Annotated in this window: 444 protein-coding genes, 4 tRNA genes, 1 pseudogene and 1 riboswitch (2 of these 450 running past the window's edge); of the genes and pseudogenes, 262 read left to right on the forward strand and 187 right to left on the reverse strand. The window is 64.9% G+C overall.

Annotated elements, in window-relative coordinates; all coding sequences use genetic code 11:
- Both WAB17_RS09715 and WAB17_RS09720 read left to right on the forward strand, forming a co-directional pair.
- Positions 1-664, forward strand: the 3' portion of a protein-coding gene (locus WAB17_RS09715; protein ID WP_435417157.1) for a DsbA family oxidoreductase. Its footprint begins 29 nt before the window's first position; only the last 664 of its 693 coding nucleotides appear in the window; the start codon falls outside the window, past its left edge; its stop codon occupies positions 662-664.
- Positions 665-724: 60 nt separating this feature from the next.
- Positions 725-1,150, forward strand: a complete 426-nt coding sequence (locus tag WAB17_RS09720; protein WP_435417158.1) for a hypothetical protein — start codon at positions 725-727, stop codon at positions 1,148-1,150.
- 44 nt (positions 1,151-1,194) lie between these two features.
- Here the strand turns inward: WAB17_RS09720 and WAB17_RS09725 are convergent, their stop codons facing one another.
- Together WAB17_RS09725 and mgtE are read right to left on the reverse strand one after the other, a co-directional pair.
- A complete protein-coding gene (locus WAB17_RS09725; protein ID WP_435417159.1) occupies positions 1,195-1,584 on the reverse strand; it encodes a DUF1489 family protein in 390 nt (129 codons plus the stop codon).
- Positions 1,585-1,588: 4 nt separating this feature from the next.
- Positions 1,589-3,049 carry a magnesium transporter gene (mgtE, locus tag WAB17_RS09730; protein WP_435417160.1) on the reverse strand — a complete coding sequence of 487 codons (1,461 nt, stop codon included), beginning with the start codon at positions 3,047-3,049 and terminating at the stop codon, positions 1,589-1,591.
- Between the two features lie 100 nt (positions 3,050-3,149).
- On the opposite strand from mgtE, the gene WAB17_RS09735 reads away from it, so the two are divergent.
- Together WAB17_RS09735 and WAB17_RS09740 are read left to right on the forward strand one after the other, a co-directional pair.
- Positions 3,150-3,611 (forward strand): peptidylprolyl isomerase, encoded by a 462-nt coding sequence (locus WAB17_RS09735; RefSeq protein ID WP_435417161.1) that lies wholly within the window; start codon positions 3,150-3,152, stop codon positions 3,609-3,611.
- A gap of 2 nt (positions 3,612-3,613) precedes the next feature.
- Complete coding sequence (locus WAB17_RS09740) at positions 3,614-4,075, forward strand: hypothetical protein (protein ID WP_435417162.1); 462 nt, start codon at positions 3,614-3,616, stop codon at positions 4,073-4,075.
- On the opposite strand, the gene WAB17_RS09745 is transcribed toward WAB17_RS09740, so the two are convergent.
- The 3 genes from WAB17_RS09745 to ybeY form a co-directional block, all read right to left on the reverse strand.
- Positions 4,059-4,943 (reverse strand): LysR substrate-binding domain-containing protein, encoded by an 885-nt coding sequence (locus tag WAB17_RS09745; protein ID WP_435417163.1) that lies wholly within the window; start codon positions 4,941-4,943, stop codon positions 4,059-4,061. The genes WAB17_RS09740 and WAB17_RS09745 overlap by 17 nt on opposite strands.
- Positions 4,944-5,024: 81 nt before the next feature.
- Positions 5,025-5,894, reverse strand: coding sequence for a hemolysin family protein (locus tag WAB17_RS09750; protein WP_435417164.1), 870 nt, complete (start codon positions 5,892-5,894; stop codon positions 5,025-5,027).
- 37 nt (positions 5,895-5,931) lie between these two features.
- On the reverse strand, positions 5,932-6,465 hold the full coding sequence (ybeY, locus tag WAB17_RS09755; RefSeq protein ID WP_435417165.1) for an rRNA maturation RNase YbeY: 534 nt from the start codon (positions 6,463-6,465) through the stop codon (positions 5,932-5,934).
- A 328-nt stretch (positions 6,466-6,793) separates the two neighbouring features.
- Between ybeY and WAB17_RS09760 the strand changes: the two genes are divergently transcribed.
- Entirely contained in the window at positions 6,794-7,675 is an 882-nt protein-coding gene (locus tag WAB17_RS09760) for an OmpA family protein (protein WP_435417166.1), read from the forward strand.
- Positions 7,676-7,696: 21 nt separating this feature from the next.
- On the opposite strand, the gene WAB17_RS09765 is transcribed toward WAB17_RS09760, so the two are convergent.
- A complete protein-coding gene (locus tag WAB17_RS09765; protein WP_435417167.1) occupies positions 7,697-8,728 on the reverse strand; it encodes a PhoH family protein in 1,032 nt (343 codons plus the stop codon).
- Between the two features lie 153 nt (positions 8,729-8,881).
- On the opposite strand from WAB17_RS09765, the gene WAB17_RS09770 reads away from it, so the two are divergent.
- Entirely contained in the window at positions 8,882-9,454 is a 573-nt protein-coding gene (locus WAB17_RS09770; RefSeq protein WP_435417168.1) for a hypothetical protein, read from the forward strand.
- Here WAB17_RS09770 and miaB read toward each other — a convergent pair.
- From miaB to WAB17_RS09810, 8 genes are all read right to left on the reverse strand, one after another.
- Positions 9,443-10,804, reverse strand: a complete 1,362-nt coding sequence (gene miaB, locus WAB17_RS09775) for a tRNA (N6-isopentenyl adenosine(37)-C2)-methylthiotransferase MiaB (RefSeq protein ID WP_435417169.1) — start codon at positions 10,802-10,804, stop codon at positions 9,443-9,445. The two genes, WAB17_RS09770 and miaB, sit on opposite strands and share 12 nt — an antisense overlap.
- Before the next feature lie 45 nt (positions 10,805-10,849).
- Positions 10,850-11,743, reverse strand: coding sequence for a lysophospholipid acyltransferase family protein (locus WAB17_RS09780; protein WP_435417170.1), 894 nt, complete (start codon positions 11,741-11,743; stop codon positions 10,850-10,852).
- Positions 11,733-12,155 (reverse strand): Fur family transcriptional regulator, encoded by a 423-nt coding sequence (locus WAB17_RS09785; RefSeq protein ID WP_435419369.1) that lies wholly within the window; start codon positions 12,153-12,155, stop codon positions 11,733-11,735. Before WAB17_RS09785 ends, WAB17_RS09780 begins: the two co-directional genes overlap by 11 nt.
- A gap of 97 nt (positions 12,156-12,252) precedes the next feature.
- Positions 12,253-12,693, reverse strand: coding sequence for a MucR family transcriptional regulator (locus WAB17_RS09790; RefSeq protein ID WP_435417171.1), 441 nt, complete (start codon positions 12,691-12,693; stop codon positions 12,253-12,255).
- Between the two features lie 163 nt (positions 12,694-12,856).
- Complete coding sequence (locus WAB17_RS09795) at positions 12,857-13,312, reverse strand: GNAT family N-acetyltransferase (protein ID WP_435417172.1); 456 nt, start codon at positions 13,310-13,312, stop codon at positions 12,857-12,859.
- Positions 13,309-13,935: a tRNA (adenosine(37)-N6)-threonylcarbamoyltransferase complex dimerization subunit type 1 TsaB gene (gene tsaB / locus WAB17_RS09800; protein ID WP_435417173.1), complete on the reverse strand. Its 627-nt coding sequence runs from the start codon at positions 13,933-13,935 to the stop codon at positions 13,309-13,311. The genes WAB17_RS09795 and tsaB overlap by 4 nt, the downstream gene beginning before the upstream one ends.
- 16 nt (positions 13,936-13,951) lie before the next feature.
- Complete coding sequence (locus WAB17_RS09805) at positions 13,952-14,560, reverse strand: malonic semialdehyde reductase (protein ID WP_435417174.1); 609 nt, start codon at positions 14,558-14,560, stop codon at positions 13,952-13,954.
- Between the two features lie 27 nt (positions 14,561-14,587).
- On the reverse strand, positions 14,588-15,166 hold the full coding sequence (locus WAB17_RS09810; protein ID WP_435417175.1) for a NifU family protein: 579 nt from the start codon (positions 15,164-15,166) through the stop codon (positions 14,588-14,590).
- An 80-nt stretch (positions 15,167-15,246) separates the two neighbouring features.
- Here WAB17_RS09810 and WAB17_RS09815 point away from each other — a divergent pair, with 80 nt between their 5' ends.
- From WAB17_RS09815 to WAB17_RS09835, 5 genes are all read left to right on the forward strand, one after another.
- Positions 15,247-18,270: a M16 family metallopeptidase gene (locus tag WAB17_RS09815; protein WP_435417176.1), complete on the forward strand. Its 3,024-nt coding sequence runs from the start codon at positions 15,247-15,249 to the stop codon at positions 18,268-18,270.
- 106 nt (positions 18,271-18,376) lie between these two features.
- Complete coding sequence (locus WAB17_RS09820; protein WP_435419370.1) at positions 18,377-19,750, forward strand: class II 3-deoxy-7-phosphoheptulonate synthase; 1,374 nt, start codon at positions 18,377-18,379, stop codon at positions 19,748-19,750.
- An 85-nt stretch (positions 19,751-19,835) separates the two neighbouring features.
- Positions 19,836-21,080: an ergothioneine biosynthesis protein EgtB gene (egtB, locus tag WAB17_RS09825; RefSeq protein ID WP_435417177.1), complete on the forward strand. Its 1,245-nt coding sequence runs from the start codon at positions 19,836-19,838 to the stop codon at positions 21,078-21,080.
- Positions 21,080-22,066 (forward strand): L-histidine N(alpha)-methyltransferase, encoded by a 987-nt coding sequence (egtD, locus tag WAB17_RS09830; protein ID WP_435417178.1) that lies wholly within the window; start codon positions 21,080-21,082, stop codon positions 22,064-22,066. Before egtB ends, egtD begins: the two co-directional genes overlap by 1 nt.
- Before the next feature lie 49 nt (positions 22,067-22,115).
- The gene (locus WAB17_RS09835; protein ID WP_435417179.1) at positions 22,116-22,790 is read left to right on the forward strand and encodes a retropepsin-like aspartic protease family protein; all 675 of its coding nucleotides are present in this window, start codon (positions 22,116-22,118) and stop codon (positions 22,788-22,790) included.
- A gap of 16 nt (positions 22,791-22,806) precedes the next feature.
- Here the strand turns inward: WAB17_RS09835 and WAB17_RS09840 are convergent.
- A tRNA-Gln gene (locus tag WAB17_RS09840) sits at positions 22,807-22,881 on the reverse strand.
- 52 nt (positions 22,882-22,933) lie between these two features.
- Positions 22,934-23,788 carry a glutathione-dependent disulfide-bond oxidoreductase gene (yghU, locus tag WAB17_RS09845; RefSeq protein ID WP_435417180.1) on the reverse strand — a complete coding sequence of 285 codons (855 nt, stop codon included), beginning with the start codon at positions 23,786-23,788 and terminating at the stop codon, positions 22,934-22,936.
- A gap of 160 nt (positions 23,789-23,948) precedes the next feature.
- Here yghU and WAB17_RS09850 point away from each other — a divergent pair, with 160 nt between their 5' ends.
- Entirely contained in the window at positions 23,949-24,962 is a 1,014-nt protein-coding gene (locus tag WAB17_RS09850; RefSeq protein ID WP_435417181.1) for a DNA topoisomerase IB, read from the forward strand.
- A gap of 294 nt (positions 24,963-25,256) precedes the next feature.
- Positions 25,257-27,287 carry an NAD(+) synthase gene (locus WAB17_RS09855; protein WP_435419371.1) on the forward strand — a complete coding sequence of 677 codons (2,031 nt, stop codon included), beginning with the start codon at positions 25,257-25,259 and terminating at the stop codon, positions 27,285-27,287.
- A 2-nt stretch (positions 27,288-27,289) separates the two neighbouring features.
- Here WAB17_RS09855 and WAB17_RS09860 read toward each other — a convergent pair whose 3' ends face one another.
- Positions 27,290-28,009: a hypothetical protein gene (locus WAB17_RS09860; protein ID WP_435417182.1), complete on the reverse strand. Its 720-nt coding sequence runs from the start codon at positions 28,007-28,009 to the stop codon at positions 27,290-27,292.
- Positions 28,010-28,129: 120 nt separating this feature from the next.
- Here WAB17_RS09860 and WAB17_RS09865 point away from each other — a divergent pair, with 120 nt between their 5' ends.
- Positions 28,130-29,017, forward strand: coding sequence for a DMT family transporter (locus tag WAB17_RS09865; protein ID WP_435417183.1), 888 nt, complete (start codon positions 28,130-28,132; stop codon positions 29,015-29,017).
- A gap of 57 nt (positions 29,018-29,074) precedes the next feature.
- Complete coding sequence (locus WAB17_RS09870) at positions 29,075-29,440, forward strand: hypothetical protein (RefSeq protein ID WP_435417184.1); 366 nt, start codon at positions 29,075-29,077, stop codon at positions 29,438-29,440.
- 54 nt (positions 29,441-29,494) lie between these two features.
- Here the strand turns inward: WAB17_RS09870 and WAB17_RS09875 are convergent, their stop codons facing one another.
- Together WAB17_RS09875 and WAB17_RS09880 are read right to left on the reverse strand one after the other, a co-directional pair.
- Positions 29,495-30,088 carry an FMN-dependent NADH-azoreductase gene (locus tag WAB17_RS09875; protein ID WP_435417185.1) on the reverse strand — a complete coding sequence of 198 codons (594 nt, stop codon included), beginning with the start codon at positions 30,086-30,088 and terminating at the stop codon, positions 29,495-29,497.
- 97 nt (positions 30,089-30,185) lie between these two features.
- Entirely contained in the window at positions 30,186-30,887 is a 702-nt protein-coding gene (locus WAB17_RS09880; protein ID WP_435417186.1) for a pirin family protein, read from the reverse strand.
- Positions 30,888-30,995: 108 nt separating this feature from the next.
- On the opposite strand from WAB17_RS09880, the gene WAB17_RS09885 reads away from it, so the two are divergent.
- The gene (locus WAB17_RS09885) at positions 30,996-31,898 is read left to right on the forward strand and encodes a LysR family transcriptional regulator (protein ID WP_435417187.1); all 903 of its coding nucleotides are present in this window, start codon (positions 30,996-30,998) and stop codon (positions 31,896-31,898) included.
- On the opposite strand, the gene WAB17_RS09890 is transcribed toward WAB17_RS09885, so the two are convergent.
- From WAB17_RS09890 to WAB17_RS09910, 5 genes are all read right to left on the reverse strand, one after another.
- Positions 31,895-32,536, reverse strand: coding sequence for a glutathione S-transferase (locus tag WAB17_RS09890; RefSeq protein WP_435417188.1), 642 nt, complete (start codon positions 32,534-32,536; stop codon positions 31,895-31,897). The two genes, WAB17_RS09885 and WAB17_RS09890, sit on opposite strands and share 4 nt — an antisense overlap.
- Entirely contained in the window at positions 32,533-33,486 is a 954-nt protein-coding gene (locus tag WAB17_RS09895) for a rhodanese-related sulfurtransferase (protein WP_435417189.1), read from the reverse strand. Before WAB17_RS09895 ends, WAB17_RS09890 begins: the two co-directional genes overlap by 4 nt.
- Positions 33,467-33,763 carry a hypothetical protein gene (locus WAB17_RS09900; protein WP_435417190.1) on the reverse strand — a complete coding sequence of 99 codons (297 nt, stop codon included), beginning with the start codon at positions 33,761-33,763 and terminating at the stop codon, positions 33,467-33,469. The genes WAB17_RS09895 and WAB17_RS09900 overlap by 20 nt, the downstream gene beginning before the upstream one ends.
- Positions 33,760-34,836, reverse strand: coding sequence for a branched-chain amino acid aminotransferase (locus WAB17_RS09905; protein WP_435417191.1), 1,077 nt, complete (start codon positions 34,834-34,836; stop codon positions 33,760-33,762). Before WAB17_RS09905 ends, WAB17_RS09900 begins: the two co-directional genes overlap by 4 nt.
- A gap of 576 nt (positions 34,837-35,412) precedes the next feature.
- Positions 35,413-35,958 (reverse strand): hypothetical protein, encoded by a 546-nt coding sequence (locus WAB17_RS09910; protein WP_435417192.1) that lies wholly within the window; start codon positions 35,956-35,958, stop codon positions 35,413-35,415.
- A 34-nt stretch (positions 35,959-35,992) separates the two neighbouring features.
- On the opposite strand from WAB17_RS09910, the gene WAB17_RS09915 reads away from it, so the two are divergent.
- The 6 genes from WAB17_RS09915 (at position 35,993) to WAB17_RS09940 (ending at position 40,467) form a co-directional block, all read left to right on the forward strand.
- Positions 35,993-36,733, forward strand: a complete 741-nt coding sequence (locus WAB17_RS09915) for a TlyA family RNA methyltransferase (protein ID WP_435417193.1) — start codon at positions 35,993-35,995, stop codon at positions 36,731-36,733.
- Positions 36,734-36,832: 99 nt separating this feature from the next.
- Positions 36,833-37,387, forward strand: coding sequence for a TspO/MBR family protein (locus WAB17_RS09920; RefSeq protein ID WP_435417194.1), 555 nt, complete (start codon positions 36,833-36,835; stop codon positions 37,385-37,387).
- 40 nt (positions 37,388-37,427) lie between these two features.
- Positions 37,428-37,676, forward strand: a complete 249-nt coding sequence (locus tag WAB17_RS09925) for an accessory factor UbiK family protein (RefSeq protein WP_435417195.1) — start codon at positions 37,428-37,430, stop codon at positions 37,674-37,676.
- Between the two features lie 16 nt (positions 37,677-37,692).
- Positions 37,693-38,289: a DNA repair protein RecO gene (gene recO / locus WAB17_RS09930; protein ID WP_435417196.1), complete on the forward strand. Its 597-nt coding sequence runs from the start codon at positions 37,693-37,695 to the stop codon at positions 38,287-38,289.
- Positions 38,290-38,307: 18 nt separating this feature from the next.
- Positions 38,308-39,366, forward strand: coding sequence for a 3-isopropylmalate dehydrogenase (leuB, locus tag WAB17_RS09935; protein WP_435417197.1), 1,059 nt, complete (start codon positions 38,308-38,310; stop codon positions 39,364-39,366).
- Positions 39,367-39,378: 12 nt separating this feature from the next.
- The gene (locus WAB17_RS09940; RefSeq protein ID WP_435417198.1) at positions 39,379-40,467 is read left to right on the forward strand and encodes a glycosyltransferase family 2 protein; all 1,089 of its coding nucleotides are present in this window, start codon (positions 39,379-39,381) and stop codon (positions 40,465-40,467) included.
- 17 nt (positions 40,468-40,484) lie between these two features.
- Here the strand turns inward: WAB17_RS09940 and WAB17_RS09945 are convergent, their stop codons facing one another.
- Entirely contained in the window at positions 40,485-41,759 is a 1,275-nt protein-coding gene (locus WAB17_RS09945; protein ID WP_435417199.1) for a glycosyltransferase family 39 protein, read from the reverse strand.
- Between the two features lie 190 nt (positions 41,760-41,949).
- Between WAB17_RS09945 and WAB17_RS09950 the strand changes: the two genes are divergently transcribed.
- Positions 41,950-42,171: a hypothetical protein gene (locus WAB17_RS09950; protein WP_435417200.1), complete on the forward strand. Its 222-nt coding sequence runs from the start codon at positions 41,950-41,952 to the stop codon at positions 42,169-42,171.
- Positions 42,172-42,173: 2 nt separating this feature from the next.
- Here WAB17_RS09950 and WAB17_RS09955 read toward each other — a convergent pair whose 3' ends face one another.
- Positions 42,174-42,596, reverse strand: coding sequence for a hypothetical protein (locus WAB17_RS09955; protein WP_435417201.1), 423 nt, complete (start codon positions 42,594-42,596; stop codon positions 42,174-42,176).
- Positions 42,597-42,952: 356 nt separating this feature from the next.
- Between WAB17_RS09955 and WAB17_RS09960 the strand changes: the two genes are divergently transcribed.
- Together WAB17_RS09960 and WAB17_RS09965 are read left to right on the forward strand one after the other, a co-directional pair.
- Entirely contained in the window at positions 42,953-43,174 is a 222-nt protein-coding gene (locus WAB17_RS09960; RefSeq protein WP_435417202.1) for a hypothetical protein, read from the forward strand.
- Between the two features lie 153 nt (positions 43,175-43,327).
- On the forward strand, positions 43,328-44,533 hold the full coding sequence (locus tag WAB17_RS09965; RefSeq protein WP_435417203.1) for a trans-sulfuration enzyme family protein: 1,206 nt from the start codon (positions 43,328-43,330) through the stop codon (positions 44,531-44,533).
- Here the strand turns inward: WAB17_RS09965 and WAB17_RS09970 are convergent.
- Complete coding sequence (locus WAB17_RS09970; protein WP_435417204.1) at positions 44,530-44,868, reverse strand: excalibur calcium-binding domain-containing protein; 339 nt, start codon at positions 44,866-44,868, stop codon at positions 44,530-44,532. The genes WAB17_RS09965 and WAB17_RS09970 overlap by 4 nt on opposite strands.
- A 43-nt stretch (positions 44,869-44,911) precedes the next feature.
- On the opposite strand from WAB17_RS09970, the gene WAB17_RS09975 reads away from it, so the two are divergent.
- Complete coding sequence (locus WAB17_RS09975) at positions 44,912-45,532, forward strand: 2-hydroxychromene-2-carboxylate isomerase (RefSeq protein WP_435417205.1); 621 nt, start codon at positions 44,912-44,914, stop codon at positions 45,530-45,532.
- A 39-nt stretch (positions 45,533-45,571) separates the two neighbouring features.
- Here the strand turns inward: WAB17_RS09975 and WAB17_RS09980 are convergent, their stop codons facing one another.
- From WAB17_RS09980 to WAB17_RS09990, 3 genes are read right to left on the reverse strand one after another with little or no spacing between them, the layout of a single operon-like run.
- Positions 45,572-45,979, reverse strand: coding sequence for a TadE/TadG family type IV pilus assembly protein (locus WAB17_RS09980; RefSeq protein WP_435417206.1), 408 nt, complete (start codon positions 45,977-45,979; stop codon positions 45,572-45,574).
- Entirely contained in the window at positions 45,976-46,452 is a 477-nt protein-coding gene (locus WAB17_RS09985; protein ID WP_435417207.1) for a TadE/TadG family type IV pilus assembly protein, read from the reverse strand. Before WAB17_RS09985 ends, WAB17_RS09980 begins: the two co-directional genes overlap by 4 nt.
- A 5-nt stretch (positions 46,453-46,457) precedes the next feature.
- Positions 46,458-47,732 carry a pilus assembly protein TadG-related protein gene (locus WAB17_RS09990; protein ID WP_435417208.1) on the reverse strand — a complete coding sequence of 425 codons (1,275 nt, stop codon included), beginning with the start codon at positions 47,730-47,732 and terminating at the stop codon, positions 46,458-46,460.
- A gap of 254 nt (positions 47,733-47,986) precedes the next feature.
- Here WAB17_RS09990 and apaG point away from each other — a divergent pair, with 254 nt between their 5' ends.
- Positions 47,987-48,388: a Co2+/Mg2+ efflux protein ApaG gene (gene apaG, locus WAB17_RS09995; protein ID WP_435417209.1), complete on the forward strand. Its 402-nt coding sequence runs from the start codon at positions 47,987-47,989 to the stop codon at positions 48,386-48,388.
- Positions 48,389-48,479: 91 nt separating this feature from the next.
- On the forward strand, positions 48,480-49,271 hold the full coding sequence (locus WAB17_RS10000; protein ID WP_435417210.1) for a LysR family transcriptional regulator: 792 nt from the start codon (positions 48,480-48,482) through the stop codon (positions 49,269-49,271).
- On the opposite strand, the gene WAB17_RS10005 is transcribed toward WAB17_RS10000, so the two are convergent.
- Positions 49,248-49,916: a hypothetical protein gene (locus tag WAB17_RS10005; RefSeq protein ID WP_435417211.1), complete on the reverse strand. Its 669-nt coding sequence runs from the start codon at positions 49,914-49,916 to the stop codon at positions 49,248-49,250. The two genes, WAB17_RS10000 and WAB17_RS10005, sit on opposite strands and share 24 nt — an antisense overlap.
- Before the next feature lie 44 nt (positions 49,917-49,960).
- Positions 49,961-51,028, reverse strand: coding sequence for a DNA cytosine methyltransferase (locus WAB17_RS10010; protein ID WP_435417212.1), 1,068 nt, complete (start codon positions 51,026-51,028; stop codon positions 49,961-49,963).
- 112 nt (positions 51,029-51,140) lie between these two features.
- Between WAB17_RS10010 and WAB17_RS10015 the strand changes: the two genes are divergently transcribed.
- Complete coding sequence (locus WAB17_RS10015; RefSeq protein ID WP_435417213.1) at positions 51,141-52,262, forward strand: hypothetical protein; 1,122 nt, start codon at positions 51,141-51,143, stop codon at positions 52,260-52,262.
- A gap of 19 nt (positions 52,263-52,281) precedes the next feature.
- Here WAB17_RS10015 and WAB17_RS10020 read toward each other — a convergent pair whose 3' ends face one another.
- Positions 52,282-52,899, reverse strand: coding sequence for an N-acetyltransferase family protein (locus WAB17_RS10020; RefSeq protein WP_435417214.1), 618 nt, complete (start codon positions 52,897-52,899; stop codon positions 52,282-52,284).
- A 548-nt stretch (positions 52,900-53,447) separates the two neighbouring features.
- On the opposite strand from WAB17_RS10020, the gene rpsL reads away from it, so the two are divergent.
- The 36 genes from rpsL to WAB17_RS10200 all read left to right on the forward strand — a co-directional run bounded on the left by rpsL (position 53,448) and on the right by WAB17_RS10200 (position 79,128).
- Positions 53,448-53,819, forward strand: a complete 372-nt coding sequence (gene rpsL / locus WAB17_RS10025) for a 30S ribosomal protein S12 (RefSeq protein WP_006831873.1) — start codon at positions 53,448-53,450, stop codon at positions 53,817-53,819.
- A 137-nt stretch (positions 53,820-53,956) separates the two neighbouring features.
- Positions 53,957-54,427 carry a 30S ribosomal protein S7 gene (gene rpsG, locus WAB17_RS10030; RefSeq protein WP_435417215.1) on the forward strand — a complete coding sequence of 157 codons (471 nt, stop codon included), beginning with the start codon at positions 53,957-53,959 and terminating at the stop codon, positions 54,425-54,427.
- A gap of 60 nt (positions 54,428-54,487) precedes the next feature.
- On the forward strand, positions 54,488-56,623 hold the full coding sequence (gene fusA, locus WAB17_RS10035; protein ID WP_435417216.1) for an elongation factor G: 2,136 nt from the start codon (positions 54,488-54,490) through the stop codon (positions 56,621-56,623).
- Between the two features lie 91 nt (positions 56,624-56,714).
- Positions 56,715-57,905, forward strand: a complete 1,191-nt coding sequence (gene tuf / locus WAB17_RS10040) for an elongation factor Tu (protein WP_435417217.1) — start codon at positions 56,715-56,717, stop codon at positions 57,903-57,905.
- Between the two features lie 323 nt (positions 57,906-58,228).
- The gene (rpsJ, locus tag WAB17_RS10045) at positions 58,229-58,540 is read left to right on the forward strand and encodes a 30S ribosomal protein S10 (RefSeq protein WP_006831877.1); all 312 of its coding nucleotides are present in this window, start codon (positions 58,229-58,231) and stop codon (positions 58,538-58,540) included.
- A 276-nt stretch (positions 58,541-58,816) separates the two neighbouring features.
- Positions 58,817-59,623 carry a 50S ribosomal protein L3 gene (gene rplC, locus WAB17_RS10050; protein WP_234093005.1) on the forward strand — a complete coding sequence of 269 codons (807 nt, stop codon included), beginning with the start codon at positions 58,817-58,819 and terminating at the stop codon, positions 59,621-59,623.
- A gap of 3 nt (positions 59,624-59,626) precedes the next feature.
- Positions 59,627-60,250, forward strand: coding sequence for a 50S ribosomal protein L4 (gene rplD / locus WAB17_RS10055; protein ID WP_435417218.1), 624 nt, complete (start codon positions 59,627-59,629; stop codon positions 60,248-60,250).
- A complete protein-coding gene (locus WAB17_RS10060; protein ID WP_234093007.1) occupies positions 60,243-60,554 on the forward strand; it encodes a 50S ribosomal protein L23 in 312 nt (103 codons plus the stop codon). Before rplD ends, WAB17_RS10060 begins: the two co-directional genes overlap by 8 nt.
- A gap of 11 nt (positions 60,555-60,565) precedes the next feature.
- A complete protein-coding gene (gene rplB / locus WAB17_RS10065; RefSeq protein ID WP_234093008.1) occupies positions 60,566-61,402 on the forward strand; it encodes a 50S ribosomal protein L2 in 837 nt (278 codons plus the stop codon).
- 6 nt (positions 61,403-61,408) lie between these two features.
- Entirely contained in the window at positions 61,409-61,684 is a 276-nt protein-coding gene (gene rpsS / locus WAB17_RS10070; protein WP_234093009.1) for a 30S ribosomal protein S19, read from the forward strand.
- Entirely contained in the window at positions 61,684-62,061 is a 378-nt protein-coding gene (gene rplV / locus WAB17_RS10075; RefSeq protein WP_234093010.1) for a 50S ribosomal protein L22, read from the forward strand. Before rpsS ends, rplV begins: the two co-directional genes overlap by 1 nt.
- Position 62,062: 1 nt before the next feature.
- Positions 62,063-62,758, forward strand: coding sequence for a 30S ribosomal protein S3 (gene rpsC / locus WAB17_RS10080; RefSeq protein ID WP_435417219.1), 696 nt, complete (start codon positions 62,063-62,065; stop codon positions 62,756-62,758).
- A gap of 21 nt (positions 62,759-62,779) precedes the next feature.
- Entirely contained in the window at positions 62,780-63,214 is a 435-nt protein-coding gene (gene rplP / locus WAB17_RS10085) for a 50S ribosomal protein L16 (RefSeq protein WP_435417220.1), read from the forward strand.
- Positions 63,214-63,417 (forward strand): 50S ribosomal protein L29, encoded by a 204-nt coding sequence (gene rpmC / locus WAB17_RS10090; RefSeq protein WP_234093013.1) that lies wholly within the window; start codon positions 63,214-63,216, stop codon positions 63,415-63,417. Before rplP ends, rpmC begins: the two co-directional genes overlap by 1 nt.
- A gap of 11 nt (positions 63,418-63,428) precedes the next feature.
- Positions 63,429-63,725 carry a 30S ribosomal protein S17 gene (gene rpsQ, locus WAB17_RS10095; protein ID WP_234093014.1) on the forward strand — a complete coding sequence of 99 codons (297 nt, stop codon included), beginning with the start codon at positions 63,429-63,431 and terminating at the stop codon, positions 63,723-63,725.
- Positions 63,726-63,798: 73 nt separating this feature from the next.
- Positions 63,799-64,167, forward strand: coding sequence for a 50S ribosomal protein L14 (gene rplN, locus WAB17_RS10100; RefSeq protein WP_006831888.1), 369 nt, complete (start codon positions 63,799-63,801; stop codon positions 64,165-64,167).
- Positions 64,167-64,487 carry a 50S ribosomal protein L24 gene (rplX, locus tag WAB17_RS10105; protein WP_435417221.1) on the forward strand — a complete coding sequence of 107 codons (321 nt, stop codon included), beginning with the start codon at positions 64,167-64,169 and terminating at the stop codon, positions 64,485-64,487. The genes rplN and rplX overlap by 1 nt, the downstream gene beginning before the upstream one ends.
- On the forward strand, positions 64,480-65,058 hold the full coding sequence (gene rplE, locus WAB17_RS10110; protein ID WP_435417222.1) for a 50S ribosomal protein L5: 579 nt from the start codon (positions 64,480-64,482) through the stop codon (positions 65,056-65,058). The genes rplX and rplE overlap by 8 nt, the downstream gene beginning before the upstream one ends.
- Before the next feature lie 26 nt (positions 65,059-65,084).
- The gene (gene rpsN / locus WAB17_RS10115) at positions 65,085-65,390 is read left to right on the forward strand and encodes a 30S ribosomal protein S14 (protein ID WP_435417223.1); all 306 of its coding nucleotides are present in this window, start codon (positions 65,085-65,087) and stop codon (positions 65,388-65,390) included.
- A gap of 11 nt (positions 65,391-65,401) precedes the next feature.
- Complete coding sequence (gene rpsH / locus WAB17_RS10120) at positions 65,402-65,797, forward strand: 30S ribosomal protein S8 (RefSeq protein WP_341713868.1); 396 nt, start codon at positions 65,402-65,404, stop codon at positions 65,795-65,797.
- Positions 65,797-66,330: a 50S ribosomal protein L6 gene (rplF, locus tag WAB17_RS10125; protein ID WP_435417224.1), complete on the forward strand. Its 534-nt coding sequence runs from the start codon at positions 65,797-65,799 to the stop codon at positions 66,328-66,330. Before rpsH ends, rplF begins: the two co-directional genes overlap by 1 nt.
- A gap of 1 nt (position 66,331) precedes the next feature.
- Complete coding sequence (rplR, locus tag WAB17_RS10130; protein ID WP_234093020.1) at positions 66,332-66,676, forward strand: 50S ribosomal protein L18; 345 nt, start codon at positions 66,332-66,334, stop codon at positions 66,674-66,676.
- 2 nt (positions 66,677-66,678) lie between these two features.
- Entirely contained in the window at positions 66,679-67,404 is a 726-nt protein-coding gene (gene rpsE, locus WAB17_RS10135; RefSeq protein WP_435417225.1) for a 30S ribosomal protein S5, read from the forward strand.
- 18 nt (positions 67,405-67,422) lie between these two features.
- Positions 67,423-67,599 carry a 50S ribosomal protein L30 gene (gene rpmD, locus WAB17_RS10140; RefSeq protein WP_435417226.1) on the forward strand — a complete coding sequence of 59 codons (177 nt, stop codon included), beginning with the start codon at positions 67,423-67,425 and terminating at the stop codon, positions 67,597-67,599.
- 70 nt (positions 67,600-67,669) lie between these two features.
- Positions 67,670-68,194, forward strand: a complete 525-nt coding sequence (rplO, locus tag WAB17_RS10145) for a 50S ribosomal protein L15 (protein ID WP_435417227.1) — start codon at positions 67,670-67,672, stop codon at positions 68,192-68,194.
- A 104-nt stretch (positions 68,195-68,298) separates the two neighbouring features.
- Complete coding sequence (gene secY / locus WAB17_RS10150; RefSeq protein ID WP_435417228.1) at positions 68,299-69,645, forward strand: preprotein translocase subunit SecY; 1,347 nt, start codon at positions 68,299-68,301, stop codon at positions 69,643-69,645.
- Positions 69,646-69,681: 36 nt separating this feature from the next.
- Entirely contained in the window at positions 69,682-70,326 is a 645-nt protein-coding gene (locus WAB17_RS10155; RefSeq protein WP_435417229.1) for an adenylate kinase, read from the forward strand.
- A 56-nt stretch (positions 70,327-70,382) separates the two neighbouring features.
- Positions 70,383-71,117, forward strand: a complete 735-nt coding sequence (locus tag WAB17_RS10160) for an SRPBCC family protein (RefSeq protein ID WP_435417230.1) — start codon at positions 70,383-70,385, stop codon at positions 71,115-71,117.
- 316 nt (positions 71,118-71,433) lie between these two features.
- The gene (rpsM, locus tag WAB17_RS10165; RefSeq protein WP_435417231.1) at positions 71,434-71,802 is read left to right on the forward strand and encodes a 30S ribosomal protein S13; all 369 of its coding nucleotides are present in this window, start codon (positions 71,434-71,436) and stop codon (positions 71,800-71,802) included.
- A gap of 50 nt (positions 71,803-71,852) precedes the next feature.
- Complete coding sequence (gene rpsK / locus WAB17_RS10170) at positions 71,853-72,242, forward strand: 30S ribosomal protein S11 (protein ID WP_234093029.1); 390 nt, start codon at positions 71,853-71,855, stop codon at positions 72,240-72,242.
- 119 nt (positions 72,243-72,361) lie between these two features.
- A complete protein-coding gene (locus WAB17_RS10175) occupies positions 72,362-73,417 on the forward strand; it encodes a DNA-directed RNA polymerase subunit alpha (protein ID WP_435417232.1) in 1,056 nt (351 codons plus the stop codon).
- 93 nt (positions 73,418-73,510) lie between these two features.
- Positions 73,511-73,930, forward strand: coding sequence for a 50S ribosomal protein L17 (rplQ, locus tag WAB17_RS10180; protein ID WP_435417233.1), 420 nt, complete (start codon positions 73,511-73,513; stop codon positions 73,928-73,930).
- A gap of 86 nt (positions 73,931-74,016) precedes the next feature.
- Positions 74,017-75,390 carry a serine hydrolase domain-containing protein gene (locus tag WAB17_RS10185; protein ID WP_435417234.1) on the forward strand — a complete coding sequence of 458 codons (1,374 nt, stop codon included), beginning with the start codon at positions 74,017-74,019 and terminating at the stop codon, positions 75,388-75,390.
- Positions 75,391-75,450: 60 nt separating this feature from the next.
- Positions 75,451-77,604, forward strand: coding sequence for a prolyl oligopeptidase family serine peptidase (locus tag WAB17_RS10190; protein WP_435417235.1), 2,154 nt, complete (start codon positions 75,451-75,453; stop codon positions 77,602-77,604).
- Positions 77,605-77,744: 140 nt separating this feature from the next.
- Positions 77,745-78,314, forward strand: a complete 570-nt coding sequence (locus WAB17_RS10195; protein WP_435417236.1) for a hypothetical protein — start codon at positions 77,745-77,747, stop codon at positions 78,312-78,314.
- A 100-nt stretch (positions 78,315-78,414) separates the two neighbouring features.
- Positions 78,415-79,128: a hypothetical protein gene (locus WAB17_RS10200; RefSeq protein WP_435417237.1), complete on the forward strand. Its 714-nt coding sequence runs from the start codon at positions 78,415-78,417 to the stop codon at positions 79,126-79,128.
- Here the strand turns inward: WAB17_RS10200 and WAB17_RS10205 are convergent.
- The 16 genes from WAB17_RS10205 to WAB17_RS10280 all read right to left on the reverse strand — a co-directional run bounded on the left by WAB17_RS10205 (position 79,125) and on the right by WAB17_RS10280 (position 96,609).
- Complete coding sequence (locus WAB17_RS10205) at positions 79,125-79,760, reverse strand: trimeric intracellular cation channel family protein (protein WP_435417238.1); 636 nt, start codon at positions 79,758-79,760, stop codon at positions 79,125-79,127. The genes WAB17_RS10200 and WAB17_RS10205 overlap by 4 nt on opposite strands.
- 1 nt (position 79,761) lies before the next feature.
- The gene (locus WAB17_RS10210) at positions 79,762-80,460 is read right to left on the reverse strand and encodes a PepSY domain-containing protein (protein ID WP_435417239.1); all 699 of its coding nucleotides are present in this window, start codon (positions 80,458-80,460) and stop codon (positions 79,762-79,764) included.
- Positions 80,461-80,471: 11 nt separating this feature from the next.
- Positions 80,472-81,806 (reverse strand): amidase family protein, encoded by a 1,335-nt coding sequence (locus WAB17_RS10215; protein WP_435417240.1) that lies wholly within the window; start codon positions 81,804-81,806, stop codon positions 80,472-80,474.
- Between the two features lie 50 nt (positions 81,807-81,856).
- Positions 81,857-83,206, reverse strand: a complete 1,350-nt coding sequence (locus WAB17_RS10220) for a serine hydrolase (RefSeq protein ID WP_435417241.1) — start codon at positions 83,204-83,206, stop codon at positions 81,857-81,859.
- 57 nt (positions 83,207-83,263) lie between these two features.
- A complete protein-coding gene (locus WAB17_RS10225) occupies positions 83,264-83,683 on the reverse strand; it encodes a VOC family protein (RefSeq protein ID WP_435417242.1) in 420 nt (139 codons plus the stop codon).
- Entirely contained in the window at positions 83,680-84,498 is an 819-nt protein-coding gene (locus WAB17_RS10230; RefSeq protein ID WP_435417243.1) for a hypothetical protein, read from the reverse strand. The genes WAB17_RS10225 and WAB17_RS10230 overlap by 4 nt, the downstream gene beginning before the upstream one ends.
- 6 nt (positions 84,499-84,504) lie before the next feature.
- Complete coding sequence (lpdA, locus tag WAB17_RS10235) at positions 84,505-85,917, reverse strand: dihydrolipoyl dehydrogenase (protein WP_435417244.1); 1,413 nt, start codon at positions 85,915-85,917, stop codon at positions 84,505-84,507.
- 51 nt (positions 85,918-85,968) lie between these two features.
- Positions 85,969-86,271 (reverse strand): hypothetical protein, encoded by a 303-nt coding sequence (locus WAB17_RS10240; protein ID WP_435417245.1) that lies wholly within the window; start codon positions 86,269-86,271, stop codon positions 85,969-85,971.
- Between the two features lie 23 nt (positions 86,272-86,294).
- Positions 86,295-87,536, reverse strand: coding sequence for a 2-oxoglutarate dehydrogenase complex dihydrolipoyllysine-residue succinyltransferase (gene odhB / locus WAB17_RS10245; protein ID WP_435417246.1), 1,242 nt, complete (start codon positions 87,534-87,536; stop codon positions 86,295-86,297).
- Positions 87,537-87,539: 3 nt separating this feature from the next.
- Positions 87,540-90,368 carry a 2-oxoglutarate dehydrogenase E1 component gene (locus WAB17_RS10250; RefSeq protein ID WP_435417247.1) on the reverse strand — a complete coding sequence of 943 codons (2,829 nt, stop codon included), beginning with the start codon at positions 90,366-90,368 and terminating at the stop codon, positions 87,540-87,542.
- Between the two features lie 104 nt (positions 90,369-90,472).
- Entirely contained in the window at positions 90,473-91,363 is an 891-nt protein-coding gene (gene sucD / locus WAB17_RS10255) for a succinate--CoA ligase subunit alpha (RefSeq protein ID WP_435417248.1), read from the reverse strand.
- A complete protein-coding gene (locus WAB17_RS10260) occupies positions 91,360-91,680 on the reverse strand; it encodes a hypothetical protein (protein WP_435417249.1) in 321 nt (106 codons plus the stop codon). The genes sucD and WAB17_RS10260 overlap by 4 nt, the downstream gene beginning before the upstream one ends.
- Positions 91,680-92,642, reverse strand: a complete 963-nt coding sequence (gene mdh / locus WAB17_RS10265; RefSeq protein ID WP_435417250.1) for a malate dehydrogenase — start codon at positions 92,640-92,642, stop codon at positions 91,680-91,682. The genes WAB17_RS10260 and mdh overlap by 1 nt, the downstream gene beginning before the upstream one ends.
- Before the next feature lie 281 nt (positions 92,643-92,923).
- Positions 92,924-94,888, reverse strand: coding sequence for a putative bifunctional diguanylate cyclase/phosphodiesterase (locus WAB17_RS10270; RefSeq protein ID WP_435417251.1), 1,965 nt, complete (start codon positions 94,886-94,888; stop codon positions 92,924-92,926).
- A 121-nt stretch (positions 94,889-95,009) separates the two neighbouring features.
- The gene (locus tag WAB17_RS10275; protein WP_435417252.1) at positions 95,010-95,321 is read right to left on the reverse strand and encodes a hypothetical protein; all 312 of its coding nucleotides are present in this window, start codon (positions 95,319-95,321) and stop codon (positions 95,010-95,012) included.
- Between the two features lie 124 nt (positions 95,322-95,445).
- Entirely contained in the window at positions 95,446-96,609 is a 1,164-nt protein-coding gene (locus WAB17_RS10280) for a cell wall hydrolase (protein WP_435417253.1), read from the reverse strand.
- Between the two features lie 193 nt (positions 96,610-96,802).
- Positions 96,803-96,989: riboswitch (cobalamin riboswitch) on the forward strand.
- A gap of 205 nt (positions 96,990-97,194) precedes the next feature.
- On the opposite strand from WAB17_RS10280, the gene WAB17_RS10285 reads away from it, so the two are divergent.
- From WAB17_RS10285 to WAB17_RS10310, 6 genes are read left to right on the forward strand one after another with little or no spacing between them, the layout of a single operon-like run.
- Positions 97,195-99,021: a TonB-dependent receptor plug domain-containing protein gene (locus WAB17_RS10285; RefSeq protein WP_435417254.1), complete on the forward strand. Its 1,827-nt coding sequence runs from the start codon at positions 97,195-97,197 to the stop codon at positions 99,019-99,021.
- A complete protein-coding gene (locus tag WAB17_RS10290) occupies positions 99,018-99,821 on the forward strand; it encodes an ABC transporter substrate-binding protein (RefSeq protein WP_435417255.1) in 804 nt (267 codons plus the stop codon). The genes WAB17_RS10285 and WAB17_RS10290 overlap by 4 nt, the downstream gene beginning before the upstream one ends.
- The gene (locus WAB17_RS10295; protein WP_435417256.1) at positions 99,818-100,771 is read left to right on the forward strand and encodes a FecCD family ABC transporter permease; all 954 of its coding nucleotides are present in this window, start codon (positions 99,818-99,820) and stop codon (positions 100,769-100,771) included. Before WAB17_RS10290 ends, WAB17_RS10295 begins: the two co-directional genes overlap by 4 nt.
- A complete protein-coding gene (locus tag WAB17_RS10300) occupies positions 100,768-101,517 on the forward strand; it encodes an ABC transporter ATP-binding protein (RefSeq protein ID WP_435417257.1) in 750 nt (249 codons plus the stop codon). Before WAB17_RS10295 ends, WAB17_RS10300 begins: the two co-directional genes overlap by 4 nt.
- Before the next feature lie 49 nt (positions 101,518-101,566).
- On the forward strand, positions 101,567-102,358 hold the full coding sequence (locus WAB17_RS10305) for an N-acetylmuramidase domain-containing protein (RefSeq protein WP_435417258.1): 792 nt from the start codon (positions 101,567-101,569) through the stop codon (positions 102,356-102,358).
- Positions 102,359-102,402: 44 nt separating this feature from the next.
- Positions 102,403-103,401, forward strand: coding sequence for a hypothetical protein (locus tag WAB17_RS10310; RefSeq protein ID WP_435417259.1), 999 nt, complete (start codon positions 102,403-102,405; stop codon positions 103,399-103,401).
- A 10-nt stretch (positions 103,402-103,411) separates the two neighbouring features.
- On the opposite strand, the gene WAB17_RS10315 is transcribed toward WAB17_RS10310, so the two are convergent.
- Positions 103,412-105,613, reverse strand: a complete 2,202-nt coding sequence (locus tag WAB17_RS10315; protein WP_435417260.1) for a M3 family metallopeptidase — start codon at positions 105,611-105,613, stop codon at positions 103,412-103,414.
- Between the two features lie 234 nt (positions 105,614-105,847).
- Complete coding sequence (locus tag WAB17_RS10320) at positions 105,848-106,186, reverse strand: hypothetical protein (RefSeq protein ID WP_435417261.1); 339 nt, start codon at positions 106,184-106,186, stop codon at positions 105,848-105,850.
- Positions 106,187-106,371: 185 nt separating this feature from the next.
- On the opposite strand from WAB17_RS10320, the gene WAB17_RS10325 reads away from it, so the two are divergent.
- Positions 106,372-108,441 carry a TIR domain-containing protein gene (locus WAB17_RS10325; protein WP_435417262.1) on the forward strand — a complete coding sequence of 690 codons (2,070 nt, stop codon included), beginning with the start codon at positions 106,372-106,374 and terminating at the stop codon, positions 108,439-108,441.
- A gap of 2 nt (positions 108,442-108,443) precedes the next feature.
- Here the strand turns inward: WAB17_RS10325 and WAB17_RS10330 are convergent, their stop codons facing one another.
- Positions 108,444-109,064 carry a hypothetical protein gene (locus tag WAB17_RS10330; protein WP_435417263.1) on the reverse strand — a complete coding sequence of 207 codons (621 nt, stop codon included), beginning with the start codon at positions 109,062-109,064 and terminating at the stop codon, positions 108,444-108,446.
- Positions 109,065-109,484: 420 nt separating this feature from the next.
- On the opposite strand from WAB17_RS10330, the gene uvrA reads away from it, so the two are divergent.
- The 6 genes from uvrA to WAB17_RS10360 all read left to right on the forward strand — a co-directional run bounded on the left by uvrA (position 109,485) and on the right by WAB17_RS10360 (position 117,180).
- Positions 109,485-112,400, forward strand: coding sequence for an excinuclease ABC subunit UvrA (gene uvrA / locus WAB17_RS10335; protein WP_435417264.1), 2,916 nt, complete (start codon positions 109,485-109,487; stop codon positions 112,398-112,400).
- Between the two features lie 25 nt (positions 112,401-112,425).
- Positions 112,426-114,249, forward strand: a complete 1,824-nt coding sequence (locus WAB17_RS10340; protein WP_435417265.1) for a DUF4209 domain-containing protein — start codon at positions 112,426-112,428, stop codon at positions 114,247-114,249.
- 116 nt (positions 114,250-114,365) lie between these two features.
- Positions 114,366-114,509 (forward strand): hypothetical protein, encoded by a 144-nt coding sequence (locus tag WAB17_RS10345; RefSeq protein WP_435417266.1) that lies wholly within the window; start codon positions 114,366-114,368, stop codon positions 114,507-114,509.
- Between the two features lie 370 nt (positions 114,510-114,879).
- Entirely contained in the window at positions 114,880-116,085 is a 1,206-nt protein-coding gene (locus tag WAB17_RS10350) for a hypothetical protein (protein WP_435417267.1), read from the forward strand.
- A gap of 154 nt (positions 116,086-116,239) precedes the next feature.
- Positions 116,240-116,467, forward strand: coding sequence for a hypothetical protein (locus tag WAB17_RS10355; RefSeq protein ID WP_435417268.1), 228 nt, complete (start codon positions 116,240-116,242; stop codon positions 116,465-116,467).
- An 80-nt stretch (positions 116,468-116,547) separates the two neighbouring features.
- Positions 116,548-117,180: a putative 2OG-Fe(II) oxygenase gene (locus WAB17_RS10360; RefSeq protein ID WP_435417269.1), complete on the forward strand. Its 633-nt coding sequence runs from the start codon at positions 116,548-116,550 to the stop codon at positions 117,178-117,180.
- Positions 117,181-117,187: 7 nt separating this feature from the next.
- Here the strand turns inward: WAB17_RS10360 and WAB17_RS10365 are convergent, their stop codons facing one another.
- From WAB17_RS10365 to WAB17_RS10390, 6 genes are all read right to left on the reverse strand, one after another.
- On the reverse strand, positions 117,188-117,661 hold the full coding sequence (locus tag WAB17_RS10365) for a septal ring lytic transglycosylase RlpA family protein (RefSeq protein ID WP_435417270.1): 474 nt from the start codon (positions 117,659-117,661) through the stop codon (positions 117,188-117,190).
- 945 nt (positions 117,662-118,606) lie between these two features.
- The gene (locus WAB17_RS10370; RefSeq protein ID WP_435417271.1) at positions 118,607-119,821 is read right to left on the reverse strand and encodes an argininosuccinate synthase; all 1,215 of its coding nucleotides are present in this window, start codon (positions 119,819-119,821) and stop codon (positions 118,607-118,609) included.
- A 93-nt stretch (positions 119,822-119,914) separates the two neighbouring features.
- Positions 119,915-120,757 carry a 23S rRNA (adenine(2030)-N(6))-methyltransferase RlmJ gene (locus tag WAB17_RS10375; RefSeq protein WP_435417272.1) on the reverse strand — a complete coding sequence of 281 codons (843 nt, stop codon included), beginning with the start codon at positions 120,755-120,757 and terminating at the stop codon, positions 119,915-119,917.
- The gene (locus tag WAB17_RS10380; RefSeq protein ID WP_435417273.1) at positions 120,754-121,302 is read right to left on the reverse strand and encodes a pseudouridine synthase; all 549 of its coding nucleotides are present in this window, start codon (positions 121,300-121,302) and stop codon (positions 120,754-120,756) included. Before WAB17_RS10380 ends, WAB17_RS10375 begins: the two co-directional genes overlap by 4 nt.
- A gap of 120 nt (positions 121,303-121,422) precedes the next feature.
- Entirely contained in the window at positions 121,423-121,971 is a 549-nt protein-coding gene (locus WAB17_RS10385; protein WP_435417274.1) for a DUF1003 domain-containing protein, read from the reverse strand.
- Positions 121,972-122,028: 57 nt separating this feature from the next.
- Positions 122,029-123,285, reverse strand: a complete 1,257-nt coding sequence (locus WAB17_RS10390) for a class I SAM-dependent methyltransferase (protein WP_435417275.1) — start codon at positions 123,283-123,285, stop codon at positions 122,029-122,031.
- Between the two features lie 76 nt (positions 123,286-123,361).
- On the opposite strand from WAB17_RS10390, the gene WAB17_RS10395 reads away from it, so the two are divergent.
- On the forward strand, positions 123,362-123,802 hold the full coding sequence (locus WAB17_RS10395) for a DUF1801 domain-containing protein (protein ID WP_435417276.1): 441 nt from the start codon (positions 123,362-123,364) through the stop codon (positions 123,800-123,802).
- On the opposite strand, the gene WAB17_RS10400 is transcribed toward WAB17_RS10395, so the two are convergent.
- From WAB17_RS10400 to rlmN, 7 genes are all read right to left on the reverse strand, one after another.
- Positions 123,799-124,551 (reverse strand): molybdopterin-binding protein, encoded by a 753-nt coding sequence (locus tag WAB17_RS10400; protein ID WP_435417277.1) that lies wholly within the window; start codon positions 124,549-124,551, stop codon positions 123,799-123,801. The two genes, WAB17_RS10395 and WAB17_RS10400, sit on opposite strands and share 4 nt — an antisense overlap.
- On the reverse strand, positions 124,548-125,210 hold the full coding sequence (locus tag WAB17_RS10405) for a cytochrome b/b6 domain-containing protein (protein WP_435417278.1): 663 nt from the start codon (positions 125,208-125,210) through the stop codon (positions 124,548-124,550). Before WAB17_RS10405 ends, WAB17_RS10400 begins: the two co-directional genes overlap by 4 nt.
- Positions 125,207-125,971, reverse strand: coding sequence for an SDR family oxidoreductase (locus WAB17_RS10410; protein ID WP_435417279.1), 765 nt, complete (start codon positions 125,969-125,971; stop codon positions 125,207-125,209). Before WAB17_RS10410 ends, WAB17_RS10405 begins: the two co-directional genes overlap by 4 nt.
- Before the next feature lie 177 nt (positions 125,972-126,148).
- On the reverse strand, positions 126,149-126,523 hold the full coding sequence (locus tag WAB17_RS10415; RefSeq protein WP_435417280.1) for a glycine zipper 2TM domain-containing protein: 375 nt from the start codon (positions 126,521-126,523) through the stop codon (positions 126,149-126,151).
- Positions 126,524-126,660: 137 nt separating this feature from the next.
- Positions 126,661-127,305, reverse strand: a complete 645-nt coding sequence (locus WAB17_RS10420; RefSeq protein WP_435417281.1) for an MOSC domain-containing protein — start codon at positions 127,303-127,305, stop codon at positions 126,661-126,663.
- A complete protein-coding gene (locus tag WAB17_RS10425; protein ID WP_435417282.1) occupies positions 127,302-127,898 on the reverse strand; it encodes a class I SAM-dependent methyltransferase in 597 nt (198 codons plus the stop codon). Before WAB17_RS10425 ends, WAB17_RS10420 begins: the two co-directional genes overlap by 4 nt.
- On the reverse strand, positions 127,895-129,139 hold the full coding sequence (gene rlmN, locus WAB17_RS10430) for a 23S rRNA (adenine(2503)-C(2))-methyltransferase RlmN (protein WP_435417283.1): 1,245 nt from the start codon (positions 129,137-129,139) through the stop codon (positions 127,895-127,897). Before rlmN ends, WAB17_RS10425 begins: the two co-directional genes overlap by 4 nt.
- A 255-nt stretch (positions 129,140-129,394) precedes the next feature.
- Between rlmN and WAB17_RS10435 the strand changes: the two genes are divergently transcribed.
- Positions 129,395-130,063, forward strand: a complete 669-nt coding sequence (locus WAB17_RS10435) for an outer membrane protein (RefSeq protein ID WP_435417284.1) — start codon at positions 129,395-129,397, stop codon at positions 130,061-130,063.
- A 57-nt stretch (positions 130,064-130,120) separates the two neighbouring features.
- Here the strand turns inward: WAB17_RS10435 and WAB17_RS10440 are convergent, their stop codons facing one another.
- From WAB17_RS10440 to WAB17_RS10450, 3 genes are read right to left on the reverse strand one after another with little or no spacing between them, the layout of a single operon-like run.
- On the reverse strand, positions 130,121-130,624 hold the full coding sequence (locus WAB17_RS10440) for a hypothetical protein (RefSeq protein ID WP_435417285.1): 504 nt from the start codon (positions 130,622-130,624) through the stop codon (positions 130,121-130,123).
- Entirely contained in the window at positions 130,617-131,096 is a 480-nt protein-coding gene (gene greB, locus WAB17_RS10445) for a transcription elongation factor GreB (RefSeq protein WP_435417286.1), read from the reverse strand. Before greB ends, WAB17_RS10440 begins: the two co-directional genes overlap by 8 nt.
- Before the next feature lie 10 nt (positions 131,097-131,106).
- Positions 131,107-133,050 (reverse strand): lytic transglycosylase domain-containing protein, encoded by a 1,944-nt coding sequence (locus WAB17_RS10450; RefSeq protein WP_435417287.1) that lies wholly within the window; start codon positions 133,048-133,050, stop codon positions 131,107-131,109.
- A gap of 107 nt (positions 133,051-133,157) precedes the next feature.
- Between WAB17_RS10450 and dapA the strand changes: the two genes are divergently transcribed.
- The 9 genes from dapA (at position 133,158) to alaS (ending at position 145,863) form a co-directional block, all read left to right on the forward strand.
- Entirely contained in the window at positions 133,158-134,039 is an 882-nt protein-coding gene (gene dapA / locus WAB17_RS10455) for a 4-hydroxy-tetrahydrodipicolinate synthase (RefSeq protein WP_435417288.1), read from the forward strand.
- A gap of 58 nt (positions 134,040-134,097) precedes the next feature.
- Positions 134,098-134,580, forward strand: coding sequence for an SsrA-binding protein SmpB (gene smpB / locus WAB17_RS10460; RefSeq protein WP_435417289.1), 483 nt, complete (start codon positions 134,098-134,100; stop codon positions 134,578-134,580).
- 129 nt (positions 134,581-134,709) lie between these two features.
- The gene (locus WAB17_RS10465) at positions 134,710-135,300 is read left to right on the forward strand and encodes a DUF2062 domain-containing protein (protein WP_435417290.1); all 591 of its coding nucleotides are present in this window, start codon (positions 134,710-134,712) and stop codon (positions 135,298-135,300) included.
- Positions 135,297-137,747 (forward strand): response regulator, encoded by a 2,451-nt coding sequence (locus WAB17_RS10470; protein ID WP_435417291.1) that lies wholly within the window; start codon positions 135,297-135,299, stop codon positions 137,745-137,747. Before WAB17_RS10465 ends, WAB17_RS10470 begins: the two co-directional genes overlap by 4 nt.
- A 78-nt stretch (positions 137,748-137,825) precedes the next feature.
- A complete protein-coding gene (locus WAB17_RS10475) occupies positions 137,826-139,307 on the forward strand; it encodes a DUF4139 domain-containing protein (protein WP_435417292.1) in 1,482 nt (493 codons plus the stop codon).
- Positions 139,308-139,318: 11 nt separating this feature from the next.
- Positions 139,319-140,962, forward strand: a complete 1,644-nt coding sequence (locus WAB17_RS10480; protein WP_435417293.1) for a DUF4139 domain-containing protein — start codon at positions 139,319-139,321, stop codon at positions 140,960-140,962.
- Between the two features lie 120 nt (positions 140,963-141,082).
- A complete protein-coding gene (recA, locus tag WAB17_RS10485; RefSeq protein ID WP_435417294.1) occupies positions 141,083-142,141 on the forward strand; it encodes a recombinase RecA in 1,059 nt (352 codons plus the stop codon).
- 165 nt (positions 142,142-142,306) lie between these two features.
- Positions 142,307-143,131, forward strand: a complete 825-nt coding sequence (locus WAB17_RS10490) for a class I SAM-dependent methyltransferase (RefSeq protein WP_435417295.1) — start codon at positions 142,307-142,309, stop codon at positions 143,129-143,131.
- Between the two features lie 71 nt (positions 143,132-143,202).
- The gene (gene alaS / locus WAB17_RS10495; protein WP_435417296.1) at positions 143,203-145,863 is read left to right on the forward strand and encodes an alanine--tRNA ligase; all 2,661 of its coding nucleotides are present in this window, start codon (positions 143,203-143,205) and stop codon (positions 145,861-145,863) included.
- A 9-nt stretch (positions 145,864-145,872) separates the two neighbouring features.
- On the opposite strand, the gene WAB17_RS10500 is transcribed toward alaS, so the two are convergent.
- The 5 genes from WAB17_RS10500 to cpdR form a co-directional block, all read right to left on the reverse strand.
- Positions 145,873-147,636, reverse strand: coding sequence for a cation:proton antiporter domain-containing protein (locus WAB17_RS10500; protein WP_435417297.1), 1,764 nt, complete (start codon positions 147,634-147,636; stop codon positions 145,873-145,875).
- A gap of 59 nt (positions 147,637-147,695) precedes the next feature.
- Complete coding sequence (locus tag WAB17_RS10505; RefSeq protein ID WP_435417298.1) at positions 147,696-149,330, reverse strand: GNAT family N-acetyltransferase; 1,635 nt, start codon at positions 149,328-149,330, stop codon at positions 147,696-147,698.
- A gap of 94 nt (positions 149,331-149,424) precedes the next feature.
- Positions 149,425-150,648, reverse strand: coding sequence for an NADP-dependent isocitrate dehydrogenase (locus WAB17_RS10510; RefSeq protein ID WP_435417299.1), 1,224 nt, complete (start codon positions 150,646-150,648; stop codon positions 149,425-149,427).
- A 132-nt stretch (positions 150,649-150,780) separates the two neighbouring features.
- A tRNA-Val gene (locus WAB17_RS10515) sits at positions 150,781-150,855 on the reverse strand.
- 74 nt (positions 150,856-150,929) lie between these two features.
- Positions 150,930-151,325, reverse strand: a complete 396-nt coding sequence (gene cpdR, locus WAB17_RS10520) for a cell cycle two-component system response regulator CpdR (RefSeq protein WP_435417300.1) — start codon at positions 151,323-151,325, stop codon at positions 150,930-150,932.
- Between the two features lie 100 nt (positions 151,326-151,425).
- Here cpdR and WAB17_RS10525 point away from each other — a divergent pair, with 100 nt between their 5' ends.
- On the forward strand, positions 151,426-152,367 hold the full coding sequence (locus tag WAB17_RS10525) for an N-formylglutamate amidohydrolase (RefSeq protein WP_435417301.1): 942 nt from the start codon (positions 151,426-151,428) through the stop codon (positions 152,365-152,367).
- A gap of 170 nt (positions 152,368-152,537) precedes the next feature.
- Here WAB17_RS10525 and WAB17_RS10530 read toward each other — a convergent pair whose 3' ends face one another.
- Together WAB17_RS10530 and WAB17_RS10535 are read right to left on the reverse strand one after the other, a co-directional pair.
- Positions 152,538-153,317 carry a SapC family protein gene (locus WAB17_RS10530; RefSeq protein WP_435417302.1) on the reverse strand — a complete coding sequence of 260 codons (780 nt, stop codon included), beginning with the start codon at positions 153,315-153,317 and terminating at the stop codon, positions 152,538-152,540.
- A 134-nt stretch (positions 153,318-153,451) separates the two neighbouring features.
- The gene (locus WAB17_RS10535) at positions 153,452-154,876 is read right to left on the reverse strand and encodes an FAD-binding oxidoreductase (RefSeq protein ID WP_435417303.1); all 1,425 of its coding nucleotides are present in this window, start codon (positions 154,874-154,876) and stop codon (positions 153,452-153,454) included.
- Between the two features lie 163 nt (positions 154,877-155,039).
- Between WAB17_RS10535 and WAB17_RS10540 the strand changes: the two genes are divergently transcribed.
- The 4 genes from WAB17_RS10540 to WAB17_RS10555 all read left to right on the forward strand — a co-directional run bounded on the left by WAB17_RS10540 (position 155,040) and on the right by WAB17_RS10555 (position 159,890).
- Positions 155,040-155,591: a hypothetical protein gene (locus WAB17_RS10540; protein WP_435417304.1), complete on the forward strand. Its 552-nt coding sequence runs from the start codon at positions 155,040-155,042 to the stop codon at positions 155,589-155,591.
- 129 nt (positions 155,592-155,720) lie between these two features.
- The gene (locus WAB17_RS10545; RefSeq protein ID WP_435417305.1) at positions 155,721-157,115 is read left to right on the forward strand and encodes a DEAD/DEAH box helicase; all 1,395 of its coding nucleotides are present in this window, start codon (positions 155,721-155,723) and stop codon (positions 157,113-157,115) included.
- A 52-nt stretch (positions 157,116-157,167) separates the two neighbouring features.
- Positions 157,168-158,001, forward strand: coding sequence for a sterol desaturase family protein (locus WAB17_RS10550; RefSeq protein ID WP_435417306.1), 834 nt, complete (start codon positions 157,168-157,170; stop codon positions 157,999-158,001).
- A 110-nt stretch (positions 158,002-158,111) separates the two neighbouring features.
- Positions 158,112-159,890 carry a hypothetical protein gene (locus WAB17_RS10555; RefSeq protein WP_435417307.1) on the forward strand — a complete coding sequence of 593 codons (1,779 nt, stop codon included), beginning with the start codon at positions 158,112-158,114 and terminating at the stop codon, positions 159,888-159,890.
- 12 nt (positions 159,891-159,902) lie between these two features.
- Here the strand turns inward: WAB17_RS10555 and WAB17_RS10560 are convergent, their stop codons facing one another.
- Positions 159,903-162,221, reverse strand: a complete 2,319-nt coding sequence (locus WAB17_RS10560; protein WP_435417308.1) for an ATP-dependent helicase — start codon at positions 162,219-162,221, stop codon at positions 159,903-159,905.
- Positions 162,222-162,371: 150 nt separating this feature from the next.
- Here WAB17_RS10560 and WAB17_RS10565 point away from each other — a divergent pair, with 150 nt between their 5' ends.
- Positions 162,372-162,656 carry a hypothetical protein gene (locus WAB17_RS10565; RefSeq protein ID WP_435417309.1) on the forward strand — a complete coding sequence of 95 codons (285 nt, stop codon included), beginning with the start codon at positions 162,372-162,374 and terminating at the stop codon, positions 162,654-162,656.
- 273 nt (positions 162,657-162,929) lie between these two features.
- Positions 162,930-163,391: a hypothetical protein gene (locus WAB17_RS10570; protein ID WP_435417310.1), complete on the forward strand. Its 462-nt coding sequence runs from the start codon at positions 162,930-162,932 to the stop codon at positions 163,389-163,391.
- A gap of 28 nt (positions 163,392-163,419) precedes the next feature.
- On the opposite strand, the gene rsmD is transcribed toward WAB17_RS10570, so the two are convergent.
- Together rsmD and WAB17_RS10580 are read right to left on the reverse strand one after the other, a co-directional pair.
- Positions 163,420-163,968 (reverse strand): 16S rRNA (guanine(966)-N(2))-methyltransferase RsmD, encoded by a 549-nt coding sequence (gene rsmD / locus WAB17_RS10575; RefSeq protein WP_435417311.1) that lies wholly within the window; start codon positions 163,966-163,968, stop codon positions 163,420-163,422.
- On the reverse strand, positions 163,965-164,774 hold the full coding sequence (locus tag WAB17_RS10580; protein ID WP_435417312.1) for a pseudouridine synthase: 810 nt from the start codon (positions 164,772-164,774) through the stop codon (positions 163,965-163,967). The genes rsmD and WAB17_RS10580 overlap by 4 nt, the downstream gene beginning before the upstream one ends.
- Before the next feature lie 103 nt (positions 164,775-164,877).
- Here WAB17_RS10580 and WAB17_RS10585 point away from each other — a divergent pair, with 103 nt between their 5' ends.
- Positions 164,878-166,602: an AmpG family muropeptide MFS transporter gene (locus WAB17_RS10585; RefSeq protein WP_435417313.1), complete on the forward strand. Its 1,725-nt coding sequence runs from the start codon at positions 164,878-164,880 to the stop codon at positions 166,600-166,602.
- 31 nt (positions 166,603-166,633) lie between these two features.
- Here WAB17_RS10585 and WAB17_RS10590 read toward each other — a convergent pair whose 3' ends face one another.
- The 13 genes from WAB17_RS10590 to purB form a co-directional block, all read right to left on the reverse strand.
- On the reverse strand, positions 166,634-167,872 hold the full coding sequence (locus WAB17_RS10590) for a bifunctional folylpolyglutamate synthase/dihydrofolate synthase (protein WP_435419372.1): 1,239 nt from the start codon (positions 167,870-167,872) through the stop codon (positions 166,634-166,636).
- 106 nt (positions 167,873-167,978) lie between these two features.
- Entirely contained in the window at positions 167,979-168,830 is an 852-nt protein-coding gene (accD, locus tag WAB17_RS10595) for an acetyl-CoA carboxylase, carboxyltransferase subunit beta (protein WP_435417314.1), read from the reverse strand.
- 38 nt (positions 168,831-168,868) lie between these two features.
- Positions 168,869-169,648 (reverse strand): tryptophan synthase subunit alpha, encoded by a 780-nt coding sequence (gene trpA / locus WAB17_RS10600; RefSeq protein ID WP_435417315.1) that lies wholly within the window; start codon positions 169,646-169,648, stop codon positions 168,869-168,871.
- Positions 169,645-170,034, reverse strand: coding sequence for an endonuclease domain-containing protein (locus WAB17_RS10605; protein ID WP_435417316.1), 390 nt, complete (start codon positions 170,032-170,034; stop codon positions 169,645-169,647). Before WAB17_RS10605 ends, trpA begins: the two co-directional genes overlap by 4 nt.
- Positions 170,035-170,071: 37 nt before the next feature.
- The gene (gene trpB / locus WAB17_RS10610) at positions 170,072-171,283 is read right to left on the reverse strand and encodes a tryptophan synthase subunit beta (RefSeq protein ID WP_435417317.1); all 1,212 of its coding nucleotides are present in this window, start codon (positions 171,281-171,283) and stop codon (positions 170,072-170,074) included.
- Between the two features lie 52 nt (positions 171,284-171,335).
- On the reverse strand, positions 171,336-171,977 hold the full coding sequence (locus WAB17_RS10615) for a phosphoribosylanthranilate isomerase (RefSeq protein ID WP_435417318.1): 642 nt from the start codon (positions 171,975-171,977) through the stop codon (positions 171,336-171,338).
- Positions 171,978-171,984: 7 nt separating this feature from the next.
- Positions 171,985-172,827, reverse strand: coding sequence for a subclass B1 metallo-beta-lactamase (bla, locus tag WAB17_RS10620; protein WP_435417319.1), 843 nt, complete (start codon positions 172,825-172,827; stop codon positions 171,985-171,987).
- Entirely contained in the window at positions 172,770-173,204 is a 435-nt protein-coding gene (locus WAB17_RS10625; RefSeq protein ID WP_435417320.1) for a hypothetical protein, read from the reverse strand. The genes bla (WAB17_RS10620) and WAB17_RS10625 overlap by 58 nt, the downstream gene beginning before the upstream one ends.
- Before the next feature lie 30 nt (positions 173,205-173,234).
- On the reverse strand, positions 173,235-173,597 hold the full coding sequence (locus WAB17_RS10630) for a bleomycin resistance protein (protein ID WP_435417321.1): 363 nt from the start codon (positions 173,595-173,597) through the stop codon (positions 173,235-173,237).
- A gap of 2 nt (positions 173,598-173,599) precedes the next feature.
- Positions 173,600-174,457: an SIMPL domain-containing protein gene (locus tag WAB17_RS10635; protein WP_435417322.1), complete on the reverse strand. Its 858-nt coding sequence runs from the start codon at positions 174,455-174,457 to the stop codon at positions 173,600-173,602.
- A gap of 28 nt (positions 174,458-174,485) precedes the next feature.
- Positions 174,486-175,160, reverse strand: coding sequence for an orotidine-5'-phosphate decarboxylase (gene pyrF / locus WAB17_RS10640; protein ID WP_435417323.1), 675 nt, complete (start codon positions 175,158-175,160; stop codon positions 174,486-174,488).
- The gene (locus WAB17_RS10645; RefSeq protein ID WP_435417324.1) at positions 175,160-175,486 is read right to left on the reverse strand and encodes a LapA family protein; all 327 of its coding nucleotides are present in this window, start codon (positions 175,484-175,486) and stop codon (positions 175,160-175,162) included. The genes pyrF and WAB17_RS10645 overlap by 1 nt, the downstream gene beginning before the upstream one ends.
- 53 nt (positions 175,487-175,539) lie before the next feature.
- The gene (gene purB, locus WAB17_RS10650) at positions 175,540-176,850 is read right to left on the reverse strand and encodes an adenylosuccinate lyase (RefSeq protein WP_435417325.1); all 1,311 of its coding nucleotides are present in this window, start codon (positions 176,848-176,850) and stop codon (positions 175,540-175,542) included.
- Between the two features lie 163 nt (positions 176,851-177,013).
- Here purB and WAB17_RS10655 point away from each other — a divergent pair, with 163 nt between their 5' ends.
- Positions 177,014-179,812: a DUF3857 domain-containing protein gene (locus WAB17_RS10655; protein ID WP_435417326.1), complete on the forward strand. Its 2,799-nt coding sequence runs from the start codon at positions 177,014-177,016 to the stop codon at positions 179,810-179,812.
- Between the two features lie 7 nt (positions 179,813-179,819).
- Here WAB17_RS10655 and radC read toward each other — a convergent pair whose 3' ends face one another.
- The gene (radC, locus tag WAB17_RS10660; RefSeq protein ID WP_435417327.1) at positions 179,820-180,545 is read right to left on the reverse strand and encodes a RadC family protein; all 726 of its coding nucleotides are present in this window, start codon (positions 180,543-180,545) and stop codon (positions 179,820-179,822) included.
- 70 nt (positions 180,546-180,615) lie between these two features.
- Here radC and WAB17_RS10665 point away from each other — a divergent pair, with 70 nt between their 5' ends.
- The 8 genes from WAB17_RS10665 to WAB17_RS10700 all read left to right on the forward strand — a co-directional run bounded on the left by WAB17_RS10665 (position 180,616) and on the right by WAB17_RS10700 (position 187,187).
- The gene (locus tag WAB17_RS10665; protein WP_435417328.1) at positions 180,616-183,861 is read left to right on the forward strand and encodes an intermembrane phospholipid transport protein YdbH family protein; all 3,246 of its coding nucleotides are present in this window, start codon (positions 180,616-180,618) and stop codon (positions 183,859-183,861) included.
- A gap of 47 nt (positions 183,862-183,908) precedes the next feature.
- On the forward strand, positions 183,909-184,097 hold the full coding sequence (locus WAB17_RS10670) for a YnbE family lipoprotein (protein ID WP_435417329.1): 189 nt from the start codon (positions 183,909-183,911) through the stop codon (positions 184,095-184,097).
- A gap of 11 nt (positions 184,098-184,108) precedes the next feature.
- Complete coding sequence (locus WAB17_RS10675) at positions 184,109-184,498, forward strand: YdbL family protein (protein WP_435417330.1); 390 nt, start codon at positions 184,109-184,111, stop codon at positions 184,496-184,498.
- 156 nt (positions 184,499-184,654) lie between these two features.
- Positions 184,655-184,990: an AtpZ/AtpI family protein gene (locus WAB17_RS10680; protein WP_435417331.1), complete on the forward strand. Its 336-nt coding sequence runs from the start codon at positions 184,655-184,657 to the stop codon at positions 184,988-184,990.
- 38 nt (positions 184,991-185,028) lie between these two features.
- A complete protein-coding gene (locus WAB17_RS10685; protein WP_435417332.1) occupies positions 185,029-185,817 on the forward strand; it encodes a F0F1 ATP synthase subunit A in 789 nt (262 codons plus the stop codon).
- A gap of 44 nt (positions 185,818-185,861) precedes the next feature.
- A complete protein-coding gene (locus WAB17_RS10690) occupies positions 185,862-186,089 on the forward strand; it encodes a F0F1 ATP synthase subunit C (RefSeq protein ID WP_027442220.1) in 228 nt (75 codons plus the stop codon).
- An 86-nt stretch (positions 186,090-186,175) separates the two neighbouring features.
- The gene (locus tag WAB17_RS10695) at positions 186,176-186,667 is read left to right on the forward strand and encodes a F0F1 ATP synthase subunit B family protein (RefSeq protein ID WP_435417333.1); all 492 of its coding nucleotides are present in this window, start codon (positions 186,176-186,178) and stop codon (positions 186,665-186,667) included.
- Entirely contained in the window at positions 186,660-187,187 is a 528-nt protein-coding gene (locus tag WAB17_RS10700) for a F0F1 ATP synthase subunit B family protein (RefSeq protein WP_435417334.1), read from the forward strand. The genes WAB17_RS10695 and WAB17_RS10700 overlap by 8 nt, the downstream gene beginning before the upstream one ends.
- Positions 187,188-187,241: 54 nt before the next feature.
- Here the strand turns inward: WAB17_RS10700 and WAB17_RS10705 are convergent, their stop codons facing one another.
- The 8 genes from WAB17_RS10705 to aroA form a co-directional block, all read right to left on the reverse strand.
- Positions 187,242-188,216 carry an NADPH:quinone oxidoreductase family protein gene (locus tag WAB17_RS10705; protein WP_435417335.1) on the reverse strand — a complete coding sequence of 325 codons (975 nt, stop codon included), beginning with the start codon at positions 188,214-188,216 and terminating at the stop codon, positions 187,242-187,244.
- Between the two features lie 4 nt (positions 188,217-188,220).
- Positions 188,221-188,976 (reverse strand): hydroxyacylglutathione hydrolase, encoded by a 756-nt coding sequence (gene gloB / locus WAB17_RS10710; RefSeq protein WP_435417336.1) that lies wholly within the window; start codon positions 188,974-188,976, stop codon positions 188,221-188,223.
- A 96-nt stretch (positions 188,977-189,072) separates the two neighbouring features.
- A complete protein-coding gene (gene rpsA, locus WAB17_RS10715) occupies positions 189,073-190,776 on the reverse strand; it encodes a 30S ribosomal protein S1 (protein WP_435417337.1) in 1,704 nt (567 codons plus the stop codon).
- 377 nt (positions 190,777-191,153) lie between these two features.
- Positions 191,154-192,128: a bifunctional helix-turn-helix transcriptional regulator/GNAT family N-acetyltransferase gene (locus WAB17_RS10720; RefSeq protein WP_435417338.1), complete on the reverse strand. Its 975-nt coding sequence runs from the start codon at positions 192,126-192,128 to the stop codon at positions 191,154-191,156.
- Positions 192,129-192,207: 79 nt separating this feature from the next.
- Complete coding sequence (locus tag WAB17_RS10725) at positions 192,208-192,840, reverse strand: (d)CMP kinase (protein WP_435417339.1); 633 nt, start codon at positions 192,838-192,840, stop codon at positions 192,208-192,210.
- On the reverse strand, positions 192,837-193,094 hold the full coding sequence (locus WAB17_RS10730) for a CBU_0592 family membrane protein (RefSeq protein WP_435417340.1): 258 nt from the start codon (positions 193,092-193,094) through the stop codon (positions 192,837-192,839). The genes WAB17_RS10725 and WAB17_RS10730 overlap by 4 nt, the downstream gene beginning before the upstream one ends.
- A gap of 60 nt (positions 193,095-193,154) precedes the next feature.
- Positions 193,155-193,700, reverse strand: coding sequence for a hypothetical protein (locus tag WAB17_RS10735; RefSeq protein WP_435417341.1), 546 nt, complete (start codon positions 193,698-193,700; stop codon positions 193,155-193,157).
- Positions 193,701-193,784: 84 nt separating this feature from the next.
- Positions 193,785-195,122 (reverse strand): 3-phosphoshikimate 1-carboxyvinyltransferase, encoded by a 1,338-nt coding sequence (gene aroA, locus WAB17_RS10740; RefSeq protein WP_435417342.1) that lies wholly within the window; start codon positions 195,120-195,122, stop codon positions 193,785-193,787.
- Between the two features lie 140 nt (positions 195,123-195,262).
- Between aroA and WAB17_RS10745 the strand changes: the two genes are divergently transcribed.
- The 7 genes from WAB17_RS10745 (at position 195,263) to WAB17_RS10775 (ending at position 199,915) form a co-directional block, all read left to right on the forward strand.
- The gene (locus tag WAB17_RS10745) at positions 195,263-195,586 is read left to right on the forward strand and encodes a TIGR02300 family protein (protein ID WP_435417343.1); all 324 of its coding nucleotides are present in this window, start codon (positions 195,263-195,265) and stop codon (positions 195,584-195,586) included.
- A 79-nt stretch (positions 195,587-195,665) separates the two neighbouring features.
- A tRNA-Ala gene (locus tag WAB17_RS10750) sits at positions 195,666-195,741 on the forward strand.
- Between the two features lie 107 nt (positions 195,742-195,848).
- Positions 195,849-197,348 (forward strand): signal recognition particle protein, encoded by a 1,500-nt coding sequence (gene ffh, locus WAB17_RS10755; RefSeq protein WP_435417344.1) that lies wholly within the window; start codon positions 195,849-195,851, stop codon positions 197,346-197,348.
- Between the two features lie 36 nt (positions 197,349-197,384).
- Entirely contained in the window at positions 197,385-197,921 is a 537-nt protein-coding gene (gene rpsP, locus WAB17_RS10760; protein WP_435417345.1) for a 30S ribosomal protein S16, read from the forward strand.
- A gap of 54 nt (positions 197,922-197,975) precedes the next feature.
- Positions 197,976-198,533 carry a ribosome maturation factor RimM gene (gene rimM, locus WAB17_RS10765; protein WP_435417346.1) on the forward strand — a complete coding sequence of 186 codons (558 nt, stop codon included), beginning with the start codon at positions 197,976-197,978 and terminating at the stop codon, positions 198,531-198,533.
- A gap of 75 nt (positions 198,534-198,608) precedes the next feature.
- A complete protein-coding gene (locus tag WAB17_RS10770) occupies positions 198,609-199,094 on the forward strand; it encodes a glycine-rich domain-containing protein (RefSeq protein WP_435417347.1) in 486 nt (161 codons plus the stop codon).
- Positions 199,094-199,915 (forward strand): TIGR04222 domain-containing membrane protein, encoded by an 822-nt coding sequence (locus WAB17_RS10775; protein WP_435417348.1) that lies wholly within the window; start codon positions 199,094-199,096, stop codon positions 199,913-199,915. Before WAB17_RS10770 ends, WAB17_RS10775 begins: the two co-directional genes overlap by 1 nt.
- Here the strand turns inward: WAB17_RS10775 and WAB17_RS10780 are convergent.
- Positions 199,912-200,835: an NAD(P)/FAD-dependent oxidoreductase gene (locus WAB17_RS10780; protein WP_435417349.1), complete on the reverse strand. Its 924-nt coding sequence runs from the start codon at positions 200,833-200,835 to the stop codon at positions 199,912-199,914. The genes WAB17_RS10775 and WAB17_RS10780 overlap by 4 nt on opposite strands.
- Before the next feature lie 54 nt (positions 200,836-200,889).
- Between WAB17_RS10780 and WAB17_RS10785 the strand changes: the two genes are divergently transcribed.
- The 16 genes from WAB17_RS10785 (at position 200,890) to WAB17_RS10860 (ending at position 215,161) form a co-directional block, all read left to right on the forward strand.
- Positions 200,890-201,852 carry a carbon-nitrogen hydrolase family protein gene (locus WAB17_RS10785; RefSeq protein ID WP_435417350.1) on the forward strand — a complete coding sequence of 321 codons (963 nt, stop codon included), beginning with the start codon at positions 200,890-200,892 and terminating at the stop codon, positions 201,850-201,852.
- Positions 201,843-202,343, forward strand: coding sequence for a hypothetical protein (locus tag WAB17_RS10790; RefSeq protein WP_435417351.1), 501 nt, complete (start codon positions 201,843-201,845; stop codon positions 202,341-202,343). Before WAB17_RS10785 ends, WAB17_RS10790 begins: the two co-directional genes overlap by 10 nt.
- Positions 202,340-203,077, forward strand: coding sequence for a tRNA (guanosine(37)-N1)-methyltransferase TrmD (trmD, locus tag WAB17_RS10795; protein WP_435419373.1), 738 nt, complete (start codon positions 202,340-202,342; stop codon positions 203,075-203,077). The genes WAB17_RS10790 and trmD overlap by 4 nt, the downstream gene beginning before the upstream one ends.
- The gene (rplS, locus tag WAB17_RS10800) at positions 203,074-203,448 is read left to right on the forward strand and encodes a 50S ribosomal protein L19 (RefSeq protein WP_435417352.1); all 375 of its coding nucleotides are present in this window, start codon (positions 203,074-203,076) and stop codon (positions 203,446-203,448) included. Before trmD ends, rplS begins: the two co-directional genes overlap by 4 nt.
- Before the next feature lie 86 nt (positions 203,449-203,534).
- Positions 203,535-205,814, forward strand: coding sequence for a DPP IV N-terminal domain-containing protein (locus tag WAB17_RS10805; protein WP_435417353.1), 2,280 nt, complete (start codon positions 203,535-203,537; stop codon positions 205,812-205,814).
- Positions 205,815-205,900: 86 nt separating this feature from the next.
- The gene (locus WAB17_RS10810) at positions 205,901-206,926 is read left to right on the forward strand and encodes an aspartate-semialdehyde dehydrogenase (protein WP_435417354.1); all 1,026 of its coding nucleotides are present in this window, start codon (positions 205,901-205,903) and stop codon (positions 206,924-206,926) included.
- A 4-nt stretch (positions 206,927-206,930) separates the two neighbouring features.
- The gene (locus tag WAB17_RS10815) at positions 206,931-207,449 is read left to right on the forward strand and encodes an aspartate-semialdehyde dehydrogenase (RefSeq protein WP_435417355.1); all 519 of its coding nucleotides are present in this window, start codon (positions 206,931-206,933) and stop codon (positions 207,447-207,449) included.
- 19 nt (positions 207,450-207,468) lie between these two features.
- Positions 207,469-208,116 carry a 2-hydroxychromene-2-carboxylate isomerase gene (locus WAB17_RS10820; protein WP_435417356.1) on the forward strand — a complete coding sequence of 216 codons (648 nt, stop codon included), beginning with the start codon at positions 207,469-207,471 and terminating at the stop codon, positions 208,114-208,116.
- Positions 208,113-208,565 carry a GFA family protein gene (locus tag WAB17_RS10825; RefSeq protein ID WP_435417357.1) on the forward strand — a complete coding sequence of 151 codons (453 nt, stop codon included), beginning with the start codon at positions 208,113-208,115 and terminating at the stop codon, positions 208,563-208,565. Before WAB17_RS10820 ends, WAB17_RS10825 begins: the two co-directional genes overlap by 4 nt.
- Positions 208,562-209,317, forward strand: coding sequence for an alpha/beta fold hydrolase (locus WAB17_RS10830; protein WP_435417358.1), 756 nt, complete (start codon positions 208,562-208,564; stop codon positions 209,315-209,317). The genes WAB17_RS10825 and WAB17_RS10830 overlap by 4 nt, the downstream gene beginning before the upstream one ends.
- A 7-nt stretch (positions 209,318-209,324) precedes the next feature.
- Positions 209,325-209,843 carry a hypothetical protein gene (locus WAB17_RS10835; RefSeq protein WP_435417359.1) on the forward strand — a complete coding sequence of 173 codons (519 nt, stop codon included), beginning with the start codon at positions 209,325-209,327 and terminating at the stop codon, positions 209,841-209,843.
- 89 nt (positions 209,844-209,932) lie between these two features.
- Positions 209,933-211,777: a M2 family metallopeptidase gene (locus WAB17_RS10840; RefSeq protein WP_435417360.1), complete on the forward strand. Its 1,845-nt coding sequence runs from the start codon at positions 209,933-209,935 to the stop codon at positions 211,775-211,777.
- Positions 211,774-212,790, forward strand: a complete 1,017-nt coding sequence (locus WAB17_RS10845; protein WP_435417361.1) for a YncE family protein — start codon at positions 211,774-211,776, stop codon at positions 212,788-212,790. The genes WAB17_RS10840 and WAB17_RS10845 overlap by 4 nt, the downstream gene beginning before the upstream one ends.
- The gene (locus tag WAB17_RS10850; RefSeq protein WP_435417362.1) at positions 212,787-213,257 is read left to right on the forward strand and encodes an ATP-dependent zinc protease family protein; all 471 of its coding nucleotides are present in this window, start codon (positions 212,787-212,789) and stop codon (positions 213,255-213,257) included. The genes WAB17_RS10845 and WAB17_RS10850 overlap by 4 nt, the downstream gene beginning before the upstream one ends.
- A 10-nt stretch (positions 213,258-213,267) precedes the next feature.
- On the forward strand, positions 213,268-214,173 hold the full coding sequence (rimK, locus tag WAB17_RS10855; protein ID WP_435417363.1) for a 30S ribosomal protein S6--L-glutamate ligase: 906 nt from the start codon (positions 213,268-213,270) through the stop codon (positions 214,171-214,173).
- Positions 214,174-214,243: 70 nt separating this feature from the next.
- Complete coding sequence (locus tag WAB17_RS10860) at positions 214,244-215,161, forward strand: MBL fold metallo-hydrolase (RefSeq protein WP_435417364.1); 918 nt, start codon at positions 214,244-214,246, stop codon at positions 215,159-215,161.
- A gap of 1 nt (position 215,162) precedes the next feature.
- On the opposite strand, the gene WAB17_RS10865 is transcribed toward WAB17_RS10860, so the two are convergent.
- From WAB17_RS10865 to WAB17_RS10875, 3 genes are all read right to left on the reverse strand, one after another.
- On the reverse strand, positions 215,163-215,930 hold the full coding sequence (locus WAB17_RS10865) for an SDR family NAD(P)-dependent oxidoreductase (protein ID WP_435417365.1): 768 nt from the start codon (positions 215,928-215,930) through the stop codon (positions 215,163-215,165).
- A 77-nt stretch (positions 215,931-216,007) separates the two neighbouring features.
- A complete protein-coding gene (locus tag WAB17_RS10870; protein WP_435417366.1) occupies positions 216,008-216,883 on the reverse strand; it encodes a hypothetical protein in 876 nt (291 codons plus the stop codon).
- Positions 216,884-216,915: 32 nt separating this feature from the next.
- A complete protein-coding gene (locus WAB17_RS10875; protein ID WP_435417367.1) occupies positions 216,916-218,355 on the reverse strand; it encodes an AMP nucleosidase in 1,440 nt (479 codons plus the stop codon).
- A 60-nt stretch (positions 218,356-218,415) separates the two neighbouring features.
- Between WAB17_RS10875 and WAB17_RS10880 the strand changes: the two genes are divergently transcribed.
- On the forward strand, positions 218,416-219,933 hold the full coding sequence (locus tag WAB17_RS10880; RefSeq protein WP_435417368.1) for a serine hydrolase domain-containing protein: 1,518 nt from the start codon (positions 218,416-218,418) through the stop codon (positions 219,931-219,933).
- A gap of 74 nt (positions 219,934-220,007) precedes the next feature.
- Here WAB17_RS10880 and rplI read toward each other — a convergent pair whose 3' ends face one another.
- The 3 genes from rplI to rpsF are packed head-to-tail and all read right to left on the reverse strand — an operon-like array spanning position 220,008 to position 221,210.
- The gene (gene rplI / locus WAB17_RS10885; protein ID WP_435417369.1) at positions 220,008-220,616 is read right to left on the reverse strand and encodes a 50S ribosomal protein L9; all 609 of its coding nucleotides are present in this window, start codon (positions 220,614-220,616) and stop codon (positions 220,008-220,010) included.
- A gap of 10 nt (positions 220,617-220,626) precedes the next feature.
- Positions 220,627-220,851, reverse strand: coding sequence for a 30S ribosomal protein S18 (gene rpsR / locus WAB17_RS10890; RefSeq protein WP_234090518.1), 225 nt, complete (start codon positions 220,849-220,851; stop codon positions 220,627-220,629).
- Entirely contained in the window at positions 220,851-221,210 is a 360-nt protein-coding gene (rpsF, locus tag WAB17_RS10895; protein WP_435417370.1) for a 30S ribosomal protein S6, read from the reverse strand. Before rpsF ends, rpsR begins: the two co-directional genes overlap by 1 nt.
- 213 nt (positions 221,211-221,423) lie before the next feature.
- Between rpsF and WAB17_RS10900 the strand changes: the two genes are divergently transcribed.
- The gene (locus WAB17_RS10900) at positions 221,424-222,368 is read left to right on the forward strand and encodes a DUF808 domain-containing protein (protein ID WP_435417371.1); all 945 of its coding nucleotides are present in this window, start codon (positions 221,424-221,426) and stop codon (positions 222,366-222,368) included.
- A gap of 1 nt (position 222,369) precedes the next feature.
- Positions 222,370-223,008: a glutathione S-transferase family protein gene (locus tag WAB17_RS10905; protein WP_435417372.1), complete on the forward strand. Its 639-nt coding sequence runs from the start codon at positions 222,370-222,372 to the stop codon at positions 223,006-223,008.
- Here the strand turns inward: WAB17_RS10905 and WAB17_RS10910 are convergent.
- A complete protein-coding gene (locus tag WAB17_RS10910) occupies positions 223,005-224,435 on the reverse strand; it encodes a glutamate ligase domain-containing protein (RefSeq protein ID WP_435417373.1) in 1,431 nt (476 codons plus the stop codon). The genes WAB17_RS10905 and WAB17_RS10910 overlap by 4 nt on opposite strands.
- Positions 224,436-224,492: 57 nt before the next feature.
- Between WAB17_RS10910 and WAB17_RS10915 the strand changes: the two genes are divergently transcribed.
- The 7 genes from WAB17_RS10915 to WAB17_RS10945 all read left to right on the forward strand — a co-directional run bounded on the left by WAB17_RS10915 (position 224,493) and on the right by WAB17_RS10945 (position 230,756).
- Positions 224,493-225,323, forward strand: coding sequence for an LD-carboxypeptidase (locus WAB17_RS10915; RefSeq protein WP_435417374.1), 831 nt, complete (start codon positions 224,493-224,495; stop codon positions 225,321-225,323).
- Positions 225,324-225,350: 27 nt separating this feature from the next.
- Positions 225,351-226,286, forward strand: coding sequence for an ACP S-malonyltransferase (gene fabD / locus WAB17_RS10920; protein ID WP_435417375.1), 936 nt, complete (start codon positions 225,351-225,353; stop codon positions 226,284-226,286).
- Positions 226,286-226,879, forward strand: coding sequence for a hypothetical protein (locus WAB17_RS10925; protein ID WP_435417376.1), 594 nt, complete (start codon positions 226,286-226,288; stop codon positions 226,877-226,879). Before fabD ends, WAB17_RS10925 begins: the two co-directional genes overlap by 1 nt.
- A 42-nt stretch (positions 226,880-226,921) precedes the next feature.
- Positions 226,922-227,677 (forward strand): 3-oxoacyl-[acyl-carrier-protein] reductase, encoded by a 756-nt coding sequence (gene fabG, locus WAB17_RS10930; protein WP_435417377.1) that lies wholly within the window; start codon positions 226,922-226,924, stop codon positions 227,675-227,677.
- A 10-nt stretch (positions 227,678-227,687) separates the two neighbouring features.
- Positions 227,688-228,305, forward strand: coding sequence for a GDSL-type esterase/lipase family protein (locus tag WAB17_RS10935; RefSeq protein WP_435417378.1), 618 nt, complete (start codon positions 227,688-227,690; stop codon positions 228,303-228,305).
- 166 nt (positions 228,306-228,471) lie between these two features.
- The gene (dnaN, locus tag WAB17_RS10940) at positions 228,472-229,599 is read left to right on the forward strand and encodes a DNA polymerase III subunit beta (protein ID WP_435417379.1); all 1,128 of its coding nucleotides are present in this window, start codon (positions 228,472-228,474) and stop codon (positions 229,597-229,599) included.
- Between the two features lie 68 nt (positions 229,600-229,667).
- The gene (locus tag WAB17_RS10945) at positions 229,668-230,756 is read left to right on the forward strand and encodes a DUF2855 family protein (RefSeq protein ID WP_435417380.1); all 1,089 of its coding nucleotides are present in this window, start codon (positions 229,668-229,670) and stop codon (positions 230,754-230,756) included.
- On the opposite strand, the gene WAB17_RS10950 is transcribed toward WAB17_RS10945, so the two are convergent.
- The 3 genes from WAB17_RS10950 to WAB17_RS10960 form a co-directional block, all read right to left on the reverse strand.
- Positions 230,753-231,895 carry an MFS transporter gene (locus tag WAB17_RS10950; protein WP_435417381.1) on the reverse strand — a complete coding sequence of 381 codons (1,143 nt, stop codon included), beginning with the start codon at positions 231,893-231,895 and terminating at the stop codon, positions 230,753-230,755. The two genes, WAB17_RS10945 and WAB17_RS10950, sit on opposite strands and share 4 nt — an antisense overlap.
- Before the next feature lie 151 nt (positions 231,896-232,046).
- Positions 232,047-233,057 carry a zinc-dependent alcohol dehydrogenase family protein gene (locus WAB17_RS10955; protein WP_435417382.1) on the reverse strand — a complete coding sequence of 337 codons (1,011 nt, stop codon included), beginning with the start codon at positions 233,055-233,057 and terminating at the stop codon, positions 232,047-232,049.
- A complete protein-coding gene (locus WAB17_RS10960; RefSeq protein WP_435417383.1) occupies positions 233,054-234,805 on the reverse strand; it encodes an N-acyl-D-amino-acid deacylase family protein in 1,752 nt (583 codons plus the stop codon). The genes WAB17_RS10955 and WAB17_RS10960 overlap by 4 nt, the downstream gene beginning before the upstream one ends.
- A 72-nt stretch (positions 234,806-234,877) precedes the next feature.
- Here WAB17_RS10960 and WAB17_RS10965 point away from each other — a divergent pair, with 72 nt between their 5' ends.
- The gene (locus WAB17_RS10965; protein ID WP_435417384.1) at positions 234,878-235,810 is read left to right on the forward strand and encodes an alpha/beta fold hydrolase; all 933 of its coding nucleotides are present in this window, start codon (positions 234,878-234,880) and stop codon (positions 235,808-235,810) included.
- Here the strand turns inward: WAB17_RS10965 and WAB17_RS10970 are convergent.
- From WAB17_RS10970 to WAB17_RS10985, 4 genes are all read right to left on the reverse strand, one after another.
- Positions 235,788-237,290 carry an MFS transporter gene (locus tag WAB17_RS10970; RefSeq protein ID WP_435417385.1) on the reverse strand — a complete coding sequence of 501 codons (1,503 nt, stop codon included), beginning with the start codon at positions 237,288-237,290 and terminating at the stop codon, positions 235,788-235,790. The genes WAB17_RS10965 and WAB17_RS10970 overlap by 23 nt on opposite strands.
- Positions 237,291-237,444: 154 nt before the next feature.
- Complete coding sequence (locus tag WAB17_RS10975) at positions 237,445-238,293, reverse strand: alpha/beta fold hydrolase (RefSeq protein WP_435417386.1); 849 nt, start codon at positions 238,291-238,293, stop codon at positions 237,445-237,447.
- A gap of 39 nt (positions 238,294-238,332) precedes the next feature.
- Positions 238,333-240,018: a PHA/PHB synthase family protein gene (locus WAB17_RS10980; protein ID WP_435417387.1), complete on the reverse strand. Its 1,686-nt coding sequence runs from the start codon at positions 240,016-240,018 to the stop codon at positions 238,333-238,335.
- A 63-nt stretch (positions 240,019-240,081) separates the two neighbouring features.
- On the reverse strand, positions 240,082-241,398 hold the full coding sequence (locus WAB17_RS10985; RefSeq protein ID WP_435417388.1) for an FAD-dependent oxidoreductase: 1,317 nt from the start codon (positions 241,396-241,398) through the stop codon (positions 240,082-240,084).
- 427 nt (positions 241,399-241,825) lie between these two features.
- On the opposite strand from WAB17_RS10985, the gene WAB17_RS10990 reads away from it, so the two are divergent.
- The 3 genes from WAB17_RS10990 to lepA all read left to right on the forward strand — a co-directional run bounded on the left by WAB17_RS10990 (position 241,826) and on the right by lepA (position 248,486).
- On the forward strand, positions 241,826-244,288 hold the full coding sequence (locus WAB17_RS10990) for an EAL domain-containing protein (RefSeq protein WP_435417389.1): 2,463 nt from the start codon (positions 241,826-241,828) through the stop codon (positions 244,286-244,288).
- 106 nt (positions 244,289-244,394) lie between these two features.
- Positions 244,395-246,602: an EAL domain-containing protein gene (locus WAB17_RS10995; RefSeq protein WP_435417390.1), complete on the forward strand. Its 2,208-nt coding sequence runs from the start codon at positions 244,395-244,397 to the stop codon at positions 246,600-246,602.
- A gap of 66 nt (positions 246,603-246,668) precedes the next feature.
- Positions 246,669-248,486: a translation elongation factor 4 gene (gene lepA, locus WAB17_RS11000; RefSeq protein WP_435417391.1), complete on the forward strand. Its 1,818-nt coding sequence runs from the start codon at positions 246,669-246,671 to the stop codon at positions 248,484-248,486.
- Between the two features lie 298 nt (positions 248,487-248,784).
- Here lepA and WAB17_RS11005 read toward each other — a convergent pair whose 3' ends face one another.
- The 4 genes from WAB17_RS11005 to WAB17_RS11020 all read right to left on the reverse strand — a co-directional run bounded on the left by WAB17_RS11005 (position 248,785) and on the right by WAB17_RS11020 (position 254,340).
- On the reverse strand, positions 248,785-251,349 hold the full coding sequence (locus tag WAB17_RS11005; protein WP_435417392.1) for an HWE histidine kinase domain-containing protein: 2,565 nt from the start codon (positions 251,347-251,349) through the stop codon (positions 248,785-248,787).
- The gene (locus WAB17_RS11010; protein ID WP_435417393.1) at positions 251,346-251,900 is read right to left on the reverse strand and encodes a biliverdin-producing heme oxygenase; all 555 of its coding nucleotides are present in this window, start codon (positions 251,898-251,900) and stop codon (positions 251,346-251,348) included. The genes WAB17_RS11005 and WAB17_RS11010 overlap by 4 nt, the downstream gene beginning before the upstream one ends.
- Positions 251,901-252,086: 186 nt before the next feature.
- Positions 252,087-253,037, reverse strand: coding sequence for a hypothetical protein (locus tag WAB17_RS11015; RefSeq protein ID WP_435417394.1), 951 nt, complete (start codon positions 253,035-253,037; stop codon positions 252,087-252,089).
- Between the two features lie 37 nt (positions 253,038-253,074).
- Positions 253,075-254,340: a glutamate-5-semialdehyde dehydrogenase gene (locus tag WAB17_RS11020; protein ID WP_435419374.1), complete on the reverse strand. Its 1,266-nt coding sequence runs from the start codon at positions 254,338-254,340 to the stop codon at positions 253,075-253,077.
- Between the two features lie 145 nt (positions 254,341-254,485).
- Between WAB17_RS11020 and WAB17_RS11025 the strand changes: the two genes are divergently transcribed.
- The 9 genes from WAB17_RS11025 to WAB17_RS11065 all read left to right on the forward strand — a co-directional run bounded on the left by WAB17_RS11025 (position 254,486) and on the right by WAB17_RS11065 (position 265,013).
- Entirely contained in the window at positions 254,486-255,286 is an 801-nt protein-coding gene (locus WAB17_RS11025; protein ID WP_435417395.1) for an outer membrane protein assembly factor BamD, read from the forward strand.
- A 95-nt stretch (positions 255,287-255,381) separates the two neighbouring features.
- Positions 255,382-257,463 carry a CapA family protein gene (locus WAB17_RS11030; RefSeq protein ID WP_435417396.1) on the forward strand — a complete coding sequence of 694 codons (2,082 nt, stop codon included), beginning with the start codon at positions 255,382-255,384 and terminating at the stop codon, positions 257,461-257,463.
- 92 nt (positions 257,464-257,555) lie between these two features.
- Complete coding sequence (gene recN / locus WAB17_RS11035) at positions 257,556-259,220, forward strand: DNA repair protein RecN (protein ID WP_435417397.1); 1,665 nt, start codon at positions 257,556-257,558, stop codon at positions 259,218-259,220.
- Positions 259,221-259,258: 38 nt separating this feature from the next.
- Positions 259,259-259,621, forward strand: coding sequence for a putative quinol monooxygenase (locus WAB17_RS11040; RefSeq protein ID WP_435417398.1), 363 nt, complete (start codon positions 259,259-259,261; stop codon positions 259,619-259,621).
- Positions 259,622-259,699: 78 nt separating this feature from the next.
- Positions 259,700-260,533, forward strand: a complete 834-nt coding sequence (locus WAB17_RS11045) for an alpha/beta hydrolase family protein (protein WP_435417399.1) — start codon at positions 259,700-259,702, stop codon at positions 260,531-260,533.
- Between the two features lie 3 nt (positions 260,534-260,536).
- The gene (locus WAB17_RS11050; protein ID WP_435417400.1) at positions 260,537-261,238 is read left to right on the forward strand and encodes a GNAT family N-acetyltransferase; all 702 of its coding nucleotides are present in this window, start codon (positions 260,537-260,539) and stop codon (positions 261,236-261,238) included.
- A complete protein-coding gene (ligA, locus tag WAB17_RS11055; protein ID WP_435417401.1) occupies positions 261,231-263,297 on the forward strand; it encodes an NAD-dependent DNA ligase LigA in 2,067 nt (688 codons plus the stop codon). The genes WAB17_RS11050 and ligA overlap by 8 nt, the downstream gene beginning before the upstream one ends.
- A gap of 70 nt (positions 263,298-263,367) precedes the next feature.
- Positions 263,368-264,513, forward strand: a complete 1,146-nt coding sequence (locus tag WAB17_RS11060; protein WP_435417402.1) for a serine hydrolase — start codon at positions 263,368-263,370, stop codon at positions 264,511-264,513.
- Entirely contained in the window at positions 264,513-265,013 is a 501-nt protein-coding gene (locus tag WAB17_RS11065) for a CinA family protein (RefSeq protein ID WP_435417403.1), read from the forward strand. The genes WAB17_RS11060 and WAB17_RS11065 overlap by 1 nt, the downstream gene beginning before the upstream one ends.
- Here the strand turns inward: WAB17_RS11065 and WAB17_RS11070 are convergent.
- The 4 genes from WAB17_RS11070 to WAB17_RS11085 are packed head-to-tail and all read right to left on the reverse strand — an operon-like array spanning position 264,998 to position 268,325.
- The gene (locus WAB17_RS11070) at positions 264,998-265,798 is read right to left on the reverse strand and encodes an enoyl-CoA hydratase/isomerase family protein (RefSeq protein WP_435417404.1); all 801 of its coding nucleotides are present in this window, start codon (positions 265,796-265,798) and stop codon (positions 264,998-265,000) included. The genes WAB17_RS11065 and WAB17_RS11070 overlap by 16 nt on opposite strands.
- Positions 265,799-265,823: 25 nt before the next feature.
- Positions 265,824-266,732, reverse strand: a complete 909-nt coding sequence (locus tag WAB17_RS11075) for a 50S ribosomal protein L11 methyltransferase (RefSeq protein WP_435417405.1) — start codon at positions 266,730-266,732, stop codon at positions 265,824-265,826.
- Complete coding sequence (gene bla / locus WAB17_RS11080) at positions 266,729-267,625, reverse strand: subclass B3 metallo-beta-lactamase (RefSeq protein WP_435417406.1); 897 nt, start codon at positions 267,623-267,625, stop codon at positions 266,729-266,731. Before bla (WAB17_RS11080) ends, WAB17_RS11075 begins: the two co-directional genes overlap by 4 nt.
- Positions 267,615-268,325 (reverse strand): SDR family NAD(P)-dependent oxidoreductase, encoded by a 711-nt coding sequence (locus tag WAB17_RS11085; protein WP_435417407.1) that lies wholly within the window; start codon positions 268,323-268,325, stop codon positions 267,615-267,617. Before WAB17_RS11085 ends, bla (WAB17_RS11080) begins: the two co-directional genes overlap by 11 nt.
- A 249-nt stretch (positions 268,326-268,574) precedes the next feature.
- Between WAB17_RS11085 and sdhC the strand changes: the two genes are divergently transcribed.
- The 3 genes from sdhC to sdhA are packed head-to-tail and all read left to right on the forward strand — an operon-like array spanning position 268,575 to position 271,215.
- The gene (sdhC, locus tag WAB17_RS11090; protein WP_435417408.1) at positions 268,575-268,955 is read left to right on the forward strand and encodes a succinate dehydrogenase, cytochrome b556 subunit; all 381 of its coding nucleotides are present in this window, start codon (positions 268,575-268,577) and stop codon (positions 268,953-268,955) included.
- Between the two features lie 11 nt (positions 268,956-268,966).
- Positions 268,967-269,392 carry a succinate dehydrogenase, hydrophobic membrane anchor protein gene (gene sdhD / locus WAB17_RS11095; RefSeq protein WP_435417409.1) on the forward strand — a complete coding sequence of 142 codons (426 nt, stop codon included), beginning with the start codon at positions 268,967-268,969 and terminating at the stop codon, positions 269,390-269,392.
- Positions 269,392-271,215: a succinate dehydrogenase flavoprotein subunit gene (gene sdhA, locus WAB17_RS11100; RefSeq protein ID WP_435417410.1), complete on the forward strand. Its 1,824-nt coding sequence runs from the start codon at positions 269,392-269,394 to the stop codon at positions 271,213-271,215. Before sdhD ends, sdhA begins: the two co-directional genes overlap by 1 nt.
- A 296-nt stretch (positions 271,216-271,511) precedes the next feature.
- Here the strand turns inward: sdhA and WAB17_RS11105 are convergent, their stop codons facing one another.
- Positions 271,512-271,985 (reverse strand): hypothetical protein, encoded by a 474-nt coding sequence (locus WAB17_RS11105; protein ID WP_435417411.1) that lies wholly within the window; start codon positions 271,983-271,985, stop codon positions 271,512-271,514.
- Between the two features lie 263 nt (positions 271,986-272,248).
- On the opposite strand from WAB17_RS11105, the gene WAB17_RS11110 reads away from it, so the two are divergent.
- Both WAB17_RS11110 and WAB17_RS11115 read left to right on the forward strand, forming a co-directional pair.
- The gene (locus WAB17_RS11110; protein ID WP_435417412.1) at positions 272,249-272,635 is read left to right on the forward strand and encodes a BlaI/MecI/CopY family transcriptional regulator; all 387 of its coding nucleotides are present in this window, start codon (positions 272,249-272,251) and stop codon (positions 272,633-272,635) included.
- Positions 272,632-274,278 carry a M56 family metallopeptidase gene (locus WAB17_RS11115; RefSeq protein ID WP_435417413.1) on the forward strand — a complete coding sequence of 549 codons (1,647 nt, stop codon included), beginning with the start codon at positions 272,632-272,634 and terminating at the stop codon, positions 274,276-274,278. The genes WAB17_RS11110 and WAB17_RS11115 overlap by 4 nt, the downstream gene beginning before the upstream one ends.
- A gap of 25 nt (positions 274,279-274,303) precedes the next feature.
- On the opposite strand, the gene ypfJ is transcribed toward WAB17_RS11115, so the two are convergent.
- On the reverse strand, positions 274,304-275,176 hold the full coding sequence (ypfJ, locus tag WAB17_RS11120; protein ID WP_435417414.1) for a KPN_02809 family neutral zinc metallopeptidase: 873 nt from the start codon (positions 275,174-275,176) through the stop codon (positions 274,304-274,306).
- Between the two features lie 114 nt (positions 275,177-275,290).
- Between ypfJ and WAB17_RS11125 the strand changes: the two genes are divergently transcribed.
- The 5 genes from WAB17_RS11125 to WAB17_RS11145 all read left to right on the forward strand — a co-directional run bounded on the left by WAB17_RS11125 (position 275,291) and on the right by WAB17_RS11145 (position 280,869).
- Positions 275,291-276,049, forward strand: coding sequence for a 3-hydroxybutyrate dehydrogenase (locus tag WAB17_RS11125; protein ID WP_435417415.1), 759 nt, complete (start codon positions 275,291-275,293; stop codon positions 276,047-276,049).
- 16 nt (positions 276,050-276,065) lie between these two features.
- Complete coding sequence (locus WAB17_RS11130) at positions 276,066-277,553, forward strand: M28 family peptidase (protein WP_435417416.1); 1,488 nt, start codon at positions 276,066-276,068, stop codon at positions 277,551-277,553.
- A gap of 92 nt (positions 277,554-277,645) precedes the next feature.
- Positions 277,646-279,109, forward strand: coding sequence for an IMP dehydrogenase (gene guaB, locus WAB17_RS11135; RefSeq protein ID WP_435417417.1), 1,464 nt, complete (start codon positions 277,646-277,648; stop codon positions 279,107-279,109).
- 3 nt (positions 279,110-279,112) lie between these two features.
- Positions 279,113-280,294 (forward strand): RsmB/NOP family class I SAM-dependent RNA methyltransferase, encoded by a 1,182-nt coding sequence (locus WAB17_RS11140; RefSeq protein WP_435417418.1) that lies wholly within the window; start codon positions 279,113-279,115, stop codon positions 280,292-280,294.
- 71 nt (positions 280,295-280,365) lie between these two features.
- On the forward strand, positions 280,366-280,869 hold the full coding sequence (locus WAB17_RS11145) for a tetratricopeptide repeat protein (RefSeq protein WP_435417419.1): 504 nt from the start codon (positions 280,366-280,368) through the stop codon (positions 280,867-280,869).
- On the opposite strand, the gene WAB17_RS11150 is transcribed toward WAB17_RS11145, so the two are convergent.
- The gene (locus tag WAB17_RS11150) at positions 280,866-281,342 is read right to left on the reverse strand and encodes an RNA pyrophosphohydrolase (protein WP_435417420.1); all 477 of its coding nucleotides are present in this window, start codon (positions 281,340-281,342) and stop codon (positions 280,866-280,868) included. The two genes, WAB17_RS11145 and WAB17_RS11150, sit on opposite strands and share 4 nt — an antisense overlap.
- Positions 281,339-282,295, reverse strand: a complete 957-nt coding sequence (locus WAB17_RS11155; protein WP_435417421.1) for an alpha/beta hydrolase — start codon at positions 282,293-282,295, stop codon at positions 281,339-281,341. The genes WAB17_RS11150 and WAB17_RS11155 overlap by 4 nt, the downstream gene beginning before the upstream one ends.
- A gap of 166 nt (positions 282,296-282,461) precedes the next feature.
- On the opposite strand from WAB17_RS11155, the gene WAB17_RS11160 reads away from it, so the two are divergent.
- The 3 genes from WAB17_RS11160 to WAB17_RS11170 are packed head-to-tail and all read left to right on the forward strand — an operon-like array spanning position 282,462 to position 286,399.
- The gene (locus tag WAB17_RS11160; RefSeq protein ID WP_435417422.1) at positions 282,462-284,402 is read left to right on the forward strand and encodes a 2-oxoacid:acceptor oxidoreductase subunit alpha; all 1,941 of its coding nucleotides are present in this window, start codon (positions 282,462-282,464) and stop codon (positions 284,400-284,402) included.
- Complete coding sequence (locus WAB17_RS11165; protein ID WP_435417423.1) at positions 284,399-285,433, forward strand: 2-oxoacid:ferredoxin oxidoreductase subunit beta; 1,035 nt, start codon at positions 284,399-284,401, stop codon at positions 285,431-285,433. The genes WAB17_RS11160 and WAB17_RS11165 overlap by 4 nt, the downstream gene beginning before the upstream one ends.
- Before the next feature lie 12 nt (positions 285,434-285,445).
- Positions 285,446-286,399 (forward strand): metal-dependent hydrolase, encoded by a 954-nt coding sequence (locus WAB17_RS11170; RefSeq protein WP_435417424.1) that lies wholly within the window; start codon positions 285,446-285,448, stop codon positions 286,397-286,399.
- A 1-nt stretch (position 286,400) separates the two neighbouring features.
- Here WAB17_RS11170 and WAB17_RS11175 read toward each other — a convergent pair whose 3' ends face one another.
- Both WAB17_RS11175 and WAB17_RS11180 read right to left on the reverse strand, forming a co-directional pair.
- The gene (locus tag WAB17_RS11175) at positions 286,401-286,991 is read right to left on the reverse strand and encodes a phosphatase PAP2 family protein (protein WP_435417425.1); all 591 of its coding nucleotides are present in this window, start codon (positions 286,989-286,991) and stop codon (positions 286,401-286,403) included.
- A complete protein-coding gene (locus WAB17_RS11180) occupies positions 286,985-287,131 on the reverse strand; it encodes a hypothetical protein (protein ID WP_435417426.1) in 147 nt (48 codons plus the stop codon). The genes WAB17_RS11175 and WAB17_RS11180 overlap by 7 nt, the downstream gene beginning before the upstream one ends.
- A gap of 52 nt (positions 287,132-287,183) precedes the next feature.
- On the opposite strand from WAB17_RS11180, the gene WAB17_RS11185 reads away from it, so the two are divergent.
- On the forward strand, positions 287,184-288,563 hold the full coding sequence (locus tag WAB17_RS11185; protein ID WP_435417427.1) for a cryptochrome/photolyase family protein: 1,380 nt from the start codon (positions 287,184-287,186) through the stop codon (positions 288,561-288,563).
- On the opposite strand, the gene WAB17_RS11190 is transcribed toward WAB17_RS11185, so the two are convergent.
- On the reverse strand, positions 288,560-288,973 hold the full coding sequence (locus WAB17_RS11190) for a hypothetical protein (protein ID WP_435417428.1): 414 nt from the start codon (positions 288,971-288,973) through the stop codon (positions 288,560-288,562). The genes WAB17_RS11185 and WAB17_RS11190 overlap by 4 nt on opposite strands.
- Before the next feature lie 101 nt (positions 288,974-289,074).
- Between WAB17_RS11190 and WAB17_RS11195 the strand changes: the two genes are divergently transcribed.
- Both WAB17_RS11195 and WAB17_RS11200 read left to right on the forward strand, forming a co-directional pair.
- Positions 289,075-290,337, forward strand: coding sequence for a class I SAM-dependent methyltransferase (locus WAB17_RS11195; protein ID WP_435417429.1), 1,263 nt, complete (start codon positions 289,075-289,077; stop codon positions 290,335-290,337).
- Positions 290,338-290,360: 23 nt separating this feature from the next.
- Positions 290,361-291,584 (forward strand): serine hydrolase domain-containing protein, encoded by a 1,224-nt coding sequence (locus tag WAB17_RS11200; RefSeq protein ID WP_435417430.1) that lies wholly within the window; start codon positions 290,361-290,363, stop codon positions 291,582-291,584.
- A gap of 25 nt (positions 291,585-291,609) precedes the next feature.
- Here WAB17_RS11200 and WAB17_RS11205 read toward each other — a convergent pair whose 3' ends face one another.
- The 3 genes from WAB17_RS11205 to purF all read right to left on the reverse strand — a co-directional run bounded on the left by WAB17_RS11205 (position 291,610) and on the right by purF (position 294,250).
- Positions 291,610-291,963: a PilZ domain-containing protein gene (locus WAB17_RS11205; RefSeq protein ID WP_435419375.1), complete on the reverse strand. Its 354-nt coding sequence runs from the start codon at positions 291,961-291,963 to the stop codon at positions 291,610-291,612.
- A 100-nt stretch (positions 291,964-292,063) separates the two neighbouring features.
- A complete protein-coding gene (locus tag WAB17_RS11210) occupies positions 292,064-292,777 on the reverse strand; it encodes an SDR family NAD(P)-dependent oxidoreductase (RefSeq protein WP_435417431.1) in 714 nt (237 codons plus the stop codon).
- Entirely contained in the window at positions 292,778-294,250 is a 1,473-nt protein-coding gene (gene purF, locus WAB17_RS11215; RefSeq protein WP_435417432.1) for an amidophosphoribosyltransferase, read from the reverse strand.
- 173 nt (positions 294,251-294,423) lie between these two features.
- On the opposite strand from purF, the gene WAB17_RS11220 reads away from it, so the two are divergent.
- From WAB17_RS11220 to WAB17_RS11265, 10 genes are all read left to right on the forward strand, one after another.
- The gene (locus WAB17_RS11220; RefSeq protein WP_435417433.1) at positions 294,424-295,656 is read left to right on the forward strand and encodes a lipoprotein-releasing ABC transporter permease subunit; all 1,233 of its coding nucleotides are present in this window, start codon (positions 294,424-294,426) and stop codon (positions 295,654-295,656) included.
- Positions 295,649-296,335: an ABC transporter ATP-binding protein gene (locus tag WAB17_RS11225; RefSeq protein WP_435417434.1), complete on the forward strand. Its 687-nt coding sequence runs from the start codon at positions 295,649-295,651 to the stop codon at positions 296,333-296,335. Before WAB17_RS11220 ends, WAB17_RS11225 begins: the two co-directional genes overlap by 8 nt.
- Positions 296,336-296,383: 48 nt before the next feature.
- Positions 296,384-296,650: a hypothetical protein gene (locus WAB17_RS11230; protein WP_435417435.1), complete on the forward strand. Its 267-nt coding sequence runs from the start codon at positions 296,384-296,386 to the stop codon at positions 296,648-296,650.
- An 85-nt stretch (positions 296,651-296,735) separates the two neighbouring features.
- Positions 296,736-297,215 carry a glutathione peroxidase gene (locus tag WAB17_RS11235; RefSeq protein ID WP_435417436.1) on the forward strand — a complete coding sequence of 160 codons (480 nt, stop codon included), beginning with the start codon at positions 296,736-296,738 and terminating at the stop codon, positions 297,213-297,215.
- Positions 297,216-297,246: 31 nt separating this feature from the next.
- The gene (locus tag WAB17_RS11240) at positions 297,247-297,588 is read left to right on the forward strand and encodes a hypothetical protein (RefSeq protein ID WP_435417437.1); all 342 of its coding nucleotides are present in this window, start codon (positions 297,247-297,249) and stop codon (positions 297,586-297,588) included.
- Positions 297,589-297,654: 66 nt separating this feature from the next.
- On the forward strand, positions 297,655-301,149 hold the full coding sequence (gene dnaE / locus WAB17_RS11245; protein WP_435417438.1) for a DNA polymerase III subunit alpha: 3,495 nt from the start codon (positions 297,655-297,657) through the stop codon (positions 301,147-301,149).
- Positions 301,150-301,225: 76 nt separating this feature from the next.
- Entirely contained in the window at positions 301,226-302,821 is a 1,596-nt protein-coding gene (locus WAB17_RS11250) for a long-chain fatty acid--CoA ligase (protein ID WP_435417439.1), read from the forward strand.
- On the forward strand, positions 302,814-303,356 hold the full coding sequence (locus WAB17_RS11255) for an N-acetyltransferase family protein (RefSeq protein ID WP_435417440.1): 543 nt from the start codon (positions 302,814-302,816) through the stop codon (positions 303,354-303,356). Before WAB17_RS11250 ends, WAB17_RS11255 begins: the two co-directional genes overlap by 8 nt.
- Positions 303,353-303,820 carry a DUF411 domain-containing protein gene (locus WAB17_RS11260; protein WP_435417441.1) on the forward strand — a complete coding sequence of 156 codons (468 nt, stop codon included), beginning with the start codon at positions 303,353-303,355 and terminating at the stop codon, positions 303,818-303,820. Before WAB17_RS11255 ends, WAB17_RS11260 begins: the two co-directional genes overlap by 4 nt.
- A 20-nt stretch (positions 303,821-303,840) precedes the next feature.
- A complete protein-coding gene (locus tag WAB17_RS11265) occupies positions 303,841-304,272 on the forward strand; it encodes a DUF1330 domain-containing protein (protein WP_435419376.1) in 432 nt (143 codons plus the stop codon).
- Between the two features lies 1 nt (position 304,273).
- On the opposite strand, the gene WAB17_RS11270 is transcribed toward WAB17_RS11265, so the two are convergent.
- Genes WAB17_RS11270 through WAB17_RS11290 form a run of 5 tightly spaced genes read right to left on the reverse strand, consistent with a single transcriptional unit; the run spans position 304,274 to position 309,145 of the window.
- On the reverse strand, positions 304,274-304,873 hold the full coding sequence (locus WAB17_RS11270; protein ID WP_435417442.1) for a hypothetical protein: 600 nt from the start codon (positions 304,871-304,873) through the stop codon (positions 304,274-304,276).
- Positions 304,874-304,909: 36 nt separating this feature from the next.
- On the reverse strand, positions 304,910-306,013 hold the full coding sequence (locus tag WAB17_RS11275; RefSeq protein WP_435417443.1) for a PA0069 family radical SAM protein: 1,104 nt from the start codon (positions 306,011-306,013) through the stop codon (positions 304,910-304,912).
- A gap of 21 nt (positions 306,014-306,034) precedes the next feature.
- Positions 306,035-306,562, reverse strand: a complete 528-nt coding sequence (gene moaB, locus WAB17_RS11280; protein WP_435419377.1) for a molybdenum cofactor biosynthesis protein B — start codon at positions 306,560-306,562, stop codon at positions 306,035-306,037.
- The gene (locus tag WAB17_RS11285; RefSeq protein WP_435417444.1) at positions 306,562-308,325 is read right to left on the reverse strand and encodes a lytic transglycosylase domain-containing protein; all 1,764 of its coding nucleotides are present in this window, start codon (positions 308,323-308,325) and stop codon (positions 306,562-306,564) included. The genes moaB and WAB17_RS11285 overlap by 1 nt, the downstream gene beginning before the upstream one ends.
- A 22-nt stretch (positions 308,326-308,347) precedes the next feature.
- Positions 308,348-309,145 (reverse strand): hypothetical protein, encoded by a 798-nt coding sequence (locus WAB17_RS11290; protein ID WP_435417445.1) that lies wholly within the window; start codon positions 309,143-309,145, stop codon positions 308,348-308,350.
- An 89-nt stretch (positions 309,146-309,234) separates the two neighbouring features.
- Between WAB17_RS11290 and WAB17_RS11295 the strand changes: the two genes are divergently transcribed.
- From WAB17_RS11295 to WAB17_RS11325, 7 genes are all read left to right on the forward strand, one after another.
- Positions 309,235-310,881: an electron transfer flavoprotein-ubiquinone oxidoreductase gene (locus WAB17_RS11295; protein ID WP_435417446.1), complete on the forward strand. Its 1,647-nt coding sequence runs from the start codon at positions 309,235-309,237 to the stop codon at positions 310,879-310,881.
- Positions 310,882-310,910: 29 nt separating this feature from the next.
- Positions 310,911-311,708: a 4-(cytidine 5'-diphospho)-2-C-methyl-D-erythritol kinase gene (locus tag WAB17_RS11300; RefSeq protein ID WP_435417447.1), complete on the forward strand. Its 798-nt coding sequence runs from the start codon at positions 310,911-310,913 to the stop codon at positions 311,706-311,708.
- Positions 311,709-311,825: 117 nt separating this feature from the next.
- Entirely contained in the window at positions 311,826-312,548 is a 723-nt protein-coding gene (locus tag WAB17_RS11305) for an N-formylglutamate amidohydrolase (protein WP_435417448.1), read from the forward strand.
- Positions 312,549-312,626: 78 nt separating this feature from the next.
- Positions 312,627-314,348 carry a dihydroxy-acid dehydratase gene (ilvD, locus tag WAB17_RS11310; RefSeq protein ID WP_435417449.1) on the forward strand — a complete coding sequence of 574 codons (1,722 nt, stop codon included), beginning with the start codon at positions 312,627-312,629 and terminating at the stop codon, positions 314,346-314,348.
- Complete coding sequence (locus WAB17_RS11315; RefSeq protein ID WP_435417450.1) at positions 314,335-314,691, forward strand: hypothetical protein; 357 nt, start codon at positions 314,335-314,337, stop codon at positions 314,689-314,691. Before ilvD ends, WAB17_RS11315 begins: the two co-directional genes overlap by 14 nt.
- Positions 314,681-316,084: an NAD(P)H-hydrate epimerase gene (locus WAB17_RS11320; protein ID WP_435417451.1), complete on the forward strand. Its 1,404-nt coding sequence runs from the start codon at positions 314,681-314,683 to the stop codon at positions 316,082-316,084. The genes WAB17_RS11315 and WAB17_RS11320 overlap by 11 nt, the downstream gene beginning before the upstream one ends.
- Positions 316,081-317,277 carry a class I SAM-dependent RNA methyltransferase gene (locus WAB17_RS11325; RefSeq protein ID WP_435417452.1) on the forward strand — a complete coding sequence of 399 codons (1,197 nt, stop codon included), beginning with the start codon at positions 316,081-316,083 and terminating at the stop codon, positions 317,275-317,277. Before WAB17_RS11320 ends, WAB17_RS11325 begins: the two co-directional genes overlap by 4 nt.
- Here WAB17_RS11325 and WAB17_RS11330 read toward each other — a convergent pair whose 3' ends face one another.
- The 4 genes from WAB17_RS11330 to WAB17_RS11345 are packed head-to-tail and all read right to left on the reverse strand — an operon-like array spanning position 317,278 to position 320,104.
- Positions 317,278-318,057 (reverse strand): hydrolase 1, exosortase A system-associated, encoded by a 780-nt coding sequence (locus tag WAB17_RS11330; protein WP_435417453.1) that lies wholly within the window; start codon positions 318,055-318,057, stop codon positions 317,278-317,280. It lies immediately after the preceding gene.
- On the reverse strand, positions 318,054-318,749 hold the full coding sequence (locus WAB17_RS11335; RefSeq protein WP_435417454.1) for a hypothetical protein: 696 nt from the start codon (positions 318,747-318,749) through the stop codon (positions 318,054-318,056). The genes WAB17_RS11330 and WAB17_RS11335 overlap by 4 nt, the downstream gene beginning before the upstream one ends.
- A gap of 8 nt (positions 318,750-318,757) precedes the next feature.
- Positions 318,758-319,078, reverse strand: coding sequence for an acyl carrier protein (locus tag WAB17_RS11340; RefSeq protein ID WP_435417455.1), 321 nt, complete (start codon positions 319,076-319,078; stop codon positions 318,758-318,760).
- A gap of 36 nt (positions 319,079-319,114) precedes the next feature.
- Positions 319,115-320,104 (reverse strand): GNAT family N-acetyltransferase, encoded by a 990-nt coding sequence (locus WAB17_RS11345; protein WP_435417456.1) that lies wholly within the window; start codon positions 320,102-320,104, stop codon positions 319,115-319,117.
- Positions 320,105-320,124: 20 nt separating this feature from the next.
- On the opposite strand from WAB17_RS11345, the gene WAB17_RS11350 reads away from it, so the two are divergent.
- From WAB17_RS11350 to WAB17_RS11410, 13 genes are all read left to right on the forward strand, one after another.
- Positions 320,125-321,651 (forward strand): acyl-CoA ligase (AMP-forming), exosortase A system-associated, encoded by a 1,527-nt coding sequence (locus WAB17_RS11350; RefSeq protein ID WP_435417457.1) that lies wholly within the window; start codon positions 320,125-320,127, stop codon positions 321,649-321,651.
- Positions 321,648-322,898: a pyridoxal-dependent decarboxylase, exosortase A system-associated gene (locus WAB17_RS11355; RefSeq protein ID WP_435417458.1), complete on the forward strand. Its 1,251-nt coding sequence runs from the start codon at positions 321,648-321,650 to the stop codon at positions 322,896-322,898. The genes WAB17_RS11350 and WAB17_RS11355 overlap by 4 nt, the downstream gene beginning before the upstream one ends.
- A 182-nt stretch (positions 322,899-323,080) precedes the next feature.
- Complete coding sequence (locus WAB17_RS11360; RefSeq protein ID WP_435417459.1) at positions 323,081-323,728, forward strand: XrtA/PEP-CTERM system exopolysaccharide export protein; 648 nt, start codon at positions 323,081-323,083, stop codon at positions 323,726-323,728.
- A 16-nt stretch (positions 323,729-323,744) separates the two neighbouring features.
- Positions 323,745-325,271, forward strand: coding sequence for an XrtA system polysaccharide chain length determinant (locus WAB17_RS11365; RefSeq protein ID WP_435417460.1), 1,527 nt, complete (start codon positions 323,745-323,747; stop codon positions 325,269-325,271).
- Positions 325,272-325,281: 10 nt separating this feature from the next.
- On the forward strand, positions 325,282-326,316 hold the full coding sequence (locus tag WAB17_RS11370) for an AAA family ATPase (protein ID WP_435417461.1): 1,035 nt from the start codon (positions 325,282-325,284) through the stop codon (positions 326,314-326,316).
- Between the two features lie 13 nt (positions 326,317-326,329).
- The gene (locus WAB17_RS11375) at positions 326,330-328,039 is read left to right on the forward strand and encodes a preprotein translocase subunit YajC (RefSeq protein ID WP_435417462.1); all 1,710 of its coding nucleotides are present in this window, start codon (positions 326,330-326,332) and stop codon (positions 328,037-328,039) included.
- A 19-nt stretch (positions 328,040-328,058) separates the two neighbouring features.
- On the forward strand, positions 328,059-329,132 hold the full coding sequence (locus WAB17_RS11380) for an XrtA/PEP-CTERM system-associated ATPase (RefSeq protein ID WP_435417463.1): 1,074 nt from the start codon (positions 328,059-328,061) through the stop codon (positions 329,130-329,132).
- Positions 329,133-329,151: 19 nt separating this feature from the next.
- Positions 329,152-330,039: an XrtA system polysaccharide deacetylase gene (locus WAB17_RS11385; protein WP_435417464.1), complete on the forward strand. Its 888-nt coding sequence runs from the start codon at positions 329,152-329,154 to the stop codon at positions 330,037-330,039.
- Complete coding sequence (locus WAB17_RS11390) at positions 330,036-331,112, forward strand: FemAB family XrtA/PEP-CTERM system-associated protein (RefSeq protein ID WP_435417465.1); 1,077 nt, start codon at positions 330,036-330,038, stop codon at positions 331,110-331,112. The genes WAB17_RS11385 and WAB17_RS11390 overlap by 4 nt, the downstream gene beginning before the upstream one ends.
- The gene (locus tag WAB17_RS11395; RefSeq protein WP_435417466.1) at positions 331,112-332,338 is read left to right on the forward strand and encodes a TIGR03087 family PEP-CTERM/XrtA system glycosyltransferase; all 1,227 of its coding nucleotides are present in this window, start codon (positions 331,112-331,114) and stop codon (positions 332,336-332,338) included. The genes WAB17_RS11390 and WAB17_RS11395 overlap by 1 nt, the downstream gene beginning before the upstream one ends.
- Positions 332,328-333,305, forward strand: a complete 978-nt coding sequence (gene xrtA, locus WAB17_RS11400) for an exosortase A (RefSeq protein ID WP_435417467.1) — start codon at positions 332,328-332,330, stop codon at positions 333,303-333,305. Before WAB17_RS11395 ends, xrtA begins: the two co-directional genes overlap by 11 nt.
- Before the next feature lie 10 nt (positions 333,306-333,315).
- Positions 333,316-335,214 (forward strand): XrtA/PEP-CTERM system amidotransferase, encoded by a 1,899-nt coding sequence (locus WAB17_RS11405; RefSeq protein ID WP_435417468.1) that lies wholly within the window; start codon positions 333,316-333,318, stop codon positions 335,212-335,214.
- Between the two features lie 224 nt (positions 335,215-335,438).
- Entirely contained in the window at positions 335,439-336,308 is an 870-nt protein-coding gene (locus WAB17_RS11410; protein WP_435417469.1) for a crotonase/enoyl-CoA hydratase family protein, read from the forward strand.
- Between the two features lie 2 nt (positions 336,309-336,310).
- Here the strand turns inward: WAB17_RS11410 and zapE are convergent, their stop codons facing one another.
- Genes zapE through WAB17_RS11425 form a run of 3 tightly spaced genes read right to left on the reverse strand, consistent with a single transcriptional unit; the run spans position 336,311 to position 338,724 of the window.
- A complete protein-coding gene (gene zapE, locus WAB17_RS11415; RefSeq protein ID WP_435417470.1) occupies positions 336,311-337,438 on the reverse strand; it encodes a cell division protein ZapE in 1,128 nt (375 codons plus the stop codon).
- A 7-nt stretch (positions 337,439-337,445) separates the two neighbouring features.
- Complete coding sequence (locus tag WAB17_RS11420) at positions 337,446-337,937, reverse strand: PaaI family thioesterase (RefSeq protein WP_435417471.1); 492 nt, start codon at positions 337,935-337,937, stop codon at positions 337,446-337,448.
- 4 nt (positions 337,938-337,941) lie between these two features.
- Positions 337,942-338,724, reverse strand: a complete 783-nt coding sequence (locus WAB17_RS11425) for a succinate dehydrogenase iron-sulfur subunit (RefSeq protein WP_435417472.1) — start codon at positions 338,722-338,724, stop codon at positions 337,942-337,944.
- 115 nt (positions 338,725-338,839) lie between these two features.
- Between WAB17_RS11425 and WAB17_RS11430 the strand changes: the two genes are divergently transcribed.
- Positions 338,840-339,574, forward strand: a complete 735-nt coding sequence (locus WAB17_RS11430) for an SDR family NAD(P)-dependent oxidoreductase (protein ID WP_435417473.1) — start codon at positions 338,840-338,842, stop codon at positions 339,572-339,574.
- Between the two features lie 160 nt (positions 339,575-339,734).
- Here the strand turns inward: WAB17_RS11430 and WAB17_RS11435 are convergent, their stop codons facing one another.
- Entirely contained in the window at positions 339,735-340,535 is an 801-nt protein-coding gene (locus WAB17_RS11435) for an NTP transferase domain-containing protein (protein ID WP_435417474.1), read from the reverse strand.
- Positions 340,536-340,539: 4 nt separating this feature from the next.
- On the reverse strand, positions 340,540-341,544 hold the full coding sequence (locus WAB17_RS11440) for a D-alanine--D-alanine ligase family protein (protein ID WP_435417475.1): 1,005 nt from the start codon (positions 341,542-341,544) through the stop codon (positions 340,540-340,542).
- A gap of 83 nt (positions 341,545-341,627) precedes the next feature.
- Here WAB17_RS11440 and WAB17_RS11445 point away from each other — a divergent pair, with 83 nt between their 5' ends.
- Positions 341,628-343,097 carry a hypothetical protein gene (locus WAB17_RS11445; protein ID WP_435417476.1) on the forward strand — a complete coding sequence of 490 codons (1,470 nt, stop codon included), beginning with the start codon at positions 341,628-341,630 and terminating at the stop codon, positions 343,095-343,097.
- Here WAB17_RS11445 and WAB17_RS11450 read toward each other — a convergent pair whose 3' ends face one another.
- On the reverse strand, positions 343,098-343,994 hold the full coding sequence (locus WAB17_RS11450) for a haloalkane dehalogenase (protein ID WP_435417477.1): 897 nt from the start codon (positions 343,992-343,994) through the stop codon (positions 343,098-343,100). It lies immediately after the preceding gene.
- Between the two features lie 67 nt (positions 343,995-344,061).
- Here WAB17_RS11450 and WAB17_RS11455 point away from each other — a divergent pair, with 67 nt between their 5' ends.
- Complete coding sequence (locus WAB17_RS11455; RefSeq protein WP_435417478.1) at positions 344,062-344,697, forward strand: class I SAM-dependent methyltransferase; 636 nt, start codon at positions 344,062-344,064, stop codon at positions 344,695-344,697.
- Positions 344,698-344,724: 27 nt separating this feature from the next.
- Here the strand turns inward: WAB17_RS11455 and WAB17_RS11460 are convergent, their stop codons facing one another.
- Positions 344,725-347,424, reverse strand: a complete 2,700-nt coding sequence (locus WAB17_RS11460; protein WP_435417479.1) for an Rne/Rng family ribonuclease — start codon at positions 347,422-347,424, stop codon at positions 344,725-344,727.
- 457 nt (positions 347,425-347,881) lie between these two features.
- Here WAB17_RS11460 and WAB17_RS11465 point away from each other — a divergent pair, with 457 nt between their 5' ends.
- The 7 genes from WAB17_RS11465 to WAB17_RS11495 all read left to right on the forward strand — a co-directional run bounded on the left by WAB17_RS11465 (position 347,882) and on the right by WAB17_RS11495 (position 357,800).
- Positions 347,882-348,760, forward strand: coding sequence for an N-acetylmuramoyl-L-alanine amidase family protein (locus WAB17_RS11465; protein ID WP_435417480.1), 879 nt, complete (start codon positions 347,882-347,884; stop codon positions 348,758-348,760).
- Positions 348,761-348,859: 99 nt separating this feature from the next.
- On the forward strand, positions 348,860-351,364 hold the full coding sequence (locus WAB17_RS11470; RefSeq protein WP_435419378.1) for a penicillin-binding protein 1A: 2,505 nt from the start codon (positions 348,860-348,862) through the stop codon (positions 351,362-351,364).
- A gap of 75 nt (positions 351,365-351,439) precedes the next feature.
- Entirely contained in the window at positions 351,440-352,567 is a 1,128-nt protein-coding gene (gene prfB / locus WAB17_RS11475; RefSeq protein WP_435417481.1) for a peptide chain release factor 2, read from the forward strand.
- A gap of 100 nt (positions 352,568-352,667) precedes the next feature.
- Positions 352,668-354,866 (forward strand): beta-propeller domain-containing protein, encoded by a 2,199-nt coding sequence (locus WAB17_RS11480; RefSeq protein ID WP_435417482.1) that lies wholly within the window; start codon positions 352,668-352,670, stop codon positions 354,864-354,866.
- A gap of 49 nt (positions 354,867-354,915) precedes the next feature.
- The gene (locus WAB17_RS11485) at positions 354,916-355,674 is read left to right on the forward strand and encodes a class I SAM-dependent methyltransferase (protein ID WP_435417483.1); all 759 of its coding nucleotides are present in this window, start codon (positions 354,916-354,918) and stop codon (positions 355,672-355,674) included.
- Positions 355,675-355,693: 19 nt separating this feature from the next.
- Entirely contained in the window at positions 355,694-357,100 is a 1,407-nt protein-coding gene (locus tag WAB17_RS11490; RefSeq protein ID WP_435417484.1) for an NAD(P)H-dependent flavin oxidoreductase, read from the forward strand.
- 7 nt (positions 357,101-357,107) lie between these two features.
- Positions 357,108-357,800, forward strand: a complete 693-nt coding sequence (locus WAB17_RS11495) for an esterase/lipase family protein (protein WP_435417485.1) — start codon at positions 357,108-357,110, stop codon at positions 357,798-357,800.
- Here the strand turns inward: WAB17_RS11495 and WAB17_RS11500 are convergent.
- Positions 357,797-358,813 (reverse strand): 2-hydroxyacid dehydrogenase, encoded by a 1,017-nt coding sequence (locus WAB17_RS11500; protein ID WP_435417486.1) that lies wholly within the window; start codon positions 358,811-358,813, stop codon positions 357,797-357,799. The two genes, WAB17_RS11495 and WAB17_RS11500, sit on opposite strands and share 4 nt — an antisense overlap.
- 93 nt (positions 358,814-358,906) lie before the next feature.
- Here WAB17_RS11500 and WAB17_RS11505 point away from each other — a divergent pair, with 93 nt between their 5' ends.
- Positions 358,907-359,380: an SH3 domain-containing protein gene (locus WAB17_RS11505; RefSeq protein ID WP_435417487.1), complete on the forward strand. Its 474-nt coding sequence runs from the start codon at positions 358,907-358,909 to the stop codon at positions 359,378-359,380.
- Between the two features lie 29 nt (positions 359,381-359,409).
- Here WAB17_RS11505 and WAB17_RS11510 read toward each other — a convergent pair whose 3' ends face one another.
- Positions 359,410-360,606: a thiolase family protein gene (locus tag WAB17_RS11510; RefSeq protein ID WP_435417488.1), complete on the reverse strand. Its 1,197-nt coding sequence runs from the start codon at positions 360,604-360,606 to the stop codon at positions 359,410-359,412.
- 175 nt (positions 360,607-360,781) lie between these two features.
- Between WAB17_RS11510 and WAB17_RS11515 the strand changes: the two genes are divergently transcribed.
- The 24 genes from WAB17_RS11515 (at position 360,782) to WAB17_RS11630 (ending at position 382,296) form a co-directional block, all read left to right on the forward strand.
- On the forward strand, positions 360,782-362,215 hold the full coding sequence (locus WAB17_RS11515; RefSeq protein ID WP_435417489.1) for a coniferyl aldehyde dehydrogenase: 1,434 nt from the start codon (positions 360,782-360,784) through the stop codon (positions 362,213-362,215).
- A 143-nt stretch (positions 362,216-362,358) separates the two neighbouring features.
- Entirely contained in the window at positions 362,359-362,733 is a 375-nt protein-coding gene (locus WAB17_RS11520; protein WP_435417490.1) for an NADH-quinone oxidoreductase subunit A, read from the forward strand.
- A gap of 55 nt (positions 362,734-362,788) precedes the next feature.
- A complete protein-coding gene (locus tag WAB17_RS11525; protein ID WP_435419379.1) occupies positions 362,789-363,319 on the forward strand; it encodes a NuoB/complex I 20 kDa subunit family protein in 531 nt (176 codons plus the stop codon).
- Positions 363,316-364,182 carry an NADH-quinone oxidoreductase subunit C gene (locus tag WAB17_RS11530; RefSeq protein ID WP_435417491.1) on the forward strand — a complete coding sequence of 289 codons (867 nt, stop codon included), beginning with the start codon at positions 363,316-363,318 and terminating at the stop codon, positions 364,180-364,182. The genes WAB17_RS11525 and WAB17_RS11530 overlap by 4 nt, the downstream gene beginning before the upstream one ends.
- Positions 364,179-364,718, forward strand: coding sequence for a hypothetical protein (locus WAB17_RS11535; RefSeq protein WP_435417492.1), 540 nt, complete (start codon positions 364,179-364,181; stop codon positions 364,716-364,718). Before WAB17_RS11530 ends, WAB17_RS11535 begins: the two co-directional genes overlap by 4 nt.
- The gene (locus WAB17_RS11540) at positions 364,715-365,926 is read left to right on the forward strand and encodes an NADH-quinone oxidoreductase subunit D (RefSeq protein ID WP_435417493.1); all 1,212 of its coding nucleotides are present in this window, start codon (positions 364,715-364,717) and stop codon (positions 365,924-365,926) included. The genes WAB17_RS11535 and WAB17_RS11540 overlap by 4 nt, the downstream gene beginning before the upstream one ends.
- Positions 365,923-366,303 carry a hypothetical protein gene (locus WAB17_RS11545; protein WP_435417494.1) on the forward strand — a complete coding sequence of 127 codons (381 nt, stop codon included), beginning with the start codon at positions 365,923-365,925 and terminating at the stop codon, positions 366,301-366,303. The genes WAB17_RS11540 and WAB17_RS11545 overlap by 4 nt, the downstream gene beginning before the upstream one ends.
- Positions 366,300-366,482, forward strand: a complete 183-nt coding sequence (locus WAB17_RS11550; protein ID WP_435417495.1) for a hypothetical protein — start codon at positions 366,300-366,302, stop codon at positions 366,480-366,482. The genes WAB17_RS11545 and WAB17_RS11550 overlap by 4 nt, the downstream gene beginning before the upstream one ends.
- The gene (locus WAB17_RS11555) at positions 366,475-367,143 is read left to right on the forward strand and encodes a complex I 24 kDa subunit family protein (protein WP_435417496.1); all 669 of its coding nucleotides are present in this window, start codon (positions 366,475-366,477) and stop codon (positions 367,141-367,143) included. Before WAB17_RS11550 ends, WAB17_RS11555 begins: the two co-directional genes overlap by 8 nt.
- Entirely contained in the window at positions 367,143-367,283 is a 141-nt protein-coding gene (locus tag WAB17_RS11560; RefSeq protein WP_435417497.1) for a hypothetical protein, read from the forward strand. Before WAB17_RS11555 ends, WAB17_RS11560 begins: the two co-directional genes overlap by 1 nt.
- Positions 367,284-367,316: 33 nt before the next feature.
- Positions 367,317-368,609 (forward strand): NADH-quinone oxidoreductase subunit NuoF, encoded by a 1,293-nt coding sequence (nuoF, locus tag WAB17_RS11565; RefSeq protein WP_435417498.1) that lies wholly within the window; start codon positions 367,317-367,319, stop codon positions 368,607-368,609.
- The gene (locus tag WAB17_RS11570) at positions 368,606-369,322 is read left to right on the forward strand and encodes a hypothetical protein (RefSeq protein ID WP_435417499.1); all 717 of its coding nucleotides are present in this window, start codon (positions 368,606-368,608) and stop codon (positions 369,320-369,322) included. The genes nuoF and WAB17_RS11570 overlap by 4 nt, the downstream gene beginning before the upstream one ends.
- Positions 369,322-371,337, forward strand: a complete 2,016-nt coding sequence (nuoG, locus tag WAB17_RS11575; protein WP_435417500.1) for an NADH-quinone oxidoreductase subunit NuoG — start codon at positions 369,322-369,324, stop codon at positions 371,335-371,337. Before WAB17_RS11570 ends, nuoG begins: the two co-directional genes overlap by 1 nt.
- Positions 371,334-372,392, forward strand: a complete 1,059-nt coding sequence (nuoH, locus tag WAB17_RS11580; protein WP_435417501.1) for an NADH-quinone oxidoreductase subunit NuoH — start codon at positions 371,334-371,336, stop codon at positions 372,390-372,392. Before nuoG ends, nuoH begins: the two co-directional genes overlap by 4 nt.
- Positions 372,389-372,877, forward strand: coding sequence for an NADH-quinone oxidoreductase subunit NuoI (nuoI, locus tag WAB17_RS11585; RefSeq protein ID WP_435417502.1), 489 nt, complete (start codon positions 372,389-372,391; stop codon positions 372,875-372,877). The genes nuoH and nuoI overlap by 4 nt, the downstream gene beginning before the upstream one ends.
- A gap of 27 nt (positions 372,878-372,904) precedes the next feature.
- A complete protein-coding gene (locus WAB17_RS11590) occupies positions 372,905-373,525 on the forward strand; it encodes an NADH-quinone oxidoreductase subunit J (RefSeq protein WP_435417503.1) in 621 nt (206 codons plus the stop codon).
- Positions 373,522-373,827 carry an NADH-quinone oxidoreductase subunit NuoK gene (gene nuoK, locus WAB17_RS11595; protein ID WP_435417504.1) on the forward strand — a complete coding sequence of 102 codons (306 nt, stop codon included), beginning with the start codon at positions 373,522-373,524 and terminating at the stop codon, positions 373,825-373,827. Before WAB17_RS11590 ends, nuoK begins: the two co-directional genes overlap by 4 nt.
- 6 nt (positions 373,828-373,833) lie before the next feature.
- Complete coding sequence (nuoL, locus tag WAB17_RS11600; RefSeq protein WP_435417505.1) at positions 373,834-375,825, forward strand: NADH-quinone oxidoreductase subunit L; 1,992 nt, start codon at positions 373,834-373,836, stop codon at positions 375,823-375,825.
- On the forward strand, positions 375,825-377,390 hold the full coding sequence (locus WAB17_RS11605; protein ID WP_435417506.1) for an NADH-quinone oxidoreductase subunit M: 1,566 nt from the start codon (positions 375,825-375,827) through the stop codon (positions 377,388-377,390). Before nuoL ends, WAB17_RS11605 begins: the two co-directional genes overlap by 1 nt.
- Entirely contained in the window at positions 377,390-378,853 is a 1,464-nt protein-coding gene (nuoN, locus tag WAB17_RS11610; protein ID WP_435417507.1) for an NADH-quinone oxidoreductase subunit NuoN, read from the forward strand. Before WAB17_RS11605 ends, nuoN begins: the two co-directional genes overlap by 1 nt.
- A complete protein-coding gene (locus WAB17_RS11615; RefSeq protein WP_435417508.1) occupies positions 378,850-379,560 on the forward strand; it encodes a biotin--[acetyl-CoA-carboxylase] ligase in 711 nt (236 codons plus the stop codon). Before nuoN ends, WAB17_RS11615 begins: the two co-directional genes overlap by 4 nt.
- Positions 379,561-379,574: 14 nt before the next feature.
- On the forward strand, positions 379,575-380,351 hold the full coding sequence (locus tag WAB17_RS11620) for a type III pantothenate kinase (RefSeq protein WP_435417509.1): 777 nt from the start codon (positions 379,575-379,577) through the stop codon (positions 380,349-380,351).
- A 79-nt stretch (positions 380,352-380,430) separates the two neighbouring features.
- Positions 380,431-382,011 carry a ribonuclease J gene (locus WAB17_RS11625; RefSeq protein WP_435419380.1) on the forward strand — a complete coding sequence of 527 codons (1,581 nt, stop codon included), beginning with the start codon at positions 380,431-380,433 and terminating at the stop codon, positions 382,009-382,011.
- A 3-nt stretch (positions 382,012-382,014) separates the two neighbouring features.
- Positions 382,015-382,296, forward strand: coding sequence for a DUF1467 family protein (locus WAB17_RS11630; RefSeq protein WP_435417510.1), 282 nt, complete (start codon positions 382,015-382,017; stop codon positions 382,294-382,296).
- A 2-nt stretch (positions 382,297-382,298) separates the two neighbouring features.
- Here the strand turns inward: WAB17_RS11630 and WAB17_RS11635 are convergent, their stop codons facing one another.
- Positions 382,299-384,938, reverse strand: a complete 2,640-nt coding sequence (locus tag WAB17_RS11635) for an ATPase (protein WP_435417511.1) — start codon at positions 384,936-384,938, stop codon at positions 382,299-382,301.
- A gap of 70 nt (positions 384,939-385,008) precedes the next feature.
- On the opposite strand from WAB17_RS11635, the gene WAB17_RS11640 reads away from it, so the two are divergent.
- From WAB17_RS11640 to WAB17_RS11655, 4 genes are all read left to right on the forward strand, one after another.
- A complete protein-coding gene (locus WAB17_RS11640) occupies positions 385,009-385,308 on the forward strand; it encodes an Hpt domain-containing protein (protein ID WP_435417512.1) in 300 nt (99 codons plus the stop codon).
- Between the two features lie 82 nt (positions 385,309-385,390).
- Positions 385,391-386,566: a hypothetical protein gene (locus tag WAB17_RS11645; protein ID WP_435417513.1), complete on the forward strand. Its 1,176-nt coding sequence runs from the start codon at positions 385,391-385,393 to the stop codon at positions 386,564-386,566.
- Between the two features lie 23 nt (positions 386,567-386,589).
- On the forward strand, positions 386,590-387,567 hold the full coding sequence (locus tag WAB17_RS11650; RefSeq protein WP_435417514.1) for a hypothetical protein: 978 nt from the start codon (positions 386,590-386,592) through the stop codon (positions 387,565-387,567).
- A gap of 3 nt (positions 387,568-387,570) precedes the next feature.
- Positions 387,571-388,953 (forward strand): sensor histidine kinase, encoded by a 1,383-nt coding sequence (locus WAB17_RS11655; protein WP_435417515.1) that lies wholly within the window; start codon positions 387,571-387,573, stop codon positions 388,951-388,953.
- Between the two features lie 36 nt (positions 388,954-388,989).
- Here WAB17_RS11655 and WAB17_RS11660 read toward each other — a convergent pair whose 3' ends face one another.
- Entirely contained in the window at positions 388,990-390,276 is a 1,287-nt protein-coding gene (locus WAB17_RS11660; RefSeq protein WP_435417516.1) for a citrate synthase, read from the reverse strand.
- 35 nt (positions 390,277-390,311) lie between these two features.
- On the reverse strand, positions 390,312-391,739 hold the full coding sequence (gene gltX / locus WAB17_RS11665) for a glutamate--tRNA ligase (protein WP_435417517.1): 1,428 nt from the start codon (positions 391,737-391,739) through the stop codon (positions 390,312-390,314).
- A 29-nt stretch (positions 391,740-391,768) separates the two neighbouring features.
- Between gltX and WAB17_RS11670 the strand changes: the two genes are divergently transcribed.
- Entirely contained in the window at positions 391,769-394,018 is a 2,250-nt protein-coding gene (locus WAB17_RS11670) for a ComEC/Rec2 family competence protein (protein WP_435417518.1), read from the forward strand.
- A 56-nt stretch (positions 394,019-394,074) separates the two neighbouring features.
- On the opposite strand, the gene lexA is transcribed toward WAB17_RS11670, so the two are convergent.
- From lexA to WAB17_RS11720, 10 genes are all read right to left on the reverse strand, one after another.
- Positions 394,075-394,752: a transcriptional repressor LexA gene (gene lexA / locus WAB17_RS11675; protein ID WP_435417519.1), complete on the reverse strand. Its 678-nt coding sequence runs from the start codon at positions 394,750-394,752 to the stop codon at positions 394,075-394,077.
- A gap of 93 nt (positions 394,753-394,845) precedes the next feature.
- Complete coding sequence (locus WAB17_RS11680; protein ID WP_435417520.1) at positions 394,846-396,027, reverse strand: molybdopterin molybdotransferase MoeA; 1,182 nt, start codon at positions 396,025-396,027, stop codon at positions 394,846-394,848.
- Entirely contained in the window at positions 396,024-396,494 is a 471-nt protein-coding gene (gene moaC / locus WAB17_RS11685; protein ID WP_435417521.1) for a cyclic pyranopterin monophosphate synthase MoaC, read from the reverse strand. Before moaC ends, WAB17_RS11680 begins: the two co-directional genes overlap by 4 nt.
- Positions 396,495-396,730: 236 nt before the next feature.
- Positions 396,731-397,516 carry an indole-3-glycerol phosphate synthase TrpC gene (gene trpC, locus WAB17_RS11690; RefSeq protein ID WP_435417522.1) on the reverse strand — a complete coding sequence of 262 codons (786 nt, stop codon included), beginning with the start codon at positions 397,514-397,516 and terminating at the stop codon, positions 396,731-396,733.
- Positions 397,513-398,505: an anthranilate phosphoribosyltransferase gene (gene trpD / locus WAB17_RS11695; RefSeq protein WP_435417523.1), complete on the reverse strand. Its 993-nt coding sequence runs from the start codon at positions 398,503-398,505 to the stop codon at positions 397,513-397,515. Before trpD ends, trpC begins: the two co-directional genes overlap by 4 nt.
- Entirely contained in the window at positions 398,502-399,098 is a 597-nt protein-coding gene (locus WAB17_RS11700) for an anthranilate synthase component II (protein WP_435417524.1), read from the reverse strand. Before WAB17_RS11700 ends, trpD begins: the two co-directional genes overlap by 4 nt.
- On the reverse strand, positions 399,095-400,060 hold the full coding sequence (pip, locus tag WAB17_RS11705) for a prolyl aminopeptidase (RefSeq protein WP_435419381.1): 966 nt from the start codon (positions 400,058-400,060) through the stop codon (positions 399,095-399,097). Before pip ends, WAB17_RS11700 begins: the two co-directional genes overlap by 4 nt.
- Positions 400,060-400,803: a phosphodiester glycosidase family protein gene (locus WAB17_RS11710; protein ID WP_435417525.1), complete on the reverse strand. Its 744-nt coding sequence runs from the start codon at positions 400,801-400,803 to the stop codon at positions 400,060-400,062. The genes pip and WAB17_RS11710 overlap by 1 nt, the downstream gene beginning before the upstream one ends.
- Positions 400,804-400,877: 74 nt before the next feature.
- On the reverse strand, positions 400,878-402,392 hold the full coding sequence (locus WAB17_RS11715) for an anthranilate synthase component I family protein (RefSeq protein ID WP_435417526.1): 1,515 nt from the start codon (positions 402,390-402,392) through the stop codon (positions 400,878-400,880).
- Positions 402,393-402,403: 11 nt separating this feature from the next.
- The gene (locus WAB17_RS11720; protein ID WP_435417527.1) at positions 402,404-404,341 is read right to left on the reverse strand and encodes a SurA N-terminal domain-containing protein; all 1,938 of its coding nucleotides are present in this window, start codon (positions 404,339-404,341) and stop codon (positions 402,404-402,406) included.
- Positions 404,342-404,543: 202 nt separating this feature from the next.
- On the opposite strand from WAB17_RS11720, the gene tpiA reads away from it, so the two are divergent.
- From tpiA to WAB17_RS11735, 3 genes are all read left to right on the forward strand, one after another.
- Positions 404,544-405,308, forward strand: coding sequence for a triose-phosphate isomerase (gene tpiA, locus WAB17_RS11725; protein ID WP_435417528.1), 765 nt, complete (start codon positions 404,544-404,546; stop codon positions 405,306-405,308).
- Positions 405,309-405,398: 90 nt separating this feature from the next.
- Positions 405,399-405,788, forward strand: coding sequence for a preprotein translocase subunit SecG (gene secG, locus WAB17_RS11730; protein WP_435417529.1), 390 nt, complete (start codon positions 405,399-405,401; stop codon positions 405,786-405,788).
- Between the two features lie 92 nt (positions 405,789-405,880).
- Entirely contained in the window at positions 405,881-407,515 is a 1,635-nt protein-coding gene (locus WAB17_RS11735) for a CTP synthase (protein WP_435417530.1), read from the forward strand.
- A 397-nt stretch (positions 407,516-407,912) separates the two neighbouring features.
- Here WAB17_RS11735 and WAB17_RS11740 read toward each other — a convergent pair whose 3' ends face one another.
- Positions 407,913-408,383: an Hsp20 family protein gene (locus WAB17_RS11740; protein ID WP_435417531.1), complete on the reverse strand. Its 471-nt coding sequence runs from the start codon at positions 408,381-408,383 to the stop codon at positions 407,913-407,915.
- 166 nt (positions 408,384-408,549) lie between these two features.
- On the opposite strand from WAB17_RS11740, the gene grxC reads away from it, so the two are divergent.
- From grxC to WAB17_RS11765, 5 genes are all read left to right on the forward strand, one after another.
- Positions 408,550-408,813, forward strand: coding sequence for a glutaredoxin 3 (gene grxC / locus WAB17_RS11745; protein ID WP_435417532.1), 264 nt, complete (start codon positions 408,550-408,552; stop codon positions 408,811-408,813).
- Positions 408,813-409,640 (forward strand): carbon-nitrogen hydrolase family protein, encoded by an 828-nt coding sequence (locus tag WAB17_RS11750; RefSeq protein ID WP_435417533.1) that lies wholly within the window; start codon positions 408,813-408,815, stop codon positions 409,638-409,640. The genes grxC and WAB17_RS11750 overlap by 1 nt, the downstream gene beginning before the upstream one ends.
- On the forward strand, positions 409,637-410,116 hold the full coding sequence (locus WAB17_RS11755) for a DUF1178 family protein (protein WP_435417534.1): 480 nt from the start codon (positions 409,637-409,639) through the stop codon (positions 410,114-410,116). Before WAB17_RS11750 ends, WAB17_RS11755 begins: the two co-directional genes overlap by 4 nt.
- A gap of 38 nt (positions 410,117-410,154) precedes the next feature.
- Positions 410,155-410,231: transfer RNA gene (locus tag WAB17_RS11760), tRNA-Arg, on the forward strand.
- Positions 410,232-410,260: 29 nt separating this feature from the next.
- Entirely contained in the window at positions 410,261-410,995 is a 735-nt protein-coding gene (locus tag WAB17_RS11765; RefSeq protein ID WP_435417535.1) for a DUF1499 domain-containing protein, read from the forward strand.
- Here WAB17_RS11765 and WAB17_RS11770 read toward each other — a convergent pair.
- The 4 genes from WAB17_RS11770 to hppD all read right to left on the reverse strand — a co-directional run bounded on the left by WAB17_RS11770 (position 410,983) and on the right by hppD (position 414,842).
- Entirely contained in the window at positions 410,983-412,191 is a 1,209-nt protein-coding gene (locus tag WAB17_RS11770) for an MFS transporter (RefSeq protein WP_435417536.1), read from the reverse strand. The genes WAB17_RS11765 and WAB17_RS11770 overlap by 13 nt on opposite strands.
- A 9-nt stretch (positions 412,192-412,200) precedes the next feature.
- Positions 412,201-413,115, reverse strand: coding sequence for a mechanosensitive ion channel family protein (locus tag WAB17_RS11775; protein ID WP_435419382.1), 915 nt, complete (start codon positions 413,113-413,115; stop codon positions 412,201-412,203).
- 66 nt (positions 413,116-413,181) lie between these two features.
- Positions 413,182-413,745 (reverse strand): VOC family protein, encoded by a 564-nt coding sequence (locus WAB17_RS11780; protein ID WP_435417537.1) that lies wholly within the window; start codon positions 413,743-413,745, stop codon positions 413,182-413,184.
- Positions 413,742-414,842: a 4-hydroxyphenylpyruvate dioxygenase gene (hppD, locus tag WAB17_RS11785; RefSeq protein WP_435417538.1), complete on the reverse strand. Its 1,101-nt coding sequence runs from the start codon at positions 414,840-414,842 to the stop codon at positions 413,742-413,744. Before hppD ends, WAB17_RS11780 begins: the two co-directional genes overlap by 4 nt.
- A gap of 170 nt (positions 414,843-415,012) precedes the next feature.
- Between hppD and WAB17_RS11790 the strand changes: the two genes are divergently transcribed.
- The 3 genes from WAB17_RS11790 (at position 415,013) to WAB17_RS11800 (ending at position 417,953) form a co-directional block, all read left to right on the forward strand.
- Positions 415,013-415,381, forward strand: coding sequence for an FtsB family cell division protein (locus tag WAB17_RS11790; protein WP_435417539.1), 369 nt, complete (start codon positions 415,013-415,015; stop codon positions 415,379-415,381).
- Positions 415,382-415,511: 130 nt separating this feature from the next.
- The gene (gene pdhA, locus WAB17_RS11795; protein WP_435417540.1) at positions 415,512-416,594 is read left to right on the forward strand and encodes a pyruvate dehydrogenase (acetyl-transferring) E1 component subunit alpha; all 1,083 of its coding nucleotides are present in this window, start codon (positions 415,512-415,514) and stop codon (positions 416,592-416,594) included.
- Positions 416,595-416,597: 3 nt separating this feature from the next.
- A complete protein-coding gene (locus WAB17_RS11800) occupies positions 416,598-417,953 on the forward strand; it encodes a pyruvate dehydrogenase complex E1 component subunit beta (RefSeq protein WP_435417541.1) in 1,356 nt (451 codons plus the stop codon).
- Positions 417,954-417,972: 19 nt separating this feature from the next.
- On the opposite strand, the gene WAB17_RS11805 is transcribed toward WAB17_RS11800, so the two are convergent.
- The 6 genes from WAB17_RS11805 to WAB17_RS11830 form a co-directional block, all read right to left on the reverse strand.
- Complete coding sequence (locus WAB17_RS11805) at positions 417,973-418,899, reverse strand: hypothetical protein (RefSeq protein WP_435417542.1); 927 nt, start codon at positions 418,897-418,899, stop codon at positions 417,973-417,975.
- Positions 418,896-419,480 carry a TadE/TadG family type IV pilus assembly protein gene (locus tag WAB17_RS11810; RefSeq protein ID WP_435417543.1) on the reverse strand — a complete coding sequence of 195 codons (585 nt, stop codon included), beginning with the start codon at positions 419,478-419,480 and terminating at the stop codon, positions 418,896-418,898. Before WAB17_RS11810 ends, WAB17_RS11805 begins: the two co-directional genes overlap by 4 nt.
- A complete protein-coding gene (locus tag WAB17_RS11815; protein WP_435417544.1) occupies positions 419,480-421,414 on the reverse strand; it encodes a pilus assembly protein TadG-related protein in 1,935 nt (644 codons plus the stop codon). Before WAB17_RS11815 ends, WAB17_RS11810 begins: the two co-directional genes overlap by 1 nt.
- A 93-nt stretch (positions 421,415-421,507) precedes the next feature.
- A complete protein-coding gene (locus WAB17_RS11820; RefSeq protein WP_435417545.1) occupies positions 421,508-421,945 on the reverse strand; it encodes a TadE/TadG family type IV pilus assembly protein in 438 nt (145 codons plus the stop codon).
- On the reverse strand, positions 421,942-422,400 hold the full coding sequence (locus tag WAB17_RS11825) for a TadE/TadG family type IV pilus assembly protein (protein WP_435417546.1): 459 nt from the start codon (positions 422,398-422,400) through the stop codon (positions 421,942-421,944). Before WAB17_RS11825 ends, WAB17_RS11820 begins: the two co-directional genes overlap by 4 nt.
- On the reverse strand, positions 422,397-423,971 hold the full coding sequence (locus tag WAB17_RS11830; protein WP_435417547.1) for a pilus assembly protein TadG-related protein: 1,575 nt from the start codon (positions 423,969-423,971) through the stop codon (positions 422,397-422,399). The genes WAB17_RS11825 and WAB17_RS11830 overlap by 4 nt, the downstream gene beginning before the upstream one ends.
- Before the next feature lie 135 nt (positions 423,972-424,106).
- Between WAB17_RS11830 and WAB17_RS11835 the strand changes: the two genes are divergently transcribed.
- Both WAB17_RS11835 and WAB17_RS11840 read left to right on the forward strand, forming a co-directional pair.
- A complete protein-coding gene (locus WAB17_RS11835; RefSeq protein WP_435417548.1) occupies positions 424,107-424,736 on the forward strand; it encodes a squalene/phytoene synthase family protein in 630 nt (209 codons plus the stop codon).
- A 48-nt stretch (positions 424,737-424,784) separates the two neighbouring features.
- On the forward strand, positions 424,785-425,243 hold the full coding sequence (locus WAB17_RS11840; RefSeq protein ID WP_435417549.1) for a hypothetical protein: 459 nt from the start codon (positions 424,785-424,787) through the stop codon (positions 425,241-425,243).
- A gap of 1 nt (position 425,244) precedes the next feature.
- On the opposite strand, the gene trmFO is transcribed toward WAB17_RS11840, so the two are convergent.
- The gene (trmFO, locus tag WAB17_RS11845; protein WP_435417550.1) at positions 425,245-426,609 is read right to left on the reverse strand and encodes a methylenetetrahydrofolate--tRNA-(uracil(54)-C(5))-methyltransferase (FADH(2)-oxidizing) TrmFO; all 1,365 of its coding nucleotides are present in this window, start codon (positions 426,607-426,609) and stop codon (positions 425,245-425,247) included.
- A 69-nt stretch (positions 426,610-426,678) separates the two neighbouring features.
- On the opposite strand from trmFO, the gene WAB17_RS11850 reads away from it, so the two are divergent.
- Positions 426,679-427,341, forward strand: coding sequence for a lysoplasmalogenase family protein (locus WAB17_RS11850; RefSeq protein ID WP_435417551.1), 663 nt, complete (start codon positions 426,679-426,681; stop codon positions 427,339-427,341).
- Here WAB17_RS11850 and WAB17_RS11855 read toward each other — a convergent pair.
- Both WAB17_RS11855 and gyrA read right to left on the reverse strand, forming a co-directional pair.
- Positions 427,338-428,177, reverse strand: coding sequence for a TauD/TfdA dioxygenase family protein (locus WAB17_RS11855; RefSeq protein WP_435417552.1), 840 nt, complete (start codon positions 428,175-428,177; stop codon positions 427,338-427,340). The genes WAB17_RS11850 and WAB17_RS11855 overlap by 4 nt on opposite strands.
- Before the next feature lie 7 nt (positions 428,178-428,184).
- On the reverse strand, positions 428,185-431,013 hold the full coding sequence (gene gyrA, locus WAB17_RS11860; RefSeq protein WP_435417553.1) for a DNA gyrase subunit A: 2,829 nt from the start codon (positions 431,011-431,013) through the stop codon (positions 428,185-428,187).
- A 292-nt stretch (positions 431,014-431,305) separates the two neighbouring features.
- Here gyrA and WAB17_RS11865 point away from each other — a divergent pair, with 292 nt between their 5' ends.
- Positions 431,306-432,685 (forward strand): hypothetical protein, encoded by a 1,380-nt coding sequence (locus WAB17_RS11865; RefSeq protein ID WP_435417554.1) that lies wholly within the window; start codon positions 431,306-431,308, stop codon positions 432,683-432,685.
- Between the two features lie 72 nt (positions 432,686-432,757).
- On the opposite strand, the gene WAB17_RS11870 is transcribed toward WAB17_RS11865, so the two are convergent.
- Positions 432,758-433,495 (reverse strand): NYN domain-containing protein, encoded by a 738-nt coding sequence (locus WAB17_RS11870; RefSeq protein ID WP_435417555.1) that lies wholly within the window; start codon positions 433,493-433,495, stop codon positions 432,758-432,760.
- Positions 433,496-433,531: 36 nt separating this feature from the next.
- Positions 433,532-434,173 (reverse strand): carbonic anhydrase, encoded by a 642-nt coding sequence (locus WAB17_RS11875; protein ID WP_435417556.1) that lies wholly within the window; start codon positions 434,171-434,173, stop codon positions 433,532-433,534.
- Positions 434,174-434,297: 124 nt separating this feature from the next.
- On the opposite strand from WAB17_RS11875, the gene lipA reads away from it, so the two are divergent.
- Together lipA and WAB17_RS11885 are read left to right on the forward strand one after the other, a co-directional pair.
- Positions 434,298-435,245: a lipoyl synthase gene (gene lipA / locus WAB17_RS11880; RefSeq protein WP_435417557.1), complete on the forward strand. Its 948-nt coding sequence runs from the start codon at positions 434,298-434,300 to the stop codon at positions 435,243-435,245.
- On the forward strand, positions 435,245-435,706 hold the full coding sequence (locus WAB17_RS11885) for a type II toxin-antitoxin system RatA family toxin (RefSeq protein WP_435417558.1): 462 nt from the start codon (positions 435,245-435,247) through the stop codon (positions 435,704-435,706). Before lipA ends, WAB17_RS11885 begins: the two co-directional genes overlap by 1 nt.
- On the opposite strand, the gene WAB17_RS11890 is transcribed toward WAB17_RS11885, so the two are convergent.
- Both WAB17_RS11890 and WAB17_RS11895 read right to left on the reverse strand, forming a co-directional pair.
- The gene (locus WAB17_RS11890) at positions 435,667-436,170 is read right to left on the reverse strand and encodes a CinA family protein (protein ID WP_435417559.1); all 504 of its coding nucleotides are present in this window, start codon (positions 436,168-436,170) and stop codon (positions 435,667-435,669) included. The two genes, WAB17_RS11885 and WAB17_RS11890, sit on opposite strands and share 40 nt — an antisense overlap.
- A gap of 10 nt (positions 436,171-436,180) precedes the next feature.
- Positions 436,181-437,333, reverse strand: a pseudogene (locus WAB17_RS11895) (bifunctional 2-C-methyl-D-erythritol 4-phosphate cytidylyltransferase/2-C-methyl-D-erythritol 2,4-cyclodiphosphate synthase).
- A gap of 77 nt (positions 437,334-437,410) precedes the next feature.
- On the opposite strand from WAB17_RS11895, the gene dusB reads away from it, so the two are divergent.
- From dusB to hflX, 7 genes are all read left to right on the forward strand, one after another.
- Positions 437,411-438,427, forward strand: coding sequence for a tRNA dihydrouridine synthase DusB (gene dusB / locus WAB17_RS11900; protein ID WP_435417560.1), 1,017 nt, complete (start codon positions 437,411-437,413; stop codon positions 438,425-438,427).
- A gap of 5 nt (positions 438,428-438,432) precedes the next feature.
- A complete protein-coding gene (locus WAB17_RS11905) occupies positions 438,433-439,497 on the forward strand; it encodes a two-component system sensor histidine kinase NtrB (RefSeq protein WP_435417561.1) in 1,065 nt (354 codons plus the stop codon).
- The gene (locus tag WAB17_RS11910; protein WP_435417562.1) at positions 439,494-440,906 is read left to right on the forward strand and encodes a sigma-54-dependent transcriptional regulator; all 1,413 of its coding nucleotides are present in this window, start codon (positions 439,494-439,496) and stop codon (positions 440,904-440,906) included. The genes WAB17_RS11905 and WAB17_RS11910 overlap by 4 nt, the downstream gene beginning before the upstream one ends.
- A 62-nt stretch (positions 440,907-440,968) precedes the next feature.
- A complete protein-coding gene (locus tag WAB17_RS11915; RefSeq protein WP_435417563.1) occupies positions 440,969-443,188 on the forward strand; it encodes a sensor histidine kinase in 2,220 nt (739 codons plus the stop codon).
- Between the two features lie 28 nt (positions 443,189-443,216).
- Positions 443,217-444,593 (forward strand): nitrogen assimilation response regulator NtrX, encoded by a 1,377-nt coding sequence (ntrX, locus tag WAB17_RS11920; protein WP_435417564.1) that lies wholly within the window; start codon positions 443,217-443,219, stop codon positions 444,591-444,593.
- 147 nt (positions 444,594-444,740) lie between these two features.
- Positions 444,741-445,277, forward strand: coding sequence for an RNA chaperone Hfq (gene hfq / locus WAB17_RS11925; RefSeq protein WP_435417565.1), 537 nt, complete (start codon positions 444,741-444,743; stop codon positions 445,275-445,277).
- Positions 445,278-445,294: 17 nt separating this feature from the next.
- Positions 445,295-446,596 carry a GTPase HflX gene (gene hflX / locus WAB17_RS11930; RefSeq protein ID WP_435419383.1) on the forward strand — a complete coding sequence of 434 codons (1,302 nt, stop codon included), beginning with the start codon at positions 445,295-445,297 and terminating at the stop codon, positions 446,594-446,596.
- A 3-nt stretch (positions 446,597-446,599) separates the two neighbouring features.
- On the opposite strand, the gene mazG is transcribed toward hflX, so the two are convergent.
- From mazG to WAB17_RS11955, 5 genes are all read right to left on the reverse strand, one after another.
- Entirely contained in the window at positions 446,600-447,352 is a 753-nt protein-coding gene (gene mazG / locus WAB17_RS11935) for a nucleoside triphosphate pyrophosphohydrolase (RefSeq protein ID WP_435417566.1), read from the reverse strand.
- Positions 447,349-448,500, reverse strand: a complete 1,152-nt coding sequence (gene argE / locus WAB17_RS11940; protein WP_435417567.1) for an acetylornithine deacetylase — start codon at positions 448,498-448,500, stop codon at positions 447,349-447,351. The genes mazG and argE overlap by 4 nt, the downstream gene beginning before the upstream one ends.
- Positions 448,501-448,636: 136 nt before the next feature.
- A complete protein-coding gene (locus WAB17_RS11945; protein WP_435417568.1) occupies positions 448,637-448,810 on the reverse strand; it encodes a hypothetical protein in 174 nt (57 codons plus the stop codon).
- The gene (locus tag WAB17_RS11950) at positions 448,807-449,574 is read right to left on the reverse strand and encodes an MBL fold metallo-hydrolase (protein WP_435417569.1); all 768 of its coding nucleotides are present in this window, start codon (positions 449,572-449,574) and stop codon (positions 448,807-448,809) included. The genes WAB17_RS11945 and WAB17_RS11950 overlap by 4 nt, the downstream gene beginning before the upstream one ends.
- Positions 449,571-449,752, reverse strand: partial view of a TatD family hydrolase gene (locus tag WAB17_RS11955; protein WP_435417570.1) — the end only. It continues 595 nt past the right edge of the window; 182 of the gene's 777 nt are visible here — the last part of the coding sequence; the start codon falls outside the window, past its right edge; its stop codon occupies positions 449,571-449,573. Before WAB17_RS11955 ends, WAB17_RS11950 begins: the two co-directional genes overlap by 4 nt.

A 449,752-nucleotide genomic window follows, 5' to 3' on the forward strand; every position in this document is an offset into this window, starting at 1 on the left:
GATCGATATCTGGTCCGACGTGATGTGCCCCTGGTGCGCGATCGGCTACGGCCAGCTCCGGAAAGCGCTGGGCCAGCTCGAGGGCGAGATCGATGCGCAGATCCGCTGGCACGCCTTCGAACTCAACCCCGACATGCCCGAGGCGGGCGAGGATCAGGCGGCGCATATCCAGCGCAAATACGGCCGCACGCCCGAAGAAGGCGCGGCGGTGCGCGGGCAGATGCGGAGCATCGCCGAAGGGGCCGGTGTCTCGCTCGATTACCAGGGAGAAGGAGAGGCACCGCCCGCGATGATGTGGAACACCTTCGCCGCGCACTGCCTGCTGACCTGGGCGCTCGATACCGCCGGTGCGGAGAAGCAGACCGAGCTCAAGCTCGCGCTGTTCCGCGCGCATTTCAACGAGCGCCGCAATATCGGCGCGCGGGACGTGCTGCTCGATGTGGCCGAGAGCGTCGGCCTCGAGCGCGCCGGGGCGCTCGAGGCCCTGACCGACCCCGACATCGCCGCCCGCGTCCGCGCCGAGGAACGGCAGGCATGGGACATGAACATCACCGGCGTCCCCGCCATGGTGATCGAAGGCAAGTTCCTCATCCCCGGCGCGCAGATGCCCGAGGCCTATGTCACTGCGCTCAGGCGGGTGGCGGAGAAGGTGGCCGCGGGCTGAGCGGGGAGGTCAGATAGCGACCCCATTGCGGTCATTCGGGAGTGCCGGTATTTTCAGGAAATGCGCACTGTCATCATACTCGCGCCGCTGTTGATGCTGATTGGCTGCGACCTGACCGGTGAAGTCAGTCGAGATCCGGTCGCCGCTGTCACGTCGCCTGATGGTGCAACTCGTGCAGTTTTGTTCGAGACAAACGGTGGCGCAACTACGTCGTATGGCTACGAAATTGAACTCGAGCCTGCGTCGCAAGACGGTGAGGTGGCCGCTGCCGGTCAGCTTCTTGGAGCCGCTCGGAGCCAATGTAGCTGGGGCGTCAATCTCCGCTGGCTGTCCCCAACGGAGTTGGCCATCGATTTCAAAGAGGCTGAGCGAACAGAAATACCGAAGAGGGTTGAGGTTGGCGCGAAATCTGTGACGATTACAGAGCGTTCCGGTATTTCTGATAAGGCCGCGCCTTGCGGAGGCATGCTCGCAAACCTTGGCTAGTCGCAAAGTCTGCTTTCCACCCAAAATCTGACCTATACCCCAACTCAGATCAGCCCCAGCTTCTCCAGCTTGCCCGCCAGCCGGCCTGGGATCGCGTCGCCGATGTCCTCGCCCTCGGCCAGGTCGCGGGGGACGTCGCCCTTGAGGTAGCGCCAGCCCTGGTGGGCGCGCTTGGGGCGGGGGGCGACGCGGATCAGGCGCGGTTCGAGGTCGATCGACCAGCGGCCGTCCTTCGTCTCGCTGAAACCGAGGATGGTGCTGCGCGCGACGATGCTGTGCTGGTGGATCCAGAACAGCGAGCCGCCGATGCATTCCTGCCAGCGCGTCGGGCGGTAGCGGGTGGTGAGATGCGGGCTGCGCCGCTGCGCATACCAGCTCTCGATATCCCCGTAGCTTTGCGCGCCGAAGGCGATCTTGGTCAGGTGCAGCGGCATGGGATCAGCCCACGATACCGCTGAGCACCGCAAGGCCGAGGAAGGCGAGGAAGCCCATCGAATCGGTGATCATGGTCACGAACACGCTGCTCGCCACTGCCGGGTCCTGGTCGAGCCGGTCGAAGGCTACCGGCACCAACACGCCGGCAAGGCCCGCGATGCAGATGTTGACGATCATCGCCATGGCAATGACCACCCCCAGTTGCGGGGTGAAAATCAGCGCAGTCGCCGCGCCGATCAGCAGGGCGATGGTCCCGCCGTTGAGCAGTGCCACGCGCGCCTCGCGCCACAGGATGCGGCCGGTGTTGGAGCGGGTCAGCTGGTTGGTGGCGATGGCGCGGACGGTGACGGCCATGGTCTGCGTCCCGGCATTGCCGCCGATGCTGGCGACGATCGGCATGAGGACGGCGAGCGCCACCAGCTGCTCGATCGCGGCGCCGAAGAACCAGATGATCCCGCTGGCGACGAGCGCGGTGCCGAGATTGGCGACCAGCCAGCGCACACGCGCGGAATAGGCATCGCGGATCGGCTCGTTGATGTCGCCGTCGCCCGCGCCGGACATCAGCAGCGCGTCCTCGCCCGCCTCTTCGGAGATGATGTGGACGATATCGTCGACCGTCATCTGGCCGACCAGCCGCCCGTCCTCGTCCACGACAGCGGCGCTGATGAGGCCGTATTTCTGGAACATCAGCGCGACCTCCTCCTGGTCGAGCGTGACGGGGATCAGCGTCTGGTCGCGCTTCATCACGTCGCCCAGCGCGACCTGGCGCGGGGTGGTGAGGATCCAGCTAAGCGCGCAGGTGCCGACCGGGTGGTGGCGCATGTCGACCACGAAGATCTCGAAGAATTCGGTCGGCAGATCCTCGTCGGTGCGCAGGTAATCGATCAGGTCGCCGACGGTCATGTGCTCGGGCACCGCGACGAGCTCGCGGCTCATCAGGCGGCCGGCGGTCTCCTCCGGATAGGCCAGAGCGCTTTCGATCGCGGCGCGGTCTTCCGCCTCGACCTCCGCGAGCACCGCCTGCTGGTCTTCCTCGTCGAGATCTTCGATCAGCTGGACGGCGTCGTCGGTGTCGAGCTGTTCGATGATGGTCGCGACCGCCTCGGGCGCGAGGCCTTCCATCATGTCCTCGCGGACGTAATCGTTGAGCTCGGCGATCACGTCGCTGCTCATCAGGTCGCTGATGGCGGCAGCGAGCGGGCTGCGTTCGTCCTTGTCGCACAGTTCGAACAGGTCGGCGATGTCGGCGGGGTGGAGCGGTTCGACCAGGTCGTAGACCCGCTCGTTCTCCCCAGCTTCCAGCGCCTCGCGCACGGCGCGGACATATTCCGGCTTGAGGATGTTTTCTTCGTCGAGCCGCTCGTCGTCCATCCGGTCGTCGGGGGCGGGGGCATCGTGGCGCGCTTCGGCGCCCGCATCGGCTGCGGTCATCAGCTCTTCGTCGAGGCGATCTTCGCTGGACATGCGGGCGGGTCTAGGCGGGTCGCACGGGAATGCAAGACAGAGGGTGGAATAGCTGCCGGACAGTCTCTAAGGGGCGCACAACCATACACAGGAGAACTCCATGGCCGATACGCTGACCCTTACACTCGATACCGGCAACGGCACCGGCGGCGACGTCGTCATCAAGCTGCGGCCCGACCTCGCGCCGGGCCATGTCGCGCGCATCACCGAGCTGGCGCAGGAAGGCTTCTACGACGGCGTCAAGTTCCACCGCGTCATCCCCGGTTTCATGGCGCAGGGCGGCTGCCCCAACGGCACCGGCATGGGCGGCAGCAGCAAGCCCGACCTCAAGGCCGAATTCAACGCCGAACCGCATGTCCGCGGCGTCTGCTCGATGGCCCGCACCGCCGTGCCCGACAGCGCCAACAGCCAGTTCTTCATCTGCTTCGACGATGCGACCTTTCTCGATCGCCAGTACACGGTTTGGGGCCAGGTCGAGAGCGGCATGGAACACGTCGATGCGCTGCCCGTCGGCGAGCCTCCGCGCGAACCGGGCAAGATCGTGAAGGCGACCGTTTCCTGACGATGATCCTCGGGCGTGAGCTCGAGGAAACGCTGGCCGCGCTTTCGGCTGTCATGGCCTCCGCGCAGGAGGACTGGTGGCTGATCGGCAGCGCGGCGGTGGCGCTGCACGGCGCCGATCCGGGCAAGATCGCCGATGTCGACGTGGTCCTGTCCGAAGCGGATGCGTGGGTGATCCTGCCGCAACTGGGATTGCCGGTGCAGGGCGGGCCGGGCCATCACCAGTTCGCCTCGCATATCTTCGCCACCTGGCGGGCCGCGCCGCTGCCGGTCGAGCTGATGGCGGGCCTGCGGCAGTGCATCGACGGGGCCTGGCATGCCGTCCAGCCGCAAACGCGCGTCGGGAAATGGGGTGAGGGCTGGCAGGTGTTCGTGCCGGAACGCGAGGAGCTTGCAGCTATCCTGCGCAGCTTCGGCCGGCCCAAGGACCTCGCGCGGCTGGCGGCGCTTACAGCCCTGCCTTGACCAGCCAGTCGTGGAACAGGCGAACGGGGCGGCTTTCGAGCGCAGTCGGCTTGCACACGAACCAGTAGCTGTAGGGGCTGTCGACCTCGATCCCGAACAGTTCGGTCAGGCGCGGATCGTCCGCCCGCCGCAAATGGTCGTCATGCATGATGGCGATGCCAAGGCCCTGCGCGGCCGCCTCGAGGATGATCTGCCCCGAATCGAAATGGTCGATCGCCATGGGGTCGAGATCGCGCATGCCCAGCGCATCCTTCCACGCCATGAAGCTTTCGGGCAGCTCGTTATGGATCAGGAACGTCTGGCGGGCGAGGATCGCCTCTTCCGGGTTCTTGCCGATCCGTGCGGCCAGCTCCTTGCTGCAGATCGCGTGGACCTTGTTCTCGTCGAGCCGCACGGCATGCAGGCCCCGCTCCGGCCCCCGGCTGAGGATGATCGCAGCATCCAGCGTGTCGCCTACCCGTTGTTCGAGATGCGGCCCGGTATCGATGTCGATATGCAGCAGCGGGTGCAGCTTGCGCAGTTCCGAAATGCGCGGAAACAGCCGCTGCGTGCCGAACAGCGGCAGCACGCCCAGCCTGAGCCGCAGGAGGGAGAGATTGTCCGACTGTCCCTCGACCGCGCGGGCCAGCGCTTCGAAATGCGGGTTCACTGCCTCGTAGAAGTGATGCCCTTCGTCGGTCAGCGCCATCGCCTGTCGCGCGCGCGTGAACAGTTTCTTCCCGACAAATTCCTCGAGGTTCGCAATGCGGCGGCTCAGTGCACTTGGGCTCAGGTTAAGCTCTTCGGCCGCGGCCCGGGCGGACCCGAGGCGGACCGTGCGCATGAAGGCTTCGAGCGCTCGCAGCGGAGGAAGACGACGGGAGACCATAGCGCTGCAATGGAGTGCAAAAACTGCAATGTCGAGGCGAGATTTGGACTGTAGTTTGCAGTTTTCGCCGCAATAACGCGGTTAAAGGTCGGCTTCGTGCACTTCCCGGGGCGGGGCGTGGAGGCGCAGGCGGGTGACATGAGTCTCGTCACCGGCGGTCACCTCGATCTTCCACCCGCTCGGATGTTCGACGATCTCGCCGACCTTGGGCACGCGCTCCGCCAGCACGAAGGCCAGCCCGCCCAGCGTATCGACCGCTTCCTCGACTTCGCCGAGGCGCGGGTCGATCTGCTGCGCCACGTCGTCCAGTTCGGCGCGTGCGTCGCAATCCCACATGCCTTCCCCAATGTCAGCGATCCAGACCTCCGGCGCATCGTCGTGCTCGTCCTCGATCTCGCCGACGATCTCCTCGACCAGATCCTCGATGGTGATCAGACCGTCGGTGCCGGAAAACTCGTCGAGCACGATGGCAAGGTGGGTCCGGTTGCTGCGCATGTCGGCCAGCACGTCGAGCGCGCCGCGCGTCTGCGGAACGTAGAGCGGCTGGCGCATCAGCACCGTCCAGTCCTCGGGCGGATCTTTCCCTCCGACCAGGAAGGGAAAGACGTCCTTGATGTGGATCATGCCGATCACATCGTCGAGCTGGTCGCGATACACTGGCAGGCGCGAATGGCCGTGCTCGGCCAGGGCATCGAGCAGTTCCTGCCATGTCGATTTGGCATCCACGGCGATGATCTCGCCGCGTGGTACGGCGACATCGTCGGCATCGTGTTCGCTGAAATGCAGCAGGTTACGCAGCATCTGCCGCTCGATCTGCGACAGGTCGCCATTGGCCGCCGGCTCGCCGTCGGCGACCCCGTCGTCCTCGTGCTCGTCGATGGCTTCCTCGAGCGCGGCGCGCAGGGAACGGTCGCCGCCTTGCGGATCGAACAGCCTGCGCAACGCAAGCATCAATCCGCCTCTACTCTCCGCGTCTCCCGCGGATTGCTCACTGTCGGGCATGGCCCTCGTCGTGCTCCTCATCTCCGGAGGTCATCGCCTCGCGGTCCCCATATGGGTCCGCGATGCCCAGTTTGGCAAGCGCCGCAATTTCCAGCGCTTCCATTTCTTCTGCCTCCGCTTCGGACCCGACATGGTCGTGCCCGGCAAGATGCAGGAGCCCGTGCACGATAAGATGCGTGGCGTGGTCTGCCAGCGAGATACCCTTTTCGCCCGCCTCGCGCAGGCAGGTCTCGCGCGCCAGCGCTATGTCCCCCAGCAGCTCGGGCGGGCCTTCCTGCGGCAGGCCCATCAAGTCCTCGCGGTCGAGCATGGGAAAGGACAGGACGTTGGTCGGCTTGTCGCGCTGCCGCCATTCGCGATTGAGACGGTGGACTTCGGCATCGCTGGTGAAGAGGATACTGGCCTCGAGGCGGTCCGCCGCCAGCAGGGGCTCGGCCGTCGCCGTCGCCATCGCCGCGCGCGCGGCCAGCGCGGCCCAGTCGCCGTCCGGCCAATGTTCGATATCGACTTCAAGCTTCATGGCGGTGCCCTAGCTTCATCGGGGGCGTTTGGGAAACCCGGACCTTCCCCGACCGATAGGCTGCGTGCCTGCCGCATTTCGGCTCATCGCGCGGGGGCAACCGGTCACCCGCCCGGCGCAATTTGCGGCAGGGGCCGTTCATGGAGTAGCAAGGCGCCGGGCAACAGGCCCGTTCACCGGGGCGCTTGCATACGGGACTGACCGTGGGACAAGGCAGCAATCATACAGGGGACAGAAACTTCACCGGCCGCACCGGCATGGGGCGTCCGGCGGGCGGCGTGGCGTGACCATCGCTTCGGCCGCTTCAATCCAACAAGGAGTCGTAACCATGCGTATCACTTCCAACGGGACCAAGGCCTTGCTGGCTGCGGCAGCCCTGACCCTGCCGATCACGGCAGGCCTTTCCGCCCAGCAGGCCGGCTACCCCGTCGACGGGGACCAGATCACCGTGACCGGCATGGTCCCGGCCGACCTCGAAGGCATGCCCGAAGGCCCGGAAATCGAAGGCTTCATCTCCGCGCGCAAGGGCGAACAGATGCAGGTCACCACGGCTGAAGGCACCAGCACCGTCGTTGCCATCAGTTCGGCCAGCGAAATCCGTTCGGCCGGCGGCTTCCTCGGCCTCGGCCGCGACAAGCTGGGTCAGGATGCGCTGCTCAACGGGCTGCCCGTCACCGTTAAGACCGTCCAGTGGGGCAACGGCCTCATCGCCAGCAAGGTGGCGCTGAAGACCCGCGACCTCAAGACCGCGCGCATGATCCGTACCGGTACGGCGCAGGGTTTTGCCGAGCAGACCGCGGCCACCGACGCGCTCCGCAGCCGCGTGGCCGATATCGACCAGTACAACGTCAAGGGCACCACCAACGTGTACTTCGACACCGGCAAGCACAACCTGACGCCCGAAGCGCAGGCCGATCTGTGCGAAGCAGCATCGCAGGCCAACAGCATGGACAATGCCATGCTGCTCGTGGTCGGCTACACCGATTCGACGGGTGATTACGACTTCAACCAGACGCTGAGCGAAAAGCGCGCGGCGCGGGTGGTCAACTACCTGCAGCAGCAGTGCGGCTGGAAGCCGTATCGCATGCTGACGCCGACGGGCATGGCCGAGGCCGACCCGGCAGCGGACAACAACACCGACTACGGCAAGCAGCAGAACCGCCGCGTCGCCGTCAACATCCTAGTGAGCAAGGGCCTCGACGGTCTTTGACCAATGCGAGGGGGCGGGAGACTATTCCCCCGTCCCCTCGTAAGCCTCGACGATCCGGCCGACGATCGGGTGGCGGACGACGTCCGCCGCGGTGAAGCGGATCGTGCCAAAGCCCTCGACACCTTCCAGCTTGTCGACCGCATCGGCGAGGCCGCTCATGCGGTCGCCGCCGGGGATGTCGACCTGGCGCGGGTCGCCGCACACGACCATGCGGCTGTTCTGGCCGAAGCGGGTGAGGAACATCTTCATCTGCTCGCGCGTGGTGTTCTGCGCTTCGTCGAGGATGATGAAGCTGTCCGCCAGCGTGCGCCCGCGCATGAAGGCGATGGGTGCGATCTCGATCTCGCCCGATGCCAGCCGCCGCTCGACCTGTTCGGGCGGCATGGTGTCATAGAGCGCGTCGTATAGCGGGCGCAGGTAGGGATCGACCTTGTCCTTCATGTCGCCGGGCAGGAAGCCCAGCTTCTCGCCCGCTTCCACCGCCGGGCGGCTCAGGATCAGCCGCTGCACGCTGCCGTTGATGAGCTGCGCCACAGCCTGCGCCACGGCGAGGTAGGTCTTGCCGGTGCCCGCAGGCCCGAGCGCGAAGATGATGTCGTCGCGCGCTAGGCTGCGCATGTAGACCGCCTGCGTCGCGCTCCGCGGCACGATGGTCTTGCGCCGCGTGCGGATCATGATCGGCGGGCCGCCGTTGTCGCCTTCCATGATGCCCGCCAGCGTCGGCTCGTTCGACATGGCGATCATTGCTTCGATCGCGCCGGCATCGAGTTCCTGCCCTTGCGCCAGACGATCGTACATCGATTGCAGCGTGTCGCGTGCGCGGGCGACATTGTCTTCCGGTCCCTCGATCTGCACATGATCCCCGCGGGCCGAGATGAACACGCCGAGCCGGTTCTCGACCTGGACCAGATTGGCATCGAACTGCCCGAACAGCGGGACCAGCAGCGACTGGTTGTCGAATTGCATGTCCGCCCTGGCGCGGCGGATTTCACGAAGCGGGACCGGATCGGGCGAGAATGCCGAATGTCCGGTGCGGGATGGTTTGCGGCCCATGCGGCTCCTTTTGCTTGCGACTCGAAGTCTAGGACAGAACGCACGAGACGCAAGAACGCCCGCTGAACGCGGCTGGGGAAAGTCATGGCCTTGTCACCAAGGGGACTGCCCGTTACGCTCGCGCAACCACGCGGTGGACCGGGGAGGCGGATAGTGAAATGGCTCGCGATTGCCGGATCGGCACTGTGTCTGGTGGCTTGTTCGGACGCAGGTACCGCGACCGATGCAGCGGTGGACGAGGCCAAGGCAACTGCCACGTCGCCGTCGCCTGCCGACCGGGAAGAGGACATACGCCATTTCCTGTTGCAGGAATATCCCGAGGCAGCGCCGATGCGCTATGCCCTGGCCTTCACCGATCTCGATTCCGACGGCGCGGACGAGGCGATCGTCTATCTCGTCACCCCCTATTTCTGCGGCACGGGCGGCTGCAACACGATCATCCTGACACCCGCCGGGCCGATGTGGCGCAAGGTGGCCGAAATCAGCGTTTCGCGCCCGCCGGTCACGGTCATGGACAGCACCACCAACGGGTGGAAGGATATCACTGTCGCGATTTCTGGCGGAGGCACGGCTGCGGGCAATGCGCTGCTCAGGTTCGACGGCACTGCCTATCCCGGCAATCCCACCGTTCCGCCGGCTGAACCCGTTGCCGGGACGGGCACGGAAGTGATCGGCGCCGAGCCGGCGTTCGAATTGCTCGCCGCGGAAAAGGGATCAGGCAGCTAGCGTCGCGGATCCGAGCAACCGGCCGGAAAGGGAATTGGGCCCCGCCTCGACCAGCTCGACCTGGACGAGGTCGCCGAATTCAGCCTCTCCTTCGAACCAGACGCTTTGCAGCCAGGGCGACTTGCCGAGCCATTGGCCGGGCAGCTTGCCCCTTCGCTCTACCAGCACTTCGCAGCGCTTGCCGACGCTCGCCTCGTTGAACGCCAGCTGGTCGCGGCCCAGTGCGGCCTGCAGGCGGGCGAGGCGGTCTTCCATCACTTCGCGCGCGATCTGGCCGTCCATGTTCGCGGCCGGGGTGCCGGGGCGGGGGGAATACTTGAAGCTGAAGGCCTGCGCATAGCGGACCTCGTCCACGATCCGCAGCGTGTCCTCGAACTCGGCCTCGGTCTCGCCGGGGAAGCCGACGATGAAATCGCCGCTCAGTGCGATGTCGGGCCGCGCCGCGCGGAAGCGTTCGAGCAGACGGAGGTAGCTTTCCGCCGTATGGCTGCGGTTCATCGCCCTGAGCACGCGGTCGTTGCCCGACTGCACCGGCAGGTGGAGATAGGGCATCAGCTTGTCGACCTCGCCGTGCGCGGCGATCATGGCGTCATCCATGTCGGCCGGGTGGCTGGTGGTGTAGCGGATGCGGGCGAGGCCGTCGATCCCGGCGAGCGCCCTGATCAGGCCCGCGAGGCCCTGCGCCCGGCCCTTGTCGTCCTCGCCATGCCAAGCGTTGACGTTCTGGCCCAGTAGAGTGATCTCTTTCGCCCCTGCCTCGACCAGTTTCTGCGCTTCGCTGACGAGGTCTCTGTAAGGCCGCGAGATTTCCGCGCCGCGGGTATAGGGCACGACGCAATAGGTGCAGAACTTGTCGCAGCCTTCCTGCACGGTGAGGAAGGCGGTCGGGCCGATCTTGCGGCGTGCGGGCAGGGCATCGAACTTGGCGATCGGAGGCATGTCGGTGTCGGTCGCGCGCTCGCCCTTGACGGCCTTGTCGAGCATTTCGGGCAGGCGGTGATAGGCCTGCGGGCCGACCACCATGCTCACCGCCGGGGCGCGGGCCATGATCTCCTCGCCTTCGGCCTGCGCAACGCAGCCGGCGACCGCGATCAGTGGTTCCTTCCCCGCTGCCTTGCCTGCCTTCACCAGGCGGCCGATGTCGGAATAGACCTTCTCTGCCGCTTTCTCGCGAATGTGGCAGGTGTTGAGCACCACCAGATCCGCTTCCTCGCCTTCGGGCGCGGGCATGATGCCCTTTTCAGCCAGTAGCTCGGCCATGCGCTCGCCGTCATAGACGTTCATCTGGCAGCCGAAGCTCTTGACCCGGTAGGTGCGCGGGTTCCTTGGGGAGGCGTCAGTGGGTTTCATGAGCGCGCGCCTTTAGGGCATGGGCGCGGCAGTGCCAAGTGGGCGCTATTCGATCGGCACTGCGGGCGCGCTGTAGCGCACAGGCGGCACATCGTGCACGAAGGGGCGGACCGGATGGCCGAGGCATTCCTCCAGCTTTGCCTCGATCTCCTCGCGCGCCTTCGCGGCGATGGCCTTGCGGCCGCGATATTCTTCGGGGCTGAAGGGTTCGAGGAAATGGATGCCGAGCCGGAAGCTGCCCTTGCGGCTGAGCACGCGGCGGAAATTGTTGACCCCGCTCTCGTTGCCGACCCAGCCGATCCATTCCGCAACCGGCCCGTAGTCGAGCACGATGGGTTGAACCAGCACGCCGGGGGGTGGCGGTTCCAGCACGCTCAGCATGCTGCTCTTGAACGGCAACAGCGAATGGCCATCGGTGGTGGTGCCTTCGGGGAAAACCGTGACCGACCAGTTGTCCATCAAGGCTTCGCGCAGGGCGTTGATCTGTTCGGCGACGCCGAGCCGGTTCTCGCGCTTGACGAAGACGGTGCGGTTGAGCCCGCATAGCCAGCCGACCACCGGCGCCTCGGCCAGCTCGGCCTTGGCGACGAAGGCGGTGCCGCTCGCACCGGCAATGGTCAGGATATCGACCCAGCTGACGTGGTTGGAGATGAAGAACACATCGCGGCGCAGCGGGGTGCCGTAACGATCGACCCTTGCGCCGACGATCCAGCCGGTCACGCCGAGGAACCACATCGGGAAAGGCGAACCGTAGGAGATGATGCGGTAAAGATAGTGCAGCGGGACGAACACCAGCAGCGCCAGCGCGATCAGCGCGGTGCGACCGATGAAGCGCAGGTTTCCGGCCAGGGTAAGCGGTGTGGTTTCGCCCAGCGCGGCGGCCTGGCGCAGCTTCCACTCGTGCGATTCAGGGTCCTGCCAGGGCCGGTCAGTCGTCACGGCCGATGCGGACCCCGTACAGTTCCATCCGGTGGTCGACGAGGCGATAGCCGAGCTTCTCGGCGATCTGTTTTTGCAGCGCCTCGAGTTCCGGGTCCACGAATTCGACGACCTTGCCGGTCTCGACATCGATCAGGTGATCATGATGCGCCTCGGGCGCGGGTTCGTAGCGGGCGCGGCCGTCGCCGAAATCGTGCCGGTCGAGAATCCCGGCCTCTTCGAACAGGCGCACGGTGCGATAGACCGTGGCGATGGAGATCTTGGGATCGATCGCGGAGGCGCGCTGGTGCAGCAGCTCGACGTCGGGATGGTCCTGGCTGTCCGAAAGCACGCGGGCGATGACCTTGCGCTGCTCGGTGATGCGCAGGCCCTTGTCGGCGCACAGCTGTTCGAGATCGATCCGCTCGGGCAAACCCAAAGTCTCCGCAAAATGAAACGCCCCGCACCCTTAGAGGGGCGGGGCGCTGCACTCAAGCGAGGGTTATCCCCCGCGATCCCGAAAGGCGCGATCAGGCGGTCTTCTTCTTGCGGCCGCGCTTCTGGCCCGGCTGGCGGCCGAGGCCGATCTTCTTGGCGAGATCGCGCCGCGTTTCCGCATAATCGGGGGCAACGACCGGATAGTCACCGCCCAGGCCCCAGCGGGCGCGGTATTCGTCGACGGTCAGGCCGTGCTCGGTCGAAAGATGGCGTTTCAGCATCTTCATCTTCTTGCCGCAGTCCAGGCAGACGATGTGATCCTTTTTCACCGAAGAGCGGATCGGCACCGCCGGGTCCGGCCGGACTTCCGGTGCTGCGGTCTTCTGGCCCAGTCCTGCCAGAGCGCCATAAACGCTAGTAATGAGCGAAGGCACGTCTGCGACATCGACATTGTTGTTGCTGACATGCGCGGCCACGATGTCGGACGTGAGCGTGATCAACGTTTCCGACATATCGGTTCCGATTTCTTCCATGGGTTCCTCAACTTTTTTGCGATCGATATTTGCGGAGTCCCACCCGCAAGATCAATTTTCGTGGTGCGACCCGTCCGTGAGCATGGAACAATTTGTACGATTATTCAATACTGCCGCCAATTTAGAGGCAATTGCCTGCTGCGGGATACGCCGTGGCGCAGATTTACAACATCTTTACGAAGGTGATTGCGTCCAGCCGGTTTCCGCCCGCCGTGGTGTAATAGCCCTTGCGGCGGCCGATGGGGGTAAAACCGGCGCGCGAATAAAGGGCGGCGGCCGGGTTGTTCTCGCGCATTTCGAGGAACAGCCGGTCGGCGCCGCGCCCGCGTGCGTCATCCGCCAGCAGGTCGATCATCCTCGCGCCGAGGCCTCGACCGCGCCATTGCGGGGCCGTGGCGATCAGCAGCAGTTCCTCCTCCCCAGGCGCGGCACGCACCATGGCAAAGGCGGCGGTGGGTTTGTCATCCAGCGGCGGATCGCCATCGGCATCGATCAGCCGGTAATGCGTGCTCGCCATCATCAGCGAACCTTCGACCTGTCGCCGCGTCCAGGCCTCTCCCCATTGCGGGTCGAACGAGGCTTCCATCACCGCCATGATGCGGTCTATGTCGTCCATCATCCGGCGAGCTCGGACGCGAGCCTGGCGTCGGGCGCACGGCCATAAATCGGCTGTATCTGCGGTGACAGCAGGGCTTCGGGCAAGGCAAGCACGTGGCGCGCATCCGGCAGTATGTCGAGCACGGTCCGGCCGGGGCCTTCTTGGGCGGCCCTCTCGCGGGCCTTGCTTCCGGCAAATATAGTGCCGGTTCCATATCCCGACGCCTTGTCGGGCGTCAGGGACCGGAGCGACTGGCTGGGGAGGCCGTCCTCGCCGAAATCCTGGATGAACCACTCGCCGTGCCCGCCGGTCATGCAGACCGTGACCGGCTGGCCCGGATGCTCGGCCCGCGCCATCGCCGCGACCAGCGCCAGCGTGGGATAGCCCAGCACCTCGGCCCGCCACACCAGCGCGAGGGCGCGGGCGGTCGCGATCCCGATGCGGATGCCGGTGAAACTGCCGGGACCGAGGGCCACCAGGATGCGTCCCGCCCGCCCCTTGTCAGGCAAGCCCTGTATCATCGGCACCAGGTGTTCGGCGTGGCCGCGCCCGAGGATACGGTGGTCGTGCGCGATCAACCGTCCGCCATCGAACAGGGCGACCGAGCAGGCTTCGGTCGAACAGTCGATGCCGAGCGTCCGCATTCCCCCGGCCCGCCCGTCAGGCTATGGTGTTGAAGCGGTCGAACTCCGGCCGCGGGCTGCGATCGAAAATCGTGCTCTTGTCGCCGTAGCCGATGGAGCAGATCCAGTCGGCACGATAGCTAGGCTGATCCGCGAAAAAGTCTTTGGTAGCGGCTTCCCGGTCGAACCCCGACATCGGCCCGCAGTCGAGGCCCATGGCCCGCGCCGCCAGCATCAGATAGGCCCCCTGCAGGGCGCTGTTGCGGAACGCGCCTTCCTTGCGGCCTTCGCGGTCGCCATCGAACCAGCTCTTGGCATCGGTGTGCGGGAACAGCCAGGGCAGCTCTTCGTGAAAATCGATGTCGTAGCCGATGATGACGCAGACCGGTGCGGTCAGGATCTTCTTCTTGTTGGCCTCCATCGCGGTATCGGCCAGCTTCTGCTTGGCTTCCTCGCTACGGCACCAGACGAACCGGCCCGGCTGCATGTTGGCGGAGGTCGGCCCCATTTTCAGGAGGTCGTAAATGCCGCGGATCTGCGCATCGCTGACAGGTTTGTCGAGCCAGCCGTTGTAGCTGCGCGCCTCGTTGAACAGCTGGTCGAGCGCGGCGTCCGACAAGACGGTATCGTGGAACTGCTTGGTCATGGGGGTCCTTCCGTTACGGTGGCGGGCTCAGGCCGCCCGGACTTCAACCACTTCCGGCACGTAATGTTTCAGCAGTCCTTCGATCCCCTGCTTCAGCGTCGCGGTCGAGGACGGGCAGCCTGAACAGGCGCCCTGCAAGGTCAGGTAGACGACCCCGTCCTTGAACCCGCGATAGGCGATGTCGCCGCCGTCGCCGGCCACGGCGGGGCGGACCCGGGTCTCCAGCAATTCGGTGATCTGTTCGACGATATCGGCATCCTCCGGGTTTTCCTCGAACAGCAGCGCGTCTTCGGCAGGGACCGAAATGCCCGCAGCGCTGCCGCCTGCGAACAGCGGCGCTTGACTGACGAAATGGTCGAGCAGGATCGAGACGACCTGCGGCTTCAGGCTCGGCCACTCGGCCCCGGGGGCCTTGGAGACGGATACGAAATCGCTACCGAAAAACACGTTGGTGACTTCGCCGGTATCGAACAGCGCCTGCGCCAGCGGGCTTGCCTCGGCTTCTTCGGGGCCGGCGAATTCGCGCGTACCGGTCGGCATCACCTGCCGCCCGGGCAGGAACTTGAGCGTCGCGGGGTTTGGCGTGGTTTCGGTTTCGATGAACATGGCCGCGATGTAGGGATGCGCCGCCATTGCGGCAAGCTATTCACTGTCCCTTCACTTCCTTCGCATCTATACGGGTGGATATGACCATGACCCCCCGTGTCGTGCGCCCGGTGGCGCTGCTGCTTTCGATCGCCTTTGCGGCATCATCCCTGACCGCGCAGGACAACGCGCAGCGGCAGCCGCCGGCGGCCTCGCAGACGAGGGTGCCTCCGGTAGCGCCAGCGCCCCCGCAGACGATCAAGCCGGTGCCCGTACCGCAATCGCTGCAAGGCGACGACGAGGTGCCGTGGCTCTACGAAGGCAGCAACGTGCCGGTCGATCGCGAATGGAAATTCGGCGAGCTCGACAATGGCCTGCGCTATGCCGTGCGGCGCAACGGCGTCCCGCCGGAACAGGTGTCGATCCGGATCCGTATCGATGCCGGATCGCTGCACGAACGCGACGAGGAACGCGGCTTCGCCCACCTTCTCGAACATTTGCTCTTCCGCGAAAGCAAGTATCTGGGGCAGGCCCAGGCCATCCCCACCTGGCAGCGCCTGGGCGCCAGCTTCGGGAACGATACCAACGCCGTCACCAGCCCGACCAGCACGGTCTACCAGCTCGACCTGCCCGGCGCGACGCCGGCCAAGCTCGACGAAAGCTTCCGCCTGCTCTCCGGCATGGTCCGCGAACCGGTGCTGAGCGATGCCAATGTCCGCACCGAAGTGCCCATCGTGCTGGCCGAGAAGCGCGAATCGGGCGGCGCGGCGGAACGCGTAGCCGATGCCACCCGGTCGACCCTGTTCGCCGGGCAAAGGCTGGCCGACCGCTCGCCGATCGGGACCGAGGCGACGCTCAATGCGGCGACCGGGGCAGCACTCGCCGATTTCCACCGTCGCTGGTACCGGCCGGAAAAGACCGTCATCGCCATCGCCGGCGATGCCGACCCCCTGGTGCTGGCAGGTCTCGTCGAGAAGTATTTCGGCGACTGGAAGGGCAAGGGCAAGGGCGATAGCGAGCCACCCTTCGGCGATCCCGTCGCGCCTGCCGGGGCGACCGGAGATCCGGCCATCGGCGAGACCGCGGTGCTGGTCGAACCCGACCTGCCGCGCACCTTCCGCTATGCCGTGATGCGTCCGTGGCGCCCGGTCGAGGATACCATCGTCTATAACGAAGGCCTGTTGATGGACGGGCTGGCGATATCGCTCATCAACCGCCGCCTCGAATCGCGCGCAAGGGCGGGGGGCAGCTATCTCTACGCCCAGGTCGAACAGGAGGATGTCAGCCGGTCATCCGATGTCACTTTCGTGGGCTTTGCGCCGCTGACCGAGGACTGGCGCAGCGCCTTGCGCGATGTGCGCGGAGTCATCGCCGACGCGCTTGCCAATCCGCCGACCACTGAGGAACTCGAGCGCGAGATCGCCGAGTTCGACGTCGCTTTCGTGGCATCGGTGCAGGAAGCGCCGGTCGCACCCGGCGGGCAGCTGGCGGACAATATCGTCAATGCGGTGGACATCCGCGAGACGACAGCCTCGCCGCAGGTCGTGCTGGACGTGTTCCGCGGGATGCGCGCCAAGGTGACGCCGGACGCAATCCTCGCGCGCACCAGGGCCCTGTTCGAAGGCGATGTCGTTCGCTCGGTCTACCTGACGCCCGCGACGGGAGAAGCCGACATCGCCGCGATCGGCGCGGCACTGGCCGAACCTGCCGTGGCCGACGGCAGTGCCCGGCTCGCGGCAAGGGCCGTCTCGTTCGAGGAACAGCCGGCGATCGGCACCCCCGGACGGGTGGTCGCCGAAGGCTCGCTCGGGCTGCTCGGGATCGAGGCTATTGCGCTCGACAACGGTGTCCGGGTCCAGCTCTGGCCGAACGATGCCGAACCGGGGCGGGTTGCCGTCAAGGTCCGGTTCGGCAGCGGCTGGCGGGCCTTCACGCCGGAAACGGCGGTCTATGCCACCCTTGGCCAGAGCGCCCTGATCGGGTCGGGCCTCGGCGACCTCGACCAGGAAGAACTCGACCGCATCGCGACCGGACGCAAGCTCGGTTTCGATTTCGGCATCCAGGACACGGTATTCACCTTCGATGCCCAGACCCGCGGCGAGGATCTGGCCGACCAGCTCTACCTGTTCGCTGCGAAGCTGGGGATGCCGCGCTGGGATCCGAACCCGGTTATCCGCGCGCAGGCTGCGGCGCGGCTGGCCTACGAGGCCTATTCGACCAGTCCGGGCGGCCTGCTGGAACGGGACCTCAAGTTCCTGATGGCCGACAAGGATCCGCGCTTCGCCACGCCTGATCCGGCAGCGGTCTCTGCGGCGACCCCGGATGGCTTCCGTGCGGTGTGGGAACCGCTGTTGCAGCAGGGCCCGATCGAAGTGATGATATACGGCGAATTCGACCGGGCTCAGGCGATCGAGGCGCTGAAGAAAACCTTCGGCGCCCTGCCTGCGCGCCAGCCGATACCTCCGGCTGCCGCGACGCTGGCCACCGGTTTCCCGGCACCGGGAGAGACGACCGTCCTTGCCCACAGGGGTGATGCCAACCAGGCCGCAGCGGTTATCGCATGGCCCACCGGGGGCGGCGTCGAGGACATCCGCACCTCGCGCCAGCTCGAAATCCTCTCGCGCCTGTTCAGCAACCGGCTGTTCGATTCCCTGCGCGAAAAGGCGGGGGCGAGCTATGCGCCCTATGTCACCAACGAATGGCCGCTCGACATGGCGCAGGGCGGCAAGATCACCGCGCTGGCGCAGGTCAGCCCCGATGTCGTGCCGACCTTCTTTGCCGAGGCAGAGGCCATTGCCGCCGATCTTGCGGCAACTCCGCCCAGCGCTGACGAACTGGCGCGCACGATCGAACCGCTGCGGCAATTGCTCAACCGTGCCTCCACCGGCAACGGCTTCTGGATGTACCAGCTGGAAGGCGCGACCTACGATCCGCGCCGGGTCGCCGTGATCCGCAGCCTCCTGGCCGACTATACCGAAGCGACGCCGGCGGATATCCAGGCACTGGCCAAGCGATTCCTCGCGGCGCGGCCCGGCTATCGGCTGGCGGTCATTCCCGAAGGGCAGGAACTCGCCCGCGGCGGCGTGCCGGCGGCGCAGGGGATGGAAGCGAGCGCCGGTCGCTAGGCCCGGCCAGAGACGGACCTTGGGCGCGGCCAAGCTTAAATGTGCTTGGCACCGCGACCGGTGAGGCCGTAACGGGGCTGCCGTGATGGCAAACGACGTAGGAAGCATGGCGCGCAACTGGACACCCGATAGCTGGAAAGGCTTCGAGGCACGGCACCTGCCGGCCTATGAAGACGCCGCCGCGCTGGCCGCGGCCGAGAGAACGCTGTCCAACTACCCGCCGCTGGTCTTTGCGGGCGAGGCCCGTGCGCTCAAGCGCGACCTGGCCGAAGTGGCGGAGGGACGCGCCTTCCTTCTCCAAGGCGGCGACTGCGCGGAAAGCTTCGCCGAATTCCACCCCAACAACATCCGCGACACCTTCCGCGTCATCCTCCAGATGGCGGTGGTGCTGACCTTCGCCGGCAAGCTGCCGGTGGTGAAGGTCGGGCGCATGGCGGGCCAGTTCGCCAAGCCGCGCAGTTCGGACACCGAAACTCAGGACGGGGTGACCCTGCCGAGTTACTTCGGCGACAACGTCAACGGCATCGAGTTTGACCCGGCGATGCGCCGCAACGATCCCGAACGGATGGTGAAGGCCTATTCGCAGGCCGCCGCGACGCTCAACCTGCTGCGCGCCTTCGCCGGGGGCGGCTACGCCAACCTGCGGCAGGTCCACCAGTGGACGCTCGACTTCATGGGCCGCAGCCCCTGGGCCGACAAGTTTGCGGCGCTCAGCGACCGGATCAGCGAAGCGCTCGATTTCATGGAAGCCTGCGGGGTCGATCCCGCCACCGTGCCGCAACTGCAGGGCACCAGCTTCTACACCAGCCACGAAGGCCTGCTGTTGCCGTACGAGCAGGCGCTGACGCGGCAGGATTCGCTCACCGGCGACTGGGTCGACACCAGCGGCCACATGATCTGGATCGGCGACCGCACCCGCTTCGAAGGCAGTGCGCATGTCGAATTCGCCCGCGGCATCATCAACCCGCTGGGGGTCAAGTGCGGCCCGAGCCTCGAGCCCGACGTGCTGTTGAAGCTGCTCGACGACCTGAACCCGGCGCGCGAGGCGGGGCGGATCACGCTCATCGCCCGATTCGGGCACGACAAGGTCGAGGCCGGCCTGCCGCGCCTGCTGCGCGCGGTGACCCGCGAAGGGCACCCGGTGGTGTGGAGCTGCGACCCGATGCACGGCAACGTGATCAAGGCGGACAGCGGCTACAAGACCCGCCCCTATGACCGGATCAAGGCCGAAGTGCGCAGCTTCTTCGACGTCCACCGCGCGGAAGGCACCCATGCGGGAGGCATCCACCTGGAGATGACGGGGCAGGACGTGACTGAATGCGTCGGCGGCGCGGTGGCGATTGCCGACGAAGATCTCGGTGACCGTTATCACACGCACTGCGACCCACGTCTCAATGCGGCGCAATCGATCGAGCTGGCCTTTGCGATCGCGGAAATGCTGCAGCTGGCGGCCAAGGGCAAGCAGGCCGACGCGGCCTGAGCCGGAACCAATTCGACCCTAAGCCTTTCTTATGTAACCGTTCGGGCGCATCATGCGGATTGGACGGGACTGGGGGGAGGCTCGCTTGGCTCCGCAAACGGCACAGCAACAGCATGAACCGGGCGAGACTCTCGCAGCGCGGTTCCGTGCTGCGAGGGCGCTGACCGAAGCGCTCGCCGCGCCGCTGAGCGAGGCCGACGCGACCATCCAGTCGATGGACGATGCCTCGCCCGCCAAATGGCATCTCGCCCATGTCACCTGGTTCTGGGAAACCTTCCTGTTGCGCGACCATGCGCCGGGCTATCGCCTGTTCGACGAAGGCTATCCCTTCCTGTTCAACAGCTATTACGAGGCCGAGGGGAAACGGCACGCCCGCGCCCGCCGGGGCATGATCACCCGGCCGTCGCTGGGCGAAGTGCTGGCGTATCGCGCGCATGTGACCGAGGCGATGGAAGCGCTGCTCGGGCGTGCGGATTTGCACGGGCTGATCGAACTGGGCATCGCGCACGAGCAGCAGCACCAGGAATTGTTGCTGACCGACATCAAGCACGCGCTTTTCCAGAACCCGCTCGGCCCGGCGATGTGGGACGGCAGCCCCGCGCCAGCTTCGGAGCGGATCCGCGAATGGCTGGCGCATCCCGGCGGCATCGCCATGATCGGCCACGACGAAACGGATGACAGTGCCGGTTTCGCCTTCGACAACGAAGGTCCCCGGCATCGGGTTTTGCTCGAACCGTTCGCACTCGCCGGCACGCTGGTAAGCAACGCCGAGTGGCAGGCCTTCATCGACGATGGCGGCTATCGCACCGCGTCGCTGTGGCTGTCGGACGGCTGGGCGTGGGTGCAGGCGAACGGTATCGCCGCACCCGATTACTGGCGCGAGGACGAGCATTTCACCCTGCAGGGCTGGAAGCCGCGCGACCCCGACGCGCCCGTGACGCATATCTCGTTCTACGAGGCCGATGCCTTTGCCAGCTGGGCCGGCGCGCGCCTTCCGACCGAATTCGAGTGGGAAGCCATCGCCCGGTCGCATGACCCCGCCGGAGGCAACCAGCTCGATGCCGCCGGTCCCGCCGCGCCGATCGGCTCTGCCAGCCTGTACGGCGACTGCTGGCAATTCACCCGCAGCGCCTATCTTCCCTATCCGCGCTATACCCCGCCGCCGGGCGCGGTGGGGGAATACAACGGCAAGTTCATGAGCGGCCAGGTGGTCCTGCGCGGGGCGAGCTGCGCCACGCCGCGCGGCCATTCGCGCGCCAGCTATCGCAATTTCTTCTACCCCCACCAGCGTTGGCAATTCACCGGCCTGCGCCTTGCAAAGGATCAGTGATGGCAACGCGCAACCAGCTGCGGCTCGTGGAACTGGACGATGAAGGCGTGAACAAGGCATTCCGGCTCGATGTCCTGGCGGGCCTTGCCGAGCCGCAAAAGGCGATCCCCGCGCGCTGGCTCTACGACGATGCCGGTTCGCAGCTCTTCGAGGACATTACCGGGCTGGAGGAATATTACCCGACCCGGGCGGAGACCGAGATCCTCAAGTCGCATGGTGCCGACTTCGCGCGGACGATCGGGGCCGGCCGTGCGGTGGTCGAATTCGGTAGCGGCTCGTCCGTCAAGACGCCGCTGCTGCTCAGCCAGATCGATCCGGCCGCCTATGTCCCGCTCGATATTGCGGGCGATTTCCTGCGCGCCTCGGCCGAGGAACTGAGCGCGGGCTTCCCCGGCCTGCCGGTCTATCCGGTCGAAGCGGATTTCATGCGCCGGGTCGAGCTGCCCGCCGAAGTCGGCGGCCTGCCCAAGCTGGGGTTCTTCCCGGGCTCGACGATCGGCAACATGGTGCCGCGGACGGCGGTCGACCTGCTGCGCTCGATGCGCGAGACGCTCGGCGACGATGCCCTGCTGCTGATCGGGATGGACCTGGTGAAGGACCGGGACGTGCTGGTCGCGGCCTATGACGATGCCCGGGGCGTGACGGCCGAGTTCAACCGCAACCTCGTCCGCCGGGTCAATCGCGAGCTTGGCGGCACCATCCCGGTCGACAACCTCCGCCACGAAGCGCGCTGGGACGACGATTTCGCCCGCATCGAAATGCACCTTGTGGCACAAAGCGACATCGCGTTCGAAGTCGCGGGGCGGCCCTTCGCCATGCGGGCCGGCGAATCGATCCATACGGAAAACAGCCACAAGTTCACGCGGCGCAGTGCCAACATGCTGCTCAACGCCGGCGGCTGGACCCCGGTCGAACGCTGGCTCGACAGCAGGGGCTTGTTCAGCCTGATCCTGGCGCGCGCGGCCCGGCAACGCAGCGCACCCTGACCTTCGGGCGTTCATGGAATTGCCAAGGGCGATGTCCTATATAGGGCCCGTGAACACCGACACTGTCATCGCCGCCTTTGCCGAAATCGTCGCTACGACGCCGCGAAGCACCTTGCTGATTGCCGCGCTGGCCGCTCTCGTGGTCGGCTGGGTCGGCAGCATGATGATCCGCCAGCGGATCCCGCTCGGCGGCCTGGTGCGCGGCCTCAGCACTCTTGCCCTTGTCGGTGTGCTGAGCACCGTTGTGCTGCAGTTTGCCCGCTTCGACCCGCGGTTCGACGTCGCGATGGCCGACATGGGCCTGCCGGAACAGGTGGTCGAAGGCCGCGAGACCCGCGTGCCGCTGTCGCCCGACGGGCATTACTGGCTGCGTGCCAGCGTCAACGGCACCGAAGCGCGTTTCATGGTCGACACGGGCGCAACGCTCACCACCATATCCACGGCCACCGCCCAGCGGGCCGGCGTGCTGCCGCGCGAAGGCCATCCGCCGATCCAGCTCAACACCGCCAACGGCACGATCGAGGCGCCGCTGGCCGTGATCGACGAACTGCGCTTCGGCAACGTCGCGGCGCGCGGGCTCGACACGGTGATCGCGCCCAACATCGGCGACATGAACGTGATCGGGATGAACCTGCTCAGCCGCCTGGCCGAATGGAAGGTGCAGCAAGGGGTGCTGGTGCTGGTGCCGAACAACCCGCAGCCAGAGACGACGTTCGCGGAATAGGGCTGGCCAGGAAAACTGGCTGGGGTGGCAGGATTCGAACCTGCGCATGGCGGTACCAAAAACCGCTGCCTTACCGCTTGGCTACACCCCAGCAAGGTGGCGCGCTCTATAGCGCGCCGCACCCCGTGGGCAAGGGCAAAGGTTCAAATATCCTTGCCCTCGAAGTCGCTGGCCGAATGGCGTTCGGGCAGCTTCCTGTTGTCGTCGCCCATGGCCCGGTTGACGATCTGTCCGCGGCGCACGCCGGGTCGCTGGGCGATCTCGTTCACCCAGCGCGCGACGTGGGTGTATTCGTCGATCGAGAGGAAGGTCCTGGCGTCGTTATAGGCGAGCCCCTTCACGAACAGCGCGAACCACGGGTAGGTGGCGATATCGGCGATCGTGTAGTCGTCGCCGCCCAGGTAGCGGCTTTCCGCCAGCCGCTTGTCGGCGACGTCGAACAGGCGCTTGGTTTCCATCGAATAGCGGTCGATGGCGTATTCGATCTTGATCGGGGCGTAGGCGTAGAAGTGGCCGAAGCCGCCGCCGATGAAGGGGGCGCTGCCGACCTGCCAGAACAGCCAGCTAAGCACCTCGGCGCGCGCCGCCGCGTCGGTCGGCAGGAAGGCGCCGAACTTTTCCGCCAGGTGCATCAGGATCGCGCCCGATTCGAAGATGCGGAACGGCGTCGGCCCGCTGCGATCCTCGAGCGCCGGGATCTTGGAGTTGGGATTGAGGCCGACGAAGCCGCTGCCGAACTGGTCGCCTTCGCCGATGTTGATCAGCCAAGCATCGTATTCCGCGTCGCTGTGGCCGAGTTCGAGCAGTTCTTCGAACATGATCGTCGCCTTCACCCCGTTGGGCGTGCCGAGCGAATAGAGCTGGAAGGGATGCTCGCCCACCGGCAACGGCCTGTCCGACTGCGCACCTGCGGTCGGCCGGTTGATGGCGGCGAAGCGCCCGCCCGATTCCTTGTTCCAGCTCCAGACGGCGGGCGGGGTGTATTCGGTATCGGACATGCGCAGCGGCTCCTCTGTTGTCAGGCGTCCAGTTGGGCAGATTGTCGCCCTGCGGCAAGGCGCGTGGCAGGCAGCTTTGCTTTCAGGTCTAGTCAGCCATCTTGACCGCCAATCGCAAGCTGCGCCGGAACCGGCAGCCGACATCGGTGGTTGGCGGAATATGGCAACGCAACCCTCGCACCTCATCTATGTCGACGACAGCCTTCCGGGCATAACCCGCAAGCGCGCGGGCAAGGGCTGGTCCTATTACGATCCGAAGGGCAAGCTCATTGCTGATCGGGCCGAGCGGGCCCGGCTCAACGCCATCGCCCTGCCGCCGGCCTATCGCGATGCGTGGTTCTGCCCGGCGGACAACGGCCATATCCTTGCCACCGGTTATGACGACAAGAGGCGCAAGCAGTACCGCTATCACCCCGATTTCCGCAACGCGCGCGAAAGCGAGAAGTTCGACGGCTGCCTCGCCTTCGGCAATCTGTTGCCGCTGGTTCGCAAGCGGGTCGAGGAGGACCTCGCCGAACGCAAGCTGACGCGCGAACGCGCCATTGCCAGCGTGGTACGCCTGCTGGATCTGGGCGCGGTGCGCGTCGGCAACGAAGGCTATGCGCAGGCGAACGAGAGCTTCGGTGCGACCACGCTGCGCCAGCGCCATGCCGAGGTCACGGGGCACACGCTGCGCCTGCGCTACAAGGGCAAGGCGGGCAAGCTGCAGGAAGTGACGGTGACCGATGCCAGCCTCGCCCGGGTGGTACGGCGGATGCAGGACCTGCCCGGACAGCACGTGTTCCAGTATCTCGATGCCGCGGGCGAATTGCAGGCGGTCGGATCGAGCGACGTCAACGAGTACCTCCGCGAGACGATGGGCGAGGATTTCACTGCCAAGAATTTCCGCACTTGGCATGCGAGCGTCATGGGACTGACCTGCCTGCATGAGGCGGAGGACAAGGTGCCGCTGAAATACATGCTGGAATGCGTCTCGCAGAAGCTCGGCAACACGCCGGCGATTGCGCGCAAAAGCTATATCCACCCCGCCGTGATTGCCCTGGTCGAGGATCAGGCAAACTGGCGGGAAAACACCACTCTGCCGCGCGCCACCCGCTGGCTGACGCGCGAGGAACGTGCGCTGCTGGACTTGCTGGAGGAGGCCCCGGCGGCGCAAGAACTGCTTGCAGCCTAGTATCCTTTAAGGATACCAAGGCTCATGCATAAAGCCGGCCAGAAAATCCGCGCGTGGCGCGAAGCCCATGATCCGCCCCTTTCCGCCGAGGAATTCGGCGAACGGTACGGCGCGCCCGAGCCGTGGGCCAGCCGGACGGTCTACGGATGGGAGGCGAAGGGCAAGATCGCCCGTCCGCCGGTGCAGAAACGTTTGGCAGAGATGGGTATCTGCGAACCGGCCGACTGGGTCGAGCCGGTGCGGGATACCGGGGATACCGGCAAGACGACGGACTCCGCGCAAGGGTTCTACGACATGCACCGCCATGGCTTCGTCCGGGTGGCGACCAGCACGCCGCAACTGCGCACGGCCGATGTCGCCTTCAACCTCGAAGGCACGCTGGCCGAAGCACGCAAGGCGCATGGCAGCCACGTCGACTTGCTGCTCTATCCCGAACTCGGCCTCAGCGCCTACGCCATCGACGATCTGCACTTGCAGCAGGCGCTGCTCGATGCGGTCGAGCGGGCGGTGGGCGCGCTGGTGGAGGCGAGCCGCGATCTGACACCGGTGCTGGTGGTCGGCGCGCCGCTGCGCCGCAATGGCAAGCTCTACAATTGCGCGCTGGCGATTGCAGGCGGGCGACTGCTGGGGGTGGTGCCCAAGAGTTTCCTTCCCAATTACCGCGAATATTACGAGAAGCGCTGGTTCGCCCATGGCCGCGGCTGCACGGGGCTGGAGATCGAGGTTGCGGGCGACACAGTCCCCTTCGGCACCGACCTCGTCTTTGCCGCCGACAACCTGAAGGGCTTCACCTTCGGGATCGAGATCTGCGAGGATTACTGGTCGCCGCACCCGCCCGGCATCATGGCTGCGCTCGCCGGGGCGACGATCGTGCTCAACCTAAGCGCCTCGAACATCGCCGTCGGCAAGTCGGACGAGCGGCACCTGCTCGCCCGTGCCTCCTCCGCGCGCGGCATTTGCGCCTATGCCTACTCGGCCAGCGGGCACGGCGAAAGCACGACCGACCTCGCGTGGGACGGGCAGGGCATGATCTACGAGGTGGGCGATTTGCTGGTCGAAAGCGCCCGCTTCGATCTGGAAGCCGAACTCTGCATCAGCGATATCGATACCCAGCGTATCCTTGCAGAGCGCATCCGCAACGGCACCTTCGCCGATGCGGCCGAGCATGAGGGGCGACCCGAGAACAGCTACCGCAGCGTCCGTTTCACCCATTCAGTCGCCGCCGGCGACATCGGCCTTGTCCGCCCGGTCGCGCGCTTCCCCTTCGTCCCCAACCGCCAGCACCGGCTGGACGAGGATTGCTACGAGGCGTTCAACATCCAGGTCGATGCGCTGATGCGTCGGATCGAGGCGACGAAACCGCAGAGCCTCGTCATCGGCATTTCGGGCGGGCTCGACAGCACTCACGCGCTGATCGTCGCGGCCAAGGCGTGCGACCGGCTTGGGATGCCGCGCACGGCCATTCGCGGCTACACCATGCCCGGCTTTGCGACCTCCGAGGGCACCAAGTCCAACGCGTGGAAGCTGATGCGTGCGATGGAGATCACAGGCGAAGAAATCGACATCCGCCCGACCGCGAGGACTATGCTGGAAAACATCGGCCACGCCTTCGCGGACGGAGAGCCGGTTTACGACACGACCTTCGAAAACGTGCAGGCGGGCCTCAGGACCGACTACCTCTTCCGCCTCGCGGGGCAGCACAAGGGGTGGGTCGTCGGCACCGGCGACATGTCCGAACTGGCGCTTGGCTGGTGCACCTATGGCGTGGGCGACCACATGAGCCACTACGGCGTCAACAGCGGGGTGCCCAAGACGCTGATCCAGTACCTCATCCGCTGGGCCGTCCAGACCGGGCAGTTCTCCGACGAGGCGGGCGCTGTCTTGAGTGCCATCCTCGACCAGGAAATCTCGCCCGAACTGGTCCCGCCCGGGGCCGACGGCGCGATTCAGAGCACCGAGAGCATCATCGGGCCTTACGAGCTCAACGACTTCTTCCTCCACCATATCATCCGCTACGGCCAGTCGCCCAGCAAGGTCGCGTTCCTCGCATGGCATGCGTGGAAGGATGCTGAGGCCGGGCTGTGGCCGGCGGGGTTTCCGGAAGAGGCGAAGGGGCACTACACGCTCGCCACCATCCGCCACTGGCTGGAGAAGTTCCTGTGGCGCTTCTTCCAGTTCAGCCAGTTCAAGCGCAGCGCGCTGCCCAACGGACCCAAGGTCAGCGCCGGCGGCGCGCTCAGCCCCCGCGGCGACTGGCGCGCACCCAGCGACGCTGTCGCCGAACTGTGGCTGGCGGAACTGCGCGAAAACGTGCCGGAAGTGTAATGTCAGCCGCCCGTGGCCTGTTCAAGCCAAGGCTTCGGAGCGGCAGATGGAACCCAGCACGGCTCCAGGCTCGAAGCGAAAGCGGCTGCCCACCCCCCGGCGTTTTCCGGCTTGATCTGGCCGTAATAACGGGTGTGAGCAAGGTACTCGCTGCGGTAGTCGAAAGTGATCTTGTCGGCATGCAGCACGAGAGACAGCTCGCCCACGGCTGGATCGTTGAAGAAGGAGACATTCTTCCGCGCGAGATGATCGAGAGCACTCCGGCATGCGCCGATATCGGCTTCCAGCCATTCCAATCCATAGCCGTCGAGCGCGGCAACCAGCTGGTCGTCATCGGTCGGATTCTGCTTGGCCAATGCCGCGAACAGCTTCGCTCCGCGCCAGCGTGGCCGCTCCGTCTCACCATCTCCAGGAGAACGGACCATGCGGGCGACCATACGCTTGCCACATGTCTTGCGAGCGTCCCCCGTATCTCTGCTCGTGCAACCCTTGCGCACTGCGATAGAGTAGACCGGGTACCCGTAGTCGTCGCCGGAATAGATGATAGACATATAAGGGGGCTGGGCCGATCCACCATCGAAAAACCGTCCTGGGTCGAAGGCGATTTGTCGGGTTCGTTCACGGTAGTCGTAGGCGACGGCCGGTTCTTCCGCCGACAGGCTTCCGGCTGAAGCAATGGCTACTACGACCAGAACTGCACTGGTAGTAATCGCGACCCGCATGACCTTGCTCCCTTTTTCGCAGCTGTCCGGATAACGCGTGCAAATGAACCAATTATGGCAACAGGGCCGCGAGGGATGGTTTCTTCCTGAAGACAGGTTACGCGGAGAGGGAAAAGCCAGATGAACCCCGCCAGTTTCGCGATCATCATGGCCTGCAATGTCGTTTGGGCGCTGAATGTCGTCGTCAGCAAGTGGGCGGTGGACGATTACGGCGTCCCGCCGCTGTTCTATGCCGCGCTGAGGTCGGTCATGGTCGCGGCGGCGCTGGTACCGTTCCTGCGGCGGGTGCCGGGCGATATCGTGCGCGTGCTGCTGGTGGGCCTCGCCATCAGCGGCGGATCGTTCGGGCTGATGTTCGTCGGCTTGCAAAGCGCCAGCCCGTCGGCGGCGGGCGTCGTCAACCTCACCGGGGCGCCGCTGACCGTGCTGTTCGCGATCCTGATCCTCAAGGAAGAGGTCCGCTGGCGGCGGATGCTGGGGATGGCGCTGGCCTTCGGCGGAGTGCTGTTCGCCATGGCCTCGCCGGCCGGGATGGAGAGTGGCATCGGCCTGCTCTACCTGTTCGGCGAGGTCGTGGTCGGTGCGTTGGGCGCGGTGTTCTTCAAGCGGATCGAGATCGGCGCGGTGGAGATGCAGGCGTGGGCGGGCCTCGCCTCGATCGCTTTCCTGTTCCCGCTCTCGTTCGGACTGGAAAGCGGGCAGTTCGCCGCAGTGGCCGCCGCGCCATGGGAGGTGCTGGCCTGCGTTGCCTTTGCCGGCCTCGTGGTATCGGTCGGGGCACACTCGGCCTATTACCACCTGCTGCAGCGGCACGATGCCAATCTGCTGGTGCCGCTGACGCTGATGACGCCCTTGCTCACCATCGGCTTCGGCGCGTGGCTGACGGGTGACACGATCGGCCCGCGCCTGTTGATCGGGGCGGCGCTGGCGATCGCGGGGGTCGCGATTATCCTCCTCCGCCCGAGCCGGTCGCTGTTCAAGCCCTTGCTGGTGCGGGTGCGGTTCTGAGCCGCTTCAGTTGCAATTCAGCTTCTCCGTACGAATGACCTGCGAGGGAGAAAGTCGATGCGGGCAAGCGCAAGTGCAATCGTAATGGTGATGGCGGCATTGGCAGGTTGTGCCAGCTCGCCGGATGTCGGCATCTATGCATCAACTGCATTCAGCGCCGAAAGGCTAGAAGTTGCCCGGCAGGAACGGCAGTTGAAAGAGCAGATTTCCAGCGGGCGGGAGGCCGGTACGCTTTCCCGGAGCGAGGCCCGGGGCCTGAAGCGACAGGTCAGGTTGCTCGGCAACCTGGCGGACCGGTTCGACGAAGACGGGCTCTCGGACAGCGAGGCGAGCGAACTGGAAACCTTCAGCCGTGCCTTGCAGAGCCAGATCGATCTTGCCCGCTTCACCCGCAAGCCGGAGGCGAACGGCGGTCCGCAATAGCGGCGACCGATCACCTCCGGCATTTCTTCTGCGCCCGCACAAAGGGCGGTGCCGTTACGCGGCCAGACGCTCGACCTGTTCGTGGGCCGCGGCGATCTTCTCCTCCCCACCTTCGCCCATTATGCCGTCGGCATAGACCGTCTCGACGTCGTGGATGCCGAGGAAGCCGAGGAAGAAGGTCAGCCACGGGGTCATGAAGTCGGCCGCGCCGCCGACCGGCGTGCCGCCGCTGGCGATGGCGAGATAGGCCTTCTTGCCTTCGAGCAGGCCCTTGGGGCCTTCTGCCGTGTAAGCGAAGGTGGTGCCGGCACGGGCGACAAGGTCGGCCCAAGCCTTGACCGTGGCGGGCACCGAGAAATTGTAGATCGGCACGCCGAACACGATCACGTCGGCCGCCTTGAGTTCCTCGATCAGCGTGTCGCCGATCTTCGCGAGGCCGTGCTGTTCGTCGGTGCGGTCGGCATAGGGCGCGAGGTTCGCGGCGAAGCGGTCGGCATCGATGAAGGGCAGGTCGTTCTGCGCGAGATCGCGGACGGTGACGGTCGCGCCGTCGGCGGCGAGCCTTTCCACCAGCCTGTTCGACAGGCTGCGGGTTACGGACTGGTCGTCGCTGCGGATGCTGGCGGTGATGTGGAGGATATGGGTCATCGGAAGTCTCCTTGAAGGGATCGGGTGGCCCTGCCCCGCCGGGGGAGGGAGGGGGAGGATAAGCGGGGCAGGGCCGGGTGCAGCGCCGGGCGGCAGATCATGCCGCGTCGACGAGCACCAGTTCGCTGTCTTCGAGCGCCGTGATGGTGACGCTCGCCTGCCGGGTGATGGCGACCCCGTCGCGCGCCTTTGCCTCGACGTCTTCCACCTTCACGCGGCCTGTCGCCGGGACAAGGTAAAGATGCCGCGAGGGATCGGCCGGGGTGTAGGTCACGCTCTCGCCCGCCTTGACCGTCGCGCCGAGCACGCGGGCATCGGTGCGGATGCGGAGCGCGTCATCGTCATTGGCCGCGCCGCTGGCGAGGGCCACGAACTGCCCGCTGCGCTCGTCCTTGGGGAACTTGCGCGCGCCCCAGCTCGGTTCGCCGCCGCGCTCGGACGGGATGATCCACAGCTGAAACAGCGTGGTTTCCTCATCCTCGGCGTTCCATTCGGAGTGGCGCACGCCGTTGCCTGCGCTCATCACCTGCACGTCACCCGCTTCGGTGCGGCCTTCGTTGCCCATGCTGTCGCGGTGGGTGATGGCCCCGGTGCGGACATAGGTAATGATCTCCATGTCGTTGTGCGGGTGCGGCGGGAAGCCGGTGTTCGGCGCGATGGTGTCGTCGTTCCAGACGCGCAAGGCACCCCAGTTGACCCGTGCCGGATCGTGGTAGCCCGCAAACGAAAAGTGGTGGTGCGCATCGAGCCAGCCGTGGTTGGCAGCGCCGAGGCTTTCGAAGGGCCTGAGTTCGATCATTTCGTGTCTCCTCTGTTGAGGGTTCATTCCATTGACGCGGAGATAGGCCTTGGCGTTCCAATGGATAAGTGCGATAAATCACGGCAAGATGTTCAGGAAATCCGAACGATGAAAATCGGTGAGCCCAGCCTCGACCAGCTTCGCATCTTCCTCGCCGTGGCGGAGGAGGGCAGCTTCGGCGGCGCGGCGCGGCGGATGGGGCGGGCAATCTCCGCCATCAGCTACGGCGTGGCGCAGATGGAGGCGCAACTGGGGGTGACGCTCTTCGCCCGCGAAGGCTCGCGCAAGCCCGAGCTGACCGAGGCCGGGCTCGGGTTGCTGCCCGAAGCGCGAGCAATCGCCGACCGCAGCGACGCCCTGCTCGCCAAGACCCGCAGCCTGCATGCCGGGCTGGAAAGCGACGTCGGCCTGGTGGTCGACATCATGGTCCCGGGTGACGCGACCGCGCGGGTGCTGCGCGACTTCCGCCAGATGTTCCCGACCGTCGCTCTCGAACTGCAGGTCGAGGGGCTCGGGGCGGTCGCCGCCTGCCTGCTGGAGAACGAGGCGCAACTCGCCATCGGCGGCCCGGTGATCGGCGAGCACCCGCTGATCGAGCGGCAGGCCATCGGCGAGGTCGAACTGGTCCCTGTCGCCGCGCCCGATCATCCGCTGGCGCGACCAGGCGTAAAGCCGGGCGAGAGCCGCGAGCATCTGCAGCTGATCCTGACCGACCGTTCCTCGCTGACCGAGGGGCGCGATTTCTCCGTCCTCAGCCCCTTGCGCTGGAAGACCGGCGATATCGGGGCCAAGCACGCGCTGCTGCGCGAAGGGATCGGCTGGGGCAACATGCCCCGCCATATGGTGCGCGGTGATCTTGCGAGCGGCGCACTGGTGGAGCTCGACCTGCCGGAAAAGCCCGGCGCGCAATACACTCTCAGCGCAATGTGGCGGCGCGATGCGCGGCCCGGCCCGGCGACCAGCTGGCTGATCGATGCGTTTCGGGACCGGCTTGGGGAGTGCCCGGCTTAGCCGCGCCAGACGACCGGGGCATCCCCCGGCTTCCAAGGCGTGAACTTGTCCATAACGCCGAGGAACAGGTCCGAGTCGAGGTGGCCGTCGAGCCAGCGCTGCAGGTCCGGGATGGGCTGCGCATCGAACCAGTCGCGGTCGGTATTGGCGAACTGTCGGACGAAGGGGAACAGCGCGATATCGGCAAGGGTGCGCGCCTTGCCCATCAGCTGGTGGCGGCCCGCGAGGCGAAAGCTCAGGTCGCTCAGGATGGCGAGGCCTTCGCCGCGATGATCGGTGCGAGCATGGCCCGGCTCATCGGAATAGCGATCCGGGTATTTGTAGCGGTCGAGATGGTATTTGAAGGGTCCGTCGCACAGGCTGATGAGGGCGGGATCGTCGCCCCCGAGCCAGCCTTCCGGATCGTTTCGGTCCAGCGCCCAGCGCGTGATGGCGAGGCTTTCCTCGATCACTTCTCCGCCGGGGAGGAGCAGTACCGGCACGGTCCCCTTGGGCGAGGCGGCGAGCATCGCCTCTGGCTTGTCGGCCAGCTTGACCTCGCGCAGCTCGCAGCGTGTGCCGCTTATCCGCAGCGCCATCCGCGCGCGCATGGCATAGGGGCAGCGGCGGAAGCTGTAGAGGACCGGCAGGCCGGTCACGCGTCCCCGTCCCCCGCTGGAAACTCCGCACCCACATGGCTCTTGCCGCGCTGCCGGGCGAGTTCTTCCTGCCGCTGGCGCTCGGTGTAGCGGGCGCGCTGGGCCTCGTCGCGCTCGTCGATGCAGGCGGGGCAGCTGACGCCTTCCACATAGTCTGGCGATTGCTGCGCCTCGGGGCTGACCGGGCGGCGGCAGGCGCGGCACATCGCGTGGGTGCCCACTTCAAGCCCGTGTTTCACTGTCACCCGCTCGTCGAAGACGAAGCATTCGCCGTCCCACAGCGTCTGCTCCTCGGGCACCTCCTCGAGATATTTCAGGATGCCGCCCTTGAGGTGATAGACCTCCTCGATACCTTCGGAGCGCAGGAAGCTGGTCGATTTCTCGCAGCGGATACCGCCGGTGCAGAACATGGCGATCTTCTTGCCTTCCAGTTCCTCGCGGTGGGCGCGGAACCATTCGGGAAATTCGCGGAAGCTCTTCGTTTGCGGATCGAGCGCGCCGCGGAAGGTTCCGGCGGCGACCTCGTAATCGTTGCGGGTGTCGATGACGACGGTGTCAGGGTCGCTGATCAGCGCGTTCCAGTCATGCGGATCGACATAGTGGCCGACACTGAGCGTGGGGTCGATATCGGGCTCGCCCATGGTGACGATCTCGGCCTTCAGCCGCACCTTCATGCGATGGAAGGGCGGAGCTTCCGCATGGCTGAATTTGACTTCCAGCCCGGCGCATCCGGGCAGCTTGCGGATATGGCCGAGCACTGCGCCGATGCCATTGTGCGATCCCGCGATAGTCCCGTTGATCCCCTCGCGCGCGAGCAGCAGCGTGCCCTTGATCCCGGCCTCCTCGCACGCGGCCAGCAGCGGCCCCCGCAGCGCCGCCGGGTCCTCGAACCGCGTGAAGTGATAAAGCGCGGCGACGGTGATGGGGTGGTCAGTCGGCGACGCAGACATAGACTTCGCTCAGAACTAAACGCCGAGCTTTGCCTTCTGCGCCGTTTTCATCAAGTTCGAGGGTTCCCTCGGAAACGGGTCTGCCTATCTTGCGACATGCCTTCTTTGCCAGTTGCATAAGCCGCATTTGTGCGTTGGCATGGTCGATGGGACTGTCTGGGTTCCTGATTTCCGCAGAGACTTTGACCCGGCTTTCATCCAACCAGATGATGGGTTCCATTGCCGCAACTTGCCCGACGAGAAAGGCGAGCGGGATCAGGCTTGCAGTTGCTATCATACCTTCATCACCCAGCCATGCGTATCCGAAACCGTGCCGGTCTGGATACCGACCAGCTTTTCGCGCAGCTTGGCGGTGGTCTGGCCGATGCCGCCGGCGCCGATGGTGAACTCGCCGTCGGGCCCGGCGACCTTGCCGACCGCCGTCACCACCGCTGCGGTCCCGCAGGCCATGACTTCGACCAGCCGGCCGCTTTCCGCATCGGCGCGCCACTGGTCGATGGAATACATTTCCTCCGAGACGTTCAGCCCTTCCTCGCGCAGCAGGGTAATCAGGCTGTTGCGGGTGATCCCGGGCAGGATCGTGCCGGTAAGCGGCGGGGTGATGACGCGGCCGTCGTCGAACACGAAGAACAGGTTCATGCCGCCCAATTCCTCGACCCACTTGCGCTCCACCGCATCGAGGAACAGCACCTGGTCATGCCCCTTGGCAAAGGCCTGACCGGTGGGGACGAGGCTGGCGGCATAATTGCCGCCACACTTGGCCGCCCCGGTGCCGCCGGGCGCGGCGCGGGTGTAGTCCGAAATCCAGATGCTGACCGCCTTGGCGCCCGACTTGAAGTAATTGCCCGCCGGCGAAGCGATGACGATGAACTTGTACTTTTTCGCCGGGCGCACGCCGAGGAAAGCCTCGGTCGCGATCATGAAAGGCCGGAGATACAGCGAGCCGCCTTCGACGGTCGGGAACCAGTCCTTGTCGACTGCGAGCAATTGCCGGATCGCTTCGATGAACAGCTTTTCCGGCAGGTGCGGCATGGCCAGCCGGTCGGCGCTGGCGTTGAAACGAGCCGCATTGGCCTCGGGCCGGAACAGCGCGACACCGCCACCGGGCTGCTTGTAGGCCTTCAGCCCTTCGAAGATTTCCTGCGCATAGTGCAGCACCGCCGCTGCCGGATCGAGCGCGATCGGCCCGCGCGGGCCGACGACGCCATCCTGCCAGCCGCCCGCATCCTCGTCATAGTCGATGGTGACCATGTGATCGGAAAACAGCGTGCCGAAACCAGGGTCGGCCAGCCGCGCATCGCGCTCGTCTGCGGGCATCGGGGCAGGGTGGGGAAGCGTCGTAAAGTGCATCTGCGGGCGGATAGTATCCGGCAAGTTGCAGGGCAAGAGATGAAAGCTTGGGAGCTATGCACGGCGAACTAACGCGAATGCCGCCCCGATCGGCACCGGTGGAGGTGCCGCAAGGCCGGAAGCGAAGTCGAAGACGCAGCTGGCCAAAGGCCATCTGCAAGGCCGCCCGCAGCGGCCCGTAGCGAAGCGAAGGAATAGCCGCGAGGATGCACCTGCAGAGGCAGGTGCGTAACCCAACAAATGAGAAGGGCAGCGCCACCCTCGGGTGTGCTGCCCTTCGCATGGTCAGCGGCGGGAAGTGCCGCTCACGAAGCCTCTAAAGGTATTCTGCGATTACCTATAGTGCTCCGCGCGGAAACTTGCCGACCTCTCTGCTGAACCATGAGACATCGGATCACCTCCTTTCGCGCTTGTGAGCCAGACCCGCCGTTTCACCGGGGGCCGAGAACCGCGTGTGCCGCTGGCCTCGAGTGCAATTTGAGTCATGCACTCGTCGAAAACAAGCCTTGAAAAAAAGTTTTCCAGCGTCAGAATAGGTCGCCTTGGCCCGGTCGATCCGACCGGGCTTTTTCGTGCCTAGCGGCAATCCTCGATCACCCGCGTTACCTCGGCCCAGGCCGGCACGTAGAGCGTCGGCAGGCCCGCGGTTTCGACGGCGAACCGTCCCCGGGTCAGCGCCATGGCGTCGAGCAGGGGATCCGTTGCCCGCAGGGGTGCGATCAGCCAGTCGCTCCGGTCGGCGGCGGGCGATGCCGTGACGAGCCGTTCCGCCGTCTCGGTCAGCACGCGCATCGGCACGCCCTGGGTGGCGCTGCCCGGCCGGGCCAGCTGCACCTCGCGGCGCGACAGATTGCAGGCCAGCGCCAGCAGCGGCTGGCCGGCACCTGCGGCGAACTGCGCCACGCTCCCGGTCGAGGTCGCCTGGTAGCTCCAGTCGCCGGCGGTTTGCGGGGCGTCGATCCATTTGCCCGGATCGGCCGGCGGCGCCAGCGGCGCGGGGGCAGGGGCAGGGGCCGGTCGCTGGACCGGCGGCGGCAGGGGCTGCGGCGGCGGCGGGGAACAGCAGGCGAGAGCGAACGCGCCGGACAGGGCTAGAGCACGGGTAAAGGAAGGCCTTGGCATGGCCCCACCATGGCGGCTAACCGCCTGACAGTCCATGGCCAAGAAACTCCGCATCGATCAATTGCTCGTCGCCCGCAGCCTTGCGGAAAGCCGCACGCGCGCGCAGGCGCTGGTGATGGCGGGGATCGTCTATTCGGGCGGGACCCGGATCGCCAAGCCGGGCCAGCAGGTGGCGGAGGACGCACCGCTGGAGGTGCGCGGGCGCGACCATCCGTGGGTCAGCCGCGGCGGGTTGAAGCTCGCCCATGCGCTCGACCATTTCGGGCTCGACCCTGCGGGCGTGACGGCAATGGATGTCGGCAGCTCGACCGGCGGCTTCACCGATGTGCTGCTGGCCAGGGGCGCAGGCCATGTCATCGCGGTCGACAGCGGCACCAACCAGCTGGCCTGGAAACTGCGGCAGGACCCGCGCGTCACGGTGATGGAGCAGACCAGCGCGCGGGTGCTGACGCCGGAGATGATCCCGCAGCCCTATGGCTGGGTGGTGTGCGACGCCTCGTTCATCAGCCTCGCCAAGGTGCTGGAAGTGCCGCTCAGGCTTGCCGCGCCGGCGTGCCGCCTCGTCGCGCTTATCAAGCCGCAGTTCGAGGTCGGGCGCGAGGAAGTGGGCAAGGGCGGGGTGGTCCGCGATCCGGCGCTCCATGCCCGCGTGTGCGACGAGGTCCGCACCTGGCTGGAGCAGGATGGCTGGGATGTGCAGGGCATCGCCACCAGCCCGATCACCGGGCCGGAAGGCAATGTCGAGTTTCTCATTTCGGCACAGCGGGGCGCGTGATGCGGGCAAACGGGCCTTGGTCCGCTTGCTAACGCGGGCAACCCTCGGCAAACAACCGGCCGACGACCCTAGCGAGGATTCGCGCAGACGAGAGGGAAGATGAGCACGCTGGCTTCCAAGGCGCAGTTGCGCGCGAGTTTCCTGCGCTGGGCCCTGTTCGCGGTGCCGGCGGTCCTGCTGATATCGTTTCTCGTCCAGACCTTCACCCCGGGCGGCCCCGGCAGCGCATGGTATGATGCGCTGGTCACGCCTTCGTTCAATCCACCGCCCTATCTGTTCGGGATCGTCTGGCCGATCCTCTACGTCCTGATGGGGCTCGCCTTGGCGCTGGTGCTGTCGGCCTGGGGCGCGCGCGGCAGGACAGCTGCGATTGCTGCCTTCGCGCTGCAATTCGTCCTCAACCTCGCATGGAGCCCGGTGTTCTTCGCGTTCCGCCAGATCGACTGGGCGCTCTATGTCATCATCGCGCTCGATGTGCTGGTGGTGGTGACCATCGTTTTGTTCTGGCGGGTGAGGATTCTGGCCGGGCTGCTGCTGTTGCCCTACCTTGCGTGGATCCTGTTCGCGACGGCGCTCAATTTCGAATTCCTGCGCCTCAATCCCGATGCCAGCGGCAAGGCGAGCGACGAGGCGGCGCAAACCATCGAATTCTAGGAGGCTTGCGTTCCGCCCCCTGCGGGACCACATACGCGCCATGCAGAGCCAGAACCCGCTGATCGCCGATTTCGTCAAAATGGTGAACGGAGCCGCCGGCACCTTCGCCGGCATGGGCCGCGAGGCGCGCGAAAGCGCCCGCGAGCGGGTCCGCGAAGCGATGGGCGGGATCGACTTCGTAAGCCGCGAGGAATTCGATACGGTCAAGGCCATGGCCGCCAAGGCCCGCGACGAGAACGAAGCGCTGATGAAGCGCATCGAAGCGCTGGAAGCGAAGCTCAAAGCCTGACACAACCCCGCGCGGCATGAACCTGCGCGCCCCAGCCATCCTTCTCGCTGCCCGTCCGCATGGCGAGACGGCAGTGATTGCGCGCCTTCTGACCGAAGAGTTCGGGCTGGTCGCGGGCTACGTCGCGGGCGGGCGTGGACGGAATTTGCGCCCGGTGGTGATCCCCGGAAACCTCGTCGAGCTGGAACTGAGGGCTAGATCCGATAGCCAGCTTGCTTTCGCGAAGCTTGAACTCGTCGAGAGCCGCGGGCCGTGGCTGGGCGAACCTCTTCCCGCCGCGGCAATCCAGTGGGCGACCGCGCTGACTGCCAGCGCGCTACCTGAACGCAATCCCTATCCCAGCCTTTTCAGTGCTCTGGAAGCACTTCTTCATGCCGTATGTCAGGCACCCTCTGCGCGCGGTTGGGCTCCGGCCATGCTCGCCTACGAGGCACTGCTGCTGCGCGAACTGGGCTATGGCGGGGCCAAGCCCGACGCGGGCGAGTTACCCGAGGTTTTGTCGGCCATGGAAAAACTGGCTGACCCGCTACAGCGCTATTTGCTAGCCGACCGGCGCGGCGACACGCTCGCGGCGCGGGCGCTGTTGATCGAGCGTTTGCGCAAGATGGTCTGAAGGAACGGCATTACCCCCATGAGAATAGCGGTTTTTCCCGGCGACGGCATTGGCCCCGAAGTGACGACGCAAGCTGTGCGCGTGCTCGAGGCGCTGGGCCTGCCGGGAATGGTGCTGTTCGAAGGCGATGTCGGGGCGAGCGCATATCGCCGCCACGGCCACCCGCTGCCGCCCGAAACCCTGGCCATGGCCCGCGAGGCCGATGCGGTGCTGTTCGGCGCGGTCGGCGATCCTGCCTGCGACCACCTCGAACGTGCGCTGCGGCCGGAACAGGCGGTGCTGGGCCTGCGCGCCGAGCTGGGGCTTTTCGCCAATTTGCGCCCGGCGACGCTGTTTCCGGGGCTGGAGGAACATTCCGCACTCCGCCCCGAAGTCGCCCGCCAGATCGACCTGCTGATCGTGCGCGAACTCAATGGCGACGTCTATTTCGGCGACAAGGGCCAGCGCTCCACCGCCAGCGGAGAGCGCGAGGGATGGGACATGATGTCCTACACCGAAAGCGAAGTGCGCCGCATCGCCCACACCGCCTTCCGCGCCGCCCAGGGCCGCAAGGGCAAGCTGACCAGCGTCGACAAGGCCAATGTGCTGGAAACCAGCCAGCTGTGGCGCGACGTGGTGATCGAGGTGGCGTCGGATTACCCGGATGTCACACTCGACCACCTTTACGTCGACAACGCCGCAATGCAGCTGGTGCGCGCGCCCGGACAGTTCGACGTGATCGTCACCGGCAATTTGTTCGGTGACATATTGTCCGACCAGGCGAGCATGTGCGTCGGCTCGATCGGGCTGCTGCCGTCCGCCTCGCTGGGCGAGCGGCAGACCGCGCATGGCACCTTCGGCCTCTACGAACCTATCCACGGCAGCGCGCCCGACATTGCCGGGCAGGGCAAGGCCAACCCGCTGGCGGCGATCCTGTCAGCCGCCATGATGCTGCGCCACAGCTTCGGGCTCGAGGAGGCCGCCGCCCGCATCGAGGCCGCCGTCGGCGCGACTGTCCGCGACGCCATACTCGGCGGTGATCTGGGAGGGACTGCCAGCACCAAGGAAGTGGGTGACGCGGTGCTCGCCCGCCTTTAGAGGCGCGGGCACATGCTCGACCTCGCCATCATCCTGCCGACGCTGAACGAGCGCGACAATATCGCGCCGCTTGTCGAACGGCTCCACGCGGCGCTCACCGGCCTCGAATGGGAAGCGATTTTCGTCGATGACGACAGCGCCGACGGCACCGCCGATGCCGCGCGCGCACTGGCGCTGGCTGATCCGCGCATCAGGGTGATCCAGCGCATCGGGCGGCGCGGACTCGCCAGCGCGGTGATCGAAGGCGCCTGCGCGACCGCCGCGCCCGTGATCGCGGTCATGGACGCCGACCACCAGCACGACCCCGCGCTCTTGCCGCAGATGCTGGAGAGGCTGCGCAGCGGCGAGGCCGAGCTAATCGTCGCCAGCCGCTTCGCCGAAGGGGGCAGCGCTGCCGGGCTGGCCGATGCGCGGCGCGAGCGTGGATCGCAGTTCGCCAACCGATTGGCGCGCAGGCTGACCGGGATCGAGCTCAGCGATCCGATGAGCGGCTATTTCATGCTCGAGACCGCGCGGGTTCGCGCGCTCGCCCCCAGGCTCGCCGGGATCGGCTTCAAGATCCTGCTCGATATCCTCGCCGCCTCGCCCGAGCCCCTCAGGGTGGCCGAGGTTCCGCTACGCTTCGCCGAGCGGCGTGCGGGGACAAGCAAGCTCGACCGCGCGGTGGCGTTCGAATTCCTCGTCGGGCTGTACGAACGCTATCTCGGCCAGATCATCCCCACCCGCTTCGCCCTGTTCGCCACCGTCGGCGGGCTCGGCGTGATGGTGCATATGCTGGTGCTGGCGCTGCTCTATCCCGGCGTCACCACGACCTTCTGGAAAGCGCAGGCCATCGCCACCTTCGCCGCCATGAGCTTCAACTTCTGGCTCAACAACTGGCTGACCTATCGCGACCAGCGGCTGGAAGGCGCGGGCAGGGTGCTCGCCGGCTGGGCCGGGTTCTGCCTTACCTGCGCGATCGGCGCGATCGCCAATGTCGCGCTGGCGACGTGGCTGCAGGGCATCGGCGTGTCCTGGGCGCTCGCGGCTCTGGCCGGGATCGTCGTGGGGGCGGTATGGAACTACGCGCTGTCGAGCCGCTTTGTCTGGGGGCGTTTCTGATCCTTCCCGATGGGAGGTCAGCGCCAGCCTTCCAGCCAGGCCCAGGTGATGAAACTCCCCGATGCGGTCAGCTTCATGGCGGTCAGGACGGGGAAGAAAAAGGCGAAGAACCCGGCGCTTGCCGCAAGGACCGCGTGCGACAACCACGGCAATCCCCTCAGCCGCAGATCGTCCAGCGCCAGCGCGAGGGCGGCAAGCAGGAAACAACTCGGCAGGAAATAGTGGTAGTAGAACTGGATCGGCTTGGCGGCGACGATCCAGAAACCGAAACTGACCGCGTAGAGGACCGCGACCGCCAGCGCATCCTTGCGTTGCTGCGCCAGTGCTGCCCAGGCGCACCATGCCAGCGCGGGCAGGCCGGCAAGCATGGTGAACGGATTGCCGATCAGCAGGACACCGCGATACGCCCCGTCCACGTCCTCGTAGAGATACCAGATCCCGCGCAGGTTGAGGATCCATTGCTGCCAGGTGCTCTGGTAATGATGCGGCTGCTTCACGCTCTGCTGCATCTCCAGCATCATCTGCTGGATGCCGATCAGCCCGCGGTCACCGAATGGCGACTGGTCCACCAGCAGCAGGGGGGCAAAGGACAGGGCATAGACAGCCAGCGGCAGCGCGCCGAGCCACAGCGTCGCCTCCGCCAGCGAGACACCGGGGACCGGCGGCCCGCGCCGGCTGAGGAACAGCCGCCTGCGTCCGGCGCCCAGTCGTGCGGCGAGGAAGGCCAGTCCCGGCAGGATGGCGAGCGGAACCGCGTTCCACTTGCTGGCCATGGCGGCGCCCATGGCCAGTCCCGCCGCGATCAGGCGCTTCCTGCCTTCTTCGGGCGCGCGCACCGCCCGCGCGCATTGCCACAGCGCGAGGGCGACGAACGCCACCTGGAACACATCGAGCATGGCGATGCGACCATGGACGATCAGGAAGAACCCCGTGCCCAGCAGCCAGCAATAGGCGAGCGAGGCATAGCGGCTGCGGCTCGCCTCCCATAGCGCGCGCGAGAAAGCATACAGGGCGAGCGTTCCGAAAATCGCCGGGAAGATGCGCCAGCCGAACGGGTTATCGCCGAACAGCGCGATGCCGGCGGCGAGGATGATCTTCCCGAGCGGAGGATGCTCGGCATTGAGCCACTCGCGCCCTTCGAGCAACGCGCGTGCCGCAGGCAGGTAATGCACCTCGTCGAAATAGGCGATCGAGGGGACCGAAACCTGCCACAGGCACAGCGCAAGGAAGACCCAGCACAGCGCCAGCGTCGCCAGCTTGGGATCGGTCGATCGGTCGGGCGGAACTGGCATTGTGATCCGCGATACGGGACGGATGGCCCGGATTCAAGGCTGCGCCCAGTCACTTGCCCCGTCGGGGCCCGACATCCCGTCGCATCTCCGGCTCGCGCAATCGTTGGCCGGTCGGCGGCCGGGGAACCTTTCGGTCAAGTCAGCGGTTCGCAGCCGGAAACGAACTCCCAATTCCTGTCGGAGCCTAACAATGGATATTCTCAAGCGTATCGGGATGGCTGCCGCAGCCACCGCCGTTGCCACCATGCCGATCGCCGCCTATGCCGCCCAGCGCGCGCCCGCCCTCGACGGTAGAGCGAGCGAGCTCGGCGGCGAGGGCGTGGGCAATGCCTTTATCGTGATCGCCATCGCCGGCGCGGGCATGGCCGTGTTACTGCTCACCGACGACGACGAAGAGCCGGTCAGCCGCTGACGTCAATTCCGGGCGCTGGCGCCGGGGTCGCTCGCCTGCCCTTCCAGCCAATAGAGGCGGGCCGCCATGGCCAGCAGCCCGATCGAAGCCGTCAGGCCCACGAAGAGGATCCACGGCAGCAGATTCATTCCCGCAGCCCGCGCGCGCGGCACGATAAACGACAGCGCGATGCAGACGGCGAACAGCAGGTCGTACCATACCTGCACGCCCCATAAGTTGGCTGTGTGATTGGGCAGGAAGCCGAGCGGGCCTTCGCTCCAGATCGTAACTGCCGTCAGCCCGGCAAAGCCCGCGCCGAAGGCCGCGGTTGCTGCTGCATGGCCGCCCTTCTCCTTGCGAATCCCGAGGAATACCAAGGCGAACAGGACGGCAATGGCACCTGCCAGGAACAGGATGACGTGCGGAGTAAGGTCGGAAAAGGTCATGGGCGGGTTTCTTCTGCGCAGTTCGTGGTTCGCTCCCCTAACAGCAGGACGAGCGTGCGGCAGCAAGAATGCGCGTCCGCCCGTACACGGAAAATCGGTGAGTCGCAGGGGCCACGGAGACCGGGTTTGCCGGTTTCACTCGCCGTGCGCATGAGTGGATCGCCCTGAAAACTGTCTGTCGCGTTTGTACAACGGTTCGTCGCTGCGAGGCCCGATAATGTCGTTCCGATACAATGCGTCACGAGACTGTAAGCGTTATCGGCCAAAGAGAGGCAGAGGAAGCGCGGCGTTCATTCGTGGGCGGCGCGTAATTGGGTAGGTAACGGCGCGAGCCGCAATTCACTGGAGAATATATAATGAAGCTCAAGTCCCTTGCACTCGGCGCCGCTGCCATGGCTGCAGTCGTCGCTCCGATCGGTGCTTCGGCCATCGCGGCTGAGCGCGTTTCGGCACCGGTCGGTGCTGCGAACGAACTCGAAGGCAGCAACGGCATCATCATCGGTGTCGTGGCTGCTGCTGCGATCATCGCTGGCATCATCATCATCGCCGACGACGATGACGAGCCCGTGAGCCGCTAAGCACCAGCGGATCCAAGTGCATAAAGATCGGGCGGTTTCCTTCGGGAAGCCGCCCTTTTTCTTGTCCGGCGGCATTTTGCGCGATCGCCGCTCTTGGCGCGGCGGCGTGCAAGCGCTTGCTCCCGGGCCGCGCGCTCCGTAAGCGGGCGGTCGATGAAAAAGACCACCGGAATGGACCGCGCGACGACGCGCAACTGGCGACCCGCGACCCAGGCCGTGCGCGGGGGTACCTGGCGTAGCGCCCACGGCGAAACCAGCGAGGCGCTGTTCCTCAGTTCCGGCTTTACCTACGACGACGCGCAGACCGTGGCCGACCGCTTCGCGGGCGAGGCCGACGGCATGACCTATTCGCGGCTCCAGAACCCGACCGTTGCCATGCTGGAAGAACGCATCGCGCTGATGGAAGGCGCCGAGGCGTGCCGGGCGCAGGCGAGCGGGATGGCGGCGATGACGGCCGCGCTGCTGTGCCAGCTTTCGGCCGGCGATCACGTGGTCGGAGCGCGCGCAGCCTTCGGTTCGTGCCGCTGGCTGCTCGACCATCTGTGCCCCCGTTTCGGCATCGAGGTGAGCGTCATCGACAGCACCGACAACGCCGCGTGGGAGGCCGCAATCCGGCCCAACACCAGGGTGTTCTTCTTCGAGACGCCGGCCAACCCGACGCTCGATGTGGTCGACCTCCGCTTCGTCTGCGACCTCGCCCGCGCGCACGGCATCACCACCGTGGTCGACAACGCCTTTGCCACCAGCGCGCTGCAGCGCCCGCTCGATTTCGGGGCGGATGTCGTCGCCTATAGCGCGACCAAGCTGATGGACGGCCAGGGCCGCGTCCTCGCCGGCGCGGTTTGCGGCAGCGAGCAGTGGATCAACGAGGTGCTGTTGCCGTTCCAGCGCAACACCGGGCCTAATATCTCGCCCTTCAATGCCTGGGTCGTGCTGAAGGGGCTGGAAACACTGGACCTGCGTGCGATGCGCCAGAGCGAGAACGCCGTCGCGCTCGGCCGCTTCATCGAACAGCGCGTCCCGAAGATGCTGCACCCCGGCCTGCCGAGCCACCCCCGCCATGCCATGGCCACCGCGCAGATGAAGGCGACCGGCCCGATCTTCGCCTTCGATGTGGGCGACCGCGCCACCGCCTTTGCGGTGCTCGATGCACTGCAACTGGTCGATATCTCCAACAACATCGGCGATGCGCGCAGCCTGATGTGCCATCCGGCCAGCACCACCCACGCCGGCATGACGCAGGAGGGGCGCGACGAAATGGGCGTGACCGAAGGCCTGCTGCGAATCAATGTCGGCCTGGAGGATATCGAGGACGTGAAGGAAGACCTCGACCATGCGCTGAGGGCTGCGGGGCTTTAGCGGCTATTGTAAGGCTCGCAGGCAATACCGTCGTTGTCGCGATCCAGCTCGGGCCGGTAGCCGGGCTGCCCGCGACGGATGTTCTGATAACCTGCGGCTCTGGCGTCGGCGCATCTTGCAAAGAACAAATCCCGGCGCACTTCCGCTGCGAAAGCCTCTTTCGGTTCGGGATCGGGAGGCGGCAGGCCGCGCCTGTTTTCGTGGCAATGGTATTCCCGGGTTGAACGATCGGTGTGACAACCCTGCTTGTCCAATTCACCCGGATGCGCGCCAGCAGGCACGGCTATGCCGGAGAGAAGCCATCCGCCAAGGGCAAATGAAATGACAGGTCGCATGTTTCCTTATACCAGCAGAATGTACGAAGGCTAAGCGCGACTTATGAACCCCATCGTCGAATTCATCTTCGATGTCGTCAGCCCAAATGGCTATCTGGCCTGGTATCCCCTGCGCGATATCGTGGCGCGGCATGGCGCGAAGCTGAAGGTGACGCCCGTTTTCCTCGGCGGGATGCACAAGCTCACCGGCAATGCGCCGCCGATGATCCGCGATGCCGATGTGAAGGGCAAGGTCGAGTATTCGATGCTGGAAATGCGCCGCTTCATCGCCTGGCATGGCTTCACCAAGTTCCGCCTGCACCCGCAATTCCCGTTCAATTCGGTGACCTTCCAGCGGATGCTGCTGGCGGTCGAGGGCGAGGATCGCCTGCGCCTGGTCGAGGCCTTGCTTCCCGCGATCTGGGAAGAGGGCATGGCGGTCGACGATGCCGATGCGATCGCAGCGATGCTCCGGGCCGCAGGGTTCGATCCGCAGGCCTTGCTGGCCGCAACGAAGGACGCAGGCATCAAGCAGCAATTGATCGACAACACCGAGGCAGCCGTCGCTCGCGGCGCTTTCGGCATTCCCACCTTCTATGTCGATACCGGGGCGGGGCCGGAGATGTTCTTCGGCAAGGAACGGCTGGGCCAGATCGAGGACATGCTGGCGGCAGGCCGGGCCTGATCGCCTCGCGCGAGCCCGGCTGCCGCGCGCCCTTGCCGGTCAGTTGGGCAGGTACACCGTCTTCGCTTCCGTGATCGTCACGGGGAAGCTGATAACCGGATAGCTCGCCTCGGTTGTGTAGCTGGCGGTCACCCGGGCCGTGCGCGCGCCGTTGGCCGTCCCGCGCAGGAAGGCGAGATTGCTCAGCCGCTCGGCTTTCAGCGAGGGCAGTTGTTCGCGGACCTTGGCGAGCACCATGGTCTCGGTCGCCGCAGGATTGACCTTCGCCAGCCGGACGCCTTCGCCCACCGCATGGCGCAACGATCCGCGCGCGTGGAGGATCTGCCCCGCCTGCAGCGTGGCGATCATCATCAGCACCAGCACGGGCAGGGCGAAAGCGAAGTCGACGGTGCTGGAACCCGACCGGTCCCGGCGCAGGGCGGCGAGCAGGATGGCGGGCGCGCTCACTGGAACCGCACCACGCTGTCACCGGCCACGACAACCGTGGCGGCAAAGGCCTGGAACCCCAGCAGCGACGCCAGCCCGGCCCAGTTGAATTCCGTTTCCACCGGCGCCGCGATGACGACATTGACGTAGCGGGCGGTGATCTGGCCGGATTCGCAGGCGCCATCGAAGCTTCCGGCACGCACACCGTTGCAGGTGCGGTAGATGTCGACCGTGACCTGGCTGGCCGTGACCCCGGCTGCCGCCGCCGCCTCGGTCTGAAGGTAGCTGCCATTGGCCGAGTTCGGTCGCCGCGCCAGCGCGAAATCGGTGGTGCGCTGGGCGGCCTGTTCGTAATCGATCTTGGTCCCGATCAGCATCGATGCGTCGATCATGCCGAGGCCGAGGAGGAACAGGAAGGGCGATGCCAGCGCCAGTTCCATCGCGCCGAAGCCGGATTTGTCGCGCCACAGGCGGCTGAAGAAGAAGCAGATCATGGGCCTTACTCCACCACCCGGACGATCCGGGCGGACGTGTCGAGGGTGTCGATGTGGCTTTCGCAGTCGTTGCCGAGCCCGCTGTTGCCGGTGAAGCGCACGACCTCTGCAATCAGCAGCAGGCATTCCGCCGCCTGGGTGCTGCCGCCGGAGAAGGAGATATCCCCTGTCGGCATGTAGATGATGCCTTCGAAATCGAGATCGGCACCGCCATTGATGGTGTGCGTCGCATCGCCGCGCGGGTCCTGGTAGAACAGGATGCCGGCCCAAGTCGGGTCCTGCGTGTCGTCGGGCGCGCTCAGTTCGACATCGGCCCCGCCGTTGATCGAGACCGTGGCGATCGAATTGGCGTTGTTGCCCGTCAGCACGAAGGTCACGCCTTCGCCGCGCACGACTGCACCCGCATTGATCGCCAGCGAATTGCCGTCGATGATATAGACGCCGGGGTTGAGGGTGACGGTGCCCTTGAGGTCCATGCCGCTGCAGAAACGCCCGGGGTTGAGTGTCACGTTGTCCGACGGCTGCACCCGGCCGCTCTGCGAGGTGCAGTTGGCAGGCGATGTCGGGACACTGAGGCCGCGGCTGGCCAGCGGGTCCGTGACCGGCAGGCCATAGGGCAGCATGGTGGTTCCGTTGGCGATGTTGCGGGCGGCATAGTCGATGCCGCCGACGGCGCTGATCGGGTTCGATCCGAGGAAGCTCGATCCCGACAGGTCCACCGCAATGCCGTCGGGCGAATTGGCGGAGGTTCCGCAGCCGAGGTTCACTTGCGCGCTGCCCTGGACCTCGACCCCCGTGCCGCTCTGGGCAAGGCTGATGACGCAGAATTCGCCGTCGGCCACGGAGGTCGCGACGGAACGGACTTGGATCGTCGGCGGGGCGCTGAGGAACAGGCTGGAGAAGGGCAGGCGCTGGCTGGTGGTGGCAATGATCTCCACCGCGCCGGTATTGCCGGCATAGGCCCCGGTGGTGGGCGGATTGCGCAGCGCGGTGATCGTGTAGCTGCCGGTGTAGTTGCGACCGACCTCGTCGCGGCTCGGCTGTTGCCAGCTGTTGCGCTGGAACAGCGAAAGCGCGCCCGCCATCGCGCCCGAATCTGCCGCCTGCTGCAACTGGCGCTTCCACAGGTACCATTGCACCGTATCGACACCGACGCCCGCCGCACCCACCAGCGAGGTGGTACCGATGGCGACGATGACGAGGACATTGCCGCGACGATCGCCGCGCAGCGCCTGCAACCGTTCGGCTAGTTTCGCGAATTTTCCAGCGATCGACCACATGACGGGTGCATGTCCCCCTTGGTTTATTTGGGGTGAATCCGCCGGAAAAAGCTTAAGATGGATTAAGAAAAGGCGGTTTACCCGAATGAAACCATCTAACCCATTGGCATGGCGAGGATCGTGCCGGGCCTGTCGGGCTGGGCATCCGCGGCAGGCGCGACTGGTGCATCGCTGCATCGCTGTTGCTTGCAAGTGGATAACCGCCCTTGGTCCCCCTTGCGACGGGCGGATGGGGGTATAAGTTCCGCAGTGTCATGAAAGAACTGTTCCAGCACGCCGCCACCACCGAAGGGATCACCGTCCGCGTCGCGGTCAACTTCCTGCCGGAGCAGAGCCGACCGTCGCAGGGCAAGTGGTTCTGGGTTTATCATATCCGGCTGGAGAACCACTCGCACGAGCAAGTGAAGCTGATCAGCCGGCACTGGCGGATTACCGACGGGCACAACATGGTCAGCCATGTCGACGGCGAAGGCGTGGTCGGCGAACAGCCGGTGCTCGCCCCGGGCCGCAGCCACGACTACGTCAGCGGCTGCCCGCTCGGCACCCCGTTCGGATCGATGGAAGGGTTCTACACCTTCCACCGCGATGACGGCTCGCCGTTGGAAGTTCGCATCCCCTTCTTCCCGCTGTCCGCCCCGGCCACTGCCGACCGCTGAATGGTCTTGTTCGCGCTCCCGTGTCGCTGCTTTAGCGCGGGATTCTTCGCAGTTGCGGCAAACACAACTCGTCTCTAAATCCCGCCGCACGATGAAGCGGACCCATCTCCCCCTCAACGCCCTGCGCGTCTATGACGCGGCGGCGCGGCACCTCAGCTTTACCCGCGCGGCGGACGAGCTGGCGGTGACCCCGGCCGCCGTCGGCCAGCAGATCCGCGCGCTCGAGGATCACCTGGGCACCGTGCTCTTCCGCCGCACCAGCAAGGGGCTAGAACTGACCGAGGAAGGCGCCGCCGGGCTCGAGCCCTTGCGCGAAGGCTTCCTCAAGTTCGAGGAATCGGTCCAGAACATGCAGGCCGGTCAGGCCAGCGACCGCTACACCATCGCCGCCCCGCGCGAATTCTATGCCCAGTGGCTGGCCCCGCGCCTTGCCGCCTATCGCGACGCCAACCCCGGTATCCGCTACGCACTGGTCGAGAACGAGCACGCCGATTTCACCGAGGCCAATCTCGACGTCGCCATCAGGCTGGTCGACGGCCCGGGCGAGCTGGAGGGCGTCGAGCTCGCCCCCGCGCGCCGCGTGGTCATCGCCGCCCCAGGCTATGCGGGCGAGGAATGGATCGACTGGCCGGGCGCCCCGCTACCCGAAGGGGCCGAGCCGACCGTTGCCGTCAGCAACGCCGGGCAGGCGCTTTCCAGCGCCGTCGCCGGGCTGGGCAAGGCCGTGCTGCCGTGGCTGCTGGTCGAAGACAGCGTCACCGCCGGGAAGGCCACGGTGCTGGAAGGCCCGGACGAGGGCCGCCGCGCCTACTGGCTCGTCGCCCCGCTGCCGCAATGGCGGCAGAAGAAGGTCAAGGCGCTAGTCGCTTTCCTCACGGCCTGAGGGCGCTTCGGCCAGCAGTGCCTCGTTGGCGAGACGGCGCTGGCGCATATCCTCGATGAAGGCGTCGAGGCTGGCCAGCACCTCGTCCTCGCCCTGCTCCTGCTCGCGCTCCCACGCCGCCACTGCCTCGCGGGCGATGGCATCATAGACCGGGTGGCCGGGCTTGAGGTTCCGGAGGCCATATTTCTCCGGCAGCCGATGCTGGAGGAGGAAGCGCAGCAGGTTGTTGTCCGGCTTGTCCCAATGGCCGAGGATTTCGCCGCCGCTGACGATCGGGGTGGGCGTGCCCTTGAGCGCGCGCTCCATCGCGCAATCCTCCAGCCGCTGCACCCCGCGCTCGAGCGCCGCGTCCCAGGCCGCCGCAAACCCCTCCGCCCCGGGCCGCGCCCGCAACTTGTAGAGCGCCTCCATCGACTTGCCGATACTGCGCGCCGCCTGGGTGACGATGCCGGTGGCGGCCAGCGTGGCGACAAAGCGCCGCTGCCGCTCCGGCGTGATCGCATTGCTGCGCGGCTGGGCGTGGACGTAGGGCGCAAAGGCAAGGAGCGGATCGTCCGCCTCGGGCTCCGGCGCGACATAGGCCACGGCGGAGGTGGCCTGGCGCGGGGTCTGGCGGAGGCAGAGGGGTTTGGCGTCGTCGGGCATGGCCCGCGGGGAGATTGCAGATTTTTGGGGTGTAGGAAAATGGATTAGGCGTATTCGACCTCGGATGTGGATCGCACATTGGATATGTAGCCATTCAGGACAGATTTCGTGGCTTCTGCGATTCTTCTCGCCAATTCGCATGGAACCGCATTGCCGATTTGAGCATAGATTGATGACTTCCGGCCCGAAAACTCAAAATCTTCGGGAAAAGTCTGTATAGCTGCAGCCTCGTCCAGCGTAAGCCGGCGCAAGCGATTAGGTGCTTCGTTCTCTGGCCAGACTTTGCCCGTCTCAATCAATTGCTTATGGTAGTCTTCAACCCAGGGGGAAAGACCGCCGTAAAGTTGTTCTTCATCAATGATTGGGGTGCGGTTGCCTCCCATCGAGGCAGGAAGTGTGGAGGCATATCCATTGAGGTCGAGTGGCCTTCCTTGTCCGTTAAACAACATACCCGCATAGGGAGACGATCTCAGGACCGGGCACTTCGCAATCGTGACTTTTGCTTTGCAGATTCGAGGGTTGGTTGGAGAACCGGCACGTCCGAACTTCTGGATCGTTTCGCGAAGAGGTTTGGCTCGCTCCTTTTGCATCTCAAGCGCTGCCTTGAAGTCGCTCACTCTATGATTTTTGAAGCCCACCAAGATCATTCGCTCTCTCGCTTGAGAAACTCCAAAATCGGAAGATTTCACAATAAAGATTTCCGCATCGTAGCCGGCATCGTTCGCTTCCCTCCGCAATCGATCGCGAATAGGTTTGAATTTGGCCAGAACGGCCAATGCTTTCACGTTTTCAAGGATGAAGGCACTTGGCCGCACCGCCCGAAGAACATCCATGTATCTGAATACCAGCTCTGACCTTGGATCATCCAAGTTCATATAGCCGGCTACGCTGAACCCTTGGCAGGGAGGACCGCCAATTAGGACATCGATATCCCAACTCTGATTGAACTCAGGTATGTATTTCGTGATTGATCCGCGATTGATTAGACCTTTGCCAAATCTGGCACCAAAAGTTTCACAAGCGTCCTCATTTATGTCATTTGCCCAGACAGTTTGGAAATCTGCCTGATGGAAGCCCTCGTCGAAGCCACCTGCACCGGAGAATAGCGACACTGTCTTTAGTTTTGGCAAGAGATCGGCCCCTTTCGTTCTCACTTTGTGCTCAACCTGTGAGTTACGATCAAGCCATTTCGCACATGACATCCACAGAGCAGTGTGGTTCTGAATGTGCGACAAAGATAACGGACGGAATTTTAAGGTGAAACCAGCTCAGCGAGATGCCTTCATTTCGGACCAATTAGAGCGACTGATCGCTCGGGTGCGGGCCGGTGAGGCCCCAGCGAAGGACCGATATCGAAATGAAAGGGATGTGCTTGAAAGGCTCATTCCTATTGAGACCGACGGCTTTCGTGGGATCACACTTACAGCAATATTGGGGAAGTTCGTTCGGGAAGATATCGACACTTCGAATGAGTTCGGATCGATCAATCCGCGCCCGATTTTTGAGAATGGTATCCGTCCAGTCTTAAAGCGGCACAGAGTGCCGACTGGGCAAAGCGCTCCACTCAACGTCGCAAAGAACGTTCAGGTGATTGACGAGAAATGGGCGGAAGGGCGCAAGCCGGAAGCTGCTGCGCTTGCCGCAGTTGACTACATCAGACGAATCAATCGACATTGGTCGAATGAGCAACTCCGCGATGCGCTGATTCTCATGTTCATTGAAAGGCTACTGGAATACGCGGATGAAGTCGCGTTGCTGACGGTTGAACTCGCGCCGTTGGATCACGTTGCTCCTGTCCAGTTAGGGCTTCAGCTCGCGCGCTATGCTATGAAAAACCAAGAAGGTGGAGCGACTCCTCAGCTGCTCTTTGGCCTCGTTTTGGAGCAGTTGCGAGATAGTGATAGCCGGTATTCGAAAGTCGTTGGGGTTAATTCGAGCGTTTTCGGTACTAACACGACTTCGAACAAGCCAGCTGATGTTTGGGAATTGTTGCACACTGGCGTCCCTGGCAATTTGTTTGAGGTAACCTGCAAAACGGTTGATCTTGATCGGCTTGATGCTGCCGTTGACTCATTTGCGTTGCAGAAACTGCCCAATGCACCAATTTCGTTCGTATGCAGAATTCCAAGAGACGTGATCACCTTGGCCCTCGTTGATTCTCAGATCGTCCATCGCGGGGTGACATTCCAGTTCCTCGATTTCGAGCAGGTCATCCATATTGTCTTTTCGTTTTTGCCAGTAAGCAGCAGGCAAAAGGTGGTCGACGGTATGGTTTCGTTCGTTGGGGAACCAAGTCGTAGCCAAAAAGCAAAAATGGCTTGGGCTGATGCGTTCGGCTTGGCGTAATCACAAGTCGAATTCTCCCTCACACCCCAAACACATCCCTCAACCCCTCCGGCTCGCATTCCTCCCGCAGCCGCCGCAGCGCTTCCTCCACCTCCAGCGTGAAGCTCCGCGTCAGGCCGTCGCCGCCGGTGGGGCGGGCGCCTAGCCCCTGCGCGAAGGCGATGGCGGTGCGGTTTTCGCTCAGCGTGTCGACGTGGAACTCGGTGATGCCCTCGGCGCGGGCCTCCAGCAGCAGGGTGGCGGTGAGCAGGCGGCCGAGGCCTTTATGGTGCCAGGCGTCGAGCACGGCGACGGAGAACTCCGCGCAGTCGGGGTCGTCCTCGCTGCGGAAGGCGTGGACCGCGCCGATGGCCTGCCCCTCGCACCGCCGTTTCTCGCCCGCCGCATGGGTGCTGGCGATGGCGCCCCAGGCCAGGTGGCGGTCGCCGTCGACATCGAGCAGCCGCTCGATCACCCAGTCGGGCGGGGTCTTCATGCCCGAGAAAAACCGCAAATAACGCGACTTGGGCGACATCTGCGCGATGCCGGCGCGCATCAGCGCCCCGTCCTCCGGCGTGATCCGGCGCAGGCACACCGGCTGCCCGTCCGCCAGTGCGGTGTGGATGACGGAGGGGAGGGGTGTGTGGGTGGCGATCATGCTGTGGGGCCCTTGGTAGCACGAAACGGGGCAGGGCGGGGGATGGTTTCCGCGCGTTTTTTGTTTCCGCACCCCGTCCGGGGTGCGATGTCCTCGCTCAAGGGGCCTGCGGCCCAATCGCTGCGGGCGGGCGGTAGCCCTTGCGGTCGGCTGGTCGCCGACCGTTTTGGTGCGATTGACCAAGTGGGGCCCTGTAGGATTGCTTGACCGTGGGGCGATTCACCACTAGGGGCGCGGCCATCCGAGGCGGGACTCGCATTCGCGTCGGTCAATAGAGCTGAACATTGCCGGTCAGTCCCGGGGGCCAGTCGCAGCAGCGGCGTGGCTCTTTTCTATTGGAGCGTTGGTGCAATCCACCGCCCGGGGTAGCCGTCAAAGTAACCCGGTGGCCGTGTGGCGATTGGGTGGAGTGTTTCAGTCTCGCACCACCGCGCGTGCCCGCCCGTCCATGCTTCGACGGGCTCAGCACGAACGGGTGTCGTGCGGGCCGCTGTCCTCTCCACCGCATCGCCGCTAGTCGCCGCCACAACACGGTGAAGAGAGAACTCATGCCGACGATCAACCAGCTGGTCCGCAAGGGCCGCGTTCCGCAGAAGGCCAAGTCCAAGGTCCCTGCGATGGAGCAGAACCCGCAGAAGCGCGGCGTCTGCACCCGCGTCTACACCACGACGCCGAAGAAGCCGAACTCCGCCCTGCGCAAGGTCGCCAAGGTCCGCCTGACCAACCAGCGCGAAGTCATCTCCTACATCCCGGGCGAAGGCCACAACCTGCAGGAACACAGCGTCGTGCTGATCCGCGGCGGCCGTGTGCGCGACTTGCCGGGCGTGCGTTACCATGTCCTGCGCGGCGTGCTCGACACCCAGGGCGTCAAGGACCGCAAGCAGAGCCGCTCGAAGTACGGCGCCAAGCGTCCGAAGTAAGGGATCAACGCGGGTCTGGACCGTTCCCCCACCCTTCTACCCCTAAGGATTACAATCCGGGTGGAAGGGTGGGGGAGCGGGCCGGAGCCGCAGGGCGCTCACGGAGGTGAGCGACCACTCCGAAGGAGTAAGAAAACATGTCACGTCGTCGTCGTCCCGAGAAGCGGGAAATCCTGCCTGACCCGAAGTTCGGTGATCAGGTCCTGTCGAAGTTCATGAACAACCTCATGCTCGACGGCAAGAAGGCCGTCGCCGAAGGTATCGTCTACACCGCGCTCGACACCGTCGAAGCCAAGGCCAAGGCGAACCCGATCGAGCTGTTCCACACCGCGCTCGACAACATCAAGCCGCATGTCGAAGTGCGCAGCCGCCGCGTTGGCGGTGCGACCTACCAGGTGCCGGTCGAAGTCCGTCCGGAACGCGCCCAGGCGCTGGCCATCCGCTGGATGATTACCGCCGCCCGCGCCCGTTCGGAAACCACCATGGCGGCGCGCCTTTCGGGCGAGCTGATGGATGCGGCCAACAACCGCGGCAATGCGGTCAAGAAGCGCGAAGACACGCACCGGATGGCCGAAGCCAACCGCGCCTTCTCGCATTATCGCTGGTAATACCTACATGGGGGGTGCGCCGCCCGGCGGCCGCCCCCCGCACGCTTAAGGAAACCCATCATGGCCCGCGAATATCCGCTGGAGCGTTACCGCAATATCGGCATCATGGCCCACATCGATGCCGGCAAGACCACCACGACCGAACGCATCCTCTACTACACCGGCAAGTCCTACAAGATCGGCGAAGTCCACGACGGCGCCGCGACCATGGACTGGATGGAGCAGGAGCAGGAGCGCGGCATCACCATCACGTCGGCTGCGACCACGACCTTCTGGACCGCCGAGGATCCGACCATGGATCCCCGCTCGGCCCCGGAAGACCTGCGCGCGAACCAGCCCAAGCACCGCATCAACATCATCGACACCCCCGGCCACGTCGACTTCACCATCGAAGTCGAACGCTCGCTGCGCGTGCTCGACGGTGCCGTGGCGGTCTTTGACGGCGTTGCCGGCGTCGAACCGCAGTCCGAAACCGTGTGGCGCCAGGCCGACAAGTACGGCGTCCCGCGGATGTGCTTCATCAACAAGCTCGACCGCACCGGCGCCGACTTCTACTACTGCGTCCAGTCGATCATCGACCGCCTCGGCGCCGTGCCGCTGGTCCTGTATCTCCCGATCGGCGCGGAAAGCGACCTCAAGGGCGTGGTCGACCTCGTCAACATGCGCGGCATCGTGTGGCAGGCTGAAGACCTCGGCGCGAAGTACGAGTTCATCGACATCCCCGCCGACATGGCCGACAAGGCTGCCGAATATCGCGAAAAGCTGGTCGAGACTGCCGTCGAGCAGGACGATGACGCGATGGAAGCCTATCTCGAAACCGGTGAGGCACCCGACGCGGCGACGCTCAAGAAGCTGATCCGCAAGGGCACCATGGCGCGTGACTTCGTGCCGGTGGTGTGCGGTTCGGCGTTCAAGAACAAGGGTGTCCAGCCCCTGCTCGACGCCGTTGTCGACTACATGCCGAGCCCGCTCGACGTTCCGGCGATCAAGGGTGTGCTGCCCGACAGCGACCAGGAAGACGAGCGTCCTTCGAGCGACGATGCACCGTTTGCGGCGCTGGCGTTCAAGATCATGAACGATCCCTTCGTGGGCTCGCTCACCTTCACCCGCATCTATTCGGGCAAGCTCACCAAGGGCCAGGTCCTGAACTCGGTGAAGGACAAGAAGGAAAAAATCGGTCGCATGCTGCTGATGCACTCGAACAACCGCGAGGACATCGAAGAAGCATTCGCCGGCGACATCGTCGCTCTGGCGGGCATGAAGGACACCACTACCGGTGACACGCTGTGCGATCCGGCCAAGCCGATCATTCTCGAGCGGATGGAATTCCCCGAGCCGGTGATCGAACTGTCGGTGGAACCGAAGACCAAGGCCGACCAGGAAAAGATGGGCGTCGCGCTCAACCGCCTGGCTGCCGAGGATCCCTCGTTCCGCGTCTCGACCGACCACGAAAGCGGCCAGACGATCATCAAGGGCATGGGCGAGCTTCACCTCGACATCCTGGTCGATCGCATGAAGCGCGAGTTCAAGGTCGAAGCCAACGTCGGTGCGCCGCAGGTGGCCTACCGCGAATATCTCGCACGGGCTGTCGACGTCGACTATACCCACAAGAAGCAGTCGGGCGGCTCGGGTCAGTTCGGCCGCGTCAAGGTCAAGGTCGCCCCGGGCGAGCGTGGCCAGGGTTTCGTCTTCGAAGACAACATCAAGGGCGGCAACATCCCGAAGGAGTACATTCCGGCGATCGAAAAGGGTTTCCGCGAGCAGGCCGAAAGCGGCTATCTCGTCGGCTTCCCGATCATCGACTTCACCGTGGAACTCTATGACGGTGCCTACCACGACGTCGACTCGAGCGCGATTGCGTTCGAAATCGCCGGTCGCGGTGCGATGCGCGAAGTGGCCGAGAAGTCGGGCATCAAGCTGCTCGAACCGATCATGAAGGTCGAGGTGGTGACGCCGGAAGACTTCATGGGCGACGTCATCGGCGACCTCAACAGCCGTCGCGGGCAGATCCAGGGCACCGACAGCCGGGGCAATGCCCAGGTCGTGGAGGCCAATGTGCCGCTCGCGAACATGTTCGGCTACGTCAACGAACTGCGCTCGTTCACCCAGGGTCGCGCCCAGTACACGATGCAGTTCAGCCACTACGACGAGGTTCCGGCCAACGTCGCAGCCGAAGTCAAGGAGAAGCTTGCCTAAGGCGAGTGATACGGCTAGGGGCGGCGCCTGTTTCGGCGGGTGCCGCACCTCTCCCGCACAGATTCAATTTCAAGCAGAGGTTATTTGAAAAATGGCTAAGGAAAAATTCGAGCGGAACAAGCCGCACTGCAACGTCGGCACCATCGGTCACGTCGACCACGGCAAGACCACGCTGACCGCGGCGATCACCAAGGTGATGGCTGAAACCTACGGCGGTTCGGCTGTCGACTTCGCCAACATCGACAAGGCTCCGGAAGAGCGCGAGCGCGGCATCACCATCTCGACCGCACACGTCGAGTACGAGACCGAAGCCCGTCACTATGCGCACGTCGACTGCCCGGGCCACGCCGACTACGTGAAGAACATGATCACCGGTGCTGCCCAGATGGACGGCGCGATCCTGGTCGTGAACGCTGCCGACGGCCCCATGCCGCAGACGCGCGAGCACATCCTGCTGTCGCGCCAGGTCGGCGTTCCTGCTCTGGTCGTCTACCTCAACAAGGTCGACCAGGTTGACGACGAAGAGCTGCTCGAGCTGGTCGAACTGGAAGTTCGCGAACTGCTCAGCGAATACGACTTCGACGGCGACAACATCGCCATCGTCAAGGGTTCGGCCCTGGCCGCCCTCGAAGGCCGCGACGACAACATCGGCAAGGAATCGATCCTCGCGCTGATGAAGGCCGTCGACGAGCACATCCCGCAGCCGGAACGTCCGGTCGACAAGCCCTTCCTGATGCCGATCGAAGACGTGTTCTCGATTTCGGGCCGCGGCACCGTCGTCACCGGCCGTGTCGAATCGGGCATCGTCAACGTTGGCGACGAAGTTGAAATCGTCGGCATCAAGGACACCCAGAAGACCACTGTCACCGGCGTGGAAATGTTCCGCAAGCTGCTCGACCGTGGTGAGGCAGGCGACAACATCGGCGCGCTGATCCGCGGCGTTGCCCGTGAAGCCGTCGAGCGTGGCCAGGTCCTTTGCAAGCCGGGTTCGGTCAAGCCGCACACCGAGTTCAGCGCCGAAGTCTACGTGCTGTCGAAGGACGAAGGTGGCCGTCACACGCCGTTCTTCGCCAACTACCGCCCGCAGTTCTACTTCCGCACCACCGACGTGACCGGCGAAGTGATCCTTCCCGAAGGCACCGAAATGGTGATGCCGGGCGACAACGTGACCATCGGTGTGAAGCTGATTGCTCCGATCGCCATGGACGAAGGCCTCCGCTTCGCTATCCGCGAAGGCGGCCGCACCGTCGGCTCGGGCGTTGTTGCCAAGATCACCGTGTGATTTGACGCGCAAGCGCTAGCATAACGGAAACGCCCTCTTCCCACCGGGAAGGGGGTGTTTTCGTATCGGGTGATGGGCAATTCCTGCTGACGCAAAAATGTAGGAAATGGGGCTTGCCCAGAATCGGTTGTCACCGTATAGGCGCGCCCAAGCCCGCTTCCGAGCGGGCAAAATTTTTTCCAATCCGTCGGTTCGGTTTGGCCCCTCGGCAAGAGATCAGGTCAGGCGGAAGCTATGGAACGGGTAAGGTAATTGAAACCGTCGGAACGGCAGGGCAACCTGGCGTGCCGGTGATTTTTGGCTCTTTCGCATCGGTGTAGGTAATGGAAGCTCAGAATATCCGCATTCGCCTCAAGGCGTTCGACCACCGCGTTCTCGACCAGGCCACTGGTGAGATCGCTGACACGGCCCGCCGGACCGGCGCGCTTATTCGCGGCCCCATTCCCATGCCGACGCGCATCGAGAAGTTCACCGTGAACCGGGGCCCGCACATCGACAAGAAGTCGCGCGAGCAGTTCGAGGTGCGTACCTACAAGCGGCTGCTCGACATCGTGCAGCCCAACGCCCAGACCGTCGACGCGCTGATGAAGCTCGATCTGGCTGCTGGCGTGAACGTCGAGATTAAGCTCGCTTAGTGCCGACACGGTCCTCCCGACGGACTTGAAACGTCGCGGAAATTTTCAGGGGCGCCAACGGCCCCGCTGATCCAAGCGGATCGGCAAGACATTGGGATACCGCCGGACTTGTCCGGGTCTGCGTCCCCCGTCTCGCTCAACCGGCCCGGTGGCCGCGCGAGCACTCAGCCCGGACGGGGCGATGCATAAAAATCGGGTTGAATGGATCGGTCCCCATTGGGTCGGTCCGCAAGCACCAGGGGATGGGCCTCTGGTGCCTCTGTTAGGAGTTTGACGATGCGCACTGGCGTGATCGCAAAGAAAGTCGGGATGACCCGCCTGTTCCAGGAGGATGGACGTCACGTTCCGGTGACCGTCCTGGCCCTGGAAGATTGCCAGGTCGTGTCCCACCGCACTGCTGACCGTGACGGTTACGTCGCGCTGCAGGTCGGTTCGGGCGTGGCCAAGCAGAAGAATGTCAACAAGCCGCAGCGCGAGCACTTTGCCAAGGCCGAAGTCGGTCTGAAGCAGAAGGTTGCCGAGTTCCGGCTTGAGAGCGAAGACGCGCTGCTGCCGGTCGGTTCGACCATAAGTGCCGAGCACTTCGTTGCCGGCCAGATGGTCGATGTGACCGGACACACGCAGGGCAAGGGCTTTGCCGGCGCCATGAAGCGCTGGGGCTTCGGCGGTATGCGCGCGACGCACGGCGTCTCGATCAGCCACCGTGCTCACGGTTCGACCGGTAACCGCCAGGATCCGGGCCGCGTGTTCAAGGGCAAGAAGATGGCCGGCCACATGGGCGACCGTCAGCGCACCCAGCAAAACCTCGAAATCGTCCGTACCGATGCCGAGCGTGGCCTGCTGTTCGTCAAGGGCTCGGTCCCGGGCGCGAAGAACAGCTGGATGCTGGTCCGCGACGCAGTGAAACTGCCGCTTCCCGCAGACGTTCCGTTCCCGGGTGTCGTGCTCGACAAGAACGCTCCGAAGCCTGAGGCCGACGAGCCGAAGCTCGCCGACCAGGTCGAAGCAGCGGATACCGTCGCTGAAGAAACCGCTGCTGCCGAGGCCGAAGCGCCCGCCAGCGATGAAAACAAGGAGGGCTGATCCGTGAAGGTGAAGGTCCAAAAAATCGACGGCAAGGCTGCCGGTGACGTCGAGCTCAACGATGCCGTGTTCGGTGTCGAGCCGCGTGCCGACATCCTCCACCGCGTCGTGACGTGGCAGCTCGAAAATCGCCGCGGCACCGCCCGCCCGACGCGCGAGCGTGCAGACGTCGCCCGCACCGGCAAGAAGTTCGGTCGCCAGAAGGGCGGCGGTACGGCTCGTCACGGCGACCGTGCAGCCCCGATCTTCATCGGCGGCGGCAAGGCCCACGGTGCGCGCAAGCGCGACTTCAACCCGTCGCTCAACAAGAAGATCCGTGCCCTCGGTCTCAAGATGGCGCTCAGCACCAAGGCGAAGGCCGGTCTGGTCGTCGTCGACAGTCTCGAGCTCAAGGATGCCAAGACCAAGGCGCTTGTCGAAACCTTCGGCAAGAACGGCTGGAACGGCAAGGTCCTGGTGATCGACGGCGAAACCGTGAACGAAGGCTTCCGCATGGCGGCCGGCAACATCCCGGGCGTGAACGTGCTCCCGGCGATGGGTGCCAATGTTTACGACATCCTGAAGCACGACACGCTGGTCCTGACCAAGGACGCGGTCGCCAAGCTGGAGGCCCGTTTCAATGGCTAAGTCGAAGCAGATCGATGCCCGTCATTACGACGTGATCGTTGCCCCGCACATCACCGAGAAGTCGACGCTGCTCTCCGAGCACAACGCGACCGTCTTCAAGGTGGCTGGCGATGCGACCAAGTCGCAGATCAAGGAGGCCATCGAGGCCATCTACGATCGCAAGGTCGCGGGCGTGAACACCATCGTCGTCAAGGGCAAGACCAAGCGCTGGAAGGGCAAGCCCTACAAGCGCACCGACATGAAGAAGGCGATCGTGACGCTGGCCGACGGCCAGGATCCGATCGACTTCACCAGCGCGATCTGAGGGCAGGAACCATGGCACTCAAGAACTACAACCCGACCAGCCCGGCACGCCGCGGCCTGATCCTCGTCGACAAGTCGGCGCTCTACAAGGGCAAGCCGGTCAAGGCGCTGACCGAAGGCAAGCGCAAGACGGGCGGCCGCAACAACAAGGGCCACGTGACCTCGCGCGGCATCGCCGGCGGTCACAAGCAGAAGTACCGCTTCATCGACTTCAAGCGTCGCAAGTGGGACGTCGAAGGCACCGTCGAGCGGATCGAATACGATCCCAACCGCACCGCCTTCATCGCGCTCATCAAGTACGCCGACGATGAACTGGCCTACATCATCGCTCCGCAGCGCCTCGCTGTCGGCGACAAGGTGATCGCAGGCGAGAAGACCGACACCAAGCCGGGCAACGCCATGTTGCTGGGCCAGATGCCGGTCGGCACGATCTGCCACAACGTCGAAATGAAGCCGGGCAAGGGTGGCCAGATCGCCCGTTCGGCCGGCGCCTATGTCCAGCTCGTCGGTCGTGACCGCGGCATGGTCATCGTCCGCCTCAACAGCGGCGAACAGCGTTACCTGCGTGCCGATTGCATGGGTACGGTTGGCGCGGTCTCGAACCCCGACAACCAGAACCAGAACTTCGGCAAGGCCGGTCGCACCCGCTGGAAGGGCCGTCGCCCGCTGACCCGCGGCGTCGCCAAGAACCCAGTCGACCACCCGCACGGCGGTGGTGAAGGCCGCACCTCGGGTGGCCGTCATCCGGTCACTCCGTGGGGCAAGCCGACCAAGGGCGCCCGGACCCGCAACAACAAGGCGACGGACAAGATGATCATCCGCTCGCGCCACGCGAAGAAGAAGAGGTAATCCGACATGGCTCGTTCCGTCTGGAAAGGTCCCTTCGTCGAACTCAGCCTTCTCAAGAAGGCCGAGACGGCACAGGAAAGCGGTGGCCGTGCTCCGATCAAGACCTGGTCGCGTCGCAGCACGATCCTGCCGCAGTTCGTTGGCCTGACGTTCAACGTCTACAACGGCCACAAGTTCATCCCCGTCTCCGTTTCGGAAGAAATGGTCGGCCACAAGCTCGGCGAGTTCGCACCTACGCGCACTTTCCCGGGTCACGCTGCCGACAAGAAGGGCAAGCGCTAATGGGCAAGGCAAAAGCACCCCGCCGCGTAGGCGATAACGAGGCTCTGGCCGTCGGCACCACGATCCGTGGTTCGGCGCAGAAGCTGAACCTCGTTGCCGCGCTGATCCGTGGCAAGAAGGCCGAAGAAGCGATGAACATCCTCGCTTTCTCGAAGCGGGCGATGGCACGCGATGCGAGCAAGGTGCTCGCCTCGGCAATCGCCAATGCCGAAAACAACCATGATCTCGACGTCGACGCGCTCGTCGTCGCCGAGGCTTCGGTCGGCAAGTCGATCACCATGAAGCGGTTCCACACCCGTGGCCGCGGCAAGAGCACCCGCATCCTGAAGCCGTTCAGCCGGCTGCGGATCGTCGTGCGCGAAGTCGAAGAGGCGTAAGATGGGCCAGAAGAGCAATCCGATCGGTCTGCGCCTGCAGATCAACCGCACCTGGGACAGCCGCTGGTACGCCGAAGGGCGCGACTATGCGCAGCTGCTCAAGGAAGACATCCAGATCCGCAACTACATCATGGAAAACCTGCCCCAGGCAGCCATTTCCAAGGTTGTGATCGAACGCCCGGCCAAGCTGTGCCGCGTGTCCATCTATGCCGCACGCCCCGGCGTGATCATCGGCAAGAAGGGCGCCGACATCGAGAAGCTGCGTTCGAAGCTGGCCACGATGACGCCGAGCGAAGTGAAGCTGAACATCGTGGAAATCCGCAAGCCGGAAATCGATGCCAAGCTCGTCGCCCAGGGCATCGCCGACCAGCTGATCCGCCGTGTCGCCTTCCGCCGCGCCATGAAGCGCGCCGTGCAGTCGGCACTCCGCCTTGGTGCGGAAGGCATCAAGATCGTCTGCGGCGGCCGTCTCGGCGGCGCTGAAATCGCCCGCGTCGAATGGTACCGCGAAGGCCGCGTGCCGCTGCACACCCTGCGCGCCAACGTCGACTACGCAGAAGCCGAGGCTCTGACCGCTTACGGCATCATCGGCATCAAGTGCTGGATCTTCAAGGGCGAGATCCTTGCCCACGATCCGACCGCACAGGACCGCCTGATGATGGAAGCGCAGACTTCCGGCGTGCGTCCGGCTCGCTGATTGCAGGATTAGGAAAGAACCATGCTGCAACCGAAGAAAACCAAGTTCCGCAAGGCGTTCAAGGGCAAGATCCATGGCAACGCCAAGGGCGGCACGACGCTCAACTTTGGGTCTTACGGCCTGAAGGCGATGGAACCGGAGCGTCTGACCGCACGTCAGATCGAAGCGGCCCGTCGTGCCATCACCCGCGCCATCAAGCGCCAGGGTCGCCTCTGGATCCGCGTCTTCCCGGACCTGCCGGTCTCGAAGAAGCCGGCCGAAGTGCGCCAGGGTAAGGGCAAGGGCTCGATCGAATACTGGGCTGCCCGCGTGAAGCCGGGCCGCATCCTGTTCGAACTCGACGGCGTCCCCGGTCCGATCGCCGCGACCGCGTTCGAACGCGCCGCGATGAAGCTGCCGATCAAGACCAAGGTCGTTGCCCGTCTCGGCGACACCTCGCACCTGGGAGGCGAATAATGGCTAAAGTCGAAGACCTGCGCCAGAAGAGCGACGACCAGCTCGCCGAAGAGCTTGTCGAGCTGAAGCGCGAGCAGTTCAACCTGCGCTTCCAGGCGGCAACCAACCAGCTGGAGAAGCCGGCTCGCATCCGCGAAGTCCGCCGCTCCATCGCCACCATCAAGACGCTGCAGGGCGAACGCGCCCGCGCCGCGAAGGCTTGAGGAGTCAGACAATGCCGAAGCGTATCCTGATCGGGACTGTCACCTCCGACAAGACCGACAAGACCGTGACCGTGCTGGTCGAACGCAAGGTGAAGCACCCGCTCTACGGGAAGATCATCCGCCGTTCGAAGAAGTACCACGCGCACGACGAGAACAACGAATACACCCTGGGCGATGTCGTCCGCATCGAAGAGACCAAGCCGATCTCGAAGACCAAGACCTGGCTCGTCAAGGACCGCGTGACCGCGGGCGGCGTGCAGGCGGTCGAGGCCGATCTCGATGTGGCCGAAGCCACCCCGGGCAACTGATTTAGACGTAAGGAACTGCCGGGCCCCAGTCGGTTTGGGTGTCTCGGCAAGCCAGTGAGAAGGAACCGGATCGATGATCCAGATGCAATCCAATCTCGACGTCGCGGACAACAGCGGCGCCAAGCGCGTCCAGTGCATCAAGGTACTGGGCGGGTCGAAGCGTCGCACCGCGAGCGTCGGTGACGTGATCGTGGTTTCCGTCAAGGAAGCCCAGCCGCGCACCAAGGTGAAGAAGGGCGATGTCCATCGCGCCGTCATCGTGCGCACGAAGAAGGACGTCCGCCGCCCCGATGGCAGCGTGATCCGCTTCGACAGCAATGCCGCCGTGCTCGTCAACAAGAACGAGGAGCCGATCGGCACCCGTATCTTCGGCCCGGTGGTACGCGAACTGCGCGGCCGCGGGTTCATGAAGATCATCTCGCTCGCTCCGGAGGTGCTGTAATGGCTGCCGCGAAGATCAAGAAGGGTGACAGGGTCGTCGTCCTGTCCGGCAAGGACAAGGGCAAGACCGGCACCGTCGCGAAGGTCATGCCGAAAGAAGGCAAGGTCGTCGTCGAAGGCGTCAATGTGATCGCCCGTCACCGTAAGCCGAGCCAGGCCAACCCGCAGGGTGGCATCGACCGCTTCGAAGCGCCGATGCACATCGCCAAGGTTGCCGTGGCCGATCCGAAGACCGGCAAGCCGACCCGCGTCCGCTTCCAGGAGAAGGACGGCAAGAAGGTCCGCGTGGCCGTGAAGAGTGGGGAGACCATCGATGGCTGACACCGCACCCCGCATGCGCGCCAAGTATGACGAGCAGATCGTCAAGGCGATGACCGAGAAGTTCGGTTACAAGAACCGCATGGAAGTGCCGAAACTGGAAAAGATCACGCTCAACATGGGCGTGGGCGAAGCCAGCCAGGACAAGAAGAAGGTCCAGACGGCCGCAGAGGAAATGGCCCTGATTGCCGGTCAGAAGCCGGTCATCACCAAGGCCAAGAAGTCGATCGCGCAGTTCAAGCTGCGTGAAGGCATGCCGATCGGTTGCAAGGTCACCCTGCGCCGCGAACGCATGTACGAATTCCTCGATCGCCTGGTGACCATCGCGATGCCGCGTATCCGCGACTTCCGTGGTCTCAACCCCAAGTCGTTCGACGGCCGTGGCAACTACGCCATGGGCCTGAAGGAACAGATCATCTTCCCGGAAATCTCGTACGACCAGATCGAGAAGGTACGGGGCATGGATATCATCGTGACGACGACCGCCAAGACGGACGAAGAAGCGCGCGAACTGCTGCGCCTGTTCGGTTTCCCGTTCCCGGCCGAAGCGTCTGAAGAGAAGGAAGCGGCGTGAGCCGCTAACAGAGGAACTTAAGTCCAATGGCGAAACTGAGTTCGATCAATAAGAACGAAAAGCGCAAGAAGCTCGTCGCGCAGTACGCTGCCAAGTACGAGAAGCTGAAGGCGATCGCGAATGACAAGTCGCTCGACGAAACCGAGCGTCTCATTGCGCGCCTGAAGATGGCGGAACTCCCGCGCAACGCGAACAAGACCCGCGTGCGCAACCGCTGCGCCACCACCGGCCGCCCGCGCGGCTATTATCGCAAGTTCGGCATCAACCGTATCGAACTGCGTAATCTCGGCAACAAGGGCCTCGTACCGGGCCTGACCAAGTCGAGCTGGTGAGGAATCGATAGATGGCAATGACCGATCCCCTGGGTGATATGCTCACCCGCATCCGCAACGGCCAGCGTGCGAAGAAGGACAGCGTCCTTTCGCCCGCGTCGAAGCTGCGTGCGAACGTCCTCGAAGTGCTCCAGCGCGAAGGCTACATCCGTGGCTTCAGTGATGATGCTTCGGGCAAGCACCCGCAGCTGCGCATCGAGCTGAAGTATTTCGAAGGCGAGCCGGCGATCAAGCACGTCGCTCGCGTCTCCAAGCCGGGCCGCCGCGTCTACTCGGGTTCCAAGGAACTCCCGGTGGTGCGCAACGGCCTCGGCATCACCATCGTCTCGACGCCGAAGGGCGTGCTTTCCGACGCGGAAGCCCGTTCGCAGAACGTCGGCGGCGAAGTGCTGGCGGAGGTGTTCTGATGAGCCGCATCGGCAAGAAGCCGGTCGCGATCCCGAGCGGGGTCGAGGCCAAGATCGAAGGTGACACGCTGACGGTCAAGGGTCCCAAGGGCACGCTCGCCATGGGCCTGACCGACCTCATCGAGTACAAGCTCGAAGACGGTGAAATCAGCGTCAAGCCGGCGAACGACACGCGCGCCGCGCGCAATCACTGGGGCATGCAGCGCACGCTGGTGTCGAACCTGGTCGAAGGCGTCACCGACGGCTTCACCAAGGTCCTCGTCATCAAGGGCGTCGGCTACCGCGCCAATGCTCAGGGCAAGAATCTCAAGCTGCAGCTGGGCTACAGCCACGACGTCGATCTGGCCGTGCCGGAAGGTCTCGAAGTGAAGACCCCGGACCAGACCACGATCGAGATTTCGGGCATCGACAAGCAGGCCGTCGGCCAGTTTGCCGCCGAAGTCCGTCGCTGGCGCAAGCCGGAGCCGTACAAGGGCAAGGGTATCGCCTATCGCGGCGAATACATCTTCCGCAAGGAAGGGAAGAAGAAGTAAGATGGCAAAGCTTTCTCTCTTTGAACGCCGCCGTCGCCGGGTCCGTACCGCGCTGCGCAAGCGTGCGGGCGGCAAGCTGCGGCTGTCGGTCCACCGCACCGGCAAGCACATCTATGCCCAGGTCATCGATGATGCCGACGGCAAGACCGTTGCCGCTGCCTCGACCCTCGGTTCGAAGGCTTCGGGTGCGAACGTCACTGCCGCCGCGCAGGTGGGCAAGGACATCGCCGCCGCCGCCAAGAAGGCCGGCGTCACGACTGTCGTGTTCGATCGCGGCGGGTTCCTGTTCCATGGCCGCGTCAAGGCGCTGGCCGACGCCGCCCGCGAAGGCGGGCTGGAGTTCTGATTATGGCTGACGAAAACAACAACGCCGAAGCGCAGGTCGAAGAGACTGCCGTCGCTGCAACCCCGGTCGAGGAAACCGCAGGTGGCGAAGAAGGCGGCGAGCGTCGCGGCCGTGGCCGTGGCCGTGGCGGCGAACGTGGCGAAGGCCGCGGTCGCGGTCGTCGTGACGAGCGCAACAAGCGCGAGGAAGAAGACGACGGCATCATCGAGAAGCTCGTCCACATCAACCGCGTTTCGAAGACGGTGAAGGGCGGCAAGCGCTTCGGCTTCGCGGCGCTGGTCGTCGTGGGTGACGGTTCGGGCCGCGTCGGCTTCGGTCACGGCAAGGCCCGCGAAGTGCCGGAAGCCATTACCAAGGCAACTGCCTCTGCGCGCAAGAAGATGATCCGCGTGCCGCTCAAGGAAGGCCGCACGCTGCATCACGACGGCAACGGCCGTTTCGGTGCCGGCAAGGTGACCGTCCGTACGGCTCCTCCGGGGACCGGCATCATTGCCGGCGGTCCGATGCGCGCCGTGTTCGAGAGCCTCGGCGTGGCCGATGTGGTGACCAAGTCGGTCGGCACCTCGAACCCCTACAACATGATCCGCGCCACTTTCGACGCGCTGACCAACCAGACTTCGCCGAAGTCGGTGGCCCAGCGTCGCGGCAAGAAGGTCGCCGACCTTCTTGGCCGTGGTGGTGCCAGTGCAGCCGAGGCGGAAGCCGACGCTGCTGCTATGGCTGAATAAGGGGGCGGAGTAAGAAAGATGGCTACCATCAAGATCAAGCAGATCGGCTCGCCGATCCGTCGCCCCGAAAGCCAGCGCAAGATCCTCATCGGTCTTGGCCTGAACAAGATGCACAAGGTGGTCGAGCGCCAGGACACCCCCGAGGTGCGCGGTGCGATCGCCAAAATCCCGCATCTGGTGACGATCGTCGACTGACATTCATGGGCCCCGCTGCGGCGGGGTCCATCATTTTAAGCGCGAACAAAGCGAAAGCGAGTGCAAGACTATGAAACTCAACGACATCCGTGACAACGCCGGCGCCCGCAAGGGCCGCATGCGTGTCGGCCGGGGCATCGGCTCGGGCAAGGGCAAGACCTCGGCACGCGGCCAGAAGGGCCAGAAGAGCCGCTCGGGCGTGGCCATCAAGGGCTTCGAAGGCGGCCAGATGCCGCTGCACATGCGCCTGCCGAAGCGCGGGTTCAACAACCCGTTCGGCAAGGACTATGCCGAAGTGAACATCGGCATGGTGCAGAAGTTCATCGACGCCAAGAAGCTCGATGCCAAGACTGACGTGACCGAAGACGCGCTGCGCGCGGCCGGTCTGGCTCGCGGCGGCAAGGACGGTATCCGCCTGCTCGGCAAGGGCGAAATCAGCGCCAAGGTGAAGTTCGTCGTGACCGGCGCGACCAAGGGCGCCATCGCGGCGGTCGAAAAGGCCGGCGGTTCGGTCGAAGTGGCCGCTCCGGCCCAGCCCGAGCACGAAAAGAAGGCGGCCCGCGCCGCCGCGAACAAGGCCGCCAAGGCCAAGTAAGCGAAGAAATCGGGGCGCGGGGGTTCGACATCGGACTTGCCGCGCCCTATCTATCCGGTCTGAGCCGGGACGGGCTGGCTCCAACCCAGGATTGACAGCGTATCATGGCTTCACGCGCCGATAATATTGCGAGCAACCTTAGCCTCGCAAACTTCTCCAAGGCCACCGAGCTGCAGAACCGTATCTGGTTCACCATCGGTGCCCTGATCGTGTTCCGTTTCCTCAGCTTCGTGCCGCTGCCCGGGATCAATCCCAAGGCGCTGGCCGCGTTCAACGAACGCACGCAGGGCACGCTGATCGATATCTTCAACACCTTCACCGGCGGCGCCCTGGCCAACATGAGCCTGATTGCGCTCGGCGTGATGCCCTACATCACGGCGTCGATCGTCGTTCAGATGGCAGCCTCGCTTCATCCGGCGCTGATGGCATTGAAGAAGGAAGGTGCCAGCGGACGGCAGAAGCTGAACCAGTACACGCGCTACGGCACGGTGTTCCTGTGCGCGCTGCAGGGATACTTCATCGCCCAGAACGGCATCGCCCAGAACCTCGTGGTAATTCCCGAAAACCTGTTCATGGTCAGCACGATCATCAGCCTTGTCGGGGGAACCATGTTCCTGCTGTGGCTGGGCGAACAGATCACCAGCCGCGGGATCGGCAACGGTGTGTCGCTGATCATCATGGCCGGGATCGTGGCCCAGTTTCCGGGCTTTGCGGTCAACATGTTCGAAGGCGGCCGCACCGGTTCCATCAGTGCCGGGCTGATCATCGGTTTCCTGCTGATGATCGTCGTCCTGATCCTCTTCATCTGCTATTTCGAGCGCGCGCAGCGGCGGTTGCTGATCCAGTATCCCAAGCGCGCGACCCAGCGCGGCATGATGCAGGCCGACCGGTCGCACCTGCCGCTGAAGCTCAACACAGCCGGCGTCATCCCGCCGATCTTCGCGAGCTCCCTGCTGCTGCTGCCGCTGACGATCACCCAGTTTGCCGGCACCAACGTCGATACGACGACCCAGTCGGGCCAAATTCTGCAAATGGTGCTGCAGAATCTCCAGCACGGCCAGCCGATCTACATGGCGTTCTATGCTACGCTGATCGTGTTCTTCTGCTTCTTCTACACCGCCGTCGTCTTCAATCCGGAGGAAACGGCCGAGAACCTGAAGCGCAACGGGGGCTTCATCCCGGGTATCCGTCCGGGCAAGCGCACGGCCGACTATCTCGACTACGTTCTCACCCGTATCACCGTGGTTGGCGCCATCTACCTCACCATCGTGTGCGTCGTGCCCGAATATGTGATCGCGCAGACCGGCATCCCGCTGTTCCTCGGCGGCACCAGCCTGCTGATCGTGGTCAACGTGACGGTGGACACTATCACCCAGATCCAGTCCCACCTGCTTGCGCACCAGTATGGCGACCTTATCAAGAAGGCGAAGCTCAAGGGCCGCATGCGCTGATAGGCGCGTTACGGCTTGGACGGGGGTAAGCGGCACGTGAACATCATTCTTCTCGGACCTCCGGGCGCGGGGAAGGGCACTCAGGCCCAGTTGCTGGTGGAACACCACGGGATGCGCCAGCTTTCGACCGGCGACATGCTGCGCGCGGCGGTCAAGAACGAGACGCCGACCGGCCTCAAGGTCAAGGCGATCATGGAAGCCGGCGAGCTGGTCAGCGACGAAATCGTCTCGGCACTGATTTCCGACGAGCTGGCGGCCATGGGGCCCGAATCCGGGGCCATTTTCGACGGCTATCCGCGCACCGCGGCCCAGGCCCATGCGCTCGACGAAATTCTCGCCGCGCATGGTCGTACGCTCGACCGCGTCATCGAGCTCGAAGTGGACGAGGATGCACTGGTGGATCGCATCACCGGACGCTTTACCTGCGCCACCTGCGGCACCGGCTATCACGACCGCTACAAGCTGCCCGAAACCACCGGCGTGTGCGACACCTGCGGGGGCACGGAGTTCAAGCGACGTCCCGACGATAACGAAGAAACCGTGCGGACAAGGATGCAGGAATACCGTTCGAAGACCGCACCTATCCTGCCGCTCTACGAGGCACGCGGAATCGTTGCCCGCGTAGACGGGATGGCCAGCATGGACGAGGTGCAGTCGGCAATTGCGGCCCTGATCGATTGACCCCTTTCCCTTGCGAACGGTCCGTGGGATAGCGCGGCCAGTTTGGAGGGATCCCGATGAAACGCTATTTCGCAGCCGCCATGGCCTTTGCCGCCCTGGCCGCAAGTCCCGCCCGCGCCGAGATCGTGGAAGTGGCCGACCGCGGCTTCGTCACCCGAACCACGGCGACAGTCTCCGCCAATCCGCAACAGGTCTGGCTCGAGCTGATTGCCCCCGGCGGCTGGTGGAGCGACACGCACACATGGTCGGGCGATGCAGCCAACCTGTCCATCGTTCCGCAGGGCGGCGGCTGCTTCTGCGAGAGGATCCCGGCGACCGAAAAGGACGGGGCCGTCGGCCTCGACGGGAGTGTGCAGCACATGGTGGTCGTGCAGGCCAGCCCGCGCAAGGTCCTGCGCATGAAAGGGGCTCTCGGGCCATTGCAGAGCGAGCCGGTCGAGGGCGTGCTGACGATCACGCTAAAGCCGATGGAGAAGGGCACCCGGATCCTGTGGGAATACGCTGTCGGCGGCTACATGCGGTACAAGCCAGACGTGATCGCCAAGAGCGTGGACGACGTGCTAACGGCGCAGCTGGGCGCGCTGGCGAGCAAGCTGGGCCGCGTGCCCGATCCGGAAGCGAAGGTGGTCGCCCCTGCCAAGCCGGAGGCCGCCGCCGCCCCGGCTTCAAAGACGGATGATGCTGCCGCAAAGGCGCCTCCTGCGGCAAAGGGCCAAGCGATCGGCAAGGATTTCCTGAAGGGCGAGACAGCCCCTGCCGCCAAGGCCGACGGGCCACCGCCGAAAAGCTGAAGGTCGATCGGCACCCGGTTTTGACAGCCACCTGCCTCCGCGCTAGACCTCTTGATATCGGACGCGCGGTGCCCATTTCGGCACGAGCGTCGTTTTGTGCGCCTTGCGGTTGACGGCTGGCCCGAATCGCCCTAAGCGCGCCGTTCATTCGACAGTCTCGGACGAGTCCGGCAGGCGGCAGCCTTCAGCGCGCGCCAACCGGGCTTTTTGCCGTGAGGCCAAGGCCGGGCAAAGTTTCGACCTGCCGAATGAAATTGAGCGATGAGATAGGGGCCGCGTGGCGACACGTGATACCCTGTGGAGCATGGAGAAGTAAGTGGCTCGTATTGCCGGGGTCAATATCCCCACCAACAAGCGCGTGATCATCGCGCTCACCTACATCCACGGGATCGGTCGCACGACCGCCGTGGAAATCGCCAACAAGCTGGGCATCGACCATGCTCGCCGCGTGCAGGACCTCAACGACGAGGAAGTGCTTCGCCTGCGCGAGACGATCGACGCCGATTACACCGTGGAAGGCGACCTGCGTCGCAACACCGCGATGAACATCAAGCGGCTGATGGACCTCAAGTCCTATCGCGGCCTGCGCCATCGCGCCGGCCTTCCCGTCCGTGGCCAGCGCACGCACACCAATGCGCGCACCCGCAAGGGCAAGGCGAAGCCGATCGCCGGCAAGAAGAAGTAAGCAGCGGTTTTCCGCTTCTGCTTCCTGATCTGATTTAGGGGAATACCACCATGGCACGCGAACCAGGCCGCATCCGGCGCCGCGAGCGCAAGAACATCACCAGCGGTGTTGCGCACATCAACGCCAGCTTCAACAACACCATGATCACCATCACCGACGCACAGGGCAATGCCATCAGCTGGTCCAGTGCCGGCATGATGGGCTTCAAGGGCAGCCGCAAGTCGACTCCCTATGCCGCCCAGGTCGCTGCCGATGATGCCGGTCGCAAGGCTGCCGAACATGGCGTCCGCACCCTCGAAGTCGAAGTGAAGGGCCCGGGCTCGGGCCGCGAGAGCGCCCTGCGCGGTCTTGCCGCCGTCGGCTTCACCATTACTTCGATCCGCGACGTCACGCCGATCCCGCACAACGGGGTCCGGCCGTCCAAGCGGCGCAGGGTCTGACATAAGCGTCTGATCCGAACCTGCCCGGTGGCCCTCGGGTCGCCGATACCTCTCTCGGACCGGACGCGCTCTCAAAGGCGCTGCCGGTCCTGCCCGCATCCGAACCCCAGGGGAAATCCATGTCCGTGAACACCAAGAACTGGCAGGAACTCAAGAAACCCACTCAGCTCGAACTGAAGGACAGCAACGACAAGGCCCGCAAGGCGACCTTCGTTGCCGAACCGCTCGAGCGCGGCTTCGGCCTCACCCTCGGCAACGCGCTGCGCCGCGTGCTCCTCTCGTCGCTCCAGGGTGCGGCGATCACCTCGATCAAGATTGAGAACGTCTTGCACGAATTCAGCTCGCTTGCCGGCGTGCGTGAAGACGTGACCGACATCGTCCTCAACGTGAAGCAGATCGCGCTGAAGATGGAAGGCGAAGGCCCCAAGCGGCTCCAGCTTTCCGCCACCGGCCCTGCTGAAGTGAAGGCCGGCGACATCGCCGTGTCGGGCGACATCGAAGTGATGAACAAGGATCTGGTGATCTGTCATCTCGACGAAGGCGCGACGCTCAACATGGAACTGACCGCCGACACCGGCAAGGGCTACGTTCCGGCGGTGCAGAACCGCCCGATCGACGCGCCGATCGGCCTGATCCCGGTCGACTCGCTCTACTCGCCGATCCGCCAGGTCAGCTACAAGGTCGAAAACGCCCGCGTCGGCCAGGAGCTCGACTACGACAAGCTGAGCCTGACCGTCGAAACCGATGGCACCGTCACTCCTGAAGACGCCGTGGCCTATGCCGCGCGCATCCTGCAGGACCAGCTGACGCTGTTCGTCCACTTCGAAGACGGTATCCCGCAGCCGCAGAGCGCCATGATCGGCGTCGCCGCTGAGCCGCAGGAATCGGACGCCAACCAGCTCAACCGCTACCTCCTCAAGAAGGTCGACGAGCTGGAATTGTCGGTCCGTTCGGCCAACTGCCTCAAGAACGACAACATCATCTACATCGGCGACCTGGTCCAGAAGACCGAAGCCGAGATGCTGCGCACGCCGAACTTCGGCCGCAAGTCGCTCAATGAGATTAAGGAAGTGCTCAGCTCGATGGGTCTGCGCCTCGGCATGGATATCCCGGGCTGGCCGCCAGAGAACATCGAGGAAATGGCCAAGAAGCTCGAACAGGAACTTCTCGGCTGATCAGGGTAACGGCGGCGCACCCCCCATTCGGGAAAGCGCCGCCAGCACTGGGCTACCTCACACGGGCCCTTTTCGAACGAAGGAAGAATTGAAATGCGTCACAAGATTTCCGGCCGCAAGCTGCAGCGCAAGACCGGCCACCGCAAGGCCCTGTTCCGCAACATGGCAGCGGCGCTCATCAAGCACGAGCAGATCGTCACCACCGCCGCCAAGGCGAAGGAACTGCGTCCCTACGTCGAAAAGCTGGTTACGCTGGCGAAGCGTGGCGGCCTTTCGAACCGCCGCCTCGCGCGGGCCCGCCTGCTCGACGAAACCCAGCTCAAGAAGCTGTTCGACGTCCTGGCCGAGCGTTATGCCGACCGTGACGGTGGTTACACCCGCGTGATCAAGGCCGGCATCCGCGCCGGCGACGCCGCCCCGATGGCCGTCATCGAATTCGTCGACCGCGACGAAGACGCCAAAGGTCAGGACAGCGGCCCGGTGATGACCGAGGACGACCTCGAAGACGCGTAAGCATTTTCGTAGTCAGCGAGATCGAGGGCCGCGCGGAGCAATCCGGCGGCCCTTTTCTTTTGCCCGGTGAAGCCTAGGATGCGGACATGATCCGCACCGCCCTCGCAGCCCCGTTGTTTGTCGGCGCGCTGCTGCTCGCCGCCCCTTCCGCAGCCCAGACCCAGCAAGAGCAACTCGATGCGCGCTACGACCGCGCCCTCGCTGCGGGCTACAAGGCGCTGATGCTGTGCGGCGGCCTTGCGCATTCCTACCGGGAAGGGTTTCCCCGCACTGCGGACCATATCGAGCAGTGGGAACTGGCGGGTATTCAGTCGCCACTGGACGGCGTCGTGGCTTCGCTCCTTTATAGCGTGAAGCGTTTCGACGGACCGGACTCGCAAATTGCCGCGGTCGAGGTGGCGTGGGCCGACGATATGCCGCCCCGCGTGGCCATCTACGCCGCCAAGTCGGGCTGTTCGTTGCAGCCGATCGGGGCACCGGTGCAGCCGCCCAACCGGGCAGACGACGAGCCGCCGGCTGCGATGGTATCGGTGGAAAAGGCCGTCGGCGACACCGGTGCGGCCGCTGCAATCGTTTCTGCTTTGTCCGGCGCGTATGGCCAGGGCTCGCGCACGACTGCGGTCATCGTGCGCAGGGGCGACAGTCTGATCGAGCAGGGTTTTGCGACTGGGTTCGGCCCGGCCGTACCGCAACGGACCTGGTCGGTCGCCAAGAGCATCGCGTCGACACTGGTCGGAGCCGCCGTCCAGCGCGGAAAGACTAGGGTGTCCGATTCCGCAGCCATCGCAACAGGCGCTATCGACCCGCGTGCCGCGATCACCATCGACCATCTGTTGCGGATGGCATCTGGGCGCTACTCGGACACCCCCGGGAACCGTACCGACCCGCTTTACTACGGTGGAGCGACCGTTGCGGAAACCGCAGCCCACTGGCCCGTTCTGCACCCGCCGGGTCGGGTGTTCCGCTATGCCAACAACGATACCTTGATGGCTGTCGAAGCGATCGAGGGGACGTTCGCCGCGCATCCCCCGCCGGAGTTCTTCAGCCGTGTCGGGATGCGGGATACGGTTGCGGAAACCGATTGGCAGGGGAGTTACATCCTCTCAAGCCAGGTCTGGTCGTCCGCGCGCGACCTGGCGCGCTTCGGCCAGCTCTATCTCGACGACGGCAAGCTGCCCGATGGCACCCGCATCCTTCCCGAAGGCTGGGTGCAATACGTCTCCAGTCCGTCCGGCCCGCAGCCTGAAGGCGAATTCGGCTATGGCGCGGGGTTCTGGCTGCTCAACAAGTCGGAGGGCGTACCGCCCGACACCTTCGCCGCCTTCGGCAATCGCGGGCAATATGTCGTCATCGTGCCGAGCCGCGATGTCGTGATCGTGCGTCGGGGCGAGGATCCTGTCGGCAGCCGTTTCGATATCGCCGCATTCACCCGCGACGTGCTGGCCGCGCTGGAGGATTGAAACGACCGCCGCGCGCGCTAGACCATTGTTACACATACTCCACCGAGAGGTTGTCCCACCATGCTTCGCAAGATCCTGCTCGCCGGCGCTGCTGCCGTGCTCGTTGCCACGCTCAACCCCGCTCCCGGATACGCCCAGGACATGACTGCCCCCGACTATCCCGAAACCCGCGCCACCGAAGTCGCTGACGAGCAGTTCGGCGTAACCGTGGCGGATCCCTACCGCTGGCTTGAGAACGACGTCCGCGTCGATCCGGAAGTCGCCAAGTGGGTGGCCGAGCAGAACGCCGTCACCGACGCCTTCCTCGCCAGGATTCCGGGGCGCGAGGCCCTCAAGGCGCGCATCACCGAGCTGACCGATTACGAACGCTTCGGCATTCCCGAGGAGGCTGGCGGGCGCTACTTCTACACCCGCAACGACGGGCTGCAGAACCAGTCGGTGCTCTATGTCCGCGACGGTCTGGACGGCGAGCCGCGCATGCTGATTGATCCCAACGCCTGGGCCAAGGACGGGGCGACTGCGCTGGCCGAATGGGTACCGAGCAAGGACGGCACCAGGCTGCTCTACGGCATCCAGGACGGCGGCAGCGACTGGCGCACCGTCAGGGTAATGGATGTCGCCACCGGCGAGACGCTGGCTGACAAGGTCGAGTGGGTGAAGTTCTCGGACCTCAGCTGGGCCAAGGACGGCAGCGGGTTCTACTACAGCCGCTTCCCCTCGACGGGCGAGGGCGAGACCTTCCAGGCGCTCAACACTAACCATGCCGTGTATTTCCACGATATCGGTTCGCCGCAGAGCACTGACCGGCTGGTTTACGCCACACCCGACAAGCCCGAACTCAACCATGTCGCGCAGGTAAGCGACGATGGCCGCTGGGTCGTCGTGACAAGCTCGAGCGGGACCGACGACCGCTATGAGGTGACGCTGATCGACCGGACTCGCCCCGATGCCCCTCCGCGGGTGATCGTGCCGGGGTTCGAGAATAATTACTCCTATGTCGGCAACGTCGGCCCCACATTCTTCTTCACCACCAATGACGGTGCGCCACTGCAGAAGGTGGTCAAGGTCGCGGTGACCGACGCACCCGAACTGGTGTGGACGACCGTGATTTCCGAAGCGAAAGAGAAGCTGGAGGCCGCGTCGCTGGTGGGCGGGCGGCTGGTCGCGAGCTATCTGGTCGATGCGAAAAGCCGGGTCGTTATCTACGGACAGGATGGCAAGCCGTCGGGAGAGGTGACGCTCCCTGGAATCGGCACCGCCGGTGGCTTTGCCGGTTCGCCGGACCGGGCGGAGACGTTCTACTACTTCTCCAGCTTCAACCGGGCCGCGACGATCTATCGCTACGACGTCGCAACCGGCGAGAGCAGCGTCTGGGCGGCGCCTGAAGTTGCGTTCAACCCCGACGATTTCGTCGTCGAACAGAAGTTCTATGCTTCGAAAGACGGCACCAAAGTGCCGATGTTCATCGTCCGCAGCAAGGCGGTGGCCGCAAGCGGCAAGGCGGTGCCGACGCTGCTCTACGGCTATGGCGGGTTCAACATTCCGCTCACACCCGGGTTCAGCCCCTCGCGTCTCGCCTGGGTGGAGGCAGGCGGGGCTTATGTCGTCGCGAATATCCGCGGCGGGGGCGAGTACGGCAAGGCGTGGCACGACGGCGGACGCCTGCTCAACAAGCAGAACGTGTTCGACGATTTCATCGCCGCCGGTGAATTCCTGATCGCCGAGGGCATCACCTCGAAGGACGGGCTTGCCATCAATGGCGGCTCCAATGGTGGGCTCCTCGTCGGCGCGGTCGTGAACCAGCGGCCCGACCTGTTCGCCGCGGCCAGCCCCGCCGTCGGCGTGATGGACATGCTGCGCTTCGATCGCTTCACCGCCGGGCGCTACTGGGTCGATGACTATGGCTATCCGGACAAGGAGGAGGAGTTCCGCAACCTCCTGGCGTATTCGCCGTATCACACGGTCAAGGACGGCGTTGGCTATCCCGCAATCCTCGTCACCACGGCCGACACGGACGACCGCGTGGTGCCCGGACACAGCTTCAAATATACCGCCGCCTTGCAAGCGGCCGATCTCGGCGACAGGCCCCGATTGATCCGCATCGAAACGCGCGCCGGCCACGGTTCGGGCAAGCCGACCGACAAGGCGATCGAGGAAGCAGCCGACGTGTTGGGCTTCTTGGCCCATTTCACGGGACTGGAGATTGGCGAATAGGTCACGCCAATCGGTTCAGGAAAGTAACCCAATAGCTGAACGATTGCTGTAACGCCAGTTCAGCGAGACATCACCCCCGAATCGATACTCCTCGTGTGTCGAAGGCAATCGTGCCCCACGACACATGAGGATCAGTGACCATGAATACCGTTTCCAAAGCCCTGATCGGAACCGTCGCCGCAGGTGCGATGGCGGTTTCGGCTGCCACGCCCGCCATGGCCCGCGATTACGACCGCGACGGCATCAACGCAGGCGACATCATCGCCGGTGCTGTTATCCTCGGCGGCATCGCCGCAGTAGCGGGAGCCATCGGCAACGACCGCGGCGATTATCGCTACCGCGACGGTTACCGTTACCGCGATGACTATCGCTATCGCGATGGCTATCGCGGCGACCGCTGGTACGGCCGGGGAAATCCCCGTTCCGCCGTGGAGCGCTGCATCGCCGCTGCCGAGCGTGACGCCCGCCGGTCCGGCTACCGCTTTGCCGACGTCACCGAGATCCGCGATGTCGACGATACCCGCTACGGCTGGCGCGTCAGGGGCAACCTGGTCGTCAATGGCGACCGCGACCGTTGGGACGACCGGCGCGGCTGGGACGACCGTCGCGGCTGGGGTGGACGCGACCGCGATCGCGGCAGCTTCACCTGCCATATCGAACGTGGCCGGGTAAGCTATATCGATTACGACAATATCCGGGGCCTCGGCTGAGGGATATCGTCGGGACGGGCGGTTCAGGCTTGCGACAGCCTGGGCCGCCTAGCCCGTGGCAAGGTGGGGTTTCTGCTGTCTCGGACAGGGGGTCAGAACTATGAAGGGCTTTCGTAACCTAGCCGCCGGCCTGGCGGTTTTTTCCGTCTTGGCGACACCGGCCACAGCCGGCGAATGGGGCGCCTCGACCGGCCGCAGCGCTTACGCGCAGTCCGCCTATGACACAGCTCAGGACAAGGCCGAAGGCCACCGGCGCTGGCGCTACCGCGACCGGGTCGATGCCGGTGACGTTATCGCGGGGATCGCGATCCTCGGCGGCATCGCGGCTATCGCAAGCGCGGTTGACCGCGACGGTGGACGCGATCGATACGAGGATCGCCGCTATGACCGCCGATACGACGAGCGACGCTACCGCACCGACACGCTGGACCGCGCGGTGAACGCCTGCACGCGAGAAATCGAACGGGATATCAGGGTCGATGGTGTGGATAGCGTCAACCGCCTGGGCGAGGGTTGGGAAGTCCGCGGGCGCCTCTACAACGGCGGTGGCTTCACCTGCCTCGTCAGCGGCGAGGGCCGGATCGACCGGATCGATTACGGCCGGGATTTCCAGGGCTCGGCTGCGCCTTACGATGGCGCCGCTGCGACCGCTCCGGGCCAGTGGGCGGACGATACCTATGCCGCTGCACGCGCCGGCCGGGACAGCGCCTATGGCTCGCCTGCCGAGCCCGACGCCCAGTCCGACAGCGCCCAGCCGGCCTACCCCGGCGGCCCGCTTCCCGGCGAAGAGATCGACGGCGATATCGGGGTCTAGGCGCCGTCGCGCTTGCCATAGGCCGGCAAGGCAAGGTTGAACCGGATTGCGGCGCTGCGCAGGGCCAGGCCTGCCAGCGCCGCACCTGTCCACACCACTAGCTGCGGGCCTTGCAACCAGGTACCCAGCACGCACAGGCCCGCCGAAAGCGCTGCCGCCGTCACATACAGTTCGGGGCGCATCAGGATCGATGGCCGGTTGGCGATCACGTCCCGGATGATCCCGCCGACAGTGCCGGTAACGATACCCATCAGCACCGCCGGAACCGGTGCAACGCCGTAACTCAGCGCCTTGGCACTGCCTAGCACGGCGTAGGCGGCCAGGCCGATGCCATCGGCATAGTCCAGCAGCTTGCCGTCCCACCAGTGCACCGGCGTCCACCAGACCAGCAAGGCCGTCGCCAAGCAGACCGCAGCGACCCAGGGATCGGTGATCCAGAACACCGGCGCACCGATCAGCAGGTCGCGCACAGTGCCGCCACCGACCCCGGTGATGAGCGCAAAGAATGCCAGCGTGACGAAGGTCTGTTCTTCCTTCGCGGCAAGCAGGGCGCCGGACAAGGCGAAGACCGCGACGCCGACCAGGTCGAGCCAGTCGAGCAGGGGCGTCAGGATGACCGTTGCGGGCTCCACGTCAGGCGGTGACCTTGGCCTTGCGCCGACGGAACATCAGGATGCAGCCCAGCACCGCGCCTGCGATCGCCAGCCCGGAAAACACCAGGATCCAGGGGTTGGGCCCGGGTTCGCGGGTTTCGAGATCCATGACATGGAGGCCGAACAGCACATCGAAGAACCTCCACCAGCGCGTGCGTACGGCCTCGATCGTGCCATTCCGGCGATTGACATAGACCTGCGTGCCGTTGGCGAGGGAAACCTGCCAGACGTCGACGGGACGACGGAAATCGAACGGTACCTGCTCGGCATCGAATGCCCTGGCTACGACAATGGTCTCGCCGCCGCGAATGCCCTGCGCGACGATTTGGCGCGCTTCGACATCGGAAACCGGCGGAACCGGCCTGCCCGCCGCGTCATAGTGTTCGCTCGTGTCGTCGAGGTAAGTGATGGTCGTGACGACCCTGCCACGCTCCATCGCCGTCGTAACCGACCTGACCGCCCGTGCAGGATCGCCGGGCAGGGCGACGGCGATCTCGGTATCGGGCGGCAGGGCGGCTGCAGCCTGCTCGATCCGCAGGTGATTGCCGCGCACTTCGTCGATGGGCGTCACGACCATCAACAGGCCCGTTACCAGCCACATGACCATGGGAACACCGACCAGCCAGCCGAGCCAGATATGCCATCTGGCAAAGCGCCGCATCCAAATGCCATTGGCCATTATCGATCCCGTCAACCGTGGAGCAGTTGCCCTATGGCCCCGGCGGCGGCGATGCAATCATAGTCGCCCCAGCGAGGGCCTATCACCTGCATCCCGCACGGCAGGTTGCCGGTGCTGCCGATCGGAACGACGGTCGAGGGCAGGTTGGGAAAGGTCGCGATCCCTGCCCATGCCAGCGTATCGGCAAAGGCGCTGTCCTTGCCGTTGATGGTGATCCGCCGCTCCGCAATCGGGGTTGCATCGTGCGGATAGGCCAGCATCGCCAGCGGCGGGGCGAGGACGAAGTCATAATGATCGAACAATGCCCCCCAGGCATATTCGTTGCGTGCCTGCACATCGAGCAGCTGGTAGTAGTCCGCCAGAGCCATGGTCTTTCCATCCGCAGATGGCCGTCCGCGCGCCATCGCAATGTTCAGAAGGCGCAGGTAGTCGGCGTGCTGCCCGGCCAGATCGGGCAGTAGGTCGCTGTTGCGGTCGACGGTCACCCCCGCAGCGGACAACGCTGCCAAGGCCGCTTCGATCGGGCTGCGTACGCTGGCGTCGACGTCGCTCACCGGGTGTTCCAGCACTGCCAGCATACGGCAGTCCTGCAGTGCCTTGCCTTTGCTTCGAAGCGGGAATGTCGCCGTTAGCTCCAGCAGCAGGGCGATGTCCTCTGCGGTGCGCGCCAGCGGGCCGACGACCGAGAGCGGCCCATCATGGATATCAAGCTCACCGGCGGCGGGATGGGTATGCCCGCGCCGACTGACCAGGCCAAAGCTGGTCTTATGGCCATAGATACCGTTGAAATGGGCGGGATTGCGGATCGAGCTGCCGATGTCGCTACCGTATTCGAGCGGTACCATGCCGCTCGCCACGGCCACCGCCCCGCCGCCGGACGAACCGCCGGCAACCCGGGAATTGTCATGCGGATTGTTGGTCCGGCCGTAGACCGGGTTGTTGCTCTGCAAATCGGCGAGGTCGGGCGGGACATTGGTCTTGCCGAGGATGATAGCGCCAGCGGCCTTGAGCCGCCTGACCACCTCGGAATCGTGGGTGGCGATGTGGTCCTTGTATTCGAGATGGCCGAAGGTTGTCGGAAGGCCGGCAACGTTGAAGCTTTCCTTGACCGTCATGGGAACGCCGAACAGCGGCTGGCTGTCCTTGATGTCGAGCCCGTCCATCGCTTGCGCGGTATCGCGGGCCCGTTCGAAATCGCGCACCACAACCGCGTTGAGCGGGCCGTCGAGCGCTTCTATCCGGGCAATCGCCGCATCGACTGCCTCAAGAGGCGACAGCGCGCCCTCGCGGACTTGCGCGGCGAGCGCAACGCCGCCCAGCTCCTGCGTCAATTGCGGATATGCCATGGTTTCCTCTCCCTCGCCCGCTTCCTGCCACGGGCAAGGGGAGGGCGCAATTATTCGCGCGGGGCGGGCATTTCCATACCGTTCTGGAGCAGGACCAGCCCGGTGATCGTTCCTTCGGGACTGCGTTCGAAGCGGATCCTGGCATCGACGACTTTCAGGAAGAACATGTCATCGCTTTCCTTGAACAAGGGGAAGGCGGGCTGGTTGGTCGCCTGCGCGACAAGGCCGTTGTCATCGCGGGTGATCGTGATCTTGAACGTCGGGGCGAGGGCATAGGTGCCGAGGTATTCATCGATCGCTGTACCATCGGTCGGAATTTCGACCCGTTCGCTGGCAAGCTGGATCGTCCCGCCGCGGGCGAGCGTCATCAGCTCGCCGCCGATCTTCGTCGCCGATCCGCCGTTGAGATTGGCCAGCACTGCGACAGTGATCTTGTGGTCGGGATCGTAGCCCAGCCACGAGTTGAAGCCCTCGATCCCGCCCGAATGCGAGTACAGTGTATTGTCCGCATCGCGCGACACCACCACACCGAGCGCATATTTCTGGCCGCCGCCGCCCATCTCGAGATCGACTGGGGTAATATAGGCCTTCAGGGTTTCGGGCTTGAGCAGCTTGCCCCCGAACAGCCCCTGCTGCCATTTCAGCAGGTCGCCGGTGGTCGAATACATGGCACCGGCCCCGCGCGGGATACCCATGAAGACATAATCGGCATTGGCGACACCGTTCTCGGCCGGGGAATAGCCCGCCGCCCGCTTGGGCAGGATTGCCGCGCTGCTGTCGATCCCCGTATTTGCCATGCCGAGCGGGTTGAGGATGCGTGCGCGCAGGACACTCTCGTAGTCCTGCCCGCTGGCCGCTTCGACCACTTCGGTGAGGAGGAGGTAGCCCGAATTGGAGTAGTCCCACTTCGAGCCCGGTTCGAATTCGAGCGGCTCGCCGGCGAAGCGTGCGATCATTTCCTCATGCGTCTTGGGCAGGTACTTCTGCGTCCGGAAATCCTCGAAATCGGTGACGTTGGGCACGCCCGAGGTATGGTGCAGCAGCTGGCGCACAGTGACGGTGTCCCAGCTTGCCGGACTGTCGGGCCAGTATGTCTTGATGGGGGCGTCGAGATCGACCTTGCCTTCCTCGGCCAGCATAAGGACCAGCACGGCAGTGAACTGCTTGGTGACCGAGCCGATGCGGAACTTCGTATCGGCGGTGTTGTCGATGTCCCACTCGATATTCGCGTCGCCCACCGCCTTGTCGAGGATGATCTTGCCATCCTGCGCGACCAGCACCGTGCCCATGAACTTGCCGGCCTCGGCATCGATGACCTGCTCCATCCGGGCGGTATCTTGTGCGTGGAGCGCGGGAGCGGCGAGCGACAGGCCAGCGACAATCAGAAGACGGGTCAGCAAGAATTCTCTCCCAAGGTGAATTAGGCGGACAATACACCAAGCGGGAGGGGCGACAAGCTACTTTGCGAAGAGGTTCGCCGGGTTCGCCATGGCCTTTATCTCCAGCGCATTGCCGCTGGGATCGCGGAAGAACATCGTCGCCTGCTCGCCCGGTTCCCCGGCGAAGCGGATGGTCGGTTCGATCACGAAATCGACGCCTGCCGCTGTCAGCCGTTCGGCCGTGGCGCGCCAGTCGTCCATCCCCAGCACCAGTCCGAAATGGGGCACCGGCACGCCATGCCCGTCGACATGGTTGCTCGCCGCGTCGCTGCTGCGCGAGGGAGCGAGATGGGCGACGATCTGGTGGCCATGGAAGTCGAAGTCGATCCATTCGTCCGAGGACCGTCCCTCCGGGCAACCCATCAGACCGCCATAGAACTGGCGGGCGGCGGCAAGGTCGTGGACGGGGAACGCGAGGTGGAACGGCGGGATGCTCATGCGTCGGTTCTTTCGATCAGGCCGAGGGCGAAGCCATAGCCGAGAATGGGCGCCGCGCCATAGCCGATCAGCACGCTGGGATAGTTCGACACGATCGCCATCATAGAGAAGCCGAACAGCGATCCTGCCAGCGCGAAGCGGGCATGGCGATCGAGCGGTACCGCGCGCAGTATCAAGGCGAAGCCGCCGGCCAGGCCAGCGAACAGGGCCAGTGCCAGCAGCGGACTGGCAATCGCTACGTCCACCAGCACGCGCTCGACGAACGGCTGGGCGGGGAGCTGGCCGCGCAGGGCCATGATGATGCTCGCGAGGAAACCGACGATGACGACCCCGCCCACCTGCCAGTCGCGCATGGTGTCATGCAGTCCGACCGCCGCGAACACCACGGCAAAGCCCAGCGCCGCATCGGGCTGGAACGAGGCTGCAAGCAAGGCCGCCAGCAAGGCTGGCGCGGCGTAATCCGGTTCGCGCACGGCGAGGACCGACAGGGCGGGAAGGGCGAGCGCCCCGGCATGAAGTGTGAACGTTCCGGCCGGTACCCACCGCGCAATGCCGTTGAGATGCGGGCCGGTCAGCAACGGCGCGAAGAGCAGGAGAATGAGGGCGACCATCAGGATGCGGCGCAATCCGGTCTCGCGTGGCGACCGACCCGCTGCGATCCACAGCGACGCGAGGGCAAGCGCCCCGGCATTGACGGCGAGGTAGCTGAGCGGCGCGCCCATCGCCGCCATGCAGGCCAGCCCGGCCAGAACCGGCAGGGCAAGCGCCAGCAACGCGGGGAGGCGGTCTTTCAGCGATGCCCCCCTCGCGTTCATCCGGGATCAGATGTGGATCGGCTTGCCCATGATGCCCATCGCCGCTTCCTTGATGGCTTCGGCATGGGTCGGGTGGGCGTGGCAGGTGTAGGCGATATCCTCGCTCGTCGCGCCGAATTCCATCGCCACGGCGGCCTCCGCGATCATCGTTCCGGCAACGCTGGCGATGGCCCAGACGCCCAGAACACGGTCTGTTTCAGCGTCGGCGATAACCTTCACGAAACCGTCAGGCTCGTGGTTGGTCTTGGCCCGGCTGTTGGCAGCCATGGGGAACTTGCTGGTCTTGACCTTCGCCTTGTCGCCGCCGGCCTTCTCGATCGCCTGCTCGGTGGTGAGGCCGACCCCTGCGATTTCGGGCAGGGTGTAGACAACGCTCGGGATGATGTCGTGGTTCACGATGCCGGTCTGCCCGGCGATGTTCTCCGCGACAGCAATGCCTTCGTCCTCAGCCTTGTGCGCCAGCATCGGGCCAGGGATCACGTCGCCGATAGCCCAGACGCCGGGCACCGTGGTGCGGAAGTCGTGGTCGGTTTCGATCTGGCCGCGCTGGTTGGTGGCGAGGCCGATATTCTCGAGGCCCAGGCCGTCGGTGTTGGGACGCCGCCCGATGGAAACCAGCACGCAATCGGCTTCCAGCGTTTCCGCCGCGCCGCCTGCTGCCGGTTCGAGAGTCAGCGTCGCCGTCTTGCCCTTGACCGTCACGCCGGTGACCTTGGTCGAAAGCCTGAACTCGATGCCCTGCTTCTTGAAGATGCGATTGGCTTCCTTGCGCACATCGCCGTCCATTCCGGGCAGGATCTGGTCGAGGAATTCGACGCAGATGACATGCGCACCAAGCCGCCGCCAGACCGAGCCGAGTTCGAGCCCGATAACGCCGCCGCCGATCACGACCATGGTCTTGGGCACCGCCTTGAGTTCGAGCGCGCCAGTGGAATCGACCACTACACCGGCCGCATTGTCGACCTCGACCCCGGGCAGCGGCGTGACCGAGGAACCGGTCGCGATGACGATATCCTTGGCGGTGACCGTCTCCTCGCCGACCTTGACGGTGTGCGCATCGACGAAGCTGGCGTAACCCTTCTTCCAGTCCACCTTGTTCTTCTTGAACAGGAACTCGATGCCCTTGGTAAGGCCATCGACCGCGTCGAGCCGCTGGCCGTGCATCTTGTCCAGGTTGAGCCTGGGGGTGACTTCGATGCCCATGCTCTCCATTGCGCCATTGGCTGCCGCGTCGAAGTATTCCGAGGCGTGAAGCATCGCCTTCGACGGGATGCAGCCGACGTTGAGGCAGGTCCCTCCGAGCGTTGCGCGGCCTTCGGCACAAGCGGTCTTCAGCCCCAGTTGCGCCGCGCGGATGGCGGCGACATAGCCGCCGGGGCCAGCACCGATGACAAGGACGTCGTAATCGAATTCAGACATGGTCTACTCCGTACCGGCTTGCGGGCCAGGATGGATAATGCGGTTCCGGCGCTACTGGCCGACACCGTCAGGATCGGTTTCGGCAACGCAGGTATCGATGATGCCCTGCAATCTTTCGCGGCTTAGATCTGCCGGGCTGAGATCGGTGTCCGACTTCAGCTTGTCGGCGCTGCACTGGCACACAGCCGACAGGCGACTCGCAGCGATGCCGGCACCCGATGCCAGCTCCTCGCATTGCGCCACCACTGCGCCGCGCACACCGCTTTCCAGCGTATCGCCTGCGATTTCCGTCGCGGCGTCACAGGCACCCAGTACGGCTGCCAGGGGGAGCAGGAGCAATGCTGTGCGGTTCATGGCGGGGTCCCTTGCCAGCGTCATCACAGGTCGATCAGCATCCGAGTCGGATCCTCGATCGCTTCCTTGATGATCTTGAGCGCCGTGACGGCTTCGCGGCCGTCGATCAGGCGGTGGTCGTAGCTCAGCGCGATATACATCATCGGGCGGATGACGACCTGGCCGTTGACGGCGACCGGGCGGTCCTCGATGCGGTGGAGGCCCAGCACCGCGCTTTGCGGCGGGTTGATGATCGGGGTCGACATCAAGCTGCCGAAGACGCCGCCGTTGGAGATGGTGAAGGTGCCGCCCTTCATGTCGTCCATGGTCAGCGTGCCTTCCTTGGCGCGCTTGCCGAAGTCGGCGATATCCTTTTCGATCTGCGCAAAGCCCTTGGCCTGCGCATCGCGGATCACCGGCACGACCAGCCCGTTGGGGGCCGAGACCGCGACCGAGATATCGACGTAGTCGTGATAGACGATCTCGTCGCCCTCGATATAGGCGTTGACCGCCGGGACATCCTTCAGCGCCAGGCAGGCGGCCTTGGCGAAGAAGCCCATAAAGCCGAGGCGAACGTCGTGCTTCTTGGCGAACAGGTCCTTGTACTTGTCGCGCGCTGCCATGACGGCCGACATGTCGACATCGTTGAAGGTGGTCAGTAGCGCGGCGTTTTCCTGCGCGCCCTTCAAACGCTTGGCGATGGTCTGGCGCATGCGAGTCATCTTGACCCGCTCTTCGTTTCTGGCCTCGCGGCGTTCCCCGGTGGCTGCGGCAGGCGCGGGCGACGGGGCGGGGGCGCTGGCCGCAGGGGTCGGGGTCGACGTCTTGGCCTTGGCTGCTGCCAGCACGTCTTCCTTGGTCAGGCGGCCGTCCTTGCCAGTGCCCTTGATGGTGGTCGGATCGACGCCGTGTTCGAGCACCGCCCGGCGCACGGCGGGCGAGAGCGTGGTGGCATCGCCGCCTTCATCGTCCGATGCAGCGGGAGCCGGGGCAGCGGCCACTGCCGGAGCGGGTGCAGGCGAGCTCTCGGTCTTCGCAGCCGCGGCGCCGCCTTCTTCGACGGTCGCAATCACTGCGCCTACTTCGACCGTGTCGCCGACAGCGGCCTTGAGTTCACCGATGATGCCGGCAACGGGCGAGGGAACCTCTACCGCAACCTTGTCGGTTTCAAGGCTGGCAATGGGCTCGTCCACCGCCACGGCATCGCCGGGCTGCTTCAGCCATTCGCCGATGGTGCCTTCGGTGACCGATTCACCGAGCTGGGGGACCTTGATTTCGGTTGCCATGGATCAGGCCTTCTTCTTTGCGGAACTGGTAGGGGTTGCGAGGCCCAGCGCGTCGGCGACCAGCGCGTCCTGCTGTTCCTGGTGCTTTTTGGCGAAACCCGTCGCGGGCGAAGCCGAGGCGTCGCGTCCGGCATAGCGCGGCCGCATCCCTGCATGCCCGGCATTGCCCAGCGCGCGCTCGATATGTTCCTCGACGAAGAACCAGCTGCCGTTGTTGCGCGGCTCTTCCTGGCACCAGACGACCTGTTCGAGGTTCGTCATGCGCTCGAGCCGGGCGGTCAGCGGCTCGCCGGGGAAGGGGTAAAGCTGTTCGACGCGGACGACCGAAACGTCCTCCAGCCCGGCCTCGTCGCGCTTCTGCATCAGGTCGTATGCGACCTTGCCGCTGCACAGCACCAGGCGCTTCACCTTGGCATCGTCGATCGGCTTGAGATCGGACTTGATGCGCATGAAGTGATGTTCGCCCATGAATTCGGCTGCGCTGCTCTTGGCCAGCGGATGGCGCAGCAGGCTCTTGGGCGTCATGATGACCAGCGGTTTGCGGAAGCTGCGCAACATCTGGCGGCGCAGCAGGTGGAAGTAATTCGCCGGCGTCGTGATGTTGCAGACGCACATGTTGTCATTGGCGCACAGTTGCAGGAAGCGTTCGAGCCGGGCCGAACTATGCTCCGGACCCTGACCCTCGTAGCCATGCGGCAGCAGTAGCACGAGACCGTTGGCGCGCAGCCACTTGGCCTCGCCCGCCGCGATGAACTGGTCGATCATGATCTGCGCACCGTTGGCGAAATCGCCGAATTGCGCTTCCCACAGCACCAGGGTCTTGGGATCGGCCATGGCAAAACCGTATTCGAAGCCGAGCACGCCGTATTCCGACAGCGGGCTGTCATAGACCTCGAACTTGCCGTGGGGCAGTGTGGTGAGCGGGATGTACTTGCGCTCGGTGTTCTGGTCGACCCAGACCGCGTGCCGCTGGCTGAAGGTGCCGCGACCGGAATCCTGGCCGGACAGGCGGACGCCGTATCCTTCGGTCACCAGGCTACCGAAGGCGAGCGCTTCTGCGGTCGCCCAGTCGAACCCTTCCCCGCTGGTGAACATCTCGCGCTTGGCGTCGATTACGCGGCCGAGAGTCTTGTGGATCATCACATCGTCGGGAACGGTCGTGAGCGTCTTGCCGAGGCTGTCGAACAGTTTCTTCTCGATCGCGCTTTCGACATTGCGGCGCGCGGTTTCGGGATCGGCCGGCTTGTTGAGGCCCGACCAGCGACCGCCGAACCAGTCCGCTTCGTTGGGCTTGTAGCTCTTCGCGGCCTCGAACTCCTCGTCGAGCTGGGCGATGAATTCGTCACGCAGCGTGGCTGCGGTATTGGCCTCGATCACGCCCTGGCCGACGAGTTCGGCGGCATAAAGCTCGCTCACGCGCGTGTGCTGGCGGATGGCGTTGTACATCAGCGGCTGGGTGAAGCCGGGCTCGTCACCCTCGTTATGGCCGAACCGGCGATAACACCACATGTCGATCACGATGTCGCGCTTGAACCGCTGGCGGTATTCGATCGCCAGCTTGCACGCGAAAGTCACCGCCTCGGGATCGTCGCCGTTGACATGCAGGATGGGGGCTTGGACACCCTTGGCCACATCGCTGGGATAAGGTGACGATCTGGCAAATTTAGGACTGGTCGTAAAACCGATCTGGTTATTGATGACGAAGTGGATGCAGCCGCCGGTGTTGTATCCGTTGACCCCGGAGAAGCCGAGACACTCCCAGACGATGCCTTGTCCGGCAAAGGCCGCGTCGCCATGCAGCAGCACCGGCAGCACCTGCTCGTGCGCGGCGAGATCCTCGCGGATCGCCTGCTGCGCCCGGACCTTGCCGAGCACTACCGGGTTGACCGCTTCGAGGTGCGAGGGGTTGGGAACCAGCGACATATGCACCTTGATCCCGTCGAACTCGCGGTCGGTGCTGGTGCCGAGGTGATACTTCACGTCGCCCGATCCGCCGACATCGTCCGGGTTGGCGCTGCCGCCGGAGAATTCGTGGAAGATCACGCGGTAGGGCTTGGCCATCACGTTGGCGAGCACGTTGAGGCGGCCGCGGTGGGCCATGCCGTAGACGATTTCGCGCACGCCCAGAGCGCCGCCGTACTTTATCACCGCTTCCAGCGCCGGGATCATCGCTTCGCCGCCGTCGAGGCCGAAACGCTTGGTGCCGACGTATTTCTTGGCGAGGTACTTCTCGTATTCCTCGCCCCGGATCACCGCCTGCAGGATGGCGCGCTTGCCTTCCGGGGTGAACTGGATGGTGCTTTCCGGCTTTTCGAACTTGTCCTGCAGGAAGCGGCGTTCCTCGGTGTCCGAGATATGCATGTATTCGAGGCCGACATGGCCGCAGTAGGTTTCACGCAGAACGCGGTACAGCGTGCCGATCTTCACCCACTCGAAGCCGAATACGCCGCCGACGAAGACTTCGTCCTCTTCGCGCCCGTCGAGTCCGTGCCAGGCCAGCGACAGATCCTCGGGCTCGTCGCGATGCGACAGGCCGAGCGGGTCGAGATTGGCCGCCAGGTGCCCGCGCACGCGGTAGAGCCGCACCAGCAGCATGGCGCAGATGGAATCGCTCGCCGCCTTCTCGATCGCCTTCGGATCGACCGGCTTGCCGGCCTTCTCCGCCGCCGCCGCGACCGCCAGCTTCATCTGCGTGGGGTCGAGCGCGACAGTCAGGTCGGCGCCGGATTCGACGACCTCGGCCAGCCAGCGCGGGTTGCCCCAGCTCGGGCCGGGTTGCGGGCCTTCCTGGTCGCCCAGTTCGGGCAGAAACATGTGGCTCTCGTTACCCATCTCGGGTCACCTTTCGCACCGGCACCTGTGCCGGTTACCTGTTTCACCAAAGCGTGACGGTGCGGAAAGCTCCCGGGGAGGAGTCGGCTTCCCGCGTGTCTCCGTCAGGCGATTTCCTTCAGCAGCGCATCGAGCGTCGTGCCCAGTTCGCTGGGCGAGGGGCTGACGCGGATGCCGGCTTTCTCCATTGCGGCGATCTTGTCCTCGGCGCCGCCCTGGCCGCCCGAAACGATGGCACCTGCGTGGCCCATGCGGCGGCCCGGAGGGGCGGTGCGACCGGCGATGAAGCCGACCATCGGCTTGCTGATGCCCTGCTTCGCCTTGTGGGCGATGAATTCGGCGGCTTCTTCCTCGGCGCTGCCGCCGATCTCGCCGATCATGATGATCGACCTGGTCTCGTCGTCCGCGAGGAACAGCTCGAGCACGTCGATGAAGTTGGTCCCGTTGACCGGGTCGCCGCCGATCCCGACCGCAGTGGTCTGGCCGAGGCCGACCATGGTCGTCTGGTGGACGGCTTCATAGGTCAGCGTGCCCGACCGCGAGACGACGCCGACGCTGCCCTTCTTGAAGATGCTGCCCGGCATGATGCCGATCTTGCATTCGCCGGGGGTCAGCACGCCGGGGCAGTTCGGGCCGATCAGGCGGCTCTTGCTGCCGCTCAGCGCGCGCTTCACGCGGACCATGTCGAGCACCGGGATGCCTTCGGTGATGCAGACGATCAGCTCCATCTCCGCATCGATCGCCTCGAGGATCGAATCCGCAGCGAAGGGCGGCGGAACATAGATGCACGATGCGGTCGCGCCGGTGGCGTGCCTGGCTTCCGCGACAGTGTCGTAAACCGGCAGGTCGATATGCTTGGTGCCGCCCTTCCCGGGGGTCACGCCGGCGACCATCTGCGTGCCGTAAGCGAGCGCCTGCTGCGTGTGGAAGGTGCCGGTATCACCCGTCATCCCCTGGGTGATGACCTTGGTGTCTTTGTTTACGAGGATGCTCATTCGACGTTCTCGCTTTCGAGGTTGGGCTGGCCCGCCTTGGGCCGAAATGTAACAACAAGCGCCGACAGCATGAGTGCAACCAAGATTGCAGCCCAGGCTGCCAGCCCCAGCAGGTAGTAACCGATCATGACCTGGCCATCGCCGCGATAGTGACCAACGAGGGAAAACCACGATTCGGCGGTATAGCCGATGGCCCCGGCCAGGCCGAACAGGCCGAGGCCGGCGATGAACCAGCTGGGCCCTTCATACCGCCACATCCGGACCAGTCCGGCGAGGACGACCGCGAGGCCGGCAAGGGCGACGGCGAGGACTTCCATCAGGCCAGCGAAGGCTCCAGCCCTTTGCAGGCCACGAGCAATTCCTCGACTGCATCGACCGATACCTTCAGGTTACTTGCCTCCTCATCGGTCAGCGAGATTTCGATCACTTCTTCGACGCCGTCCTTGCCGATCACGCAGGGCACGCCGACGTAGAGGCCGTCCACGCCATATTTGCCGGTTACATGGGCGGCGCAGGGGAGGATGCGCTTCTGGTCACCGAGATAGGCTTCGGCCATGGCGATCGCGCTGGTGGCGGGAGCGTAATAGGCGCTGCCGGTCTTGAGCAGGGCCACGATTTCGCCGCCGCCGCCGCGGGTGCGCTTGACGATCTCGTCGAGCCGCGCGCCGTCGACGCCCTTGATCTTGGCGAGGTCGTGGACCGGGATGCCGCTGATGGTGGAGTAGCTCAGGACCGGCACCATGGTATCGCCGTGGCCGCCGAGCACGAAGGCGTTCACGTCCTTGACGGAGACGCCGAATTCCCAGGCGAGGAAGGTCGCGAAGCGCGCGGAGTCGAGCACGCCCGCCATGCCGACCACGCGGTTGTGCGGCAGGCCGGAGAACTCGCGCAGTGCCCACACCATCGCGTCGAGAGGGTTGGTGATGCAGATGACGAAGGCATCGGGGCAGTTGTTCTTGATGCCTTCGCCGACCGCCTTCATCACCTTCAAATTGATGCCGAGCAGGTCATCGCGGCTCATGCCGGGCTTGCGCGCGACGCCCGCGGTGACGATTACGACGTCGGCGCCGGCGATGTCCTTGTAGTCGTTCGAGCCGGTGATCCGCGCGTCGAAACCTTCGACCGGGCCGCACTGCGACAGATCGAGGGCCTTGCCCTGCGGCACGCCTTCGACGACGTCGAACAGCACGATATCGCCAAGGCCCTTGAGCGCAGCGAGGTGAGCGAGCGTGCCGCCGATGTTGCCGGCGCCCACGAGGGCGATCTTCTTGCGGGCCATAGGGGATGAGATCCTTCAAAACGCGCGGGACCGCAAAAGCCAGATCCGAATGGCGCACGCCCGCGTCCCGCGAGGAAGCCGCGCCCGGAAACTCGGATTTCGCCTAGGCTTGTGATGGGGGTAATGCAACCGGCAAAAGCAGGAGCGAGACAACTATTTTTGCGAATAGTTCGCAATTGCAATAAGCGTGACTTTGTGCGGGATGCCGTTCACCGGCCATTCGCGCCCGCGATGCTGTTGGTTACCGAATTGGGAGCAGCGCGCAACCGGGCGCGCTGCGATCAGCCGACCTTGCGCAGCGCTTCGTCGCTTTCGCGTTCCTGTGCCAGCAGCATGGCGGCAAGGTAATCGGGGACGGCGCGGCTGAAGTAATACCCTTGGCCGAGCGTACAGCCGGCATCGCGCACGGCCTGCACCTGCTCGATCGTCTCGAGCCCTTCGGCAACGATCGACATCTCGAGCTGCGCGCCCATTTCGGCGACGGCCCGGATGATCGCTTCGGTCTTCTTGCCGACGTCCGGCCCGGACACGAAGCTGCGGTCCACCTTGATCTTGGAGAAGGGGTATTTGTTGATGTAGCCGAGCGAGGAATAGCCGGTGCCGAAATCGTCGAGCGCGAAGCGCACGCCCTTGGTGGCAAGCTCGCTGATGAAAGCTTCGGTGGCCTCGCTGTCTTCGAGGAACAGGCTTTCGGTAACCTCGAGTTCCAGTCGCTCCGGCGCGAGGCGGGCTTCGCGCAGCGCGTTGACAATGCCGAGGGACGCCCCCGGCGCCTTGATCTGGAGCGGCGACAGGTTGACCGCCACGGTAACGTCGTCGGGCCACTGGGCCGCTGCCTTGGCGGCCTGGACGGTGATCCAGTTGCCGAGCGTGACGATCAGCCCGCTGTCTTCGGCGACCGGGATGAATTCGTCGGGGCGCAGTTCGCCCTTTTCCGGGTGGAACCAACGCACCAGCGCCTCGAACGTACGGATCCGGCCGGTTTCCAGGTCGACGATCGGCTGGAAGAAGATCGACAGTTCGTCCTTCTGGATGGCCGCTCGCAGCTCGGCCTCGATCTCGCGCTTGCGGGCGAGATTGCGGCTCATGGAGCTGTCGTAGAAGCGCGTCTGTTTCCGGCCGTTGACCTTCGCATGATAGAGCGCCAGGTCCGCATTCTGCATCAGCGTTTCGGCGTCGGAGCCGTCCTCGGGCAGCAGGGCCACGCCGATCGATGCGGCGATCTCCAGCCGGTCCCCCTCGATCCGGACGGGGCGCATGATTTCGGCATGGAGCTCGCTCGCGATGCGCTCTGCGGTGCGACGGTCCTCGACCTGGCAGACGATGGTGAATTCATCGCCGCCGAACCGGGCTACGATCGATCCCTCGGGCGAGACGGCATTGAGCCTTGCCGCCATCTCCATGAGGACACGGTCGCCCGTCTGGTGGCCCAGCAGGTCGTTCACTTCCTTGAAGCGATCAAGATCGATCCACAGCATCGCCAGCATCCGGTCGTCCGGCACGGCGATCAGGGCTTCGACGAGGTGGTGGTTGAGACCTGCCCGGTTGGTGAGGCCGGTGACCACATCGGTATGCGCGAGAACTTCCATCTTGCGGGCCAGGCGGTCGCTCTTTTCCGCGGCCGCGATGGATTCGCGCAGCACCTGGTGCACGTTGTGCGTGATCGACGCCATGGCGGGGAAGACCAGGATCATGGTCACACCCAGCACCAGCAGCGGGAGCGAGCCCAACGCTAGGCACGCCATCAGGACAGGCAGGAAGGTAAGCGCGAGTTGCCCGTTGGCAATCAGGGGCGATCCCGCGTTCCGAGCGCTGACGCCGATCCCGTAGCACAGCGCATTGGCGACGATCAGGATCTGGATTTCCGCCGCCGGCTTGAACAGCAGGGTCAGCGCGGCGACAGCACCATAGAGGAAGGCATAGGTGAAGGCGCCGGCCTCATAGAGATTTTCGAGCTTGCGGGTGGTGTTGGCGACATTGTCCGGTGACAGCTTCGACGCCATCACGAAGCGGCAGATGCCGACCAGGCCGAACACGACTGTCACGGTGGTGAAGACCGGGTCGGCGATCATCCAGGCCGCGATCGAGGTCGAAACGATGCCGTTGAGCGCCCCGATGGCAAGGCTGGTTGGCTGGGTGTAGAGCGTGCGGACAAGGGTGCGACGGACGCGATCGCTGATCGCGTCCCGACCGCTCGCGCGGTCCAGCCGGCGCCGTAGCGTGCTGAACATGGTTTTGCCCGACATATCCCGTCCGGCCTAGGCCCAATTGGTCACAATCCGGTTAACGCCGGGGTTACCATGTCTACGGGGCGAGCGGATGCACCGCCCTCTGCGAGAGGGTCCGGTGCGCGTGATGCTGGCCGCGTCAGCCGTGCTGGCGGCGGGCCAGTTCCTCGGCCATGCGCCGGTCGAGGGTGCGACAGATGCCGAGCCACCAGTCGTAGGATGTCCGGTCGCCGGCGAAGAATGCCTGCTCGGCCTGGACCTGTGCTTCGCGCGCCGCGCCCATGCCATAGGCGGCGAAATGGCGCAGGGCCGCGCGCAGCAGGCGGTCGTTGCGCTCGGCAGTCGCCAAATCCACATTGTCGTTCGCCGCACCATCGACCCGGCGTCGCACGAAAGCCCGGGCCAGCGGGGAGAGCGAGACGGATCGCGCGGGGGCGAAGCGGAGGGTCATCGGGGGGTATTCCTTATCGGCACGGCGACTGTTCTTGTTGCAACAGCTTGTAACGCAGACCTCTCAAGGCTTTGCTGCTGCACAGGGTTTCGGGCGTGTTAAGTTTTTGCCGCTGGCGACAGGGTCAGGGCTGTTCTTTCCATTTGCCCGCATTGGCGAATTCCTCGCGCACCGTGCCCGATTGCGGCAGCTTCTCAGCCCGGAACTGGGCATCGCCGCCGCGTTCCTCGATCTCCTGGGTATAGCGCGGGGCGGGACCGGGGGCTGCGGCCCGGCCGGGACTGGCTCCGCTGGCACGGCTATCGGCTTCGGCCTTCTTGCGTGCGTCCTCGTAGGCCCGGGCGAGGGCGACCGGATCGAGCGGATCGCTCTCGGGCTGCGCCAGCGATGTCTGCGGCTTGGGCCGGGGCAGCGGCTCGCCGCCGATATAGACCGTGCGGAAGGCCGAGGGCTGGCCCGCCGCGCCCCGCCAGCGATAGAAGCGGTGCGCGCCGATGACGCCGATGAAGTCGAGGCTGGGCGCCCAGTACGGGCTGATCCAGATCGTGTGGTAATGCGTGGCGAGGCCGACCGGCTCGTAGACGTCGCCGGCCAGCGCCTCGCGCGCGACACGCAGCGCCGTCGTCCAGCCGCGTGCGGAAGGCGTCCGGCGCAGGCTGCCGTCGCAGGTAAAGCTGAACTGGCACCCGGTCTTGCGCTCGCTGCCCTGGTAGACAACGCCGCAGACGCTGTTGGGATAGGTCGGGTGAGCGACGCGGTTGAGCACCACCTGCGCCACGGCCTTCTGCCCGCCGATGCTTTCGCTGGCCGCTTCGTAATAGACGGCGGTGGCGAGGCACTGGGTCGCGCGGGCCATGTCGAGGCCGCTCCCGCCGCCGCGGAAGGCGCGGGCCGAGGGGCCGGCATCGTGGGTTTCGACGGCTTGGGATGGGTCTCCGGCAAGCACGGTCAGCGGGTCGAAATAGCGCCCGTTGCCGGCCGTGGTATCGAGAACGCCATTGACGCCCTGTGCCATCTCTGCGCTGGCATCGACATAGTAGAAGGCGGAGCCCGGGAAGCTGCCGCCCGGTTGCTCGAACGCCATGGGCACGACTTCCGGCGTGAGGTCGGCTTGTTCCCGGCCGATGCCGAAGGCACCCCATTCGGACGGCGCGGCCATCGCGGGGACCGTTACCGCGGCGAACAGCGCCAGCAATGCCTTGCCGCGCTTGCCGCCAAGCCGGTCGCCCCAGCTGCGTCGCCGCTGGAAGGCGAAGCGCGGGGCATCGGGGGCATCGGGTCGGGTCAAGCGGGGTGCCTTGCAGCTGTGTGTCCGGGCAGTATCGCCCTTATCCGCGCATGCCGCAGCAGGCGACGCGGGAATTGGCGTCGTCCTATGGCGGCACAGGCTGCAAGACGGGGTTAAGCCGCGTGGTCAACGCGGGGTTACCGGGCGACTGTGCCGACCGTAAACGCTTGCCAGCCTGCCGGACCGGGCCTATCCGGCCCGCGACGTCATGGGTTGTCCGAGCGATCGGACCTAAGAGGGAAGGATGTGCGATGCATCCGCTGCCCCCGCAACTGTGACCGGGGAGCGATCCCGCCATGTGCCACTGGCTTTGTGCCGGGAAGGCGGCGGGCAAGCGACGATCCGGGAGCCAGGAGACCTGCCGGTGACGGTCGTTCGAGCTGCCGGGCGGGGTGTACCGATGGCAAGGCGAAAGGGCTCTCGCACTCCCGCGAAGCTCCGTCATGAGCGACGTTTGCTTGTGATGGAGGAAGTGTGCGTAAATTTCTGTTCTTGTTGAGTTGTGCGGTGGTTTCGGTGCCGTTGGCGGCGCAGGAGGAGGTTGCTGGCGACTTTCCCGAAGGTTGGGGCGGTGGGTGCTGCCAATTGGCAGCTCAGCGTAACGACCCGACTACCATCACCGTCACCGGCACGCCGATAGAGCCAGAGGACACCGGCCAGCCGGTCAGCATCATCGCCCGCGACGAGATCGAGCGGGTGCAGGGCGAGGATATCGTCCGCATCCTCCAGCGCGTTCCCGGTGTCACCTATAGCCGCAACGGGGGCGTCGGCAGCTTCACCGGCGTGCGTGTGCGCGGGGCGGAGGCCGAGCAATTGCTGGTGCTTGTCGACGGCGTGCGGGTCAATGATCCGTCCTCACCGGCCGGCGGCTTCGATTTCGGCAACCTGCTTCCGGGCACGATCGCCCAGATCGACCTGCTGCGCAGTTCCAATTCGACCGTCTGGGGCAGCGATGCCATCGGCGGAGTCCTTGCCGCGCGCACGCGGTCGGACAGCGGGATCGAGGGCGGCGCTGAGTACGGATCGCGCGACACCTTCAGCGGCAATCTGTCGGGCAGCGTGGAGAGCGACTTCGGCTTCCTGAGCCTCGCCGGCGGATATTACTCGAGCGACGGTTTCTCCTCGGCGGCGAGCGGCACCGAAAGCGACGGCTTCGAGCAGTATGCGCTGGGCGCTCGCGGGCGCGTGTTTCTCTCCTCGACCACCGAACTGTTCGCCAATGGGCGGTATGCCGAAGGCCGGCTGGAGATCGACGGCTTTCCGTTTCCGACCTTCACCTTGTCCGACACAGATGAATACCAGGATACGACCCAGTATTCCGGCGCAGTGGGCCTGCTGCACGACAATGGTCCGCTGTTCGTCCAGGCGGCTTACAGCTTCGCCGATACCGAGCGGGCGAATTATGACCCTGCCTTCGGCAACGACCCGGGCTTCACCAGTGACGGTCATTCGGACCGGGTCGAGGTGAAGGGCGAATACCGCCTGATCGGGCCCCTGCTGGTCAATTTCGGCGCAGACGGCGAATGGACCAGCTACGAAACCAACTTCTCGGCGCGCGAAGATACACGGATCATCGGCGGCTATGTGCAGGCGGGGATCGAGTTCGCCGGACTGTCGGGCCATGTCGGGCTGCGCCATGACGACCATGCGCGGTTCGGCGGGGCGACCAGCTTCGGCGCGGATGTCAGCTACGAAGTCGCGCCGCAGCTGAGGCTGAAGGCGAGCGTCGGCGAGGGCTTCAAGGCGCCGAGCCTGTTCCAGCTGTTCAGCGACTTCGGAAACCAGTCGCTGGTGCCGGAAAAGAGCACCAGCTTCGACCTCGGCCTCGCCTATCGCGACCGCAACGCCCCCTTCTATGCCGCCGCAACCGTGTTCCGCCGCGACAGCGAGGACCTGATCCAGTTCGTCAGTTGCTTCGGCGTGACCGGCGGCATCTGCACCGGCCGCCCCTTCGGGACCTACGACAATGTCGCACGGGCGAGGGCGCAGGGGCTCGAGCTGGAGGCGGGCGCAATGCTGGGCAGCACCTTGCGCACGCGCCTGGTCTACAGCCTGATCGACAGCGAGGACCGGCAAACGGGCAAGGCGCTCGCCCGGCGTCCGCGCCATTCGGTCAATCTTGCACTCGACTGGGACAGTGCGGCCGGCAGCGGTGCGATGTTCCGGCCCGTGCTCGGCGCGGATGTGCGGCTGGTCTCGGACTCGTTCGACAATGCGGCCAACACCGTCACGCTCGACGGTTACGCGCTCGTTGACCTGCGCGCCGAATTGCCGGTGGCGCAACGGGACGGGGACAGACCGCTGGTTCTGTTCGCCCGCGTCGAGAACCTGTTCGACGAGGGATACCAGACCGCCGCAGGTTACGGTCAGGCCGGGCGCGGCGTGTTCGGCGGGGTGAGGTTCGGCTTTTGAGGGCCTGCGCGGGCCTCATCGCCTGCGCGGCACTGGCGGGTTGCGGATCGCCGCAGCCCATCGGTGCGCCGACCGGACACCCCACCGTCGTCAGCCTCAATCCCTGCGCCGATGCCATCCTCGCCGAGGTCGTCGCACCGGGGCAGTTGCTGGCGATCAGCCATTACAGCCAGGATCTGGCAGCAACCTCGATGGACCTCGCCAAGGCCCGCAGCTTTCCCGCGACCGGCGGGACGGTCGAGGAAGTGCTCGCGCTCGATCCCGATATAGTGGTCGGTTCGACCTTCATGGACCCGGCGACGGTCAAGGCGTTCGAGCGGCTGGGTGTGCAGGTCGAGATGCTGGGAATCGCCTCGACGGTGACCGACAGCAAGGCACAGGTTGAACAGCTTGCCGCCGTGGCGGGGGAGCCGGGCAAGGGCAGGGCGCTGGTCGGACGGATCGACGCGGCACTGGCGGCAACCGCCCATGGCGGCCCATCGGTTTCGACCGTGCTGTGGCAGGATGGCGGGATCGTCCCCGGCGAGGGTACGCTCGTTTCCGAGCTGATGGCGCATACCGGCCTTGCCAGCCACAGTGCCGCGCGCGGGATGCAGCAGGCGGATTACCTCTCGCTCGAGCGACTTCTGTCCGATCCTCCGGAGCTGCTGCTGGTGGCCGGAAACGAACGGGCGCAATTGCACCCGGCGCTGGCCCGGTTGACCGGCATGCGGACCGAACGCTTCGCCTCAAACCTGCTCTATTGCGGCGGGCCGAGTATCATCCGCGCGGTCGAACGGCTGGCAGCGGTGCGCGGATGACCCGGGCCACGCTCGTCCTTCTCGTTCTTCTTGCGGTCGCCCTCCCGCTGTCGCTGCTGGCCGGGCGCGTGTGGATCGACCCCGCGACGACGCCCAATGCCGCCGTGATCCTGATGGAACTCCGCCTGCCCCGCGCCATGCTGGCGATCACCATCGGCGCCGGGCTTGGTGCGGCGGGGGCGGCGATGCAGGGATATCTGCGCAACCCACTGGCCGATCCGGGGCTGTTCGGCATCGCACCCGGCGCGGCGCTGGGCGCGGTGGCGAGCTTCTGGTTCGGCTATGCCGCCTCGGCCTACCTGCTGCCGCTGTTCGCGCTGGCCGGCGCAGGCGGGGCGATGGCTTTGCTGGCCCTCATCGCCGGGCGCACAGGCGGCATCGCCCTGTTCACGCTGGCGGGCCTCATGATCGCCAGCCTCGCCGGGGCGCTGACCAGCCTTGCCATCAGCCTTGCCCCCAACGCCTTTGCCATGAGCCAGATCGTCACCTGGCTGATGGGCGCGCTGACCGACCGGAGCTGGCAGGATGTGTATCTCGCCGCGCCGCTGACCGCGCTCGGCATAGGCTGCCTGTGGCGAACCGCCCGGGGGCTCGATGCGCTGACTTTGGGCGAGGCCGCCGCGCGCTCGCTCGGTGTCGAGCCGGGCCGGCTGCTGGCATGGCTCATCCTCGGCATTGGACTGACCGTGGGAAGCGGGGTAGCGGTCGCCGGCATCATCGGCTTCGTCGGGCTGGTCGTGCCGCATCTGGTTCGCCCGCTGACCGATCGCAGACCGTCGAGCCTGCTGCTGCCAAGCGCGCTGGCCGGGGCGCTACTGGTGCTTGTGGCCGACAGCATCGTCCGCGTGCTGCCGCTGGTGACCGAACTGCGGCTCGGTATCGGGCTCAGCCTCATCGGCGCGCCGTTCTTCCTGTGGCTGCTCCTGCGTATGCGGAGGGGACTGGCATGACGCTCGCCGCCCGCAATCTCACCTTGGCCGGGCGCCTGGCCGACGTCAGCTGCACGCTCCAACCGGGCACGATCACCGCCATCTGCGGCCCCAACGGTGCGGGCAAGTCGAGCCTTTTGTCGGCACTTGCCGGCCTGCTGGCGGTCGATGGCGGCGAAGCGGCACTCGATGGCCAGCCGCTCGCCGCCATGCCGCCGCGCGAGCGCGCCAAGGCCATCGGCTACCTGCCGCAGGATGGCGAGGTCGCTTGGGACGTGGCCGTGCGCAGCCTGGTTGCGCTGGGCCGCTTGCCGCACCGGGATGCAGGGGAGGAAGCGGTCGCGCGGGCGATCGCCGCGCTCGACCTCGCCCATCTGGCCGATCGTCCGGTGAGCCGGTTGTCGGGCGGCGAGAAAGCCCGTGCGCTGCTGGCCCGGGTGCTGGCAGGCCAGCCCCGCTGGATCCTCGCGGACGAACCGCTTGCCGCGCTCGACCTTTCCCACCGCTTTGCTTTGCTCGAGCATCTGCGCGGCGCGGCGATGCAAGGGGCAGGGGTGGTTCTCGTGCTGCACGACCTGGCGCTGGCCATGAACCATGCCGACCATGTGCTGGTTCTCGACAAGGGCATGCTCGCGGCCAGTGGCCCCCCTGACGAGGCGCTGGCGCCCGACGTCATTGCCCGCGTCTTCGGCGTCGAAGCCAGTTGGGTCGGCCCGGCGGGCGCGCTGGCGCTTTCCTGCTGTCCTACAGGGGGCAGCCCGCAATAAGAATCGCTCCGGATGCAAGTTCCATCCCCCCAATGGAAGGATATGCCGGATGCAGAGCGAATTCGTCGGCGACCCGTCGCCCCTGACCGATGCAGATTTCGAGCGCGCCGCGCGGCGTTTGCGAACCAGCGTGGCGGCGGTGCGCGCCATCGCCGAGGTTGAAAGCCTCGATGGCGGCTACCTGCCGGACGGGCGGCCCAAGATCCTGTTCGAACGGCACTGGTTCCACCGCCTGACGGAGGGCGCATGGACCGCCTCCCACCCGCGGATATCATCACCGGTGCCCGGCGGCTACAGCGGCGGAGCGCGCGAATACGCCCGGCTGGAAGAGGCCGTGGCGCTCGACCGGGCGGCGGCGCTACGCTCCGCCAGCTGGGGTGCCTTCCAGATCATGGGCTTCAACCATCGCCTCGCGGGGTATGACGATATCGAAGACTTCGTCGGGGCGATGGTGGCGGGTGCCGACCGGCAGCTCGATGCCTTCATCGCCTTTATAGAGGCAAGCGGCCTCGGCGACGAATTGCGACGGCAGGACTGGGCCGGCTTCGCGCGCGGCTACAATGGCCGGAACTACCGCCTCAACCGGTATGACGAGAAGCTTGCCGCCGCGCATGACCGGTTTGTCGCTGCCGGATTTGGTGAGGCAGCCGCGCGCCGGGTGCTGCGCAAGGGTGCTCGCGGGCGGGATGTGGCGTTCCTGCAGGAACGGCTCGGGATCCCGGCCGACGGAATTTTCGGGCCGGTGACGCTGGCGCAGGTGCGGCGGTTCCAGCAATCGCGGCGGCTGCCGGCCGACGGGGTGGTGGGTCGGCGGACCTGGGCTGCGCTGCTCGCCGACTGATGGCGGACTTGCGCAGGTGGCGCTTTCGGCTAGTCCCGTCATCCATGCCCGACGCTGCCGAAATCGCTGCCGATCCCGCCTGGTTGCCGCACCGGATCGACGTGCCGGCAAGGCAGGTCGAATTCATCCGCGTGCCGCGTGCGACGCTGGCCGAGCGAGGCTTCCTCGCCGACCGTGAGCCGGCGCCGGGCGACAGGACAACGTTTGGCTGGGACGACGTAGCCGCGATGCAGCCGGACGAGGGCGCCTTGCATTTCGTCTTCCATACCGCCTTCTGCCGGTCGACCCTGCTGGTCCGCGCGCTCGATGCGCCGGGGGTGGTGGCGGGCCTCAACGAACCGGGCATCATCGCCAGCCTGGTCAATGCGGGCGAAGCGGCGGCGCCCTTGCTCGGCCCCGTCCTCGCCCTGCTGGCCCGACCCCATGTGCCGGGGGAGACGGTGGTGGTGAAGCCCACCAACCATGCCAACATGCTGATGCCCGCATTGCTCAGGGTGCGGCCCGGGGCGCGCGCGGTGCTGATGACGAACGACCTGCCGGTGTTCCTGCATTCCGTCGCCCGCAAGGGCCTGATGGGGCGCCACTGGGGCCGCAAGCTGTTCCTCGAACTGCAGGGCTATGCCGGGATGGATTTCGGGATGGACGGTCGGGAAACCTTCGCCATGACCGACATGCAGGCGGCTGGCCTCGCCTGGCTGCTGAACCAGCGGTATCTCGCCCTGCATCTCGGCGGGCACATGGCCGGCATCGACCCGCAAAGACTGCGCCTGCTCGACGGCGACCGGTTCGATGCCGCGCGCGAGAACACGCTGGCGGCGGTCTTCGCGCATTTTGGCCTCGGCGCGGAGCCTGGGCTTGCCGCAACGCTCGCTTCGGGCGCGGTGTTCGCGCAGCATGCCAAGCTCGGTGGGGCTTTTGCCGGCGACGAGGCGGCCGGCAACGACCCGAGGCTCGAAGAGGAGATCGCGCAGGTCGGCCAGTGGGTCGCGCTGATCGCGCGGCAGGCCGGTCTCGACCTGCCGCTCGTCCAGACGCTGGCCTGACGGCGAGCGCTTACTCGGGCTTGCCCGTCAGCCCGCGCGCTTCGAGCATCGGGGTCACATCGGGATCGCGCCCGGCGAAGGTGCGGAACATCTCGAAATAATCCATCGTCCCGCCGCGGCTCAGCACCGTCTTGCGATAATGGTCGCCGTTGGCCCGCGTGAGCCCGCCATTGTCGCGGAACCACTTGCGGCTGTCGCGGTCCAGCATCTCGGTCCACAAGTAGCTGTAATAGCCGGCCGAATAGCCTTCCGGATCGCTGAAGATGTGGTTGAAATAGGTGCTGCGGTAACGCGGCGGGACCAGCCCGATTTCGAGGCCGAGATCCTGCAGCGACTTGCGCTCGAAGGCATCGACCTCTTCCGGCGTGTCGATCGCGGCTGCTTCGGCGGGCGACAGCGCGGCCCACTTCATGTCGAGCAGCGCGGCTTCCACCACTTCGCCGAAATCGTAGCCCTGGTTGAACTTGCTCGCCGCCTCGATCTTGTCGATCATCTCCTGCGGGATCGTCTCGCCGGTCTTGTAGTGCTTGGCGTAGTTCTGCAGCACCGAGGGCCAGGTCGCCCACATCTCGTGCACCTGGCTGGGATATTCGACGAAGTCGCGCGCCGTCGCCGTGCCCGAGAGGCTTTCGTATTTCTGGTCGGCGAAGAAGCCGTGCAGCGCATGGCCGAATTCGTGGAAGGTGGTGTTGACGTTGTCGTAACTCACCAGCTGCGGCTGGCCCGCCGGGGCCTTGGGGATGTTGAGCACGTTGTAGATCACCGGCTTGGTGCCCCACAGGTAGCTCTGGTCGACGAAGTTCGACATCCACGCCCCGCCGCGCTTGCCGTCGCGCTGGAAGGGATCGAAATAGAACAGGCCGAGTTCGCTGCCGTCGGCATCGTACACGGTGTAGACGCTGACGTCGGGGTGATAGACCGGCAGGTCGCTGCGCTTCTTGAAGGTCAGCCCGTAGAGCTTTTCCGCCATGTAGAAGACCCCGTCCTCGAGCACGCGGTCGAGCACGAAATATTCCGACATTTTCTCTTCATCGAGCTGGTACTGTTCCGCCTTGATCTTGTTCGCGTAGCGGTACCAGTCCCACGGCTGGACGGTGTAGTCGCCGCCGTCGGCCTTGATCGCGGCATTGAGCATCTGCGCCTCGCGGCGCTGGGTGGCGGCGAGGGCCGGCACCATGTCGGTCATGAACTTGAGCGCGGTCGCGGGCTTTTGCGCCATGCGGTCGTACATGGCGTAGCTGGCCCAGTCCTCCTCGCCGAACAGCGCCGCCTTGTCGGCCCGCAGCTTGGCGATCCGCGCCAGCAGCACGCGGGTGTCATGCGCCGGATTGGTCCCGTCGGCGCGGTGGTAGCTGGCCTTGAACAGCTTCTCGCGCGTGGCGCGGTTGGTGAGCGCGGGGATCAGCGGCTGCTGCGTCGTGTTCTGCAACGCGATCGCATATTTGCCGGGGAAGCCCTTGTCGGCCGCCAGCTTGGCCGCGGCGGCGATATCGCTCTCGCTCAGCCCGGCCAGCTCCGCCTTGGTGTCGACGACCAGCGGCTGGTCGTTGGTGGCGGCGCGGACCTTCTGGCTGAACTGGGTGGTGAGGGTCGAAAGCTCGGTGTTGATCGCCTTGACCTGTTCGCGCTGGGCATCGGTCAAGAGGGCGCCGGCATGGACCATGCCCTTGTAGGTTTCTTCGAGCAGCCGCGCGTCCTCGACCGTCATGCTCATGCTGGCGCGCTGGTCGTAGACCGCCTTGACCCGGGCGAACAAGGCCGGGTCGAGCGTGATGGAATCGCTATGGGCCGACAGCTTGGGCCCCATTTCCGTCTCGATCGCATCGAGGCCGGGGGTGGTCGCGGCCCCGGTCAGGGCGAAGAACACGCGGCCGACCCGGCCCAGCATGCGGCCCGATTTCTCCAGTGCGACGATGGTATTCTCGAACGTGGGCGCGGCCGGGTTGGCGACGATCGCCTGCACTTCGGCTTTCTGGATCGCCATGCCCTGTTCGAAGGCGGGGATATAGTCGGCTTCCGAAATCTTGCCGAAATCCGGGGCGAGGAAGGGCAGCGTGCTGTCGGAAGCGAAATAGCCCGTTCCCTGCGGAATGGCCGGCGCGGCACTGGCCGGCGCGGCGGCGCCTTCGCCGCCGGGGGCGGTCTGGCAGCCGGTGAGCGAGCCCAGTGCCAGCGATGCAAGGGCGGTGGTGGCCAGGATATGGGCCTTCATCTGGATCTCCAATCATGCCGCGTCCCGGCAGGCCGCCGGACGCGAGGTGAGGCTGGAGGAGCAGCAAGATACGATCCCGCGCTGCCCCCACAGCAGGGTGTCTGACTGGCGCCGGTTGAACCGGAGATTGCCGGGCAATGCAAGCCTGCGACAGCTTCGCCCGCGTTGCCGGTCGAACCGGGCTGCGGGTTTGTCGAACAGCGGGCCGGTGCCGGGGCTGCCCCGCAAACCGCTTCAGCGGGCGCAGTACTCGCGGTGGCCGGATCGGCACATTTTGACCGCGTAGCGCCACTCGGCCATGTCGCGCTCGTACCGCTCCATATCGCGGCGATACTGCTCCATGTCCTTTTCGTGCTGGCGTGTCGCCTCCCAGCCCTTGGCATATTCGGCATCGCGCCGGCGCACATAGTCCAGCTGTTCCTGGTTGAGCCGACGGATGATCTGGCGGTCGCGCTCGCGCGCCTCCTTCGTCTGCATCGTCGGATCGCGCGGATCGTCGGCCGAAGCGGTTGCGGGGATGAAAGCAATGGCTCCAAGCAGCGCGAACGCGCCGAGGCGAGCGGTAATAGGCATGTGGTGCGACCCTCCGTTTTTCCCGTGCCGCGCGACATGGACCATGCAGCCTTAACGCAGCCAGTACGGACGGCGGTCACGGTGCAAGTTGCGCTGCCTTCGCGTTCGGGTAGTATACGGCCCGGTGTCGCGCCCGGGGATCTGAGGTAGCGAAACCCGTGCGCGTCGGCGGAATGCGAGCGGGGATGGGCGAACAGCGCAGCGAATATCGGTACAAGGCCTTCATCAGCTACAGCTGGGCCGATGCCGCGTGGGGCAAGTGGGCCCACCATGCGCTGGAAACCTATCGCACCCCGGCTGCGCTGGTAGGCAAGGAAGGCGCGCTCGGCCCGGTTCCGGCGCGGCTGCAACCCATCTTCAAGGACCGCGAGGAGGAAGCCGCCGGCGCCAGCATCGGCGCGGCGGTCGAAACCGCGCTGGAGAATTCCGAATTCCTGGTCGTGATCTGCTCGCCCAATTCGGCGAGGTCGAAATGGGTCGACCGCGAGATCGCCTTCTTCAAGACCCGGCGCGACCCGGCCAAGGTGCTGGCCCTGATCGTCGATGGCGAGCCGGGCGATCAGGAACGCGAATGTTTCCCCCGCGCGCTGACGCATGGGGTGGGCGAGGATATGGCGGTGGGCGCGCCGCTGGCTGATGCGCCGCTGGCGGCCGATGCCCGCATCACCGGCGACGGCAAGCGCCGCGCGCGGCTCAAGCTCGCCGCCGCCATGCTCGGCGTCGGGCTGGACGAGCTCGTCAACCGCGACGACCGTCGCCGCGCCATCCGCGCACGCATCGTCGTCGCCGCATCGGTCACGCTGGCGCTGGTGATGAGCGCGCTGACGCTGGTCGCGGTGCGCGCCCGCAACGAGGCCGAACGCCAGCGGGCCGAGGCCGACGGGCTGATCGAATTCATGCTGACCGATTTGCGCGACAAGCTGGAGCCGGTCGGGCGGCTGGATGCGCTCGATGCGGTCGGCGAACGTGCGCTCGATTATTACGCCCGCCAGAAACTAGCGAGCCTCGACCCGGACTCGCTCGGCCGCCGCAGCCGCGCGCTGCACCTGGTGGGCGAGGTGCGCAACATCCGCGGCGACAGCGAGTCGGGACTGAAGGCTTTCCGGCAGGCGGCGCGCACCACGGGCGAGCTGCTGGCGCGTAATCCCGACGATGCGCAGCGCATCTTCGACCACGCGCAGAGCGTGTTCTGGGTCGCCTACATCGCCTACGAGCGGGGCGAGAACAGGGAAGCCGAGGCGCAGTTCCGCGAATACAAGCGGCTCGCCGACCAACTGGTGGCGCTCGATCCGAAGAAGCCGGAATGGCGGCTGGAAAGCAGCTACGCCGAAACCAACCTCGGCGTCATGTACGACAAGCTTGGCCGGTATCCGGAGGCAGACAAAGCCTTCGCCCACGGGCTCGAGCAGATCGAGGCCGTCGTCGCGACCGAGCCGTGGAATGCCGACCGGCAGATCGAAATGGGGTCGATGGTCAACTGGCTCGGCGCGACGCGCAAGAACCTGTTGAGGCCCGCCGAGGCGATCGGGCTGCACGAGCGGGAGATCGCGATCTACGAGGCGGTTCTCCGCCGCGAGCCGGGAAATGCCACGGCGCGCAACCGGCTGGCCATCGCCTGGAACTACATGATCGTGGCGAAAATCGATGCCGGCGACCTAGAGGGTTCGATCGAGGCTGGCGAAACCGCCCTGCGGATGATCGGGGAGCTTCGCGGGCTGGAGCCGAGCAATACCGAATGGCAACATACGGATGTGGGGACGCTCTATCTCCAGGCGGAGAACGCCATCTACGACCGGCGCTTCGGCTATGCTCGTCAGTTGCTGACAAGTGCCGATGCGCTCGCCGCGAAACTTGCACGGAAGGATCCAACCAACCAGACATGGACCCAGGATTTTCCGGCGCGGTCGTTGAAGGTACGCCTTCAGCTCGGTCTGGCGTCGAGTGACCTCTCGCTGGCCGAAATGGCCGCGAGGCAAGTCAAGCAACCGGCCGGCAGCTCGCTGGCCGGAGTAGGCGAAGGATACGTCGGCGGTCTTTATCGCCTGGCCGGCGATGTGGAAGCGCGCCTTGGCCGACGTGCCGAGGCAGCAAAGCTGTGGCAGACCGCCATGGACAGGTTGTCAGGAACTCAGTGGGCGCTCAGCGAGAAGTACGTCGTCCTCAAACGGCTTGGACGCCTCGAAGAGGCGGGCAAGGTGGCGAGGGAGCTCGACAGGCGGGGTTACAGGCACCCCGCCTATCTCGCCGAACGATAGCGCTATTCCTTCAGCATGAAGGTCGGCGGGTTGCCGCCGCCCCCACTCTTGCCGGTTACGATCGGATCGATGGTCATGTAGTAATTGCCGTACTGCGGCAGCACGAGGCCGAGGCAATAGCCGTAGGGCGTATTGGACGAACCCGGCGTATCGTCATCGACAAATATCTGCGTGTCGCTGGTCCGCGACGGCGTCATGTTCGGAACATTGATCGGGGTGGTGTCATATTGCCCCTGCGAAACATTCGTGACGTTGCAGAACCAGCAAAATCCCGTCACCGGCCCGGTGCCGCTGTATTCGGTGGCAAGGGCCCAGCGGCCCTGGACCGGGTTGATGCCGCTGGCGTCCTTCATCTGGCTGGTGTCGAGCACGAAGGTGATATCCACCCGGCCGCTGTAGCTCTGCGGGGACGGCAGCGGATTCAGGATGATGTCCCCGTCGGCATGGACGCGCCCGGTCATGTCGGGCATGGACGCAGTGAGGGAAAAGGTCCGGGTCGCCTCGATGTCGTAGGGCGGGGTGCTCTTCTTCCACACCAGCGTCGGCGTGACGGTGATGGTCATCGTCCGGTCGGGCTTGCTGCCCTGCACATTGCTGGTCTGCGTGTAGGTCTGCTGTTCCATTGCGGTCCTCCCGTCCCTCTGGATCGATGCAGGGCACACGTACTGCGAGGGACTGGCAGTTGCAGTGTGCCGACAATGCGATCCGACGGTCCGGTGGCCCGGCGCTTTGTGAAGGAGCGCCTTTCAGGCCGGCCCTTCGCGCCATGTCCCCGGCCAGGCGCATCCTGCGATGCTGCGTCCGGCCCCGGTGGAGTGCAAGCTGCGCCCAAACCTCGCCAATGTAAAGTGACGTCATGGCTTCATCGCTCGCACTACGGGGACGTGCATCGGGGTGCGCCGGGCGCAAGTGCCCCGCCGGGCTTGACCGACAGGGCGAGCGATGCGAACATATGTGGAACGTAGAGGCTTTGGCTCACCCTTCGGGTCATGGGCCAAAGCCCCGCTGGACTCTGATCGCAACACACCCCACTTGGACCGCCTATGGCTCTCACCAAAATATCCGTTCGCGGCGCCCGCGAGCATAACCTCAAGGGCATCGATATCGACCTGCCGCGCGATGCGCTGATCGTGATCACGGGCCTTTCCGGCTCGGGCAAGTCGTCGCTCGCCTTCGATACGATCTATGCCGAGGGGCAGCGCCGCTATGTCGAGAGCCTTTCGGCCTATGCGCGCCAGTTCCTCGAGATGATGCAGAAGCCCGATGTCGAGCATATCGACGGGCTTTCCCCGGCGATCTCGATCGAGCAGAAGACCACCAGCCGCAACCCGCGCTCGACCGTGGCGACGGTGACCGAGATTTACGACTACATGCGCCTGCTGTGGGCGCGGGTGGGCGTGCCGTACTCGCCCGCCACCGGCCTGCCGATCGAGGCGCAGACGGTCAGCAACATGGTCGACCGGGTGATGGCGCTGCCGGAAGGCACGCGGCTCTACCTGCTCGCTCCGGTGGTGCGCGGGCGCAAGGGCGAATACCGCAAGGAACTGGCCGAATGGCAGAAGGCCGGCTTCACCCGCGTCCGGATCGACGGCGAAATGGTCGCGATCGAAGACGCGCCTGCGCTCGACAAGAAGTTCAAGCACGACATCGAGGTGGTGGTCGATCGGATCGCGGTGAAGCCGGGGATCGAGACGCGGCTGGCCGACAGCTTCGAACAGGCGCTGAAGCTGGCCGAGGGGCTGGCCTATGTCGACCTGGCCGATGGCGTGGTGCCGGGGCGCGAGGGCGAGGACGATTCAGGCGGCGCGATGAAGGGCGCAGGGCTGCCGCCCAACCGCATCGTGTTCAGCGAGAAATTCGCCTGCCCGGTGAGCGGCTTCACCATCGAGGAGATCGAGCCGCGGCTGTTCTCCTTCAACGCGCCGCAGGGTGCCTGCGCTACCTGCGACGGGCTGGGCGAAAAGATGCTGTTCGATCCGCAGCTGGTGGTCCCCAACGAAGGCCTCAGCCTCAAGCAGGGCGCGGTCGTGCCCTGGGCCAAGTCCAACCCGCCGAGCCCCTATTACATGCAGGTGCTGCAAAGCCTCGCCAAGGCCTACAAGTTCGACCTCACCACCCCGTGGAACGAGCTCGAGCGCGACCAGCGTGACATCATCCTGCACGGCACCGGCGGCTATGCCGTGCCGCTGACCTTCAAGGACGGGCGCAAGGAATACACCGTCAACAAGGCGTTCGAGGGGGTGATCGGCAACCTCAACCGCCGCCTGCGGCAGACCGACAGCGCGTGGATGCGCGAGGAGCTGGCCAAGTTCCAGACCGCGCAGCCGTGCGAGACCTGCGGCGGCAAGCGCCTCAACGAGAAGGCGCTCAGCGTGAAGGTCGCCGGCACCGACATCGCTACTTCGGTCAAGATGAGCGTCGCCGATGCCAAGGCGTGGTTCCTCGGCCTAGAGGCGCAGCTGACCGACACCCAGCAGCAGATCGCCCGCGCCATCCTCAAGGAAATCAACGAGCGGCTGGGCTTCCTCGACAATGTCGGGCTCGATTACCTCAACCTCGACCGCACCAGCGGCACGCTGAGCGGCGGGGAGAGCCAGCGCATCCGCCTCGCCAGCCAGATCGGCTCCGGCCTCAGCGGCGTGCTCTACGTGCTCGACGAGCCATCCATCGGCCTCCACCAGAAGGACAACGACCGGCTGCTCGAAACGCTCAAGCGCCTGCGCGACCTCGGCAACACGGTGATCGTGGTCGAGCATGACGAGGACGCGATCCGCACCGCCGACCATATCGTCGATCTCGGCCCCGGCGCCGGGGTGCACGGCGGCGAGGTGGTGGCGCAGGGCACGCTCAAGCAGATCGAGAAGGCCAAGAACTCGCTCACCGCCGATTACCTCACCGGGCGGCGCGCGATCGAGGTGCCCGCGAAACGCCGCAAGGGCAACGGCCACCAGCTCACCGTCCACGGCGCGCGGGCCAACAACCTCAAGGATGTGACCGCCTCCATCCCGCTCGGCACCTTCGCCTGCATCACGGGGGTTTCGGGCAGCGGCAAGTCCAGCTTCACCATCGACACGCTCTACGCCTCGGCCGCGCGCACGCTCAACGGCGCGCGGGTGATCGCGGGCGCGCATGACAAGGTCACCGGCCTCGAATTCTGCGACAAGGTGATCGAGATCGACCAGTCGCCGATCGGCCGCACCCCGCGCTCCAACCCCGCCACCTACACCGGCGCCTTCACCCAGATCCGCGACTGGTTCGCCGGCCTGCCGGAATCGCAGGCGCGCGGGTACAAGCCGGGCCGCTTCAGCTTCAACGTCAAGGGCGGCCGGTGCGAGGCGTGCCAGGGCGACGGGCTGATCAAGATCGAGATGCACTTCCTGCCCGACGTCTATGTGACGTGCGAGGAATGCCACGGCCGCCGCTACAACCGCGAAACGCTGGAGGTGAAGTTCAAGGGCCACAGCATCGCCGACGTGCTCGACATGACGATCGAGGATGCGGAGGAGTTCTTCAAGGCCGTCCCCCCGATCCGCGACAAGATGCATATGCTGAACGAAGTCGGCCTCGGCTATGTCAAGGTCGGCCAGCAGGCGACGACGCTGAGCGGCGGCGAGGCGCAGCGGGTCAAGCTGGCCAAGGAACTGGCCCGCCGCAGCACCGGGCAGACACTCTATATCCTCGACGAGCCGACCACCGGCCTGCACTTCGAGGACGTGCGCAAACTGTTGGAAGTGCTGCACCGGCTGGTAGAGCAGGGGAATTCCGTGGTGGTGATCGAGCACAATCTGGATGTGATCAAGACGGCGGACTTTATCCTCGACCTGGGGCCGGAAGGTGGGGTGCGCGGGGGCGAGGTTGTCGCGTCAGGGACGCCGGAGGACGTCGTGCGGGAGCCGCGGAGCTTTACGGGGCAGTATCTGAAGCCGTTGCTGGAGCGGGTTAGCGAGGCGGCGGAGTAAAAATCCGAAAATTTATGGAGGGCCGATGTACCTAGAGGCATTCACTGCCGACGAGATCCGCGCAGTCAAAATCGATGACCTAATTGACGAAAAGATGTGTGTCGACGTGGAAGCGTTTGACAGCAAATTGCGCGAAGCAGCCAATGAGGCTGATAAGGCTGGTGACGGAAGTCGCGCAAAAGTTTTAAGACTTTTTGCCGCGATTTGCAGTTTTCATTTCAAGCCTCACGACCGTGCAGAACCGTTCTCCAATATATTGAGTTGGACGGATGGATCTCGATCAATGATCGGCTCTGATATGGAGCAAGCTGCAATCGATCAGCTTGATGAAATACGAGAAGAGATTGAGACTCTTTCTCTTCGAACACGAGTTTCTGATTTAGTATGGACCCGCGATAAGAGGCGATACCAAAGCGGCATAGATGCCATCAACGGCTATGTTACAATGCTCAGGCGATTGATCGATGGGACCGGCTCCCTTCGTTTCGAGAGTCTGGGTGCTCTCAGTGTATCTAGCCAGAATTTTCTCGCAAGGGCTCTCGTCATCGCTCGTGCACTAGGCTGGGAGCGCAAGGACAATGACGCTCTTAAAGAGACCGGTCGAAGGCTGGTAGAGCTCGCCATTGAGGAAGGAGGTATGACCATTGCACGCTTTGGCAATCTGGCGTTCGAAGCTGGTCTTGATGTCCGTGACGTACTTAAGCCACTGCCCGAAAAAGTCGAGGCGGCACTTCAGCGCGAGGATTTCTCAGTGGCGGAGGAACTGCAGAAATTGCAAATTCGCGTGGAGACGACGAGGTCGGAAAATCGAGAAGTACCAACTAAGGCAGCACTTAAACTCGCTGAGATACATGAAACCCGTGCTGATAAGTCTGACGCGGCATTCCTGAAAACCCATGCTCTCCAAGAGGCCATTGACAGTCTCCATGGTATTCGCGGTGTTAAAGAAAAAAGGCAAAGCCTTCACGAGAAACTGCGGGAAGCGCAGTTGCATATGTCGGACGAATTCACGCCGATTTCTCACTCAACTGACATCAGCGCGGAGGTGACAAGAATTGTTGGCGCCTACGATGGTTTAGACCTTTTGGACTCAATCCGACAACTTGCGCATGCGGAATTGCCGAAGGATCCTGAGCACCTTCGTGAGAACGCGCGCTCAGAGGCAGAAAGGTTTCCGCTGTCCTCTCTTTTCTCCACCGCAATTTTGGACAATGAGGGGCGGACTACCGCAAGGACAGGCGGAGGAATTGAGAGCGAGGACACACTTCGCCACAAGATCATTCAGCACCAACAAATTCACATGGGATTGGCGGTGGCGGCAGCAATCTCGCCCGTCCGACAAAAAATCATCAATGAATTCAGAGTTGATGAAAATCTTTTGTTTGAAATTTGTCGCATATCTCCCTTTGTACCAAGCGGTGCCGAACACATTATGGCGAAGGGGTTGCAAGCTTTTCTGTATGGCGATGAAATTGTCGCATCGGCTTGTCTAATTCCTTACTTGGAGTCGGGACTTCGCGCGATGGTCGTCGGAGCGGGGCGCTTGGATACTACAATATCTACGGGAGGAATCGAGCAAACGATTGGACTAGGGCCGCTTTTAAGCGACCACCGTGATGCGCTTGAACGGGTTTTCGGGACGAACATCGTTTTTGCGATCGAAAATCTTTTCGTACATCCACTCGGACCCAAAATACGGCACAATTTTTGCCATGGGCTTAGTTCCGATAGCTCATTTTATTCGTCGTCCTACATCTATGCCTGCAAGCTGTTGTTTTCTCTGGTCGTCCTTCCTTTGAGCGGCGCAAAATGGGAGCAAGTGAAGAATCATCTACAGTCGCGCCTTTGAGTAGCCTGACAAGTAGCGCATCTGGTCAGCGGTACTGAGTACGGTCAACAAGCTGCTGTCCTACACTCCAATCCCCGCATAAATAATCCGGTTCACTCCACTCCATGAGGTGAACCATGAACGCCCTTATCACCCTTCCGACCGACACCCACACCATCTTCACCCCGCGCGCGCAGGGGGAGTTTCTCGAGAGCCTCCAGCTCAACGGCAATGTCCGGCTCGCGTGCCGCGTGGCGCGGGTTTCGGTGCAGACGGTCTAGCGCGCGCGGCGGCCGAGTGTGTTTGCGCAGCGCGCAAAGTCAAGTCGGTGCTGTCCTACAGGCCCCCATGTCGCATACATGACTCGGTCCTGCACTTTTTAACGGCGCACCCGGTGCGCTGACTGGGTGCTTCCCAGCCAAGGACCGATCCCATGAATCTTTCCTGCTTCGTCCCTCAAACGCCGGGCGCGGGCCGTCCGGCTCGCTTGGTTCCCTCGCAAAGGCGCGGGCGCGCTTGCAGGTGGCCTTTGGCCAGCTGCGTCTTCGACTTTGCTTCCGCGGTTGTCCCGGCCTTGCCGTTTCAGCTTTGCTTCGCGGTCGGCTGGTCGCCGACCGTGTCCTTGCCCTCCGCCAATGTGGGAGACGCCGCATGAACGCGCCCGACAAGTTCACTTTGCCGGGGGACATTCCCGGCACGCCGTCGGAGAGCTGGCAGGCGCGGGGGTTGGCGCATCCGGCGGGGCGGGGGTGGGAGCCGATCGGGGTTGGGCAGGCCCACCCCGCTGCGACTAGCCTCGCCTGCGGCTCGGAAAGTCTCGCTCCCCTCCCGCAAGCGGGAGGGGCTGGGGGTGGGCACGAGCAGCCCGAAGATCCCCACACCCTCTTCACCCGCGATCGGCAGGTCGCCTTCCTCGCCGCGCTGGCCGGGTGCGGCGCGGTGCGGCGGGCTGCGGTGGCGGCGGGGGTCAGCCACCAGACCGCCTATCGCCTGCGCCGGGCCAGCGCGGAGTTCCGGCTCGCCTGGGATGCGGCGCTGCTCGCCGCGCGGGCGGTGGCGGAGGATGTGCTCGCCTGCCGCGCGCTCGAGGGGGTGGAGGAACAGGTGTTCTATCACGGCGAGGCGGTCGCCACCCGCACCCGCTATTCCGACCGGCTGCTGCTGGCGCACCTGGCGCGGCTCGACCGGCTGGTCGGCGACGAACGGGTCAACGCCTTTGCCGGGGATTTCGACGAAGCGCTCGCCCGCTTCGAACGCGGCGAGGAACAGCCGGTGGTGGAGGCGGGGGTTGATCCCGTGGATCAGCTTCGCTTCCGACAAGCTCAGCCCGAACGGGTTTCAGTTGCCGGGGCTGGCGCAAAAAATTCTTCCCCTGGACAGTGTAACAACCGGTCCACGCGCCTTCGCGACGAGGCGCTGCGGGCGATCCCCTGCGATTGCCCGGGCGCGCGCCTCGGCACCGATGGCGGGGCGCTGCACTGGCACATGACGGGCGACGGGCCGGAGTCGGTCTGCAATGCCGGCGGCGGGGCGGGGCCGTGCTGCGATGCGCCCACCTGGCCCGCCTGCCGCGACTGCCCGCACTATCCGCCGGTCAGCCGCCTGCTCGACGAGATGGACGAGGCGCGGCCCGCCGATGCGCCCGCGCCCGGCCTGCTCGGCCCGGTGGAGGAGGTGGAGGAATGCCAGATCGACGCCTTCCTCGCCGGCGATCCCGAATGGTGGCGCGTGGGGGCGATGGACCAGCGCTTTGCCCGCGCGCCCGGGGGCGGCTGGGTCGCCGCGGATCTGATGGCGGGGGATGCATCAGTGGAGGCCGGGGATGACCCTGGCGCGGAGTCTTCTGCGGATGGTTAATGCGGCCGCAGCCTTGTGCCGACCGCGCCCGGGCAGGGAGGGTGAACGGGCAGGGTTAATGCCGGGTTGGCGATGGCGCATTCGTCCAATCGGGCGGAATTGTCCTCGCCTATCAGCCGCTTGCAAGGGACGTATTCAACGGAGGGGACCCAGCGTGACTGCCACGACAAGCCTGCCATGCCCGCTATGCCGGACGCCGATCGCGATCGATCCGGTCTCGCTGCTGGCGGGGGAGAAGGCGGATTGTGCCGGCTGCGGTTCGGCCCTGCGGCTGGAGCCGGGGGAGACCATGCGCTCCACCATCGAACGCTTCGATGCCGCGCGGGCGGAGGTCAAGCAGGTGATCGGCGGGCGCGCGCGCAAGACCGGGCGAAAGGGGTAAACCGGGGGCATCCGCTTGCGAAGGCGGCGGGCTTGCGGCACAGCGGCGGGCGTATCAAGCCTGCGAGGAACCGCCCGACGATGGCTACTGCCAAGACCGCCCGCCCGTTCGACGTGAAGCCGCTGTTCGCCGAACCCTACTTCGTGATGAACATCGCCGATGCGATCGCGCCGAAGCAGGTGAAGTTCATCCAGTCGCTCAGGATGAACACCAACCAGGTCAACCAGATCTCGGACGAGCTCTACCTCTTTGCCCGGCCCGAGATGAAGAGCATCGCCGAAGCGGTGCAGCAGGGGCTCGACACCTACACCGCCGAGGTGATGGGCATTCCGCAGCGGCTGGAAGTGACGCAGAGCTGGGCGCTGATGAACCCGCCCGGCGTGGGGATGCACGGGCACACGCATTCGAACTCGATGATCTCGGGCTCGCTCTACTACACCGACATGCCCGACCCGCCGGGCAACATGATCTTCGAACGCTTCAACGGCTACCGCCAGATCGAGCTGGCGATCGACGGGCGCAAGCAGAACATCTACAACGCACCGCGCAACGCGATCGTCCCGAAGAAGGGCGACCTGGTGCTCTTCTCCAGCGCGCTGCAGCATTATGTGGAGGTGAACAACTCGAGCGCGAACCGCTACTCGATCGCCTTCAACACCTTCGTGCGCGGGACGATCGGTTCGTTCAGGGATGTGAGCGAGCTGAAGCTCTAGCCCGCGGTCAGCTCTCGACGATCTCGATCTCGACCGTGCCGTGGCCTGCGGCAACGATGCCGACCTGCTCGGCCGCCGCGCGCGACAGGTCGATGGTGCGGCCCTTGGTGAACGGCCCGCGGTCGTTGATGCGCACGATGACCGAAGCACCGGTGCGCGGGTTCGTCACCCTCACCAGCGTGCCGAAGGGCAGGCTGCGGTGGGCGGCCGTCATGGCGCCGTTGTCGAAGCGCTCGCCGCTGGCCGTACGGCGACCGTGGAACTTGGCAGCGTAATAGGATGCGATGCCCATGCCGAGCGAGCGGGTTTCCGGCTCTGCCTCCACCGGAGGTTCGAAACTCTGCATGTCGACCGCATCGCCCTGCGGCTGCGGCGGAAGTGGGAGCGCCTCGAAGCTCTCGAAGGATGCGGCGAATTCGGAGGTGGCGGCAGCGGCGACGGGCGTCGAAGCCTGCGCCGGAAGGGCCAGAAGCACTGCCATGGCAGTGGCCGAGATGGCGCGCCAGGGATTCAAGACAGACCGTTCGATCATGGCGGCGCGCATACGCCGTCAAATCATAAAGAAGGAGTCACCTGCCATGATTTGGCCGCGATTCAGGCTCGGTTCACCTCGGAACGCACCGTCAATACGACGAATTGAGCGCTTATCCTTCGCTCATTCCACTCAAAACGACCTTGGCTCGGCTTGGTTCCGCATCGGCGCGGAGATGGCCGAATCGGCGCTGTCGCCAATGCAAATGGGGCCGGCATTGCTGCCGACCCCACTCTCACCAGCGCGTGGTCTTCCTTCTGCTTTCCGCCCGAGAGCGGTCCGTTTTCGGAAGCGCTTGGCGCCCGATGTCTTTCCGCGTGCCCGGAGGCCCGCGTTCTGTCACCGGCGCTCGCACCGGCATCCGGTTCCATCGTTGGAAGGCCTGCTATCCCGGGCCGAAACCCGTTCCTGCCAACCTTGGCTCCATCGATTTCCCCGCAGCCGTTCGATCCCTTGGTGGCCGTTCTTTCCGGTTCCCATCGGCCGAAGCCTCCGTTTCCCTTCATTCCCGACCGGTCTCTCCCGGCCGTGTCAGCGAACTTCCGCATCCTGGTCATAAGGTGGGCTTGCCTCTGGCCGAAGCCTTCTGCAAGCAACCCTCGCAAGTCGCGGGGACAGCCGCTGTCACATCGGTTGTTCTGGAATTTCTCTGGTTTTTCAATCCTTTCGGATGAGAAACCTGAAACCTTCCGTCGCTCTCGATGACTTGAAGGTGCGCCCGAAGACCGATTCTGGCAACTGTCACAAGAGTGACTTTTCCACTTTTCCCCGATTCACCTGTGGACGACGGTGGATAACTCAACCACTCGTCGATTCATCGCGAAAGTTTCGCGTCCACACGGCAAATAATCGCGAATGTTGCGCTGCAGCATCCGGATACCGAACCTAACCGTCTCAGCGATCCCGCTTGCCGAGCAGCTTCAGCCGCAGGGCATTAAGCCGGATGAAGCCCTCGGCATCCTTCTGGTCGTAGGCGCCGGCATCGTCCTCGAAGGTGACATGGGCTTCGGAATAGAGCGAATTGGGGCTCTTGCGGCCCACGACGCTCGCCACACCCTTGTAGAGCTTGAGCCGTACGGTCCCGCTGACCTTTTCCTGGCTGAGATCGATTGCCGCCTGCAGCATCTCGCGTTCCGGGCTGAACCAGAAGCCGTTGTAGATCAGCTCGGCATATTTCGGCATCAACTCGTCCTTCAGATGCGCCGCGCCGCGGTCGAGCGTGATCTGCTCGATCCCGCGATGCGCCCGGGCATAGATCTCGCCGCCCGGGGTCTCGTACATGCCGCGGCTCTTCATGCCGACGAAGCGGTTCTCGACCAGGTCGAGCCGCCCGATGCCGTGCTTGCGGCCGAGATCGTTGAGCGCGGCGAGCAGGGTCGCCGGGCTCATCGCTTCGCCATTCAGCGCCACGCCGTCGCCCTTTTCGATGTCGATGGTAATGTATTCGGGCGTGTCGGGCGCATCTTCCGGGTTCACCGTGCGCGAATAGACGTAGTCCGGCGTTTCTTCCCACGGGTCCTCCAGCACCTTGCCCTCGGACGAGGTGTGCAGGAGGTTTGCGTCGGTCGAGAACGGGCTCTCGCCGCGTTTGTCCTTGGGCACCTGGATCTGGTGCTGCTCGGCCCAGGCGATGAGCGCGGTGCGGCTGGCGAGGTCCCATTCGCGCCATGGCGCGATGACCTTGATGTCGGGATCGAGCGCATAGGCGCTGAGCTCGAAGCGGACCTGGTCGTTCCCCTTGCCGGTTGCACCGTGCGCAATTGCATCGGCACCGGTCTCGTGCGCGATCTCGACCAGCCGTTTGGAGATCAGCGGGCGGGCGATGCTGGTGCCGAGCAAATAGTCGCCTTCATAGCGGGCATTGGCGCGCATCATCGGGAAGACGAAGTCGCGCACGAATTCCTCGCGCAGGTCCTCGATGAAGATGTGCTTGTCGGGAATGCCCATCGCCCGCGCCTTGGCCCGCGCCGGTTCCAGCTCCTCGCCCTGGCCGAGATCGGCGGTGAAGGTCACCACCTCGAGCCCGCGCTCGACCTCGAGCCACTTGGCGATGACGGAGGTATCGAGTCCGCCGGAATAGGCGAGGACGACACGCTTGATATCGGACATTCGAGGCACTCCTTGATTGGCGGCGCGCCTAGCAATGGGGCGGAGGAGGGGCAATCAAGAATGGATTGGGGAGAAAGAAGGTCCGAGAGCTAGTCATTCGGTCAGCCAATATGCCGCGATTTCGCCCTTTTGGCCTTCCGGCGCGAGCGCGGCGCGCAGCGCTTCGAGCAGCGGGGGCAGCGCCTGCGTGAACGCATAGGGCGGATTGACGATGAACAGCCCCGCGCCGTTGAAGGCGCCGGGCTGGTCGGCATCGTAGAGCCAGTGCTCGATGCCCATGAATTTCGGCAGGTTCAGGCGGCGCAGCTTGTCCTTCCACCGCTGGTGCTCGGCGCGATCCTTGAGCGGGTACCAGATCGCCGTCACCCCGTGCGCCCATTTGCGATGCGCGGCGGCGAGGGTGGCGGTGATCCGCGCGCGCTCGTCGGTCTGTTCATAGGGTGGATCGACTACCACGACGCCGCGCGGGGTCTTGGTCGGAAGCATCGCCAGCCAAAGTTCGTAGGCATCGCGTTCGTGCACCGCGGCCGGCGTGCCGCGCATCGCGAGGCGCAGGGAGCGGGCGTCCTCCGGATGTTTCTCATTGAGGATCAGCACGTCCTGCGGCCGCAGCAGCTGCGCCAGAATGCGCGGGCTGCCGGGGTAGAGGCCGGGGCCTCCTGACGCATTCTCTGCATCATTTACGGCTCGCACGGCGGCGCGATACTCGTCGAGCTCGGGGGCCGCATCGGCAAAGACCCGCAGCACACCGTGCGCGGCCTCGCCAGTGCGCCGCGCCTCGTCGCTGCCGAGGTCGTATAGCCCGCAACCGGCATGGGTATCGATCAGGGTCAGCGCGGAGGGTTTCTGTTGCAAGGCCCGCACGAGCGCGATCAGCACGGCGTGCTTGACGACATCGGCATTGTTACCGGCGTGGAACGAGTGGCGGTAATTCATACGGACAGTTCCGCGAATTCGCCCGGTGCGATGCCGGAAACCGTCCAGTCGCCGATCGACCAGCGGACCAGCCTCAGCGTAGGCAGGCCAACCGCTGCCGTCATCCGCCTCACCTGCCGGTTGCGCCCTTCACGAATGGTGATTTCGAGCCAGCTGTCGGGGATGGACTTGCGAGCGCGGATAGGCGGATTGCGCCGCCACAGGTCAGGCGGGTCGATGCGGCGCGCTTCGGCCGGGAGGGTCATTCCGTCCTTCAGGCGGACACCCTGCCGCAAGGGCTCCAGGTCCTGCTCGACCGGATCGCCTTCGACCTGCACGAGGTAGGTCTTGGGCAGTTTGAAACGGGGATCGGCGACCCGCGCCTGCAGCCGCCCGTCATCGGTAAGCAGCAGCAGGCCCTCGCTATCCCGGTCGAGCCTGCCGGCGGGATAGACACCTTTCACGGCAATGAAATCCGACAGTGTTGCGCGCGCCGTCGGCGATCCGCGATCGGTGAATTGCGACAGGACGCCGAAGGGTTTGTTGAACAGCAGTAGCCGGGCCATGGCGGCGCCATATCGCCGGATAGTGTCGCTGTCTCCTGCCCCATGAAGTCCGGCAGGGGGGCAGTCCTGCCGCTATCCGGGTGCCAGCGACAAAGGCGCACCGGGGCGCGAGCGAATTCCCTAGGGCCGGACCGCGATTTCGCGCACCAGAGTGAGCATTTCTTCCTGCTGCGCGATGATCCTCTCGTGCTGTTCGCCGCGCAACTTGTCGAGTTTCTGCTGCATGGCCATGATCTCGATCTCGGACCGCAAGTTGACCTCATAATCATGTGCAGCGGCGATGCGGTCTTTCTCGGCCTGGCGGTTCTGGCTCATCATGATGACCGGCGCCTGGATGGCGGCGAGCATCGACAGGACGAGGTTGAGGAAGATGTAGGGATATGGGTCAAATGCCTCGCTGCGGGTAAGGACGAAGGTGTTGAGCCCGGTCCAGCCGACAAGGAAGAGGAAAAAGAGGCCGATAAAGAGCCATGAACCGCCTACCCGGGCGACAGAATCGGCGAGCCGGTCGCCGAAGATGTCCTCGCGCTCGGCAAGTTCGTGCGTGTCCTGGCTGATTGGCTGATGATCCTCGATCCCTTCCATGACCCGCCTGTGCCCGGCATCGCTGGGCCGTTCACCGAGATATTCGCGGGCGAGTTCGAGTGTGAGATGTTTCCTCGCTGGCATCGGGCAAACTCCATGAGCAGGTATTTGCGCCTTCTTGCAGCAGGGTCTGGAACAGGCTCAAGGGGAATTTTGCTGCACCAAGGCGTGTTCGCTTGCGAACAGATAATCGCGGGTAAGCGGCAGGGCGCGTCGCGTGCGGGCGTACTGGATCTGGTAGTTGCAGAGGCCGCCATGCTCGAACGCGGCAGTCGCTCCGGCCAGGTAGAAGGTCCACATGCGGAAAAAGCGCTCGTCATGCAGCGCAACGATGGCGTCGCGATGATCGAGGCAACGTTGATACCACGCGCGCAAGGTGTAGGCATAATGCAGCCGCAAGGTCTCGATATCGGTAGCGATGAGGCGGACCTTCTCGCTCGCGGCGAGGGTTTCGCTCAGGGCCGGGATATAGCCGCCCGGGAAAATGTACTTGCGGGTGAAAGCGTCCGTGGTGCCGGGCGCTCCCATCCGCCCGATGGTGTGGAGAAGCATCACTCCGTCCTCCGCCAGCATGGTCGCGCAGGCCTCGAAGAAGGTTTCGAACTGGGGCCTGCCCACATGCTCGAACATGCCGACCGAGACGATCCGATCGAATTGCGTGCCGGTGGCGGCGAAGTCGCGATAATCGGCCAGCTCGATCGCTACCCGGTCGGCCAGCCCTGCTGTGGCGACACGCTGGCGGGCGAGGGTGGCCTGCTCTTGCGAAAGCGTGATGCCGGTAACCCGGACATCGAAATGCCTTGCCAGATAAATTGCCATCCCGCCCCAACCGCAGCCGATGTCGACAATGGTGTTTCCCGGGTCGATGGCGAGCTTGGCGGCGATATGGGCAAGCTTTGCCTCCTGCGCCCGGCCCAGCGAGATATCTAGGGAAGGCCAATAGGCGCAGCTGTATTGCATGTGCTCGTGATCGAGCATCAGTCGGTAGAGATCGTTGCCGATGTCGTAGTGATGGGCCACGTTGCTCCTGGAACCGACGCGGGTGTTGAATTGCTCCAGCGCGAAGGCCGCCTTGTTGCGGAGCCGCTTTATCCTGCCGGGCCTGCCGAAATTGCCGCCCTTGTCCCATGCTGCATTGGCGCGAAGCAGTTCGACCAGTTCCATGATGCCGCCCGCCTCGACCAGAAGCCGCCCGTCCATGAAGGCCTCCGCGGCGCCGAGACGCGGGTCGAGGACGATGTCGCGCGGTACCCGGTTGTCGGTGAAACGAACCACGACGTCCGGGAAGCCTTCGGCGGGCGATCCGTAGGTGCTGGCGGAGCCGTCGGCAAAGACGACGCCGAGCCGACCGTGCTTCACCCCTGCGGTCAGAAACCGATCGAGAAGGGTCTTGTTCATGCCTGTCTTCCCAGTTGCCTGATCATTCCCCGCGCGGTCGCTTGGTGGCCCGGGCGTTTTCGGCTATCGAGGCTTCATGGCCGAAGCCAAGACCCGGATCACCGCTGTCGACCCCGCCGCGTTCATTGCCGGTGTCGAGCCCGAGCGGCGCCGCGAAGAGGCCGAATGCCTCGATGCGCTGTTCCGCCGGGTGACTGGCGAGCAACCGCTTATGTGGGGCCCGACGATCATCGGCTATGGCCAGTATCGTACCACTTATGCCACGGGGCGCGAAGTGCACTGGATGCGAACCGGATTCAGTCCGCGCAAGGCGAAGCTGTCGCTCTACCTCATGGGCGGCTATTGCGACGAAATCGTGGGCAAGCATCGCGACGCGCTCCTTGCCAGGCTCGGGAAGCATTCGACCGGCGCAAGTTGCCTCTACATCAACAAGCTGGCCGACGTTGATCTCGTCGTGCTGGAAGATATGGTCGCCGCCGACTGGGCGGCGATGAAGCGCATTTTTCCGGAAGACTAGATTCCCGCGTACCACTGGTAACCGGCGCGGTCTTCCCAATACCCGCCCTTGCCTTTGCCGATGTTGCCGAGGCTGGCGACAGCCTCGATTGCGGTCAGGTACTTGGCCTGCTTGTAGCCCAGTTGCCGTTCGATCCGCATCCGCAGCGGCGCGCCGTTCTTCACTTCGAGCGCATTTCCATTGAGCATGTGAGCAACGATCGTCTGCGGGTGGAACGCGTCGATCATGTCGATGCTTTCGTAGTAATCCCCGCCGTTCAGCGTGTCGGCGCAGCGGAACACGATGTAGCGGGCCTGGTCCTTCACGCCTGCGGCCTCGAGCAGCGTGGCAAGCTGCGGCCCGGTCCACTCTCCGATCGCGCTCCAGCCTTCGACGCAATCGTGGCGGGTGATCTGGGTTCGCTGCGGGAGGCGGCGTATGTTCTCGAGCGACAATGAAAGCGGCGTCTCGACCAGGCCGCGCACCTCCAGCCGCCAATTCGCGAAGCCTTCGGCGAGGGCGGCATTGTAAGCCGGCTTGTCGGGGTTCACCGTGCCGTTTCCGCGAAATACCGGCGAGATATCGGCCTTGGTGTACTCTCTTGCGAGCCCGGTACGTCCGCCCAGCAGACGCTGTGCGCCCATGTGCAGGCCTTCTGCCCCCTTTACGAGCGAACGCCCGGCGTCCGACTGGATGATCCTGTCGCAGCCAGCGAGGAACAGCCCGCCGATCCCGGCAAGCACGCCGCGACGCTTGAGGTCGAGTGTCATGCTTTGCCTCCCGTGATCATGTCGCGCAGCTGCTGCAGCGGCTTGTGCACAATTACCAGCAGCACGTGGACTAAGAAGAAGCCTGCAATCGCAAAAGCGAAGATGAAGTGCAGGCTGCGCGCGCTCTGGCGCCCGCCGACGAGTTCGATGAACCAGCCCCAGCTGGGCGACATCCCGGGGCTGATCGCCATGCCGGTGAAGACCATCATCGGCAGGAACACGCCGAGCACGACCCCGTAGCTCAGTTTCTGCAGGAAGTTGAACTTGCCGCCCTCATGCTCGAAGTTGAACTTCGCGTGCTGCACGATGTCGTGCCAGACCGCCGCCGGCTTCCATTCCCTTCTGGTGGTCACGAGGTCGCGTTTGAAATGGCCGTTTGCCAGCATCGCCAGCCACATCACCAGCAGCATCACGGCAAAGGGCCACGCCATCAGGATGTGCCAGTCTCGTGCCCCGGCAAGGTCATAGCGCCCGGGGAGCGTCATCCAATAAGGGAACTTGGGTACCAGCAACCAGGCGTCTTCGGCAGCGAAACCCCAGTCGCCCCAGTAAAGCCGGGGGTGGGCGTTGGAAATGCCAAGGCCGCTCATGAAGAGCACGACGACACAGACGAGGTTTGTCCAGTGCCACAGGCGGGTGGTGAGGGCGTGCTTTTTCATGAGCCGAGCCCTTCGCGCGCGAGATAGATGACATCGCGATCCTGGTCGAGCAGGTGCTGCCCGCTGTCGACGAACAGGGTCGTGCCGCTTGCGAGGCTTCCGGCAGACAGAAACAGTGCCGCCTCGGCAATTTCGCTTGCGCCGGTCTTCCGGCCCAGCAGGTTCAGCACGTGTGAGCGTTCGACTTCCTCTTCCGCCTGGTCGTGGCTGGCAAGGATCGCACCCGGCGCCAAACCATAGATGCGGTCGCGAGGGTCGGTCGGTGCCATGGCCATCATGCGGATTGCGCCATCGACTGCATGCTTGCTCATCGTATAGCTGAAGAAATCCGGATTGGTGTTGGCCAGTTTCTGGTCCGTCAATTGGATCACGCGTTTGCCTCCCCCGGCCCGGGCCATGCGCAGGAATGCCAGCGCCATTGCGGCGGGGCTGTGCGCATTGACCGTCATCGCGCGGCTATACGTGGCGGGGTCCATCCCGGTTACAGTGTCGTATTCGAATACCGACGCATTGTTGACCAGGACCCGCCAGTCGGCAAGCCGAGGGGCCAGCGTCTCGACCAGCGCGACGGCAGCTTGCGGGTCCGCCAGGTCGGCCTCCACGGTTTCTGCGGAGGGAAGGCTTGCTGCGAGCGTATCGGCGTCTGCTGCACTCCCGTGGTAATGCAGCACAACATGCCAGCCTGCCCGGCCGAACGCGGCTGCGATGGCAGCGCCTATGCGCCTGGCCGCGCCGGTAACCAGTACCGCCGGGCGCGTCATGGCAAGTCCCTGGAAGGTTCACCGTCGTTCGGCAACGGCCCGGCCAATCGTACGATCCTGATCATGCATGCAATGAAGCACGCCAGCGGACGGCTGGGAAGAGCTTGCCCTATGAAAAAGGCGCGCCGCTGCCCGAAGGAAGCGACGCGCCCGGGTACCCTCTCCAGGGTGAATCGGTCAGCGGCAGCGAAGCGAGCCGCGGTCTATCTCGCGGCCAAGAATGCCGCCGATGGCACCGCCGAGAAGCGCGCCAAGAGTACGGTCGCCTCGCCCGGCGAGCTCGTGACCGGCAAGAGCACCCACACCGGCGCCGATGATCAGCCCGGTCGTACCGTTATCGCGCTTGCAGTAGTAGCGTCCGTCATCGCCGCGCCACACGTAATCGCTGCGCGTAATCCTGCGCGGCTCGTAATACCGACCGCGATCGTCGTAGATGCGGTCTTTCGCGCGCTTGCCCCAAGCGGGTGCGTGCGAAGGCGGATCGGCCAGAGCCGGGGCAGCGACAGGCAGCGTCATGGCTGCTGCGGCGATGCTGAGTGCGAATTTTTTCATCGGGCTGGGTCCCTTTGTTGCGTTGTATGATCCTGTAACGCAATACCTCGTTCATCGGTCCCCAACCTCAGATGAACGAACATTGGGACCTCGCAGCCGCAGGACGAAATGTTGCGCGCGAACGACAGATCGTTTGGCTAGGAAGAGATACGCTTGCGGATATCGCGGACGAGGCGGTCCGAAACCCGTTCCAGGGACGAGAGCTCTTCTAGTTCCTCGTTCGTGCCGCGTACGCCCCCGTAGGTGGCGAGGAAGGCGCGAGCCGCCGGCCAGGCCGGATTGACGCGCTCTACAAGATCCAGCGGCATCCCGGCTTCAGCTTCGCCGGGTTCAATGACCCGGTAGAACCATCCACTGCGGGCCGATGCGACAATCGCCTTCACAATGCCTCGGACGCCGAGATGCTGCTCGATCGTCGCACAGGGCTGGCGGGGCTGGGTGACCTCGATCAGCGCGCTGCCCAGCCGGAATCGGTCGCCGATGCAGACATCATGCTCGGTCAGGCCGGTAGTTGAGATGTTCTCGCCCATACTTCCGGGCTCGCAAAGGCGGGGCAGGGGACCAAAGTGCTGCGATAGCCAAGCATAATTCTCCGCCGGGTAATGGTGGAGCGCCATCGGCGGGTAGCCGTGATATTCGCGGTTGACCTGCACGTCGCCGGCAATGCCGCGCTCGCCGATGGAAACTGCGCCTGCTAGCGCCGCCTTCTCGATCCCACTGCGCTTGCCCGAGGGCAAGTCCCGCGCGGCGCCGGCGCAGAGAGCCGAAACGATCACGGTCATTCTGCTACTCTCCGCATTGTCAGGGCGATCCAGTCGCGCATGGTGCCGTCGGCTCCTTTTCCGGGAAACACCTCGACATCCGCCAGCGCGAAGCCTGCATCGCAGTAGGCGTCCTCGATCCATCTCCTGTCGGGAAAATTGTGCAGCCGGCCCAGCAGGTCCCGCCCTTCGCCGGTGCCGAGCTTGTAGCTGGCATAATGCCACCCGCCCGGCCTCAGCGCGCAATGGACGGCGGGGAGGATGGAGCCCAGCTCCGCGCGCGAAGCGTGAAGCAGGCAGGCATGGGCCCATATCGCGTCGTATTCCTCTATCGCGTCGAGCTGATCGAAAGTCATCAGCCGCGCGCCGATATCGAAGCGTTCATTGGCCTTGCGGACCATCGCCTGCGTGCCGTCGGTCGCATCGAGATCGAAGCCGCGCTCGACGATGCGCGCGGAATCGCGTCCACCACCGCAGCCCAGTTCGAGCACCCGAGCACCCGGTTTCAGTCGGTCGAGAAAGCCGTCGAGGTGGCGGCTGGGTGCCTGCCCGAAGCTCAAGGTATAACGCGGGGCGTTGTCTTCGTAATAGGCGATGGTCGCCGGGTCGCTCATTCCGCAGCGGCAGCGGCGGCAGCCTCGCGGTCGCGCTCGGCCCGGGACTTCTTCTCGGCGGCGGTCTTGAGCTGGCCGCATGCGGCGTCGATATCGCGTCCGCGCGGAGTGCGGACCGGGGCGCTGATGCCGCCGTCGAAAACGATCTCGGCGAAGCGCTTGACCCGTTCCGGCGTCGAGCATTCGTACGGCGCGCCGGGCCAGGGGTTGAAGGGGATCAGGTTGACCTTGGCCGGCAGCTTGTACTCGCGGATCAGGCGGACGAGTTCGCGGGCGTTCTCGTCGCTGTCGTTCTTGTCCTTGAGCATGATGTATTCGAAGGTGATGCGGCGGGCGTTGCTGGCACCGGGATAGTCGGCGCAGGCCTGCAGCAATTCCTCGATGCCGTACTTCCTGTTGATCGGCACGATCTCGTCGCGGATTTCCTTGGTCACCGCGTGGAGCGAGACGGCTAGATTGACCCCGATCTCCTCGCCGCACTTCGCCATCATCGGCACGACGCCGCTGGTGGACAGCGTGATCCGCCGCTTCGACAGGGCGAGGCCATCGCCGTCCATGACCAGCCGCAGCGCGTCACGGACATTGTCGAAATTATAAAGCGGCTCGCCCATGCCCATCATGACGATGTTGGTCAGCAGGCGACCGTCGGCGGTGTAATGGCCCGCATCTTCGGCATCGTCGAGGCCCGCCATCGACCCCTTGGGCCACTCGCCCAACGCGTCGCGCGCGAGCATCACCTGGCCGACGATTTCGCCAGGTGTCAGGTTGCGCACCAGCTTCATCGTCCCGGTGTGGCAGAACCGGCAGTTGAGCGTGCAGCCGACTTGCGAGCTGACGCACAGCGTACCCCGGTCGGCGTCGGGGATGAACACCATCTCGAATTCGTGGCCATCATCGGTCTGCAGCAGCCACTTGCGCGTGCCGTCGACCGAATGCTGCGCCTCGACCACATCGGGCCGGCCGATTACGAAGCGTTCCGCCAGCCAAGGGCGCATGGTCTTGGCGATGTCGGTCATCGCCTCGAAATCGGTCACCCCGCGATGGTAGATCCAGTGGTAGACCTGCTTGCTGCGCAGCTTGGCCTGCTTGGCGTCGAGGCCCGCTTCTTCCATCAGCTCGGCAATGCGCGCCTTGGGCAGGCCCATGAGGTCGACACGGCCATCGGCGCGCGGCGTGATGTCGCGCGCAACGGGAACGGGATCCACCTGTCCGGGGATCGGCATGAGCTGGGTATCGGCCATGAGACGCGCGCATATAAGGGCAGGGCGGGGTGAAATCCAGCATCCTTCCTGCACCGCACGTGCGCGTCACGCGCGTATAGGCCAACGAGCCCGCAGTTCCCGAGACTCATCGTGCGAGGCTAACGGATCAGCGCAACAATGTTACTCAAATGCAACATATTCCTGTTGTGTGAGGTTCATGAAACTTCGCAGGCGGTCGGCCATTCTACCGGTCTAGCGCAGGCAAGGGCCTGCAGGACGAATGGAGTACCAACAATGAAAAAGTCAGTCGCAATCCTTCTCGCCGGCGCCGCCATGGCCGCCGCCGCCCCGGCCGCTGCCCAGTCGGTCGACGATTCGCCGTTCACCGGTTTCCGCGCCCAAGGCGTGGTCGGCTACGACACAACCAAGGCCGGCAGCAGCGTCGACGACGATGCCAATGTCGATAACGACCAGTCGGCCGAAGGTGTCGTCTATGGTGCCGCCGTCGGCTACGACATCGATCTCGGCGGTGTGGTGATCGGCCCCGAAGCCGAATACACCTGGTCGAGTGCCAGCACCGAGTTCGAAAACGGCGACTTCGAAGGCTTCGGCTTCGGCAATGTTTCGGCCGACCGCGACCTGTATGTCGGTGCACGCATCGGTACCCGCATCGGCGACGAAGCCCTCGCATATGTGAAGGGCGGCTACACCAACGCCAAGTACAACATCCGTTCGAGCGACGGCACGACCACCTTCGACGAAGACTACGATGTCGACGGCTGGCGTCTGGGTGCAGGCGTGGAATATGCCATCAACCAGAACATGTTCGTCAGCGGCGAATATCGCTATTCGAACTATTCGGAAGCTGAAGTCGACTTCGACGGCACCCTACCGGACAGCGAGCGCTTCAACGTCGACCTCGACCGTCACCAGCTCATGGTCGGTCTCGGCGTGCGCTTCTGACCGCGTTGCCCGAAACGGGAAAAGGGACGGCCGGGCATCGACCCGGCCGTTCTCATGTCACGTGCGCGCGCAGGATACCGTGGCTGCATCCATGGCCGTCGCGGCTCCGACGAGATTGTACGTGTTGGAAAAGCGTCGCCCGGAGGTGTCGGTCGCACTGACGGTCATCTGGCCCGCAGACCGCATGGCCGCGACGATCGCCGCATCCATCGCCCGGTCCTTGGCCCAGGCATCTCCACCGCCGCCGCTCAACCCGAACCGCTGCCCGCCGATGATCAGTGTGATCGGGCGATCGGGCTGCAACTGGCGCGAAAGCCTGAAATGCACTTGCCCGCGTACCTTCCGACGCGGCCAGGTGCCGATAGTTGCATAGGGATCGTAATCGCGCGCCAAATTGCTCGGGGCCGCCTTGGCGATGGCATAGCAGCGCGGTGCTGCCGGATCGCGGAAAGCCCCCCATTCACCGAATATGCCAAGCGATTGCCTTGCCGCTGCCGGAGCGACGATCACGAGCAAGGCGAGCGACGCAAGCGCGGCTTTGAATTGAAGCGATCTAGACATACCGTATGGCGATCACTTCCCACTCTTTCTCGCCAGTGGGAAGCCGGACACTGCGCAAATCCCCCACCGTCGCGCCCTTCAGCGCCCGCGCCATCGGGCTGGACCAGCCGATCCGCCCCGCCGAGGCATCCTGTTCGTCATCGCCTACCAGTGTGACGGTACGATGCCGATCGTCCTCGTCCGCCAGAGTGACGGTCGCCCCGAAAAAAGCGCGGTCCTTGTCGGGCTGCCCGGCCGGATCGATCACCCTCGCGTGTTTCATCCGGCGCGAGAGGTGCGCCAGTTCGCGATCGATCTCCCGCATCCGCTTGCGGCCGTACAGATAATCGCCGTTTTCGCTCCGGTCGCCATTTCCTGCCGCCCAGCTCACGATCTCGACAATCTCCGGGCGTTCCGTGCCCAGCAGGTGATCGTAACGGGCCTTGAGCGCGGCGAAGCCGGCGGGCGTGATCGGGTAGGAAGGTGATTTCACGATGCGGCTGCTAGCGCAGGAAATCCCCGGCCATGCGCGGGCGACCGCCGGTCGCATTCTCGGGATAGAGCTGTTCATACACGGCAGCATTCTCGATCACGCGCTGTACGTAGTTCTTCGTCTCGAAGATCGGGATCTTCTCGATCCAGGTCACCCAGTCGATCCCGCCGCTGCGCGGATCGCCATTGGCCCGCAGCCACTTGTTCACATTGCCGGGCCCTGCATTGTAGGCGGCAACGGCCAGCGGATAGCTGCCGCCGTAATAGTCGAGCATCCGCCGGAAATAGCCGTCACCGAGTTGCACATTGTAGCTGGGGCTGTCGATCAGGTCCGCACTCAGATACTGGAGCCCGAGCTTGCCAGCCTGTTCGCGGGCGGTCCCCGGCATCAGCTGCATCAGCCCTCGCGCACCGGCGTGACTGATCGCATTCTGGGCGAACTGGCTTTCCTGGCGGGTGATCGCGTGGACGAAGGTGAAGTCCACGCCGGGCGGCAATTGCAATCTGGGAAAACCCTGAGCGACGAACTGGCTGTGCCCGTCCGCCCCGGCCGCTTCGGCGACATTCACCGCCAGGTCCCGCCGCCCGATTTCGCGGGCGAGATCCACCCGCAGGAGATGCTCCTCCGGCGTATCGGCGGCATTGGCTATCTCGCGGTAGAACTGGATACCGGTCCGCCACGGCGCATCCCGCGCCACTTCGCGCACCGCCTTGGTCAGGGTCGCCTGGTTGAAAGCTGCCCGCTGTTCGAAGGTCGGCTCGCCGACGGTGCGGCCCGCAAGGGATGGCATGGGGCGCCCCAGCTTGGCGAGGGCCAATTGCCCGTAAAAACGGTCGGCGTACTCGGCCGCTTCACTGTAATACCGCTGCGCCGCCGCCCTGTCGCCTGCGCGTTCTGCGGCAAGACCGGCCCAGTAAAAGCCTTTCGACCGGGTTTGCGGCGTCTGCGCAGCCGCCCCGTAACGGTAGAACAGGGGCGCAGCCCTGCCACCATCGCCGAGGTTCCAAAGCGCATTGGTGCCGCCGAGCCACATGAGCGAAGTGTAATCGTCGCGCGTGCGGTAGCTTTCCTTGCGGATGTCGGTTCCGGGCGCGAAAACGTCGTCGACCGAGCCGGCAATCCGGACCGAAGGCTCCGACCCGGCGCCGCGGGCGACGCGCAGCATTTCCCCGACCATGGCTTCCGCATCGAAGGCCGGGCCATCGAAACGCGGGCGATTGGCAAGCACGTCGATGGCCATCGGCATATTGCTGCCCGAGCGGTAAAAACGGGCCAGGTTGTATGTGTAACCGGCATCGCGGCGCGCTTCTCCAGGCACGGCGAGGCCATTGCTCTGCGGCAGGGAGCCCTGCACGATGGCCAGCCGCGCCATGAACAGCTCGCGCTTGGCGCCCGAGACATAGTTCATCGAGCGCGCGGCGCCCTCGGCATCGCGTTGCCACAACAGCGCGTCCATCCGGGCATCGTGGTCGTCCTGCGTGAACCGTGCGCCAAACTGGCCTAGCAGGTACACTTCCGACGCGCTGCTCATGGTGCCGCCACGCCACGCACCGCGAGCCGCAGCGAAGGCATCGTCACGACCGAGCGATGCCAGCGCAAGCGCGTATCGCGCCCGGGCCGGATTTGTCAGCGGGGGATGACGGTCGAAGAAAGCCACCAGCCGTTCGGCTCCGATAGCCTGTTCGCCGAGTGATTTCTCTGCCCGTTCGCGCAGCTTTTCCGACTGTGGGAAATCGGGATAGGCCAACAGGAAGCCGGCATAATCCTCGAACGGCAGGCCTTCGCGCCCGATGAGGTATTCCCAGCGGGCGATGACACTCGCCATCTGGCTCGGCTGCTGCGCCACGAGATCCGCGCGGGCGCGATCCCAGCTGGCCGGGTCTGCAGCCATCAGGGGCGGGACGATGGAGGTGAGGGCAATGAGCGAAACGGCGAGAAACGGCTTGCGGGTCATGCTGGACATCCTGTCCCATGTCTCCTTATCAGGCACTGAACGGATCAGCCGCGCATACATGCGGTGAAGTTACGTGATTCCCTTCGGTCAAGAAAGGACCATTCACAATGTTTTCGGGCTCGATTCCCGCTCTGGTGACTCCTTTTCGCGACGGGACGTTCGACGAAGCGGCTTTCCGGCGGCTCGTGGACTGGCAGATCGACAACGGGTCCAGCGCGCTGGTGCCTTGCGGAACCACCGGCGAAGCCTCGACGCTCAGCAATGCCGAGCATCACCGCGTGATCGAGGTATGCATCGAACAGGCGGCGGGCAGGGTGCCGGTAATTGCCGGTTGCGGCAGCAACGACACCCGCAACGCGCTGCTGCATATGAATTTTTCCAAGAAAGCCGGGGCCAAGGCCGGTCTGTGCGTTGCGCCCTACTATAATCGGCCGAGCCAGGCGGGGCTGATCGCGCACTTCAGCTTCCTCGCCGAAAACAGCGATCTTCCCATCGTGCTTTACAACGTGCCTGCGCGGACCGTGACCGACCTCGAGGACGAGACGGTCGTGGCATTGGTCAACAAATATCCCGACCGGATTGTCGCCATCAAGGATGCGAGCGGCGACCTGTCGCGGGTGGCCGATCACCGCATGGGAATCGGGCGCGAGTTCTGCCAGCTGTCGGGCAATGACGAGTTGTGGTTGCCGCACTCTGCCGCTGGCGGGCGGGGATGCATCTCGGTCACCGCCAATGTCGCGCCCGCCCTGTGTGCGGAATTCCAGGATGCCATTGCCGCCAACGAGCTGAAAAAGGCCCGTGAACTGAACGACCGGCTGTTTCCGCTGCATTACGCCATGTTCAGCGACGCCAGCCCCGCGCCGGTGAAATACGCGCTCAGCCGGGTCCACGACTGGTTGCGGCCGGAAGTTCGCCTGCCGCTCGTCGAAGCGAGCGAGGCCTCGCGGCGGGCAGTCGACGAGGCGCTGGAGATCGCGGGACTGGTCTAGCGAAGGGCGGGATAAGCTCTTTCCCTGCAGCCTGTCAGTCCCTACATGCGCCATCCTTATGGCACGCCCCAAGCCCGAGACGTTCGACAAACAGAAAACCGTTGCCGAGAACCGGCGGGCGCGGTTCGATTATGCTGTGGAAGACAAGTTCGAGGCCGGCCTTGCCTTGCAGGGCACCGAGGTCAAGGCCCTGCGCGCTGGCGAGGCTACCATCGCTGACAGCTATGCCGAAATCCGCGACGGCCAGGCTTGGCTGATCAATGCCAACATCCCTGAATACAGCCATGGAAACCGGCTCAACCACGAGCCCAAGCGTCCGCGCAAGCTCTTGCTCCATGCGCGCGAGATCGAGCGTCTGCTGGGCGCTGTCGAGCGCAAGGGCATGACCCTGATCCCGCTCAGCATCTATTTCAACAAGACCGGCCGGGCCAAGGTCGAGCTCGGTTTGGCCAAGGGGCGGCAGGCGCAGGACAAGCGCGAATACATCAAGGATCGCGACTGGAAACGCGACAAGGCCCGCATCATGCGTGAAAAAGGCTGACGTCGCCGATTGCGGCACTGGCGAATGCGGTCGGCCCCCCCATATCGACGCGGATACACGGTTGGCGGGAAATCGCGGCAGTAGCGCTTGCGATTGCCGTGGCGTCAGCCCATGGGCAGCGTGGACATTATGAGCGGCAACAAGACTTTCCTGGCGGACCTGATCCGGCGTTACCTGCCGCCGATGCCGACGCGCGAGGAGATGGCGGGTAACAAGTATCTCGCCCCGATCGCCCACCGCTTCCTCAGCCCTGAGTTATGGCGCTTTACCCGCCGCTCAGTGCCGCGAGGCGTCGCGCTGGGGCTGTTCTGCGGCTTCATCATCCCTATCGGGCAGATTTTCCTGGCAGCATTTCTTGCCCTGCCGGCGCGGGCCAATGTCCCGCTGGCGGCCTTGGTCACTTTCGTGACCAATCCCTTCACGCTGCCGTTCTGGTTGGTGGTGGCCAAGGGGACGGGTGAACTCGTCCTCAATACCAAGGTCGCCATGGGTATCGACACTGTCCAGCATCTGGCCGAAGACGGCGGTTGGCTGGCACTCGGCTTCGAGCTGGCCGGAGTTACGGCCTTCGGCTTCGTGGTGCTCGCCATCGTCACTGCCGCAGCGGGCTATGTCGTCTCCGGACTGATGTGGCGCTTTATCATTCACCGGCGCCGGGCGCGGAGGCTACGACAGATGGAGCGGCGTCTCGACCGGCGACTGGAGACCGAACAGCAATGAACCTGGCGGGGGCGAACGAACCGGGCGCCGGCAAGCCTACGGCGTGGTTGTGGCTGGCGGGGGCTCTGGCCATCAGCGTGGCGGCAACCTGGCTGGCGAGCGGCATGCCCCTGCTGGCAGTGGCGTATGCCGGCGGGCTTGCGACGCTGCTGGCGCTGGGTTTTGCACTCAACAAGGTGCGACCGCCTGCCCGCGCAGACATTCTCGCACCGCCGGACTGGTCGGTAACCGTGGCGGCGATCGAGCGTCCCGACATGGCTGTGGCAATCACGGACCGGGCCAACCGGCTCGTCTGCGCCAGCGGGCTATTCGCCGACCAGTTCGGCACCTCGAAGGCCCCGCCCAACCTGCAGGTGGACGGCCCGTCGCTGGAGACGTTGACGAGGATCGCCCGCGAAGCCTGGCGGGACGGCGGCGCCATGGCCGAGCGTATCCGCAGCGGCGACGGGCAGCGCGCCTGGCGTGTCGAAGCCGAACGGGCCGGTCGGGGAGACGACTATCTTGTCTGGCGATTGCAGTCGCTGGCAATGGAAGATGCGGCGGAAGGCTATGCACGGCAGATCGCTGGCGACCTTGGCGCGGTCCTGTCGCGGGCCGGGATCGAGGCGGCGATCGTCGGACCGGACGGGATCATCCGTGCGGCGGCTCCGGGCTTCGCCGAGCGCGCCTCCGGGGATCGCAAGGCGACGCTGGCAGGGCAGGAGTTCGCCGCGCAGCTCCGCAGCGACGAGTACGATCGCATCTATTTCGCCCGCGAAGGCAAGCGTGGCGCCCCGCATGGCTTGGTCCATGTCCCGCTCAATGATCCTGCCGAGGAAAAGGGCGCTGCCGCCGACGAGGCACTGTCCCTGATGTTGCTGCTGGAACCCGGTACTGCCCTTGGCGGTCAGGACGATGCTGCGGCGGTGAAGGGCAACGCGACGCTCCAGCTGGAAGCGCTGGTCGGGGCATTGCCGCTGGGGCTGGCGATGACCGACCGCGACGGGCGCTTCCTCTTCGCCAACAAGGCCTTTCTCCGGGCCGTCGGCCGGGAAGGGCAGGGGCTGCCGCAATACCCGAGCGATCTTGCGGTCAAGGACGACAAGGGGGCTCTGGCCGACGCTGTCAGGCGTTACGCGAAGGGGCCGGTGACGAGCGGCGACATGGCGGTGCGGTTCCGTGCCAGCCCGGAAGAACCGGTCTCGCTCGGTCTTGCAGGCGTTCGCGGCCTTGGCGATGCGGCGGTACTGCTTAGCCTTGCCGACAGCACGGAAGAAACACGGCTAAAGCGGCAGGTTGCGCAAGCGACGAAGATGCAGGCCGTCGGCCAGCTCGCCGGCGGGGTCGCACACGACTTCAACAACGTCCTCACCGCGATCATCGGCTATTGCGACCTCATGTTGCTGCGGCATACGCCCGGCGACAGCGATTACGACGACATCCAGCAGATCCTTGCCAATTCCAATCGCGCCGCAAGCCTCACGCGCCAGCTGCTCGCCTTCAGCCGCCAGCAGACCCTGCGGCCGGAAGTGCTTCAATTGCCCGACGTGGTGAGCGAAGTGCACCAGTTGCTGAAGCGGCTGGTCGGCGAGAAGATCGAATTTACCGTGCGTCACGATCGCGACCTGGGCGCGGTCAGGGCGGATCCGCGGCAGCTGGAACAGGTCATCGTGAACCTTGTCGTCAATGCCCGCGATGCGATCCAGGCATCCGGCAAGGGCAAGGGCAAGCTGTCGATGGCGACCCGGCGGGTGGCCGCGCGCGACGTCCGCTCGATGGGGTCCGATATCCTTCCGGCAGGGGACTATACCGCGCTGATCGTGCAGGATACCGGCGGGGGAATCCCCGACGACGTGCTGCCCAAGATCTTCGAGCCGTTCTTTACGACAAAGGAGCAGGGCAAGGGCACCGGGCTGGGCCTTTCCACCGTATACGGTATCGTCAAGCAGTCGGGCGGTTTCATCTTCGCCGACAATATCGCCGGAACCGACGGGCGCACTACAGGTGCGCGGTTCACCATCTATCTTCCCGTCCACCACGGCGAGGTCGTTGCCGAGGCGAGGAAGCAGGACAACCAGACGCCGTCGCGAAGCTGGTCGGGCGGGGGACGCGTGCTGCTGGTCGAGGATGAGGATATGGTCCGGGCGGTCGCGGAACGCGCACTGGCGCGTGCGGGCTACACTGTCACCGCCTGTGCGGACGGAGAGGAAGGATTGGCCGCCATCGCCAATGGAGGGACCTTCGACCTCGTCGTTTCGGATGTCGTGATGCCCGGAATGGACGGGCCTGCCATGGCGCGTGCCATCCGCTCTGTCGCACCGGAAATGCCGTTCCTCTTCATGTCCGGCTATGCCGAAGAGCAGTTACGCAAGGATATCGACATGGAAAACATGCATTTCCTTGCCAAACCTTTCAGCGTGCAACAGATTTCGGAAAAGGTCGGCGAGGTCATGGCGCAGGCACGATAACAGAATGATACACAGTCTCATTCACTCGCGGTAAATCCGCAAGGTTGGACAGGCGATGGTCTTGAAGGGGAGGGCCCGATGAAATTTCCGCTCAGCTTGACCGGTGCCGCCGTACTGGCGCTCGCCTCGGCCGCAGTTGCCCAGTCGTCCACCGAGGAGACTGCACAAGGCGATGTCGCCGTCACCATTTACAACAACGATATCGCCCTGGTGCAGGACGTGCGTCCGCTGCCGATCGGATCGGGGCGAAGCAGGATAGAGTTCCCCGATGTCTCGGCCCGTATCCGGCCCGAAACGCTCAGCTTCAATGCAGCCGATACCACCATCATAGAGCAGAACTTCGACTTCGACCTGTTGACCCCGCAGAAGATGATGGAGAAGGCCGTCGGGCAGACCGTAACACTCGTTCGCACCAATCCGGCGACGGGCGCGGAAACGCGCGAGCGGGCGGAAGTCTTGTCCACGACGGGCGGCGTGGTGATCAGGATCGGCGACAGGATAGAGGTGTTGCGCGATGACGGGCTACCTGTCCGTGTCGTGTTCGACCGTGTGCCACCCAATCTGCGGGCGCGCCCGACATTGTCGGTCAATGTCGATTCCACCCGCGGCGGTACGCGGCCCGCACAGATACGTTATCTCACGGCCGGCCTGGGCTGGAGCGCCGACTACGTTGCGCTTTACGACGAAGGGCGGGGCACTATCGACATGCAGGGCTGGGTCACGCTGACCAATTCCACCGGTACGACCTTCACTCAGGCGGACACCTTGCTGGTAGCGGGCAGCCCAGGGCAAGGCGGATACTCCAGCCGTGCTTTCGCGCCCGGCATGACCAGGGCCGGAACCGAAGCCGCCGACCGGGAGCAGCTCGGCGATTTTTACCTTTATCCGATCGCCGGGCGGACGACGATCGCGAACAACCAGACAAAGCAGGTGAGTTTCCTCGACGTGCAGGCGGTACGCGCGCGCAAGATTTACGCGCGCACGGTCAACTGGATGCAGACCGACCAGTCGCCGGTCAACGTTTCCACCGCGATCTCATTTTCGTCGAGCCGCGAAGGGGGACTGGGTGACGCGCTCCCCGCAGGCACGGTGCGGTTTTACCAGCGCGACAGCCAGGGTTCGCCCCAGTTCATCGGCGAGAACTACATCGGCCACACGCCGATGGGCAGCGAGCTGACGCTTTCCACCGGCGATGCATTCGACATCTTCGTTAAGGCCGAGGTCGAGAAGCGCGAGGAGATAACCTCGACCGAATGGGAAAAGACCGAGCGGTACCGCGTCATCAGGAAAGGCGAGGTGCAGGAAGTGGTCGATGTCGAGCGGCCCAAGCGGTTCTACCGCACAACGATGCGCTATACGCTGACCAACGCGAAGGCCAGCGCGGTAGAGGTGGACCTGACCGCCACCAACCTCATGCGCGGCTGGTGGAGCGACGATTACCGCATCGTCAGCGAAGATATTCCCGGCCAGCAGCTCAACTGGGATAGCAGGAAGTGGGTAGTACCCGTCCCGGCCGAAGGCGAGCGGGTCATCCGGGTCACTTACGAAACACGGTACTGAAGAGAGAGGTGATGCGGGGCATCGCCATCCTTTTGCTTTCCGGTGCAGTATCGCTCCCGTCGGCCCCGCTTGCCGCGCGGGACGTTGTCGAAGCTTCGGTGGCACAACGCGTCGCCGTGACGGTCTATCGCGACCCCAACCGGGGCGAGGGCGATCCGATGCAGACCCAGTTTCCGCAAGGTTTCGCGATGATAAGCGAAACCCGCGAGGTGCAGCTGCCCCCGGGCGAATCGACGATCCGTTTTACCGGCGTTGCCGAGGGCATGGTCGCCGTGACCGCAATCGTGACCGGGCTTCCAGGTGGAACGATCGAAAAAAACCGCAATGCCGATCTCCTGAGCCCCGCAGCACTGGTGGACGGAACGCTCGGCAACCGGGTCAAGATCACGCGGCTGAACCCGGGGTCGGGCGAAGCGAAGACCGAGGAAGCTGTCGTTCGCACCCGGGCCGATGGCGGTCTCGTGCTCCAAACGAGCGGCGGGTTCGAGGCGGTGCGGTGCTCCGGCCTGCCGGAAAAGCTGACTTTCTCCTCGATTCCCGGCGGATTGAGCGCGCAACCGGTGTTCTCGCTCGACACCAACAGCCCCCAGGGCGGTACCTACACGGTAACTCTGACCTACCTTGCCTCCGGGTTCGACTGGCAGGCGCATTACGTCGGCACATTCCTGGAAGAGCAGGCCCGGGGAAAGGTGAAATTCGGGCTGTTGAGCTGGCTTACCCTCCTCAACGACAACGGACAGAGCTTTGCCGACGCCGAGCTTATGGCAGTGGCCGGCCGACTGAGCGTGGTCAGCGATTTCGACGCCATGTCGGAACCGCCGCAGGGAAAGCCTCTCCGGCTTGCCTGCTTTCCTTTCGGCAGCACGGCCGCCGGTTCGCCTGTCCCGTACTACCCACCAACCGAACTCTATGGCTACGACATCGAGATGATGAAGGCCATGGAAGACGGGGCCATCGTCGTGACCGGATCCCGCGTTGCAGCTTTGGCGCCCGCTCCGCCGCCGCCTCCACCGGCCGTCATGGAAGCCCGCGAAGAACAGCTCGGCGACTTGAAGCTTTACCGTGTGCCCGCGCCCGTGACAGTCAACGCAAAGGGGCTGAAGCAGGTTGCTTTCCTCAACAAGGACTCGGTCGAGGGCACCTTGCTCTATGCGGCATATTGTCTCGCAGAACACAGCGACATGCTGTCGCTGGCGCAGCCGGATTGGCTTTTGTCGCCCACCGGTATGATCCTCGAAACGAAAAATGACGAAAAACACGGCCTTGGAGTGGCATTGCCGACCGGGGGCATTTCGGTATTCGAGCCCTCCGCGCGTGGCGACTTGCTGCTCGCCGAAGACTGGTTGCGGGATTACGCCAAGGGACAGGATGTCGAGATTGACCTCGGCAAGAGCGAGCTGGTTCGGGCCGCGTGCGGGCGCGAGATTTCGGGCTCGGCGGCGAAACCGGGCGTGTGGCGAACGCTGGGCGCACGGCTGGCCAATGCGCGCAGCAACCCGGTCATGGTGCGGGTCTATCTCGGAGCAGAGGCGACAGAGCAAATCCGCGGAACGCGTTCGGTCCCCAAGGTCAAGGACGGCAGCTACTACATCGACGTCGAGGTACTGCCCGGATCGACGCAGGAAATCCGCTGGCAGAGGCGCGCCCGCGGGTGACGCCAGCATCCTGAGAAAAAACTTCTTGTTCCTCACTTGTTCTCTTGGAACAAATGCGGTACACGCTTCAACAGTTGAAAGGCAGATCGGTGCCGGTGGCAACTGACGGAGGTGTGTGACATGGCGGCGGAACTCAAACTGGTAGACAAGGAATCCAACGTGGACCGTCAGAAGGCGCTTGACGCAGCACTCGCCCAGATCGACCGCGCTTTCGGCAAGGGGTCGGCGATGAAGCTGGGCTCCAAGGAAGCGATGAATGTCGAGGCGATTTCCACGGGCTCATTGGGGCTCGACATCGCTCTCGGCATCGGTGGCTTGCCCAAAGGCCGCGTGATCGAGGTCTATGGGCCGGAAAGCTCGGGCAAGACCACGCTGGCACTGCATGTGATTGCCGAAGCGCAGAGGAATGGGGGCACTGCGGCATTCGTGGATGCCGAACATGCTCTCGATCCTGTCTATGCCAAGAGGCTCGGCGTCGACATCGACGAGCTGATCGTGTCGCAGCCGGATACCGGCGAACAGGCGCTCGAGATTACCGATACGCTTGTCCGTTCCAACGCGATCGACGTGCTGGTGGTCGACTCCGTGGCGGCACTGGTGCCGCGTGCGGAAATCGAGGGCGAGATGGGCGACAGCCATGTCGGACTTCAGGCTCGCCTGATGAGCCAGTCGTTGCGCAAGCTGACCGGCTCGATCAACCGTTCGAAGTGCATGGTGATCTTCATCAACCAGCTGCGCATGAAGATCGGAGTGATGTACGGCAATCCGGAGACCACGACCGGCGGCAATGCGCTCAAGTTCTACGCGTCGGTCCGGCTCGACATCCGCCGCACCGGCCAGATCAAGGACCGTGACGAGGTGGTCGGTAACACCACCCGCGTGAAAGTGGTCAAGAACAAGGTCGCTCCGCCGTTCAAGCAGGTCGAATTCGACATCATGTATGGCGAAGGCATCTCGAAGATCGGTGAAATCCTCGATCTGGGCGTCAAGGCCGGCGTGGTCGAAAAGTCCGGTAGCTGGTTCAGCTACGACAGCATCAGGATTGGCCAGGGCCGCGAGAACGCCAAGCAGTTCCTGAAGGACAATCCCGAAATTTGCGACAAGCTCGAAGCCGCCATTCGCGGCAAAACCGAGGAGGTCGCCGGGGGGATGATGGCCGGTCCTGACGCGGAGGACTGAGACTCGCCTCTCAAGGGGTGCCGCTGCTTCGTACGCACCCGCCCACATGGAAAGCCGGCACGGATAGACCCTTATCCGTGCCGGCTTTTCCGCGTATTGCCTCCTTCGCTATCTTGCAGCCGGCGGGTACAGCGCTAACCCGGTGCCTGAGGAGTGAGCTCGAGCATGACCGACAAGGCAGCATGGCAGGGACAGGTAGGCGATACCTGGGCCAGCGAATGGATCCGGACCGACCGCAGCTTCGCCGCACTGACCGAAAGGCTCCTCGCCATAGCGGGTGCTGCGCCGATAGGGCGCGCGCTCGACGTGGGGTGTGGCGCCGGCGAACTATCGTTGGCGCTCGCACGCGGCAATCCGTCGGCCGAAATCATCGGGCTCGATGTCAGCGAGGCTCTTGTCGAGAGAGCAAGGCAACGCGGCGCCCAGCTCCCCAACGTAGCCTTCGAATGCGGGGATGCGGCCACTTGGGACCGCGCCGGTTGGCACGCCGATCTCGTGATTTCGCGACATGGTGTGATGTTTTTCGACCAACCCGCGGCTGCCTTTGCGCATTTGGCGCAGGTCGGTGGCCCGGGATGCCGACTGGTGTTCTCGTGTTTCCGCAGCCCCGCCGAGAACCCATGGGCGAGTGATGTTGTCGCTTTGCTCCCCGGCGGCGCGCCCATTGCCGCCGGCGACCCCGCTGTACCAGGACCCTTCGCCTTTGCCGATGCCGTCCGCGTGCAGCAATTGCTGGCAGAGGCCGGCTGGGGCGCCATTTGCATCGATCCGGTCGATTTCGCATTCGTTGTGGGTTCCGGACCCGATCCCGTCGCTGACGCGATGGGGTATTTTGCGCGCATCGGCCCCGCCGCTCGCGCTGCGGCGGCGCTCGGGGACGCGGAACGTTCCCTCTTCGACCAACGCCTGCGGCGCTACCTGGAACGGCACGTCAGCGGCTCGATCGTCGCGCTGTCGGCGGCCGCCTGGATTGTGACCGCAAGGATATAGCCTGCCGTCCGTCGCAAGCCGCGACCGATTCCCCGCTTGTCGCGCAGGCCGCAAGTCCCTAACTCGCGCGCATGCACTCGACGAACGACATCCGCCGCAGTTTTCTCGACTATTTCGCCGTCACCGGCCACGCCGAGATCGCGTCCGCGCCGCTGGTTCCCTACAACGATCCGACCTTGATGTTCGTCAACGCGGGGATGGTTCCGTTCAAGAATGTCTTTACGGGCCTTGAATCCCGTCCTTCACCGACCGCCACGAGTTCGCAAAAGTGCGTGCGGGCCGGTGGCAAGCATAACGATCTCGACAATGTCGGCTACACCGCACGCCATCACACCTTCTTCGAGATGCTGGGTAATTTCAGCTTTGGCGACTATTTCAAGGAACAGGCAATCCTTCATGCCTGGACCTTGCTGACCAAGGAATGGGGGCTCGATCCGGATCGCTTGACGGCGACGGTCTATCACACGGACGACGAGGCTTTCGCCCTGTGGCAGAAGATTGCCGGGCTGCCGGACCATCGTATCATCCGCATCCCGACCAAGGACAATTTCTGGGCCATGGGCGATGACGGCCCCTGCGGGCCTTGTTCGGAGATTTTCTTCGACCATGGCGAGCATATCGCCGGAGGTCCGCCGGGATCGCCCGATGAGGACGGCGACCGTTTCGTGGAGGTCTGGAACCTTGTGTTCATGCAGCACGAGCAGGCCGGGGGCGAGATTATCGGCGATTTGCCCAACAAGAACATCGATACCGGCATGGGCCTCGAGCGTATCGCCGCGGTCATGCAAGGCGTGCATGACAATTACGACACCGATACCTTCCGCTCGCTGATCGGGGCTTCGGAAAGCCTGACCGCAGTTCGGGCGGAGGGCGAACACAGGGCCAGCCACCGGGTAATCGCGGATCACCTGCGCTCGACCAGCTTCCTTATTGCCGACGGTGTGCTGCCGTCTAACGAGGGCCGCGGCTACGTGCTGCGCCGGATCATGCGGCGGGCCATGCGCCACGCCCACTTGCTGGGCGCCAAGGAACCGCTGATGCACCGGCTCGTGCCCGCGCTCGTGACCGAGATGGGGCAGGCCTATCCCGAACTGGTGCGCGGCCAGCCCTTGATCACCGAAACGCTGGAACGGGAAGAAACGCGTTTCCGCCAGACGTTGGAGAAGGGCCTTCGCCTGCTGGATGATGCGACAGGCAGTATGGGCGAGGGCGATACGCTTGACGGCGAGACGGCGTTCAAGCTCTACGACACCTACGGTTTCCCCTACGATCTTACCGAAGATGCCCTGCGCTCGCGGGGCATTGCGGTCGACGATGCGGGCTTTGCTGCCGCCATGGAACGGCAGAAGGCAGCGGCGCGCGCGGCCTGGAAAGGGTCGGGCCAGGCCGCCGACAGCGAAGTGTGGTTCGATATTGCGGAGCGTGAAGGCGCAACCGAGTTCACCGGCTACACCTCGACCAGCGGCGAGGGCCGCGTCGTCGCACTAGTCAAGGATGGCGCCGAAGTCGAAACCGCAAGTGCAGGCGATACCGTCATCGTGCTCACGAACCAGACGCCGTTCTACGGCGAAAGCGGTGGGCAGACCGGTGATACCGGGACGATGGCTTCGCCGGCCGGCCTGCGGGTCCGCGTGACCGACACCGGCAAGCCGCTCGGCCGATTGCACACGCATTCGGCAGTGATCGAGGCAGGGGAAGTGCGCAAGGGCGATACGCTCCACCTCGAGGTGGACGTGGCCCGGCGCGATCGTGTGCGTGCCAACCATTCCGCGACCCACCTCGTCCACGCCGCCTTGCGCAATCGTCTGGGCGGGCATGTGACCCAGAAGGGCTCGCTTGTTGCGGAGGACAAGCTGCGGTTCGATTTCTCGCATCCCAAGCCCCTGACCGACGAAGACATTGTCGCCATCGAGGCAGAGGTGAATGCCGAAATCCGCGCCAATGAAGCGGTCAGCACCCGGCTGATGCCCCCGGACGATGCCGTCGCCGCCGGCGCGCTGGCCCTGTTCGGCGAAAAATATGGCGACGAAGTGCGCGTGCTCAGCATGGGCAGCAAGGCGGATGGCGGCCGCAACTATTCGGTGGAATTGTGCGGCGGTACCCATGTCAGGGCCACCGGCGACATCCAGCTTTTCCGCATCGTTTCCGAAAGCGCAGTGAGCTCTGGTGTACGCCGCATCGAGGCGCTGACCGGTGATGCCGCCCGCCAATGGCTCGTCGCCCGGGAAGAGGCGCTCAAGGCCGCAGCCGGTGCGCTGCGGACCAATCCCGAGGACGTGGCCGATCGCATCGCCGCACTGCTTGACGAGCGCAAGCTGCTCGAACGCGAACTGGCGGAGGCCAAGAAGCAGCTTGCGCTGGGCGGGGGCGGTTGTGCCACCGGTCCTCAGGACGAGACCATCGGCGACGTCACTTTCAGCGGACAGGTCTTGCACGGTCTTGACCCGAAAGACCTGCGTGGCCTGCTTGACGAGGCCAAGAAGCGGATGGGCAGCGGCATTGCCGCGATTTGCGCGGTCAACGATGGCAAGGCAGCCTTCGCTGCGGCGGTGACGGACGATCTCACCGGCCGCTTCAATGCCGTCGAGATTGTTCGTGCCGGGGTCGAAGCCCTGGGCGGCAAGGGCGGGGGCGGGCGACCCGACATGGCGCAAGGCGGCGGCCCGGACGGCGCGAGGGCCGGTGAAGCGATCGAAGCGGTTCGCAGATTGCTGGCGGCAGTTCCCGCCTAGGCTGCGGCGCTATCCCTGGATAGTGCTGGTCCGCAACTTGGGCTTGTGCGCCAGACCCGCATCTTCCTGGATCTGGTCGCGAAACTCGTCGCGCTTGGCGTGGATCGACGCGATCACGGGACCCATCGGCACACCGATATCTGCGAGCACGGCTTCAGAAAGTTGCAGCGAACTTTCTAGGGTTTCCGGCACGGCATGGCTCGCCCCGGCACGATACAGGTCGGCCGCATGCTGGCTGTCGCGGGCACGGACCACGATAAGCAGGTCGGGGTGATCCTTGCGCAGCTTGGCGGTCAGCCGTTCGGCAAGCACCGGTTCGTCCATGGTGAGGACGACGGCAGGTGCACGGTCCAGCCCCAGACGCCCGAGCGCTTCGCCCCGCGCGGCATCGGCGAAAACCGCGCGGTAACCCTGCCGCCGCGCTTCCACGATCAGGTCGGCATCGCTGTCCACCGCCAGGTAGGCGCGGCCATGCGCTTTGAGCATGTCGGCCACAAGCATTCCGACGCGCCCGATCCCGACAATGATGACCCGTGGCTCGTCGATTCCCAGCTCCTCGTCGCTGGCAGGCATGGGCTCCACCCGTCGCCCAATCGCGCGACCAAGTTTGGCAAGCAGGGGGGTGATGGTGAGGCCGATGGCTGTGACGATCTGCCAGAACTGCAACGTGCCGGGCTGGATCAGCAGGGCGGAGCCGGCTGCGGACAGGATGATCAGCGTGGTTTCCGAAGGGCTGGCCATCAGTATGCCCGTCTCTGCAGCAGTCGAGCGGCGTGCGCCCATCAATCGCAGCAACAGGCCTGTCACCAGCGCCTTGAACGTCAGGACGAGGACGACTGCTGTCACGATCGGCCAGAAATTCGCCCAGATACTGGTGAGATCGATGCTCATTCCCACGGTGATGAGGAACACGCCGAGTGCGAGCCCCTTGAACGGATCCATGATCTGCTCGACTTCCGTGTGGTAGTCGGTCTCAGCGATCAGCAATCCGGCGATCAATGCGCCGACGATTGGGGAAAGGCCGGTCGCGCCCGTGGCAAGGCTCGCCCCGATCACGACCAGCATCGAGACGGCCAGGAAAAGCTCCGGGCTCTTTGTACGGGCGGCCTGGGCGAAAAGCGGCGGGAGGGCGATCCGGCCCAGAACCAGCAGCACCGCTATGACCAAACCTCCTTGCCACAGGGTCTGCAACATCCCGCCCCATCCTTCGCTTTCGGCATAGGGCGCGAGCGCACCGAGGATGAAAATGATCGGCACGATCATGATGTCCTCGAACAGCAGCATGGAGAGAGCCGCCCGTCCGACAGGAGAGCGCGTTCCGGATATAGGCAGCACGATCGCGGTCGACGAAAAGGCGAGGGCAAAGCCCAAGGCCAGGGCTCCGGTCCAGAACTGTCCCATCATGGCAAGGACAGCGGCGATGCAGCTGCCGATGACCAACACCTCCATGGCACCGAGGCCGAACACAAGCCGTCGCAGGGTCCAGAGGCGTTTGAACGAAAGCTCCAGACCAATCGTGAACAGCAACAGGATTATGCCGAAGTCGGCGAAGGGTGTTAGTCCCTCAGGGTCGGATATGGTGAAATAGCTGAGCCATTCGTACTGGAACACCAGCCCGCCCAAGCCGAATGGTCCGACGAGAACGCCGATAAGAATGAAGCCGATGACCGGTGTTATGCGGAAGCGGGCGAAAGTGGGGATGACGATACCCGCCGCGCCAAGGATAACCAGCGCGTCGGACAGCATCGGGGACATGGTGACTTCGCCGGCCATGGCTCTCCTATAGCGACCGTTCCGGCAAGGTCACCTCCCGCGCGCATGTTTCGCCGTTGCTATCCGCCCCTTCCGGCATGCGGGCCCATGTTCGGCGCGTCGCTTTCCTCCCCTATCCGCGGCGAGACCTGGCCGACCCGCTTGTCCCATTCGATGCGATAAAGGTCGAACCTGCGGTCGGCGAGGTTCTGGACCGTACCTTCGGCGCGCGCCCAGCTCAGATCGGCAAGATTGACGTCGCTGATGGTCAGCGTCTCGACGTTCTCGCTCGCCTCGGCGGCTATCCCGTCGCGCGCGAACGGGAAATCGCAGGGCGTCAGGATGCAGCTTTGTGCATACTGGATGTCCATGTTGGCGACATTGGGAAGATTGCCGACATTGCCGCTCATCACGACATAGCACTGGTTCTCGATGGCCCGGGCCTGGGCGCAGTAGCGTACCCGCATGTAGCCTTGGCGGCTATCCGTGCAGAACGGCACGAAGATGATGCGCGCGCCTTCGTCGACCAGACGCCGCGCCAATTCCGGAAACTCGGAATCGTAGCAGATCAGCACGCCGATCGGACCGCAATCGGTCTGGATTGCGTCGATGCTGTCGCCGCCCTTGATGCTCCACCAATAGGCCTCGTTGGGGGTCGGGTGGATTTTTTCCTGCGCATGGACCGAACCGTCGCGCAGGCAGACGTAAGCGACATTGTGGATGTCGCCATCTTCCATCCGTGTCGGGTGGCTGCCGCCGATGATGTTGATGTTGAACTGCAGCGCCATCTCGGACAACCGCTTGCGGATGCGAGGCGTATAACGGCTGAGCGCTTCGATGGCCTCGACGCTGCTCAACTCCTTTTCCTCTGCCGAGAGCAGCATCAGCGTGAACAGTTCGGGAAAGACGATGAAGTCTGCCTCGTAATCCGCTGCGACATCGACGAAATATTCGACCTGCCGCATGAATTCGTCGAAGTCCTTCACCGCGCGAGCCTGCAGCTGGCAGGTGGCGATGCGGACGCTTTCGACTCCGCGCGGCAGGCGATGCTTGGGCGGTGCGTCGCTGTCGACATAGGGGTTGCGCCAGACCATCTTGACGGCGTTGGTCTTCGACGGGCGATCTTCGGGGAGGTAGCCCTTGAGGATGCCCATCGGTTCGAAGCCGTTGGCGAGCTGGAAGCGCAGCACCGGGTCGTGGATCTTCCCGTCGATTACCAGTTGCAAGTATTCTTCCGGGCTTTCGGCACGGTTCCGTTTGCGCCGCTGCGCCTTGGCAAAGCCGGGCATTCGGCCGCCGAAGACGATCCCGGTGAGGTCCAGTCGCTCGGCAAGCGCGCGGCGTTCCTCGTAAAGCCGCCGCCCGATGCGGGTTCCGCGCACATTGGGATCGACGCACATCTCGTAGCCGTAAAGCCAGTCGCCGGTCGGATCGTGACGGCTGCCGAAGCCGTTTCCGGTCACTTCTTCCCAAGTGAGATCGGCCAGCGCAACGCGCTCGTCGAGGCGCATGGTGGCGCAATAGCCGACGACTTTCCCGTCGAGCTTGGCGATGAAACACCCGTCGGGATAGTTGTTCAACTGGCCGCGGATTTCGCCGTGGGTGTAGGCGGGCAATTCGTCATAGGCGCGTCGAACAAGGTCGGCGATGGCTCGCACATCCTTGTCTTTGGCGGGTCTGATTTCCAGGCGGGCCTTGCTGCGGGTGTCGGTCATGTTGTGAAGGTAGCCCCCTGAATCGAAAAGGGCGACCCATCGTCGAGATGGGTCGCCCTTGATTACGCCAAACGGAAAGGCAGGTTCCGGGTCCTTAGGCCCAGTTCGCCATTTCCTTTTCGAGATTCTGGACGATCGTTTCGAAGAACTGCTCGGTCGTTTGCCAGTTCTGGTTCGGGCCGATGAGCAGAGCGAGATCCTTGGTCATGTAGCCTGCCTCGACGGTCTGGATGCACACGCGCTCCAACGTTTCGGCAAACTTCACCACATCGGGCGTTCCGTCAAACTTGCCGCGATACATCAGTCCGCGGGTCCATGCGAAGATGCTGGCGATGGGGTTGGTCGAGGTCGCCTTGCCCTGCTGGTGCTGGCGGTAGTGGCGGGTCACGGTGCCGTGCGCAGCCTCGGCTTCGACGGTCTTGCCATCGGGGCTGAGCAGCACGCTGGTCATCAGGCCGAGCGAACCGAAGCCCTGAGCCACCACGTCGGACTGTACGTCGCCGTCGTAGTTCTTGCAGGCCCAGACGAACTTGCCGCTCCACTTGAGCGCGCTGGCGACCATGTCGTCGATCAGGCGGTGTTCGTAATGGATGCCCAGTTCCTTGAACTTCTCGGCGAAGCCTTCGGTGTCAAACACCTCCTGGAACAGGTCCTTGAAGCGCCCGTCATAGGCCTTCATGATCGTGTTCTTGGTGCTGAGGTACACCGGCCAGCCGAGGTTGAGGCCGTAATTGAAGCTGGCGCGGGCGAAATCGCGGATCGAATCGTCGAGGTTGTACATCGCCATGGCGACGCCCGCGCTGGGGAAGTCGAATACGTCGAGATCGAGCTTGGTGCCGTCTTCGCCGTCGAATACCAGCCGCAACTTGCCGGGGCCCGGGATCAGCGTGTCGGTGGCGCGGTACTGGTCGCCGAAGGCGTGGCGACCGACGACGATGGGATCGGTCCAGCCCGGCACCAGGCGCGGCACGTTGTCGATCACGATCGGCTCGCGGAAGACGACGCCGCCCAGGATGTTGCGGATTGTGCCGTTGGGCGACTTCCACATCTTCTTGAGGCTGAATTCCTCGACGCGCTGTTCGTCGGGGGTAATCGTCGCACACTTCACGCCGACGCCGTACTGCTTGATGGCGTTGGCGGAATCGATGGTTACCTGGTCATCGGTTTCGTCGCGATGCTCGATCGACAGGTCGTAGTACTTAAGGTCGATATCGAGATAGGGCAGGATCAGCCGCTCGCGGATCCACTGCCAGATGATGCGGGTCATTTCGTCGCCATCGAGCTCGACGACCGGGTTCTTGACCTGGATTTTCTGCATGTTTGCCTGTTGCCTCACTTGGGGAGAAAGTCTGTCCGCCCGGGCCATAGCAGAGGGCGGCGGCGGTGCAAGGTGGCGCCGGATACGAACCGGAAACGAAAAAGCCCGCCTTGCAGGCGGGCTTTCAAGCGATGGTGGGCGTAGCAAGGATTGAACTTGCGACCCCTACGATGTCAACATAGTGCTCTACCACTGAGCTATACGCCCGCACCATCACGTGCCGTTACCGGCAGGAGCGGCCCATTAGCGAAGGCGCCAGCGCCGCGCAAGAGCCGAAATGGCTATTTGGCCGCCAGTGCCCCGCGTTCCTCGAACACGCGCTCCACCTCAAGCACCAGGTCGCGCAGGTGGAACGGCTTCGACAGGACCTTGGCCTGCGGCTGGTCGCGGCTGGCCTTGAGCGACACCGCGGCAAAGCCTGTAATGAACATGACTTTCGTGTGCGGACTGATCTCGCTGCAACGCTGTGCCAGCTCGATCCCGTCCATTTCCGGCATCACGATATCCGACAGCAGCAGGTCGAACCGTCGCGATTCCAGCAGCGGCAATGCGGCAGTGCCGCGATCGACCGCCACGACTTCATATCCGGCATTTTCAAGGGCGCGGGAGAGGTAGGTGCGCATTGCCTCCTCGTCCTCTGCCAACAATATGCGACGCGAAGGTGCGTTGGTTTCCATGGCTCTTCCTATAGTCGCAATCGTTTAAGAATTCTTTGGCCGAATTGGTCCTGCCCAACTTTGACACGGACAGCGATCCGGTCCACCAATGGGGGTAATTGTGAACACTGATAATGAACAAGGTGACGAGGCAAGCTTCGGCGGTTCGATACCCGGTGCCGCCGAGGCTGCCTTCAGGGTCGAAGGGGCGACCCGGCCTGCATTGCCGGTCCTGATCGCGGTGCCTCATGCCGGCCGCTGCTATCCGCAGGCGCTGCTGCAGCGGATGCGGGACCCCGATTATACGGTGCTTCGTCTGGAGGACCGTCTGGTCGATCTTCTCGCGAAGGAAATTGCCCGCGAGACCGGTGCCCCGCTGATCGTCGCGCATGCCCCGCGCGCCATGATCGACCTCAATCGCGCCGACGACGACATGGACTGGAACATGGTGCTCGACGCCCCCGGTGCGCGCGCGAACCATTCCCGGGCGAACCGCCGCGCCCGCAGCGGCCTCGGGCTCATCCCGCGGCGACTGACAGGCCTCGGCGAAATCTGGCGCGACCGGCACAGCAATGCAGATGTCGCCGAGCGCATCGCTTCCGTGCATGAACCCTATCATCGCGCGGTGTCGGAAACTCTATCCGCTATCAGGCGCGTCTGGGGCGCAGCCCTGTTGCTCGACCTGCATTCGATGCCGCCGCTGCGCAAGCGCCATGCCGACGATCGTCCGGCAGAATTCGTGATCGGCGACCGGTTCGGCGCTTCCAGCGACGGGATGCTGTCCGCCGCAGCGCTTTCCTATCTTGCCCGCCAGGGTCGGTCGGCGGCGCATAACAGGCCCTATGCCGGCGGTTATGTCCTCGATCGGCATGGGAAGCCTTCGCTGGCAATCCATGCCATGCAGCTCGAGGTCTGCCGGTCGCTCTATCTCGATGCGCGGCACGAGCAGGTGACCCGGCGGATGCCGGCGCTGGCCCGATTGTTGTCGGGACTGGTCCGCGAACTGGCCGCGGAGGTTGTGCCCCCTGCGCGCGAGCGCAACCTGCCCCTCGCCGCCGAATAAAAAACCACCCCGCAGGCAATGCTTGCGAGGTGGTCAAGGTTCAGGGAGGGATGCACCTGAGTGCATCATCCCGGCAGGCGATGAGGGGGATCCTGCCAGGACACTCCGAATCTGGGAGCGATCGGGCAGGATTCAAGTGTCTGAAGGCCTGCCCGGATCGAAATTTGGTCTCAGTTGACGGCGTCCACCGGTTCGGGGACAAGCCCGGCATTGACCTGCCGCGCGAAGATGTTCCGCATCAGGTCGAGCGAGAACATATGCGCGTAGATCAGCGGCAGCAGGCCGTTCTTGGCCCATTCGTCGAGCTTTTCCGTCGGCACTGCGTTCAGCTTTTCCTGGTTGACCATCTGGAACCCGCGATAGACGTAAGGCTTGCCCGGGAAATCGGCCCGCTCGATGGCGATCTCGCCCGCCATCAGCAGGTCGTGGGCCTGCAGCTGGTCGATAAAGGCCTTCGTCCGCATCCCGGCTTCTTCGAACTTTTCGCAAAAATCGAGGATGCGCTTGGTCGCTTCGGTCGTAGCACCGGTTTCATCGAACAGCGGTTCGCCGTCGGCAAATTCGCCGACCGAGTCGGACGTCGGATCGAAGCAGAGGGACAGGTCTTCGGTTTCCGGCTGCAGCTTCGCCAGCAGGAAGGGATAGCGGCGGATGTAGGCCGGGAGGTAAACCGGCTCGTTAATCTTGCCTTCGGCGTCGATGAAGGTGTTAACCCCTTCGTTCAGACCCATCAGCGCCAGCGGCAGGGGGCTGTCGCCCGACGAGAACACGATCGGGAAGTTGCGCTGCGCCTGGACGAATTCCTCGACGGTCAGCGGAATGGCGTGCTGGGTCGACAGGAACTTAGCCGTCTCCATCGGCCGGGTCGTGAACTTGCTGTGATCGCGCGTGTTGAGCGGCATCAGATCGTTGTAAAGCAGGGGCAGGCTGGGCTGCGGCGCGCTGGCCATGGGAAATCTCCGGAAACTCGTGGCTGGTCATGGCGGCAGCGACCCCCGCTGCCGCGCTTGATGGCCGCGGGCTTTAGGGGGTCGCGCGCGCGGGCGCAAGGGGAAGCGGACAGGGGGCCGCGCGCCCGCGACGGTCAGGGTACGAGCTTGCCCGGATTCATGATGCCGAGTGGATCGATCGCTTTCTTCACGGCGCGCATCAGGGCGAGGTCGGCGCCGCCCGCGAGCCGGCCAAGCTCGCTTCGCTTCATCTGGCCGATGCCGTGTTCGGCACTGATCGAACCGCCCCATTCGGTCACGAGATCGTGTACGACAGCACTGATTTCCTTGCCTTCACTTTCTTCCCACGTCCCCCTCTCGGCCGAAAGCGGAGCGATGACATGGAAATGCACATTGCCGTCGCCAAGGTGACCGAAAGCGACTGCGCGGGTGCCGGGAAACCTCGATTCCATGGCCGGTATGGCCATCTGGATGAAATCGGGCATGCGTTCGACCGGGACCGAGATATCGTGTTGCATGGCCGGGCCGATCGCACGCTCCGCCGGCGAGATGGCATCGCGCAGCAGCCAGAACGCCTCCGCCTGCGCTTCGCTCGAAGCCACCGTGGCATCCTCGATAATCCCTTGCCGCAAGGCCCCTTCGAGAATGGCTTCGGCCAGCTCGGGCAGGTGCTCCGCCGTATTTTCGCCGCCCACAAGCTCGATTAATGCATACCAGGCTTGCGGAGTGGCGAGCGGATCGCGCGCGCCGGGAAGGTGGGCCAGCACCGCCTCGAGCGAATGACGGGGCATGACCTCGAAGCCTTCCAGCGCATCGTTTGCCAGCGACTCCGCATGGAGAAGGAGGCGGCGGGCATCGTGGATACTCGATAGCCCCACCCAGAGAACCCTCCGCTCGGCAACGGCCGGTAGCAGCCTGAGAGTCGCCGCCGTGACGATGCCGAGCGTTCCTTCCGATCCGATCAGCATCTGCTTGAGGTCGAACCCGCGATTGTCTTTCTTGAGGGGGGTAAGCCGGTCCAGTATCGAGCCGTCCGGCAGGACCGCCTCCAGTCCGAGGACCTGCGCCCGCATGGTGCCGTGACGCAGCACCTGCGTGCCGCCGGCGTTGGTCGAAACGAGGCCGCCGATCGTGGCCGATCCCTTCCCGCCGAGCGTCAGCGGGAAACGCAGGCCGTGTCGAGCCACGGCTTCGTGTAGTGTCTGGAGGATGACGCCAGCCTCGCAGGTGACCTGCCGCGCATCGGCATCGATACGGCGAATGGCGTCCATCCGCCGAAGCGAGAGGAGCACTGCGTTTCCCTGCCCATCCGGTGTGGCGCCGCCGCACATCCCGCTGTTGCCGCCTTGCGGGACGATCGGGACCCGGTGCCGGCTGCACAGCGTCACCAGCCCGGCGACTTCCTGTGTCGTCGCCGGTGAAGCCAAGGCGATCGCCCGCCCGGTGTAGCGACCGCGCCAGTCGGTCAGCCAGGGGGCCATGCGCTCGTCATCCTGCGTCAGACCCTTGGGGCCCAGCAGGCGGGCCGCATCGGCCAGGAATTGGTCCAGCTCGTCCATCGGGCCGCTATGCCACAGAGGAACTGGGCGCCGCCAGCACTTGCGCAATCCGTGCGAACAATTAAGCCGCCATTCAAACCTTTGCTGTAATTCCCTTGCAGTCGCACCATCGTGAGCCGGGCGTTGCCGGTCAAGTTTGGGGAGGCTTCTCGACTTTCAGGTCATGTTGAACTGGGCAGCCCTTGTTGCGCCGATCGCCCTGCTGTTGCCTGTCGTGATGACAGGCGACGACGGGGAAGGGCATGGTGTCGGCGCGGGCAAGCTGCCCGTCGAGGCGCGTCCGTTCGAGGCGGATAAGGGCTTGCAAGGCCTTGACCCCTGGACCGGCGAGCGGCTCCCGCACCAGGTTCGTATCGAGCAACGCGTCGTGATCCGGATTTCGCCTGCTCGACCACGCTCCTCAGCCGGCGATATCCAGCCCGTCGCCATCGGGGCGAAGATGAAGGAACGGGGCATGGGCAAATGTATCGGCCTGAAGGATGTCGTCGCCGTGCAGACCGGCAGTGCCAACAAGCTCATCCTGTTCATGCGCAATCGGCAGATGATCAGCGCCAAGCTCGAAAAGGCCTGCCTGGCACGCGATTTCTATTCCGGTTTTTACGTCGAGCCGAGTAGGGACGGCAATCTCTGCATCGACCGCGACCAGTTGCAATCGCGGAGCGGTACCAAGTGCGAGGTGTCGAAGTTCTACCGGCTGGAACAGCAGAGGGACTGACGGCGATCCCCACCGAGGGGATTTCTTGACATTTCGGTGCAATTTGGCGATGGGCGCGCCAGCGCAGGATGCCCTGCGCTTCATCTGCCTTGTCCCGACAGGACCGGGCTAGCAAACCCGGACATCTGAATGACCTTTGCCGATCTCGGCCTCTCTCCCGAATTGCTGAAGGCGGTCGAAGCGGCCGGTTACAGCGAACCCACCGCCATCCAGGCGCAGGCGATCCCGCCGGTGTTGATGATGAAGGACATCATCGGCATCGCCCAGACCGGCACGGGCAAGACCGCAAGCTTCGTGCTGCCGATGATCGACATCATGGCCAACGGCCGCCGCCGCGCGCTGATGCCGCGTTCTCTGATCCTCGAGCCGACCCGCGAACTTGCGGCGCAGGTCGCCGAGAACTTCGAGAAATACGGCGTCAACCACGATCTCAAGATGGCGCTGCTGATCGGCGGGGTGCAGATGGGTGACCAGCTCAAGGCCTTGAACGAAGGCGTCGATGTTCTGATCGCCACGCCGGGCCGGTTGATGGACCTGTTCGAACGCGGCAAGATCATGCTCAACGGCTGCGAACTGCTGGTGATCGACGAGGCCGACCGGATGCTCGACATGGGGTTCATCCCCGATATCGAGTTCATCTGCTCGAAACTGCCCGAAACGCGCCAGACCATGCTGTTCAGCGCCACCATGCCGCCGCCGATCGAGAAGCTGGCGAAGAAGTTCCTGAGCAATCCCAAGCGGATCGAGACTGCACGGGCAGCAACCACCAACAAGGACATCACCGCTTTCCGCGTCAATGTCCCGACCCGCCAGAAGCGCGAGACGCTGCGCTGGCTGCTGCGCAACGACCTGGTCGAGACCGCCATCATCTTCGCCAACCGCAAGACCACCGTGCGCGAGATCAACAAGAGCCTGCAAAGTCACGGCTTCTCCTCGAGCGAGATCCATGGTGACATGGACCAGTCGAGCCGGATCAAGGAACTCGAACGGTTCAAGAGCGGGGATGTGACCATTCTGGTGGCATCCGACGTTGCCGCGCGCGGGCTGGATATCAAGGGCGTCAGCCACGTGTTCAACTTCGACACGCCTTGGCATCCCGATGACTATGTCCACCGCATCGGCCGCACCGGCCGCGCCGGGGCCAAGGGCCGCGCCTTTACCTTTGTCGCACCGGAAGATGCCGAGGCGATCGACAATGTCGAGAAGCTGACGGGCGCCAAAATCCCGGTCTTCGGCAAGGCCGACGTGCGCGTCGAACTGAAGCCGGCGCCCGAACCCGAGCCGCGTGACGAAGAGCCGCGCCGCGCCCGGCAGGACCGCGAACCGAGCGAAGAACGCGTTCGCAAACCGCGCCGTCCGGAACGGGAAGAACGACCGCGTGAAGAACGTCCGCGCGATGAGCGGCGGGCAGAGCCCCGGGCAGAGCGGGCACCGCGACGCGGTGAACCGCAGGATCCGCCGACCAAACCCGGCGAATGGAACGGGCCGCGCCCCGGCTTCCTGGATGTCACTCTCGGGCGCTGATCGGGCCGGTCTTTAACACTTCGCTTACCCTGAATGGCGCATGGAAGGCGCCATGGATACACTTGCAGCCACTCTGGGTAAAACGACGTGGGACTTGCTGCCCATGCTCGCGCCCCCCGCGCTGGCATTCGGCATACTCGCGCTTGTCCTGAAGCGGGGAAGGGTGGCAGCCACCATCCGGCGGACGGGCCGCGAAACGCGGACCAACCTCGCGCTCGTGGGGATCAACTACGTCCTACTTGCCAGCGTTCTCGCGGGTATTGCAGCGATGTGGGAAAAGGGCCTTGCGGCAATCGCTGTGGGCGGCCCCTTCTGGCACGATGCCAGCCCCGTGCTGGTTCTGGCCGTCACCATGCTGGTCGGCGAATTCGTCGTCTATTGGCGGCACCGGATCGAGCACCACCCACTGCTGTGGCCGGTGCATGCCGTCCACCACTCCGATGAGGCCATGACCTGGCTGGCGCTCCTGCGCAAACATCCGCTGGCCTATGTGCTGGCGATGTTCGTCGATACGGTCCTGCTGCTGCTTCTCGGGCTGCCGCTTTGGGCTATCGCCGCCTGTGCTGCGGTAAGGAGCGGGTGGGGATACTTCATCCACGCCGACCTGCCGTGGACATTCGGGCCGCTGGGCCGCTGGCTGATTTCGCCCGCTGCGCACAGGCTGCACCATATCGACGATCTCGAACTTTGCGGCAGCAATTACGGCGGCGTCCTGACCCTGTGGGACAGGGTGTTTGGAACCTATATCGACCCGGCACCCTTCGTCGATTGTCGGACCGGTGTGGACGGGGGCTCGCGCGGCTTCCTCGGCGAGTTGGCGCGTCCATTCGCGGCCTGGGCAGGCAGCCGACGGGTCGATGCACCGCGGGAAATCGCCGAAGCCTGATCGCGCCCGGGCAGAGGGTGACACGAAGGTTCCCCGCAGGTGATGGATTCGTCCCTATCGAGATGGTATGATCGTGGCAGGGTCGCGATTGCCTTTCGAGGGGAAACGCGATGCAAGGTCCGACCGCTTTCGTCTTGGCTATGCTGGCCGGGCTCCTGCCGGGAAGCACGACGGACGATGCCGCGCGAGCGGTGCGCAACGACGCTCCTGCAGCGTTCGATCCTACGCTCGCGGCGCGCAGTGCCTGCCGGGATGCGACAGGATCGAAGCGGGTCCTCGCCGCGCGCCTGGCCTTGGCAAGCCAGGTGGCGAGGGAACAGGGGCTGGGGACGGGGCCGGCCGTGCTCTATTCCGGCATAACCCCGTCCGACCTGCCGCTGGACAGGATGGATCCTGAGGCGCGGCGCTATTTCGACCAGGGCCTGGCTTTCGCATATGGGTTCAACCATGTGGCGGCCATTCGCTCTTTCAGGCGCGCGCAGGAAATCGATCCGGGCTGTGTCGAGTGCTGGTGGGGCGAGGCAATGGCGAACGGTCCCAACATCAATGCTGCGATGGACGACGCGCAGAACCGGTCGGCCTTGCGGGCACTGGCCGAGGCCACAAGGCTGGCAAGGGGCGCATCGCCGTTCACGCAGGCGCTGATTGCGGCGCAGCAGGCACGCTATTCGGATGCTGCCGATGCCGATCGCTCCGCACTTGATCGCAGCTATGCCCAGGCGATGCTGGAATTGTCAGCGCGTTACCCTGACAGCGACGATCTGGCGGTACTCGCGGCCGAAGCTGCCATGAACACCAGCCCGTGGAACTACTGGACGGATGAAGGGCAGCCTGTGGCGTTTATTGCCGAGGGGGTGGCGCGGATCGAAAAGGTCATGCGGCGTAACCCCCGTCATCCCCAGGCGGCCCATCTCTACATCCACTTGCTGGAATTGCCCCAACCGGCCAAGGCCGAGGCTGCTGCGGACCTTTTGCGCCAGCATGCCCCCAAGGCACTTGGGCACCTCGTGCACATGCCGGCGCACGTTTACTACCGGCTAGGCCGCTACCAAGATTCTATCGAGGCGAACATGAAGGCGGTGGAGGCCGACGAGGCCTATCTGCGCGAGGTGGGTGACGACGGTCTTGTCCGGTTCGGGTACTATCCGCACAACGTGCATTTCCTGCTGACGTCGGCGCAGGCGATGGGCGATCTTGCGACAGTGGTGCAGCAGGCCGCCAAGCTTGAAAGCATTATCGATACCGAAACAGGCAGCAAGCTTGCCTGGGTGCAGGCGATCTATGCCGCCCCATTCTTCGCCTATGCGCAATATTCCTCGCCGGAAACCATCCTGGCGCGGACTGCCACGGCGCATCCGCTGGAGTATGTCGAGGCGATGCGGCATTATTCGCGTGCGGTGGCGCTGGCCCTCAAGCCGAAGCTGGGGAATTTCGATGCCGAGATTTCCGCCATGGAACGGCTCGCGAAATCTGCCAGTGTCGAGCGGATGGACGCGAACGGCTTCCCGGCCCCGCTGATCATTTCGCTGGCTGTGGAAGTCGCCAAGGGTCGCAAGGCCATGGCACAATCCCGGCCGGGGCAGGCGATCGGCCATTTCGCTGCGGCTGCCGAAATGCAGAAGAAGATACCCTACAACGAACCTCCGTTCTGGTATTATCCGGTGCAGCAGTCGCTGGGCGCAGCCTATTACAAGACCGGCCGCTACGAGGACGCCAAGCAGGCGTTTAAGGCTGCTCTTTTCGATGCCCCGAACAGCGCACTTGCGCTTTATGGCCTGGCCCAGGCGGAAGCTAAACTAGGGAACAGGCTGGAGAGGCGGAGCGCCGAAAAAGCGTTCAGGGCAGTCTGGCGGGGCGGGTCGCGCAAGCCCCGGATGGACCGGATCTAGCCTGGCAACAACCTACCCCGCCACGGTCACGAAGCTGTCGATCACCCGCTTGGTCCCGGCCTTCTCAAACTCGATTTCGAGCTTGTTGCCTTCCTGGTCGGTGACCACGCCATAGCCGAACTTGTCGTGAAATACGCGCGCGCCGACGGCGATGTCGGTGCGGGGTTTGGCGGCGAAGCTGGCGGCGCTGCGCTGGCTTTCCTTAACCACCGCCTGCTTGGTGTCGTAGCCGCTGGTGAGCGCGCGCTGCCAGCCGGGGCCGCGCTGCTGCGAGCGTTCGGGGCGGTCGCGCACGACATGGGCGAAGGGGTCGTCCTGTTCGGAAAGGCCCGCGCGCCAGAGCGAAGCACCGCCGGTGAGGGTGGTTTCCTGCTCCACCTGATCGGCCGGCAGTTCCTCGATGAAGCGGCTGGGGATGCTGCTGGTCCACTGGCCGTAGATACGGCGGTTGGCGGCGTGGAGGATAGTGCAGCGCCGCCGGGCGCGGGTGATCGCCACATAAGCCAGGCGGCGTTCTTCCTCCAGCGATGCGAGCCCGCCTTCGTCGAGCGCGCGCTGGCTGGGGAACACGCCTTCTTCCCATCCGGGCAGGAAGACGTGGTTGAACTCCAGCCCCTTCGCCGCGTGCATGGTCATGATGGTGACCTTTTCCTCGTCCGGGCCGGCGTCGTTGTCCATCACCAGGCTGACGTGTTCGAGGAAATCGCCGAGCGTCTCGTATTCCTCCATCGCGCGGGCGAGTTCGGACAGGTTCTCCAGCCGCCCCTTGGCCTCGGCGGTCTTCTCCGCCTCCAGCATGGCGGTGTAGCCGGTCTCGTCCATGACTTCGCGCAGCAGGTCCGACGGGGCAATCTGTTCGGCCCGCGATTGCCAGTGCAGGAACTGCCGCATCAGGCCGCCGATGGTGCCGGCCGCGCGGGCGGGAAGCTCGTCGCTGTCGGCCAGTTGCAGCGAGGCGGCGGCCAGCGGCAAGCCGGTGCGCCGCGCATGCTGGTGCATCTTTTCCAGCGTCTTCGCGCCGAGGCCCCGCTTGGGTTGATTGTAGATGCGCTCGAAGGCGAGGTCGTCCTGCGGCTGCGCGATGACGCGCAGGTACGCCAGCGCATCGCGGATCTCGGCCCGCTCGTAGAAACGGAAACCGCCAATGATCCGGTAGTTCAGCCCGATCTGGATGAAGCGGTCCTCGAATTCGCGGGTCTGGTACTGCGCGCGCACGAGGATGGCGATCTCGTCCAGCGGCACGCCTTCGCGCTCGACCCGTTCGATCTCCTCCCCCACGCGGCGGGCTTCTTCCGGACCGTCCCACACGCCGATCACGCGGACCTTTTCGCCCGCGTTGACTTCGGTCCACAGCGTCTTGCCGAGCCGCTGGCTGTTGCTGGCGATCAGGCCCGATGCGGCGGCGAGGATGTGCGGAGTGGAGCGATAGTTCTGCTCCAGCTTGATCACCTTCGCGCCGGGAAAGTCCCGCTCGAAGCGCAGGATGTTGGCCACTTCCGCGCCGCGCCAGGAATAGATCGACTGGTCGTCGTCGCCCACCACGCAGATGTTCTTGCGCGCCTGCGCCAGCAGCCGCAGCCACAGGTACTGGACGGCGTTGGTGTCCTGGTATTCGTCGACCAGGATATATTTGAAGCGCTGCTGGTACTGCTCCAGCACCTCGCGATTGCGGCGGAAGATGTTGAGCATGTGCAGCAGCAGGTCGCCGAAATCGCAGGCGTTGAGTGCCTTCAGCCGGTCCTGGTAGAGCTGGTAGAACTGCTGCCCCTTGCCGTTGGCATAGGACTCATTGTCCACCGCATCGAGATCGCCGGGGTTTAGGCCGCGATTCTTCCACCCGTCGATCAGCCCGGCCAGCTGGCGCGCGGGCCAGCGCTTCTCGTCGAGGTCGTTCTGCTGGATCAGTGCCTTGAGCAGCCGCAACTGGTCGTCGGTGTCGATGATGGTGTAGTTGGGTTGCAGCCCCACCAGCTCGGCATGGCGGCGCAACATCTTGGCACAGATCGAATGGAATGTGCCGAGCCATGGCATCCCTTCCACCGCATCGCCGATATGCTGGGCGACGCGGTGGCGCATCTCGCGCGCGGCCTTGTTGGTGAAGGTGACGCAGAGGATCTCGCTCGGCCACGCCTTGCGCATCGCGATCAGATGCGCGAGCCGCGCGGTCAGCGCCGCCGTCTTGCCCGTTCCTGCACCCGCCAGCATCAGCACCGGGCCTTCGCTCGTCAGCACCGCCTCGCGCTGGGGCAGGTTGAGCCGTTCCGCGTAAGGCGGCAAGCCGTTGTCGCCGGCGGCGATGGCGAGGGGGTAGAGGGTGGCGCTGTCGGTCATCTTGCGTCGGTCATGCTGCTGGCGAACAGTTAGGGAACATGGGGCAGGGGGGCAAGCCTTGCCCGTTCATTCCTTGCGGAACCGCATGCGCCCTTCGTCATTATGGGGGCAAGGACGGTGACGACCGCACAGGATTGAAGGGAAAAGGATATGAAGACCTTCGTTGCAGGAACGCTCGGCGTATTGAGCATGGCCAGTTTCGCCGCCGCTGCGGCAACGGCCCAGCCCGCCGAACCCGCCGCACCGACTGTAAAAGTCAAGGCCGAGGTGGTGGAGCGCAATGCGCGCGGCCAGGCGACCAAGGTCCGGATCGGCGATACTGTGGTAGAGGTCTGCCTCAACGAAAGCATGACCGACGGATGCATCAATCCGCGCGAGGCCGGTCTCAACTGGGGCAATCGGCCCGCAGCGACCTATCGCCCCGACGCGAACTGATCGGCGGATCCTCGCGCGGCAGGCTGCAGGAGCCACCCGACAGCTTCCGCCGCGCAGGACGGGCGGGTGTGCCATGGCACATCCGCCCTTTTTTGCGCCAGCGACGAACCGCTGGCCGCGTTTCCGGCACCGAAGCGGGCGGGGCGATGGGCAGGCGGGACGAACGTCGCGGCCCGCGGTTGAAGCGTAACGAAGACAATGGAATAGCGGTCGGGCTTCCAAAAGGAAGCGGGTCGCGTTCGTCGCGCACGGGAACAACCAAAGGAGTATCCCATGCGTAAATCGTCCCTCGTCGTCCTGGCCACCGGTATGCTGGCTGTACCCGCTTTGGCGGACACCGTACCGCAGGACATGCCGCAACATCATTCGGCGAAACCCGCGCAGGTTCCGCCCGATACCCCTGCACCCGATACCCCTGCGCCCGATACCGGCACGCCGGAGGCTCCCCCGGTCAACACCGCTCCCCCAGTCGGGGACGCGCCCGCCGCTGCGGAGGAAAACGGCGCCGCCGTCACCCCGCAGCAGCGCCAGGCCGCGATGGCCTCGTGGCCGGCGAATGTGCAGGCCTATTACCGCTCGCTACCCCCGCCGCGCCAGGAAACCTTCTGGCTGCTGACCGATGCATACAAGGTGCAGCTTGCCGGGCTGGACGAGACGCAGCGCGCAGCGGCGTGGGAAGCGATCGAGCAGGAATTGCAGAACCGGGCTCAGGCTCGCCCGCCGCAGGACCGCTAGACCGGATACGAACCGTAACAGCGGCGCATCAGGGGGTGGGAAGGCGAAGGATGGTCAGCTTCGCCTTCCCTACCTTGCGCTCGGACTCGATTTCGAGGCCCTTGATGTCGACCATTTCCCTGGCCGAAGTTTCCAGCGCGATCCACGTCGCCGGGCCGATCCAGCCGAGCCGCAACAGCTTGTCGAGCGCGACTTCGCCCGCGCCGGTCGCATAAGGAGGGTCAGCGAGGATCAGGTCGGCGGGACCGCGGGCAGGGCCGAGGGTCATGACGGACCCGGCCATAACAGTCGTTCGCTCGCGCGCGCCGAGGCTGGCGATATTGGCGCGGATCGAATCGAGCGCGGACTTGTCCTGCTCGACGAACTGGCACTGGGCCGCGCCGCGCGACAGCGCCTCCAGCCCCAGCGCGCCGGAGCCTGCGAACAGGTCGAGCACCGACAGCCCCTCGAAACTGCCGAGCCGGCTGGCGAGCATCGAGAACAGCGTCTCGCGCGTGCGGTCGGCCGTCGGCCTGGTACCGTCGCCCTTGGGCGCGACGAGCTTGCGCCCGCGCCATTCGCCGGCGATGATTCTCATGATTTCTTGAGCGTCCCGAGGAACCTGGCGAGGTCGCCCTTGTGGATTTCGGCGGCCTGCCCGCGCGGCAGGTCGGCCAGTTCGAACGGTCCGTAGGACGTTCGCATCAGGCGGCTGACCTCCAGCCCGAAATGTTCGAGCACGCGGCGGATTTCGCGGTTCTTGCCTTCGGTAATGGTCATTTCGATCCACTGGTTGCGCCCGGTCCGGCGTTCCATGTTGGCGTCGATCCGGCCGTAGCGCATGCCGTCGATCTCGATTCCTTCGATCAGGCTTTCGAGCTGTTCCTGGGTAATCTCGCCGAAGGCGCGGGCGCGGTAGGTGCGCGGGATGCCGCTCGATGGCAGCTCCATCCGCCGCTTAAGTTCGCCGTCGTTGGTCAGCAGCAGCAGCCCTTCGGTGTTATAGTCGAGCCGGCCGATCGGCATCACCCGCCCGGCATCCTTCGGCAGGGCGTTTCGCAGCGCGTCGTAGATCGTCGGGCGGCCCTTGGGATCGTATTCGGCCGTCAGCAGTCCGGCGGGCTTGTGGAACACGAACAGCCGCGTTTCCTCCGCCGTGCCGACCGGCTTGCCGTCCACCGTCACCCCATTGAGGCTTTCGAGAAAGGTTGCAGGGGTATCGATGACCTTGCCGCCCACCGCCACGCGCCCTTCGCCGATCATCCGCTCGATCTCGCGGCGGCTGGCGACACCGGCGCGGGCGAGCAGCTTGGCGATACGGTCGCCGTCAGGCCGGTCGGCGGCCCGTTCAGCTTTTGGCTTGGGTTGCTGTGGTTTGCCGGGAGGGTTGTAAGCACGGGTCATGCCCGCGCCCCTACACGCCAACACGATGCGGTGGAAGCGCGTTGGGGCAGGGCTTCCCTTGGCGCCGCGCCGCGCTAGGGAAGGGACAAGAGGGAGTATCTCGATGAGCGAAACGGCGGCAGTGACGAAGAAGCCCGGCTGGCGGGTGGCGATCCGGGCGCTGGGCCAGCGCAAGACCGGCTTCATGCTGCTGTTCGGCTTCGCCAGCGGCCTGCCCTTCGCGCTGTTCCTCGGCACGCTCTATGCATGGCTGTCCGAAGCCGAGGTCGAACTCGAGACGATGGGCGTCTTCTCGCTGATCGGGCTCGCCTATGCCTTCCAGTTCCTGTGGTCGCCGCTGATCGACAAGGTCAACATCCCCGGCTTCGCGCGGCTGGGCAAGCGCAAGCAGTGGATCGTTCCGGCGCAGATCCTGCTCGGCGCGATCCTGATCGCGCTCAGCCTGACCCAGCCGAGCAACAGCACCATGGGCTGGTTCTCGCTGCTGGCCGGGATCGGCGCGCTCGCCAGCGCGACGCAGGACATCGCCATCAACGCCTGGCGCATCGACGTCGCGGACGAGAAGGCGACGCTCGATATCCTCTCCACCATCTACCAGATGGGCTACCGCCTCGCGGCGCTGGTCGGCGGCGCACTGGGCCTGATCATCGCCGCGCGCATCGGCTGGCCGCAGACGTATCTGATGATGGGCGCGATCCTCGTCGCCATCGGCATCGCCGGGCTGTTCGCCCCCGATTCCGCCACCGGCGAGGCGGCGGTGAACCAGGCCGAGGACGAACTTCTCCGCTCGCTGCGCCAGCAGGGCGAGCTGCAACCACAGGTCCGCGCGCGGGCGCTGGCGGCGGTCGGCACGCTGTGGGCAGTCGCCATCGTCGGGGTGGTGACCTTCATGTACATGTCGATGGCCTATGCGCCCGAAGACCGCCCGGACCCGACCGCTTTCACCATCACATGGGGGCCGTGGATCATCGTCGCGACGGTAGTCATCCCTGCGCTGATCGCGGGCTGGCTCGCCTCGCAGAAGGCCAAGGGGGAGGGCGTGCTGGCCGAAGACCTGCCACCCGCCAGCGGCAAGGGCGCGACGCTCGACCACCTCTACCGCGCGCTGGTGATGCCGCTGGTCGAATTCGTCGGCAGGATGGGCTGGTCGCTGGTGCTGATCCTGACGGTGGTGCTGACCTACCGTATCTGCGATTCGATCTGGGGCACCTTCGCCTATCCGTTCTACCTCGGCGAGCTGAAGTACACCAACGACGAGGTCGCCTTCGCCTCCAAGTTCTTCGGCGTCGGCGCGGTTATCGCGGGCCTGGCGCTGGGCGGTTTCCTGCTGACGGTCATCGGCCGCATGGCGACGCTGGTGCTGGGCGGCATCGCCGCCGCGCTGACCAACCTGCTCTATGCCGACATGGCCGTGGGCGGGGCGCGGATGCAGGCGGCGAGCGATGCGATCGGTTTTTCCCGCCTGATCGAGACCATCGCCCCCTTCGGTTCCGACGCGCTGGCGCGACTGACCTTCACCGTGATGTGGGAAAACCTCGCCATCGGCGTCGCCGGTGCGGCCTATGTCGCCTGGCTGAGTTCGATCGTGAACAAGAAATACGCCGCGGTGCAATATGCGCTGTTGTCGTCGCTGACGATGCTGGTCGGCACGCTGGGGCGCGGGGCGCTGGGCCAGATGATCGAGCAGCAGGGCTATTACCCGGTCTTCGTGCTGACGACCTGGATCGGGCTAGGCGCGGTGGTGCTGTGCGTGGCCGAATGGGTGCGGCAGGCGAAGATGGGCCAGCGCGCGGGGGTGGTGGCGCCGGAGGCCGTGGCGGCGGGGTGAACCGTTCCCTCTCCCGCAGGGGGAGAGGGGTTCAGTCCGGCACTTCGTCGTTAAGCCGCAGCACCTCGCCCGCGAGGTAGAGCGAGCCAGCGATCAATACCGGCAGCCCGTCGTCGGGCAGGGCGGCGAGGGCGGCCGGAACGTCCCGCGCGGCCTGCGCATCCGGCCCGAAAGCGTCTGCCGCGAAATGCTCATGCGTCGGCACGGGAACGACCGTGATGCCGGCGATCATCGGCGCGAGCGGGCCGGTAAGCGCAGCCGGATCCTTGCCTGCGATCATGCCGATGACGAGGTGCAGCCGCTGCCCTGCGAAATGCCGCGCCAGCGCCGCACCGGCCGAGGGATTGTGCCCGCCGTCCAGCCAGACCTCGCGCGAACCGGCGAGCGGGCCGGGCGACAGGCGCTGGAGCCGGGCGGGCCAGCGGGCGCTGGTGAACCCCTGCGCGATCGCTTGGTCGCTGACGGGCAGGCGCGACTGGCAGCGCAGCATGGCCGCGGCAAGTCCCGCATTAAGGCGCTGGTGCGCCCCGCCGAGAGCCACCTGCTCGCCGGCCGCCGCCTCGGCCAGGACGAGCGGCGCGCCCGCCCTCTCCGCCGCAGCGGCGATGGTGGCCATCTCGAGCGGCGGCTGCGGGATCGTCACCAGCGGCACGCCCTTCTTGGCAATCCCCGCCTTCTCGAAGGCGATCCGCGCCATCGGTTCGGTCGGCACGCCGTCCTCCGGCGCGAGCAGGAAGCGTTCGTGGTCGATCCCAAGCGCGGCGATGCCGCAGGCGGCGAGGACTTTCGGCCCCAGCACATTGGTCGCATCGAACCGCCCGCCGAGCCCGACCTCGACCACACAGGCATCGGCTGGTTCGCGGCTGAAGGCGAGAAAGGCAGCAGCTATGGTGACTTCGAAGAAGCTGGGATTAAGCCTTTCGATCTGTTCGAGAACTTCCTTCAGGAGAGCGGCGAGGTGATCGTCCTCGATCAGCTTCCCGGCGAGGCGGATGCGCTCGTTGTATCGCACCAGGTGCGGGCTGGTGGTGACGTGGACGCGGTAACCCTCGGCCTCCAGCATCGCCCGCAGGAAGGCGCAGGTCGAGCCCTTGCCGTTGGTGCCGGCGACATGGAAGACCGGCGGCAGGCGGGTGTGCGGGTCGCCCAGCCGGGCGAGCAACTGTCGGATCGTCTCCAACCCCAGCCGCCCGTCGGGCACGCTGAGCGCCGCCAGCCGGTCAAGCTGGTCCTGGACGCCGGGATGCGAGGATTTGGCGAAGTCCATCAGTTTCCCCTCCCGCTTGCGGGAGGGGTTAGGGGTGGGTGAGTCGCGCCGTGCAGCATAGGTGGCGCTTTGCCCACCCCCGGCCCGTCCCGCAAGCGGGAGGGGCGTGTTAGGCCGCCGCCTTCGGTGCCAGGTAATCCAGCAGCGTCGCAAGTTCCTCGCGCAGCTGATGCCGGTGGACCACGCGGTCGACCATGCCATGCTTGTGCAAATACTCGGCCCGCTGGAAGCCTTCGGGCAATTGCTCGCGGATCGTGTCCTGGATCACGCGCTGGCCGGCGAAGCCGATCAGCGCGCCCGGTTCGGCGATATGGATGTCGCCCAACATGGCATAGCTGGCGGTGACGCCGCCGGTGGTGGGATCGGTCAGCACAACGATATAGGGCAGCCCGGCTTCGCGCAGACGGCGGGTCATCACGGTCGCCTTGGGCATCTGCATCAGGCTGAGGATGCCTTCCTGCATCCGCGCGCCGCCGGCAGCGGTGACGACGACATAGGCGCATCTGCGGGCCAGTGCCCGCTCCGCCCCGGCGCAGAAGGCGGTGCCCACGGCCATGCCCATCGATCCGCCCATGAAGCCGAAGTCCTGCACGCCGACCACCGCCGCGCGCCCGTCGATCGCGCCCGAACCGACCGTGAAGGCATCGGCATAGGGGTTCTTGGCCCGCGCGTCCTTCAGGCGGTCAGGATATTTCTTGGTGTCGCGAAACTTGAGCGGGTCCTCGGTAACCTGCGGCTGGGGCAGCACCTCGTAGCCGGCGTCGAGCAATTGCCGCAGCCGCTCGTCCGCGCCGATGCGGCTATGGTGGTCGCAGCGCGGACAGACCATCTGGTTGTCCTCGTACTCCTTAACGAAGAGCATCTCCGCACAGGAGGGACACTTGATCCAGAGATCCTTGTCGGTGGTGCGCTTGTCCGGGCCGAAGCCGAGCGAGTTTCTGACGCGTGTGAACCAGTTCATGCAGGTGCCTTAATCGCCATTCGCGGCCAAAAAAAGCCCTAGCGGGCCGCGTGCACAGCCGCCGCGAGCGAGGCCGTGTAATCGCGCAGTTTCACAGGTGCATCCGCGCCATGTTCGCCGACCAGCTCGACCAATGCGCTGCCGACGACAACGCCGTCCGCCACCTTGGCGATGGCCCCGGCCTGCTCGGGCGTGCGCACGCCGAAGCCGACCGCGACGGGGATGTCGGTCGCGGCCTTGAGCCGCGCCACGGCATCCTCGATGCTGGCCTGCGCCGCCTGCTGCTTGCCGGTGATCCCGGCGACTGAGACATAGTAGAGGAACCCGGCCGAACCCTCGAGCACCTGCGGCAGGCGCGCGGCATCGGTGGTGGGCGTGGCGAGGCGGATCGGGGCGATCCCGGCGGCGCGCAGCGCGGGGCCGAGGGCATCGTCTTCCTCGGGCGGGATATCGACGCAGATCACGCCGTCGACGCCGCAGCCCTGGCACTCGCCCGCGAACCATTCCGGCCCGCGCCGCACCATCGGATTGGCATAGCCCATCAGCACCAGCGGCACGTCCGGCTGCCGCTCGCGAAACTCGTTGGCGATCATGAAGACATCGCGCGTGGTCGTGCCTGCACCGAGGCTGCGCAAATTCGCGGCCTGGATCGCGGGGCCATCGGCCATGGGATCGGTGAAGGGCATCCCCAGCTCGATCACATCCGCGCCGCCCTCGACCAGCGCGTCGAGATTGGCCGCGGTGTCGCCATCGCCTGCCGTGATAAAGCAGACGAGCGCGGGGTGGGGTTTGGCGAAGGCGGTGGAAAGGCGGGTCACGAAGCCCTCTCCCCTTCAGGGGAGAGGGTTGGGAGAGGGGAACATAATTCGTCCACCACCAAGCCCAATGCCTCAAGCACCCCTTCCAGATTCCCGATCACTTCGGAGTTCGCAAACCTGATCACCCTGTATCCTTGCTTTTCCAGAAATTTCGTCCGCTCGGCGTCATAGCGTTCTTGTCCGGCATGGGTATCGCCATCAAGCTCGATCACCAGTTTCGGCTCGTTGGCTGCAAAATCGGCAACGAACGATCCTATCACCTTCTGTCTGCGAAACTTGATCCCTCGAAACCGGCTGGCGCGTAATTCGAGCCAAAGGCGCATTTCCGGCTCGGGCAAGTCCTTGCGCATTGCCTGGGCGCGTTTGAGCAAGTCTGCGTTTCTCATTCCCCTCTCCCAACCCTCTCCCCTGAAGGGGAGAGGGCTAGATTTCCACTCCCAGCTTCTCCGCCACGGTGAAGATGTCCTTGTCCCCGCGGCCACAGAGGTTGGCGAGGATGATCTGGTCGCGGTCCATCGCCTTCGCAACCTTGGCCACCGCCGCGATGGCGTGGCTGGGTTCCAGCGCGGGGATGATGCCCTCAGTCCGGCACAGCAGCTGGAAGGCGTCGAGCGCTTCCTGGTCGGTCACGGCAGTGTACTCAACCCGGCCCATGTCCTTGAGCCAGGCGTGTTCCGGCCCGATGCCGGGATAGTCCAGCCCCGCGCTGATCGAGTGGCCCTCGGTGATCTGGCCGTCCTCGTCCTGCAGCAAATAGGTCTTGTTGCCGTGGAGCACGCCGGGGAAGCCGCCGAGCAGGCTGGCCGCGTGCTGGTCGCCGTCGAGGCCGTAACCCGCCGCTTCGACCCCGAGCATCTTCACGTCGGGATCGTCGAGGAAGGGGTGGAACAGCCCGAGCGCATTGGAGCCGCCGCCAATCGCCGCCACCAGCAGATCGGGCAGGCGGCCGGTGCGGGCGAGCATCTGCGCGCGCGCCTCCTTGCCGATCACGCTCTGGAAATCGCGCACCAGCTCCGGATAGGGATGCGGGCCGGCGGCGGTGCCGATGATGTAGAAGGTGTCATGGACGTTCGCGACCCAGTCGCGCAGCCCCTCGTTCATCGCATCTTTGAGCGTCGCCGCGCCGCTGGTGACGGGCACTACTTCCGCGCCGAGCAGCTTCATGCGGAACACGTTGGGCGACTGCCGCTTCACGTCCTCCGCGCCCATGTAGATGACACAGGGCAGGCCGAAGCGCGCGCAGACCGTGGCGGTGGCAACGCCGTGCTGGCCCGCGCCGGTCTCGGCGATGATGCGGGTCTTGCCCATTCGCATGGCGAGCAGGATCTGGCCGATGCAATTGTTGATCTTGTGTGCGCCGGTGTGGTTGAGCTCGTCGCGCTTGAACCACACCTGCGCCCCGCCGAGCGCCTCGGTCAGCCGTTCTGCATAGTAGAGCGGGCTAGGGCGACCAACGTAATGTTCGAGCAAGTCGTCGAACTGCGCCTGGAACGCCGGATCGGCCTGTGCGGCGCGATATTCGCGCTCCAGGTCGAGCACCAGCGGCATCAGCGTCTCGGCGACATAGCGCCCGCCATAGTCGCCGAAGTGCCCCCGTTCGTCGGGCATGTTGCGGAAGGTATTGGGGGTGTTCATAGCGTGCGCTCCATGCCGCCGTGCGGGCGCGAAGTCGAGACGCTAGTTGGCATCACGGCCTTTGTGCCGTGCGCACCGCCGCGCCGAACGCTGCGATCTTGGCAACATCCTTCACGCCCGGCGCGCTTTCGATCCCGCTCGAGGCATCGACGAGCGGAGCGCCCGTGCGAGCGATGGCATCCGCGACATTGCCGGGGTTAAGCCCGCCAGCAAGGCCCCAGGCGGTCGGGCCGCGATAGGCGGCGAGCAGTGACCAGTCGAACCGCAGGCCCATCCCGCCGGGCAGCACGCCCTTGGGCGTCTTGGCATCGAACAGCAGGAAATCCGCCGCGCCGTGATAGGCCTTGGCCCGCGCCACATCGCTTTCGCTGGCCACGGGGAGGACCTTCCACACTTCGATCCCGAACCGAGCCTTGACCTCCGCCACCCGGCCTGCGCTTTCCTCGCCATGCAGCTGGATCGCGTCGAGCCCGGTGGCGACACCTTCGGCCAGTGTCGCATCGTCAGGGTCGACGAACAGTCCCACCCGCTCGATCCGCCCCTTGGCCTGCGAGGCCAGTGCGGCCGCCTCGGCCCTTTTCAGGAAGCGGGGCGAGGGCGGGTAGAACACCAGCCCGACATGGCTCGCCCGCGCCGCAATCGCCGCCTCGAGCGCTTCGGCCCGGTCGATACCGCAGATCTTAATGCCGGTCATGGCGGCGCTATTGCTGGAGTTTTTCCGCCAGTTCAAGCGAGTGCTGGATCGCCCTGCGCCCCTCGGCCGGAGAATGGCTCATCACGATCAGGCCGGCATCGGGAAAGGCCGTGCCGAAGTTGCGCACCGACTGCGCGTAGGCGGCGGTGTCGGCATCGCCGAGATTGCCCAGTGTGGACGAATCGCTGCCCTTGATCATGCAGCCGCCGAAGGCGAGGCCGCGTTCCGGCAGGCCGACAACGATGTTGTCGCGCGTATGCGCCCCGCCCGGGAAATAGACCTTGAGCGGAGCCAGCACCGCCGCACCCGCGCCCGTCGCCCAGCCCTGGGCATCGAAGGCCAGCGTATCGCTTGTGGGGAGCAGGCCCTCTTCGGGCGCAAGCCGGTTGCTGAGCGGGTTGGCCCAGCTCTGGATACCGGCAGCATCCAGCGCGCCGATGCCGCCCATCTTGTCCTGGTGGGCATGGGTCACGACCGCCGCGCGTACCGGCTTGCCCAGTACCTCGGCGGCCCAGCGCAGGATCTGCGCGGTCTGGGCATCGGTCCAGGCGGTATCGACCAGCAGGGTGGCGTCACCGTCCACCACCAGCAGACCGTTGGAGGGGACAGGCCCGAAACCCATCAGGTCGAGATAGGTCGTATGCTGCCACACGCCGGGGGCCAGCTCGGTGAAAGAGACCTCGCCGAACCGCACCACATCGCGGCCGGCCTCCTGCTGCGCCACCGGGGCGCGGATTTCCGCCGGCACGCAGGCTGCAAGCAGTAGGGTGGCGATGGCGATAGCCGCGCGCATCACATTTCCCAGCGGTTGCCGGTGAGCGTGTTGAAGTTGAGCCAGTTGAAGGTCCATTGGCCGTCCTGTCGTTCAAGGACGATGTCCCACTTGACGATGCAATCGCCCATGCGGGTAACATAGGTCTGTTCGAGGACCATCGATCCGAAGGGCTGTTCGCGGATCAGCTCGGTCTCGGAAATGGGGCCGCAACTCGTGTCGAAGGTCCGATAGACCTGCTGGAGCGACATGCCTTCGGCCTCCTTGGAATTGGGAAACCGGGCTGCCATGGTCTTTTCGACGCCAAGCTGGTTGATCGACGCGAACAGGTCTTGCACCAGCGCGACGGCTTCCTCGCTTTGCGACGCAGGGAGGGACTCGAAGCGCTTGATGCCGTTGGCCGTCGCGGGAGACCCGGCCGATGCCAGCATGGCGAGCACAACTGCATATTTCATCGCCGAGTGTTCTCCGTCAGGATTAGCGCTTCAATCATTCTGGATCAGCCGCAACAACGTACCATCCGGGTCCACCAGATAGGCGATCGTCAATCCGCTCGCCTCGCGTCTCGGGCCATGAAGGCGGGGCCAGCCGACAGTTTTCTCCTCGATCCCGGCGGCCCGACAGGCGGCAACCATCGAGTCTAGGTCGTCGAGGCGCAGGCAGCAGCTGAAGGAACTCGTCGCAGGGTCCAGGTCGGGGTAGGGGAAGAATTCGAGCTGCACGCGGCCCCGCCTCAGGATCATCCATCCCCCGTCCTTCCACCCGGTCGAAAAACCGAGGGCGGCATAGAACGCCTCGGCGGCATCGAAATCGCGCGCGGGCAGGTTGGGTGTGGCGTGGTCGGCCATGGCTATTGTGGTGCCAGCTCGAACATCATTCCGATGCTGCCGTTAATGGCAAGTTCGCCGGTGGCGACGGGTGTCGTCACATCCATGGTATCGAGCGAAGCGAACTCCATCAGGCCGTAGCTCCTGCCGCTCGACGAGAGGCCCGATGTCCGGCCTTCGTCGATCATGATGATGCGCACGATCCTGAGGCCCGCCGCTGCGGCATAGAACTCGGCGCGCTTGCGGGCGTCGAGGATCGCCGCCCGGCGCGCTTCCTCTTCCGCTGCGACAGAATCTTCGAGGATAAAGGTCGGCCCGTCCACCGTATTGGCGCCTGCCTTGACGAGGCCATCGATGAGCGATCCGAACTGGCCCGGCCGCCGCAGCTTGAGGACGGCAGAATTGGCTGCGCGGTAACCGACGATCTTGGGCGCTTCGGGCGCAGCCACGGGTTCTTCCATCGCCTTCGCAGCCGCCATGGCGGCATCGGCCGCCGCGCTTGCCGCATCGGCGATTGCCAGAGGATCGAACGCCAGCGCGCCGAATTCGTCCTCCATCACCGGCACGACCGACACCTGGCTGGTCTGCATGTCCACGTCGGCAATTCCCAGTCTGCGAGCGGCAGCAAGGACGCTTTGCATCTGCGCGGAATTGGCGCGGAGGGCCTCTTCCGCCGTCGCCCCGGTGGTCGTCACGCCCGCGCTCAGGATTGCCACGTCGGCCTGCCGCTTGACCACGCTCTTGCCGGTCATCGTCAGGACGGTGTTCCCCTCGTTCACCGGATCCAGCGCCAGGATGCCCATGCCCTGGATATTCTGTGCCTGCGCGGGCACGCCCATGCCGACGGCCGCGACGGCCAGTGCGAACGCGTATTTCCTCATGTTCCGACCCTCTCCCAAATCAAGATTGCTATAGTGTTGCCTCGATCTGCCGCGCCGCAGCCAGCGGATCGTCGGCCCTGCTGATCGGGCGGCCGATGACGAGCACGCTCGCTCCGTCGTCGCGAGCCTGGCGCGGGGTGACGACGCGCTTCTGGTCGCCGGTCGCGCTGCCTGCCGGGCGGAGGCCTGGGACCACGAAGAAGCCCTTCTTCCACTGCTTGTGGACCGCGCCTACTTCCTGGCCGGAGCACACGATGCCGTCCAGGCCCGAGGCTTCGGCTAGTTCGGCCAGGCGGAGTACCTGGTCATGTGCGCTGCCGTTGATGCCGGTGCGTTGCAGGTCGCGCTCGTCGAGACTCGTCAGCATGGTGACGGCGACGACCTTCGTCTTGTCGCCCGCTGCAGCCTTCGCGTCCTCCATCATCGCGCGACCGCCCGAGGCGTGGACCGTGACGATGGCGGGCTCGAGCACATGGATCGACTGCATCGCGGCAGCGACGGTGTTGGGTATGTCGTGCAGCTTCAGGTCGAGGAAGATCGGGAGGCCGACGTGGGCGATTTCGTGCACCCCGTGGTGGCCATGGGCGTAAAAGAACTCCATGCCGAGCTTGATGCCGCCAATGTGCGACTTGACGCGGGTGGCCAGGGCCTTGGCCGCTTCGAGCCGGGGCAGGTCGAGCGCAAGGTAGACCGGGTTCGACATCAGGGCCTGCCCTCCGCCGTGCCGGTCGCGCCGGGCCCGTCGGCGTCCTCGGTGCCGGGTCGCGCCACCATCGAGGCGCGGGCCGCATTTTCGAGGCTGACGACCTTGCGCTGCAGGCTCCAGCGGACGCCGCGATGATAGAACCACATTGGAAGGAAACCCAGCAGGAAGAAAATCGGAGCGATGAACCCGACGGGCCATTCGAACAGCAGGCCCTGGTCGAACGGCCAGATCCGCACCGGCACCCGCTCGCGCCAGTTCATCGCGATAAAAACCAGGGCGAACAGCCCGATGATCGCCAGCAGCAAGCTTCGGATTATGCGCATCTTCCCCACCATCTCCCTTCGCAGACGATGCTAGGGCGGGCGCGGCCAAACGTCTAGCCGAATACCCGAGCGAAAATCGTATCGACGTGCTTGAAGTGGTATTCGAGATCGAACTTCTCGTCGAGCTGGTCCGGCGACAGTGCAGCGGTGACTTCAGGGTCGGACTTGAGCAGGTCGAGCAGCATCAGCCGTCCGTCCGATTCCCACACCTTCATCGCATTGCGCTGGACCAGGCGGTAGGCATCCTCGCGGCTGACGCCTGCCTGCGTCAGTGCCAGCAGCACCCGCTGCGAATGGATGAGGCCGCCCATGCGGTCCATGTTGGCCTGCATCCGTTCGGGATAGACCAGCAGCTTGTCGACCACACCCGTCAGGCGGGCGAGCGCGAAATCGAGCGTGATGGTGGCGTCCGGGCCGATGAACCGTTCGACCGAGCTGTGGGAGATGTCGCGCTCGTGCCACAGCGCGACGTTCTCCAGCGCGGGCAGGGCATAGGCGCGGATCATGCGCGCTTGGCCGGTCAGGTTCTCGGTCAGGATCGGGTTGCGCTTGTGCGGCATGGCGCTCGAGCCCTTCTGACCGGGCGAGAAATACTCCTCGGCCTCGAGCACCTCGGTGCGCTGCAAATGGCGAATTTCGACCGCAAGCCGCTCGATGCTGCCTGCAATCACCGCGAGCGTCGCGAAGAACATTGCGTGCCGGTCGCGCGGGATCACCTGGGTGCTGACCGGCTCCACGGCGAGGCCCAGCTTGTCGGCGACATATTCCTCCACCTGCGGATCGACATTGGCAAAGGTACCGACCGCGCCGCTTATGGCGCAAGTGGCGATCTCGGCGCGTGCGGCCAAGAGCCGCGTCTTGCAGCGGTCGAATTCGGCATAGGCTTGTGCCAGCTTGAGCCCGAAGGTCACCGGCTCGGCATGGATGCCGTGGCTGCGGCCGATGGTGGGCGTGTATTTGTGCTCCTCCGCGCGGCGTTTTATTGCTGCCAGCAGATCGTCGAGATCAGCCAGCAAAATGTCGCTCGCCCGTGCCAGCTGCACCGCCAGCGTGGTGTCGAGCACATCGCTGCTGGTCATGCCCTGGTGCATGAAGCGCGCCTCGTCACCGACATTCTCCGCCACCCAGGTAAGGAAGGCGATGACGTCGTGCTTGGTCACGGCCTCGATGGCGTCGATGGCTTCGACGTCGATCCTAGGGTTCGTCGCCCACCAGTCCCACAGCGCCTTGGCCGCGCTGGCGGGCACCACGCCCAATTCGCCCAGTTTCTCGGTCGCATGGGCCTCGATCTCGAACCAGATGCGATAGCGGGCCTCCGGCTCCCAGATGGCGGTCATTTCGGGGCGGGCGTAACGGGGGACCATGGGTCGACTCCGGGCAAAGGGTGTTGAACTCTCGCGCGGCGGCTAGGGCGCAGATCATCCCATGGCAAGCACGCGGACGATTTTTTGCCTGCAGCCAGATGCGGGTCCGAAAACATGGTGGCGGAGATTGCAAAGCAATGTCGGGCCTTTATGACTTCACTGCTTGAATGAATACCCGGGGGCCGACCGCATGAACCGTTTCCATTATTTCATCGCACCTGTCGCAATCGTCGCGCAGCCAGTCGTCGCCGGTGACGAGGTGCTGTTCGCCGAGCCGCCGGCGTGGGTGGAGGCGGCCGACATCGAAGCGGCAATTGCCAGCGGGGAAGAGGTAGTGCTCTTCGACAGGCAGGTCCGCCTCGATGGCGGCATCGTCACCCGCTACATCGACATCGCTTATGACGTGAGGACGACGGAAGCGCTCCAGAAATTCGGGACGCAGCAGTTCAGCTGGTTTCCCGACAAGGGCGACCTGGTGGTCCACCGGCTCCAACTGATCCGCGATGGCAAGGTCATCGATCTCGTCAAGCAGGGCCTCAGGCCGGAAATCCTTCGGCGCGAACGCGAACTGGAAAAGCGTTCGGTCGATGGCGCGCTGACCGCCGCCTTCGCCATTCCAGGCATGCAAGTCGGCGATGTGTTGCGCGTTACGACGTCGACGACCTTGCGCGACCAGGCGCTCAATGACGAAATGCAGGCGACCGAGAGGCTGATCGCTGAACCGACCAAGCTCGGATTCGGGCGGCTGCGCGTGTCGTGGCCCAAGGACGCGCCGATCGGCTGGAAAGCCATTGGCCAGATCGAGGCACCGCAGGTTCAGACCGCCGGCAAGGACAGCTTCGTAGAGGTCGCCTTGCCGATTGCCGAACTAAAGGAAATGCCGGAGGATTCGCCACGCCGTTTCCAGGTCGCGCCGCAGCTGCAGTTCGGAACGTTCGCCGATTGGTTGGAAGTCAGCGCCGTGATGGCGCCGCATTTCTCGACCGATTCGGCGATCGCTGCTGACAGCGCGATCGCAGCCGAGGTCGCGCGGATCATGGCCCAAACCGCGTCACCCGAAGAACGCGCAGCCTTGGCACTGCGGCTGGTCCAGGACGAGATCAGCTATCTCGCCAATGGCATGAACGGCGGCAACTACCTGCCGCAAAAGCCACAGGAAACATGGGACCTCAAATTCGGCGACTGCAAGGCCAAGAGCATGCTGCTGCTGGCCATGCTGCAGCAGATGGGGATCGAATCGAACGTCGTGCTGGTCGACAGCGAATGGGGCGATGCGGTGAGCATTTCGCAGCCGCTACCGGGCGCCTTCGACCACATGATCGTGCACGCGCGCATCGACGGGCTGGATTACTGGCTCGACGGCACCAGCGCCGGTGCGCGGATCGATACCATGTATGAAGTGCCCGATTTCGTCTGGGCACTGCCCATCGTGCCCGGTGGCGCTGCACCGATGAAGCTGGAGCAGCGCTGGCCCAAGGTGGCGGACGAAGTGATGACAGTGAACTTCGATTTTTCCGCCGGGATAGACCTGCCCGGGCTTTACGAGGCGACGATCGTCTCGCGCGGGGTCATGGGTGCGCGGATGCGCGCATCGGCGAGCGAAACCGACCCGAAGCAGATCCTTGCTGCCGCGAACAAGAAGATCGGCGATGCCATCGAAGGCATCGTTTACGATGCGGATGTCAGCTACGACGCCGAGACGGGCGTCGCCACGATGACCGCCAAGGGTCTCGTGTGGGAAGGCTTCGCGATCGAGCGTGATACCGCCACGTACAACGTCGATTCCGCCACGACGAACTGGGAGTTCAAACCCAATCGAGCACCATCCGACTGGCGCGAAATCCCCTATCTGGTGGGCGGACCCTATACCTATGGCCGCGAACTTTCGGTGCTGCTGCCCGATAGTGGGGCGGGGGCCAGGTTGCTGGGTACAGCCGATCTGGAGGAAGTGGCGGCCGGCACCAGGATCCAGCGCACCACTCGCCTCGACGGGGGCCGGCTGCAGGTCAGCGATCTGACATCCTATGTCCCGGCAGAGCTCGATGCCGCGGCAATTTCCGAAGCCAAGTCGGCCATACGCCGCATCGCCAGCGGTGATCCCAAGGTCAAGATCGATGGCCCGACCCGTTTCTGGGAACTGGACGACAAGGAAATCGCCCGCCGCATGGCGCCCACCGTTGCCGCGGTTGATCAGCTTGCCGACGAGTTCGACGATGTCGCGCAGATGGTGCTGCTGCGCGGCCTGGTGCACGTTCTGGCGCGTAATTTCGACGAGGCGCGGGCGGACTTCACCAAGGCTATCGAACTCGAGGCAAGTCCCGAGGCCTATACCTCGCTTGCACAGGCGCAGGCAGTGCTGGGCGATGTCGAGGGCGCGGTTGAAAGTGCCGAACGGGCCTTCGAATTGCAGGGGGACTTCGCGACTGCCGCCGAATATGCGCTGCAACTGGCCCGCGCAGAACGGGCGGACGAAGGTCTCGATCTGCTCGACAGTCTTGGCCTTGCCGGCGACGATGCGGTTGCCGTCATGACTCAATGGTCCGAACTGTCGGGCTATGCCAAGCGCGAAGAGGAGGCTTGGGACCGGCTTGGCGAGATGATCGATGAGAGGCCGGAGGAAGTGACCTTGCTGAACGGCAAATGCTGGCTGGCCGGAACCTGGAACTACAATGTCGAGGATGCGCTCGACTATTGCGAGGAAGCGGTGAAGCTGTCCGGGCAGCAAGCCTGGGTAATCGACAGCCGTGCCATGGTGAAATACCGCCAGGGCAAGCTCGACGATGCGCTGGCCGATGTCGAAACGGTGCTGGCGAAGGAACCGGGCCTTGCCAGCAGCCGCTATTTGCGAGGACTGATCCGGTTGAAGCAGGGAGATGCGAAGGGGCGCGAGGACCTGTTGCAGGCAGAACGGATCGATCCGATGATCGACGTGCGGTTCGCCGCTTTTGGGCTCAAGCCCTGAGCGCGCGCTAGATCAGTCCCTTTGCCCGAAGGCTGACATGGCCTTGCCGTCCTACGATGACGTGATCGTGGACGGTGATGCCGAGCAGTCGCCCCGCCTCGGCGATGCGGTTGGTGATCTGGATATCCGCCCGGCTGGGTTCGGGATTGCCGCTCGGATGGTTGTGGACTAGGATCAGCGCGGTCGCGCCCAGATCGAGCCCGCGGCGGATCACCTCGCGCGGGTGGATGGCAGCCTCGTCGATCGAACCGTCGCCGACGTGATGGTCCTGGATCAGACGGTTCTGCGTGTTGAGATAGAGCACGCGGACGCGTTCGACCGTAAGGTGGGCCATGTCGACCGTAAGGTAGTCGATCAGGGCCTGCCAGCTGCCCAGCAAAGGGCGATCTTCCACTTCGTTGCGCGCCATGCGGCGGGCGGCGACGGCGACCGCCCGAAGTGCAGCGGCGCTCGACAATCCCATGCCCTTGACCTCGGCCAGCGCTCCGGGATCGGCGTTGAGGACGCCTGCGAGCGAGCCGAAGCGTGCCAGCAGCGCCTTGGCGACCGGCTTGGTATCGCCTTGGCGGATCGCGGCGAACAGGAGGTATTCGAGCACCTCATAGTCGGCCAACGCCTCGGGTCCGCCCTTGAGCAGTCGTTCGCGCAAGCGTTCCCGGTGACCGGCACCGGCGTGCGGCGCAGGCGCGACCGGACGTCCTGCCGGAGCATCGCGATTTTGGTACTGGGACAAGCAACCCTCGTGCGGTTCAAGCGTTGGAGAAACATTGCCTTTCGAGGCGTGCGCGCGCAAGTGGGGTCCAATGGAATCGGGCGAAGAGGTAACGGTCGAACCTGCCCGCACCAGTCGTGCGTCTTTTCGCATTGCCCGCAACGCAAGTCTTGCCTTGCTTACTTTGATCGTGGCGGGGCTGCTGGTCGGCTGGCTCACCCGCGAGCGGATTGCCGACAACATCATCGCGGACCAGTTGCGCAAGTATGGCTTGCCCGGCAGCTACGAAATCGAATCGATAGGCCCGACGCGGCAGGCGGTGCGGAACATTGTTATCGGCGATCCGGACGATCCCGACCTGACCGTCGAGCGTGTGGTCATCAACCTGCGCTACCGATTCGGCTATCCTGCGATAGGCAGGATCGAGGTGACCCGCCCGCGCCTGTACGGATCGGTCGACGCTGACGGTAGGCTCACCTTCGGAACGCTCGACAAGGTGCTGTTCGCGGAAAGCGACGAACCACCGGGATTGCCCGATCTCGACGTCAAACTGGTCGACGGGCGCGCGCGGATCGACACGACATGGGGCAATGTCGGCCTGAAGGCAGAGGGCGAGGGCGAACTCGACGACGGATTTCGCGGTTCGCTCGCCGCTATCGCCCCTTCCATCGCCTATGAGGATTGCACGGTCGAGCGGCTGACAGTGTTCGGCGAGGTCACGGTCGATGCCGGACGACCGGCGATAGCCGGTCCTCTACGAGCGGGGCGGTCGGCCTGCACGAGACAGGGAATTTCGCTCGCCAAGGCCGAATTCAACCTCGGTCTTACCGGCGACAGTACGCTCGATGGGGCCGACCTTCGGCTCGAAGGTGAAACCGGCCGCTTGGCCTTCCGAGGCGGTTCGATGGCAGGAGCAAGCCTCGGTACCCAGTCCAGTTTCCGCAAGGGGAGGCTTGTCGCTCGCTTCGACACGACCATCGACGACCCGGAAGCGCAAGGTGTGCGCTTCGATTCGCTGGCCATGGCCGGCGGTTTGCGCGGGGACACGGGGTTCAAATCGGTGCAGCTTGATGCCGAGATCGACGGCGACAGGCTGTCTTTCGATCGCTCGGTCCTCGCCGGTCTTCGCGCAGGCATCGCCGCGACCGAGGCCACGCTCGCGGCGCCGCTTCTAGCCAAGTTCAATCGGGCGCTCGAACGCGAAGCGGCCGGATCGGCTTTCTCGTCGGAAGTGACGCTCCGGGCCGACGCGGACGGGGTGAGACTATCTGCACCGCGGACAAGCCTTCGCAGTCGCAGCGGCGAAACCATTGCCACAATTACGCGGTTCCAGTTGCGCACAGCGGGGCAGAATGTTCCGCTCCTGAGCGGAAATCTGGCGATGTCGGGCGCTGGTCTGCCGCAACTGCGCGGGCGAATGGAACGGGATGGGCGGGGGGCAGTATTCCGCTTGCAGATGGCCCCTTACGAGGCTGAAGGAAGCCGGCTGGCCGTGCCGGACATGGAAGTCAGGCAGGCGCGCAATGGTAACATTGCCATCTCGGGAGCGGTCGAGGCCGACGGGCCGCTTCCCAACGGGCTGGTGCGAGGCTTGCGTATTCCCGTGGCCGGTCGGATCGGGTCCGACGGAAGTATCCGCATGTGGGACAGCTGTACGCCCGTGCGGTTCGAGAGGCTGGCCCTCTTCAACCTTGCGCTCGACAGCCGGCAGTTGACCCTCTGTCCGCCTCGCGGCCAGCCCATCCTGCGTTATGACAGCCGCGGGATTGCCGTTGCTGCAGGTGCGGCAAACCTCGATTTGCGTGGCCGGCTGGGCGGATCACCCATACGGATCGCAAGCCGTGCTGTCGGATTGGCCTGGCCGGGCACGCTATCGATGCGGGATACGCGACTGGTCATCGGCGAAGAAGGTGCTGCCGCTCGATTCGTGGTCCCGGAACTCAAAGGCCAGCTTGGGCGCGATCTGCGTGGGTCCTTCGCTCGGGCCGACATGGGCCTCGATGCGGTGCCGCTCGATATCTTCGATGCTGCCGGTGAATGGAGCTATTCGGGCGGGACTCTGGCCATAGACGGCGCGAATTTCCGGATCGAGGACCGCAAGGATGCGGCTTCCTTCAACCCGCTCTATGCGCGCGACGCTGCAGTCCGGCTGGCAGGCGGACGCCTCACAGCCCGGGCAGACCTGCGCGAGCCGTCCAGCGATCGGGTCGTGACGGCCGTCGATATCGCGCATGACCTCGCAACTGGAACCGGCTCCGCCGACCTGCGCGTCGCCGGTCTGACCTTCGACGAAGGGCTGCAGCCTGTCACCCTGACCGAACTGGCGCGCGGGATCGTCGCCCTGGTGGAAGGTACGGTCACCGGAACGGGCCGGATTGCGTGGGACAGCGGCGGCGTGACCAGCCGCGGCAGCTTCAGCACCGATTCGCTCGATCTGGCCGCCCCGTTCGGCCCGGTGAAGGGCGCGTCCGGGACCGTGGTGTTCACCGATCTGCTGGGGCTGACGACGGCACCGGGGCAGCGCCTGCGTATCGAATCGCTCAATCCCGGGATCGAGATCGACGACGGCTACGTCGATTTCCAGTTGCGCGAGGGCACCCTGCTGGCCGTCGAAGGCGGACGCTGGCCGTGGCTGGGCGGCACCTTGTCGATGCGGCCCGTCGCGCTCGATTTCTCGCGCCCTGAAACGCGGCGATACATCTTCGATGTCCAAGGGCTGGATGCCGCGTTGTTCGTCCAGCGGCTCGAGCTCGGCAATATTTCCGTCACCGGAACCTTCGACGGAACAGTGGGCGTGGTCTTCGACGAGTTCGGCAACGGCTTCATCGAAGACAGCGTGCTGGTGGCCCGCCCGCCGGGCGGCAATGTATCCTACGTCGGCGACCTCACCTACGAGGACCTGGGGGCGATCGCGAATTTCGCCTTCCGCTCGCTCAAGTCGCTCGATTTCGAGCAGATGCGTGTCGGGATCGAAGGTCCGCTGGCGGGCGAGGTGCTGACCGCCATCACCTTCGACGGGGTAACCCAGGGGGAAGGCGCCGATACCAATTTCATCACCCGCCGCATCGGGCAGCTGCCGATCCGTTTCAACGTCAACGTGCGCGCGCCGTTCTACCAGTTGCTCAACAACATGCGCTCGCTCTACGACCCGGAATATATCCGCGATCCGCGCAGCATCGAAGGACTTATGGGGCCGACGCCCGACCCCGTTCTCAGCCGCGACCCGCCGCCTGCCGTCCGGCCCGACGGGCCGCCCGGACCCCGGCCCCGTCCGCCACAAGAGCTTGCACCGGCAAAACCGCCTATTCAGGACCCCGAAAGCGAGGAAGACCTATGACAGCCCCACATTTGACTGCCCCAAGGCCAGGTGCGACAACATCGGGCATGAAACGGGGGCCGGTGGTCTTGTCGGCAGCGTTGGCGATCCCGGCGGCGCTGGCCGGGTGCGTGAACATCAACGCGCCGGCCGAGCCCATCGTGATAGAGCTCAACATCAACATCCGGCAGGAAGTAATCTATCGTCTCGCGGAAGACGTCGATGAGAACATCGAGGAAAACGCGGACATTTTTTGAAGGCAAGGACAATGGTGAAATCTTCGATCGGCAAGCTGGCGGTGACGGCTCTCCTGGGTATCGCCCTTGCGGCCCCGGCGATGGCCTATTTCCAGCGCTCTCCCGCCTATTCGGCGGCACGCTCCGCTGGGCAGGTAGGCGAGCGGCCGGACGGCTACCTCGGCGTCGTCGGCAACCAGCCACAGGCGATCCGCGACCTCGTCGACGAGATCAACATCAAGCGGCGCGCCAATTACACCGAACGGGCGCAGGAGCAGCGCGTGACATTGCAGGAATACGCGTTTGCCCAGGGCTGCGAACTGATCGAGCGGACCGAACCCGGAGAGAAGTACCAGACGCCGGCAGGCGTGTGGGAGACACGCGGCGCCGCTGCGCCAACGCGCGACCCGCGCTGCCCGTAGCGCCTGCGCAACGGCAGTTGCAGAAATATCGTCAACCGGACGGTGCCATGGGGGTGCTGTCCGGTTGACTTGTTTTGGACCCCCTTCTAAGGGGGCGGCGCCCTCGGCGGGCAGCTCTTGCCCGTGCCGCGCAAGCCTTCAATCAGGGAGCATGGCATGAGCGACGAAAAGTCCGCCCGGGAACCCATTGCCGAAGATGCGCGGATCGACGCGCTCGAAGCGCGGCTGAAGGCCGCACGCGAGCGGGAAGAGCAGCGCAACCGGCCGCAGGGCACCGGCGCCGACGCGAACTATCGCAGCGGCAACCGGGTGCTGGCGGACCTCCTCGGCGGGCTTCTCGGCGGCACGGTGATCGGATGGGCCGTCGATGCCTTGTTCGGTACCGGGCCATGGGGTCTGTTGGTGGGGCTGTTCCTCGGGATAGTCGTCGCCTTCAGGAATGTGTTCCGGATGGCGAACACGCCTCCCGATGATGGCCCCGACGGGGACTGAACGGGATGCGGGTTCGCCCAGTCGTGTAAGGATTTCGCGTGGCCGCCGAACAAGGCAAAGTCGACCCGATGCACCAGTTCACTGTGGAGCCGTTGTTCGGCACGCAAGGCTGGGAGCTTGCCGGCTACAACATCATGTTCACCAACAGCGCCGCCTGGATGCTGGTGACCGTCGTCGCGCTGACCATCTTCATGGTCGGCGGGATGAAGCGCCAGCTGGTCCCGGGCCGCTGGCAGATGGCGGTGGAAAGCTTCACCGGCTTCATCGACAACATGCTGGAAGCCAACGTCGGCAAGGAAGGGCGCAAGTACGTGCCCTACATCTTCAGCCTGTTCATGTTCATCCTGTTCGGCAATTTGCTCGGCCTGCTGCCCTTGGGCGTGCTGGGCATCCACCCGTTCACCTTCACCAGCCATTTCACGATCACCGGTGTGCTGGCGATCATCAGCTTCTCGATTGTCCTGATCGTCGGCTTCTGGAATCACGGGCTGCACTTCTTCAGCCTGTTCGTGCCGCATGGCACCCCGCTGCCGATGGTCCCCGCGATCGCCCTGATCGAGTTCTTCTCGTTCCTCATCCGCCCCTTCAGCCTCGGCCTGCGACTGTTCGTCGCCATGATGGCCGGCCACGTGCTGCTGAAGGTGCTGTCGAGCTTCGTCATCAACGGCATCAATGCCGGTGCCGGGATCGGCCTGCTCGTCAGCGTGCCCAGCTTCGCACTGATGGTGGCGATCAGCGCGCTGGAAATCCTGGTTGCCGGCATCCAGGCCTATGTTTTCGCACTGCTCACGTCGCTGTACATCAACGACGCCGAGCATCTGCACTGAGTTTCCCAATCAACCCATCCAGATTTTTCCAAGGAGTTATTACAATGGAAGCAGAAGCAGCAAAGCTCGTCGGTGCGGGTCTCGCAGCCATCGGTGCCGGCATGGCCGCCATCGGCGTGGGTAACGTGTTCGGCTCGTTCCTCGAATCGGCTCTCCGCAACCCGGGTGCCGCTGACGGCCAGCAGGGCCGCCTGTTCATCGGTTTCGCCGCTGCCGAACTTCTCGGCCTGCTGGCGTTCGTCGTCGCGATGATCCTGATCTTCGTCGCCTAAGACACCGATTGATGCGACGGGGCCGGGGCACGTGCCTTTGCTCCGTCGTTTTCCTTTTGTTTGACTGACTTTCCGGGACCGCTTCCATGCCCCAGATTGCCCAGCTCGCGGAAACCTACTCCAGCCAGATATTCTGGTTGCTGGTGTTCTTCGGGTTCACCTTCTTCGTCATCGGCCGCGGAATGGTGCCCAAGGTCCTGGAGACTGTGGGGCAACGCGACCAGCAGATCGCCAGCGACCTTGCCGCCGCGCAGGCCGCCCGCGACAAGGCTGACGCCGAGGAAGAAGCCTGGCGCGTTCGCGAGAACGAGAACCGCGCTGCCGCGCAGAAGCTCGTTGCCGAAGCCAAGGCCGAAGCCGCGAAGAAGTCCGAAAAGACCATCGCTGCCGCGCAGAAGCGGCTCGACACCAAGCTGGCCGAGGCGGAGGAGCGCATCGCCGCTGCCCGTACCGAAGCCATGGCCGAAGTCGAGACTGTCGCTGTAGAGGCTGCGCAGGACATCGTCTCGCGTCTCGCCGGCGTGAAGGTGACCAAGCCTGCCGCCGCCAAAGCTGTGAAGGAGGCGCTCGATGCTTGATCTTCTCCTCCTCGCTGCCGAGGAAGGCGCGCATTCCGATCCGACTGCCTTCGGCCTCGAACCCTACCAGTGGGTTTCGGTGGCCATGGTCGTGCTGCTCGCCATCTTCCTGTGGAAGAAGGTACCCGGCGTGATAACCGGCGGGCTCGACAGCAAGATTGCCGAGATCAAGGCCCAGCTGGATGAGGCCAAAACCCTGCGCGCCGAGGCTGAAAAACTCCGCGACGAATACAGCGCCAAGATTGCCGGTGCCGAAAAGGATGCCGAAGCGATGATGGCGAATGCCCGCCATGAGGCGGACGCGATCGTCGCCAAGGCCGAAGCGGACAGCAAGGCGCTGGTCGAACGCCGCAAGAAGATGGCCGAAGACAAGATTGCCGCCGCCGAGCGTGAAGCCATCGACGAAGTGCGCGCCACCGCCGCTGCCGCCGCGACAAAGGCGAGCCGCAAGCTGATCGCCGAAAAGCACGACGCCGATGCCGACAAGGCACTGGCCGACCAGGTGATCTCGGCGCTCTAAGCGGCTGTAACGTGAAAAGGGAAGGGCGGTCCTGCGGGGCCGCTCTTTTCGTTTCTAGGGTTCCAGCACCACTTTCCCGACCAGATCGCCCGCGGCCATGGCGTCGAACGCCTCGCGCCATTGGTCGAGGGGCAGGGTTCGGTCGATATGCGGCTGGATGGCGTCGCTGCTGGCGAGCCGCGCGATTTCTTCCATGATGCGGGCACCGCGCTCGGGAAAGCGCCGCGAGTATTCCCCTGCGCGCACGCCGACGACCGAGAAGCCCTTGATCAGCGGGATATTGACCGAAATCTCGGGAATGCGCCCCGCGACGAAACCGACCACCAGCAGCTTGCCGCCAAAGGTGACGCAGCGGGTGCTTTCGTCGAACACGTCGCCGCCGACGGGGTCGAACACGAGGTCGCAAAGGCGGCCGTCGGTGAGCGCAATGATGTCCTCGCGGAAACGCCCGCTGTTGACGATCGCATGGTCAACCCCGCGCGCTCCTTTGAGCGCGTCCAGCTTGGCGGGATTGTGGGTGGCGGCGATCACCCTTGCGCCCAATGCCTTTGCCAGGTCGCAGGCGGCGAGACCGACGCCCCCGGTCGCCCCGTGCACCAGTACGGTCTGCCCGGCCTCCAACCCGCCGAGTTCGACCAAGGCGACATAGGCTGTCAAATACGCAGCCCCCATGGCCGATGCGACAGGGAAGGCAACGCCCTCCGGCACCTTACGTAGCGACCGGGCCGGGATGGATGCATATTCGGCAAAGCCGCCAGTCTTGGCGCCCCCCATAACACGGTCGCCCGGCACAAAGCCGCTCTCGCCATCCGCCTCGACAACTTCGCCCGCCAGCTCCATGCCGCTGGTGAAGGGCGGTTCGGGTTTGAACTGGTACTCGCCCCGCGTCATCAGCAGGTCGGGGTAATTCAGCGAGGCGGCGCGGATGCGCACCAGCACTTCGCCCGGCCCGCGTTCGGGCATGGGCAGGTCCACCAGCTCGACGCCCGAAAGGTCGCCGGACAGTTGGTGGACGCGCAGTCCCCTCATGGAACTAGAAATTGTCTTTGGCGGCGCGCAAGGCAGCAAAGGTTTCGGCCGGGGTCGACCCGCCCCACCTTGCCGCAAGCACCGGATCGTCAGCGCGCAGGAAGGGATTGGTCGCGAGTTCCTTGCCCAGTTCCGTCGGCACGGTCGGTTCGCCGGTCTTGCGCATTGCGACCACCCACGCCGCATAGGCTCGGAGCTGCTCGTTGTCGGGATCGGCGTGGACCGCGAAACTCGCATTGGCTTGGGTATATTCATGGGCGCAATACAGCATGGTCTCGGGAGGCAGCGCCTTGATCCGGCTGAGGCTGTTCCAGAACTGCTGCGGTTCGCCTTCGAACATCCGCCCGCAGCCCAAGGCAAAGACGCTGTCGCCGACAAAGGCCACGCCTGCCTTCGGCAGGTGATAGGCGATGTGGCCGTTGGTGTGACCCGACACGTCGATCACGGCGGCGGTGAAGCCGCCCAGCGAAACCGTATCGCCATGCGCCACCACGCGGTCGATGGTGGAGATTCTCTCGACTTCCTGCGGCGCGATGATCGTCGCGCCGGTGGCTTCGACGATGGCCGTGTTGCCGCCGGCATGGTCGGGATGCCAGTGGGTGTTCCAGATCTGTGTGATGGTCCAGCCCTTGTCTTCGGCTTGGCGCAGGTATTCCGCACCGTCGGGCGTATCGATCGCCGCAGTCTCGCCGCTGGCAGGATCGTGGACGAGGTATCCGTAATTGTCGGACAGGCACGGGAACTGGTGGATCTTGATCATGCCGCCTATCCTATGCCAGCGTTCGGGATGTGAAAAGGCCCGCCGCTCCGGGTGGAGGGGCGGGCCTTTCATGTTCCGCTCGGCGGAGAAGAGGACTTAGTCCTTCTTCTTCAGCGCTTCGCCGAGGATGTCGCCGAGCGATGCGCCCGAGTCGGCCGAACCGAACTGGGCCACGGCTTCCTTCTCTTCGGCGATCTGCAGCGCCTTGATCGAGAAGTTCGGCTTCTTCGAACGGTCGAAGCCGATGACCATCGCATCGACCTTGGCACCGGGCTGGAAGCGGTCAGTGCGCTGCTCGTCGCGGTCGCGGCCGAGGTCCGAACGCTTGATGAAGCCGGTTGCGCCGTCTTCGCCGACCTGCACTTCGAGACCGCCATCGCGGACTTCGAGGACGGTGACGGTGACGGTTTCGTTCTTGCGCAGCGAGCTCGAATCCGCACCCGCGGCCGACGGAGCACCCTTTTCGAGCTGCTTCATGCCGAGGCTGATGCGCTCCTTCTCGATGTCGACGTCGAGCACGACGGCCTTGACCATCTCGCCCTTGCGATGCAGCGCCAGCGCGTCTTCGCCCGAGATGCCCCAGGCGATATCCGACATGTGCACCATGCCATCGACATCGCCGTCGAGACCGATGAACAGGCCGAATTCGGTGGCGTTCTTGACTTCGCCTTCGACTTCGGTGCCGACCGGGTGCTTGTCCGCGAACTCTTCCCACGGATTGCCCTGGGCCTGCTTGAGGCCGAGGCTGATGCGGCGCTTGTCGCTGTCGACTTCCAGCACCATCACATCGACTTCCTGCGAGGTCGAGACGATCTTGCCCGGGTGGACGTTCTTCTTGGTCCAGCTCATTTCCGAAACGTGCACCAGGCCTTCGATGCCCGGCTCGATTTCGACGAAGGCGCCGTATTCGGTGATGTTGGTGACGGTGCCCGACAGCTTCATGCCGACCGGATACTTCGCCGCCACGCCATCCCACGGATCGCTTTCAAGCTGCTTCATGCCGAGGCTGATGCGCTGGGTATCCTGGTTGATGCGGACGATCTGCACGGTCACGGTCTGGCCGATCTCGATCACTTCGCTCGGGTGGTTGACGCGCTTGTAGCTCATGTCGGTGACATGCAGCAGGCCGTCGATGCCGCCGAGGTCGACGAAGGCACCGTAGTCGGTGATGTTCTTCACGACGCCGTCGATGATCTGGCCTTCGGCGAGATCGTTGATGAGCTCGCTGCGCTGTTCGGCGCGGGTTTCTTCCAGCACCGCACGGCGGCTGACGACAATGTTGCCGCGGCGGCGGTCCATCTTCAGGATCTGGAACGGCTGCGGCATGTCCATCAGCGGGCCGACGTCGCGGACCGGGCGGATGTCGACCTGGCTACCGGGCAGGAAGGCCACGGCGCCGTCGAGGTCGACGGTGAAGCCGCCCTTGACGCGGCCGAAGATGCGGCCTTCGACGCGGACGCCTTCGCCGAATTCGCTTTCCAGCTTGTCCCAGGCGGCTTCGCGGCGGGCGCGGTCGCGGCTGAGCATGGCTTCGCCGTCGGCATTCTCGACGCGGTCGACGAAGACTTCGACTTCATCGCCCACCTTCGGGGCCTCGTCGCCTTCGCCGCGGGTGAATTCCTTGAGATCGATGCGGCCTTCGCTCTTGAGGCCGACGTCAACGATCGCGAAACCGCTTTCGATGGCGGTCACGGTGCCCTTGACGACGCGGCCTTCGAAACCGTCTTCGCCGGCGCCGCCGAGCTGTTCGTTGAGAAGCGCTTCGAAATCGTCGCGCGTGGGGGTGGCAGAAGTCGCCATAATTGCGTGTCCTAGTCGTTTGCTACCGGCCACCGGTTTTTCCGGGGTCTTTCACCGTCTGTCCGCACCATTGCGAACCGTACGGGGCAAGAGGGCCGTGTTCTCCGCGAGGCCGGATGCCGCCGCGAAGGTTCCGTCGATCCAGGGATGCTCGAGAACGGCCGCGCGCCTAGGGCAAAGGCGGCGGGATTGCAAGAGAAATGGGGCGGCGCGTGTCACGCCAAAGCGGCAATCGAAAACCGTGACCTTCCGGTGTGACGCGGCAGTTTCCGGGAGATTCCTGCGGTTTTCGGCCGGCTTGCGAAAAGTGCCGGTGTGACTTTCGGCAAGCTGCATGGAACAAGGCGCGTCGGGCATGAACCGTCATATGACCCGCTTCAGCGATGTAGGACAGGCCGCAATCCGCCCCCGGCGTAGCGCATCGCCACGTTGCAGCGCTCGTAGCAGCTTCCGTAACCGGCCATGATCCCGGCATCGTGGACGAAGCCGAGTTTCTCGTAGAGGTGGATCGCCGCCTCGCTCTTGCGGTTGGTGAGGAGGTAGAGCGGATCTGCGCCCAGTTCCTGCGCCCGCGCGATCATCGCCTTCAGCAGGAACTCGCCGGCCTTCAGCCCGCGCGCGGACGACCGCACGCCCATCTTGGTCAGTTCGAAGCCAGTCTGCCCGCTCTTGCGCAAGGCGCAGGCACCGACGATCCCGAGCCCGGCGGCCTCGACGAACAGGATGTCGCCGCCCGGTTCGATGATCGTCTCGCGCGGGTTCTCGAGCACCTCGCGATCGGTCGGCTCGAGGGTGTACATGTCCTCGATCCATTCCGCATTGATGTCGCGGAAATGATGGGCGAGCGTGTCGTCGTAGCGGACGATGCGCAGCGGTTCCGGTTTCAGGCCGGCAGCGCGGTCGGCGATCGAGGCCCTTGCCAGTTCCTCCTCGATAACTGCCAGTTGCGCGAGAAAGTCGCCATCGACCCGTTCGAGCACCTGCGCCGCCGCAGTGCCGACGCGCGGCCAAACATCGGTGGTCAGCCTGTGCAGGGCCGCCTTGCCCGTGACGGTGAGTTCGACGCAGCGACTGCGCTGGTCGGTGCAATCGGCATCGGCGATCATGCCCAGCTTGTCGAGCTGGCCAAGGGCGCGCGTAATGCCCGGCTGGCTGGTCCCGCATAGCTCGGCAAGCTGGCCGACGGTCCTCGATCCGGTTCTCAGCGCGGCGAGGATTGCCATGTGCCCGGGTTGCAGCGGCAGGCCGGCGTCGGTGATCACATTGGCAGCGCTTGCCTGCATCCGTTCACCCAGCCTTTTGAGCCTGCTGCCAAGAAAAGACGGCCCCATTTGCGCCATGACATCCGCCATCCAAAGTCTCCATAACACGATATATAACGTGATATATATCGTGTTATGGACGGTCAGCGCAAGCGAGATCCCGCGTTGGTCAGGACAGCGCCGCCTCGACTGCCGCGATCGCTTCGGCAATTGCCTGGTCGCGGGTAAAATGGGTGGTGTCGAATACCAGCGCATCGGGTGCGGCGCGCAGAGGCGCATCGGTGCGGCCGATATCGCGAGCGTCGCGCGCGGCGATATCCTGCTCGATGGCATCGAGGCTGATCTCGTTTTCGCGACCCATGCCCTTGGCCGTCATCTCCAGCCAGCGGCGCCGCGCGCGCTGGTGGACGCTGGCAGTAACGAACAGCTTTACGTCGGCGTCAGGCGCGATGACCGTGCCGATATCGCGCCCATCGAGCACCGCGCCGCCCGGCTGCAGTGCGAAGGCGCGCTGCCGCTCGAACAGGGCCTGCCGGACCTGCGGGTGCACCGATACCCGGCTGGCGAGGCCGCCGACTTCCTCGGATCGCAGGAACGGATCCTCCAGCAATGCATCGGGAAAATCGCAGGCCGCCAGTGCGTGATCGGGATTGTCCGGGTCCGCGCCGTCGAGGGTCACCTGTCGTCCGACGGCACGATAAAGCAGGCCGGTGTCGAGATGGGGCAGGCCGAAATGCGCCGCGAGCGCCTTGGCAATAGTGCCCTTGCCCGATGCGGTGGGGCCATCGACGGCGATGATCATGACGCGCCCGACTTCGATCTGGCCGCTTTCACCAGCCCGGTGATGGCGATGGCCGCCCAGAAGCCTTCAAGCACCAGCGACGGCCAGTTGGTGTGAACGAGGAGCGAAACCGTCAGCAGCGCCGCCCCGGCGAGGTTGGTGCTGTGAAGCAGCCACGGGTTGGGTGCCTCTTTCAAGGTCAGATAGGCATAGGCACCGATGATGCAGGCCGTGCCGAGGAAGCCGACCATGCTGGCCCAGTCGAGAGTGATCATGCCAGCCGGATAGGGCGCTGCAATGGCGCCTGCAAGCGCCTGCTCCGGCAGGGTGTCGTTTCAGGGCCAGATGATCGCGGACACCTTGGGTGCGATGTCCAGCAGGTTGATCAGGATGACCTTGAGATTGCCCATGTTCTGGCCGCCGTCGAGCATGGTGTAGTGCGTGACGAACAAAGTGTCCGTCCCGCTTTCGTTCAAGCCGCGTGACACCTTGGCCGCGGAATAGCTGAGGTTCGCGGTGTTGATATTGTCGGCAGTGATGCGGTCGTCGCCGTCGTATCGCACCTGGAAATCGACGCCCAGGCAACCGGGGCCGTAATCGGGCAGGTCGCAAACCGTGCCGATGATGACATAGACCAGCCCGTCGGATGTGCGGGCAATGACCGATACATCGCCCAGTTCGCCTTCGCTTTCCAGAGTGTCGCCATTGGCGCGGACGATCGCGGAAAGGTCCTGCTGGAAGGCGCGCGTCATCACCCTGTTTTCGCTGTAGGTCCCGGCAGCGCTCGTCCCCTGCGATGCCCCGACCTGCGCCCACGAAGGCGCTGCCCACGCCATCGCTGCGGCGAGGATGAAATACGAAACGGCTGAGATCTTGCGCATCAGGCCCCCCTTGGTCTTTGCCCCATGCGGGTTGTGCCTTCACGCACCGGGGATGAAAAGCGCAAATTCGCGCCACGCCGCGGATCAGGACGCGGCGCTCTCCAGCAATGGCATGAAATCGGGAAAACTCGTGGCAATGGGCCGTGTGTCGTCCACTTCCACGCCTTCGCGGCTGGCGAGGCCCGCGACCGCCATGCTCATGGCGATGCGGTGGTCGAGCAGCGTCTTGGCGCGGCTGTTGGCGCTGCCGCGCAAAGGCGCGCCGCCGGTGCCGTGGATGACGAGGCCGTCCTCGTGCTCCTCGATCTGCGCGCCGGCGCCGGCAAGGGCAGCAGCCATGGCGGAGAGGCGGTCGCTTTCCTTGATCCGCAATTCCTCGAGCCCGCTGGTGGTGGTGGTGCCTTCCGCCAGGGCAGCCGCCACGAACAGCACGGGGAATTCGTCGATCATGCTCGGCGCGATGGCGGGATCGACGTCGATGCCGGTGAGGGCGGAGTGCCGCACCCGCAAATCCGCCACCGGCTCGCCGCCGACTTCGCGCGGGTTCAGTTCCTCGATGCTGCCGCCCATCTGGCGCAGCACTTCGAACAGGCCGGCGCGGGTCGGGTTGAGGCCGACGTTCTCGATGACGAGGTCGCTGCCTTCGACCAGCAATGCGGCGACAACGAAGAAAGCGGCGGAGGAGGGATCGCCCGGCACTTCAATGGTCTGGGGCTTGAGGTCCGCCTCGCCATGGACGCGGATGATACGCTCACTGCCAGCATCTTCGATCTCGACCTGCGCGCCGAACCCGCGCAGCATCCGTTCGGAATGGTCGCGGGTCGGGACCGGCTCGATCACCGTGGTGATGCCCGGCGTATTGAGCCCGGCGAGCATGACCGCGCTCTTCACCTGCGCGGATGCGACTGGCAGCCGGTAGGTAGTCGGCACCGCGGGGCAGAGGCCCTCCATGGTCAGCGGCAGTGTACCTCCCGGCGCGCCGTGGAATTGCGCGCCCATCTTGCTCAATGGTTCGATCACCCGGCCCATCGGGCGCCGGGACAGGCTCGCATCGCCGGTGAAGGTCGCGGTGATGCCGTGGCTGGCGACGAGGCCCATCAGCAGGCGGGTCGACGTGCCGCTGTTGCCCATCTCCAGCGCCTGGCGGGGTTGCAGCAGCCCGCCGACACCGACGCCGTGAACGCGCCATTCCTCGCCGATCTTTTCGACATGGGCGCCCATGGCCCGCATCGCGGCGGCGGTGGCCATCACGTCCTCGCCCTCGAGCAGGCCCGTCACCCGCGTCTCGCCTACCGCCAGCGCGCCGAGCATGATCGAGCGGTGGCTGATCGACTTGTCGCCCGGCACGCGGATACGCCCCGTCAGCGGTCCGGTGGCGGTGAAGCGGTGCGGGGCGGGCTGGTCTGCGGAATGGCCGGTCATGCGGCGCGGTCTTTGACAGGGGGGTGCCCCTATGGCAAGGCGCGCGGCGCTCTTGATTCGGGGCCTTTTGCTACCCATCAAGATAGAGATTTTTTCGCGGGGTCCGACAAGCGGACGCCCGACCAAAGGAACAGTGAGACATGGCCAAGCCAGAATGGGGCACCAAGCGTAGCTGCCCCAAATGCGGGACCCGCTTCTACGACCTGGGCAAGGAAGATCCGGTCACCTGCATCGAATGCGGCGAGGAATGGCATCCCGAGCCCGTGCTCAAGACCAAGCAGCCGATCCCGTTCGAGGAAGAGAAGAAGAAGGACGTCGAGCCCGACACCGATCTGGGTGACGACGATCTGGACATCGACGTCGACGAGGACGAGGACTCGCCCGACAACGAAGTCGACCTCGGCGGCGACGACGATCTCGGCGTCACCACCGGCGGCGACGACGACGACGTCGACGACAGCTGATTTAGCTGTTGCAATACCGGGGCGGCCTTTATAAAGGGCCGCTTCCGCCGCTCCCGAGGGGCGGATCAAACAAGTGATTGGGGCCTTAGCTCAGCTGGGAGAGCGCCTGCATGGCATGCAGGAGGTCAGCGGTTCGATCCCGCTAGGCTCCACCACTTGACTGATATTCGTGGTGAAAACCGCACGCTGGCCGATGAGTTCTCATCCGCCGGCGTTTTTCGCGTTTGGCGGTTTTTGGCCGCCGCTTGAGTCTGGAGTTGCGATGTTCGACGCCCTGTCCGATCGCCTTGGTGCCACCTTCGACCGCCTGCGCGGCCGCGGGGCGCTGCGCGAACAGGACGTGCGCGATGCGATGCGCGAAGTCCGGATCGCGCTGCTCGAAGCCGACGTGGCGTTGCCCGTCGCGCGCAGCTTCATCGACAAGGTCACCGAAAAAGCCGTCGGCGAAAGCGTGCTCAAGTCAGTCACGCCGGGCCAGCAGGTCATCAAGATCGTCAATGACGAGCTGGTAGCGATGCTCGGCGGCGAAGGAGAGGCAGGCCACGCGCCGCTTGTGCTCGAAGCCAAGCCGCCGGTCGTGATCATGATGGTCGGCCTGCAGGGTTCGGGCAAGACCACCACCACCGCCAAGCTGGCCAAGTTCATCCGCGAGAAGCACGGCAAGAAGGCCATGATGGCCTCGCTCGACGTCAACCGCCCGGCTGCGCAGGAACAGTTGGCGGTGCTGGGCGAGCAGACCGAGGTCGCGACCCTGCCGATCGTGCAGGGCCAGCAGCCGGTCGATATCGCCCGCCGCGCGATGGAAGCCGCGCGCCTGCAGAACTTCGACGTGCTGCTGCTCGACACCGCCGGCCGCCTGCATGTCGACGAAGCGCTGATGGCCGAGATGAAGGCGGTTGCTTCCGTCTCGGCGCCGACCGAGGTGCTGCTGGTGGTCGACAGCCTGACCGGCCAGGACGCGGTCAATGTGGCGCAGAATTTCTCCGAAGAGGTCCCGCTCACCGGCGTGATCCTGACCCGCATGGATGGTGATGCCCGCGGCGGTGCGGCGCTTTCCATGCGCGCCGTCACCGGCAAGCCGATCAAGTTCGCCGGCACGGGCGAGAAGCTCGATGCGCTGGAGGCTTTCCACCCGGCGCGCGTGGCCGACCGGATCCTCGGCATGGGCGACATCGTCAGCCTGGTCGAAAAGGCTGCCGAGACCATCAAGGTCGAGGAAGCCGAAGCGCTCGCCAAGCGCATGGAGAAGGGCAAGTTCGATCTCAACGACCTGCGTATGCAGCTTCGCCAGATGCAGAACATGGGCGGGATCGGCGCGCTCGCAGGCATGATGCCGGGCATGAAGAAGGCCAAGGCGGCGATGGCGGCCAGCGGCATGGACGACAAGGTGCTGGTCCACATGGACGCGATCATCGGTTCGATGACGCCCAAGGAACGCGCCCGTCCCGAACTGATGAACGCCAAGCGCAAGAAGCGCGTCGCGGCCGGATCGGGCACTTCGGTGCAGGAGATCAACAAGGTGCTGAAGATGCACCAGGAAATGGGCCGCGCGATGAAGCAGATCAAGAAGATGGGCGGGCTCAAGGGCCTTGCGTCCATGTTCGGCGGGGGCGGCTTGCCCGGCATGGGCGGCGGAGGAATGGGCGGTCTTGGAGGCCTTCCCGGACTGGGCGGAATGGGCGGCTCGGGGGGCAAGGGCCCCGGCGTCGACATGGACACGTTGCCGCCCGAACTACGCGATATGTTGAACAAGAAAAATTAAATTAATCAGTGATTTGAATTGGAAAGGTAGAATACAATGGCAGTTGCAATCCGTCTCTCGCGCGGTGGTGCGAAGAAGCGTCCCTATTACCGCATCGTCGTTGCCGACTCGCGCGCCGCGCGTGACGGCAAGTATCTCGAGCAGATCGGCACCTACAACCCGATGCTGCCGAAGGATTCGGGCGAGCGCGTGAAGCTCAACGAAGACCGCGCCCGGCACTGGCTGAGCGTCGGTGCGACCCCGTCGGACCGCGTCCACCGCTTCCTCGATGCCGCCGGCATCCTCGAGCGCGCGCCGAAGAACAACCCGAAGAAGGGCGAACCGGGCGACGCCGCAAAGGAACGCGCTGAAGAAAAGGCCGCCAAGGTTGCCGAAGCCGAGGAAGCCGCCAAGGCTGCTGCCGAAGCTCCGGCTGAAGAAGCACCGGCCGAAGAAGCCGCTGCCGAAGAAGCTGCCGCTGAAGAAGCGCCCGCCGCTGAAGAAGCTCCGGCTGCTGAAGAGGCCCCTGCCGAAGAAGCTCCGGCCGAGGAAGCTCCCGCCGAGGAAGCCGCCGAAGAAAAGTCGGAAGGCTGATGCTCCTTCTCCCCTCCCGCTTGCGGGAGGGGCCGGGGGTGGGCGCGTAACGCTATGACGCGCCCGGCCAGGCCCACCCCTAACCCCTCCCGCAAGCGGGAGGGGAATGAACGCGACACGCCCGTCACGCTGGCCGCCGTCACCGGTGCGCACGGCGTGGCGGGCGAAGTCCGCCTGAAGCTGCTGGGCGAGGGCTTCGAGGCCCTGAAAGCCCACAAGAGCTTCAATCAGGGCGCGCTGACCCTGTCCAAACTCCGCAGCGACAACAAGGGCGGCGCGATCGCCCGCTTCGCCGAAGTGCAGGGCCGCGAGCAGGCCGAGGCACTGCGCGGCACCACGCTCACCGTTTCACGCAACGCGCTCCCGCCGCTGACCGAGGGCGAGTATTACCACGCCGACCTGATCGGCCTGGCGGTCGTCACCGATGCGGGCGAAGCGGTCGGCATCGTGCTCGACGTCCAAAACTTCGGCGCGACCGATATTGTCGAGATCGAGAAACAGCCCGCGCCCGAGAAGGGCATGAAGACCTTCATGGTCCCCATGACCCCGCAGGCGGTGCTGGAGTGGGACGACACAAAACTGGTGATCGCGGAGGAATTTCGCGATATATAGAACATAGTGTCCGCCGTTTCGACAGACCTCTGGCAGCGACTCGCCGCCTACGAAATCGGTCCCTCCGATGCCTCGTTGAGCTTTCATCGCCGCCTCGCCCGCGAAAACCGCTGGAGCGAGGATTTCACCCGGCGCGTGCTGCGCGAATACAAGCGCTTCTGTTATCTTGCAGTCGCCACAGGGCATGAAGTCACCCCGTCCGATGCCGTCGACCAGGCCTGGCACCTGCATCTGACTTACAGCCGCGACTACTGGGAGCGGTTCTGCCCGCAGGTGCTGGGCACGCCATTGCACCACGGACCCACTGCCGGAGGCACGGCCGAACGCGACCGGTATTATCGCCAGTACGCCGATACGCTGAAAGCTTATGAGGATGCGTTCGAGCAGGCACCGCCGGGGGATATCTGGCCCGATGCAAGGCGCCGGTTCAAGATCGACCCGCTGGCGTACCGGGTCAATCCGCGCGATGCCATGGTGGTCTCGCGCGGGCGCGTAATCCTGCCGGTGATCGGGGTAGGGCTGACGCTGGTCCTGGCGGCAGTGTTCCTGGGAGGAAGCTGATGGAATTCTTCGGCGCATATAGCGGTTCGGATTTCTTGGTGTTTTACGGCGGCTTGCTGGTGGCGGCTGTCGCGGCCGGATTGTGGATCCCTGCCTTCCTGAGAGCTGAAGGCCGCTTGGCCACCCTTGCCGATGCCGACGAAGCGGCAGTGCTGGCGGGCGGCCCCGGCCGGATGACGATCGCGGTGCTGACCGGGCTTTACGCGGACGGTGCCCTGCAGAGTTTCGGGAAGGACAAGATGCTGGTCGGTCGCGGGCATGAGGCCCCGACCCCTGCCGGAAGAGCGATCCTGCGAACCAGCGGCAGTTTCTCGCTGCCGCAAGCGCACAGGGCCTTGAAAGACCATGCAAGCAGGGTGGAGCAGCGGCTGATCGACAAGGGGCTGCTGATCGACAAGCCTGCGCGCTGGCAGATGCGCCTGCTGGCCATACTGCCCTACCTCGCAGTGCTGGCGCTCGGCTGGTATCGCCAGCGAGCGGGCGACGCCTTGGGCGAACCGACCGCCTTCCTCGTGGCGCTGATGGTGCTGACGGCAGTGCTAGCCATCTGGCGCCTGTCGTCGATCAACCCGCGCACGCGGGGCGGGGAAAATCTGCTCTCGTCCGAGCGCGACCGCTCGGCCCGGCTGCGCAGCGCGCCAACCGCGCCCGAGGCCGGTTTTGCGGTCGCTTTGTTCGGTACCGGTGTGCTCGTCGGCACTCCGTTCGAGCCGGTCCATGCCATGCGGCAGCAGGCCGGCAGCGACAGTGGGTCCGGCGGCGGCGATAGCAGTGGTGACAGCGGCTGCGGAGGTGGCGGCTGCGGCGGCTGCGGCGGTTAGCGCCGGATCGGGCGCTCCTCGGCCAGCGTATTCCGGATGTCGGTCGCGGCGATCCCTGCGCCGCCGATCGCGTGGCCGATCTGATCGAGGCCCTTGATCACGTCGCCGACGGCATAAAGACCGGGCACGCTGGTACGCATGTGGTCGTCGACGATGACGCCGCCGTTCTCGCCGCATTTCGCGCCGATGGACTGGGCCAGTTCGGAGCGGATATCGCTTCCCAGTGCAGGATAGACGCTGTCGAATTCCAGCCAGCCCTTGGCCGTTTCGACCGCCAGACGTTCGCCGCGGATTTCATAGCGTCCGCATGGGCCTTGCGCTCGACCGATGCCAGCCTCGTCCAGCTTCAACCGGCAGTCGGCGGACAGGTCGTGCTCCCCATCGGGCGCGATCAGCGTGATGTCGCGGGTGAAGCCGCGCAGGAACAGCGCCTCCGCCGTACCGTGTTCACCCGTGCCGATGATGCCGACGCGCTTGTCGGTGACTTCGTAACCGTCGCACACCGGGCAATAGCGCAGCAGGCATTTGGCCAGCACCTCGTCGTGGAAGTCGTCCCTCATGCCCGGCGGGTGGCGATTGAACACGCCGGTCGCCAGCAGCACGCTACGGGCGGAAAACGTGCCTTCGTCAGTGCCGATGATGAAGCGGTCCGCCGCCTTGGCGAGATGGATGACCTTCTTCTCTTCGCGCATCACGCCGTGCTTCTCGGCCTGCGCCAGCATCCTGCCGACCAGTTCCTTGCCCGGAATGCCATCGGGATAGCCGGCGTGGTTGTTGGTGCGCGGGATCAGCGAGGCACGGCTGGTGCCGCAATCGAACAGCCTGATCGAAAGGTGATACCGCGCGAGATAGATCGCCGCCGTCAGGCCGCCGGGCCCGCCGCCGACGATGATGCAGTCGTCGATGTGATCCTCGTCCATGCAGCCGCAACGCACGGGATGGCAAAGCGCTCCCCGGCAAGCTAGGGCGCGGGCATGACCACTCTCCCCAATACGCTGGCCGTCGCCATCTGCCAGGCCGCGCCGATCCCCCTCGCCATCGGGGACGGGATCGACAAGGCCGTGCGGCTGGCGCGCGAGGCAGTCGAAGGCGGGGCGCAGCTGGTGGCGTTCGGCGAGACCTTCCTCGGCGGTTATCCGCTGTGGCTCGACGAGGCGCCCGGCGCAGCGCTGTGGGACCACCCCGGCAACAAGGCGCTGCACCGCATCCTGCTGGAACAGGCAGTGGTGCCGGGGGACGAGCGGTTGCTGCCTTTGCAGGAGCTGTGCGACGCCAGCGGCGCGGTGATCAGCATCGGCGCGCATGAGCGGGTGCGGAGCAGCCTCTACAACAACCAGCTGACCTTCCGCCCGGGCGAGGCACCGCTCGATCACCGCAAGCTCGTCCCCACCCATGGCGAGCGGCTGGTATGGATGCGCGGGGACGGCTCGACGATTGGCGTGCATCAGGCCGAATGGGGCCGCGTTGGCAGTCTGATCTGCTGGGAACACTGGATGCCGCTCGCCCGCGCAGCGATGCACAACCTTGGCGAGCATGTACATGTCGCCGCCTGGCCGACCGTGCGCGAACAATACGCCATTGCCAGCCGCCACTACGCGATGGAGGGGCGGTGCTTCGTGCTGGCCGCGGGGCTGGTGCAGCACAAGGACGATCTGTTCGACGGACTGGAGCGTGTGGGTGGCAATGCAGCAGGCAAGGAACTGATCGAAGCGATCCCGGTCGATGTGCTCAACAAGGGCGGCAGCCTGATCGCCGCGCCCGATGCCAGCGTGATCGCGCAAGCGGGCGAGGGCGAGGAAACGCTGTTCGCAGAGCTGGACCTCGCGGCAATTGCCGAGGGGCTGGCGAGCCTCGACACCGACGGGCATTATTCGCGGCCGGATGTGTTTGATTTGACGGTGGATACTAGGTCGAAGGAGGGTGTTTCATGGAACTGAAGCTGACAAAGCCGCGCGAGAAGTGGTTTTTCCTTATCGCGTTGCCCCTCACAATCGCGATAGAATGGGCCTTTGCTCGCACGCTCGATTGGACGGCCTATCCCCGCAGCGAGTGGGTGGCGCTGTTCGATCTGTGCGTCTTCATGCCGCTGGTTTATCTCGCAGCATTCAGCAGCGAATTGACGCGGAAGGCTCGCGTGCTTCGCTGCTTGGGCATCGCCGGGATCGGGCTGTTTGCTTCTAGCTTCATCGTGCCCGAAGCCAACCAGTTCATCATCGGTGAGCTCTCGACGCTTCGGGCAATCGCGATGGTTGGCATTGTCGCCTTTGAGGGCTGGATCATGTGGAAGGTGATCGGCGCGGTCTATCGCCACAATGCCGACGCCAGGACGCTCGAACGCGAGTTTGCGATGCCGGAATGGATCGCAAAGCTGATGGTGCTCGAAGCGAGGTTCTGGAAAGCCGTCTGGGCATTCCTGCGCCGCAGATGACCTTCGCCGCCACCATCCTCACGCTCTACCCGGAGATGTTTCCAGGGCCGCTCGGCGTGTCGCTCGCGGGCAAGGCGCTCGAACGGGGGGACTGGTCGTGCGAGACCGTCCAGATCCGCGATTTCGCCGCCGACCGGCACCGCACCGTGGACGACACGCCTGCTGGCGGTGGGGCGGGGATGGTGCTCAAGGCAGATGTGCTCGCCAGCGCCATCGACAGCGTGGCCGACACGCGCCCCATCCTCGCCATGACGCCGCGTGGCAGGCCCATCACCCAGGCGCGGATTCGCGAGCTGGCGGAGGGCCCCGGGGTCGTCATCCTGTGCGGCCGGTTCGAGGGTTTCGACGAGCGGATTTTCGAGGCGCGCGGGATCGAGGAAGTGTCGCTCGCCGACATCGTCCTGTCCGGCGGAGAGACTGCGGCGCTGGCCATACTCGACGCTTGCATTCGCCTGCTTCCCGGAGTAATGGGCGCGCCTTCCAGCGGGCATGAGGAATCCTTCGAAGACGGATTGCTCGAATACCCGCACTACACCCGACCTGTTGAATGGGAAGGGCGCACGATCCCTGAAGTGCTGCGATCGGGGGATCATGCGAAGATAGACGCTTGGCGTAAAGCGCAGGCGGAAGAGATCACACGGCTACGCAGGCCGGACCTTTGGGAGCGTTACAGTGACGCTCGGGTCAAGCCTGCCTCTGGTGCGCGGCGAAAGAAGAAGGACTTGGACCAGTGAACCTGATCCAGCAGATCGAAGCGGAAGAAATTGCCAAGGCTGGCAAGGAAATTCCGGAATTCCGTGCCGGCGACACCGTTCGCGTCGGCGTGAAGGTTATCGAAGGCACGCGCGAGCGTGTGCAGATGTTCGAAGGCGTCGTGATCGCCCGCTCGAACCGTTCGATCAACAGCAATTTCACCGTGCGCAAGATGAGCTTCGGCGAAGGCGTGGAACGCGTGTTCCCGCTCTACTCGCCGATCGTCGACAGCATCACCGTGGTCCGCCGCGGCGTGGTGCGTCGTGCGAAGCTCTACTACCTGCGTGGCCGCACCGGTAAGTCGGCCCGTATCGCCGAGCGTCGCGACAACCGTCCGGCCAAGGGCGAATAAGCGCACCGACCCAAAGGGTTTGACGAAAGGGCGTCCTGGCTTACATGCCGGGGCGCCATTTCTCTTTGGAGTTCCAGCTTGTTGCCATGCGTCTGCTCCTTGCTGCCACCGCTTCGCTTTTCATTGCAACCCCCGTCCTTGCCGGGGACGATCCGGTGAGCGGCGAGCCGCAGGACCTCACCTTCGAGCGCGTATTCGCCTCGCCCTCACTCAACGGGCCGGCCCCGCGGCAGGCCAGGCTGTCGCCCGACGGGCGCTATCTTACTCTGCTCAGGAACCGGGACGACGACCGCGAGCGCTATGACCTGTGGGCCTATGACCGCGAGACCGCCAAGTGGTCGATGCTGGTCGACAGCGAGAAGCTGGGCAGCGGGCGCGAGCTTTCCGAAGACGAGAAGATGCAGCGCGAACGGGCGCGAATCGGCAGCCTCAAGGGCATCGTCTCCTACCAGTGGAACGCCGACGGGTCCGGTCTGTTGGTGCCGCTGGATGGCGATCTCTACCTCGCGAAGCTCGACGGAAACGTCCAGCGGCTGACCGATACCGAGGAAAGCGAGCTCAACCCCTCGCTCAGCAAGACCGGCAAATATGTCTCCTTCGTCCGCGACCGCCAACTGTGGGTCGGGGAAACCGGCGGCGAGGCCGCGCCGATCACGCCCAAGGAAGCCGACACCATCCGCTGGGGCGAGGCCGAGTTCGTCGCGCAGGAGGAAATGTCGCGCCTCGCTGGCTACTGGTGGTCGCCCGACGACACGCGCATCGTCGTCCAGCGCACAGACGAGAGCCCGGTCGGCATCGTCACCCGCGCGGCCATCGGCGCGACCGGGACAAAGGTGTTCGACCAGCGCTATCCCGTGGCGGGCAGCGACAATGCCATCGTCGAGCTGTTCGTGATGGACCCGGACGGCGGGAACAGGGTCAAGATCGACCTCGGGCCGGACACCGACATCTACGTCGCCCGCATCGACTGGGCGCCCGACGGCAGCGCGGTCTATGTCCAGCGCCAGAACCGCCAACAGACGAAGCTCGACATGCTGCGCGTCGATCCGACGACCGGGGCACAGAGTACGGTCTTCGTCGAAGAAGCCGCAGACGCCGAATACTGGATCAATCTATCCGATAACTACCGTTGGCTCGATAATGGGTCGCTCATTTGGTGGTCGGAACGGGATGGATACGGCCATCTCTATCAGCTGCATGAAGGTGCAACTCCGATGGGCGGCATGATCGAGTCCGGTATGTCGAGCTGGGCGCAGTTCACAGCGGGTGAGTTCGTCGTCACCAAGCTCGTCGGTGTCGATCAATCAGAGCGACGAGCCTTCTTTGTTGCGACCAGCGAGGAAAATCCGCTCGAGCAGCATGTGTATTCGAAGACCTTCGATGGTCCCGGTCCTCATACTACGAAGCGCCTGACCGAACCCGGCTTCACCTATAGCGCCAGCATGGACGACAAGGGCCAGACGCTGCTGGTCACCCGCTCCAGCGACGACAGCCCGCCGCAGACCTATCTCGCGGACCGCGACGGCAAGCTGCTGACCTGGATCGAGGAAAACGCGCTGGACGCGGACCATCCCTACACGCCCTTCCTCGCCAGCCATCGCCCGACCACCTACGGTACCATCAAGGCCGAGGACGGCACGGAGCTATACTGGGAAATGATCACGCCCGAGATGGAGCCGGGCAAGCGCTATCCGGTGTTCTACAGCCACTACGGCGGGCCGGGGCCGCAGACCGTCGCCAACGGCTGGGCCGGCGCGCTGCGGCAGGCGATCGTCGACAAGGGCTATATCTGGTTCCAGCTCGACAACCGCGGCAGCGCCAATCGCGGTGTCGCCTTCGAACAGCCGATCTACCGCGCCATGGGCGGGGTCGAGGTGCGCGACCAGAAGGCCGGGGCGGAATATCTCAAGACGCTCGACTTCGTCGATCCGGACAAGATCGCGATCTACGGCTGGTCCTACGGCGGATACATGACATTGAAGCAATTGCAGGCCGATCCCGGGCTCTATGCGGCCGGGATTTCGGGCGCACCGGTGACCAGATGGGAGCTGTACGACACCCATTACACCGAACGCTTCATGGGCGATCCGCGCGAAGTGCCCGAGGCCTATGCCAAGGCCAGCGCCATTCCCGATGCGACCAGGATGACCGATCCGCTGCTGCTGATCCACGGCATGGCCGACGACAATGTGGTATTCGAGAACTCGTCGGAGCTGATCTCGGTGCTGCAGGAAGCCAACCGCCCGTTCGAGATGATGCTCTATCCCGGCTATACCCACAGCGTCGGCGGCGAGCAGATTTCGCCGCACCTTTGGAACAGCATCTTCCGCTTCCTCGAAGCGCACGGGGTGGTGCCGCCGGAGTAGCACTTTTGCCGGGTGAAGCGGTTGTGTTTTGCACCGCAGCAATATGGCTGTATGGCCGCGCGCCGTAGCATTTGGAGATTGCTTGAATGGGCTATCGCGTAGCCGTCGTCGGAGCGACCGGGAATGTCGGTCGTGAAATGATGCAGATCCTCGCCGAGCGGGAATTCCCGTGCGACGAACTTGCCGCCGTTGCATCGTCGCGCTCGGTCGGCACCGAGGTCGAGTTTGGCGACACCGGCCGCATGCTCAAGTGCAAGAACATCGAGCATTTCGACTTCACCGGCTGGGACATTGCCTTGTTCGCGGCTGGCGGTGGCCCGGCCAAGGAATACGCGCCCAAGGCCGGCGCGGCCGGCTGCGTCGTGATCGACAACAGCTCGCATTTCCGCATGGACCCCGACGTGCCGTTGATTGTGCCCGAGGTGAATCCGGAAGCGATCGACGGCTATGCGAAGAAGAACATCATCGCCAATCCCAACTGCTCGACCGCGCAGCTGGTCGTGGCGCTGAAGCCGTTGCACGATGCGGCGACGATCAAGCGCGTGGTGGTGAGCACCTATCAGTCTGTGTCCGGCGCGGGCAAGGCGGGCATGGACGAGCTGTTCGAACAGAGCCGTGCGATCTTCGTCGGCGACCCGCTCGAACAGAAGAAGTTCACCAAGCAGATCGCCTTCAACGTCATTCCGCATATCGACGTCTTCATGGACGACGGCTCGACCAAGGAAGAGTGGAAGATGGTGGTCGAGACCAAGAAGATCCTCGACCCGAAGATCAAGCTGAACGCCACCTGCGTGCGCGTGCCGGTGTTCGTCGGCCACTCGGAAGCGGTCAACATCGAGTTCGAGAACGAAATCAGCGCGAGCCAAGCGATGGACATCCTGCGCGAGGCGCCGGGCGTGATGCTCGTCGACAAGCGCGAGGACGGCGGATACGTCACCCCGGTCGAAGCGGCCGGCGACGGCGCGACCTACGTCAGCCGCGTGCGCGAGGATCCGACGGTAGACAACGGCCTGACCCTGTGGTGCGTGAGCGACAACCTGCGCAAGGGCGCTGCGCTCAACGCGGTCCAGATCGCGGAATTGCTGGGTCGCCGGCACCTGAAGAAGGGCTGAGGCCATGCGTCGGTCCGACTGGCTCCTGCCTGTGCTGCTGCTGGTCCTGCCTGCCTGCGATGACGGCCTCACCCCGGGCGGGAAGGATCCCGTACCGAGTACGCTCGTGTTGAGCGGCGGCGGGTTCGAGGCCGGCGGGTCGGACATTCCCTTCTCGGCCGACCGCGCGCAGGCCGAAAAGGCACTCGCTACGGTCCTCGGCGAGCCTGAGGGTCGCGACGAAAACGCCGAATGCGGCGCTGGGCCGATGCAGTTCACGCGCTACGCCGGCGGCTTTACAGCCAACTTCCAGGACGGGCGGCTGGTCGGCTGGTTCTTCGATGCGGCCAACCCCAAGGTTGCGATCGAGAACGGCGTGACTGTCGGCACGCCGCGCGACCGGGTCGCGGGATCGCCGCAATTTGCGCCGATCGAAGGCAGCACCCTCGGCGACGAATTCGCGCTGGGCGATGCGGTCGGCGGCTTCATGGCCGATGGCAAGGTTGCCAGCCTCTATGCCGGGGTCAATTGCTTCTTCCGCTGATCCGCGCGACAAGGCGGGCATGACCCTGCAAGCCGATCTCTTCTTCAGTTTCCGTTCGCCCTACAGCTATCTCGCGATCGGGCGGTATCGCGAACTGGCCGAAACCCACACCGTCGATATCGCGCTGCGGCCGGTCTATCCGCTGGCGGTACGGCAGCCCGATTTCTTCGATCGCAACCATCCCAACTGGCTCGGCTACACTTTTCGCGACATGTTCCGCGTGGCGCAGTTCCACGGCATCCCCTTCGGCCCGCCTCGGCCCGATCCGATCATCCAGAACGTGCAGACCCGCGAAATCGCCGCTGACCAGCCCTATATCCGCCGGGTCACGCGGCTCGGGCAGGCGGCTGCCCGACGCGGAAAGGGGCTTGCCTTCGCCGCCGAGGCCGGGCGACTGATCTGGGGCGGGGCGGAGAACTGGCACGTGGGCGAGCACCTTGCCGGGGCCGCCGAACGCGCCGGGCTCGACTTTGCCGAGCTGGATGCGGAGGTCGCGGCCGAAGCGGAAGCGCTCGACGCCGAGATCGCCGCCAATCAGGATGCGCTCGAAGCCGCCGGCCACTGGGGCGTACCGACGCTGGTGATCGACGGCGAACCGTTCTTCGGCCAGGACCGGATCGAAATGGCCAAATGGCGGATGGAGCAGAAGGGGCTTGTGCAGCGATGAAGGGCGAACTGACGGGCGGGTGCTTGTGCGGGGCGGTGCGCTATATTCTCCGCGCCGGATTCCGCCTCAATCCCTATGCCTGCCACTGCACCGATTGCCAGAGCAGGACGGGCTCTGCCTTTAGCGAGCACATGCTGTTTGCGCTTGGCGATCTCGCCATCGAAGGCGAACTCGACACAGGCGAATATGTGCAGCCCAGCGGTGCCCATGCGACCATCTATGGCTGCGCGACGTGCAAGGCGCGGATCTATGCCGTGAACAGCACCCGCGCCGGCATGGCTAGCCTGCGCTGCGGCACGCTCGACAACAGCCCGCGGCTCGATATTCGCCACCATGTCTGGGTTTCGAGCAAGCAGCCGTGGATCAGCCTGCCCGCCGATGCCGCGATAATGGACGAGCAGCCGCGCAGCGCGCAGGAATGGGTCGAATTTGCAGGTATGGTAAGTTGAAGACCGAACGTTTCGCATCCTTCGATGGCGTCGAACTCGCGATCCACCGGGAAGGCACAGGCATGCCTTTCGTCCTGCTGCATGGGCTGTTCTCGAACTCGGACATGAACTGGATCCGCTGGGGTCATGCAAAAACGATCGCGGCGGCGGGTTTCGAGGTCGTCATGCTCGATTTCCGGGTCCACGGGCAAAGCGACGCCCCCCACGATCCGGCCAGATATCCCGAAAACGTACTGGTCCGCGATGTCGCGGCGCTGGTCGATCACCTGCAACTGGAGGACTATGCGCTCGGCGGTTTCTCCCTCGGGGCACGCACGTCGCTGCATGCCGTTGCGCAGGGCGTGCTGGCGCCGCAGCGGCTGGTGATCGGCGGGATGGGAACGGCGGGACTGGGCGAATGGAGCAGGCGGGCCCGGCATTTCCTGCGCGTGATCGACGAGTTCGACACCATCACCCGCGACGATCCGGCCTATCTGTCGCGGCAGTTCTTGAAAAGCCAGGGCACGGACCGGATTGCCGCCCGGCTCCTCCTGCAAACGCTGCCCGATATGGATCTCGCCGCTCTGGCCAATGTAACCATGCCGACCCTGGTGGTGTGCGGACGCGACGACCGCGACAATGGCTCGGCGCCCGAACTTGCCGCGTTGTTGCCGGATGCGTCCTATGCCGAGGTGCCCGGCACGCATATGTCCAGTGTGACCATGCCGGAAATGGGCCAGGCAATCGCGTCCTGGCTCCGGCAAGCGGGATAATGGGCTGATGGTTACAAAGAGACGCTTCATCATGGTGTGGGTCGGCGGGCTGGTCGCGTTCGCGGTGACCGTCTGGCTGCACCTGCCGCTCGTGCTGGAGACGGTGCCCGGCGGGATACTCGATCACCAGCGGGCCGGCACGGCCGAACGGGTTGACGTCATCCAGCGCGAATGGGCTGCTGCAGGCGTTTACCGGTCCGCCCTGACCGCGATGCTGAGCGATGTCGGGTTCATCCTGCTGTATGGCACCGGCAGCCTGCTCGGCGGGCTGTATTTCATGCGACGGTCGCGTCCGCTTGTGCGCAGGCTCGGCGCCGTGCTGGCCCTTTCTGCCGGACTTTTCATTGCTGCCGACCTGCTCGAAACCGGGCTCCAGCTATCGCAGCTTGTGGCGGCGAAGGGGGACGATGTGTCAGCAGGTCTGGCGGCAGCCATGGCCTATCCGAAGCTGGTCGGCTGGACCTTGTGTTTCCTGCTCCCGCTGGTCGGCCTGGTGCTCGACGGCAAGGCGGCAGTGAGCCGCTAGTCGCCCGCCGAAGCCCGCTTGAATTTGGCGCGCCGGCAGTCCAAACCGGTCACATCGGAAACCGGTTCGCCCGAGAGGAAATTGCCCCAATGAAGTTTGTCGCCCCTGCGCTGACCGCGCTCGCCCTGGCCTTGGCCGCGCCCGCCCAGGCCGAGCACCACGAACCCGCCGCCGAGGCGACTGCTGAATTCCCGCTGACCCCGCAGGGCGCGGCCGACTGGGTCGCCATGGTGGAAAAGGACCTGTTCGATTTCTCGGTCGAAGCGAGCAAGGTGTACTGGATCAACGCGACCTACATAACCGAAGATACCGATGCGCTGGCGGCAAAGGTCGGGGCCGAAGGCACCGAGAAGTCGGTCAAATATGCCCTCGAGGCGGCCCGCTATGCGAAGGTCGAGGGGCTCGATCCCGAAGTCGCCCGCAAGCTCGACAAGCTGCGCACGGGGATTGTCCTTCCCGCACCGACGACGGCCGGTGCGGCTGCGGAACTGGCCACCATCGCCACCAGCCTCGGCAGCCAGTATGGCAAGGGCAAGGGCACGCTCGACGGCAAGCCCGTCAGCGGCAGCGATATCGAGGCCGAGATGGGCAATCTCGAGCTGACACCGGCGCAATATGCGGAGATGTGGACCAGCTGGCACGACAATGTCGGCGGCCCGATGAAGGGCGAATATGTCCGCATGGTCGAGATCGCCAACCAGGGGGCCAGGGAACTCGGCTTCGCCGACGTCGGTGCGATGTGGCGGTCCAACTACGACATGAGCCCCGAGGAATTCGCCGCCGCCAAGGAACAGCTGTGGGAAGACGTGAAGCCGCTCTACATGGCGCTCCACACCTATGTGCGATGGAAGCTCAACGAGAAATACGGCGACGCCGTGCAGCCCAAGACCGGCCCGATCAGCGCCGATCTTCTCGGCAACATGTGGGCGCAGGAATGGGGCAACATCTACCCGCTCGTCGCGCCTGCAGGCGCCGGCGACATCGGCTATGACCTGACCGCGCTGATCGAAGCCAAGGGCCTGAGCGAGAAGGACATGGTCAAGGTCGGGGAGGGTTTCTTCTCCTCGCTCGGCTTCGATCCGCTTCCCGAAACCTTCTGGACCCGCAGCCAGTTCGTGAAACCGGCCGATCGCGAGGTCGTGTGCCATGCCAGCGCGTGGGATCTCGACAACAAGGACGATATCCGGATCAAGATGTGCATCAAGCGTAACGGCGATGATTTCGTCGTGATCCATCACGAACTCGGCCACAACTATTACCAGCGCGCTTACCAGGCGCAGGATTACCTGCACCTGGAAGGCGCCAACGACGGCTTCCACGAGGCCATCGGCGACATGATCGCGCTGTCGATCACCCCGGAATACCTCGTCCAGATCGGCATGCTGGCGCGCGAGGACGTGCCGGGTGCCGACAAGGATATCGGCCTGCTGTTGCGGCAAGCGATGGACAAGGTCGCTTTCCTGCCGTTCTCCCACCTAGTCGACAAATGGCGCTGGGGCGTGTTCGACGGCTCGATTGCTCCCGCCGAATACAACACCGCATGGACGGACCTTCGCACGCAGTACCAGGGTATCATCCCCCCGGTTGCAAGGCCGGCCGACGCGTTCGACCCGGGTGCCAAGTACCACATCCCGGGCAACACCCCTTACACGCGCTATTTCCTCGCCCGCATCCTGCAGTTCCAGTTCTACAAGGCGGCGTGCGATGCGGCCGGATGGAAAGGCCCGCTGCACCGTTGCAGTTTCTACGGCAACAAGGATGTCGGCGCGAAGCTCAACGCCATGCTGGAGATGGGCGCGTCGAAGCCCTGGCCCGATGCGCTCGAGGCCTTCACCGGCAGCAGGGAAATGAGCGGGGAAGCGATGATCGAATATTTCGCACCGCTGATGAAATGGCTCGAAGAGCAGAACAAGGGCAAGCCCCAGGGGTGGTGAGGCCGCTCGCCTTCGCCGGGCTTTCGGCCCTGGCCCTGGCCGCGTGCGGGCCGGTGCAGGACGAAGCGTCCTTCGCATCGGCATCGCCGCCTGCCGGTGCGCGCGGCGCGCTGTTCGTGGCGGGCAAGTTTGCCAACACCCTGTCCAAGGTCGACCTCGTGACAGGCGCTGAAGTGCAACAGGTGGCAAGCTGCGCCAATCCGCACGAGCTCGCTACCTCGCCAGACGATCGGCACGTGGCGCTTGCCTGCTACGGCGGCACGACGATCGACATCTTCCGTACGACCGACCTGGCAAAGGTTGCCAGCATCGATCTCGGCGACAAGGCGCGTCCACACGGCATCGTGTGGCATCCCGACGGCAGCATCTACGCAACCGCCGAAGGCCGCCAGTCGATCTTCCGCGTGTCGAAACCGCTCGGCAAGGCAAAGGCTACCGAGTTCCCGAGCGGCCAGCGCGGCACCCACATGCTGGCGGTCGCGCCCGACGGCAGCCGTGCGTGGACGACCGACCTCGGTTCGCGCACGGTCACCCTGATCGATCTTCGGGGCGGCGAAGCGCCGCGTTCGGTCGAGGTGGGCGAGGAGCCGGAAGGTATCGCGCTCTCGCCCGACGGCAGGACGCTGTGGGTATCGGCGCGCGGCTCCGACAAGGCCTTCGCGCTCGATCCTGCCACGCTGGCGGTCCGCTCGGGAATCGCCACAGGCGATTTTCCCTTGCGGATCGTAATGCGTCCGCAGGGCGATTTCGCTGTCACAAGCGACCTTGCCGATGGCGGATTGACCGTCATCGATACGGCGACGGGCAAGGCGGTGCGGAGTATTGCCGTCTCGAGCCGGGGCGAAGCGGAGGCGAAGACGCAGGTGACCTTGCTGTTCTCGCCCGATGGATCGCGTATCTATGTCGCCGAAACGACGGCCAACACGGTCGCGGAAGTCGATTTCGCCAGCGGAAAGGTGCTGCGCCGCCTTCCGGGAAGCGGCGGTGGTGACGGTATGGCGATCATCGATTGAGCGGCGCGCGCGTTCCCCTGGGCACGGTCGGCTGGCGCGAACTTGTCAGCCTGCCGAAGCTGACCGATGCCCGCATCCCGGCCAAGATCGACACCGGCGCGCGGACGTCGAGCCTGCACGCGGTTGCGATCGAACGGTTCAGTCGCGACGGGCAGCGCTGGGTGCGGTTCCTGCTCGACCTCGGGCAGTTCCGGGTCCAACCCGTCACCATCGAACTGCCGAGGGCCGACCGCCGCGTCATCACCAGTTCGAACGGCGAGGGCGAGGAACGCTTCATCATCAAGACCACGCTGCAACTGGGCGACCTGTCGTTCCCTGCCGAATTCAGCCTGGCCGACCGCAGTGACATGAAATTTCCAATTCTGATCGGCAGGACGGCCCTCAGGCGCCGGTTCGTGGTCGATTCGGGCCGCAGTTACCTCCAGTCGAGCGCCTCCGAGCGCAGGCGGATATTGAGACAGAAATGAGAGTTCCCCGATGAAGATCGCCATGCTGGCGCGCAATCCCGACCTTTATTCGCACCAACGCCTCAAGCAGGCGGCGGAAGAGCGTGGGCACACGCTCGATATCCTCAATACGCTGCGCTGCACGGTGAACATTGCCAGCCATCGCCCGACCCTGACCTACAATGGCGAGATGGTGGCCAAGTACGATGCGGTCATCCCGCGCATCGGCGCATCGGTGACGCAATATGGCCTCGCCGTGCTGCGGCAGTTCGAAATGAAGGGCGTATGGCCGCTCAACGAAAGCGTTGCCATCGGCCGCAGCCGCGACAAGCTGCGCAGCCTGCAGATCCTCGCCAAGCATGGCCTCGGCCTGCCGCTGACGGCTTACGCCAACGATCCGAAGCAGGCCGAGGAGATCATCAAGGCGGTGAAGGGACCGCCGGTGGTGATCAAGCTGCTGGAAGGCACGCAGGGTATCGGTGTTGTCCTTGCCGAGACGATGAGCAGCGCCAAGTCCGTGATCGAGGCCTTCCGCGGGGCCAACGTCAACATCCTGGTGCAGGAATTCATCAAGGAAGCCGGCGGGACCGATATCCGCGCGCTGGTGGTGGGCGGCAAGGTCGTCGCGGCGATGAAGCGCACCGGCGCGGCGGACGAATTCCGCAGCAACCTCCACCGCGGCGGCAGCGCCGAGCTGGCCAAGATCACCCCCGCCGAACGCGCCACCGCCGTCAGCGCGGCCAAGCGCATGGGCCTCAACGTCTGCGGCGTCGACATGCTGCGCAGCAATCACGGGCCGGTGATCATGGAGGTCAACTCCTCGCCCGGGCTGGAAGGGATCGAAAGCGCAACCGGCAAGGACATTGCCGGGATGATCATCGATTTTATCGCGGCCAATGCGAAGGACGGGAAGACGAGTACGAAGGGGAAGGGGTAGGAGCGAACGCTTGATATTTTCTTTCCACTCCCGACTGCGCTAAGCGCCGGTTTCGGGAGGGATTTGCGGCATGAAACGGCTTCTGATCGGTACCTTGCTGGCCGTGCTGCTGGGCTTGGCGGGCGCGTTCTATTGGCTTTTTTACGACAATCGCCCTCCTGCCGAGGGAACCTTCCCGCTCGATATCGCTGCCCTGCGCAAGGAAGCCGCGCGCCTACCCGGCACCGCGCCGGTCAGTATTGAGGTCGAGACGCTCTATTGGGTTGTCGTTCCGCGCATCGCGTTGGTCACGGGCACGGACTGGAGCGATATGAGCTTTGTCCGCAACAGTTACCGGGTGGTCTGGCCCGATACCTCGCTGATCATCGACACCGGCAGCGATGAGTCCACCGCGCAACATGACCCGCGCCTCACGCGCTATGATCAGGCAGCCTGGGCGCGCGTGCAGAAGGGCCTGTCGGCGGCGAGCACCATCGTGGTGACGCACGAGCACTGCGATCACATCGGCGGCTTGCTGCAAAGTCCCAACCTCTCCGACCTGCTACCCAAAGCGATCCTGAACGATGCGCAGTTCAGCAATATCCCGGAATGCACCGTCTGGCCTGAAGGCTCGCGCCAGGGTTATGTCCCGCTGAAATATGACGGCATCCGCGCGATCGCGCCGGGCGTGGTGCTGATCCGCGCGCCCGGTCATACGGCGGGCTCGCATATGGTCTATGTGCGCCAGGCCGACGGCCGCGAGTTTCTGTTCGCGGGCGATACCGCCTCCTCGCTCGATAATGTGCGACTGATCCGCCCGCGCTCGCGCTATGTCATGGAGTTTGGCGGGCATGAGGACGACCGCGAAGAGGTGTTCCGCCAGACGATCGCGATCAAAAGGCTGATGGACGAGAACCCGGCTCTCGCGCTGGTTCCCGGGCATGATGAAGCGGCCCTGCTGAACCTAGAGAAGCAGGGCCTGCTGAAGCGCGGATTTTCTTTGCCTTAGGCTAGGCATTCCGCGCCATCAGTCCGCCATCGACGGGGATCACCGCGCCGGTGATATAGCTGGCCGCCGGGAGCACCAGTGACAGCGTCATATGCGCCACTTCCTCCGGGTCGCCGTAGCGTTTGAGGGCGGTGCGGCGCTTGGCGAAGATAGTCTTGTGTTCGTCGGGCACCTTGTCGGTCATCGCGGTAAGTATCGGGCCGGGGCAGATGCAGTTGCAGGTAATGCCTTCGGGGCCGAGATCGACCGCGAGGCCGCGCGTCAGGCCCGTCACGCCGGTTTTGGCCGCGACATAGGGCGTGTCGCCGGGCGTTGCGCCGAGGCCTTCTGTGCTGGCGATATTGACGATCCTTGGCGCGTCGCTGCGGCGCAGGTGGGGCAGGGCGGCGCGGACCATGCGCTGGTGCGCAGTCAGCATGACAGCGAGGGCGCGGGCAAAGGTCTCGTCATAGGCATCGTCGTCGAGGGCGCAGAAGCTCGACACCCCGGCATTGTTGACGAGGATATCGATCCCGCCGAAGTCCGCTGCGATCTGTGCCACCACCCGTACGATCGCATCCTTGTCCGCCACGTCGAGCGCATAGGCACGGGCGCCCGCGCCGCATTCCGCCGCCACCGCCTCGCAGGCTGCAAGGTCGAGATCGGTCACCGCCACCTTGGCTCCCTCGGCGGCAAAGAGCTCCGCAGTTGCTCGCCCCATGCCGCTCGCAGCCCCGGTGACGATGGCGACCCGTCCGGCGATGGAACGGGCGCGGTTGGGTGTGGTCATGTGGTCTCCTCCCCGCGAAGGAAGCTAGCCGGATGCGCGCGCCGTGTCATCCCGCAGGGTAGCGGGTGAGTGAAGGGCTAGCGCCGTCGCACGTCCACCCGCTCGCTCGACTTCGCCCCGTCGAAGCGCTTGCCCGCCGCTTCGTCGCCAAGCATCCGGCTGAGGAGGAAGTCCATCGCCAGCGGCGCGACCTCGTCCATTCCGGCCTCCGCGCCGCCGATGAAGCCGTGCGTGGCATCCTTGACGACGAAGGCCGTGTGGTCCCCTTCCGGCAGGCGGTCGAGATAGACCAGGTGTAGCGCGGGGTCGGGCACGAATCCGGGCACGGTATCCGCAGTCCCGGTGATCAGCAGCGTGGGTTCGGTGACGCCGGTAAACGCTGTCGGCATGTCCATCAGCCCGGGAATGGGACCGGGCGAGGAGAACATGACCACCGCGTCGACGCCTTCGATCTCGCCCGGGATGACCGGCGACAGCGCGCCCGCCCCCATGATGGCGGCGAGCGAACCATAGCTGTAGCCGACGAGCCCGAGCGGCAGGCCGGGAAAGCGCTGGGCGACATAGCCGCCGACCGTGCGCATGTCGCCCGCGCGCGTGCCGAGGGCTGCCTGCAGGCTCGTGCGGCGTTCCTCCGGCATCTTGAGAGAGTCGGTATGAAGCGGCGCCAGCACGGCGAAGCCCTGCTGCGCGAGATGGGCGTAGAGGAGCTGCGTCGCCTGGGGCGAACTGCCGCCGCCGTGGGAGAAGACGATCACCCCGCGCGGCGAGGCGGGCAGGGTTATGAAAACGTCGAGCTGGCGGCCGTCGGGCGTCGTCAGCGTCGCTTTCTCGTTTCCGGGAACAGCGGGGGCTACTGTTTCCGCCGGCGCACCGGCGACCGGCGCGGCTTGGACTGTAGCAGCGGACAGGGCAAGGCACGAGGCCCCGATAGCGAACGCGCGACTCAAGACCATTCGAATTTCCCCCCTCAAGACTTTGAAAGATATTACCTAAACGGCGGCTCGTTGAAAGCGCGCAGTTTGCGGCTGTGCAGGCGGTCGCCTTCGGCGCGCAGGCGCTTGCAGGCTTCGATGCCCATCTGCAGGTGGGCGGCGATGGCTTCCTCGTAGAACTGGTTGGCCTGCCCCGGCAGCTTGATCTCGCCGTGAAGAGGCTTGTCGCTGACGCACAGCAGCGTGCCGTAGGGAACGCGGAAGCGATAGCCCTGGGCGGCGATGGTGGCGCTTTCCATCTCGATGGCGATGGCGCGGCTTTGCGAGAAGCGCTTGGCGCTGGAGCTGTAGAGCAGTTCCCAGTTGCGATCGTCGGTGGTGACGACAGTACCGGTGCGCATCCGTTGCTTGAGGTTGGAGCCCTGTTCGCCCGAGACATGCTCGGCCGCGCCCGCCAGCGCCTGCTGCACTTCGGCGATCGGCGGGATCGGGATCTCTGGCGGCAGCACCGCGTCGAGCACATGGTCGTCGCGCAGGTAAGCATGGGCGAGGACGAAATCGCCGATCTTCTGGCTGGAGCGCAGCCCGCCGCAGTGGCCGATCATCAGCCAGCTGTGCGGGCGCAGCACGGCGAGGTGGTCGCAGATGGTCTTGGCGTTGGAGGGGCCGACACCGATGTTCACCAGCGTGATCCCGCTCTTGTCATCCCGCATCAGGTGATAGGCCGGCATCTGGTGCTTGCGCCAGGCGGTGTCGGAGAGCTGGTTGCGTGCGGTATCGGTCGTGGCGCGGATGTCGAGCCCGCCCGCACCCGTCAGCCCGGTGTAGCCCTCGCTGCCTATCTGGCGCGCGGCCCAGTCAACGAATTCATCGACATAGCGATGGTAGTTCGTAAACAGGATATAGTGCTGGAAATCCTCGGTCCGCGTGCCGGTGTAGTGCGCCAGCCGCGCGAGCGAATAGTCGGTGCGTAGTCCGTCGAACAGCGAGAGCGGCATGGGCGCGCCGAATTCGCCCAGCTCGTGCCCGTCGGCCAGTTCGTCGCCGATCAGGGCAAGGTCGGTCGAGGGAAAATACTTAGCGATGGTCTGCGGCGAGATGCCGGCCATCAATGCCCCGGCGTCTCCGTCGAGCACATAGGGGAAGGCGATTTCCTGGCGCGAGGGGCCGACGTCCATCTCCACATCATAATCGGAGGCGATCAGTTCGAGCTGCTCGGCCAGATAGTCCGCGAAAAGCGCCGGCCGGGTAATGGTGGCAGCATAGGTCCCCGCCTGTTCCAGCCGCCCGAAGGCGCGGCTGCGGTCGGTCGGGTTGCCGTCACCTTTGAAGTGGATGCGTAGCTCGGGATAGGCATAGGTGCCGTCGGTGCGCCGGCCCGGTGTCGGCAGGGTTCCTTCGGCCGCGAAGGCGAGGATATCGGCCCGCAGGGTCGCGGTCGCCCGGTTGTAGATGGCGTGAAGCTGTTCGATGATGTCGGAAATGGTTGGCATGACCAGCCATTACCGCCATTCCGTGACAATTCAAGGCAGCGCACGAATGGGAGGATGCCGATGCGGCCAGCGCGATTTTCCGGGGTTGCCGCTGCGATCCTCGGCTGGGCTCTTGCGGTGCCGGCACTCGCGCAGGGCGATGCGGGTGCCGACGATGCCTTGGCGCAAACTGCCCCGAAGATCGAGGAGCTGTTCGAAAGGACGCTGACCGAGGCCCATGTCCCGGCGTTGGTTTACGGCATCGTAAGGGACGGAAAGCTGGTGGTGTTCGCAGCCATGGGAGACCGCGATGTGGGCACGGCCGGGATCGAGCCGGTCGATGCGGACACGCGGTTTCGCATTGCGTCCATGTCCAAGGCCTTTACTGCCGCAGCCATCCTGAAACTGCGGGACGAGGGCTGGTTGTCGCTCGAGGACCCGGCAGCGAAATACGTGCCGCAGATGCGCCAGTGGCGACAGGCGACGCCGGATGCGCCGGCAATCACGATCGGAGACCTGCTGCGCCACACCGGCGGTTTCGTCGAGGACAACCCTTGGGGCGACCGGCAGCAGGTCCTGTCCGAAGACGCCTTCACGCAGTTGATCGCCGGCGGGATGGACTTCGCGACCACGCCCGGGACGGCGTATGAATATTCCAATTACGGCTACGCCCTGCTGGGGCGGATCGTTACCAATGTCTCCGGGCGGCGGTACCAGGATTACATCCGTCAGGAGATCATGCTGCCGCTGGGGATGACCAGCACCGGCTACGATGTGCTGGCGAGTCCGCCGGAAAGCCGTGCGATCGGCTATCGGTGGGAGAAGGGCGCCTACCGCCGCGAGCCGGACATGGCGGACGGGGCCTTCGGAGCGATGGGCGGGGTCGAGACCACCGCCAACGACTATGCGAAGTGGATGATCTTCCTCCTGTCTGCGTGGCCGCCGTCGAATGCGCCCGACACGGGACCCTTGCGGCGCGCTTCGGTGCGCGAGATGGTCAAGTGGGTTACCCCGCGCGAAGGTATCGAGCGGCCCGCGGATCTTGGGCCGCCCTGCCGCGTCGGCGTCGGCTATGGCATGGGGCTGGTGGTCTACGACGACTGCCAGCTCGGCCGGATCGTCCAGCACAACGGCGGCTATCCGGGCTACGGCTCGACCATGCAGCTTCTGCCCGAGGCAGGGGTGGGGATGTTCAGTTTCAACGCCCGGACATACTTCAGCAATGCTGCGGGCGTTCGTAAGGCGCTCCACATGCTGCGCGATGCGGGCGCAGCGCCGGACCGGGCGCTGCCCGTCGCGGCCGGGCTTGCCGAGGCCTATGCGCTGGCAGTCAAGGCGTGGGACAGCGGCGATCCCCTTGCGGCGCCGCTTGCCGTCAATGTCGCGCTCGACCGCGACATCGCGGATCGCAAGGCGGACATCGCCGCGCTCAAGCAGGAGGTCGGGCCGTGCGACACGGGGGCCGCCATCGCGCCGATTTCGGCGATGGAAGGCACGTTCGAATGGTCTTGCGAGAAGGGCGCGGTGCGGGGCCGCATCCAGCGCGCGCCGACGGTGACCATCGAGTTGCAGGTGCTGGACTTCGCGCGCAAGCCGTGACCGCGCCGGACAGACAAAGGGCGCGAACCTTGCGGCCGCGCCCTTCATCCGTGTCTTGCGAGTGGCAGCGAAGCTCAGGCTTCGTCGTCGCCGCCTTCCAGCAGCTCGGCGGGGATTTCGCCCGGTTCGAGCATCGCCGGGATCGCGGTCGCCGCAGCGGCTTCCTCGATCTCGCGCTGTTCGTCGGCGAACATCTGCGCCAGCACATCGACGCCTTGGCTCTGCAGCTCGGCCTCGTCATCGGAACGGGCGACGTTCGCCTTGACCGTGACGTGGACTTCCGGGTGCAGCGCGATGGTGACATCGTGCATGCCGATGGTCTTGATGGGGCTACCCATCACGACCATGCGCTTGTCGACCTGGTGGCCCTTGTCTGCCAGGCCCTGGACGATATCGCGGACGCTGACCGAACCGTAGAGCTGGCCGGCGTTGGACGACGCGCGGATCAGCACCACTTCGGCGCCGGCAACCTTTTCGCCGTGCTTCTCGGCTTCCGAACGGCGCTCGGCGTTGTCCTTTTCGAGACGGTCGCGGTTCGCTTCGAAGACCTTCTTGTTGGCTTCGTTGGCGCGCAGCGCCTTCTTCTGCGGCAGCAGGAAGTTGCGGGCGTAGCCGTCCTTCACGGTGACGACGTCACCGATGTTGCCGAGATTGCCGATACGTTCGAGGAGAATGATATCCATGGTCTCTCTCCTACTTCACGATGTACGGCAGCAGGCCGATCTGGCGGGCGCGCTTGATCGCCTGGGCGAGTTCACGCTGCTTCTTCGCGCTGACGGCGGTGATGCGGCTGGGGACGATCTTGCCACGCTCGGACATGAAGCCCTGCAGCAGGCGGACGTCCTTGTAGTCGATCTTCGGCGCATTCTTGGCCGAGAACGGGCAGGTCTTGCGACGGCGGAAAAACGGACGGGCCATTAGTCTTCTCCCCGCTCGCGACGCTTACGATCGCGGTCGTTCTTGCGCATCATCACGCTCGGGCCGGCTTCGTGTTCGTCGACGCGGATGGTCAGGTAGCGGATGATGTCTTCGTTGATGCGGGTCTGGCGCTCGAGCTCCGCGACGACGTCACCGGGTGCCTCGATGTTGAGCAGCACGTAGTGAGCCTTGCGGTTGCGGTCGATCTTGTAGGCCAGGTTCTTGAGGCCCCAGGTTTCGGTCTTGGTGACCTTGCCCTTGCCGGCCTCGACGATTTCGGTTGCTTGCGCAGCCAGCGCGTCGACCTGAGCCTGGCTCAGATCCTGACGCGCGAGAAAGATATGCTCGTACAGAGCCATCTCGCGTCCTTTCACTTCCTGCCGATCGCTGGCTGATCCGCACCATTGCGGGGCCCCTCCGGCTTTCTTCTTTTCCGGGCCCTCGGGACGCGGAAGCGGCGCACATAGCGGCATTGGCGCATATTGCAAGCGCGAAGAGGCGTGCCTCGGGGCTTGCCAGCCGGGGTGCTTCATCGCAAGGCGGCGTCAAGCGCACATACCAAGGAGTTGCCCATGCCCGGTGGCCTTACCGCCCTGCTCGACGATATCTCGGTCATCGCCCGCATGGCTGCCGCCAGCATCGACGATGTCGGCGTCGCGGTCGGCAAGGCCGGGTCCAAGGCGGCGGGCGTCGTGATCGACGATGCGGCAGTGACGCCGGGCTATGTCACCGGGCTTTCCCCTGCGCGCGAACTGCCGATCATCTGGAACATCGCCAAGGGCAGCCTCAAGAACAAGCTGCTGTTCCTGCTTCCCGGGGCACTGCTGCTCAGCTGGTTGTTGCCGCAGGCCATCATCTACCTGCTCATGCTGGGCGGCGCCTTTCTCTGTTACGAAGGCGCGGAAAAGGTGATGGAAAAGCTCGGCGCGGAAAAGCACGGCAAGACGCTGGAGGATCCGATCGAGGATCTCGAGCAGTTCGAAAAGGACCGCACCAATGGCGCGATCCGCACCGACCTCATCCTGTCGGCCGAGATTATGGCGATCTCGCTCAACGAGGTCGCCGCCATGAGCGACAGTTTCTGGCTGCGCGCCGTGGCGCTGGCAGCGGTCGGGATCGCCATCACCGTGATCGTCTATGGCGCGGTGGCGCTGATCGTGAAGATGGACGATGTCGGGCTTCACCTGGCAGAACGGAAGGACAGGGCCTCGCAATCTCTGGGAAAGGCGCTGCTCCATGCCATGCCCCGGCTGCTGGTATTCCTTTCGGTCGTCGGCACGCTGGCGATGCTGTGGGTCGGGGGCGGCATCATCGTCCATGGCACGCACGAGGTCGGCTTCCATGCCATCTACGACCTGTTCCACGGGGCGGAATATGCCGTGAAGAACGCGACCGGCGCGCTCGGCGGGGTGTTCGGCTGGCTGACCTACGCGGGCCTTTCCGCCGTGCTCGGGCTGGTGCTGGGCGCGATCATCGCTTTCGTGGTGCATAAGGTGTTCAAGATCGGGGCGCACTGAGGTGTCGGCGCGTCCGACGCTCTACACCTGCGCCGGATCGCGCGGGCTGCGCTGCACCTGGGCGGCGGAGGAGGCGGGGATCCGGCTTGATCTCAAGCTGCTGCCGTTCCCGCCGCGCTTTGCCGCGCCTGAGTATCTCGAGGTCAATCCTCTCGGTACGGTGCCGCTGCTGGTCGATGGCGAAACCAAAATGACCGAGAGCTGCGCCATCGCGCATTATCTCGCGACGAAGGACGGCACGACCGATTTGGCTATTGCGCCCGGCGAGCGCGACTATGCGGCATACCTCGACTTCACCTATCACGCCGATGCGACGATCACCTTCCCGCAGACGGTCTACATGCGCTTCGCCCTGTTCGAGAAGGACAAGGGCTGGGCCGAGGCAGGCGAGGCTTATGCTAAGTGGTTCTGGAAACGGCTGGTCAAGGTCGAGCAGCGGCTGGAAGGTCGCAAATACCTCTGTGCCGACCGCTTCACCGTGGCCGACATCTGCGTCGGTTATGCTCTGATCCTGGCCGAGCGGGTCGGGCTGGACGAGGGCGTGCCGGAGAGGCTGAAGGAATATCGCTCGCGGCTCAAGACGCGCGATGGTTATCGCCGGGCGGTCGAACGCGAAAAGGCGGGGCCGCGGGCGATCTAGCCGAGCCGCGCCAGGATCGAAGCCGCAAACTCGCTCAGCGTATCATCCCGCGCGCCCATGACTACGATCCGGTCCCCCGGCCGCGCATTGGCGACAAGGAAGTCGCCGCATCCCTGGCGGGTGTTGATGTGGAGCGCTTTTCCGCCGGCTTTGGCAATGAGATCGACAATTCGCTCGCTGCCTTCGCGACGGTCGACCGTGCCGCCGAAATAGACCGGGTCGCACAGCAATGTCAGGTCGTCGGGGCCGAGTTCATGCGCGAAGGTCTCCGCCAGTTCCGCCCCCATCTGCCGCAAGGGGCCGTAGCCGTGCGGCTGGAAGAAGGCGAGCACACGGCCCGGGTGTGCCTTCAACGTCCGCAGGGTCGCGGCGCATTTTTCGGGGTTATGGCCGAAATCGTCGATCACCGTGATGCCCGACGGGCTGGTCCCGACGATATCGAACCGTCGTGCCAGCCCGCGATAGCCCGCCAGCGCGGCCACCGCCTCTGCCACCGGAACGCCGGCTGCCTTGGCCCCGGCAATGGCGGCGAGGGCGTTGGAAAGATTGTGTCGGCCCGGCACGTCCAGCACCAGCGGATGCTCGCTGCGGTCGCTGCGGTCGATGACTGTCGCTGCCTGCCTGGTGGGCCCGTCGGCGCGGCTGCCGGGGACGACGGAGATGGTCGCGCCCTTGTCGTCGATGGCGAAAGTGATCGCGTGCTGCGCCCGCCCTACCAGTGCCAGCGCCTCGTCATCGTCGGCATTGATCACCGCGGTCTGCGATGCGGCGACATAATCGCCGAACAGCACCCGCAATTCGTCCATGCTCTTGTGGTCGAGGCTGACGTTGAGCAGCACCCCGACAGCGGGCCGGTAGAGGGCGATGGAGCCATCGCTCTCGTCGACTTCGGAAACGTAGAGGTCGCTGCTGCCCACCACCGAGCTGGCGAAGGGGCGATCGGGCGAGACGAAGTTCTTCATCACCGCGCCGTTCATGATCGTCGGTGCGCGCTCTGCATGGTGGAGGATCCATCCCAGCATCCCGGTGACGGTCGACTTGCCGCTGGTCCCGGCGATTGCGACGCCCGTTTCCGCCGCATTGAACAGCGCCGCGTTGAGATCGGCGCGGGTCAGGCGCGGCAGGCCCAGTTCCTTCGCACGGGCAATCTCGGGCACGGTGTCCTCGATCGCGGCGCTGGCTACCAGCACCTGTTCGGGACGGGTAATGCCGCTGCCGTCCTGCGGAAACAGAAGGAAGCCCTGCCGCTCCAGCGCGGCGAATTTCTCCGGCGTGCGGCCCTGGTCGCGGCTGCGGTCGGACCCGGCGACTTCCGCCCCGCGCCCTTTCAGTATCGCCGCCAGCGGCTGCATCCCGGACCCGCCGATGCCGCAGAAGAACCACGGGCGTGCTGTCAGGTCGGCGGTCGGATCGGGCAGTTCACTCATGGGGATGCGGTTAAGCGGGGACTCGCACTTTGTGAAGCGAATGCTAGACCCTTATCCATGACCCGTATCGCCATCTGCGCCCCAGCGACTGCCATTACCCGCGAACAGGCCGACGCCGCGCAGGCGCTGGTGGCGGCCGAATGTCCGCAGCACGAACTATGGTTTCACGACCAGTGCTTCGTCAGCGAAGGGCATTTCGCGGGCAACGACCTGACCCGTCTTTCGGCGCTGGTTGAATGCGCCAACCACCCGGATTACGACGCCGTCTGGTTCGCCAAGGGCGGCTATGGCTCTGGGCGCATCGCCGAAGCGGCGATTGCCCGGATGAACGATGCCGCGCGCGAGAAGACCTATGTCGGCTTTTCCGACATGGGCTACCTGCTCGCCGCGCTCTATCGTTCGGGCATCGGGCAGGCGGTGCATGGCTCCATGCCGGTCAGCGCCCGCAGCGAGACGGGGAAGGGCGCGCTGCGCCGGGTGCTCAACTGGTTTTCGGGCGATGCCAGCGGGGTCGAACCCTCGATCGACGGCAAGACGCCGACGGTCGCCTTCAACCTCATCACCCTGGCGATGATGGTCCGCACCCCGCTGCTGCCGGACCTCTCCGGCCATGTCGTGATGGTCGAGGAAGTGAGCGAGCATCTCTACTCGGTCGACCGGCTGTTCTTCAGCCTCGCCAACACCTTGCCCCGGATTGCCGGCTTGCGGCTCGGCGCGGTGACCGACGTGCCGGAGAACGACCGCGAATTCGGCCAGACGGCGGAGGAAATCGCCAGGTTCTGGTGCGACCGGGCGGGGATACCCTACCTTGGCCGCGCGCGGATCGGCCATACCGGCGACAACCATGTGGTGCCCTTCGGGGTTGCGAGTCCGCCCCGCGCCTCGTAACCGGCTCTCCAAGACAGGAGATTACCAATGCGCGCATTTATCTTTCCCGGGCAGGGCAGCCAGAAGGTGGGCATGGGGGCGGAACTTGCCGCCGCCAGCGCCGCCGCGCGCGAGGTGTTCGAGGAAGTCGACGAGGCGCTCAGCCAGACGCTGAGCGACATCATGCGCGAGGGGCCGGAAGCGGACCTGACGCTGACCGAGAACGCCCAGCCGGCGATCATGGCCAATGCCATCGCCACGCTGCGGGTGCTGGAGCGGGAATTCGGCGTGAAGCTGGCAGAGAAAGCCGCCTGCGTCGCAGGGCACTCGCTGGGCGAGTACACCGCGCTCTGTGCGGTCGAGGCGTTCTCGCTGGCCGACACGGCGCGGCTGCTCAAGCTGCGCGGGCAGGCGATGCAGGCCGCCGTGCCGGTGGGCGAAGGCGCGATGGCGGCGCTGCTGGGGGCCGATATCGAGAAAGCCACCGCGCTTGCCGCCGCAGCCGCCGAAGGCGAAGTCTGCGAGGTTGCCAACGACAACGACCCGACGCAGGTCGTGATCTCCGGCCAGCGCAGCGCGATCGAACGCGCCGTCGCCATGGTAAAGGATTTCGAGATCAAGCGCGGCGTCCTGCTGCCGGTCTCGGCCCCGTTCCACTGCTCGCTGATGCAGCCAGCCGCCGATGCCATGGCCGAAGCGCTGGAATCGACCCCGCCGCAGAGTTTTATCCTGCCGGTCTATGCCAATGTCACCGCCGCGCAGGTCACCGATGCCGAGGAAGAGCGGGCCCTGCTGGTCCAGCAGGTGACCGGCCGCGTCCGCTGGCGCGAGAGCGTGTCCGCGATGCGCGCGGCGGGCGTGGAGCATTTCGTCGAGCTCGGCGGCAAGGTACTTGGTCCGATGGTGGGTCGGATCGAACAGGGGGTGGCCGTAACCAGCGCGGTTACCATGGAAGACCTCGAAGCGCTGGCGAAGGAACTTTGATGAAGCGTTTGCCCACTTTTGCCGCATTCGTGCTGGCGTTTTCGACCCCCGCAGCGGCGCAGGCCAACGACGGCATCGCCTGCATGGATCGCGACTATACCGCCGAAGAGCAGGTCGTGATCGACGGCTTCCTCGCCTCGGCCGACGTTATGGCGGAAAGCTTCGAGGCCCAGTCGCTCGAACTGGTCGTCCCGCTGGCGATGCGGATCAATGCCTGTACCGAGCAGCAGGGCTGGAACGAGCAGCAGGGCGATCAGGCGTTCCTCTACAAGTTTGCCGGCCTGATGATGGAAGCGCAGGGTCTCCGCAACCCGAAGATCGTCGAACTCGACCGCCGCATCCGTGAAGACGTGCCTGCGGCCGACCGCGACAGGCTGTATCGCATCATGCGGGAAACCTCCTTCGGGGAGATGACCGGCGAGCCAACCCGCCAGCCGACCAGGGTGGAACTCGCCTTCCTCGATGCCGTGCTGGCCTCGCCTGCTGTGGGTGCCAATGGCGAGGAAGCCGAACTGCTGGGCGGATATATCGCGGCCCGCATGGTGTCGGACGACGCAGGCGCAGCCTTCGCCGCGGCTGGCGCAGGAGAATAGGCATGACCGGATGTCCGGGACACATCACAGCGAGGAATAGCCATGTTCAGTCTTGAGGGAATGACTGCCCTTGTCACCGGCGCCAGCGGGGGGATCGGGTCCTCCATCGCGCGCTCGCTCGCGCGGCAGGGAGCGCGGCTGGCGTTGTCGGGTTCCAACCCGGCCAAGTTGCGTGCCTTTCGCGACGAGCTCAACAGCGAGTTCGGGCATGACCATGTCGAGATCACCTGCAACCTTTCCGACACCACGCAGGTCGAGGAACTGGTGCCCGCCACGGTGGATACGCTCGGCAGGATCGACATCCTCGTCAACAACGCCGGCATCACGCGCGACAATCTCGCCATGCGGATGAAGGACGAGGAATGGGACGAGGTGATGAAGATCAACCTCGAAAGCTCGTTCCGCCTGATGCGCGCCGCTGCCCGGCCGATGATGAAGGCACGGTTCGGCCGCATGATCTCGATCACCAGCGTCGTCGGCGCCACGGGCAATCCGGGCCAGATGAACTATGTCGCTGCCAAGGCGGGCCTGACCGGCATGTCGAAAGCGCTGGCGCAGGAGCTCGCCAGCCGCGGCATTACCGTCAATTGCGTCGCCCCCGGCTTCATCCGCACCGCGATGACCGACCAGCTGACCGACGACCAGAAGGGCGCGATCAACGCCCGCATCCCGATGGCGCGCATGGGCGAGGGCGAGGATATCGGGGCCGCCGTCGCCTATCTCGCGAGCCGCGAGGCGGGTTACGTCACCGGCCAGACGCTGCATGTGAACGGCGGCATGGCGATGGTGAGCGCCTAGGGGAAACGTAATGCGCCACGTCGTCCTTTGTGGAGATTCGATCTTCGACAATGCAGCCTATGTCGAAGGCGGGCCAGACGTGGCGCAGCAATTGCGCGGCACACTCGACTCGGGCGACAAGGTTACCCTTCTGGCAGTCGACGGCAGCATCAGCAGCCAGGTCGTCGGGCAATTTGAAAAGCTGCCGGTCGATGCCACCCATTTGGTGGTTTCGACGGGTGGCAATGACATCCTGCACTATGCCGCAATGCTTGAACAGAACGTCCACACAGTGGCAGCGGCCATGGCAATGCTGGCTGCCGCCAAGGCAGAATTCGCACCGCATCACATGGCAGCCGTCAATGCCGCCTACAATGTCGGGCTGCCGACCGCCTTCTGCACGATTTACGATGCCAATATGGGGCCCGCGATCACTACGGCCCTAGGGGTCTTCAACGATGCCATCACACGGCACCTTCACCAATTTGGGCTGGATTTGATCGACCTGCGCCTGGTCTGTACTAAATCGGCCGACTACGCCAACCCGATCGAGCCATCCGTGGCGGGAGGAGCGAAGATCGCAGCTGCCGTGGCACGATATGCCCAAGCTGTCACCAAACGCAGCGAAGCGACCCGAGTTTTCCGATAGCGGCGCCGCTTGCGCTACTTATCCCCAAGGAATCCCGCCCCTTGGGCCTTCCTCCTTGCGAGGGTTCGCAGGTGCGCTAGGGTTTGAGGGCATATTTCCCGGCGCCCGGGGCGATTCCGGTGGGGAATTCGCATCTCTGGGCGCACCAGAAACGAGAGAAGGACCGATGAAGGCCACCATCGAACGCGCGACGCTGATCCGTTGCCTGTCCCACGTGCAGTCGGTCGTCGAACGGCGCAACACCATCCCGATCCTGTCGAACATCCTGATCGAGGCGAGCGCCGGCGGCGCGGTCAAGGTCATGGCGACCGACCTGGACCTGCAGGTTGTCGAAACCATGCCGGCGGCGAGCGTGGAAAGCCCCGGTTCGACCACGGTTTCGGCTCACCTGCTGTTCGATATCGCCCGCAAGCTGCCCGATGGCAGCCAGGTCAGCCTAGAAGTCGCCGACAACCGCATGACGGTGAAGGCCGGCCGCAGCCGCTTCCAGCTGCCGACGCTGCCCAAGGACGATTTCCCCGTCATCGTCGAGGGCGATTTGCCGACCAGCTTCGAAGTGCCCGCCAAGGTGCTGGCCGAACTGATTGACCGCACCCGCTTCGCCATCAGCACCGAAGAAACCCGCTACTACCTCAACGGCATCTTCCTGCACGTTTCGGACGAGGATACGCCGGTGCTCAAGGCGGCGGCGACCGACGGTCACCGCCTCGCCCGCTACACCATTGCCCGCCCCGACGGGGCCGATGGCATGCCCGACGTAATCGTGCCCCGGAAAGCCGTGGCCGAGCTGCGCAAGCTGCTGGAAGAGGCGATGGACGGCAATGTCCAGGTTGACCTGTCGGCCAGCAAGATCCGCTTCACCTTGGGCGGGGAGGGCGGCACGGTGCTGACCTCCAAGCTGATCGACGGAACCTTCCCCGATTACAGCCGCGTCATCCCGACCGGCAACGACAAGCTGCTGCGGGTCGATCCCAAGGCGTTTTTCTCGGGCGTGGACCGCGTCGCGACCATCGCCACGGAGAAGACCCGCGCGGTCAAGATGGGGCTCGATGCCGACAAGGTGACGCTCTCTGTCACCTCGCCCGACAACGGCACCGCGACCGAGGAACTCGCCGCCGAATACAGCAGCGACGGCTTCGAGATCGGCTTCAACGCGGGTTACCTCAAGGACATCCTCAGCCAGATCGAGAGCGACACGGTCGAACTGCACCTGGCCGATGCCGGCGCGCCGACGCTGATCCGCAAGGATGAGAATTCGCCGGCGCTCTATGTGCTGATGCCGATGCGAGTCTGACGGCGGAATCAGCGCTCGCCAGTGCGAGCTGGTTTGGCTAGGCTTCTCTCAATTCGAGAGGAGACCGCATGACCAGCCAAGTTCGCGTCAGGAAAGACGAGCTGACCACCACGCAGATCGTCGATGTGGCCAATACGCCACTGGCCGAAGGCGCGGTCCGGCTCGCAATCGAGAGCTTTTCGGTCACCGCCAACAACGTCACCTATGCAGTGATCGGCGACATGTTCGGGTACTGGAACTTCTTCCCCCCCAAGGGAGAGGGCGCGGACGGCATGGGCATCGTCCCGATGTGGGGGCATGCTCGGGTGGTGGAGAGCAATTGTCCCGATATTGCCGTGGGCGAGCGCGTTTATGGCTACCTGCCGATGGCCGATACGCTCGACGTGATTCCGGGCAATGTCTCCAAGGGCAGCTTCATCGACGCGACGGATTATCGCCAGCCGATGGCCCCGATCTACAACCAGTACGCCCGCCTCGCCGCCGATCCGGAGCATGACCCTGCGCGCGAGGGCGAGCGGATGATCTTCGGCCCGCTGTTCAAGACAGGCTTCCTGATCGAATACCTGATGCGCAAGGAAAGCTGGTTCGGGGCCGGGCAAGTGGTGCTGACCAGCGCCTCGTCCAAGACCGCGATGGCCCTCGCCGCCGTGGCGAAGCAGAACTCGCCGCAGGTGAAGCGGATCGGGCTGACTTCTGCGGGAAATGTCGGCTTTGTCGAAAGCACGGGGCTCTACGACGCGGTGCTGGCCTATGACGATATCGGGTCGCTGGAGGTGGTGCCTACGGTGTCGGTCGATTTCGCCGGGAATGCGAAGGTGCTGGCCAACCTGCACCACCACTTCGCGGACGCGCTGAAATACTCGTGCATGGTCGGCGTAACCCATGTTGGCGAGCGCGGCGGGATGGACGATCCCGGCCTGCCGGGTGCCAAGCCGACGCTGTTCTTCGCCCCCGACCATGCGCAGGCGCTGTTCAAGGAACTAGGTCCGCAAGGCGCGGGCGCGGCGATCGGCGCGAGCTGGGGCCAGTTCCTCGGCGCGGTCGATGGCGCGATCACCATCGACCGCCGCAAGGGGCTGGAGGCCGCGCGGGATGCCTACCTCGCCACGCTGGCGGGCAAGGCCGACCCGGCGGTGGGGATCGTTATCGAGCCTTAGATTCCAGCATCGCGGTCGTAGCTTCGTCGCAGCATCCATCCCGTCGCCAGCAGCGCAGGGGCGGCTAGCCAGATGACCGACTGAGCCGAGAATCCTGCGGCGATCAATGCGGCGGCGAAAAGGCTCGCCGTGACCGACCCTAGGTCCCAGCCGCCCTCAGTCGCCATGTTGAACCGCAATGTGCATCCTGAGTCCTGGGCGAGATTGTACAGCCGCGCCATAACCACCGGTACTTGCACCGCGGCCACCATGGCGGCGACCGCCGTCATGGTCATCGCCATCCAGGGTGTACCGACTGCAAGCGTCTTGCCGAGCACGACCAAGGTTGCGGCGCCATATGCGAGGACCGCCACTCTGCCTCCGTGGCCGATATCTATCATGCGCCCTACGCAAAGGCTCACGGCAGCCCCGGCGATGCCTGCAAGGACCATGGTGCCGCCATAAGTCGAAAACTCTTCGCCCAAGGTCACGAACAAGGCAATCGACCAGAGGTAGTATCCGAGCGCAACTGCCCAGCCATCGACAAAAAAGAAGAGTGTCCCTTCGCGCAAGATGCGCGGTTCCGGCTTGGCATCCTCGATCGGGCGGGCGGGAAGACCGACCAGAGGCAATGCCGCTGCCATCTGGACCAGAGCCACTGTCATGAAGGCAAGTTTGGGTCCCGAGAAGACCAGCAGAAGTGTCATCATGGCCGGCGCGATCACACTCACCAGTCCGGCCAGTGCCTCGATTACGCTGGCTTGCGATCCTCTTGCTTCGTTGTTTCCGGTGCTTGCCACATAGGCGTGGTAGCTGGTCCAGTAGGTAACGCTGCCGACTGCCCCGACCACGATCCAGACGTACAGCAACCAATCCAGATCATCGACGCATGGCACCAGCCAATAGCTGCCCGAATCCAGCAAGGTTCCACAAACCAAGGTATTGCGAAGGCCGATTCTGCGTGCCAGCGGCAGGACAAGGGGTCTCAGCAGATAACGGCCGAAGTTCACTGCCGCCAAGGAGCAAAGGACATATGGCAGGGGGACCCCTGCCTTCAGCAGAAAGACGAGCAAGAATGCGCCGCCGCTGGTTTCGGCGAAGGTCTGGATGGCACTGTGAAGATAGACGCGGTTGAGCGCCTTGTTGGAGAACCAAGTCATACGAGGGATCCGAATTCTGGATGTGCAGAAATGCGCGCGCAACAGCGCGGCGCGTTCAACGATGAACGGGCGGATCAGCCCCGAAGTTTATTGGTGCACATCCTGACAATGAAGCACGGTTGCGCGTCCCGCGCAAGCGGGAGCGCGATACCTAGATATCCACGCAGATCTTGCCGAAGTGCCTGTTCGCCGCCTGGTGGCGGAAGGCATCGGCGAGGTCGGCCAGCGCGAAGTGGTCCGAGATTTCGGGCACGATTCCATTGGCCTCGATCGCCGCGATCATGTCGAGCTGCTGCTTGCGGCTGCCCACGGTAAGGCCCTGGACGCGCAGGTTCTTGGCCATCAGCAGCGCGGTCTGGACCGGCCCGGCAAAGCCCGCCAGCACGCCGATCAGCGCGACATGCCCACCGACGCGGGTGGCGATCATCGACTGGTCGAGCGTGCCCGCGCCGCCGATTTCGACCACGCAATCGACACCCTTGCCGCCGGTGATGCCCAGCACCGCAGCACCCCAAGCCTCGACTTCCTTGTAGTTGATCAAGTGGTCCGCGCCGAGCGCCTTCAATCGCTCCAGCTTCTCGCCGCTCGAGCTCGTGGCGATGACCTGCGCGCCCGCCATCTTAGCGAATTGCAGCGCGAAGATCGAAACCCCGCCGCTGCCTTGCACCAGCACGGTGTCGCCGGGCTTGATCGCGTTGTCGACAAACAGCGCCCGCCATGCGGTGAGGCCGGCGCAAGTCAGCGTTGCCGCCTGCGCCGCATTGTACCCTTTGGGCACGCGGGTGAACCAGTGTGTGGGTGCCGTGATGCTTTCACGGGCGTAGCCGTCAATCCCGTCACCCGGCACTCGGGTGAAGGCGGTGGCCGGCGGGGTGCCGTCGAGCCAGTCGGGGAAAAAGGTCGAGACGACAAGGTCGCCCACGGCATAGTCGGTCACACCTTCGCCCACGGCGGTGACTTCACCCGCGCCATCGGACATCGGGATGCGTCCCGCTGCCGCGGGGATCATCCCGGCGACCACGGCGAAGTCGTGGTAGTTGAGCGAGCTGGCCCGCACCCGCACGCTGATCTCGCCCGGTCCGGGGGCGGGGGCCTCAGCGATGTCGACATATTCGAGCGTATCGAGGGTGGACGGCTGGCCGCCGGTACGGATCGCCTTCATTCGGCTGCCTCCAGCATCTCGACCCGTTGCGGACCGCGGATCAGGCTGCCAGGGGCTTCTCCGGTCCATTGGCCTTCGCGGAAAGTGACCACGCCGTTCTTGATGGTGCAAACATAGCCATCGGCCTTTTGCAGCAGACGCTTGCCGCCCGCCGGAAGGTCGAACGCCAGCCATGGCTTGCCCAGCTTGAGCCGGTCCATGTCGATCACGTTGAGGTCAGCCAGATAGCCCGGCGCGAGTACGCCGCGATCCTCCAGGCCGTAGAGCCGCGCGGTGTCGTTGCATTGGCGCTTGATCGCATTCTCCAGCGTGATGGTCCCGCGCGCGCGGTCGCGCACCCAGTGCTGCAGCATGAAGGTGGGCGAGGCCGCGTCGCAGATGGTGCCGCAATGCGCGCCGCCATCGCTGAGCGAGTTCACCGTGTCGTCCGACTGCTGCAGGTCCATCAGGAAGTCGAGATTGCCGTCGGCATAGTTGAGGATCGGCAGGTAGATGAAGCCCTTGCCGTTATCGCGGCACAGCAGGTCATAGGCGTATTCGTCGCCCGAGACGCCCGCGGCCTTTGCCCGTTCGAGGATGCTTTCCGCCGCGGTCGGTTCGTAGTTGAATTCCGGGTCCATCTCGAACTGCATGTTCCAGCCGCCGCACACTACCATGATGAGGCCGATGATGTCCTGGTTGACCTCGGAAAAATCGTGCTGCTCGGCCAGCATCCGCGCCTTGAATTCGGGATCGAGCAGTTTTGCCCGCTGTTCCTCCCACGGCAGCCCTTCGACTTCCTTCCAGCTCGGCTTGAGGCGGAACGGGTGGACGGTGCCCTGCCAGGCCATGACGATGCCGTTGCCGCGCAGCGCAATCTGGGCGACGATGTTCGCACCATTGTCGTTCTCTGCCCGCATCGAGGAAATCTGTTCCTCCAGCGGCAGTTCTTTCGCGATGGACTGGAGCGCGGCGAAGGTGACGGGCAGGCCGGTCTCGCGGCTCATCTGGCCCATCCAGCCGAATTCGTCCCATTCGCGCATCATGTCGCTGGCCATTTCGAACACGCCGTGGCCGACTCGGCCCATGGCGCGGCCGATTTCGACCAGTTCTTCCGCCGTGGCAGTGGTGCCGGGGACGACCTCACCGTCGATATCGCGGTGCAGCACGGTGCGGCTGGTCGAGAAGCCGAGCGCGCCTGCGCGGACGCCTTCCTCGACGATCGCCGCCATCCTGGCGATATCGTCCTCGGTCGGGATCGCGCCCGGCCGCTCGCGGTCACCCAGCACGTAGGCGCGGACCGCGCCGTGGGGCACATGAGTGCCGACATCGACCGTGCGCGGCAGTTCCTCCAGCGCGTCGAGATATTCGGGGAAGGTTTCCCAGTTCCACTTTAGCCCTTCGGCAAGCGCGGTGCCGGGAATGTCCTCGACGCCTTCCATCAGGCCGATCAGCCATTCATGCTTGTCGGGCGCGGCAGGCGCAAAGCCGACGCCGCAGTTCCCCATCACCACGGTGGTAACGCCGTGCCAGCTGGACGGGGCCATCTCTTGGTCCCAGGTCGCCTGCCCGTCGTAATGGGTGTGGACGTCGACGAAGCCGGGGGTGACGATCTTGCCGCTGGCGTCAATTTCCTCGGCGCCGCTGCCGGTGACTTCACCGACCTTGGCGATGAGCCCGTCCAGAATCGCGACATCGCCGATAAATCGCGCCGCGCCGGTGCCGTCGACGATTGTTCCGCCGCGAATGACGAGATCGTATTGTGCCATGGTTCTCTCCTCTCCCATTTCACTTTGCAACCGACGTAGCACACGCGGGCGCGGGGTGATAAGCCCTGAATCATGGCGGATATGATGACACGGCAGGCAAGCTGGTCGCCCGATGCGGCGAGCGGGATAACCATCGAGTGGGTCGAGGCGAACGGACTGACCTTCGAGGTGGCGCAGGCAGGGGCCAAAGAGGGGGAAAACGATCACCTTGCCCTGTGCGTCCACGGTTTCCCGGAACTGCATTTCAGCTGGCGCGCCCAGATGCAGCATCTCGCCAAGATGGGCTACCGCGTCTGGGCACCGAACCTGCGCGGCTATGGCGGCACCACGCGGCCCGAGGGCGTGCGCAATTACGCGCTGGATCACCTGACGCAGGATATCGCCGCGCTGATCGATGCCAGCGGGGCCAGGAAAGTGACGCTGATCGCGCATGACTGGGGCGCGGTGATCGCCTGGTCTTTCGCCATCCTCAGGCTGCGTCCGCTCGAACGGCTGGTGATCATGAACGTCCCGCACCCGATGGTCGGCAGACGCGAGATCCGCCACTGGCGGCAGATGAAGAGGAGCTGGTATATCTTCTTCTTCCAGTTGCCCTGGCTGCCCGAGAAGCTGCTCGGGCGTGGCGGCGGTAAGGCCATCGGCAAGATCTTCGAGCGGACCAGTTGCAACCCGCAGCGGTTTGGGCCGGATGTGCAGGCGGTCTACAACGCTGCCTCCAGCCGCCCCGGGGCCTACACCGCCATGGTGAATTATTACCGCGCGCTGCTGCGCCATGGCGACAGCGTCGATCTGGGCGACCATCGCATCGAGGTTCCGACGCTGCTGGTGTGGGGCGAAGAGGATGTCGCGCTCAATATCCACTGCACCGAAGGAACGGAGGAGTGGGTGCCGAACATCACCGTACGCCGCCTGCCAGGCGTATCACACTGGGTGCAGCAGGATGCGCCGGGCGAAGTGAACGCGATCCTCAGCGACTGGCTGCCTAGCTACGCTCCGGCATCCTGACCGAGAACAGCACCGCGAGGCCGATCAGGAACAGCACCGAGATCGAGGCCATGCCGATCCGCTGGCTTGTGAACCACAGGGTGAAATATTCGACCAGCAGCGGGCCCATCCACACGGTGATAGTTCCGGCGATGGCATAGAGCCCGAAGAATTCGCCGCTGCGACCCGGCGGAGCGAGCGTGACGAGCATGGCGCGGCTCGACGAAATGCTGGCGGTGGCGGTGACGCCGACGACCGCGATCAGGGCAAGATAGGTCAGGTCCGACAGCGATTGGAATACCAGACCGTCCCACACCTGGTAGTTCTGGATCAGCCCGAAACCCAAACTTTCCTGCGTAATCGAAAGCTGCGTGATCAGTGTCACGACCATGACGATGATCTCGATGATGAGGGCATTCTTCACCCCCACCTTGCCGTCGAGCCAGCCGCCGAACAGCCCGCCGAGGAAAGCCCAGGCCGAGGCGTAGATGGCGTAGCACAGCATTTCGAGGAAACCCCATTCGAGCAGCAGCGCAACATAGACCGCGCCCAGCGCCAGCAGTGCGGCCATGGCATCGGCATAGAACATGCGGGCGATGAGGTACTTCATCAGTTCCTTGTATTTCGCCGCCTCGCGCAGCGTTCGTAGGACGCTTTGCGCGCCGCTAACGACCGCCTTGGACCAGCTCGCGCCGCGAACGCCGGGGTCCTTGGCGTTGAGGAAGAACGGGATCGAGAACGCCGCCAGCCAGACGGCGCAGATCGGCCCGGCAAGGCGCGCGTGTTCGAAGCGCGAAAGGTCGACCCCGAACTGCGGCTCGGCGAATGGCCACTGGACCGCCCCCGGAAGGATGAAGAGGAAGACCATCGCGATGAAGATCAGCACCGCAGCCAAATTGCCGAGACCCAGCCCGAGGCCCGATATCATCGACAGCCGGGACGGCTCCCCCGCGACGCTCAGCATCGCGTTGTGGGTCACTTCGGAATAGGTGTAGCTGACATAGGCGATCACCAGCAGCGCCATTATCGCGCCGACCGGCAATCCCTCTCCGCCCGGCATGGCGAACCAAAGCAGGCTGGAGCACGCGACAATCGAGCCCAGGAAAATGGCGAGGATCGGCTTGAGCCTGCCGCCGCGATCCAGCGCTGCGCCAAGGAAGGGGGCCGACAGCGCCGCAATCAGCCCGGCCCATTTCGTCACCGACGCGATGGTTGCCTGCCCCTGCGCATTGGCCGCAGCCTTCGCCGCAGCGGGGTCCATCCCGGCAAGTTCGCCGCTCGCCAGCAGATCCGCGCCGATGATGTCGCGGGCGAAATAAGGCGCAAAAATGTAGATGACGATCAGGATGTAATAGGGGTTGCGGGCCCATTCGAACACCGCCCAGGCAAAGCCGGTCTTGTCCATCGCGCCGCCGGTGCCGTGCGTGGGACGGGCGAGCTGTTCGGGATGATTTATGTCGACATAGTTGTCGTCATGATGTGCGGGTGTAGTGACCGTCACAGGCGTCGCGTGCTCCCGTTTGCGAGCGCGCGGCTGCGGCTTCGTGCCGTCCGTGCCGGTGCTCCTCTCCGGAAACGAGGGGTGTCACATGCGCGGGGGGCTGTCTAGCGAATAGCTGGGCGCCTGTTGCCGCGTTTCGACCGGCGACATGGCGTCAGGCCGCCGCGGATTCCTCTATTTCCACCTCGTCGAGGAAGGAGCGCAGTTCGGCTATGCTTTCGTCGGCGTGGGTCAGCAGGAACAGATGTCCGCCGCCCTCGACGGTGTAGAGCCGGCTGTTGGGGATCAGCGTGTTGAGGAACTTGCCGTTGATCGGCACCACGATCTGGTCGTCGCTGCCCATCATGATCAGCGTTTCCTTGGTCAGGAAGGGCAGGGCAGGCGCGCTGGTCCAGCCGAGCATGCACAGCAGCTGGTAGAAATAGCCGCGCGGGCTGGGGGCCTTGAGGCGGCCGATATGGCTCGACTTCTCGGACGATTTTTCCAGCTCGCCGCCGTAGAGCGTCTGGAAGTGCTTGGCCATGAATTCCGCATCGACATAGCGGCGCGGGTCGACCATTTTCGACAGCGAGGCCGGATTGCCCGGGACCATCAGCATCCCCATGGTGGTGGCGATCAGCACCAGCTTGCGCACGCGCCCGCCGTGCTGGAGGGTGAAGTGCTGCGCCATCGCGCCGCCCCAGCTGATGCCGATGACGTCGACCGTCTCCAGCCCGAACCTGTCGAGCAGCCTGGCTGTCGTCCAGCTCATGGTGAAGGGGTTGTAGGGCACGACCGGATCGGGCGATTCCCCGACGCCGGGCATGTCGAACATGATGAAACCGCGATCGCTCAGCGCCTCGGCCAGTGGCGCAACAGCTTCGATATTGGCCCCGATGCCGTTGAAGAACAGCACCGGCGGATGGTCCGATGGCTCATCCAGCCGCCAGGTTGCCACCCGCAGCGTGCGCCCGCCGACCTCTTCCATGGAGATTTCGGCGGTAAGTTGCTGATTTTTCGCCAAGTGCGATCCCTTCATCGGCGCGCGGCGAAAAACGCCGGCTCAGACCTGTTCCACTACGTAGAGACCGGGGGCCGGGTCCAGCGGTTTGTAGTCCGCATTCCCCAGTTCCTTGGGCGCCGCGTGCTGCTTGCCGCTGCGCTTCTGCATCCAGTCCATCCAGTAGGGCCACCAGCTGCCGGCCACTTCCTCGGCGCCCGCCTGCCATTCGTCGGCCGTCTCGGGCAGCTTCTTGCCCTTGTTGAGGTAGTATTTGGCCTTGGGATTGCCTGGCGGGTTGAGGATCGCCTGCATGTGGCCCGAATGGCTCAGGACGTAGGTCACGTCTTTGGAGCCAAACAACCTGGTCGAGCGATAGGTCGCCTTCCACGGGGTGATGTGGTCAGTCACCCCGCCGAGGATGAACAGGTCGCTGGTAACCTTGCTGAGGTCGATCTTGTGATCGACCATCTCGACTTCGCCCTTTTTCGTAAAGGCCAGCGTTTCGAAGATCGTCAGGAAGTCGCCCATCAGCGCGGCCGAAAGGTTGGTCGCATCGGCGTTCCAGAACAGCACGTCGAAGGCCGGCGGATCGTCGCCCAGCAGGTAGTTGTTGATGACGTAGTTCCAGATCAGGTCGTTGGGTCGCAGCCAGGCGAAACCGCGCGACAGGTCGTCGCCCTTGATGATGCCCTTCTTCGCCGCGCGCTGGCGGGCGAGGGCAAGCCCGTGTTCGCTGATCAGCGAGCCGGCCTCGATATCGTTCTGCTTGGGATGCAGCACGCACACCATCAGCGTCAGCGAACCGAGCAGGTCATCCTTGTCGGACGCCATCTTGCTCGCCAGCATCGCCGCCGTCTGCCCGCCCGAGCAACCGGCCGAGACATTGACCTTCTTCGATCCGGTGATGGCGCTGACCGCCTCCATCGCCTCGCGGCAGGAACGGACATAGTCGGCCATGTCCCAGTGGCCCTGTTCCTTCGACGGATTGCGCCAGCTGATGACGAAGGTTTGGATGCCGTTGTCGAGCTGGTACTTCACCACCGACTTCTCGGGCGAGAGGTCGTTGATGTACATCTTGTTGATCTGCGGCGGGATCGTCAGCTGCGGAATCTCGTACACTTCGTCGGTGGTCGGGGCGTAGTGGACCAGCTCCATCATTTCCGTGCGCAGGACGACCGAGCCGGGCGAAGTGGCGATGTTCTCCCCGATCTTGAACGGGCGCTTGTCGACCTGGCTGACCATGCCCTTGTTCTGGGTCATGTCGGTATAGGCGTTCTTGAGCCCCTTGATGAGGCTCAGCCCGCCGCTGTCGATGAGCCGTTTCTGCGCGGTCGGGTTGCCGATCAGCGTATTGGTGGGGGCAAGTCCGTCGATGATGATGTTGGAGATGAAGCGGGCGCGATCCTTCTCCAGCTCGTCCAGTTCCAGCTCGTCGAGCCAGTTGGCCATGCCCTTCTGCACGGCGAGGTAATACTGCATCCCGGCGCGCATGAAGGGGTTGTAGCGCCAGGCCGGGTCCATGAAGCGCTTGTCCTTGGGACTGGGGGCAAGCTCGCTCTGGCCGGTCATGATTTTGATCATGTCGCTGCCCATTTCCTGCGAATGGCGCATCATCCGCTGCGGATCGGAGGCTGTTTCGCGCAGCAGCACCGCGACCGCGCCGAAGATATCCTCGCGCGTGAGGCCGACCAGCGGGCCGAGCGCGGTGGTGTACTGGGCGGCTTCGTCTTCGAACTCTACGGCCATTTGCTTGGCTCTCCCTTGTTCTGCCTGTCTGCACGCCGCTTCGCCAGCGGCCTTGCGATACCTTTATCCCCTGGCCGCTATCATGGAAGCGATATCGACGAATTTTTCGCGCGGCGCGCCGTCGCGGGCGGCGGCCTGCTCTGCCTCTTCAATCTTCTGCCAGTCGCGGAAGGTCACGATATCGAGGCCCCGCTCGGCCGCATAGTCGTCGAACGCCTTGCGACCCTGCTTGCCGCCGGTACCCAGCGCGCCGCTGGCGATGTCCTCGGCAATTCGCTCGACCACGGAAAAGCCGTCGGGCCGGTTGGTGCCGATGGTGCCGGACGGCCCGCGCTTGGCCCAGCCGACGCAGTAGAGGCCGTTGAGGATGCGGCCGTCGTCGTTGGCGAAGCGGCCGGCCCGTTCGTCGAACGGGACATCGGGGATGGGGGAGGTGCGGTATCCGATGCAGCTGACGACGAGGTCGGCCCTGATGCGATAGGTCCTGCCCGTGCCGATCGCCCGCCCGGCTTCGACCCGCGTCTCCTCGATCTCGATTTCGCGCACGGCGCCATCGCCATGGAAGGCGACGGGCGAGGCAAACATGTCGAATTCGATCGTTATCGGGGTCTCGCCGTGGATGCCGGCCGGGATGGCGGCGAAATCCCGCAGCAGGCGCACTGACTTGCGCAAGCCGGGTTCGAGCAGCGTGTCGTCCGCTTCCTCCGGCAGGTCGGCCGGATCGACCATGGGGCTAGCCCGCTCGAGATGCATAAGCTCGCCCAGTTCCTTGGGCGTCATCATGATCTGGTGCGGTCCGCGCCGGCCGACGATCGTGATCGTGTCGATCTTGCTCCGCTCCAGCGCCTCGAGCGCGTGTTGCACGATATCGGCACCTTCGAACTCGCGGCGGGTCTTGGCGAGGATGCGGGCAACGTCGAGCGCGACATTGCCCATGCCGATGACGACGGCATGGCGCCCGGAAAGGTCGGGGGCCAGGCCGGAAAAATCCGGGTGCCCGTTATACCAGCCGACAAAGGCCGCGCTGCCGAAGATGTTGCCGAGCTCTTCCCCCGGCAATCCCAGGCGGCGATCGCTAGGCGCCCCCGTAGCCAGCACGACCGCGTCGTACATGGCCTGCAAGCCGCCGATGGAGATGTCGCGGCCCACGGTGACATTGCCGACGAAACGGACATTGTCCGAAAGGTTGGTTTTCTCGAACCGCTTGGCGACACCCTTGATCGACTGATGGTCGGGCGCGACGCCGGTGCGGATCAGCCCGTAAGGCACGGGCAAGGTGTCGAATATGTCGACCCGAACGTCCTCGCCCCAGTGCTTCTGGGCGGCTTCGGCGGTGTAGTATCCGGCCGGACCCGAGCCGATTATGGCGATATGTCGCAAGGATTCTCCCCCCTTCCGAAGATCGCCACGATGCACCCATCGCCTGACCGTGGCAAGTGGCGAGGATCGGGCCATTTTCGCGCCACGCAGGTGCCTCGCCGCCTGCACCGTTAAGCATCTTCGGTCAGCAAGCGCTTTAGCCTTTATAAACCGGTTGCGCGGCATAGAGCAGGACATGGGCGGACAGCAGGCAGCACATCGGATTCCTGATGGGGGACGTCGCGCGCCCGCGGCGGGCGGGCCGGCCGCGGTCGCCGCCGGATCCGAGGTGGCGGGTCAAACCCCGGCACAGCGCACGCGAGACGACCGCCGCGATCCCGGTTCGGCCCGGGGGGCCTCACGCAGTCGCGGAGGGAAAGCCCGGGTCAAGCCGCCGCTGATACCTGCCCCATGGCATTTGCTCGCCGCAAGTCCGCTCGTTTGCCTGGTGGCCAGCTTCGGCCTGTATGGCGGGCTGCCATCGTCACTGTCCGTCGCCTTCTTCGTACTCAGCTTCATCGGTCTGGCAGCAGGGAAGAAAGCGCGAGAATGGGAACGCGCCTTTCCTCGCGACGAAACCCACGTCCTTATCGTTGCGGGGGCCGTCAGCATTTTGCCGATCGTCCTGCTGGGCTTCGGCCTGACGAGCTGGATCGACCTCGGTGCGACAGCTGCCGCACTTGCCGTGGGCGCGACTGTCAGCGGCAACGCCGTCATCGCCACCTTCCTCGCCGGTCGGCCGCAGTTCATGTATGCCTGCATCGTTGCCTCATGGGCGCCGTTTGCCTTTGACTCGGGAAAACCTGCGTTCATCGGGATCCTCGTTGCCTTCGCCGCGGGGATGGCAGCCCTGGCGCGTCACCATGCCCGCCTCGACCGGCAGCGTGACGAACGCAGGCAGGCCGACGAGCGCGTCCTGTACCGTGCCATCGATGTGTTGCGCGACTATGAGGAAACCGGCAACGGCTGGTTCTGGGAGACCGACCGGCGGGGCTTGCTGACCTACATCTCCGCGCCTGTCGCCAAGCGCCTGGGCGCGAAGCCGGGCGTCCTGATCGGCCGGCCGATCACGGACCTGTTCGACCTTTCCCACGACAACCGCGAAGGCGAGCGAACGATCGCTTTCCACCTGTCCGCCCGCTCCGCCTTCCACGAACTGCCCGTGAAGGCGGCCGGGTCTGGCGAGGAACGCTGGTGGGCTATTTCCGGCCGGCCGATTTTCGACAGTTTCCATAACTTCTGCGGTTTTCGCGGCTCCGGCACCGACCTTACCGAAAAGCGGCGAAGCCAGCAGCATGCCTCGCGCCTCGCCCATTTCGATTCCCTGACCGGTCTCGCCAACCGTCACCAGATGTCGCAGACGCTGGAGAAAATCCTCGCGACACCCAACCCCGCCCATCGGGAATGCACGGTCTTCCTGCTCGATCTCGACCGGTTCAAGCATGTGAACGACACGCTCGGCCACCCGGCGGGCGATGCGTTGCTCAAGCAGGTGGCCCAGCGTCTCGAAGCGACCGTGGGCGAGGCCGGACGCGTCGGCCGGCTCGGCGGGGACGAATTCGAGGTCGTCCTGCCGGGTCGGGTGCCGTCCGAAAGGTCGGAGGCGCTTGCCGAACAGATCATCCGGTCGCTATCGCAACCCTATTCGATCGAAGGGCAGCGCGTCATCATCGGCGCGTCTGTCGGTATCGCCATCTCACCGGCCCATGGCGAAACCAGCGAAGACCTGATCCGCAACGCCGACCTTGCCCTCTATGCCGCCAAGGACGGCGGGCGCGGGCGGAGCCATGTCTATTCCAACGACCTGCACTCGGCCGCCGAAACGCGGGCCCAAATGGAACAGGACCTGCGCGATGCGATCGACGATGGTTCGCTCGAGCTGCATTACCAGCCGGTCGTTCAGACGTCGACGGAACGCATTGTCGGCTTCGAGGCATTGATGCGGTGGAACCACGGCGAACATGGCTACATCAGCCCGGACCGCTTCATACCAATCGCCGAGGATACGGGCCTCATCCATGAAATGGGCGAATGGGCGATCCGGATCGCTTGCATGGACCTCGCCTCCTGGCCCGAGGAAGTCCTTTGCGCCGTCAACGTCTCTCCCCTCCAGTTCGCCAATCCGCAGCTGCCGCTAATCATTACCAGCGCGATTGCCGACGCCGGGATTGCACCCTCGCGGCTCGAGCTGGAAATCACGGAAAACGTATTCCTCAGCGATGACGACAATACCGACGCGATGTTCGCCGCGCTCTCCGCCATCGGGGTGAGGCTCGCGCTCGACGATTTCGGTACGGGATACTCCTCGCTCGGCTATCTCAGGACCGCACCGTTCAGCAAGATCAAGATCGACCAGAGCTTCGTCCGCGGCGCGACGTTACCCGGCAGCCGCAACGGGGCCATCATTGCTTCGATTACCAGCCTGGCCCAGGAGCTTGGCATGGACACGACGGCCGAAGGCGTCGAGACGATGGACGAACTCGACCTCGTGCGAATGCACGGGTGTAGCCATGTCCAAGGCTATATCTACGAAAAGCCGCTGCAACGTGCCGAGGCGAGCGAGCGCCTGCGCACCGGGTTGACGGCCATTGCAAGGGGCCATCAGTCTGCGCGGCTTCCGCGCCAGAGCATGCTGCGCAAGATCATCCTCGAGCACAACAATCAGCATTATCACGGCACCATCCGCAATATATCGCCCAACGGCGCCTTGATCGAAGGTCTGTGGAATGTTCCACCGGGCACGATTTTCCGCATCGCGGTAACCGAAAAGATCATCGTCACCGGGACTACGCGATGGAGCAAGGACGACCGGATGGGTGTCGAGTTCGCCACCCCGCTGCCGCAGGCGGACACGGGCAAGATCGACCTGCACATCAGCGACACGACATTTGCCCTGCGCAAGGCAGGATAAGGTTAACCGGATGGTAAATCCGTGCCGCTATTCCGGCCTGACAACGGATGAACGCTGCACTTAACGGCACCGGAAAAGAAAGGTCTATCGGGTCAGGCAAGCTGGAATGGCATTGGGAAGTTTCTTTTCGAAACGCTCGGGAGACAGGGCGGGGTCCGGCGAGGCCTACGGCGCAATCGGCAAGGCCGACCCGCGCCGTCTGGCGCTGCTCGACGATTTCGAAAGTGCCAATCTCGGCTGGTTCTGGGCGACCGATGCCGAATGCCGCCTGATCTATCTTTCGGCCAATGCCGCAGCCCAGATCCTCGGCGAAACCGACGAAGTGCTGGGCAAGGAACTATCGGAAATATTCGTCCCCGACCGTGACGAGAACGATCACGAAGGGAGAAGCCAGCGCCCGCTTCCCTTCCTGCTGCGCGCCCGCAACACCATCACCGCTCTCGAAGTTCGTATTGCGGTTCCGAACAAGTCCATCTGGTGGTCGATCTCCGGCAAGCCGCAATTCGACGACCGGGGAGAATTCGTCGGCTATCGCGGCAGCGCCCGCGACATCACCGCCGTGCGCGAACAGGAACGCGAGACCGGCCGATTGGCCCAGTTCGATTCCCTGACCGGCCTGTCCAACCGTCACCGCATGTCGAAACGGCTGGAATCGATCTTGGCCGCCTTCAAGGTCGCAAAACGATCCTGCGCCCTGATGATGCTGGACCTCGACCGGTTCAAGCAGGTCAACGACACGCTCGGCCACCCGGCGGGCGACGAGCTGTTGAAGCAGGTTGCGCAGCGACTCCAGCGGATCATCGGCGGCAATGGTGAAATCGGCCGCCTCGGTGGTGACGAATTCCAGGTTATCCTGCCCGATATCGAAGATCGCGGTCGGCTCGGCGAACTCGCTGCGCGCGTCATCCAGATGGTGTCGCAGCCCTATTCCATTGATGGGTCCCGGGCCATCATCGGCACGTCCGTCGGCATCGCCGTGGCGCCGTTCGACGGGATCGAGGCCGAGGAAATCGTCAGCGCCGCCGACCTCGCGCTCTATGCCGCAAAGGGCGGCGGGCGTGGCCAGTACCGCTTCTATTCGAGCGAACTTAAAGACGGGGCCAAGCTGCGTCGCCAGATCGAGGAAGACCTGCGCGATGCGCTCCAGCATGAACAGCTTGAGCTGCATTACCAGCCTTTGATCGATGCGAAGACCCATGAGGTGCGCAGCTTCGAATGCCTCGTACGGTGGAACCATCCCGACCGGGGCTGGATAAGCCCGGCGGAATTCATCCCGATTGCGGAAGATGCGAACCTTATCGGCGATCTCGGCAGCTGGGTCCTGCGCCAGGCGTGCAAGGATGCCGCGGCCTGGCCGGTCGACCTCGGCGTTGCCGTCAATGTCTCGGCCGTGCAGTTCGGCCATCCCGACCTGCCCCTGGTAGTGAAAAACGCCTTGCAGGCATCGCAGCTGGCGCCGCATCGCCTCGAGCTTGAGTTGACCGAGAGCGTCTTCATCGGCGATCCGGCGACGACGCAGGAGATGTTCGAGAGCTTGAAGCGGATCGGCGTCCGGCTGGCGCTCGACGATTTCGGTACGGGCTATTCTTCGCTCGGCTATCTGCGCAATGCCCCGTTCGACAAGATCAAGATCGACCAGAGCTTCGTGCGCGGCGCGACCGAGCCCGACAACAACAACGCCGCCATCATTACCGCCATTGTCAGCCTGGCCAACGCGCTGGGCATGACGACGGTCGCGGAAGGCGTGGAGGCGATGGACGAACTGCAGCTTGTCGGCGAACGGGGCGCGAAGTTGATCCAGGGGTGGATTTTCTCGAAGGCCATGCCCCAGGCCGAGATCGTCGAACGGCTTTCAAGCGGCAAGCTGAAGTACGATCCAGTCGGCCCGGCCAAGCACCGGGCAGAGCGGCTTTCGATGTTCCGGCGCATCGGCGTCATCCACGAAGACCACCGCTACGAAGCGGTCATGCGGAACCTGTCGAAAACCGGGGCGCGGATCGAGGGATTGCTCGACGTGCCGCTCGGGACCGACCTGGTGCTGGATCTCGGCGGAGGCCAGCTGGCGATCTGCAAGGTCCGGCGGTCCGAAGACGCGGAGCAGGGCGTGGAATTCGAAGTGCCGCTGATCAGCGACGGGGCGGATGGCCTGTGCACCCGCCACCGGGTGTCGCCATACATGCTCGCCGCTGCCGGCATGCCGCTGGCCGCGCTGCCGCCCGGGCATTACCAGATGCCGGACACCGGCCGGCCGAAGTCCCGGCCGAAGTTCCTGCAGGTCGATCTCAGTTCCGAAAGGGCGCGCAAGCAGCGCTGATGGAGACGCCAGACGGGCAATAGTCCCTGCTGACAAGCCTTGCAGGCATCGCTATTGGCGCGGGCGATGACTGACCTTTCCAAGATCCGCAATTTCTCGATCATTGCCCATATCGACCATGGCAAGTCGACCCTCGCCGACCGGCTGATCCAGGCCACCGGGGGCCTGACCGAGCGTGAGATGTCCGAGCAAGTCCTTGATAACATGGACATCGAGAAGGAGCGCGGGATCACCATCAAGGCCCAGACCGTGCGCCTCAGCTATACCGCGAAGGATGGCGAGACCTACGAGCTCAACCTGATGGACACCCCCGGCCACGTCGACTTCGCCTACGAGGTCAGCCGCAGCCTCGCCGCCTGCGAGGGCGCGCTCCTCGTCGTCGACGCCGCGCAGGGGGTCGAGGCGCAGACGCTCGCCAATGTCTACCAGTCGATCGAGCACGACCACGAGATCGTCCCCGTCATCAACAAGATCGACCTGCCAGCCGCCGAACCGGAAATGGTCCGCAAGGAGATCGAGGACATCATCGGCATCGACGCTTCCGAAGCCGTCCTCACCAGCGCCAAGTCCGGCATCGGGATCGAGGACGTGCTCGAAGCCGTCGTCGCCAAGATCCCCCCGCCCAAGGGCGACCGCGACGCCCCGCTCAAGGCCAGCCTGGTCGACAGCTGGTACGATCCCTACCTCGGCGTGGTCATCCTCGTCCGCGTCATCGACGGCGTCCTCAAGAAGGGCCTCAACGTCAGGTTTATGCAGGGCGGCACGCAGCATCTGGTCGACCGGGTCGGCTGCTTCACCCCCAAGCGCACCGATCTGCCCGAAATCGGCCCGGGCGAGATCGGCTTCATCACCGCGCAGATCAAGGAGGTCGAACAGGCCCGCGTCGGTGACACCATCACCACGGTCAAGAACGGCGCCACCCAGGCGCTGCCCGGCTACAAGGAAGTGCAGCCGGTGGTGTTCTGCGGCCTCTTCCCGGTCGACGCGGCGGACTTCGAGAAGCTGCGCGAGAGCATCGGCAAGCTGCGCCTCAACGATGCTTCCTTCTCCTACGAGATGGAAAGCAGCGCCGCGCTGGGCTTCGGCTTCCGCTGCGGCTTCCTCGGCCTGCTGCACCTCGAGATCATCCAGGAACGGCTCTCCAGAGAATACGATCTCGACCTCATCACCACCGCGCCATCGGTGGTCTACCGCGTGCACCTCGGCCATACCAAGAACGAGGATGCGAAGGTGATCGACATCCACAATCCGGCCGACTGGCCCGACGTCAACCGGATCGACACGATCGAGGAGCCGTGGATCAAGGCCACGATCTACACCCCCGACGAATATCTCGGCTCCATCCTGAAACTGTGCCAGGACCGGCGCGGCATCCAGACCAACCTCACCTATGTCGGCGGGCGCGCGCAGGTGACCTACGAGCTGCCGCTGAACGAAGTGGTGTTCGACTTCTATGACCGGCTGAAGAGCATCAGCCGCGGCTATGCCAGCTTCGACTACGAACAGATCGGCACCCGCGAGGGCGACCTCGTCAAGATGAACATCATGGTCAATGCCGAGCCGGTCGACGCGCTGAGCCTGATCGTCCACCGTAGCGTGGCGGAGGAACGCGGCCGCGGCATGTGCGAGCGGCTGAAAGACCTCATCCCGCGCCACCTGTTCAAGATCCCGATCCAGGCCGCGATCGGCGGCAAGATCATCGCCCGCGAAACCATCGCCGCGCTGCGCAAGGACGTGACGGCGAAGTGCTACGGCGGGGATATCTCGCGCAAGAAGAAGCTGCTGGAGAAGCAGAAGAAGGGCAAGGCGCGAATGCGGGAGTATGGGAATGTGAGCATTCCGCAGGAGGCGTTTATTGCGGCGCTAAGGATGGGGGAGGAGTAGTTCCTCCCCGAAACGGTGGGGGGGGACCATCCTGAGCTTGTCGAAGGATGGTGGAGGGCACCTCCGACTTTCTCCCCCTATTTATCGCGCACCAGGACACTAAGACACAAAGGACGCGCGAGGGCCCGCAAGGCGGCCGGTCTGCGTGCACGCAGGGAGCAGCAAACGCATCCTCCGATAAGCCATTTGCTTACGTGTGCATGGCAAAACAAAAGCGATGTCTGTTACGCTTCCGATCACAGAAGCGCTTTGACAAAGCAGCAAGCGGTTTTCCTCCGCCTCCGCACTGTAATCCAAATTAGTTCGTTTCCATAATCTGCGACAGCGCCGTTTCGAGAGCGCGCATATCGTATGGTTTCGTCAGAACCGGCCGATCTTTGAATTCGGCGAGCAGCGCAGATGCCTCTCCATAGCCTGTCGCAAAGGTGAAAGGTATCCTGCGTGCTGCCAGTTCAGCAGCTACAGGCAGGCTGGTCTCGTTCCCAAGGTTGAGGTCCAGAACCGCATAATCGATCTTCTCTTCGGCGAGCACTTCCATTGCCCGCCGAGCGGTTGAGGCTACATGGACCCTGTTCGCGCCCAATTGGCCGAGGAACTGCTCGCCATCGAGCGCAATGATGAGATTGTCTTCAACCAGCAGCGCAGTGCCAGGGAAGCTGGCATTTGCCAAAGGGGGAGGGGTCGGGTCATCGGCGGCGGGGGCGCTGCCAGCTGGGCTGCCACCGCGCTCGACGAAGGAAGCGACGAAACGCTCGGGAATAAAGAAGCGAGCTTTCACGCCCGTTACCGGATAGGTAATCTCCGCCTCGCCGCCGAGCTCAAAGGGAATCGAGCGTTCGATCACTGTCGATCCGAAACCGCGCCGCAACGGTGGCTTTACCACCGGACCGCCGCTTTCCACCCACCGGATAGTGACGCCGCCATCCTCGTGTTGTTCTGTCGCGATGTCGATGCGCCCGGTGGAATCGCTGAGGGCACCGTACTTCGCCGAGTTCGTGGTAAGCTCGTGGAACACCAGAGCGAGGTTCGATAAGGCATCGGGGTGGATGATGGGGTCGAAATCAGGCAGTTTCACGCGTCCCTGCTTTGCGCCGAGATAGGCTGCGACCTCGGTTTGGATCATGCCGCTCAGCGAAGCCGGTTCCCAGGTTGTGCTCGTGATAAGGTCGTGCGCCCGGGCAAGCGCGTGGATGCGATCGCCGACGACTTGGGTAAAATCCGCGACCGACATCGTCTCGGACTTGCCCTGCGCGATCAGCCCTTTGATGAGATTGAGGATATTGCGCACCCGGTGGTTGAGCTCCGCCACCAACAGTTCCTGCTTCTCCTGCGCGCGCTTGCGATCCGCGTTTGCCGCATCGGAAATGCGCAGCACCACTTCGAGCAGGGTGACCCGAATCGCCTCGGCGGCATGGCGTTCGGCCACTGTCCAGGGCTCGCTGAAGCCGGCAACTTTCTCGGTCCACGCCTCAAAGCTCTTGCGCGGGGTCAGTCGCACACCATTGGGCCCAAGCTCGACCGGTTTCTGCGGGTTCCCAGCCCAAGTCACATTGCGCGCTGCCTCGCGCCGGAATAGCACGACATAATCGCGGGGGCTGCGCGAAACCGGCAGCGCCATCAATCCTGCCGCTCGCGCGACGAAATCGGCGCCAGGAGGATAGACCTGCCGGATCGAGTCGGTGGCATAGATTGCGCCGGTCGGCGTCGTGTTGAGGAACCGGAGCAGCGGCAGCGTCTCCTCCTTCGTCGGCGTGAACCCCTGGTGGCAGAAATGGCCGTCGATCCAGCCAATTGCTCCGTCGAACTGGATGAGCGTCGACAGTTCTTCCACTACGACGCTAAAATCTTCGACCAGCGATTTGCCTTCGGCCAGCCGGCGCATCAATGCATTGTGCGAACCACGAGCGCCTTCGAGATGTTGAAATGCCTCGCGCGTCATGATCTGGGATAGCAGAAAGCCGAACATCTGGCCGAACAGGTCGCAGGCGGAGCGTATGGCGTAGTTGAGTCGGCGCGGCGATTGGTGGTGGCAAGCGAAAAGGCCCCACAGCCGGTCGCCATCCATAATACTGACGGACATCGATGCGGCGACGTTCATGTTTCGCAGGTATTCGATATGGATAGGCGACACTGCACGGCAGGTGCTCAGCGAGAGATCGATCGGCTGGCCGTCACTGCCATGTTCGGGCACGATGGGCGAAAGCTCGTCATCGACATTGGAAATGATGCGGATTGGCGATCGCTTGTAGAGCGCGCGCGCCTGGCGGGGGATGTCGCTTGCCGGATATCGCAGACCAAGGAACGGTTCCATTTGTGGCCCGACCGCCTCGGAAATTACTTCACCCGTCTCATCTTCGGCGAACCGGTACACCATGACGCGGTCGAAGCCGTTGAGAACTTTCATGAACCGAGCAGCTTCATGGCACAGATTGGCCACGTCACTGCTGTTTTTAAGGCGCTCGATCATTCCACGCACCTGGGGCAGCAAATCGCGCCGTCGCCCGCTTTCGACAACAGGTTCCAGTTCGATGATAGTCGACTGGCCCGACCGGTGAACCGCGAGATCGAACAGCCGCTCGCTCTGCGGTAAAGCTTGCAGGTCGTACCAGCGCCCGACCGAATCGGGCGACGACAAGGTTTGCACCTGGGTGCGGATTTCGTGCATCGCACCTTCGGAGAGAAAAGCGCGCAGCGGGAGCCCGATCATGTTCTGCGGTGCCAGGCCCAGGTGCTCTTCCACATTGGTGGAGGCGTGCAGGACAAGCCAGTCCGGGGACAGCACGATCAGGCAGCCAAAGCTTTGGATATGGCCTAGCTGGTGGATGGGCTCGCGATCACAGTTGGTCAGGTCGACTTCCATCATTCGAACTCACTTTCCATAAACGCCCGCTGCGCAGCCACTTCTTGTTCAAACACTCCAAATACCTTGCACGCATCGTCCACCACGCGCTCGGCTTCCTCTTCTGTCAGAGAACATTCATCGAGTTCTCGGCAGAGACGATGCCAATGTGCAATGGTCGCACGATCGGAGAAGTAGGCTCTAACCTGTGGGTCCCACTCCTTGCCGAGCCGATCGAGACGTCTGGTCATGACCGAGGCACCGAGGCGCGAGCCGAAGACCACATAAGCGACCGAGCGTGGATCGAAGTCGGCCGACTCGTTCGTCAAATGCTGCGGCCTTTTCTCTGCCACGGCTTCCAGAGACGACTTGGCTAAAGAGGCTAGTCGCGCAATTTCGTCGCGGATTTCAGGACTGTCGAATAAAGCAGGGATCAGTCGCGCTAACGAATTGGCATGAGCTGCCAAGGTAGCCGCCATACCAGCATCTGTGGAGAGATCGAAGTGTTCGAATGCCCGTTCAACAGCCTCATGGCTGTTCCTTGTATCGGTGGAAAGTCGACTGCGCAGCGTCATTCGGGCGATCTTCGTTGTCTTGCTTTGTCCACGTGAGCGCGTAGCGGTCAGCAACAGAGAATCCTGTCGCCCACAACCGCAAAGCTGCAACCAGAGCCTATCCAAACGATTTTTACATGAACTGCAAGTGCTTAGCTGGTCTATTTCAACCACTGTCAAGAACGGCGCCATCCAGGCACTGCCGGGCTATAAGGAAGTCCAGTCGGTCGTGTACGCCTCAGCCGCGAATACAATCTCGACCTCATCATCACCGCGCCCGGCGAGATCTTCAACGCCACCCCCATCCCGCAACGTCCGCACCCTCGGCCCTGGCTCCGTCTCCTCATCCCCGGCACCCTCCGGCTCCGGCAGCGCCAAAATCTCGCCTGCGTCCTCCTCCGCCTCCGCTAGTCCGCCGCCCGCGCCCCCGTTCCGCTCGATGTAGAATTCATGCTCCGGGTCGGCACAGGGGTCATAGCCTTCGGCCTCGTCCAGTGCCTCCAGCCGCAGATATTCGGCATAGGCGGCGCGGGTGCGGGGGCTCATGTGGGCGCGGTGGCGATCGGCCATGGTTTGTAGCTGCCCGTCGAGTTCCTCCAGCTCGGTGGCCGCTTCCGCCTCCTCGCGCGCGGCCCGCTCGTCCTCCCACTGCTTGCGCCATTTCTTCTTCAGCCGCCGCTTCTCCATCTTGCCCACCGCGTTGAGGCCCTTCAGAGAGCCGCCGCCCACGCTGGCCCCGAACCGTTCGGGCGCGCGGTTGCGCAGCATTAACATCAGCAGCCGGTCGTTGTACTTGGTGCGCGTGCCGATCAGCTTGCCATAGGAATAGAGCGGCTCCGCCACCCCGTTGAGCGCGCGGTCCATGGCGACGTCCTCGATCCGCTGCACGCCAAGGTCGAGCGCGGCCTGCCACGCGGCGCGGAAACTCTCCGCCCCCGGCTGGCGGCGCAGGTGATAGGCACCGGGCTGGCTCATATCGACGGCCTTGCAGGCGGCGTGGACCGAGCCGGTATCGGCCAGCGCCTCGATGAAGCGCGCTTGCCGCTCGGGCGTCCAGCCGTCATGCCGCTGGCACGTGCGCGGGACGGGAGTGAAGGGCGGCAGCTCGCTCGCGGGGACGAGCGCGCGGGTGGTGCGGGGGTCTGATCTTCTCGTCATTTGCGAGCGTGAAGCAGAAAACCCGCGTGTAGGAAAATTATCCGCGCACCTGCCCGGTCCCGTGCACCAGGTACTTGAAGCTGCATAGCTGCTCCAGCCCGACAGGGCCGCGGGCGTGCATCTTGCCGGTGGCGATGCCGATCTCGGCGCCCATGCCGAACTCGCCGCCGTCGGCGAACTGGGTGGAGGCGTTGTGCATCACGATGGCGCTGTCGACCCCGGCCATGAAGCGGCGGGCGGCCCCGGCGTCCTCGGCCAGGATGGTTTCGGTGTGGTGGCTGCCGTGGGTCTCGATCCAGTCGATCGCCTCGTCCACGCCGCCGACGATCTTCACGCTGAGGATCGCGGCGAGATATTCGGTATCCCAGTCGGCGTCGGTGGCGGGGGCGAGGCGCGGGTCGAGCGCGCAGGCCTCAGCTTCGCCGCGCAGCTCGCACCCGGCGGCGATGGCATCGGCGAGGGCGGGGACGAAGGCGGGGGCGATGGCGCGGTCGACCACCAGGCTTTCGAGCGCGCCGCAAATGCCGGTGCGCCGCAGCTTGGCATTGCGGATGACTTCGAGCGCCTTGGCGATATCGGCGCTGGCGTGGACATAGGCGTGGCAATTGCCGTCGAGGTGCAGCAGCGTCGGCACCGCCGCCTCGTTCTGGACCAGCTCGGTCAGGCCGCGCCCGCCGCGGGGGATGACGAGGTCGATCAGCCCGACGCCCTTGAGCAGCGCGCTCACCGCCTCGCGGCTGGTGGTCTGGACGGTCTGCACCGCCTCGGCCGGGAGCCCCGCCGCGCCGAGCCCGGCCTGCATGGCGCGGACGATCTCGCGGGTCGAATGGCGGCTCTCGCTTCCCCCGCGCAGGATCACCGCATTGCCGCTCTTGAGGCACAGCCCGCTGGCATCGGCGCCGACATTGGGCCGGCTTTCGTAGACCATGCCGATGACACCGATGGGTACGGCAACGCGCTCGATGACGAGGCCGTTGGGCCGCTCGAACGTCGCCAGCACCCGGCCGACCGGATCGGGCAGGGCGGCAATATCCTCCAGCGCGGCGGCCATGCCCTCCACGCGATCCTCGGTGAGGCGCAGGCGGTCGATGAAGGCCGCGTCCTTCGTGCCCTCGACGCTGGCGACGTCTAGCGCATTGGCCTCGAGCAGCGCCGGGGTAGAGTTACGCAGCGCCTTCGCAGCCTCCAGCAAGGCGGCGTTTTTGGCCTCGGTCGAAGTGCTGGCCAGCACCCGCGCCGCCCCGCGCGCAGAAGTGGCGAGCTGGCGGATATGGATGGCGGGGTCGAGCGCTTGGTCGGTCATGGCGGGTGCGGATATGCGCCGCATGGGCCGGTCGGGCAAGCGAGTGCGGCTTGACGCCAGCCTAGCGAGGCTTTCCGTGCGAGTTTCCCCGGTCGGGCGCCAACTTCACTTGGCGTTCAGCGGGGGCACGGTTATAGCGCCTGCCATGTTCGCCAAGACCCCTGCCGCAACGCTGCGCCGCTTCGCCGTTCCCGTCCTTCTCGCTGCCGCCCTTGCCGGCTGTGGCGGCGGAGCCAACGATGCCGTGGACACCGCCTATGTCGCCCGCGATGTGGAATCGCTCTACGCCTCGGCCAAGACCCGGCTCGACCAGGGCAATGCGAAACTCGCTGCCGCGCTGTTCGACGAGGTCGAGCGCCAGCACCCCTATTCGCCCTGGGCCCGCCGCGCCCAGTTGATGAGCGCCTTCAGCTATTACGTCGCCCGCGACTACACCAAGTCGATCCAGGCATCGCAGCGCTTCCTCCAGATCCACCCGGGCAACAAGGATGCGCCATACGCCTATTACCTGATCGCGCTCAGCTATTACGAACAGATCAGCGATGTGCAGCGCGACCAGAAGGTCACCGAGCAGGCGCTGATCGCCCTGCGTGAAGTGGATCGCCGCTTCCCGACCACCGAATATGCTGCCGACGCCCGGCTCAAGATCGACCTCGTCAACGATCACCTCGCCGGCAAGGAGATGGAGATCGGCCGGTTCTACCAGAAGACCGCCAAATGGTCGTCGGCGATGATCCGGTTCCAGAACGTGGTGGATACCTACCAGACCACCAGCCACACGCCGGAAGCGCTCTATCGCCTGGTCGAATGCTCGCTGGCGCTGGGCATCCCGGTCGAAGCGCAGAAATACGCTGCCGTGCTCGGTGCCAACTACCCCGGCAACGAATGGTACGAAAAGGCCTACGGGCTGATCCAGGACAAGGCGCCCGCGCTGGCGGCGCGCTGAGCGTCCCTTCGTCCCGGACCGCCTTTCTTCCCGAATTGGCGAACGGGAAAAACACGGTTAACGGAATATTGTAGGTCGCATGCGAGAAACCCCTGATGCACAGGGGTGTTCTCGGATGGTCGCTCGGCCTCTTGGCGGGGCTTGTCTGCGCCATAGCGGTGGCCGTGTGGCTGAAACCCTTCGCCGGACCGGGCGACGCGGCCCATGCGGCTGCACCGGCCGTCAAGCTCTCGGGCCGGCTGGATGGCAGCCGCGATGCTATCGCCATGGCGCCGCTGCGCCTTGCCATCAACGGCGCGCCGGTCGACCTGGCAGACGATGGCCGGTTCAGCGCCGTGGTGCCGTTATCGACCTATTACCGCATCGATATCGCCGGCGAGACGATTTTCCCTACGGTCCAGACTTTCGGCAATGCCGAACTGCGCAACCCGGGCTGCGATTGCCTCGCGATACCCGCGATCGAACTGGTGGCGAAGAAGCCCGGCCGGATCGAGCTGTTCTTCGGCGGCGACAGCATGGCCGGACGCCGCTATTTCCACATGGGCCTGCGCGACAGGCCGGTGCTGAACCACGATACCATCGATGCCGATCTCGACCGGCTGCTCGATCCGATGCAGCCCTATTTCGAACCGAGCGACTTCACCTCGCTCAACCTGGAATCGGTGATCGCCCGGGCTACCCCCGGGGAGCCGGCGCCCAAGCGCTACAAGTTCTTCTCGCCGCCGGAACTCGCCAGCGCGATGAAACGCGCGGGGATCGACCACCTGTCGCTGGGCAACAACCACGTCGCCGACTACCGGGACATCGGCCTGCGCACCACGCTCGAGGCGATCGAACAGGCGCGGCTGCTGACGTCGGGTGCGGGCATGGATATCGGCGAGGCGGAACGGGCAGTGCGGGTCGATGTCCGCGGAACCAAGCTGGCGCTGTACGGCTTCGTCGGCTGGCGCGGCGACTGGACGCCGAACCAGACGGCGACCGAGACCAAGGCTGGGGCGGCCTGGGGCACGCGCGACGTGGTGGAGCGCGTCACGCGGCGCGAGGTCGCGGCCGGTTATGTCCCGGTGATGGAATACCACGGCAACATGGAATACATGGACCGGCCGTCGAAGATGTCCTTGCCGCGCTTCCGGCTGGCCGCCGATCTCGGCAGCCCGCTGGTGATCGGCCATCATCCGCATGTCACGCAGGGTCTCGAACTCTACAACGGATCGCTGATCGCCCATTCGCTCGGCAATTTCCTGTTCGACCAGGACCACCCGCATACCCATTCGACCTACGCACTGAAGGTCTGGCTGGAAAACGGCAAGTTCCTGCGGGCGGAAGTGCTACCGATCCAGATGCTGGATTACCGACCCGTGCCGGCGGTCGGGGGGATGCGCGAATCCGTCCTGCGCCGGGTCTTCTGGCTGTCGGAGGAAATGGGCACCAATCTGGCGCTGACCGGCGGGCATGCCGCGGTATGGCGCGACAACCGTCCCCAACCGGGCACCCAGTGCCGCCAGCCCGGCGGCTTCACGCTTGCGAGCCTCGGCCCTTCGTGCGGCGACGCTGCGAGCGAATACGGACGCAACATCATCCCGCGCGGCGATTTCGCCAATGTGGTCTTCGGCGACGCGCAGGACCGTTACTGGAAGGCGCTCAATGCTCGCATCGCCTTTCCCCGGGACGAGGCGAGCGACGGTTATCTCGAACTGGCCCCTCTGGCGGCCCACAAGAGCTTCTACCTCCATGCCGCGTCCTACATTCGCGACGTCTATGCCACCCGTTTCACCATGAAGGCCCGGGTGCGGTTGCCGCATGATGCCGAAGTGGAACTGATCGTGCGCGACAAGCCGCCCGAAGGGGCCAGGCCGACCGTCGGCATCCAGGGCGAACCCATCGAAACGAAGCTCCTCGCCGCGAGCGAGCTATGGCAGGAAGTCGCTTTCGATTTCTGGTTGCCTTCCGCAAAGGGCCTGCGGCTGCCGCCCGGTCCCGAGCGGGCCGCCACACCCTTCCGGCCGATCCTGCGGATCAAGTACCTTGGCGCGCGGCGCGGCGATGACGATCGCGCGCTGTTCGACGATATCCGGCTGATCGAATGGCCGCCGGACTATGCCCAGCGCGAACCGGCGCGCGCATGGTGGTTCACCGACCGCCGGCCGAAGCCGGTCGCGCGTTCCGCTGCCCCCTGACATGCGCTGCCGCTGCGGCGGCACCGAATTCCACACCGGCACGCGACTGGGGCGGTGACGCGCGCCTCGGCATGGGCTAGGGCGGGGGCGAGATGCTGACCCGGCTTTCCATCCGCAACATCGTGCTGATCGAAGCGCTCGACCTGGAATTCGGACGCGGACTGGGCGTGCTCACGGGCGAGACCGGGGCGGGCAAGTCGATCCTGCTCGACGCGCTGGGCCTGGTGCTGGGCGATCGTGCCGACAGCGGGCTGGTGCGGGGCGGAGAGGACAAGGCCAGCGTCACCGCCAGTTTCGAATTCGCGCGGCTTCCCAAGGTCATCGCGGACGCGCTGGACGAGGCCGATATCGAGATCGATCAGTGGGAACCGCTGCTCATACGCCGCCAATTGAAGGCCGACGGTGGCAGCAAGGGGTTCATCAACGACCAGCCCGTCGGCGTCGCCCTGCTGCGCGAGATCGGCGGCGCGCTGGTCGAGCTGCACGGCCAGCACGACGATCGCGGGCTGGTGAACCCGCGCGGGCATCGCGCGCTGCTCGATCGCTATGCCGGCGGCGAAGGTGACGCCGTGGCGACCGCCTGGACAGCATGGCAGCGCAGCCGCACCGCGCTGGCGCGCGCGCGCGAGGAAATCGAGACTGCCAAGGCCGAGCAGGACCTGCTTATCGCGCATCTTGCCGAACTCACCGCGCTCGAACCCGTCGCGGGCGAGGAGGAGCGGCTGGCCAATGCCCGGGCCGACATGCAGAAAGGCGAGCGGCTGGCGGGCGATCTCGAGGAATTGCGCCACGTCTGGGACGGCAGCGATGCGCCGCTCGCCCGGTTGCGCAGCGCCGCGCGGCGGCTCGACCGGATCGCTGGCGAACACCCGTTGCTCGCCGATGCCCTCGCGGCGCTGGACCGCGCCGTCATCGAAGCTGGCGAGGCCGAGGAAAAGCTGGCCAAGGCGGCCGAGGCGCTGACCCACGACCCGGCGGCGCTGGAGGCTGCGGAGACCCGGCTGTTCGACCTGCGTGCCATCGCCCGCAAGCACCGCTGCGAAGTGGACGAACTGCCTGAGAAGATGCGCGCTTTCCGAGCCGCGCTCGATGCCATTGAAGGCGGCGAGGCGCAGCTCGATGCGCTCGAAGCGGCGGAGCGGGAGACGGGCGAGGCATACGTCCGCGCGGCCCGTGCGCTGCACGAGGCAAGGGTCGCGGGCGCGGCGCGGCTCGATGCGGCGGTGGCGGCGGAGCTCGCGCCCTTGAAGCTCGATGCGGCGCGGTTCCGGACCAGCGTCACCGAATTGCCCGAGGACAAATGGGGCCCGGCCGGGATCGACGCGGTCGAATTCCTGATCGAGACCAACCCCGGCGCAGGCTTCGCCCCGCTGATGAAGATCGCCAGCGGCGGCGAATTGTCGCGCTTCATCCTCGCGCTGAAGGTCGCGCTGGCGGAGCAGGGCGGGGCGGCGACGGTGATCTTCGACGAGATCGACCGCGGCGTCGGCGGCGCGGTGGCGAGCGCCATCGGCGAGCGGCTGGCGCGGCTGGCTCGCGACGGGCAATTGCTGGCCGTCACCCACTCGCCCCAGGTCGCGGCACGCGGCGGCACGCATTATCGCATCGCCAAGAGCAGCGAAGGCACGGTGACCCGCACCTCGGTCGAGCGGCTGGATGAAGCCGGGCGGCAGGAAGAAATCGCGCGCATGCTCAGCGGCGCGGAAATCACGGACGAAGCGAGGGCGCAGGCAGACCGGTTGCTGGAGGGGGTGTGATGTTTGTCTCACGCCGCTCTTTCACCGGTAGCGTGGCCTTGGCCTTTCTCGCCGCATGTCAGCCGAAAAACGGAGCAGTAATTGCCATGGACGAAGTTCAATTCGAAGGCATCTACGGGCTGATCGGAGAGATCAAGGCCGTACCAGGCAAGGGCGCGAAGCTGGCAGCGATCCTTCAGGAGAGTTCCGGGAGCGGGATGCCGGGCAACCTTGCCTATATCGTCTCGCAGGGCGTTGAGGATCCCGACTCCATCTGGGTCAGCGAAGTCTGGGCCAGCAAGCAAGCGCATGATGACAGTATCAAGCTTCCGGCGGTGCAGGCGGCGATTGCCAAAGGCCGCGCAATGATCGCTGGCTTCGGCACGCGGATCGAGACGCGTCCTTTGGGCTTTGGCGGCTGAGGTGCATTGGTGCTAGGACGGCAAGCATTCGCAATGTTGGCATTGCTTGCCGCAGCTTGTGTGCACGGGGGCGAACCTATGATCGACCATGTGCTTAGCGCAGGCGGGGCGGCCTGGGGGACCGATGCGAATCTCGCGTCCTCGCGGGCCGATGCGGTGCTGCGTTTTGGCGACAAGCCACGCGACTATGCCGAATTGCGCTTGCCCGACGGCAAGGGCCCGTTCCCGCTGGCGGTGATATGGCATGGCGGCTGCTGGAAGCAGGGCGTGGCCGACACCGCCTATATGGCGGCGCTGGCGACGCGGTGGCAGCAGCAGGGGGTAGCGACGCTCAATGTCGATTATCGCGAGGTCGGCGATGGCGGCGGGTGGCCCGGCAGTTTCGAGGACTGGCAGGCAGCGAGCGCGCTGATCGACCGGGTGGCCAAGAACTATCGGGTAGACCGCGAGCGGGTGACGCTGGTCGGTCATTCGGCAGGGGCCCTGCCGGCGCTGTGGCTGGCGGCAGGGCGCGGGGCCGATAGCCCGGTCGGCGCACTGCCCCCGGTCAGGGCGCGCGCCGCGATCGTGCTCGACGGGCCGGGCGATGTCGGGACTGAGCGCACCGCTTTCGATGCGCTGTGCCAGTTCTCGTCGGTCGATCCCTTCATGGGCGGCACGCCGGATGAGGCCGCGTCGCGCTATGCCGCGATCTCGCCGCGCACCCATGCGCCGCAACTGGCCGAGGTGCTATTCTTGCAGGCCAAGCTGCCAATCCCCTCCGACGAAACATTGGCCGCCATCGCGGCCGCCGGAGCCAGGGTCGCGACCATCGCCAACCCCGATGCCAGCCATTTCGACATCATCACCCCCGGCCACCCGGTCTACGAGCGCAACGAGGCGGCGATGCTGGCGGTGCTGAAGGGTCTCTAGGCTGTGGACGTCGATGCCACGCTCGATCGGCAGGTGTGGAACATGCTCCACGGCCGGTTGGCGCACCTCGCACAGGGGACCGACGCGGCCAAGCGAATCGATCCGCGCTATGGCCCTTTCGCGGCTGCACGCGATCGTGGCGAGGAAGCGCAGGCGGCGCTCGTGGCCCTGCTCGATGGTCCCGATGACCGGCTGTGGCTGGTCGAGCCGGAGAGTGCGCCGTGTCCCCCCGGTGCGCAGATCGTGCGCACGGCAGAGCTGGTGCAAATGGTCGCCGACGGCGAGCCGCCCGATAACGAAGCGCCAGACCCTGCGATCATGACGCTAGGCGAAGAGGACGCTGCCGAGATGGCCGAAATCGCGCTTGCCACCGAACCGGGGCCATGGGGCGCGCTGACCCATCGGTACGGCCAGTTCTACGGCATCCGCATCGACGGGCGATTGGCAGCGATGGCGGGCGAACGGATGCTGCCTGCGCCGGGCCTGGCCGAAGTCAGCGGCGTGTGCACCTGGCCCGAATATCGCGGGCAGGGGCTTGCCCGGCGGCTGATCAAGCGGGTGATGGCCGGACAGCGCGCGCGGGGCGATGTGCCCTATCTGCACTCCTACGCTCACAACGCCGGGGCCATCGGGCTGTACCAATCGCTCGGATTCAGGCCTCGCCGAACGATGTGGGTGACGGTATTGGCCAAGGCTGATGACTGATATTTCGACCCTCACCGAAGCAGAAGCCGCCAACGAACTGATGCGGCTGGCCAGGCAGATTGCCTACCACAACCGGCGCTATCATGCCGAGGACGACCCGGAGATTACCGACCAGGAGTTCGACGCGCTGGTGAGGCGAAACGAGGCCATCGAGGCGGCGTTCCCGCACTTGGTGCGCGAGGATTCGCCCTCGAAGGGCGTGGGCCATGCGGTCGCCTCCTCGCCGCTTTCCAAGGTCACGCACGAGGTTCGCATGATGAGCCTCGACAACGCTTTTTCCGACGACGAGGTGGCCGAATTCGTCGCCCGCGTGCGGCGCTATCTCAACCTCGCCGAGAACGAGCCGCTGGCCTTTACCGCAGAGGACAAGATCGACGGGCTCTCGTGCTCTCTGCGCTACGAGAACGGCACGCTGGTCCGCGCGGCGACGAGGGGCGACGGACAGGTGGGCGAGGACGTGACCGCCAATGTCGCGCATATTTCCGACATTCCGCAGCAACTGACCGGCGAGGCGCCTGCCGTGTTCGAAATTCGCGGCGAAGTCTATATGGCGAAGCGGGACTTTTCCGCCCTCAATGCGGCGCAGGAAGCCGCAGGCGGAAAGCTGTTCGCGAACCCCCGCAATGCCGCCGCCGGATCACTGCGGCAGAAGGATGCCGGCGTCACGGCGAAGCGCCCGCTGCGGTTCTGGGCGCACGGCTGGGGTGCGGCCAGCGACGTGCCGGGCGCGACCCAGTCGCAGGTCGTGCAGCAGTTGGCCGCATGGGGATTCCCGGTGTCGCCCGAGTTCCGTCGGTGCGAGACGCTGGACGACATGCTCGCCGCCTACGAAGCGATCGGCACGGGCCGCGCCGCGCTGCCCTACGAAATCGACGGGGTGGTCTACAAGGTCGACAGCCTTGCCTACCAGCAGCGGCTGGGGTTCGTCGCCAAGGCACCGCGCTGGGCCATCGCCCGCAAGTTCCCGGCCGAACAGGCCGAGACCACGCTGGAAAGCATCGATATCCAGGTCGGCCGGACCGGCAAGCTGACGCCTGTGGGGCGCCTCGCCCCGGTGCTGGTCGGCGGGGTGACGGTAACCAATGTCACGCTCCACAACCGCGACGAGATCGCCCGGCTCGGCGTGCGCCCGGGCGACCGTGTGCTGGTCCAGCGCGCCGGCGATGTGATCCCGCAAGTGGTAAAGAACCTGACGCCCGATGTGGCACGCGAACCCTTCGTCTTCCCCGATCATTGCCCCGAATGCGGCAGCGAAGCCGTCAACGAGGAGGGCGAAGTCGATGTCCGCTGCACCGGCGGGCTGATCTGCCCGGCCCAGCGGACCGAGCGGCTCAAGCATTTCGTCAGCCGAGCCGCGCTCGATATTGAGGGACTGGGCGAGAAGACCATCGACCAGTTTTTCGCCCGCGGCTGGCTGGAAAGCCCGGCCGATATCTTCCGCCTGCGTCAGCGCCGCGACGAGATTCTCGCGCTGGAGGGGTGGAAGGACAAGTCTGTCGATAACCTGTTGGCATCTGTGGAAAACAAGCGCCAGCCCGACGCGGCGCGGCTGCTGTTCGGGCTCGGCATCCGCCATGTCGGCGCCGTGACCGCGCGCGACCTGATGAAAAATTTCCACGAGCTGCCCGCGCTGCGCGCCGCGGCTGAACGCGCCCATTCGGGTGATGAGGAGGCTCTCGCAACCCTGACCAGTATCGATGGCATCGGCGGCGCGGTGGTCGAGGCGCTCGGCGATTTCTTCCACGAGGAACACAACCGCGCGGTGTGGGACGACATCCTCTCCAAAGTCAGCCCGCCGCCCTACATCGTCGAAACGCGCGACAGCCCCGTGGCGGGCAAGACCGTGGTGTTCACCGGCAAGCTCGAAACCATGAGCCGCGACGAGGCCAAGGCGCAGGCCGAACGGCTGGGCGCCAAGGCAGCCGGATCGGTCAGCGCCAAGACAGACCTGCTGGTCGCCGGGCCGGGCGCGGGGAGCAAGCTCAAGAAAGCCGCCGAGCTCGGCATCGAAGTGATCGACGAGGCGGGTTGGGCTGCGATCGTTGCCGCCGCAGGCTAGCGGGCGGGGATAAGTGCGGGCACCAGGTTCAAGGGTGCGCCCAAGTGCGTTCCGGACAGTCTATAACCCCATGATGCGCCTGCCCACGATATTCGCGATTCTCGCCTGTTGCTCGCTCATCGCCTGTAGCGAGGCCGAAGGCGGCGCGGACGGCGCGGAAAGCTTCCGCGACCGGATCGGGGCAGGGGCGGAACCGGCGCAGGCCGCTGGCCCCGCGGCGGAGGAAACCGCGCTCGAGGACCAGTTGTTTTCGCTGCTGAATGGTTTCGACGGCTTTGTCGGGGCGGCGGTGCATGACATCGAGCGCGGGCGCACCGTCGATTTCAATGGCGGCGAACTGTTTCCCCAACAGAGCGTGAGCAAGCTCTGGGTCGCGCTTGCGGCGCTGCGGATGGTCGATCGGGGCGAGCTCGACCTCGCCGAACCGGCCCTGATCGGATATCGCGACCTGACGCTGTTCCACCAGCCGGTCCGCCAGTTCGTGGTCGCCCGCGGCCTTTACCGGACGAACTATGCGGACCTGATGGCCCGCGCCATCACGCAGAGCGACAATACGGCCAATGACGTCTTGCTGAAGCGGGTCGGCGGCCCGTCGGCGGTGCGCGCGGCGATCGATCAGGCCGGGCTGGGGACGATCCGTTTCGGCCCAGGCGAACGCGAAATGCAGAGCGCCATTGCCGGGCTCGAATGGCGCCAGTCCTTCGCGGTTGGGCGGACATTCTACCAGGCCAGGGCGCAAGTGCCGGACTTGCAGCGGCGCATCGCTTTCGACGCCTACGTCACCGATCCGGTCGACGGGGCGAGCCCGCGGGCCATCGCGGTGGCGCTGGGCCGGATCGCACGCGGGGAAGTGCTGCAGTCGGCCACCGCCAATCACCTGCTCGCCCTGCTCGCGCAGACGAAGAGCGGGCCGCGTCGCCTCAAGGGCGGCGTGCCGCAAGGCTGGAGCATCGGCCACAAGACCGGCACGGGGCAGGAACTGCGGCACGAACAGGCCGGCTACAACGATGTCGGGATCCTTACCGCGCCCGACGGGCGGCGCTATGCCGTGGCGGTGATGATCGGGCGGACGGCGGTGCCGGTGCCGCAGCGGATGGAGATGATGCATGGCGTGGTCCGCGCCGTAGTCGCCTATCACTATGCGGCGCTTGGCCAGCCGGTGCCTGCCGGCATGCTGCCGGAGCCGCTTCCCGCCACACCTGCCGGACCGTCCTGATGCTGGCCGAAATTCACCCGCAGGCGCTTCGCATTGCCGGACTTTTGAGGAACCGGGGCGAGACGATCGCGGTGGCCGATGGCGCGACCGGCGGGATGGTCGCGGCGAGCCTGCTGACCGTTCCCGGCGCGCTCGACTTTTTCGTCGGCGGCGGCGTGGTCTATTCCCTCCGCGCCCGCGACGTCCTGTTCGCCCTGCCACGCGAGGCATATGCCGGGATGCGCGGGGCGAGCGAGGACTATGCGCTGCTCCAGGCCCGCGCCATCCGCGACAATTTCAGTGCCGACTGGGGCATTGCCGAAAGCGGTTCTGTCGGCGGATCGAGCCACCCGAGCGGTGCGCCTGCGGGCAGGAGCTGCGTCGCGGTTGTCGGCCCGGTCGGCGAATTCGTGCATGTCACCGAAACCGGCAGCGACGATCGGATCGCTAATATGGAGGCGTTCACCCGCGCTGCGCTGGCATTTCTCGAGGAGGTCCTCGGCAGCTATTCGGAGTTGTAGTTCGGGCGCCGCTTTTCGAGGAACGCGGCCATGCCTTCGCGGAAATTGGCGCTGCCGCTGGTCATGATCTGGTTGCGGTTCTCGATCGCCATCGCGGCCTCGAGGCTGCCCGCGTCGGTGGCGATCTGGAGCCCTTCCTTGGTCATGCGCAGCCCCATGGGGGAGGCGGCAAGCAACTCCTCGGCCCAGCGCGTCCCCGCCGCTTCCAGTTCGGCATCGGGCACGATCTCGCTGACGAGATTGGCTGCCAGCGCCCGCCCGGCATGGATGAAGCGGCCCGTCAGCATCAGCTCGCTCGCCAGCGAATGGCCGACGAGGCGGGGGAGGAAATAGCTCACCCCCATGTCGCAGGACGACAGGCCAAGGCGGATGAAGGCGGCGTTCATCCGCGCGCTTTCCCCGGCGATGCGGATATCGCTGGCGAGCGCGAAGGCGAAGCCGCCGCCGCAGGCGGGGCCGTGGACCAGCGAGACGATCACCTGCGGGCAGCGGCGCATCTTCACATAGACATCGGCAAGATAGCCCTGGAAACCGAAGCCCCCGCCGAAGGGGATTTCGGCGCCGTTGTCCCCGGCGCGCTCCTTGATGTCGAGCCCGGCGCAGAACGCCGTGCCAGCGCCGCGCATCACCACCACGCGCACGCTGCCGTCGTTATAGAGCCCGCCGAAATAGTCGTTGAGCTCGGCCACCATTTGCAGGGTGATGGCGTTCATGGCTTGCGGCCGGTTGAGCGTGAGCCAGTCGACCTCGCCGCGTTTCTCGACGGTGATGGTGGTGTAGGTCATCGTTCTCTCCCCCGATGAAACGTGCTCAGGCCATCCGCCGCTTGCGTAGCCACAGGATCGACCAGTCGCCATTGACCAGCCGCCGCGCCAGCCGGAACCCCGCCTTGCGACAGGCGCGCCGGACGTTTGCTTCCTGCGTTTCCAGCAGCCCAGCCAGCAGCATGTGGCCGCCGGGCGGGACATGGTCGGCGAAATCGGCGGCGAGGCCGATCAGCGGCCCGGCAAGGATGTTGGCGATCAGCAGGTCGTAGGGCCCGCGCGCATGGATCAGCGGATCGTCCATCCCGTCAGCAATGATCATGGTGACTTCGCCCGCGCCACCGCCCATGGCGATGCCGTTGCTGGCGGCGTTGTCCTCGATCACCGGCACGCAGACCGCGTCGATATCGGTCGCGGTGGCGTAGGCGCGGGGCCACAGCGCCAATGCGGCGAAGGCGAGCAGGCCGGTGCCGGTGCCGATATCGGCCACGTTGCGCGCGACCACGCCCTCGCGCTTCATCAGGTCGAGCATGGCGAGACACCCGGCGGTGGTGGCGTGCTGCCCTGTGCCAAAGGCCTGGCTGGCAGGAATGGCGAAGTTGACGGTTCCGGGCGTTGGGTCTGGCGGGAAATCCGGCGTATGGACATGGAACCGCGCCGCGCGGATCGGCTGCGCGCCTTGCTGGCTCAGCGTGACCCAGTCCTCTTCGGGCAGTTTCTCGACGAAGAGTTCGGGCGCGCCATCGGCGAACAGGGCGGCGAGGGCGGCCTTGTCCGCCTTGCTCGGCCTGCGCGGATACCAGCCTTCCAGCACCCACTCATCGGGTCGGTCCTTGTCGACCTCGCGGCCCGAGACGATCACCTCCCAGTCCCAGTCGTCGATCTCGTCATGCGCCAACAGCGCCGCCTGCACGACAGGCTTGGGCGCGTGGGCAGCGATCTTCCAGCTGGTCACTTGGCGTCGGCTTCCTTGGCGAGACGGTCTGCGAGCCGCATGCTTCCGCGTGCCGAATAGGCGACGCATGCGTTCGGCTCGGCCAAGGGCGACGTGCCAGACAGGCGCGCAAGCAGGTCGCTCTGTCCGGGGTGCGGCGTGAGCATCAGATCGCACGGAAGCCGTTCGATGATCCGCAGCCCCTCGCGCGCCGCTTCGACACGTTCGGGGTGATCGCTGAAATGGTAGTCGTCGGCGGAGATCGTGCTGTTGGAATCGGCCAGCGCAATGGTCAGGCATTTTGCGCCCTCGCAGCTGCGCCAGCTCCAGCTGGTCGAGCCCGGCGAGTGGGTCGGATTGGCATGGAGCGTGAAACGGGTATCGCCGACCGCCAAGACCTTGCCGTGACCGAGGACGCGGCTGACCCTGACCGGCTCCATCGGTTCGGCGGCGAGAACTTCGGCCTGCGGGTCGTCCGCCGCGGGTTTGCCGGAGCGCATGACCTCGGCCGCGCCGGTGCCGGTAAGGAGCCTAGCGCCCGTTGCACGCAGGATTGCCGCCATGCCGCCGACATGGTCGAAATGTTCGTGCGTCATCAGCACCCACTTCACCTGTCGGGGATCGAAGCCGAGCGCCTTGATATTTGCCAGCACATGCGGCGCGGCCTCTGCCGGCCCGGTGTCGATGAGGACCAGCCCGGCCGAGGTTTCGACCAGCACGACCGTGATACCGCAGGTGCCGACATACCAGCTCCGTCCATGGATTTGGGCGGGCGGTGCCGGGTCCGACCAGCCGTCGCGTTCGCCGCAAGCCCCGGCGATGTCCTTGCTCGCCGCAGAGCGCTCTGCCGGTGCGGGGGGTGCGGCGCCGAGCAGGGACATGGCAATCAGGGCCGCGAATGCTTTACCGAACATAACTGGCTCCATTGGCATCGAGGGTCGCACCGGTCAGGCTTGGCGGGGCCTCTAGTGCCAGCCAGGCGGCGATATTGGCGATCTCCTCCGGCTCGGCGACGCGGCCCAGCGGGATATCGGCCAGCAGGGCCGGCCCGCCGCGGCTCTCGAGATAGTCGCCCGCCATCGCCGTGTCGGTGAAACCGGGGGTGACGGCAAAGCTGAGGATCCCGTGCGCGGCGTATTGCCGGGCGATGGTCTTGTGCATCGCCAGCATCCCGCCCTTGGCCGCGGCATAGTGCCAGTGGGCGGGGCTGTCGCCGCGATGCCCGGCGCGGCTGGCGATGTGGACGATGCGGCCCTCGACACCGCGCTCCAGCCAATGCTGCACCGCGAAGCGGCTCAGCAGCGCAGCGCTGGTCAGGTTGATCCGCAGTGTGTCTTCCCAATTGTCGAGCCAGGCGATGTCCGACCCGTCGAGCGGGTTGGCGGCGAACAGCCCGGCGTTGTTGATCAGAACGTCGATGCTTCCCCCGGCGAGGTCGAGCGCTTCCTCCCACAACTGCGCCAGTCCGCCCGGGTCGCTGAAATCGGCGGCGATCTCGCTCTCGCCGTCGCCGCGGGTCGAATGGCCGATCACGGTCGCGCCGCGCGCTTCGAGCAATTCGCGGGTGGCCGCGCCGATACCCCGGCTGGAACCGGTGAGGAGGATGGTGGTCATGGACGCGGTCTAGTCCCGCCCTTGCATGGATGTCGAGCGACCTCGGCGCACAAATGCGCAGAGCCGTTGCAGAATATCGACTTCGCGTGGCGGCCGGCGCCGACTAGGCTCTCGCCGTCGATGTCCTGCCATGCCGCAACAGTGCACCGCCCTAAGCCCGTCCTTGCACCACCGGCTCGTTTCGGTAAGGGAGGGCGCGATTCACCGATCCGGCCCGTAGCGATACGATCAATGTCGAAGGCAGATATTATGGCTAACCGCCCGCTCTCACCCCATCTTTCGATCTGGAAATGGGGCCCGCACATGGCCGTTTCCATCCTCCACCGCATCACCGGCGACGGCATGGCGCTCGTCGGCCTCGCCGTAGGACTGTGGTGGCTGGGTGCACTGGCGAGCGGGCCGGAAGCCTACGGACTGTTCCAGGCCGTGGCCTCGTCCGTCCCGGGCCAGATCGTGCTGGTCGGGCTGACCTGGGCCTTCTTCACCCACCTCATGAGCGGCCTACGCCACTTCGTGCTCGATATCGGCGCGGGCTACGAACTCGACACCAACCGGATGTGGTCGATCGCCGCACCGGTCATCGCCATCGTCCTGACTGCGGCCTTCTGGGCCTTTCTCTACCTGAAGTGAGATCCTGACCCATGGGTAACGGAACCTCCATCGGCCGCGTGCGCGGCCTCGGCTCGGCCCACGCGGGGGCGCATCACTGGTTGGTGCAGCGCTTCACCGCGATCGGGAACCTGATCCTGATGCTGTGGCTGATCGTCAGCTTCGCGTTGCTGCCGGGCTTCGATTACGCGACGATCAAGGGCTGGCTGTCGCAGCCGGTACCGGCAGCCGCCATGGTTCTGCTGATCGTCAGCACCTTCTGGCACGCCCGCCTCGGCCTGCAAGTGCTGGTCGAAGACTACGTCCACGAAGCCGGGACCAAGTTCGGCGTGCTCGCGCTGCTCAACCTTGCGACCATCGGCGGCGGCGTGTTCGGCGTGTTCTGCGTCGCCCGCCTGGCGCTTGCCGCTGCCGCCCCCGAAGCCGCTGCCGCCCTTCCTGCCGGAGCTCCGATGTAATGGCTACTGAATCCAAAGCCGCCCCCGCTTACACCATCATCGACCACACTTACGACGTCGTCGTCGTGGGTGCGGGCGGATCGGGCCTGCGCGCCACCATGGGCGCCGCCGAGGCAGGGCTGAAGACCGCCAACATCACCAAGGTCTTCCCCACGCGTTCGCACACTGTCGCGGCACAGGGCGGGATTGCCGCGTCGCTCGGCAACAACAGCCCCGATCACTGGACCTGGCACATGTACGACACCGTCAAGGGGTCGGACTGGCTGGGCGACCAGGACGCGATCGAATACCTTGCTCGCGAAGCCCCGGCGGCCGTGTACGAGCTGGAGCACGCCGGCGTGCCCTTCAGCCGCAATGACGACGGCACGATCTACCAGCGCCCGTTCGGCGGCCACATGCAGAACATGGGCGAAGGCCCGCCGGTGCAGCGCACCTGCGCCGCCGCCGACCGCACGGGCCACGCCATGCTCCACGCGCTCTACCAGCAGAGCCTGAAGTACGACGCGGACTTCTTCATCGAATATTTCGCGCTCGATCTCATCATGAAGGATGGCAAATGCGTCGGCGTGATGGCGATGTGCCTCGACGACGGCACCATCCACCGCTTCAAGGCGCATGCCGTGGTGCTGGCGACCGGCGGCTATGGCCGGTGCTACTACACCGCGACCAGCGCCCACACCTGCACCGGCGACGGCGGCGGCATGGTGTTGCGCGCCGGGCTCCCGTTGCAGGACATGGAATTTGTCCAGTTCCACCCGACCGGCATCTACGGCGCAGGTGTGCTCATCACCGAAGGCGCGCGCGGCGAGGGCGGGTACCTGACCAACTCGGAAGGCGAGCGGTTCATGGAACGCTATGCCCCATCGGCTAAGGACCTCGCCAGCCGTGACGTCGTCAGCCGCTCGATGGCGCTGGAAATGCGCGAGGGGCGCGGCGTGGGGCCGGATGGCGACCACATCTACCTGCACCTCGACCACATCCCTGCCGAAACGCTGGCACAGCGCCTGCCGGGGATTACCGAGAGCGGCAAGATCTTCGCCGGCGTCGACCTGACCCGCCAGCCGCTGCCCGTCACCCCGACGGTGCATTACAACATGGGCGGCATCCCCTGTAACTATCACGGGCAGGTGGTCACCATCGGCGCGGACGGGAACCCGGATACGGTGGTGCCCGGGCTCTATGCCGTGGGCGAAGCGGCCTGCGTGAGCGTCCATGGCGCGAACCGCCTGGGTTCGAACTCGCTGATCGACCTCGTCGTGTTCGGCCGCGCGACCGGCCTTCACCTCAAGGAAAACCTCAAGGCCGGAACGGCGCATGACCCGCTGCCCGCCGACAGTGCCGAACTGGCGCTGGCCCGCGTCGACCACTTCCGCCACGCCAAGGGCGGAAGCCCCACGGCGCGCATCCGCGAGGAAATGCAGAAGGGCATGCAGAAGCACGCCGCCGTGTTCCGCGACAGCAAGCTGCTGGCCGAAGGCGTCGAACTGCTGGCCAACGTCAACAAGCGGATGGAGGACGTCCACGTCTCCGACCGCTCGTTGATCTGGAACAGCGACCTCATCGAAACGCTCGAGCTCGACAATTTGATGAGCCAGGCCAACGTCACCATCGCCAGCGCCGAGAACCGAAAGGAATCCCGCGGCGCCCACGCGCACGAGGACTTCCCCGAGCGTGACGACAAGGAGTGGATGAAGCACACCGTCGCCTGGTTCGACGGCTGGGGCGGCAAGGGCGGCGCGATGAAGATCGACTACCGCCCGGTCCACGAATACACGCTGACGGACGATATCGAGTACATCAAGCCGAAGAAGCGGGTGTATTGAGATAACTCGTCGCTTGAAGTGCGATAATTTTCCTACATCTCTTCACCCTGCTACCCCCGCGACGGTCTTTCTCATCGTCCGTCGCGGCGAAGCGTAGTCGCAAGAACACGCAGAGCTTTTCCGGCCCTTTCGGCCAGCGCAGCTTGTTGGGTTTTGGTGTGACTTTAGTGTGACCTTCCATGCGGAGAAGGACCGCTTCGGCCCGACATGGCAGGGGCCGGAAGCGACAGCCACCGGCCCCCTTGGATTTCGATCGCCGCGCCGGACATCGGTGGTCCGGCGCGGGGCGGCCAGGTCTACTGACCGCCGTACCACTGGCCAGTGCCGCGCGAATTGCTATCGGAATACCATTCCATCGTCATTGACCCGCGGCGATTGGCGAATTGGCCTTCCTTGCCCTCGATCCCGCCGACGCAGCCGAGCGGCGTGTCAGGCCCTGGCTTGCCGAGGAAATTGCAACCCCATACCACCGACGCAGACCCGGCTGCCTCGCTCGAAGTGCAGGCCATGTGAATGGCAAAGATGCCGCCATCGGGCTGGTCCATTCCCACGCAGCGAACCTTGCCCGTGGTCTTGGTCCCGTCGGCATAGACTGCGGTGTAGGTGCCGTTGACGGTGCCGCCACCATATTGCGGGCCATCGGGTCCGGTCATACCGCCGATGTTCTCGACAGGCTGCCAGACGACATCGAAGGTGAAGCTTTGCGCGATTGCTGCGCCCGGGATGATGCAGGCAGCGGCGGCGAATGCGAAGATGGCTTTCCTGACCATGTTCGTCTCCCTGAAGAGACCGGCGGCCTTTGGAACTGGACGTGGCCGTCCGGTCGTGGAAGCGGCCCTGGGCTGAGAATACCACGGGTTTGGCGTTAAACCTAACGCTCGCCACGGCAGGGGGGGCGAAGGCAATGTTGTGTTGCGAAAACAAGGCTTCATGCCGTTGGTCGACCTGCGGAAGCGGTTGGTGGAGGCATCGCATTTACATTCGTAATCACATCGGTTACAGACGTAGTCGATGCATTGTGGAGGAGCTGCCAGTGCTTGAGTCGCGTCCGGAACCCCCGCAGATCAGCGAAGCCGAATATGCGGTTATGGAAGCCCTGTGGGCACAAAGCCCGCTTACGGCCACGGAAGTGTGCGATGCGGTGTGTGAGACCCGCGACTGGACGCTTGCGACGGTAAAGACGCTGCTGTCGCGCCTTGCGGCGAAGGCGGCGGTGCTGACCGAGCCGGATGGGCGCCGGTTCCTTTATTCGCCTGCCATTGCCCGCGAGGATTACGTCGGGGTCGAAAGCCGTCGTCTGGTCGACCGGCTGTTCGGCGGCCGTGCAGCCTCGCTGGTCGCGCACTTGGCAGAGCAGGAAGCGCTGAGCGAGACCGACATCAGCGAGATCGAGGCCTTGCTGAGGGAGCTCAAGTCATGACCCAGTGGCTGCTCGACACCCTCCTGTGGACCGGCGCGCTGCTCGCCCTCGTCCTCGTCCTGCGCCGGCCGGTGGCGCGAACCTTCGGGCCGCAGGCGGCCTACGCGCTGTGGGTCCTGCCGTTTGCCCGGCTGTTGCTGCCCACCCTTACCCTGCCGGCGTGGATGAACCCGTCGCCGGCAAGCGACACGCCGCTTCCTGCCATCGAGGTAACGGCGTGGACGAGCCCGGCCCTCGATCCGGCGCTCGTCACCGGACCCGCGCCGGCATCTGCCTGGGCGGTCGATCCCGTGGCGGTCGGCATAGCGGCCTGGCTGGCCGGGGCAGCCGTGTTCCTTGTCGTGCGCTTCCGGTCCTACTTCGAACTTCGCCGCGAGCTGCTGGCGGAGGCGCGTGAGGTGGGACGGATCGCCGATGGCAGGCTGGGGGTCATTCGCCTGGTCGAGACCCCGGCCACCGGCACGCCGCTTGCCTTCGGCGTGCTGGACCGGGTTGTCGCCCTGCCGCCGCGATTCCTTGCCCTGGCCGAGCGGCCGATGCGCGACCTCGCGCTGGCGCATGAGCTGGCGCACCATCGCGGGGGGGACCTGATTGCGAATTTCGCCGTGCAGCCGCTGTTCGCGCTGCACTGGTTCAACCCGCTCGGCTGGGTTGGCTGGCGTGCCATGCGGCGCGACCAGGAGGCGGCGTGCGATGCGCGCGTCGTGCGGACTGCGGATGCCGGGCTGCGCGCTACCTACGCGCAGACCATTGCCAGCTTCGCGGCAGGTCCGCCCATGGTCTCGGGACTGGCGCTCGCCGCCCCGATGGCCTGCCCGGTGCTTGGCGACAAGTCGATCATCCATCGTTTGAGGAGCCTCACCATGTCCGATATCTCCGCCCGCCGCCGCTGGGCCGGCCGCTCGCTCTTGCTTGCCGGTGCGCTGGCCCTGCCGCTGACCGCTTCCGTGACCTACGCCGAGGATGCCGACCTCGCTCCCGAGGCACCGGAAGCGCCCGAAGCGCCGCTCGCGCCGTCGGCCCCTGCCGCGCCCGAGGCCCCGGAGGCACCAGAGCCGCCCGAGGCGCCGGAATGGATGCCGGAAGAGGACGGTTCGGTCGTCTACACGACCACGGATGACGATGGTCGCACCGTGGAACGGCGCATCGTCCTGCGGCAGGATACCGCCGGCACGGGCGGCCGCAAGCTTACCGTCCGCACGGTCGACAAGGACGGCAATGTCACTCTCGAGGAACGTATCGTCCCGACATTCTCCTTCGTCGACGAAAGCGGCAGGCGCGTGTCCGAAGCCGAATTCGAACGGCATATGGAAGAGATGATGCGCGCCAAGGAAGCGGAGCTGGAAGCCCTCGGCGAACGGATCGAAAAGGAAATGGAGATGCGTTTCGGCAATCTCGGCGAGAACATTCCCGTGTCCTTCGCCTGCGAAGGCGGGAAGGGCGCGAAGTCGCTCTCGTCGCGCGCCGCGGCCATGGCCGCCTGTGCCGACGCCATGGCGAGCGACGCCCGCAACGTGGCGATCCGGTCGCTCGGCGCGGCGCGCAAGGCGGTGGAGGTCGACCGCAACCTCAGCCCTTCCGAATGCAAGGAAGCGCTCGAGGCGATCGATGCCGAAATCGCCCGGCTGACGGTGGAAATCTGAGCGAAGGGGCGGCCCTGCGCCGCCCCTAGCCTTGCTGGAAATAGCGGTCGCAGACGGTGTCGTCGCCGCTTTGCACTCCGTCGCGCAGGGCCTTCATCCGCTGCTCGCTGGTGCCGTGGGTGAAGGCTTCGGGGTTCACGCGCTGACCGGCGTTGCGCATCAGTGTGTCGTCGCCGATCGAGCTGGCCGCTTTCATCCCTTCCTCGAGGTCGCCCGGTTCGATGAGGTTGCGGTTCTTGCCGGCCCACACGCCGGCATAGCAGTCGGCCTGAAGTTCCATCAGTACCTGCAGCTGGTTGGCCTGGCGCGGGTTCTGCTGCTGCGCGCTGCGCACCTGGTCGGAAATGCCGGTGAGGGTCTGGATGTGGTGCCCGTATTCGTGGGCGATGACATAGAGCCGCGCGAAATCGCCGCCGGTGCCGGACATCTGCGCCAGCTGGTCGTAGAAGCTGGTGTCGATATAGATCGTCTGGTCGGCAGGGCAGTAGAAGGGCCCCGAGGCCGATGTGGCGCCGCCGCATCCGCCGGTCTGGACACGCCCGTCGCGGAACAGGTCGAGCTGCGGATCGCGGAAGGCAACCCCGGCGCGCGCGAAGACCGGTTCCCAGGTCTGGTTGAGCGACGCCAGGGCACCGCAGGCTTCCTGTGCGTATTCGCTGCTCTGGCAGATCTGCTCTTCCGACAGGTCGCCCTGTTGCTGGGTAGCCGGCGCTCCGCCCTGCATTCCGCCGACGACGCCGATCATCTGGCCCGGATCGACCCCGAACACCAGTGCGCCGATGGCAACGATCAGCAGGCCGCCGCAGCCCAGCCCTCCGGCCCCGCCAGGAAAGCCGCCGCCGCCACCGCCGCTCGAACGGACCCTGATGTCAGACGTATTGAACGGATTGAGCCGCATCCCTGATCCCCGATAGCTGCGCTTCTGTGCTTGTGCGTTGTTTGCGCTGGACAGCGACCACTTTGCCCGCAAAACGGCGCATTCGTCCACCGCTTTAACGAAAGGGTCTTGAGCATGTTCCTCGACGGCAAGCGCGCTCTCGTCACCGGCTCGACGTCGGGTATCGGCCTCGCCATAGCCCGCGCGCTGTATGCCGAAGGTGCGGCCGTGATCCTCAACGGGTTCGGCGAGGCTGGCGATATCGCCGCCTTGCAGGACGAGTTGGGCGGCGCTCTGCATTTCGGCACCGACCTGACCGATGTGGCAGCGGTGGAAGAAATGATGGCCCAAGCGGGCCCGATCGATATCCTCGTCAACAATGCCGGCATGCAGCACGTCAGCCCGGTAGAGGAGTTCCCGGTCGACAAGTGGGATCTCATCCTCGCGCTCAATCTCAGCGCGGCATTCCATTGCACCCGGCTGGCAGTGCCGGGCATGAAGGCGAAGGGGTGGGGCCGGATCATCAGCACCGCCAGCGCGCATTCGAAAGTCGCGAGCCCCTTCAAGAGCGCCTACAACGCGGCCAAGCATGGGCTCGACGGCTTTACCAAGACCATCGCGCTCGAACTTGCCGGGCATGGAATCACCGCCAACTGCATCAGTCCGGGCTATGTCTGGACGCCCCTGGTCGAGAACCAGATCCCCGATACGATGAAGGCGCGCGGCCTTACCCGCCAGCAGGTAATCGACGATGTGCTGCTGGTGAAGCAGGCCACCCGCAAGTTCGTCCAGCCCGATGAAATCGCGGCGATCACAGTGTTCCTGTGCCGCGACGAGGCGCAGAACGTGAACGGGGCGAACTGGAGCGTGGATGGCGGCTGGACCGCGGAATAGGAATGGCACCGGGGGCATGAAGGGCATCAGGAACATTGCAGGTGCGTTGATCGCGGGGCTGATCCTGTCGGCCTGTGCCACCGTGCCGGGAGGCCCCCGCGACTACCGGGCCGCGAAGAGCGCCTTGTCGGAACATATCCGCGTGCTGGCAAGCGAAGACTATGGCGGCCGTATGCCGGGGACAGAGGGCGGCGCCAGGACTGAGCAATATCTCGTCGATACCCTCCAGCGCGCCGGGTTCGAGCCCGGGGCGCGAGGGGGAGAATGGCGCCAGCCGGTGGTCCTCGCCCGCTACAGTCCGGGCTCGGCCAGTCTCGGCGTGTTGCGCGACCGGACCAGGGTGGCGCTTACGGGCGACCAGCTGGTCGCTACCGGGCGCGAGGCTTCGTGGAAGGACCTCCCGGCGGAATATGTCCACTTCGGGGAAGGAAACCTACCGGAAGGCGCGCTCAAGGGCAGGGCGGCGGTCATTCCGGCGGCGCGTGTGCGCGAGGCCTTCGGTGCGCTGAGCGGTGCCGCACCCGACGCGATCATCGTGCTCGCAGCCACCCAGGAGGAATTCGACGGGCTCAAACCCGCGCTCGAACGGGGCCGCTGGCAGTTGCGCGACAGCGGCGAGGAAGCGACGCGCCCTGCCTTCGTGCTGGTTGCGCCCGGCGGCTCGGCGCAACTGGCCGAGCTCTGGAAGATTGGGCAGGACAGCGAGGGGCCGATGCGCGTGTCGCAACTTCCGGGCGAGCTTTCCCTCTCGGTGTCTCCGAAAGCCGAGACCATCGAAACCCACAACGTCATCGGCAAGTTGCCGGGCAAGGTTCGCGACAGCGGCGCGGTGATGATCCTCGCCCATTGGGACCATCTCGGCACGTGCGGCCCGGCCGATGCGCCGGATCGCCTGTGCAACGGGGCGGTCGACAATGCCTCTGGAATCGGGGTCATGCTGGAAGTCGCGAAGCGCGTGGCTGCGCAGGGTGGGCTCGATCGCGACCTTTACGTCATGGGCACGACTGCAGAGGAATTGGGATTGCTGGGGGCGGAGGCGTTTGCCGCCGACCCGCCGTTCCCGCTGCCCACGATTGTCGCCGCCTTCAACATGGACACAGTCGCGATCGCTCCTGCCGGTTCGCCCGCAACCGTCGTCGGTTGGGGTCGGACGCCGCTCGATGCGCATATCCGTTCGGTGGTCGAGGCTGCAGGGACGAAGTTTACGGTTCTCGAATCGACGGAACAGTTCGTCCGACGCCAGGACGGTTGGGCCTTGCTCAGCCGGGATGTGCCCACGGTGCTCGTCAGTACCTCTTTCGGGGACGAGAAGGCCTTCAATGCTTTCCTGTCAGGCCCCTACCACGGTGCCGACGACGAATGGCGCGCCGACCTGGAACTGGGCGGGGCAACCGACGACATCTTCCTGCACGTGGCCCTGTTGAAGCACTTCGGCTCGGTCGCACGCTACCAGCCCGGCGCAACGCCTGCTGCCAAATCGGTACCCGGGGATCCCGAAGGGTGACGATCACCCCCTAGCTAAGCCCGGCGTTTCCGGTTACGGGGCGGCGCACGATTCTAGCCGCCTGTTGTGGCGGCCCAGCCGAAAGCCCGCTCGTGCCCATCAGAGACATTCCCCTAGGCCTTACCTTCGACGACGTGCTGCTGCGTCCTGCGGAAAGCGAAGTGCTGCCCTCCATGGCCGACACCCGCACCATGCTGACGCGCGGTATCGCGCTCAACATCCCGGTGATCTCCTCGGCGATGGATACGGTGACAGAGGCGGACATGGCCATCGCCATGGCCCAGCTTGGCGGCATCGGCGTGCTGCACCGTAATCTCGACGTCCCTGAACAGTGCGCCGCGGTGCGCGCGGTCAAGCGCTACGAAAGCGGCATGGTGGTCAACCCCATCACCATCTCGCCCGACGCCACCCTGGGCGAAGCGCAGGCGATCATGCAGCAGAACCGCATCAGCGGTATCCCGGTGACCGACCTCGCCGGCAAGCTGGTCGGTATCCTGACGAACCGCGATGTCCGGTTTGCCGAGAACCCGCTTCAGCCGGTGCGCGAGCTAATGACGACCGAGAACCTCGCCACCGTGCCGCTCGGCACCGGGCAGGACGAGGCGCGGCGGTTGCTCCATGCCCGCCGGATCGAGAAGCTGCTGGTGGTGGATGATGCCGGCAAGTGCGTCGGCCTGATCACGGTCAAGGACATCGAAAAGGCCGTGACCTACCCCGATGCGACCAAGGACGAGACCGGCCGTCTGCGCGTTGCCGCCGCGACGACCGTGGGCGACAAGGGCTTCGAGCGGACCGAGGCGCTGGTCGATGCCGAGGTCGATGTCATCATCATCGATACAGCGCACGGCCACAACAAGGATGTCGCCCGCGCGGTCGAGCGGGCCAAGAAGCTGAGCAACTCGGTCCAGATCGTCGCCGGAAACGTCGCGACGGCCGAGGCGACCCGCGCGCTGATCGATGCCGGGGCCGATGCGGTCAAGGTCGGCATCGGGCCGGGTTCGATCTGCACCACCCGCGTCGTCGCCGGCGTGGGCGTGCCCCAGCTGACCGCGATCATGGAAAGCGCCGAGGAAGCCGCCAAGTCCGGCGTCCCGGTCATCGGCGACGGCGGCCTGCGCACCAGCGGCGATGCGGCCAAGGCTCTGGCGGCAGGCGCGTCGACCGTGATGATCGGTTCGATGCTGGCAGGGACGGAGGAAGCGCCGGGCGAGACCTTCATCTACCAGGGCCGCAGCTACAAGAGCTATCGCGGCATGGGCAGCGTCGGCGCCATGGCGCGCGGCAGCGCCGACCGGTACTTCCAGCAGGATGTCTCGGCGCTGAAGCTGGTGCCCGAAGGGATCGAGGGCCAGGTGCCCTACAAGGGCCCGGCCAAGGACGTGATCCACCAGCTCGTCGGCGGCATCAAGGCGGCTATGGGCTATACCGGCAGCAAGACCATCGAAGATTTGCGCACCAATGCGCAGTTCGTGCGGATCACCGGTGCGGGGCTGGCGGAAAGCCACGTCCATGATGTCGCGATTACGCGAGAGGCACCGAACTATCCGACCCGCTAGATCATGACGCCCGCCGCGCGGGTGCAGGCCGCTATCGAAGTTCTCGACCGCGTGATCGAGGCCGCGCGCAGTGAAGGCGCGCCGGCTGACCGGATCATTGCCGATTGGGCCCGCAGCAATCGCTACGCCGGGAGCAAGGACCGCCGCGCGGTGCGCGAGCTGGTCTATGGAGCAGTCCGGGTATGCAGCGAAGTGCCCGCGAGCGGCCGGGCGGCCATGCTGCGGTTGGCCGATGGCGATGCCGCGCTGCGCGATTGTTTCGACGGGTCGCAATATGGTCCGGCTCTGTTGGCTCAGCATGAGCCGGTCGCTGCGGCAGGCGCGGTGCCGGAATGGCTGGCCGAGGCGCTCACCGCGTCGGAGCTGGCATCCGCCGAACAAGCGGCGCTGATGGGCCGTGCCCCGCTCGATGTGCGGGTGAACACGCTCAAGGCGGACCGCGCGACCATCGCCCTGCCGGAACCGGGTCAGGCGCTGGAGGCGCCACAGGCGATGCGTTTCACTTCGGGGACGGCGGTCGAGCAATGGCCTGCTTACAATGACGGGCTGATCGAGGTGCAGGATCACGGCAGCCAGCTCGCCTGCCTTGCTGCAGCTGTGCAGCCCGGTGAGACGGTCATCGACCTGTGCGCCGGGGCGGGCGGCAAAACGCTGGCACTGGCTGCAGCGATGGAAGGTCGCGGAACCCTGCTGGCCTGCGATACGGACAAGCGGCGCCTCGGCAATCTGCCACCGCGCAGCGCCCGGGCGGGGGCGGGCTTCGTTCAGACACTGCTGCTCGATCCGGGCCGCGAATTGGAGGTGTTGGATAGTTGGCGGGGCACTGCCGACTGCGTCTTCGTCGATGCACCCTGTTCCGGCACCGGCACCTTGCGGCGCCAGCCGGAAGGCAAGTGGCGGCTGACGCCCGAGCGTCTCGGCCGCTTTGCGGCGTTGCAGGATCACGTGCTCGACCTCGCGACCGGCCTGGTGAAGCCGGGTGGACGGCTGGTCTTCGTCACCTGTTCGCTGCTCGATACCGAAGGCGCGGACCGGTTCGCCGCTTTCCTTGTTCGTCATCCCGAATGGCGGTGCGATGATCCGGCGCTGCCGCTCGGCACGCCACGCGGGGGCGGTGTGCGGCTGACCCCCGCACACGACGCGACGGACGGCTTTTTCATCGCCCGCGCAATCTTGCCGTGCTAGACCGGCCCGGTATGGTTGCGTCACCACCGCCCGCCACATCTGCCCCTCGTCCCGGCTGGAAGGATCAAATTATGCGTTTCGCCCCCGTCGCTGCTGCCTTGACCATGTTGCTGGCCGTGCAGTCGAGTGTCGGGTCCGCGAAGGAACAGGCGCCCGATCCCCGCGCCGCACTGCTGATCGCCGATGGCCGTGCCGCGCTGTCCGACGGACAACCGCAAAAGGCGATCGACAGTTTCGAAGCGGCCTTGGCGCTCGATCCGGCATACACGCCTGTCTATCTCGAACTAGCCGAAGCCGCCCGCCGCGAAGGGCTGCAGGGCAAGGCGATCCGGTATTATCGTGAAACGCTCCGCCGCGACCCCGACAACTTCGTGGCGATTGCCGGCGAAGGTGCGGCCCTGGTGGAAAAGGGCGCGGTCGAGAAGGCCAAGATCAACCTGTCCCGGCTGGAATCGCTCTGCGGTTCGGATTGCAACGAAACGCGCCTGCTAGCCACTGCCATCGCGCGCGGTCCGCAACCCAAGGTGCTGCGCGCGGAAGCCGTGATGCCTGAAACCGTCGTATCGCAGAACTAGATGAGGGTGCGGAACGCCTCCAGCACCTTGCGGTAGACCATCCGTTTGAACGGGACGATCATGTCGGGCAGGTCCTCCGGCTCGGCCCATTTCCAGACCGAGAATTCCTGGTGGTCGTCCGCCGCGATGTCGATGGCGTCGTCATCGGCGGTAAGCCGGGCGAGGAACCAGACCTGCTGCTGCCCGCGATACTTGCCGCGCCAGATCTTGCCGACAAGCTCTTCTGGCAGGTCGTAGCGGACGGGTTCCTCCATCCGGCTAATGATGCTGACGTGTTCGGGCAGCAGGCCCGTTTCCTCGCGCAGTTCGCGTAGCGCGGCGTCGACCGGATCCTCGCCCTTGTCGATCCCGCCTTGCGGCATCTGCCAGGCGTCGCTGTCCGGATTGTCGATCCGCTGGCCGACGAAGACCTTGCCTTCGGTATTGACCAGCATCACGCCCACGCAGGGGCGGTATGGCAGATCGCTGTTCATGCCCCGCCATGCCTCGCCAGCAGGAGCTTCATCGCCGTGAAGACGTTCTCCAGGTCGGCCTGGTAGCTGGGTACTGCTGCACGCAGGTTGGTGAAGCTGTGGGTGCCGCCGTGCACTTCGATGAAGATATGATCGACGCCTGCAAGGCTCAGCGCTGCCCCATAATCGCGACCGGAATCGCGGATCGGGTCGAGGCTGGCGGTGACGAGCACGGTCGGCGGAGTGCCCTCGTGCACTGCGTGGATCGGCATGGCGCGCCAATCGCTCTTGTCGGGTTGGTAGGCGGCTTCGAAGAACTCCATCGCCTGCCGCGTCAGCACATAACCCTCGGCGAAATCGACCACGCTTTTCGACGTGGCCCAGTCGCTGGCGAGCGGGAAGATCGGCACCTGCAGCACCACCGGCACCGCCGCCGCCTCGCGCATCAGCGCCTGGGTCACGACGATGGCGGCATTGCCCCCGGCGCTGTCGCCGATGGGGATGAGCCCGGTTGCCCCGCGGCCCAATTCCGCCGGCGAACCGGCCACCCAGCGGGTTGCCGCCACGCAATCCTCGATCGCGGCGGGGAAGGGCGCCTCGGGCGCGCAGCGATAGTCGACCGCCACCACCGGCAAGTCCATCTGGAAGGCGATTTCGGTGCAGAGATTGTGGTGGGTATCGAGGTCCCCGATAACGAAGCCGCCGCCGTGGTAGAACACGATTACCGCCCCCAGATCGCGGCGCTCGCGCGCATCGTAGAGCCGCAGCGGTATATCGCCCGCCGGTCCGGGGAACGAGAGGTTGCGGATGACCGCCAGCTCGCGGGCCGGCCGGTCGGCCATGTCGTGGAGCGCCTGGTAGCCTGCCCGCGCGTCGGCCAGGGAAAGTTCAGTGATCGCCGGGCCGCCCGCAGCCGCCAGCAAGTCGAGAAATCCGCGCACATCCGGACGAACAAAAGGTGTGTGGTCGGTCAACACGATTCTCCCCTTGCCAGAGGGGATAGCGCGCAGGCCGGCGCTGTCCACTTTCCCGGTAGTAAGTGGCACAGAAAAACTTGATTGCGGCCCCTGATCGGCGCACCTAGTTCGCCAGCCTCACGAGACAGCGGCGAACCGGAAAAAGCGCCGAAAAGGAATCCATATGGCCACGCAGGCGGCGGATCGCCCCCAATCTTCCAAGACCCCCGAAGCAGTCGTCGTCCGGTTCGCCGGCGACAGCGGTGACGGGATGCAGCTGACCGGCGGGCAGTTTACCCTGTCGAGCGCGCTTTCGGGCAACGACTTCGCGACCTTCCCCGACTTCCCGGCGGAAATCCGCGCGCCGCAGGGCACGCTGTTCGGGGTCTCGGCCTTCCAGATCAATTTCGGCGCGACCGACATCGACACCGCAGGCGATGCGCCCGACGTGCTCGTCGCCATGAATCCGGCGGCGCTCAAGACCAACCTGCCGTCGCTCAAGCCGGGCGGGCTGGTGATCGTCGACGAGGGCGAATTCGGCAAGCGCAACCTCGAAAAGGCCAAGTACGAGAGCAACCCGCTCGATGACGATACGCTGGCCAAGTACGACGTGCTGCGGCTCGACATTTCGGCGCGCACGGTGGAGGCGGTGAAGCCCTTCGGCCTCGGCAACAAGGAAGCGCTGCGCTGCAAGAACATGTGGACGCTGGGCCTCGCCATGTGGATGTTCGACCGCGACCGCGCGCCGATCCACGATTGGCTCAAGGCCAAGTTCAAGTCGAAGCCCGAACTCGCCGACGCCAACATCGCCGCCCTCGATGCGGGCCATGCCTATGGCGAGACGGCGGAACTCGCCGGGCCGCTGCGGCAGGTCCATGTCGATCCCGTGCCGACCGCGCCGGGCCTCTATCGCACGCTGACGGGGGCGGAGGGCATTGCGCTAGGCCTCGTCGCGGGTGCGCGCCTGCTGCGCCTGCCGATGTTCTTCGGCGGCTATCCGATCACCCCGGCCTCGGCGATCCTGCACCACCTTGTGCGGATGAAGGAATTCAACGTCACCACGTTCCAGGCGGAAGACGAGATCGCCGCGATCTGCGCCGCCATCGGGGCGAGCTATGCCGGTTCGCTCGGTGTAACCTCGTCGTCCGGCCCGGGCATCGCGTTGAAGACCGAGGCCATTGGTCTCGGCATCATGACCGAGCTGCCGCTGGTGATTGTCAATTCGCAGCGCGGCGGCCCGTCCACCGGCCTGCCGACAAAGACCGAGCAGAGTGACCTCTACCAGGCGGTCTATGGCCGCAACGGCGATGCGCCGATGCCGGTGATCGCCGCGCGCAGCCCTGCCGACAGCTTTGAATGCGCGATCGAGGCCTGCCGCATCGCGGTGCAGTACATGACCCCGGTCATGCTGCTGACCGATGGCTACATCGCCAATGCGGCCGAGCCGTGGAAGGTGCCCGACCCCGAGGCGTTCGAGCGCTTCCCCGCGCAATTCCTCGAGGAAGCCAACGGTCCCGACGGGCAACTGCTGCCCTACAAGCGCGACGAGAAGGGCGCCCGCCCGTGGATCAAGCCCGGCACCCCCGGCCTGATGCACCGCATCGGCGGGATCGAGAAGGCGGTCGACACCGGCCACATCGACTATTCGCCCGCCAACCACCAGGCGATGACCGACGCGCGCAAGGCTAAGATCGAAGGCATCTGCGTGCGCGACCAGCAGGTCAGCGTCGGGACCAAGGGCGGCAAACTGGCGGTTGTCGGCTGGGGTTCGACCTATGGCCCGATCCACCAGGCGGTGAACCGCGCGCGGCGCAAGGGGCTGGACGCCAGCCATATCCACCTGCGCCACATCTGGCCGCTCCCCGCCAACCTCGGCGAGCTGCTCAAGAGCTATGACAAGGTTCTGGTGCCCGAAATGAACACCGGCCAATTGAAGACCCTGTTGCGCGACCAGTACCTGATCGACGCCCAGCCGTTGACGAAGACCAGCGGCCAGCCGTTCCAGATCGCCGAGCTGGAAGCGGCCATCGCAACCTATTTCGACGGCATTCCGGGGAATGCAGGCGGGACGGAACTGCCGCCCAACGAACAGCAACTGCCCAATCCGGTGGGAGTCGAGAAATGAACGAGATGACCACGATCACCACCACGCTCAAAGACTGGGAAACCGACCAGGAAGTCCGCTGGTGCCCTGGGTGCGGGGATTATGCGATCCTGAAAGCGGTGCAGCGCACGCTGCCGGCGCTGGGCGCGGACCCCAAGAACACCGTGTTCATCAGCGGCATCGGCTGTTCGAGCCGTTTTCCCTATTACGTCGAGAGCTACGGCTTCCACACCATCCACGGCCGCGCGCCGGCGGTGGCGACGGGGGTGAAGCTGGCCAATCCGGATCTCGACGTGTGGGTCGTCACCGGCGACGGCGACGGGATGAGCATCGGCGGCAACCACACGATGCACATCCTGCGGCGCAACCTGAACTGCCAGATCCTGCTGTTCAACAACGAGATCTACGGCCTGACCAAGGGCCAGGCCTCGCCCACCAGCCGCCTCGGCACGCGTTCGCCGACGACGCCGGCCGGCAGCTATGATCGCCCGGCCAAGGCCTGCGCCTTCGCCATCGGCGCAGGTGCGCGTTTCGTGGCGCGCGGGTTCGACGTGTCGAAGAAGCTGCCCGAAGTGCTCGAGGCCGCTTATCGCCACAAGGGTGCGGCTTTCGTCGAGATTTTCCAGAACTGCATCGTATACAACAAGGACGTGTTCGATGGCTTCGCCGCGCCCAAGGGGGCGGAGGACCACCAGCTATGGCTGGAGGACGGGCAGCCGATGCTGTTCGCCAACGGCACCAAGGGCATCACGCTCGATCACAACACGCTGCAACTGGCGATTGTCGACGTGGTGGATGGAGACTGGGAGGCGGCGGGCGTGATCGTCCACAACGTCAAGAACCGCTCGATTGCGCATATGCTCGTCGAAATCCCGTTCCCAGAGTTCCCCAAGGCGCTCGGCGTGCTCTACGACGACCCGCGTCCGAGCTTCGAAGGCGAAGTCATGGACGAAAAGGCGCGCATGAGCGAGGGCAAGGAACCCAATCTCGCCGCGCTGCTGGGCAAGGGGCAGAGCTGGACCGTTAACGACGAGGAAGGGCATCCGGCCTAGGTTGCGCCGCACGTGGACAACCTGACCCATAGCCTTGTCGGCGCGCTGATCGGGCAGGCGGGGCTCAAGCGAAAGACGGGGCTGGCCATGCCGGCGCTGATCATCGGGGCGAACCTGCCCGATGTCGATGCGGCGTGTTTCTTCTGGCTGGAGGGGCTGGAGCATCTCGGCTTCCGCCGCGGGATCACCCATGGCCCGCCCGCGCTGGTGCTGCTGCCCTTGGTGCTGGCGGGGCTGCTCTATGGCTTCGACCGCTGGCAGGCCAGGCGCGGGACGCGGCCGGAGGGGCGGCTGCCGGTCAGTTTCAAATGGCTGTTCCTGCTCAGCTTCATCGGCTGCCTGACCCACCCTGCGCTGGACTGGCTCAATGTCTACGGCATCCGCCTGCTGGAGCCGTTCTCGAGCCAGTGGTTCTATGGCGACACGCTGTTCATCATCGACGTGTGGCTATGGGCACTGATGGGCTTTGCGGTGTGGTTCTCGCTTCGCCGGGAGAAGCGGGGCGGGGAGTGGAAAAAGCCCGCGCGCTGGGCGATGGCAATGGCACTCGCCTACATCGGCGTGAACGCGGGTATTACCCACACTCATGAACGCATGACCGATCTCAACGCTGCCGGGTCGACCATCGCCAGTCCCGTTCCGCTCGCGTTCTGGAAGCGCGAGCTCATCATTCCGCTGGAGAACGGGGTCTACCGCGTGATCCCGAACTACGCCGGTCCGACCTCGGAACGCGTCGCGACGCAATTACTGGGCGATGCCGAGCTTTCCTATTTTTGCGATCTCGGCAGGCTTGCTGCGGTCAATTCGGAAGCAACGGCCTTCCTGTTCTGGTCGCGCACACCGTATCTGGAGCGGGCGGTCAACGGATCCGTGATTCTACGAGACGCACGTTTCACCGACCCACGGGTGGGCGACCGGTTCTCGCTCGCGCTGCCCGGTGTGCGATGCGGCCCGCAAGGCAGGTAAGCTAGTCGGCGGTGCTGTCCGCCGCCGCCTTGGCCGGGGCATAGAGCAGCGCGGCGGCAAGGAACGCCCAGCCTGCGCCGCCGAGCCAGCCTGCGATCACGTCGCTGGGGAAATGCACGCCCAGCAGCACCCGGCTCCAGGCGACCATGGCGCTCACCAGCATGGCTGCGAGGATGACCGTGTAGCGGACCGAATGCCTGCGGCTGAGCGCGGCGAAGGCGAGCGCGATGGCAATATAGACCACGGCCGAATTGAAGCTGTGGCCGCTCGGGAAGCTCTCGCCGCCGGCCTCCATCAGGTGCGGCACGATCTGCGGCCGCTCGCGCCCGACCAGGCTCTTGACCGCGGTGTTGACGATCCAGCCCAGCGATACCGTCAGGAACAGCAGCACCGCCTCGCGCCGCAGCTTGAGGAACAGGAGCGCGATCACGGCAGCGACGGCAAACAGGTTGCGCAGGAACACGCCCCCAAGCGCGGTCACATCGCGCACGATCTCCAGCATCAGCGCCGTCCCGGCAAATTCGCGCCCCTCGCCGGTGCGCGCGGCGAGCAGGCCCGGCTCGTCCAGCCAGCCTGCGCGGTCGGTCAGCACCAGCCACACCAAATTGCGAACCCGGCCCAGCAGGCCATCGCCACCGCCAATGCCTTGCGCCGGTCGATGCCGAAGCCCCGCCGGGGCAGGACCAGGGTCTCGCTGGCAATATGGTCGGTCGGGGTGGCAAGAGTGTCCATCGTGCTGGAACCCGCCGCGCGGCGCGGTGTTCCATGACCGAGGGGGTATCCGATGTCGAAACCGCAAATCGTCTGGCTGAGGCGCGACCTGCGCATGGAGGACAATCCGGCGCTCTACCACGCGGCGCAAGCGGGACCGGTGGTGGCGGTCTATGTCCTCGACGACGATCGCGCCAAGGGCCACGCTTACGGCGGGGCGTCGCGCTGGTGGCTGCACCATTCGCTGGAAAGCCTGAGCAAGAGCTTGGGCAAGCGCCACGCCCGTATCATCCTTCGGCGCGGCGATGCGGTGGAGGAGCTGTGCAAGGTAGCGCAGGAGGTCGGGTCGGAAACGGTCCACGCCAACCGCCACTTCGAGCCGTGGTGGCGCAAGGCCCAGAGCGAACTGAAGGACAGGCTCGACCTGCAGCTCTACGATGGCAACTACCTGCTCCCGCCCGGTGCAGTGACGACCGGGTCAGGCACGCCCTACAAGATCTACACGCCCTTCTCGAAAGCGACACTCGAACAGCTCCCGCCGCGCGACCAGCTGCCGGAGCCGGAGACGCTCTCCTCGCCCGGAAACTGGCCCGCCAGCGACGCCCTCGAGGATTGGAACCTGCTTCCGACCAGGCCCGACTGGGCAAGCGGAATGCGCGATTTCTGGACCGTGGGTGAGCACGCGGCACACGAACGCCTTGCCTGGTGGGCGGACCACGTCATTGGCTATGACGAGGGCCGGAATTTCCCCTCGGTCGACGAGACCAGCCAGCTTTCGCCGCACCTCCATTTCGGCGAGATTTCTCCGGTGCAGGTCTGGCATGCGCTCAAGGAAAAGCGCTCGGCCGGCTGGAAGACCTACGAGAAGGAACTGATCTGGCGCGACTTTGCCCAGAACGTGATCTGCCAGTTCCCTTCATATGCCACCGAAAGCTATCGCGGCGAATTTGACAAGCTCGCATGGCGCGACCACACGGGCGAGGCCGCCGCCGACCTCGAGGCATGGCAACAGGGGCGCACCGGCTACCCCATCGTCGACGCCGGAATGCGGCAGCTGTGGCAAACGGGCTGGATGCACAACCGTGTCCGGATGATCGCCGCGAGCTTCCTCATCAAGCACCTGCTGATCGACTGGCGGGTGGGCGAGAAGTGGTTCTGGGATACGCTGGTGGATGCCGACTACGCCAGCAACGCCACCAACTGGCAGTGGGTGGCGGGCAGCGGGGTCGACAGCAACATGTTCGTCCGCATCATGGCCCCGCTGACGCAGAGCGAGAAGTTCGACGCAGCGGGCTATATCCGCACCTATGTGCCGGAACTGAAGCACCTGCCCGACAGCGAAATCCACGATCCGCCGCAAGGGCGGCGCGGGCGCTATCCCGACATGATCGTTGGCCACAAGGAAGGCCGCGAGCGGGCGCTGGCGGCTTATCGGGCAGCCAAGTCCGGCTAGTCCCCGAGCCGCGATACCAGCAACCGGTCAGCCGCAATCTTGCCGACTATCGGCAGAATGATTGCACCGGCTACCATCCACCACGGGTGCGGAAACATCTGTGTGGTGTAGAGGCCCCCTAGTACCAGAACGCCGGTCACGACCCATCCCGGGCGGATACTCCGGCCGATCCAGGTCGCAACAACGTTTCCGGCAAGAGCGCCGACGAACCAGGCCAGCATGACCGAAATCTTGGCGCCCAGCGGGATGGCGGCCATCAGCCGCGCCTGGTCTTCCGGATTGGTGACGTCGATTCCGGCAGGCGGCGGAAACACCGCATGCCCGACCATCTCGACCACGCCGACAGCCAGCATCGCAACCAGCATTCCGGCCAGAGTTGCGGCAACGCCTCGCACAACAGGATTCTGCATCACCCCGTCCTCCCCTCGTCGACATACCATCGCCCTTGCCGCGGGTATAGTCGGACGGCCCGCTCTTGCCGCCACTCCCCCTGCGCGGCATAGCATGCGGGATGAATGCTGAAAGCGGCACGCGCGGGAGAGGATTGCTGGAGGGCGCGGCGCGGTTCGAACGTGCGCCGGGCCTGCTGGCACGGTGCCTCGCGCCCGGCTTTTCCAAGGTGCTCGACCAGATCGACCGGGGGCTGGTGCGAGGTTCCATCACCGGTCATCTGCCGGATGGCTCCGTCAGGCTGCTCGGCGGGCGGCAATCGGGCTTCGATGCCGTGATTCATCTGAAGAGCTGGCGCGCACTCTTGCGGCTGGCGACCAACGGCTCGGTCGGCTGGTACCAGGCCTGGGAAGCGGGCGAATGGGACAGTCCCGATCTCGTCAAGGTGTTTGCAGTGTTCGGCCAGAACGCGCAGGCGCTCGGCAGTGCCGGGCGCGCGAAGGGTTTCTGGCGATTTGCCCTCAAGCATGCGCATTGGCTCAACCGCAACACCAAGGCCGGTTCGCAGCGCAACATTCAGGCGCATTACGACCTCGGCAACGATTTTTACGCCGCCTGGCTCGGCAGGACCATGACCTACTCGAGCGCGATGTTCGGGCCCGACCCGGCCATGCCGCTAGACACGGCGCAGCGTGCCAAGATCGCCGCCTTGCTGGATCGCACCGGCATACGGGAAGGACAGAGGCTGCTGGAAATCGGTTGCGGCTGGGGCACGCTGGCAGAAGCGGCTGCGGAACGCGGGGCGCTGGTCGATGCAATCAGCCTTTCGGACCAGCAACTCGCATGGGCGCGCAAGCAGGCAAGCGAGCGCGTGCGGTTCCTCAAGCAGGATTATCGCGACACCGGGGTCGATCAGGGCGGCCAGTACGATGCCGTTGCCAGTTGCGAAATGGTCGAAGCGCTCGGGCGCGAATACTGGCCGACATTCATGGACTGCGTCGCCCGCAATCTGAAGCCGGGCGGGAAGGCAGCGATCCAGTATATCTCGATCCGCGACGAGTTGTTCGATGCCTATGCCGCCAGCGCTGATTTCATTCAGGCCTATATCTTCCCCGGCGGCTTGCTCATCCGGACATCGGAGTTCCGGCGATTGGCCGAGGAACGCGGCCTCGCATGGCGCGACCAGTTCGATTTCGGGGTCGACTATGCCGAAACGCTGAAGGCCTGGCGCGAGGAATTCGACAGGGCCGCGCACAGGGGCGAACTGCCGGCCGGCTTCGACGAACGTTTTCAGCGGCTATGGCGGTACTACCTGCAATATTGCGAGGGCGGCTTCCGCTGCGGCAGCATCGATGTGCACCAAGTCACGCTGGTGAAGGAATAGCACAAGGCGGGGAGGAGCTGGTGATGCTGAAATGGGTTCTGGGTGGCTTGGCGACAGTCGGTGTCGTGGCGGGAGTGGGCTATGCCTCGCTGGACAAGGATCAGCGCGCGCTGATTGCGGCCATGCCGACGGACCGCAACGTGCTGTTCTGGTCGGTGGATCAACGCGATGCCGCCTTCCGGGCCATGGATGCCCTGCCGATCCTCGCCGAAACGCGCACCATCGCGGCAGGCAACAAACCCTATCCGCTCCCGGCAGGCCTGCCATTGCAGATAGACATGGATGTTGCTGCCTACATGAAGGCGCAACGCACGTCGGCGCTGGTGATCGTGCTGGATGGCAAGGTAGTGCTTGAGGAATACGGGCTCGGCTTCGCCCCGGAAGGCAAATGGACCAGTTTCTCGGTCGCAAAAAGCCTCACCTCGACACTGGTCGGCGCGGCTATCCGGGACGGTGCGATCGAAAGCATCGACGATCCGGTGACTAAGTATATCGCCGGGCTGAAAGGCTCCGCCTACGACAATGTGTCGGTGGAGCAATTGCTCACCATGACTTCGGGCGTGAAATGGAACGAGGATTACACCGACCCCAACTCCGATGTCGCCCGGTTCAACGAGCATAAGGCCGAGGAAGGGCTGGATGTTACCGTCAGCTACATGCGCAAACTGCCACGCGAGGCACCGGCCGGCGAGAAATGGGTCTACAAGACCGGAGAGACCAACCTGATCGGAGTGCTGGTGAGCGAGGCCACCGGCAAGACGTTGTCGGAGTATCTGTCGGAGAAGATCTGGAAGCCCTTCGGCATGCAGCAGGATGCGACATGGCTATTGGGGTCGACCGGGCATGAAATCGCCGGTTGCTGCATCCAGGCGGCAACGCGCGACATGGCGCGGTTTGGCCTGTTCGTGATGGGCGGAGGCATGGCGGGCGGCGAGCAGGTGGTGCCCGATGACTGGTTTGGCGCCGCCACGGTCAGGCAGGCGGACATCGGGGCGCCGGGCAAGGGCTATGGCTACCAGTGGTGGACCTACGACAGCGGTGCCTTTGCCGCACAGGGCATTTTCGGCCAGGGAATCTTCATCGATCCGGCACGCAAGCTGGTGATCGCGTCCAATTCCAACTGGCCGACCGCGACAGGCGATGCGGTCGGGTCGCAGCGAGAGGAGTTCTACAGGGCCGTACAGGCAGCCGTGGACAAGCGCGGTCCGCCCATCATGACCTCGCCAGCCGCATCTGCGGGAAGCTAGCCCGCGCGGCGCGGGCCTCGTCAGCTCAGGCGAGGGGACGGTAGTACATCCCGCCGCGGCCCGTGTATCGGGTCAGGATGTCGTCATGCACGATCGGGCTGAGCAGGTCGGCAAAGGCGCATCCCACGATGCAATTGTCCCACCAGACGACGTGCGCCATCTGCGATTCGAGACCGGGGAGGGTCAGCCACACCACCTGGCCTTCGTGCATCCGGTTGATGGCGGCGGCACTGAACCCCGAAATCGAGAGGTCGTGCACCACCGTCTGGAAACGGCGGCCGCCCGAAGCCCGCATCTGCGCGGGTATCGAAAGCTTCGTGCGTGGTGCGCAGCGATCTTCCTGCGCGGCGAGGCTGTAACGATCTTCGATGGCATACATGGCGATCATTCTCGTTCTTGCCGCACGCCCCGGCGCGCGCGGTCCATACGGAATGCACCTCACTGTTTACCCGGAGGTAATAAACGAAAGTTAAGGCAAATTAACCAAGCCGGGCGCGGTGGCCGGTCTCGAACCCCTGTTCGAGCAGCGCGACAAGCGCTGCCGCCACGTCTTCGGGCGGTTTGACCGAACCGGGATCCTCGCCCGGATAGGCCTTGGCTCGCATCGCTGTGCGGGTTGCGCCGGGATCGATGACCGCCACCCGGACATTGCCGATCTTCTCGACCTCGCGCGCATAGCTTTCGAGCAGGTTCTCGAACGCCGCCTTGCTGGCGCCATAGGCCGACCAATAGGCCCGCGGCGTTGCGCCGACGCTGCTGGTCAGGCCGATCACCTTGCCCGCTTCGGCCCGCTTGAGCATGGAATCGAAATTGGCGAGCAGGGCCTGGGTGGCAAGAACATTGGTCGTCAGCGCCTGGTTGAACTGCTTGGGCTCAATCTGCGTAACCGGTGTCAGGGTCGGCAGGTAAGCTGCGGAAATAACGAGGAAATCGAGCGCGTCCCAGCGACTTCTCAGCGCTGTCGCGAGGCGGGCCACACCATCGGACTCCGTCAGGTCCACCGGCGCGATAGTGGATGTGCCGCCAGCCGCATGGATGGCATCCTCGACGTCCTCGAGGCCGCGCACGTCGCGCGCCGTCAGGACGACATGGGCGCCGGCCGCGGCAAGCGCCTTGGCTGTTGCGGCACCAATCCCCTTGGACGCGCCAGTGACCAGGGCAAGTCTGCCCAAAAATGGTTTGGTTTCAGACATTCAGGCGACTTTGTTGACAGGGAATGGCAATTGATCTGCGGTATCCCTGCGCTGTGCTAGGTCGGTCAGCGAGGTGGGATACTCGCCGGTGAAGCAGGCGTCGCAGAATTTGGGGCACTTGGCGTTGCGCGGTTTCTCGCCAACGGCGCGATACAGCCCGTCGATCGACACGAAGGCCAGGCTGTCGGCCTTGATGAAATCGCGCATGGGTTCAAGCTCCATGCGTGCGGCGAGCAGCTTGCTGCGCTCCGGCGTATCGACGCCATAGAAACAGCTGTGCGCGGTCGGCGGGCTGGCGACGCGGAAGTGGACTTCGCGCGCACCGGCGTCGCGCATCATCTCGACGATCTGCAGCGAAGTGGTTCCACGCACGATGCTGTCGTCGATGAGGACGATCCGCTTGCCTTCAACCATGGCGCGGTTGGCATTGTGCTTGCGCTTGACCCCGGCATGGCGGGCGCCATCGCTCGGCTGGATGAAGGTCCGGCCGACGTAATGCGACCGGATGATCCCCAGTTCGAAGGGAATGCCCGACTGCTGGGCATAGCCGATGGCGGCAGGAACGCCGCTGTCGGGCACGGGGACCACCAGATCGGCTTCGCACGGGCTTTCCAGCGCCAGTTCGCGCCCGATGGCCTTGCGCGCCTCGTAGATGCTGCGCCCGTCGAAGATCGAATCGGGGCGGCTGAAATAGACGTGTTCGAAGATGCAGGGCCGCGCGTCCGTCTTGCCGAAGGGATGGTAGCTCGAAATACGCCCGTCCTGCCGGACTTCGACGATTTCGCCGGGCTCGATCTCGCGTTCGAAGGTCGCGCCGACCACATCGAGGGCAACGGTCTCGCTGGCGAAAACGACGGCGTCGCCGATACGGCCCATCACCAGCGGCCGGATACCCAGCGGATCGCGGCAGGCGATCATGCGCTTGGGCGTCATGCAGATCAGCGAATAGGCACCTTCGACCAGCCGCAACGCGTCGACAAACCTGTCGAGAAGGGTGGGGTAGCGACTGGTAGCGATCAGGTGGATGATGACTTCCGTGTCCGAAGACGACTGGAAGATGGCGCCCTTTTCGACCAGTTCCTGGCGCAGGTGCATGGCGTTGGAGATGTTGCCGTTGTGCGCGACCGAGAAGCCGCCCCGGGCCAGGTCGGCAAACAGCGGCTGGACATTGCGCAATCCCGCTCCGCCGGTGGTGGAATAGCGCACATGGCCCGATGCCATGCGCCCCGGCAGTTCGTCGATCAGCGTGCGTTCGGAGAACACTTGCGCCACGTGGCCGAGGCCGCGGCGGGCGAAGAATTCGGCCCCGTCCCAGCTCACTATGCCGCAGGCCTCCTGCCCGCGATGCTGCAGCGCGTGCAGGCCCAGCGCGGTCATCGCCGCGGCTTCGGAAGTGCCGATAACGCCGAAAACGCCGCATTCTTCGCGCAGCTTGTCGCCGTTTTCGTCGTAGAAGGGATGGGTCGTGATCATAGAGTGGCGCCTGCTGCCTCCCCGCCGCGCGCCTCCAATGGCGATGTTACCGGCCGATTACAAGAGCGCGATTGACGCTCATCCATGAGACAGGTGCAACCGTGCCAAATCCATTGCGCAGCCGCCCTGGCGACTCTAGGAGGCTGGCACAGTCAATCGACCCGGAAACCCTCTTGCTCCTTAGCCCCTTCGAATGGACCATTGCCAAGCGCTACCTCCTGCCCGGCAGGGGCGAGGCGTTCATCGCGCTCGTCGCTGGAATCAGCGTCGGTGTGGTCATGCTCTCGGTAGCCTTGCTGGTTGTCGTGATGAGCGTCATGAACGGCTTTCGCGCCGAGCTGTTCGACAAGATCGTCGGCGTCAACGGGCACGCGATCGTGCAGATCTACGGCGAGGACTGGCGCGACGCGCTTGAGGTCGTCGAGCGGACGCCCGGAGTGACCGAGGCCAGCCCGCTGATCGAACAGCCGCTGCTTGCCACCTTCAATGGCCGGGTCGAGGCGATATTCGTGCGCGGCAATACCCAGGAAGACATTGCGAAGCTTGGTGACAAGGTCGTGCAGGGCGACCTTCGCCGCCTGCAACCAGATGCCGGTGTAGTGGCTATCGGCGCCCGGCTGGCCGAGAACATCGGCGTTCGGGTGGGCGATACCATCACCATCATCAATCCGGCCGGCCGCAGCACGCCTTTCGGCACTGTCCCCCGCCAGATCGGTTACGAGGTCGCGGCGATCTTCGAGGTCGGTCTGTACGATTACGACCAGGCTTTCGTCGTGATGCCGATCCCCGACGCGCAGACGCTGCTGCTGACGGGCGACACCATCGGCATGATCGAGGTGAAGACCGACGATCCCGACAATGTCGAGGAAATCATGCTGCCGGTCGCGAGGCAGCTTTCCGGCCGCGCGGATGTGCGCACCTGGCAACAGATCAACAGCGCCATCTTCGAAGCGCTGGAAGTCGAACGCGTCGCCATGTTCTTCGCGCTGAGCTTCATGGTGCTGGTGGCGGCTTTCAACATCCTGTCCAGCCTGGTGATGCTGGTCCGCGCCAAGACCCGTGACATCGCGATTATGCGAACCATGGGAGCGACGCGCAAGTCGCTGATGAAGATCTTCGTCACCACAGGCTTCACTGTCGGCGCACTCGGTACCATCGCCGGGCTCATCCTGGGGTCGATCATTCTCTATTTCCGCGAGCCGATCGTGCGCTTCATCTCGTTCGTCACCGGCCAGGACCTGTGGAACCCGCAGGTACGGTTCCTTTCGACCCTGCCGGCGCGCGCCGATCCGGTGGAGATCGTCGGCATCGTCGTCCTTGCCTTGGTGCTCAGTTTCCTGGCGACGCTGTATCCGGCGGCCAAGGCTTCCGGGACCGATCCGGTACAGGTGCTGCGTTATGAATAGGCAGTCGATGCAACCGGTCGTCGAATTGCGCGGCGTCACCCGCAGTTTCGAACAGGGGGGCGTGCGGATCGACGTGCTTCGCGGCGTTAACCTGGCGGTGCAGCCCGGCGAGATCGTCGCTTTGCTCGGCCCGTCGGGGTCGGGCAAGTCGACCATGCTGCAGGCGGTCGGCCTGCTCGAAGGCGGCTTCGGCGGCGAGATCATCATTGCCGGCACTGCTGCGGAAAAGTCCGACTCGGGTGCCCGAACGGCGCTGCGGCGCGACCACATCGGTTTCGTGTACCAGTTCCATCATCTCCTGCCCGACTTCAATGCGCTGGAAAACGTCGTGCTGCCGCAGATGATCGCGGGCAAGAGCCGCGAGGATGCGGAGGCGAGGGCGCAGGAATTGCTGACCACGCTCGGCCTCGGCGAGCGGCTCGACCATCGACCGAGCCAGCTTTCCGGCGGGGAACAGCAGCGCGTCGCCGTGGCCCGCGGGCTCGCGAACAAGCCCGACCTGGTGCTGGCGGACGAGCCGACCGGAAACCTTGACGAGCAAACCGCGGACCGCGTGCTCGATGCCTTCCTCAAACTGGTGAGGGGTGAGGGCAGCGCCGCCCTGATCGCGACCCATAACGAGCGATTGGCGGCCAAGATGGACCGGATCGTCCGCTTGCATGACGGCGTGCTGCAATAGCCGGACCCATCTCTCCCACCGCGCGTTGAGCGGGAAAAGGAGAGCATTATGTCCGACCATCCAACAGCCTTCGGCGACGCGCCGGCAACCTCCGATAGCATCGATTGGGATGACCGCGCCTCACTTCACCGGGCAGGTGACGATTCGGGACTGCTGGCCGGGGCGACCCCGCTGCGTCGCGGCACGTTTGGCGAACTGGCCAATGACCTGATGGCAATGCCCGAGGAAAAACGCCGGGAGTACGTTATCAGCAAGGCCGGGGATCGCAGCTATTCAGCCGGCGAGATCGCCGCCCTGATTGCCGACCGGCGATAATCGGCCCCGGGGGTCCGCGAGAGGCTCGACTATCAGGGACATTCGTGAAAGAGGGTCTCCTCGCCCATCGCAAGGACGCACCGCCATGACCACCATTGCCGACTTCACCGTCAACACCAATCGCGGCGAACCGCTCGACCTGTCGGAAAAGAAGGGCAAGGTCCTGCTGGTGGTCAACACCGCCAGCAAATGCGGTTTCACGCCGCAGTACGACGGGCTGGAGGCACTATACCAAAAGTTCAGGGACCGCGGCTTCGAGGTGCTGGGCTTCCCTTGCAACCAGTTCGGCGGTCAGGAACCGGGCAATGCCGAAGAAATCGAGCAATTCTGCAAGATCAATTTCGGCGTGACATTCCCGCTGATGGAAAAGGTCGACGTCAACGGCCCTGACGCTTCGCCTGTGTTTGACTGGATGAAGGGAGAGGCCAAGGGGCTGATGGGTTCGACCGGGATCAAGTGGAACTTCACCAAATTCCTGATCGACCGCGAAGGCAATGTGGTGAAGCGTTTCGCTCCGCAGGATTCGCCCGCCAGCCTCGAAAAGCACATCGAGAAGCTGCTGTAACCCCTTCGCGGCAAGGACCGAAAACCCAGCCATGCTAGCCGATCTCAATCAGTGGTTCCTGTCGCTCGGCGCCGAATATGGCGTGAACCCCTACGTCTTCGGTGCGATTTATGTCGGGGCGATACCGTTCTTCCTCGCCTCGATTGCGTGGCTGGTGCGTCGGGCCCGGGCTGGGCGCTCGACTGTGGTGCCGACCCTGTGCGCCGGGCTCTGCTTCGTCTCGGCCTATCTCTACCTCGCCGTGGCGGGGCGTAATATTCCGATCTGGGTGTGGATCTTCCTCGGAGTTCTGGTGGTCTACGGCGCGTGGTCGACCATTCGCGACACCCGCAAGAAGATCGCGGCGGCAAAGGCCGAGGAAGGCTTGCTGTAACGCCTTTCCCCTTTCTTATCCCCAAGCCGCAATTGCGAATCCGCCCGCGATACCCATAGTGCGGGCATGGCTTTCGCTCCCTTCGTCCCGCTGCGCGTGCTGTCGAGCTATTCGATGCTCGAAGGGGCGATCGACCCCAAGGCACTGGCAAAGCTGGCGAAGGAGCGCGGCTTTCCCGCCATCGCTATCTGCGATCGCAACGGGCTTTATGGCTCGGTCGCCTTCGCCGGGGCCTGCAAGGATGAGGGCATCCAGCCGATCATCGGCGCGCTGGTGGGCGTGGCCCGGCCCGCTTCGGACCAGATCGACAGCCTGCCGCTGTTTGCGCAGGATGAGGCCGGGTACCTCAACCTGTGCCATCTGGTCAGCAAGGCGCACCTCGATCGTCCGGTCGAGCTTCCACCGCATGTGCAGCTCGAGGATTTCGCCGGGCATACCGATGGCCTGATTGCGCTGACCGGCGCGAGCGAAGGCGGGCTCACGCGGCTGCTTGCCGATGGACAGCACGATCACGCCGTGCGCTATGCCGAGCGGCTTGAGGCTCTTTTCCCGGGCCGACTTTACGTCGAGCTGGCGCGGCGCGGCAACCAGGTCGAGGCCGATGCGGAAGAGGCGCTGATCGAGCTCGCCTATGCGCGCGACCTGCCTCTGGTGGCGACCAATCCGGCCAATTTCGCCGAGCCGCATTTCCACAAGGCGCATGACGCGATGCTGTGCATCGCCGGTGGCTACAAGCTTGACGAGGACCAGCGGCCACGCACTGACCGCGAGGCGTGGGTCAAGTCGGCGCGGATGATGGGGGAGATATTCTCCGACATCCCCGAGGCGACCGCCAATACGCTCGTCATCGCCCAGCGCTGCGCCTATGCGCCGCCCTATCGCAAGCCCATCCTGCCTAGCCTCGCGGGCGACCTCGAAGGCGAGGAGCGGATGCTGCGCGAACAGGCGACGGCGGGCCTGGCGAAGCGGCTGGAGCCCTGCGAGGACCTGGCTGAAGCTGATCGCGAGGCATATTTCCAGCGGCTCGACTACGAAATCGGCATCATCAACCGGATGGGTTTTCCCGGCTACTTCCTGATCGTGGCCGACTTTATCCAGTGGGCCAAGGACAACGGGATTCCGGTGGGGCCGGGGCGCGGTTCGGGTGCAGGATCGCTCGTCGCCTGGGCGCTGACCATCACCGATCTCGATCCGATCCGGCTGGGGCTGCTGTTCGAACGCTTCCTCAACCCCGAACGCGTGTCCATGCCGGACTTCGACATCGACTTCTGCGAAACTCGGCGCGGCGAAGTGATCCGCTACGTCCAGCAGCGCTATGGCCATGACAAGGTCGCGCAGATCATTACCTTCGGCAAGCTCAAGGCCCGTGCGGTGCTGCGCGATGTGGGCCGCATCGCCGACTATGGCTACAACCGCACCGACCGGCTCTGCAAGATGGTGCCCAACCACCCGACAGATCCCTGGACCCTGCCGCGCGCGCTCAACGGGTCTTCCGAGTTCAAGGCGGAGTACGACAACGACAACGATACCAGGGCGCTGATCGACCTCGCGATGCAACTCGAAGGGTTGCCGCGCAACAGCTCGACCCATGCTGCGGGTGTGGTGATCGGGGACCGGCCGCTGAGCGAGCTGGTCCCGCTCTACCGCGATCCCCGGTCCGACATGCCGGTGACCCAGTTCGACATGAAATACGTCGAAAGCTCGGGCCTGGTGAAATTCGACTTCCTCGGCCTGAAGACCCTGTCCGTGCTGCAGAAAGCCGTCGACCTGCTGGCCAGGCGTGGTATCCAGGTCGATCTAGGAGCGCTCGCCTGGGACGATCCGGCGGTCTACGAACTGCTCAAGTCGGGCAACACCGTGGGCGTGTTCCAGCTGGAATCGGAAGGCATGCGCCGCACGCTGACAGCGGTGAAGCCGACCAAGTTCGAAGACATCATCGCGCTTGTCTCGCTCTATCGGCCGGGCCCGATGGACAACATCCCGCTGTTCGGCAAGCGCAAGGCCGGTGTCGAACCGATCGTCTATCCGCACCCCAAGCTGGAGGAGATCCTCGCCGAAACCTACGGCATCTTCGTCTACCAGGAACAGGTGATGCAGGCGGCGCAGATCCTCGCCGGCTATTCGCTCGGCGATGCGGACCTGCTGCGCCGCGCCATGGGCAAAAAGAACCAGGCCGAGATGGACCAGCAGCGCGCCCGGTTCGTCGAAGGCTGCGGCACCGTGTCCGGCATCGACGCTGTGAAAGCGAGCGAGCTGTTCGACTTGATCGACAAGTTCGCCGGCTATGGCTTCAACAAGTCGCACGCCGCCGCCTATGCGCTGCTCGCCTATCAGACCGCATGGCTGAAGGCGCATTATCCGGAAGAATTCTACGCCGCGTCGATGTGCTTCGACATGCACCAGTCGGAAAAACTGAGCGTTTTCGTCGATGACGCGCGTCGCTATCCGCTGATTGAGGGTGGTGTCGTCGTCGCGCCGCCGGATATCAATTACTCGGAAGCCGAGTTCACCGTCGAACGGACCGAAGATGGCTATGCCGTGCGCTACGCGCTCGCCGGCATTCGCAATGTCGGCGAGAAGGCGATGGCGGCGATCGTGTCCGAACGCGAAGCGGCAGGCCCCTTCGCCAGCCTCGCCGACCTGTTCGAACGCTTGCCGCAAGGGGCAATGAATTCGCGCCAGCTCGAGGCGCTGATCGCAGCAGGCGCACTCGACAGTCTCGAGCCGAACCGCGGGCTTCTGGCTGCCAATGTCGATCTGCTGCTCGCCACCGCCGATGCGGCCCTGCGCGAGCGGACCAGCGGGCAGGAGGCACTGTTCGGGGCGGACGAGCTCGGCACGGGCGATACGCTGCGCCTGAAGGAAGCGGACGATTGGGACCGCGCCACCCGCATGGCCAAGGAGCGCGAGAATTTCGGCTTCTATTTCTCCGCCCATCCGGTCGAAAGCTATCGCGACGTTGCCAGCGCCAATGGCGCGCGGTCCTACGCCTCGGTGATGGAGAGCGGTGCGCCCGCCGGCGGGCGCGGCAAGGCGATAATGGCGGCGATGGTTGAGAAGGTGAACATCGGGACCACTCGGCGAGGGGCGCAGTTTGTGCGCGCCGACTTCTCCGACAGCTCGGGCCAGTTCAGCGCCGCCTGTTTCGAGGATTCGCTGGTCGAGAATTTCCGCAAATGGGCCGAGGCCGGCACCTGCGTTCTGCTGACCGTCGAACTCGACTCGCCGTCCGCCGACGAACCGCCGCGGATAACCGTGCGGGGCGCGAAACCGCTCGACGCCGTAGCGGGGAGCCAGCGGATGCTGCTGACGCTCGATGTCGAAAGCCAGCTGGCGCTGGGCGAGCTCGAACTCGCGCTCCAGCCCGGCGAGGTGGGGCACGGCGAAGTGCAGGTGCGGCTCAACCTGGGTGAGGGCGAGCATTGCCTGATGCGGTTGGGCCATGATTTCCGGCTCGACGGAAAGCTCGCCGAACAGTTGCAGTCGATCGAGGGCATCGGCAACGTCAACCTGATCCCGAAAACCGGTCCGCAGGGACGCCGTTTCAGCCGGGCGGCCTGACACGCACGATTCGGGCTTGCGAGGCACCGAATTCCCTCACATTCTCCGCTCAAACACAATTTCGAGAGGAGAGAGCATGCTCGGAGCCATGCAAGACTGGACCATGCGCGTCACCAATGTGATCGATCACGCGGCGCGCGAGGCGGGGACTCGCGAGATCGTCAGCCGCTGGGCCGACGGCAGTGAAACCCGCACCGATTGGGCGGGCATCCGCACCGATGCGCTGAAGATGGCGCAGGCTTTGCTCGCACTTGGCCTGAAAAAGGGCGACAAGGTCGCCAGCATGGCGATGAACCACTCGCGCCATCTGGTCAGCTGGTACGGCGTCGCCGGGATGGGCGGGGTGCTGCACACGGTCAATCCGCGCCTGTTTGACGACCAGCTCGAATACATCGTCAATCACGCCGAAGACCGGGTGATGATCTACGATGCGGCGTTCCAGCCGATCGTCGATCGGATGAAGGAGCGCTGGACCACGGTCGAGCACTACATCTGCTTCGATTCGGGTGGGCACGCACCGCATTTCGAAGACTGGATCGGAGCGCAGGACGGCGACTTCGAATGGGTCAGGGGCGACGAGCGCGACCCCTGCATGATCTGCTACACCAGCGGCACCACGGGCAACCCGAAGGGCGTGCAGTACGAACACCGCTCGACCCTGCTCCACGCCATGGCGGGCCTGCAGACGACGGCGTTCAACTTCGCCCCCTCCAGCGTGATGCTGCCGGTCGTGCCGATGTTCCATGCCGCGAGTTGGGGCCTGCCCTATTCGGGCGGCATGGCGGGCATCAAGTTCGTCTTCAGCGCGGTCAACGATCCGGCGGTGCTTCACGAACTGATGATGCGCGAAGGCGTGACGGACAGCGCCGGCGTGCCGACGGTGTGGCTGGCGCATTTCCAGTATTGCGACGCGCAGGGCATCGACCTGCCGCCACTGAAGGCCGCGACCATCGGCGGCTCGGCTGCGCCCAAGTTCATGATCGAGCGGCTGATGAAGAACGGCACCCGTGTCCAGCACGCTTGGGGCATGACTGAAACTTCGCCCATCGGCACCGTCGGCGGGCCGACTGCCGACTGGGACAGCCTCAGCTTCGAGGAAAAGGTCGCCAAGACGATGAAGCAGGGCCGCCCGATCTTCGGGGTGGAACTGCGCACCGTCAGCCTCGACGACATGATGACCGAACTTCCCCGCGACGGCGAGACTTCGGGTGCGCTGCAGATTCGCGGACCGTGGGTGCTGAAGCGCTATTTCAAGGCCGAACAGGACGCGACCAACAACGAAGGCTGGTTCGACACCGGCGATGTCGGCGTCATCCATCCCGATGGCACGCTGCAACTGACCGACCGGACCAAAGACGTGATCAAGTCCGGCGGCGAATGGATCAGCTCCGTCGAGCTGGAAAACGCCGCCGTCGGCCACCCGGCCGTGGCCGAGGCCGCCTGTGTCGGCATGCCGCACCCTAAGTGGGACGAGCGCCCCGTGTTGTTCGTGGTCAAGAAGCAGGGCACGGATTGCAGTGCCGATGACATTATCGACCATCTCAAGCCGCTGATCGCCAAGTGGTGGCTGCCCGATGCGGTCGAGTTCGTCGACGACATTCCGCACACCGCCACCGGCAAGATCAGCAAGAAGGACCTGCGGGACCGGTTTGCGGATTACACGCTTGGCTGAGCTGCACATCCGACCCGCGCGTCCCGATGATGCGCGGGTCGTCTGTGCCATCTACGATTACCACGTCGCCCACGGCACCGCGTCTTTCGACAGCGAAGGGCCGAGCGAGGCCGATTGGGCGACCAAGATTGCGGACATTGCCGGACACGGCTGGCCCTTCATCGTCGCAGAGCGTGAGGGCGACGTGCTGGCCTATGCCTATGCGACCCAGTTCCGTCCACGCGCGGCCTATGCGCGGACCTGCGAGAACAGCATCTACGTAGCCGACGCGGCACGTGGCAGCGGCGTGGGATCGCTACTGCTCGGGCAGCTCATCCATGATGCACGGACGGCCGGATTTGAACAGATGATCGCGGTGATCGGTGGCGGTGAACCGGCCTCGGTGGCGCTGCATGCCAAGCTCGGCTTCGTCCATGCGGGCCGGATGCGCAATGTCGGCTTCAAATTCGGGCGCAGGCTCGATACGGTGTATATGCAACGCAGCCTCATCGAAGGCGAACGCTACGAACACTTCAATCCGGACGCACAGACATGATGTTTTCTCCCCGCCTCGCCAGCGTGTTTGCCCCCATCGCCCTGATGGCCTGTGCTCAGGCCGTCTCAGCAAGCGTACTTGAAGTGGCCAAGACACCTTGGTGCGGGTGCTGCACGGCATGGATCGAACGAATGCAGCAGGCCGGCTTCACCATGAAGGTTCGCGAAGTGGAGGATACCAGCCCGGTTGCGGCGGCAGCGGGCGTGCCGGCCAATCTCCGCTCGTGCCACACCACCATGGTCGAAGGCTATGTCATCGAAGGCCATGTCCCGGCCGAGGATATCCGGCGCCTGCTGGCGGAGCGGCCCGATGCGGTGGGGCTTGCCGTTCCCGGGATGCCGCTGGGCTCCCCCGGCATGGAGGCAGGGGGCCGCAAGGATCGCTACCAGACGGTTCTCATCATGCGCGACGGCAGGCACAAGGTCTGGGCCACGCACGGACTGGCACCGGCCGGGCAAGAATGACGAACAGGGGAGGGGAAGCCATGGACGAGACCTATATCGACCCGAGCCCGGCCAATTTCGCCGCCTTCAAGGCACTGCCGCGCGACGAGCCGATCCACATGCTCAACCTGCTGCGCTATCGCGAACTGGCGGAATACCCCGAGGGGCACGAGCATCACGGAAACGGCTGGAGCGGCCGCCGCGCCTACGAGGAATACGGCAGGACCAGCGGCCCGATTTTTCGCCGTGTCGGCGGCAGCATCGTCTGGCGCGGTGCCTTCCAGACGATGGTGACTGGTCCGGAAGATATCCGCTGGGACGACGGGTTCGTAGCGCAATATCCGGGCAGCGGCGCGTTTTTCGAGATGATCAAGGACTCCGACTACCAGCTCGCCGTGGTCAACCGCACGGCTGCCTTGGCCGACAGCCGTCTGGTGCGGTTCAAGCCCGGAAGCACGGGCGAGGGGTTCTGAATTAGCTGATGCCGATTTCTAAGACCGGGATTCCGCCCGGAAACTCTGGAATGTTATAATCCGGGTGATAGCTAAGCAGTAGAAATGCCCGATCGATATTTTTTGCCTCGATCTGCAGACTTATGAACGCAGAGGACGCAATTTCCAAGGTAATCAAAGGCTCGTCGGTCGCGATGGCTAACATCATCTCATCATATTGATCTCGACAAGCTGCAAGTTTGGCATCTTTGTCCATAATCCGCTTTTTTAGGTCGTTCGCGAGCCGGGTAGAGTCCCAAGACGCCCACGGAACATGGCCACCTCCATTCGATTTGGCGTATCGCGCTCCTTCAGCGGTTTTCGCATCGACGAGTTCAGTCACCTCTATTCCGATCAGGCGCTGGTCCGCTAATCGCATTACAGCGTCAGGTGGATCACTCTCGACTGGGCTCAAATACTCAATCGCAGCATTTTCAGAGAAACTAAGGTATTTTGCTAGCGCTTCGGCTACTCCTAGTTCTTGCTGCTGTCTGTCGGGAGCCCATTCCCAATAGCTTGCATAACCTCGTGATCCTTCAATCGCTGCTTGCAGTTGGCGCGCCAAATCCTCGTCGTCATCCACGAATAGCTCTTCCATTTGTCAGAACGATTGTGTCTCTTACAGCAACCGCATCTGCCCTCCTACCTCGGGCTTCCGGAAGCGCGTCGTATCGAGTTCGAACTTCGCCTTGCCAATCCCCGCGCGTTTGCTGGCGAGGGCGAAGCGGGCGCGGAAGAGGTCGGCCCACACGCCGCTCGGGCGAAGGCGGGTGAAGAAATCCGGATCGTTGTCCTTGCCGCCGCGGATCGAGCGGACGATGCTCATCACCTTGCCGGCCCGGTCGGGGTAGTGCACCTGTAGCCATTCGCGGAACAGCGGGGCGACTTCGTGCGGCAGGCGCAGCGGGATCCAGCCGACGGAGCCAACACCGAGCGCGGCGGCGCGCTGGACGATTTCTTCCATGAATTCGTCGGTAATGGCCGGGATGATCGGCGCGACCGAACAATGCACCGGCACCCCCGCCTCGGCCAACTTGCCCAAGGCTGCCAACCGCTTGGCCGGGGCCGCCGCGCGCGGCTCGAGCTTGCCCGACAGCACGGGGTCGAGCGAGGTTACCGAAATCGCCACCGCCACCAGTCGCAGGCGCGCCAGTTCCTCGAGCAGGTCGAGATCGGCCAGCACCCGGTCCGACTTGGTGGTGATCGTCACCGGATGGCGCGCGTCGAGGCACACTTCAAGCACTTCCCGCGTAATACGATAGCGGCTCTCGATCGGCTGGTAGGGATCGGTATTGGTTCCCATGGCGATCGGCCTGGGCTTGTAGTTCGGCTTCGCCAGCGTCTTGCGCAGCAGCTCGGCGGCATCGGGCTTTGCGAACAGCTTTGTCTCGAAATCGAGCCCCGGCGACAGGTCGTGATAGGCGTGGGTCGGCCGGGCGAAACAATAGACACACCCGTGCTCGCATCCGCGATAGGCATTGATCGAGCGGTCGAAGAAGATGTCGGGCGACTGGTTGAAGCTGAGGATCGACTTCGGGTGTTCCTCGGTCACCTGGGTCCGCAGCTTGGGCGGGGTTCCGTCGAGCGCCAGCATATGGTCGCGCCAGTCGCCGTCGACCTCGCGCGTGGCAAGGCCGAAGCGGGTCGGTACATTGTCCGACTGCGCGCCGCGCCCGGCAACCGGCTTTTCGCGAGTCTGTTCCACCCGGCAAGGGTAGAACATAAATAGAACAAAGGAAAGGTCTCAGCGCTCCCGCAGGCGCGGCATCAGCTCGACGAAGTTGCAGGGCTTGTGCCGGCTGTCGAGTTGGTAGTGGAGAATTCCGTCCCAGCCATCCTTCACAGCTCCGTTCGATCCGGGCAGGGCGAATATGTAGGTTCCCCGCGCCACCACGGCACAGGCGCGCGACTGCAGGGCGCTGGTGCCGATCTTCTCGTAGCTGATCATCCGGAACAACTCGCCGAAGCCGGGAATGTCCTTGCTCTTGAGGCGGTCTAGCGCTTCCGGCGTGACATCGCGCCCCGTCAGCCCCGTGCCGCCGGTGGTGATGATGACGTCGATCAGCTCGTCCTCGATCCAGCGGTGGAGATGGGCGGCGATTTCCTCGACGCTGTCATGGCTGATCTCGCGGCTGACGAGTTCGTGGCCCTTGGCGAGGATCCGTTCCTGCAGGATGTCGCCCGAGGTGTCGTCCGCCAGCGAACGGGTATCGGAAATCGTCAGCAAGGCGATGCGGACCGGTTTGAAGGGCAGGCTTTCGTCGATACCCATCATTGCGCCCGCGCCACGAGCACACCGCTGCCGCCGGTGATGCCCGGGAATGTCGGCCATTTGCCTTCGGCCAGCGCCTTGCGACTGGAACTGTCGGCGTCGGCCTGGCGTTCGTACATCCAGTAGTTGCGCATGACGATCGCGACATAGCCGCGCGTTTCCCAGTACGGGATGCTTTCCATGTAGAGCAGCGCATCACCCTGGTCGTTCACTTCGCTGTTCCAGCGCGAGATCGGGCTGAGGCCCGCATTGTAGGCCGCCATGATCTTGGGCAGGAGCCCCTGCGTTGCCGCGCTGTCGCGCAGCATCTGCAGGTGGCGCTGACCGAACGCGAGATTGACCTCGGGCTTGGCGAGGTCGCTGGCACTGCCCCTTACGCCGAGCCGGGCGGCATGGTCCTGCGCCGCGGCAGGCATGATCTGCATGAGGCCGCGGGCACCTGCCGGGCTGACCGCCTTGGTCTGGAAGACTGATTCCTGCAGCGTATGGGCATAGGCCAGGGCCGGATCGACCTGCCAGCCATCGATGGGTTTCCATTTCGGGGCAGGGAATCGCAGCGCGGGTTCCTGCTTGCCGCCGCGCGGTACGTTGTGCGCCATCCACAACTGCGTGGACGGCAGGCCAAGTTCGCGAGCCAGGCGCGAAAGCGCGTCGAATTCGCCGGGGTTGCCGATCCGCGCTTCGTGGCGGAGGATTTCGTCCGACAGGTCGTCACGGCCGATTTCGGCCAGGGCAACAGCGGCGCGGACATTGTCGTTGACGCGCAGGCGCTGCCAGTCATCGGGCGACAGGTCCGGTGTGCCGCCGCGGTCGGAAAGCTTCTGGCCGAGTTGTTCGCGCGCCAGCATCCCGTAAAGCGTCTCGTCCATGCGCGCGGCCCCGCGCAATTGTTCGGATGCCTTTTCGGGCTCGCGGCAGCGGACCAGCGCGCGACTGGCCCAATAGTGCGCGGCAGCCCCCAGTTCGGGGTTTGCGGCCAGCGATGCGGCGCGGCGGAAGCTGTCGGCGGCCTCGCGGCAATCGCCGAGGCGCCACGCGGCAAGGCCTGCGACCCATTCGCCTTCGGCGACCCAGCTACCGGAACCGCCTTCGCCGACCGTGCGCGCGATGCCGAGTGCGGCCGCGTCCTGGTTCTCGATATAGTAGCTCCAGGCGACCCGCTGGCGCCATTCGGCCCGTGCCTCGGAGCTGAGCGATGCGTCGATCCCGTCGAGCAGCAGCCGGGCCCCGTCGGGATCGTCGTTCTTGATCCGCTCGAGGATGGCGCTGCGGATGGAACCCGGCATGGTTCCGTCCTGGACGGTGCTGGGAGAGATACGCTTGGTAATATAGGGCTGGCGGACGAAGCCCTGTTCTTCGGGCAAATAGGGTGCGGCAAGAAGGCCGCGCTTCATGCCGAGGCTCGCGATCTGTTCCGCCATGGGAAGGCGGCTTCCCTGCGCCAGCCACGCTTGGATCTGCGGCAGTTCCACCTTCGGGCTGTTGGCATGCAGGTAGAATTCGGCCAGCGCGACCTGATGCAGCGGACCGTCGGGCCGGTCGCGCAGCAGCGTCCGCACGGCATCCCACCGTTCATCGTCGATCGCCCCGAACAGGTCGCGGTAATAGGCTTTGTCACCGTTGCTGAGCAGTTCTGGAATGTTGTTGCGTTCCGCCCGGGCACGGAAATACTCGGCGGCCGAGGAATTGGCGAGGACCGGGGCAGGGGCTGACAACCCCGCTGCGAGCAGAGCCATCGTCGAGATCGCGAAACTGCGGATCATGCGTTTCCCACCCATGCCAAATCTATCCGTCCGAAAATTCGAGCCACTGCTGCCAGAACCTGGCGCGAAACCCGCCGCGCCGCGCCAGGTTGGCCAGGCCCCGCGCGGGCAGCAACGGAATGTGTCCGCCCTCATGGTTAAATCTTCGTAAAAATGGATGCTCTTGCGCCGGTTCGTGCGGGAAAAGCGTCAGGATGTCCTGCCCGAACACAATCAGTCGCTGCGGGCGTGCGAGGCCGATATGATGGGCCAGCAAGGCGCCGTATCCGGCGGCGTCGACTTCAGCCCAGTCTGGCTGCAGCGTATGGCGCGGCAGGACGGAAGCGAAATAGGTTTCGCTCTCGGCCAGTCCGGCGGCTCGCAGGAAGCCTGCCAGCAATGCCCCATGCGGACCGGCCAGCAAGACATCGCCATCGCCTTCCTCGGGCTGGGCCACCACCACCATGAGTGCCGCACCGCCATGGCCGCGCGGCGGGACCCGGGGAAAGGCACCGGCAGGTGAAAAATTTTCTTCCTCCATCCACCATTGCCGGAAGACGGCCAGATCGGCAGGCCAGGACGTTGCATCTCCCGGCACCTTTGCCAGCCCTGCCAACGCGGTACCGGGCATTTGCGGTGGCGGTGCCGCGGGCTTTTGCGGCGGAGCGACAGCAGGCTTTGCCGTAGCGGCCGCGGGTTCCGGTTCCGGTGTCGACTGGTCCTGTTCGATGAACCAGCCGCTGGCCTCGTCCCGTGCATCGACCTCGACCCCAGCCAATCGCCACCAGTCGATGGCGCCGGCGATATCTTCAGCGGAAACGAGGGGAGATTGCGCGATCATGGCGTTCCGCAGGTCTTGACCTGCAAGGCCCCAGCAATCAAGGCTTCAGGCGCAATTTCTCCCGACCAAAGAGGGCCAGGACAAAGACCATGAGCGAACGTGAATCGATGCCGTGCGATGTTGTGATCGTTGGCGGAGGCCCGGCCGGCCTCGCCGCAGCGATCCGCCTGAAGCAGATCAACGACAGCCTCGAAGTCATTGTGCTCGAAAAAGGCTCGGAGATCGGGGCGCACATCCTCTCGGGCGCGGTGGTCGATCCCAAGGCCCTCGACGAACTACTCCCCGAATGGCGCGACACCTGCTCGCTTGCCAAGACACCGGTGACCGACAACTGGCACTGGGTGCTGAGCAAGGGCGGGAAGACCAGCCTGCCGCACATCATGATGCCGCCCTTTATGTCCAACAACGGCTGCTACACCGGTTCGCTCGGCAATCTCTGCCGCTGGCTAGCCGAACAGGCCGAGGCGCTGGGGGTAATGGTCTTCCCCGGCTTCCCCGCCGCCGAAGTGATCGTGGGCGATGACGGCGCGGTGAAGGGCGTCATCACGCAGGACATGGGCATAGCTGCCGACGGCAGCCACAAGGGCGATTACCAGCCGGGCATGGAAATCCACGCCAAGTACACCTTCTTCGCCGAGGGCGCGCGCGGCCATCTGACCAAGCAGATGAAGGCGAAGTACGACCTTGAGGCGAACTGCGAGCCGCAGGTCTATGGCCTCGGCATCAAGGAACTGTGGGACATCGATCCCGACAAGCACGTGCCGGGCCGCGTGATCCACACCCAGGGCTGGCCGCTGAGCGAGAGCAATAGCTGGGGCGGGGGCTTCCTCTACCACCAGGTCAATGGCCAGGTCGCATTGGGCTTCGTCACTGCGCTCGATTACGCCAACCCTTGGGTCAGCCCCTACCAGGAATTCCAGCGCTGGAAGCAGCACCCGGCGATCCGCGAATATCTCGAAGGCGGCAAGCGCGTGGCCTATGGCGCGCGCGCGATCAACGAAGGCGGGTGGCAGTCGGTGCCGAAACTTGCCTTTGCCGGCGGCGCGCTGATCGGCTGCGCCGCGGGCTTCGTCAACGTGCCCCGCATCAAGGGCAGCCACACCGCGATGAAGAGCGGCATGCTCGCAGCCGAAGCCGCCGCCGCCGCCATCGCGGCAAAGCGCGCCAATGACGAACTGGCCGATTACGAGGCGAACCTGCGCGAAAGCTGGATCGCAAAGGAATTGAAGCTGGTCCAGAACGCCCAGCCGGCGGTCGCCAAGTTCGGCGGCGATATTGGCACCGTGCTGGCCGGCATAGACATGTGGATGCGCACGCTCAGGATCGGCCTGCCGATCGCGATGAAGCACGAGCCGGACTACAGCTACACCGGCCGCGCCGACCTGTTCCGCAAGATCGACTATCCCAAGCCCGACGGCGAGATCACTTTCGACCGCCTGACCAACGTCGCCTACAGCTACACCAACCATGCCGAGGACCAGCCCGTCCATCTGCAGGTTGCGGACCTCGAATTGCAAAAGGTGAGCGAACTGGGCGTCTATGGCGGCCCCTCGGCGCGGTACTGCCCGGCAGGGGTCTACGAATGGCTGGTGGACGAAGCAACCGGAGCGCCGAAGTACCAGATCAACAGCCAGAACTGCGTCCACTGCAAGACCTGCGACATCAAGGACCCCAACCAGAACATCAACTGGGTGACTCCGGAAGGCGGCGGCGGGCCGAACTATCCGAATATGTGACGCCGCTCGGGCGAAACCTGAGGGTTGCAGTGCACGCTACCGCATATGCCAAGATCAACCTCGCGCTGCATGTTCGCAGGCGCCGCGAGGATGGGTATCACGAGCTTGAGACCCTGTTCGCCTTCGTCGATGCAGGCGATGTGCTGACGGCGGAGCCTGCCGCGCAAGACAGCGTCACCACGCTGGGCGAGTTTGCAGGCGTGCTCGACAATCCCTTCGACAACCTCCTCGCCCGCGCGCTGAATGCCCTGCCGCGACCGCAGGGCCTCGCCGTGACATTGGAAAAGAACCTCCCCGTGGCGGCTGGTCTCGGGGGCGGGTCGGCGGATGCGGGGGCGATGTTCCGGATCGTCGAGGTGCTTCACGGCTTGCCGGACGACTGGCAGGCGCGTGCCGCAAAGCTCGGCGCGGATGTGCCGGCCTGCGTCCTCAGCCGCACCCATATCGGCCTTGGCACCGGCACCGAGCAGCTTGCGGTCGAGGACGACCTCGCCGGAACGCCCGTCCTGCTGGTCAACCCGCGCGTGCCGCTTTCCACCGGCCCGGTGTTCAAGGCATGGGATGGCGAGGACAGGGGGGCGCTGCCGCAAGGCCCCGCGTCCAAAATCGCGAGGGAAGGGCGCAACGATCTCGAAGCCCCCGCCATTTCGCTCTGTCCAGTGATCGGCGATGTGCTGGCGGCACTCGAAGCCACCGCACCGTGGCTGGCACGCATGTCCGGCTCGGGCGCGACCTGCTTTGCGCTCTACGACACGCCCGAGGCTCGGGACGCGGCGGCGGCCGCGATGCCTGCCGGGTGGTGGACGATGGCGGGGCGGCTGCGGTGAGTTTCCAAAAACCCGTTCGTGCTGAGCTTGTCGAAGCATTGTCCTTCTTGCGATTGTGCGCTTGGCATCAAAACGAGTGCGGCCCTTCGACAAGCTCAGGGCGAACGGAGGTGGGGCATGAGTGAAGCCTACCGCCAGCTCGGCACGCCAACCCTTGGCGGGATCGTCTGCACCGCTGACCATGCCTCGAACCACGTGCCCGCCGATATTGATCTCGGCATCCCCGCGCACCTGCTCGGCGAACACATCGCTGTCGACATTGGCACCGAAGCCATCGCCGAACTGCTGGCACGTGAATACGCGATCCCCGCGCACATCGCCGCCGTCGGCCGCCTTGTGTGCGACCTGAACCGCGAGGAGACCGCCCCCGGCCTTGTCCCCGAAGCCAGCGACGGGCACCCGATCCCCGGCAATGTCGGCGCGGACAGGGAAGCGCGGCTGGCCCGCTTCCATCGCCCCTATCACACCGCGCTGGCCGCATGGTTGGCCGCAAGCGAACCGGCGCTGATCCTTTCGCTCCACAGCTTCACTCCGCGCCTCGAGACCTCCGACGCAACCCGCCCGTGGCAGGTGGGGGTGCTCTACAATACCGACGACCGCGCGGCGCAGATCGCCATTCAGCTGCTGGAGGCGGAGGGCCTGATGGTTGGCGACAACCTTCCCTATTCGGGCCGTGACCTCAATTACACGATGAACCGCCATGCCGAGGCCGAGGGGCGCGCCTATCTTGGGCTCGAAATCCGGCAGGATCTCATCGCCACCGATACGGCACAAGTCCACTGGGCGGGGCTGGTTGCCCGGCTCGTGCAGCGAACGGCGGCCTTGCTCAAGAGTGGCTAGGGCCGATTAAAGCCGGTGTGTGCTTGAAATCGCACCCCAAGACGGCGAAAGCTGCCGTCAACGGGAGGAATTCCAGGCGTGACCCATTCATTTGACAAGTCCAGGTTGCCAAGCCGCCACGTTTCGGTCGGTCCCGAGCGGGCGCCGCACCGGTCCTATTACTATGCCATGGGCCTGACCGAAGAAGAGATCGCCCGCCCCTTCGTCGGGGTCGTGAGCGCGGGCAACGATAGCGCGCCCTGCAACACCACGCTCGATGCCCAGGCCGATATCGCAAGGCGCGGGGTCGAGGAAGGCGGCGGCATGCCCCGGCGCTTCAACACCATCACCGTGACCGACGGTATCGCCATGGGCCACCAGGGCATGAAGAGCTCGCTCGTCAGCCGCGAGGTCATCGCGGACTCGATCGAACTATCGGTTCGCGGGCATTGCTACGACGCGCTGGTCGGGTTCGCCGGCTGCGACAAGAGCCTGCCGGGTATGATGATGGCCATGCTGCGCCTCAATATCCCCTCGATCTTCGTCTATGGCGGATCGATCCTGCCGGGTACCTTCCACGGGCGCGACGTGACTGTGGTCGACGTGTTCGAAGCTGTGGGCCAGCACGCGGCAGGCAATTGTCCGTTGCAGGAACTGATCGCGCTGGAAAAGGTCGCCTGCCCCGGCCACGGTGCGTGCGGCGGCCAGTTCACCGCCAATACCATGGCCTGCGTCGGCGAGGCCATCGGCCTGTCCCTGCCCAACAGCAACATGGCGCCCGCGCCCTACCGCTCGCGCGAGGAGATCGCCGTCGCGGCCGGGCGCCAGGTCATGACGCTGCTCGAGAGAAACCTGCGCCCGCGCGATATCTGTACCAAGGCCGCTTTCCAGAATGCGGCAAGGGTCGTCGCGGCAACAGGCGGCTCGACCAATGCCGCGTTGCACCTGCCTGCGATGGCCAACGAATGCGGGATCGATTTCGACCTGTTCGACGTCGCCGAAACCTTTAAGTCGACGCCCTATATCGCGGACCTCAAGCCGGGCGGGAAATATGTCGCCAAGGACATGCACGAGGCAGGCGGGGTGTATATGGCGATGAAGACGCTGCTGGACGGTGGCTTCCTCGACCCAGAGCCTCTGACCGTGACCGGCAAGTCGCTGGGCGAGAACATCGAGGAGATTACCTGGAACCCCGACCAGAAGGTATTCTACGACGTTGCCACCCCGATCACCCCGACGGGCGGCGTGGTTGGGCTCAAGGGCACGCTCGCCCCGCAGGGCGCGATCGTCAAGGTCGCGGGGATGGAACGGCTGCAATTCGCCGGACCGGCCCGTGTCTTCGATTGCGAGGAAGACGCGTTCCGCGCGGTCGAGGACCGCGATATTGCCGAAGGCTGCGTCATCGTGATCCGCTATGAAGGGCCCAAGGGCGGCCCCGGTATGCGCGAGATGCTGTCCACGACCGCGGCGCTTTACGGGCAGGGCATGGGCGAGAAGGTGGCACTCGTCACCGACGGGCGCTTCTCCGGCGCGACCCGCGGTTTCTGCATCGGGCATGTCGGTCCGGAGGCGGCCGATTGCGGGCCGATCGCCCTGGTCGAGAACGGCGACATCATTGCCATTGATGCCGTGGCGGGCACGATCGACTTGCAGGTTGCGCCCGAGGTCCTGACGCAGCGCCGCCTGGCGTGGCAGCCGCGCACCAATGACTACCAGGCGGGGGCGTTGTGGCGCTATGCGCAGAACGTCGGCCCCGCGGTCGGTGGCGCGGTGACCCACCCGGGCGCCAAGGCCGAGCGGCACGTCTATGCGGATATCTAGCGCCCCGGCTCTGGCGCTGTTCCTCGCTGCCTGCTCCGGCGGAGAAAACGAGACTGCGACAGCGGTCGAGGCGGGGGACCAGATGCTCGCCTGCGCGATCGGGCCCGGCAGCCAGTTCAGCGACAGTTGCACACTGCAGAAATTCGAACGCGACGGCGGGACAATCTACCGCGTCAACCAGCCCGGCGGCGGTTTTCGCCTGTTCACACTGGCCGAGGACGGCAGCGGCATGGTTCCGCATGACGGGGCCGAGACGGCCGTGAACCGCCTCGACGGCAACGTGCTGGAGGTCGTGGTCGGGCAGGATCGCTACCGCTTCCCGGCGAAAGCCAGTGCCGAATAGCGAGCGCCTGCGACAGGTGCTGACCGTCGCGCAGATGCAGGCGGCGGAACAGGCGCTCGTCGATGCCGGGACTTCGGTCGAGGAACTGATGCAGCGCGCCGGCAAGGGCGCGGCCGAGTGGGTGTGGCGCATCAGCGGGGGGCGGCCCGTGACCGTGCTGTGCGGCCCCGGCAACAACGGCGGCGACGGCTATGTCATTGCCGCCGAAATCGCCCGGCACGGAGGCACGGTGCGGGTCGTCGCGCCGCTCGCGCCAAAGACCGAAGCCGCGAAGAAAGCGGCCGAGGTTTTCCGCGGCAAGACCGTGTCCGAACCTGCAGGCACCGGCGGCGAAGTGCTGGTCGATTGCCTGTTCGGCAGCGGCCTTTCGCGACCGCTTTCGGCGGAACATCGCGCGCTGCTGCGCCGCTTGCGAATGGAGCACGCGCACAGTGTGGCGATCGATGTGCCGAGCGGGGTCGATGCCGACACCGGCGAATGGCCGGACGGCATGGCGGCGTGGGATTGCACGATCGTCCTTGGCGCTTGGAAGCGGGCGCACTGGACCGGTGAAGCTGCCGCAAATTGCGGGACGCTGCAGCTGGTCGACATCGGCATCGGCGATACGGGGACGGGCGAGCGCGTGTCGGGCAAGCCAAGCTTCGCCAGCCCCGCATGGGATGCCCACAAGTATCGGCGCGGCCTCGTCGGCGTGGTGCCAGGGGCCATGCCGGGCGCGAGCGTGCTAGCCGCGCGGGCGGCAATGGGTGCGGGCGCAGGCTATGTGAAGCTTCTTGCCGACGGGCCGACCGCCGCACCGCCAGCCGACCTGGTGGTGGAGACAGGCGACCTGGCGCGGCTGCTGGATGATGACCGGCTGGGGGCGGTGCTGATCGGCCCGGGGCTGGGGCGTGACGAAGCGGCACGCATCCGCCTTGCTGCGGTTCTTGGTTCCGGCAAGCGGCTGGTCGTCGATGCCGACGCCTTGCACTTGCTCGACGACGACCTGCTCGAAGGCGTGGAGACCTCGCGAGTTGTCGTAACGCCGCATGAAGGCGAACTCGCCAGGCTTTGCGACACCTTCGGTATCGACGCAAAGGGCAAGCGCGAATGCGCCGTCGCGCTCCAGCAGCGCACCGGCCTGACAGTGCTTGCCAAGGGCCCCGATACCCTGCTCGCCCATGCCGGAGGCGTTACCTATTTCCCGCAAGGGTCGAGCTGGCTGTCGGTCGCGGGGAGCGGGGATGTGCTCGCAGGTATTCTCGCCGCGCGGCTAGCGGGCGGTGCGGACCCGGCGACCGCAGCGAGCGAGGCCGTCCATCTGCACCACGAGGCGGCGCGGGCAGCAGGTGCGGCTTTCTCCGCGTCCACTCTGGCGCAAGCCGTTCCGAGCGCCTACGCGGCGCTGTTGTGAGCCTGCCGACCGAGATCGTTCGAATTGCTGCCAAGGGCGACGGTGTGACAGCCGACGGCCGTCACGTGCCCGGCGCGGTACCGGGCGACGCGGTCGGGGACGATGGCACGCTGTTTCCTGGACCGCACCACGTTACGCCGCCCTGCCGGCATTTCGGAGTGTGCGGCGGATGCCAGCTTCAGCACGCCGACGACGCCGCGCTTGCCCGCTTCGTGACTGAACGGGTGGTTCATGCGGCCGAAGGGCAGGGGATTGTCGCTGAAACGGTGGCTCCGGCCCACCTCTCGCCTCCGCACGCCCGCCGCCGGGCAACGCTCCATACCCAGCGGAGGGGCAACGCCGTCCTGCTCGGGTACCGCGAAGCCCGGTCGCACCAGATCGTCGACCTTGGCGAGTGCCCCGTCCTGCGACAGGAATTGTTCGCGCTGGTCGCGCCCTTGCGCACAATGCTGCGGCAGTGGGGCGGCAAGTTCGCTGCGGATATCGAACTTGCACTGGTCGACCAGGGTGTCGTCTGCGGCATCAGGGGCATCCGTGCGGAGGGGCTGGCGCAGACCGAAGCACTGCTCGATTTCGCCCGCGACAATGGGCTGGCCCGGCTGACCGTCGATGACGGTTATGGCCCCGAGACCGTTTGGGAGCCGGAACCGGCGACGATCACTCTGGGCGGCGTAGCGGTTGGTTTTCCGGCCGGCGCGTTCCTGCAGGCAACCGACGATGGCGAAGCGGCGCTGGTCGCTGCGGCGCAGGAATGGCTGTCCGGCATCACACCGGTTGCCGACCTGTTCTCCGGCCTCGGTACCTTTGCGCTGGCTCTTGCGAACCCGGAGAAAGTCTTGGCCGCCGAGGCTGCCCGCGATGCACATCTCGCCTGCCAGTTGGCGGCGCGCCAGTCGGGCAAGCCCGTCTTCGCCCAGCACCGCGACCTGTTCCGCAATCCCTTGCTGGCTGAGGAAGTCGCCAAGTTCGGCGCGATCCTGCTCGATCCTCCACGCGCCGGAGCGCGCGAACAGGTGGAGCAAATCGCGCAAAGCAGCGTGGCCCGCGTCGTCTATATCAGTTGCAACCCCGCGAGCTGGGCCAAGGATGCCAAGCGGCTGGTAGAAGCGGGTTTCACCCTGCAGGAAGTTCGTCCGGTCGGCCAGTTCCGCTGGTCGACGCATGTCGAACTGGCGAGCCTGTTTACCCGCTGATCAGGCGCGCAGGGCTTCCAGGATCTGCTTTTCGAGCCAGGCGCGCGCTTCGGGTTCGACCCAGGCGTGGCTCGCACTCTCGCAGCGCTGGACGCGCTGATCGTCGGCCGGCCAGACGCTGTCGAACACCTGCGCCGTGCGATCCGACAGGGCGAGAACGAACCTAATTTGCCCCTCGAAGTCCGCGATACCGGCTGCCATTCGCTCGGCGAGCCCGGTCGGGACAGGAGCTTCGGTCGTGGAAGCCTTCTTCAGGCCCCTGAACAACTTCACGATATTGACGCCACCGGTCAAAAGTCGCCTGATTTCCTTGGGATCCTTCAGCTTTTGCGCATAACGCGCCCGGACGGCCGCCGCTGGCGGGCTGTCGTCACTGTCGTCCTCAATCGTCCAGGGGTTCGACAGGATCAGGCCGTCGCAGCCGGCACCGCCGGCCAGCATCAGCGCGCTTGCCGCATCGCAATTGCCGAATGCGATCACGCGGACGACCGAGGGGGTCATCGCCTTGAAAGCTTCGACCGCGGCGCGGATATCGCTTTCGCTGCGCTCGAACCCGCGGTTCTCGCCTTCGCTGTCGCCGATCCCGCGCCGGTCGTAGCGGAACACAGGGAAGCCCGCGCGTGCGATCCGTTCGGCCATCGCAGCCTGCCCGCCGAAGGCACCCGAACGCAGCTCGTTGCCGCCGCTGACAATCAACAGGCCGGTGGTGGCAGGCGCGGTGTCGAGCGTGCCTGCCAGCAGGTGCTTGCGGCAGGGAAAGGTGAGGTGAAGGCGGCTCACTCGAACCCTCCCGTGCTATCGATCGCAATGGCGATGATGGCAGCGATCGCGTCAGCCTGTTCCGGATCCTCGTCGGGTTCGGCCCGCAGCCACAGGGGCTTGCCGCCGACGGTGGCCTGATCGATACGGCTGCGCAGCGGGCTCTCTGCCGGCTCGGCCGACTCCAGCTGGGTCACGAGTTCGGGCCCGAGCTTCCAGCCAGCCAGCTCAATCCCGACATTGCGGGCCATGGCCATGAGCTCGTCGCTCGTTTCCTCGCGGTCCGCCTCTTTTGAAGCGATGATGCGCGCCCGGACCATGCCGCGAAGCACCTGCTTGCCACCGAGCGGGGCATAGTCCCACCCGGGCAGGCCGATGGGCACCAGCAGGCAGCCCGCCCGCACGGCAAGGAACCGGGTAGGCTTGAAGTGCGCTACCGCTGCCCGAACGGCTTCGCGCCAGCTATCCATGCTTTGTGCTTCCAGTGCCGCGAGGCTTTCGTTCCAGCCGGGAAGGTCGGGCAGCACGCTGTCAATGCCCGACAGGTCGAGCCGGTGCATCACTTCGACCAGCTGGCGACGCAGCTTGTTGTGTTCGTCGAACAGCGGCGGGATCACCAGCAGGCGGTGCTTGCGGTCCTTGCCCGCGAAGACGCGCGCCATCTCGCCCCGGGAATCGCCGCCGGGCTGCGGGCAGGGCCACTCGGCGAACATGCTGGTGCCTAGCCCTCGATGACCTTGGCTTCGGCAAAGGCGAGCAGGCCGCCGTAGGTCTCCAGCATTTCGCCGTCGACGTCGTCGTCCTCGATCAGGATGTCGAGCCGGTCCTCGAGTTCGGTCAGGAGCCCTGCGACCGCCATCGAATCGAGTTCGGGCAAATGGCCGAACAGGCCCGTGTCGTTGTCGAATTCCTCGACATCCTCGGGATCGAGCCCCAGCACGTCGCTCAGGACCGATCGTAAGGTCGCGTCGATCTTCGCCCGGCTCGGGCCAAGCCGGTCCTTGTTCGCACCGGCGTCATCGTTGACGGGATCGGATGCCATGCTCTTTCCTGACTGCCCCTGTTCCTGGGCCAGCCCCTAGCTTTGCGACTTGCTGCGTGCAAGCCGGGTAAGGATTCGCTTGCTCAGCGCCGGCAAGGCCTTGGGCTGCACCGGGTCGAGGCAGTCGATCAGGTAGCGCGGGCGCACCTCCTCCATCCAGTCGGCCTTGTAGCGGTCGTTGCCCGTGCCGAAGTCCACCAGTTCGACCCTGTCGGTGTCGATCACATGCTCGAACAGCGCGGCGCTGAGCGTGGTTCCGGCGGAAAGGTGCTTCATTTCCTCGAGATGGGCGAGCTTGTGGATGTAGGCGGTGCCGTTCTCGACCGTCCAGAACTGCGCAGCGACCGGTCGCCCTGCGTGGCGAGCAATGGCGAGGCGGATGCGGCCCGCCTCACCCTCGGCCTCGGCAAAGCGGCGTAGGATTTCGGGCGTGTCCTCGGCCGGTTTCCAGCTCTGCGCGTAGATTTCCTCGTACGCGTCCCAGGCCTGCGCATCGAAGCGGGTCAAGAGCTCGACCTCGACCCTTTTCGCCTTTCGTTTCAGCGTGGTGCGCATCCGCCCGTCGCGGCTGGCCCAGTATTGTACGAAGCTGCGTCCCTTCACAGGCAGCACGTGGTTGAAGTCGCATTGTTCGCGGTGGACCAGCCAGCCGACCTCGCGGAATGCCTTTTCGAGCCGCGTGGCCGAACCGTCTTCGTCGGGCACGGGGGACAGCGTCACCCGATGCGACTGGCGGCGCAGGTCGCGCGCGATAGCGGCAAGCAACCGGTCGCCATCGGGCCCCTCGGGCGCGAGCTGGCGCCAGGTGAAACTGTACCAATGGCGCAACGGCTCGATCCGGCCGTTGGCCCGGGTCAGGGCGAGCGCAGCGCTCTGCTCGCCATCGCTGGCGAGCGCCACCAGCGGCGGCGAGCGTTCGGCGAGCAGGGCAAACCACTCCGGCCGGTCGAAGGGCGATGCGGCAAGAGCATTCGTCCCTTGCAAGACGTTAACCCTGTCGTGATAGCTGGCAGCAATCGCAGTCACGAAATTCCCTCGGAAAACTGATGTTCTCTACGCTTGATCCGACACCCAGGCCGCTCGATCACCTCGCCGAACGCGGCAAGGGCGATGCCCCGGCGCTGATCCTGCGCGGGGAAACCCTTAGCTATGAGAACTTAAGAACCCGTGTCGCTGTGCTGGCTTCATGGCTCAAGGCGCAAGTGCCCGAAAAGGGAGCCCGTGTCGCGAGCTGGGCGGCCAAGGGCGAGCTGACCTGCCTGTTGCCGATCGCCTGCGCCCGCGCCGGGCTGGTCCATGTACCGATCAATCCGCTGCTCAAGCGGGCACAGGTCGCGCATATCCTGGCCGACAGCGGTTCGGCGATGCTGCTGGGGACGGCGGCGCGCTTGAAGACGCTGGAACCTGGCGATGTACCGTCGGGGTGCGTTTCGTTCGAGGAAGGTGTTTGCCGGGAGGCTGTGGATGCACATGATGGCGCCCTTGGCCTATCCGATGCCGATCCGGATGACCTTGCAGCGATCCTCTACACCAGCGGTTCGACGGGGCGGCCCAAGGGGGTCATGCTGAGCCATGCCAACATGTGGCTCGGCGCCGTTTCCGTGAGCAATTACCTGGGGTTGGCAGCGGACGATGTGACGCTGGCGGTGCTTCCGCTCAGCTTCGACTATGGCCAGAACCAGTTGCTCTCGACCTGGTATGCGGGCGGCAGCGTGGTCCCGCTCGATTACCTGTTTCCGAAGGATGTAGTCAAAGCCTGCGCCACCCACGGCATCACGACTTTGGCCGCCGTTCCGCCGCTATGGGTCCAGCTCACCGAAACCGACTGGCCTGCCGAAGCCGTTGCCCCGCTGCGGCGACTGACCAATTCGGGCGGTGCGCTGACGGAGGAACTTGTGGCGGATCTGCAGGGCCTGTTCCCGCAGGCAAGGCTGTTTCCGATGTACGGGCTGACCGAGGCTTTCCGCTCGACCTATCTCGATCCTGCGTTGGTCGATAGCCACCCGACATCGATGGGCAAGGCCATTCCTTTCGCCGAAATCCTCGTCATCGACGATGCCGGGCAGGTGTCCGGCGCGGGCGAGGAGGGCGAACTGGTCCACTGCGGCCCGCTAGTGGCAAAGGGATACTGGAACGATCCGGAGCGAACCGCCGAGCGTTTCAAACCGGCACCCGCGGCCTCGGAATATGGCGGGATGGCGGTCTGGTCGGGCGACAGGGTCAGGCGCGACGCCGACGGCCTGCTCTATTTCGTCGGTCGGCGCGATGCGATGATCAAGAGCGCGGGCAACCGCATCAGCCCGCAGGAGATCGAAGACGCTGCGCGCGCCACCGGGCTGGTGGCCGAAGCGGTGGCGCTCGGGGTCAAGGACGAGCGGCTCGGCCATGCAGTGCATCTTGTCGTCCGGGCGATGCCGGGGGCGATCGATCCCAAGGATCACCTGCCCAAGGCGCTGGCCCGGGAACTGCCCAATTTCATGCAGCCCCATGTGATCCACTGGCGTCAGGTTCTGCCCCTCAATCCCAACGGCAAGCTTGACCGGACCGCGATTGCGCAGGAGATCGGGGCATGAGCAAGGCCGACAAGCTTCCCGGCAAGCCGCTGGGGCCGATCCCTGATGGCTATCAGGTAATCGAAGGCCAGCTCGCAATTGGCGGCAGGACGGCGACAGAACTGGTCGAGGAGGCAGGCGATACGCCGCTGTTCGTCTATTCGCGCGCCGTCATCGCGCAAACAATGGCGCGGCTGCGCGACGCCATGCCGGCCCGGCTGCACATCAATTACGCCATTAAGGCCAATTCGCATCCCGATGTGCTGGGCTTCATGACCGACCTCGTCGATGGCTACGATATCGCATCGGGCGGGGAACTGGAGAAGATCGTGGTCGCCGGGATCGATGCGTCGCGGGTCAGCTTCGCCGGGCCGGGCAAGCGGGATTGGGAGCTCGAAGCGGCGATTTCGGCTGGGGTCACGCTAAATCTCGAATCCGAAGGCGAGGCCGAGCGCGCGCTGGCGATCGGCGGGCGATTGGGGATTGCCCCGCGCCTTGCGATCCGCGTCAACCCGATCTTCGACATGAAGGGGTCGGGAATGAAGATGGGCGGCGGGGCCAAGCCCTTCGGCGTCGATGCGGAGAGGGTCCCGGCGCTTGCCAGGCAGCTCATCGATGCCGGGGCGGACTGGCGCGGCCTGCATATCTATACCGGCAGCCAGGCGCTGTCCGCCGATGCGGTCATCGAGACACAGGCCAACGTCCTCGATCTGGCAGACGGCATAGCGCGCGACATCGGCCGGCCGCTGCCGAAGCTCAACATGGGGGGCGGCTTCGGCATTCCTTATTTCCACGGCGACGAACCGCTCGACATCGCCGCCATCGGCGAGGCGCTGGAGAAGCGCTTTGCCGACCTGCCAGCAACGCTTCAGGATGCCCATCTGTGTATCGAGCTTGGCCGCTATCTCGTCGGCCTTGCGGGGGTTTACCTCTGCCGGATAGTCGATCGGAAAGTCAGCCATGACGAGATATTCCTCGTGACGGACGGCGGCCTCCACCACCAGCTCGCCGCCTCGGGCAATTTCGGCACCGTGGTCCGGCGCAACTACCCGGCGGCCATCGTCACCCGCTTCGGTGCGACCGCCGACGAGGTCCAGAACGTGGTCGGCTGCCTTTGCACGCCGCTGGACCGGCTGTCCGACAAGGCGTTCCTTCCCCGCGCCGACGTCGGCGACATCGTCGCCATCTTTTGCGCTGGGGCCTACGGCGCCAGCGCTTCGCCGGCGCAGTTCCTTGGGCAGGGGCCCGCGCGCGAAGTGCTGGTTTAAGCTAACGGCCGCTTAACCTTTACGGCGCCGGCGTCCCGTTTCGGGAACGCCCTCCACAAAGTGGCCAAGGCTAACAGGATATTCACCTTTTTTGGCGAGAAACGCAGCCAAATCGCAGCGACCCGTCCGTCCGTAGTCCGTCGGATGGCAGGGTTCCTGCACAAGGCCAAGGACGCGTTTCGATGTCTCACAACCGGTTTTCCATGCTTCTGGCAGGCAGCGCCATGGCGGCGCTCGCACTCGGCGGCTGCGTCGGCGGCGGCGGCGGCCAGGAACTGCCGTCGGCCAATTTCGTGGCGCTGCAGGAAGGCCCGAGCCAGGAATACGTGATCGGTCCGCTCGACGAATTGTCCGTCAACGTGTGGCGCAATCCCGAACTGAGCGCCGACAAGATCCAGGTGCGACCCGACGGGCGTATCTCGATCCCGCTGGTTACCGACATGCCTGCGGTCGGCAAGACCCCGGCGATGCTGCAGGAAGATATCCGCCTGCACCTGTCGCAGTATATCGAACAGCCGATCGTCTCGGTCATCGTCACCAAGTTTGCCGGAACCTTCAGCCAGCAGGTCCGCGTGATCGGTGCGACCGCGCAGCCGGCCTCGATCAATTACCGCGCCAACATGACCGTCCTCGACGCCATGATCGCTGTGGGCGGGCTCAGCGAATTCGCTGCCGGCAACCGGGCGAAACTAATCCGGCGCGATCCGAAAAGCGGCAAGCAGACGGAATATGCCCTGCGGCTGAGCGATCTGCTGCGCAAGGGCGACAGCAAGGCCAACGTCCTCCTCGCCCCGGGCGACGTCATCATCATCCCCGAAAGCACATTCTGAAGGCGGGCGCAGCAGCATGAACGAAGTCTTCGAAGAAGTGCGCGCGGCGCTGTATTCGGCATGGGCCCGCAAGTGGCTCGTGCTGGGCGTCGCCTGGGGCGTGTGCCTGACCGGCTGGCTGGTCGTCGCGATGATCCCCAACAGCTACGAATCCAAAGCCAAGATTTTCGTCCAGCTCGACGACATCCTGAGCAAGCAGACCGGGATCGCAGGCAGCGACAAGTCCGATATCCAGCGCGTCCGCCAGACGCTCGCCAGCGCGGAAACGCTGGAGAAGGTGATCCGCTCGACCAAGCTCGGTGAAGGCGTGACCACGCCGCAGCAGATGGAACGCGAGATCACCGGCCTCGCCGAGGCGGTTTCGGTCAAGAGCGAGGAAGACAACCTGTTCCTGATCAATGCAAAGATCGGCAAGGGACATTTCTCCGACGCCGAAAACGCCCGTCTTTCGCAGGAGGTGGTGCAGAAACTGCTCGACATCTTCCGCGAGGAAAACATCGCCGGCAACCGCGGGGAAGTTGCCGATGCGGTGGCGGTGCTGGACCAGCAGTTGCAGGACCGGGCCAAGGACCTCGAGGTCGCCGAAGCCAAGCTGACTGCCTTCGAAGCAGAGCATCCCGAACTGGCCGGCGGGACAGGGGCCATCTCCAACCGCTTGCAGGACACCCGCACCGAACTGCGCGGCGTCGAGGCCGATATCGCCGCGGCACAAAGCGCCCTTGCAGCCATCAACGGCCAGATCGCCGGCACCCCGGCGTCACTTCCGGGAGGGCCGGGCAATCCCAGTTCGTCCGCCAGCGCCTACAGCCAGGCCCAGAGCCAGGTGGCGCAGTTGCGCGCGCGCGGGCTGACCAACAACCATCCGGACATGCAGGCTGCGCTCAAGCAACTGGAACTGCTGCGCCAGGCCGCGTCGCGCGACGGTGGCAGCAGTGCCGGCAGCATCCCGAATCCCGCTTACAGCTCGCTGGTTTCCATCCGCGCCGAGCGTCAGGCGAACCTCCAGGCACTGCTGGCCCGCAAGGCCGCTTTGCAGGCCGACGTGTCTTTGAGCCTTGCCGACCAGGCAAGCTCGCCGACGCTAGCCGCCGAAGCCCAGCGGATCGGCCGCGACTACGAAGTGCTGAAAAAGAAGTACGACGAATTGCTGCAGGACCGCGAGGAACTGCAGCTGCGCTCCAACCTCGAGACCGAGCGCAGCTCGTTCCGTTTCGACATCATCGATGCACCCGCCTTGCCGTTGAAGCCGGCTGCGCCCAATCGCCCGCTGCTGCTGCTGGGCGTGCTGCTCGCAGGTCTCGCGGCTGGGTTCGGCACGGCGATCGCGCTGACCCAGCTCAAGTCGACCTTCGCCACGACATCGGGGTTGCAGCGCGCGCTCGGCCTTCCGGTGCTCGGCGCCATTTCTGTCAGCCTGACTCCGGACCAGCGGGCCTTCCAGGCCAAGCGCAACAAGATGTTTTTCGCCGGTAGCGCCGCTCTCGTCGGTGTGCTCGCCATCCTGATGGTCATCGAGATGATCCAGGTCGGCAGCGTGGCCTGAGGAGAGGGAAATGACCGAACACAAGAAAATCCCGCTTCCCGGCGACAAGCCAGAGGAAAGTTCGCTGCTGGAACGCGCCAGCGGCGCTTTCGGGCTGGACAGCTTTGCGGCGCCTGCGGTGCCCAAGGGGCTGGCAGAACGTCCGATGAAGCGCGCCAAGAAAATTGCTCGCGTCGACGAAGGGCAGGGCGCTGGCGCAGCTACGCCTGCACCGGAAGTCGTCCCGCAATTCGTCGAACCCGCACCGGCAGCCGAGACGTTACCGGCCACCTTCGCCGCTACGGCGGCGGCGACGGCAGTTGTCGAAGCAGTGCCGGTGGCTCCGGCCCTTTCGGGTCCGAAGCACAAAATCGACCGGGCGCGCCTGCGCGAGCAGGGCCTGATCGACCCCGACGGCCACACCAGCGAGCTGCTCGAGGAATTTCGTATCGTGAAACGGCAGTTGCTGGGTTCAGCCAAGGAGCGCGGAACTGCCGCCTCGCGCCGGATCATGGTGTGTTCGCCGCATCCCGACGAGGGCAAAACCTTCTGTGCGGTCAATCTCGCCATCGCCATGGCGGCCGAACGCGAGATGGAAGTGCTGCTGGTCGATGCCGATGTGGCCAAACCGTCGGTGCTGGCGGCGCTGGGTCTGCCGAAAACCTCGGGCCTGATGGGTGCCCTGTCGAACCCCGACACGCCGGTGGAAGAACTGATCCAGGGAACGGACATTCCGAACCTGTGGGTTCTGCCGGCGGGCAGCACGACCAGGAAGGACGCGGAATACTTTGCCAGCGGGGCAGCCGCCGAGGTGCTCGACCGCCTCACCGTCGGCGCGCCCAATCGCATCGTCATCCTCGACACGCCGCCGGCACTCGCGGCCGCCCCGGCGGCGGAACTCGCCAAACACATGGGCCAGGTCGTGCTGGTCGCCCGGGCGGATGTGACCGGCCGGAGCGCGCTGGAGGATGCCTGCCAGCTCCTAAGCGCCTGCGACGATATCAAGCTGCTGCTCAACGCAGCGAACTTCAGTCCCAGCGGGCGCCGTTTCGGCACCTACGGATAAGGGGGGAGTACCGATGAAACGGCTCCGGATAGCAACTTCGATCGCGGCAGTGGCGCTGGCCCTGCCGGTTTCAGCACAGGCCCAGTCCTGGGGCGACGACGATTATGTCAGCGGCGGCCAGCCGTCGGCAGGTCGCGAGAGCCGCGACGGGCGCGACGGTCGCGGGGACCAGCCCCAGCGCCAGCGCCTCGACGTCCAGCCCTATATCGAGGTGAGCCAGGTGGCCCTGTTCGAGCTGGCCCCGGGCGACGATATCGTCACCTACACCCAGATCGCAGCGGGCATCGATGCGAGCGTGCAGGGGCGTAATAACGGCGGTTCCCTGTCGCTGCGATACGAACGCAATATCGGCTATGGCGATGCGGCTCTCGACAGCAACACCGTCACCGGCGTCGCTCGCGGCTACACGTCAGTCGTGCCGCAGGTCCTGACTTTCGAAGCCGGAGCCCTTGCTGCGCGCACCCAGGTCGACAACGGCGGCGGCACGCGTTTCAACGCGGTCGAAGGTGACGGAAGCGACAGCGAGAGCCGGATCTATTCCGCCTATGTCGGTCCGAATCTGTCGACCCGCGTCGGCGATGCGGATGTCAGCGCCAATTACCGGTTCGGCTACACCCGGGTCGAGGCGCCCGATGCCCTCGTCACAGTGCCCGGCGGCCAGCCGGTCGATGTCTTCGACGACAGCACCACCCACAGCGCCAATGCCCGGGTGGGCATTCGCCCCGATACGGTCCTGCCCGTCGGGGTCGGCATCGGCGGCGGGTTCTACCAGGAGGACATTTCCAACCTCGACCAGCGGGTACGCGACGCCTACGTCCGCGCCGATGTGACGCTGCCGGTCAGCCGTACCATGCAACTGGTCGGCGGGGTCGGTTACGAGGATGTCTCGGTCTCCAGCCGCGATGCGGTGATCGACCCGGTCACCGGCCAGCCCCGCATCGACAGCGACGGACGCTTCGTCACCGATACGAGCGGCCCGCGCCGCATCGCCTTCGAAACCGACGGGCTGATCTGGGATGTGGGCGTGGTCTGGCGCCCGTCCAGCCGGACCGCGCTCGAGGCGCACTATGGCCGCCGCTACGACAGCGACACCTATTACGGCAGCTTCGCCTATGCGCCGACGAGCCGCAGTTCGGTCAACGTATCGGTTTACGACGCGCTGTCGGGCTTCGGCGGTTCGGTCAACCAGGCGCTGGTCGCCTTGCCGACCAGTTTCGAGGCGAACCGCAATGCGGTGACCGGCGACATCAACGGCTGCGTCAGCAGCCTGCAGAGCGGCAGTTGCTTCGGCGGTGCGCTGGCATCGATCCGCAGCTCGGTTTTCCGTAGCCGCGGCGGTGTGCTCAGCTACGCCCAGCAGCTCGGCCGTTTCAGCACGGGCATCGGCATCGGTTACGATCGCCGTACCTTCGTGGCTGCGCCGGGCACGGTGCTGGCGGCCGCCGACGGGCTGACGGAGCAGAGCTACTATGCCAGCGGCTTTCTCTCGGGACAGGTCGGCGAGAACGGCGGGTTTACGCTGAACACCTACGCCAGCTACCTCGACAGCGACTTCACCGACAGCGCCGCCTGGGTGCTCGGCACGTCGGCGTCGTACAACCAGCGGCTCTACATGGGCCTCTCGGCGCGCGCAGCCGTTTCGCTCGACTACCTCGACAGCGAGGTTTCGGGTGAGGACTTCAAGACCGCATCGGCCCTTGTCGGCCTGCGATACGACTTCTGAGCCCGCGAAAGGACAATCGATGTTCGACGATTTCTATGGTCTTACGGGGCGACCGTTCCAGCTGACCCCTGATCCCGAATTCTATTTCGAGAGCGCGACCCATCGCAAGGCGCTGTCGTATCTCGGCTATGGACTGGCACAGGGCGAAGGCTTCATCGTCATCACTGGCGAGATCGGATCGGGCAAGTCGACGCTGGTCGCGCACCTGATGAAAAAGATCGACCCGGCCCAGATGACTGTCGGCCATGTGGTCACCAGCAATCTCGACGGGGCCGAACTGGTCCATGTCGTGGCCCAGAGCTTCGGCCTCGACATCGAGGGGCGCGACAAGGCCAGCGCCCTCGGGGCGATCGAGGATTTCCTGCATGAGGAGGCTCGCGCGGGCCGCCGCTGCCTGCTGGTGGTCGATGAATCGCAGAACCTCAGCGTCGAAGCGCTCGAAGAGCTGCGGATGATGTCGAACTTCCAGCTCGGCTCGCACCCGCTGCTGCAGCAATTGCTGCTCGGCCAGCCGGAATTCCGCGAAGTCCTCGCCAGTAGCGAAAGCCTCGAACAGCTTCGCCAGCGCGTGATCGCGGCGCACCACCTCGGGCCGATGGAGCCGGACGAACTGGAGCCCTACATTTCGCACCGCCTGCGGTGCGTCGGCTGGGAAGGCAATCCGGCCTGGGACCAGCGTGTTTTTGCCGAAATGTACCAGGCGACAGGCGGCATCCCGCGCCGCGTCAACCAGGTCGCCACGCGGCTGCTGCTGCTCGGCGCGGTCGAGCAGCGGACCCGTATCGATAGCGCGATGCTTTCGTCGGTGCTGCGCGAAATGGAAAGCGACAGCACCTTCCCGGCCGCTGCGCCGAAACCCATGGCGCGCCTGGAACGCGGCCCGGCACCCGGGCCGATCAAGCACGCTCTGGCCGAACCGGCAGAGCCGGTAACCGCGGCTGCGACCGGTGCGGACATAGAGCGGCAGCTGGCGGATCGCGATGCCCGGATCGAGGCGCTCGAACGCAAGCTTGCCGAACAGGAACAGAGCGTCCGGCAGGTCATCACCATGATGATCGAATGGATCGAAGGGCAGGGCCGCCGCGCCGCTTGAACTAGAGGAAAGGGGCGCGATGCACTCGCCCGTCACTACCGATGGCCGTATCACCAACGGGCTGTCCGTCGATGTCGAGGACTGGTTCCAGGTCGGCGCGTTCGAGAATGTAATCGAACGCGGCGATTGGGACGGCATGTCCTTGCGCGTCGAGGACAATGTCCTGCGCATTCTCGATCTGTTCGATGCCGCCGACGTCAAGGCGACCTTCTTCACGCTCGGTTGGGTGGCCAAGCGCAACGGCGCGCTGATGCGGCGGATCGTCGAGCGCGGGCACGAACTGGCCAGTCACGGCTACGACCATGCGCGTGTCTTCACCTTCGACCGCAAGCAATTCGCCGGCGACATCAAGCTGGCGCGGATGATCCTCGAGGATGCTGCAGGGGTGCCGATCACCGGGTATCGCGCGCCCAGTTTTTCCATCGATAGCCGCACGCCCTGGGCCTACATGGAACTTGCGGAGCAGGGCTATGCCTATTCCTCCAGCGTCGCGCCGATCGCGCATGATCACTACGGCTGGCCCGAAGCGCCGCGCTTCGCCTTCCGCCCGCTGCCATGGTCGGACCTGGTCGAGATACCCGTCGCCACCGCCATTCTCGGCGGCAAGCGAGTCGCCGCCGGCGGAGGCGGGTTCTTCCGCGTGCTGCCCTACGCCTTCAGCCGCTGGGCGATCCGGCAGGTCAACCGCACCGAGCAGCGCCCGGCGGTTTTCTATTTCCATCCGTGGGAGATCGACCCAGACCAGCCGCGGGTCGGCAATGCGCCCATGACCTCGAAGCTGCGGCACTACACCAACCTCGACAAGATGGCCGAGAAGCTGTCCGAACTGGTCCACGAGTTCGCCTGGGGGCGGATGGACGTGATCGCCGCGCGCGAAGCTGCGCGGGCAGGGGAACTGGCCGCGTGAACGCCCCGTTCGCCCTGTGTGAGGAAACGATCTCGCAGGCCGACCTGCACGATCCGGCCGAGGCTGCCCGGATCACGGATTTCGTTTATGTCGCCAATGGCTCGCCGTTCCACCTGCCGCGCTGGCTCTTGGCGGTGGAGCAGGGCACAGGCCAGCGTGCCACCGGGCTGGTGGCGGAAAAGGGCGGGCAGGTGACCGGCTGGCTGCCGCTGACCGTCGCGCATTCGCTGCTGTTTCCGCGCGCGCTCGTTTCGAGCGGCTTCGCGGTAGAGGGCGGGGCACTGGCCATCCACGACAAGATCGCAAGGCGCCTCTGCCGTGCGGCAACCGAGCTGGCTTTGCGCGAAAGCTGTGCCTCGGTGGAATTGCGCGGAGGGAGCGTGCCCGATGGATGGGACATCCAGTCGGACAGCCATTGTGGCTTTGCCGGGTCCCTCGCGGCAGACGACGAGGCCCAGCTGCTCGCGATACCGCGCAAGCAGCGGGCCGAGGTGCGCAAGGGGCTCGACAATGACCTGCGCGTGACTGTGGGCACCGCCGAAAGCGACCGCGCCGCGCATTACTGCTGCTATGCCGAAAGCGTGCGCAACCTCGGTACGCCGGTGTTCCCGCGCAGCCTGTTCGACAGCGTGCTCGATGCTTTCGGCGACGAGGCCGATATCCTGACGGTCTGGGCCAAGGAGAACGATAGCGAACGCCCCGTTGCGAGCGTCCTGTCGCTTTATCACATGGGCGCGGTCATGCCCTATTGGGGCGGCGGGGTGTGGGATGCGCGTCACCTGCGCGCCAACGAGCTGATGTATTACCGGCTGATGTGCCATGCCCGCACGAAGGGCTGCATCCGCTTCGACTTCGGCCGCTCGAAGACCGGCAGCGGGCCGTATAATTTCAAGAAGAACTGGGGCTTCGAGCCCACCCCGCTGACCTATGCCAGCTGGACCGCGCCGGGCGTGGCAAAGCGCGACGTCGACCCCACGAGCGATGCCTATCAGCGCAAGATCGCGCTGTGGAAGAAGCTGCCGCTGCGTCTGGCCAATGTCATCGGCCCGGCGATAGCCCGCGGGCTTGCTTGATGGGCGAGATCCTGTTCCTGTGCCATCGTATCCCGTTCCCGCCGGACCGGGGCGACAAGATCCGCTCGCATCATCTCCTCAGGGCGCTGACGCAGCTGGCACCGGTCCATGTCGGCACCTTCGGCGAGACCGAGGCCGATATGGCGGTCGAGGCCGAGCTGGCACAGCTTGCGGCAAGCCATTGCCTGGTCCGGCGAACCAAGCCCCTGCCGCTGGCGGGGCTGGAGGCGTTGGGCACGGGCAAGCCCGTCAGCCTGACGGCCTGGGACAGCGCCGCCCTGCGATCATGGGTGGCAAAAGCGCTGGCCGAGCGCCCGATCGACACGATCTTCGTCTTCAGTGGCCAAATGGGGCAATATGTGCCCGACAGGTTTGCGGGGCGAGTGGTCATCGACCTGTGCGATGTCGATAGCGCCAAGTTCGAAGCCTTTGGCCGCGACGGCAGCTTCCCGCGCTCCATTATCGATCGCCGCGAAGGGCGGGTTCTTGCGCGGGAAGAAGAACGCCTTGCCCACCGTGCCGACGTCACCCTGCTGATTAGCGACCACGAGGCGGGACTGTTCCGCTCACGGCTGAAGCGCATTCAGGGCACGGATATCCGCGCCATCCGCAACGGGATCGACACCGACTTGTTCGATCCCGCGGTGGTCCAGCCGCATCCGGCCCTGTCCGCTGGTGCCGGGCCGCAAATCGTCTTCACCGGGCAGATGGACTACCAGCCGAATGTGGCTGCGGCAGAGCGTGTCGTGCAGGCCATCCTGCCGGGGATTCGCGCGCGCTTTCCCGATGCCGCCTTCCATATTGTCGGACGCGCTCCCGTTGCGAGGCTGCTGGCATACGACGGCAAGGGCAACGTCCGGGTCTGGGGTGAGGTGCCCGACGTGAAGCCGTTCCTTGCTGCCGCCGATATCGTCGTCGCCCCGCTGACCATCGCGCGCGGGATCCAGAACAAGGTACTCGAAGCCATGGCAATGGCGCGGCCGGTGCTGCTCTCGCCCGAGGCCGCGACCGGGATCGATGCGGAAGACGGCAGGCATTTTGCCGTTGCCGGTGACGATGCGACGATGGTCGCCCGCGCGCTTGCTCTGCTCGGCGATCGCGGGCAGGCTGCCGCCATGGGCGGTGCGGCGCGCGCCTATGTGCGCCAGCACCAGAGCTGGCCGGCCATGCTGGCGCCGCTGGCGGATATCCTGCAAGCTTCCGGGAAGGCACGCGATGCGGCCTGACCTCGCCATCGGAAACGCGCGCCTCTCGTGGCGCGATCGTATCGCTGCGGATTGGCGCACGCCTTTGTTGCGACTGGCGCTGCTCTGGAGCCTCATCCTGCTCGTCACGATCCGCGACTGGCTGGCCATGGCGCACCAGTGGTGGAATATTTCGACCTACAACCACATGCTGCTGGTACCGGCGATCGTTGCCGGGCTGGTCTGGATCAGACGCGGCGAGCTGGCAAAGATCGCCCCGAAGCCCTGGTGGCCGGGCTTCATAGCATTGGGCGCAGCCGCAGGGTTGTGGCTGCTCGGCACATATCTCGAAATCAACACCATTAGCCAGCTCGGCGCTGTCGGAGCGCTACAGGCCTCGGTCGCTGCAGTCCTGGGACTGCGCGTCGCGCTCGGCTTGCTGTTTCCCCTGGCCTACATGGTGTTCCTGGTGCCCATCGGCGGCGAACTGGTCCCGGGCCTCCAGATGATTACGGCGGACATCGCCATAACCCTGACCCACTGGAGCGGCATACCGGCGGTGATCGACGGGGTCATGATCGACACCCCGGGCGGCCTGTTCGAAGTCGCCGAAGCCTGTGCCGGGGTCCAGTTCCTGATCGCCATGATCGCGCTGGGCGTGCTGGTCGCGCAAAGCTGTTTCCGCAGCTGGCCCAGGCGCGCGATTTTCCTCGCCGCCTGCATCGTCGTGCCGATTGTCGCCAACGGCATCCGGGCGTGGGGGACGATCTACATCGCCCAGTCGCAGGGTATCGCCTTTGCCGCCGGGTTCGATCACATCGTTTACGGCTGGGTGTTCTTCGCCTTGGTCATCGCCGTCCTGCTCGGCTCCGCATGGCGCTGGTTCGACCGCGCGCCGGAAGATCCCGGAATCGACGGCACGGCCCTGGCTCATATGCCGCTGACCACGGCCGCGATTGTCCGTTTCGTCCTCGGCCAGAGGATGGACCCTCCGGCACAAAGCAGCTAACGCCCGCCTCATGTGCGGCATCGCCGGTATCTTCCATTGCGGGACGCCCAAGCCGGTCGACCCGCGGCGCGTGGAGCGGATGACCGATGCGCTGCTCCATCGCGGCCCTGACGGCGGCGACGTCTGGACCGATCACGGCGTGGGGCTCGGCCACCGGCGGCTTTCGATCATCGATATCGCCGGATCGCCGCAGCCGATGCATTCGATGGACGGGCGCTGCGTCCTCGTCTTCAATGGCGAAATCTACAATTACCGCGAGCTGCGGCGCGAGTTGAAGGAGCTTGGCGCGCAGTTCCGCACCGATGGCGACAGCGAAGCCATCATTGCCGCTTGGCAGCAATGGGGGCCGGAGTGCCTGTCGCGCCTCGACGGCATGTTCGCCTTCGCGATCTATGACCGGGCGGAGCGGACACTGTTTCTCGCCCGCGACCGGTTCGGGGTGAAGCCGCTGTTCATGGCGCATCTGAGCGATGGCAGCATGGCCTTCGCTTCGGAGCTGAAGGGTCTGCTCGCGCACCCGCTGTTGCGGCGCGAAGTCGATCCGCTGGCGGTGGAGGACTACCTCGCTTGGGGCTATGTTCCCGACCACCGTTCGATCCTGAAGGGCGTCGAGAAGTTGCCCGCCGGGCATTATCGCCTGCTGCGGCACGACCAGCCGCCCGCTCCGCCGGTGCAGTGGTGGGACGTCGATTTCTCCCACCGGCACAAGGGCAGCACCGCCGATCTCTCGGCCCAACTGCTTCACCTGATGCGTGAAGGGGTCGAATCGCGTATGGTCGCCGACGTCCCGCTGGGCGCATTCCTTTCGGGCGGGGTGGACAGCTCCAGCGTCGTCGCGCTGATGGCTGAAGCGAGCCGGGAGCCGGTCAACACCTGCTCGATCGGCTTCGATGTCGCGGCGGTCGACGAGACCGCATACGCCCGCCGCATCGCGCAGCAGTTCGGCACCAATCACCGCGAACGGATCGTCGATCCCGACGATTTCGAGGCGGTGGACCTGCTGGCCGGCATGTTCGACGAGCCCTTCGCTGATGCTTCGGCCCTGCCGACCTGGCGGGTCTGCCAGCTGGCGCGGGAGAATGTCACCGTGGCGCTCTCGGGCGACGGGGCCGACGAGGCCTTTGCCGGCTACCGCCGCCAGGTGTTCCACGCGCGGGAGGAGCAGGTCCGTTCGATCTTTCCCCGCGCCTTGCGCCAGCCGGTGTTCGGCACGCTCGGGAAATTCTGGCCCAAGGCCGACTGGGCCCCGCAGGCGTTGCGCGCCAAGTCGACATTCCAGTCGCTCGGCGCCAGCGGCGAGGAAGGCTATGCCCGCGCGCTCAGCGTCACTCCGCCCGAATTGCGGTCTTTGCTCTATTCGGAGGCGATGCATCGCCAGCTTGGGGAATATCGGGCCGAACAGCCGCTGATCGCGATGATGCGCGGTGCACCGGCAAGATCCGGCCTCGACCGGGCGCAATATGTCGATCTCAAATTCTGGATGCCGGGAGACATTCTGACCAAAGTCGATCGCACCAGCATGGCCGTGAGCCTCGAGGCGCGCGAGCCCTTGCTCGATCACCGGCTGGTGGAATTTGCCGCCGGATTGCCCCACGCGGCACGGGTCAGGGGCCGGCAAGGCAAGTGGCTTTTGAAACACACTATGGAGCGTTTCCTGCCCCATGATGTGCTCTATCGGCCCAAACAGGGCTTCGTTACGCCCATCGCCCAGTGGCTGCGCGGGCCTTTGCAATCCGAGGCGAGGGCCGTCGCCACCAGCGGGATGCTGGCCGACACCGGCTGGCTCTCCGCGGAGCACGTGAAGTATCTGTCGCAACAGCATATTTCGGGGCGAAGCGACCATGGCAGGCTGCTTTGGCAGCTGATCATGCTGGACCGCTCGTTGCGGCGTCTCGGTGTGTCAGCCTGACGATATTGACCCTTTTCGGGACTCGGTTCGTCTGACTTTCCAAATATTCGTTTGCATCGACGAGTCCTGTTACTTTACATTCCTTGCAGGGACAGGAACTTGCGCTTCGGCGCGTTGAAAGTTTCGGGGGCCGGATGGACCGCATTGGTACCGAATTCGAGGACGGCGTAACTGGCGCGCAAGGGGGGTCGCAATCTCATGCCGCAGCAGATGGGGGCTATGGCATGACGGACGCGATACTCGGGCACACGGATATTCCGGCGCAGCTGTTGCAGTTGGACGAACTGGACGTGATGTACCAGCCGGATACGCAGGCGCTGTGGACGTTCATGCGCCCGGGCGGGCGACCGAGCTTCACGCCGCCGATGCTGGGCGATTTCGAAGACTGGCAACGGCTGATCTCCGACAGCTTCGGACCGGACCAGATACCGCTCAGATATCTGATCCTAGGCAGCCGCGCCCCTGGAGTGTTCTGCTATGGCGGCGACCTGGCGCTTTTCCGTCAACTGATTCTCGATCACAACCGCGACGGCCTGGTGCGTTACGGCCACCGCTGCTGCCAGATCCTCCACCGCAACATCAACACGCTGAACCTGCCGATCCTGACCATCGGCCTGGTCGAAGGCGCGGCGCTGGGTGGCGGATTCGAGGCGCTGCTGTCGTTCGACTACATCATCGCCGAGCGCAGCGCGACCTTCGGCCTGCCGGAAGTGATGTTCGGCCTGTTCCCGGGCATGGGCGCGCACGCACTGCTGAGCCGCAAGCTGGGCAGCGCCATGGCCGACAGGATCATCACGTCGAACCGCACCTACAGCGCGGCGGAGATGTTCGATCTCGGCATCGTGCACCAGCTGGCCGATGACGGCGAAGGGGTGGAGGCGACCCGCGATTTCATCCGCAAGAACGACCGGCGCCATTCCGGCCTCGTTGCGGCAAGGCGGGCGACCAAGGTGTCGTGGGCGCTCGAACTGTCCGAATTGACGCGCATTACCGAGATCTGGGCCGATGCCGCCCTGATGCTCGGCGAGCAGGACCTGCGGCTGATGGAGCGGCTGGCATCGGCCCAGCAGCGCGGGGCGCAAAAGGCCGCCTGACGCTAGCTCGCCGTGTCGGCAGCCCCGTGCCCTAGCGCCATGTATTCGGCGCTGCGCATTTCCATCAGGCGGCTGGCGGTCCGCTCGAATTCGAAGCTGCCGTCTCCCGAGGGATAGAGCGCCTCAGGCTCTGCCGCGGCGGTGGCGAACAGCTTGACCCGGTATTCATAGAGCGCGTCGATCAGCGTCATGAAGCGCGCCGCCTCGTTGCGGTTCTCCGGCCCCATGACCGGGATGCCGACCAGGATGACCGTGTGATAGGCGCGGGCGATGGCGAGGTAGTCGGTCGCGCCGCGCGCCTCGCCGCACAGCTTCCTGAAACTGAACACGCCCACGCCCTTCAGGCTCTTGGGCACATGCAATGTCCTGCCGCCGCCGACATCGAGCTCGGCGCTGGGCACGTTGGCGGCGTCTTCGGGCTTGTAGTCGGTGAGGCGGAAGAAGGCCTCGCGCACCTGCGCCGTCGCCTCATCGCCTAGCGGCGTGTGCCAGGTGCCCAGATCGCCCAGCCGGTCGAGCCGGTAGTCGGTCGGCCCGTTCAGTGGCAGCACGTCGAGTTTCTCCTCGATCAATGCGATGAAGGGCAGGAAATGCTCACGGTTGAGCCCGTCCTTGTAGAGATGGTGCGGAGGCCGGTTGCTGGTGGTGACGATGGTTACGCCATGATCCAGCATCAGCGCCCGGAACAGGCGCCCCATGATCGCGGCGTCAGGTGAATTATTGACGACCATCTCGTCGAAGGCGAGGCAGCGGACATCGGCGGCGATCTGCGCCGCAACTGGCGGGATGGGATCGCCGCTCTCGCTCTTGCGGGCCTGGTGCAGGCGGGCGTGGACCTCTTGCATGAAGGCATGGAAATGCACCCGCCGCTTGCGCGAAATGTCGAGCGTCGCATGGAACAGGTCCATCAGCATCGACTTGCCGCGCCCGACGCCGCCCCACATGTAGACGCCGCGGACAGCCTCGGGTTTGCCCTTGAGCGCACGCCAGATGATGGAGCCGCGTTTGGGGACCGCTTCCAGTTCCTGTTGCAGCCGGTCGAGCCGCTCGGCCACCGCCGCCTGTTCCGGATCGGCGCGCAATTCACCGGCTTCGACCAGCTCGCGATAGCGCTGCAGCATACCGCTCACGCGCCTTTCATCCTTCGGTCGGCCCCGAATTCAGCCCGGGAAGGTCGCGCAGCGGCAGCTTGCGGATGATGCCGGAATAGCTGGCGACGATATCCTCGTCCTGCACCACGGTCCCGCGCACGAACACCAGCTTGCCGGTCTCGCGCATGATCTCGGTCACGGCGTCGAGCGGCCGTGCGGGATCGCCGCCACCGACGAACTGGGTCGAGAGTTCCAGCGTTACCGAAGGCCCCGCATTGCCGCTGCCGACCACGTGCATGGTGGTGAACAAAGAGATGTCGATCAGCGCCAGCGTCACCGCGCCGTGGATGATGCCCTGCAGGTTCTCGTGCCGGCGCTCGGGAAACATCCGCAGGCGGCACTTGTCATCCTCACGCCGGGTGATGAGCTTGCCCATCACGGCGCCGTTGAACAGCGTGTCGTCCTTGAGATTCCAGTGCCGCCAGCCGGGATTGTGCGGGTCCGGCCCGTGTTCGAAAATCGTGTCGGACAGGGCCATCGGATCAGATGGCGCGTTCGGCCATCATCTTCTTGGTTTCGGCAATTGCCTTCGCCGGGCTCAGACCCTTGGGGCAGACATTCGCGCAGTTCATGATGGTGTGGCAGCGATAGAGCCGGAACGGGTCTTCGAGCTGGTCCAACCGCTCGCCGGTCATCTCGTCACGGCTGTCGGCCAGCCAGCGATAGGCCTGCAGCAGGATCGCCGGGCCGAGGAACTTGTCGCTGTTCCACCAATAGCTGGGGCACGATGTCGAGCAGCAGGCGCACAGGATGCATTCGTAGAGGCCGTCCAGCTTCTCGCGCTGTTCGGGCGATTGAAGGCGTTCCTTGCCAGACGGGGTCGGCGTGACGGTCTGTAGCCAGGGGCGGATACTGGCGTACTGGGCGTAGAAATGGGTGAAGTCGGGGACGAGGTCCTTGATCACTTCCATGTGCGGCAGCGGCGTGATGCGCACCTCGCCCTTGAGGTCCTCAATCGCGGTGGTGCAGGCGAGGCCGTTCTTGCCGTTCATGTTCATCGCGCAGGACCCGCAGATCCCCTCGCGGCACGAACGGCGGAAGGTCAGCGTCGGATCGACGTCGTTCTTGATCTTGAACAGCGCGTCGAGAACCATCGGGCCGCAATCATCGAGATCGACCTCGAAGGTGTCGTAACGCGGGTTTTCGCCGCTGTCGGGATCGTAGCGATAAATCTTGAACTTGCGGACCCGGCCTCCCGCTTCGACCTTGTGCTCGCGGCTCTTGCCCGTGATCTTGGAGTTCTTGGGAAGCGTGAAAGTGGCCATGGATATCGACGTCCTGCGTTCTAGCGTGCCGCCTATCTAGCGAAATCGCCCGGCTGCACAAGGTGGCCGAAAGGGCGGATTGTGGCCAATTTTGCAAGTGCTATTCGGGCGGGCGATGGATGAAGCGGCAGCACAGTTCCGGACGGCGGCGATCTTCGGCGCCAGCGGCGGCATCGGCGCGGCGCTGGTGCGAACGCTGGCAGGGCAAGGCCTCGGGCGCATCTTTGCCGGTTCCCGTAGCGGGAACGTGCCGGAAGGGCCGGGGATAGAGCCGTTCCGGTTCGACTACGACGATCCCGGCAGTATCGCCGACGCCGCCGGTCGCATGGCGGACCACCCGCCCGACCTGGTCATTGTCGCCACGGGTGTCCTGACGCTTCCGGACGGGACCGGGCCGGAACGAAGCTACCGCCAGATCGACGCCGATGCGATGGAACGGGTATTGCGGCTCAACACGATCGGCCCGGCGCTGGTGGCCAGGCACATGCTGCCGCTATTTCCGCGCGACCGGCGCTGCGTATTCGCGGTACTTTCGGCCCGGGTCGGGTCGATCGGCGACAACCGCATTGGAGGCTGGCACAGCTACCGCGCCTCCAAGGCTGCGCTCAACATGCTGGTACGCAACTTCGCCATCGAACTGGGACGAACGCACAGGCACTCGCTGGCGGTTTCATTGCATCCGGGCACGGTGGACACAGCCTTGTCCGAACCGTTCCAGGCCAATTTGCCCCAAGGCCAGCTGACCGGTCCGGACGCGGCCGCGCGCAAGCTATTCGGTGTGATCGACGGCCTGACCCCTGCCGACAGCGGTTTCCAGTTCGACTGGAAGGGCGAGCGCGTCCCAGACTAGCGAACGGACAGCCGGCCAGAAGCCCTGTGCCTGTAGCGTTTTCCTACATGGAAAACCGCTGCTAGCGACGCACCGGCTCTTTCGCCCGGTGGATTGTCCCGGGCAGATCCCGGCCTGTCGATCTGTTGGATTTTGGTGTGAACTTGGTGTGACCTTCCGATCAGGCCGGCCGTACTTCCTTGCGGCTCGGCAGGAGCGCTTCGCACACAGCGTAGGTCCGCTCGTTGTCGACATCGATGGCGAGCCCGCCGTCGGCAAAGAAGGTCGCTTCCATGGTGATGCCGAAGCGTTTGCCGACCCGGCGGATGGCGCTGGGTGCGGAAACCAGCTTCAGCCCCATCAGCAGGATGTTGAACAGGCCGAAGGCGCGGATCATGCGGTCGCGGTTCTTCTGGAACTGCCCGCCTTCGCGGAACGCCTCTGCCGCGACGAAGGCCTTGCGGTTGGCGAGGCCGTAGATGTTGCAATTGGCATAGCCGCCGTCGCGGAACTGGTAGAAATTGCGCTGGCCTTCGCTGTGCGCGGCGCGAACGTCGGCCTCGCGGGCGAGGGCGAGGGTCGCGTCGGTCCGCTTCAATGTGGCGCGAACCTGTTCGAAACCCTCTGCGCTCAGCAGCACGTTGTCGGCCGTGGTGATGATGAACGGCCCTTCGTCATTGCCCGCCGCCGCAGTGACGCTGTCGACGATGCCGGTGTGCGAATCGACGAAGCGGACAGGCACGCCGCGATCCGCGAACTGCCCTAGCAGTCGACCGACCTCCGCTTGCGCCTCAGGCTCGATCGAGATGCGGATTTCGGCGAGGTCCGGGCGGGCCGTAACCGTGTCGAGTACCCATTCGATCAGCGGCCGTCCGCAAATCGGGGCCAGGCATTTGTGCGAAACGCCGGCGCGTTCCGCCAGTGGGTTAACCACCCCGGCACGCTGGGCGCCGAGGATGATGACGATCGCCTTCGCAGCCAAGACCCTACTCCGTCAGTCCGTGGCGCCGCAGGCTTTCGGCCAGGATCGTCTCGATCAGCTGTTCCTGCGTCCAGCCGGCCAGCACCGCCGCCTTGCCGAACACCTTCTGCGACCACAGATTGCAGTTGAGGTTGAGTTCGAGGAACGTCACTTCGCCGGTTTCCTCGTTCACGCGGAATTCGAACCGGCCGTAATCGAACGGACGGTATTCGTCCCAGGCCTTGCGCGTGTAAGCGGCGATGACTTCGGTCATTCCGGGGTTCTCGAACGGATCGAGCGAGTACTTCTGGCTGCGGTCGACCAGGTCGCGCTTCTCCTGGTAGGTCCGCAGGTGCGACGGATCGGCCTGGCGGAAGATCATCATCGGCAGGATTTGCGGCTCGCCGTTGATGGTGATGACCGCCACCTCGACATCGCTGCCGTCGATGAAGGGTTCGACCAGGGCATCGTGGCCCAACGCGTGCACGCCGTCGATGGCGGCCTTGACGCTCGCCCAGTCGGTCGCGTCATGCACGCCCCAGCTGGCCGAGCTGTTGTTGGGCTTGACCACGAAACGCGCGCCTTCGGGGCACTTGGCGGGATCGATCGGTGCGCCGCGGCGATAAATCGCCCAGGGAGCGGTCGGCACGTCGGCTTCGCGGACTGCCATCTTGGCCAGGTGCTTGTCGTCCGACAGGCCGCGGACGATCGGGCTCGCGCCGAGGTAGGCGATCCCGGCGCGCTCGCACAGCAGGGGGCACAGCATCTCCGAATTGAAGAAACCGGCGCGGTTGAGCAGCGGGAAGACGAAATCGACATCCGGCTTGTCCCACAGCATGTCGAAATTGTCGGTGATCGTGAGGTTGAGGCCAAGGCCCGTCAGCACCTGCGACATCTCGCGATGGTAGAAGGCGTGGTTGCCGTCTTCCGGCTTGCCGGTGCCGTCCCAAAGGGCATTTTTGGCGAGGAACAGAATCCGCAGTCGCTCCTTGGCGGCAGGGTCGATGGTAAGGGGGGTGAGCTGTGACAATTCCGGAAGAACCCGCGATTATGGTGTGAAAGCGCCGCATAGGTCTGCTAGGCGGCGCTTCCAAGTCGAATTTGAAGAGCGTGATGGGCGTGACAGCAGATTTTCCCGATATCCAGCCCGCCTATCGCGGCAACCCCCACGCCGCCGAACTGATCGCCAAGCTGTCATCGGGCGGCGATGCCCGAATCACGCTTGATCCGGAGACGGGTTTGAACCGTTACCTGTCTGCCCCCTATCCGCGCCGGACGCTGGCTTTTGCCTCTTCGACCGCCAATGACATGTCGGCTCAGGCGTTCGACCATCTCCTTGCGCTGCAAGGGTCGGGGACGCCGGACTATGCCGAGCAATTGGCCGGGTTGGGGTGGCGGGTCCTGGCCACCTATGGCGTGACCAGTGCCGCCAATGTGGTCTTTGCGCCTTCCGGTACCGATCTCGAATTCGTGGCTCTGGCAGCGGTCGCCGGGCGAGGTGCGGCGGGTACGCACAATATCCTCCTCGGCGCAGACGAGGTCGGCAGCGGCTGTATCCATTCGGCGCAGGGACACTACTTTGCCGGGGAGACTGCGCTGGGCGTGGCGACCCGGCCCGGCGATCCGGTCGCGGGCCTCGGCCCGGTTTCGCTGGTCGACATTCCCGTCCGCAGCAGCGATGGCGAGGCCCTCGTAAGCGAAGATGTCGCCCGGCAAATTCGTGCCGAGCTTGTCATCGCCCGCGACCAGGATCGGCATGCGCTGCTGCACGTCGTGCATGGTTCCAAGACCGGGCTGATCTTGCCGAAGCTGCGTGAAATCGACCTTCTCAGGCAGGAATTCGGCGACGGCATGACCCTGGTCGTCGACGCATGCCAGGCGCGCATCACGTCGCAGGCGGTGCGCGACTATCTCGACCGCGATGCCATCGTTTTCGTTACCGGTTCGAAATTCATGGGCGGGCCGCCATTTTCCGGCATGGCGCTTGTCCCCGCCAGCGTGATTTCCCGTGCAGCGCCGTTGCCTGCCGGTTTTGCGACGCTGTTCCGCCGCGCCGAGTGGGGCGAGGGCTGGGACGGTCGCGAGCAGCTCGAAGACAGCGCCAACGCTGGTCTCGCGCTTCGTCTCGAGGCGTCGGTGTTCGAGCTCGAGCGGTTCCAGGCACTGGCCTTTGCGGAAGTCGAGCGGGTCATTCACGCCTTTCAGCGGGCCATTGTCGCGCAACTTGTGGAAGGTCAGGGCTTTTCCATGGTGCGGCCCTATCCGTCGGGCCGCGAAGCCCAGGCAACCGATTATCCGCTTGAAATGCAGACGCTGGCGACACTCGACATCAGCCGACACCCGCAGGCGCGTTCGTTCGACGAGGCGCAATCGCTTTACCGCTCGCTCGACAGGCTAGGCTTGCGGCTTGGCCAGCCGGTCAAATGCGTCCGCCTGCCCGAAGGGGGATGGGGCGGGACCTTGCGCGTCGGATTGTCCATGCCGCAGGTGACTGAGCTTGCCGCCCTGTCCGACGCAGAGCTGGCGGCGGTCATGGCCGAACGGATCGGCCGCTTCGCCGAGGCGCTGAGCGTTCCGGCCTAGCTAGCGGCCGGCCCGGCGCGCAGTGTCGAGGATCGCCCGGACGAACCCTTCGGGATCGTCCTCCTGGATGAAATGATGTCCCTTGAGCGTGCGGTGGAGATCGTTGCTGCGCGCGCCCGGTACCCGCTCACGAAACGCTGCGTCGCCGCCGCGCGTGATCGGATCCTGGTCGGAAAAGGCGCAGGTGAACGGCTTGTCGAAGGTCTCGAGCACTTCCCACGCGGCCAGTTGATCGGGCACGGCGACGTTGTCTCCCAAGGGCACCAACGAGGGGAAAATTCGCGCCCCGGCCTTGCTGGCGCGGTTGTGGAACGGCGCGTCGTAAGCGGCAACTTCGGCGTCGCTCAACGTCCGTGTGGTGGCGCGCTGGAGGATCTTGCCGATCGGGAAGACCGGGCTGTACCTGGAGAAGGCCCGCCACTTGGCAAAGGCCGGCGGCGGGTCCTGACCGGCCGGCAATCCGCCGTTCGAGAGCACTACGCCTGCGAAACGCTCCGGCATGGCTGCCACCAGTCGCAGTCCCACAAGAGAGCCCCAGTCCTGGCAGGCCAGGATGATGTTCTCGAGGTTCAGGGATTCGACCCAATTACGCATCCATGTGACATGAGCGGCGTAGCTGTAGTCGCTCCTGGAGCCGAGTTTGTCTGACTTCCCGAAGCCGACGAGATCGGGCGCAATGACGCGGTATCCGGACTCCACGACAGGCGGGATCATAAAGCGGTAGAGATAGCTCCAGCTCGGCTCGCCATGCATCATCAGGACTGGCGAGGCTTCACGCGATCCCTCGTCGACATAGTGCAGCCGAATATCGCCCGGCAGCATGTGGTAATGCGGCGCGAATGGATAGTCGGGCAGGTTGGCGAAGCGCTGCTCTGGCGTACGGACGATTGTGGGCATGCTATCCTCTCCCATTGGCCGGGAAACTCTGGCACATTGCCGGGCAACGGAGAAGGGAGAGACAATCATGGGCCTTGGCGACTGGTGGGACCGCCACGGCGTGCCGCGGGTGATCAGGTTCGCTTGCGGGATGCCGGCGATCATGAAACTCCGCAGCCAGGTGGTGCCGCTCGCCAGCGGGGACGTCTTCGAACTCGGCTGCGGCGGCGGGATCAACCAGCAGTTTTACAATGCCGCGGCGATTCCCCGCTACGCCGGGATCGATCCGGGAGGAAAACTGCTCGAATATGCCCGCGCCAAAGCCGTGAAGAAGGGTTGGCAGGCGGATATCCGTGACGGGATCGGGGAAGCAATTCCCTTCGAAGACAACAGCTTCGATACCGTTGTCTGCACCTACACCATGTGTTCCGTGCAGGACCAGGCGCAGGTCGTTCGCGAGATGCGCCGCATCCTCAAGCCCGGCGGGCGGCTGTTGTTTCTCGAGCACGGGCGCGCGCCCGATGCCGATGTGGCGCGCTTCCAGAATCGCTTGGAGCCGTGGTGGAAGCCCTTTGCCGGCGGCTGCCATCTGACCCGCCCCGTGACCGAGGCGGTCCGGGCAGGGGGCTTCGAAGTCGAACCGATGGGCGCACGCTATTTGCCCAAGACGCCCAGGTCGATCGGCTGGAACGAATGGGGCGTGGGAATCAAGGCCGGAGCCTGATCCCCACCCGACGGGCCTGACCCGACGTTATTCCCCGAAAGTGCGCTGCCACCAGCCACGGCGAGGCGTGCCGGTGTCTTCCGCCTTGGTTGAAGGCTCGGGGGTTGCGGGCTCTGCAGCCGGCGCTTCCCCGGACGATGGCTCCGCATCCTCGGCCTTCTTGCGCCGTGTCCGCTTGGGCTTGCTCGGAGCGTCCTCGGCTGGCGCATCCGCAGTTGCGGCCTGTTCCTCACTGACCGCTTCCGGCACCTTCTTGGCCCGACTCCGGCGCTTCGGCTTTTCTTCTGCAGGCGCTTCAGCAGCATCCGGTGCAGCGTCAGCCGTCTCGGTGACAGCATCGGCCTTCTTGCGGCGCACGCGCTTCGGCTTGGCAGGTGCCTCCTCCTCCGCGGGCTGGTCCGGAGCTACATCCGCCTCTTGGTCTTCAACCGAGGCACCCTGCTGGTCATCGCCAGCTTCCGCATCGCTGCCTTCCTCGCCGGACGATTCACTCTGGCCGCGACCGCGACGACGGCGACCGCCACGACGGCGACGCTTCTTCGGGCGGTCCTCGCCCGTTGCGTCGTCCGCTCCGTCCTCGCCGCTATTGCCATCCCGCGAACCGGTGGCTTCGCCTTCATCGCCGTCGTTCTCGGCAGACTGTTCGTCCTCGTCACGAACCTTGCTCCGTCCGCGACCGCCACGACGCCGGCGGCGGCGCTTATTGCCGCGATCGCCATCTTCGTCGTCGCCATCACGGTCTTGCCGCTGGCCGCGATCGTCCGCCTCGTCGTCCTCGTCCTCGTCCTCGGGCAGGTCATCATCGTCCTCGACGACAATCGGGTCGAAGCGCGGAGCCTGTGACGGACGCGGGCCCGAGCTGGCCACGCTCATCTTGGCGCCTTCGTCCTCGCCTTCGGGGATGACCTCGACGGTCACGCCGTAGCGGTCCTCGATTTCCTGCAGGTCAGCACGCTTTGCATTGAGCAGGTAGATCGATGCTTCCATGCTGGCCTTGAGCGTGATGATCGTCCCTCGGCCCTTGGCCGCCTCGTCCTCGATCAGGCGCAGCGCGGAAAGGCCGGCGCTCGACGCGGTGCGGACGAGGCCGGTGCCGTCGCAGTGCGGGCAATCGCGGGTGGTTGCCTCCAGCACGCCTGTGCGCAGGCGCTGGCGGCTCATTTCCATCAGGCCGAAGCTGGAGATCCTGCCGACCTGGATACGCGCGCGATCGTTCTTCAGCGCATCCTTCATGGCCCGCTCGACTTTGCGGATGTTCGAGCTGTATTCCATGTCGATGAAGTCGATCACGACCAGACCGGCCATGTCGCGCAGGCGCAGCTGGCGGGCGATTTCCTTGGCCGCTTCCAAATTGGTCGCGGTCGCCGTCGCTTCGATCCCGTGCTCCTTGGTCGATCGGCCCGAGTTGATGTCGATCGAGACCAGCGCTTCGGTCGGATTGATCACGAGATAGCCGCCGCTCTTGAGCTGGACCACCGGGTCATACATCGCCCTGAGCTGGTCTTCCGCGCCGTAGCGCTGGAACAGCGGCATGGGATCGGAATAGGGCTTAACCCGCCGCGCGTGGCTGGGCATCAGCAGCTTCATGAATTCCTTGGCAGCCTTGTAGCCACCTTCGCCCTCGACGACGACTTCCTCGATTTCCTTGTTGTAGATGTCGCGGATGGCGCGCTTGATGAGGTCGCTGTCCGAATGGATCAGCGCCGGCGCGCTCGAGCTCAGCGTCGTTTCGCGGATCCCGTCCCAGAGGCGGGCGAGGTAGTCGAAGTCGCGCTTGATTTCCGGCTTCGTGCGCTGGAGGCCGGCGGTGCGAACGATCAGCCCCATGCTCTTGGGCAGGCTAAGGTCGGAGACGATTTCCTTGAGCCGCTTGCGGTCGCCTGCGCTCGAAATCTTGCGGCTGATCCCGCCGCCATGCGACGAGTTGGGCATCAGCACGGTATAGCGGCCGGCGAGGCTGAGATAGGTCGTCAGGGCGGCGCCCTTGTTGCCGCGCTCTTCCTTGACGACCTGCACCAGCATCACCTGGCGGCGCTGGATGACGTCCTGGATCTTGTAGCGGCGGCGCAAGGCCTGCCGCTTGGCGCGAACCTCGTCGACTTCCTTGGCGCGGGCGCGACCGCCTTTGCCATTCTTGCCCTGCCGGCGACCGCGACCATTACGGCGATGGCGTGGCTGATCGCTGTCGTCATCGGACGATCCGGCTTCATCGTCATCTTCGTCGCCGTCTTCGTCCTCGGCATCGCCGCCATTTTCAAGCTGGCCTTCCTCGATGGTGGCAACATCGTCCTTCTCGGACGTGTCGATTTCCTCGAGGCCATCCTCGGCGAGGTCTTCGACCAGCGCTTCGGCCGACTGGCGATCTTCGGCGTCGTATTCGTCGCCGGGCATTTCGCCGCGCTCTTCCTCTTCGGCGCGCAGGCGGGCCTCTTCCTCGGCAGCCTCGGCCTCTTCGGCCAGCAAGGCTTCGCGGTCGGCTTGCGGGATCTGGTAATAGTCGGGATGGATTTCGCTGAAGGCGAGGAACCCGTGCCGGTTGCCGCCGAAGTCGACGAATGCTGCCTGCAGCGACGGTTCGACCCGTGTTACCTTCGCAAGATAGATATTGCCCTTGATCTGCTTGTGTTCGGCAGATTCGAAATCGAATTCCTCAATCCGGTTTCCTTGGAGCACCGCCACCCGGGTTTCTTCCTGGTGGCGCGCATCGATTAGCATGCGCGTTGCCATGTAATTCTCTCCATGCGCGCTTGCCTGCGGGTCCTGACAGGACCGCTGCGCGCAGATATGTGTTGGAACCGCCGGAGCGCATTGCGCCGGCGGAAGCGAGTGACCGGCCCGGACGCAAAAGAGGCGTCGGGGCACGGGATTCTGCGTCTACGCCGGAAAGCATGCGCTGCTGTCGCGCCCGTCCACGAAGGACGTTCCCCATGGCCACGGCATCGCAGGGAATTGCCTGCTCGCCGGGTTGCGGGAAAGGGATGCTCATCTGGTGTATCAACCTGTCTTTATTACCCATTCGCTTGGACACGAACGGACGCCTGAGTTGTATCGCCGCGCATAAGCGGGCGCCGTCGGGCTGCCCGGCGAAGCAAGCCTGCGGTTCCCGTCGTGCTAGCATCGCGGGACAACTCCGGCAACTATATTGCGCAGTTGGATAGCTTGGCCCTAACAGCAGGCCCTAATCATGTCGCTGCGCGCCCAACTCTGGATCGTGTTTCTGTTGCCGCTGCTGCTGGTGGCGGGACTGCTGGCCTTTGGCTTGACCATCCCCGTTCCGCATCTGGGGCGCGGCTATGTGATCACGGTCGACTTGCCTGACGGCGACCGGATGGCCGAGCTGCCGACGGTCTACGGGCCCCCGGACAGATCGCGTCCGCTGGTGGTTATCGATGCCGGCCACGGCGGCAAGGACCCCGGCGCGAGCGGCGCTTCGATCCGCGAAAAGAACCTCGTTCTTGGGCTCGCCCTCGCGCTCAAGGATGCGCTGCTCGAACAGGGTGGCGTGCGCGTGGCGCTGACGCGCGAGGATGACCGTTACCTGGTGCTGGAGGAACGTGCGGAAATCGCGCGCTTGCTGGAGGCCGATCTCTTCATTTCGATACATGCGGATTCCGCTGGCGAAGTGAGCGGCGTCAGCGGTGCCAGCATCTACACCCTGTCCGAGAAAGCATCGAGCGAGGCCGCCGCCCGCTTCGCCGAGCGCGAGAACAACGCCGACAAGGTGAACGGTGTCGAGGTTGCCGGACAAAGCGATGCGGTCAATGCGATCCTGGTCGAACTGGCCCAGCGCCGTGTGCAGGAGGAGTCGGCCGAGTTTGCGGGACTGGTCCTGCGCGAAGGTGCGGGACAGCTCAATTTCCATCCGCAGCCACGCCGTTCGGCTTCCCTTGCGGTCTTGCGGGCGCCCGATGTTCCTGCGGTCCTGTATGAATCGGGCTATATCACCAATCCGGCGGATGCGGCGCGACTGGCCTCAGCCGAAGGAAGGCAAGTGTTCGCCGACACGCTGGCACGCGCGATCCGTATCTATTTCGCACGCCAGACCCGCGAACAGGGCGGGTAGCAAGACCGATGAAAGCCGCAACAGGCCGTCACGCACCTGGACGTTGCGCGAAACCCTATGGCGCAGCGTCGAAACGCCGTGCTAGGGCACGAGGCAATCATGGTCGATAGTTCCTCCTTCCAGTCTTTTCATTATCGTATCCGGCGCGAAGCTTCGGGCCTCGCCAACTGGGTCCGTGGCAAGTGGGCCGATAGCCGCTGGTTCCGCCGTGGCGCGATACTTCTGGGCGTTCTCCTCGCCGGATGGCTGCTGCTATGGGCGGTCCTCGCCAAGGACTTGCCCGACGCGGAAACCCTGCTGGAATACGAGCCGCAACTGCCGACAGTGGTTCGCGGCGTGGACGGCGGCATCGTCCATTCCTATGCCCGCGAGCGGCGCGTGCAGCTTCAGTATGCAGACTTTCCGCGGCAGTTGATCGAGGCCTATCTGGCGGCCGAGGACAAGACGTTCTTCAGTCACGGCGGGATCGATGCCGGCGGTCTGTTGGGCGCTGTCGTCGATTATGTCAGCAAGCTGGGGTCGGGCGAACGAGCCGTCGGCGGTTCCACGATCACCCAGCAGGTCGCAAAGAACATCCTGCTCACCAACGAGTATTCGATCACCCGCAAGCTCAAGGAAATGCTGCTCGCCAGACGCATCGAAAGCGTGTTGACCAAGCAGGAGATCCTCGAACTCTATCTCAACGAAATTCCTCTCGGGCGGCGCAGTTTCGGCGTGCAGGCGGCGGCGCGTGCCTATTTCGACAAGGACGTCGGCGATCTCGACCTGCACGAGGCAGCGTTCCTCGCGATCCTGCCCAAGGCACCGGAAACCTACAGCCGCGCCAAGTTCGCCGATGTGGCAATGGAGCGGCGGAATTTCGTACTCGACCAGATGGTCGAAAACGATTTCGTCACCCAGGCCGAGGCCAGCGCCGCCAAGGCGAGGCCGCTGGGCCTGGTGACGCAGCGGCGCGAACGATCGGCTGATGCGGGCTACTTTCTCGAGGAAGTGCGCCGCCAGCTTATCGAACAATTCGGCGAAACCCCCGAAGACGGCGGCAACAGCGTCTATGGCGGGGGACTGTGGGTGCGCACCTCGCTCGACATGGACATGCAGGAGGCCTCCCGCGATGCCCTGCGCCAGGGGCTGATGAACTTTCACGGCGGGCGCGGCTGGCGCGGGCCGATTGCCACGATCGACCCCGATAACGGCGACCTTGCGAGCCAGTTGGCGAGCTCGAACCTGTCGATCAACTACCAGAACTGGCGCGTCGGCGTGGTCACGGAGCGTGCCGGCAATCGCGCGACAATCGCCTTTGGTGATGGCACCACGGCCCCGCTGACCGGCCTTCCCGATGCACTGAGGGTCGGGCATGTCACCGCCGCCTCGCCCGATGGCAACGGCTTCAGGGTGCGATCGCTTCCCGAGGTGTCGGGGGGTGTGGTCGTCCAGGATCCGATGACCGGCCGCGTCCTCGCCATGCAAGGCGGCTTCGACAGTCGCCTCGGCGATTTCAACCGGGCCACCCAGGCGCAGCGCCAGCCGGGCTCGACCATCAAGCCGTTCGTCTATGCCACCGGCCTCGACAACGGCTTCACTCCGTCGACCCAGGTCGAGAATTCGAGCTATTGCTACTACCAGGGATCGCAGCTGGGCGAGAAATGCTTCCGCGGCGGGCGGGGGGGCAAGTACCCGCTGCGCTACGGGCTGGAACAGTCGCAAAACATCATGACCGTCCAGATCGCAATGGAATCGGGCATGCCCAACGTCATCAACACCTTCAAAGCGCTAGAGATCGGAAGTTACGACCCCTATCCCGCCTTCGCCCTGGGCGCGGGCGAAACAACGGTGATGAAGATGGTCAACGCCTATTCCACGCTGGCCAACCATGGTCGTCTCAACACGCCTACCTTGATCGATTACGTTCAGGACCGCCGCGGCAAGGTGATCTGGCGCGCGGACAAGCGCGAGTGCACGCGCTGCAAGATGGACGAATGGGATGGGCGGCCGATGCCGCGACTGAAGCCGCTGGGCAAACAGGCGATGGACGCCCGGACGGCATTCCAGGTGATGCACATGCTGGAAGGCGTCGTCACCCGCGGGACCGGTCGTCGGCTGAAGGATCTCGGCCTGCCGCTCTTCGGCAAGACCGGCACGACCACCGGACCGACCGACGTGTGGTTCATCGGCGGAACACAGCAATACATCGTCGGCGCCTACGTCGGATACGACCAGCCGCGCAACCTCGGCGGTTACGAAGGCGCCTCGCTCGCAGCCCCTATCGTTAAGCGCGTGATCGCGGATACTCGCAAGCGCTGGCGGGAAGACCCGGCTATCGCCCCGGCTGGCGTCAGGATGGTGCGGGTCGATCGCCGCACCGGCAAGCAGGTCTACGAAGGCTGGCCGAACGACGGCGAGGATACTGCCGTCATCTGGGAGGCTTTCAAGCCGGACACCGAACCGCCACGCTCGACTGCCGCCGATGAAATCGAGGCGCGCCGGAAGGAAATCCTCGAGCTCATCCGGCGCGGCGCCACGGCGTCGCAGCAGCGTCCGCAGCGCGAAAGCGAAGAGGTGGAAGGGCTCGAAAGTTTCGTCGAGGAGCAGGGCGGCATTTATTAGCGGGTCGAGCTCCGCTAAGCCGCCCCGAAGTCGGGGCGCCTGTGCCCCGCCACCAGTGATCAGAAGGAATTTCCCATGCGTGCCGAAGGGCAGGCCCATATCGACCGTATCAACGCAGCACTCAGCCTCGTGCGCCAGTCGCTGGACTGGGAGCGGGCGCTGCGTCGGCTCGACGAACTCAATGCCCGCGTACAGGACCCCAAGCTGTGGGACAATCCGAAGGAAGCGCAGGCCATCAGCCGCGAGCAGAAGCAGCTCGAAACAGCGGTCGATACCGTCAAGCTGATCACACGGGAAATGGCCGATGCCATCGAGTTCGTCGAACTCGGCGAGGCCGAGGGAGATGACGACGTGATCGCCGAAGGGCTCGCCAGTCTTGCGGCCCTCGCCGAACGCGCGGATGCCGACAAGGTACAGGCTCTGCTTTCGGGAGAAGCCGACGCCAACGACACCTATATCGAAATCCATGCTGGGGCCGGAGGAACCGAGAGTCAGGACTGGGCCGAGATGCTCATGCGCATGTATGCTCGCTGGGCCGAAAAGCGCGGCTTCAAGGTCGAGACGGTCGAATACCAGGCCGGCGAGCAGGCGGGTATCAAGTCGGCGACGCTGCTGGTCAAGGGCGAGAACGCCTATGGTTACGCCAAGACCGAAAGCGGGGTGCACCGGCTGGTCCGGATCAGTCCCTACGACAGCTCTGCACGGCGGCACACCAGTTTCAGTTCTGTCTGGGTCTATCCGGTGATCGACGACGAGGTCGACATCCAGATCAACGAAAGCGAACTCAAGATCGACACCTACCGCGCCAGCGGGGCGGGCGGCCAACACGTCAACACCACCGATTCCGCAGTCCGCATCACGCACGTACCCACCGGCATCGTCGTCGCCAGCCAGAACGACCGCAGCCAGCACAAGAACCGCGCCACCGCGATGAACATGCTCAAGGCGCGGTTGTTCGAACGCGAGATGGCCGAGCGCGAAGCGGCGGCGAGCGGCGAGTATGCCGAGAAGACCGAAATCGGCTGGGGCCACCAGATCAGGAGCTACGTCCTGCAGCCCTACCAGATGGTCAAGGACCTGCGCACCGGCGTCACCTCAAGCGCGCCCGACGACGTCCTCGACGGTGCGCTCGACCCCTATATCTCCGCCGCGCTCGCCCAGCGGGTGACAGGCGAAAAGGTCGATATCGACGACGTAGAATAAGCCCTGCAAACCAGCAACATAGGTCCCGGAAAGGGACTGGATTCCTGTTGCTTCCCCGACCGATCGGCGTAACCTGCCCTTAAAACAAGGGAGGGGGCGCATGCATTTCCCGTTACGGTTCGCACTGGCTGTTGCGTTTGTGTCGGTTCTCGCGGCCCCGGCCGCAGCGACACCGGTGACCGGGGTGGTCATCCTCGATCCCAGCGAGATCGGCGCCATGCCGGTCGCGGTCGAAGCAATCGAGGTCTCGGAACCGGATGACGATCGCGCAGAGCGCGTGATCCTGCCCTATCAGGACCGCCGCTATCGTAGCTTTGCGACCGACCGGTTGGAAACATTCGCGTCCGAAGGCGAGTTCCGCAAGCTCTTGCGCGACGTCCAGCGGCTCCAGCGCCGGTCCGAGCGATACGGCTCCAGCAAGGGAAGCGGTCCCGGCCAGGAGGAAATCGTGGTCGCATTCATGCAGGACGAACAGGACCCCCTGTGCACCGTGCCGGAAGATTGCCCGGAAGACGGCGGAGAGGCCAATATCGTCGTGACCGGTACGCGGGTTTCGAGCAATGCGCTCAGCGTCGCCACCGCTGTCAACGTCACCAACACGCAGGTCGCCGCAGTCGATGAAGGCGACATCGTCAAGATGATCGGCGACTACCTGATCGTGTTGCAGGACGGCCGGCTGTTCGCGATCCATTATCCCACGATGAAGTTGACCGACCGGGTCGATGTCTACCGCAAGGACAGCGACGGCGACCCGATCGGCGCGGACTGGTACGACGAGATGCTGGTGCAAGGCGACCAGGTCATCGTCACGGCCTACAGCTATTCCGACAGTGCCAGTGAGATAACGGTCCTGCGGCTCGACCGAGAGACGGGCAAGATCGCACCGCGGGGCGTGTTCCTGATTTCGTCGGAAGATTATTACGACGTCGACAATTACGCGACCCGGATAGTGGGCGACCGGTTGGTCATCTACACGCCGTATGAAGCCGAGCGGATGGCCAGCCGCAGGGATCGGCCGGCGATCCGCCGCTGGCAACCGGACGAGGATTTCGAAGAAGCCAGGGCACGCGGCAGGCCGCTGCTGGATGTGCAGGACATCTACAAGCCGATCTTCGGCCTGGCCGAACCGTGGATTCATACAGTTTCCATCTGTCCGCTCGCGCCGGTCGAGACCAAGGGGCTTGAATGCGCGTCCACGGCTTTCATGGGTACGGACGCGGCAGAGATGTATGTATCGGGCGAGGCGGTCTACCTCTGGACCACTGCTGTCGGGTACGATGACCGTGCCTGGCGGGATTGCGACGCTGGTGCCGGCCGCCCGCAATTCGGCGGCGTCGCACCCGGGGCCGTGTTCCGTATTCCGGTGCTGGGAGGCAAGCCCGGTGTCCTCGGCGTGCGCGGGGCGCCGTTCGACCAGTTCGGGATGGATTCCGACGGGGACCGTTTCCGGTCGCTGGCAAGCTGGAGCGCGGCGAATTGTGACAACTGGTATGCCCCGAACGAAGTCGCCCTTTTCGAAGCCTCGGAAAGCCGATTCGGCGATCGCTATGTCGCGGCGCGTCCATCCGATTTCGTGGCGCTTCCATCAGTACCACGCGGCAAGGTCGAAAACCGGTTCGCCGGGGACTGGCTCGTTTATGGCAGCCGCGACCGATGGGCCCGGTACGCGCCCGACGACGAGGATGAAATCGACAAGGCTCGGCGAACCGTCGTGCAGGCTGTGCCGCTGGCTGACCCCGGCGCGCCGCGCGCAGTTTCGATCGGGCATAGTCTCATCAGGCTCGAACGGATCGGCCCGACGGACGTGGTCGCCAATGGGTATGCCGACGAGTCCGGCCTGCGTGTCAGCTATCTCGGCCTGGAAGGGGCGACGGGCGTCAGGAGTTCCGCTTTCCTTCCCGGGCGATACGAAAGCGAAAGCCGTAGCCATGCATTCAACGCCACGGTCGATGCTGCGGGAGAAGGTATGCTCGGCATCCCGACGGTGACCCGCAAGCAGCAGGCTGGCGGCTGGTGGTGGTATTCCGACACCTCGGACCTTTCTTTCCTAGGCTTCAACGATGCGGGAAGGCTGAACGATGCGGGCCAGCTGCTGGCAACGCCCGAAAACGAGGTCCGGACCGGCGAGGAATATTCGTGCGAAGTGTCCTGCATCGACTGGTACGGCAATGCCCGCCCCATCTTCCTGAAGGGCAAGGTCTACGGCCTGATGGCAACCGAATTGGTGGAAGCAGAAGTCGTCGGCGGCACAGTGACCGAACGCCGCCGGGTGGACCTGACGGGCGCAGTCCAGCCCTGACGCATTCGCCTTTTGCGTCGGCGTGGTGGAGCGGCTAGAGCCAGCGGCGATGACACCTGTTCGATCCCTTGTTTTCGCGGCGATGCTGGCCGCCACGACTGCTTGCAATCCGCTGGCCGATACAACGGCGAGCGAACGCCCGGAAAGCTCGCGCGAGTTCCCCCAACCAGACCGTCCGGTATCCGATCTCGGCTCGAACGAATTCAGCACGGAAACCGCCCGCGACAAGGTCGACGAGGCCCGCAAGGTGATGGACTTCGCCGCGATAGAGCCGGGCATGACGGTGGCCGATATCGGCGCGGGCGAAGGATACTATACCGTCCGCCTGGCCGAGCGGGTCGGGGAAACCGGGCGTGTCCTGGCCCAGGATATCGACGGCGATGTCCTGCAACGGCTGGGCAATCGCGTCGAGAAGGAGCGGCTCGACAATGTCTCGATCAAGCTGGGTGGGATCGACGATCCGCGCCTGCCCGAAAACAGTTTCGACCGCGTGTTCATGGTGCACATGTACCATGAAGTCGGCGAACCCTATGCCTTCCTGTGGCGCTTGTGGCCGTCACTGAAGGCGGGCGGCAAGGCGATCGTGGTCGATGTCGACCGGCCAACGGACCAGCATGGCATCCATCCGTTTCTGCTCAAGTGCGAATTCGAGCAGGTCGGGTTCGAACTGGAAACCTTCCGCGATTCCCCGGAACTCGCGGGGTACTATGCAGAGTTTCGCCGAGCCGCTACGAGGCCGGAACCGAAGGATATAAAGCCTTGCAAGGGGGCGCTCGCCAAGGCCGCGAAGGCGGGCGGGAACAGATAGCGCAGGAATTGGAATTTCGATGACATTCAAGGGTTTGCAGCCGATTCTCTACGGCGGGCGCGAGGTATGGCCGCTGGTTGAAGGCGGCAAGGGGGTTTCTGCCACCAACCACATGAGCTCTGGAGCCTGGGCTGCTGCAGGTGGCATCGGCACCGTCAGCGCGGTCAATGCCGACAGCTATGACGCGGACGGCAATGTTATCCCGCAAGTTTACCCGCAAGCGACCCGCAAGGAACGTTTCGAGCAACTCGTCCGCTACGCCATCGATGGTGCGACCGAGCAGGTCAATCGGGCCTACGAGATCGCCGACGGCAAGGGTGCGATCAACATCAACGTGCTGTGGGAACAGGGCGGCGCGCAGAAGGTGCTCGAGGGCGTTCTCGAGAATTGCGGCGACAAGATCACCGGCGTGACCTGCGGTGCGGGGATGCCTTACAAGCTGGCCGAGATCGCGCAGCGTTTCAACGTCCACTATCTGCCGATCGTCAGCTCGGCCCGCGCTTTCCGCGCGTTGTGGAAGCGCAGCTATTCCAAGGTGCCCGATCTGCTGGCCGCGGTGGTCTACGAAGACCCGTGGCTCGCCGGCGGGCATAACGGCCTTTCCAATGCCGAAGATCCGACCAAGCCGGAGGATCCCTATCCCCGCGTAAAGGCACTCCGCGAAACCATGCGCGCCGAGGGCGTTTCCGAAGACACCGCCATCGTCATGGCCGGCGGGGTGTGGTTCCTGCGCGAATGGAACGACTGGATCGACAATCCGGAACTCGGCAAGATCGCTTTCCAGTTCGGCACGCGGCCGCTGCTGACGCAGGAAAGCCCGATCCCGCAGGTGTGGAAGGACATGCTGCGAACGGTCGAGCCGGGCGACGTGCTGCTGCACAAGTTCAGCCCTACCGGCTTCTATTCCAGCGCGGTAAAGACGCCGTTCCTCTACGACCTGATGCACCGCTCAGATCGGCAGATCCCGATCTTCAAGCGCGACGAGGAAGAGGGCACCGTGCCGCTGAGCGATCACGGCAAGGCCAAGTATTTCTGGGTCCATCCGGGCGACCAGCGCAAGGCGCAGGCGTGGATGCACGAAGGGTTCACCGAACCGCTCAAGACGCCGGACAACACCGTGGTCTTCGTCACCCCCGACAGCGCCGAGCAGATCCGCGCCGACCAGCAGGGGTGCATGGGCTGCCTCAGCCACTGCCAGTTCTCGAGCTGGAAGGACCATGACGACCACACCACCGGTCGCCTCGCCGATCCGCGCAGCTTCTGCATCCAGAAGACGCTCCAAGACATCGCCCACGGCGGCGATCCCGACGACAATCTCGCCTTCGCCGGCCACGCGGCCTACCGTTTCAAACAGGACCCGTTCTATTCGAACAACTTCACCCCGACGGTGAAGCAACTGGTCGAGCGGATTTTGACGGGGGATTGATCCCCCGGTGGACAAGCCGCCGCCTCTTTGGCGCTGGGCCAGCGAACTGGTGGCAGTGCCGAAAGTACTGGCCGCGCCTTTGCGGCGGCCGCATAAGATCGAATCGTTCGGCGAGGGGAGGCCTGTGCTTGTCATCCCTGGTATGCTTTCGGGCGACAAGTCCACTGCGCTTTTGCGCGGGACTTTGCGCGAGGCTGGCTTCGATCCACATGGATGGGGCGAGGGCTTCAATGTTCGGGTGACGGCGGAGACGATTGCCCGGCTGGAGCGGCGTTTGGCAGCCATTACTGCTAGTAGCGGACGCAAGGTTATAGTGATCGGCTGGAGCCTGGGCGGGATGTATGCGCGGCTGCTTGCGCATCGCCGACCTGAACTGGTGGAACTGGTGATGACACTTGGGTCGCCCTTCTCGGGCAACCGACGCGCCAACAATGCTTGGCGGCTCTACGAACTGCTCAACGACCACACTGTCGATGCGCCACCGTTCTCGGAAGACATTTCGGTCAAACCGCCCGTGAAGACCATCGCGATGTGGTCCAGCGATGACGGCATTGTCTCGGCACCTTGCGCGTTGGGGCGGCCCGACGAATCTGATTGCCAAGTGGAATTGCCGTTTCGCCACTTCGAACTCGGCTGTTCTCGTCCCGCGATTGCGAAGGTTCTTGCAACACTTGCCTGCGCCATGCGCGAGTCCTGCTAGACGAGTGCGTCGAGCACCTGATCGGGCGGACGGTGGCCGTCCGCCCAGAAGCGGATGTTGGCGATGACCTTCTCGCCCGAGGCCTCGCGGCCTTCGGCGGTGGCGCTGCCGATATGGGGAAGGGTCATGACGTTGGGGTGGGCAAGCAGGCGCGGATCCACGCGCGGCTCGTCGGGGTAGACATCCAGCCCGGCGCCTACGAGCTTGCCGGCCTGCAGTGCTTCGACCAGCGCTTCGTAATCGACCAGGTCGCCGCGCGCCGTGTTGATGAGCGCGGCGCCCGGCTTCATCAGCGCGATCCTTCGCGCGTCGATCATGTGGTGAGTGTCGCTCCCGGCAGGGCAATGAAGCGAGAGGATGTCGGCCTCCGCCAACAGTTCGTCGAGCGTTTGAACGTAGCGCGCACCGAACATGCTCTCGACCGCACGCGGCAGCGGCTTGCGGTTGTGATAGGCGATGTTCAGCCCGAAGGCTTTGGCGCGGTGGGCAACGGCCTGCCCGATACGGCCCATGCCGACGATGCCCAGCACCTTGCCGCCGATCTGCCTTCCGAGCAGCGCCGAGGGGGCCCAGCCGGTCCACTCGCCTCGGCGGATCAGCGCCACACCGTCACGGATACGGCGCGGCACGCCGATGATCATGGTCATGGCAAGGTCGGCCGTATCGTCGGTAAAGACGCCGGGCGTGTTGGTCACCATGATCTTGCGCCGGGCCGCAGCGGCAAGATCGATATGCTCGGTCCCGGCGCCGAAATTGGCAATCAGCCTGAGCCGCTCGCCCGCGCCTTCGATCAGCTCCGCATCGATCCGGTCGGTGACAGTGGGCACCAGCACATCGCAATCGGTCATGGCGGCGGCCAGCTGCGCGCGCGTCAGCGGCACGTCGCCCGGGTTCAGCGTCGCATCGAAAAGCTCGGCCATGCGCGCTTCGACCGAAGGCATGAGGTGGCGCGTCACGACGACTTTGGGCTTGCCCTCGACGCGGCGGGTGGTGGCGGGGTGCGTATCGCTCATCTGTGCCGTGATTGGACATTGACGCGAATACGGTCAAGGCGGCAGCTACAAACTCTTGCGGGGAAGGGAGCCTTTACCATAAGCACCGGTGCCATGTTGCGAACCTTGCCCGCCTTGTTCCTGTCCGTTGCGCTGAGCGCCTGCGGTTCTGCCAGTGCGCAGCAGCGCGATGTGCCTTATTGGGCGAGCGTCGATACCACCAAGCTCAACCTGAGGGTGGGCCCCAGCAAGGAATACAAGATCGACTGGGTCTACCAGCGCGAAGGGCTGCCGGTGAAGGTGCTGCGGGTCAAGGACGATGGCTGGCGGTTTGTCGAGGATCACGAGGGGACCAAGGGCTGGGTCGCCTCGACGATGCTCAGTGCCGACCGCACGGTCATGGTCATCGGGCCCGGACCTGTGGCCATGCGCTCCGACCCTGCCGACAATGCCGCGGTGAAGTGGCAGCTCGAGCCGGGCGTCATCGGCCGGCTGGGAGATTGCGAGGCAGGCTGGTGCGAGATGGAGGTCGATCGCCGCGACGGCTTCGTTCGCGCCGACCGGCTGTGGGGAGCCGGCGCGCTTTAAAGCCGATTGACCCGGTCGGGGGGGGGGGACTAGACCAGCTCTACCGCCACCGCCGTCGCTTCCCCTCCGCCGATGCAGAGTGACGCCACACCGCGAGTCTTGCCCCGGGTCTTGAGCGCATTTAGCAGGGTTACGATGATCCTCGTCCCGCTCGCGCCGATCGGGTGGCCGAGTGCGGTCGCGCCGCCATTGACGTTCACCTTGTCGTGCGGGATGCCGATATCGCGCATGGCGAACATGGCGACGCAGGCGAAGGCTTCGTTCACCTCCCACAGATCGACGTCGTCGACCGTCCAGCCGGCGCGGTCGAGCACCTTCTTGATCGCGCCAACCGGGGCGGTGGTGAAATCCTTGGGTTCCTGCGCATGCGCGGCGAGAGCGACGATGCGTGCCACCGGCGTCTGGCCGTTGGCGCTGGCGAGGCTCTCGCGGGTCAGGACCACGGCGGCGGCGCCGTCGGAAATCGAGCTCGAGGTGGCGGCGGTAATGGTCCCGTCCTTGGCAAAGGCCGGGCGCAGCTGCGGAATCTTGTCGGGCTTGCCCTTGCCGGGCTGCTCGTCGGTATCGATCGTCAGCTCGCCCGCGCGGGTGGCGAAGGTGACGGGCACGACTTCGCCCGAAAACGCGCCGCTGGAAATGGCGTCGTTGGCGCGCCGCAGCGACTCGATCGAATAGCTGTCCTGGTCCTCGCGGGTGAGTTGGTATTCGTTGGCTGTGTCCTGCGCGAAAGTGCCCATGGCGCGGCCTTCCTCGTAGGCGTCTTCCAGTCCGTCGAGGAACATGTGGTCGTAGGCGGTGTCATGGCCGATGCGCGCGCCGCTGCGGTGCTTCTTGAGCAGGTAGGGCGCGTTGGTCATGCTCTCCATGCCTCCGGCAATGACGTAGTCGACCGAGCCGCTGGCGAGCGCTTCGGCGCCCATGATCACGGTCTGCATGCCGCTGCCGCAGACCTTGTTGACCGTGGTGGCCTGCACCGACTTGGGTAGGCCGGCCTTCAATGCGGCCTGGCGGGCCGGGGCCTGGCCGAGGCCGGCCGGAAGGACGCAGCCCATGTAGGCGCGGTCGAACTTCTCGCCCGGAACGCCGGAGCGCTCGACCGCGGCCCTTACTGCCGTGGCACCGAGATCGGTCGCCGAAACATCGGCCAGGGCGCCCTGCATCCCGCCCATCGGCGTACGCGCATAGGAAAGGATGACGACCGGATCGGATGCGGAGAACTGTGCCATGGCATGGGCCTCTTGATTGCGGGACGAGTATCGGTGCCGTACCTAGTCACGGCTCAGCAGAATGGCAAACGGGATACGTTTGCAGGCGCCATGGCGGAACTCAACGGAGCGCTTGTCTTTGTAGGGCCGATGGGGAACAACAGTCCCAAAGCGAAACCCGATCAGGAGCGACCCGATGGCAGACGACAAGAAGGCCGAAATGGAAGCCATTCTGCGCAAGCAGCGCACGGCGTTCACCGCCGCCCGGCCCGAGCCCATGAGCGCCCGCCGCGACCGGATCCAGCGCGCCATCGCACTGCTGGTCGATCACGGCGAAGAACTGGCCCGCGCGATGAGTGCCGATTTCGGCAATCGCAGCCACGAAGCCTCCATGATTACCGATATCACCGGCACCATCGGTTTCGGCAAATATTGCCTCAAGAACCTCGATAAATGGGCGAGGCCGGAGAAGCGCTCGGTCCGGTTCCCGCTCGGCCTGCTCGGGGCCAAGGCGGAGTTGCGCTACGAACCCAAGGGTGTAGTCGGCATTCTCAGCCCGTGGAACTTCCCGGTCAACCTTTCCATCGGCCCGCTGATGCAGGTGCTCGCCGCGGGCAACCGGGCGATGATCAAGCCGAGCGAATTCACCGAGCGGACCAGCGAGCTTACTGCCGAACTGGTGGCCCGGTATTTCGCCGAGGAAGAGGTCGCGGTCGTGACGGGCAGCCCTGAAGTGGCCGCCGCCTTCTCCGCGCTCCAGTTCGACCACATCATCTTCACCGGTTCGACCGCCACCGGCAGGCGGGTGATGGAAGCAGCCGGGCGCAACCTGGTGCCGGTGACGCTCGAACTGGGCGGCAAGTCGCCGGTGTTCCTGGGACGCAGTGCCAATTTTGAACAGGCGGGCGAGCGTATCGCCATGGGCAAGATGCTCAACGCCGGGCAGATATGCCTCGCTCCCGATTACATGTACGTGCCCGAGGACAAGGAACTCGATGCCGTCAACTCCGTCCGCCAGGCGGCGCACAACATGTATCCGACCCTGCTGAACAATGACGACTATACGTCGGTCGTCACCGACCGCCATTTCGACCGTCTGCAGACGATGGTGGCTGATGCGCGCGACAAGGGGGCGGATGTCATCGAGGTCAATCCGGCCAACGAGGATTTTTCTTCCACCAATTCCCGCAAGATGCCCCTGACGATCCTGCGGAACGTCAGCGACGACATGATGGCAATGCAGGAAGAGATTTTCGGGCCGGTGCTGCCGGTCAAGACCTACAAGCATATCGAGGAAGCCATCGACTATGTGAACGACAAGGACCGCCCGCTCGGCCTCTACTACTTCGGGACCGATGCGGGCGAGCGCGAGCAGGTCCTGACCCGGACGATATCGGGCGGTGTCACCGTCAACGATGTCATCATGCATGTGTCGATGGACGAGTTGCCCTTCGGCGGAGTGGGGCCGAGCGGCATCGGTTCCTATCACGGGCCCGAAGGCTTCAGGGAATTCAGCCATGCCCGCAGCGTCTATACGCAGCCAAAGGCCGACATCGCCAAGCTGGCCGGCCTCAAGCCGCCCTATGGTGCCACCACCCGCAAGACCATCGCCCGCGAACTGAAGAAATAGGCGGCGGGGGCGCGCAGGCCCCGGCAGGTGGCTTGCGCGCAAATTGCACGGCTTGATGCGGGATTTGCGGGGTTCGCGGCCTTGCGCCGCGCGCTTCACGGGCCTAGGGGCTGGCGCAACTTCGCCCCCAAAGGGAATCGTTCGTGGTCGATCTGTCGCAATACCTGCCGATCCTCATTTTCCTGATCGTCGCAGTCGGGATTTCATCGCTGTTCGTGTTCCTGCCGATGGGCGTTTCGCGCCTGACGGGAAGCCACAAGCCCAATGCCGAGAAATTGAGCGAGTACGAGTGCGGCTTTCCTGCATTCGAAGATCCGCGCAGCCAGTTCGATGTGCGCTTCTACCTCGTTGCAATTCTTTTTATCATCTTCGATCTCGAAGTGGCCTTCCTGTTCCCATGGGCAGTCAGTCTCGACCTGACGGGGTGGGCGGGGTGGTTCACCATGATGATCTTCCTTGCCGAACTGGCCATCGGCCTCGCCTACGCATGGAAAAAAGGCGCGCTGGAGTGGGAATGACATGAGCACCGCAAACACCACACTTGCCGGCCTTACCCCCGCCAACCTCGGCCAGATGCCGACTGCGCGCCCGGGCGAGGTACGACAACCAGACGCAGCCTATTTCCATGCGCTGCAGACCGAGGTGAACGACAAGGGTTTCCTTGTCACGAGCACCGAAGATTTGTTTCACTGGGCTCGGACCGGCTCGCTCTGGTGGATGACTTTCGGCCTTGCCTGCTGCGCGGTCGAGATGATCCACGTCAACATGCCGCGTTACGACATGGAACGCTTCGGCGTCGCCCCGCGCGCCAGCCCGCGCCAGTCGGACGTGATGATCGTCGCAGGCACGCTCTGCAACAAGATGGCCCCGGCGCTGCGCAAGGTCTACGACCAGATGTCGGAGCCGAAGTACGTCATCAGCATGGGTAGCTGCGCCAACGGCGGCGGCTATTATCACTATAGCTATAGCGTCGTCCGCGGCTGCGACCGGATCGTGCCGGTCGATATCTACGTGCCGGGTTGCCCGCCCACGGCCGAGGCGCTGCTTTACGGCGTCATGCAGCTTCAGCGCAAAATCCGCCGCGAAGGGACGATCGAGCGATGAGCGCGGTGCACTCTGCCCCCCGCATCGCCTCGAACGAAGGCGTTCGCGATACGCTTGTCCGTGCGCTCGGCGACATGATCGTGGCGTCGAAGGAGGAATTCGGCGAAATCGTCGTGACGGTCGCGCGCGACCGGATCGAGGATGCGCTGCGCGAACTGCGGGACAACCATGCCTACCAGCAGTTGGTCGAGATCGCAGGGGTCGATTATCCCGATCGGGCCGAGCGGTTCGAAGTCGTCTACATGTTGCTCAGCCTGACGAAGAACCATCGCGTGATGGTCAAGGTGAGCGCGAGCGAGGCCACGCCGGTGCCGACGGTGACGACGCTGTGGCCCAATGCCGGCTGGCTCGAACGCGAGGTGTTCGACATGTACGGCGTGCTGTTCGCCGGCAATCCGGACCTGCGCCGCATCCTGACCGACTACGGCTTCGAGGGTCATCCCTTCCGCAAGGATTTCCCGCTGACCGGCTACACCGAGCTGCGCTATTCCGAAGAGGAAAAGCGCGTTGTTTACGAACCCGTCAAGCTGGCGCAGGATTTCCGCCAGTTCGACTTCCTCAGTCCCTGGGAAGGCGCCGACTACGTCCTGCCTGGCGATGAGAAGGCGAAGGAACCGCCGCCGGCGCCTCCCGCTCCCCCGGTCGAAAAGCCCAAGGCAACCGAAAGCCCGGCCCAGACCGGTGCCGGTGCAAAGGCGAATGCCAAGGCGGCGGAGAAAACCGAAGCCAATCCGCCTGCCATGGATGCCAAGCCGAAGACCAAGCGGTCGTCCGCGCGCACTGCGAAAGCCAAGGCACCGGCCAAGGCCGCCGCCAAGCCCCGGGCGAAGCCGGGATCGCGCAAACCGAAAGGCGAAGCATGAGGCGCGGGTTCGCACTGACCTTTGCGGCACCGACCCTGTTTCTTCTCGCCTGCTCGCCGCAGGGGCAGGAAGAGAATGCGGACGATTTTGCCAGCCGTATCGGGGCAACCGGTGACGCTCCTGTGCCCTCGCAGCAGGATGTCGCCGCCGAAGCCGCGCAGCCGAATGCCGCGGCAGCGCAACTGCCGGCGGGCGTCGATGCAAAGTATCTCGAGCGGCTGGGTGACATCGCAATGGTCGATCTGGGGCCGCGCACCGGCGGCTGCACCTTCCAGGAAGTCGGGCGCGAAGTGTTCTACGTCTCCGGTCATTCGCAGGGCGGCAAGGGTGTCATCCGCGTCGGCGGACAGCTGGTAACGGTCGATGCCAAGGGCGGCCTCGCCGATATTCGTGGCGGGACGACCTATTCGGCGTCAGGCGTCAGCATCAGCGTCGCCCCGGCAGCCGGCAATCAGGCCCGGCGTCCGGCCAACATGGTCGTGACAGATGCCAAGGGCGAAACCCAGAGCTACAGCGGCGATTGGATCTGCGGATGAGCGTGCAACTCGAACAGTCCCCGACCACCGGCGACGAAGTCATCAGCAACTACACCATCAACTTCGGGCCGCAGCACCCGGCGGCGCACGGCGTGCTGCGCATGGTGATGGAGCTCGACGGCGAAATCATCGAACGGATCGACCCGCATGTCGGTCTGCTGCATCGCGGCACCGAAAAGCTGATCGAGCACAAGACCTACCTGCAGGCGCTGCCGTATTTCGACCGGCTCGATTACTGCAGCCCGCTGTGCATGGAGCACAGCTACGTTCTCGCGATCGAGAAGCTGCTCAACCTCGAAGTGCCGATCCGCGCGCAATACCTGCGCGTTCTGTTCGCCGAGCTGACCCGCATCTGCAACCACATGCTCAACATCGGTGCGCATGTGATGGACGTCGGCGCGATGACGCCGAACCTGTGGGTGTTCGAGCTTCGCGAAGACTGCATGAACTTTTTCGAACGGGCGAGCGGCGCGCGGATGCATAGCGCCTGGTTCCGCCCCGGCGGCGTGCACCAGGACGTGCCGGAAAAGCTGCTCGTCGATATCGGCGACTGGCTCGACACGCGGCTGCCCGAACTGTTCGGCGATGCGATGAGCCTCGTGATCGACAACCGCATCTTCAAGCAGCGCAACGTCGATATCGCCGTGGTCAGCCGCGACGATGCGGTCGCCTGGGGCTTCAGCGGCCCGATGATCCGCGCCGCAGGCATCCCGTGGGATATTCGCAAGAGCCAGCCCTACGAAGTCTACGACCGGATGGAGTTCGACATTCCCGTCGGCACCAATTCGGACTGCTACGACCGCTTCATGGTGCGCGTGAAGGAAGTTTACGAGAGCGCCAAGATCATCAAGCAGTGCATCGCGCAGATGCCTAGCGGTCCGGTCGCCAGCACCGACGGCAAGGTCTCGCCCCCCAAGCGGGCAGAGATGAAGCAGTCGATGGAAAGCCTGATCCATCACTTCAAGCTCTACACCGAAGGCTTCAAGGTTCCGGCTGGCGAAGTCTATGTCGCGACCGAAAGCCCCAAGGGCGAATTCGGCGTCTATCTCGTCAGCGACGGCACTAACAAGCCGTACCGGTGCAAGATCCGCCCAACCGCCTTCAGTCATTTGCAGGCGATGGACTTCATGTCCAAGGGCCATATGCTGCCCGACGCGACCGCCATCCTCGGCGCTATCGACGTGGTGTTCGGGGAGTGTGACCGGTGAGACGGGAGCTCGCCATCTTTGCTCTGTGCCTTGCTGTGCCGGCTTCCGCCGTTGCACAAGATGCTTATGTGCCAGTCGGCGAAACTCACGTTCGCGATGCAATCAAGCGCATTGCAATAGATCAGTCGGCGATCAGTCCGACTGAGCGCGCGCAGGCGCAGTTTGCCGCTCAGAACTGCGACATGGATAGTTACAGCATCCAGAACCGCGTTGGAAAATCTCACGTGCAGGTCAATCTTGACTGCGCTGAGAAAGGCAAATTCGGATTCTATTTGACCTTCAAGGATGGCCTCATGGAAGGCGCAGAAGCTGTTCCCGGCGGCGTCGAGCTGATTATCCCGCCAGCTCCGCCGAAGCGTGAGGGCGCAAGCCAGTGATTCTTCGCGAACTCCTCATCTTTGTCGCTGCATTCGCGGCCTTCGCTTCGGCGGTTGCAGCCTATCTCGCCGTGTTTCATGGGGCATCGAGCCTCAAGGAAATCTTCTCGACGGCGGGTGCCGCCGTTATCGGCCTCTATGCGGGCCGCTATCTGCAACACAGGTTGAACCATGGCTGATCGTCATCTCGCCCCCGATACCCCCGAACTGCGCGCGCGTTGGGGCGGCTTCGAGTTCACGCCCGAGGTCAAGGCCAAGGCCGACTGGCACATCGCCAAGTACCCCGAGGGGCGCCAGCGTTCGGCGGTGATGCCGCTGCTCGACCTCGCCCAGCGGCAGGTTGGCGAGGAAACCGGGACGCAGGGCTGGCTGCCGCTGCCGGTGATGGAATACGTCGCCAAGTATCTCGACATGCCGGTGATCCGCGTGGTCGAGGTCGCGACCTTCTATTTCATGTACAACCTTGTTCCGGTTGGAAAATATCACGTCCAGGTGTGCGGCACGACGCCCTGCATGCTGCGCGGCAGCGACGAAATCATCGCCGCCTGCAAGAAGCGCGGAATGGTGAAGGGCGGGGTGTCCGAAGACGCTCTGTGGACCCTGACCGAAGTCGAATGCATGGGCAATTGCGCCACCGCGCCGATGGTCCAGATCAACGACGACAATTACGAGGATCTGACGGTCGAGCGGCTCGACGCCGTGCTCGATGCGCTGGCCAAGGGCGAGACTCCCAAGGCCGGGACGCAGGAACCGGGCAAGCACACCAGCGAGCCTTCAGGCGGGCCGACCACGCTGAAGGAAATGGTCGATGCCAATCACGATTACCGGAAGGAATGGTGATGGATATCGTCACCATCCTCGTCGCCCTCGCGCTGCTGTTCGTCGCGTGGAAGGTCATCACCGGGATCATCAAGTTCGGCGTCATGGCGCTGATCGTGATCGTCGCGGGCTACATGCTTTATAGCGGAGGCTTCTTCTGATGCTCGCCGGGACCAACAAAGGGACGCTCGCAAATGCTCGCTGACCGGGATCGCATCTTCACCAACCTCTATGGCTTCCAGGACTGGGGCCTGAAGGCGGCGCAGCAGCGCGGGGACTGGGATGATACCAAGGCCCTGATCGCGCGCGGGCAGGATGCCATTATCCGGGAGGTCAAGGACTCCGGCCTGCGCGGGCGCGGCGGGGCAGGCTTCCCGACCGGCCTCAAATGGTCGTTCATGCCCAAGGAAAGCCGCGACGGGCGTCCCAGCTTCCTCGTCATCAACGCCGACGAATCCGAACCCGGCAGTTGCAAGGACCGCGAGATCATCCGCCACGATCCGCACAAGCTGATCGAAGGCGCGCTGGTCGCCGGTTTCGCCATGCGCGCGCGGGCGGCCTACATCTACATCCGCGGCGAATATATCCGCGAGGCCGAGACGCTGCAGAAGGCGATCGACGAAGCCTATGCCGCTGGCCTGCTGGGCAAGAACGCGGCAAAGAGCGGCTACGACTTCGACGTTTTCATGCACCGCGGTGCCGGGGCCTATATCTGCGGCGAAGAAACCGCGATGATTGAAAGCCTCGAAGGCAAGAAGGGCCAGCCACGGCTCAAGCCGCCGTTCCCGGCGGGTGCGGGCCTCTATGGTTGTCCGACTACGGTCAATAATGTCGAGAGCATCGCGGTGGTGCCCACGATCCTGCGGCGCGGGGCCTCGTGGTTCAGCAGCTTCGGGCGCGAGAACAACAAGGGCACCAAGCTGTTCCAGATCAGCGGGCATGTGAACACACCCTGCGTGGTCGAGGAAGCGCTCAGCATCCCGTTCAGCGAACTGATCGAGAAGCATTGCGGCGGCATTCGCGGCGGCAAGGACAACCTGCTGGCCGTGATCCCCGGTGGCTCGTCGGTCCCGCTGGTCCCGGCCGAGCAGATCTGGGATGCGCCGATGGATTTCGACGGGCTCAAGGACCTGGGCTCGGGCCTCGGCACCGCTGGCGTCATCGTGATGGACAGGTCGACCGACATCGTCCGCGCGATCAGCCGCATCAGCTATTTTTACAAGCACGAGAGCTGCGGCCAGTGCACTCCCTGCCGCGAGGGCACCGGCTGGATGTGGCGCATGATGGAACGCCTGCGCACCGGCGATGCGGCAATCGAGGAAATCGACATGCTGCAGCAGGTCACCAAGCAGGTCGAAGGCCACACCATCTGCGCGCTGGGCGATGCTGCGGCGTGGCCGATCCAGGGCCTGATCCGCCATTTCCGGCCGGAGCTGGAGCGCAGGATTGAAGAGCACAACGCGAAATTTGCGGAGGCGGCGGAATGACTTTGATCCTCGCCGCCATTCTCGCGCTCACACAACAGTCGATGGCTCCAGATCGGCCTCCGTTTATCGGGACGGAAGCCGAACTGAATGACAAGGCCATCGGAGAGGAAATTGCTCGAACCGAGCAAACGCGCCAGTTCTCGCCCAGCGCAATCGAGGAAGAATTGTCCCGCCAAGCGACGTGCCTGAGCGAAAAACGGACTGAGAAAGTAGACCGGCTTCTGGATTCTGCGGCATCGGCCCCGGGTTTCGACAAGCCTGCCAGACAACTTTTCAACGATGAGGTCTGCACCCGAACGGATTTCAGGCTGCAATATGACGCGCTGACATTCCGACATGCACTTGCTGCGTCCCGCTACAACGCGCTCTACCCATCACCGAGCGGAACTGAGGTGGATGCCGAACGCCTTCGGTGGGCCGCCTCGTCTGATCAGTCACTTGGCGGTGAAGGCAGTGAAATAGTGCTTCGCAAGCTCGGCCTCTGCGTGCTCCAGTACGGACCCGACAAGGCCCATGCTCTTGTGGTTTCGCCATTGCGAAGTGTCGAAGAAAAGAGTGCCATGGCTGAATTACTTCCATCTCTCGGCAGATGTATGCCGCCTGGTGAGCAAATGGGGATGAATCGGACGTCTCTACGCGGCATGCTGGCCGATGCACTTCGGTCCTATCGGCTCGCTGAAATGGGCGTATCTATTTCGAATGGGGCGAAGTAATGCCTAAAGTCACCGTAGACGGTCAGGAAATCGAGGTTCCGGACGGCGCGACCGTCCTGCAGGCGTGCGAGCTGGCGGGGAAGGAAATCCCGCGCTTCTGCTATCACGAACGGCTGAGCATCGCCGGCAATTGCCGCATGTGCCTGGTCGAAGTGAAGCCGGGACCGCCCAAGCCGCAGGCGAGCTGCGCTCTGCCGGCCACCGAAGGGCAGGAAATCCGCACCGACACGCCGATGGTCCGCACCGCGCGCGAAGGGGTGATGGAGTTCCTCCTCATCAACCACCCGCTCGATTGCCCGATTTGCGACCAGGGCGGCGAGTGCGACCTGCAGGACCAGGCGGTGGCCTATGGCCGTGGCGGCAGCCGTTACGACATGAACAAGCGGGCGGTGACCGAGAAGTACATGGGTCCGCTGATCAAGACGGTGATGACCCGCTGCATCCACTGCACCCGCTGCGTGCGCTTCTCCGAAGAGATCGCCGGCGTGGACGAAATCGGCGCGCTGTATCGCGGCGAGGACATGCAGATCACCACCTATCTCGAGCAGGCGGCGGCACATGAGCTTTCGGCCAATGTGATCGACCTGTGCCCGGTCGGCGCGCTGACCAGCCGCCCCTATGCCTTCGAGGCACGTCCGTGGGAACTGAAGCGCACGCTCAGCATCGACGTGTCGGACGCCGTGGGCGCGAACATCTCGCTCCATTCCAAGGGCCGCGAAGTCATGCGCGCGCTGCCGCGCATCAATGACGACGTCAACGAGGAGTGGCTGAGCGACAAGGGCCGCTTCATGGTCGACGGGCTGACCAGGCGCCGGCTCGACAAGGTTTTCATGCGTACCCGCGGCAAGCTGCAGCCCGCCGGTTGGGACGAGGCCTTCAAGGCCATCGCCAAGCAATTGAAGGGCGATCTGTCCAGCATCGCTGCCGTCGCCGGCGACATGGTCGATTGCGAGACCATGTTTGCGGCAAAGTCGCTGCTCAAGGCCTGCGGTTCTTTGCTCGTCGAAGGCCGCCAGACCGGCATGGACTACGACGTGTCGAACCTCGCTGCGGTCAATTTCAACAGCACACTGGCCGGGATAGAAACCGCCGATGCGATCCTGATCGTCGGCAGTCACGTCCGCTGGGAAGCGCCGCTGGTCAATGTGCGCATCCGCAAGGCCATAAAGCGCGGGGCCAAGGTCCACATTATCGGCCCGGAATGGGATCCGACCTATCCGGCGACCTTCCTCGGCAGCGACCTCTCGCTGCTGTCGAAGCTGCCCAAGGATCTGACCGACGCCTTCATGGCGGCCGAGCGGCCCGCCATCATTATGGGCGGTGCGGCATTGGCCAAGGGCGCCCTCCACGCGGGCCTCGCCGCCGCACAGGCGCTCGGCGTGGTCAAGGATGGCTGGAACGGCTTCAACGTGCTGCACTTCTCGGCTGCGCGCATGGGCGGGCTGATGCTCGGCTTCGCGCAGAAGGGCGGCATGGCGGACATCGTCGCGGCCAAGCCCAAGGTGGTGCTGAGCCTCGGCGCGGATGAGATGAACTTCGAATCCTTCGCCGATGCACTCAAGGTCTATATCGGCCATCACGGCGACAAGGGCGCGCATGCGGCGGACATCGTCCTGCCGGCGGCGAGCTATGCCGAGAAGGACGGCACCTACGTCAACACCGAGGGCCGGGTGCAATATGCCGAGAAGGCCGTCTTCGCACCGGGTGATGCCCGCGAGGACTGGACCATTCTGCGCGCGCTGGCCGATGCACTGGGCGTGGGCGTCGGCTTCGACAGCTATGCCGAACTGCAGGCCAGAATGATCGCCGAAGTGCCCGCGCTGGGCGTCGAAGGCCTCGCCGATTACGGCGCGCTGCCCAAGGCGGACGCCAAGGCCAAGGCGGAAGGTATAATCGACGCCTATCCGATCAAGGACTTCTACCTCACCAACCCCATCGCCCGCGCCAGCACGGTGATGCAGCAATGCTCGGCCGAGCTGTTGCACGGGGCCGATATGGCGGAGGCTGCGGAATGACCGAATTCTTCCAATCCCTCGGCCTCACCTATGAAGCCGCCTGGTTCACGGCGACCATCTCGGGCATTTTGCTGATCGCGCTACCGGTCATGCTCGCCGTCGCGATGATCATCTATGTCGACCGCAAGATCTGGGCCGCGATCAACCTGCGGCGCGGGCCCAATGTGGTCGGCCCCTTCGGCCTGCTGCAAAGCTTTGCCGACGCTCTGAAGGTGATGCTGCAGGAAACGATCATCCCCAGCGCCGCCAACAAGGGCATCTTCATCCTCGCCCCGATCGTCACCTTCACCGTGGCGCTGATGGCATGGGCGGTGATCCCGTTCGATGCCGGCGTAGTGCTGGCGGACATCAACGTCGGCCTTCTCTACGTCCTCGCGATCAGCTCGCTTGGCGTTTACGGCATCGTGATGGCGGGCTGGGCGAGTAACTCCAAATACCCGTTCTTCTCGGCCATGCGCGCCGCTGCGCAGATGATTTCCTACGAAGTCTCGATCGGCTTCATCCTGATCTGCGTGGTGCTGTTCGCCGGCAGTTTCAACCTAACCGAGATCGTCAACGCGCAGCAGGGCCACGGTCTTGGCATCGTCAACGGGTTCGTCCTCAATCCGCTGCTGTTCCCGATGTGGGTGGTGTTCTTCATCTCGTGCCTGGCCGAAACCCAGCGCGTGCCGTTCGACCTGACCGAAGCGGAATCAGAACTCGTCGCCGGATACCAGACCGAATACAGCTCCATGGCTTTCGCCATGTTCTGGCTGGGCGAATACACCAACATCCTGCTGATGTGCTCGCTCAACACGCTGCTGTTCTGGGGCGGGTGGCTGCCGCCGCTTAACATCGACCTGATCCCCGGCTTCGACGTGCCGGGCATCGTGTGGTTCCTGCTGAAGACTTTCTTCTTCTTCTTCCTCTTCAGCTGGGTCATGGCGACCGTCCCGCGCTACCGCTACGACCAGCTGATGCGGCTGGGCTGGAAGGTTTTCCTGCCGATGAGCCTGATTTTCGTTTTCCTGACCAGCGGGTATCTCATGCTTACCCGTTTCGGAGTGCCAGCATGAGCACCGTCGCCCACCTCATAAAGTCGTTCACCCTGTGGGAATTCGTCAAGGCGCACGCCCTGACGCTGAAGTATTTCTTCAAGCCCAAGGTGACGATCAACTACCCGTTCGAGAAGAACCCGCTCAGCCCGCGCTTTCGCGGGGAGCATGCGCTGCGTCGCTATCCCAACGGCGAGGAACGCTGCATCGCCTGCAAGCTGTGTGAGGCGATCTGCCCGGCGCAGGCCATCACCATCGAAGCCGAACCGCGCGAGGACGGCAGCCGCCGCACCACCCGGTATGACATCGACATGACCAAGTGCATCTATTGCGGTTTCTGCCAGGAGGCCTGCCCGGTCGATGCCATCGTCGAGGGGCCGAACTTCGAATATGCAACCGAAACCCGCGAGGAGCTGCTCTATGACAAGGCAAAGCTGCTCGCCAATGGTGACAAGTGGGAGCGGGCGATCGCCGCAAACCTTGAAGCCGATGCGCCGTATCGCTAACCGCGCGCCTAATTCCGCAGGGGCCCAATGATTCAAGCCATCGCCTTCTACATGTTCGCCGCGCTGCTGGTCGCCAGCGGCGTGCTGACGATCATGAGCCGCAACCCGGTGCATTCGGTGCTGTGGCTGATCCTCGCCTTCTTCAACGCGGCGGGGCTGATGGTCATCATCGGCGCCGAGTTCATCGCCATGCTGCTGGTGATCGTCTATGTCGGCGCGGTCGCGGTGCTGTTCCTGTTCGTGGTCATGATGCTCGACATCGACTTCGCCGAGCTGCGCGCAGGTTTCATCAGCAATTTCCCTATCGGTATCGCGGTGGCAGGCATCCTGCTCGGCGAACTGGTGCTCGGCATCGGCGCCTATCGCGCCGGGACGCTGCGGCTCGGCACGCCCGACGGCAGCGCCGCCCCGATTGCCGGCGAAAGCAATATCGAAAGCCTCGGCGCGTTGCTCTATTCCGATTATCTCTTCCTGTTCGAAACCGCCGGGATCATCCTGCTGGTGGCTATGGTCGGCGCGATCGTGCTGACCCACCGGGACCTCAAGACCACCCGCGGCCACCAGAACATCTCCAAGCAGGTCCGTCGCCGGCCCGAGGATGCCACCGTCATGAAGCAGCCCACCGTGGGGCAGGGGGTCGAGCTGTGATCGGGATCGAACACTATATCGTCGTCAGCGCGATCCTGTTCGTGCTCGGCGTTCTCGGGATTTTCCTCAACCGGAAGAACATCATCGTCATCCTGATGGCGATCGAGCTGATCCTGCTGAGCGTTAACATCAACCTCGTCGCCTTCAGCGCCTTCCTCGGTGACCTCACGGGCCAGGTCTTCGCGATGTTCGTGCTGACCGTCGCCGCTGCCGAGGCGGCGATCGGGCTTGCAATCCTGGTGATCTATTTCCGTGGCCGCGGCACGATCTCGGTCGACGATGTCGACAGGCTGAAGGGGTAAGCACCGGTGTCCTCCATCCTGATCATCGTTTTCGGGCCATTGCTGGCCTCGATCGTCGCCGGGCTGACCAACAAGTCGGCACCCAGCGTCTTCGCCAAGGGCGTGACGACCGGCGCGTTGTTTCTTTCGGCGGCGCTCAGCTGGCCGATCTTCATCGGTTTCCTGACGGGCGCGAACGAGGCGACCGTGGTGCCGGTGCTGCAATGGGTCCAGTCCGGCTCGCTTAGCTTCGACTGGGCGCTGCGGGTCGATACGCTGACCGCCGTGATGCTGGTGGTGATCACCACCGTCTCTGCGCTCGTCCACCTCTACAGCTGGGGCTACATGGACGAGGATCCGGACCAGCCGCGCTTCTTTGCCTATCTGTCGCTCTTCACCTTCGCCATGCTCATGCTGGTGACGGCCGATAACCTGGTGCAGATGTTCTTCGGCTGGGAAGGGGTGGGCCTCGCCAGTTACCTGCTGATCGGCTTCTGGTTCAAGAAGCCGAGCGCCAATGCCGCCGCGATTAAGGCCTTTGTGGTCAACCGCGTCGGCGATCTCGGCTTCATGCTCGGTATTTTCGGCACCTTCCTGGTGTTCGGCACCGTGTCGATCCCGGCCATCCTCGAGGCTGCGCCGGGCATGAGCGGGGCGACCATCGGGGCCTTCGGCTACCGCTTCCACACCATGGACATCCTGTGCATCCTGCTGTTCATCGGCGCGATGGGCAAGTCGGCGCAGCTGGGGCTGCACACCTGGCTCCCCGACGCGATGGAAGGCCCGACGCCGGTGTCCGCGCTGATCCACGCCGCAACCATGGTCACTGCAGGCGTGTTCATGGTCTGCCGCCTCTCGCCGATGTTCGAGACTGCGCCCGTCGCGCTGGGCATCGTAACCTTCATCGGCGCCGCCACCTGCATCTTCGCCGCTACCGTCGGCACGACGCAGTGGGACATCAAGCGCGTCATCGCCTATTCGACCTGTTCGCAGCTGGGCTACATGTTCTTCGCCGCCGGCGTCGGTGCCTATGGCGCTGCCATGTTCCACCTGTTCACCCACGCCTTCTTCAAGGCGCTGCTGTTCCTGGGGGCCGGTTCGGTCATCCACGCGATGCACCACGAGCAGGACATGCGGTATTACGGGGCCTTGCGTAAGCACATCCCGCTGACCTTCTGGGCGATGATGATGGGCACGCTGGCGATCACCGGGGTTGGCATTTACGACCTGCATCTGGGCTTTGCCGGGTTCTGGTCGAAGGATGCAATCATCGAAGTCGCCTTCGCGCGCGGTACCGATGTAGCCCAGTTCGCCTTCTGGATGGGCGTCTTCGCGGCGCTGCTGACCAGCTTCTACAGCTGGCGCCTCGTCTTCCTGACTTTCTTCGGCAAGCCGCGCTGGATCGAGAGCGAGCACATCCAGCACAGCGTCCACAAGACGCCGGAGCAAGCGGGCGAGGACACGACCGGCGGCTACCACCCGCACGAAAGCCCGCTATCCATGCTGGTCCCGCTCGGCATCCTGTCGGTCGGCGCTATTGCCGCAGGTCAGGTCTTTGCGCCCTATTTCCTCGACAGCGCCGATTTCTGGGGCAGCTCGATCTTCTACAACGAGCCGCTGATCCACGCGATGCACGCTGTGCCGACGCTGGTGAAGTATGCTGCCTTTATCGTCATGGTGCTGGGACTGCTGATCGCCTGGTACGGCTACATCCGCAATACCTCGTTCCCGGCCAAGGTCGCCGAGCAATTGGGGCCGGTCTACAAGTTCCTCTACAACAAGTGGTACTTCGACGAGCTCTACAATGTGCTGTTCGTGAAGCCGGCCTTCTGGCTGGGCCGCAAGTTCTGGAAGATCGTCGACATCGGCGTGATCGACCGGTTCGGCCCCGACGGCGCGGCCTGGGTCGTCATGCAGGGCTCGGGTGCGGCCAGGCGCTTCCAGTCCGGATATCTCTATAGCTACGCGCTGGTCATGCTGCTCGGCCTGATCGCGGCGGTGACCTGGGTGCTGATGTAATGGAAGGCTTCCCGATCCTTACCCTCATGCTCCTCGTTCCGCTGGCAGCGGCGGCGGTGTGCTTCTTCGTCAATGCGCAGACCGCGCGGATGCTCGCGCTGGGTGCGACCTTGATCGACCTTGCGCTCGGCATCGTGCTGTGGGCAAATTACGACATCGGCGGCGCGCAGTGGCAGTTTACCGAACAGGCGAACCTGTTTGCGGGCTTCGAGTACCGCCTCGGCATCGACGGCATCGCGCTGATGCTGATCATGCTGAGCGTGTTCCTGATGCCGATCTGCATTCTTGCCAGCTGGGAAGCGATCGAGAAGCGCGTCGGCGAATACATGGCCGCCTTCCTGATCATGGAAACGCTGATGATCGGCGTTTTCGCGGCGCAGGACCTGTTCCTGTTCTACATCTTCTTCGAAGCCGGCCTGATCCCGATGTATCTCATCATCGGCATCTGGGGCGGGGCGGACCGGATCTACGCCAGCTTCAAGTTCTTCCTCTACACCCTGGTTGGCTCGGTCCTGATGCTGATCGCCATGCTGTGGATGGTGAACCAGGCAGGCACTTCGTACATCCCCACGCTGATGCAATACGACTTCCCGGCGCAGGCGCAGACGTGGCTGTGGCTCGCTTTCTTTGCCAGCTTCGCGGTGAAGGTGCCGATGTTCCCGTTCCACACCTGGCTCCCGGCGGCGCACGTGCAGGCGCCAACTGCTGGCTCGGTGATCCTCGCGGGCGTTTTGCTCAAGCTCGGCGGCTACGGCTTCATCCGGTTCAGCCTGCCGATGTTCCCCGAAGCCAGCGCGCAGTTCACGCCATTAGTCTTCGCGCTCAGCATGGTTGCGGTGATCTACACCTCGCTTGTCGCGCTGGTGCAGGAAGACATGAAGAAGCTGATCGCCTACAGCTCGGTGGCGCACATGGCCATCGTCACCGCGGGCCTGTTCGCTTTCAACGTCCAAGGCCTTGAAGGGGCGATGATCGTAATGCTCAGCCACGGCCTCGTCTCGGGCGCGCTCTTCCTGTGCGTCGGTGTGATCTACGACCGGCTCCACACGCGCGAGATCAGCCGTTACGGCGGGCTTGCAATCAACATGCCGAAGTATGCGCTGTTCTTCCTGCTCTTCACCATGGCCAGCATCGGCCTGCCCGGCACCAGCGGCTTCGTCGCCGAGTTCCTGAGCCTAGCCGGGGTTTACCAGGTGTCGAGCACGGTGACGTTGTTCCTCACCACCGGGATCATCCTCGGTGCCGGCTACATGCTCTATCTCTATCGCCGGGTCGTGTTCGGCGCTCAGGTTAACGACGACGCAGCTGCAATGACCGATCTCGATGCGCGCGAATGGGCGATCCTGGCACCGATCGCTGCGGCCGTGCTGTGGATGGGCGTCTATCCTGAAAGCTTCCTTGCCCCGATGCGCGCCGACATCGCCGCGCTCGAGGCCCGGGTCGCTCGTGCTGAGCCAGAAGGCGATGCCAAGCTCGTCGCAGGCGAGCCGCGCGCGCACAATGCCAACCATATCGAACACGAGGAAGGCTCCGCAAAGCCCGAGGGCGCGGAGGGAGCACACTGATGGACCTCACCGCTTCCCTCGCGCTCGTCGTGCCCGAGATCCTGCTCAGCCTGTCGGGGCTGGCGCTGCTGCTGGTCGCGGCATGGATGGGCGACAAATCCTCGCGCCTCGTCAGCATACTCGCTGCGACCGCCGTCGGTGCCGCAGCCGTATTGACTGTACCTGCCCTTGTCAGCGGAGCTGCCGGGCAAGGCGTTGCGGCCTTCGGCGGGCAGCTCTTTGCCGACAGCTACGCCGCGTTTGCCAAGCTTCTCATCTATATCGCCGCCATTGGCGCACTGACGGTCGCACCGACCTTCTTCGACCGTCTGGGGGCGATGAAGCCGGAATACCCGGTGCTGGTACTGTTCGCGACCCTCGGCATGGGCGTAATGGTTTCGGCGGGCGATTTCATCACGCTGTACATCGGGCTCGAACTCAACAGCCTTGCCGCCTACGTGCTCGCGAGCTTCCTGCGCAACGACACGCGTTCGGCAGAAGCAGGCCTCAAGTACTTCGTGCTGGGCGCTCTGGCGTCGGGTATCCTGCTCTACGGCATGAGCCTCGTCTACGGGTTCACCGGAACCACCAGTTTCGAAGGGGTCCGCAACGCGCTGACTGGTGAGATGTCGATGGGCGCGCTGTTCGGCGTGATCTTCGTGCTGGCGGGCCTCGCCTTCAAGATTGCCGCCGTTCCGTTCCACATGTGGACGCCCGACGTATACGAAGGCGCGCCTACGCCGGTGACCACCTTCTTCGCCACTGCCCCCAAGGTCGCCGCGGTCGCCTTGACGGGGCGGGTGGCCCTCGATGCGTTCGGTGACCAGACGGAGGCGTGGCGCCAGATCGTGATCTTCGCGGCGCTGGCTTCAATCGTGGTCGGGGCGCTGGGAGCGATCGGCCAGAACAACTTGAAGCGGCTGCTGGCCTATTCCTCGATCAACAATGTCGGCTTCATCCTAATCGGCCTCGCTGCCGCATCGGTCGCGGGCCTCAGCGCCATGCTGACCTACCTGGCGATCTACGTCGTGATGTCCCTCGGCAGCTTCGCAGCGCTACTGATGCTGCGGGCCGAAGACGGCACTCCGCTCGAAACCTTCGACGATATCGCCGGCCTTTCCACCACTCGCCCGGCGCTGGCGTGGTGCCTGCTGGCACTGATGTTCAGCCTTGCAGGCATTCCGCCGCTGCTCGGCTTCTGGGGCAAGTTCGTCGTGTTCCAGGCCGCGGTCGAGGCTGACCTGGTGCTTCTCGCCGCGCTCGGTATCGCCGCCAGCGTGATCGGGGCGTTCTATTACATCAAGTTCGTCAAGGTGATGTTCTTCGATGAACCCGCCGACCGTATCAAGGGCGCCGGCGACACTGCACTCTGGGCAATCCTGGCCGTTGCTACCGTGCTGATCTCGCCGCTCGGCTACTTCCTCACAAAGTGGCTCGGCACGCTGACCGATAGCGCGGCGGCCGCGCTGTTCCTCGCCGCTTGATCAGGACAGTCGCCGACACCGGCTCCACCAATGCCGACCTGATTGCCCGCCTTGCCGGCGGTGACCGTGTGCCCGAGGGCGAGTGGCTGGTCGCCGACCGCCAGACCGCCGGTCGCGGGCGGCAGGGGCGGACCTGGTTCGACGGACACGGGAACTTCATGGGCTCGACCGTGGTCCACTTGGCGGCTGGAGACCCGCCGGCCCACACGCTTGCGCTGGTGACAGGGCTGGCGGTTTACGAGACCGTCCAGCCCTATTGCCCCAATCCTTCGGCCTTGATGCTGAAATGGCCCAACGATCTCTTGCTTGGCGGTGCGAAGCTGTGCGGCATCCTGCTTGAGCGGGCGGGCGACTCGGTTGTCATCGGTATCGGCGTCAACCTTGCGGCTGCACCCGATCTGGCGGATCGCAAGACGGTCGCATTGTCCATGCTCGGTCCCGCGCCTGACCGGGACGCGTTCGCGACTGCCCTGGCGGCTTCGCTCGACCGCGAACTCGATCGCTGGCGAACCTTCGGCCTGGCGCCCATGATCCGTCGCTGGCTGGCTGTAGGCACGCCAGTCGATACGCCGCTCTCGGTCCATGAGCCCGACGGGAATATGGTACAAGCCCGGTTTGCGGGCCTGGACGAGCAAGGAACCCTGCGGCTGCGCTTGGAAGACGGCGCGGTCCGTGCCATTCACGCCGGCGACGTGATGCTCGCCTGAAGGATTTGCCGACCATGCTGCTCGCCATCGACGCCGGGAACACCAATGTCGTCTTCGCCTTGTTTGAGGGGCGGGATATCCGTGCCCGTTGGCGCATCGCAACTGACCCGCGCCGCACGGGCGACGAATATGCCGTCTGGCTTTTGCAGCTGCTCTCGATCGAGGGCGTCGCGAAGAGCGACATCACCAAGATCATCGTCGGCTCGGTGGTGCCGCGCGCCGTCCACAATCTCACCGTGCTGTGCGAGAAGTACTTCGGGGTCGAACCGCTGATCTCGGGGCAGGGCAAGGCCGAGTGGGGCATCGTCGTGGACGTCGACCAGCCCAACTCGCTTGGCGCCGACCGTGCCCTCAACACGATTGCCGCCCACGCCAAGTACGAAGGCGACCTGATCGTCATCGACTTCGGCACGGCCACGACCTTCGACGCGGTCGATTTCACCGGTGCCTACAAGGGCGGGATTATCGCGCCAGGGATCAACCTCTCGCTCGACGCCCTTGTCAGCAACACCGCCAAGCTTCCCCGTATCGCCATAGAAAGCCCGGAAAGCGACAGCGTGATCGGGCGCAATACCGAAAGCCAGATGCTGATCGGCGTGTTTTGGGGCTATGTCGCCATGATGGAAGGGCTCATCGCCCGGATGCGCAAGGAGATCGGCCGCCCGGCCAAGGTCATCGCCACCGGCGGGCTGGCGATCCTGTTCGACAAGCACACCGATATCTTCGATGCAGTCGATCCCGACCTCACTCTTGAAGGCCTCGCCATCCTCGCCGAGCGCGCGGCAAACTGAACGGACCCACGTGAAGAACGACTACACCCCCGAAGACGAACTGCTTTTCCTCGCCCTTGGCGGTTCCGCCGAGATCGGCATGAACGTCAATCTCTACGGCTGCCAGGGCAAATGGCTGATGGTCGACCTCGGCATGACCTTCGGCGCCAACGAATACCCGGGTACCGAACTGGTGTTCGCCGATCTCGATTTCATCGAGGAACGGTCCGACAACCTCGTCGGTGTAGTGCTGACCCATGCGCACGAGGACCACATCGGCGCGGTGCCCTATTTCGCCGCGGACCTCGGCGTGCCGCTCTATGCAACGCCCTTCACGGCCGAGCTGGTCCGGCGCAAGCTGGAGGAGGCCGGTTTGCTCGATGACGTCGAGGTTATCGTGATAGAGGAAGACCACGGCCAGATAGAGATTGGTCCGTTTACGATAACCTATCTGCCGCTCGCGCATTCGATCGCCGAGGGCAATGCGCTGCTGATCGACACGCCCCATGGCCGCGTGTTCCACACCGGCGACTGGAAGTTCGACGAGGATCCGATCATAGGCGAGCCGACCACCGAGGAGGAGCTGCGCGAGATCGGCGATGGCGGTGTACTGGCGCTGGTGTGCGACAGCACCAATGTCTTCAACCCGAACGCAAGCGGTTCCGAAGGCGCTGTCTTCAAGGGGCTGCTGGACGAAGTGGGCAAGTGGAGCGGGCGGCGCGTGCTGGTCACCACCTTCGCTTCCAACGTCGCGCGCCTGCAGACGCTGGGCGAGGTCGCGAAGGCGACAGGGCGCGAGCTTTGCGTGGCCGGGCGCTCGCTCGACCGCATCATCGAAGTGGCCAAGCAGTCCGGCTATCTGGAGGACTTCCCGCCGCTGGTCGACTGGGACACGGCGATGGGCCTGCCGCGCGGACAGGTGCTGATCCTCGCCACCGGGGGGCAGGGCGAACCGCGGGCGGCGCTGGCCCGCATTGCCGAGGAGAACCACCCGCTCGAACTGTCGAGCGGCGACGTTGTGCTGTTCTCCAGCCGCCAGATTCCCGGCAACGAGCTGAGCATCGGCGTGATCCAGAACCGGCTCGCCGCGCGCGGGATCGTGATGGTGACCGACCGGCAGAGCATGATCCACGTTTCGGGCCATCCGGGACGGCCGGAACTCGCCGCGCTGTACGAATGGCTGCGGCCCGAGATTCTCGTGCCGGTGCACGGCGAAATCCGCCATATGCAGGAACAGGCCCGCTTCGGGAAAGAGAACGGCATTCCGCACAACATCTTCCAGGCCAATGGCGATATTGTCCGCCTGGCGCCCGCAACGCCCGGCCGGGTTGCCCAGGTGCATACCGGCAGGCTCGTCCTCGATGGCGACATCATCGTCCCGGCCGATGGCGAGAGCATCGTCATGCGGCGGCGGCTGGCGCACAACGGGGTCGTAATGGTGCTGCTCGATGCGAAGGGTCGCCCGCAAGTGGAAGGTCTCGGCCTTCCGCTCGATGAGGACTACGCAGCTTTCGTCGAGGAAGCGCAGGCCGACATCGTCGATGCGCTGAAGAAACTGCGCGGCAAGGACGCCGGCAGCCGCGAGGCGATCATCGAAGCGGCGCGGCTCGCGGCGCGGCGTGCGGCGACCCGCTGGTCCGGCAAGAAGCCGCAGGTCAAGGTCATGCTGGCGGAGGCATAGGCGATGGCGTGGACATCCATTCTGGCGATCTACTTCCTGTTCTGGGTGCTGTGCGCCTTCATCCTGCTGCCGTTCGGCGTGAAGACAGCCGATGAACTGGGCGTCGAAAAGGTGCCGGGCCAGGCCGAGAGTGCCCCGGCGAATTTCCGTCCGGGGCGGGTAGCCCTGCGGGCTACGGTGGTCGCGGCGGTCCTGACGACGCTCTGGGTTCTCAACTGGGAATACCAATGGGTCGGCGTGGACCTGCTCGACGTGTTCGGTATGCTCGATCAGGAGCGCCGTTGAAGCTACTCCGTCCGCAGTCGCTCGATCGCCTGCGCCAGCGCCACGTAGAGCTTGCCCATGTCGCTGCTCAGCAGCGTCACCCCGATGGCATTGCCGTCGCGGGTCGAAAGCATGGTCCGCAGCATGGCTTCGAAATCGTGGATGTAGCGGCTGACATGGTCACGGAAATCGGTGTCCGCATCGTATAGTTCGGCGATCTCGCGTGCCTCGGTGTTCGACAGCAGGCTGACGGCGCGCCGGGTGAAGATCCCGCGATCGCCGCGCAGGTAGCTGGCCCAGGCGGTATCGGTGACGTCGGTGGAAAGCGACTTGGCGATATCAATGGCATTGGAATTGAGCGCTTCGGTGATGAGGGCCACGCGGCGCGCGAAATCGTTGTCGACCTGCTCCTGTGCCCTTTCGCGCGCACGCTGAACCCGGTTTTCGAGGTTCCCGGCCAGTTCGTTCACGAGCGCAAGCTGGTCGCGAAGCTGGATGGCAGCCTCGCGGGCGGCGCCGGTCGAGCGCGCCGTGGCGGCATCGAGCTCGGCCATGGCCCCTGTCGAGGATTCGCGAACCGCCCGATCGATCGATTCCGCCGCCCGGACCCCGATACCGTCGGCAATACGCTCGATCGTGCCGCTGCTTTCCTGTTCGGCGAGCGCGAGCGCGTCCCGCACTTTCCCTTCCAGCACGGCGATGGCGGCGCGGAGGTTTTCTTGCGATGCCGCGCTCACCCGCTGTCCGTCTTCCTCGAGAGTCCCCAGCGCCTGTCGCAGGCTGTCGATGCCGGCGCCGTATTCCTCGCCCAAGGCCCTGAGCTGTTGCAGCAGTTCCCCGTTCCGGCGCTGGAGGGTCTCGCCGCTTTCGTTCGCGGCAATGACATAGCCCGAAATCGCTTCCGACTGGCCGACACCCTCGGCCAGCATGAGCCCGAGGCTTTCGGTCGATCGGCGCGCCGCATCGAGCCGCTGTTCGGCGGCTCCGATGGCCGCCGGCAGGTCGGTCTTGCTGTGCTGGACGCTCGCCTGGATCAGTTCGAGCAGACGGACGCAGGCTTCGGTCATTTCGGCAACGACGCCCTGGGATGCAGCGATATCGGCCCGGCTCGTGGCGAGATCCTTCGCCATTGCCAGCGTGGTATCGAGCAAGCCTTGCTGCGCCGTGCGGCTCTCGGCGAGCAGGCTTTCGATCTGCCCGGTCAGCTCGCCGACCTGGCGCGAGACCTCCTGCGTCGCATCGCCGAGGCTGCGGGCCTGGGCAATCTGTTCGGCCCGGCGGTTGTCGAGCTCTGCGTCGATTGCCGCGAGTTGCTGGCGCAGCGCCTCGAGCGACTGTTCCTCGTCGGCGGCGAAGCGGGCGCGGCGTTCGTCCAGCTCGCTCTGGAACTGCTGGCTGCGGTCTGCGATCGATGCGGCAACCCGCGTCGCCTCCTCGTTGAGGACCTGCAGCTTGCGCCCGGCGTTGGCGATGGCCTGGTCGTCGATGGTCCGGATTTGTTCGACCGCTTCCCCGAGCCTCTGCCGCATCCCGTCGATCTGGGCCAGCCAGAGCGCCTTGGCTTCGTCCTCGCCTTCCCGGATGGCACGGGCAATGGTCTCGCTTTCGTTGCGAAGTGCGGAAAGCCGCGCCCGCATCGATTTGAGGGCTTCCTCCTCCTGCTCGTCCAGCGCGCCGCGGGTTTCCCCCAGCTCCTGCGCCAGCTGCTCGGCGCGTCGCCGCAGGGCGGCAAGGCTTTCGACCTCGCGGCTGTCCAGCTCGCCGCGAAATTCCTCGCTCCGTTCGCGCAGCAGAGCGAAGCGCCCCGCCGTGATCTCTTCCATTTTCGCCGCTTGGGCGTCGAAGGCTGCGAGCGTCGCTGCAACCTGGTCGCTGAGCGCGGTGACTTGCCGCTCGCTCGCAGCGCCGAACTCGTTGAGCCGACCGAAACCGCTGACCAGCCGTTCGATCTGGCCCTCCGCCACACCCCCGGCACTGCCGATCTGGTTGGCGACATCACGCGCGGAATTGGCAATGACAGGCAGGTCGCTGCGTAGCTTGTCCATGTTCTCCATGGCCGTCACGCTGACCGCCGCGATCTGCTCGACCTGGGCTGAATTGCCTCGCACCAGAGATTGCAGCCGGTCGGCATGTTCGCTCAACCTTTCGCTGGCGATGCGGCCGAGCGATTCCAGCTCCAGCCCCTGCGAAGCGAGGAATTCGCGCGCGAGGCTCAATTCGCGGTTCACTGTGACGAGCCGTTGTTCGAGCCGCCGGGACTCGGTGGAAAGTGCGGCGGCTGCTTCCGCATAGCGTCGCGCGGCCGCAGTGCTGTTGCGCTGCACGAGCAGCCAGATGCCGATCACCACCAGCACGGGCAGGGCCCAGCGACCTACCAGTTCGACGGCGCCCGTGGGGGTCGGCGGCAGTTGTCCTCCGCCGAAACTCGCCCAGAGGAAGAACGCGGACCAGGCTGCGATAAGGCCGAGCAACCCGGCCGGGACCAGCCAGCCGAAGTCGCGCCGCACCGGTTCGACATCCCAGTCCGCGTCCCAGGATTCCTCAAGCAGGAGGGCGTCATCGACCGGGCCGTCGGAGCCGGATCCGGGAACTCCGGCCTCTGTGGTGATGGTGCTGTCGCCACCCGAAGCGCCGACTGCTCTGATATGATGACCCCCGCTCATTCGTGGAATCTATCACTTTTCGCAGGCGATTAAACCCCGCTTTAACCGTATCGGGTCCAGTTGAGGCCTTATGGCGTTCGAATACGGTGCCTTTTCTGCAACACTGGCGGCAGCGGCGGGAGACGATCCTTCGCTGCGTGCCGAGTTGCGTCTCGCCTTTCGCGAAAGCCTTGCCCAGCAAGTCGATCTCCTGGCCCGCGCCCGTTGCGACGGTAACTGGCTGGTCGCGGCGCAGCGCCTCAAGGGGCTCGGTGCGAGCTTCCATGCAGAGCCGCTGATGGACCTGGCCGAAGAAGCCATATCGAGCGCACCGGGCGACCCGGTGGTGCTGCGCAAGCTCGGCAGTTTCGTCGCCAAGTTCGACGAATAGACTCGCGCACGGGGCGGGCAGTGAAGTCATCGCCCCGTGCCGCTTGGCAAGACCGGGGCGTCGCCCTATCGCCAGCCCCGCAATGGGATCAGATACCGCTCCAAGGACAGCTCTGCTCGCGCTCGGGCCAGCGACCGGAATGTGCGCCAGCCGCCGTGTCGTCGCCGGGGCTTCGGCCGTGGAGCGCCAGGTCGATGCCGCGCTGGCTTTGGGGTGCAGCAGGATATGGCTCTACACTGCCGAGCAGGATGGGCTCGCCCTGCGTGTGCAACGTCTCGCGGAAGATGGCGGCGCGCAGTTTCGCCTGATCCATCGCGGTAGGCAGATACTCGGCAGCCTGCGGCAGCAGGACGAGCTCGTGGTTTTCGGCGAAGGCGTCCTGCCTGGCGCTGGCGAGGCCCTCGAACACTTGCGGCACGGTCCGGCCGTTTTGACCGTTCAAGCCTCGACCGGTGTTCCGGCGGGGCTCGAGCGGCTCGACAGGGAATGGTGCTGGGCGGGTGCGTCGGTCTTGCCGGGACGGGTGATCGAGCGTCTCGACGCTCTCGACGACGATATCGAACCGGTTTCTGCCCTGCTGCGTGCAGCGCGCGCAGCGCGCGTGCCGGAGCGGGCGTTACCCGACGAGTGGCTGGCGAACGGGCTATGGTCCGTAGATGCTGCGCATCCGCCGGCAAGCGTAGCGGGACGAATTCCCGAAGACGCGACGCCGGTCGAGCGGGGCTTCGTATTTCCTGTCGCGCGGTTTATGGTCGGAAGGCCGGGCCTCGCCCTTGCGGCACTTACGGCCGGATTCCTGGCGCTGGCCGGAGGGCTGGCCGCCCTGGCGCTCGACCGGCCACCTGTCGCCTTGTTACTGGCCGCTGCGGCAAGCCTGATGGCAAGGCTGTGGCTGGCAGCCGATGCCCAATCCGACCCGCGCGTTTTCTCGCGCGCGCCGACAGGGCTAGGGAAAACCGCCTTGCCCCTGGCGGGGGATATCTTGGGAGGGCTGGCCCTGGTGCTGGGCCTTTTGCCGCAATTCGGCTGGGCGGTGACGCTGTACGTTGCCGGCATGACTGGCGCCACATGGGTTCTCGCTTCGCTGGGGCGTGGGCCCGCGACGCGGTTCTTCCGCGATCGGGAGTTGCTGTGGTGCGCAACGGGTATTGCAGGGCTGGCCGGTGCCTGGCTGGCCGGCCCGGCGGTGGCGGGGGGGCTGTCCCTCGGGGGAATTTTGCTTAACATGCGCAACCGGGCAGCAATAACGGGCGCTTAACTATAGCGCGTTATGGGTGGCCGATGATCGAGGCTGCAATGACCAACGCTGACACACCTGTCTCCGCCGAGGCGCCCGTCGAGGCCGTATTGCGCGATGAACTCGCGCGGGGTGATGTCGTGCTCGGGACAATCGGGCCGATTCTCGGCCATCTCATCGCCAATCACGACCATTCGCTGTTCAGCGACGAGATCGTCGCGCGTATCCGGGGCATGGTCAACGGCATTGCCCGCCAGATGCTGGAAATCCAGGCCGCGGCGCAGGACGAGGGCGACGTGCACGGCTTTGCCGAACGCAACAGCACAGAGCTCGCGGACATGATTGCGGGCCATCCGCAGTTCCTTACCCACTGCCACAGCCTGGCGCTCGAATGCCAGCTTGCGGAACGGCTGCGCTCGCGCAATGCGATCGATCCGGTTCTGTCGCCGCTGATGCAGTCGCTCGTCGCCTCCGACGATGCCACGACGGCCGCTCTGGCTATGCAGGCACTCGCCTCGCAGGCGCGTTTCATCCAGCGCCAGAAGCGGATGCAGTTGCCCCTGACCGAGTTGCCGGCGGACCTGTTCCACCATGCGCTGACCAGCTGGCGCAGCTACGCCGGAGGGCTCGACCCGTCGGTCATTTCGCGGGTGGAGACACGCTTCCGGCGCGATTTCGACGAGAGCGCCAGCCGGCTGGGCCTGCTGTCCCGGCTGGTGGAAGGTATGGGCGGCGCGGCGCGCGCGGCCCTGTCGGTATCGCACGCGGGCGTTGCGCTGTTCCTGACCGCGCTCGCTTCCGCCTCGCAACAGGATCGCGATGTCGTCGCCCTGGCGACCAACGACCGGCAGCTGGCACGGCTGGCGCTGGCCCTGCGCAGCTCCGGCCTCAATCCGCGCGAGGTGGAGGAGCAGTTTGTCTATCTCCATCCGGAGATTTCTCTACCCGAAGGATTCTCGCAGCTGCGAGCGGACCGCGCCCGCGACATGCTCGCGGCGGCAGGCGGGTTCCGATCGGCCTGATCCGTGAGCCGCGCCACCGACCCCCACGTCGCCAAAGCCCGGACCGACGCAGACGACCGGCTGGTCGAGGCGGACGATCCACTGGCGGCCCTGCAGCGCAAATGCGGCGGCACGTTGCCCGGGGCGATCGCGATCCACGAACTTCGCCAGCTGGTGCGCAAGTCGCGGACCATGAACCTGCGGCTCGCGCGGACCATTCGCGCCTTCGACGGGCACGACCGCATTACTGCATGGGTCGAAGTCGTGCCCTACGAAGGGCGCACCGAAAGCGGCTGCTCCATTACCGTGGCGACCTGGCAGGTCAGCGCCCCTGCACAAGCAGGCGAGGATGACGCTTCCGCCCGCCGCGACGCGATCGACAACGCCCTGGCGGAACTCCACGCCCGGCTCGACCCGCTGCAGCGCATCCTGACGGTCGATACCGAAGCGGAAGACCTCCAGCCCCTGATCCGGCGGATCGAGGCACAGCCCCTGCGGCCATGGACGGACTTCGTGGAACTGCCGGGCACGCTGCATGCGCAGCCTTTGCACTGGCGCCTGCTCGACCAGTCCCGTTGCACGGTCGAGGGCAGCCCGCGCCAGTGGACCGCGCGCCTCATTCCCATCGGCGAGCCGGTGCCGGGCAGCGAGGGGTTCGAGCTCTACCTCGTCGCCAACCGTGCCTGGGCCAAGCGCGGTGACCGGCGCAAGACCGAAAACCGGGAAGTGCAGGCGCGCCTAGGGCGCGACCTGTCGCCGGTCTTGCGGCAACCGATTTCGCGCATCATCGCCAATGCCGAAACCATCCGGACCAAGCTGGCCGGGCCGCTGGCCGACGAATACAGCGATTATGCGGCGGACATAGCGGCCGCCGGCCAGCATCTGCTGTCCCTGATCGACGACCTCGCCGACCTCGAAGTGATCGAGGCGGACGGATTTTCCACCGCACCCGACCGGATCGACCTCGCCGATGTCGTGCGCCAGGCAGCCGGCATTCTCGGCGTCACCGCGCAAGAAAAGCGGATCGTGATAGAAGTGCCCGGCAAGGACAGGACATGCCCTGCCATCGGCGAATTCCGCCGCGTCCTGCAGGTGCTGCTGAACCTCATCGGCAATGCCATCCGGTATTCGCCCGAAGGCTCGCGCATCCGGGTGGAACTGGCCCGCAACGGCAAGGTCGCCGGTGCGCGGGTCATCGACCAAGGGCCGGGCATCGACCCGACGCATCATGCGGCGATATTCGAGAAGTTCGAACGGCTCGGCCGTGGCGGGGACGGCGGATCGGGTCTTGGCCTCTATATCTCCCGCCGACTGGCCAAGGCGATGGGCGGCGACCTGAAGGTCAAGAGCGTGCCCGGCAAAGGCGCCGTTTTCACCCTGACGTTGCCGGTCGACGATACGAAATAGGGCCGGTTCGCTTGCGCGGTCCGGCCCCTTTCGATCTCAGCGCTGGCTGATGGGAACGTAATCCCGCTCGGTCGGGCCGGTGTAGAGCTGGCGCGGGCGGCCGATGACCTGGCCGGGGTCGCTGATCATTTCGTTCCACTGCGCCACCCAGCCCACGGTGCGAGCCAATGCGAACAGCGCGGTGAACATGGTGGTCGGGAAGCCGATCGCAGAAAGGATCACGCCCGAATAGAAATCGACGTTGGGGAACAGCTTCTTCTCGATGAAGTAGTCGTCCTTGAGCGCCAATTCCTCGAGACGCAGCGCGGTCTCGAACAGCGGGTCGTTGACATTGAGCGCCTCGAACACTTCGCGCACGGTCTTTTGCATCACCGTCGCGCGGGGATCGTAGTTCTTGTAGACGCGGTGCCCGAAGCCCATCAGTCGGAACGGATCGTTCTTGTCCTTCGCACGCTCGATATAATGCGGGATCTTGTCGGGCGTGCCGATCTCGCGAAGCATGTTGAGCGCTGCCTCGTTGGCACCGCCGTGCGCCGGACCCCACAGACAGGCAATGCCAGCCGCGATGCAGGCGAACGGGTTCGCACCCGACGACCCGGCGAGCCGTACCGTCGAGGTCGAGGCGTTCTGTTCGTGATCGGCATGGAGGATGAAGATCCGGTCCATTGCCTTCTCGACCGCCGGAATCACCTCGTACGGCTCGGCCGGGACGCCGAAGGTCATGCGCAGGAAATTGCCGGTGTAGGACAGCGAATTGTCGGGGTAGAGGAACGGCTGGCCGACCGAATACTTGTACGCCATCGCCGCAATCGTCGGCATCTTGGCGATGAGCCGGTGACTGGCGATCTTGCGCTGTTCGGGATCGGCGATGTCGGTGCTGTCGTGATAGAACGCGCTCAGCGCGCCGACGACACCGCACATGATGGCCATCGGGTGCGCGTCGCGGCGGAACCCGCGATAGAAGGTCGACAGCTGTTCGTGCAGCATCGTGTGCCGGCTGATGGTGTAGCTGAAGTCGTCGAGTTCTGCCTGGCTCGGCAATTCGCCGTTGAGCAGCAGGTAGCTGACTTCCATGAAGCTGGAATGTTCGGCCAGCTGGCCGATCGGATACCCGCGGTGCAGCAGGATGCCTTCGTCACCGTCGATATAGGTCAGCGCGCTTTCGCAGCTACCGGTGGACTTGTAGCCCGGATCGTAGGTGAAGGCCCCGGTCGCCCCGTAGAGCTTGCGGATATCGATCACGTCGGGACCGGTGCTGCCCTTCAGGACCGGGAATTCATGCGTCGTGCCGCCGAACTCGAGCTTCGCGGTTGTGTCTGCCACAGTGGTACTCCTTAACTTCAAATCCGGTCGTGAACTCAGCCGTTTGGCGTCGCCTGCGCGTCGATTCGCGCCAGGGACTCCTCTCTGCCAAGCAGGACGAGCACATCGAAAATCCCGGGGGACGTGGTGGTCCCCGTCAAAGCTGCACGCATGGGCTGCGCCAGCTTGCCCAGCCCCAGTTCAAGGCGCTCGGCGAGCGCCTTCGTAGTGGCTTCGAGGGCTTCGATTGTCCAGTTGTTTTCAGCATGCAACGCCGCTGATATCTTGCCCAAAATTGCGCGTCCCTCGGCATCGAGCAAGGCGGCGGCCTTCTCGGTCATGTCCAGCGGCCGCTTGGCGAATAGGAAGCGGGCCCCTTCGGCCAGTTCGTTGACATCCTTGGCGCGGACCTTGAGCTCGGGCATCGCCCTGGTCAGAAAGGCAACATCCGCATCCTCGCCGAGCTTTTCGGCAACCAGACCGGCAAGCCGGGCATTGTCGGCTTCGCGGATATAGTGCCCGTTTAGGTTGAGCAGCTTCTTGGTATCGAAGCGCGAAGGGCTCTTGCCGACGCCTTCAAGCGTGAACACCTCCGCGGCTTCTTCCTTCGTGAACTCCTCGCGATCGCCGTATCCCCAGCCAAGGCGGAGGAGATAGTTGAACAAAGCCTCGGGCAGCACACCCATCTCGTCGCGGTAGCTTTCGACGCCGACAGCGCCGTGGCGCTTCGACAGCTTCGCGCCATCGGGGCCGTGGATCAGCGGCACATGGGCGTAGACCGGGTCCGGCCACTTACCTTCAATCTGGTTCATCGCGCGAATGATCGGCAGCTGGCGGAAGGCGTTATTAAGGTGGTCGTCGCCGCGAATGATGTGGGTCACTCCCATGTCGTGGTCGTCCACCACCACGGCCAACATGTAGGTCGGCGTGCCATCGGCGCGTAACAACACGTAGTCGTCGATTTCCTCGTTGCGGACCGTAACTTTGCCCTGGACGGCATCGTCGATTACCGTCTCGCCTTCGTTGGGGGTCTTGAGCCGGATGACATAGGGCGCCCCGTCGGGCGCTTCGGAAGGATCGCGGTCGCGCCACCGGCCGTCATAGCGTTGTGGCAGCTTGCGGGTGCGCTGGTCCTCGCGCATCGCCTCCAGCTCCTCGGGCGTGGCGAAGCACTTGTAGGCATGTCCCGCAGCCAGCAACTGGCGCGCGACATCGGCGTGGCGCTCTGCGCGGTCGGACTGGAACAGCGGCGGCGCGTCGAAATCCAGCTCCAGCCAAGCAAGCCCCTCGATGATCTTGTCGATCGCGTCCTGGGTGCTTCGCTTGCGATCGGTATCCTCGATCCGCAACAGGACCTTGCCGCCATGATGGCGGGCGAACAGCCAGTTGAACAGCGCGGTACGCGCGCCGCCGAGGTGGAGATAGCCTGTCGGCGACGGCGCGAAGCGGGTAACTACCTGCGAAGCGCCAGTATTGCTTGCCATCTTGCGTGGCTTCCTTTCCTAGTCCTGCCATGGCGACCCGCATGACACCGGCAGTTCCGCTTGCGGGAGACACAACGGACGCACGTTCCCGGTCGGGCCATGTTGCATTGCAGCAGGGCCCTTGGCACCCGCGCTGGCGCTTGTCCAGCGGCGCGGCACGGCTCGAGCGCGCACTGGGGGACGCAGGCTTCGACCGGGCGCCTTGGATCGTCGTCGCAATGGCCGGGGGGATAGCGCTCTGGTTCCTCCTGCCCGGACCGTTCGCCTGGGTCGGGGCCATAGTTACAGGAGGTCTCGTCGCGCTGGCCGGGGCCCTGCTGCTCTGCGCAGACCTGCGGCCCAATCTCGCCCTGGCGCTGTTGGCGATCGGCCTGGCGACCGGATTCGGGACCGGCCTTGTCTGGGCCCGCTCGGCAATGGTCGGGGCGGAGCCCATCGCGGCGCCGACGGTGCAGTGGTACGAGGGCCGGGTGCTGGACCGGGAAGAACAGCCGGCGGAGGACCGCGTCAGGCTGGTCCTCGCCATACGCGATGCAGAGAGCGGACTGGCGCAGAAAGTGCGGGTCAACGTCGCTCTGGAGGAAGCGTCGCCAGAGCTGCGCGAAGGCGCAGTGGTGCGGCTGCGGGCACGTCTGATGCCGCCGGCCCCGCCGATGGTTCCAGGGGCTTACAATTTCGCCCGCAAGGCGTGGTTCGACGGCCTGGCGGCAACCGGCTCTGCAATCGGCGAGGTAGAGCTGGTTTCGGTCGCGCCGTCCGCGGCGGGCATGACCGCGGTCCAGCGGGCGCTGTCGGCGCATGTGCGCGAGCGGCTCGAAGGTTCGGCGGGGGCCATCGCAGCCGCCTTTGCCAGCGGCGACCGCGGTGCGATCGGCGAAGCGGACGAGGCGGCGATGCGCGATGCGGGGCTGACGCATCTCCTTTCGATCAGCGGGCTCCATGTCAGCGCGATCATTGCGGCGGCATATGTCCTGGCCATGCGGTTGCTGGCCCTGTGGCCGTGGCTAGCCTTGCGTGTCAGGCTGCCGCTAATGGCCGCGACGGTCGGCGCATTGGCGGGCGTCGGATACACGCTGCTGACCGGGGCCGAAGTTCCCACGGTACGGAGCTGCGCGGCCGCAGTGCTGGTTCTCATCGCACTGGCACTCGGGCGAGAGCCCCTGTCGCTGCGCATGGTGGCGGTGGCGGCCGGCTTCGTCCTGTTGCTGTGGCCCGAATCGCTCATTGGCCCGAGCTTCCAGATGTCGTTCTGCGCCGTGCTGGCGATCGTCGCCCTGCACAATGCCGCACCCGTCCAGCGTTTCCTTGCCGCGCGGGAAGAGGGCGTTTCCGCCCGCGTCGGGCGGCGATTTGCCATACTGCTGCTGACGGGGCTGGTGATCGAAATCGCGCTGATGCCGATCGTGCTGTTCCATTTCCACAGGGCAGGGATTTATGGCGCGCTCGCCAATGTGGTGGCGATCCCGCTTGTGACGTTCGCCTCGATGCCGTTGATTGCGCTGGCGCTCACGTTCGATCTCGTCGGGGCGGGCGCTCCGTTCTGGTGGCTGGCGGGGCAATCGCTCGACCTGCTGCTGGGTATCGCGCATCTCGTGTCAGAGCAGCCGGGCGCGGTTCGCTTGATGCCGCAAATGGGGGCGGGGACGCTGGCGCTGTTCGTTGCGGGCGGGCTGTGGCTGGCCCTGTGGCGCGGGCGAACGCGGCTGTGGGGCCTGCTTCCCGCTGCCTTAGGAGCAGTGATGCTGTCCTTGACCCCCACGCCGGACGTGCTGGTGTCGGGCGACGGTCGGCATGTCGGCATTGTCGAGGACGGCCGGTTGATCACCCTGCGCGAGGCGCGTTCGGACTATGCCAGGGACAACCTGCTGGAACTGGCCGGGATCAGGGGCGAGCCGGTCGCGATCGACGACTGGCCGGGCGCAGAGTGCAGTCGCGATTTCTGTGTCATTTCGCTCGAGCGGGCAGGGCGACAGCACCATGTCCTCATGGCGCGCAGCCGCGAGCGGATCGAGGAGCGGGCACTGGCGGCCGCATGCGAGCGGGCGGATATCGTGATTGCCGATCGTTGGCTGCCGCGATCGTGCCGGCCCGGCTGGCTCAAGGTTGATCGCAAGTTCCTCGGCCAGTCGGGCGGGCTAGCGCTGTTCCTGGAAGACGGGCGTTTTACGAGCGTGGCGCAGGCCGAGGGGCAACATGGCTGGTGGAAGCCGGAAGAGCCGCGTTCCTACAGGCGACGCGAACCTGAAGCAGTGCAGGAGAAAGTGGGGGAGCGGCGGTGAGGCGGGCGAGCCTCGCTGCGGGGACAGGACCGCTCCCCTCGGGGTAACTCAGAAACTCAATGATAGCGGCGCAGGAGCCCGGCGAGCTTGCCCTGCACCTCGACCTGGTGCGGCTCGTACACTTGCGGCGCGTATGCGCCATTGGCCGGATCGAGCACGATCTTGCCGTTCTCGCGGCGCAGGTATTTGAGCGTCGCTTCCTCATTGTTGACCAGCGCCACCACGATTTCGCCGTCCCGGGCGGTGCTGGTGCTGCGCACGAGGGCATAGTCGCCATCGAAAATCCCGGCCTCGATCATCGAGTCGCCGGACACTTCCAGGGCATAGTGATCGCCCGGGCCGAGCAGTGCGGCAGGCACCGGCATCGATGTCTGCCCCTCGAGCGCCTCGATCGGGACGCCGGCGGCGATCCTGCCGTGAAGCGGAATCTCGATGATATCGTTGGCGGGCTGCGGTGCGGCCTTTGGTGCGGCCATGCGGGTGACGACATCCTTGGCAGGCTTGCCGCCACCTACCGCATCCTCGGGTTGCTTGAGCACTTCCAGCGCGCGGGCGCGGTTGGGCAGGCGGCGGATGAAACCGCGTTCCTCGAGCGCGGAAATCAGCCGGTGGACACCCGACTTGCTCTTGAGGTCAAGCGCTTCCTTCATCTCCTCGAACGAGGGGGAAATTCCCGTTTCCTCCAGCTTCTGCTGGATGAAGCGGATCAGTTCGTGCTGCTTTGCGGTCAGCATGTCCTTTGGCTCCCTGTAGCCTGTTCCATTTCCGTGCGCCGATGCGAACGAATGCGGAACAATTAGGCAACGCGATTCGCCAAGTCAAGCAATTCAGGGATTTTCCAACAGGTAGCACGGAACAGGCGTTCCCGCTTTGGTCGGGGGAGTGTTCGCCGGGCGGTCGATCAGCACGTCCGATCGGGCGAGGGTGAGCAAAGCGCTGCTATCCCGCTGGAGAGCAGGGACGACGCCTGTCGCGTGGAGCGAACCACGCAGGAACTCACGTCGCGCGCCGCCTTCCGGGCAGTCCTCGGCAAGCGGGAGCATGATCGGTAGCGGCAGACAGTCATTCGCTCCGAGCAAACGCCGCAGGGCGGGCAGCATGAACAGGAAGCCTGTGACGAAGGCCGAGACGGGATTGCCTGGAAGGCCCAGGATCAGTTGCTGCCCCCACCGCGCCACCAACAGCGGCTTGCCCGGTCGCATGGCGACCTTCCAGAAGCCAATTTCGGCCCCGACCGCCTCTAGCGCAGGTTTGGCGAGGTCGTGGTCGCCAACCGAGGCACCGCCGGTCAGGATCAGCAAGTCGGCATCAGCATGGGCCTCCAGGGCAGCGATGATCGCATCCAGCCGGTCGGGCAGGGGAGCGCTTTGGGTGATGGAGCACGGCAAGCTCGCCGCAAGCGCTCCGAGCATCGCGCCATTGCTGGCAGGGATTTGGTGCAGCGCGCAAGTGGTTGGGTCGGTGGCTAACTCGTCACCGCTATCAAAGATGGCGACGCAGGGCTTGCGATGGACGGATATCTCGGCGTGTCCGGCAGAGCGGATAAGCGCCATTTGCGCGGGGCCAATGCGGGTTCCGGCAGGGAGGAGGTGGTCGCCCGGAGCGAACTCGAAACCCCTGCGTCGGATGTGCTTGCCGAGCGGTGGCTCCTCGGTCGCAGTGACCTGAACACCCACAACCTCGGCCTCCTCCTGAATCAGGATCCGGTCCGCGCCTTCGGGCAGGATCGCGCCAGTCGAGATCCGCACGCACTCGCCGGGCGCAATCGTGCCGCCGAAGGGCTCGCCGCAGCGGCTTTCGCCGAGCTTTTGCCACGGTCCCGGGCCGGCCACGGCATAGCCGTCCATCGCCGAAAGATCGGCCGGGGGCTGGGTCCGCCTGGCTTTCAGCGGTTGTGCCAGATAGCGACCGATAGCGTGCTCGACTGGCAGCTCTTCGACCGGCATCGGCGCGAGCAGCGCCAGCATCTGAAACTGCGCTTCCTCGACAGAGAGCATCGCCCGGATCATTCCGCCAGCCAGTGCCCCGATTTGCCGCCGCGCTTTTTCAGCAGGCGAACACCGTCGATGACCATGCCCTTGTCCAGCGCCTTGGCCATGTCATAGATCGTGAGGAGTGCCACGGAAGCCGCTGTCATTGCTTCCATTTCCACCCCGGTCTTGCCCGTCAGCGAGGCAGTCGCGCTGACTGCGATGCCGCCTTCGACATAGTCAAACGCCACTTCGACCGAGGTCAGTGCGAGAGGATGGCACAGCGGGATCAATTCGGCGGTCTTCTTGGCCGCCATGATTCCGGCAATGCGTGCGGCGGAGAGCACGTCACCCTTAGGCGCGTCCCCGGCCTTGATCGCGGCCAGTGCTTCGTTACTCATCCGGATCACTCCGCCCGCGCGGGCCATGCGCTGCGTTTCCGCCTTGCCGCCGACATCGACCATATGCGCTGCGCCGGCCTCGTCGAGATGGGTCAGTCGGGTCACTGAGAGCCCTCCGCTAACCCGTTGAAATACCGTCGCGTGTTACACATGTTACACTGTCCTGGAGCAAAAAAAGTCGCGGCCATCCGATTGCCTGGAAACAAGCGGCGCTACGGGGCGGGGCTGTTGCAGCATCATCCCCGCTTCTTGGCAGGTTCGGTCGCAGTAGGACAGTCCTTGTGGCCAGCCGTCCATAGCCCGGCGCGGTCCAACGGGCTGCAGGGCGCGCAAGGCCCCGCCTAGCCCTGCAACAGGGCCCGCGTCGCCGCCTCGACGTCATCCTGCCGCATCAGGCTTTCCCCGACGAGGAACGTCCGCACGCCCGCCGCGGCCAACCGCTGGCAGTCGGCATGGCTGTTGATGCCGCTTTCGCCCACCAGCAAGGTGCCCGCCGGTGCAAGCGGTGCGAGGCGTTCGGTGGTGGCGAGATCGGTGGTGAAGGTCCTGAGGTCGCGGTTGTTCACCCCGATCAGCCGCGATTGCAGCGCGTGGGCGCGTTCCATCTCGGCCTCGTCATGGACTTCGACCAGCACATCCATGCCGTATTCGCGCGCGGCGGCCTCGATCTCCTGCATCTGCGCGTCGGAGAGCGCGGCGACGATGATCAGGATCGCATCTGCACCCATGCTGCGCGCTTCGGCGCATTGCCACGGATCGACCATGAAATCCTTGCGCAAGACGGGCAGGGTGCAGGCCCCGCGTGCGGCGACCAGATAGTCGGCGTGGCCCTGGAACCAGTCCTCGTCTGTCAGGACAGAGAGGCAGGCCGCGCCGCCGGCCTCGTAGGCACGGGCGTGGTTGGAAGGTTGGAAGTCTTTCCGGATCAGACCCTTGGAAGGCGAAGCTTTCTTGATTTCCGCGATAAGGGCGAAGCCATCAGCCGCCTTTGCCCGCAGCGCCGCCTCGAACCCGCGCGGGGCTTTTTGGGCCGTAATACGGTCGGCGAGTTCGGCGGGCGGGAGCACCGCCTTGCGCGCAGTCACTTCCGCGTATTTCCCAGCGCAGATTTCTTCGAGCTTGTTCACTTCGCCATCTCGATCCAGCGCGCCAGCAGCGCCTTCGCCTTGCCATTGTCGAGCGCCTCGGCGGCCATCGCGGCGCCTTCGGCCCAGTCGGCAGTGCGCCCCGCAACCACCAGCGCCGCCGCCGTGTTGAACTTTACGGTCTCGCGATAGGCGCTGTGCTCGCCGTCCAGCAGCGCAGCCAAGGCCTTGGCATTATGCGCCGGATCGCCGCCGCGTATGGCTTCCAAAGGTGCGTGGTCCAGACCGGCAGTGGCAGCATCGACCCGGCGCATGGCGAACTCGTGCCCGGTAACGTCGGCCATTTCATTGCCGCCGGCGAGGCTGAGCTCGTCGAGCCCCTCGTCGCCAGAGACGATAAAGGTGCGGTCCGTCCCCAGCCGCGCCGCCGCATCGCCGTAGATCGAGACATAGCCGGGCCGGGCGATACCGATAAGCTGGCGCCTCACGCCGACCGGGTTGGAGAGCGGCCCCATCAGGTTGAAGATCGTGCGCCGGCCGAGCGCCTTGCGGATCGGCTGGATGCGGACCATCGCGGGGTGATGGTTGGGCGCGAAGAGGAAGCAGATGCCGATTTCGGCCAGCGTCTTTTCCGCCGTGCGCCCGGCCGCCGCCATGTCGAGCCCCAGCACTTCGAGCGTATCGGCCACGCCCGAGAGCGAGGAAATGGCGCGGTTGCCGTGGCGCGCGACCGGCACGCCGCAGGCGGCGACGACCAGCCCGACGGCGGTCGAGACATTGAGCGTGTGATGCCCGTCGCCCCCGGTGCCGCAGACGTCGATCGCGTCATCCGGTCCGGCCACGGGGATGTAGCGCGCGCGCAGGGCGCGGGCGGCCCCGGCAATCTCGTCCGCCGTTTCGCTGCGTTCGGTCATGGCGAGGAGGAAGCGGGCGATTTCCTCGTCACTCGCATCGCCGTCGAGGATCCAGCCGAAGACTTCTTCGGCCTCGGCCTCGCTCATATGCGGGACGGCGAGCGGGAGGTGCTTCATGCGGGCATCCCGTTCTTTGCGGGCACTTCGATCCCGCACAGGCGCAGGTAATTTGCGAGCAGGTCGTGCCCGTGCTCGGTCGCGATACTTTCGGGGTGGAACTGGACCCCGTGGATCGGCAGCTCGGTGTGGCGGAAGCCCTGGACGTGGCCGTCGTCGCTCGTCGCATTGACCGCGAGGCAATCAGGAATGCCCTCGACGATCAGCGAGTGATAGCGGGTGGCGGTGAAGGGGCTGGGCAGGCCGGCGAAGACGCCCGTGCCGTCATGCGTCACCGGCGATGTCTTGCCGTGCATCAGTCCGCCGCGCACCACCTTGCCGCCGAAAAACTGCCCGATCGCCTGGTGCCCGAGGCATACGCCGAGCAAAGGCAGCGCCTTGTCGGCACAGGCAGCGACCAGTTCGAGGCTGATCCCGGCCTCGTTCGGCGTGCAGGGGCCGGGCGAGATCAGGATGCCCTTCGCTCCGCTCGACACCGCCTGCCCGGCACTGATGGCATCGTTGCGCTCGACACGCACATCCGCGCCCAGTTCCATCAAATAGTGGACCAGGTTGAAGGTGAAACTGTCGTAATTGTCGATGACGAGGATCATGCGGTGTTCCCGGCAAACGCGTCCGTCGCCCGTACCAGCCCGTCGGTGATACCCGGTTCCGTGAACAGATGACCTCCGTCGGGGACAATCTGGAGGTCCACGTCGGGCCAGGCTTTCTTTAGCGCCCAGGCGGCGGCGGGCGGGGTGCAGCAATCGTGGCGGCCCTGGACGATGACGCCCGGGATGCCCTTCAGGCGGTGCACATCGCGCAGCAACTGGCCCGGCTCGAGCCACGCGTAGTTGAGGAAGTAATGCGTCTCGATCCGGGCCGTGGCGACGGCGTTGTCGCCATCGGCCATGTGGTCGACCGTATCCTCCTGCGGCAGCAGTGTGCAGGTGACGCCTTCCCAGCGGTTCCAGGCGCTGGCGGCGGCGCGGCGCACTTCCGGATCGGCATCGTCGAGCAGGCGGCTGTAGATCGCGGTCATGTCGTCGCCCTCCAGCCCCGCGACATGGGCGGTGAAGCGGTCCCATTCTTCGGGGAAGAGTTCGCTGGCGCCATACTTGACCAGCCAGTCGAGTTCCGCTTGCTCGCACAGGAATATCCCGCGCAGGATTATCTCGCTGACGCGTTCGGGGTGGGTCTGCGAATAGGCGAGGGCGAGGGTCGAGCCCCAGCTGCCGCCGAACACTTGCCATTTTTCGAAGCCGCACATTTCGCGCAGGCGCTCCATGTCGGCAACGAGGTCCCAGGTGGTGTTGTTCTCGAGGCTGGCGAAGGGGGTCGAGCGGCCGCAGCCGCGCTGGTCGAACAGCAGCACGTCGTAGCGGGCCGGATCCCACTGCCGCCGGTGGTTGGGGTTGCAGCCCGCGCCGGGGCCGCCGTGCAGCATCACCGCCGGCTTGGTCCCCGGCGTGCCGACCCGTTCCCAGTAGATCGAATGCCCGTCGCCGACGTCGAGCATCCCGCTCGCATAGGGTTCGATCTCGGGATAGAGGGTGCGTTCGTAGGTCAGCGGCATCATTTTTTCTCCACGACGATCATCGGTCCTATGGGCGCACGGCTGTCCATCCGGTCGTTGGCAGGGTCCCACAGGCTCGATACCGACCCGTCGAGATAGAGCGCGTTGGGCGTATCGGCGACATCGCGGAAGAACCGCGCCAGCTTGCCGAAGCTGATCGCGCCTTCGCTGATGACGAAATGGGCACGGCCCTTGCGGTCGATCCCCACCCCGTTGCGGATCGTGCGCGAGGGACCGTCCTCGGTGATCTCGGGATGCAGCTTGCCGTCGATCAGCAGCATCGGGCCGCTCTGGGTGCCGAACTGTGGTCGGTCGCCGACGCTGGCGAGGAAGCTTTCGGCCGTGCGGATGCGCCATTCGCCGCCGCTGCCGTAGAATACGCCGTTGGGCTTGAGGTGGAAGTTGCCCGCGCCATCGGCCGTGTTGAGTTCCTTCAGTCGGTTGCTCTCTTCGACAAAATAGCCAATCGGTTTTCCTTCGCCGTCGAACATTCCGCCGTTCACGGCGAAGGCGACCTTGTCCTTGGCAATCGCTGCGGACAGGTTCGCGAACGAGCGATAGGCTGCGCCGCCTTCGGGCGACAGGACCATGCCGATGGTGTGGCTCGCCGGATCGGCAATGCAGTGGGTCAGGACGACATCCTCGAACTTGACCTTTTCGCACACGCTTTCCGCTGCGGCGGCCACCGGAGACTTCGTCGGCGCCGGGGCCGGTTGTCCGTCGCCGAATTCTATGACTGTCACGGGTTTCCCCTCCTGCGCTTGGCCGCAGGCGGCCAAGGCAAGGGAAAAGGCCAAGGCTGAGGCAATTCTGGTCTTCACTGGCCGAACCCCGCTTCGCTGGCGATACGGGCTGCCTCGCGCGCGGCGGCGATCAGAGCCCCGGCCTTGGCTTCGCATTCGCGTTGTTCATAGGCAGGATCGCTGTCGGCGACGATCCCCGCACCCGCCTGTACATGCATCGTGCCGTCCTTCACCACGGCCGTGCGCAGGACGATACAGCTGTCGAAGCTGCCGTCGGGCGCGAAATAGCCGACCCCGCCGGCGTAGGCCCCGCGCGTTTCCGGCTCGAGCTCGGCGATGATTTCGCAGGCGCGGATCTTCGGCGCCCCGCTGACAGTGCCCGCCGGGAAGCCTGCGAACAGCGCATCGAGCGCGTCCTTGGACGGGTCGAGCTGCCCCACCACATTGCTGACGATGTGCATCACGTGGCTGTACCGTTCGACGGTGAAGCTGGCGGTGACCTCCACCGTCCCTTTCGCCGCGACCCGGCCGACATCGTTGCGGCCGAGGTCGAGCAGCATCAGGTGTTCGGCAAGTTCCTTGGGGTCGGCAAGCAGGCTTTGCTCGGCCGCCCGGTCGAGTTCCGGCGTCGTGCCGCGCGGCCGGGTGCCGGCGATCGGGCGGATGGTCACTTCGCCGTCGCGCAGGCGGACGAGGATTTCCGGGCTTGACCCGACCACGGCGAAGCCCGGCAGGTCGAGGAAATAGAGGAAAGGCGACGGATTGACCCGCCTGAGTGCGCGGTACAGCGCCAGCGGCGGCAAGGGGAAGGGGCAGGTGAACCGCTGCGCCAGCACGACCTGGAAGATATCGCCGGCCGTGATGTAGTCCTTCGCCCGGGCGACCATGGCGGCATAGTCGCCATCGGCCAGCTTCGGCGTCAGCGCCATGTCGGGCAGATCGGTCGCGTTGTCGGCCACTGGCGTCGCTTGTGCCAGCCGCCGCAGGGTTTCGTCGATCCGTTCGCCGGCGCGCTCGATGGCATGGCCGGGATCGCCCGGCCCGGGCCAAAGGGGGGCGATGACGAACAGGCGGTCGGACAGCGAATCGAACACCAGCAGCAGCGTGGGCCGGGTGAACACCATGTCCGGCAAGTCGAGTTCGCTCTGCCGTGCACGCGGCAGGACCTCCACCTGGCCGATCGTTTCGTAGGCGAAGTATCCGACGAGGCAGGCAAGGGCAGGCGGCAGCCCTGCGGGCACATCGATCCGGCACTCGCCGATCAGGGCGCGCAAGGCATCGAGGCTGCGGCCCTCGACCGGAGCGAAGGCCGCGCGGTCGTGTCGCCACAGCCGGTTGATCTCGCCGTCTTCTCCGCGCGCCCGGAACACAAGGTCGGGGTCGAGGCCAAGCAGGCTGTAACGCCCGCGCACCTCGCCGCCTTCCACCGATTCCAGCAGGAAGTCGCCGCGGCCCGGCGAAATCAGCTTCAGCGCCGCGCCGACCGGGGTTTCGGTGTCGGCCACCACCTCGCGCCACACGAGCGCAGCCCGACCGGCCAGGAGGGCGGCCTGCGCATCGGCGCCATTCTTCAGGCCGGCTCCTGCCAATGCCGCAATCCCTATTGCTGCCCGTCGCCGGCCAGCGCCCGACGTACGGCAGCAATCGCCTCTTCATTGCGTTCGACTTCGATGTCGTCGCGAATGGCGTTCTGGAACTGGGCTACGTATTCGTCGACCAGTGTCTGGGCGAACTGACGCTTGGCCTGTCCAAACAGCGGGTCGTCCTTGCCGATGGTACCGGCCTCGATCCGGTCGAGATCGACCACGAACCAGCCGATGTTCCGCGGACCTTCCAGCTGCTTCTGGGTGCCCTGCGCCATGCTGAAGAACAGCGCCAGCGGCGCGGGAATGCGCTGGCCGGAGCGGATGATCTCTTCCCGCGTCGCATTGACCTGGTCGACCGGGCGAAGTGCCCGGTTTTCCGCAGCGACCGCAGCTGCCAGGGTCTGCCCGGCTTCCACGCGCTTGATCACGCGCTCCGCTGCGGCCTTGGCGAGCTTGGCCCCTTCGGCCCGGCGCCAGTCGGTCACGACCTGGTCGCGGATTTCGCGCAAGGGTGCGGCCGCGGACGGGGTGATGTCGGCCGCTTCGAAAACGAGGAAGGTTTCGCCGGGCACCGCCTCGGCCAGCTGCGGCTCTTCCTCTTCCATCTGGAAGACCGTGGAAAGCGCGGGGGCGAGGATCTGCGGAGCGGTTTCGCCCTCAGTACCGTACACGACCCCGGATGCGGTCAGCGGCCGCGTGGTTTCCACATCGACTTTGAGCCCCTTGACGACATCGGCAAGCGATTCGCCCCCGGCGAAACGGTCCTCGATGTCCGCTGCGAGCTCGTTGAAGGCGAGACGCCGCTTTTCCTCGGTGAGCTGCGCAGCGATCCCGGCGCGTGCCTGATCCAGCGTCTGGCCCGCCTTGCGATCGATGGCATCGACGCGAACGATGTGGAAGCCCAGCCCGCTGCGGGCGACCGCGGCCAGCTGGCCCTGGCCGGCGGCGAAGGCGGCATCTGCCACCGCAGCGGAGGACTGCCCCGAATAGGCACCCTTGGTGATCGGACCGATCTTCGCGGTACTCAGCCCTGCTTCGGCGGCGACGCTTTCGAGCGATGCGCCGCCGGTCACGCGCTGGCGCAGCGCATCTGCGGCGGCACGGGTCGGCACGACGAGCTGGGTCAGCGTGCGTTCCTCGCTGGCGGCATAGCGGCTGGCGTCCTGCCGGTAGCGCGCGGCGATCTGTGCCTCGGTCGGGGGCGGAATCGCCCCGACCGCTTCGGCCCCGAAGGTCGCATAGCGGACAGTCCGCCGTTCGGGCCGGATGTAGTCGCCGCGATTGGCATTGTAGTAGGTGGTGAGCTGGGCGTCGGTCGGGTTGCCGGCCGGCGCATAGGCGTCGCTGCCGAGCAAGGCGATGGCACCGGTGCGCCGTTCCTTGAACAGGGCGGCATAGCGGGCGGCAATCTTGTCCGGCATGACGGCGCCGAACCCGGTCGGCTGCACCACCTGCTGGGCGATCAGCCCGGCGCCGAGATCCTCGCGCACCTGGGCATCGGTCAGCCCTTGGCGTGCGATAGCAGCGCGATACAGCTCTTCGCTGAAATTCCCGTCGGGTCCGCGGAATGCCGGGATCAGCCGGATCTGGCTGTTGATCAGGTTGTCGCCAGCCCGGATCCCGTACTTGCGACCGAACTCGGCAATGGCGACGCGATCGAGCAGGGTATCCACGACCCGGTCGAGGCCGCCCTGCTCGATGAAAGCCGGCATGGACAGGGTGGGATTGTTCTGCCGCATCTGTTCCAGCGCATTCTGCGCCGCACGGGTCAGTTCCGCCGCTTCGACCTTTTCGTCGCCGACGACGGCCACGCGGTCGCCGCTGCTGATGCCGAGCGTGCCCGTGGTGGAAACATCGGCGCTCGCAAAGGCGACTGCGATCAGGCCGAGGAAGGCCAGCGTGACGCCGATGCCCAGCTTGGACTGGAAGAACTTGCGGAAGGTGCTGATCATAAAAAACGTATCCGGATTGCATTCGGGGCGCGCATCGGCGCAGAGCCGGGCGCGAAACGCAGGTGCTTTAGAGATGCTGCGACCCAGCCGCAACAGGTCGCAAAGGGTTTTGACTGAAAGCGATGCGTCCGCTAGCGGACCCGGCCCCCGACACGCTAACGGCCTACAAGCGCCGCGGCGTGAAGCTAATCAGGAACAATGCATGTCATCCCGACCCTACATCGTCGGCAACTGGAAAATGAACGGTACGCGCGCCATGCTCTCGGAAGCACGCGCGATCGACCGTGCTGCGCAGCGTTACATGAAGGTGGAGGTGGCCGTCGCCCCCCCGTTCACGCTGATTCACGCGGTCCATCGCGAGGCGGAGCAGATCGGGGTCGGCGCACAGGATTGTCATCCGGCTGCCGAAGGCGCGCACACTGGCGACGTATCGGCTTCCATGGTCGCTGATGCGGGCGCGAAATTCGTCATCCTGGGGCATTCGGAGCGCCGCGAGGGCCATGGCGAATCGAACGAACTCGTCCGCACAAAGATTGCAGCCGCGATTGCGGCAGGCCTCAAGATCATCCTGTGCTGCGGAGAAGCCGAAGCAATCCGCATCGACGGCACGCATGAGACCTTCGTGCTGGAGCAATTGCGGCAGTCGCTCCCGGATGGAATCGAAGATGCCGGCGACCGGTTGACCGTCGCCTACGAACCCATTTGGGCCATCGGTACCGGGCGAACCCCGACGCTGGGGGATATCGCCGCCATGCACAGGGCGATCCGCAGCTTCCTGGTCGAACGGTTCGGCGAAGCGCAGGGCAGCGTCATCCGCATCCTCTATGGCGGGTCGGTCAAGCCGGACAATGCCCGCGAAATTCTGGCCGTTGCCGATGTCGGCGGCGCGCTGGTCGGCGGCGCGAGCCTCACGGCGGAAAGTTTCATGAAGATCGCGCTCGCCGCGGGCGACGGCGAGGACGCGTAGGCCGGCTGGGCAAGTACTGCCATCCAGACCTTGTGCGCGGGGCCGGCAAGCCCTAAGTGCGCCCCGAAGCTTTTACCCCGGACAGGAACCATGTCGCTCTTCATCTTTCTCACGGTCGTGCAGGCCATCATCGCTGCCGCTCTGGTCGGCGTCGTCCTGATGCAGCGCAGCGAAGGCGGCGGCCTCGGTGTCGGCGGCAGCCCGAGCGGGATGATGAGCGCGCGCGGCGCGGCCGATTTCCTGACCCGGACGACCAAGTGGCTGGCGGTAGCCTTCGTAACCCTCTCGATCGTTTTGGCGGCGCTGGCGGTTCGCACCTCCGGTGGCTCGTCGATCGAATCGACCCTCGACCGCACCCCTGTCCAGAGCGAGCCCGATCCGCTGGCCGCTCCGGCGGTACCGCCGCAGCAGGCACCTGGCGGCGAGGCGGCTCCGGCATCGGCCCCCGCATCGGCCCCGGCTCCGGCACCCGCCCAGTAATCTTTCACGCCGCAGTGAAATGTGGATTGCGGGCTCATCCCCGCCCATTCCCCTTGCGCCGAATCCCAATCGCAGCTTAAGGCCCAACTCCCATGGCGCGGTATATTTTCATCACCGGCGGCGTGGTCTCCTCGCTCGGCAAAGGTCTCATGGCGGCATCGCTCGGCGCGTTGCTGCAGGCGCGCGGCTACAAGGTCCGCATCCGCAAGTTCGACCCCTATCTCAACGTCGATCCGGGCACGATGAGCCCATACCAGCATGGCGAGGTCTACGTGACCGACGACGGGGCCGAGACCGACCTCGACCTTGGTCACTACGAACGCTTCACCGGCGTCTCGGCGCACCAGGGCGACAATGTCACTTCGGGCCGGATCTACCAGCAGATCATCGCCAAGGAACGGCGGGGGGATTATCTGGGCGCGACGGTGCAGGTGGTTCCGCACGTGACCGACGCGATCAAGGAATTCGCGCTGGCCGACCAGGGCGACCATGATTTTATCCTGTGCGAGATCGGCGGCACGGTGGGCGACATCGAAAGCTTGCCGTTCATGGAGGCGATCCGCCAGCTCAGGAATGAAATGGAGCCGATGCAGTCGCTCAGCGTCCACGTGACGCTGGTGCCCTACATCAAGGCGGCGGGCGAATTGAAGACCAAGCCGACGCAGCATTCGGTGCGCGAACTCGCCAGCCTCGGCATCAAGCCCGACGTGCTGCTCTGCCGCTGCGAACACCCGCTACCCGAAAGCGACCGGCAAAAGATCGCCAACTTCTGCAATGTTCGCAAGGAAGCGGTCATTCCCGCGCTCGATGCCAAGTCGATTTATGCGGTGCCCTTGCAGTATCACGCCGAGGGACTCGATGCCGAGGTCCTGCGCGGTTTCGGCATCACCGATGCGCCCGCCCCGGACCTGTCTGCATGGGACGATGTGACCGACCGCTACTTCAACCCGGAAGGCGAGGTCACGATCGGCGTCGTGGGCAAGTATGTCGGCCTGCAGGACGCCTACAAGTCGCTGAACGAAGCTCTCGTGCACGGCGGCATGGCTAACCGGGTCAAGGTCAACATTCGCTGGATCGACGCGGAAGTGTTCGAAAAGGACGATGCGGAAATCGCGGCGCGGCTCGAGCCCTTGCACGGGATCCTGGTGCCCGGCGGTTTCGGCGAGCGGGGTAGCGAAGGCAAGATCGCCTCGGTCCGCTTCGCACGCGAGCGGGGCGTACCCTTCTTCGGCATTTGCCTGGGAATGCAGATGGCCTGCATCGAGGCGGCGCGCGCCGCGGGTCACAGCAAGGCGAGCTCGACCGAATTCGGCGCAACCGACGAACCGGTGGTGGGAATCATCACCGAATGGATGACCAAGGAAGGCCTCGAAACGCGCGAGGCGGGCGGCGACCTCGGCGGAACCATGCGTCTCGGTGCCTACGAGGCGAAGCTCGCCGGCAACAGCCATGTCAGTGCCATCTACGGCGGGGTCACGTCCATCTCGGAACGGCACCGCCATCGCTACGAGGTAAACGTCGCCTACCGCGAGGCGCTGGAGGGGCAGGGCCTGATCTTCTCCGGCATGTCGCCCGACGGGCTGCTGCCGGAAATTGTCGAGCGGCCCGACCATCCCTGGTTTGTCGGCGTGCAGTTCCATCCGGAGCTGAAATCGAAGCCGTTCGATCCGCACCCGCTGTTTTCGGGTTTCATCGAAGCTGCGGTGCACCAGAGCCGACTCGTCTGACGAACGCACCTGGCACTGTCGGCGTGCCCCGGCATCAAACATTCGCAAAAATGCGCAAGAATGTCGCATTCCTGCAATAATTCGCCCGCGCCGCATTCCATAGTAGGGCGTTAGTTACCAATCCTGCGCGCCGCCTCTTCACACATCGGCGCTAGGGTCGCATAGAGTCGCAAGCGGTGCGGGGCAGGCACCAAGGGGGCATGAAAGCTTCACCATATCGAGAGCTTGTCGCGGTCTTGATCGTCTTCTGCGACCCGGACGGTTAGGATCGGACGAGGCGGCGTCACCGTCGCGGGGCGGACTTTCAAGCGGGTCCGCCCCAAACTTTTTCCCGCATACGAAAAGGGCCCGCTCGATTCTCGGGCGGGCCCTTCGGGTTTCACGGAGAAACCGCGCGTCAGGCGGCGTCGGCGTCCTTCTTGTCGCCTTCGACGATCTCGAGCGGCTTCTGGCCGCCGACGAGGATCTTCTTGGGCTTCATTGCTTCGGGCACTTCGCGGACCAGGTCGATCACCAGCAGGCCGTCGGCGAGGTCGGCATTCTCGACCCGGACGTAGTCTGCCAATTCGAACCGGCGTTCGAACCCGCGGTTGGCGATGCCGACATGCAGCATTTCGCCATCGGTAGTTTCGTCGTGCTTGCGGCCAACTACCGTCAGCAGGTTCTGCTGGGCGGTGATATCGAGATCGCCCGGGCGGAAGCCGGCGACGGCCAGCGTGATGCGATAGTTGTCGTCACCGCGCTTTTCGATGTTGAAAGGGGGGTAATTGTCGCCGCTGTTCTGGCGCACCTGGCTCTCCAGCATATCGAACAGCCGGTCGAAGCCGACGGTGCTGCGGCGGTAGGGGGTGAAATCGAGACGTGACATATGCAAATCCTCCATCGAGCAATTTGGTGTGTACGGGACCCGATTGCACGGCGTCCCGATGGTTGTTGTGAATGGCCCATTGCGGCACCGCTTCACATCCCCGATATAGGTGGGAAGGTGGGCCGTTCAAGACCTGCGAAGAGACTGTAAAACAAGGACTATTGCGATGGCAGAGGTAACCGTCGACATCTACACGAAGTTCGGCTGCGGCTATTGTTTTCGTGCCAAGCGGTTGCTCGACGAGAAGGGCGTTGCCTACAACGAGTACGACATCACCATGGGCGGACCCAAGAGGGACGAGATGATGGAGCGTGCCCCGATGGCCCGGACGGTGCCGCAGATATTCATCGGCGGGGTTCACATCGGTGGTTCGGACGATCTCGCTTCGCTCGAGCGGGACGGCAAGCTCGATGCGATGCTAGCGGACTGATGGCGAAAATTGCCGTCCTCCAGATGACCACCGGCATAGAACCGGTGGCCAATGCCGATATCCTGGATACGGCCATCGCGGAGGCGGCGGCTGGCGGTGCAGAAATCATCTTTACACCGGAAATGACCGGCATGCTCGACCGCAACCGGCAGCGAGGCGCAGCGAAGATCCGCGCAGAGGACGACAATATCGTCCTTGCGCGCGCCCGGGCGGCAGCGGCCGGGCATGGCATATGGGTCGCGATCGGATCGCTGGCGGTGGATACCGCCGAGCAACGATGGGCCAATCGATCCTTCCTGATAGATAGCGCAGGCGATATCGCTGCCCGTTACGACAAGATGCACATGTTCGATGTGGATCTTGCGAACGGCGAAAGCTGGCGGGAATCGAACGCTTACCGTGCGGGCGACAAGGCGGTGACGGCGGCGACGCCGGTCGGCACGCTCGGCATGACGATCTGTTACGACCTGCGTTTTCCCGCCCTGTTCGAGGCGCTGGGCCAGCGGGCCTGCGACGTCATTGCTATCCCCGCTGCCTTCACTGTCCCGACCGGGAAGGCACACTGGCACGTCCTCCAGCGCGCCCGCGCTATCGAGGCGAGCGCCTTTGTCGTCGCGGCAGCACAGGTCGGCAAGCACGAGGATGGCCGCGAGACCTACGGCCACAGCCTGGTCGTCGACCCCTGGGGCGAGGTGCTGCTAGACATGGGAGGCGAGTCGCCGGGACTGGGTTTCTGCGACATCGACCTCGGTCGCATCGCCGAGGTCCGCGCGCAGGTGCCGAGCCTTGCCAACCGGCGTCCTGTCGCTACATCGCCCGCGTCATGATCGTGTTCGACCTCACCTGTTCCCAAAGCCACCGCTTCGAGGGCTGGTTTCGCTCGACGGCCGACTATGAGGAGCAGCTGGCGAATGGCCTGTTGCAATGCCCGCAATGTGGCTGCGAACAGGTTGCCAAAGCCCCGATGGCGCCTGCCGTGCCGGCCAAGGGCAATGCGCGCAACCAGCCCGCTGCCAAGCCGGAGCCGGGTGCCGTCAGCGGCGGCGGTAGCGGACAAGTGCTTCCCGCCAAACTGGTCGAGGCCATGAAGGCCCTCGCCAGGGTGCAGGCGGAGACGATCAAGGACAGCACCTGGGTCGGCGAGGAATTCGCGAAGCGATCGCGCGAGATGCACTATGGCGAGCGCGACGAGGCGCTGATCCACGGCAAGGCAACCGCTGACGAGGCGCGCGAACTGCTCGAGGAAGGCATTGCCGTCGCACCGCTACTGATACCGGTCGCGCCGCCCGATGAACTCAACTGATTGAAAGGCGCGTTGCTTCGCCCTAAGGCGGCTGCGGCGTCCCCGTAGCTCAGCAGGATAGAGCATCGGATTCCTAATCCGGGGGCCGGAGGTTCGAATCCTCTCGGGGACACCAGCACATTTCTCGGGGGGAGACCGCAGATCATGAACACCCATCCCTGGACGCATCGGATCAGCGGCCTTGCCTTCTGGGCCGCGCTTGCCGCCATCGCCATAGCCCTCATCGGCACGACGCTGGCGCGCTATGACGTCATCGGGAAGCTGCCGGGCTTCATGTCGTTCGTTTACATGAGCATGGCCTGCGGCGGTGTCGCGGTCATCGGGCTGGTGGCGCTGGTCATGAACTGGCGCACCGGATGGCCCGCCGGGCGCAAGGCAGTTGTCGGTTTCCTCCTGGGTGCGGCCGGTTTCAGTGCGTTGGTGATTCTGCGAAGCACGGCAGGCAATTTTCCCTTCATCCACGACGTGACGACCGATCTCGATAACCCTCCGACCTATTCGGCGCTGAGCATTCCTGCCGACAACCTGCGCGGGGTCGATACCGTCGAGAAATGGGAAGCCGAGCATCGTAAGGGCTATGGCGACCTGACGGGTATCACGCTCGACGGCACGCCGGCCGAGGTGATCGCCAAGGCCGAGGAACTGGCCAAGGCGCGCGGCTGGACTATCGCGGCTGCCGTGCCTGCGGAGGGGCGGCTCGAAGCTGTCGCTTATGCTTCGTGGCTGCGGTTCGAGGATATTGTCGTCGTGCGTGCCACCGCAACGGGCGACGGCAAGACCCGCGTCGACATGCGTTCGATCAGCCGGGTCGGGCAGAGCGATCTTGGCGAGAACGCCAAGCGGATCCGCGAATTCCTGGGCGCGCTTCAGGCTTCCTGACGGCTGAGGGCCATCCAGCTCAGGCCGACGATGCCGAGCGACATGGCGGCGCAGAACGCGGCGATCCCGCCCCAGCCGCTTATGTCGTAAGCGACCGGTGCGGCCCAGCTGGCCATGCCTGCGCCGATGAACATCAGGATGATGTAGCCGGTCATCAACCTCGTGCGGATTTCGGGGGCGAGGCTGAGGAACGTCATCCTGCCCGCGACATCGACACTGGGACCGACGATATTGGTCAGGACCAGCGGGATGAGCAGGAGCCACAGGCTCGACCCCGTCGGCCAGTAAAGCAACACGCCGACGAACTGGATCGTGCCGAACCTGAGCCTTGCGCGATAAGGGCCAACCTTGTCCGCCCACTTGCCGAGGCGCGGGGTAGCATAGACGCTGACCATCGCTACCGCGGCGAGATATCCCACGGTATCGGTGCCATAGCCCATAGCGGGGCTGGTGAGATGGAATGCGAGCCCCAGCCAGACGACCAGGAAGATCCCGAAATTGAGTGCCTGGATGACGCCGGAAAGCGCGATGTTGGGATGTTCTTTCAGCAGCGTGACGGTCGAGCCGACCAGTGCGACATAGCTTTGCCGGGCAGCCGGCGAAGCATCCTTGGCACGGCCCTCCATTATGAAGGGGATGGCGCAAGTGACCGCAGCCATCATTGCCGCTGCGATCCAGTACACCGCCCGCCAGTCGGTCTCGTGTGCAACCAGCCCCGCGCCGACGCGTGCCAGCAGGATGGCGACGATGATCCCCGCCGTCAGCAGGGAAGTGACCTTGCCGAGGTTTTCCGGCGGGACGCGCTTGGAGGCATAGGCCGGCAGGAGATAGGGCACGATCGTGACAAAGCCGAGCACGGTCGAGGCGGTCACGAACAGCCAGAAGGACTGCGCCAATGCCATCACCACCAGCATGGCGGTCTGGCAGGCGGCCAGCACCAGCGAAAGTGTGCGGTTGCTGATCCGGTCCCCCAGCGGCAACAGCAGGAATATACCCAATGCCAGCGCGATCTGGTTGAACGCCGGGACTAGCCCGATCTGTGTAGCCGATACGTCGAAGCTGCGCGCAATATCGGCGATGATCGGATGGATATAATAGGCATTGGCGACCGTGACCCCGGTCAGCAGGCTGAGGCCGAACTGGTCGGAACTTGTCAGGCCGGTGGTCGCACCGGGGGGAAGGTTTCGATCAGCCACCCATCGCGGCTAACAGCTTTTGGCATCGCTCCCAAGCGGAATGGCTTCCTTGAAGGTGTGGGTCACATAGGGGAACGGAATCTCGATCCCCGCATCGTCAAGCGCGCGCTTGATGGCGCGGATCACCTTGTCCTTGCTCTCCCACATGTCGCGAGGCTTGGATCCCGCCCACCAGCGCACCTTGAAGTCGACCGAACTGGCGTTGAATTCGACGGCAAAAACATCGATGCCCTTGCCGTTATCGACGTCATCGACACTTTCCACCGCCTTGCGGATCACCGATGCCGCTTTGTCGAGGTCGGTATCGTAGGACACGCCGGCAATCAGCTCGTGACGGCGCTGCGTTTCGTCGGTCAGGATCTCGACCGGATTCTTGAACAGCATGGAATTGGGCACCAGCGTGACTTCGCCGGAAAGCTTGCGGACATAGGTTTCGCGCAGCGTGATATGCTCGACCTTGCCGGAGATGCCGTCGCATTCGATGATGTCGCCGATGCGCATCTTCTTGCGCAGCATGATGAGGATGCCGGCGAGGAAGTTTTCGAAAATATCCTGGAAAGCGAAACCGATAGCGACCGCGCCGATGCCGAGGCCGGCGATCAGGCTTGCAGGGGTGAGGCCGGGCATGACCACCACGGCGGCAATCATTAGGCCGATGATCCAGATGCCGAGCTTCACCAATGTTCGTATCAGGTTCTCGAGTGCCGGCCTCAGCTCTGTCCGCTCGAGAACGCGGTTGGTGATCCGCATCGCGAGGCGGGCGACAACCCAGGTGAGGAAGAGAATGACAAGGGCAATGGCAAGGCCGGGCAGGGCACGGACGGCGGCATCGGCCATCAGGCCAAGCTGGTCATGGAGCGTGGCAATCGTGTCGATGGTCTGGCCCAGGCCTTCGTCGGCCCGGGTGTTGGCGGCAAGTATCATCATTTCCCCTTCGATCGTACCAATCGAACGGGCCGGGTTTGGCAGGGTTCCGAAATTGTGGCGGTGTCAGCCCTGGGCGTGTTCCGCGCGGGCAATTTCGTGCAGCCAGTCGGCGTGGCGTGGAGCCTTCTTTGTCTGGCTCCATTCGTCGAGCATCAGCGGGGCGACGCGCTTCAGTTCTGCATATTGTTCGTCGGTGCCGATATCCGTGGCGAGTTCCACCCGGTGGCCATTGGGGTCGAAGAAATAGATCGACTTGAAGATGCCGTGATGGGTGGGGCCGAGCACATCGATGCCCTGTGCCTCGATGTGCTCCTTGGCCTTTAGCAGCTCTTCTTCCGACGCGACCCGAAAGGCGAGGTGCTGGACCCATGCGGGCGTGTTCTCGTCACGTCCCATCTCGGGTTGGTGGGGTAACTCGAAAAACGCGAGAACGTTCCCGTTCCCTGCATCGAGAAAAACATGCATGTACGGATCGTAGGCGCCGGTCGAGGGAACATGGTCCTCGGCGAAGGCCGTGGTATAGTCCATGCCGAGCACGCGGCCGTACCATTCGACGGTTTCTTTCGCGTCCTTGCAGCGATAGGCGGTGTGGTGGATGCCGCCGAGCTTGACGGGATGGGCGCTCATTCTGCCGGCTCCTCGACCTTGAGCGCGCCGCGTTCGATCTGGTCACGCTCCATACTTTCGAACAGGGCCTTGAAATTTCCCTCTCCGAAGCCTTCGTCGCCCTTGCGCTGGATGAATTCGAAGAACACCGGCCCGACCTGCGCCTGCGCGAAGATCTGCAGCAACAGGCGCGGCTGGCCACCTTCCGTGGTCCCGTCGAGCAGGATGCCGCGCATCTTGAGCGCTTCGGCATCTTCACCGTGGCCCGGCAGGCGCTCGTCGAGCATCGCGTAGTAGGTGGCGGGCGGGGCAGTCATGAAGGGCACGCCGAGGCCCTGGAGGCGGTCCCAGCAGGCAACGAGATCATCGCAGATGAGGGCAATGTGCTGGATGCCTTCCCCGTTGAACTGGCGCAGGAATTCCTCGATCTGGCCTTTGCCGCCTTCGCCTTCCTCGTTGAGGGGGATGCGGATCTTGCCGTCGGGAGCTGTCAGCGCCTTGGAGGTGAGCCCGGTGTATTCGCCCTTGATGTCGAAGAAGCGGATTTCGCGGAAGTTGAAGAGCGTCTCGTAGTAGTCCGCCCAGTACTTCATGCGACCGCCGTAAACGTTGTGGGTCAGGTGATCGATCAGCTTGAAACCGGCGCCGACAGGGTGCTTCTCGACACCCGGCAGGTATTCGAAATCGATATCGTAGATCGACAGGCCGCGACCCTCCTCGTCGGCATAGCGATCGACCAGGTACAGAATGGCGCCGCCGATCCCGCGGATGGCCGGGATGTGCAGTTCCATCGGACCGGTCTGGACCTGGACGGGTTCGGCACCCTTGGCGAGCAGGTGGTCGTAGGCCTTGCGAGCATCGCGAACGCGGAAAGCCATGCCGCAGGCCGACGGGCCATGCTCGCGGGCGAAATACCACGCCGCGCTGCGTGGCTCGTAATTGGCGATCAGGTTGATGCCGCCCTGCCGCCACAGATGAACGTCTTTAGACCTGTGCGTTGCGACATGGGTGAACCCCATCGCCTGGAACACCGGTTCCAGCACGCCTTTTTCCGGGGCGCAGAATTCGACGAATTCGAAGCCGTCGAGCCCGGCGGGGTTTTCGAACAGGTCTGCCATGGGGGTCTCCTTGAGGGGATAATTGGTTTCAAAAGAAACTATATCGCATATCATATCGCTGTGCAAGGTTTCGCGCGTTTGCCTTTGCGTGGCTGGCGAATCGGCCCCGTCTAGGGCACGGTTCGACTCGCGCAGGAATCGTTTCGTCGCAAACACGAGGTGGCGGGTTGATGGACCCCGAAAAAGCTGATTCTATCGTTGTCATGCTACGTCAGGGACATCGTATCAGGCTGCCGCGCGAACAACTGACTCACGGGCTGGCGCTCGTGGCGCTGCTGTTGATGGCGGGCATGGCGCTTTTCGGGCCGAGCGGGTTGCTCGCCTGGGGTGAACAGGCCCAGCTGCTCGAACAACGCAAGGCGCAGATTGCGAAACTCGAGAAGGCCCGCGCGGAGATGCAGCAGAACGTCGACGCGCTCGATCCCGAAAACGTCGATCCGGATTTCGTGGCCACGCTGATCCGCGAACAGCATAACCTGGTTCGGCCGGACGAGTTCGTGCTCGAACTTGAACCCCAGGAGCCCGTTTCGGGCAATTAGCCTCTACGCATAGGTATTTCCGTAGCGTCCGGCGCCACTTGGCGTTGCACGCTGCGCGCGCTTGGTCTTATAGGCCGCGCAAGCCCCGCACGGCGATGTGGGGGAGACCCGTTACCGGAGGAATGCCCCCTTGGCCAAAGCCAGCACCCGCAACTCGCCCGCCGCAAAGGCAGGTCACGGCCCGCAGGACGATGATTTCATCCTCCACAGCCTTCAGGAAGCCTTCGAGAAGAACAAGCGCTACGACGCCAGCGTCGAGGAAATGCTCCAGTTCTACGAACAGATGCTGCTCATCCGGCGGTTCGAAGAGCGGGCAGGGCAACTCTACGGTCTCGGCCTCATCGGCGGCTTCTGCCACCTCTATATCGGGCAGGAGGCGGTCGCCATCGGTCTCCAGTCGGCGCTCGACGGCGACAAGGACAGCGTCATCACCGGGTATCGCGATCACGGCCACATGCTCGCTTACGATATCGATCCCAACATCATCATGGCCGAGCTGACCGGCCGCGAAGCGGGCATCTCCAAGGGCAAGGGCGGCTCGATGCACATGTTCAGCACCGAGCATAAATTCTATGGTGGCCACGGCATCGTCGGTGCGCAGGTCGCGCTCGGGGGCGGGCTCGCATTCGCGCACAAGTACAACAATGACGGCGGGCTGTGCCTCGCCTATTTCGGCGATGGGGCCGCGAACCAGGGCCAGGTCTACGAAACCTTCAACATGGCGGCGCTCTGGAACCTGCCCATCGTGTTCGTCGTCGAGGACAACCAGTACGCCATGGGCACCGCCTCGAAGCGCAGTTCGGCCGAAACCCGGTTCCATCGCCGCGGCACCGCCTTCCGCATTCCCGGGATGGAAGTGAACGGGATGGACGTGCTCGAAGTGCGCGCCGCCGCCGAAGTCGCATTCAAGCACGTGCGCGAGGGCAACGGGCCGGTGCTGATGGAGTGCAACACCTATCGTTATCGGGGGCATTCTATGTCCGACCCGGCCAAGTACCGCACCCGCGAGGAAGTGCAGGAACAGCGCGATCATCACGATCCGATCGAAGGTTTGAAGAAAGTGCTGCTGGACAAGGGCAAGAGCGAGGAGGACCTCAAGGCCATTGACAAGGCGATCCGCGCGCGCGTGGCCGAGAGCGCGGACTTCGCCGAGAACTCGCCGGAACCCGCGCCAAGCGAACTCTACACCGATGTGCTGGTGGGGGAGTACTGAGCCATGGCAATCGAACTCAAGATGCCCGCGCTGTCGCCGACGATGGAGGAAGGCACGCTCGCCAAGTGGCTCAAGCAGGAAGGCGACGAGATCGCCATCGGCGACATCATCGCCGAGATCGAGACCGACAAGGCGACCATGGAATTCGAGGCCGTGGACGATGGCGTGCTCGGCAAGATCCTGGTGCCCGAGGGGACCGAGAACGTGAAGGTCGGCACAGTGATCGCCATGCTGGGCGGGGAGGGCGAAGCTGCCGCTCCTGCTGCCCCCGTGGCCGAACATGCGCCAGCTCCGGCATCGGTTGAAGTCGCTGCTGCTCCGGAAAAGCCGGTCAGCAAGCCCCAAAACGACCCCGAGATTCCCGCCGGGACCAATATGGTTAAGGTCACTGTCCGCGAAGCGCTGCGCGATGCCATGGCCGAGGAAATGCGCCGCGACGAGCGGGTCTTCGTCATGGGCGAGGAAGTCGCCGAGTACCAGGGCGCCTACAAGGTCACCCAGGGCTTGCTCGACGAATTCGGGCCGAAGCGCGTGATCGACACGCCGATCACCGAATACGGCTTTGCCGGCATCGGTACGGGTGCGGCGATGGGCGGCCTGCGCCCGATCGTCGAGTTCATGACCTTCAATTTCGCCATGCAGGCGATTGACCACATCATCAATTCGGCGGCCAAGACCAACTACATGTCGGGCGGCCAGATGCGTTGCCCGATCGTGTTCCGCGGCCCCAATGGCGCGGCGTCACGCGTCGGCGCGCAGCACAGCCAGAACTACGGCCCGTGGTACGCTAGCGTGCCGGGCCTGATCGTGATCGCGCCCTATGATGCGGCGGATGCGAAAGGCCTGCTCAAGGCTGCGATCCGTTCGGACGACCCGGTGGTCTTCCTCGAGAACGAGCTGGTCTATGGCCGCACCTTCGAGCTGCCCGAACTCGACGACCACGTCCTGCCCATCGGCAAGGCGCGGATCATGCGCGAAGGCGCTGATGTGACCATCGTCAGCTATTCGATTGCGGTCGGTTGGGCGCTCGAAGCGGCAGACAAGCTGGCGGAGGAAGGCATCGATGCCGAAGTTATCGACCTGCGTACCCTGCGCCCGCTCGACAAGGAGACGATCCTTGCCTCGCTTGCCAAGACCAACCGCTTGATCGTGGCGGAGGAAGGTTGGCCGACCTGTTCGATTGCGTCCGAAGTGATGGCGATCTGCATGGAGGACGGCTTCGACCATCTCGATGCCCCGGTGCTGCGGGTGGCCAACGAGGATGTGCCGCTGCCCTATGCTGCGAACCTCGAGAAGCTGGCGCTGGTCGACACGGCCCGTATCGTCGAGGCGGCGAAAAAGGTCTGCTACCGGGGCTGACGCGTCCGGCCGGGGGGCCTTAGACCCCCGGGCCGCCTCCGGACGATGCGCCTCCGGACGAGGCACCCCCGGAAGAGGCGCCCCCGGAAGAGGCGCCCCCGGAAGAGGCGCCCCCGGAAGAGGCACCGCCGGACGAGCCGCCGCCGGAGCTGCTGCCCCCAGAGCTGCCACCCGAACTGCTGGTGCTGGTCGAGGACGTACTGGTCGAACCGCCTCCGCCCGACGGGGGCGTGTAGGTTCCGGCCGGCGCGACCACCGTGGTATTGCCGCTGAAGTCGCTGAACGTCGTGCAACCCGACACCGGGTCCGGGTTCGATACGTTGCGCTGGTAGATCTGCGCCAGGTCGCGCGTGTCACGAACATTGAACGCGGCATAGGACGTGATCAGCCGGTTGCTGACGAACATGCTGCCGAACAGGGGCTGGTAGTTGTATGCAACCTCGACGAACATGACAGCGTCATCCTCCAGCGCCGTCACCTTGTCGCCGGTCGGACCCATGCCGGTGAAGCTGGTGCCCGTCAGGCCGTCACCTTCATTGCCGTAATTGGACGCCCAGTTCAGCCGGCCCTTGCACCGCTGCCAGTGGATGTACTGGCGATCGGGGTCGCTGTCGGGCACGACTTCGAGGCTGCTGATGATGACCCGGCCATTGGCGAAGAAGTTCAGCGAGTCGGTTTCGAGATGGGCGCCGTAGAGCAGGTCGTTGACGTCGCTTTCGTAGATCTTGCGGGTTTCAAGCGCCGATATCTCGCCGATACGCGAGGCATCGTCGGCGATTTCCTGCGTCACCTGGTTAACCCGCATATGGGTGATCGTGAGCCACGCCGTTTCCGCGCCATACAGGCCCGCCAGCATCAGCAGCGGGGCAGCCAGCGCAAACTCCGTCATCGCCACGCCGCTCTGCGAAGGCCGCAGACGGCGGATCAGACAAGCCGCAGCGCTCACGTGCAGTTCCTCGTCGCGGGCGCTGCGCGATTGTCGGCAAACGGCTGGTTGCGCAGGAGCGTCGTAGCCGTCACCGAGAACTGGGGCGGCAGCCCGATCAGCGCCGGTGCCGGGAACAGGCGATTGTAGCGCATGGTGACCTTGTATTCGACCACGTCGCGCGCCCCGCCATTGCCCCCGCGGCCGCGGTCCGGATCCCACAGCCCGTTGCCGTTGGCGTCTTCGTAAGGCTCGCCGTTGTTGCAAGAGCCATCCGTATTGACGTCGCTGAAGTCCTCGGGCGTGCCGACCACCGAAAAGCTGTCGTAGCTCTTGCGTGCGTAGGTAAAGGCGGCAGAGGGCAGGACGCGGCGAACGCTTGCCGCGACCTCGGCATCGAGTGCGCCGCCATTGGCGGCCTCGATGGTGGCGCCGCGCGCAGCATCGGCAACAGCCCCGCGAAGCATGACGGACATATAGGCGTTGAAGCCTGCATCCAGCGCACCCATCAACGCGATCAGCAGGACCGGGGAAATCAGCGCAAATTCGACGAAGGTCACGCCATCGCGATCTGCCAGCAGGTTCGGCCGACGCGCCATCATCAGTTGGTGATCCGCAAGTCGCCCATGGACTTGGCAATGGCGACGAAGGCCTCGTTGAGCTGGCTGGCGTTGGCCGCTTCGAAATAGCGACCAGGCCCGGCGCAGTTCTGCATCGCCTGGTTAGCATAGGTGCCGAAGGCGATGACCCAAACGGTGGTGTTGTTCTTCTTCACCTCCGAACAAGCGAACTCGAAGCGCTTCTCGATCGTCTGGGCAAGGCTCAAAGACATGGAAGAATCCCACCGCCGATCGTCGATCGGTTCGACCCCATAGGCGCCATAGGCCAGGTCATAGGGCTCGGTCTGCCCGTCGGTGAGGAAGATCAGGTGGCGCGAGGTCGGCTTGGTCGCCGAAACATTCGCATTCTCGCTGGCGAACAGGCCGTTCTGCGACAGCAGCCGCCCGCCCCAAATCATGCCGATGTCGTGATAGGTCGCACCATAAGGCGTCAACGTATCGAGATAGCTGTTGAGGGCGGTCGCATTCATCTCGGCGAGCTTCGCGGCAGGGGCGGGGCAGTCGCTGAACCACCACAGCCCGGTCTGGGCGTACTCGTCTGTCGTGACCACCTGCGGCTTCCAGAATTCGCCGGAACCGTTGTTCATGATCTTGCGCGTGTAAATCGCTTCGGGATACCGCGGCCGCCACTGGGTGTCGCTGTTCGATGCGCTCGGAACGCGGTTGATGTCGAGGTCCATATTCTGGTTGAGGTTCACGCTGCTGAAATCGCTCAGCTTCGTCGACTTGCGTTCCTCGATGCAGCCTTCGGTTTCCGCGCGCCAGTTGCTGACATCGCGGGAAATGGCGCGATAGCGATACTGGATCTGGTCGACGGACGGGACGGTCGTGACCTCATCGAAGTCCTGGACGTAATTCGTCGATTCGAGGGACTCGATCCGGCAGGTGTTACCCGTAATCACGGTGCGGTAGCGGATCCCGTTTTCGGTCGCCCGCATCTTTTGCGTCGTAATGACCGCCGGCGGATTGATTTGCACCGTCGTTGTCGCCGTACCCACCGGGACGTGATCGAATACGAACGTGTCGGCAGGTTGGGTCCCGTTGCATGAATAGTAGCCGGACTGGTCGGGCGCAGGCGGCGGATTCCATGTTGCGGTATAGGTGCTCACCAGCGACCATCCGGTATTCCAATCGGGTCGGGTACCCGAAACATAGGTCCAGTTGGTCCACTCGGTTTTGCCGACCGCCGGAATTGTTACGCCCGTCTCTTCCCGGGATTGATAGGCCCAGTCATCCACCATCCACTCGTCACGCAGCAATGCGCCGACATTCACATTGGTCGCATAGGGCACGAAGCCGTAGCGGATGCGTGTGTCGGCGCCTTTCGCCCCTTCGAGCTGGGCGTGGAAGTTGCGGATGACGGCTTTCACTGAATCGAGGCGGGATAGGGTGTCGCCCGGATTGGTGTGGCGCATCGACCCGGTAACATCGATCGACATCATGATGTCGAGGTTCTGGAAGTTGAGGATGCTGGCGCAGTTGACCTGGATGGGCATTTCCGTCTGCCCGAACACCCGCATGACCGACATCGGCATGTCGATCGTGGCGACACCGCTGATGGAATAGTCCGCTTCGAGCGCCATCTGGAAGTTGCGGTCGTAGGTCGAATAGCTGCCGTTGCGGAAATTGAGGTTGAAAAACCGGTTGCCGGTCGCTGCGACTTCCGTCGGCACGACGCCGGTGGTCACGACTTCGGAACCTAGCCGCTTTCGGGCAGCCAGCACGGCGGAATCGCAGGCCTGCTGCAAGCGGGTCTGGACCACGTAAGCGCGGCCCATGTCGATGCCGCTGCCGACGATGGCCAGGAGGGGCAGCATGGCCGCCGCGATTAGCGCAAGCGTATTGCCCGCCCGGTCTTGGGCCAGGCTGGCAAGGAAGCCCCTGAAGGCACTGAGGGATGATGCTGTCCGCTCCATCGTGCCGTCCTCTCTAAGCGCTGCACGTAAGCACATCGCAAACGCCTATGGTTAATTTGGTAGGGATGGGGGCCCGCAGCGCCTCCGCGCCCGTCAATCGAGGACGAAGATCGGCCGGGTGTGGCTGATGGTGGGGCTTGCCCAATTGAAGAGCGGCAGCACCGAGGGCACGGTGTAAGTGATCACCATCGTTTTCTCGAGCGCGCCGGTCACGCGCTGCGTGGCCGCATCGGTCACCCGGACCGTGACGGTGTTCTTGAGGTTGAACGGCGAAGAGGTCGCGATCGACCGGGCCTGCGTTTCGATCGCGGCGTTGTTGGGCGTCAGGTCCTTCTGGTACTGGACGACCGCATAGCGCGCGGTCTCAGCGGCGATGCTGCGCAGGGAATTCTGGGCCTGCATCGCGATGCCGACCTGCAGCACGCCCAGCATAAGCCCGATCACGAGCGGTGCGAGAACGGCGAACTCGATAATCGCCGCGCCGCGACTGTCGCGCCGGAGGCGAGCAAGAAAAGCGCGTGCGCCGCTCACGACGTCTGCACCGTCTTGGTCACCGACAAGGATACCGGACTGCCGATACCGAAGCTGGTCCAGGCAGGCGTGTAGGTGTCGGTTATGGTAATCTGCAGATAGGTCGAAATCACCGCGTTCACGGTGCAACTGCCCTTCGAATCGACGAACGTGGCATCGTTGTTGCAGCGGAATTTCTGCGCCACGGTTACCTCGCTGTCGTCCGAACCGGTCGATGCCTCGACAATATCCTCGACCGCGTCGATCCGCGCCTGGCTGTCGGGCGGGCTGGCGACGGCAATGCTGCCGGCCTCGGCCAGCGCGGTGCGCAGCTCGGTGTTGCGCGAGACGATGCGGCTGGCCTCGAACCCGCCGAGGCACATGATGGCGAGGATAGGGGCGATGAACGCCGTCTCGATCGCCATCGTGCCGTCATCGGCCGCAGCAAGGCGGTGGAGGATACGCAAGGCCGTCATCCCACCAGCCTGACTTGCGACTTGCGGGTCGAGATGTTCGAACGCGGCACGACGTTGGCCGGGCACAGCGTCGCAAGGTTGGCATCGCCGCCAATGTCGAGCGTGCCGGCCGCCAACTCGAGACATGTGCTGGTGCCGCGCATGGACCCTGCAATCTTGAGTTCGCTTTCCGGCAGGTACACGATCCCATTCATCACCACGCCGGAATTGCCGGTGATGCTGTGGTTGTCGTTGCCCGGGCCCTCGGGGTCTTCGAAGATAAGCATGCCCTTCATCCGCTCGGCCTGGTCGGCGGCAACGCCGGCAGCCACGAGCTGTTCGACCGTCTGCATGGCGCTCAGGTTGATGGTCGCGCCACCGGCGATTTCCAGCCCGGCGCCGTTAAGCAGGACGAACATCACGCCCGTTCCGGTAAGGCTGTACTGCGCGTTCACCTTCAGGTTGCCGCCGTTGATGACGTAGATCCCGCCTGCCAGCGTCGTGTCGCAGGAAAGGGTGAAGTCGCTGTAGGTCCCAGGCTGCATCGCGGAATCGATGGGAGCGTAGTAGTTCTTGTCGGTGTAGGTGATGGTCGTCGTGCGCCGTTCGCGTTCGTACACGCGATCGTTCCCGCGGCCGGAAATTTCCGTGTAGGTATCCTCGACCAGCGGGTCGGGATTGGTCGGCTCTTGCGTGAAGCGAATGTCCTGTTCGGTAGTGGCCGGGTTGACGACCTCGGCCCTCGGGTTGGCCTGCGAGGTGTAAGCGACGTAATTGCCCTGCGACCTCGTCCAGTAGCTGTAAGTTTGGGTGATCTGCGTGTTCTTGTCCGCTGTCCAGTTCGACTCGTTGCTCGGGCAGGTCAGAGTGCGAGGAGTGGGGTTGTCCGGCGGGGTCAGCCCCTCGTGCGGATCGGCGAGGTCGCCCATGTTCTCCGCACGCGTGACCGAACCGGCCCGTCCATGGGGATCCGAAAAGCCGCCTGCGGTAATGACATATCCGAGATTGAACGTGCCGGAGTTGCCGATGATCGCAATGGAATCTGCCGCATCCGAAAGCGAGCCGACGCCGCACGCCGCATTCACGGTCGGTCCGCCGTTGAAGCGGACGGCCTGCGATTCGTCTTCGTCGAGCGCAAGCAGGCAGGGGTTCCAGGTGACTGCCGGTTCGTGGATCGCCAGCGCCGTGGCACGCACGGTCGTCGTGGTGCCCATGATGTAGGACGCAAACGGCAGGTTGCCGGTTGCCGTGGCCGTCACCCGGACGGAATTGTTCGTCCCGCCGTCGTAGTTTTCCAGCGACACCTGCGCGCCGCTGTCGAAATTGGTCACCAGGGCAATGTTCGCATCATACTCGCGCTGGGCACGGTCGACGTAGCCGTTTCCGGTCGCATTCTGCGCCTTCGCCCATGCGCCGGCAATCGCGGCCTGGTCCACGGCGTACTGCAGCTCACGCTTCCAGAGGTACCATTGCGCGGTGTCGACGGCATAGCCCGTGCCGCCTACCAGCACGGGGAGGCCAAGACCGACCAGCATGGCCGCATTGCCGCCCTGCGCCCGGCGCAGTCGCTCGAAGAATGCACGAATACCCATGGTGGGATACCTTCCACGAAAACTTTTCATCACAGCATGCCTGTAGCGCGACTAGGTAATCGAGTTGCGTAAGCAGATGGTTAAGACCGGCTTTCCCGGTTGACTTAACATGGCGTGCAGCAAGATGAGGGGCGCATGGCCTTGCTGGATCCCGAGACGCTTTCACCGCCCTATCGGCTGGCGCTGGCCTATGCCCCGGCACGGGCGCGAGACGCCTCTGCCGCGCTCCTTTGCCTAGACGAAAGGCTCGCCCGCATAGGCGATCGCCCGGTTGAGCCGATTGTGCACCAGATCAGGCTGGCGTGGTGGCGTGACCAGTTTTTACAACCTGCCGAACTATGGGCGAAAGGGGAGCCGCTGTTGGCCGCGCTCGGAGAGTGTGGCTTCCAAAGCGATGCCCTTGTGGCCTTGGTCGATGGTTGGGAGGCGATGCTGGTGGCGGAACCCATCGATGCGGCGGCTGTCGGCCAATTGGCCCGTGGCCGGGCGATGGTGTGGCAGTGCCTCGCCCGAAGCTTCGGAAAAGAGGGCTCCGACGGCGAAATACGCCAAGCCTGCAGCCGCTGGTCGGCGGCCGATGCCTGGGCCTGGGGCGGCAAGGAAACGGATTTGACCGTCGGCCCAGATCGACGGCTTCCGCGTGTTCTGAGGAGCCTGACGGTCATCGATGCGCTCGCCGGCCGATCCTTGCGGTTGCAGCGCCCCATGCTGGACGGCCCGGCGGCGATGGTGCTTGCTGTTCGCACTGGCATTTTCGGTCGCTGACAGTAGGCTGGAACCCAGGGACAGCGTTCTCCTTCGGGTGCGCGCATTATGAATCGCATGGTTTTGGGCGCAGTGCTCGCGCTTGTTCTCGCGGGCGTTGGCCTGTTCTGGTGGCAGGGCAGGGCGCAGGTGGAAGAGGGTGCGCCGCCGCCGCTCCCCGTTCCCGCGCCGACCGAGGAGGCACTGCCGGAAGCGGACATTGCCGGCCTGGTCGGGCCTGCACCCCCCGAGGCAACCGAGCTGACGCGCGAACAGCGCCGCTTCTTTCGCTACGACCGCGATCGCAACCTGAGCATCAGCCGGCGGGAAATGCTGTCCACCCGCACAGACGCGTTCCGCAAGCTGGACAGGGACGGCAACAACCTGCTCACCTTCGAGGAATGGGCGGTGGCAACGGTCGACAAGTTCGAATCCGCCGACAGGGACCTCGACAACGAACTCACGCCAGCCGAATTCGCCCGCACGGCGCCGAAGCGAACGGCGAAGAAGGCCGGGTGCAGTTGCTAGGTCACGCAGGAACGCGCTGCGCCGCTATCCATTCGGCGAGGTCGGATTTGGCGCGGCCGGTGTAAGCTTCCTTGCGGACTTTCTTGCCGACATCATGGAGCGGCGGGAACAGTCCGAAATTGATGTTCATGGGCTGGTAGGTCGCGGCCTCTGCATCGCCGGTGATGTGTGCCAGCAGTGCCCCCATGGCAGTGGTCCGGGGTGGCCCGTGCCATGCCTGCCCCGACAGTTCGGCCGCAGCCATCATACCGGCCATCAGCCCGACGGCGGAGCTTTCGACATAGCCTTCGCAGCCGGTTACCTGCCCGGCGAACCTGATATGCTCGGCGCCTTTGAGCCTGAGCTGGCGATCCAGCACCATGGGCGAATTGAGGAAGGTGTTGCGATGCAGCCCGCCGAGACGCGCGAACTCGGCGTTCTCCAGGCCCGGGATGGTGCGGAACAGCTCGACCTGCGCGGCGTATTTCAGCTTGGTCTGGAAACCGACCATGTTCCACAGCGTGCCGAGCTTGTTGTCCTGCCGCAATTGCACCACCGCGTAAGGCCAGCGTCCCTGGGGGAACTCCGGCGTGGTATCGCGGGGATTGTCCAGCCCGACCGGTTTCATCGGGCCGAACCGCAGCGTATCGACCCCGCGCTCGGCCATCACCTCGATCGGCATGCAGCCATCGAAATAGGGCGTGTCCTTCTCCCACTCGCGGAATTCGGTTTTCTCGCCCTCGATCAGGCCCCGATGGAAAGCGAGGTACTGCTCCTTCGTCATCGGGCAGTTGATATAATCGCCTTCCTCGTTCGAGGCTTCGGTGCGCTTGTTCCAGCGGCTCTGGATCCAGCAGACGTCCATGTCGATGCTGTCGCGGTGGACGATTGGCGCGATGGCATCGAAGAAGGCGAGCCGTTCCTGCCCGGTCGCCTGCACGATGCTCTCGGCCAGCGACTGCGCGGTGAGGGGCCCGGTCGCCACGATGGTCAGCCCGGCATCGGGCAGGGCATCAATGCGTTCGCGAACGACAGTCACCTTGGGATGTTCCACCAGGGCGCGTTGAACCTCGGCGGAGAACACATCGCGGTCGACCGCCATGGCGCTACCCGCCGGTACCCGTGCTTTCTCTCCTGCACGCATGATGAGGCTGTCGAGCGCGCGCATTTCGTGATGGAGCAGGCCGACCGCGTTCTTGTCGCTGTCGTCCGACCGGAAGCTGTTGGAGCAGACCAGTTCCGCCAGCCCGTCGGTCTGGTGGGCAGGGGTCATGTCCCCGGAACCGCGCATTTCCGACAAGCGGACCGAAAACCCGCGACGTGCAAGTTGCCATGCCGCCTCGCTCCCGGCGAGGCCGCCGCCGATAATGTGGACATCGTGGGTCATCGGCAGCGCAGTTAGGCTTGCGCGGCGGGGGCATCAAGTCCTAGCGGGGAGAGGAGGGGGGAGCGCGTCGTGTCGCACCATGCACTGATCGAGGAACGGCCGTGGCTGCTGGCAAGCATTGCTGCGGCGGTCGCGTTCTACTTCCTGCGGGACAATTCCCTCGGCGGAATTCAGCTCATGGCGCTGAAGGGCGCCGGCGTCGCCTTGCTGGCGGTCTATGCCTTCCGTCGCTCGGCCGGTCGGGACGGTCTCCTGCTGACGGCCTATCTCGCCCTTGGGGCCCTTGGCGATGCGCTGATGGAAATCGGCGCGCTTTATGGCGGTCCGGCGTTCTTCGCCGGCCATGTCGCGGCCATCGCGCTGTACCTCCGCAACAGGCGGCCTTCGTCCAGCGGCAGCCGCCGTGCGACGGGCGGCGCCCTGCTGCTGCTGACGCCCGTCGTAAGCTTCCTCCTGTCCGGGAGTTACGAGGTCGGAGTCTATGGCCTGGCCCTGGGCGGGATGGCGGCAGGGGCCTGGATGAGCCGGTTTTCGCGCTATCGCGTCGGGATGGGGGCTGTCCTGTTCGTCATGTCCGACCTGCTGATTTTCAGCGAGATGGGTAGTTTCGACCTTTCGCCGCTGCCGCATTATCTCATCTGGCCGCTCTATTATCTGGGCCAATTGCTGATAGCGGTAGGCGTGGTGCAGACCCTTTTGGCGGACCGGCTCGAGACGGCCTGGATGCGCTAGGCCGGCGCTGCAATCGTTGTGCGATGAAGGTAGCGGCGATGCCCTTCGTAGCCGCCTGTGGCCTTGTGCAGCACCGCCCGGTTGTCCCACAGCAGCACCATTCCGGGCTCCCACTTGTGACGGTACTGGAATTCCTCGCGAACTTGCCAGCGTGAGAGCTCGGTCATCAGCGCGAGCGCTTCGGCCAGCACCATGCCTTCGATCCCGACGATATATCCCATCGTCGAAAACAGCGCTTCCTCGCCGGTTTCCGGATGTCGGTTCACCAAGGGGTGGAAAAAGGTATCGTGGGCGCTTTGGTCGGTCCGGATAGCCATCGATCGGCCAAGGGCCCGGTCTCTCTCTCCGTAAGTCCCGTCGGGCGCATAGGCGAGGCCGGCACTGTGGACCGCGTTCAGCGTCCGGAGGTACTCCCGGCGTTCCTCGGGAAGGGCGGCAAAGGCCGCAACCTGGTCGGCAAACAGCGTGTCGCCGCCTGTGGGCGGGATATCGATCGCCATGAGGCAGGTGCCGGCCGGCGGACGGGGCAGGAAGCTCCAGTCGCTGTGCCAGCTTTCCGCGAAGATCGGCGCTTTCTCGTCCGCTTCCCGCAAGATTGCAGCGATATGTTCGCGCCCCGGGATAGGTTCGAAGAACGGATCCTCGCCGAAGCCGCCCATGGCGCGGGTGAAGCGTTCCAGCGCATCGTCGTCCATCTGCTGGTCGGCAAAGGCCAGGACCCGGTGTTCGAGCCACGCGGAACGGATGTCGGCCACGAGTTCCCCGTCGAGCGGGCCGGATAGATCGACCCCCCGCACGGTTGCACCGCAAGCCTGTCCACTCGGCTCAATGATCATGCCTATCCTAGCCTCCGGGTTCGCTTTCTATGTCGCGATCGGATCGAGGGGTGGTGTACGGAGCTGTCTCTTGTTCCGCACGGTCTGAAATTTCCTCGGCCACTGCGGCCTCGGCATCGTTCTCCGGTTCTTCCGTCTCGTCGATCAGCGCTGCGCCGACGACGTGTTCGTCTTCCGCGACGTTGAAAATGCGGACCCCGGCAGAATTGCGTCCGATGATGCGGAAGCCGCCCGGATCTTCGCCCTGAAGCATGTGCCTGAGGTCGATCGGCAAGCGGATCAGCTTGGCCTGGTCGGTGACCAGCATCAGCTGCGACCCGTGCCGGACCGGGAAGCTCGCCACGACGGGGCCATTGCGCTCCGGATTGCTTTCCGGGCTGCCGATATTGGTCAGCCCCTGTCCGCCGCGCCCGATGGTGCGATACTCGTAGGCCGAACTGATCTTGCCATAGCCGTTGGCGGTGATCGTGAGGATGAATTCTTCGGCCTCGGCCATCTCGGCAAGCTTTGCGGTATCGAGGGTGGGTTCGGCCTCGTTCTCCTTCCACGGCGCGGCCCTGAGATAGGCGTCGCGCGTGTCGGTGTTCCGCTCGCCTGCATTCAGGACCGCCAGCGACACGACCTTCTGACCGGCCTTGAGGGACATGCCGCGTACGCCGATGCCGGTACGGCTTTTCGTTTCGCGCGCGTCGGTGGCAGCGAAGCGGATCGCCTTGCCATTGTCCGAGGCGAGGAAGATTTCCTGCTCTTCGGTCAGCAGCTCGACCCCTATCAGCCGGTCGCCCGACCCCTCGACGAAACCCATGGCGTATTTGCCCGCCGTCGGCACATTGGCGAATGCGTCCATGGAGTTGCGGCGGACCATGCCCTGTTCGGTGGCGAAGACGATGTTGAGCTTGCCCCACTCGTTCTCGTCCTCGGGCAGGGGCAGGACGTTGGTGACGCGCTCCTCGTCGCCCAATGGCAGAAGGTTGACCATCGGGCGGCCCTTGGTCTGGGGGCCGCCTTCAGGCAACTTCCAGACCTTCATCCGGTAAACCCGGCCGAGGCTGGTGAAGAACAGCACCGGATTATGGGTGCTGGTGACGAACAGCTCGACGACCGCATCCTCGTCCTTGGTCGCCATGCCGCTGCGACCCTTGCCGCCGCGAGCCTGCGCGCGGAAGGTCGCGAGCGGGGTGCGCTTGATGTAGCCGCCGTGGGTGACGGTAACGACCATCTCCTCGCGCTCGATCAAGTCCTCGTCCTCGAGCCCGTCCCAGGCCGGTGCGATCTCGGAAACACGCGGCGTGGCGTAAGTGGCGCGGATTTCGGTCAACTCGTCCCGCATAACGCCGTAGAGCTTAACGCGGTCGGCGAGGATCGAGAGATACTCCTCGATCGCCAGCGAGAGTTCCTTGAGCTCGTCGCCGATCTCGTCCCGGCCCAACGCGGTCAGGCGATGCAGGCGCAGGTCGAGGATCGCCTTCACCTGCCGTTCGCTGAGGCGATAGGTACCGTCAGCCTGGTCGGATGTGGGTTCGATCGCTTCGACCAGCTTGATATACTGGGCGATGTCGCCGATCGGCCATTCCTTGGTCAGCAGCTTCTCGCGCGCCTGCGCCGGGTTCGACGAACCGCGGATCATGGCGACGACCTCGTCGAGGTTGGAGACCGCGACCACCAGGCCGAGCAAGATGTGCGCCCGGTCGCGCGCCTTGGCAAGTTCGAACTTTGTGCGGCGGGTAATGACCTCCTCGCGGAAGGCGATAAAGGCCTGCACGATGTCGCGCAGGGTCAAAACCTCGGGCCGGCCGCCCTTGATCGCGAGCATATTCGCCGGGAAGCTCGCCTGCGCCGGGCTGTAGCGCCAGATCTGGTTGAGCACGACTTCGGGCGAGGCATCGCGCTTCAGATCCACCACCACGCGCACGCCCAGACGACTCGATTCATCGCGGATGTCGGCAATGCCCTCGATCCGCTTGTCCTTGGCGGCCTCGGCGATCTTCTCGACCAGGCCCGACTTGCCGACCTGGTAGGGAATGCTCGTCAGCACGATCGAGGTGCGGTCGTTACGACCCTTTTCGATTTCGTGGCGCGCACGCATCAGGATCGAACCGCGCCCCGTCGTATAGGCCGCGCGCGCGCCCGACTGGCCGAGGATCAGTGGCGCCGTCGGGAAATCGGGGCCGGGGATAAACTGCATCAGCTCTTCGCTGGTGATGCCCGGGTTCTCGATAAAGGCGAGGCAGCCGTCGATCACTTCGCCAAGGTTGTGCGGCGGGACATTGGTCGCCATGCCGACCGCGATCCCGCCCGCGCCGTTGACCAGCAGGTTGGGGAAGCGGGCTGGGAGGACCGTCGGCTCCTTGCGCGAACCGTCGTAGTTTTCGGTGAAGTCGACCGTATCCTTGTCGAGATCGTCGAGCAGCGAGTTGGCGACACGCGCCAGCCGCGCTTCGGTATAGCGCATACTGGCCGGCGGATCGGGGTCCATCGAGCCGAAGTTCCCCTGGCCGTCGATGAGCGGCACCCTCAGCGACCAGTCCTGCGTCATGCGCGCCAGCGCGTCGTAGATCGCGCTGTCGCCATGCGGGTGATAATTGCCCATCACGTCGCCGACGATCTTGGCGCTCTTGCGATAGGGCCGCCCGGCGACGAAGCCGCCTTCCTGGCTGGCAAAGAGGATACGCCGGTGGACCGGCTTCAGCCCGTCGCGCACATCGGGCAGCGCACGGCTGACGATCACGCTCATCGCGTAGTCGAGATAGCTGGTCTTCATCTCATCGACGATGTCGATGCGCTCGTACTCACCCATGGGGCTGGGCGGGGAAAGGGTTTCTGTATCGTCGCTCAAGGTAATGCCATTCCGCGAATGATTGCGGCCAAATTCAAGTGGAGGGAAGGTAGGCTAACCGGCCCCAAAGGGCCACTCGCACAGTGCCTAGATGGGGCGATGTTGCGTTGTTTTCCACATTTACCTAGAGCCTTGCTCAATGAAGGCTGCACGCATCATTCAATCGCCATTCAGCGCCTGGCGGCTAGCACGCAAATCGTTCAGCGGTACAGCGTGCGGAGCTGCACGCATTGTCGAGGGCAGCCGCTGCCAGCAGATAGTTTCGGACCATTCGTTCACAGGAGCCATGTCCATGCGTTTCATCAATCTTTCGTCCGCCCGTCCGGGCGCCTCGCTCGCCATGGCGGCGGCGCTGCTGTGTGGAACCGCCCTTGGCGCGGTCGCGCTGGAAGCGCCGGCTGCCGCTCAGAAGGAAGAGAAGCAGGCGAAGCCCAAGTTCTCCAAGAATTTCGAGAAGGCCTACGCGCCCGTCGTCCCGCTCATCAATGCGCCGACCCCCGACGAAGCGGCAATCCGTGCCGCCCTGCCGGCAATGCTGGCAGCCGCCAGCACGGAAGACGACAAGAACACCGCCGGCAACATCCTGCTGAATGCGGGCGGCAAGTTCGACGACTATGCCATGCAGATCCAGGGCCTCGAGATGATGATCGCGAGCGGCAAGAACAACGACCGCCTCGGCCAGCTGCGCTATGCCGGCTTCCAGGTCTATTCGAACGCGGGCGATATGGCCAAGGCGCGCGAATGGCTGATCCAGGCATCCGACCTCGGCTATTCGTTCGAAGGCAAGCTGACCGACGGGACGTCGAAGACCGTGACGGCCGGCGACCTGCGCGTGATGGCCGCGGAAACCTATTTCGACGACGACCAGTACGAAGCCGGCCTTGCCGACCTTCTCGGCTGGCTCCGCGCACGCGACGCTGCCGGCCAGCCGATCGAAGAAAGCTGGGTCCGCAAGGGTTTCGCCACCGCGTTCAACAACCAGATGGGCCCGCAGGCGGCCGACTTCGGGGCGCTGTTCCTGAAGTACTACCCGTCCGCCAACGTCTGGGCCGATGCGATCACGGTGCAGAACGGCTTCTTCAACTACGATGCGCAGGAAACGCTCGATCTCATGCGTCTGGCGCGCCGCGCGGGTGTGCTGAACCCGACCCGGATCGATGCCATGCAGACCGACGAGGACCGCAAGCAGGCGATCCGTGCCAGCCTCGAACGCATGTATCTCGACTATGCCGAAGCCGCCGACTTCCGTCGCCTGCCGGGCGAAGTGAAGGCCGTGCTCGATGAAGGCATTGCCACGGGCGTCCTCCAGGCGAACGACGTGACTGTCGCCGACTGGCTGGGCGGCGCCAATGGTCGCATTTCGCAGGACAAGGCCGACCTTCCCGCGCTTGAGCGTGATGCCCGCAGCGGCTCGACCCTTTCGACGGTGCTCGCGGCCGGCGACGCCTTCCTCAGCTATGGCGATGCTGCCAAGGCGGAAGAGTTCTACACCAAGGCCCTGACCCTGCCCGGTGCCGATGCCGCGCGGATTCAGACCCGCCTGGGCATCGCCCAGGTCGACCAAGGCAAGTACGACGCGGCAGTGGCGACTTTCGCCAAGGTCGAAGGGAACCGTAAGCCGATCGCGAACCTGTGGTCGACCTTTGCTGCCCAGAAGGCTGCCGGTAAATAATCCGGCGGCAGGTTCGGATTCGAGCGGCGCGGCCCCGTGCGGGTCGCGCCGTTTCGATTCAAGTCTCGGTCTTCAGCGGAGCCGTTTGACGTAGAGCTGGCTGTCCTCGCCGCGCTTCAGTTCGAAGCGGTCGAGCGATTTGACAAGTTCGGATAACCGCTTGAAGCCATAGTTGCGAACATCGAAGCTGGATCGGTTGCCGGCTATCTGCCCGACTTCGTGCAAACGGGCGAACCCGTGCTCGTCGCGCCGCGCCGCTTTCCAGGCGTTGCCGAGCAGCGCAATCAGTTCGTCGTCCACCCTGTTGTCGGTGTCTGTGTCGGTGCTGGCTTGGCTGCCCTTGTCGGCTCCGTCGTCGCGGCCATCGTTCCCGATCAGCTTGTCGACATCGATGAAACGCGTGCAGGCGGTCTTGAGCGCCATCGGGGTTTTCGCATCGCCAAAGCAATAGACTGGCAGACCGTCCTGCCTCAGGCGGGTGACGAGCGGGGTGAAATCACTGTCGGAACTCATGATCCCGAAGCCGTCGACCTTGCCCTGGTACAACAGGTCCACCGCGTCGATGGACATCGCCATGTCCGTGGCGTTCTTCCCCCGTGTCAGGTCGAATTGCTGGTGTGGACGAATGCCGAAGCGGTTGGTGATGTCGCCCCACTTCTTCAGTGCATCCTTGGCCCAGTTGCCATAGGCGCGGCGGATATTGACCTGCCCCAGCTCGGCGAGAACGGTCAGGACCGGATCGATGCCGGCCGGGTTCACATTGTCTGCGTCGATCAGCAGGGCGATATTCTTGGCACCGATTTCGGACATGCGATCACTGTGGCGGTGCAGCGGGCTGCTCGCAAGCTATTCCACCGCGACGAATTCGTCTGCGTCAGGGTCAAGGTGATAGAGAACACCTTCGGAGATTGCGAAGAACGCACCCTGCAGCTTGAGAGAGCCGGCATCGACCTTCTCCTTGAGCCAAGGGAAGGTCAGCAAGTTGCGAATGCTCAAGCGTACGGCGGCGAGCTCCATCGCTCGCTCGGCCTCGCGCCCTTCGGTGCCGAATTGTTCTGCAACCGGTCCGCGCGCGTCGTCGAGCATGGCTATCCAGTCGGCGATAAAAGCCCCTTCGCCATGGCTGGCTCCATGGAAGCCTTCGTTGAGGGCCGCCTTGCAGCCGCCGCACATGCCATGGCCCATGACGACGATCTGCTTCACTTTCAGCATCTGGACCGCGAATTCGATCGCCGCCGAGACGCCGTGGTGGCCGGGCGTCGTCTCGTAGGGCGGAACCAATGCGGCAACGTTGCGCACGACGAAGATCTCGCCCGGATCGACATCGAATATCTGGGAAGGGTCCACCCTGCTGTCGCTGCAGGCGATGATCATCAGCTGCGGAGCCTGTCCTTCGGACGAGAGCTGGTCGAACCTCGCTCTCTGGCGCGGATAACCTTCTGCCCGGAACCTGCGGTAACCTTCGAGCAGATGGGCGAATTCGGGCATTGGGCGGCTTTCCTCCTATGCGCCTTGTCAGCGCAGCTTCCAATCGGCGCGGCCTAAAAGAGCATTCGTATTTGGGCAAGCGTGCCCATTGCGTGCAGTCGGCAGCGGGCCTAGAGGAGCGCCCATGAACGACCTGTCTTCCGCCCCCGTGCCCGACAGCGAGCGCCCCGCTCGCCAGCGCAAGCCCGACTGGATCCGGGTCAAGGCGCCGGTCAGCCAGGGCTATCATGAAACGCGCAAGCTGATGCGCGATCTCAACCTCAACACCGTATGCGAGGAAGCGGCCTGCCCGAATATCGGCGAGTGCTGGACCAAGAAGCACGCGACCGTCATGATTCTCGGCGACGTGTGCACGCGCGCCTGTGCCTTCTGCAACGTGAAGACCGGCATGCCGCGGATCGTCGATCCGATGGAGCCGGAAAACGTCGCCATTGCCGCGGGCAAGATGGGGTTGGAGCATATCGTCATCACCAGCGTCGACCGCGACGACCTGCCCGACGGCGGGGCTGGGCAGTTCGTCAAGGTGATCAAGGCGCTGCGCCGGGAAACACCGAACACTACGATCGAAATCCTGACCCCCGATTTTCGCGGCAAGATGCGCGCGGCGGTTGAGGCGATCTGCGAGGCGGGGCCGGACGTGTACAACCACAACCTCGAAACCGTGCCGCGGCTCTACCCGACGATCCGGCCCGGCGCGCGCTACTACGCTTCGCTGCGCCTGCTCGAGGAAGTCAAGGCGCACGATCCGCTGATCTTCACCAAGTCGGGCATCATGCTGGGCCTTGGCGAACAGCGGCTCGAAGTGCACCAGGTCATGGACGACATGCGCAGTGCTGACGTCGATTTCATCACCATGGGGCAGTATCTCCAGCCGACCCCGCGCCATGCCAATGTCGAGGAATTCGTCACGCCGAAAGCCTTTGCCGCCTATGGCGCTATCGCCCGGGCCAAGGGCTTCCTGCAGGTCGCGGCCAGTCCGCTGACCCGTTCCAGTTACCATGCCGGCGACGATTTCGCGCAGATGAAAGCTGCCCGGGAGGCCAAGCTGGCGAAGGCGAAAGCGAACGGCTGATGCCGGGCATTCGGGAAAGCCGGCAGATGCCCTACACGCCGGAACAAATGTACGACCTGGTGGCGGATGTCGGCCGCTACGCCGAATTCCTGCCCTGGGTCATTGCCACCCGCGTGCGCAGCGACAGCGAGACGGAAATGGTTGCCGACATGGTGGTCGGCTTCAAGAACCTGCGCGAACGTTTCACTTCGCGGGTCGAGAAGCAGCGGCCGGATTTCCTCCGGGTGCATTATGTCGACGGCCCTTTGCGCGATCTCGACAACCAGTGGCGCTTCTCGCCCTATGGCGAACAGAGCTGCACGGTCGATTTCTGTGTCGACTTCAGTTTCAAGAACCGGGTCTTCGAAGCGATCGCCGGCCAGTATTTCGACCGCGCTTTCCGCCGCATGGTGGAAGCCTTCGAAGCGCGAGCGGCCGTCCTTTACGGCAGCAGCAATTCCAGCGCGCAAAGCGTCGCCTGACGGCGAACCTCTGCCCGGCCGACATCGCCGAAGGATTTGAGCTCGCCGTCCGGCTGACTGCCCCGGCCGCGAACGATGCGGGCGAAGACAACCGTTCCGACGGGCTTGCTCGGCGTCCCGCCTCCCGGCCCGGCCACGCCGCTGATTGCCACCGCAATGTCGGCCCCGCTGTGCTTCAGCGCGCCCTGTGCCATCGCCCAGACACAGGCGATGGACACCGCGCCGAAGGTTTCGATGATGTCGCTCGGTACCCCCAGCAATTCCATTTTCGCTTCGTTCGAATAGGTCACGAAACCGCGATCGAGGACCGCCGACGAGCCCGCTATCTCGGTGATCGCGGCCGCTACCAGTCCGCCGGTGCAACTTTCCGCCACCGCAACCTTGCGCCCGGCGGCAATGTTTTCATCGACCACGCGCTGCGCCAGTGCGGCGATGTCGTCAGGCAGGAGGGAAGGGTGGTCCATTCCGGCCATTCTACGAGCGCAGGTAGAGCGCCGCAACCGCCTGCGCCGCGATACCCTCGCCGCGGCCGGTGAAGCCGAGGCGTTCGGTGGTGGTTGCCTTCACGCTGACCGCATCGCGCGGAATTCCCAGCAACTCCGCAATCCGGCTTTGCATGGCATCCCTGTGCGGGCCGATCTTCGGTGCCTCGCAGATGATGGTCAGGTCGATATTGCCTATGGCGTAACCGGCTTCAGAAACGAGGCTGCCGGCATGCTCGAGGAACGCGGACGAAGCGGCCCCTTTCCAGCGGTCGTCGCTGGGCGGGAAGTGTGCGCCGATATCGCCTGCGGCAATCGCCCCGAGCAGGGCGTCGACTATCGCATGGAGCGCGACATCCGCGTCCGAATGGCCGGACAGACCCTTGTCATGGGGAATGAGGATTCCTCCCAGCCACAAGTCCTCGCCAACCTCGAGGCGGTGTACGTCGTATCCCGTACCGACGCGGACGGGGGGCTTAAAGGTCATCGAAATCCTCCGCAAAGGTCAGTTTCTTGAGCCGCTCCGAACCTTCGACCAGGACGACCGTGCCGCCATGTGCTGCGAGCACCTGCGCATCGTCGCCCGCATGGGCAGGTCCGGACCAGTTGCGATGTGCGTCCAGGATGGCATCGAAGCCGAAAGCCTGGGGCGTCTGCACCCTGCGCAGCGTTTCGCGATCCGCCGAGCCCGCCATGCGGTCGCCGCTTGCCACCACCAGGCTGTCGACTACCGGCAGGACAGGAATGGCGCCCGGGCTGGAATCCAGCGCAGCGAGCAGGCGGCCGATGACTTCTGCCGGCAGGTCGGGCCTCGCCGCATCGTGGACCAGCACACGTGCCGGCCGGTCGGATGCCAGCGCCTCGAGCGCGGCTGCTACCGATTCCTGTCGGGTCGATCCACCCACGACAAAGCGCACGCCGGAGAACCCGGCGAGTGCCTCTGTCGCCCGGGCATGTTCGCCTTCGGGGATCGCGACCACAATGGGACTTGCGCCTGCGGCGGCGAGGGCGGCAACCGAGTGGCTCACCACCGGCCTGCCGCGCCACTCGGCAAACTGCTTCGGCACGTCCCGGCCGGCCCGGAGACCCTTGCCCGCAGCAACGACGATGGCGGCAAAGGGGGGGAAGGGCGGGGGCGGAACCATGCGCGACCCGCTACCGCCTTGCGCGGCTGGCCGCAATCCACTAGTGGCTGCCCAAATTTTAGGCATCGAACTATCCAATGAGCGACATCGCATCTCCTCCGCCTCTCCGTCCGATCATGGTCGGGCCGGTCTCGATCGAGACGCCGGTGGTGCTTGCACCCATGACAGGTGTGACCGACCTGCCGTTCCGCACACTCGTCCGCCGCTATGGATCGGGCCTCAACGTCACGGAAATGATCGCCAGCGAAGCGGCCATTCGCGAAACGCGCCAATCGGTCCAGAAGGCGGCGTGGGACAGCACCGAGGACCCGGTGTCGATGCAGCTCGTGGGCTGCGATCCGACCAGCATGGCCGAGGCCGCGAAGCTGCAGGAAGGCAATGGCGCGGCAATCATCGACATCAACTTCGGTTGCCCGGTGCGAAAGGTCGTCGGGCAGTTTGCAGGCAGCGCGCTGATGCGTGAAGTGCCTCTCGCTACCAGGCTGATGGAAGCGACGGTCAAGGCGGTGAAGGTGCCGGTGACCGTGAAGATGCGCATGGGCTGGGACCATGACAGCCTGAACGCGCCGGAACTCTCGCGCATTGCCGAAGATCTTGGCGTGAAAATGATTACCGTCCACGGCCGCACTCGCAACCAGATGTACAAGGGGCACGCGGACTGGTCGTTCGTGCGCAAGGTGAAGGAAGCCGTCGGCATTCCGGTCATCGTCAACGGCGACATCTGCACCATCGACGATGCGGCCAAGGCGCTCGAGCAATCGGGTGCCGACGGGCTGATGATCGGGCGCGGTGCCTATGGCCGTCCGTGGCTGCTGGCGCAGGTAATGCACTGGTGGCGTTCGGGAGAGGTCATGGGCACGCCTTCTTTCGCCGAACAATACGCGGTCCTTACCGAACACTACCAGCGCATGCTCGACCATTATGGCGAGGCCGTCGGCGTGAAGATCGCCCGCAAGCATCTGGGCTGGTACACCAAGGGGATGCATGGTTCGGCGGAGTTCCGGAACTTCGTGAACTTCATCGACAACCCGCGACAGGTGCTCGGTGAAATCGAGCGGTTCTACGAGCCGTTCCTCCACCGTCGCGCCGCGTGATCCCAGTGTCGTCGCGGCCGGATCCCCAGGCGCAGATCGGGGGTCTCGTCTTTGCCCTGTTGCTGATCGATCCCGATGGTCTGATCGCCGAAGCCAATCCCGCCGCAGAAGAGCTGCTGGGGCGGAGCGCGGCAAGGATGATCGGGCGGCGGTTCCTCGAACTGGTGGACATTGCGGACCGGCGCGTGGTGATCCGCCTCTACGATCCGGACGAACAGCTGACGGCACGCGGCCTGTCGGTCGCCACGGCAGCCGGGTCGCGCCACGTCAACCTGACGAAATCGCTGGTGCCGGGCAGCCCCGGCTGGCGGGTCATCACCCTGTCGGACGTGGGGCAGATGGATATGGAACGGAGCACGCAAGATGCCCTGCCGGCTGCCCCGTCGGTGCTGGCCCACGAAATCAAGAACCCTCTCGCTGCCATACGCGGCGCGGGGCAGTTGCTGATCCGCCGCCTGCCGGAAGCCGACCGGCCCTTCGCCAGGATGATAGGCGACGAAGTCGAGCGGATTGCCCGGCTGGTCGACCGGATGCAGGAACTCGGCAGCAGGACAAGCGAGCCGATGGAGCCGGTCAATTTGCACGCGACGATCCGATCGGCGCTGACCCTGGTGCGTTCCGCCGACGACCGGGGCATCGCCTATGTCGAGGAGTTCGATCCGTCGCTGCCGCCCGTCTGGGCCAGTCCCGACGCCTTGCAGCAGGTTCTCATCAACCTGCTGAGCAATGCGCGCGATGCCTGCGCCGGTGCGGAGGGCGGGGGGCGCATTGTTGTCCAGACCCGGTTCGTGAGCGGGCTGGTCATGAACGTGCTGCGCCCCGGCCGCTCGGTGCGCTTGCCGATCGAACTGACCGTCTGCGACAACGGTCCGGGTATCGACCCGGCTGTACGCGACCGCGTCTTCGAACCCTTCGTGACCTCGAAGAAGGGCGGGCAGGGCCTGGGCCTCGCGCTGGTCCGCAAGCTGGTCAGCGACATGGACGGACGCATAGTTCACGAGCGGGACGACCGGGCAGGACTGACCCGGTTCCGCATCAACCTCGCCCTTGCCCCGAAAGTCACGCCATGAACCGCCCGATCCTGCTGGTCGAAGACGACAACGCGATAGCCACGGTCATCGTGAGCGCGCTGGAAGGCGAAGGCTATGCCGTCGACCGCTGCGCCGCCATCGCCGTGCGGGACCGGCTGCTGCAGACGCAGCAATATGCCTGCATGCTCACCGACGTGATGCTCGAAGACGGCGATGGCATCGCCAGCCTGTCGAGCGTGCGGGAATCCCGTCCCGACATGCCGATCATCATCCTTTCGGCGCAGAACACGCTCGATACGGCTGTCCGTGCGAGCGAACATGACGCCTTCGAGTACTTTCCCAAGCCGTTCGATCTCGAGGAATTGATCCGTGCGGTCAGGCAGGCGGCCGGGGCGTCGCCGAGCTCTGCAGGCGAAGGGCAGGCCGATGCCGGCAACCTTCCGCTGGTCGGGCGCAGCCAGGCCATGCAGGGGGTGTTCCGCATGATCACGCGCGTCCTTCGCAACGATCTAACCGTGCTGGTGCTGGGCGAATCCGGCACGGGCAAGGAACTGGTGGCGGAGGCCATCCACCAGCTCGGCGCGCGCAAGACCGGACCGTTCGTGGCGGTCAATGCGGCTGCCATCCCGCGCGACCTGATCGAGAGCGAGTTGTTCGGTCACGAGAAGGGAGCTTTCACCGGAGCGGTCGGGCAGGCCATCGGCAAGTTCGAGCAGGCCAATGGCGGAACCCTGTTCCTCGACGAGATCGGCGACATGCCGCTCGAAGCGCAGACCAGGTTGCTGCGGGCGCTGCAATCGGGCCGCATCCGCCGGGTCGGCGGCAGGCAGGATGTTGCGGTGGATGTGCGGATCATTGCCGCGACCAATCGCGATCTCGCGCCGATGATCGCCAGCGGGCAGTTCCGGGAAGACCTGTTCTACCGCCTCAACGTGGTGCCCATCGAACTGCCCCCGCTCCGTGAACGCAGCGAGGACATAGGCGCGCTTGCGCGGCATTTCCTCGCCCTTGCCGAAGGGGAAGGCTTGCCCCGCCGGCAGATCGACGATGCGGCGGTCGCCTTGCTCGAAAAGCAGTCGTGGCGCGGCAACGTGCGGGAACTGCGGAACCTGATGTACCGGCTTGCGCTCCTCTCGCGGAACGAGGTCATCGATGCCGAATTCGCGTGGGAAGTGCTGGGCAAGGACCGGCGGGCATCGGTCAGCGAACGATCCTCGACGATCGACCGCGCCATGCTCGACTGGATCGAGCAGCACAACCCTGCACCGGGCGCGCTTTACCGGTCGGCCTCGGCGGCGTTCGAGAAGCCGTTGTTCGAACACGCCCTGCGATCGACCGGCGGCAACCAGCTGCGGGCGGCAGACCTGCTCGGGATCAATCGCAACACGCTGCGCAAACGGCTTTCAGAGCTCGGCATCGTCGCGGAAAGCTTCGTCACGCGTGGCTAGTTGCCGATCTGCAACAGAAAATGCTTGCAAAGAGGCAACACCAGCGTTGTAGTCTGGCAACGATGGATAGCCGCGAGCGAAGCATGGAGCGCAGTCCGCGCTGGTGGCGAAGGTTCATCGTCGCTTCCCGCCGCGCCAATATCTATCGCTGGATAGAACTTGCCTGCGTCGGGGCGGTCGCCGGGATGATCTGGCTGACCTGGCTCACCTTCACCAGCGCGCCGCCGGACGGGCAGATGTTGCCCACCCGGCAGGTGACGAGCCTGCTGATGGGCACGCTGGTACCCTCCATTGCCCTGCTCGTCCTTATGGGACGCCGGCTCGCCTTGCGCAGAGCCTCCGGCAGCACCGCACGACTGCATGTGCGCCTTGTCTTCCTGTTTTCGCTGATCGCCGCCGTACCGACGCTCCTGGTCGCCGGATTCGCTGCCTTCCTGTTCCAGTCGGGAGTGGACTTTTGGTTCTCGGCCCAGTCGCGCGGGGTGATGGATAACGTCAACAAGCTGGCCCAGGGCTATTACGAACAGAACCAGCTTGGCGTCGCGCAGGAAACGCAGGCAATGGCCAGCGACATGCTGTACCTGTTGCAGGGTAAGGAGCCTGCCGACCTAGCGGATCAGGCTTTTCTGGAGGATTATACCTACCAGATGCAGGCGCGCGAGATCAACGAGAGCGCCATCATGCAGGTCTTCCCGGATGGCCGGATCAACACGGCCGTTGCGATTGGGCTGGTCGAAGGCAACGACCCGACCAAGGCCACCGCCGAGGCCATGGCGCTCTATCGCCGCGGAGAAACGCAGGTCGTCTTCGCCGGTCCGCAGCGGATGGAAGCGGTTGCGCCGGTGGACAGGCAGGCGGGGATCTATCTCTACACCGCGAGAACGGCCGAATCCCAATCCTTCAGCCTGTGGGATCAGGCCAATACCATCGTCACATCCTACAGCGCTCTCACGGCTCGGGCGCGTGCGTTGCAGCTCCGGTTCAATCTCGCCCTGTTCTTCGTCAGCCTGGCGCTGGTAGGCCTCGCGGTCTGGTTCGCCTTGCGCTTTGCCGACCGGCAGGTCGAACCGTTGACCGATCTCGTCGCCGCCGCGCGCAAGGTCGGGGCGGGCAATTTCGCGCTGCGGGTCGAAGGGCGCAAGGGCAGCGACGAGATCGGCATGCTCAACCGGGCCTTCAACCGCATGACGGCGCAGATCGAGAAGCAGACCGATGCGCTTGTCGGCGCCAATCACGAGCTGGGGGAACGCCGCCAGTTCATAGAAACCGTGCTGGAATCGGTCACCGCCGGCGTCATCTCGACCGATGCGGAAGGGCGCATCCTGCTCATGAACCGACCGGCCAAGGATATCCTGCTCGACGATCCCGAAGGCCTTCACCGCGGCGAGCCGCTCGAACGCTTCGCTCCGCAAATGGCGCAGCTGGTGCAGGCGCGCGTGGCACGGGGTATCGTGAACTTTTCCAAGAACGGGGAATTGCTGACCCTGGCGGTGAAGCTGACCCCCGCTTCGGGCGGCCATGTGATTACCTTCGAGGACATCACCCGCCAATTGCTCGACCAGCGGCAGGCGGCATGGTCCGACGTCGCGCGGCGCATTGCGCACGAGATCAAGAACCCGCTGACCCCCATCCAGCTCGCTACCGAGCGGCTCAAGCGGCGGTATCGCGGGCAGATCGAACGCGACGGCGAGCTGTTCGACGAGCTCACCATGACCATCGTGCGCCAGGTCGGCGCGCTTCGGACGATGGTGGACGAATTCTCGTCCTTCGCCCGCCTGCCGAAGCCGGTGTTCCGGCAGGAGGACGCGCTCGACCTGTTGAAACAGGCCCTGTTCCTGCAGGAAGTTGCGCATCCCTCGATCGATTTCGGGCTGACCCATGAAGAGGATGGCCCGCTGCGCATTTCCTGCGACCGACACCAGTTCGGCCAGGCGCTGACTAACGTCCTCAAGAACGCCGCGGAGGCCGTCGAGGCCAAGGCCCAGACCGCGGAGATCGATTTCCGCGGGCGTATCGCCGTATCGCTGCGCAGTACCGCGGACCTGATCGAGATCGCGGTCGAGGATAATGGCGTAGGCTTGCCGCAGGACCGGGAAAAGATCGTCGAACCCTATATGACCACGCGCGAGAAGGGAACCGGCCTCGGCCTCGCGATCGTCAACAAGATCGTCGAGGAACATGGCGGCGACATGAGCTTCTCGACCACGGCCAACGGCGGCACCTGCGTAACCCTGCGGTTTGCGCGCAATCCGTCGATCCCGGACCGCGAGGCTGCCGAATGAAACGGATTTACCAAAGGGAGAGGCCGAAATGGCGCTCGATATTCTCGTAGTCGACGACGAACGCGATATCCGCGAGCTTGTCTCCGGGGTCCTCAGCGACGAAGGCTACGAATGCCGCACGGCCGGCGACAGCAATTCCGCGCTCGCCATGTTCGACGAACGGCGCCCGAGCGTGGTGCTGCTCGATGTCTGGCTGCACGGCAGCGCCATGGATGGCCTCGAAGTGCTGGACGTAATCAAGGAACGCGAGCCGGACATCCCGGTGATCATTTTCTCCGGTCATGGCAACATCGATACCGCCGTGTCCGCGGTGAGCCGCGGCGCGATGGACTTTATCGAAAAACCGTTCGAAGCATCGCGGCTGCTGCATCTCGTTGCACGCGCAACCGAAACCCAGCGCTTGCGGCGCGAAAACGTGCGGTTGCGCCAGGGCTTCACCAGTGGCGAAGCGTTCACGGGCAACAGTTCCGCGATCAACCAAGTCCGCGCCACGCTGAAACGGGTCGCGAATACCGGCAGCCGGGTACTGATTTCCGGCCCGGCGGGGGCGGGCAAGGAAGTGGCGGCGCGCCTGCTCCACAGCTGGAGCCCCCGGGGCGACCATCCCTTCGTTTCGGTCAATTCCGCGCGGATCACGCCGGAAAGGTTCGAACAGGAACTCTTCGGCGAGGAAGCCGAGGGCAAACTGGTCAGGCCCGGCCTGCTCGAGGTTGCGGACGGGGGCACGCTGTATCTCGACGAAGTGGCCGACATGCCGCTTTCGACACAGGCACGGATCCTGCGTGTCCTGACCGAACAAAGCTTCGTGCGGGTCGGCGGCACCCGCCAGATCGGTGTGGACGTTCGCGTGGTATCGTCGACGGCCCGCGACCTGCAGGAAGAAATCGACGAGAAGAACTTTCGCGAAGACCTGTTCTATCGCCTCAACGTCGTGCCTGTCAGCATCCCCTCGCTGGCGGAACGGCGCGACGATATCCCGGCGCTGGCGGAGCATTTTTTCACCCGCTACGCCGCAGAACAGGGCATCCAGCCGCCCAATATCAGCCAGGAAGCCATGGCCGCATTGCAGGCCTACGATTGGCCCGGCAACGTGCGCCAGCTGCGCAACGTGGTCGAGCGGACAGTGATCCTGTCGCCGCGCGAACGGATGGTGGAGATTCAGCCCGACATGCTCCCGAACGAGGTGACCAGCGGCAAGCTGGGCGGCGGGACGGGCATCAGTAACCTGATGGGCGTGCCCTTGCGCGAGGCGCGCGAGAACTTCGAACGGGAATACCTTGGCGTGCAGATCAGGCGGTTTTCCGGCAATATCTCCAAGACCGCGAGCTTTATCGGCATGGAGCGGTCGGCCTTGCACCGGAAACTGAAAATCCTCGGCATGACCGACAGGCGCGAGGACGAATAGGTAACCTCGGCAAGCCTCCGGACGAATTAGCGGATTGAATCCCGGGCCCGAGAGAGCCATATTCCAACTCGAAAGCCGGCAGCGGATTGGTGGTCCGCCAGCCAGATTGCGCCCGAGTCATCGGGGGCCAATAAAATGGAGGCAGTTATGTCCACTGGTAAGACCCTATCTGCGCGTCCGCGTCCAGCGGAACCCGTCGGTCCCGAAACCCGTCAGACGGGCTTGCAGGACGCCTTTTTGAACCTGCTCCGCCGCAACAAGACGCCGGTCACCGTATTCCTGGTCAAAGGCGTGAAGCTGCAGGGCATCGTCACCTGGTTCGACAATTTCTCCATGCTCCTGCGGCGCGACGGCCAGTCGCAGCTTGTGTACAAGCATGCCATCAGCACCATCATGCCCGGTGCCCCCATCGATCCCGCGCAATTTGGCAGCCAGGACGGCAACAAGAAGCAGCGCCTCCTCCAAGACGTTTTCCTGGGCCGTGTTCGCGACGCCGGGGTGCAGGTCACCATGTTCCTCATCAACGGCGTCATGCTGCAGGGACGGATCGGGGCCTATGACCTGTTCTGCGTGCTGCTGGAACGCGATGGCTATGTCCAGCTCGCCTACAAGCACGCCGTTTCCACCGTGCAGCCTGCCAGTGCGGTCGACCTGACCGACTGGGAAGAGGACGAAGAAGACTGAGTTTAGACGACAACCTGATTGGCGAGGTCTCGCGCGGGGCGCGGGCCCTTGTCGTGTGCCCGGACATTAGGCGCGAACGCTACGATCTCGATCCCGAGGCGCGGCTGGAGGAGATCTGCGGCCTGACGATGGCCATCGGCATCATTATCGGTGAGAGCTACATCCTGCCGGTGCGCGATGTGCGGCCGAACACGCTGTTCGGTTCGGGCCAGGTCGAGCGCATCGCCGCCGATTGCGAATTGCACGAGATCGAGCTGGTGGTGGTCGATGGGGCGCTCAGCCCGATCCAGCAGCGCAATCTCGAGGAAAAGCTCAAGCGCAAGGTCATCGACCGGACCGGACTGATCCTCGAGATCTTCGGGGAGCGCGCGGCGACGGCGGAAGGGCGGTTGCAGGTCGAGCTGGCGCATCTCGACTACCAGCAGAGCCGCCTGGTGCGCAGCTGGACCCACCTCGAGCGCCAGCGGGGCGGCTTCGGCTTCCTCGGCGGGCCGGGGGAAACCCAGATCGAGGCCGACCGCCGGATGATCCGCCAGCGGATGGGCCGCCTGCGCAAGGAACTGGAACAGGTGCGCAAGACGCGCGGCCTTCACCGCGAGCGGCGAGGGCGCGCACCTTGGCCCGTGATTGCGCTGGTGGGTTACACCAACGCCGGGAAATCGACGCTTTTCAACCGCTTGACCGGGGCTGATGTCATGGCGGAAGACCTGTTGTTCGCAACGCTTGACCCCACGATGCGCGCGATCGCGCTGCCGGGGGTGGAGAAGGCGATCCTGTCTGACACGGTGGGATTCATTTCCGACCTGCCGACTCAGCTTGTGGCCGCATTCCGTGCCACGCTGGAGGAAGTGACCGGGGCCGACATCATCCTGCACGTGCGCGACATCGCCAACCCGTCGACCGCAGCACAAAAGACGCAGGTGCTGGAGGTCTTGCGCGACCTCGGCGTGATTGACGGCGAGGACGGGGCAACTTCAATCCCGATCCTCGAGGTTTGGAACAAATGGGACTTGCTCGACCAAGAGCAGGTGGAAGAGCTCTCCGGGATCGCCGCCGGGGACGACAGTGTTATTCCACTTTCGGCAGCAAGTGGCTGGAATATTGGCGCTTTGCAGGAACGGCTAGGCGAAGTCCTGACCACCAAAGCACAATTGCGGGAATTCGTCCTGCCAGTGGGGGAGGGGCGCAAGATCGCCTGGCTCCACGCCCACGGCGATGTGCTCGAAGATGAGGATGCAGGCGAGGGCGAGGCTGGGCCGCAGCGGCGCCTGCTGGTCCGGCTCAACCCCAAGGAATTGGGCCAGTTCGCAACGCTTTAGCGACTATTCCTCAGACTTGACCTGCTGCCAGAGCTCTTCCTGCTCCTCGAGCGAAAGGGTGGGGAAAGTGTCACCGGCGAGGGCTTCCATGCCCCGGAAGCGCCGTTCGAACTTGCTGTTGCAGGCACGAAGCGCGGCTTCCGGGTCGATACCATAGTAGCGGACTACATTGACCGCTGCGAAGAGGACATCGCCGGCTTCGAGCATCCGCTCTTCCTCCGTCCCGGCTTCGGCGAGTTCGTCCAGTTCCTCATGCAGCTTGGCGATCGGGCCGGCGAGATCCGGCCACTCGAAGCCAACCCGCGCGGCGCGCTTCTGAAGCTTCTCGGCGCGGAGCAGGGCAGGGAGAGCGCGAGCAACCCCGTCCATCGCGCTCGTCGCGCCCTTGGCATCGCGCTCCGAAGCCTTCAATTCTTCCCAACGCCGTTCCGACATCTGGCCATCTGCATCGCCGAAGATATGCGGGTGGCGGGCCTCCATCTTGTCGGAAATGGCACGGACGACGTCTTCGAAAGCGAAGTGGCCGGCTTCTTCGGCCATGCGGGCGTGGAAGACCACTTGAAGCAGCAGGTCGCCCAGTTCCTCGCGCAGTTCGTCCATCGCGCCGCGCTCGATGGCGTCGGCAACCTCGTAGGCTTCCTCGATGGTGTAGGGGGCGATGGTGCCGAAATCCTGCGCCAGGTCCCATTCGCAGCCGCGCTCGGGGTCGCGCAGGGTGGACATGATGGTGAGGAGGCGGTCGAACTGGTCGGTCATGCCAGCTCCCGTGCCAGATTCGCCATGAAACGGGCACCCCTTTCGAGCTGTTCGATGGCGATCCATTCGTCCGGCTGGTGGGCCTGCTCGATCGATCCTGGGCCGCAGACGATGGCGCTGAACCCGGCACGCTGGAATTGTCCGGCCTCGGCGGCATATGGCACGTTGGTTGCCGGGCCATTGTCGCCGGTCAGCTTGCGCACGAAGCGCACGGCGTCTTCGCTTTCCGCCGGGACGAGGGCGGGGATGGCGCTGCGGCGCTCCACCGCGACGCCGCATTCAGGAAAAAGCGCCGCAATCTCACCATGCTTTGCGGTGCACAGGGCGAGGAAGGGGGCGACGATCATGTCGGGATCCTCGCCCGGAGGACACCGCAGGTCGAAGGTGAAGGTGGCCTCGCGGGCGAGGATGTTGGCAGCCGTCCCGCCGCGCATGATGCCGATGGTAAGCGTGGGTTCCGGCGGATCGAAGCCGCTGTCGCTGTTCGCGCCAGCCTTCAGGCGACGCGCAAGGGCAGCGAGTTCGGCCATGAGATCGATTGCAACCATGTTGGCCGAGACACCGTGGTTGACCAGCGAACTGTGCGCTTCGTGGCCGGTGACGGTGACGTTCCACGTCGAGCTGCCCTTGTGGCCGATGACCGGGCGCATGCTGGTCGGCTCGCCAATGATGGCGAGGCGCGGTTCCGGCAGTTCCGCGCGCATGGCGTCGATCATCGAGGGCGCGCCGAGACAGCCGATTTCCTCGTCATAGCTGAAGGCCAGGTGCACCGGTACGCGCCCGCGCACGAAGACCGGCACATGGGCCAGCGCCAGTGCGAGGAACCCCTTCATGTCCGTCACGCCGCGACCGAGCAGCCTGTCGTCACGCTGCTCGACCTTCCAGGGATCGCTGGTCCAAGGCTGGCCATCCACCGGGACGACATCGGTGTGACCCGAAAGGACGACGCCGTCAGGCGCCATCGGGCCGACCGTAGCGTAGAGGTTGGCTTTGCTGCCGTCGACATTGGTCACCCGCTTCGAGGTCACGCCGTGGCCGGCGAGATAATCCTCGACCCAACCGATCAGTTCGAGATTGCTGTTGCGCGAGGTCGTATCGAAGCCGACCAGCGCTTCGAGGATCGGGCGATATGGCAGCGGTTCGCTCATGCGCATCTCCTGCCGTGCTTTGGGTGGGAGGGGAAGTCCGCTGCACCGCCACGCTCACCGTTGTATTGGAATGATAATATATATTATGTTAAATGAAGCGGGTGGCCGGAGGGGAGCGAAGGGCCCTCCCGGCTGTTCAAGCGAGTCTCAGCCAGCTGATAGCCAGCGCAAGCCCCGTGAACAGGCAGCCCCAGATGAGCGCCTGCTTGATCCCGGTCCTCCAGTCGAGCTTGTAGGACGCCAGCGAACTGGCTGCCAGGATCAGGAATGCCAGCAGCGAAATCAGCTGGACCCAGTCGTATTCGTTCATACCGATACCTCGAGCCCGTCATAGCCGACGATTACATCCGCCGGTACTTCGGCGCACAGGCTGCGATAATCCATGCTCTTGTCGAGATGCGTCAGGACCATCTTGCGCGCACGGGTACGCTGCTTGAGCTCGAGCGCCATGCCCAGATGCGCATGGGTCGGATGCGGCTCGCGGCGCAGGCAATCGCAGACCAAGATATCGACCTGGTCGAACAGGTCGACCATTTCATCGGTAATCTCGCTGAAGTCCGTTGCATAACCGATTGTCTTGCCTTCGCTTTCGAAGAGAAAAGCGGTCGTGGTCGTCGGCCCGTGCGGCATTTCGCACCAGTCGAGCCCGAAGCCGGCATGCATCCGCTGCCGTTCGAGTTCCTGCAGGGCGACGATCGTCGGATAGCCATGCTCTCCGGCGAAGACATAGCTGAAGCGGCTGCGCAGGCGCCGGCAGGTGCTGGCGCTGGCAAAGCCGGCGATCGGTGCCGCGCGGCCGTAGCGCATGGACCGAAGATCATCGATGCCGTGACAGTGATCGGCATGGTCGTGCGTCCAGAACACACCGTCGATGCTCTCTATCCCGTTGGCAAGAAACTGGGCGCGCATATCGGTCGAGGTATCGACCAGAAGTCTTTGACCTGTCCCGTTTTCGACCAGGATCGAAACGCGCGTGCGGCGGTTCCTCGGCTCGTTCGGATCGCAATCGCCCCAGTCGCCGTTGATGCGCGGTACCCCGGTCGAGGTGCCGGTTCCGAGCATCAGGACTTTCATGCCGCAGCCCGCGTGAACAGTGCGTGGAAATTGCGGGTGGTGTTGGCGGCGAGGTCCTTAAGACTTTCGCCACGCAGATCGGCAAGGAATTGCGCCGTGTTGCGCACAAAGGCGGGCTCGCACGGCTTGCCGCGATGCGGGACGGGGGCAAGGAAGGGGCTGTCGGTTTCGACCAGCA

This window comes from Parerythrobacter aurantius (genome assembly GCF_045291475.1).
GTDB classification, from domain to species: domain Bacteria; phylum Pseudomonadota; class Alphaproteobacteria; order Sphingomonadales; family Sphingomonadaceae; genus Parerythrobacter; species Parerythrobacter aurantius.

Excerpts from the sequence above, each read along its gene's own strand:
- mgtE (WP_435417160.1), bottom strand. The coding sequence starts at position 3,049 with ATGTCCAGCGAAGATCGCCTCGACGAAGAGCTGATGACCGCAGCCGAT.
- WAB17_RS10475 (WP_435417292.1), top strand. The coding sequence starts at position 137,826 with ATGAAATTTCCGCTCAGCTTGACCGGTGCCGCCGTACTGGCGCTCGCC.
- WAB17_RS10015 (WP_435417213.1), top strand. The coding sequence starts at position 51,141 with ATGTGCGACAAAGATAACGGACGGAATTTTAAGGTGAAACCAGCTCAG.
- WAB17_RS11150 (WP_435417420.1), bottom strand. The coding sequence starts at position 281,342 with ATGAACAGCGATCTGCCATACCGCCCCTGCGTGGGCGTGATGCTGGTC.
- WAB17_RS10670 (WP_435417329.1), top strand. The coding sequence starts at position 183,909 with ATGAAACGGGGGCCGGTGGTCTTGTCGGCAGCGTTGGCGATCCCGGCG.
- WAB17_RS10730 (WP_435417340.1), bottom strand. The coding sequence starts at position 193,094 with ATGATCACTCTCGACTGGGCCAGCATGGTCGGCTTCCTCGGCACGGCC.
- purF (WP_435417432.1), bottom strand. The coding sequence starts at position 294,250 with ATGATCACGACCCATCCCTTCTACGACGAAAACGGCGACAAGCTGCGC.
- WAB17_RS11740 (WP_435417531.1), bottom strand. The coding sequence starts at position 408,383 with ATGTCACGTCTCGATTTCACCCCCTACCGCCGCAGCACCGTCGGCTTC.
- ntrX (WP_435417564.1), top strand. The coding sequence starts at position 443,217 with ATGGCGCTCGATATTCTCGTAGTCGACGACGAACGCGATATCCGCGAG.
- WAB17_RS10200 (WP_435417237.1), top strand. The coding sequence starts at position 78,415 with ATGAAGGGCTTTCGTAACCTAGCCGCCGGCCTGGCGGTTTTTTCCGTC.
- WAB17_RS09850 (WP_435417181.1), top strand. The coding sequence starts at position 23,949 with ATGGCAACGCAACCCTCGCACCTCATCTATGTCGACGACAGCCTTCCG.
- WAB17_RS11065 (WP_435417403.1), top strand. The coding sequence starts at position 264,513 with ATGCTGGCCGAAATTCACCCGCAGGCGCTTCGCATTGCCGGACTTTTG.
- WAB17_RS11360 (WP_435417459.1), top strand. The coding sequence starts at position 323,081 with ATGTCTCACAACCGGTTTTCCATGCTTCTGGCAGGCAGCGCCATGGCG.
- WAB17_RS10215 (WP_435417240.1), bottom strand. The coding sequence starts at position 81,806 with ATGGCATATCCGCAATTGACGCAGGAGCTGGGCGGCGTTGCGCTCGCC.
- WAB17_RS11115 (WP_435417413.1), top strand. The coding sequence starts at position 272,632 with ATGACCCAGTGGCTGCTCGACACCCTCCTGTGGACCGGCGCGCTGCTC.
- WAB17_RS11425 (WP_435417472.1), bottom strand. The coding sequence starts at position 338,724 with ATGGCCACTTTCACGCTTCCCAAGAACTCCAAGATCACGGGCAAGAGC.
- grxC (WP_435417532.1), top strand. The coding sequence starts at position 408,550 with ATGGCAGAGGTAACCGTCGACATCTACACGAAGTTCGGCTGCGGCTAT.
- WAB17_RS10840 (WP_435417360.1), top strand. The coding sequence starts at position 209,933 with ATGAAGTTTGTCGCCCCTGCGCTGACCGCGCTCGCCCTGGCCTTGGCC.
- WAB17_RS10810 (WP_435417354.1), top strand. The coding sequence starts at position 205,901 with ATGGGCTATCGCGTAGCCGTCGTCGGAGCGACCGGGAATGTCGGTCGT.
- WAB17_RS11430 (WP_435417473.1), top strand. The coding sequence starts at position 338,840 with ATGGATGAAGCGGCAGCACAGTTCCGGACGGCGGCGATCTTCGGCGCC.
- WAB17_RS11840 (WP_435417549.1), top strand. The coding sequence starts at position 424,785 with ATGAATCGCATGGTTTTGGGCGCAGTGCTCGCGCTTGTTCTCGCGGGC.
- WAB17_RS10380 (WP_435417273.1), bottom strand. The coding sequence starts at position 121,302 with ATGGCCCGGCTACTGCTGTTCAACAAACCCTTCGGCGTCCTGTCGCAA.
- WAB17_RS11445 (WP_435417476.1), top strand. The coding sequence starts at position 341,628 with ATGGGCGTGACAGCAGATTTTCCCGATATCCAGCCCGCCTATCGCGGC.
- rplI (WP_435417369.1), bottom strand. The coding sequence starts at position 220,616 with ATGGATATCATTCTCCTCGAACGTATCGGCAATCTCGGCAACATCGGT.
- WAB17_RS09720 (WP_435417158.1), top strand. The coding sequence starts at position 725 with ATGCGCACTGTCATCATACTCGCGCCGCTGTTGATGCTGATTGGCTGC.
- WAB17_RS10480 (WP_435417293.1), top strand. The coding sequence starts at position 139,319 with ATGCGGGGCATCGCCATCCTTTTGCTTTCCGGTGCAGTATCGCTCCCG.
- WAB17_RS11680 (WP_435417520.1), bottom strand. The coding sequence starts at position 396,027 with ATGATCCGGGCGATGCTCTCTGTCGAGGAAGCGCAGTTTCAGATGCTG.
- WAB17_RS11355 (WP_435417458.1), top strand. The coding sequence starts at position 321,648 with ATGAGCAAGGCCGACAAGCTTCCCGGCAAGCCGCTGGGGCCGATCCCT.
- WAB17_RS11485 (WP_435417483.1), top strand. The coding sequence starts at position 354,916 with ATGACACCTGTTCGATCCCTTGTTTTCGCGGCGATGCTGGCCGCCACG.
- WAB17_RS10560 (WP_435417308.1), bottom strand. The coding sequence starts at position 162,221 with ATGACCGACAGCGCCACCCTCTACCCCCTCGCCATCGCCGCCGGCGAC.
- WAB17_RS11450 (WP_435417477.1), bottom strand. The coding sequence starts at position 343,994 with ATGCCCACAATCGTCCGTACGCCAGAGCAGCGCTTCGCCAACCTGCCC.
- WAB17_RS11945 (WP_435417568.1), bottom strand. The coding sequence starts at position 448,810 with ATGAACGAATACGACTGGGTCCAGCTGATTTCGCTGCTGGCATTCCTG.
- WAB17_RS10835 (WP_435417359.1), top strand. The coding sequence starts at position 209,325 with ATGGTTACAAAGAGACGCTTCATCATGGTGTGGGTCGGCGGGCTGGTC.
- WAB17_RS10375 (WP_435417272.1), bottom strand. The coding sequence starts at position 120,757 with ATGAATTACCGCCACTCGTTCCACGCCGGTAACAATGCCGATGTCGTC.
- WAB17_RS11500 (WP_435417486.1), bottom strand. The coding sequence starts at position 358,813 with ATGAGCGATACGCACCCCGCCACCACCCGCCGCGTCGAGGGCAAGCCC.
- rpsQ (WP_234093014.1), top strand. The coding sequence starts at position 63,429 with ATGCCGAAGCGTATCCTGATCGGGACTGTCACCTCCGACAAGACCGAC.
- rplF (WP_435417224.1), top strand. The coding sequence starts at position 65,797 with ATGAGCCGCATCGGCAAGAAGCCGGTCGCGATCCCGAGCGGGGTCGAG.
- WAB17_RS11315 (WP_435417450.1), top strand. The coding sequence starts at position 314,335 with ATGCGGATATCTAGCGCCCCGGCTCTGGCGCTGTTCCTCGCTGCCTGC.
- WAB17_RS10535 (WP_435417303.1), bottom strand. The coding sequence starts at position 154,876 with ATGGACGAGCTGGACCAATTCCTGGCCGATGCGGCCCGCCTGCTGGGC.
- WAB17_RS11305 (WP_435417448.1), top strand. The coding sequence starts at position 311,826 with ATGAGTGAAGCCTACCGCCAGCTCGGCACGCCAACCCTTGGCGGGATC.
- rsmD (WP_435417311.1), bottom strand. The coding sequence starts at position 163,968 with ATGAGAATCATCGCCGGCGAATGGCGCGGGCGCAAGCTCGTCGCGCCC.
- WAB17_RS10365 (WP_435417270.1), bottom strand. The coding sequence starts at position 117,661 with ATGGCAGTGCTTCTGGCCCTTCCGGCGCAGGCTTCGACGCCCGTCGCC.
- xrtA (WP_435417467.1), top strand. The coding sequence starts at position 332,328 with ATGCGGCCTGACCTCGCCATCGGAAACGCGCGCCTCTCGTGGCGCGAT.
- bla (WP_435417406.1), bottom strand. The coding sequence starts at position 267,625 with ATGTTCGGTAAAGCATTCGCGGCCCTGATTGCCATGTCCCTGCTCGGC.
- WAB17_RS11420 (WP_435417471.1), bottom strand. The coding sequence starts at position 337,937 with ATGGCCCTGTCCGACACGATTTTCGAACACGGGCCGGACCCGCACAAT.
- WAB17_RS11350 (WP_435417457.1), top strand. The coding sequence starts at position 320,125 with ATGTTCTCTACGCTTGATCCGACACCCAGGCCGCTCGATCACCTCGCC.
- WAB17_RS10395 (WP_435417276.1), top strand. The coding sequence starts at position 123,362 with ATGGCCGAAGCCAAGACCCGGATCACCGCTGTCGACCCCGCCGCGTTC.
- WAB17_RS11525 (WP_435419379.1), top strand. The coding sequence starts at position 362,789 with ATGCCGACTGCGCGCCCGGGCGAGGTACGACAACCAGACGCAGCCTAT.
- WAB17_RS10705 (WP_435417335.1), bottom strand. The coding sequence starts at position 188,216 with ATGAGGGGACTGCGCGTCCACCAACTGTCCGGCGACCTTTCGGGCGTC.
- WAB17_RS11830 (WP_435417547.1), bottom strand. The coding sequence starts at position 423,971 with ATGGGTATTCGTGCATTCTTCGAGCGACTGCGCCGGGCGCAGGGCGGC.
- WAB17_RS11005 (WP_435417392.1), bottom strand. The coding sequence starts at position 251,349 with ATGATGGAAGTCGACCTGACCAACTGTGATCGCGAGCCCATCCACCAG.
- WAB17_RS09865 (WP_435417183.1), top strand. The coding sequence starts at position 28,130 with ATGAACCCCGCCAGTTTCGCGATCATCATGGCCTGCAATGTCGTTTGG.
- WAB17_RS10020 (WP_435417214.1), bottom strand. The coding sequence starts at position 52,899 with ATGATCGCCACCCACACACCCCTCCCCTCCGTCATCCACACCGCACTG.
- hppD (WP_435417538.1), bottom strand. The coding sequence starts at position 414,842 with ATGGCAGACCTGTTCGAAAACCCCGCCGGGCTCGACGGCTTCGAATTC.
- dapA (WP_435417288.1), top strand. The coding sequence starts at position 133,158 with ATGTTTTCGGGCTCGATTCCCGCTCTGGTGACTCCTTTTCGCGACGGG.
- rpsH (WP_341713868.1), top strand. The coding sequence starts at position 65,402 with ATGGCAATGACCGATCCCCTGGGTGATATGCTCACCCGCATCCGCAAC.
- rpsJ (WP_006831877.1), top strand. The coding sequence starts at position 58,229 with ATGGAAGCTCAGAATATCCGCATTCGCCTCAAGGCGTTCGACCACCGC.
- fusA (WP_435417216.1), top strand. The coding sequence starts at position 54,488 with ATGGCCCGCGAATATCCGCTGGAGCGTTACCGCAATATCGGCATCATG.
- WAB17_RS11755 (WP_435417534.1), top strand. The coding sequence starts at position 409,637 with ATGATCGTGTTCGACCTCACCTGTTCCCAAAGCCACCGCTTCGAGGGC.
- WAB17_RS09945 (WP_435417199.1), bottom strand. The coding sequence starts at position 41,759 with ATGCCAGTTCCGCCCGACCGATCGACCGATCCCAAGCTGGCGACGCTG.
- WAB17_RS11070 (WP_435417404.1), bottom strand. The coding sequence starts at position 265,798 with ATGACCTACACCACCATCACCGTCGAGAAACGCGGCGAGGTCGACTGG.
- WAB17_RS11765 (WP_435417535.1), top strand. The coding sequence starts at position 410,261 with ATGAACACCCATCCCTGGACGCATCGGATCAGCGGCCTTGCCTTCTGG.
- trpB (WP_435417317.1), bottom strand. The coding sequence starts at position 171,283 with ATGAACACCCCCAATACCTTCCGCAACATGCCCGACGAACGGGGGCAC.
- WAB17_RS10910 (WP_435417373.1), bottom strand. The coding sequence starts at position 224,435 with ATGAGTGAACTGCCCGATCCGACCGCCGACCTGACAGCACGCCCGTGG.
- smpB (WP_435417289.1), top strand. The coding sequence starts at position 134,098 with ATGGCACGCCCCAAGCCCGAGACGTTCGACAAACAGAAAACCGTTGCC.
- WAB17_RS09900 (WP_435417190.1), bottom strand. The coding sequence starts at position 33,763 with ATGATAGCAACTGCAAGCCTGATCCCGCTCGCCTTTCTCGTCGGGCAA.
- WAB17_RS10875 (WP_435417367.1), bottom strand. The coding sequence starts at position 218,355 with ATGCCAACCATTTCCGACATCATCGAACAGCTTCACGCCATCTACAAC.
- WAB17_RS10900 (WP_435417371.1), top strand. The coding sequence starts at position 221,424 with ATGCCCGGTGGCCTTACCGCCCTGCTCGACGATATCTCGGTCATCGCC.
- rpsL (WP_006831873.1), top strand. The coding sequence starts at position 53,448 with ATGCCGACGATCAACCAGCTGGTCCGCAAGGGCCGCGTTCCGCAGAAG.
- alaS (WP_435417296.1), top strand. The coding sequence starts at position 143,203 with ATGCACTCGACGAACGACATCCGCCGCAGTTTTCTCGACTATTTCGCC.
- WAB17_RS10210 (WP_435417239.1), bottom strand. The coding sequence starts at position 80,460 with ATGGCCAATGGCATTTGGATGCGGCGCTTTGCCAGATGGCATATCTGG.
- WAB17_RS11125 (WP_435417415.1), top strand. The coding sequence starts at position 275,291 with ATGTTCCTCGACGGCAAGCGCGCTCTCGTCACCGGCTCGACGTCGGGT.
- WAB17_RS10410 (WP_435417279.1), bottom strand. The coding sequence starts at position 125,971 with ATGACGCGCCCGGCGGTACTGGTTACCGGCGCGGCCAGGCGCATAGGC.
- cpdR (WP_435417300.1), bottom strand. The coding sequence starts at position 151,325 with ATGGAAACCAACGCACCTTCGCGTCGCATATTGTTGGCAGAGGACGAG.
- WAB17_RS10250 (WP_435417247.1), bottom strand. The coding sequence starts at position 90,368 with ATGGGTAACGAGAGCCACATGTTTCTGCCCGAACTGGGCGACCAGGAA.
- WAB17_RS10160 (WP_435417230.1), top strand. The coding sequence starts at position 70,383 with ATGAAACGCTATTTCGCAGCCGCCATGGCCTTTGCCGCCCTGGCCGCA.
- WAB17_RS11480 (WP_435417482.1), top strand. The coding sequence starts at position 352,668 with ATGCATTTCCCGTTACGGTTCGCACTGGCTGTTGCGTTTGTGTCGGTT.
- WAB17_RS10440 (WP_435417285.1), bottom strand. The coding sequence starts at position 130,624 with ATGTCTAGATCGCTTCAATTCAAAGCCGCGCTTGCGTCGCTCGCCTTG.
- accD (WP_435417314.1), bottom strand. The coding sequence starts at position 168,830 with ATGAACTGGTTCACACGCGTCAGAAACTCGCTCGGCTTCGGCCCGGAC.
- WAB17_RS10790 (WP_435417351.1), top strand. The coding sequence starts at position 201,843 with ATGGAACTGAAGCTGACAAAGCCGCGCGAGAAGTGGTTTTTCCTTATC.
- WAB17_RS11385 (WP_435417464.1), top strand. The coding sequence starts at position 329,152 with ATGCACTCGCCCGTCACTACCGATGGCCGTATCACCAACGGGCTGTCC.
- WAB17_RS11365 (WP_435417460.1), top strand. The coding sequence starts at position 323,745 with ATGAACGAAGTCTTCGAAGAAGTGCGCGCGGCGCTGTATTCGGCATGG.
- WAB17_RS10295 (WP_435417256.1), top strand. The coding sequence starts at position 99,818 with ATGACCCGGGCCACGCTCGTCCTTCTCGTTCTTCTTGCGGTCGCCCTC.
- WAB17_RS10465 (WP_435417290.1), top strand. The coding sequence starts at position 134,710 with ATGAGCGGCAACAAGACTTTCCTGGCGGACCTGATCCGGCGTTACCTG.
- WAB17_RS10190 (WP_435417235.1), top strand. The coding sequence starts at position 75,451 with ATGCTTCGCAAGATCCTGCTCGCCGGCGCTGCTGCCGTGCTCGTTGCC.
- WAB17_RS10350 (WP_435417267.1), top strand. The coding sequence starts at position 114,880 with ATGAACGCGCCCGACAAGTTCACTTTGCCGGGGGACATTCCCGGCACG.
- hfq (WP_435417565.1), top strand. The coding sequence starts at position 444,741 with ATGTCCACTGGTAAGACCCTATCTGCGCGTCCGCGTCCAGCGGAACCC.
- WAB17_RS09885 (WP_435417187.1), top strand. The coding sequence starts at position 30,996 with ATGAAAATCGGTGAGCCCAGCCTCGACCAGCTTCGCATCTTCCTCGCC.
- WAB17_RS09965 (WP_435417203.1), top strand. The coding sequence starts at position 43,328 with ATGAAAAAGACCACCGGAATGGACCGCGCGACGACGCGCAACTGGCGA.
- WAB17_RS10950 (WP_435417381.1), bottom strand. The coding sequence starts at position 231,895 with ATGACTTGGTTCTCCAACAAGGCGCTCAACCGCGTCTATCTTCACAGT.
- gloB (WP_435417336.1), bottom strand. The coding sequence starts at position 188,976 with ATGATCAAGATCCACCAGTTCCCGTGCCTGTCCGACAATTACGGATAC.
- WAB17_RS09815 (WP_435417176.1), top strand. The coding sequence starts at position 15,247 with ATGACCATGACCCCCCGTGTCGTGCGCCCGGTGGCGCTGCTGCTTTCG.
- WAB17_RS11775 (WP_435419382.1), bottom strand. The coding sequence starts at position 413,115 with ATGATACTTGCCGCCAACACCCGGGCCGACGAAGGCCTGGGCCAGACC.
- WAB17_RS10260 (WP_435417249.1), bottom strand. The coding sequence starts at position 91,680 with ATGGAAGTCCTCGCCGTCGCCCTTGCCGGCCTCGCGGTCGTCCTCGCC.
- WAB17_RS09860 (WP_435417182.1), bottom strand. The coding sequence starts at position 28,009 with ATGCGGGTCGCGATTACTACCAGTGCAGTTCTGGTCGTAGTAGCCATT.
- WAB17_RS11635 (WP_435417511.1), bottom strand. The coding sequence starts at position 384,938 with ATGAGCGGGGGTCATCATATCAGAGCAGTCGGCGCTTCGGGTGGCGAC.
- nuoI (WP_435417502.1), top strand. The coding sequence starts at position 372,389 with ATGAGCACCGTCGCCCACCTCATAAAGTCGTTCACCCTGTGGGAATTC.
- WAB17_RS11410 (WP_435417469.1), top strand. The coding sequence starts at position 335,439 with ATGACGGACGCGATACTCGGGCACACGGATATTCCGGCGCAGCTGTTG.
- WAB17_RS11540 (WP_435417493.1), top strand. The coding sequence starts at position 364,715 with ATGAGCGTGCAACTCGAACAGTCCCCGACCACCGGCGACGAAGTCATC.
- WAB17_RS09985 (WP_435417207.1), bottom strand. The coding sequence starts at position 46,452 with ATGATCTGCTTCTTCTTCAGCCGCCTGTGGCGCGACAAATCCGGCTTC.
- WAB17_RS11640 (WP_435417512.1), top strand. The coding sequence starts at position 385,009 with ATGGCGTTCGAATACGGTGCCTTTTCTGCAACACTGGCGGCAGCGGCG.
- secY (WP_435417228.1), top strand. The coding sequence starts at position 68,299 with ATGGCTTCACGCGCCGATAATATTGCGAGCAACCTTAGCCTCGCAAAC.
- WAB17_RS11165 (WP_435417423.1), top strand. The coding sequence starts at position 284,399 with ATGAACGAGATGACCACGATCACCACCACGCTCAAAGACTGGGAAACC.
- WAB17_RS11210 (WP_435417431.1), bottom strand. The coding sequence starts at position 292,777 with ATGTCTGAAACCAAACCATTTTTGGGCAGACTTGCCCTGGTCACTGGC.
- argE (WP_435417567.1), bottom strand. The coding sequence starts at position 448,500 with ATGAGCGAACCGCTGCCATATCGCCCGATCCTCGAAGCGCTGGTCGGC.
- WAB17_RS11185 (WP_435417427.1), top strand. The coding sequence starts at position 287,184 with ATGTCGAAACCGCAAATCGTCTGGCTGAGGCGCGACCTGCGCATGGAG.
- WAB17_RS09805 (WP_435417174.1), bottom strand. The coding sequence starts at position 14,560 with ATGACCAAGCAGTTCCACGATACCGTCTTGTCGGACGCCGCGCTCGAC.
- WAB17_RS11560 (WP_435417497.1), top strand. The coding sequence starts at position 367,143 with ATGGATATCGTCACCATCCTCGTCGCCCTCGCGCTGCTGTTCGTCGCG.
- WAB17_RS10960 (WP_435417383.1), bottom strand. The coding sequence starts at position 234,805 with ATGGCACAATACGATCTCGTCATTCGCGGCGGAACAATCGTCGACGGC.
- rpsK (WP_234093029.1), top strand. The coding sequence starts at position 71,853 with ATGGCACGCGAACCAGGCCGCATCCGGCGCCGCGAGCGCAAGAACATC.
- WAB17_RS10390 (WP_435417275.1), bottom strand. The coding sequence starts at position 123,285 with ATGAACAAGACCCTTCTCGATCGGTTTCTGACCGCAGGGGTGAAGCAC.
- miaB (WP_435417169.1), bottom strand. The coding sequence starts at position 10,804 with ATGAAACCCACTGACGCCTCCCCAAGGAACCCGCGCACCTACCGGGTC.
- WAB17_RS11815 (WP_435417544.1), bottom strand. The coding sequence starts at position 421,414 with ATGGAGCGGACAGCATCATCCCTCAGTGCCTTCAGGGGCTTCCTTGCC.
- WAB17_RS10805 (WP_435417353.1), top strand. The coding sequence starts at position 203,535 with ATGCGTCTGCTCCTTGCTGCCACCGCTTCGCTTTTCATTGCAACCCCC.
- WAB17_RS11735 (WP_435417530.1), top strand. The coding sequence starts at position 405,881 with ATGGCGCGGTATATTTTCATCACCGGCGGCGTGGTCTCCTCGCTCGGC.
- mazG (WP_435417566.1), bottom strand. The coding sequence starts at position 447,352 with ATGACCGACCAGTTCGACCGCCTCCTCACCATCATGTCCACCCTGCGC.
- rimM (WP_435417346.1), top strand. The coding sequence starts at position 197,976 with ATGACGCGCCCGGCCAGGCCCACCCCTAACCCCTCCCGCAAGCGGGAG.
- WAB17_RS11670 (WP_435417518.1), top strand. The coding sequence starts at position 391,769 with ATGGCGACCCGCATGACACCGGCAGTTCCGCTTGCGGGAGACACAACG.
- WAB17_RS11875 (WP_435417556.1), bottom strand. The coding sequence starts at position 434,173 with ATGCCCGAATTCGCCCATCTGCTCGAAGGTTACCGCAGGTTCCGGGCA.
- WAB17_RS11465 (WP_435417480.1), top strand. The coding sequence starts at position 347,882 with ATGTCGCTGCGCGCCCAACTCTGGATCGTGTTTCTGTTGCCGCTGCTG.
- WAB17_RS11375 (WP_435417462.1), top strand. The coding sequence starts at position 326,330 with ATGAAACGGCTCCGGATAGCAACTTCGATCGCGGCAGTGGCGCTGGCC.
- trmFO (WP_435417550.1), bottom strand. The coding sequence starts at position 426,609 with ATGACCCACGATGTCCACATTATCGGCGGCGGCCTCGCCGGGAGCGAG.
- WAB17_RS10320 (WP_435417261.1), bottom strand. The coding sequence starts at position 106,186 with ATGCCTATTACCGCTCGCCTCGGCGCGTTCGCGCTGCTTGGAGCCATT.
- WAB17_RS11835 (WP_435417548.1), top strand. The coding sequence starts at position 424,107 with ATGGCCTTGCTGGATCCCGAGACGCTTTCACCGCCCTATCGGCTGGCG.
- WAB17_RS11800 (WP_435417541.1), top strand. The coding sequence starts at position 416,598 with ATGGCAATCGAACTCAAGATGCCCGCGCTGTCGCCGACGATGGAGGAA.
- WAB17_RS11570 (WP_435417499.1), top strand. The coding sequence starts at position 368,606 with ATGACTTTGATCCTCGCCGCCATTCTCGCGCTCACACAACAGTCGATG.
- rpsS (WP_234093009.1), top strand. The coding sequence starts at position 61,409 with ATGGCTCGTTCCGTCTGGAAAGGTCCCTTCGTCGAACTCAGCCTTCTC.
- WAB17_RS10450 (WP_435417287.1), bottom strand. The coding sequence starts at position 133,050 with ATGACCCGCAAGCCGTTTCTCGCCGTTTCGCTCATTGCCCTCACCTCC.
- WAB17_RS11780 (WP_435417537.1), bottom strand. The coding sequence starts at position 413,745 with ATGAGCGCCCATCCCGTCAAGCTCGGCGGCATCCACCACACCGCCTAT.
- WAB17_RS11190 (WP_435417428.1), bottom strand. The coding sequence starts at position 288,973 with ATGCAGAATCCTGTTGTGCGAGGCGTTGCCGCAACTCTGGCCGGAATG.
- WAB17_RS11605 (WP_435417506.1), top strand. The coding sequence starts at position 375,825 with ATGGAAGGCTTCCCGATCCTTACCCTCATGCTCCTCGTTCCGCTGGCA.
- WAB17_RS11405 (WP_435417468.1), top strand. The coding sequence starts at position 333,316 with ATGTGCGGCATCGCCGGTATCTTCCATTGCGGGACGCCCAAGCCGGTC.
- WAB17_RS10330 (WP_435417263.1), bottom strand. The coding sequence starts at position 109,064 with ATGGAACAGCAGACCTACACGCAGACCAGCAATGTGCAGGGCAGCAAG.
- WAB17_RS10700 (WP_435417334.1), top strand. The coding sequence starts at position 186,660 with ATGCTTGATCTTCTCCTCCTCGCTGCCGAGGAAGGCGCGCATTCCGAT.
- dnaE (WP_435417438.1), top strand. The coding sequence starts at position 297,655 with ATGGCTTTCGCTCCCTTCGTCCCGCTGCGCGTGCTGTCGAGCTATTCG.
- WAB17_RS11295 (WP_435417446.1), top strand. The coding sequence starts at position 309,235 with ATGAGCGAACGTGAATCGATGCCGTGCGATGTTGTGATCGTTGGCGGA.
- trpD (WP_435417523.1), bottom strand. The coding sequence starts at position 398,505 with ATGAAGCACCTCCCGCTCGCCGTCCCGCATATGAGCGAGGCCGAGGCC.
- WAB17_RS10965 (WP_435417384.1), top strand. The coding sequence starts at position 234,878 with ATGGCGGATATGATGACACGGCAGGCAAGCTGGTCGCCCGATGCGGCG.
- WAB17_RS10605 (WP_435417316.1), bottom strand. The coding sequence starts at position 170,034 with ATGAGAAACGCAGACTTGCTCAAACGCGCCCAGGCAATGCGCAAGGAC.
- WAB17_RS11620 (WP_435417509.1), top strand. The coding sequence starts at position 379,575 with ATGCTGCTCGCCATCGACGCCGGGAACACCAATGTCGTCTTCGCCTTG.
- WAB17_RS10400 (WP_435417277.1), bottom strand. The coding sequence starts at position 124,551 with ATGACACTCGACCTCAAGCGTCGCGGCGTGCTTGCCGGGATCGGCGGG.
- rpmD (WP_435417226.1), top strand. The coding sequence starts at position 67,423 with ATGGCTACCATCAAGATCAAGCAGATCGGCTCGCCGATCCGTCGCCCC.
- yghU (WP_435417180.1), bottom strand. The coding sequence starts at position 23,788 with ATGTCCGATACCGAATACACCCCGCCCGCCGTCTGGAGCTGGAACAAG.
- nuoN (WP_435417507.1), top strand. The coding sequence starts at position 377,390 with ATGGACCTCACCGCTTCCCTCGCGCTCGTCGTGCCCGAGATCCTGCTC.
- WAB17_RS10360 (WP_435417269.1), top strand. The coding sequence starts at position 116,548 with ATGGCTACTGCCAAGACCGCCCGCCCGTTCGACGTGAAGCCGCTGTTC.
- WAB17_RS10565 (WP_435417309.1), top strand. The coding sequence starts at position 162,372 with ATGAAGACCTTCGTTGCAGGAACGCTCGGCGTATTGAGCATGGCCAGT.
- WAB17_RS10955 (WP_435417382.1), bottom strand. The coding sequence starts at position 233,057 with ATGAAGGCGATCCGTACCGGCGGCCAGCCGTCCACCCTCGATACGCTC.
- WAB17_RS10580 (WP_435417312.1), bottom strand. The coding sequence starts at position 164,774 with ATGACCCGTGCTTACAACCCTCCCGGCAAACCACAGCAACCCAAGCCA.
- WAB17_RS10775 (WP_435417348.1), top strand. The coding sequence starts at position 199,094 with ATGGAATTCTTCGGCGCATATAGCGGTTCGGATTTCTTGGTGTTTTAC.
- prfB (WP_435417481.1), top strand. The coding sequence starts at position 351,440 with ATGCGTGCCGAAGGGCAGGCCCATATCGACCGTATCAACGCAGCACTC.
- tsaB (WP_435417173.1), bottom strand. The coding sequence starts at position 13,935 with ATGCGGACGCTCGGCATCGACTGTTCGACCGAAGCCTGCTCGGTCGCC.
- WAB17_RS10825 (WP_435417357.1), top strand. The coding sequence starts at position 208,113 with ATGAAGGGCGAACTGACGGGCGGGTGCTTGTGCGGGGCGGTGCGCTAT.
- WAB17_RS09975 (WP_435417205.1), top strand. The coding sequence starts at position 44,912 with ATGAACCCCATCGTCGAATTCATCTTCGATGTCGTCAGCCCAAATGGC.
- WAB17_RS10420 (WP_435417281.1), bottom strand. The coding sequence starts at position 127,305 with ATGACCGTGATCGTTTCGGCTCTCTGCGCCGGCGCCGCGCGGGACTTG.
- sdhD (WP_435417409.1), top strand. The coding sequence starts at position 268,967 with ATGGGTAACGGAACCTCCATCGGCCGCGTGCGCGGCCTCGGCTCGGCC.
- WAB17_RS11700 (WP_435417524.1), bottom strand. The coding sequence starts at position 399,098 with ATGATCCTCGTCATCGACAATTACGACAGTTTCACCTTCAACCTGGTC.
- WAB17_RS10415 (WP_435417280.1), bottom strand. The coding sequence starts at position 126,523 with ATGAAAAAATTCGCACTCAGCATCGCCGCAGCAGCCATGACGCTGCCT.
- WAB17_RS10175 (WP_435417232.1), top strand. The coding sequence starts at position 72,362 with ATGTCCGTGAACACCAAGAACTGGCAGGAACTCAAGAAACCCACTCAG.
- ffh (WP_435417344.1), top strand. The coding sequence starts at position 195,849 with ATGTTCGACGCCCTGTCCGATCGCCTTGGTGCCACCTTCGACCGCCTG.
- WAB17_RS10425 (WP_435417282.1), bottom strand. The coding sequence starts at position 127,898 with ATGAGCGACCCGGCGACCATCGCCTATTACGAAGACAACGCCCCGCGT.
- WAB17_RS10005 (WP_435417211.1), bottom strand. The coding sequence starts at position 49,916 with ATGCCCGACGACGCCAAACCCCTCTGCCTCCGCCAGACCCCGCGCCAG.
- fabG (WP_435417377.1), top strand. The coding sequence starts at position 226,922 with ATGTTCAGTCTTGAGGGAATGACTGCCCTTGTCACCGGCGCCAGCGGG.
- rplC (WP_234093005.1), top strand. The coding sequence starts at position 58,817 with ATGCGCACTGGCGTGATCGCAAAGAAAGTCGGGATGACCCGCCTGTTC.
- WAB17_RS11890 (WP_435417559.1), bottom strand. The coding sequence starts at position 436,170 with ATGGACCACCCTTCCCTCCTGCCTGACGACATCGCCGCACTGGCGCAG.
- WAB17_RS11130 (WP_435417416.1), top strand. The coding sequence starts at position 276,066 with ATGAAGGGCATCAGGAACATTGCAGGTGCGTTGATCGCGGGGCTGATC.
- uvrA (WP_435417264.1), top strand. The coding sequence starts at position 109,485 with ATGGCTCTCACCAAAATATCCGTTCGCGGCGCCCGCGAGCATAACCTC.
- WAB17_RS09910 (WP_435417192.1), bottom strand. The coding sequence starts at position 35,958 with ATGCCAAGGCCTTCCTTTACCCGTGCTCTAGCCCTGTCCGGCGCGTTC.
- WAB17_RS11265 (WP_435419376.1), top strand. The coding sequence starts at position 303,841 with ATGGACGAGACCTATATCGACCCGAGCCCGGCCAATTTCGCCGCCTTC.
- gltX (WP_435417517.1), bottom strand. The coding sequence starts at position 391,739 with ATGGCAAGCAATACTGGCGCTTCGCAGGTAGTTACCCGCTTCGCGCCG.
- WAB17_RS09970 (WP_435417204.1), bottom strand. The coding sequence starts at position 44,868 with ATGCGACCTGTCATTTCATTTGCCCTTGGCGGATGGCTTCTCTCCGGC.
- recA (WP_435417294.1), top strand. The coding sequence starts at position 141,083 with ATGGCGGCGGAACTCAAACTGGTAGACAAGGAATCCAACGTGGACCGT.
- dusB (WP_435417560.1), top strand. The coding sequence starts at position 437,411 with ATGAGCGACATCGCATCTCCTCCGCCTCTCCGTCCGATCATGGTCGGG.
- WAB17_RS11250 (WP_435417439.1), top strand. The coding sequence starts at position 301,226 with ATGCTCGGAGCCATGCAAGACTGGACCATGCGCGTCACCAATGTGATC.
- WAB17_RS10310 (WP_435417259.1), top strand. The coding sequence starts at position 102,403 with ATGCCCGACGCTGCCGAAATCGCTGCCGATCCCGCCTGGTTGCCGCAC.
- WAB17_RS10720 (WP_435417338.1), bottom strand. The coding sequence starts at position 192,128 with ATGGCGGATGTCATGGCGCAAATGGGGCCGTCTTTTCTTGGCAGCAGG.
- rplV (WP_234093010.1), top strand. The coding sequence starts at position 61,684 with ATGGGCAAGGCAAAAGCACCCCGCCGCGTAGGCGATAACGAGGCTCTG.
- WAB17_RS11650 (WP_435417514.1), top strand. The coding sequence starts at position 386,590 with ATGATCGAGGCTGCAATGACCAACGCTGACACACCTGTCTCCGCCGAG.
- leuB (WP_435417197.1), top strand. The coding sequence starts at position 38,308 with ATGAGAATAGCGGTTTTTCCCGGCGACGGCATTGGCCCCGAAGTGACG.
- WAB17_RS11865 (WP_435417554.1), top strand. The coding sequence starts at position 431,306 with ATGCGTTTCATCAATCTTTCGTCCGCCCGTCCGGGCGCCTCGCTCGCC.
- WAB17_RS10995 (WP_435417390.1), top strand. The coding sequence starts at position 244,395 with ATGGCATTGGGAAGTTTCTTTTCGAAACGCTCGGGAGACAGGGCGGGG.
- rplE (WP_435417222.1), top strand. The coding sequence starts at position 64,480 with ATGGCTGACACCGCACCCCGCATGCGCGCCAAGTATGACGAGCAGATC.
- WAB17_RS09895 (WP_435417189.1), bottom strand. The coding sequence starts at position 33,486 with ATGTCTGCGTCGCCGACTGACCACCCCATCACCGTCGCCGCGCTTTAT.
- WAB17_RS10530 (WP_435417302.1), bottom strand. The coding sequence starts at position 153,317 with ATGGCCAGCGCGCCGCAGCCCAGCCTGCCCCTGCTTTACAACGATCTG.
- WAB17_RS11825 (WP_435417546.1), bottom strand. The coding sequence starts at position 422,400 with ATGACGGCCTTGCGTATCCTCCACCGCCTTGCTGCGGCCGATGACGGC.
- WAB17_RS11205 (WP_435419375.1), bottom strand. The coding sequence starts at position 291,963 with ATGTATGCCATCGAAGATCGTTACAGCCTCGCCGCGCAGGAAGATCGC.
- WAB17_RS10880 (WP_435417368.1), top strand. The coding sequence starts at position 218,416 with ATGCGGCCAGCGCGATTTTCCGGGGTTGCCGCTGCGATCCTCGGCTGG.
- WAB17_RS10545 (WP_435417305.1), top strand. The coding sequence starts at position 155,721 with ATGACCTTTGCCGATCTCGGCCTCTCTCCCGAATTGCTGAAGGCGGTC.
- WAB17_RS11455 (WP_435417478.1), top strand. The coding sequence starts at position 344,062 with ATGGGCCTTGGCGACTGGTGGGACCGCCACGGCGTGCCGCGGGTGATC.
- WAB17_RS10325 (WP_435417262.1), top strand. The coding sequence starts at position 106,372 with ATGGGCGAACAGCGCAGCGAATATCGGTACAAGGCCTTCATCAGCTAC.
- WAB17_RS10570 (WP_435417310.1), top strand. The coding sequence starts at position 162,930 with ATGCGTAAATCGTCCCTCGTCGTCCTGGCCACCGGTATGCTGGCTGTA.
- WAB17_RS09765 (WP_435417167.1), bottom strand. The coding sequence starts at position 8,728 with ATGGGCCGCAAACCATCCCGCACCGGACATTCGGCATTCTCGCCCGAT.
- rlmN (WP_435417283.1), bottom strand. The coding sequence starts at position 129,139 with ATGGCCGATACCCAGCTCATGCCGATCCCCGGACAGGTGGATCCCGTT.
- WAB17_RS09820 (WP_435419370.1), top strand. The coding sequence starts at position 18,377 with ATGGCGCGCAACTGGACACCCGATAGCTGGAAAGGCTTCGAGGCACGG.
- WAB17_RS10585 (WP_435417313.1), top strand. The coding sequence starts at position 164,878 with ATGAGCGAAACGGCGGCAGTGACGAAGAAGCCCGGCTGGCGGGTGGCG.
- dnaN (WP_435417379.1), top strand. The coding sequence starts at position 228,472 with ATGAAGGCCACCATCGAACGCGCGACGCTGATCCGTTGCCTGTCCCAC.
- WAB17_RS10550 (WP_435417306.1), top strand. The coding sequence starts at position 157,168 with ATGGATACACTTGCAGCCACTCTGGGTAAAACGACGTGGGACTTGCTG.
- WAB17_RS11180 (WP_435417426.1), bottom strand. The coding sequence starts at position 287,131 with ATGGACACTCTTGCCACCCCGACCGACCATATTGCCAGCGAGACCCTG.
- WAB17_RS09915 (WP_435417193.1), top strand. The coding sequence starts at position 35,993 with ATGGCCAAGAAACTCCGCATCGATCAATTGCTCGTCGCCCGCAGCCTT.
- nuoH (WP_435417501.1), top strand. The coding sequence starts at position 371,334 with ATGACCGAATTCTTCCAATCCCTCGGCCTCACCTATGAAGCCGCCTGG.
- ligA (WP_435417401.1), top strand. The coding sequence starts at position 261,231 with ATGACTGATATTTCGACCCTCACCGAAGCAGAAGCCGCCAACGAACTG.
- WAB17_RS11340 (WP_435417455.1), bottom strand. The coding sequence starts at position 319,078 with ATGGCATCCGATCCCGTCAACGATGACGCCGGTGCGAACAAGGACCGG.
- WAB17_RS11915 (WP_435417563.1), top strand. The coding sequence starts at position 440,969 with ATGGATAGCCGCGAGCGAAGCATGGAGCGCAGTCCGCGCTGGTGGCGA.
- WAB17_RS11555 (WP_435417496.1), top strand. The coding sequence starts at position 366,475 with ATGGCTGATCGTCATCTCGCCCCCGATACCCCCGAACTGCGCGCGCGT.
- sdhC (WP_435417408.1), top strand. The coding sequence starts at position 268,575 with ATGGCTAACCGCCCGCTCTCACCCCATCTTTCGATCTGGAAATGGGGC.
- WAB17_RS09745 (WP_435417163.1), bottom strand. The coding sequence starts at position 4,943 with ATGGTCTCCCGTCGTCTTCCTCCGCTGCGAGCGCTCGAAGCCTTCATG.
- WAB17_RS11515 (WP_435417489.1), top strand. The coding sequence starts at position 360,782 with ATGGCAGACGACAAGAAGGCCGAAATGGAAGCCATTCTGCGCAAGCAG.
- rimK (WP_435417363.1), top strand. The coding sequence starts at position 213,268 with ATGAAGATCGCCATGCTGGCGCGCAATCCCGACCTTTATTCGCACCAA.
- WAB17_RS11630 (WP_435417510.1), top strand. The coding sequence starts at position 382,015 with ATGGCGTGGACATCCATTCTGGCGATCTACTTCCTGTTCTGGGTGCTG.
- recN (WP_435417397.1), top strand. The coding sequence starts at position 257,556 with ATGCTGACCCGGCTTTCCATCCGCAACATCGTGCTGATCGAAGCGCTC.
- ybeY (WP_435417165.1), bottom strand. The coding sequence starts at position 6,465 with ATGAAGCTTGAAGTCGATATCGAACATTGGCCGGACGGCGACTGGGCC.
- WAB17_RS11790 (WP_435417539.1), top strand. The coding sequence starts at position 415,013 with ATGGACCCCGAAAAAGCTGATTCTATCGTTGTCATGCTACGTCAGGGA.
- rpmC (WP_234093013.1), top strand. The coding sequence starts at position 63,214 with ATGGCTAAAGTCGAAGACCTGCGCCAGAAGAGCGACGACCAGCTCGCC.
- WAB17_RS09990 (WP_435417208.1), bottom strand. The coding sequence starts at position 47,732 with ATGTGGTCGATCGCTGGAAAATTCGCGAAACTAGCCGAACGGTTGCAG.
- WAB17_RS11950 (WP_435417569.1), bottom strand. The coding sequence starts at position 449,574 with ATGAAAGTCCTGATGCTCGGAACCGGCACCTCGACCGGGGTACCGCGC.
- WAB17_RS10865 (WP_435417365.1), bottom strand. The coding sequence starts at position 215,930 with ATGACCACACCCAACCGCGCCCGTTCCATCGCCGGACGGGTCGCCATC.
- purB (WP_435417325.1), bottom strand. The coding sequence starts at position 176,850 with ATGGTCCCCCGTTACGCCCGCCCCGAAATGACCGCCATCTGGGAGCCG.
- WAB17_RS10340 (WP_435417265.1), top strand. The coding sequence starts at position 112,426 with ATGTACCTAGAGGCATTCACTGCCGACGAGATCCGCGCAGTCAAAATC.
- WAB17_RS10300 (WP_435417257.1), top strand. The coding sequence starts at position 100,768 with ATGACGCTCGCCGCCCGCAATCTCACCTTGGCCGGGCGCCTGGCCGAC.
- WAB17_RS10745 (WP_435417343.1), top strand. The coding sequence starts at position 195,263 with ATGGCCAAGCCAGAATGGGGCACCAAGCGTAGCTGCCCCAAATGCGGG.
- WAB17_RS10505 (WP_435417298.1), bottom strand. The coding sequence starts at position 149,330 with ATGACCGACACCCGCAGCAAGGCCCGCCTGGAAATCAGACCCGCCAAA.
- sucD (WP_435417248.1), bottom strand. The coding sequence starts at position 91,363 with ATGAGCATCCTCGTAAACAAAGACACCAAGGTCATCACCCAGGGGATG.
- WAB17_RS10665 (WP_435417328.1), top strand. The coding sequence starts at position 180,616 with ATGGAATCGGGCGAAGAGGTAACGGTCGAACCTGCCCGCACCAGTCGT.
- WAB17_RS11045 (WP_435417399.1), top strand. The coding sequence starts at position 259,700 with ATGATCGACCATGTGCTTAGCGCAGGCGGGGCGGCCTGGGGGACCGAT.
- WAB17_RS11145 (WP_435417419.1), top strand. The coding sequence starts at position 280,366 with ATGCGTTTCGCCCCCGTCGCTGCTGCCTTGACCATGTTGCTGGCCGTG.
- WAB17_RS10870 (WP_435417366.1), bottom strand. The coding sequence starts at position 216,883 with ATGGTCTTGAGTCGCGCGTTCGCTATCGGGGCCTCGTGCCTTGCCCTG.
- WAB17_RS10695 (WP_435417333.1), top strand. The coding sequence starts at position 186,176 with ATGCCCCAGATTGCCCAGCTCGCGGAAACCTACTCCAGCCAGATATTC.
- fabD (WP_435417375.1), top strand. The coding sequence starts at position 225,351 with ATGCGCGCATTTATCTTTCCCGGGCAGGGCAGCCAGAAGGTGGGCATG.
- pyrF (WP_435417323.1), bottom strand. The coding sequence starts at position 175,160 with ATGTCGAACCCGGTCTACCTTGCGCTCGACCTGCCCCGGCTCGAAGCG.
- WAB17_RS10275 (WP_435417252.1), bottom strand. The coding sequence starts at position 95,321 with ATGACCCTCCGCTTCGCCCCCGCGCGATCCGTCTCGCTCTCCCCGCTG.
- WAB17_RS10780 (WP_435417349.1), bottom strand. The coding sequence starts at position 200,835 with ATGGACGAGGATCACATCGACGACTGCATCATCGTCGGCGGCGGGCCC.
- WAB17_RS09955 (WP_435417201.1), bottom strand. The coding sequence starts at position 42,596 with ATGACCTTTTCCGACCTTACTCCGCACGTCATCCTGTTCCTGGCAGGT.
- WAB17_RS10925 (WP_435417376.1), top strand. The coding sequence starts at position 226,286 with ATGAAGCGTTTGCCCACTTTTGCCGCATTCGTGCTGGCGTTTTCGACC.
- WAB17_RS11530 (WP_435417491.1), top strand. The coding sequence starts at position 363,316 with ATGAGCGCGGTGCACTCTGCCCCCCGCATCGCCTCGAACGAAGGCGTT.
- WAB17_RS11380 (WP_435417463.1), top strand. The coding sequence starts at position 328,059 with ATGTTCGACGATTTCTATGGTCTTACGGGGCGACCGTTCCAGCTGACC.
- WAB17_RS11020 (WP_435419374.1), bottom strand. The coding sequence starts at position 254,340 with ATGACCGACCAAGCGCTCGACCCCGCCATCCATATCCGCCAGCTCGCC.
- WAB17_RS09940 (WP_435417198.1), top strand. The coding sequence starts at position 39,379 with ATGCTCGACCTCGCCATCATCCTGCCGACGCTGAACGAGCGCGACAAT.
- lexA (WP_435417519.1), bottom strand. The coding sequence starts at position 394,752 with ATGCTGACCGCAAAGCAGCACGAACTGATCCGCTTCATCCAGCAGAAG.
- WAB17_RS11870 (WP_435417555.1), bottom strand. The coding sequence starts at position 433,495 with ATGTCCGAAATCGGTGCCAAGAATATCGCCCTGCTGATCGACGCAGAC.
- WAB17_RS09760 (WP_435417166.1), top strand. The coding sequence starts at position 6,794 with ATGCGTATCACTTCCAACGGGACCAAGGCCTTGCTGGCTGCGGCAGCC.
- WAB17_RS11015 (WP_435417394.1), bottom strand. The coding sequence starts at position 253,037 with ATGACGAGAAGATCAGACCCCCGCACCACCCGCGCGCTCGTCCCCGCG.
- WAB17_RS10980 (WP_435417387.1), bottom strand. The coding sequence starts at position 240,018 with ATGGCCGTAGAGTTCGAAGACGAAGCCGCCCAGTACACCACCGCGCTC.
- rpsE (WP_435417225.1), top strand. The coding sequence starts at position 66,679 with ATGGCTGACGAAAACAACAACGCCGAAGCGCAGGTCGAAGAGACTGCC.
- rplN (WP_006831888.1), top strand. The coding sequence starts at position 63,799 with ATGATCCAGATGCAATCCAATCTCGACGTCGCGGACAACAGCGGCGCC.
- WAB17_RS09920 (WP_435417194.1), top strand. The coding sequence starts at position 36,833 with ATGAGCACGCTGGCTTCCAAGGCGCAGTTGCGCGCGAGTTTCCTGCGC.
- WAB17_RS09960 (WP_435417202.1), top strand. The coding sequence starts at position 42,953 with ATGAAGCTCAAGTCCCTTGCACTCGGCGCCGCTGCCATGGCTGCAGTC.
- WAB17_RS11490 (WP_435417484.1), top strand. The coding sequence starts at position 355,694 with ATGACATTCAAGGGTTTGCAGCCGATTCTCTACGGCGGGCGCGAGGTA.
- bla (WP_435417319.1), bottom strand. The coding sequence starts at position 172,827 with ATGGACCTTCAACTGGCTCAACTTCAACACGCTCACCGGCAACCGCTG.
- aroA (WP_435417342.1), bottom strand. The coding sequence starts at position 195,122 with ATGACCGGCCATTCCGCAGACCAGCCCGCCCCGCACCGCTTCACCGCC.
- WAB17_RS10615 (WP_435417318.1), bottom strand. The coding sequence starts at position 171,977 with ATGACCGGCATTAAGATCTGCGGTATCGACCGGGCCGAAGCGCTCGAG.
- WAB17_RS11275 (WP_435417443.1), bottom strand. The coding sequence starts at position 306,013 with ATGTTCTACCCTTGCCGGGTGGAACAGACTCGCGAAAAGCCGGTTGCC.
- recO (WP_435417196.1), top strand. The coding sequence starts at position 37,693 with ATGAACCTGCGCGCCCCAGCCATCCTTCTCGCTGCCCGTCCGCATGGC.
- WAB17_RS11230 (WP_435417435.1), top strand. The coding sequence starts at position 296,384 with ATGTCCGACCATCCAACAGCCTTCGGCGACGCGCCGGCAACCTCCGAT.
- WAB17_RS10385 (WP_435417274.1), bottom strand. The coding sequence starts at position 121,971 with ATGCCAGCGAGGAAACATCTCACACTCGAACTCGCCCGCGAATATCTC.
- WAB17_RS10370 (WP_435417271.1), bottom strand. The coding sequence starts at position 119,821 with ATGTCCGATATCAAGCGTGTCGTCCTCGCCTATTCCGGCGGACTCGAT.
- WAB17_RS09925 (WP_435417195.1), top strand. The coding sequence starts at position 37,428 with ATGCAGAGCCAGAACCCGCTGATCGCCGATTTCGTCAAAATGGTGAAC.
- WAB17_RS11395 (WP_435417466.1), top strand. The coding sequence starts at position 331,112 with ATGGGCGAGATCCTGTTCCTGTGCCATCGTATCCCGTTCCCGCCGGAC.
- WAB17_RS09750 (WP_435417164.1), bottom strand. The coding sequence starts at position 5,894 with ATGCTTGCGTTGCGCAGGCTGTTCGATCCGCAAGGCGGCGACCGTTCC.
- WAB17_RS11720 (WP_435417527.1), bottom strand. The coding sequence starts at position 404,341 with ATGATCAGCACCTTCCGCAAGTTCTTCCAGTCCAAGCTGGGCATCGGC.
- WAB17_RS10630 (WP_435417321.1), bottom strand. The coding sequence starts at position 173,597 with ATGGCCGACCACGCCACACCCAACCTGCCCGCGCGCGATTTCGATGCC.
- WAB17_RS10625 (WP_435417320.1), bottom strand. The coding sequence starts at position 173,204 with ATGAAATATGCAGTTGTGCTCGCCATGCTGGCATCGGCCGGGTCTCCC.
- nuoF (WP_435417498.1), top strand. The coding sequence starts at position 367,317 with ATGCTCGCTGACCGGGATCGCATCTTCACCAACCTCTATGGCTTCCAG.
- WAB17_RS10725 (WP_435417339.1), bottom strand. The coding sequence starts at position 192,840 with ATGATCATCGCCGTCGATGGCCCCACCGCATCGGGCAAGGGCACTATT.
- tpiA (WP_435417528.1), top strand. The coding sequence starts at position 404,544 with ATGTCATCCCGACCCTACATCGTCGGCAACTGGAAAATGAACGGTACG.
- WAB17_RS11235 (WP_435417436.1), top strand. The coding sequence starts at position 296,736 with ATGACCACCATTGCCGACTTCACCGTCAACACCAATCGCGGCGAACCG.
- WAB17_RS10000 (WP_435417210.1), top strand. The coding sequence starts at position 48,480 with ATGAAGCGGACCCATCTCCCCCTCAACGCCCTGCGCGTCTATGACGCG.
- WAB17_RS10230 (WP_435417243.1), bottom strand. The coding sequence starts at position 84,498 with ATGAACGCGAGGGGGGCATCGCTGAAAGACCGCCTCCCCGCGTTGCTG.
- WAB17_RS09790 (WP_435417171.1), bottom strand. The coding sequence starts at position 12,693 with ATGGAAGAAATCGGAACCGATATGTCGGAAACGTTGATCACGCTCACG.
- WAB17_RS10345 (WP_435417266.1), top strand. The coding sequence starts at position 114,366 with ATGAACGCCCTTATCACCCTTCCGACCGACACCCACACCATCTTCACC.
- rplX (WP_435417221.1), top strand. The coding sequence starts at position 64,167 with ATGGCTGCCGCGAAGATCAAGAAGGGTGACAGGGTCGTCGTCCTGTCC.
- WAB17_RS11240 (WP_435417437.1), top strand. The coding sequence starts at position 297,247 with ATGCTAGCCGATCTCAATCAGTGGTTCCTGTCGCTCGGCGCCGAATAT.
- WAB17_RS11505 (WP_435417487.1), top strand. The coding sequence starts at position 358,907 with ATGTTGCGAACCTTGCCCGCCTTGTTCCTGTCCGTTGCGCTGAGCGCC.
- WAB17_RS10915 (WP_435417374.1), top strand. The coding sequence starts at position 224,493 with ATGACCCGTATCGCCATCTGCGCCCCAGCGACTGCCATTACCCGCGAA.
- rpsC (WP_435417219.1), top strand. The coding sequence starts at position 62,063 with ATGGGCCAGAAGAGCAATCCGATCGGTCTGCGCCTGCAGATCAACCGC.
- WAB17_RS11105 (WP_435417411.1), bottom strand. The coding sequence starts at position 271,985 with ATGGTCAGGAAAGCCATCTTCGCATTCGCCGCCGCTGCCTGCATCATC.
- ypfJ (WP_435417414.1), bottom strand. The coding sequence starts at position 275,176 with ATGCGGCTCAATCCGTTCAATACGTCTGACATCAGGGTCCGTTCGAGC.
- WAB17_RS11370 (WP_435417461.1), top strand. The coding sequence starts at position 325,282 with ATGACCGAACACAAGAAAATCCCGCTTCCCGGCGACAAGCCAGAGGAA.
- WAB17_RS10635 (WP_435417322.1), bottom strand. The coding sequence starts at position 174,457 with ATGAGGAAATACGCGTTCGCACTGGCCGTCGCGGCCGTCGGCATGGGC.
- WAB17_RS11060 (WP_435417402.1), top strand. The coding sequence starts at position 263,368 with ATGATGCGCCTGCCCACGATATTCGCGATTCTCGCCTGTTGCTCGCTC.
- WAB17_RS11085 (WP_435417407.1), bottom strand. The coding sequence starts at position 268,325 with ATGACCACCATCCTCCTCACCGGTTCCAGCCGGGGTATCGGCGCGGCC.
- WAB17_RS11590 (WP_435417503.1), top strand. The coding sequence starts at position 372,905 with ATGATTCAAGCCATCGCCTTCTACATGTTCGCCGCGCTGCTGGTCGCC.
- WAB17_RS10675 (WP_435417330.1), top strand. The coding sequence starts at position 184,109 with ATGGTGAAATCTTCGATCGGCAAGCTGGCGGTGACGGCTCTCCTGGGT.
- rplP (WP_435417220.1), top strand. The coding sequence starts at position 62,780 with ATGCTGCAACCGAAGAAAACCAAGTTCCGCAAGGCGTTCAAGGGCAAG.
- WAB17_RS11625 (WP_435419380.1), top strand. The coding sequence starts at position 380,431 with ATGAACGTCAATCTCTACGGCTGCCAGGGCAAATGGCTGATGGTCGAC.
- lpdA (WP_435417244.1), bottom strand. The coding sequence starts at position 85,917 with ATGTCTGAATTCGATTACGACGTCCTTGTCATCGGTGCTGGCCCCGGC.
- WAB17_RS11010 (WP_435417393.1), bottom strand. The coding sequence starts at position 251,900 with ATGACGCTGCGCAGTCGACTTTCCACCGATACAAGGAACAGCCATGAG.
- WAB17_RS09855 (WP_435419371.1), top strand. The coding sequence starts at position 25,257 with ATGCACCGCCATGGCTTCGTCCGGGTGGCGACCAGCACGCCGCAACTG.
- WAB17_RS09810 (WP_435417175.1), bottom strand. The coding sequence starts at position 15,166 with ATGTTCATCGAAACCGAAACCACGCCAAACCCCGCGACGCTCAAGTTC.
- WAB17_RS09905 (WP_435417191.1), bottom strand. The coding sequence starts at position 34,836 with ATGCACTTTACGACGCTTCCCCACCCTGCCCCGATGCCCGCAGACGAG.
- rpsA (WP_435417337.1), bottom strand. The coding sequence starts at position 190,776 with ATGGCGACTTCTGCCACCCCCACGCGCGACGATTTCGAAGCGCTTCTC.
- egtD (WP_435417178.1), top strand. The coding sequence starts at position 21,080 with ATGGCAACGCGCAACCAGCTGCGGCTCGTGGAACTGGACGATGAAGGC.
- lepA (WP_435417391.1), top strand. The coding sequence starts at position 246,669 with ATGACTGACCTTTCCAAGATCCGCAATTTCTCGATCATTGCCCATATC.
- WAB17_RS10860 (WP_435417364.1), top strand. The coding sequence starts at position 214,244 with ATGAAACGGCTTCTGATCGGTACCTTGCTGGCCGTGCTGCTGGGCTTG.
- WAB17_RS09880 (WP_435417186.1), bottom strand. The coding sequence starts at position 30,887 with ATGATCGAACTCAGGCCCTTCGAAAGCCTCGGCGCTGCCAACCACGGC.
- WAB17_RS11160 (WP_435417422.1), top strand. The coding sequence starts at position 282,462 with ATGGCCACGCAGGCGGCGGATCGCCCCCAATCTTCCAAGACCCCCGAA.
- rpsG (WP_435417215.1), top strand. The coding sequence starts at position 53,957 with ATGTCACGTCGTCGTCGTCCCGAGAAGCGGGAAATCCTGCCTGACCCG.
- WAB17_RS09725 (WP_435417159.1), bottom strand. The coding sequence starts at position 1,584 with ATGCCGCTGCACCTGACCAAGATCGCCTTCGGCGCGCAAAGCTACGGG.
- trmD (WP_435419373.1), top strand. The coding sequence starts at position 202,340 with ATGACCTTCGCCGCCACCATCCTCACGCTCTACCCGGAGATGTTTCCA.
- WAB17_RS10935 (WP_435417378.1), top strand. The coding sequence starts at position 227,688 with ATGCGCCACGTCGTCCTTTGTGGAGATTCGATCTTCGACAATGCAGCC.
- WAB17_RS10785 (WP_435417350.1), top strand. The coding sequence starts at position 200,890 with ATGACCACTCTCCCCAATACGCTGGCCGTCGCCATCTGCCAGGCCGCG.
- WAB17_RS09795 (WP_435417172.1), bottom strand. The coding sequence starts at position 13,312 with ATGATGGACGACATAGACCGCATCATGGCGGTGATGGAAGCCTCGTTC.
- WAB17_RS10405 (WP_435417278.1), bottom strand. The coding sequence starts at position 125,210 with ATGAAAAAGCACGCCCTCACCACCCGCCTGTGGCACTGGACAAACCTC.
- WAB17_RS11645 (WP_435417513.1), top strand. The coding sequence starts at position 385,391 with ATGGGATCAGATACCGCTCCAAGGACAGCTCTGCTCGCGCTCGGGCCA.
- WAB17_RS10510 (WP_435417299.1), bottom strand. The coding sequence starts at position 150,648 with ATGCAGAAAATCCAGGTCAAGAACCCGGTCGTCGAGCTCGATGGCGAC.
- WAB17_RS11285 (WP_435417444.1), bottom strand. The coding sequence starts at position 308,325 with ATGATCCGCAGTTTCGCGATCTCGACGATGGCTCTGCTCGCAGCGGGG.
- WAB17_RS10195 (WP_435417236.1), top strand. The coding sequence starts at position 77,745 with ATGAATACCGTTTCCAAAGCCCTGATCGGAACCGTCGCCGCAGGTGCG.
- WAB17_RS11225 (WP_435417434.1), top strand. The coding sequence starts at position 295,649 with ATGAATAGGCAGTCGATGCAACCGGTCGTCGAATTGCGCGGCGTCACC.
- WAB17_RS10470 (WP_435417291.1), top strand. The coding sequence starts at position 135,297 with ATGAACCTGGCGGGGGCGAACGAACCGGGCGCCGGCAAGCCTACGGCG.
- WAB17_RS11030 (WP_435417396.1), top strand. The coding sequence starts at position 255,382 with ATGCACAGGGGTGTTCTCGGATGGTCGCTCGGCCTCTTGGCGGGGCTT.
- tuf (WP_435417217.1), top strand. The coding sequence starts at position 56,715 with ATGGCTAAGGAAAAATTCGAGCGGAACAAGCCGCACTGCAACGTCGGC.
- odhB (WP_435417246.1), bottom strand. The coding sequence starts at position 87,536 with ATGGCAACCGAAATCAAGGTCCCCCAGCTCGGTGAATCGGTCACCGAA.
- rpsF (WP_435417370.1), bottom strand. The coding sequence starts at position 221,210 with ATGGCTCTGTACGAGCATATCTTTCTCGCGCGTCAGGATCTGAGCCAG.
- moaB (WP_435419377.1), bottom strand. The coding sequence starts at position 306,562 with ATGGGTATCGACGAAAGCCTGCCCTTCAAACCGGTCCGCATCGCCTTG.
- WAB17_RS11290 (WP_435417445.1), bottom strand. The coding sequence starts at position 309,145 with ATGATCGCGCAATCTCCCCTCGTTTCCGCTGAAGATATCGCCGGCGCC.
- WAB17_RS11025 (WP_435417395.1), top strand. The coding sequence starts at position 254,486 with ATGTTCGCCAAGACCCCTGCCGCAACGCTGCGCCGCTTCGCCGTTCCC.
- WAB17_RS10060 (WP_234093007.1), top strand. The coding sequence starts at position 60,243 with ATGGCTAAGTCGAAGCAGATCGATGCCCGTCATTACGACGTGATCGTT.
- rpsN (WP_435417223.1), top strand. The coding sequence starts at position 65,085 with ATGGCGAAACTGAGTTCGATCAATAAGAACGAAAAGCGCAAGAAGCTC.
- WAB17_RS11810 (WP_435417543.1), bottom strand. The coding sequence starts at position 419,480 with ATGATGGCGCGTCGGCCGAACCTGCTGGCAGATCGCGATGGCGTGACC.
- WAB17_RS09875 (WP_435417185.1), bottom strand. The coding sequence starts at position 30,088 with ATGACCCATATCCTCCACATCACCGCCAGCATCCGCAGCGACGACCAG.
- WAB17_RS10240 (WP_435417245.1), bottom strand. The coding sequence starts at position 86,271 with ATGAACCGCACAGCATTGCTCCTGCTCCCCCTGGCAGCCGTACTGGGT.
- WAB17_RS10555 (WP_435417307.1), top strand. The coding sequence starts at position 158,112 with ATGCAAGGTCCGACCGCTTTCGTCTTGGCTATGCTGGCCGGGCTCCTG.
- WAB17_RS10815 (WP_435417355.1), top strand. The coding sequence starts at position 206,931 with ATGCGTCGGTCCGACTGGCTCCTGCCTGTGCTGCTGCTGGTCCTGCCT.
- WAB17_RS10305 (WP_435417258.1), top strand. The coding sequence starts at position 101,567 with ATGCAGAGCGAATTCGTCGGCGACCCGTCGCCCCTGACCGATGCAGAT.
- rplR (WP_234093020.1), top strand. The coding sequence starts at position 66,332 with ATGGCAAAGCTTTCTCTCTTTGAACGCCGCCGTCGCCGGGTCCGTACC.
- WAB17_RS11335 (WP_435417454.1), bottom strand. The coding sequence starts at position 318,749 with ATGTTCGCCGAGTGGCCCTGCCCGCAGCCCGGCGGCGATTCCCGGGGC.
- WAB17_RS10185 (WP_435417234.1), top strand. The coding sequence starts at position 74,017 with ATGATCCGCACCGCCCTCGCAGCCCCGTTGTTTGTCGGCGCGCTGCTG.
- mdh (WP_435417250.1), bottom strand. The coding sequence starts at position 92,642 with ATGGCCCGCAAGAAGATCGCCCTCGTGGGCGCCGGCAACATCGGCGGC.
- rplQ (WP_435417233.1), top strand. The coding sequence starts at position 73,511 with ATGCGTCACAAGATTTCCGGCCGCAAGCTGCAGCGCAAGACCGGCCAC.
- pip (WP_435419381.1), bottom strand. The coding sequence starts at position 400,060 with ATGCCGCTGACCTACGAACGCACCCTCTATCCCGAGATCGAACCCTAT.
- WAB17_RS11140 (WP_435417418.1), top strand. The coding sequence starts at position 279,113 with ATGACGCCCGCCGCGCGGGTGCAGGCCGCTATCGAAGTTCTCGACCGC.
- lipA (WP_435417557.1), top strand. The coding sequence starts at position 434,298 with ATGAACGACCTGTCTTCCGCCCCCGTGCCCGACAGCGAGCGCCCCGCT.
- WAB17_RS10225 (WP_435417242.1), bottom strand. The coding sequence starts at position 83,683 with ATGAGCATCCCGCCGTTCCACCTCGCGTTCCCCGTCCACGACCTTGCC.
- WAB17_RS09735 (WP_435417161.1), top strand. The coding sequence starts at position 3,150 with ATGGCCGATACGCTGACCCTTACACTCGATACCGGCAACGGCACCGGC.
- rplB (WP_234093008.1), top strand. The coding sequence starts at position 60,566 with ATGGCACTCAAGAACTACAACCCGACCAGCCCGGCACGCCGCGGCCTG.
- WAB17_RS11535 (WP_435417492.1), top strand. The coding sequence starts at position 364,179 with ATGAGGCGCGGGTTCGCACTGACCTTTGCGGCACCGACCCTGTTTCTT.
- WAB17_RS11910 (WP_435417562.1), top strand. The coding sequence starts at position 439,494 with ATGAACCGCCCGATCCTGCTGGTCGAAGACGACAACGCGATAGCCACG.
- WAB17_RS11510 (WP_435417488.1), bottom strand. The coding sequence starts at position 360,606 with ATGGCACAGTTCTCCGCATCCGATCCGGTCGTCATCCTTTCCTATGCG.
- WAB17_RS10735 (WP_435417341.1), bottom strand. The coding sequence starts at position 193,700 with ATGCGCAAGATCTCAGCCGTTTCGTATTTCATCCTCGCCGCAGCGATG.
- WAB17_RS09950 (WP_435417200.1), top strand. The coding sequence starts at position 41,950 with ATGGATATTCTCAAGCGTATCGGGATGGCTGCCGCAGCCACCGCCGTT.
- rpsR (WP_234090518.1), bottom strand. The coding sequence starts at position 220,851 with ATGGCCCGTCCGTTTTTCCGCCGTCGCAAGACCTGCCCGTTCTCGGCC.
- WAB17_RS10690 (WP_027442220.1), top strand. The coding sequence starts at position 185,862 with ATGGAAGCAGAAGCAGCAAAGCTCGTCGGTGCGGGTCTCGCAGCCATC.
- WAB17_RS11470 (WP_435419378.1), top strand. The coding sequence starts at position 348,860 with ATGGTCGATAGTTCCTCCTTCCAGTCTTTTCATTATCGTATCCGGCGC.
- WAB17_RS10315 (WP_435417260.1), bottom strand. The coding sequence starts at position 105,613 with ATGAAGGCCCATATCCTGGCCACCACCGCCCTTGCATCGCTGGCACTG.
- WAB17_RS11855 (WP_435417552.1), bottom strand. The coding sequence starts at position 428,177 with ATGATCATTGAGCCGAGTGGACAGGCTTGCGGTGCAACCGTGCGGGGG.
- WAB17_RS10490 (WP_435417295.1), top strand. The coding sequence starts at position 142,307 with ATGACCGACAAGGCAGCATGGCAGGGACAGGTAGGCGATACCTGGGCC.
- WAB17_RS09740 (WP_435417162.1), top strand. The coding sequence starts at position 3,614 with ATGATCCTCGGGCGTGAGCTCGAGGAAACGCTGGCCGCGCTTTCGGCT.
- WAB17_RS10540 (WP_435417304.1), top strand. The coding sequence starts at position 155,040 with ATGTTGAACTGGGCAGCCCTTGTTGCGCCGATCGCCCTGCTGTTGCCT.
- rpsP (WP_435417345.1), top strand. The coding sequence starts at position 197,385 with ATGGCAGTTGCAATCCGTCTCTCGCGCGGTGGTGCGAAGAAGCGTCCC.
- WAB17_RS10820 (WP_435417356.1), top strand. The coding sequence starts at position 207,469 with ATGACCCTGCAAGCCGATCTCTTCTTCAGTTTCCGTTCGCCCTACAGC.
- WAB17_RS10270 (WP_435417251.1), bottom strand. The coding sequence starts at position 94,888 with ATGTCGGGCAAAACCATGTTCAGCACGCTACGGCGCCGGCTGGACCGC.
- WAB17_RS11885 (WP_435417558.1), top strand. The coding sequence starts at position 435,245 with ATGCCGGGCATTCGGGAAAGCCGGCAGATGCCCTACACGCCGGAACAA.
- WAB17_RS11195 (WP_435417429.1), top strand. The coding sequence starts at position 289,075 with ATGAATGCTGAAAGCGGCACGCGCGGGAGAGGATTGCTGGAGGGCGCG.
- WAB17_RS11460 (WP_435417479.1), bottom strand. The coding sequence starts at position 347,424 with ATGGCAACGCGCATGCTAATCGATGCGCGCCACCAGGAAGAAACCCGG.
- WAB17_RS10645 (WP_435417324.1), bottom strand. The coding sequence starts at position 175,486 with ATGCGCATAATCCGAAGCTTGCTGCTGGCGATCATCGGGCTGTTCGCC.
- WAB17_RS11750 (WP_435417533.1), top strand. The coding sequence starts at position 408,813 with ATGGCGAAAATTGCCGTCCTCCAGATGACCACCGGCATAGAACCGGTG.
- WAB17_RS10435 (WP_435417284.1), top strand. The coding sequence starts at position 129,395 with ATGAAAAAGTCAGTCGCAATCCTTCTCGCCGGCGCCGCCATGGCCGCC.
- nuoG (WP_435417500.1), top strand. The coding sequence starts at position 369,322 with ATGCCTAAAGTCACCGTAGACGGTCAGGAAATCGAGGTTCCGGACGGC.
- WAB17_RS10500 (WP_435417297.1), bottom strand. The coding sequence starts at position 147,636 with ATGGCCGGCGAAGTCACCATGTCCCCGATGCTGTCCGACGCGCTGGTT.
- WAB17_RS10680 (WP_435417331.1), top strand. The coding sequence starts at position 184,655 with ATGAGCGACGAAAAGTCCGCCCGGGAACCCATTGCCGAAGATGCGCGG.
- WAB17_RS11260 (WP_435417441.1), top strand. The coding sequence starts at position 303,353 with ATGATGTTTTCTCCCCGCCTCGCCAGCGTGTTTGCCCCCATCGCCCTG.
- WAB17_RS09870 (WP_435417184.1), top strand. The coding sequence starts at position 29,075 with ATGCGGGCAAGCGCAAGTGCAATCGTAATGGTGATGGCGGCATTGGCA.
- WAB17_RS10945 (WP_435417380.1), top strand. The coding sequence starts at position 229,668 with ATGACCAGCCAAGTTCGCGTCAGGAAAGACGAGCTGACCACCACGCAG.
- WAB17_RS11200 (WP_435417430.1), top strand. The coding sequence starts at position 290,361 with ATGCTGAAATGGGTTCTGGGTGGCTTGGCGACAGTCGGTGTCGTGGCG.
- apaG (WP_435417209.1), top strand. The coding sequence starts at position 47,987 with ATGAAAGAACTGTTCCAGCACGCCGCCACCACCGAAGGGATCACCGTC.
- sdhA (WP_435417410.1), top strand. The coding sequence starts at position 269,392 with ATGGCTACTGAATCCAAAGCCGCCCCCGCTTACACCATCATCGACCAC.
- secG (WP_435417529.1), top strand. The coding sequence starts at position 405,399 with ATGTCGCTCTTCATCTTTCTCACGGTCGTGCAGGCCATCATCGCTGCC.
- rplO (WP_435417227.1), top strand. The coding sequence starts at position 67,670 with ATGAAACTCAACGACATCCGTGACAACGCCGGCGCCCGCAAGGGCCGC.